The sequence below is a fragment of the Marinoscillum sp. MHG1-6 genome (assembly GCF_024714475.1).
Classification (GTDB): Bacteria; Bacteroidota; Bacteroidia; order Cytophagales; family Cyclobacteriaceae; genus JAMZMI01.
This window is the reverse complement of sequence record NZ_JAMZMI010000003.1, coordinates 173,015-634,387: the sequence shown is the minus strand read 5'-3', so window position 1 is coordinate 634,387 and position 461,373 is coordinate 173,015. Positions and strand designations below refer to the sequence as shown.

337 protein-coding genes, 4 tRNA genes, 1 other RNA gene, 1 pseudogene and 2 riboswitches (1 of these 345 running past the window's edge) are annotated in these 461,373 nt (G+C 42.7%); of the genes and pseudogenes, 221 read left to right on the top strand and 122 right to left on the bottom strand.

The genetic code is table 11. From position 1 onward, the window contains the following. On the top strand, positions 1–314 hold the final stretch of the coding sequence (locus NXR94_RS09910) for a CHAT domain-containing tetratricopeptide repeat protein (RefSeq protein WP_258104465.1). It extends 3,919 nt beyond the left edge of the window; only the last 314 of its 4,233 coding nucleotides appear in the window; its start codon lies off the left edge, out of view; the stop codon is at positions 312–314. A 172-nt stretch (positions 315–486) separates the two neighbouring features. Here the strand turns inward: NXR94_RS09910 and NXR94_RS09905 are convergent, their stop codons facing one another. Continuing rightward, on the bottom strand, positions 487–960 hold the full coding sequence (locus NXR94_RS09905) for a hypothetical protein (protein ID WP_258104464.1): 474 nt from the start codon (positions 958–960) through the stop codon (positions 487–489). Positions 961–1,339: 379 nt separating this feature from the next. Here NXR94_RS09905 and NXR94_RS09900 point away from each other — a divergent pair, with 379 nt between their 5' ends. The 17 genes from NXR94_RS09900 (at position 1,340) to NXR94_RS09820 (ending at position 21,529) form a co-directional block, all read left to right on the top strand. Then, positions 1,340–2,398: a complex I subunit 1 family protein gene (locus NXR94_RS09900; protein WP_258104463.1), complete on the top strand. Its 1,059-nt coding sequence runs from the start codon at positions 1,340–1,342 to the stop codon at positions 2,396–2,398. Beyond that, complete coding sequence (locus tag NXR94_RS09895) at positions 2,395–3,459, top strand: 4Fe-4S binding protein (RefSeq protein ID WP_258104462.1); 1,065 nt, start codon at positions 2,395–2,397, stop codon at positions 3,457–3,459. Before NXR94_RS09900 ends, NXR94_RS09895 begins: the two co-directional genes overlap by 4 nt. Beyond that, the gene (locus NXR94_RS09890) at positions 3,449–3,943 is read left to right on the top strand and encodes an NADH-quinone oxidoreductase subunit J (protein ID WP_258104461.1); all 495 of its coding nucleotides are present in this window, start codon (positions 3,449–3,451) and stop codon (positions 3,941–3,943) included. Before NXR94_RS09895 ends, NXR94_RS09890 begins: the two co-directional genes overlap by 11 nt. Continuing rightward, complete coding sequence (gene nuoK, locus NXR94_RS09885; protein ID WP_258104460.1) at positions 3,940–4,248, top strand: NADH-quinone oxidoreductase subunit NuoK; 309 nt, start codon at positions 3,940–3,942, stop codon at positions 4,246–4,248. Before NXR94_RS09890 ends, nuoK begins: the two co-directional genes overlap by 4 nt. Before the next feature lie 40 nt (positions 4,249–4,288). Beyond that, on the top strand, positions 4,289–6,169 hold the full coding sequence (locus NXR94_RS09880; RefSeq protein WP_258104459.1) for an NADH-quinone oxidoreductase subunit L: 1,881 nt from the start codon (positions 4,289–4,291) through the stop codon (positions 6,167–6,169). Between the two features lie 3 nt (positions 6,170–6,172). After that, positions 6,173–7,828 (top strand): NuoM family protein, encoded by a 1,656-nt coding sequence (locus NXR94_RS09875; RefSeq protein WP_258104458.1) that lies wholly within the window; start codon positions 6,173–6,175, stop codon positions 7,826–7,828. Between the two features lie 4 nt (positions 7,829–7,832). Continuing rightward, the gene (locus NXR94_RS09870) at positions 7,833–9,266 is read left to right on the top strand and encodes an NADH-quinone oxidoreductase subunit N (RefSeq protein WP_258104457.1); all 1,434 of its coding nucleotides are present in this window, start codon (positions 7,833–7,835) and stop codon (positions 9,264–9,266) included. A gap of 6 nt (positions 9,267–9,272) precedes the next feature. Further along, a complete protein-coding gene (locus tag NXR94_RS09865; RefSeq protein ID WP_258104456.1) occupies positions 9,273–11,162 on the top strand; it encodes an amidophosphoribosyltransferase in 1,890 nt (629 codons plus the stop codon). A 149-nt stretch (positions 11,163–11,311) separates the two neighbouring features. Next, positions 11,312–13,309, top strand: coding sequence for a hypothetical protein (locus tag NXR94_RS09860; RefSeq protein ID WP_258104455.1), 1,998 nt, complete (start codon positions 11,312–11,314; stop codon positions 13,307–13,309). Then, positions 13,306–13,956 carry a hypothetical protein gene (locus NXR94_RS09855; RefSeq protein ID WP_258104454.1) on the top strand — a complete coding sequence of 217 codons (651 nt, stop codon included), beginning with the start codon at positions 13,306–13,308 and terminating at the stop codon, positions 13,954–13,956. Before NXR94_RS09860 ends, NXR94_RS09855 begins: the two co-directional genes overlap by 4 nt. A gap of 120 nt (positions 13,957–14,076) precedes the next feature. Next, entirely contained in the window at positions 14,077–14,625 is a 549-nt protein-coding gene (locus NXR94_RS09850) for a transposase (RefSeq protein WP_258104453.1), read from the top strand. A 47-nt stretch (positions 14,626–14,672) separates the two neighbouring features. Next, positions 14,673–15,659, top strand: coding sequence for a hypothetical protein (locus tag NXR94_RS09845; protein ID WP_258104452.1), 987 nt, complete (start codon positions 14,673–14,675; stop codon positions 15,657–15,659). A 7-nt stretch (positions 15,660–15,666) separates the two neighbouring features. Continuing rightward, positions 15,667–16,341, top strand: coding sequence for a hypothetical protein (locus NXR94_RS09840; RefSeq protein WP_258104451.1), 675 nt, complete (start codon positions 15,667–15,669; stop codon positions 16,339–16,341). 244 nt (positions 16,342–16,585) lie between these two features. After that, positions 16,586–16,715: riboswitch (SAM riboswitch) on the top strand. A gap of 128 nt (positions 16,716–16,843) precedes the next feature. After that, a complete protein-coding gene (locus NXR94_RS09835) occupies positions 16,844–18,019 on the top strand; it encodes a PLP-dependent aspartate aminotransferase family protein (protein WP_258104450.1) in 1,176 nt (391 codons plus the stop codon). Positions 18,020–18,052: 33 nt separating this feature from the next. Beyond that, complete coding sequence (locus NXR94_RS09830; protein WP_258104449.1) at positions 18,053–20,176, top strand: HEPN domain-containing protein; 2,124 nt, start codon at positions 18,053–18,055, stop codon at positions 20,174–20,176. 5 nt (positions 20,177–20,181) lie between these two features. After that, positions 20,182–20,925: a uroporphyrinogen-III C-methyltransferase gene (cobA, locus tag NXR94_RS09825; protein ID WP_258104448.1), complete on the top strand. Its 744-nt coding sequence runs from the start codon at positions 20,182–20,184 to the stop codon at positions 20,923–20,925. A gap of 4 nt (positions 20,926–20,929) precedes the next feature. Next, on the top strand, positions 20,930–21,529 hold the full coding sequence (locus NXR94_RS09820; RefSeq protein WP_258104447.1) for a bifunctional precorrin-2 dehydrogenase/sirohydrochlorin ferrochelatase: 600 nt from the start codon (positions 20,930–20,932) through the stop codon (positions 21,527–21,529). A gap of 97 nt (positions 21,530–21,626) precedes the next feature. Here NXR94_RS09820 and NXR94_RS09815 read toward each other — a convergent pair whose 3' ends face one another. Together NXR94_RS09815 and NXR94_RS09810 are read right to left on the bottom strand one after the other, a co-directional pair. After that, positions 21,627–22,613, bottom strand: coding sequence for a cytochrome c (locus tag NXR94_RS09815; protein ID WP_258104446.1), 987 nt, complete (start codon positions 22,611–22,613; stop codon positions 21,627–21,629). 60 nt (positions 22,614–22,673) lie between these two features. Beyond that, positions 22,674–23,243, bottom strand: a complete 570-nt coding sequence (locus tag NXR94_RS09810; RefSeq protein WP_258104445.1) for a hypothetical protein — start codon at positions 23,241–23,243, stop codon at positions 22,674–22,676. Between the two features lie 161 nt (positions 23,244–23,404). Between NXR94_RS09810 and NXR94_RS09805 the strand changes: the two genes are divergently transcribed. Beyond that, positions 23,405–23,854 (top strand): YhcH/YjgK/YiaL family protein, encoded by a 450-nt coding sequence (locus tag NXR94_RS09805; protein ID WP_258104444.1) that lies wholly within the window; start codon positions 23,405–23,407, stop codon positions 23,852–23,854. Positions 23,855–24,231: 377 nt separating this feature from the next. On the opposite strand, the gene NXR94_RS09800 is transcribed toward NXR94_RS09805, so the two are convergent. Beyond that, positions 24,232–24,366, bottom strand: a complete 135-nt coding sequence (locus NXR94_RS09800; RefSeq protein WP_258104443.1) for a hypothetical protein — start codon at positions 24,364–24,366, stop codon at positions 24,232–24,234. Positions 24,367–24,669: 303 nt separating this feature from the next. Then, positions 24,670–24,996 (bottom strand): iron-sulfur cluster assembly accessory protein, encoded by a 327-nt coding sequence (locus NXR94_RS09795; RefSeq protein WP_258104442.1) that lies wholly within the window; start codon positions 24,994–24,996, stop codon positions 24,670–24,672. Positions 24,997–25,154: 158 nt separating this feature from the next. Between NXR94_RS09795 and thiL the strand changes: the two genes are divergently transcribed. Then, positions 25,155–26,195, top strand: coding sequence for a thiamine-phosphate kinase (thiL, locus tag NXR94_RS09790; RefSeq protein WP_258104441.1), 1,041 nt, complete (start codon positions 25,155–25,157; stop codon positions 26,193–26,195). A gap of 7 nt (positions 26,196–26,202) precedes the next feature. Here thiL and NXR94_RS09785 read toward each other — a convergent pair whose 3' ends face one another. The 4 genes from NXR94_RS09785 to NXR94_RS09770 form a co-directional block, all read right to left on the bottom strand. Next, complete coding sequence (locus tag NXR94_RS09785; protein ID WP_258104440.1) at positions 26,203–26,610, bottom strand: response regulator; 408 nt, start codon at positions 26,608–26,610, stop codon at positions 26,203–26,205. Next, positions 26,607–28,949: a PAS domain-containing sensor histidine kinase gene (locus tag NXR94_RS09780; RefSeq protein WP_258104439.1), complete on the bottom strand. Its 2,343-nt coding sequence runs from the start codon at positions 28,947–28,949 to the stop codon at positions 26,607–26,609. Before NXR94_RS09780 ends, NXR94_RS09785 begins: the two co-directional genes overlap by 4 nt. A gap of 106 nt (positions 28,950–29,055) precedes the next feature. Further along, positions 29,056–31,644 (bottom strand): ATP-binding protein, encoded by a 2,589-nt coding sequence (locus NXR94_RS09775; protein WP_258104438.1) that lies wholly within the window; start codon positions 31,642–31,644, stop codon positions 29,056–29,058. 186 nt (positions 31,645–31,830) lie between these two features. Continuing rightward, positions 31,831–33,426 (bottom strand): hypothetical protein, encoded by a 1,596-nt coding sequence (locus NXR94_RS09770; RefSeq protein WP_258104437.1) that lies wholly within the window; start codon positions 33,424–33,426, stop codon positions 31,831–31,833. A 207-nt stretch (positions 33,427–33,633) separates the two neighbouring features. Between NXR94_RS09770 and NXR94_RS09765 the strand changes: the two genes are divergently transcribed. From NXR94_RS09765 to NXR94_RS09750, 4 genes are all read left to right on the top strand, one after another. Next, positions 33,634–33,972, top strand: a complete 339-nt coding sequence (locus NXR94_RS09765; protein ID WP_258104436.1) for a hypothetical protein — start codon at positions 33,634–33,636, stop codon at positions 33,970–33,972. 218 nt (positions 33,973–34,190) lie between these two features. Beyond that, positions 34,191–34,736 (top strand): RNA polymerase sigma factor, encoded by a 546-nt coding sequence (locus NXR94_RS09760; protein ID WP_258104435.1) that lies wholly within the window; start codon positions 34,191–34,193, stop codon positions 34,734–34,736. 2 nt (positions 34,737–34,738) lie between these two features. Continuing rightward, a complete protein-coding gene (locus NXR94_RS09755; protein WP_258104434.1) occupies positions 34,739–35,281 on the top strand; it encodes a hypothetical protein in 543 nt (180 codons plus the stop codon). A gap of 11 nt (positions 35,282–35,292) precedes the next feature. Beyond that, positions 35,293–36,384: a hypothetical protein gene (locus tag NXR94_RS09750; protein ID WP_258104433.1), complete on the top strand. Its 1,092-nt coding sequence runs from the start codon at positions 35,293–35,295 to the stop codon at positions 36,382–36,384. A gap of 166 nt (positions 36,385–36,550) precedes the next feature. On the opposite strand, the gene NXR94_RS09745 is transcribed toward NXR94_RS09750, so the two are convergent. Further along, on the bottom strand, positions 36,551–38,215 hold the full coding sequence (locus NXR94_RS09745; protein ID WP_258104432.1) for an Ig-like domain-containing protein: 1,665 nt from the start codon (positions 38,213–38,215) through the stop codon (positions 36,551–36,553). Between the two features lie 474 nt (positions 38,216–38,689). Between NXR94_RS09745 and NXR94_RS09740 the strand changes: the two genes are divergently transcribed. The 5 genes from NXR94_RS09740 to NXR94_RS09720 all read left to right on the top strand — a co-directional run bounded on the left by NXR94_RS09740 (position 38,690) and on the right by NXR94_RS09720 (position 44,735). Further along, positions 38,690–39,073 (top strand): VOC family protein, encoded by a 384-nt coding sequence (locus NXR94_RS09740; protein ID WP_258104431.1) that lies wholly within the window; start codon positions 38,690–38,692, stop codon positions 39,071–39,073. A 464-nt stretch (positions 39,074–39,537) separates the two neighbouring features. Further along, a complete protein-coding gene (glpK, locus tag NXR94_RS09735) occupies positions 39,538–41,019 on the top strand; it encodes a glycerol kinase GlpK (RefSeq protein WP_258104430.1) in 1,482 nt (493 codons plus the stop codon). Position 41,020: 1 nt separating this feature from the next. Next, complete coding sequence (locus NXR94_RS09730; RefSeq protein WP_258104429.1) at positions 41,021–42,673, top strand: glycerol-3-phosphate dehydrogenase/oxidase; 1,653 nt, start codon at positions 41,021–41,023, stop codon at positions 42,671–42,673. 77 nt (positions 42,674–42,750) lie between these two features. After that, positions 42,751–43,893, top strand: coding sequence for a pyridoxal phosphate-dependent aminotransferase (locus tag NXR94_RS09725; RefSeq protein ID WP_258104428.1), 1,143 nt, complete (start codon positions 42,751–42,753; stop codon positions 43,891–43,893). Then, positions 43,890–44,735, top strand: a complete 846-nt coding sequence (locus NXR94_RS09720) for a prephenate dehydrogenase (RefSeq protein ID WP_258104427.1) — start codon at positions 43,890–43,892, stop codon at positions 44,733–44,735. The genes NXR94_RS09725 and NXR94_RS09720 overlap by 4 nt, the downstream gene beginning before the upstream one ends. Here NXR94_RS09720 and NXR94_RS09715 read toward each other — a convergent pair whose 3' ends face one another. Together NXR94_RS09715 and NXR94_RS09710 are read right to left on the bottom strand one after the other, a co-directional pair. Next, on the bottom strand, positions 44,736–45,593 hold the full coding sequence (locus NXR94_RS09715; RefSeq protein WP_258104426.1) for an ABC transporter substrate-binding protein: 858 nt from the start codon (positions 45,591–45,593) through the stop codon (positions 44,736–44,738). A 93-nt stretch (positions 45,594–45,686) separates the two neighbouring features. Then, on the bottom strand, positions 45,687–46,859 hold the full coding sequence (locus tag NXR94_RS09710; protein ID WP_258104425.1) for a DUF1624 domain-containing protein: 1,173 nt from the start codon (positions 46,857–46,859) through the stop codon (positions 45,687–45,689). Between the two features lie 234 nt (positions 46,860–47,093). On the opposite strand from NXR94_RS09710, the gene NXR94_RS09705 reads away from it, so the two are divergent. From NXR94_RS09705 to NXR94_RS09695, 3 genes are all read left to right on the top strand, one after another. Then, positions 47,094–49,271, top strand: coding sequence for a radical SAM protein (locus NXR94_RS09705; RefSeq protein WP_258104424.1), 2,178 nt, complete (start codon positions 47,094–47,096; stop codon positions 49,269–49,271). A 71-nt stretch (positions 49,272–49,342) separates the two neighbouring features. Continuing rightward, positions 49,343–49,720: a hypothetical protein gene (locus tag NXR94_RS09700; protein WP_258104423.1), complete on the top strand. Its 378-nt coding sequence runs from the start codon at positions 49,343–49,345 to the stop codon at positions 49,718–49,720. Between the two features lie 2 nt (positions 49,721–49,722). After that, positions 49,723–50,274 carry a hypothetical protein gene (locus tag NXR94_RS09695; protein WP_258104422.1) on the top strand — a complete coding sequence of 184 codons (552 nt, stop codon included), beginning with the start codon at positions 49,723–49,725 and terminating at the stop codon, positions 50,272–50,274. 42 nt (positions 50,275–50,316) lie between these two features. On the opposite strand, the gene NXR94_RS09690 is transcribed toward NXR94_RS09695, so the two are convergent. From NXR94_RS09690 to NXR94_RS09660, 7 genes are all read right to left on the bottom strand, one after another. Continuing rightward, a complete protein-coding gene (locus NXR94_RS09690; protein ID WP_258104421.1) occupies positions 50,317–50,805 on the bottom strand; it encodes a hypothetical protein in 489 nt (162 codons plus the stop codon). A 111-nt stretch (positions 50,806–50,916) separates the two neighbouring features. Next, positions 50,917–51,255: a hypothetical protein gene (locus NXR94_RS09685; protein ID WP_258104420.1), complete on the bottom strand. Its 339-nt coding sequence runs from the start codon at positions 51,253–51,255 to the stop codon at positions 50,917–50,919. Continuing rightward, complete coding sequence (locus NXR94_RS09680) at positions 51,252–51,806, bottom strand: RNA polymerase sigma factor (protein ID WP_258104419.1); 555 nt, start codon at positions 51,804–51,806, stop codon at positions 51,252–51,254. Before NXR94_RS09680 ends, NXR94_RS09685 begins: the two co-directional genes overlap by 4 nt. Then, positions 51,799–52,185 (bottom strand): DUF6249 domain-containing protein, encoded by a 387-nt coding sequence (locus NXR94_RS09675; protein ID WP_258104418.1) that lies wholly within the window; start codon positions 52,183–52,185, stop codon positions 51,799–51,801. Before NXR94_RS09675 ends, NXR94_RS09680 begins: the two co-directional genes overlap by 8 nt. A gap of 392 nt (positions 52,186–52,577) precedes the next feature. Next, positions 52,578–52,778 carry a hypothetical protein gene (locus tag NXR94_RS09670; RefSeq protein WP_258104417.1) on the bottom strand — a complete coding sequence of 67 codons (201 nt, stop codon included), beginning with the start codon at positions 52,776–52,778 and terminating at the stop codon, positions 52,578–52,580. A 350-nt stretch (positions 52,779–53,128) separates the two neighbouring features. After that, positions 53,129–54,148, bottom strand: a complete 1,020-nt coding sequence (locus tag NXR94_RS09665; RefSeq protein WP_258104416.1) for a zinc-binding dehydrogenase — start codon at positions 54,146–54,148, stop codon at positions 53,129–53,131. A gap of 43 nt (positions 54,149–54,191) precedes the next feature. Beyond that, the gene (locus NXR94_RS09660; RefSeq protein WP_258104415.1) at positions 54,192–55,790 is read right to left on the bottom strand and encodes a mechanosensitive ion channel family protein; all 1,599 of its coding nucleotides are present in this window, start codon (positions 55,788–55,790) and stop codon (positions 54,192–54,194) included. 74 nt (positions 55,791–55,864) lie between these two features. Here NXR94_RS09660 and NXR94_RS09655 point away from each other — a divergent pair, with 74 nt between their 5' ends. Beyond that, positions 55,865–57,910, top strand: coding sequence for a M3 family metallopeptidase (locus NXR94_RS09655; protein WP_258104414.1), 2,046 nt, complete (start codon positions 55,865–55,867; stop codon positions 57,908–57,910). Here NXR94_RS09655 and NXR94_RS09650 read toward each other — a convergent pair. Further along, positions 57,907–58,902 (bottom strand): hypothetical protein, encoded by a 996-nt coding sequence (locus NXR94_RS09650; RefSeq protein WP_258104413.1) that lies wholly within the window; start codon positions 58,900–58,902, stop codon positions 57,907–57,909. The two genes, NXR94_RS09655 and NXR94_RS09650, sit on opposite strands and share 4 nt — an antisense overlap. A 286-nt stretch (positions 58,903–59,188) precedes the next feature. Here NXR94_RS09650 and NXR94_RS09645 point away from each other — a divergent pair, with 286 nt between their 5' ends. Then, entirely contained in the window at positions 59,189–60,583 is a 1,395-nt protein-coding gene (locus tag NXR94_RS09645; RefSeq protein WP_258104412.1) for an MATE family efflux transporter, read from the top strand. Here the strand turns inward: NXR94_RS09645 and NXR94_RS09640 are convergent. The 4 genes from NXR94_RS09640 to NXR94_RS09625 form a co-directional block, all read right to left on the bottom strand. Then, complete coding sequence (locus NXR94_RS09640; RefSeq protein ID WP_258104411.1) at positions 60,580–63,291, bottom strand: hypothetical protein; 2,712 nt, start codon at positions 63,289–63,291, stop codon at positions 60,580–60,582. The genes NXR94_RS09645 and NXR94_RS09640 overlap by 4 nt on opposite strands. A 142-nt stretch (positions 63,292–63,433) precedes the next feature. Then, complete coding sequence (locus NXR94_RS09635; RefSeq protein ID WP_258104410.1) at positions 63,434–64,177, bottom strand: succinate dehydrogenase/fumarate reductase iron-sulfur subunit; 744 nt, start codon at positions 64,175–64,177, stop codon at positions 63,434–63,436. Positions 64,178–64,212: 35 nt separating this feature from the next. After that, positions 64,213–66,222 (bottom strand): fumarate reductase/succinate dehydrogenase flavoprotein subunit, encoded by a 2,010-nt coding sequence (locus NXR94_RS09630; RefSeq protein WP_258104409.1) that lies wholly within the window; start codon positions 66,220–66,222, stop codon positions 64,213–64,215. A gap of 6 nt (positions 66,223–66,228) precedes the next feature. Further along, the gene (locus NXR94_RS09625; protein ID WP_258104408.1) at positions 66,229–66,894 is read right to left on the bottom strand and encodes a succinate dehydrogenase cytochrome b subunit; all 666 of its coding nucleotides are present in this window, start codon (positions 66,892–66,894) and stop codon (positions 66,229–66,231) included. A gap of 269 nt (positions 66,895–67,163) precedes the next feature. Here NXR94_RS09625 and NXR94_RS09620 point away from each other — a divergent pair, with 269 nt between their 5' ends. The 19 genes from NXR94_RS09620 to argH all read left to right on the top strand — a co-directional run bounded on the left by NXR94_RS09620 (position 67,164) and on the right by argH (position 86,371). Continuing rightward, positions 67,164–70,031 (top strand): gliding motility-associated C-terminal domain-containing protein, encoded by a 2,868-nt coding sequence (locus tag NXR94_RS09620; protein WP_258104407.1) that lies wholly within the window; start codon positions 67,164–67,166, stop codon positions 70,029–70,031. Further along, on the top strand, positions 70,010–70,429 hold the full coding sequence (locus tag NXR94_RS09615; protein ID WP_258104406.1) for a thiol-disulfide oxidoreductase DCC family protein: 420 nt from the start codon (positions 70,010–70,012) through the stop codon (positions 70,427–70,429). The genes NXR94_RS09620 and NXR94_RS09615 overlap by 22 nt, the downstream gene beginning before the upstream one ends. Positions 70,430–70,468: 39 nt before the next feature. Continuing rightward, a complete protein-coding gene (gene fabD / locus NXR94_RS09610) occupies positions 70,469–71,341 on the top strand; it encodes an ACP S-malonyltransferase (RefSeq protein WP_258104405.1) in 873 nt (290 codons plus the stop codon). A gap of 157 nt (positions 71,342–71,498) precedes the next feature. Next, positions 71,499–72,164 carry a (d)CMP kinase gene (gene cmk, locus NXR94_RS09605; RefSeq protein WP_258104404.1) on the top strand — a complete coding sequence of 222 codons (666 nt, stop codon included), beginning with the start codon at positions 71,499–71,501 and terminating at the stop codon, positions 72,162–72,164. Beyond that, positions 72,154–73,047 carry a 4-hydroxy-3-methylbut-2-enyl diphosphate reductase gene (locus tag NXR94_RS09600; RefSeq protein WP_258104403.1) on the top strand — a complete coding sequence of 298 codons (894 nt, stop codon included), beginning with the start codon at positions 72,154–72,156 and terminating at the stop codon, positions 73,045–73,047. Before cmk ends, NXR94_RS09600 begins: the two co-directional genes overlap by 11 nt. Before the next feature lie 113 nt (positions 73,048–73,160). Further along, complete coding sequence (locus NXR94_RS09595) at positions 73,161–74,525, top strand: Na(+)-translocating NADH-quinone reductase subunit A (protein ID WP_258104402.1); 1,365 nt, start codon at positions 73,161–73,163, stop codon at positions 74,523–74,525. A gap of 12 nt (positions 74,526–74,537) precedes the next feature. Then, positions 74,538–75,728 carry an NADH:ubiquinone reductase (Na(+)-transporting) subunit B gene (locus NXR94_RS09590; protein WP_258104401.1) on the top strand — a complete coding sequence of 397 codons (1,191 nt, stop codon included), beginning with the start codon at positions 74,538–74,540 and terminating at the stop codon, positions 75,726–75,728. Beyond that, positions 75,715–76,464: an NADH:ubiquinone reductase (Na(+)-transporting) subunit C gene (gene nqrC / locus NXR94_RS09585; RefSeq protein WP_258104400.1), complete on the top strand. Its 750-nt coding sequence runs from the start codon at positions 75,715–75,717 to the stop codon at positions 76,462–76,464. Before NXR94_RS09590 ends, nqrC begins: the two co-directional genes overlap by 14 nt. An 8-nt stretch (positions 76,465–76,472) precedes the next feature. Beyond that, positions 76,473–77,147, top strand: coding sequence for an NADH:ubiquinone reductase (Na(+)-transporting) subunit D (locus NXR94_RS09580; protein ID WP_258104399.1), 675 nt, complete (start codon positions 76,473–76,475; stop codon positions 77,145–77,147). Positions 77,148–77,159: 12 nt separating this feature from the next. Further along, positions 77,160–77,771, top strand: coding sequence for an NADH:ubiquinone reductase (Na(+)-transporting) subunit E (nqrE, locus tag NXR94_RS09575; protein ID WP_258104398.1), 612 nt, complete (start codon positions 77,160–77,162; stop codon positions 77,769–77,771). Positions 77,772–77,853: 82 nt separating this feature from the next. After that, the gene (locus tag NXR94_RS09570; RefSeq protein WP_258104397.1) at positions 77,854–78,414 is read left to right on the top strand and encodes a DUF502 domain-containing protein; all 561 of its coding nucleotides are present in this window, start codon (positions 77,854–77,856) and stop codon (positions 78,412–78,414) included. Positions 78,415–78,652: 238 nt separating this feature from the next. Beyond that, positions 78,653–79,267 carry a GNAT family N-acetyltransferase gene (locus NXR94_RS09565; protein WP_258104396.1) on the top strand — a complete coding sequence of 205 codons (615 nt, stop codon included), beginning with the start codon at positions 78,653–78,655 and terminating at the stop codon, positions 79,265–79,267. Then, a complete protein-coding gene (argG, locus tag NXR94_RS09560; RefSeq protein ID WP_258104395.1) occupies positions 79,264–80,451 on the top strand; it encodes an argininosuccinate synthase in 1,188 nt (395 codons plus the stop codon). The genes NXR94_RS09565 and argG overlap by 4 nt, the downstream gene beginning before the upstream one ends. Before the next feature lie 4 nt (positions 80,452–80,455). Beyond that, positions 80,456–81,421, top strand: coding sequence for an N-acetyl-gamma-glutamyl-phosphate reductase (argC, locus tag NXR94_RS09555; protein ID WP_258104394.1), 966 nt, complete (start codon positions 80,456–80,458; stop codon positions 81,419–81,421). 11 nt (positions 81,422–81,432) lie between these two features. Then, positions 81,433–82,230: a pyrroline-5-carboxylate reductase gene (proC, locus tag NXR94_RS09550; protein WP_258104393.1), complete on the top strand. Its 798-nt coding sequence runs from the start codon at positions 81,433–81,435 to the stop codon at positions 82,228–82,230. A 10-nt stretch (positions 82,231–82,240) separates the two neighbouring features. Then, positions 82,241–83,185, top strand: a complete 945-nt coding sequence (locus tag NXR94_RS09545; protein ID WP_258104392.1) for an N-acetylornithine carbamoyltransferase — start codon at positions 82,241–82,243, stop codon at positions 83,183–83,185. A gap of 2 nt (positions 83,186–83,187) precedes the next feature. Further along, on the top strand, positions 83,188–83,964 hold the full coding sequence (argB, locus tag NXR94_RS09540) for an acetylglutamate kinase (RefSeq protein ID WP_258104391.1): 777 nt from the start codon (positions 83,188–83,190) through the stop codon (positions 83,962–83,964). After that, positions 83,942–85,027, top strand: a complete 1,086-nt coding sequence (locus NXR94_RS09535) for a M20 family metallo-hydrolase (protein ID WP_258104390.1) — start codon at positions 83,942–83,944, stop codon at positions 85,025–85,027. The genes argB and NXR94_RS09535 overlap by 23 nt, the downstream gene beginning before the upstream one ends. 12 nt (positions 85,028–85,039) lie before the next feature. Beyond that, the gene (gene argH / locus NXR94_RS09530; RefSeq protein WP_258104389.1) at positions 85,040–86,371 is read left to right on the top strand and encodes an argininosuccinate lyase; all 1,332 of its coding nucleotides are present in this window, start codon (positions 85,040–85,042) and stop codon (positions 86,369–86,371) included. Here argH and NXR94_RS09525 read toward each other — a convergent pair. The 5 genes from NXR94_RS09525 to NXR94_RS09505 form a co-directional block, all read right to left on the bottom strand. Then, the gene (locus tag NXR94_RS09525) at positions 86,368–86,733 is read right to left on the bottom strand and encodes an energy transducer TonB (RefSeq protein WP_258104388.1); all 366 of its coding nucleotides are present in this window, start codon (positions 86,731–86,733) and stop codon (positions 86,368–86,370) included. The genes argH and NXR94_RS09525 overlap by 4 nt on opposite strands. Positions 86,734–86,956: 223 nt before the next feature. Further along, positions 86,957–87,826 carry a DUF5777 family beta-barrel protein gene (locus NXR94_RS09520; RefSeq protein ID WP_258104387.1) on the bottom strand — a complete coding sequence of 290 codons (870 nt, stop codon included), beginning with the start codon at positions 87,824–87,826 and terminating at the stop codon, positions 86,957–86,959. Between the two features lie 24 nt (positions 87,827–87,850). Next, positions 87,851–88,402, bottom strand: coding sequence for a YceI family protein (locus NXR94_RS09515; protein WP_258104386.1), 552 nt, complete (start codon positions 88,400–88,402; stop codon positions 87,851–87,853). Positions 88,403–88,420: 18 nt separating this feature from the next. Next, positions 88,421–89,257, bottom strand: a complete 837-nt coding sequence (locus tag NXR94_RS09510; protein ID WP_258104385.1) for a hypothetical protein — start codon at positions 89,255–89,257, stop codon at positions 88,421–88,423. Positions 89,258–89,488: 231 nt separating this feature from the next. After that, entirely contained in the window at positions 89,489–90,247 is a 759-nt protein-coding gene (locus NXR94_RS09505; protein ID WP_258104384.1) for a sterol desaturase family protein, read from the bottom strand. A gap of 100 nt (positions 90,248–90,347) precedes the next feature. Here NXR94_RS09505 and NXR94_RS09500 point away from each other — a divergent pair, with 100 nt between their 5' ends. The 7 genes from NXR94_RS09500 to NXR94_RS09470 all read left to right on the top strand — a co-directional run bounded on the left by NXR94_RS09500 (position 90,348) and on the right by NXR94_RS09470 (position 95,473). Further along, positions 90,348–90,953: a TetR/AcrR family transcriptional regulator gene (locus NXR94_RS09500; RefSeq protein ID WP_258104383.1), complete on the top strand. Its 606-nt coding sequence runs from the start codon at positions 90,348–90,350 to the stop codon at positions 90,951–90,953. A 107-nt stretch (positions 90,954–91,060) separates the two neighbouring features. Beyond that, positions 91,061–92,530, top strand: coding sequence for an NAD(P)/FAD-dependent oxidoreductase (locus NXR94_RS09495; RefSeq protein WP_258104382.1), 1,470 nt, complete (start codon positions 91,061–91,063; stop codon positions 92,528–92,530). Beyond that, a complete protein-coding gene (locus tag NXR94_RS09490; RefSeq protein ID WP_258104381.1) occupies positions 92,527–93,372 on the top strand; it encodes a phytoene/squalene synthase family protein in 846 nt (281 codons plus the stop codon). Before NXR94_RS09495 ends, NXR94_RS09490 begins: the two co-directional genes overlap by 4 nt. Further along, a complete protein-coding gene (locus NXR94_RS09485; protein ID WP_258104380.1) occupies positions 93,372–93,836 on the top strand; it encodes a hypothetical protein in 465 nt (154 codons plus the stop codon). The genes NXR94_RS09490 and NXR94_RS09485 overlap by 1 nt, the downstream gene beginning before the upstream one ends. Further along, positions 93,833–94,339, top strand: a complete 507-nt coding sequence (idi, locus tag NXR94_RS09480; RefSeq protein WP_258104379.1) for an isopentenyl-diphosphate Delta-isomerase — start codon at positions 93,833–93,835, stop codon at positions 94,337–94,339. The genes NXR94_RS09485 and idi overlap by 4 nt, the downstream gene beginning before the upstream one ends. Then, a complete protein-coding gene (locus tag NXR94_RS09475; protein ID WP_258104378.1) occupies positions 94,336–94,797 on the top strand; it encodes a sterol desaturase family protein in 462 nt (153 codons plus the stop codon). The genes idi and NXR94_RS09475 overlap by 4 nt, the downstream gene beginning before the upstream one ends. Next, positions 94,790–95,473, top strand: a complete 684-nt coding sequence (locus NXR94_RS09470; protein ID WP_258104377.1) for a lycopene cyclase domain-containing protein — start codon at positions 94,790–94,792, stop codon at positions 95,471–95,473. The genes NXR94_RS09475 and NXR94_RS09470 overlap by 8 nt, the downstream gene beginning before the upstream one ends. Before the next feature lie 253 nt (positions 95,474–95,726). Here NXR94_RS09470 and NXR94_RS09465 read toward each other — a convergent pair whose 3' ends face one another. Continuing rightward, positions 95,727–96,092, bottom strand: a complete 366-nt coding sequence (locus tag NXR94_RS09465; RefSeq protein WP_258104376.1) for a DUF1801 domain-containing protein — start codon at positions 96,090–96,092, stop codon at positions 95,727–95,729. Positions 96,093–96,339: 247 nt separating this feature from the next. Here NXR94_RS09465 and NXR94_RS09460 point away from each other — a divergent pair, with 247 nt between their 5' ends. After that, entirely contained in the window at positions 96,340–96,570 is a 231-nt protein-coding gene (locus tag NXR94_RS09460) for a hypothetical protein (RefSeq protein WP_258104375.1), read from the top strand. Positions 96,571–96,741: 171 nt separating this feature from the next. After that, on the top strand, positions 96,742–98,061 hold the full coding sequence (locus tag NXR94_RS09455) for a hypothetical protein (protein ID WP_258104374.1): 1,320 nt from the start codon (positions 96,742–96,744) through the stop codon (positions 98,059–98,061). 720 nt (positions 98,062–98,781) lie between these two features. Here the strand turns inward: NXR94_RS09455 and NXR94_RS09450 are convergent. Both NXR94_RS09450 and NXR94_RS09445 read right to left on the bottom strand, forming a co-directional pair. Beyond that, positions 98,782–99,210, bottom strand: a complete 429-nt coding sequence (locus NXR94_RS09450; RefSeq protein WP_258104373.1) for a transposase — start codon at positions 99,208–99,210, stop codon at positions 98,782–98,784. 597 nt (positions 99,211–99,807) lie between these two features. Further along, positions 99,808–101,310, bottom strand: a complete 1,503-nt coding sequence (locus NXR94_RS09445; RefSeq protein WP_258104372.1) for an RHS repeat-associated core domain-containing protein — start codon at positions 101,308–101,310, stop codon at positions 99,808–99,810. Positions 101,311–101,676: 366 nt separating this feature from the next. Here NXR94_RS09445 and NXR94_RS09440 point away from each other — a divergent pair, with 366 nt between their 5' ends. From NXR94_RS09440 to NXR94_RS09395, 10 genes are all read left to right on the top strand, one after another. Next, entirely contained in the window at positions 101,677–104,907 is a 3,231-nt protein-coding gene (locus NXR94_RS09440) for an exodeoxyribonuclease V subunit beta (protein WP_258104371.1), read from the top strand. Positions 104,908–105,147: 240 nt separating this feature from the next. Then, positions 105,148–105,510 (top strand): hypothetical protein, encoded by a 363-nt coding sequence (locus NXR94_RS09435; protein ID WP_258104370.1) that lies wholly within the window; start codon positions 105,148–105,150, stop codon positions 105,508–105,510. A gap of 23 nt (positions 105,511–105,533) precedes the next feature. Beyond that, positions 105,534–110,429, top strand: a complete 4,896-nt coding sequence (locus NXR94_RS09430; RefSeq protein WP_258104369.1) for a 2-oxoacid:acceptor oxidoreductase family protein — start codon at positions 105,534–105,536, stop codon at positions 110,427–110,429. Positions 110,430–110,437: 8 nt separating this feature from the next. Next, positions 110,438–111,781, top strand: coding sequence for an electron transport complex subunit RsxC (gene rsxC, locus NXR94_RS09425; RefSeq protein ID WP_258104368.1), 1,344 nt, complete (start codon positions 110,438–110,440; stop codon positions 111,779–111,781). A 2-nt stretch (positions 111,782–111,783) separates the two neighbouring features. After that, positions 111,784–112,800, top strand: a complete 1,017-nt coding sequence (locus NXR94_RS09420; protein ID WP_258104367.1) for an RnfABCDGE type electron transport complex subunit D — start codon at positions 111,784–111,786, stop codon at positions 112,798–112,800. Then, a complete protein-coding gene (locus tag NXR94_RS09415) occupies positions 112,797–113,489 on the top strand; it encodes an RnfABCDGE type electron transport complex subunit G (RefSeq protein WP_258104366.1) in 693 nt (230 codons plus the stop codon). The genes NXR94_RS09420 and NXR94_RS09415 overlap by 4 nt, the downstream gene beginning before the upstream one ends. Next, the gene (gene rsxE / locus NXR94_RS09410; RefSeq protein ID WP_258104365.1) at positions 113,482–114,099 is read left to right on the top strand and encodes an electron transport complex subunit RsxE; all 618 of its coding nucleotides are present in this window, start codon (positions 113,482–113,484) and stop codon (positions 114,097–114,099) included. Before NXR94_RS09415 ends, rsxE begins: the two co-directional genes overlap by 8 nt. Continuing rightward, on the top strand, positions 114,096–114,677 hold the full coding sequence (locus NXR94_RS09405; protein WP_258104364.1) for an electron transport complex protein RnfA: 582 nt from the start codon (positions 114,096–114,098) through the stop codon (positions 114,675–114,677). The genes rsxE and NXR94_RS09405 overlap by 4 nt, the downstream gene beginning before the upstream one ends. A 218-nt stretch (positions 114,678–114,895) precedes the next feature. Next, the gene (locus tag NXR94_RS09400; protein WP_258104363.1) at positions 114,896–115,753 is read left to right on the top strand and encodes a ferredoxin-NADP reductase; all 858 of its coding nucleotides are present in this window, start codon (positions 114,896–114,898) and stop codon (positions 115,751–115,753) included. Positions 115,754–115,766: 13 nt separating this feature from the next. Continuing rightward, positions 115,767–116,633 carry an RnfABCDGE type electron transport complex subunit B gene (locus NXR94_RS09395; protein ID WP_258104362.1) on the top strand — a complete coding sequence of 289 codons (867 nt, stop codon included), beginning with the start codon at positions 115,767–115,769 and terminating at the stop codon, positions 116,631–116,633. 7 nt (positions 116,634–116,640) lie between these two features. On the opposite strand, the gene NXR94_RS09390 is transcribed toward NXR94_RS09395, so the two are convergent. Then, on the bottom strand, positions 116,641–117,363 hold the full coding sequence (locus tag NXR94_RS09390; RefSeq protein ID WP_258104361.1) for a hypothetical protein: 723 nt from the start codon (positions 117,361–117,363) through the stop codon (positions 116,641–116,643). A 121-nt stretch (positions 117,364–117,484) separates the two neighbouring features. On the opposite strand from NXR94_RS09390, the gene NXR94_RS09385 reads away from it, so the two are divergent. The 4 genes from NXR94_RS09385 (at position 117,485) to NXR94_RS09370 (ending at position 127,292) form a co-directional block, all read left to right on the top strand. Next, complete coding sequence (locus tag NXR94_RS09385) at positions 117,485–120,361, top strand: PD-(D/E)XK nuclease family protein (RefSeq protein ID WP_258104360.1); 2,877 nt, start codon at positions 117,485–117,487, stop codon at positions 120,359–120,361. A gap of 120 nt (positions 120,362–120,481) precedes the next feature. Continuing rightward, the gene (locus NXR94_RS09380) at positions 120,482–123,826 is read left to right on the top strand and encodes a DUF2126 domain-containing protein (protein WP_258104359.1); all 3,345 of its coding nucleotides are present in this window, start codon (positions 120,482–120,484) and stop codon (positions 123,824–123,826) included. A 35-nt stretch (positions 123,827–123,861) separates the two neighbouring features. After that, complete coding sequence (locus NXR94_RS09375) at positions 123,862–126,399, top strand: circularly permuted type 2 ATP-grasp protein (protein WP_258104358.1); 2,538 nt, start codon at positions 123,862–123,864, stop codon at positions 126,397–126,399. Next, the gene (locus tag NXR94_RS09370) at positions 126,396–127,292 is read left to right on the top strand and encodes a transglutaminase family protein (protein WP_258104357.1); all 897 of its coding nucleotides are present in this window, start codon (positions 126,396–126,398) and stop codon (positions 127,290–127,292) included. Before NXR94_RS09375 ends, NXR94_RS09370 begins: the two co-directional genes overlap by 4 nt. Positions 127,293–127,297: 5 nt before the next feature. Here the strand turns inward: NXR94_RS09370 and NXR94_RS09365 are convergent, their stop codons facing one another. The 6 genes from NXR94_RS09365 to NXR94_RS09340 form a co-directional block, all read right to left on the bottom strand. After that, a complete protein-coding gene (locus NXR94_RS09365) occupies positions 127,298–128,527 on the bottom strand; it encodes a lipopolysaccharide assembly protein LapB (protein ID WP_258104356.1) in 1,230 nt (409 codons plus the stop codon). Positions 128,528–128,650: 123 nt separating this feature from the next. Continuing rightward, positions 128,651–129,919 carry a tetratricopeptide repeat protein gene (locus NXR94_RS09360; RefSeq protein ID WP_258104355.1) on the bottom strand — a complete coding sequence of 423 codons (1,269 nt, stop codon included), beginning with the start codon at positions 129,917–129,919 and terminating at the stop codon, positions 128,651–128,653. Positions 129,920–129,990: 71 nt separating this feature from the next. Then, on the bottom strand, positions 129,991–130,164 hold the full coding sequence (locus tag NXR94_RS09355) for a hypothetical protein (protein ID WP_258104354.1): 174 nt from the start codon (positions 130,162–130,164) through the stop codon (positions 129,991–129,993). A 382-nt stretch (positions 130,165–130,546) separates the two neighbouring features. Then, positions 130,547–131,515: a bile acid:sodium symporter family protein gene (locus tag NXR94_RS09350; RefSeq protein ID WP_258104353.1), complete on the bottom strand. Its 969-nt coding sequence runs from the start codon at positions 131,513–131,515 to the stop codon at positions 130,547–130,549. Positions 131,516–131,539: 24 nt separating this feature from the next. Then, entirely contained in the window at positions 131,540–132,442 is a 903-nt protein-coding gene (locus NXR94_RS09345) for a DUF6268 family outer membrane beta-barrel protein (protein ID WP_258104352.1), read from the bottom strand. Next, on the bottom strand, positions 132,439–133,818 hold the full coding sequence (locus NXR94_RS09340; RefSeq protein WP_258104351.1) for a lysophospholipid acyltransferase family protein: 1,380 nt from the start codon (positions 133,816–133,818) through the stop codon (positions 132,439–132,441). Before NXR94_RS09340 ends, NXR94_RS09345 begins: the two co-directional genes overlap by 4 nt. Before the next feature lie 118 nt (positions 133,819–133,936). On the opposite strand from NXR94_RS09340, the gene eat reads away from it, so the two are divergent. The 5 genes from eat to NXR94_RS09315 are packed head-to-tail and all read left to right on the top strand — an operon-like array spanning position 133,937 to position 139,906. Continuing rightward, the gene (gene eat / locus NXR94_RS09335) at positions 133,937–135,256 is read left to right on the top strand and encodes an ethanolamine permease (RefSeq protein ID WP_258104350.1); all 1,320 of its coding nucleotides are present in this window, start codon (positions 133,937–133,939) and stop codon (positions 135,254–135,256) included. 9 nt (positions 135,257–135,265) lie between these two features. After that, positions 135,266–136,618, top strand: coding sequence for a glutamine synthetase family protein (locus tag NXR94_RS09330; protein ID WP_258104349.1), 1,353 nt, complete (start codon positions 135,266–135,268; stop codon positions 136,616–136,618). Positions 136,619–136,636: 18 nt separating this feature from the next. Further along, on the top strand, positions 136,637–137,779 hold the full coding sequence (locus NXR94_RS09325; protein ID WP_258104348.1) for an iron-containing alcohol dehydrogenase: 1,143 nt from the start codon (positions 136,637–136,639) through the stop codon (positions 137,777–137,779). A 1-nt stretch (position 137,780) separates the two neighbouring features. Next, positions 137,781–138,545, top strand: coding sequence for a gamma-glutamyl-gamma-aminobutyrate hydrolase family protein (locus NXR94_RS09320; RefSeq protein WP_258104347.1), 765 nt, complete (start codon positions 137,781–137,783; stop codon positions 138,543–138,545). Next, positions 138,542–139,906, top strand: a complete 1,365-nt coding sequence (locus tag NXR94_RS09315) for an aldehyde dehydrogenase family protein (RefSeq protein WP_258104346.1) — start codon at positions 138,542–138,544, stop codon at positions 139,904–139,906. Before NXR94_RS09320 ends, NXR94_RS09315 begins: the two co-directional genes overlap by 4 nt. Positions 139,907–139,951: 45 nt before the next feature. On the opposite strand, the gene NXR94_RS09310 is transcribed toward NXR94_RS09315, so the two are convergent. Together NXR94_RS09310 and NXR94_RS09305 are read right to left on the bottom strand one after the other, a co-directional pair. Next, a complete protein-coding gene (locus NXR94_RS09310) occupies positions 139,952–140,542 on the bottom strand; it encodes a hypothetical protein (protein WP_258104345.1) in 591 nt (196 codons plus the stop codon). A gap of 2 nt (positions 140,543–140,544) precedes the next feature. Beyond that, on the bottom strand, positions 140,545–140,748 hold the full coding sequence (locus NXR94_RS09305; protein ID WP_258104344.1) for a hypothetical protein: 204 nt from the start codon (positions 140,746–140,748) through the stop codon (positions 140,545–140,547). Between the two features lie 146 nt (positions 140,749–140,894). On the opposite strand from NXR94_RS09305, the gene NXR94_RS09300 reads away from it, so the two are divergent. The 4 genes from NXR94_RS09300 (at position 140,895) to NXR94_RS09285 (ending at position 145,915) form a co-directional block, all read left to right on the top strand. Further along, entirely contained in the window at positions 140,895–143,723 is a 2,829-nt protein-coding gene (locus NXR94_RS09300; protein WP_258104343.1) for a response regulator, read from the top strand. Between the two features lie 84 nt (positions 143,724–143,807). Then, positions 143,808–144,368: an RNA polymerase sigma factor gene (locus tag NXR94_RS09295; protein WP_258104342.1), complete on the top strand. Its 561-nt coding sequence runs from the start codon at positions 143,808–143,810 to the stop codon at positions 144,366–144,368. Beyond that, entirely contained in the window at positions 144,361–144,888 is a 528-nt protein-coding gene (locus NXR94_RS09290; protein WP_258104341.1) for a hypothetical protein, read from the top strand. Before NXR94_RS09295 ends, NXR94_RS09290 begins: the two co-directional genes overlap by 8 nt. Continuing rightward, the gene (locus NXR94_RS09285; RefSeq protein ID WP_258104340.1) at positions 144,866–145,915 is read left to right on the top strand and encodes a hypothetical protein; all 1,050 of its coding nucleotides are present in this window, start codon (positions 144,866–144,868) and stop codon (positions 145,913–145,915) included. The genes NXR94_RS09290 and NXR94_RS09285 overlap by 23 nt, the downstream gene beginning before the upstream one ends. Here the strand turns inward: NXR94_RS09285 and NXR94_RS09280 are convergent. From NXR94_RS09280 to NXR94_RS09260, 5 genes are all read right to left on the bottom strand, one after another. Beyond that, positions 145,909–146,619: a cell division ATP-binding protein FtsE gene (locus tag NXR94_RS09280; protein WP_258104339.1), complete on the bottom strand. Its 711-nt coding sequence runs from the start codon at positions 146,617–146,619 to the stop codon at positions 145,909–145,911. The two genes, NXR94_RS09285 and NXR94_RS09280, sit on opposite strands and share 7 nt — an antisense overlap. Beyond that, entirely contained in the window at positions 146,616–146,822 is a 207-nt protein-coding gene (locus NXR94_RS09275) for a fructose-6-phosphate aldolase (protein WP_258104505.1), read from the bottom strand. The genes NXR94_RS09280 and NXR94_RS09275 overlap by 4 nt, the downstream gene beginning before the upstream one ends. Before the next feature lie 41 nt (positions 146,823–146,863). Further along, entirely contained in the window at positions 146,864–147,520 is a 657-nt protein-coding gene (fsa, locus tag NXR94_RS09270) for a fructose-6-phosphate aldolase (RefSeq protein WP_258104338.1), read from the bottom strand. 40 nt (positions 147,521–147,560) lie between these two features. Continuing rightward, positions 147,561–147,656, bottom strand: an RNA gene (ffs, locus tag NXR94_RS09265) — signal recognition particle sRNA small type. A 47-nt stretch (positions 147,657–147,703) separates the two neighbouring features. Beyond that, positions 147,704–147,859, bottom strand: coding sequence for a hypothetical protein (locus NXR94_RS09260; protein WP_258104337.1), 156 nt, complete (start codon positions 147,857–147,859; stop codon positions 147,704–147,706). Positions 147,860–148,037: 178 nt separating this feature from the next. Here NXR94_RS09260 and NXR94_RS09255 point away from each other — a divergent pair, with 178 nt between their 5' ends. Continuing rightward, positions 148,038–148,733: a PorT family protein gene (locus NXR94_RS09255; RefSeq protein ID WP_258104336.1), complete on the top strand. Its 696-nt coding sequence runs from the start codon at positions 148,038–148,040 to the stop codon at positions 148,731–148,733. Positions 148,734–148,872: 139 nt separating this feature from the next. Then, positions 148,873–149,121, top strand: a complete 249-nt coding sequence (locus NXR94_RS09250) for a hypothetical protein (RefSeq protein WP_258104335.1) — start codon at positions 148,873–148,875, stop codon at positions 149,119–149,121. Between the two features lie 24 nt (positions 149,122–149,145). Here the strand turns inward: NXR94_RS09250 and NXR94_RS09245 are convergent, their stop codons facing one another. Then, positions 149,146–149,550: a TerB family tellurite resistance protein gene (locus NXR94_RS09245; protein WP_258104334.1), complete on the bottom strand. Its 405-nt coding sequence runs from the start codon at positions 149,548–149,550 to the stop codon at positions 149,146–149,148. Positions 149,551–149,839: 289 nt separating this feature from the next. Between NXR94_RS09245 and NXR94_RS09240 the strand changes: the two genes are divergently transcribed. From NXR94_RS09240 to aroF, 9 genes and pseudogenes are all read left to right on the top strand, one after another. Continuing rightward, on the top strand, positions 149,840–151,255 hold the full coding sequence (locus tag NXR94_RS09240; protein ID WP_258104333.1) for an anthranilate synthase component I family protein: 1,416 nt from the start codon (positions 149,840–149,842) through the stop codon (positions 151,253–151,255). Beyond that, the gene (locus NXR94_RS09235) at positions 151,255–151,833 is read left to right on the top strand and encodes an aminodeoxychorismate/anthranilate synthase component II (protein WP_258104332.1); all 579 of its coding nucleotides are present in this window, start codon (positions 151,255–151,257) and stop codon (positions 151,831–151,833) included. Before NXR94_RS09240 ends, NXR94_RS09235 begins: the two co-directional genes overlap by 1 nt. A gap of 1 nt (position 151,834) precedes the next feature. Further along, positions 151,835–152,827 (top strand): anthranilate phosphoribosyltransferase, encoded by a 993-nt coding sequence (trpD, locus tag NXR94_RS09230; RefSeq protein WP_258104331.1) that lies wholly within the window; start codon positions 151,835–151,837, stop codon positions 152,825–152,827. Position 152,828: 1 nt separating this feature from the next. Continuing rightward, on the top strand, positions 152,829–153,632 hold the full coding sequence (gene trpC, locus NXR94_RS09225; RefSeq protein WP_258104330.1) for an indole-3-glycerol phosphate synthase TrpC: 804 nt from the start codon (positions 152,829–152,831) through the stop codon (positions 153,630–153,632). Positions 153,633–153,708: 76 nt separating this feature from the next. After that, positions 153,709–154,103: pseudogene (locus NXR94_RS17175) on the top strand (GxxExxY protein). 220 nt (positions 154,104–154,323) lie between these two features. Then, on the top strand, positions 154,324–154,911 hold the full coding sequence (locus tag NXR94_RS09215; RefSeq protein ID WP_258104329.1) for a phosphoribosylanthranilate isomerase: 588 nt from the start codon (positions 154,324–154,326) through the stop codon (positions 154,909–154,911). Next, positions 154,908–156,104 carry a tryptophan synthase subunit beta gene (gene trpB / locus NXR94_RS09210; RefSeq protein WP_258104328.1) on the top strand — a complete coding sequence of 399 codons (1,197 nt, stop codon included), beginning with the start codon at positions 154,908–154,910 and terminating at the stop codon, positions 156,102–156,104. The genes NXR94_RS09215 and trpB overlap by 4 nt, the downstream gene beginning before the upstream one ends. A gap of 72 nt (positions 156,105–156,176) precedes the next feature. Next, positions 156,177–156,956: a tryptophan synthase subunit alpha gene (trpA, locus tag NXR94_RS09205; protein ID WP_258104327.1), complete on the top strand. Its 780-nt coding sequence runs from the start codon at positions 156,177–156,179 to the stop codon at positions 156,954–156,956. Continuing rightward, positions 156,953–157,957 (top strand): 3-deoxy-7-phosphoheptulonate synthase, encoded by a 1,005-nt coding sequence (gene aroF, locus NXR94_RS09200; RefSeq protein ID WP_258104326.1) that lies wholly within the window; start codon positions 156,953–156,955, stop codon positions 157,955–157,957. The genes trpA and aroF overlap by 4 nt, the downstream gene beginning before the upstream one ends. Positions 157,958–158,194: 237 nt before the next feature. Here aroF and NXR94_RS09195 read toward each other — a convergent pair whose 3' ends face one another. Next, positions 158,195–159,100 carry a Ppx/GppA phosphatase family protein gene (locus tag NXR94_RS09195; protein ID WP_258104325.1) on the bottom strand — a complete coding sequence of 302 codons (906 nt, stop codon included), beginning with the start codon at positions 159,098–159,100 and terminating at the stop codon, positions 158,195–158,197. A gap of 94 nt (positions 159,101–159,194) precedes the next feature. Then, a riboswitch (SAM riboswitch) is annotated at positions 159,195–159,306 on the top strand. Positions 159,307–159,356: 50 nt separating this feature from the next. Here NXR94_RS09195 and NXR94_RS09190 point away from each other — a divergent pair. Genes NXR94_RS09190 through metF form a run of 4 tightly spaced genes read left to right on the top strand, consistent with a single transcriptional unit; the run spans position 159,357 to position 164,472 of the window. Beyond that, positions 159,357–160,361, top strand: coding sequence for a homocysteine S-methyltransferase family protein (locus tag NXR94_RS09190; RefSeq protein WP_258104324.1), 1,005 nt, complete (start codon positions 159,357–159,359; stop codon positions 160,359–160,361). Continuing rightward, positions 160,351–160,788, top strand: a complete 438-nt coding sequence (locus NXR94_RS09185; RefSeq protein WP_258104323.1) for a hypothetical protein — start codon at positions 160,351–160,353, stop codon at positions 160,786–160,788. The genes NXR94_RS09190 and NXR94_RS09185 overlap by 11 nt, the downstream gene beginning before the upstream one ends. Positions 160,789–160,833: 45 nt before the next feature. Beyond that, the gene (metH, locus tag NXR94_RS09180; protein WP_374988002.1) at positions 160,834–163,515 is read left to right on the top strand and encodes a methionine synthase; all 2,682 of its coding nucleotides are present in this window, start codon (positions 160,834–160,836) and stop codon (positions 163,513–163,515) included. After that, entirely contained in the window at positions 163,516–164,472 is a 957-nt protein-coding gene (gene metF / locus NXR94_RS09175; protein WP_258104322.1) for a methylenetetrahydrofolate reductase [NAD(P)H], read from the top strand. Between the two features lie 31 nt (positions 164,473–164,503). Here the strand turns inward: metF and NXR94_RS09170 are convergent, their stop codons facing one another. From NXR94_RS09170 to NXR94_RS09140, 7 genes are read right to left on the bottom strand one after another with little or no spacing between them, the layout of a single operon-like run. Next, positions 164,504–165,433 (bottom strand): methylenetetrahydrofolate reductase, encoded by a 930-nt coding sequence (locus NXR94_RS09170; protein WP_258104321.1) that lies wholly within the window; start codon positions 165,431–165,433, stop codon positions 164,504–164,506. 6 nt (positions 165,434–165,439) lie between these two features. After that, positions 165,440–165,703, bottom strand: a complete 264-nt coding sequence (locus tag NXR94_RS09165; protein ID WP_258104320.1) for an MSMEG_0570 family nitrogen starvation response protein — start codon at positions 165,701–165,703, stop codon at positions 165,440–165,442. Positions 165,704–165,719: 16 nt separating this feature from the next. Beyond that, the gene (locus tag NXR94_RS09160; protein WP_258104319.1) at positions 165,720–166,676 is read right to left on the bottom strand and encodes a sll0787 family AIR synthase-like protein; all 957 of its coding nucleotides are present in this window, start codon (positions 166,674–166,676) and stop codon (positions 165,720–165,722) included. A gap of 9 nt (positions 166,677–166,685) precedes the next feature. Next, positions 166,686–167,270, bottom strand: a complete 585-nt coding sequence (locus tag NXR94_RS09155) for an MSMEG_0567/Sll0786 family nitrogen starvation N-acetyltransferase (RefSeq protein WP_258104318.1) — start codon at positions 167,268–167,270, stop codon at positions 166,686–166,688. Then, entirely contained in the window at positions 167,260–168,396 is a 1,137-nt protein-coding gene (locus NXR94_RS09150) for an MSMEG_0568 family radical SAM protein (protein WP_258104317.1), read from the bottom strand. The genes NXR94_RS09155 and NXR94_RS09150 overlap by 11 nt, the downstream gene beginning before the upstream one ends. Further along, complete coding sequence (locus tag NXR94_RS09145) at positions 168,368–169,366, bottom strand: Nit6803 family nitrilase (protein ID WP_258104316.1); 999 nt, start codon at positions 169,364–169,366, stop codon at positions 168,368–168,370. The genes NXR94_RS09150 and NXR94_RS09145 overlap by 29 nt, the downstream gene beginning before the upstream one ends. 14 nt (positions 169,367–169,380) lie before the next feature. Next, positions 169,381–169,863 (bottom strand): MSMEG_0572/Sll0783 family nitrogen starvation response protein, encoded by a 483-nt coding sequence (locus NXR94_RS09140; RefSeq protein WP_258104315.1) that lies wholly within the window; start codon positions 169,861–169,863, stop codon positions 169,381–169,383. A gap of 184 nt (positions 169,864–170,047) precedes the next feature. On the opposite strand from NXR94_RS09140, the gene NXR94_RS09135 reads away from it, so the two are divergent. After that, positions 170,048–170,812 (top strand): response regulator transcription factor, encoded by a 765-nt coding sequence (locus tag NXR94_RS09135; RefSeq protein ID WP_258104314.1) that lies wholly within the window; start codon positions 170,048–170,050, stop codon positions 170,810–170,812. Positions 170,813–170,821: 9 nt separating this feature from the next. Here NXR94_RS09135 and NXR94_RS09130 read toward each other — a convergent pair whose 3' ends face one another. After that, on the bottom strand, positions 170,822–172,078 hold the full coding sequence (locus NXR94_RS09130) for an MSMEG_0569 family flavin-dependent oxidoreductase (protein WP_258104313.1): 1,257 nt from the start codon (positions 172,076–172,078) through the stop codon (positions 170,822–170,824). A 169-nt stretch (positions 172,079–172,247) separates the two neighbouring features. On the opposite strand from NXR94_RS09130, the gene NXR94_RS09125 reads away from it, so the two are divergent. Then, on the top strand, positions 172,248–174,044 hold the full coding sequence (locus NXR94_RS09125; RefSeq protein WP_258104312.1) for an SLC13 family permease: 1,797 nt from the start codon (positions 172,248–172,250) through the stop codon (positions 174,042–174,044). Here the strand turns inward: NXR94_RS09125 and dprA are convergent. The 4 genes from dprA to NXR94_RS09105 all read right to left on the bottom strand — a co-directional run bounded on the left by dprA (position 174,041) and on the right by NXR94_RS09105 (position 177,796). Continuing rightward, positions 174,041–175,141, bottom strand: a complete 1,101-nt coding sequence (gene dprA / locus NXR94_RS09120) for a DNA-processing protein DprA (RefSeq protein ID WP_258104311.1) — start codon at positions 175,139–175,141, stop codon at positions 174,041–174,043. The genes NXR94_RS09125 and dprA overlap by 4 nt on opposite strands. A gap of 8 nt (positions 175,142–175,149) precedes the next feature. Continuing rightward, positions 175,150–175,485, bottom strand: a complete 336-nt coding sequence (locus tag NXR94_RS09115) for a MerR family transcriptional regulator (protein ID WP_258104310.1) — start codon at positions 175,483–175,485, stop codon at positions 175,150–175,152. Positions 175,486–175,496: 11 nt separating this feature from the next. After that, complete coding sequence (locus NXR94_RS09110; protein ID WP_258104309.1) at positions 175,497–176,687, bottom strand: CapA family protein; 1,191 nt, start codon at positions 176,685–176,687, stop codon at positions 175,497–175,499. 119 nt (positions 176,688–176,806) lie between these two features. Beyond that, complete coding sequence (locus tag NXR94_RS09105) at positions 176,807–177,796, bottom strand: M23 family metallopeptidase (protein ID WP_258104308.1); 990 nt, start codon at positions 177,794–177,796, stop codon at positions 176,807–176,809. Positions 177,797–177,923: 127 nt separating this feature from the next. On the opposite strand from NXR94_RS09105, the gene alaS reads away from it, so the two are divergent. The 9 genes from alaS to NXR94_RS09060 all read left to right on the top strand — a co-directional run bounded on the left by alaS (position 177,924) and on the right by NXR94_RS09060 (position 190,600). Beyond that, entirely contained in the window at positions 177,924–180,560 is a 2,637-nt protein-coding gene (gene alaS / locus NXR94_RS09100; RefSeq protein ID WP_258104307.1) for an alanine--tRNA ligase, read from the top strand. Continuing rightward, positions 180,561–182,021, top strand: coding sequence for an Asp-tRNA(Asn)/Glu-tRNA(Gln) amidotransferase subunit GatB (gatB, locus tag NXR94_RS09095; protein WP_258104306.1), 1,461 nt, complete (start codon positions 180,561–180,563; stop codon positions 182,019–182,021). Between the two features lie 10 nt (positions 182,022–182,031). After that, a complete protein-coding gene (locus NXR94_RS09090; RefSeq protein WP_258104305.1) occupies positions 182,032–183,147 on the top strand; it encodes a peroxiredoxin in 1,116 nt (371 codons plus the stop codon). Positions 183,148–183,172: 25 nt separating this feature from the next. Continuing rightward, a complete protein-coding gene (locus tag NXR94_RS09085; RefSeq protein WP_258104304.1) occupies positions 183,173–184,150 on the top strand; it encodes a LacI family DNA-binding transcriptional regulator in 978 nt (325 codons plus the stop codon). 90 nt (positions 184,151–184,240) lie between these two features. Then, positions 184,241–185,260, top strand: a complete 1,020-nt coding sequence (gene galE, locus NXR94_RS09080; protein ID WP_258104303.1) for a UDP-glucose 4-epimerase GalE — start codon at positions 184,241–184,243, stop codon at positions 185,258–185,260. Beyond that, on the top strand, positions 185,261–186,268 hold the full coding sequence (locus NXR94_RS09075) for an aldo/keto reductase (protein ID WP_258104302.1): 1,008 nt from the start codon (positions 185,261–185,263) through the stop codon (positions 186,266–186,268). A gap of 233 nt (positions 186,269–186,501) precedes the next feature. Continuing rightward, positions 186,502–187,092, top strand: a complete 591-nt coding sequence (locus tag NXR94_RS09070; RefSeq protein WP_258104301.1) for a porin family protein — start codon at positions 186,502–186,504, stop codon at positions 187,090–187,092. Positions 187,093–187,264: 172 nt separating this feature from the next. Further along, on the top strand, positions 187,265–189,370 hold the full coding sequence (pta, locus tag NXR94_RS09065) for a phosphate acetyltransferase (protein WP_258104300.1): 2,106 nt from the start codon (positions 187,265–187,267) through the stop codon (positions 189,368–189,370). 3 nt (positions 189,371–189,373) lie between these two features. Then, positions 189,374–190,600: an acetate/propionate family kinase gene (locus tag NXR94_RS09060; protein ID WP_258104299.1), complete on the top strand. Its 1,227-nt coding sequence runs from the start codon at positions 189,374–189,376 to the stop codon at positions 190,598–190,600. On the opposite strand, the gene NXR94_RS09055 is transcribed toward NXR94_RS09060, so the two are convergent. The 4 genes from NXR94_RS09055 to NXR94_RS09040 form a co-directional block, all read right to left on the bottom strand. After that, positions 190,578–190,814, bottom strand: coding sequence for a hypothetical protein (locus tag NXR94_RS09055; RefSeq protein WP_258104298.1), 237 nt, complete (start codon positions 190,812–190,814; stop codon positions 190,578–190,580). The genes NXR94_RS09060 and NXR94_RS09055 overlap by 23 nt on opposite strands. Before the next feature lie 104 nt (positions 190,815–190,918). Continuing rightward, positions 190,919–191,284: a VOC family protein gene (locus NXR94_RS09050; RefSeq protein WP_258104297.1), complete on the bottom strand. Its 366-nt coding sequence runs from the start codon at positions 191,282–191,284 to the stop codon at positions 190,919–190,921. Positions 191,285–191,293: 9 nt separating this feature from the next. Further along, a complete protein-coding gene (locus NXR94_RS09045; protein WP_258104296.1) occupies positions 191,294–192,337 on the bottom strand; it encodes a response regulator in 1,044 nt (347 codons plus the stop codon). After that, positions 192,309–193,886 carry a PAS domain-containing sensor histidine kinase gene (locus NXR94_RS09040; RefSeq protein WP_258104295.1) on the bottom strand — a complete coding sequence of 526 codons (1,578 nt, stop codon included), beginning with the start codon at positions 193,884–193,886 and terminating at the stop codon, positions 192,309–192,311. The genes NXR94_RS09045 and NXR94_RS09040 overlap by 29 nt, the downstream gene beginning before the upstream one ends. A 120-nt stretch (positions 193,887–194,006) precedes the next feature. On the opposite strand from NXR94_RS09040, the gene NXR94_RS09035 reads away from it, so the two are divergent. Then, the gene (locus NXR94_RS09035) at positions 194,007–194,420 is read left to right on the top strand and encodes a universal stress protein (protein WP_258104294.1); all 414 of its coding nucleotides are present in this window, start codon (positions 194,007–194,009) and stop codon (positions 194,418–194,420) included. Between the two features lie 84 nt (positions 194,421–194,504). Here NXR94_RS09035 and NXR94_RS09030 read toward each other — a convergent pair whose 3' ends face one another. Further along, the gene (locus NXR94_RS09030; protein ID WP_308706262.1) at positions 194,505–195,332 is read right to left on the bottom strand and encodes an energy transducer TonB; all 828 of its coding nucleotides are present in this window, start codon (positions 195,330–195,332) and stop codon (positions 194,505–194,507) included. Positions 195,333–195,473: 141 nt separating this feature from the next. Here NXR94_RS09030 and NXR94_RS09025 point away from each other — a divergent pair, with 141 nt between their 5' ends. Continuing rightward, positions 195,474–196,307, top strand: a complete 834-nt coding sequence (locus NXR94_RS09025; RefSeq protein WP_258104293.1) for a universal stress protein — start codon at positions 195,474–195,476, stop codon at positions 196,305–196,307. 16 nt (positions 196,308–196,323) lie between these two features. Here NXR94_RS09025 and NXR94_RS09020 read toward each other — a convergent pair whose 3' ends face one another. The 14 genes from NXR94_RS09020 to NXR94_RS08955 form a co-directional block, all read right to left on the bottom strand. Next, complete coding sequence (locus NXR94_RS09020; protein ID WP_258104292.1) at positions 196,324–201,582, bottom strand: ATP-binding sensor histidine kinase; 5,259 nt, start codon at positions 201,580–201,582, stop codon at positions 196,324–196,326. Between the two features lie 3 nt (positions 201,583–201,585). Continuing rightward, on the bottom strand, positions 201,586–202,254 hold the full coding sequence (locus NXR94_RS09015) for a DUF6989 domain-containing protein (RefSeq protein ID WP_258104291.1): 669 nt from the start codon (positions 202,252–202,254) through the stop codon (positions 201,586–201,588). Beyond that, a complete protein-coding gene (locus tag NXR94_RS09010) occupies positions 202,251–203,486 on the bottom strand; it encodes an oxygenase MpaB family protein (RefSeq protein WP_258104290.1) in 1,236 nt (411 codons plus the stop codon). Before NXR94_RS09010 ends, NXR94_RS09015 begins: the two co-directional genes overlap by 4 nt. A gap of 142 nt (positions 203,487–203,628) precedes the next feature. Beyond that, on the bottom strand, positions 203,629–203,991 hold the full coding sequence (locus NXR94_RS09005) for an iron chaperone (RefSeq protein ID WP_258104289.1): 363 nt from the start codon (positions 203,989–203,991) through the stop codon (positions 203,629–203,631). After that, positions 203,988–204,368 carry a nuclear transport factor 2 family protein gene (locus NXR94_RS09000; protein ID WP_258104288.1) on the bottom strand — a complete coding sequence of 127 codons (381 nt, stop codon included), beginning with the start codon at positions 204,366–204,368 and terminating at the stop codon, positions 203,988–203,990. Before NXR94_RS09000 ends, NXR94_RS09005 begins: the two co-directional genes overlap by 4 nt. A 3-nt stretch (positions 204,369–204,371) precedes the next feature. Beyond that, positions 204,372–204,818 (bottom strand): VOC family protein, encoded by a 447-nt coding sequence (locus tag NXR94_RS08995; protein ID WP_258104287.1) that lies wholly within the window; start codon positions 204,816–204,818, stop codon positions 204,372–204,374. A 58-nt stretch (positions 204,819–204,876) separates the two neighbouring features. Continuing rightward, a complete protein-coding gene (locus NXR94_RS08990) occupies positions 204,877–205,311 on the bottom strand; it encodes a VOC family protein (protein WP_258104286.1) in 435 nt (144 codons plus the stop codon). 28 nt (positions 205,312–205,339) lie between these two features. Continuing rightward, complete coding sequence (locus tag NXR94_RS08985) at positions 205,340–205,717, bottom strand: DoxX family membrane protein (RefSeq protein WP_258104285.1); 378 nt, start codon at positions 205,715–205,717, stop codon at positions 205,340–205,342. 96 nt (positions 205,718–205,813) lie between these two features. Continuing rightward, positions 205,814–206,731: an SRPBCC domain-containing protein gene (locus NXR94_RS08980; protein ID WP_258104284.1), complete on the bottom strand. Its 918-nt coding sequence runs from the start codon at positions 206,729–206,731 to the stop codon at positions 205,814–205,816. Between the two features lies 1 nt (position 206,732). Next, entirely contained in the window at positions 206,733–207,212 is a 480-nt protein-coding gene (locus NXR94_RS08975; protein WP_258104283.1) for an SRPBCC domain-containing protein, read from the bottom strand. Further along, positions 207,209–207,535, bottom strand: a complete 327-nt coding sequence (locus NXR94_RS08970; protein ID WP_258104282.1) for a helix-turn-helix transcriptional regulator — start codon at positions 207,533–207,535, stop codon at positions 207,209–207,211. Before NXR94_RS08970 ends, NXR94_RS08975 begins: the two co-directional genes overlap by 4 nt. Before the next feature lie 353 nt (positions 207,536–207,888). Then, complete coding sequence (locus NXR94_RS08965; protein WP_258104281.1) at positions 207,889–208,500, bottom strand: MCP four helix bundle domain-containing protein; 612 nt, start codon at positions 208,498–208,500, stop codon at positions 207,889–207,891. 187 nt (positions 208,501–208,687) lie between these two features. After that, the gene (locus tag NXR94_RS08960; RefSeq protein ID WP_374988001.1) at positions 208,688–209,410 is read right to left on the bottom strand and encodes a glycosyltransferase family 2 protein; all 723 of its coding nucleotides are present in this window, start codon (positions 209,408–209,410) and stop codon (positions 208,688–208,690) included. Positions 209,411–209,418: 8 nt separating this feature from the next. Further along, positions 209,419–211,263 carry a glycosyltransferase family 39 protein gene (locus NXR94_RS08955; protein WP_258104280.1) on the bottom strand — a complete coding sequence of 615 codons (1,845 nt, stop codon included), beginning with the start codon at positions 211,261–211,263 and terminating at the stop codon, positions 209,419–209,421. Positions 211,264–211,598: 335 nt separating this feature from the next. On the opposite strand from NXR94_RS08955, the gene NXR94_RS08950 reads away from it, so the two are divergent. The 7 genes from NXR94_RS08950 (at position 211,599) to NXR94_RS08920 (ending at position 218,196) form a co-directional block, all read left to right on the top strand. Beyond that, positions 211,599–212,522: an ATP-binding cassette domain-containing protein gene (locus tag NXR94_RS08950; protein WP_258104279.1), complete on the top strand. Its 924-nt coding sequence runs from the start codon at positions 211,599–211,601 to the stop codon at positions 212,520–212,522. Positions 212,523–212,529: 7 nt separating this feature from the next. Next, positions 212,530–213,255 (top strand): ABC transporter permease subunit, encoded by a 726-nt coding sequence (locus tag NXR94_RS08945; RefSeq protein WP_258104278.1) that lies wholly within the window; start codon positions 212,530–212,532, stop codon positions 213,253–213,255. 12 nt (positions 213,256–213,267) lie between these two features. Further along, entirely contained in the window at positions 213,268–214,773 is a 1,506-nt protein-coding gene (locus NXR94_RS08940; RefSeq protein WP_258104277.1) for a Gldg family protein, read from the top strand. A gap of 11 nt (positions 214,774–214,784) precedes the next feature. Then, positions 214,785–215,663: a DUF4340 domain-containing protein gene (locus tag NXR94_RS08935; protein ID WP_258104276.1), complete on the top strand. Its 879-nt coding sequence runs from the start codon at positions 214,785–214,787 to the stop codon at positions 215,661–215,663. Positions 215,664–215,787: 124 nt separating this feature from the next. Further along, on the top strand, positions 215,788–216,324 hold the full coding sequence (locus NXR94_RS08930; protein ID WP_258104275.1) for a DUF255 domain-containing protein: 537 nt from the start codon (positions 215,788–215,790) through the stop codon (positions 216,322–216,324). A gap of 48 nt (positions 216,325–216,372) precedes the next feature. After that, positions 216,373–217,110 (top strand): head GIN domain-containing protein, encoded by a 738-nt coding sequence (locus NXR94_RS08925; protein WP_258104274.1) that lies wholly within the window; start codon positions 216,373–216,375, stop codon positions 217,108–217,110. Between the two features lie 69 nt (positions 217,111–217,179). Next, the gene (locus NXR94_RS08920) at positions 217,180–218,196 is read left to right on the top strand and encodes a lipopolysaccharide assembly protein LapB (RefSeq protein WP_258104273.1); all 1,017 of its coding nucleotides are present in this window, start codon (positions 217,180–217,182) and stop codon (positions 218,194–218,196) included. Between the two features lie 2 nt (positions 218,197–218,198). Here NXR94_RS08920 and NXR94_RS08915 read toward each other — a convergent pair whose 3' ends face one another. Next, positions 218,199–218,903: a hypothetical protein gene (locus NXR94_RS08915; protein WP_258104272.1), complete on the bottom strand. Its 705-nt coding sequence runs from the start codon at positions 218,901–218,903 to the stop codon at positions 218,199–218,201. Positions 218,904–218,976: 73 nt separating this feature from the next. Here NXR94_RS08915 and NXR94_RS08910 point away from each other — a divergent pair, with 73 nt between their 5' ends. Further along, positions 218,977–219,606, top strand: a complete 630-nt coding sequence (locus NXR94_RS08910) for a CoA pyrophosphatase (RefSeq protein ID WP_258104271.1) — start codon at positions 218,977–218,979, stop codon at positions 219,604–219,606. 106 nt (positions 219,607–219,712) lie between these two features. Beyond that, entirely contained in the window at positions 219,713–219,988 is a 276-nt protein-coding gene (locus NXR94_RS08905) for an SdpI family protein (protein ID WP_258104270.1), read from the top strand. Here NXR94_RS08905 and NXR94_RS08900 read toward each other — a convergent pair whose 3' ends face one another. From NXR94_RS08900 to NXR94_RS08865, 8 genes are all read right to left on the bottom strand, one after another. Further along, on the bottom strand, positions 219,989–220,786 hold the full coding sequence (locus tag NXR94_RS08900; RefSeq protein WP_258104269.1) for a queuosine precursor transporter: 798 nt from the start codon (positions 220,784–220,786) through the stop codon (positions 219,989–219,991). It abuts the gene before it with no gap. Between the two features lie 4 nt (positions 220,787–220,790). Beyond that, entirely contained in the window at positions 220,791–221,705 is a 915-nt protein-coding gene (locus tag NXR94_RS08895; protein WP_258104268.1) for a ribonuclease Z, read from the bottom strand. Between the two features lie 3 nt (positions 221,706–221,708). Further along, positions 221,709–222,092, bottom strand: a complete 384-nt coding sequence (locus tag NXR94_RS08890; protein ID WP_258104267.1) for an STAS domain-containing protein — start codon at positions 222,090–222,092, stop codon at positions 221,709–221,711. Between the two features lie 63 nt (positions 222,093–222,155). Next, entirely contained in the window at positions 222,156–223,097 is a 942-nt protein-coding gene (locus NXR94_RS08885; RefSeq protein WP_258104266.1) for a phosphoribosylaminoimidazolesuccinocarboxamide synthase, read from the bottom strand. Between the two features lie 75 nt (positions 223,098–223,172). After that, the gene (locus NXR94_RS08880; protein WP_258104265.1) at positions 223,173–224,477 is read right to left on the bottom strand and encodes a toxin-antitoxin system YwqK family antitoxin; all 1,305 of its coding nucleotides are present in this window, start codon (positions 224,475–224,477) and stop codon (positions 223,173–223,175) included. Positions 224,478–224,530: 53 nt separating this feature from the next. Continuing rightward, positions 224,531–225,709 (bottom strand): acetyl-CoA C-acyltransferase, encoded by a 1,179-nt coding sequence (locus NXR94_RS08875; RefSeq protein ID WP_258104264.1) that lies wholly within the window; start codon positions 225,707–225,709, stop codon positions 224,531–224,533. Between the two features lie 107 nt (positions 225,710–225,816). Then, positions 225,817–226,641 (bottom strand): M48 family metallopeptidase, encoded by an 825-nt coding sequence (locus NXR94_RS08870; RefSeq protein WP_258104263.1) that lies wholly within the window; start codon positions 226,639–226,641, stop codon positions 225,817–225,819. Beyond that, the gene (locus tag NXR94_RS08865) at positions 226,638–227,606 is read right to left on the bottom strand and encodes a VWA domain-containing protein (protein ID WP_258104262.1); all 969 of its coding nucleotides are present in this window, start codon (positions 227,604–227,606) and stop codon (positions 226,638–226,640) included. Before NXR94_RS08865 ends, NXR94_RS08870 begins: the two co-directional genes overlap by 4 nt. 225 nt (positions 227,607–227,831) lie before the next feature. Here NXR94_RS08865 and NXR94_RS08860 point away from each other — a divergent pair. The 14 genes from NXR94_RS08860 to NXR94_RS08795 all read left to right on the top strand — a co-directional run bounded on the left by NXR94_RS08860 (position 227,832) and on the right by NXR94_RS08795 (position 251,577). Further along, positions 227,832–227,918: transfer RNA gene (locus NXR94_RS08860), tRNA-Ser, on the top strand. Between the two features lie 27 nt (positions 227,919–227,945). Next, a tRNA-Arg gene (locus NXR94_RS08855) sits at positions 227,946–228,019 on the top strand. 608 nt (positions 228,020–228,627) lie between these two features. After that, positions 228,628–232,674 carry an FG-GAP-like repeat-containing protein gene (locus tag NXR94_RS08850; RefSeq protein WP_258104261.1) on the top strand — a complete coding sequence of 1,349 codons (4,047 nt, stop codon included), beginning with the start codon at positions 228,628–228,630 and terminating at the stop codon, positions 232,672–232,674. A 309-nt stretch (positions 232,675–232,983) separates the two neighbouring features. Continuing rightward, positions 232,984–233,190 (top strand): hypothetical protein, encoded by a 207-nt coding sequence (locus NXR94_RS08845; RefSeq protein ID WP_258104260.1) that lies wholly within the window; start codon positions 232,984–232,986, stop codon positions 233,188–233,190. A 415-nt stretch (positions 233,191–233,605) separates the two neighbouring features. Then, complete coding sequence (locus NXR94_RS08840; protein WP_258104259.1) at positions 233,606–234,325, top strand: RNA polymerase sigma factor; 720 nt, start codon at positions 233,606–233,608, stop codon at positions 234,323–234,325. A gap of 318 nt (positions 234,326–234,643) precedes the next feature. Next, complete coding sequence (locus tag NXR94_RS08835) at positions 234,644–238,300, top strand: RICIN domain-containing protein (RefSeq protein ID WP_258104258.1); 3,657 nt, start codon at positions 234,644–234,646, stop codon at positions 238,298–238,300. A gap of 500 nt (positions 238,301–238,800) precedes the next feature. Continuing rightward, complete coding sequence (locus NXR94_RS08830; RefSeq protein ID WP_258104257.1) at positions 238,801–239,037, top strand: hypothetical protein; 237 nt, start codon at positions 238,801–238,803, stop codon at positions 239,035–239,037. A 487-nt stretch (positions 239,038–239,524) separates the two neighbouring features. Further along, positions 239,525–240,124, top strand: a complete 600-nt coding sequence (locus NXR94_RS08825) for an RNA polymerase sigma factor (protein ID WP_258104256.1) — start codon at positions 239,525–239,527, stop codon at positions 240,122–240,124. A gap of 299 nt (positions 240,125–240,423) precedes the next feature. Next, on the top strand, positions 240,424–241,503 hold the full coding sequence (locus NXR94_RS08820) for an RICIN domain-containing protein (protein ID WP_258104255.1): 1,080 nt from the start codon (positions 240,424–240,426) through the stop codon (positions 241,501–241,503). 451 nt (positions 241,504–241,954) lie between these two features. Continuing rightward, positions 241,955–243,976: a family 43 glycosylhydrolase gene (locus NXR94_RS08815; RefSeq protein WP_258104254.1), complete on the top strand. Its 2,022-nt coding sequence runs from the start codon at positions 241,955–241,957 to the stop codon at positions 243,974–243,976. 259 nt (positions 243,977–244,235) lie between these two features. Beyond that, positions 244,236–246,743 (top strand): DUF6055 domain-containing protein, encoded by a 2,508-nt coding sequence (locus NXR94_RS08810; RefSeq protein WP_258104253.1) that lies wholly within the window; start codon positions 244,236–244,238, stop codon positions 246,741–246,743. A gap of 196 nt (positions 246,744–246,939) precedes the next feature. Beyond that, positions 246,940–248,787, top strand: coding sequence for an NPCBM/NEW2 domain-containing protein (locus NXR94_RS08805; protein WP_258104252.1), 1,848 nt, complete (start codon positions 246,940–246,942; stop codon positions 248,785–248,787). 145 nt (positions 248,788–248,932) lie between these two features. Beyond that, positions 248,933–249,964, top strand: a complete 1,032-nt coding sequence (locus NXR94_RS08800; protein WP_258104251.1) for a nucleoside hydrolase — start codon at positions 248,933–248,935, stop codon at positions 249,962–249,964. Continuing rightward, positions 249,961–251,577 (top strand): alpha-L-fucosidase, encoded by a 1,617-nt coding sequence (locus tag NXR94_RS08795; protein WP_258104250.1) that lies wholly within the window; start codon positions 249,961–249,963, stop codon positions 251,575–251,577. Before NXR94_RS08800 ends, NXR94_RS08795 begins: the two co-directional genes overlap by 4 nt. Positions 251,578–251,731: 154 nt before the next feature. On the opposite strand, the gene NXR94_RS08790 is transcribed toward NXR94_RS08795, so the two are convergent. Next, the gene (locus NXR94_RS08790; protein ID WP_258104249.1) at positions 251,732–254,047 is read right to left on the bottom strand and encodes a glycoside hydrolase family 30 beta sandwich domain-containing protein; all 2,316 of its coding nucleotides are present in this window, start codon (positions 254,045–254,047) and stop codon (positions 251,732–251,734) included. Positions 254,048–254,290: 243 nt separating this feature from the next. Here NXR94_RS08790 and NXR94_RS08785 point away from each other — a divergent pair, with 243 nt between their 5' ends. The 8 genes from NXR94_RS08785 to NXR94_RS08750 all read left to right on the top strand — a co-directional run bounded on the left by NXR94_RS08785 (position 254,291) and on the right by NXR94_RS08750 (position 270,642). Beyond that, complete coding sequence (locus tag NXR94_RS08785; RefSeq protein WP_258104248.1) at positions 254,291–257,098, top strand: LamG-like jellyroll fold domain-containing protein; 2,808 nt, start codon at positions 254,291–254,293, stop codon at positions 257,096–257,098. Between the two features lie 139 nt (positions 257,099–257,237). Beyond that, the gene (locus NXR94_RS08780) at positions 257,238–258,215 is read left to right on the top strand and encodes a glycoside hydrolase family 43 protein (RefSeq protein ID WP_258104247.1); all 978 of its coding nucleotides are present in this window, start codon (positions 257,238–257,240) and stop codon (positions 258,213–258,215) included. 180 nt (positions 258,216–258,395) lie between these two features. Further along, a complete protein-coding gene (locus NXR94_RS08775) occupies positions 258,396–259,526 on the top strand; it encodes an RICIN domain-containing protein (protein ID WP_258104246.1) in 1,131 nt (376 codons plus the stop codon). Between the two features lie 141 nt (positions 259,527–259,667). Then, on the top strand, positions 259,668–263,333 hold the full coding sequence (locus tag NXR94_RS08770) for a LamG-like jellyroll fold domain-containing protein (protein WP_258104245.1): 3,666 nt from the start codon (positions 259,668–259,670) through the stop codon (positions 263,331–263,333). A gap of 201 nt (positions 263,334–263,534) precedes the next feature. Next, positions 263,535–266,702 carry a TonB-dependent receptor gene (locus NXR94_RS08765; protein ID WP_258104244.1) on the top strand — a complete coding sequence of 1,056 codons (3,168 nt, stop codon included), beginning with the start codon at positions 263,535–263,537 and terminating at the stop codon, positions 266,700–266,702. A 12-nt stretch (positions 266,703–266,714) separates the two neighbouring features. Then, the gene (locus NXR94_RS08760; protein WP_258104243.1) at positions 266,715–268,670 is read left to right on the top strand and encodes a RagB/SusD family nutrient uptake outer membrane protein; all 1,956 of its coding nucleotides are present in this window, start codon (positions 266,715–266,717) and stop codon (positions 268,668–268,670) included. A gap of 20 nt (positions 268,671–268,690) precedes the next feature. Continuing rightward, positions 268,691–269,911 (top strand): DUF5000 domain-containing lipoprotein, encoded by a 1,221-nt coding sequence (locus tag NXR94_RS08755; protein WP_258104242.1) that lies wholly within the window; start codon positions 268,691–268,693, stop codon positions 269,909–269,911. A 20-nt stretch (positions 269,912–269,931) separates the two neighbouring features. Beyond that, the gene (locus tag NXR94_RS08750) at positions 269,932–270,642 is read left to right on the top strand and encodes a DUF4998 domain-containing protein (RefSeq protein ID WP_258104241.1); all 711 of its coding nucleotides are present in this window, start codon (positions 269,932–269,934) and stop codon (positions 270,640–270,642) included. A 420-nt stretch (positions 270,643–271,062) separates the two neighbouring features. Here NXR94_RS08750 and NXR94_RS08745 read toward each other — a convergent pair whose 3' ends face one another. The 3 genes from NXR94_RS08745 to NXR94_RS08735 form a co-directional block, all read right to left on the bottom strand. Then, on the bottom strand, positions 271,063–274,416 hold the full coding sequence (locus NXR94_RS08745) for a glycosyl hydrolase (RefSeq protein WP_258104240.1): 3,354 nt from the start codon (positions 274,414–274,416) through the stop codon (positions 271,063–271,065). A 1,607-nt stretch (positions 274,417–276,023) separates the two neighbouring features. After that, complete coding sequence (locus NXR94_RS08740; RefSeq protein ID WP_258104239.1) at positions 276,024–277,013, bottom strand: glycoside hydrolase family 43 protein; 990 nt, start codon at positions 277,011–277,013, stop codon at positions 276,024–276,026. A 2-nt stretch (positions 277,014–277,015) separates the two neighbouring features. Further along, positions 277,016–278,668: a family 43 glycosylhydrolase gene (locus tag NXR94_RS08735; protein WP_258104238.1), complete on the bottom strand. Its 1,653-nt coding sequence runs from the start codon at positions 278,666–278,668 to the stop codon at positions 277,016–277,018. Between the two features lie 421 nt (positions 278,669–279,089). Here NXR94_RS08735 and NXR94_RS08730 point away from each other — a divergent pair, with 421 nt between their 5' ends. The 16 genes from NXR94_RS08730 (at position 279,090) to NXR94_RS08655 (ending at position 316,316) form a co-directional block, all read left to right on the top strand. After that, entirely contained in the window at positions 279,090–281,546 is a 2,457-nt protein-coding gene (locus NXR94_RS08730; RefSeq protein WP_258104237.1) for a sugar-binding domain-containing protein, read from the top strand. Positions 281,547–281,671: 125 nt separating this feature from the next. Further along, positions 281,672–285,730, top strand: coding sequence for a two-component regulator propeller domain-containing protein (locus tag NXR94_RS08725; protein ID WP_258104236.1), 4,059 nt, complete (start codon positions 281,672–281,674; stop codon positions 285,728–285,730). A gap of 141 nt (positions 285,731–285,871) precedes the next feature. Continuing rightward, positions 285,872–288,982: a glycoside hydrolase family 2 TIM barrel-domain containing protein gene (locus NXR94_RS08720; RefSeq protein WP_258104235.1), complete on the top strand. Its 3,111-nt coding sequence runs from the start codon at positions 285,872–285,874 to the stop codon at positions 288,980–288,982. Between the two features lie 117 nt (positions 288,983–289,099). Further along, positions 289,100–290,800, top strand: a complete 1,701-nt coding sequence (locus NXR94_RS08715; protein ID WP_258104234.1) for a beta-xylosidase — start codon at positions 289,100–289,102, stop codon at positions 290,798–290,800. A gap of 136 nt (positions 290,801–290,936) precedes the next feature. Further along, a complete protein-coding gene (locus NXR94_RS08710) occupies positions 290,937–293,120 on the top strand; it encodes a family 43 glycosylhydrolase (protein ID WP_258104233.1) in 2,184 nt (727 codons plus the stop codon). A 657-nt stretch (positions 293,121–293,777) separates the two neighbouring features. Beyond that, entirely contained in the window at positions 293,778–294,812 is a 1,035-nt protein-coding gene (locus NXR94_RS08705; RefSeq protein WP_258104232.1) for a LacI family DNA-binding transcriptional regulator, read from the top strand. A gap of 56 nt (positions 294,813–294,868) precedes the next feature. Then, positions 294,869–297,049, top strand: a complete 2,181-nt coding sequence (locus NXR94_RS08700; protein WP_258104231.1) for a PKD domain-containing protein — start codon at positions 294,869–294,871, stop codon at positions 297,047–297,049. A 10-nt stretch (positions 297,050–297,059) separates the two neighbouring features. Next, positions 297,060–298,085, top strand: coding sequence for a hypothetical protein (locus tag NXR94_RS08695; RefSeq protein ID WP_258104230.1), 1,026 nt, complete (start codon positions 297,060–297,062; stop codon positions 298,083–298,085). Between the two features lie 255 nt (positions 298,086–298,340). Further along, a complete protein-coding gene (locus tag NXR94_RS08690) occupies positions 298,341–299,498 on the top strand; it encodes a glycoside hydrolase family 88 protein (RefSeq protein ID WP_258104229.1) in 1,158 nt (385 codons plus the stop codon). A 6-nt stretch (positions 299,499–299,504) separates the two neighbouring features. After that, a complete protein-coding gene (locus NXR94_RS08685) occupies positions 299,505–301,988 on the top strand; it encodes a glycoside hydrolase family 2 TIM barrel-domain containing protein (protein WP_258104228.1) in 2,484 nt (827 codons plus the stop codon). Between the two features lie 131 nt (positions 301,989–302,119). Next, a complete protein-coding gene (locus tag NXR94_RS08680) occupies positions 302,120–303,295 on the top strand; it encodes a rhamnogalacturonan acetylesterase (RefSeq protein ID WP_258104227.1) in 1,176 nt (391 codons plus the stop codon). 90 nt (positions 303,296–303,385) lie between these two features. Further along, a complete protein-coding gene (gene rhaM / locus NXR94_RS08675; RefSeq protein WP_258104226.1) occupies positions 303,386–303,700 on the top strand; it encodes an L-rhamnose mutarotase in 315 nt (104 codons plus the stop codon). 41 nt (positions 303,701–303,741) lie between these two features. Further along, positions 303,742–306,480, top strand: a complete 2,739-nt coding sequence (locus NXR94_RS08670; protein WP_258104225.1) for a family 78 glycoside hydrolase catalytic domain — start codon at positions 303,742–303,744, stop codon at positions 306,478–306,480. A 94-nt stretch (positions 306,481–306,574) separates the two neighbouring features. After that, positions 306,575–307,960, top strand: coding sequence for a glycoside hydrolase family 28 protein (locus NXR94_RS08665; protein WP_258104224.1), 1,386 nt, complete (start codon positions 306,575–306,577; stop codon positions 307,958–307,960). 337 nt (positions 307,961–308,297) lie between these two features. After that, positions 308,298–312,362, top strand: a complete 4,065-nt coding sequence (locus NXR94_RS08660) for a two-component regulator propeller domain-containing protein (RefSeq protein ID WP_258104223.1) — start codon at positions 308,298–308,300, stop codon at positions 312,360–312,362. A gap of 390 nt (positions 312,363–312,752) precedes the next feature. Next, positions 312,753–316,316, top strand: a complete 3,564-nt coding sequence (locus tag NXR94_RS08655) for a T9SS type A sorting domain-containing protein (protein ID WP_258104222.1) — start codon at positions 312,753–312,755, stop codon at positions 316,314–316,316. Positions 316,317–316,481: 165 nt separating this feature from the next. Here NXR94_RS08655 and NXR94_RS08650 read toward each other — a convergent pair whose 3' ends face one another. Both NXR94_RS08650 and NXR94_RS08645 read right to left on the bottom strand, forming a co-directional pair. After that, on the bottom strand, positions 316,482–316,982 hold the full coding sequence (locus NXR94_RS08650) for a DUF6702 family protein (protein WP_258104221.1): 501 nt from the start codon (positions 316,980–316,982) through the stop codon (positions 316,482–316,484). Beyond that, positions 316,979–317,563: a HupE/UreJ family protein gene (locus tag NXR94_RS08645; RefSeq protein ID WP_258104220.1), complete on the bottom strand. Its 585-nt coding sequence runs from the start codon at positions 317,561–317,563 to the stop codon at positions 316,979–316,981. The genes NXR94_RS08650 and NXR94_RS08645 overlap by 4 nt, the downstream gene beginning before the upstream one ends. A 426-nt stretch (positions 317,564–317,989) precedes the next feature. Between NXR94_RS08645 and NXR94_RS08640 the strand changes: the two genes are divergently transcribed. From NXR94_RS08640 to NXR94_RS08620, 5 genes are all read left to right on the top strand, one after another. Continuing rightward, a complete protein-coding gene (locus tag NXR94_RS08640) occupies positions 317,990–321,265 on the top strand; it encodes a SusC/RagA family TonB-linked outer membrane protein (RefSeq protein ID WP_258104219.1) in 3,276 nt (1,091 codons plus the stop codon). A gap of 25 nt (positions 321,266–321,290) precedes the next feature. Continuing rightward, positions 321,291–323,648, top strand: a complete 2,358-nt coding sequence (locus NXR94_RS08635) for a RagB/SusD family nutrient uptake outer membrane protein (RefSeq protein WP_258104218.1) — start codon at positions 321,291–321,293, stop codon at positions 323,646–323,648. A gap of 195 nt (positions 323,649–323,843) precedes the next feature. Then, the gene (locus NXR94_RS08630; protein WP_258104217.1) at positions 323,844–325,778 is read left to right on the top strand and encodes a GDSL-type esterase/lipase family protein; all 1,935 of its coding nucleotides are present in this window, start codon (positions 323,844–323,846) and stop codon (positions 325,776–325,778) included. A 53-nt stretch (positions 325,779–325,831) separates the two neighbouring features. After that, positions 325,832–327,028 carry a mannonate dehydratase gene (uxuA, locus tag NXR94_RS08625; RefSeq protein ID WP_258104216.1) on the top strand — a complete coding sequence of 399 codons (1,197 nt, stop codon included), beginning with the start codon at positions 325,832–325,834 and terminating at the stop codon, positions 327,026–327,028. Between the two features lie 5 nt (positions 327,029–327,033). Further along, positions 327,034–329,517 carry a glycosyl hydrolase 115 family protein gene (locus NXR94_RS08620; RefSeq protein WP_258104215.1) on the top strand — a complete coding sequence of 828 codons (2,484 nt, stop codon included), beginning with the start codon at positions 327,034–327,036 and terminating at the stop codon, positions 329,515–329,517. Here NXR94_RS08620 and NXR94_RS08615 read toward each other — a convergent pair. Then, positions 329,514–331,001, bottom strand: a complete 1,488-nt coding sequence (locus NXR94_RS08615; protein ID WP_258104214.1) for a GDSL-type esterase/lipase family protein — start codon at positions 330,999–331,001, stop codon at positions 329,514–329,516. The genes NXR94_RS08620 and NXR94_RS08615 overlap by 4 nt on opposite strands. Before the next feature lie 11 nt (positions 331,002–331,012). Further along, positions 331,013–332,962: a GDSL-type esterase/lipase family protein gene (locus tag NXR94_RS08610; RefSeq protein WP_258104213.1), complete on the bottom strand. Its 1,950-nt coding sequence runs from the start codon at positions 332,960–332,962 to the stop codon at positions 331,013–331,015. 284 nt (positions 332,963–333,246) lie between these two features. Here NXR94_RS08610 and NXR94_RS08605 point away from each other — a divergent pair, with 284 nt between their 5' ends. The 10 genes from NXR94_RS08605 (at position 333,247) to NXR94_RS08555 (ending at position 352,925) form a co-directional block, all read left to right on the top strand. Then, a complete protein-coding gene (locus NXR94_RS08605; protein ID WP_258104212.1) occupies positions 333,247–334,050 on the top strand; it encodes a hypothetical protein in 804 nt (267 codons plus the stop codon). Next, positions 334,043–336,811, top strand: a complete 2,769-nt coding sequence (locus NXR94_RS08600) for a TonB-dependent receptor (protein WP_258104211.1) — start codon at positions 334,043–334,045, stop codon at positions 336,809–336,811. Before NXR94_RS08605 ends, NXR94_RS08600 begins: the two co-directional genes overlap by 8 nt. Then, a complete protein-coding gene (locus NXR94_RS08595; protein WP_258104210.1) occupies positions 336,811–338,046 on the top strand; it encodes a DUF4249 domain-containing protein in 1,236 nt (411 codons plus the stop codon). Before NXR94_RS08600 ends, NXR94_RS08595 begins: the two co-directional genes overlap by 1 nt. A 14-nt stretch (positions 338,047–338,060) precedes the next feature. Beyond that, a complete protein-coding gene (locus NXR94_RS08590; protein ID WP_258104209.1) occupies positions 338,061–340,244 on the top strand; it encodes a hypothetical protein in 2,184 nt (727 codons plus the stop codon). Positions 340,245–340,453: 209 nt separating this feature from the next. Next, on the top strand, positions 340,454–344,164 hold the full coding sequence (locus NXR94_RS08585) for a T9SS type A sorting domain-containing protein (RefSeq protein ID WP_258104208.1): 3,711 nt from the start codon (positions 340,454–340,456) through the stop codon (positions 344,162–344,164). Positions 344,165–344,358: 194 nt separating this feature from the next. Further along, a complete protein-coding gene (locus tag NXR94_RS17135) occupies positions 344,359–347,814 on the top strand; it encodes an RICIN domain-containing protein (RefSeq protein ID WP_308706261.1) in 3,456 nt (1,151 codons plus the stop codon). 13 nt (positions 347,815–347,827) lie between these two features. After that, positions 347,828–349,732: a family 43 glycosylhydrolase gene (locus tag NXR94_RS08570; RefSeq protein WP_258104207.1), complete on the top strand. Its 1,905-nt coding sequence runs from the start codon at positions 347,828–347,830 to the stop codon at positions 349,730–349,732. A 38-nt stretch (positions 349,733–349,770) separates the two neighbouring features. Beyond that, positions 349,771–350,541: a rhamnogalacturonan acetylesterase gene (locus NXR94_RS08565; protein ID WP_258104206.1), complete on the top strand. Its 771-nt coding sequence runs from the start codon at positions 349,771–349,773 to the stop codon at positions 350,539–350,541. A 163-nt stretch (positions 350,542–350,704) separates the two neighbouring features. Beyond that, positions 350,705–351,940 carry an oligogalacturonate lyase family protein gene (locus tag NXR94_RS08560; protein WP_258104205.1) on the top strand — a complete coding sequence of 412 codons (1,236 nt, stop codon included), beginning with the start codon at positions 350,705–350,707 and terminating at the stop codon, positions 351,938–351,940. A 613-nt stretch (positions 351,941–352,553) separates the two neighbouring features. Next, entirely contained in the window at positions 352,554–352,925 is a 372-nt protein-coding gene (locus NXR94_RS08555) for a hypothetical protein (protein WP_258104204.1), read from the top strand. Between the two features lie 245 nt (positions 352,926–353,170). Here NXR94_RS08555 and NXR94_RS08550 read toward each other — a convergent pair whose 3' ends face one another. Both NXR94_RS08550 and NXR94_RS08545 read right to left on the bottom strand, forming a co-directional pair. Further along, positions 353,171–355,762 (bottom strand): alpha-L-arabinofuranosidase C-terminal domain-containing protein, encoded by a 2,592-nt coding sequence (locus tag NXR94_RS08550; RefSeq protein WP_258104203.1) that lies wholly within the window; start codon positions 355,760–355,762, stop codon positions 353,171–353,173. A gap of 145 nt (positions 355,763–355,907) precedes the next feature. Continuing rightward, positions 355,908–358,136 (bottom strand): penicillin-binding protein 1A, encoded by a 2,229-nt coding sequence (locus tag NXR94_RS08545; RefSeq protein ID WP_258104202.1) that lies wholly within the window; start codon positions 358,134–358,136, stop codon positions 355,908–355,910. Positions 358,137–358,518: 382 nt separating this feature from the next. Here NXR94_RS08545 and NXR94_RS08540 point away from each other — a divergent pair, with 382 nt between their 5' ends. The 4 genes from NXR94_RS08540 (at position 358,519) to NXR94_RS08525 (ending at position 367,394) form a co-directional block, all read left to right on the top strand. After that, complete coding sequence (locus tag NXR94_RS08540; RefSeq protein ID WP_258104201.1) at positions 358,519–360,363, top strand: hypothetical protein; 1,845 nt, start codon at positions 358,519–358,521, stop codon at positions 360,361–360,363. A gap of 117 nt (positions 360,364–360,480) precedes the next feature. Then, complete coding sequence (locus tag NXR94_RS08535; protein ID WP_258104200.1) at positions 360,481–363,534, top strand: TonB-dependent receptor; 3,054 nt, start codon at positions 360,481–360,483, stop codon at positions 363,532–363,534. Between the two features lie 10 nt (positions 363,535–363,544). Continuing rightward, positions 363,545–365,149, top strand: coding sequence for a RagB/SusD family nutrient uptake outer membrane protein (locus tag NXR94_RS08530; RefSeq protein WP_258104199.1), 1,605 nt, complete (start codon positions 363,545–363,547; stop codon positions 365,147–365,149). Between the two features lie 28 nt (positions 365,150–365,177). Then, positions 365,178–367,394, top strand: coding sequence for a glycosyl hydrolase (locus tag NXR94_RS08525; RefSeq protein ID WP_258104198.1), 2,217 nt, complete (start codon positions 365,178–365,180; stop codon positions 367,392–367,394). Between the two features lie 202 nt (positions 367,395–367,596). Here NXR94_RS08525 and NXR94_RS08520 read toward each other — a convergent pair whose 3' ends face one another. Continuing rightward, on the bottom strand, positions 367,597–371,697 hold the full coding sequence (locus tag NXR94_RS08520; RefSeq protein ID WP_258104197.1) for a hybrid sensor histidine kinase/response regulator transcription factor: 4,101 nt from the start codon (positions 371,695–371,697) through the stop codon (positions 367,597–367,599). Positions 371,698–371,815: 118 nt separating this feature from the next. Then, on the bottom strand, positions 371,816–373,372 hold the full coding sequence (locus NXR94_RS08515) for an arylsulfatase (RefSeq protein ID WP_258104196.1): 1,557 nt from the start codon (positions 373,370–373,372) through the stop codon (positions 371,816–371,818). A gap of 276 nt (positions 373,373–373,648) precedes the next feature. On the opposite strand from NXR94_RS08515, the gene NXR94_RS08510 reads away from it, so the two are divergent. The 4 genes from NXR94_RS08510 (at position 373,649) to NXR94_RS08495 (ending at position 382,660) form a co-directional block, all read left to right on the top strand. Further along, positions 373,649–375,079, top strand: a complete 1,431-nt coding sequence (locus NXR94_RS08510) for a sulfatase-like hydrolase/transferase (RefSeq protein ID WP_258104195.1) — start codon at positions 373,649–373,651, stop codon at positions 375,077–375,079. Positions 375,080–375,194: 115 nt separating this feature from the next. Beyond that, positions 375,195–375,344 carry a hypothetical protein gene (locus NXR94_RS08505; protein WP_258104193.1) on the top strand — a complete coding sequence of 50 codons (150 nt, stop codon included), beginning with the start codon at positions 375,195–375,197 and terminating at the stop codon, positions 375,342–375,344. 557 nt (positions 375,345–375,901) lie between these two features. Next, positions 375,902–379,906 carry an ATP-binding protein gene (locus NXR94_RS08500; protein ID WP_258104192.1) on the top strand — a complete coding sequence of 1,335 codons (4,005 nt, stop codon included), beginning with the start codon at positions 375,902–375,904 and terminating at the stop codon, positions 379,904–379,906. Between the two features lie 270 nt (positions 379,907–380,176). After that, entirely contained in the window at positions 380,177–382,660 is a 2,484-nt protein-coding gene (locus NXR94_RS08495; protein WP_258104191.1) for a choice-of-anchor tandem repeat GloVer-containing protein, read from the top strand. Between the two features lie 312 nt (positions 382,661–382,972). Here NXR94_RS08495 and NXR94_RS08490 read toward each other — a convergent pair whose 3' ends face one another. From NXR94_RS08490 to NXR94_RS08480, 3 genes are all read right to left on the bottom strand, one after another. Next, on the bottom strand, positions 382,973–383,398 hold the full coding sequence (locus NXR94_RS08490; protein ID WP_258104190.1) for a hypothetical protein: 426 nt from the start codon (positions 383,396–383,398) through the stop codon (positions 382,973–382,975). Positions 383,399–383,715: 317 nt separating this feature from the next. Continuing rightward, positions 383,716–384,897, bottom strand: a complete 1,182-nt coding sequence (locus NXR94_RS08485; RefSeq protein WP_258104189.1) for a DUF1501 domain-containing protein — start codon at positions 384,895–384,897, stop codon at positions 383,716–383,718. Beyond that, entirely contained in the window at positions 384,891–386,243 is a 1,353-nt protein-coding gene (locus NXR94_RS08480) for a DUF1800 family protein (protein WP_258104188.1), read from the bottom strand. Before NXR94_RS08480 ends, NXR94_RS08485 begins: the two co-directional genes overlap by 7 nt. 249 nt (positions 386,244–386,492) lie before the next feature. On the opposite strand from NXR94_RS08480, the gene NXR94_RS08475 reads away from it, so the two are divergent. The 11 genes from NXR94_RS08475 to NXR94_RS08425 all read left to right on the top strand — a co-directional run bounded on the left by NXR94_RS08475 (position 386,493) and on the right by NXR94_RS08425 (position 410,808). Continuing rightward, the gene (locus NXR94_RS08475) at positions 386,493–390,506 is read left to right on the top strand and encodes a hybrid sensor histidine kinase/response regulator transcription factor (protein ID WP_258104187.1); all 4,014 of its coding nucleotides are present in this window, start codon (positions 386,493–386,495) and stop codon (positions 390,504–390,506) included. 203 nt (positions 390,507–390,709) lie between these two features. Further along, the gene (locus tag NXR94_RS08470) at positions 390,710–393,853 is read left to right on the top strand and encodes a TonB-dependent receptor (RefSeq protein ID WP_258104186.1); all 3,144 of its coding nucleotides are present in this window, start codon (positions 390,710–390,712) and stop codon (positions 393,851–393,853) included. Positions 393,854–393,870: 17 nt separating this feature from the next. Beyond that, complete coding sequence (locus NXR94_RS08465; RefSeq protein ID WP_258104185.1) at positions 393,871–395,391, top strand: RagB/SusD family nutrient uptake outer membrane protein; 1,521 nt, start codon at positions 393,871–393,873, stop codon at positions 395,389–395,391. Between the two features lies 1 nt (position 395,392). Then, entirely contained in the window at positions 395,393–397,012 is a 1,620-nt protein-coding gene (locus NXR94_RS08460; protein WP_258104184.1) for a hypothetical protein, read from the top strand. Positions 397,013–397,162: 150 nt separating this feature from the next. Further along, positions 397,163–399,487, top strand: coding sequence for a glycoside hydrolase family 3 N-terminal domain-containing protein (locus tag NXR94_RS08455; RefSeq protein WP_258104183.1), 2,325 nt, complete (start codon positions 397,163–397,165; stop codon positions 399,485–399,487). A 10-nt stretch (positions 399,488–399,497) separates the two neighbouring features. Next, positions 399,498–401,120: a sulfatase gene (locus NXR94_RS08450; RefSeq protein ID WP_258104182.1), complete on the top strand. Its 1,623-nt coding sequence runs from the start codon at positions 399,498–399,500 to the stop codon at positions 401,118–401,120. Positions 401,121–401,131: 11 nt separating this feature from the next. Further along, a complete protein-coding gene (locus NXR94_RS08445; RefSeq protein WP_258104181.1) occupies positions 401,132–404,602 on the top strand; it encodes a sulfatase-like hydrolase/transferase in 3,471 nt (1,156 codons plus the stop codon). Positions 404,603–404,609: 7 nt separating this feature from the next. Then, the gene (locus NXR94_RS08440) at positions 404,610–406,151 is read left to right on the top strand and encodes a sulfatase (RefSeq protein WP_258104180.1); all 1,542 of its coding nucleotides are present in this window, start codon (positions 404,610–404,612) and stop codon (positions 406,149–406,151) included. A gap of 7 nt (positions 406,152–406,158) precedes the next feature. Continuing rightward, entirely contained in the window at positions 406,159–407,034 is an 876-nt protein-coding gene (locus NXR94_RS08435; RefSeq protein ID WP_258104179.1) for an alpha/beta hydrolase, read from the top strand. Next, positions 407,009–408,658, top strand: coding sequence for a sulfatase (locus tag NXR94_RS08430; protein ID WP_258104178.1), 1,650 nt, complete (start codon positions 407,009–407,011; stop codon positions 408,656–408,658). Before NXR94_RS08435 ends, NXR94_RS08430 begins: the two co-directional genes overlap by 26 nt. Continuing rightward, positions 408,655–410,808, top strand: a complete 2,154-nt coding sequence (locus tag NXR94_RS08425) for a sulfatase (RefSeq protein ID WP_258104177.1) — start codon at positions 408,655–408,657, stop codon at positions 410,806–410,808. The genes NXR94_RS08430 and NXR94_RS08425 overlap by 4 nt, the downstream gene beginning before the upstream one ends. Positions 410,809–411,312: 504 nt before the next feature. Here the strand turns inward: NXR94_RS08425 and NXR94_RS08420 are convergent. The 3 genes from NXR94_RS08420 to NXR94_RS08410 form a co-directional block, all read right to left on the bottom strand. Continuing rightward, a complete protein-coding gene (locus tag NXR94_RS08420; protein WP_258104176.1) occupies positions 411,313–411,813 on the bottom strand; it encodes a hypothetical protein in 501 nt (166 codons plus the stop codon). A gap of 111 nt (positions 411,814–411,924) precedes the next feature. Then, on the bottom strand, positions 411,925–412,083 hold the full coding sequence (locus NXR94_RS08415) for a hypothetical protein (protein ID WP_258104175.1): 159 nt from the start codon (positions 412,081–412,083) through the stop codon (positions 411,925–411,927). A gap of 9 nt (positions 412,084–412,092) precedes the next feature. Continuing rightward, positions 412,093–412,437, bottom strand: a complete 345-nt coding sequence (locus tag NXR94_RS08410) for a cupin domain-containing protein (RefSeq protein ID WP_258104174.1) — start codon at positions 412,435–412,437, stop codon at positions 412,093–412,095. A 1,122-nt stretch (positions 412,438–413,559) separates the two neighbouring features. Between NXR94_RS08410 and NXR94_RS08405 the strand changes: the two genes are divergently transcribed. Both NXR94_RS08405 and NXR94_RS08400 read left to right on the top strand, forming a co-directional pair. Next, entirely contained in the window at positions 413,560–416,757 is a 3,198-nt protein-coding gene (locus tag NXR94_RS08405) for a cellulase family glycosylhydrolase (protein WP_258104173.1), read from the top strand. A 77-nt stretch (positions 416,758–416,834) separates the two neighbouring features. Continuing rightward, the gene (locus NXR94_RS08400; RefSeq protein ID WP_258104172.1) at positions 416,835–419,126 is read left to right on the top strand and encodes a sulfatase-like hydrolase/transferase; all 2,292 of its coding nucleotides are present in this window, start codon (positions 416,835–416,837) and stop codon (positions 419,124–419,126) included. A 294-nt stretch (positions 419,127–419,420) separates the two neighbouring features. Here the strand turns inward: NXR94_RS08400 and NXR94_RS08395 are convergent, their stop codons facing one another. Next, positions 419,421–420,917 carry a sulfatase gene (locus NXR94_RS08395; RefSeq protein ID WP_258104171.1) on the bottom strand — a complete coding sequence of 499 codons (1,497 nt, stop codon included), beginning with the start codon at positions 420,915–420,917 and terminating at the stop codon, positions 419,421–419,423. A 7-nt stretch (positions 420,918–420,924) separates the two neighbouring features. After that, positions 420,925–422,508 carry an endo-1,4-beta-xylanase gene (locus NXR94_RS08390; RefSeq protein ID WP_258104170.1) on the bottom strand — a complete coding sequence of 528 codons (1,584 nt, stop codon included), beginning with the start codon at positions 422,506–422,508 and terminating at the stop codon, positions 420,925–420,927. Positions 422,509–423,084: 576 nt separating this feature from the next. Here NXR94_RS08390 and NXR94_RS08385 point away from each other — a divergent pair. Continuing rightward, the gene (locus tag NXR94_RS08385; protein WP_258104169.1) at positions 423,085–424,116 is read left to right on the top strand and encodes a formylglycine-generating enzyme family protein; all 1,032 of its coding nucleotides are present in this window, start codon (positions 423,085–423,087) and stop codon (positions 424,114–424,116) included. A 369-nt stretch (positions 424,117–424,485) separates the two neighbouring features. Beyond that, on the top strand, positions 424,486–425,928 hold the full coding sequence (locus tag NXR94_RS08380) for a tetratricopeptide repeat protein (RefSeq protein ID WP_258104168.1): 1,443 nt from the start codon (positions 424,486–424,488) through the stop codon (positions 425,926–425,928). A 128-nt stretch (positions 425,929–426,056) separates the two neighbouring features. Here NXR94_RS08380 and NXR94_RS08375 read toward each other — a convergent pair whose 3' ends face one another. The 7 genes from NXR94_RS08375 to NXR94_RS08345 all read right to left on the bottom strand — a co-directional run bounded on the left by NXR94_RS08375 (position 426,057) and on the right by NXR94_RS08345 (position 433,615). Further along, the gene (locus tag NXR94_RS08375) at positions 426,057–426,947 is read right to left on the bottom strand and encodes a hypothetical protein (protein ID WP_258104167.1); all 891 of its coding nucleotides are present in this window, start codon (positions 426,945–426,947) and stop codon (positions 426,057–426,059) included. 171 nt (positions 426,948–427,118) lie between these two features. Further along, entirely contained in the window at positions 427,119–427,664 is a 546-nt protein-coding gene (locus NXR94_RS08370; RefSeq protein ID WP_258104166.1) for a hypothetical protein, read from the bottom strand. Between the two features lie 146 nt (positions 427,665–427,810). After that, positions 427,811–429,163 carry a sigma-54 dependent transcriptional regulator gene (locus NXR94_RS08365; RefSeq protein WP_258104165.1) on the bottom strand — a complete coding sequence of 451 codons (1,353 nt, stop codon included), beginning with the start codon at positions 429,161–429,163 and terminating at the stop codon, positions 427,811–427,813. A gap of 21 nt (positions 429,164–429,184) precedes the next feature. Next, the gene (locus NXR94_RS08360; RefSeq protein ID WP_258104164.1) at positions 429,185–431,635 is read right to left on the bottom strand and encodes an ATP-binding protein; all 2,451 of its coding nucleotides are present in this window, start codon (positions 431,633–431,635) and stop codon (positions 429,185–429,187) included. A gap of 33 nt (positions 431,636–431,668) precedes the next feature. Beyond that, on the bottom strand, positions 431,669–432,196 hold the full coding sequence (locus tag NXR94_RS08355) for a hypothetical protein (RefSeq protein ID WP_258104163.1): 528 nt from the start codon (positions 432,194–432,196) through the stop codon (positions 431,669–431,671). A 17-nt stretch (positions 432,197–432,213) separates the two neighbouring features. Next, entirely contained in the window at positions 432,214–432,630 is a 417-nt protein-coding gene (locus NXR94_RS08350) for a hypothetical protein (RefSeq protein ID WP_258104162.1), read from the bottom strand. A 64-nt stretch (positions 432,631–432,694) separates the two neighbouring features. After that, positions 432,695–433,615, bottom strand: coding sequence for a DUF4382 domain-containing protein (locus NXR94_RS08345; RefSeq protein ID WP_258104161.1), 921 nt, complete (start codon positions 433,613–433,615; stop codon positions 432,695–432,697). A 278-nt stretch (positions 433,616–433,893) separates the two neighbouring features. Here NXR94_RS08345 and NXR94_RS08340 point away from each other — a divergent pair, with 278 nt between their 5' ends. The 5 genes from NXR94_RS08340 (at position 433,894) to NXR94_RS08320 (ending at position 440,057) form a co-directional block, all read left to right on the top strand. Further along, entirely contained in the window at positions 433,894–434,844 is a 951-nt protein-coding gene (locus tag NXR94_RS08340; protein WP_258104160.1) for an aldo/keto reductase, read from the top strand. 10 nt (positions 434,845–434,854) lie between these two features. Next, positions 434,855–435,844 carry an ABC transporter ATP-binding protein gene (locus NXR94_RS08335; protein ID WP_258104159.1) on the top strand — a complete coding sequence of 330 codons (990 nt, stop codon included), beginning with the start codon at positions 434,855–434,857 and terminating at the stop codon, positions 435,842–435,844. 77 nt (positions 435,845–435,921) lie between these two features. Beyond that, positions 435,922–436,728, top strand: coding sequence for a hypothetical protein (locus NXR94_RS08330; protein ID WP_258104158.1), 807 nt, complete (start codon positions 435,922–435,924; stop codon positions 436,726–436,728). Positions 436,729–437,814: 1,086 nt separating this feature from the next. Further along, a complete protein-coding gene (locus NXR94_RS08325) occupies positions 437,815–438,162 on the top strand; it encodes a hypothetical protein (RefSeq protein ID WP_258104157.1) in 348 nt (115 codons plus the stop codon). Further along, a complete protein-coding gene (locus tag NXR94_RS08320; RefSeq protein WP_258104156.1) occupies positions 438,162–440,057 on the top strand; it encodes a tetratricopeptide repeat-containing sensor histidine kinase in 1,896 nt (631 codons plus the stop codon). Before NXR94_RS08325 ends, NXR94_RS08320 begins: the two co-directional genes overlap by 1 nt. Before the next feature lie 101 nt (positions 440,058–440,158). On the opposite strand, the gene NXR94_RS08315 is transcribed toward NXR94_RS08320, so the two are convergent. Continuing rightward, complete coding sequence (locus NXR94_RS08315) at positions 440,159–440,515, bottom strand: LytTR family DNA-binding domain-containing protein (protein ID WP_258104155.1); 357 nt, start codon at positions 440,513–440,515, stop codon at positions 440,159–440,161. Between the two features lie 39 nt (positions 440,516–440,554). Then, entirely contained in the window at positions 440,555–441,247 is a 693-nt protein-coding gene (locus tag NXR94_RS08310) for a pseudouridine synthase (RefSeq protein ID WP_258104154.1), read from the bottom strand. Positions 441,248–441,366: 119 nt separating this feature from the next. Here NXR94_RS08310 and NXR94_RS08305 point away from each other — a divergent pair, with 119 nt between their 5' ends. Then, positions 441,367–441,966 (top strand): sigma-70 family RNA polymerase sigma factor, encoded by a 600-nt coding sequence (locus tag NXR94_RS08305; protein WP_308706265.1) that lies wholly within the window; start codon positions 441,367–441,369, stop codon positions 441,964–441,966. Positions 441,967–442,072: 106 nt separating this feature from the next. After that, entirely contained in the window at positions 442,073–442,855 is a 783-nt protein-coding gene (locus NXR94_RS08300; protein ID WP_258104153.1) for an acyl-CoA desaturase, read from the top strand. Positions 442,856–442,910: 55 nt separating this feature from the next. Here NXR94_RS08300 and NXR94_RS08295 read toward each other — a convergent pair whose 3' ends face one another. Both NXR94_RS08295 and NXR94_RS08290 read right to left on the bottom strand, forming a co-directional pair. Next, positions 442,911–443,900, bottom strand: a complete 990-nt coding sequence (locus NXR94_RS08295; RefSeq protein ID WP_258104152.1) for a c-type cytochrome — start codon at positions 443,898–443,900, stop codon at positions 442,911–442,913. Between the two features lie 2 nt (positions 443,901–443,902). Continuing rightward, positions 443,903–444,766, bottom strand: a complete 864-nt coding sequence (locus NXR94_RS08290) for a DUF5777 family beta-barrel protein (protein WP_258104151.1) — start codon at positions 444,764–444,766, stop codon at positions 443,903–443,905. Between the two features lie 201 nt (positions 444,767–444,967). On the opposite strand from NXR94_RS08290, the gene NXR94_RS08285 reads away from it, so the two are divergent. The 5 genes from NXR94_RS08285 (at position 444,968) to NXR94_RS08265 (ending at position 448,245) form a co-directional block, all read left to right on the top strand. Next, positions 444,968–445,153, top strand: coding sequence for a hypothetical protein (locus NXR94_RS08285; RefSeq protein ID WP_258104150.1), 186 nt, complete (start codon positions 444,968–444,970; stop codon positions 445,151–445,153). 14 nt (positions 445,154–445,167) lie between these two features. Beyond that, positions 445,168–446,157 carry a histidine kinase gene (locus NXR94_RS08280; protein WP_258104149.1) on the top strand — a complete coding sequence of 330 codons (990 nt, stop codon included), beginning with the start codon at positions 445,168–445,170 and terminating at the stop codon, positions 446,155–446,157. Between the two features lie 22 nt (positions 446,158–446,179). Further along, on the top strand, positions 446,180–446,947 hold the full coding sequence (locus NXR94_RS08275) for a LytTR family DNA-binding domain-containing protein (RefSeq protein ID WP_258104148.1): 768 nt from the start codon (positions 446,180–446,182) through the stop codon (positions 446,945–446,947). Between the two features lie 89 nt (positions 446,948–447,036). Beyond that, positions 447,037–447,120 (top strand) — tRNA-Leu (locus NXR94_RS08270). A 72-nt stretch (positions 447,121–447,192) separates the two neighbouring features. Beyond that, positions 447,193–448,245 carry a M42 family metallopeptidase gene (locus NXR94_RS08265; RefSeq protein ID WP_258104147.1) on the top strand — a complete coding sequence of 351 codons (1,053 nt, stop codon included), beginning with the start codon at positions 447,193–447,195 and terminating at the stop codon, positions 448,243–448,245. 81 nt (positions 448,246–448,326) lie between these two features. Here NXR94_RS08265 and NXR94_RS08260 read toward each other — a convergent pair whose 3' ends face one another. Both NXR94_RS08260 and NXR94_RS08255 read right to left on the bottom strand, forming a co-directional pair. Then, complete coding sequence (locus NXR94_RS08260) at positions 448,327–448,914, bottom strand: TIGR00645 family protein (RefSeq protein WP_258104146.1); 588 nt, start codon at positions 448,912–448,914, stop codon at positions 448,327–448,329. A gap of 69 nt (positions 448,915–448,983) precedes the next feature. Continuing rightward, the gene (locus NXR94_RS08255; RefSeq protein WP_258104145.1) at positions 448,984–449,367 is read right to left on the bottom strand and encodes an RDD family protein; all 384 of its coding nucleotides are present in this window, start codon (positions 449,365–449,367) and stop codon (positions 448,984–448,986) included. Positions 449,368–449,435: 68 nt separating this feature from the next. Between NXR94_RS08255 and NXR94_RS08250 the strand changes: the two genes are divergently transcribed. From NXR94_RS08250 to NXR94_RS08220, 7 genes are all read left to right on the top strand, one after another. Next, positions 449,436–450,437, top strand: coding sequence for a GyrI-like domain-containing protein (locus NXR94_RS08250; RefSeq protein ID WP_258104144.1), 1,002 nt, complete (start codon positions 449,436–449,438; stop codon positions 450,435–450,437). A 284-nt stretch (positions 450,438–450,721) separates the two neighbouring features. After that, the gene (locus NXR94_RS08245) at positions 450,722–451,318 is read left to right on the top strand and encodes a hypothetical protein (protein WP_258104142.1); all 597 of its coding nucleotides are present in this window, start codon (positions 450,722–450,724) and stop codon (positions 451,316–451,318) included. A 135-nt stretch (positions 451,319–451,453) separates the two neighbouring features. Next, positions 451,454–451,535, top strand: a tRNA-Leu gene (locus tag NXR94_RS08240). Positions 451,536–451,966: 431 nt separating this feature from the next. Further along, on the top strand, positions 451,967–452,413 hold the full coding sequence (locus NXR94_RS08235; protein WP_258104141.1) for a RimK/LysX family protein: 447 nt from the start codon (positions 451,967–451,969) through the stop codon (positions 452,411–452,413). Beyond that, complete coding sequence (gene rimK, locus NXR94_RS08230) at positions 452,410–453,318, top strand: 30S ribosomal protein S6--L-glutamate ligase (RefSeq protein WP_258104140.1); 909 nt, start codon at positions 452,410–452,412, stop codon at positions 453,316–453,318. The genes NXR94_RS08235 and rimK overlap by 4 nt, the downstream gene beginning before the upstream one ends. A 6-nt stretch (positions 453,319–453,324) precedes the next feature. Continuing rightward, positions 453,325–454,257: a succinylglutamate desuccinylase/aspartoacylase family protein gene (locus tag NXR94_RS08225; protein ID WP_258104139.1), complete on the top strand. Its 933-nt coding sequence runs from the start codon at positions 453,325–453,327 to the stop codon at positions 454,255–454,257. A 19-nt stretch (positions 454,258–454,276) separates the two neighbouring features. Then, the gene (locus NXR94_RS08220; protein ID WP_258104138.1) at positions 454,277–454,765 is read left to right on the top strand and encodes a hypothetical protein; all 489 of its coding nucleotides are present in this window, start codon (positions 454,277–454,279) and stop codon (positions 454,763–454,765) included. A gap of 193 nt (positions 454,766–454,958) precedes the next feature. Here NXR94_RS08220 and NXR94_RS08215 read toward each other — a convergent pair whose 3' ends face one another. Further along, a complete protein-coding gene (locus tag NXR94_RS08215) occupies positions 454,959–455,741 on the bottom strand; it encodes an S-adenosyl-l-methionine hydroxide adenosyltransferase family protein (RefSeq protein WP_258104137.1) in 783 nt (260 codons plus the stop codon). Positions 455,742–455,821: 80 nt separating this feature from the next. Between NXR94_RS08215 and NXR94_RS08210 the strand changes: the two genes are divergently transcribed. The 4 genes from NXR94_RS08210 to NXR94_RS08195 are packed head-to-tail and all read left to right on the top strand — an operon-like array spanning position 455,822 to position 461,300. Next, positions 455,822–456,772, top strand: a complete 951-nt coding sequence (locus NXR94_RS08210; RefSeq protein ID WP_258104136.1) for a PhoH family protein — start codon at positions 455,822–455,824, stop codon at positions 456,770–456,772. Continuing rightward, positions 456,756–457,196, top strand: a complete 441-nt coding sequence (locus NXR94_RS08205; protein WP_258104135.1) for a GNAT family N-acetyltransferase — start codon at positions 456,756–456,758, stop codon at positions 457,194–457,196. Before NXR94_RS08210 ends, NXR94_RS08205 begins: the two co-directional genes overlap by 17 nt. Positions 457,197–457,256: 60 nt before the next feature. Beyond that, positions 457,257–459,377: a ComEC/Rec2 family competence protein gene (locus NXR94_RS08200; RefSeq protein WP_258104134.1), complete on the top strand. Its 2,121-nt coding sequence runs from the start codon at positions 457,257–457,259 to the stop codon at positions 459,375–459,377. Between the two features lie 24 nt (positions 459,378–459,401). Then, positions 459,402–461,300 carry an ATP-dependent DNA helicase RecQ gene (locus NXR94_RS08195; RefSeq protein WP_258104133.1) on the top strand — a complete coding sequence of 633 codons (1,899 nt, stop codon included), beginning with the start codon at positions 459,402–459,404 and terminating at the stop codon, positions 461,298–461,300. The last annotated feature ends 73 nt before the right edge of the window (positions 461,301–461,373 follow it).

Genomic DNA, 461,373 nt, shown 5'->3' with positions numbered 1-461,373 from the left:
CGATGAACCTTAATTTTGATAAGACTGAATTGATTGTATTGAGTGCATGTGAAACCGGCCGGGGAGAAATCGAGCAGGGAGAGGGTGTATTTGGGTTGCAGCGTTCCTTTTTGGTAGCCGGAGCAGATGCCATGATCATGAGTTTGTTCAAGGTCTCAGATGAGGTCACACAAAAATTGATGGTGGAGTTTTATAAGAACTGGATCTCTGGTCAAAGTAAAAGAGAAGCATTTAACCTCGCTCAGCAAACAATTAAGAAGGATTATGCCGATCCAATTTATTGGGGAGCTTTCATGATGGTGGCTAAAGAGTAATGTTTTGAAACGAGTCAATACAGAATAATTAAGAAGGGGATGCTTTTAGCATCCCCTTCTTAATTTAATAAGCTTATTGCGCTCACGGCGGAGGAATAAGGTTTGTGGTTCATCCAAACAAAAAAAAGCCATCCTTAGAAATTAAGAATGGCTAAAACTCACAAACTATAAATCAATAATAATTGAGCTGAATATTGTTGGTAAACAATTGAACCATCTCTCGTTCCTCCTTGATTGATTCTAAACGTGATTCTAATTGATCAGTCTTTTGATACCTAACGAATAAGGCGATGTCTATTATCCCTTCAAATTCGTTCGCAGCTTGTTCCTCCGAAATCTCCCCTTTTTTGATTGCCTTTTTATAATACCGTTCAATTTTCTTGATGTTATTGTAGATCATAGGCTTCTCCACTACGGTAAGTGCAGTGGGGCTTGTAGGTGTAGGATCTTCCTGCCAGGTATAAGACAGCTTTAAGAGCTCTAACTTTTTTCCAATGGTTTCTCCCATAAAGTGAGAATAATTGAAGGAGTCATCTAAAATGGATAAATCTAATTTGTCTTCGATGTAATCGAACTCGTATATATCTTGAGCTCTAACCTGGATAGAGAAGGATCCAAGTAGTAGTAGTAGTAAAATCCTCTTCATGTATGTCAAAATTTTATTTTAAAACATAGGTAAATATCTAGTTAATAGGTGGTGTATTTCTATGTTTTATATTCAAAATTAACATTTAACAAAATTTTATACTAAATAAGTGACTGGATTTGTAAAGTGTGGATGCGAATAATTTCATGTTTGTCAATGATTTGGCTGGAAATTTTAAGTATTCGAAAAAAATAACCGACCCGATAATCTGTGGTTGATAATTTTACAACAATAAATCCGGTGAATTGTTAGATTTTTATCTTGATAGCAATATTTTAGAATATTATTCTTTTGAGTCCTTTTTAGTCACTCTTTAGGCTTGGCTATGGTCTTCATACTTTAACTTCGCGATTGCATAAAAGGCGATTCTCAGTTCTGTATGATCACATTTCTGGTATTTCTTCCATTTCTACTAGGGTTCGTGGTAGTCGGCGTCTACGGCGAAAGGAAAATTGCGGGCTTTGTGCAGAACAGATTAGGACCCATGGAGGTAGGACCTAAAGGTATCGTTCAAACGGTTGCCGATCTCCTGAAAATGCTTCAAAAGGAAGATTTGAGGCCAAAGGCTGTTGATCAGCTACTCTTTCTTGCAGCTCCAATCATTGTTTTCGGAGCCATTTTCACTGGCTATGCGGTGCTTCCTCTTACGGAAGGTGTTTCGGGCTCAGTGATTGATGCCGGACTGTTTTTCTTACTATCCGTTGTTTCACTAGACGTGCTAGGTATCCTTTTGGCAGGTTGGGGGTCAAATAACAAATACGCTCTGTTTGGTGCCATGCGATCTGTTGCGCAAATAGTTTCCTACGAAATTCCTTTAGGTCTAAGTGTCCTTTGTGTTGTGATGGTTGCACAAACCCTGGACTTGCAGGAAATGGTGACCCAACAAGGAATATATGCCACAGAAGAAAGTTTTCTTTTTGGAATTAAGGGGTTAAAAATAAATGCGACGGGAGGATTTCTGTCGTGGAACATATTCTCTATGCCGCTATTGATCATAGCTTTCATCATTTTCTTTATTTCCGGATTGGCGGAATCTAACCGTGTTCCTTTTGATTTGCCGGAATCTGAATCTGAGTTGATCGGGGGCTATCATACTGAATATTCAGGATTTCGCTGGGGGTTATTCATGCTCTCTGAGTATGGAATGATGCTGCTGGTGTCGTTTTTGGCGGCCATACTTTTCTTTGGGGGATGGTATTCGCCCTTCCCGAATATAGGCAGCTTTGAGTTGGCAGAAATGACGAATGGACCGGTATGGGGGGTGATTTGGTTGTTTGGGAAAGCCACTTTCTTTATTTTTCTTCAAATTATGGCTCGCTGGACGTATCCGCGATTGAGAGTTGACCAACTAATGAGTCTGAGTTGGAAATATCTCACGCCTGTAGCCATTCTACTCTTGTTCTTAATCGGAATCTGGAAAATTTGGGTGATCTCATGAGCAAGTATTTCCAAAATATCATCGATTCCTTCAAAAGTATTTCGGGGGGCATGAAACTGACCTTCGGATACCTGTTGGATGCGACCAAATCGCGTAAACCAATAGGGATTAAAGAAGAGGATTATTTCGAACTGGATAGGGGAATTGTAACGCTTCAGTATCCAAAAGAATCATTGCCGGTTCCTGATAATGGTCGTTACCGTCTGCATAATGAAATTGACGACTGTATTGTCTGTGATAAATGCGCGAAAGTCTGTCCGGTAGACTGTATCGAAATAGAACCTATCAAGGCCACTGAAACCATCGGTTACACCTCCGACGGCACCGCCAAGCGTATTCATGCTGCGAAGTTTGATATCGACATGGGTAAGTGCTGCTTCTGTGGACTTTGTACGACCGTATGTCCAACGGAGTGTTTGACTATGACGAAGGTTTATGACTTCAGTGAATTTGATGTTCGGGACCATAAATACTCGTTTGCTGAAATGAGCCTGGTGGAAATTGCGCAGAAAAGACAGGAGGCAGAAGAGGCAGATAAGAAAAAAGCGGAGGCAAAAGCAAAACCAGTCGCACCAACAAGTGAATCAGCTTCTTCTTCTACGGAACAGAGTGCCGTAAAACCAAAGCCTGCCTTTCGACCGAAGCCGATGGTTTCAAAACCCAAAACAGAAAGTTCAGAGTCTACGTCAGAAGAAAAGCCAAAACCGAAGTTTCGCCCAAAACCAATGATTAAGAAAAAGGAAGGGGAGGAATCGAAAGAAGCAAAGACTGAATCAACTGAAGAGGCCAAGGCTAAGCCAAGACCGGTTTTCAAACCGAAACCGATGGTTAAAAAGAAATCTGAGGAGTCAGCTGAGACTGAAGAAAAGAAAGAGTCTAAACCAAAGCCGGTTTTCAAGCCACGTCCGGTGGTAAAAAAGAAGGATGAAGGATATAAGGGCGAGGAAGATAAAACTCAATCGGGGGCAGAAGAGAAGAAGGAGCCCTCTGCGGAAAAACCGAAGTTTCGTCCGAGACCAGTGATCAAACGCAAGCCTAAAGACGATGGAGATGACTCTTAACATATTGTTTTTTGCTTTTGCGGCAATGATTGTCGTTCCGCTGATCTATTTGTTGATTACCAAAAACATCATCAGGGCGGCTTTCGCTTTTGCTATCAGTTTACTGGGTATGGCTGCGATCTATGTATTGCTGAATGCCGAGTTTATGGCTGTCGTGCAGATATTGATCTATGCAGGTGGCATTGTGGTGCTACTCATCTTTGGCGTAATGCTGACAAAACGATCCGGTGATGAAGGAGTCTTTACAGCGCATCATCAGGTAATTCCCGGGGTGTTGGTTTCATTAGCATTTTTTGTGCTGCTGACCCAATCGATTTTTGATGTAAATCTGGCCTGGGGAGAAGAAGTGACCTCTACTGATCAGGTGAAGCAGATTGGAGTGTTATATCTCACGGATCATTTGATTGCATTTGAGTTAATTGCATTTTTATTGTTGATGGCTCTGGTTGGAGCGGCATTCCTGGCTAAAAAATCGGATCAATGATGGCAATTCCTTTGATATATTATCTCCTGCTTTCAGCCTTCATTTTTTGCGTAGGGCTGGCCATAATTCTCATTAAGAAGAACGGAGTATTTGTGCTGCTTGGAATAGAATTGATCCTGAATGCAGCCAATCTTAATTTGGTGGCGTTTTCAAAATTTGATCCGACCCTGGACGGGCAGGTTTTTGCCGTTTTTTCAGTGGTGTTGGCTGCCGCGGAGGCGGCGATTGCATTAGCGATCCTATTGAATATCTACAAGCAGTATCGATCAACGAATCTGGACGAGTTAAATCAATTAAAGAACTAATATCCTGAGCGCCTATATCCTTCATATCGCATCTGTTCTGTTGCTTCCGCTAATTGGTGGGGTACTCGGCTATTTTTTTCAGTCGGGTAAAAGCTATCGTCTACCGGCTTTGTTTATTGGTGCAGGTCTGATTCAGGCTTTAAGATTACTGACCATTGATCCGGAAGTGATTCGTTGGTCCTGGGTGCCTGGGATCGAATTGGGTATCTACATTGATCATTTGAGTGCGGTGTTGGTGTCATTGGTGTACTTCATCTCACTACTGGTACATATTTTTTCCATGCATTACATGTGTGGCGACCCGGGTCTAGGCAGGTATTGGTTTAAGCTGGGCTTTTTCACTACCTCCATGCTGGGCCTGTTGATTTCAGATCACCTGTTGTTGTTATTCGTGTTTTGGGAGATGGTAGGGTTTTCTTCTTATCTCCTGATTGGATTTTGGTTTAAAGAGACAGAAAAAGCGACCAGTGCGCGAACGGCCTTCATGGTTAACAGGGTAGCTGATGCCGGGTTGATCATTGGCATCATCGTTTTGATCACCATGTTTGGTCAAGCGTACATTTCAGAGTTAAACCCTATCGAAAATACCGGATGGCTAACCTTTGCAGGTATTGCCCTGGCAATAGGTGCATTCGGTAAATCTGCTCAATTCCCATTTTTTGGATGGTTGAATAAAGCCATGGCGGGTCCAACGCCGGTTTCTGCGCTGATTCATGCTGCAACGATGGTAACAGCCGGCATTTACTTGTTGGTTCGTGTTTATCCGGTACTGACTCCGGTGGCTTTATATCTTGTGGCCATCACAGGAGCACTGACGGCATTTATCGCTGCAGTTGCTGCCTTATTTCAAAATGACATTAAAGCGGTTCTCGCTTACTCAACTATTTCTCAGCTTGGTTATATGATTATGGGCGTGGGAGTCGGGGCATACGAGTCCTCCATTTTTCACCTTTGGACGCATGCCTTTTTTAAAGCCGGATTATTCCTGGCTGCGGGTAACGTCATTCATTTTATGCATAAGGCCAATCATGATGTGGATGGTCAGGATATGAGAAATATGGGAGGCTTGAAGAAGTATCTTCCTTTTACCTTTTTGACTTACCTCATTTGTGGTTCGGCACTGGCAGGATTACCATTGACCTCAGGCTTTCTTTCTAAAGAGGGGATACTTGGGGCAAGTTTGGATGCTCCGGTGCTGATAGTGCCGGCTCTGGCTTTTGTATCGGCATTACTGACGCCTTTCTATATCACTCGACAAATACTGCTGGTTTTTACCGGAGAGGTGAGGAAAGGATTGCATGTTACTAATGAGACCTTTAACGAGCCCTGGAAACCCGTAAAAATGCCATTTGCATTATTGGCCTTAGGCTCAATTTGGATATTTTCTTCATTCAATCCATTCAATGCGCACGGTTGGTATTTAGGCGAATACGTGTTTGGGCCTGAAGAGCCGGTTCAATCTCCTTATGGTATCATTGTCCTGATGTCCTCCATTGTCCTGGTGGCAATGGGAATAGGTTATGCCTACACACAATTCAAGCCTGGAGCCAGGAAGGCATTGGAATATAAAAACTTAGTAGAGGCCACCGGCGCTATTCGCTTTTTTCTGAGCGGATGGGCGATTGATCGGGTTTATGCCTTTTTCAACCAGGGTACGCTGATCGTAAGTAACTTCGCGGCATTGGTGGACCGAAAGGTAGTGGATCGATTGGTTGACGGGGCCGGACTTATGGGAATAATTTTAGGTAAAGGGACCGGGTTATTCGATAGGTATGTAGTGGATGGAATAGTCAATGGCTTGGCAGGGCTTTCCCGAATGGTAGGACGTACGCTGGCTAAGATCCAGGCGCCTGGTATTCAGACACAGCTGGCATTCATGCTTTTTATTATGGTATTAATGATTTACTGGTATTTGTTTTAATAGATGGAAAATCACCTGTTAAGTCTCATCGTTTTCATTCCGTTGCTATTTGCACTGGGTGTTTTCTTCATTCCCAAAACACAACACTTGTTGATAAAAGTGGTGACCCTGGTGGCTACCCTGCTTCAACTGGTGCTTTCGCTTAAGTTATTTTTTGACTACGATGGTAGCTTCAAGCCATCGGAGTGGAGCGAGGCGTTTCTTTTTGTAGAAAAAGCCGATTGGATCCAGTTAAGCCTGGGTAATTACGGGCGTTTTGTGATTGATTATTTCGTGGGTGTCGATGGGATCAGCATGCCGCTGGTAGTTTTGAGTGCTCTGCTGTTGGTGATTGGGGTGATATCTTCCTGGAGACTAACTGAAAAGGTGAAAGGCTATTTCATTCTTTACCTCACCTTAAGCACCAGTATTGTTGGATGTTTTGTGGCGTTGGACCTGTTCCTCTTTTATGTGTTCTTCGAATTCATGCTGTTGCCGATGTTTTTCCTCATCGGGATCTGGGGTGGTCCTAGAAGAGCCTACGCGTCGATTAAGTTTTTCATTTATACCTTATTGGGATCTCTTCTGATCCTGATCGTGATGATCGGCTTGTTCATTTCTATAGAGGATTCTTCCAGAGCATTAAAAATGGCTGATGAAACCGGCAAAATAGAAATTGTCCACTCTTTCAGTCTGGTGAAGATGATGGAAGATAGTTACGGTGCTGAAGCGTTTTTGGCTCCTGATTCAGAAGTAGCATTTGGTGGTATATCACTTCGGTATTGGGCGTTTATTCTACTCATGATCGGTTTCGCGATCAAGTTGCCGGTGGTCCCTGTTCATACCTGGTTGCCGGATGCACACGTGGAAGCACCGACAGCCATTTCGGTTATATTAGCCGGGATTTTGTTGAAAGTAGGGGGGTATGGCTTCTTTAGGATTGCCTATGGGATATTCCCTGACGCGGCCATGGAATATGCCTTTCCTGTAGCATGCTTTGGGGTGCTGTCGATTATCTATGGAGGTTTCGCGGCGTTAGCTCAGAACGATCTGAAGCGAATGATCGCTTATTCTTCAGTCTCTCACATGGGTTTTGTGATGTTAGGACTGGCGACCCTGACCATCGAAGGCATTTCCGGTGCTCTCTTCCAAATGATTTCCCATGGATTGATTTCAGGAGCCCTGTTCCTGGTCGTAGGCGTGGTTTATGATCGAACCCATGATCGGCAAATTCAAAATCTTAGTGGGCTGGCAAGCAAAATGCCGGTTTATACCTTCTTTACGGTCGTGTTCTTCTTTGCTTCTCTGGGGCTGCCAGGCTTTTCAGGTTTCGTTGGAGAATTGTTAACCCTGATTGGAGGAATAGGATCCGAGGGGATCAATGGCCTGGTGCCGAGCTGGCTGGGAATGCTGGCGGTTATTGGGATCATTATCTCCGCCGCATACTATCTGTGGGCGCTGCAACGTATGTTCTTTGGTAAGTTCTGGGCGCGAGAGGAAAGTTGGGAAGACAAACTAAACGATGTGGACAGAAGAGAATGGCTGATGTTGCTTCCTTTGGCGGTATTGGTGTTGTTGTTCGGTATCCTTCCGGGGATCATATTAGATCCTATCGATAATTCAGTTAATTTTTTCGTTGATAACCTGCTTTCAAGGGGGCAGCAATTCCTGATCAAATAATCGGATGATGTTGAAAGAGCAGCTCGGACAGATCATTGAACATTTGACCTATCTGCGATTGGAGGCCGCTCTGATTGTGGGAGCCACGCTATTGTTGGTGGTGGGATTGATCAACAAAAAGAACCTCGTTGCAAGGATCGGTTTTGCGGTGGTAGTAGTGGGTTCGCTATTCTTTGCCGGATTTAATGAAGAAACGCAGTGGCTGTTTACTAAGTCAATAGTAACAGGTCCAATGGAGAGTGTTCTGAAGATGCTTTTCCTTGCTTTTTCAGTCTGGATCGTGTTTTATGCTGAGGCAGAGAAAAGAACTTCAGAGTTTTATTTCCTGATACTCTCCATATTGATCGGGTCCATCTTCATGATGAGCGCCAACCACCTGTTGGTCATTTACATTGCTTTGGAATTGACCTCTTTCACTGGCTATGTCATTACCAATTTCAACTTTCAAAAACGCTCTTTCGAGGCGGGGATAAAATACCTGCTGTTTGGAGGGGTGAGTTCAGCGGTTACCCTCTATGGATTTTCTATTATTTATGGAATGGGGGGCTCATTAACAATTTCAGAATTGTATTTCAATGAGGCAAATCCATTTTTGGCGATAGGCCTTCTGTCGATGTTGGCAGGTATTCTCTTTAAAGTAAGCATTTTCCCTTTCCATATTTGGACCCCTTCCACTTACCAGGAGGCTCCTACCGACGCAGTAGCAGTGTTATCGGTAGTGCCCAAGATTGCCGGGTTTGTGCTTCTGAACAGGGTGATCTCAATCATTGATATGAATGTTTTTGGCTGGGTGCAACCGCTATTGGTTGTGATAGGAGTAGCTACCATTGCTGTCGGAACCCTTGGAGCACTGGGACAAACCAATGTGAAAAGACTTTTTGCTTATGGAGCCATTGCACATTCAGGTCTATTGCTGGCGTGCTTGTTAATTGATGGTAAAATGGGTGCTACCGCATTTTTTTGGTATGCGATGATTTATGCGATCATGAACCTTGTAATGTTTTACCTGGCTTCACTCTATGAATCGCAGGGAGTTACTGATACCACTGGTTTTGCTGGTTTAGTAAAAACACAGCCATGGTGGGGAGCTCTGATCGTAGTGGTCATGATTGCTCAGATTGGCCTTCCTCCAACGGCCGGTTTTACTGCTAAATTTTACCTTTTTTCGGCCCTTTGGGAAGCTTACGTATCATTATCTGATAATTACTTACTAACCTATCTGATAGTAGGGGTGGTAAGTGTGATTTTTTCACTTTTCTATTATCTCAAAATACCCTATTCATTTTTCATACATTCAGCCCAAAAATTACCCCAAATCAAATTCGACGCGTTTTCATTCCTGTTGGCAACTATTTTATCCATGTTGCTGTTATGGTTTTTCTTTAGCCCGGAATTATTGAATAACATTGTGGTAAAATTCTCTAGTATCGATTGGTAACTGTTTATGAGTGATCCTATAAAACACGAATGCGGGGTTGCAATGCTTCGCCTTAGAAAACCCGCCCAGTACTATATCGATAAGTATGGCACGCCAGCTTATGCTGCTCAAAAGATGTATATCCTTATGCAAAAGCAGCACAACAGGGGCCAGGATGGTGTAGGGGTGGCAAATATTAAGCTGGACATGGAGCCGGGTACAAGATACATTAGCCGTTATCGTACGACCAACTCACAACCAATAGAAGAAATCTTCGCCAAGATCCGTAAGAAGTACAACAAGGCACAGAAGGAAGGGAAGAAAAAGTATTTTGATGCGGATTGGCTGAAAAAAAACTATGCATTTACCGGAGAGGTTTGGCTTGGCCACCTTAGGTATGGTACGCATGGTAAGAATACGATTGAGAGCTGTCACCCATTTTTAAGACAAAATAACTGGAGAAGTAGAAACCTGGTAGTTGCCGGGAACTTCAACATGACGAACGTGGGAGAGCTTTTTGATAAGCTGGTTTCACTAGGACAGCATCCAAAAGAAGTAGTGGACACCGTCACGGTAATGGAGAAAATCGGACACTTTTTGGATGAAGAAAACCAAAATGTGTTTAACCGCTATCGAGACAAGGTTGAAGATAACCAGGAGATGTCAGCGATCATTGAGCGAGAGCTTGACCTTAGAAGAGTACTTGAGCGGTCATGCCGTGATTTTGATGGTGGATATACCATGACCGGTATGGTCGGGCATGGAGCTGCTTTCGTAGCGCGTGATCCCAATGGAATTCGCCCGGCCTATTATTATGTTGATGATGAGGTAATCATTGTCGCTTCAGAAAAGCCGGCCATCAAGACAACAACGAACTGCGAGTATAGCGACATCAAGGAAGTTAAGCCGGGTCATGCCTTGATCATAAATGTAGATGGAAGCTATAGTGAAGAGCAGTTTATTCCTCCGGGGATCAAAAAATCTTGTTCTTTTGAAAGGATCTATTTCTCAAGGGGAACAGATCCGGATATCTACAACGAAAGAAGAAAACTGGGTGAACTGTTGATACCACAGGTACTCAGATCGATTAATTCCGATCTGAAAAACACTATTTTCAGCTATATCCCTAATACGGCAGAAACATCGTTTCTTGGATTGCTTAGAGGCGTAGATCAATACCTGGTTAATCAACGTAAGGACATTATTCTGGATGAAAAACCAACGGCCGATTCTTTGGAAGATATTCTGTCTTTTACACCAAGGGTAGAAAAGCTGGTGCTGAAGGATGCTAAGCTGAGGACGTTTATTACCGATGATGCTCAAAGGGATGATTTGGTGGCTCATGTGTACGATACGACCTATGAAGTGGTCAAAAAGGGAAAGGACACCCTTGTGATCATTGACGATTCGATCGTTAGAGGTACGACCCTTGAAAAAAGTATTTTGACGCTACTGGATAAGCTAAATCCGAAAAAAGTGGTGATTGTTTCTTCTGCACCTCAGATCCGATTCCCAGATTGTTATGGAATCGACATGAGTAAAATGAAGGAGTTTGTGGCTTTCAGAGCAGTGCTTGCTTTGCTGGAAGAGAGGGGCATGAGCGGGCTGCTTGACGAGGTTTATGACAAATGCATGGCTTCTGAAAATGATCCGACACCACCAAACTACGTGAAAGATCTCTATGCACCGTTCACTTACGACGAGGTTTCTGAAAAAATCACAGATATCGTGAGACCTTCTCATATGAAAGCAGAGCTCGAGGTGATCTATCAAACCGTGGAGAATCTTCACAAGGCATGCCCTAACCATAGTGGTGACTGGTACTTCACCGGAGATTATCCTACAGCAGGAGGAAACAGGGTGGTAAATAAAGCCTTCGTTAACTTCATGAAAGGGGTAGAGGTCAGAGCCTACTAGTCAGGGGTAATAATCTTGATTTTCTGAGTTAGTCCGTGTGCGGATAGCGCATTGGTGAGATCTTTTTTCTCATTAAAAGCGTTACATGAAAAATATATTATATTAGCCGACGAATTCAAATTTTTGGCAATTTTAATATAACGGTACAATTGATTTGCATATCACCCAGGGAATTTGCTTACCCGGGTCTAAAAATATTTTTATTTATCGCCTTCGGCTATGTTCTTCTAGCTCCATTGAGTGCTCAGGACATGGATTTAAGTGATCCTTCAGAGGAATACGTCATTGCTCAAAGAAGCTTGTTGCAGGTGGGACAACTACTCGCCACCTTAGGTCCATCCGATGAGGAATATGCCTCTTATCACGAGCAGTTTACCAACCTTCAAAGCCAACTAAAGGCTCGGGATTATTCAGAAGAAGGAATTGAGGAGCTCAATGAGGTCCTGCAAAAGCTATCATTTGAGGTTTTGGAACGTTTCTTGTCTAACCTGAAGCTTACGGGAAATGCTAAAACTCCTGAAGAGGCAGAAGATGAAATTAGGAGGTTGTTTTCGCTAGGGAGGTCTGAGCCATTGGTAGATACGCTGATGGTGGACTGGTCCATAGATTCACTCTTTGCAACATTGCCCACTGGCATCCTTGGGAATGGCGCCGCTGGATTAGTTCAGCTAGCCAGTATTCCAACTTCAGGTCAACTCGTCATCATCGATACGGAAAATAAGACATGGGTAGTCGATAGCGAGGGGAATGTGAAGAGAATTGGAGATAATGAAAAGCAGTATGTTATGGATGAGGGGATGATGGTCCCTGGTCTGGACTATGAATATTTTGTGAGCGATGATGATGCATGGAGGCGATTAGCAGAGGCCCCCTATTCGGCCGTTAAACCTACACCTGACTTACCTAAAGTAGAGCAGGGCAAGAGAGTTGCCGTAATAGAAACGGTGAAAGATGGTCGTGGAAAGGAAGTGGCGAAGATAATGGTTCAGGGACAGAGTGATGCGATTTACACAACCTTGAATTATCTTTCAAAAGTGGTGAAACTTTCGAAGGAGCTCAAGTATAAAATGCTGGCAGACTTTGAATCAGTGTCACTACCCTATGGAACGGAAAAGGCCGGAAAGAGCTATGTAAAGGAAACTGAATTTATGGTAGATGCGAGGTGTGGCGATTATGTGCGGGTGAAGGGTGAGGGGGATGATCGGATTGAAGGTCATTGGATGAGTAAGGATGCAGCAGTTGTTGATTGTGGGACAGGGTTCTGTTGCCAGAGATGTGGAGAGGATTTGACTTTAAATATTGCCAAGTTACAAATCATCTATGGGGATAAGATAGCGTCAAGTTATGTAGAACCATTAAATACAGCCTTAAAAAAAGGGGGGTTCAATACTCATGCTAGTCATGCTCATTTTTTTGCTCAATCGAAGAAGGAAGTTGGCATGCATTTTTCATTAGATGAAAAACCGAATTTGCGTCTTCATACAGTTTTAAGAATACATGCGAAAAAGGCTGCCGTAAAACATTTCTTTCAACAAACTTTTTGGAATGATGAGACCTATCTTGATTATTTTCAGTATTATGTTTTTCAAAAAGCTGCAGAAGACTACAAAGGAATTAGATATCAAGGAACTAATGAAAAAAGGTTTACTCATAGCTCAAATAGTTCAATTCAGGTTCCTACGTTCTTTATAGTAAAAAAAGAAGAGAGGTATCAAAAGGTCATCTTTAATGATGAAGAGAAGAATGCTAGAAATAAAAAGCTTTTCAGTTATATCTATGCTGATAAATTTGGAAACGGCGCACCCTCAACTGAAGATGGGTGGAATTTTAGGGGACGCGGTTTGATTCATTTGACATGGCGAGAAAACTACAAGAGGGCTTCCACAGCAAGTGGTGAAAAATTGGAATATTTAGTTGATTGGCAAACTAACTACACAACTTTAAGCACTAATCCAAAAGATGCGGTTTACTCGGCAGTGGCATATTTTTTATTTAAACTTAATGGTGATAAGTTCAAGAAACTACATCAAAGTGATAATGCTCGTGAAATTTCTATTCTAGTAAATGGTGGCTTGGAAGGTTGGCCGGAGAGAGGAGATAATTTTGATGAGTTGATTGGTAGTCTATTTATATGCGAAGAACAGTGAAAGTATTGATTTTATTGATAGGGGTATTTGCAAGTTTTACTTCTTCGGCACAGATTTCTGATGAAACTTGCAATCGTCAAACCAGAGATGGTTTTCAATTTATGGTAAATAGATTACCCGAAAACTTATGTCTACCAAGAGAAATGGTCTTATTTGGCACTCATCCTCTAACTGATATTAATGACGATGGTAGAAATGACATTGTTATTCAGATAATTAAAAGTGGATTTTCAGATGGAGATACACTTTTTACCGTGGTCTACTTTATGAATAGGGATTCTAGTTATTCTATGATAAAACGGCTCAGTAAACTAGATGTATTGTATTATAAATCATATTCAGCAGATTATTTTAAAGATATGCGTGAGGCAACGGGTAATCAATATATATATAATATACTGGCTGGTAAACATGGCAATCCTCCCAATAATGAAACTACTTTTGACGGTGATAAAATTAAAATTTCTATGGAGCCAGCCGTGGGCCTCAAGTATAGATTTGAGTACACCTATGATGTAGAAATTCAGAACTGGAGGCAAACCAAATTTATCATTGTTGATGAAGAGTTGGATCCACAAATCCAATCTATTGAAATCGAAGAACCGGCACCTCTCATAACGGAGTTCGATATTACCGATTATATGTGATTGGAATAATTGCGGTATTTGGCCTTAGATAATTATTTAGAGCTGACCTCACATTCTTAAGCCCCTACCTGGCGCAAGCGTCCGCTTGTGCTTTGGTATCATTACCGGTATCTTACCGTTATGAGTAGAAAGTACCAATTTCGCGATCAGGAAAAATTGTATTTCGTCAGCTTTGCTACTGTCTATTGGATTGACTTGTTTGTCAGGCATGAATATTCGGAAATTTTATTAGATAGTTTGAGATACTGTCAGCAAGAAAAGGGTTTGGAGGTTTATGCCTGGTGCTTCATGTCGAGCCACGTTCATCTGATCATAGGGACAAGCGATAAGCCAATGCAAGATATTTTGAGAGATTTTAAGAGTTTCACATCCAGAAAACTAAAGGAGGAGATTGCTGTTCATCCAACAGAGAGTAGAAGAGAATGGGTTACATGGATGATGCAAAGAGCGGGGCAGAAAAATGGAAATAATACTAACTGGCAACTGTGGCAGCAGCACAATCAACCCATTGAGCTGAGTACAAACGAAATTTTAGATCAGAAACTAGAATATTTGCATATGAATCCAGTTGTTTCAGGCTTTGTGACTGAACCTGAGCACTGGAAATACAGCAGTGCTATAGACTATTGTGGTGGAAGAGGTTTGTTGAATGTGTGTATTATCGAGTGAGACACAAGCGGACGCTTGCGCCAGTTGGGTGTGGAGATTATGTGCGGGTGAAGGGTGAGGGGGATGATCGGATTGAAGGTCATTGGATTTTCAGAAAAGTTGCGGTGCCAGTCGATCCTGAATTTCCGATAACAACTGATCAACTGTCAAAGATATTCCCGAATAACAAGGATACTGCTAGAATTAGGGAAGTTGTTGAAGTATTAAACGAGTTAAGCAATGTTTTTGAATTAACAACTAAAGGGCGCATGGCACACTTTCTAGCCCAAATTGGGGCAGAAACAGGTGGTTTGGCGGATTTAGATGAATCGAGTCATTATAGTCCTCGTCGTATTGTTGAGTTATTTGGTCTTCCTAAGTATGCCGATTTGTTTCAAGGGTATAATTCCGAACCAACGGAGTGTGTAGGTGTTGCTTATGAAAGTGATGGTGGTACTTTAGGAAAAGGACGATCCGGTCCGGTTAGCCCAGTTTTTCTGTACGATAGTAAACTAAAGGTTTTTCAGGCATATGGCCATCCTGCTACAGGTATTACTACTGCAAATCTGAGGAACAAAGTAACAGATAAAAGTTATAACTCTGGAATCCTTAAAGTGAAAGAAAAACATTATGGAAGCGACTCTAAATTATTTGATGTAACGTATGCATGTCGAATGGGGAATGCAGGGCCGAGTTCTGGGCATGGATCTACTTTCAAAGGCAAAGGATTTATTCATTTGACCGGAAGGTGGACATATAAGAAGGTGTCCGAGTTATGGAATGCTGATATATTGAACGAAAACAATAAAAAATACTTTCATAAAAGCAGATCTGAGGGTGGTCATTTAGAAGATTTGATAAATGATGTTGAGGTAGCGCTCAAAGCAAGTCTGTATTATTGGAGATGGAAAAAATATGGAGGAAAAAGTGCCAATGAACTTTCCGATCAAAATGATATTGTCAGTTTAACAAAGCTGGTGAATGGTGGTAAGAATGGCATAGATGATAGAAAGATCTACTACAAAAATGCGTTAAATAATCTTGGAGATAAATAATTTAGAGATGGGATATAGCCCACTATTAACTTTGATATTTTTTCTTTTACAATATCAAGTAGAAGCACAAACATATTCGGTTGATCAAGTTTGTGGAATTTTTAAGAATGAAGAGGATACAACTCTTTTTGAAGTATTCACGAGGAATAATAAACATGTGACTTTTTTAAACTCCAATTACGATAACGATCCTATTGTAGAGATTAACACATTTGGCTTCATCGATGAAGCCAATTTGAACTTGGATCCTCGACTAGATAAGGAAATTTTGAATGAAGGTTCCCCCGATGAACACAGTTTCTATTTTGGAATTGACTATAGGTTTTATTTCGAAGTTGATGAGGCTACGGATAAAGTTTACATTATGGAACTGGAGAATACTAATCTTTTTTATTATACCAGAGTTAGATCTCTCCCTAAAAGTCTTTTGGAATCTTTGATAAGGGTAGGTAAATCTGATAACAGAAATTACATCGAAGAATTTTTGGATATTAGTTTCTGGAAAGTTTCAAAACTAAAATCCACCATATATTCAGAGCCGAACAAGCCAACTAGGATGTATTTGGTAGAGGGTGATAAGGTGGAAGTCTTAAGTGGAGACGAAAGTTGGGTTAAAATCCGTTATTACGGCAAAAAATTAATTGAAGGTTGGTTGAAAAGAGAAGATATTCAGAGTGAATAACATTTTTTGCTGATGGTTTTGTTTCCCCCTCCATCTCCGATGCTACATCCGGGCTTTCTGATCTGTTCTAGTATTGTCTGTCACAGAAGTAACTTCCGCGTCAGTTGGGAGCATAACTCGAACAACTCAATTTTTTAAGCCCCCTTTCCAAACAAAATAAGCCGATAAACCCATTCTCTTACGAGAAAATTTTGATGTTTCGGGCATATCGCTCACCTTTGCACCCTCATTCAAGAAGTTGATTGATTTATAAAGAAGCGCGGAGAGACAGGCTCTGTGAAGCGCTAGCAACCTGTTCCGAAGTCCTATTCGGAATTGCGGTGCTAAATCCTGATCCCGAATCCCGATAGTTATCGGGAGGGAGAATATGAATTAATTATGAAAACAAGGAATCAAATTTCAGGCATAATTGCTTCAGGCAAAGTCACAATTAACACCTCAAAAGGGTGTGAATTAAACCCATTTTGCATTTGTTGAAATTTTTCCACCGGATTGACTCAATATGAATTTTGAAACTAAAGCCATACGAACCCAGGTAGACAATGCCTCTCAGAGAGAGCATTCAGTACCGGTGTACCTTACCAGCAGCTTCACCTTCGAAAACGCTGAAGAGGCCAGGGCGATGTTCAATGATGAGATTCCGGGTAACATCTATTCTCGCTACTCCAATCCTAACACAGATGAATTTATTGCCAAGCTGTGTGAGATGGAGCATACGGAGGATGGAATTTCCGTGGCTACGGGTATGTCTGCAATGTTTACAAGCATCGCGGCACTTTTGAAGTCCGGAGATCATGTGGTGGCTTCAAGAGCTATTTTTGGTTCAACACATCAGCTTTTTACCAAGGTATTCCCTAAGTGGGGGATTACCTGTTCATACTTTGATCTGGATGCTCCCGAGAAATGCGAAGCGCTGATCCAGTCAAACACTAAAATGATTTTCGTGGAGACCCCATCAAATCCGGGGCTGGACTTGGTGGATTTGGAATTCATCGGTAATCTGGCAAAGAAGCATGACCTGATCCTCAATGTGGATAATTGTTTTGCTACGCCATACCTGCAGAACCCCGCTGACTTTGGGGCGCATATTGTTACCCATTCAGCCACTAAATTCATTGATGGTCAGGGTAGGACCCTTGGTGGTGCCATTTTGGGTAAAAAGGAATTGATCGATGAGGTTCGGTTTTTTGCCAGACATACGGGGCCAAGTATGTCTCCGTTCAATGCATGGATCCTGAGCAAAAGCCTGGAAACGCTTGCGGTGAGAATGGATCGTCATTGTGACAATGCCTTGAAAATAGCTCAATATTTAGAGTCACATTCGGAACTAGAGCAGGTGAAATATCCGTTCCTAGAATCACACCCGCAGCATGCAATTGCGAAAAAGCAAATGAAGCTTGGAGGAGGTATTGTTACCTTTGTGGTGAAGGGCGGTTTAAAGCGTGGGGCGGCGTTTCTGGATAACCTTAAGATGTTGAGTCTGACACCAAATCTTGGGGATACCAGAACAACCGCAACACATCCGGCTTCTACTACACACAGTAAGCTGACGGAAGAAGAGCGGTCAATTGTAGGGATCGTTCCGGGACTTGTGCGCATTGCGGTAGGTCTGGAACATGTGGATGATATCATCGCAGATATCGATCAGGCGTTGGAGGCGACAAAAAGTATTAAGTAAGGCTTAGGCCAATGAATAAAAAACACTGAAGAAATGAGTGCATTAGAAGGAATCACAAAAGCAGGACAAGCAGACGTTGAAGAACTGAAAGCCCGCATTGACAAGTTCAAGACGGGACAGGAGGATGAAGATCGCTTTAAAGCGTTTCGTCTGACAAGAGGGGTATACGGCCAGCGTCAGTTTGGTGTGCACATGTATAGATTAAAACTTCCTTACGGTAAGATCACCGCAGACCAGATGCGTGTCGTGGCGGATCTTTCAGTTAATTACGGAAGCAGCAATCTTCATTTGACGACTCGTCAAAACATACAGTTGCACTACGTGAAGTTGGAAGATAGCCCGCTGGTTTATGAGGCGCTGGAGAACTGTGGTTTGACTTCCAGAGAGGCGTGTGGTAACACCGTAAGAAATATTACGGCTTCTCCTTATGCAGGTATCGATCCGCGGGAGCCATTCAACGTAGTTCCTTACGTGGATGCAACCTTCCAGTACTTTCTCAGAAACCCAATCTGTCAGGACATGGGTAGAAAGATCAAGATTGCATTTGCTTCTAATGATGAAGACATTGCATTTACCTATATGCATGACTTTGGATTCACTCCTGTGGTCAAAGATGGTCAGAGAGGTTTCAAAGTACTAGTTGGTGGTGGATTGGGTGCACAGGCATTCATGGCACAACTAGCTTATGATTTCCTTCCGGTAGATCAACTGATTCCTTTTATCGAGGCTTCGCTACGTGTATTTGACCGTTACGGTGAGAGAGAAAGAAGACATAAAGCAAGATTGAAGTTCCTTATCGAGCCTAAAAAAGGTCTCGGACTGGATGGTTTCATGGATCTGGTAGAGGAAGAAAGAAAGTCGCTGCCTTATCATTCATTCCCTATTGAGGCGCCTTCAGAAGAAGAAGTGGTGAATGGTGACGTGAACTTCGAGAAATTGCTCGAGGGTGAAGAAGACCAGGACTTCCTCGTATGGGCTGGAACCAACGTATTTGAGCAAAAGCAAAAAGGGTTATTTGCAGTGAAGGTGAAAATTCCGCTAGGGGACATCAAGCCGGATAAAGCTAACCAATTAGCTGATATTGTGGATAAATATGCTGATGAGGACATTCGTATCACTGTAAATCAGGGATTGTTGTTCAGAAACATCCAGCCGGAAAATGTGAAGAAGGTGTATGAGGAGTTGAAGAAAATCAATTTCTCAGAAGCAGGATTTGATACGTTGGCTGATGTGACTGCATGTCCCGGTACTGATACCTGTAATCTGGGAGTAACGAACAGTACTGCGGTTTCACTTGAGTTGGAGAAAATGATCAAGGCGGAATACCCTCACCTGATCGATGAATCTTTGATCAAAATCAAGATCAGTGGCTGTATGAACTCATGTGGTCAGCATATGGTAGGAAATATTGGTTTCCACGGTAGTAGTATCAAAGTTGGAGAGAAGGTATGTCCTGCACAGCAAGTAGTGCTTGGTGGTGGTGTGGATCCTGATGGTAAGGGTTACATCGCAGAGAAGGTGATCAAACTGCCAACGAAAAGGATTCTTGATTGTGTAAGATGGTTATTGAATGATTTTGAGCAGAACAGTGACGATAATGATTACTTTAATGCTTACGTAAGAAAGCAAGGAAAAATGTATTTCTATGAGTTGTTGAAGCCGTTGGCGGATACAACTACCTTGAAAGATTCTGATTTTCAGGATTGGGGTAAAGAAGCTGATTTCATCCCTGAAATTGGTGTTGGTGAGTGTGCCGGAGTTATGATGGACCTTGTAGGAACCATCCTTGGTGATGCTCAGGACAGATATCAATCTGCACAGGTTGCATTTGAAAATGGTAACTGGGCAAATGCCATCTATTATACCTACAATGCGATGGTTATTGGAGCTAAAGCGACGTTGTTGGGTAGAGATATCCAGTGTAATACCCACATCGGCATCATTGAAGACTTTGAAAAGAAAATTCAGGCTGAAGGATTAATTCAACTGGATGATGCGTTCTCTAACATCGTGCTTCAGATCAATAAAAATGAGCCAACAAAAGAGTTTGCGGAAGCATATCTTAAACAAGCCAAAGCAATTTGTTCGAAAATTGTCGATTTTAGAAATGCAGAATCCGAGGATAAGCTCGTGATCAGCAATTTCTATAAGGCATAATAAAGATGGCAGAAAAGGCTCGGTTGACATTGGTAGGAGCTGGGCCTGGCGACCCGGAATTGATTACACTGAAAGGTGTGAAAGCCCTCAAGGCCGCAGATGTAGTGCTCTATGACGCATTAGTGCATCCTGACATGTTGGAGCATGCACAGGGCGCAGAGTTGATTTTTGTGGGAAAGCGTGCGGGTAAGTATAGCGTCACCCAAAAGGAGATCAATGAGCTGATTGTTGAGCATGCCCTTAAAGGTGACGGGCAACATATTGTCAGGCTTAAAGGAGGCGATCCGTTTGTTTTTGCCAGGGGACTGGAGGAGATCGCTTATGCGGAGCAATACGGTATTACGGGATCAGTGGTGATTGGAATTAGCAGTATCATGCTTCCCGGTTATTACGGTATCCCTCTTACTTCCAGGGGAATCAATCAAAGCTTTACGGCAGTTACGGCTACCACAGCTGAAGGAGGTTTGAGTGAAGAGGTGGTGAATGCTGCCAAAAATTCTCCATCTACGGTATTCTTTATGGGCTCCAGGAAGTTGGACCTCATAGTTGCAGAATATCAAAAGGCCGGGCGTGGTGACCTTCCTGTTGCAGTTATTTCCAATGGATCATTAGAGACCGGAAGCTATTTCAAAGGAACAGTTGATACGATTGTTGGGTTGTTTAATGAAAAGCAGCCCGAGCCGCCGATATTGCTGATTTTCGGGCATGGTGCTGCGCATGCGCATGCGGTTCAGTCTTACAAAGAATAGAAATATGTCAGATCAGGTTTCACAAGGTAATCCTCTATTTCCCATTTTCGTCAAACTGGATCAAATCCAGACCTTGGTCGTGGGAGGAGGGAATGTTGGTCTTGAGAAATTAGAGGCGTTGCTGAAGAATGACCCTAACGTAAAAGTGAAGATTGTTGCTCCTGAAATTCGTTCGGAGATAATAGAGCTCGCAGACAAGCATGCTGGCATACGCCTCAAGGAAAGGAAGTTCAAAAAGAAAGACCTCAAAAGGGTAGATTTAGCCATTTTGGCAACGGACCAACCGGAGCTACACAAGAAAATAAAACAGCTGGCAGAAGAAAGGCATTTACTAGTCAATGTGGCGGACACCCCGGATTTATGCGATTTCTATCTGGGCTCTACTGTTAAAAAAGGAGATCTCAAGATAGGTATCAGTACTAATGGGAAATCGCCGACCTTCGCGAAGCGATTCAGAGAAATCCTTGAAGAAACCTTGCCGGAGGAAACGAATGAACTGCTTGCTAACCTTAAATCAATCAGGGATAAGCTGACCGGTGACTTTAACTCCAAGGTGAAAGAGCTGAACAAGATTACCTCTGTCCTGAAAGATAAAAAAGAATGATTCCATCTATTTTAACTCCTTGAGGGTCTTATAGATAGGTTGATGATTAATGGTGTAAAAAGGCCGCTATTCTCATGTGGAAGCGGCCTTTTACCGTTTATAGGTCTTTTTGAGAAGTGAAGATCCTAACCTTGTTTTCGATCGGTTTCAAAGTTTTTAAATAAGCAAAAATTGCCTTTAGGTCTTCTTCTTCCATGGTCGAATACATCATCCACGGCATTACCGTTTGGAACTGACTTTCAGATACTTCGTGAGGGACATATGAAGAGTCGGCGTATGTCTTAAACCTCAACACGAACATTTCCTCAGACCAGTTGCCAATTCCACTGGTTGGGTGCGGAGTGATATTAGCAGATCTCACTATCCCGAATGGGGGCATCTTAAATTCAAAACCGCCGGCGAACTCGAGCCCGGGAATTGGATTGCCCTTATCCATTGGTGTATGGCAGTCGCCACACGCCGCTGCATTCGTAAGGTAGGCACCGTAAGCTAGTACATCGGATTTATCCGGACGTTCCTGGGGATTTCCCGGAGAGGGTATGGTATTGATGATGATGTTCATAGGGAAATCCGATGAAGATTTCTTAGGATGACTTTCCATGGGTTCAAGTGACCTGATGTAAGCGATGACGGCATAAACATCTTCATCAGCCATTTGGCCATATTTTTTATAGGGCATGACTGGGAAAAGGGGTTTTCCGTCTTTATTTACCCCAGAGGTAATGGCACGATAAATCTCACCATCAGTCCAATTCTGCAGTGCAAATGGTGTGATATTCTTAGAGTGATATTCCCCTGGAAACCCAAAATCCTGGTTGAATACCTCTCCACCCACGCCCAGGGTGCCTTGTTTTAAGGGGCCTGAGAATTTGCCCCAATCTCGTGTGGAATGACAATCCATGCAGACGTTAACGCTGTTCGCCAGGTAGCTGCCCCGCGCAATCAGCTCCTGGGTGACTTCAATCTTATGGTCTGGAGCTTTACCCACATCAGGAAGCATTGTTTTTACATAGAGGATAAGGCCTCCTGCAATTACCAGTATGGTAAGCAGGAGGTAGGCAATGATTTTGAAAAAAGATTTCATGTAATAATTAGGCGTTTTTATTAGAGCGGTAAGGCGAATAGGGGTCTGTGAACTAAAATTTTAAGCACTTATTGGTTTGGCCTTTTTGACCTCCTTTAGCGCTGTTAAAGCTTGTTTTATTTGGTCGACGATTTCTTTGACTTGTTTAGGTTCCTCGTAATCCCCTTTAAACCGGAACCCAATCAATTGTTCATCCCCCATCCGAAAATGGATAGAGATGTCATATTCTTCGGTGGTTTCTTTCATTGCACTTGCATATTCACCGGCAAAGGTGGACTGGGTGACAATTCCTGAAACATTTTCTGTCAGATCAAATATTTCTTTGCTAGAGTACTTGTACATGGCTGTACCCTTGTTGTAATCTAAAACGAAGAAAGGTTTGCGTCGTGCGTAAAGGATGATGGCCGTAGTAATGATCGCAAGCACCACACAGATCGCAATACCAGTTGCAAAGCTTCGGATATTAAGGACGAATCCAACAAGCCCAAGAAACCCCGCCAGCAGAATTAACCAGGTGAAGTCCCGGTTTTTTGTAAAGCTTATGATCTTATCCTTAGCCTTTAAGGAATAGCCATTATCACTAAGGAAATCAGTCGCTTCACGACTTAACTGAAGGGTTTGAGCATTCACTAGCGTTTCGTTTAGTTGTCAAACGTTGTATATAGCTAGCGGTTGGGGACGCTATGGTGAATATAATGAAAAAATTCTCTTAGTAAAAATCATATATAGGCAGCAGAAAATATTTCTAAATGCCCTATTTCAACCTAAATTCGGGAAAAACAAATACCAAAATGATCATTGATAAAATAAGCAACTGTCACTTGTATGATGGATTAGGAGAGCGCTTTGCCAAAGGCTTTGAGTACTTGCGAAATACTGATTTCTCTACTTTAGAGCCTGGCAAGTACGTTCTGGATGGGGACAATCTCAAAGTGGCCATTCAGGAGTACGAAACCAGATCAGAATCTGATTGCAAGGTTGAGGCTCACAAACGCTACGCGGATATACAATATATCTTTTCCGGAGAGGAGAAAATGGGGATTGATGTGCTGGAGAATCAACAATCAATAGCGGGCTATAATGAGGGAAAGGATGTATGGCATTTTGATCACTATGACTATACCATTAGGGTCAAGTCAGGGATGTTCACCATATTTTTTCCTGAAGACATTCACATGCCATGTCTGGAGTCTGATGAAAAGCAGCTCGTAAAGAAGGTGGTAGTTAAGGTGTTGCTATAACTGAAGGATGCGGTCTTTAACCTTAGATATGCAGAGGGGTAGACTCATTTTCAACACCATGTTTTGGGTGATGGAGCATATGCGATGTAATCGTATGCACTGATCTAAATCCAATGGCGAAAATGAAGAATACTGCTGCAAGAGGCGCGAGAAGCGTGATGCCGATGATGTTAATGGTTTTCATGCTTTGAAACTATAAGGTTAACGATTGCTCAAAAATAGTGACCGGATGCCGATAAATTGCTGTATCAACATTTAAAAATGCGTTTATTGAAGAATATTTTAAATCTATTCATCATATAAACGCATTTAATATGAATATTTTAATATTATAGCCTGATCAATCAAATTAGGCGGCTCAATATTGGGACACCCTTTCAGCGAGTTTTCACTTGTTTGATCAGTGATACATTTTGTGAGTGCTTGGCGCCATAAGCCATGACCAGGGTGCCTTTGGTACCGTCGTTCGCTTCAAACATGAAGAGCTCAGAAGAATCAGAAGGGTCTGTCATACCCTCGAACCTGGCCAAACCTGTTACCACAAGATCATCGGGCTGAAAAATTTTATGAGAAATCAGGCCATGAATTCCATCTTCTCTGGCGACAAAGTCCTCTTTGTAGCCAGAAGCTTGAGTGTTTGGATACCTTCGGAAAGTGTTTCAAAATGTAGCGTTTCCATAGTTTATGGGGTTAAGTCGTTATGGCGGTGATGCTACTATACTAACCAAGTAAAGCTGATATATGTTCGTTGCTTTCAGGGAAATGAAAAAGCCACCCGGAGGTGGCTTTTAAAGTTTTATGATTGAAACCAGCTTTTAGATGGAGAAACTCTCTCCACAACCACAGGTTCTTGTCGCGTTCGGATTGATGAATTGAAATCCTTTACCATTGAGGCCGTCTGAAAAGTCCAACGTGGTCCCAACAAGATAGAGCATGCTTTTCTTGTCTACGATCACTTTTACTCCTTTATCTTCAAATATTTGGTCGGAGTCACTGATCTGATCATCGAACAGTAGGTCATACATAAGCCCTGAACATCCACCTCCTTTTACGGCTACCCTCACATTATGCTTAGGCGAATGCCCTTCTTCAACTCTCAGTTCCGCGATTCTCTCTTTTGCCTTGTCAGTTACATTAATCATTATTCTCAGTCTTTAGCGTAAGCGGTGTCACATCAATTGAGCAACTTTTCCTATCCAAGAAAAGTTTCCGCATTTTTGCAAAATTAATACAGAAAAGGAAGACCACGGCACGTATGGTAAAGTGTATGAGTCGATTGGTTAGAAGATAAACCTGCAGCATGAACGAAAGCAACGGAGAAAAAAGAACGGAAATTGGTGAAATAGGTGAATTTGGTTTGATTGATCAATTGGCGTCCCAGGTATCCACCTATCATGATTCTACGATCAAAGGGATAGGGGATGACGCAGCTGCTTATGCTGTAGGAGATGAACTGGTTTTGATCAGCACAGACATGCTGGTAGAAGGGATTCATTTTGACCTCTCCTACGCACCCTTGCAACACCTTGGTTACAAGGCTGTTGCTGTTAATATCTCTGATATTGCGGCAATGAATGGTACACCTAAGCAAATTACGGTGAGTTTAGGGCTAACCAGTCGTTTTTCGGTGGAAGCCGTGGAAGCGCTTTACGAGGGAATTCGTACTGCTTGTGACGCCTACAAGGTTGATCTGGTAGGAGGAGATACAACTTCTTCGAGGTCAGGTCTGATCATTTCCATTACGGCTATAGGTAGTGCCAAAAAAGGAGAAGTTGCCTACAGAGATGGGGCGCAAAATAAAGACATCGTATGTGTAACTGGAGACCTTGGAGGCGCTTATGCAGGACTTCAGGTACTTGCCAGAGAAAAACAAGAATATCTTGCTAATCCTGACATGCAGCCGCAACTGGATAAATACTCCTATGTGGTGGGAAGGCAACTAAGGCCTAAGGCGCGGATGGATATCATTCATGAGTTCAGGGATCTGGGTATTGTGCCTACTTCGATGATCGATATCTCAGATGGTTTGGCTTCTGAATTGTTCCATATATGCAAAAGTTCGGGTCTGGGAGTAGCTATCTATGAGGATAAGTTGCCAATTGACCAGAGCACTTATGAGACTGCTGCGGAGTTTTCCATTGACCCAAATACCTGTGCCATGAATGGCGGTGAGGACTATGAGCTGTTGTTTACCATCCGGCAGGATGACTTTGAAAAAATCAAAAATCATCCTGACATTCATACGATAGGCTATATGCACGAGGCAGATAGAGGTAAGGTGATGGTCACTCGCAACAACAATACGGTAGCTCTACAGGCTCAGGGTTGGAAGCATTTCTAGCCCCATGTTATTGGGAAATATCCTCCATTATCCGATTAAGTTTCTCGTCATTTAGGTATTTGTTGACAAAAGCGGTTACGTATGGGTTACTGTCTGCTCTGTCTTGATCATCAGGGTTGAGCGAGGTTGTGAGCATAACAATTACCATTCTGGCTTTTTGTTCATCACTTAACTTTTCGTATTCCTCCAAAAAGCTCCATCCATCCATGACAGGCATATTAATGTCAAGGAAAATTATATCTGGTGCGGGCTGTTCATCTTTTAAAGCGCTTTTCAAATATTCAATGCCCTCAGCACCATCAAGGGCAATTTGCAACTGTTCGCAACAACCCGATTTTTTGATAATTTTCGAGTGAAAGAAATTAGCGTCTTCATCATCATCGATGAGTAGTATACAGTTTAGTTTTTGGTTCATAAATCTGCTGGGATTGTAAAGTGAAATATTGAGCCTGAGCCTTCTTTTGAGTCTACCCAAATCTTACCGCCATGTAGTTCGACTATTTTTTGACAATGAGCCAATCCTATTCCGGTTCCCGGGTATTTGGTTCTATGGTTCAGACGTTTGAAAATGATAAATATGCTTTCGAAATGCTTTTTGGGTATGCCGATTCCATTATCAGCAACTGAAAACACCCATTTGTTTTGATGATCAAGTTGGCAGGTGATGTTAATTTCCGGTGGAACATCAGGTTTTGCAAACTTGATGGAATTGGTGATCAGGTTTTGAAATAATAAGCTCAGCAGTTGTGGATAGCAATTGATTATTGGCAGGTCTGCGTATTTAATAGTAGCCTTTGATTTATTGATAAGGTCCTCTAAAGAGCCCGTCAGATCATTCAGGGATTCCATAATATTGGTTGAGGTCAATTTCCCCATGCGGTTCAGTCTGGAGTAGTCCAATAGGGCGTTGATCAGGTCCTCCAGCCTGCTGGCTCCTTTTTCAATAGTCTGGAGATACCTTTTTCCTACTTCATCCAATCCACCCAAATACTCCTCAGATAGCAGGGAGATGTAATTTTTCATAGTAAGAAGAGGCTCTTTCAGGTCGTGCGAAGTGATATAAGCAAACTGCTCCATCTCTTTGCTCTTGGCGGTCAAAACAGCCATATGTTTCAGCTTTTCCTCAGTCTCTTTCCGTTCTGTTATATCCGTATTGAGTATTAGCTGTCCCGAGTTGTTTCCAAAAACATCTTTGATTGGGAGTTTGTTTCCAACAAACCAGAGGGGTGAGTGATTGTTGTGTTTATATATTTTGAGTACCGAAGCGTTACTTTGAGCCTGGTTGTTTGTTAATTCTTCAGGGATCACCTCGGACTCGCTAGCACCAACAACACCTGTCTCGTCCGGCTTGTCAAGAAAGTTCAGCAAATTCCGATTGATCAAGGTGATTTTATCCTTAGAGTCCTTGGCGTAAATATGAATGGGGAGATGATCGATAATGGATTGAAGAAAGGCCCTTTCATCTTTCAATTTTAGCTCAGCCGTCTTTCTTAGCGTGATGTCCTGAAATGTGCCATTAATTCGGGAGCATTTCCCTCCTTCAAAGGTGGCAGCGCCGGTAGCTCTTACCCATTTTTCATTTCCTTTTGCAGTAGTGATTTGCAGTTCGAGATCATAGCTCGCCCCAAGGGACAATGCATTGTTGATCGCCTTGGTGATCTTTTCTCTACTTGTATCATCCTTATAAAATTGTATGGCATTCTCTATAGAGGGAGTAAAGTCTAAGGGTACTTCATGAACCTGATAAGTGATGGTGGTCCAGGATAATTTTTTGCTTATCGGGTCAAACTCCCATCCCCCGATCTTCGCAATTCGGTTAGTTTCATTCAAGAGTTCGAGCGCACGTTTAGCGGCCCTGGCTCGATCGTCCACTTTTGTTTCCAGAGTGCGATTGATTTCTTGCAGGGCATGCTCCGCATCTTTTCGTTTTTTATCAATATGGTTGACTCTGAGTGCCAGTGAGGTAATGGTTCCGGTATATAAAGCAAAGGCAAGGAGCCCGAAGAGAGTAATGGCAGACTCAGCGCTGATATCCTGGTGTTCAACAAGTTTGGTGGCAAGGAAGCCGATGATCAGAATGGAGATCGAAATCACCATGAACATTTGTCTGGCTACCATGTTGCCGGGTTGAGGCCCGCCAAGAAGTCCTGTGATGCCTAGTTTGGGGTTTTTAAAAGTGGCTACAACTGATAGCAGCAAGAATAATACTGTCGTCGGTAAGGACATGGTGCCGATAAATCCGATCCTGCTTTCATTGGCGATCCCATAGACATAACCCAGTAGCGACAGGTAAGCAATGAGTGTCACATAATGCAGAATGAACTGGCCAATAATCCTCTTCGTGATAATATTTGAAGAGGATAGGGACATACTTATTGATAGCAATATAAAACTACCTGCCGTCGCTACCGACATGAGGCCTTTTTCACCTACAGATGACAGGTGGTCCTTCATAAAAAGTTCAGCTAATCCAATGGGATAATCGGTCACCTGTTCCAGCAGGGAAAGAACTCCGAGGACAAGAAGGATTATTCCTATGCCATCGCTCTCACGCAGGCGGTTCTGAAAGTTTAAAAGGAACATGATGCCCGTTAGTCCAAAGCCAAGAGCAGTGTTGAATTTCATGGTTGGCAGCCCCGGGATAATTCGGATTAAATATTCATTATTGATGAACCAACCTGTGACGGCCAGCAAACCAATGAAAACTGTGAGATATGATGTGATAAGATAGAGCCTGGCTTTAGAGGCGATCATTTTTTTGAGTTTGCTTGATCAATGAATTCGGTCTAGAGTTTAACAACTAAAATATAGCCATTTGGTTTATTCGTCAGTTACACTGGAAATAACGTTCCAATCAAGGTCAATAGATTTCCTTTTCATTTCTGTTCAGTTTACCGTACTTATCTATCAAGTGATACAAATCTGAAATATTATAGGGTTTTGTCAGGTAGCCATTCATGCCTATAGCTTCTGCTTTTTCCTTAATATTGGAGAAAGCATCTGCCGTTAGTGCAATAATAGGCAGTCGCTGAAAATAGGTATCCGTTTCTTTTCTTATTTCGTAAGTGGCCTCAAAACCGCCCATTATTGGCATTTGTAAGTCCATCAGGATCAAATCAAAATTTTTCGTTTTGGCCTTTTCTACTGCCTCTTTACCGTCTGAGACGATCGTAAATTGAACTCCCGCTTTCTTAAGCAGGGTTTGTATGATCAACTGGTTCGCTTTATTATCCTCGGCCACCAGTATTTTCATGTTTCTGCTGCGTTCTGGCAATACGTTCTCTTCAAGATCAGTAGTAATGTCAATTTTCTCGTTGCTTTTAGTGAGCGTAAGATCAAAAAAGAATTCGGATCCCTGACCTAATTCACTTATCAACTGGATTTCAGAATCCATCATCTGTAACAATCTCCGAGTGATGTATAGTCCTAATCCTGTTCCTCCATATTGCCTCGTCGTACCTGCTTCTGCCTGGGTAAACGACTCAAATATTTTTTCCTGATTCTCTTGTGATATTCCAATGCCATTGTCCTTTATAGAGACTCGCATCGTGCATTGTTTATCATCTTCTGAGAGTTTCGTAACTGAAATGAAAACCTTTCCCTTTCTGGTAAATTTTATAGCATTTCCTGCAAGGTTGTAGATGATTTGCGTAACCCGGGTTGCATCCCCAATAAAGGTCTCCGGGAGCGATTTGTCATATTCCTGAACAACTTCAACAATATTTTCCCTCGCGCGAAAGTCTAAAGATCTTTTGACATTTTGCACCAGGTATTTAAAGTCAAAGGCTCTGACTTCCAACGCCAACTTGCCTGATTCTATCTTGCTTATATCCAGAATATCATTGATCAGATTTAACAGGTTGTCTGCTGAAAACTTGAGCAGATTCAGGTTGTCGATCTGTTCCGGTTTTGGGGTATCAGAAAGTAGAATTTGAGATAGCCCGCTGACTGCATTAAGTGGGGTTCTGATCTCATGGCTCATTGTCGCCAAAAACTCTTCTTTTGTTTTAGATGCTAATTCAGCCTGATCTTTCGCCTTTTTGAGCTCTTCTTCTCGTTCGATCTCTTGTGTAATATCCTCGGTAAACATGATGATGCCACCTATTTCATTATCAGAGATAAACCATGGGCGCACTTCCCACTTGACCCATTGCGTTTCTCCGTTTGCCCTGTCAAATCGATCTACATCCCTTTTTTCCACACTCCCTTTAAGACATCTCTGGTGGATTTCCTTCCATTCATCCGAGATTTCTGGAAATATCTCATAATGACTTTTTCCGATGAGTAGTCTTCCTTCGAGTCTATATGCCGTGATCCATCGGTTACTAATGGCCGTGTACTCCATATTTTTATTGAGCATGGCGATGGCAGCGGGAGCATTTTCAACAAAAACCTTTAATTGATTTTCAAGCATTTTGCGTCCATGAATATCAATTACACCGCCCATGATCAGGGAAGTTCGACCGAGTTCATCTCTTCTGACATTTCCGGTGGCTTCTACCCATTTATATCCATTGTGTTTTGTAAGGACTCTGATCTCTATGGTGGAGGGAATTCCTGTTCTTCTGGAAGCATCTGAGGCGTCGAGCAGCTTTTGCTGGTCATCCGGATGAGTCCGCTCCAAAAACTCAGAAAAGGTCCCTTTGAGCTCATCAGTTTGGTAGCCCAGAATGTTATAAAGCTCATCTGACCACTTCTCGCTGTCGTCTGCTCTGTAATATTCCCAAACCCCTACCTTGATCGCACTGGTAAGGAATTCCAGTTTTTCAATTTTGGTGTTGGTTTCCGAGACAGCAGACTTTAGTTGATCCTGGATGTTCCTGAGCTGATTTGAGTACAATTTGACAGATTTAGCCGTAACTAGAAAGACAATCAGACCTGAAATGAATACCGCGAAGGTGATCAACACGTTGCTCCAAAGAGTATGTTGATTGACATCATCCAGCTTATTTCTGGCCAGCACTTCAAATTCTTTGGTAATGGCATCCATGAGCGGAAGAAACCTGGATTCACTGAAGATCACAGATTCGAAAACTGCGGCCTTCACGCTGTCATTTTGGTTGATGAGATCATCGCTTACCTGTGAAATCAGAGTGAAATGAGGAGTGATAGCGTTAAAGAGGGAATCAAATCGATGTTTTTGGACGGAACTCATATCCAGGGTGTCCTTTCTGTAGGAGAGGTAGTAATGAGATCGGTCCAGAAGCTCTGCGAGCGAATCTAGAGAGGCTGTCGTCTTATTGCCTGAGATGATTAGAGCAGTGTTCTTAGCAATGTTCTGACTTAACATTCTTTGCCTCCCGGCAATATTGATAAGTTCTGCCACATACTTATGCTTTGCAATGTAATGGCTCATTTGAGTGTTAAGTACAGTCACCGTGAATATGACGGCACATACACCCAGAACAAAGAATATCAATAGCTTAAATCTTACCTTCTGATAAGACATAGGTTCTTAATTTAATTACCAAATCGCTGGTTTTGGGTTCAGGTAAGTTAACAACTATTCATGGTAAGATTATGTTTTTTGGAGGTATAACGAAACCCTTTACAATCAGTAAAACCCAAATAATCATGAGATTATTAACAAAATATGCAGTGGTGATCCGTCAAATGGGATTCAACTGCCTGATGGTCAAGGTGTGATCTCAATAAATCCTGAGTAGCGATTGTTCTCATGACCATAAAGCACCATGTTCCCATCCTGACGTTGGTAACTGTCCTTGGCTCTTAGGGTAATGCGATCGCTGGTAGCACTAAAGATTACCTTTTTGTCAAGATTTCCTTGCCCATCAATGGTTGTCAGATAAGCTTTGGTTTTGATCATTTTGCCCATCATAGTAGCATTGGATTTGCCAAGGTTCGTGTAGAAGACGAGGAGCTTTCCTTTTGATTCGGTGCAGTAAAAGGAGGAAAAGAGATACCCCAGGTTCATGGTTTGCTGGCTCTTTTCGATTTTGTGGACTTTAGAGATTTTGCCGGAGGCCGAAACATCTACTACAGCAATGTCGTCCGTATGATTTACAGTAGTGACCGTGACATATCCACCCGAATTTTGAGTTTTGGTTTGAGTAACCGTGCGTTCTGCTGCTAAGGCGAAGCCTCCATTCGATCTATGGATGATGTCCTTGATAACAAATCTGTAACTGTCGTATTCTGCAGTATTAAGTAAACCGTTTTCTTTATCGCTCACATCACTTGGTTGTATAAACAGGTCTCCGAAATGTGATTTGTCTGTTTTAAGAATCTTTCCATTTCCATCCATCTCCATATAAAAGGCGCCTTCTGGAAGAGAAGAGCCAACCGGGGCATAGAAACCGATGAAGGTCAGTTTACTACCCGAGATGACCATGTCTGTGACTGTAATGAATTGGGAAGCTAAGTCAACCGGTAATACTTTCGTACTACCGGAACTATGAGAGAATTTAATGACCTTGATCTCATAGTCCGATTCGTAAACCATCGATCTGGAGGATGAAAGTAGGGCGTCTTTTTTGAGTTTGGTGCTGTTATTAAACTCTTTCTTATTGGAGAAGAAGCGCGTAAGTAGGTAAACCGACCCGGAGTTGGATATTCTGAACTGATCAAATTGGTAGATCCCTTCACTCATGTCCACCAGACCATTCCAATTGGATAGTCTTTTGAGGCTGGAATCCAGCACGTCGTAGCCAAATCGGATGAGCGAACCGTCTTTATCCAATAGATAATAGGTAATCAAAAGTTTAGATCGATCCTGTGAAAACTCATATTCGAAGACAGCATTTTTGAAACGATTTTCACCTGTGAAGTCAACCTGCCCGATTTTTCTAAGGTCATCGTTCAGGGCAAAAGTTTCCTTATTGAAGGTTTGGGCATATAGATAGGTTGTCTTCTCACTGATGTCCTGATAAGAGGAAAAGACATAGATGGAACCATTTGATTCGAGAGCAAATTCGAATTCTCGCTCCTGCTCATCTTTTTGTAATACCAGTAGGCCTGTTTTGGACATTTCAAGACTTTCATCTACCCGTCCGATATAATATTCCTTGGGTCCAACAACCGCACCTGCCATGATGGCGCCGTAAGGGTAGAGCAGGTAGTAGGTTCCATTATCATCGTCAGTAATCGGCTCTATATCGGCCCACGCCATTTTCATGGTGTGTTTGAAGATAGGGCCAGCTTTTTTTTGTTGGGCGAGTGTGGTAGTCACCAGAAGTAATATCAGCAAGGTTGCTGAGATCGCATGTTTCATAGCAGTTGAATATTATCAATTATTACATAGCTCCCAGGAGCTGAGAGTTAGGCGGAGGAAAGCTCAATATTAACAAAACTGAATTTCCTTGTCTAGCCGCAGGTGTAAAAAAAGGCAATAGGTGGAAAAGCAAAAGCCATAGGCTGTGTAATCCTATAGTGAGCAATTCACCGTGCTGAACTATATTTATAGAAAAACAACATTGCCATGCCTAAGATCCGACTAACCTCCGTACAGTGTACCACTCCTGATGAAATCGACAAAGACGAAATGTACCTGAAGATGAATGGTAAGAAAATCTGGCCGGAAGGTGATAGCTTTTATCGCTTAGACACTGGAGATAAGGTCGAGTTGGGATTGGAAATTGAGGTACAGGAAGGGTGGAATGAGATCGAGTTGTGGGACTATGATTATGTAAGCCTGAATGACCTTCTTGGAGTATTCAAGTTTACTGTCGACAGTAACTTAGGTCAATACTCTACCAGCATGGAAATACTGGAAAAAGACAGTACCGCTAGCTACATCCTCTTCTGGGAGATCGTATAATTGGGTTTTATCCTTTGCTTTTTAATGAGGACGGGTTGAATGAATAACAGATTTCAACTTTGTACCAAACAGCATAATGCCGATAGGGTATGCCCAATTAGTTCTTATCAGCCAAAGAGCGGTAGGCAAGCTTCATCGAAGCCATTGTTAAATTTCCTCTACAAAATTTTACCTGCTCGATTTCCAGCGTATTTATATAAAGCAAAAGCAATTACGGATTGGACACTAGTCAGATAGTTTACGATTGTATCAATGGAGATGAACGGGCTTTCAGGCGACTGGTGGACCTGCATGCGGACTTTGCTTATGCCGTCGCCTGTCGCATGGTCAATGATGAGGACGAAGCAAAGGATATCGTTCAGGAAACATTTATTTCGGTGTGGCGAAGCTTAGGAAAATTTGATCCGGCAAGATGTTTCAAAAGCTGGTTGTACAGGATCATTGTTAACAAATGTATGGATGTTCTCAGGAAAAGAAAGAAGACCACTTTTTTACACATCGAAATGAATGACCAACTGGTTGCGGTGTTGGAGAGATCGGGCAATCAGGAAGACCATCTGAATAAAAAGGAATTGGAAAGACTCATTGAGATCGCCACACAAAAGCTTAGCCCCAAACAAAAAGCGGTCTTCGTGCTCAGTGAGTTGGAGGGGCTTTCACACGACGAGATCGTGGAGATCACCAAAATGGGCAAGGATGCGATCAAAAGCAACCTGAATCACGCAAAGAGGAGTATAGGGAGAATGATTGAAAAGTACCTTTAGTTATGGATCAGGAAAGAAAATACCGGAAGTTCATTGAGTTACTAAAAGCGAATCAGCCTGAACTTGATAATAAGGCAGAACTGACCGAGGGGATCATGAAGAAGATTGGTAAAGGTGATAAGCAACCAAGTCTTTTGGAGAGGGTAGATGACGTGCTATTCTTCTGGACAAGAAGCAATCTCTGGAGCGTCGGAATGTCAACAGCGGCTGTGCTGCTAATAGTGTTTTTTATCTCTGAACAAACCATGCTGAATCGACGCATTGAAGATCTCGAAAGCAAAATCCTTATCATTCAACCTGTGGAGGGTGGCGGAAGTCAAACCAATTTTAGCCAACAGATATTAATGAAAATACTCATTAAAAATGCGGAGACCATAGATAGTATAACATTGTATAAATCTGATTTGAACCGGTTGCTGCGGGATCATATGGAGCTTTTGGATCGGTTTGAACAACTGAAGGGTGAAGGCGTAAAGGAGCGACCACAGAAGGAGACGCAAAGGAATGCTGAACGGGGGTCTAAAAATGAACTATTAGAACTATAAAGCTGACGGAAATGAAAAAGGTAATTACACTTGTTGTTTTGCTACTTCTGCTGGCATTTTCCTGTGGACAGGAGACCAGGGTCATCAATGTGGTGCATGAGGATGGCTCCATTACCCGAACCGTGATTATCAAAGCGGATGCTAAGGATTATCTTCAATTTGACCGCATGGCGGTTCCGATAGACAGTACATGGCAGATACGTATGGATACATTGCCAGGGAAGATTAATGGTGAGGGTGATGATGGTGATAGTATTTTGTACCTGGAAGCCACTAAGCATTTTGAAAGTGTGGATGAGATCAATCAGACTTATACTCATGACTCCAGCGCGAATAAACGATTTAGTAGAAAGGCTGCCTTTGCAAAGCGATTTCGGTGGTTCACCACGGTTTACAGGTATTCGGAAACTGTGGGTAGGATATACCAGTTGGAGGTACCTGTAGCTAATTATTTAAGTACCGAGGAACAGGAGTTTTTCAATCTTCCGAATTCGGTTAAGTCTGCTCTATTAACGGGTAAAGACAGCACCCACTATCACGCTCTAAGTGATAGTCTGGAGGATCATTTTGATGTCTATTTTTGGAATACATCAATCAGACAATGGGTAAGTATCTTCTTTGACCATTTCGGTGATGATCCCAACCTGACCATGACAAAGTCGGATATGTTGGCTAAAGAGGAAGAAGTTATGAGTTATTTGATTGAAAACCGGTTTGGGGAAAATGTGGATTCGATTTTTCTGGTGTCTTTTGGCCAACCATTTTACGATGCTTTCAAAACTGAAATAGATAGTACAACGGCATTGTTGGAGGTAGCTTCAGAACCATTCTTTGAAAGCCTGGGCTATGATATGGAGATTAGGATGCCGGGGAAAGTCATTGGGACCAATGGTTACCTCTTGGAAAAAGATACAGTGGATGGAGTAGGACAGGGCTTACTCTGGACAGTGGAGGGTTCCCGTTTTCTTACTGAGGATTATGAAATGTGGGTGGAGTCACGGGTGAATAATTATTCCTTATGGGTGGTGACCGGAATCTTTATTGGTTTTATTTCCATAGGGTTAGTTCGATTGAAACGTAAAAGTTCGGTCGACAGTGATTGACGCGAGGTCGGGAGGGTTATGTTCGGTTAATCTACCTTAACCCCCGACTAGTATGGAAGTTACTTCCGTACTTTTCAGAATTACCTCTACATCCTGCTAGTACCTGGGAAGGGAAAAATAAAAGGCCACCAACAGGCAGCCTTTTTTGCTGGTTGAAAAGATGTGATTATTGCTTGATGATTCTGCTTATTCGCTTATCTCCATTTAGCGTATATTCAATAAAGTAGATTCCTTTATTCAAATGCGCCAGGTCCACAGCTACTTCGTGACTTCCCACACTCAAAACCTGGTGTCGAATGGTGCTCAGTACTTTGCCATCCAGTCCAATTACGTTGCCACTGAAATGACTTTCTTCATCCAGTGTAAGGCTGATGATGAGTGATGTCGTGGCTGGATTCGGATATAGCCCAACGGCAACTTTACCGGCGTCCAAGCTTTCTGAGATGATTGATCCGCTGGATCTGGCTGAGGATCCTGTACAAGTAATGATATTTAAGGTACTGTTGTAGGCCAATGATGAGTGGGTCACATCATCCACACACAGATCCACCATCACGCCGCCCTTGGCGGTAGTAGAGGTTATCAAATCTACGACGCCATTGCCTCCCGTGATACTTGATACCGTTTCATTGAAAGTGCCTGAAAAGGTCCCGGTAACTGAAGCACCAACGACCGGAGCGCCGGCATTATCCAATATGGTGACACTGGCTGTGCCATACTTGTTACCCTGTCCTGCATTTTGAGTACCGGTTGTGATACTTGATACGTACATTTCGCTGATAGTATTGCCGGTAATTGTTACGCTCGAGGAGGTGGTGGTGGCCAGTTCGTTGTCCGTGGCTACTGCCGTAATATCGTACGAACCTACACCGATAGTCCAGTTGATTGAATAGGGGCTTGAGGTGTCGACACCCACACTGTTGCCATCCACAAAAAACTCCACCTGATCCACGAATCCGTCGCTGTCTGTAGCATCTGCGGATATGGTCACATTCTCTCCATCGGCAAAACTTGCGCCATTAACAGGGGCAGTGATGCTCACAGAAGGCGGGATGTTTCCGGAAGGAGTGCCGGTGTAAAGGTCATCGAAATAAGCCGTGGCGTCTCCGTCGGTTTGAAGGTAGACTCCCGCTTTCCAATAGCTCGGCCAGGTCCAGAACGAAACGTCCATATTTACCTTTTCCACACCGTCTACATCTATGATCATATAGCCACCAATTATTTTTACGTCGCAATTAACATAGCCTTCAGGGTTGAGACCCAAATCAATGTGGGTGGTATTAGCTCCGGTTGCATCCGTTTTGACCGCCGCCCATAAGTGGTTGGTAGGAGATTTTACAAGATGTCTGTAAATGCGTAGTAAGGGTTTGTTGGGGCCATTTCCGGCATTGGCATCATCATGGATTTGCATGAGTGTAACCTGGTCGCAGGTCTGTTCCACAACGTTGAATCGTCCGTGTAGAGATCTGTCACCGTCTGAAACCAACCAGTTTCGAAGATCGCGTAGCTCTGTTCTGTTCGCATACCCTGACTGATTAAAGGCGACCTTATCGACATCGGCTACATAAAACCAGCTGGAAGTATAACCGGCAATGAGTTCTGCTGTAGTCGCTGCTGTGGAACTGGTTGGAGCCTGTAGCTTGCACTCACCCATAAAATCCTGAAATCGGGGAATTTCATAAGGATAGCTGTAAGGTTGACTTACTGCCAGCGTCGTTAGCTGGATAAAGAATATCAGGCAAGCCAGTTTTAGAAATGAAAAGGGCCTCTTTTTTTTAAGCCGATTGCCATAAGAATACTGTTGGGGTAAATAGAGTACTGGATTTTTCATGTGATCATATATTTAAGTTAGAATTGATTTTCCTCCTCCCATTTATGGGAATTCAAATCCATGTTTCATAACTCAACTATTGACCCCTTTCAGATATTTCAAAAAGATAGTTGACAGCATAACCGTGTTAAGGAATATGCCAATCGGCATTCCATATATGGAAAACCAAAAACTGGTCGACCAATTTAATTAAAAAAATCAATAATACAAGTAAGATTTATCATTTCGTTAATTATTTCTCATTGTAATGGTGTTATGTTATTAATTTGCTAATCAGGAGGGTGTATTGGAGAGCCACTCATACTGTAACGCAACCTTTATTTATCACTTTTGGAATTAAGGCTTGGATTCCGGTAAGGCGGAATTACCACCAGGGGTTTCCTGTTCAGTTTTTAAGTGCTGGGGTGTTTTATGTGCGCAGGTGTAACATCTGGTTTTTTATATTTGATAGCGTCAACAAACTATTTCTGAGGCATGTCAGCAAGACTATATCGGGTTATTCTGCCGGTCAACGATATTGATCAGGCCGAAAAGTTCTATTCCGAAATCCTGGATCAGGAAGGAATCAGAGTTTCTCCCGGTCGACATTATTTCAACATAGGAGGGACCATACTTGCGTGTTACGACCCTAAATCTGACGGGGATGATGTGGGCGCATGGAAATTTCACGAAAATCAGTACATCTATATTTGCGTATCTGATTTAAAAAGTGTCAGGGATAAAATGAAAACATTGGATTGTCGTTCAATCGGATCGATTGAAGACATGCCCTGGGGAGAAACCCTGTTCTATGCCAGTGATCCTTTTGGAAACCCGATCTGCTTTGTTGATGAGAAGACCATTTTTACAGGGGATTAAAATCTATAGATTGAGATGCTCAAAAAAATGAAGGCTCCCTTGGAGCCCTCTGATTGCGGAAAAACCACAATCTGCCTTAGTATTTTATTAATTAAAAGTAGTCATACCGCGGGAGTCAATAGGGGGTGATTGTGTTCAAACAGGGGGGAGACATGAGTATTTTCATCAAAATCATTCCCTTTAGCATGTGTTTTGAAGCATTATGAGCATACTTGAGCACGAATTTTTCTAGCCCTCTCTTGAATTGAGATGGTGCCAGTATAGGGCAGGATAGTTTCGTCCGAGGGCAGCTTTACTTTTGGGCTTTCTTCATAAACAATCTTTGAAAGCCTGCTGGAAGTTTTCGCTAGCAGGCTTTTTTGTTTTCATCGCCCTTGGAATAGGTTGGTGATCAAGGCATGGATATGCGCCTTTATGTTCTGCTAATTTTCTATCTTTTAGCAAACAAAGCCTACTAGCCATTCATGCCATACCTACTTGCACTTGATCAGGGAACTACCAGCTGTCGGACGATTGTGGTAGATCGCTCTGGCAAGATCGTAGCCTCAGACCAACTAGAATTCACCCAGTATTTCCCTAAAGCCGGATGGGTAGAGCATGATGCAGAAGAAATCTTCGATATCCAGATGAAGACCTTAAAGGGTGCTCTGGATAAAGCAGGGATTACGGCTTCCGATGTGCAGGCTATTGGCATTACTAATCAGCGTGAAACAACCCTAGTTTGGGATAAAGAAACAGGTAAGCCCATTCACCATGCCATTGTATGGCAGGATCGAAGAACTTCAGACTTCTGTGAAGAGTTGAAATCGATTGGTTATGAAGAAACGATCCGAACAAAGACTGGCCTTCCTATTGACGCGTACTTTTCTGCAAGCAAGTTGCATTGGCTCTTGAATTATGTAGAGGGAGCCCACGAAAAAGCCGAAGCAGGAAACCTGCTTTTTGGTACCATGGATACCTGGCTTATCTGGAAAATGACCAGGGGTCAATCTCATGTCACTGATCATACCAACGCCAGTCGCACGATGCTCTTTGACATTGCTGCCAGTGAATGGGATGAAACCCTGTTGTCTCTTTTTGCGGTTCCGCGATCAATGATGCCGGCGGTCAAGTCATCCAGTGAACATTTCGGAATCTTCAAAATGGATGGGGTTGAGATACCCATTTCCGGAGTGGCCGGAGATCAGCAGGCGGCCTTATTTGGTCAGGGTTGTGTTGAAAAGGGAGATGTGAAAAACACTTACGGAACGGGGTGTTTCGTGTTGATGAACCAGGGAAATGAGATGACTTCATCTGATTTTGGTCTGGTTACCACCCGTGCCTGCTCTTTAGATAGCAAGCCTGTTTATGCGTTGGAAGGGAGTGTGTTCATAGGGGGTGCTGCCGTCCAGTGGTTACGTGACGGGATCAATATCATTGATCATGCTGCTGAGACACAAGAAATGGCAGAGCAGGCACAGGGAGAAGATGAGTTGGTGCTGGTTCCGGCTTTTGTTGGGCTTGGCACCCCTTATTGGGATATGTATGCCCGTGGAGCTGTCTTCGGTTTGACGCGGGATACGGGCAGGGAGCATTTTGCGAAAGCAGCCTTACAGGCGATAGCCTTCCAGACCAGGGATGTGCTGGATGCCATGGAAAAGGATAGTGGGCTTAAGGTGGAAACACTAAAAGTTGATGGAGGAGCCACAGCGAATGATTACCTGATGCAGTTTCAGGCAGACTTATTAGATACTCCGATAGCCGTGTCCGAGCATACGGAGACGACCGCTCTTGGAGCGGCTTATCTGGCCGGATTGCAGGTTGGTTTTTGGAACCTTGAGGAGGTGAAAAGGTTTAGTAATAGTGGCAGGCATTTTAGCCCGAAAATGGAAGAATCAAAAAGAGAACGATTATATAGTCAATGGAAGAAGGCGGTAAGCCGTACGTTGGGTTGGTTAAAAGATTAGGATGAATAAACATAGATTTTCAGTATTAGATCGATCGGAAGTCATAGATGAGGTCAGGGAAAAGCAATTTGACCTGATCATTGTAGGTGGAGGGATTACCGGGGCTGGAATCGCCCTGGATGCGGCCTCCAGAGGAATGGAGGTCTTGTTACTGGAAAAAAATGATTTCGCTTCAGGGACTTCGAGCAAGTCGACTAAGTTGATCCATGGAGGATTGAGATACCTCAAGCAGTTTGAGTTTGCACTGGTCAAAGAGACAGGAATGGAGCGTGCAGTGGTGCATAAGCTGGCTCCTCATCTGGCTGTTCCTGAAAAGATGTTGTTGCCCTTCGTGACTGATGGGACTTATGGCAGTTTTAGTACTTCTGTTGGACTGAAAGTTTATGATTTTCTCGCTGATGTGGTGAAAAAGGACCGCAGGAAGATGCTTTCGAGATTTCATACGCTGGCGGCAGAGCCACTTCTGAATAAGACTATCGTAGAAGGTGGGGGAATTTACTCAGAATACAGAACGGACGATGCCCGATTGACCATTGAAGTTCTGAAAACGGCCCATAGGTACGAGGCTACTGTGCTTAATTATGCAGAGGTCACAGCTTTTATAGAAGAAGAAAAGGTAAGCGGGGTGAAATTCAAAGATCACCTGAGCAGCAAAGAATATACAGCAACTGCGCCATGTGTTGTGGCAGCCGTAGGTCCCTGGCTGGATGAACTGTTGCAACGGCAGGATAAGAGCGTGAAGCAAAAGCTCAGACTAACGAAAGGGGTGCATATTGTGGTGCCACATCAGAAATTCCCTCTGAATCAGGCGGTGTACTTCGATACCCCGGACGAGCGCATGGTGTTCGCGATACCAAGGGGAAGGGTTACCTATATTGGCACGACCGATACCGAATATCATGGGGCATTGGATCGGGTGGTGACCACGCAAAAGGATTTGGAATATCTACTGGGAGCACTGGATCGTGTGTTTCCTCATATCAACCTGAAAAAGGAAGATGTTATTTCCAACTGGGCGGGCTTGAGGCCGCTCATCGAGGAGGAGGGCAAAACTCCGTCCGAGTTATCCCGCAAGGAGGAGATCTACGAAATGGAGAACGGACTAATAGCCATCGCAGGAGGAAAACTTACTGGTTACCGACAAATGGCCCGGAAGGTGGTGGACGAAGTTCAGCAACGACTTGATATGCCGCACGATGTACAGTGCAGGACCTCCCTTATCCCATTGACAGAGGCACCTTTTTCAGATTATGGTGTCGTTCAAAAGGCGGTCAGATATTATGAAGACCTGGTAGAGGCCGAGGGGCTGGACAGATACTATGGCTGGCATTTGGTTTCCACTTATGGTAGTAATGCTGCAGTGATATGGAGAAAGTTTATGGATCAGGAGGAGCAAACAGAGGAGCAGTTGGTAAAAAGTGAGCTTTGGTATGCGATTGAATACGAAATGGTCTCTTCTGCCGTCGATTTTTTGGTGAGAAGAACGAGCTGGATGTATTTTGATATTCCACGGGTTCAACAATATGCTGACATGGTCCTTCAGACGCTCACAGAGTGTTACAACTGGAAACCGACCAGGGTCAAAAGTGAAAGGGCATTACTCGATCAGATCGTCAAAGATGCAACCACCTATTATGCTTCTGAAAAGCCATGAGCTCACAGAGCCTGTTTTAACTCATTCCCTTTTTATAGATTTGGGGGAAAATTCACCGGTATAGTCGAACAGCTTCTATGATTATCAAACCAGCGGAAAGGCTTAGCTCACTTCAGGAATACTATTTCTCCAAAAAGCTCAAAGAAGTTGCTGACCTAAAGTCAAAGGGAAAAGACATTATCAATCTTGGTATTGGCAGTCCTGATATGATCCCTGATGCAGAAGTGATCAGTGCGATGATTGAGGGAGCGCTGGAGCCGGCTAATCACGGCTATCAGCCATATCAGGGTATTCCGGATCTAAAGCAAGCGATTGTCAATTTTCATAAGTCACGTTATGATGTTGGTTTAGGGATAAATGAGGTGTTACCATTAATTGGCTCAAAGGAAGGTATCACACATATATCTTTAGCCTACCTCAATTCCGGTGATCAGGTACTTATTCCGTCTTTAGGTTACCCCACCTATACTTCTGTGACGAGGATGGTACAGGCAGAACCGGTGTACTATCCACTTCTAGAGGATAAGGGCTGGGAGCCTGATTGGGAGTTTCTTGAAGGGCTTGACTTCAGCAGGATCAAATTGCTGTGGTTGAATTATCCGCATATGCCTACCGGCACTAAAGGATCCCTGGACTGGTTGAAGAAATTTGTTGATCTGGCCAGAAGAAAGCAGGTGCTCCTGTGTCATGATAACCCTTATAGCTTCATACAAAATGATCATCCATTGAGCATCTTCAACGTGGATGGGGCGAAGGAGGTGGCCGTAGAGCTTAATTCCCTGTCCAAAACCTTTAATATGGCAGGCTGGCGGGTAGGCTGGGTAGCGGGGGATTCAATGATCCTGGAACCCATTCTTCGTGTGAAAAGCAATATGGATTCGGGAATGTTCAAACCCGTGCAGTTGGCTGCGGTTAAGGCGCTGGAGTTAGGGAATGAATGGTTTGAAGGGATTAATAGAGTTTATACCCGAAGAAGAAAGCTGGCAGAGCAGTTTTTGGAAATTGCTGGATGTAAGATCGCTCCGGACCAGGCAGGTATGTTCGTATGGGCGAAGGTAGGAGAAGGCGATGCAGATCCTTTGTGCGATCACTTGCTATATGAAAAGGATGTATTTGTAACACCAGGGCATATTTTTGGTGAGCAGGGGCACCAGTATATTCGTATTTCCCTCTGCATGAAGGAAGAAATTATTGTCAAGGCGATAGAGAGAATTCAATGAAGAAAGTACTGTTGGTAGGGGTTGGGCTGATCGGAGGCTCGTATTCATTGGCGTTAAAACCCAGAAACGAATTTGAATTCGGCGGGTTTAGTCGTAGGAGCACTACCCTTGATATGGCAGAGAAGTTAGGGATCATCCAGCATAAATTCGACGATCTAAATGAAGGCGTTCAATGGGCCGACTGGATCATTTTGTCTATTCCTGTTGATGTCATCCGAAAACTTCTTCCGGGCATTCTGGATATCGTGAAACCCCATCAGCTTGTTGTGGATTTTGGTTCAACTAAAGGAGCAATTTGCGAGGAGGTGAAAAACCATCCCAATCGCGCTAACTTCTTACCGGCGCATCCCATTGCAGGTACAGAATACTCCGGTCCGGAGGCTGCCTTTCCGGGGCTTTTTCAGGATAAGTGCCTCATTGTTTGTGAGGAGGACGAGACTAAAGCTGATCTAAAAGACGAATTTGAAGAAATCGCCAAATCGATTGGTTTTTACATTGTTAAAATGGGTGCTGAAGAGCACGACCGACATCTGGCGTACATCAGTCACCTGAGTCATGTGACTTCCTTTGCTTTGAGCAATACAGTGCTTGCCAAGGAAAAAGATGGAGAGGTAATTCTGGAGTTGGCAGGATCCGGATTTGCCAGTACGGTTCGGTTAGCTAAGAGCTCCCCGGAGATGTGGACGCCCATTTTCTTGGAAAACAAAAAAATGATCCTTGAAGGCATTGATGCTTATCTCAATGAGGTTCAGAAGCTTCGTGATTTTCTTTCCGCCGATCAGGCTGAGAAAGTGCAATCCTTCCTTGAGTCAGGAAGGGAAATACGTCGCATTATTCAATAATCAGGTCAGGGTGTGAATCACCTCATTGAGGGCAGGAGCTAATTGAATCAGCCCCAATGACTTCAGTGTGTTCATCACATTTCTGAGGGCAATTCCATCAACAGAAAGGTCATGCGACCACTTAACCTCCGTGATAATCTGATCTGCATCTTCTTTTTTGAGATCAAATCGGGAAGATATCAGGTTAGCAAGTTCAGGATTCCGTTGAGTTTGCTGGCATTGGTTGCTTATGATTTCACATGCGGTACGTATAGCAGCCTTTTTTGATTCCAATGATTTCAATCCTGCGGCAATAACAAAGCATGGCCAGGGAGTTGCGACGATACCCACACGGGAAAACTCGTGGTTGTCCACATAGGGTTTAGTTGTGTATTTTTCCCATAAGAACACATCACTTTCTCCCTCACGAAAAGACTCAAGTGCTCCCTTCAGGTTATTGACCACTTCGAAATGAAGGTTCTGAAGATTCCAGCCATGATTTTTAGCCATGACGAAAGACATCAGGTGAGATCCCGATCCAAACCGGCTTATAGCGATTCGTCGATCATTGATGTTATCAATTGGTTGAGGATTTTCGCTATGAGGTACATGGATGCCCCATAGGAGTGGAGACTCTACATAGTTTTTGATAATACGACTTGGGTTCCCGTCAATGATGCTTTTGGTGATACCTTCCGTTAAGATGATGGCCATATCCAACTCTCCATCCCATAACATACTTGACATTTTTCCGGTCCCTTCAGGTACGTTGACCCATTCTAATTGTATGCCTGCAGCTTCCAAAGTACCATTTTCAAAGGCCTGATGGATGGGTAAATTGAAGTATTCGGGTACGCCGCCAAGTCTGAGAGTCGTCATATTATCTTAATTTGGACCCAAAGATAATCGGCATAGAAAGACATTCTGATTTTAATTTCCAAACTCAGGTCGGTTCGTTCGAGTGGAGTTTGGCTAAAAATAGCTCAGCCACTTTTTCTCTTTATGACTCATTTTGTACTGGCTAAATTTGTAACAAGGCAAGTACAGGATCATTACTACCGCAATCCATACCAGGTAAGTCCATCCCAGGTTCATCCCGTAACCCACAAGTTCAGGGGATTCGTTCACCCACGTCTTAAGAATCATTGATTCCCATCCAAATCCGGTTGCTTCTGCCAGAGCCATGGCGAAAAGGTGAATGAGATAAAGATGGAGGATGTAGTAGAAAAAGGGTACCCTGCCATATACCTTAATGAATTCCGCCACCTTGCCAGTAACATGTTCCGTATTCGCCAGAAATAGCATGGCTGGCCCTAAAGTCATGAGCAAGTAGGTGAGGGAGGGAGGGTATTTGGCCGGATCGAAAAAGGAAAATAGTGTATCAGAAATCGATTCATAGAATTCCCAGGGGTGGAAGTTGCCATAGCTATTTGCAAGTCGAATGGCAAAGAAGAGGACAACAGCTGACAGTCCAATGATATTGAATTCCTTCTGTCTTTTCTCTGCCGGAACCAACTTATCATAATAGGTGCCCAGATAATAGCCCATTGACATCACACCAATCCAGGGAAGGAGCGGGTAAGCAACAAAGAGTGCCCGACCATTTTCGAATAGGAACAATTCTGCCTGATGGACAATGGACCACAGCAGGTTTTGTTCAATGGAAATGTAATCCAATAGGTTATGACCAAACATGATCAACAAGCTGATGATCAGAATGCCTTTCATAGGAAGGTGAATGACACCGGCAAGAAAGATCATTCCCATTCCCAGTACCCAGATAACAAGTAGACCCAGGGCAATGAATTGAATGTCAAAGTACCAGGAAAAATTGACCACAGTCAGTTCAATGAAGACCAGCCAAATACCACGTGATAACAGAAAGTAAGTGAGCTCCTTCTTACTTTTTCTTCTACCCACGAGGTATGCTGAAATACCTGCCTGCAAAGCGAAAATAGGTGCACAGTAATGTGTGATCCACCTTGTGAAATAAAGTGAGAAATAGGTTTGTTTTGCATCCGTAGGGTCAAATAAGAAGGCCTGATCATGGAAATAGTCCCTGGTATGGTCCAGAGCCATAATCACCATAACCAATCCTTTGAGGATGTCCAGTGATTCAATCCTTTGCGGCTTTAGATCATTCATTTTGCTTGGAACCCCTCAAGGTCAGTGAAGTTGATTCATTAAATTAATGAAACGATTATGAATAAATTCCTGGAAAGTGAGGAATGGGTTTTTGGATCATTGAGTGGTTTATAGATATTAAAATTGAGGTTATTTGAATGACTTCAATAATCTATAATTAATAGAAACTGAGATCTCCTACGCTGGATATCGCCGTAAATCCTGATCTTGCAGATTGAATTAAGATGCTACCATTTGAAAGAAGTCCTGCTCATAACGCCCCCTTTTACACAGCTCAATACACCTTACCCTGCTACAACTTACCTCAAGGGCTTTTTAAATACCCGCGGTATTAGTTCTTATCAGATGGATTTAGGGATAGAGGTAATTCTTGAGCTGTTCTCTGCGAAGGGGTTGGCAGAAATGTTTGCTATGGCAGGAGGTGATGGGAGAAGGTCAGAAAATGCAGCAAGGATATTGGCGCTTAAGGATGACTATATCGCTACCATCGATCAGGTGATGGCCTTTTTGCAGGGGAGGGATCAGACATTGGCTCGTCAGATTTGCACCGAAGAATTTTTGCCGGAGGCCTCACGGTTTGCAGTGCTGGAAGAGCTTGACTGGGCATTCGGAACGATGGGGTTTCAGGATAAGGCAAGACATCTTGCCACGCTATTCCTTGAGGATCTCTCCGACTTTATAGTGGAGTGTATTGATCCCCATTTTGGGTTTAGTCGGTATGCGGAAAGGCTGGGAAGAAGTGCCAATTCGTTTGATGAGCTGCAGGATCATTTGCAAAAGCCCCCGACCTATATTGATGAAATCACATTAAAAATTCTAAAAAGTCAGCTGGAGGAGACAAAACCAAAACTGGTGTGCTTTTCGGTGCCGTTTCCAGGTAACCTTTATAGTGCTTTCCGATGCGCTCAATGGATCAAACAGCATCATCCTGGTATTAAGTTGTCTATGGGCGGAGGCTTTCCCAATACTGAATTACGTGAGGTGAATGACCTTCGGGTCTTTGACTATTTTGACTTTATCTGTCTGGATGATGGTGAGCGGCCCCTTGAGCAGCTCATCCTTGAGTTGAATAGAGGGGAGGAGCCATTAGTGCTTAAACGAACCTTTCATCGTGCGGCAGGGGAGGTAAGTTTCAATAACGAATGTGCTTTACCCGACTATAAACAAAGTGAAGTAGGAACCCCTGACTATAGTGACCTTCCTCTGGATGAATACATTTCTATCATTGAGATAGCCAATCCAATGCATAGTCTCTGGAGTGATGGGAGATGGAATAAACTCACCATGGCTCATGGTTGCTATTGGGGAAAATGTACCTTTTGCGATGTGTCTCTGGACTATATTAAGTTGTATGAACCGATTGCCGCTCGAACCCTGGTAGATCGAATGGAGGAGCTTATCCGACAAACCGGAGAAAGGGGATTTCACTTTGTGGATGAAGCCGCACCTCCGGCACTCATGCGTGAAGTTGCCATAGAAATCCTGCGTCGTACTTTGACTGTGACGTGGTGGACGAATATCCGTTTTGAGAAGAGCTTCACTATGGACCTTTGCCGATTGCTACAGGCTTCCGGTTGTATAGCAGTATCCGGTGGACTGGAAGTGGCTTCTGATCGCTTACTGGCACTTATTGATAAAGGAGTGACAGTGGAACAGGTAGCCAGAGTGACCAGAAACTTTACTGAATCGGGGATTATGGTTCATGCTTATCTGATGTACGGCTACCCGACACAAACGGTTCAGGAAACGATCGATAGCCTGGAGATGGTCAGGCAGATGTTTGAGCAGGGCATATTACAATCAGGTTTTTGGCATCAGTTTGCCCTTACCGCTCATAGCCCGGTGGGACTGGATCCGGTAGGTTATGGTGTCATTCCTGAGTATAAACCCATTTCTTTTGCTAATAATGATATCCAGTTTAAGGACACAACAGGAGTGGATCATGACCGATTCAGCTATGGATTGAAAAAATCTTTATTCAATTATATGCACGGTCTATGTTATGACTGGCCGTTGACCGAATGGTTTGATTTTAAGATCCCGAGAACCACTATTAAGCCCAATTTCATAGCCCAAAGCCTGGATCAGGAGGACTTCACACCTCCTAAGGTCAACTCAAAAATTTTGTGGCTGGGAAGCAGTCCGGATTTAAAAACGTTTAATGGGAGAAAAGGAAAACCCCAGGTAACTGAGCTCAGCTTCCATTCACGAAAGAGCAGTTTTTCGATTCGGGTGGATCAGCAGAATGCGGAATGGCTCGCGGAAGTACTGGGTCAAATGAGTAAGGGAAAACATACGATTTCCTATGGGGAATTAAAAAGGAGTTACGAGAAGGATCAGGAAAATTTCGAGCTGCTCTGGTACTCGAAGCCCATGGATCAGTTGAGGGAGCACGGATTGTTGGTGGTTTGATTGAGGACGGATGTCCCAATCTTTTCTATCTTCACGCCTTAATTTTTAAATAGCAACAACCTCTTTGATGCATGAAGATAGCCCATCTAAAATATTTAGTATTTCTGATTATAACAGCAGGATTAACTTATTTCATACTATCCAAAAATAACGCCTTGAGGAATGCACGCAACCAGATAAACGTCCTGGAACTGGAATTGGATTCACTCAATTCCATCTCTTTGAATTATCAGGCACTCAGGTCAAGTTATGATAGTCTTTATAGAAGTTTGGATAATGCCCGGAATCAAATCGTCCTGCTTCAGGGAGAGGTTGGAACTGATAATCAGATCCATGTTTCAGCCATGCGCGATATTGGTAATGAGCTATCCGAATTATTGCATGATTTCAATCATACCACGGTAGAGTATTCCGGTGACAGTTTGGATGTGGACTCCTTAAAGTTTTAAATATGAGAGGATTATTCATAGTGATATTCAGTTTGATAATTTCCATTTCTTATGCTCAGGAAAGGCATTTTAGGGAATCGGATCAGAAGCTCATGGTACATCATGGAGAGATGGTGAAAATTGATACCGATACTGCCTTTGTAATTAGCAGTTCCCGTGCTCAGTTGCTTAATGAAAAGCTTGATGAGTTGGTGGAGATGCGTTTGACTAACCTAGAACTTCAGGTCATCAATCAGTCTCTTCTGGAAAAAGTAAAGGAGGTGGAGGTGCTGGTATCAAAACTGATTGTCCGTATGGAAGATGATGCAACCCAAACCTCAATAGCATTCGATGATATTGTTGCTCAACTAGATACAAGTTTGGTCACCCTTGGCAATAATAATGAAGAGCTACATCGAAATAACCTGGAGTTAGAGTCTCAAATCCAACAGATGGAACATACTATTAAAAAGCTAAAGAGGAATATCCGTGGTATTTGGTGGAACGGTGTCACGGATAAGCTGGTAGCTGGCGGGATTGGGTTTGGATTGGGTGTTTTGCTAATGGTATTATAACAGGAATGGTCCGGTTAATACTCGAACCATTCCTGTTGATGTTTATGGACACACCGTAGCAGTGAAATTGCCATTGATGTAATTATTCTCATCCATGCGCGCATCGATTTTTCCTACAACTACCGAATCTGCGATGGAGGTTATTTCAATTGCACCTTCAGTAGTGACGTAGTTAATGAAATTGTCCGGATTCAAGAGCGTCACGGTTTGGCTGGTTCCGCCATTGAAGTCCAGAACCAGCTCAACAAGCCCCTCATTCTTTTTCATGGTGAAAAACGCTACGACAAAATCTCCGAAACCAAATTGGTCGCAGGCTGCCGTGGTTTCCTGATCACTGAACAGGTCGAAGGACATCTTTCCTTCAGTTGAAAAATCTACAGTCCCTTCACCATAATTATATGCCTGTCCGTCAATCTTGCCTTGAAGGTTTTGGTCTTTAAATTCATACTTCGGTCCTTTCTCTTCATCTGAGCAAGACAGCAGTACGACAGCAGTGAATAATGTGAAAATCGCGGTTTTGAATTGTTTCATCCTTGTTTGTATTTTAATTTTAATTAACTGTTTGGTAAGATAAAGGGTGATCTAATTAATGCCTAAAGCCGATTGACTTTAATTCACATTGAGCTTCAAATGGATCTAAGATTAATGTTTATGTCGCATGGCTTTGAGCGTGCCATATATGTTATCGAACAGGAGTAATAGAAGTCCCGTACATATCGTCAATATGATCATTGGCAAATGTCTGGCCGTAAGACCCATGATATTGATTTCTGCAGGAATCCAAAATATAGATATAGCAATGCCAATCAATAAACCAAATGCGAAAAAGGCCCAGGACAAATAGAGTAAGTGCCTGTTGGAAGGCCCTGCGTTGGCAATGTTTTCAATTCGATTCATGATTTGCCAATCCAACTCGTGAGAAGGTTCCGGAGTTTCCTTGAGCCCCAGAAGCTCTTTGAAATCATCTTTATCACTTTTCATAATATTTCTCTGACTTCAGATTTTAGCATGCTTTTTAAGTTGTAATAAAATGTCTTGCGACCTCGTTGCAAAAGCATTTTTGTTTTAGACGATGACCAGTCTGTTAAGGCGATAATTTCGGCAACCGACATTTCCTTCAGGTAGAATAATTCAAGCGCCAGGCTTTGCTCGGGAGGTATTTTTTCAAATACCAGGCTGATGTAATACCGCTGTTCATCCTTTTCAAGGTTAGATATTTTGTCAGCCGAGTTACTGGAAAAATCTTCCGGAGGAATCTCTTCGGCATCATAACGCCTTTCCTTTTTAGCTTTTCTAAGCGCCTCATTGATCACAATACGTCCGATCCACGTCCTGAAGCTGGAATTCCCTTTGAAGGATCTCAGGCTTTTGTAGGCTTTAATGAATGCTTCCTGCGTCACATCTTCTGCCAGGTATTTGTCCTTGAGTACAGAAAATGACAACGAGAAAACATAGGATTTATAACTGGTGATGAAATATTGAAAAGAGCGATGATCTCCGTTTAGAACCTTTTCAATATAAAATTCATCCATTTGATTCAGCTTTCGGCTTGTCCAGACGATGAGCCAGGATCATCCCCAATCCACCAGAGGTAAGTATCGAAAATATCATGGTCGGAGCAATGATTTCTTTTCCAAACTTAATCTGATTTACTTCTTGTATGAGGGCAACAGCAAGCATAGAAATACCAGCTCCTAGTCCTATAAAAAAGAAAAGCATCCCAATCTTAAACCAGGGGAATTTGAAGGTAAAGGGCCTTTTTTTGTAAATATCCGATACATCAGCGTCCCGTTCTATCAGTGCCATACGTTCCTTGTTTCGATATTTCAAAAAGAAATATATCGAAAAAAAGAGGCAGGAATAAAAGCATAAATAGACAACAATATCACTTACATAATGTGCAGTACTCATGATCTAAAAGTTAGATAATTAATAATTCATTTACCCTTAGATACAGTGAGGACTTATTTGGTCACATTTTTTAGAGATATTTTAATAAGAGGGGTAGGTAGATTAGAAATGAAAGAAGCACTGAAGTGGACTAAACGAACATTATGATATCTACAAAATCCATAATAAAAAGAATGCTAGGTCAGTCAGGATATGTTGCCGGTGTTTAGCAAAGGAAAATTGTTTACACCAGATGTTAGAGGTAGAAAGAGGTTCTTCTCTTTGGTAGGTTGGAAGGTTGATTAGCGGTAATGGAGTCTTAGCAGGTAGCCAGGGACCTTAGAATTGAGTTTTTTTGGCAGAGGTCACAATCGTTTTATAATGTTCTCGTTTTGGGAAGGGCATCATAATAGCTACTTCTCTGCCGTAGATTTTCTCATTTCCCACAACATAGAAGTGCCCAATGCAACTAAGGTGGCTCCTGTGAATCCGCAAAGTGCAGCCAATTCAAAAGGAACATAAGTATTGCTCAATGAAACAAAAATGGCACATAGTGCTGCTCCCACCAGTATCATGATGGAATCGATAATTAAATAAAATTTGAAAGACTTCATAAAACCCCTTTTTATACTATAAGACTTCTTTGACTGAAATGAGACATCATTTTCTGATATTCTTATCAAATTTATCTCAATATTGTATTTTATTCAATCAATTGACTTATTTATTAAATATTTTTCAATTCATTGACCTGATCCATAAAAAAGTCAATAATCATCCGTTTTTTTCGTGTGAATTTGTCGGATTGATAAATTGATTTTTGCTGTATACACCAAGCTATCAGCAAGTTGTCATCGAATCCACTTAGTTATTCATGGATTAAAGACATTAACCTACCAGATAAGAAACGCCTGCTATTCGCGGATTGTTGCGTTAGAAATGAAAATACCCAAAAATGGGTATATCACCAGTTGATGGCGATTTTACCTATAGACTTACGCGAGGCCAAAAAGTCATGTGCAGCAGCAAGTTCTGAATGTTCAAATTCCTTTCCCACTGTAGGTTGGATGTCACCATTCGCAGCTTTAGCTACAACTTGTTGAAGGCATTGGCTCAACAGTGCGGGTTTGTTGTCGCCGATGTGGAGCATGTTCACCCCGATGATTGATTTCGATTGAGAGACAAACTTTATAGGGCTCCAGAAGCCAAAACCAAATACCAGTTTTAGCATCTTGATGATATTGCCTTTTGCCTCAGTAAGCTTGGAAGCGCCAAAGAGCACTACCCGTCCACCTGAATTAAGAAGTTGGTAATCCCTCTTGACATAGTCTCCCCCAATAGGATTGTAGGTGGCATCAATTTTACCTTTAAACCCAAGTTTTTCAATTTCCAGAGCATAATCATTGTCACGATAATCTATAGGGTAATCGACCCCGAGTGACTTGAGGTATTCGTGCTTACTCGCGGAGGCTGTTCCAAAGATGATACACCCTTTAGCCTTGAGGAACTGGACCAATGCTGTGCCTACACCCCCTGCAGCGGCATGTACCAGCACATGGTCTCCTCTGTGTAGCTTTACAGCCTCTTCAATAGCGAAGTAGGCGGTGATGTACTGTGTGGCCAGGGCCGTAGCAATTCCTACTGACCATTCTTCAGGGATTTTTGCAACTGCCAACACTGGCGTGATCACATGGTCGGCATATCCTCCAAATCTGGTGAAAGCCAATACACGGTCACCTTCTTTTACACTGGTTACTCCTTCTCCAACAGCTACAACATGGCCAACATTTTCATAACCTACCACAGTTGGGAGCGGCGGGCACTCTTTATAGATGCCCAATCGAGCCATGACATCGGCAAAATTGAGCCCGAAACCCTGCGACTTTACCAGCACCTCTCCGGCATTTGGCTTGGGAGTTTCAGTTTCTCTCAGTTCAAAAGCTTGATCTGAAGATCCGTTTTTGATGAGGTAGTATGCTTTCATGGTAAGTTGCTTTTTAACTGTTAACTGTTTACTGTTAAACTGATCACTGCTTACTGTTAAAGTATTCGTCCAGTTTTAATTTCATCTCGTCCTTTCCGACATATGAGGGAGACATAGATGGCTGACCCGGAAAATTTTCCATATGAAGAGTTTGTGTAGGGAAGGCAAAGTTGACGCCCAGCTTTTCTGCCAGCCTAACAATCTCCAGAAGTACCTCATGTCGTGCCTTCAACTCTCCCGGCCAGTCTGGAACCTCGAAAAAGATATAGAACATGATGTTGAGCGAGAAGGAGGCCATATCATTGAAATAAATGTTGTAATAGTCCTTTCGCGTATTGGGATGGGTCTCGACGATCTTTCTCAATCCTTCAACAAAAGTCTCGATAAGCTCCGGCGGTGTATCATATGTTACTGTAATTTGTGTGTAGAACCTTCGATACTGGCGTAAGCCATGGTTGTCAATGACACTATCGGCCATTTTACCATTTGGTACGTACATCAGAGAGTTTCTAAAGGTCCGGATTCTCGAAGAACGAAACCCTACTTCTTCTACTGTGCCGTCAATATCTCCTGAGGTGATCCAATCGCCAATTTGAAATGGCTTGTCAATGAAGATCATCAAAGAGCCAAAGAAGTTTTTTATGGTGTCCTGAGCGGCGAGTGCAAACGCCAAACCCCCGATGGAAAGCCCGGTTAAAAGTGGGATAATATCAATATTCAGATTGCTCAAAACGAAGAGCGTACCGATGATGACAATGAAAGTCTTTAAGGTCTTCCGCATTAGTGGTACCAGCTGATCATCTAGCGTGCTTTTGGTTTTTTGTGCAAGTCTTTCCAGATAAAGAGCCAGCACATCAACCATCCGGTAGAAAACCATCGTACCAAAAAGAGGTATCAGGGCTTTCAGCACGATCATCACATAATGTGATATGTCCGGAGGCAACTGAAGTACCGGAGCAAATATGACCAGCAGTCCAAACACAAGGAACATACTGGCAGGACGCGCTGCTGGTAGCAGGTAACGTCCGGCAAGCCTTTCATATCCAGCCTGATGGATCAGTTGAATGAATATTTTTTCAACAATAAAAGTGAAAACCTTATGGATGACGGTACTCAGAAAAGCCAGGATCAGAATGCCAATGTATTGATACATGTGCAGCCCCAATACTTTTCTGGTTCCCAGTTTTGGGAGCAGTCTTACCAGTCGGTCTGTCCCAAAGCGAAAGACCTTTTTATGAAGAATATCAATGAAAACAATGGATCGCTCAGAATAATACCAGTTCTCACCTTCTTTGACCAGGTAGATTTCAGGGTGCTCACTAGTGAGAACATAACGATTTTTCTTCGAGAGGGAGTCTACATAATCTTCGTCCTTAGGAGTATCATGTACATCAATATAGATGCCTTCACCATCAAGAATTTGCTTGAGCTTAATGGCTGCAGTGATGGCTTCCTTCTCGGTCCTGTTTTTCAGGTTGAAGGGGAGGGCAGCCAAATGTTCATTATAGTTATCCTCCTGCAAATAAAGCAGGTGGGTGATCAGCGCTGATTGCGGAGTAGAGAGATCTACATTCACCGAATCCTGCGCAAAAACACCGAAAGTGATGGAACAAAGTAGAAAAAAAAGCAGTTGTTTTGCCATGTCTATTTTGGGTTACCGGGGGCAAAGGTAAGCCATCTCAAACTTTACTTTTAATCAAATAATAACAGCATAAAATGAGCAATCCACTGCTTCAGACATTCGATACACCATACGAGGTTCCTCCATTTCAAATCATCAAAAATGAGCATTATTTGCCGGCGATTGAGGAAGGCATTCGTCTGGCGAAAGAGGAGATTGATGCTATCGTGGAAAATTCAGACGAGCCGACATTTGAGAATACCATTGAGGCCCTGGAGTCTTCAGGGGAAATACTTGGACGGGCTTCATCGGTGTTGTTTAATCTCAATTCTGCGGAGACCAGTGACGAGCTGCAGGCGGTGGCCAGGGATGCCTCTCCGAAACTATCTGAATTCAATAATGAGGTCAAGCAGAATGAGGCCCTTTGGGATCGCATCAAGGCGGTTTACAACCAAAAGGATGAGCTTGCCCTGGATGGAGAACAACGAATGTTGTTGGATAAGACCTATAAGAGTTTTGTAAGAAGTGGGGCTGATTTGGATGGAGATAAAAAGAAACGTTTCAAGGAGGTTTCCATAGAGCTTTCAAAGCTTTCCTTACAGTTTGGTGAAAATGTGCTGGCAGAGACGAATTCCTACGAACTGGTGATCGACAATGAAGCCGACCTTGAAGGACTTCCTGAGGATGTGATTTCCAGGGCCAAATCGACAGCAGAAAAAAAAGATAAGAAAGGTAAGTGGGTTTTTACCCTTCAGGCGCCTAGTTATGTGCCTTTTATGGAACACGCCATGAATCGCGAACTCAGGGAGAAGCTTTACAAAGCCTACATGAGTAAGGCCCTGAAAGGAGATGAGCGCGATAACCAACAGATCGTAAAACAACTGGTGGCGCTAAGAGCAGAACTTGCACAATTATTAGGGTACAAAACCTATGCTGATTATGTGCTGGAAGAGCGCATGGCTGAGGAGCCCGGAAAGGTACAAAACTTCCTTAGCGACTTGCTTGATAAGGCATTGCCAAAAGCAAAGGAGGAGTTTGAGGAAATCAAGGCTTTCATGAAAGAGCTGGGGGTTGAACACGAACTTCAGCGCTGGGATTGGGCTTTCTATTCTGAAAAGCTTAGAAAGAAAAAATATGACGTTGATGACGAGTTGACTAAACCCTATTTCAAACTGGAAAATGTGATTGAAGGTGTTTTTAAGACGGCAGAAAAGCTGTTTGATATCACTTTTGTGATGCGTGAGGATATCCCGGTTTATCATGAAGAGGTGACTGCCTATGAGGTAAAGGATGCCAAAGGGGAAGTGATCTCACTATTCTTCACAGATTTCTTTCCACGGGATGGAAAGCGTGGTGGTGCATGGATGACCTCCTACCGTGAGCAGAAAAAAGTGGATGGGAAGAAGGTGATCCCTTTGGTGAGTAACGTGTGCAACTTTACGCCATCGTCTCCGGATGTGCCTTCTCTACTTAAGTTCGATGAGGTGCAAACCCTGTTTCATGAATTTGGTCATGCGCTGCATGGAATGTTGGCTGACACAAAGTATGGAAGCCTATCGGGAACCAGTGTCTATTGGGATTTTGTGGAATTACCTTCACAGATCATGGAAAACTGGTGCTATGAGAAGGAATGCCTGGAGCTGTTTGCACATCATTATAAAACCGGCGAGCTGATTCCGTTAGATTATATAGAAAAGCTAAAGGAAAGTGCCATTTATCATGAGGCCTATGCCACGGTGCGTCAAATCAGTTTTGGGATGTTGGACCTTATGTGGCATGATATGCCTATGAATGCGGCTTCTAAAGTTGATAGCGTAGTTGATATCGAGCATGAAGCGTTCAGTAAAACGGACTTATTTCCTTCTGTTGATAACACAAATATGAGTGTGCAATTTGGTCACATATTCGGAGGTGGCTATGCGGCCGGATATTATAGTTACAAATGGGCAGAGGTGCTGGATGCAGATGCCTTTTCTGTTTTTCAGCAGAATGGAGTGTTTGATAAAGTCACGGCCACTTCATTTAAAGACAACATCCTTTCTAAAGGAGGCACCGAACATCCAATGGAACTCTATAAGAAATTTAGGGGGCAGGAGCCAACACCGGAGGCTTTATTGAAAAGGGCGGGATTGCTTAATTAATAAGCAATCTCGCTATAGAGATTTTTGTTTTCTGGCTTGAGCTCTGATTTGATGTCAGCAATGAGATCATCGAGAAGCTTTTTGAGTTTAGCAATATCATCTTTTTTGCCTTTCTTGGTACCAAATACACGCTCTTTTTCGCTCGGGGAGAGCAGGTTTTCTACATATTTTGGGTCATTCACCGCCCTCTTAAGTTGAGCGCTGGCAATTCCCAATAGAGAGAGCGCCTTTTTAGAATCGTGGATCAACTGCTTGTCCGGAATAGGATAGAGCAGGCAACAGAGCTCAAAATTTTGCAGGTTAATCGATGGATTAATGTCTCGTTGTAAAGTGTTTAAAAGCCTAACCAGGTTCTTATAGCCGCCATTCGTTTTTCTGTCCTTGGCATTTATCCGGGCTATATTTTTGAAAGGAAGATGCTTTCGCTGGGTTTTTTCCAGGAAATTATACTCAACTACTCCCCGATCAATCTCCCGTCTGGACTCCACATAATCCTTGTTGTTCAACCAAATTGCTGGAACAATATCGATCTCGCAAGTTGGTTTGGTTGTGGTGATCTTAATATGGTATTTATCGCTGTAGTCAACTTTCTTATAGACCGAATGTTCAGTGAGGGTATGCATGATCTCTTCGGTAAGACTTTTCACCTCTTCCCATGGTTTTCGCGTCATGGCTTCCTGGATCACCATTAATTCGATTCCACCATATAGAAGAATATGGGTTTCGGTCTGAATGGGACCCCGGTATCGAAAGTCTGCCTTTTTTCCACTGTTGGCTAAAGCGACACTAATCTTGTCCTGCACCCTCTTTGCAACGGCAAAGGATTTGTAGGAATAAGATGGATCGATTTCGTGCATGGCCTCCAAACAATATTTGATACTATCGCCATAGTTTGTGTCCTCATATGAATCCGAAAATATGGATTCACGACGGGCCTCATCGAACCTCCTACCGTGCAGATTTTCAAGCAGTAATTGGTAATCTTGTGTCATAATAAGCCAGTGATTACTAGCAAAATAAGTTATTTAGGTGAAAATAGACATTTAATAGCAAAGTTGAGATAAAAGATTCAATTTAGAAATAGCAGTAATCATATCATCTGTCATACCGTTTAAATAAAAATTGAAAGGAAGAAATAATCGGTATAGAAAATCGAACTAGTTTTACAATATTATGATTTTGAGCGCCGATATAGTCACGTTTTTTCCATTCTTCTGCTAATCCTGGCAGTCGACTATATCAACTTTCAACTTCCTTTATTACTTATTGAAATTCGAAATGCGTTCATTTAAAAATATATTAAATCTATTCGTCTCCGCTGTAAAGGGCTCCGAAAAGGAATTTACCTCAGGTAGCATTAATAAGGCCATTTTTCTGTTGTCCGTTCCAATGATTTTTGAGATGTCATTGGAGGCTGTTTTTGCAATTGTAGATACCTATTGGGTTGCCAGGATTGGTGTAAATGCGGTAGCCACTGTTGGTTTTACCGAGTCAATGATGATGGTTATATACTCGGTCGCTATGGGTATGTCCATGGCGGCAACAGCCCTTGTGGCCAGGAGGGTAGGGGAAAAGGATGTCGACAGAGCCTCTAAAGCCGGATTTCAGGCTATTTTTCTGGGATTAGTCGTGAGTGTGGTGATAGGAATAATAGGCTTTTTCTATTCAGAGGAGCTATTGGGATATCTTGGGGCAAGTGATGCTGTGATCAATGAAGGGGTTGGCTTTACTCGAATTATGTTTTTGGGGAATGGTGCCATCCTGCTATTATTTCTCATTAACGCGGTATTCCGAGGGGCCGGCGACGCCTCTATTGCGATGAGGTCCCTCTTTATTTCCAATGGTCTGAACATCATCCTGGATCCTTTGTTAATTTTTGGATTCGGTCCGATCCCCGCTTATGGCATTGAAGGGGCTGCGATTGCTACGACAATTGGAAGGTCAATTGGGGTCTGTTATCAATTGTTCTACCTGTTCAATGGCAGATCGATTATTACATTGGGACTGCGACACATGGTTTTGAGGATCAAGACCCTTTTAGAATTGGTGAATATCTCACTTTCAGGAATCGGACAGTTTCTTATTGAGACAGCAAGCTGGATTTTTCTAATTACCTTGATGTCACGGTTTGGTATGGATGCCGTAGCGGGTTATCAAATAGCATTCAGAGTTATCGTATTTACCATACTTCCATCATGGGGCATGTCCAACGCTGCCGCTACTTTGGTTGGTCAAAATCTTGGTGCCCACCAGCCCGAACGGGCGGAGCAATCTGTATGGAAATCAGCGGTCTATAATATGATATTCCTGGGTATTGTATCCATCATATTTTTCATTGCTGCGGAGCCTATCATAGCTGTTTTCTCAACGGAGCCGAAAGTGTTAGAGGTGGGTGTTTCTGCCTTGAGGATCATCTGCCTGGGCTACGTGTTTTTTGCCTACGGAATGGTTATTAGTCAGGCTTTTAACGGAGCAGGGGATACCAGAACACCCCTTTATATCAATATCGTTGTGTTCTGGTTTATACAAATCCCACTGGCCTACTGGCTTGCGGTGACGCTGAATTGGCAGTCAACGGGTGTATTGATGACGATTGCTATTGCACACTCACTTCAGGCGGTGATCAGCATTTTGCTTTTCCGTAGAGGAAAATGGAAACTGGTAGAAGTTTAGAATGATAGAGAGATGAGTTCCAGGTTATTATCGATCACACGATAGATCTGGTACTCATTATCGTGCTTCATCAACGAAATAGAAGCGGTTGCTGCTAGTGGTCTTCCGGTAACCAGTTTACCCGAAAGGTCATAGATATATAAATAACTTCCTCCGGGATCAACTAAAATGATATAACTGATCCCACCTCCAAGGCGATAATATTGAATGGATAATGGTTCATTGGTGAAGTAATCCTTTTCAAAAAGAGAAACTCCGGATTCATTGAGCATCTCATACTTTCTTTCGGTGTTACGATTGATTACATAGGCCTCACCAGCTACATCTTTTATCAGACTAAACCTGGTTTGTGCGGAGGGTTTATATAATTGCTCTCGGCTCAATAGGCTGCCCTCAAAACTGATCTCAACAGCCTCGCCCCGGCTTGTGACAAGATTGATGCTGGTGCTTTCAAAGTCATTGGTTTCTTTTACGAAGAACTCACTGGTAATGTCGGTATCCAGTTCAATTGGAAATTTAGAATAAGAATCTCCCCGTCGTGTCAGCAGGTTGATACGCCCATTTTGCTGCACGATTGCCATCACATCTTTACGGCCGATGCGATAATGTTTTGGAGCCTGAGCCAAAGGGGAATTGAAGGTTTTTGGTGCCCATCCTTCCAATGCTTTTACATCTTTGTCAGTCAGGTATACATTTCCTTTAGTGTCAGTCAGAGCATATCGGTAATTTCTGGAGTTATCATAATCGATCAATGTAAAAAAGGTCAAATCTCTATTGCCCGGTATGGCTTTAGGAAATCCCGGAAGATAAGTCCCCGTACGGTCTATTGCATGGATTTTACTTTTAGTAGCAAACAAGATCTGAAGCTTTCCATTTTTGTAATAATCGATCTGTTCAATACCAGAGATGATCTTTTCACCTACCTCCACCGAATATACCGGATTGAAATTGTTGGCGAACTGGTGAACTCGGTAGGCGGAGTCCTGTACCACTATGTCATAGGTTTTATCGTTATGATTCGTTACCAGGTAGGGTTTGGAGATAATAGGGTCGGTGAGAGTTACAGAGTTTAGCACATCAATCTTATCCGGTATAGTGCTTGTCGGAACGTGGGGTTGATGTATGGCCAGGTTGGTATAGAATTTTCCATCAACAGCACTGAATTGCACGGCCATAAACTCAAGATTTCGGATGGGAAATTCGTACTCCTTCAAAAATCCAGCCCATTCATCTTTCATGATGGTGCTGGTTTGGGCGAAAGCTCTTGGGGTATTAATGTAAAGACTAAGGTTAGCGGACTGATTCGATTGGTCCAGCAGCTTTTTCATTTTCAATGACTTGTTCCACACATCTTCATTTTGAATTGCCAGCGTAAAATTCTTTAGCTGTAGCAAATTGTTGCTAAAGATGAGATAGTTCCGGTATTGTAAATAATAGGTAGACTCGAAACCGGAGGCAAAATCCCCAAGAAGGGCATAGGGAAAATCGGGGATAGGAAGTTTTCGAATCTCATATTCGCTGAAGGTCTCCACATAGACAGAATCTTCTGTAGCCATCGCATTTCTTTCTCCAATCGAATTGAAGTAATTCAAAGCCTCACCCATGTCCTTCACTTCCATAATGAAGAAACGGTCTTTCTGGCCTGGTCGCAATGGTTCCAGGGAGATCATCCCCATTTCTCCATCAATTAACTGAAATGTATATAGCGGATCAAAATCGTAAGTCTTTTGAAGCTCTCCTCGCTTCTCAATCACCTTTGGCTGATTCTTAGCAAGGAAATTGGTAAGCTTGTTTGCAAAGGTTTCCTGATCGGACAAATTAGTCAGGAGTGCCCAGGAGGTGTTGAGCGGTATTACTTCACTCATATCAAACGATGGGCCGGGCCTTTGACTGAATACACTTAGAAAATCATCCTCACCGTTTGCAAAGGAAAATCCGGAAAGGTTAATGGCTTTATCAGTGACTTTAAGGTCCAAAAATCCCGATCTCGCAAAACTGGTCTCAGGAGCCGAAGTACTGAGTGCGCTGAGTGCAGGTCGAAGGCGTGAGTAATTGATATAGAGATTGCCCATATCCTTTTCGAGCTTGGCTATGTTGTCAAGTTCCTTGTAGGCGATTTTGAAAGATTGCTTTTCGGGATATTCAATAGTTCGTATAGCATCCTCTACCAAAAAGGCGGAGAAGCTTCCAATGAAGTAGTTTTTATGAAAGATGAATGAAAAGCTTTCTGCACCTTCTTTTCTTAATTCAGTGACAGTAAAGTCGAGGTACTGTCTCGTCTTTTTATTGAAGCCAAGTTCCCTGAAATAGGCGAGCGCCTTGCTGGCATAGGTGTGTTTGCTAAGGTTATCGATTTCGGCAATAAAAAGGAAATCAAATTCACTACTCGAAATCGTGTGTAGTGAAATCAGCGTATTCGTATTATTAAAAAGTCCTTTAAAGTTGCCTTCTCCGGCCAGTGTGTCAAGTACATCCAGCTTTTTTGTGAGAGAGCTGAATAATGGAAAGGATGAAATGTTTTTCCATACTCCGGTCTGTTGAATCTCCTCAATGGAAGCAATTGGAGTCCTTGATTCGTAGACTAAAAAAGCATTTTCAGGAACGAATGACCAGGTGGTAAGGTCAGCACTTTGAACCCACTTATTGTAGGTAAAATAGCCGATACCACCAAGAAGAAGGATCGCAATAAGGATAAGTAGCTTCTTCAATCGTCCCTGAGTTTTATGCGCAAGATAACAATCCTTAGATTTTAATTGTCCTTAGCCTGAAAGATGTCCGGCATAATTTCTACCAGGACACGGATTCAATAAATTGGGCAATAAAAAAGCCCCGCAATGCGAGGCTTTCAGTTTAGTTAAACTTTGAGTTGAGGAATTCCCGATTAAGTCGGGCAATATTCGTCAAACTGATTTCTTTAGGACATTCTGCAGAACAAGCTCCGGTGTTGGTACAAGCTCCAAATCCTTCAGCATCCATTTGCGCTACCATTTGCTCAGCTCTTTTCTTACGCTCCACCTGACCTTGAGGGAGTAGGGCATACTGAGAAACCTTAGCAGAAACGAAGAGCATAGCGGAAGCATTTTTACATGCGGCCACACATGCGCCACACCCGATACAAGTTGCTGCATCAAATGCGTGGTCTGCGTTGTCCTTATTTACAGGAATGGCATTCGCATCTTGAGTGTTTCCGGAGGTGTTTACTGAAATATAACCACCTGCATGTTGGATACGATCAAAGGCACTTCTGTCTACAACCAAATCCTTCACAACAGGGAAAGCTCTTGATCTGAAAGGTTCAATGTAAATGGTATCACCATCGTTGAACTTTCTCATGTGAAGCTGACAGGTCGTAATGGCCGCATCAGGTCCGTGAGGCTTTCCGTTGATCTGCAGTGAGCACATACCGCAGATACCTTCTCTACAGTCATGATCAAATGCTACCGGGTCATCACCTTTTTCGATGAGCTCCGTGTTTAGCACATCAAGCATTTCAAGGAATGACATATCAGGAGAAACTCCTTTAATATCGTAGTCTACTATTTGGCCTTGATCGCTTGAGTTTTTTTGACGCCAGATTTTTAATTTAAGATCCATAATTCCGTCTTTTATTTTCAATCAGCACAGGCCGATTATTTATAACTTCTTTCTTTTACTTCGATATTTTCGTAAACGAGGTCCTCTTTGTGAAGGACCGCATCCTTAGGATCCCCTGTAAATTCCCATGCCGCAGCATATTGGAACTTAGGGTCACGCTTGGCTTCACCTTCTTCTGTTTGGTGCTCCTCTCTAAAGTGACCCCCACAAGATTCTTCTCTGTGAAGTGCATCTTTTGCGAATAGTTCTCCAAGCTCCAGGAAGTCGGCTACACGACCGGCCTTTGCCAGTTCTTCATTGAATTCATTCAGACCACCAGGTACACGTACATCTTTCCAGAACTCATCACGGATTTGTCTGATTTCTTCAGCAGCTTCTTTCAGACCCTGTGCGTTTCTGGCCATACCTACTTTGTCCCACATTACCTTACCCAGTTTTTTGTGGAAGTAGTCTACTGATTTAGTTCCTTTATTATTGATGAACTTTTCAAGCTGATCTTTAACCGCCTTTTCAGCTTCATCAAATTCAGGTGAATCTGTAGGGATCTTGCCTGTTCTGATATCTGCAGACAGATAATCTCCTATGGTATATGGAAGCACGAAATATCCGTCTGCCAGTCCCTGCATCAAGGCAGAAGCACCAAGTCTGTTGGCACCATGGTCAGAGAAGTTAGCCTCTCCAATTACGAAACAGCCAGGTATCGTCGACATCAGGTTATAGTCAACCCATGTACCACCCATGGTATAGTGTACCGCAGGGTAGATCATCATCGGCGTCTCGTACGGATTGTCATCAACGATTTTCTCGTACATCTGGAAAAGGTTACCGTATTTGTTTTTGATTACCTCTCTACCCAGGTCTGTTACAATAGTTTTATCGTTTTCGTCTAAACCTTTAAGGTGAGCTTGCTCTTTACCGTATCTTTCGATGGCAGAAGCAAAATCCAGATAGACAGCTTCACCGGTAGCGTTCACACCGAAGCCGGCGTCGCAACGCTCTTTCGCTGCTCGTGATGCTACATCACGAGGGACCAGGTTACCAAAAGCAGGGTATCTTCTTTCCAGATAATAATCTCTATCTTCTTCAGCCAGTTGAGTAGGCTTCAATTTGCCTTCTCTGATGGCTTTCACATCTTCAGGTTTTTTAGGCACCCAGATTCGGCCATCATTTCTCAATGACTCTGACATCAATGTCAATTTTGACTGATGATCCCCTGAAACCGGAATACATGTCGGGTGAATCTGAGTATAGCATGGGTTTGCAAACCATGCTCCCTTTTTATGGATTTTCCAAGTCGCTGATACATTGCTACCCATGGCATTAGTTGAAAGGAAGAATACATTTCCGTATCCACCGGATGCAATAACCACAGCATGAGCAGAATGTCTTTCAATTTCACCAGAGACCAGATCTCTTGCGATAATTCCACGGGCTTTGCCATCGATCATCACTAACTCCAGCATCTCATGTCTGTTGTACATTTTGATCTTGCCACGAGCAATTTGTCTGTTCATGGCTGAGTAAGCACCCAATAGAAGTTGTTGTCCTGTCTGGCCTTTCGCATAGAAAGTTCTGGAAACAAGTACACCACCAAATGAACGGTTATCGAGGAGCCCACCGTAATCACGTGCAAATGGCACACCTTGTGCCACACATTGGTCAATAATATTGGCCGACACTTCAGCAAGACGGTACACGTTAGCTTCGCGAGCTCTGTAGTCACCACCCTTTACTGTATCGTAGAAAAGTCTATAAGTAGAGTCTCCATCTCCCTGGTAATTTTTGGCAGCGTTGATACCTCCCTGAGCTGCAATGGAGTGCGCGCGTCTTGGAGAATCCTGGAAACAAAAAGCTTTTACATTATAACCTAACTCAGCAAGCGTAGCAGCTGCAGAGCCACCGGCTAGTCCGGTACCCACCACGATCACATCAATCAATCGCTTATTAGCTGGGTTTACGAGGTTTATATGGTTTTTATAATTGGTCCACTGGTCTGCTATTGGACCTTCTGGAAGTTTCGCTGGAAAATTAGAACCTATCTTCATGACGAATTAATGATTGATAAAGTGATAAATGGCGATCAGTACAAATCCCAATGGAATTGCGATAGCGTAGATTTCAGTAAATTTCTTGATACCGGGAGTGAACTTGTTGTTGATACCAGAAGACTGAAGTGATGACTGAAAGCCATGTAATAAATGAAGCGAAAGCAGCACAAACGCAATAACATAAGCAACCACTCTCACGGGGTTTTGAAATTTGTGAACTAACTCACCATAGTATCTGTCAGTAACAGCTGGTAGTTGCTCAATGTACTTGTAGTTCATTTCGGGAACCCAAAAATCAATGAAGTGCAAAACCAGGAAAGCCAGGATCACAAGACCACTGTAAATCATGTTCTGAGAAATCCAGGTTGCATTACCTGTATCTTTCTTGGCATACTTAACAGGTCGCGCAGCCTTATTTTTGGCCTCAAGGATAAAACCCATCACGAAGTGAAAAACTACAGCCGCTATAAGTACAGGCTGAAGTAGAAACTGAACCACGGGATTTGTGCCCATAAAGTGTGAAGCTTCATTGAATGCATTCGCACTAAACACAGACAGCATATTGGTGGTTAGGTGCATTAGGAGAAAGAACACCAGAAAAAGCGCCGATAACGCCATGGCAAACTTTCTTCCTATCGAACTAGAAAATGTTGACGAAAACCAACTCATGTTATTATTTGAATTTCAATTTTGTGGGTGCCAAAGGTAGTTCCCAACTCTTAACCGAACAATTGTGTTCATCTTTTTGAATACGTAGATTTACTTATTTTGAAAAGTTCTAAATAAGAAGTTTTTGTGTAATGTAATTGTTTGCACCGTAAATCCGTTTTTTTAAAATAAAGGTTTTGTGAGCAATAGTTTTGGAAGGTGATCTTTCGTAATATCTACTCGCAGGTCTTATAGCAGAATGTATTAACTTCAAGTCTCAATCCAGTAAAATGAGAAATAGATACGTGAGGAGGATTCTAACGGAAATAGGCAAGGTAGCCTTCTTGTTTTTGTTGTTCTTTTCTTTTCGCAGTTTGCAAGCAACCCACATTAGGGCCGGTGAAATCACAGCGGTGCGCATTAATCAGTTTTCACTTACCTACCGTTTTACGATTACAGGATATCGTGATTCAGGATCTTCTATTGAATTCGGAGGAGGTACACTAAAACTTGGAGACGGAACAATAGTAGATGGGCCGTTTGATACTCAAAAGGTTCCCGCCGGGAATGAAATCGAGATGGTTTCTTTCACTTTTGTCCATACCTATGAATCTCCCAATGGGAATGGGTATCTGGTGAGCTACGAAGAGGACTATCGAAATGATGGCATTATCAATATGGATAATTCCGTGGGGACTCCTTTCTATATTGAGAGCTTGATTGTTATTGACCCTTTTTTTGGAATAAATAACACCCCGGTTCTTACGGTTCCCCCAATCGATTATGCAGCTGTTGGAGGGCTTTTTATTCACAATTCAGGGGCGTATGACCCTGATGGGGATAGCTTATCTTATCGTTTTACCACTCCCAAGCAGGCACGAGGCACTACAGTTAACAACTACAGGGAACTGAATGATCCAGAGTTTTACTCTGATTATTCTCAGGGTAGTGAGGCTGGTAATCCACCTACATTATCTCTTAACCCTATTACAGGGGACTTGATTTGGGATTCGCCGGGAGATAAATCTATACCGGTAGGTAACAACCCCGAACAGCGGGAATATAATGTAGCCTTTATTATTGAGGAATGGAGACAAGTGCAGGGGCAATGGTTCAGATTGGGTTATGTGGTTCGGGACATGCAAATTATAGTGCTGGATACGGATAATAATCGCCCGGAAATTACGGCACCGGATGACATCTGTGTAACAGCAGGTGAAACAGTTTCAGCCATAGCCACGGCGATTGATCCTGATGGAGACCCAATAAAGCTGGAAGTCTTTGGAGGCCCGTTCGAGGTGAGCAACACAGCGACCTATGCTCCTGATCCACCCACTTATCAGGAGAACTCTCCGGCTGTTCTTAATTTCAGCTGGGATACTCAATGTTCCAATGTCCGGGAGCGACCTTATGAGGTTCAGATCAAGGCGACGGATCTCCCTGAATTCCGACCCAACCTGGTAGAGTTCGAAACCTTTCTAATCACAGTGGCCGGACCGGCACCAACTGGTTTGCAGGCCAGCGTTACGGGGAGTAGGTCAATTACACTCAACTGGGATGATTATGCATGCAGTGAGGCCGAGTCGATGCAGATATGGCGAAAGACAGGATCCTTTGATGTTACACTCGATGAATGTGAGCTGGGCATGCCTGCTAATACAGGATATGAACTTATAGATAATGTAAGTATCAATGAGACGACCTATCTGGATAATAATGCTGGAAGTGGTTTGTCTGCAGGGGCTAAGTATTGCTACCGACTTGTGGCAGAATTCCCGGCACCGGGAGGTGGGGTGAGTTATGTGTCGGAGGAAATCTGTGATAGCCTAATCATCGATGTACCTGTCATAACCAATGTGGATGTCAGGGAGACTAGCGAAACGGATGGTGAAATAATAATAAAATGGACTCCACCCTATCAAATCAATCCGGTGGATTTTCCACCACCTTATTCATATGACTTATTTAGAAAATCGAATGAGTCAGGAAGCGCTTATACTAAAATTGTTTCTAAAACTGCTGACACATCGTATGTAGATACCGGACTAAATACCCATTCATTTCAATATACTTATTATGTTGGGCTGTATGATGGAAATGATGCCAGCCTGGATTCCTCTTCTACTGCATCCTCAGTTTGGTTGCAACTGACACCTCTGGTTCAGTCGATGGAGCTCAGCTGGTCGGCAGAAGTGCCGTGGTCAATGAAAACGCCAGAGTATCCATACCATTATATATACAGGGACAGGGTGATTGATACCAATCTGGATAGTTTGGTTGTGATCGATTCCGTTGATATCACTTTTGCACCTTTGAAATATGTAGATAATGGAGCGTTCAATGGGGAGACTCTACATGATACGATAGAATATTGTTATTACGTTTCTACTCAAGGGACCTATGAAAATGATCTGTTGCCGGAACCACTGATCAACAGGTCTCAGGTGGCGTGTGGTCAGCCGAATGATACCATTCCCCCATGTACCCCATTATCATTTATGATAGATCCAAGTTTTGAATGTGAGGCGTATTTGGCCGACAAGGGGTGTGACAATGATATTTTTCAAAACCGAATTACCTGGGAGGAAGATGGTGATTTTGATTGTGATGATGATATCGTCTCTTACAACATATATTACTCGGAAACTGGCGATGAAGGTACTTTCGAGTTAAAGTCTACAGAGGTGGGTACTTCTTACACTGACACGGATCTGACTTCCTTCAAGGGATGCTACAAGCTTTCTTCAGTTGACCGTTCTGGCAACGAAAGTGAGCTGACTGAGATGATTTGCAACGATAATTGTCCGTTCATTTTATTTCCGAATGCCTTCACTCCTAATAAGGACGGATTCAATGATGTTTTTACTCCTATATATACGGGTAGAGATATTAACGTAAGTTCCTTTGATTATAATAATTGTCCGCGCTTTGTATTGGATCTGGAATTCAAAGTGTTTGACCGTACAGGAAATGAGGTCTTTCAGTACAGTACCAAGCCAAATGAAAATGATTATTTAATTCGTTGGGACGGAACCAATAAACAGGGACTTGACCTTGCTGTGGGAGTATATTACTATGAAGCTGTGGTCACCTTCGATGTATTGGATCCAAAACAGGCAAAAAAGAGTTTTAAAGGGTGGATTCAACTAATGAGGTAGATGGAAATGTGTTACTATTCGATGGAGTCTGTAACCTCTGTAATGGATTCGTCAATTTCATCATAGATTGGGATAAAGATCAAAAGATCAGGTTTGCTTCACTGCAGTCGGACTATGGGGCCAATCTAATGTCTTCTTACGGGCTTGATACCACCTATTTTGACAGTGTTGTATTTGTAAGAAAAGGCCAGGTTTATACCCGGAGTCGTGGGGCATTAGAGGTGTTGCGATTGTTAGGGTTACCCTGGAGTATTCTTTACGCAGGCATAATTATCCCCGGAGTGGTCAGAGACTGTTTATATAATTATATCGCCAGAAACAGGTATCGCTGGTTTGGGAAAAGAGATACATGCCGGGTCCCCACACCCGAACTTCGCGAAAGATTTCTGGATTCCTGAGATGTTGCCTAGTTTTGCACCCCAATTAAATCAACTTCGATGAACGCATATGTATTTCCCGGTCAGGGAGCTCAGTTTTCAGGTATGGGTAAGGACCTTTACGAAAGCTCTGAAAAAGCAAAAGACCTTTTTGAAAAAGCCAATGAAATTTTGGGTTTCCGTATTTCGGATGTCATGTTTGAAGGTTCCGATGAGGAATTGAAACAAACCAAAGTGACCCAGCCAGCGGTATTTCTTCATAGCGTTATTTCCGCATTGGTTTCTGATAATTTCAAACCTGAAATGGTTGCAGGTCATTCGCTTGGAGAATTTTCAGCGTTGGTGGCCAATGGAGCATTAAGCTTTGAAGATGGATTGAAGTTGGTTTCGAAAAGAGCTCAGGCTATGCAAAAGGCCTGTGAACTACAAGAATCGACTATGGCAGCTGTTTTAGGGCTAGAAGACGCAGTTGTAGAGCAAGTATGCCAGGAGATTGATGATGTGGTAGTGGCGGCAAATTATAACTGTCCGGGACAATTAGTGATTTCTGGCTCCGTTAAAGGAGTGGAACTCGCTTGTGAAAAATTGAAGGAGGCTGGAGCAAAAAGAGCGTTAATACTTCCTGTTGGAGGAGCATTCCATTCTCCAATCATGGAGCCTGCGCGTGAAGAACTTGCGGAGGCTATTCAAAGCACGAATTTCAGCCCTCCGAGCTGTCCGGTATATCAGAACGTGGACGCCCAACCACATTCAGATGTGGAAACTATCAAGGCTAACCTCGTGTCTCAACTGACTGGAGCGGTTAAGTGGACTCAAATTGTTCAGGCGATGATTGCAGATGGAGCAAGTAGCTTTACGGAGTGTGGACCAGGTAATGTACTTCAGGGTTTGATCAAGAAAATTGACAGAGAAGCAAATACTGCTCATATTTAAATTAAATTTGGATTATGGCCTCAATTAAAAGATATACGCTCTTATTCGTTTTCGCCTTTGCCCTGATTTTGTCAGGTTGCAGGAAGGGGCCTACCAGTTCCAAAAGACAGATCAAAAAGGGCAAGCCCATTCCTTGCCCTCTTAAGGATTGTTGATTATGAAGAGAATCAACATTGCCCTTGATGGTTATTCCGGTACAGGGAAGAGTTCAACCGCCAGGGAAGTGGCAAAGGCCTTAAATTATACCTATGTTGATAGCGGCGCCATGTATCGGGCGACCACTCTTTTTTTTATTAGGAATGATATCGATCCCAGGGATCATAGCCAGGTAGTTCAGGCACTCAAAGAGATCCATCTCAACTTTGATGATAATGAAATCAATTTAAATGGAGAGAATGTGGCTTCAGAAATTCGCACCATGAAGGTGAATGAAATGGTTAGTCACATTTCTGCGATCAAAGAGGTCAGGCAGGAGATGGTCAGCCAGCAGCAGGAGATGGGACATTTCAAAGGTCTGGTGATGGATGGTCGGGATATCGGTACAGTGGTGTTTCCTGAAGCGGAATTAAAGGTGTTCATGACAGCCAGTGCGGATGTTCGGGCGCTTAGAAGGCAAAAGGAACTCGCGGAAAAGGGAATTGAAGAGGAACTTTCTGCAATAAAAGCCAATTTGTTAGAAAGAGATCAAATTGATTCGAACAGAAAGGAGTCTCCGTTGGTTAAAGCAGAAGATGCTTTAGAATTGGACACTTCCAAATTGACTTTTGAAACACAAGTGGGTAAAATTGTAGAGTGGGCAAAATCCAGAATCTATGAAAGTTGAAATAGATCAGAACTCAGGTTACTGCTTTGGCGTAGAGTTCGCCATTCAAATGGCGGAGGATGAAATGGCCGACGGCAACCATTTGTATTGTCTTGGGGATATTGTGCATAATGATATGGAGGTAGAACGTCTCTATAATAAAGGACTCAGGACCATCACCCATGAAGATCTGGCCAATATCAAAGATTCAAAAGTATTGATCCGTGCTCACGGGGAGCCCCCGGAAACTTATAAGTTGGCTATTGAGAATAATCTGGAACTTATCGATGCATCTTGTCCTGTCGTACTCAAGCTGCAGAATAGAATCAAACATAGCTACGATAAATCTGAGGAGGTTGAGGGACAAATAGTTATATATGGGAAAGATGGTCATGCTGAAGTAGTCGGACTAACCGGTCAGACCAGAAATACTGCTATCATAGTTACTACTGAAGCCGATTTAGAAAAAATTGACTTTACCCGCCCGGTAACGTTGTATAGCCAAACAACGAAAAGCACCAAAGGATTTTATCATATAAAGCAACTCATTGAGGAACGAATAGCCGAAGCCAAAGGATCTCTCACGGATGAGGACTTTAATGCGAATGATAGTATTTGTCGGCAGGTTTCCAATAGAGAGCCTAAAATGCTGGAATTTTCTTCCAGGCATAATGTGATACTTTTTGTAGCCGGGAAGAAAAGTTCTAATGGGCGTGCCCTCTATGAAGTGTGTCTTCAGAATAACCCACGCAGCTATTATATCCAGAGTGAGAAAGAAATAGACCTTAGTTGGATAAAATCAGATGACAGTATAGGCATCTGCGGAGCAACGTCTACTCCTGGCTGGTTAATGGCTCAGATAAAGGATTTTTTGTTGAGCAAGGAGCCCGTTTTGCAAGGGTGAAAACCCATTTTTTGGGTTGGGAAAATAGTTTCTCAACAAATCCTTCATTCGTTTCATTTGAACATTTTTTTACTATTTTTGCCGTGATTTTAAGTAGACCGATACGTTAAAAAATGTCGAAAACGATTAAGCTAAAGAAAGGTTTTAACTTAAACCTGGCCGGGAAGCCGGAGAAAAAAATCACCGAAATCTCCCAGCCTGAAACCTTCGCAATCAAGCCTACAGACTTTATTGGAGTTGATCGTCCCAAGCTTCTTGTCAAAGAAGGGGACAATGTAAAGGCAGGTTCACCGATTTTCTACGTGAAACCTTTTGAAGATGTCAAATACGTATCTCCGGTGAGTGGGGAGGTCGTGGAGATCAAAAGGGGTGAAAAAAGAAAGGTGCTTGAAATCAAAATTTTAGCGGACAAGACTGTAGAGTATGAATCATTCAAGTCTTACTCCGTATCAGATCTGGCCGGACTGTCAAGAGAGGAGATTGTGAATCATATGTCACAAGGCGGTGTTTGGCCGTCATTGATTCAACGACCTTATGGAGTGATCGCCAGTCCTGAAGATACTCCGAAATCAATTTTCATTTCTGCATTTGATTCCAGTCCATTAGCTGCTGATTATGCCTTCATCCTTCAGGGAAAAGAGCAATACTTTCAGGCAGGATTGGATGTACTTAAAAAATTGACTCCGGGTCTTGTTCATTTGAACATTGATGGTGATGCTGAAGTGGCCGGTGTTTTTTCTCAGGCACAGGGAGTAGAGATCAATAAAATTAGCGGAGCTCATCCGGCAGGTAATGTGGGGGTTCAAATCCATCACCTTGATCCTGTGAACAAGGGCGATATTGTTTGGACGACAACGCCGTATTTCGTTGCTCAAATCGGGCGACTCTTTATCGAAGGAAAATATGACGCGTCTAAGTTAGTAGCCATCGCGGGTAATAGCGTTTCGGCACCGGCTTACGTGAAAACATACATTGGTGCCCAGGCGGGCAAATTAGCCGAAGGCAATGTAGAAAGTGGCAAACTGAGATATATTTCAGGAAATGTGCTTACAGGAGAAGCTGTAGGTAAGGACGGTTATCTAGGGTATTATCACAACCAGATTTCTGTTATTCCTGAGGGAGACTATGAGGAGTTTTTGGGATGGATTTTGCCTTCTTCAACAAAATTGAGTTTCCACAAAGCATTCGGTCTGCTTTCATTCCTTGGCGGAAAGAAAGAGTTCAAGGTAGATACCAACACTCACGGTGAGCAAAGGTCTTTCGTGGTAACGGGTGCTTTTGAAAAGGTACTTCCTATGGACATTCTTCCAACTTATCTATTCAAGGCAGTTCTTGCAAATGATTACGATGGAATGGAAGCATTGGGAATCTTCGAGGTGATTGAAGAGGATGTAGCTCTTTGCGAGTATATAGATCCTTCTAAGAATGACCTTCAGAAAATTTTGAGAAAAGGAATTGATTTAGTTCAACATAGCTAATAGAGAGGTTTAATGAAGTTATTAAAAAACCTATTTGATGGCCTGAAGCCACAATTTGAAAAGGGAGGGAAACTTGAGAAGTTCCATACCCTGTACGAAGGGCATAGAACGATCGTATTTGCTCCGGACATCACTACCGGTAAAAAGGGAACACAGATCAAAGATGCAGTAGACCTTAAAAGGGTGATGTTCACCGTGGTGATCGCCATGATCCCTTGTTTGCTTTTTGGTATTTGGAATGTTGGACACCAGCACTTTATCTCAACAGGCGTTGAAGGATCTCTGGTAGATAAGTTATTGATTGGAGCCTTGGCGGTTATTCCTATTCTTATCGTTTCTTACGCCGTTGGTTTGATCACTGAATTTGTTTTCTGTGTGGTGAGACAACATCCGGTGAGTGAAGGATTCCTGGTAACAGGTATGTTGATTCCATTGGTAATGCCTCCAACCATTCCACTTTGGCAAGTTGCATTAGCGACCATTTTTGCTGTGGTGATCGGTAAAGAAGCATTTGGTGGAACAGGGATGAATATTCTTAACGTGGCATTAACGGCACGGGCATTCTTGTATTTTGCCTATCCATCACAGATTTCCGGAGAGGTATGGACATTCTTTGGTGACGCACAACCAGTAGATGGTTATAGCGGAGCAACCGTATTGGCTTACGGAGCGAGTGCAGCTCAAAATGGCACCGATATGATGGCAGACATGGCAGGTCACTGGTATGCCGGGATGTTTGATTTTTGGAACATGTTTGTTGGAGTGATCCCCGGATCGATTGGAGAAACTTCTACTTTGATGTGCCTGCTAGGTGCATTGATATTAGTAGGAACCGGTGTAGGTAGCTGGAAGATCATCTTTAGTGTTTTCTCAGGAGCTTACCTAATGGGTCTCCTTTTCAATATGATTGGTGGAAATTCATTCCTTGAACTTCCTGCACATTATCACCTGGTGATCGGTGGATTAGCTTTCGGAGCTGTATACATGGCGACAGACCCTGTATCCGCTGCTCAAACAGAAACAGGAAAATGGATTTACGGATTTTTAATCGGTGTGCTAACCGTGTTGATAAGAGTAGTAAACCCTGCTTACCCTGAAGGAATCATGTTGGCGATCCTGTTCATGAACGTGTTCGCTCCATTGATTGATTATTACGTAGTAGATGCTAACAAAAAAAGAAGACTGAAGCGTGCAACGATCTAATACATACATCATCATATTTTCGGCTGTCCTTACCATTATTCTTGGTGGTATGCTTTCTCTTGCATCTGTTGGCCTAAAACCAGCTCAGGACAAGCAAATCGAGCTGGATACCAAGAAAAAGATTCTTGGGGCTGTAATGGATATCTCCAATATCAAGGACCCTAATGAAATTCTGTCCCTTTACGATCAAAAGGTAACTTCCATCGTTGTGGATGCGGAAGGTAACACGGTAGAGGCGGATGCTAAGGGGAATAAAATTGTCGCTGAAAAAGTAAGCGTTCAAAAGAATTACAGACTTGATAAGAGCGAGCGACTGTACCCGGTTTATATGTTTAAAAACGAATCCGGAAAGACAGAAGCTTATGTATTTCCAATGTTCGGAGCTGGTCTTTGGGATTGGATCTCAGGTTACATTGCTTTGGATGGAGACTTGAATACCATTAGAGGTATTGCATTTGACCATAAGCAGGAAACTCCTGGTCTTGGAGCTAGAATTACTTCACAGGAAATTCAGGGAAGATATGTTGGAAAGACCATTTTTGAAGCTGGTGAATTAGTATCAGTGTCAATGGTGAAGGGTGAAGGTAATGCTGGTTTGACGGATCATCAGGTTGATGGAATGTCAGGAGCGACGATGACCGGAAAGGGAGTTAACCGCATGCTTGAAGAATATTTAGGTTGTTACCAACCGTTTTTTGATAAAGTGAAATCAGAAGGTAATCTGGCACTTAACTAAGAAGGACTATGAGTACAGAAACTGTAGAAGTTAAAGAAAAGGTAGAGAAAAAGCCTGCCGAGCCTTTATTCTCGAAGAGAAGAAGAGGTATCGTTAAGGATCCTTTGAGCGACGATAATCCGATTACCATCCAGGTACTTGGTATCTGTTCTGCCCTTGCGATTACCATTAAGATGGAGCCAACGATCGTGATGTCAATAGCGGTAATATTCGTTATCGTATTCTCTAACCTGATCATCTCATTGATGAGAAACCTTATCCCGGGAAGGGTTAGGATCATCGTGCAGCTTGCTGTTATTGCAACATTGGTGACCCTGGTAAGTGAAGTACTTAAGGCATATTACTATGATATGTATAAAGTGCTTGGAGCTTTTGTCGGGCTAATTATCACCAACTGTATTGTGATGGGTAGACTGGAAGCCTTTGCGATGGGTAATAAACCTTATGACTCAATACTAGATGGACTGGGTAGTGGTTTCGGCTATGCCTGGATCATTATGGTGGTTGCCTTCTTCCGTGAGTTGTTCGGATCAGGTTCAATCCTGAACTTTAAAATATTCGAAGCTATTGGTTGGGATACTTTCCCTACGAATGGTTTGATGGTTGATTCCATCGGTGCATTTATGGTGCTTGGTGTCCTTATCTGGGTACAAAGGACTAAAACTGGATACGTAGAACATTAATAGAGATAGAGCATGGATATTTTTAACATTGCATTAAAAGCAACTTTTATCGATAACATGATCTTTGCCTATTTTCTGGGCATGTGTTCATTCCTTGCGGTATCTAAAAAGGTGTCTACAGCCTTCGGTTTGGGAATGGCGGTTGTGTTTGTTTTGACGATCACTACACCCGTTAACTGGTTGCTACAGGAATTTGTCTTAAAAGAAGGAGCGCTTAAATGGATGGGTGCAAGCTTTGAAACAGTCGACCTTACATTCTTGCAGTTTATCATGTTCATTGCTGTAATCGCTTCTATGGTTCAGCTTGTGGAGATGGTAATTGAGAAATTCTCTCCTGCACTATACGGTTCATTGGGAATTTTCTTGCCGCTAATTGCGGTAAACTGCTCAATTCTTGGAGCGTCACTTTTCATGGTACAAAGAGACTATACTATTGCTCAGGCCACCGCTTATGGGTTTGGTTCTGGGTTAGGCTGGTTCCTTGCTATAATCGCTCTGGCAGCCATCAGAGAAAGACTGAAGTATTCTCACGTTCCGGCTGGTCTTAAAGGCTTAGGAATCACCATGTTGATTACCGGATTGATGGGATTGGCATTTAAATCTTTTATCGGCATTGCCCTTTAAGAAGAAAAGAAATTGAAAAATATTCTAAAGGCTTTGCAACTATGCAAAGCCTTTTCTGTTTAATGCCATATATTTTTAGGACATGAATATACATCCTGTAGTTAATTACTTCCTGAAAGGCTTGTTGTTGGTTGTTCCGATTGGGTTGACCATCTACATCATTTCTGCAATGGTTGTTTGGATAGATAACCTCATCCCAATAAAAATTCCCGGTATCGGTATTTTGACGGTGCTACTGGTAACCACCGGGGTTGGGTATATTGCCAATACCATCATCGCCAAGCCTGCGATAGAAACTTTAAATAGTTGGATTAAGCGGATTCCTCTGGCAGGATTCATTTATACTTCCATTAACGACCTGGTGGATGCATTTGTGGGAGATAAAAAACGATTTGATCAGCCGGTATTAGTTCCATTGGACGAGAAGGGGGAGATATTAAAGCCGGGATTCATTACGCAAACTGACCTTGAAGAAATTGGATTGCCAGGTAAGGTGTCCGTTTACATGCCGCACTCCTACAACTTTTCAGGAAACCTCATTATCATCGAAAAGTCGAGAATTATCCTTTTGAAAGGGAAAAATACTGAAATTATGAAATACATCGTTTCGGGAGGAGTTTCAGGTAAAATTGAAATTAAATGAATTATATTCTGTCAAATTTGAATTTTTTAGATTAAAGTTTGTTCCTATAACTTAATAGCTACTTAAATTTGCAATCTTGTTTTTTTAACACAGTGGAGAAAAGAATTGTCATATCATTCCCTTTGAGGAGGCCTAATACGCCGAGGCGCTCTGCCTGATAGATAAACTATGGCTGCTTACGTAGCGTGCCAATCCCTCGATTCTTTCTAATATCTTTACCACTAAAGCAAAAAACACCATGAATAAGTTTGTTGTATCTGTAGCGGATGCATCACATGAATATTTAGCCAACGAAATTTGCGAGCTTATTGCAGAGAGCGCCCGACAAAGAGGTACGGGTATTGCAAAGCGCTCACCAGAGTATGTAGCTGATAAGATCAAGCAAGGAAAGGCTGTAATCGCACTGACCTCCAAAAAGGAATTGGCAGGGTTCTGCTATATAGAAACATGGGGTCACGGCAAATATGTTGCTAATTCGGGTTTGATCGTTCATCCTGACTTCCGTAAGCATGGGCTGGCTCAGGCCATAAAGGAACGTGCTTTTAAACTTTCCAGAAAACTTTATCCAGAAGCCAAATTATTTGGGTTGACGACCAGCCACGCGGTGATGAAGATCAATTCAGATCTGGGCTATCGACCTGTTCCGTTCTCGGAATTGACCGATGACGAAGTGTTTTGGAAGGGATGTAGTAGTTGTGTGAACTATGCAATATTAACTAGTAAGAATCATCAAAACTGTCTATGTACAGGTATGCTTTACGATCCTGAAGAAAAGAAACGTAAATGGGAGAAGAAGCGTAAGGAGGTTGCTCAGAAATTGATGATCTGGAAACAAACAGTAAGAACAAAATGAGTGAGAAAAAGATAGTATTGGCCTTTAGTGGAGGATTAGATACCACGTATTGCGCTATTTATTTATCTAAAAGCTTTGGTGAAGTTCACACGATCACAGTGAATACCGGAGGTTTTGATCAGGAAGAACTTGGCCAGATTGAGGCCAGAGCTAAATCATTGGGAGCTGCCAGTCATGTAACAGTTGATGCCACTCCCGATTTTTATAAGAAATCTATCAAGTACCTAATAGCTGGTAATGTGTTGAAGAACAATACTTATCCGCTCTCGGTAAGTGCAGAACGTGTTTTTCAGGCAACTGAAATTGCTAAGCATGCCATTGAAATTGGAGCAGACGCCATTGCTCATGGGAGTACAGGTGCTGGAAATGATCAGGTGAGATTTGATATGATCTTCAATATCATGTGTCCTGAAAAGGAGATCATCACCCCGATCAGGGATTTGAAATTGTCTCGGGAAGAAGAAATTCAGTTCCTTGTTGATAATGGTATCGAAGGGAATTGGGAAAAGGCATTGTACTCTGTGAATCAGGGGCTTTGGGGAACTTCTGTTGGAGGCAAAGAGACACTTACATCAGATCAATACCTACCTGATACAGCCTTCCCTTCTCAATTGAAAAGGGAGGGATCCGAAGAAATTGAGATTACATTTGAGAATGGCGAACCAGTAGGACTTAATGGTGAGGCTCTTAGCCCGATCGAATGTATTGAGAAAATTGGCGCCATTGCATCTCAGTATGCTATTGGTAGGGATATACATGTTGGAGATACCATCATTGGTATTAAAGGGCGAGTAGGGTTTGAAGCACCTGCTCCATTAGTGGTGATCAAAGCGCATCACGCGCTGGAAAAGCATGTTTTGGGTAAAAACCAATTATTGATCAAAGATCAGTTGGCACTTACTTATGGAAACCTTCTGCATGAAGGTCATTACCTGGATCCGGTGATGAGAGATATTGAAGCGCTTCTCGAGTCCTCTCAGAAATATGTTTCCGGTAAAGTGAAGGTGCATTTCGCACCATACAGATTCTATGTGGTAGGCATTTCGTCTCCTAATGACATGATGCAATCATCTTTTGGTAAGTATGGTGAAATGAACAATGCATGGACCGGAGATGATGTGAAGGGTTTTGCCAAGATCTTCGGTAATCAAAACATGATCTTCCATAAAGTACATAACAGCTAAGACCATGATCAGAGCGGGAATTGTTGGAGCTGCCGGTTATACAGCCGGAGAGTTGTTCCGTATTTTAGTAAATCATCCGAAAGTAGAGATAACTCAAGCACAAAGTGAGAGTCAGGCAGGTAAGCCAGTGACAACCACTCATTCTGATTTGGTGGGAGATACTGATCTTACCTTCGACGGTGGTCTCGATTATGACAAGGTAGATGTAATTTTCCTATGCAAAGGGCATGGTGAGTCCGTTAGATTTTTAGAGGCTAACCCTGCTCCGGCATCGGTTAAAGTGGTGGATTTAAGTCATGATTATCGTTTAAAACGCGATGGCAATGATTTTGTATATGGGTTGCCAGAAATCAACAAGGCATTGATCATGGATGCGCAAAAAGTAGCGAATCCGGGATGTTTTGCTACTTGTATTCAGCTGGGGCTTTTGCCGGCAGCACAGGCGGGCTATATTGAATCTGATGTGCATGTATCGGGAATTACCGGCTCTACAGGTGCTGGTCAATCCTTGAGTTCCACCTCTCATTTTTCCTGGAGAAATAATAATATGAGTGTGTATAAGGCATTCACTCATCAGCATTTGGGAGAAATAGGACAAAGTCTAAATCAGGTTTCCGGAAAGGACTTTGATATCAGCTTTATTCCTTATCGTGGTAATTTCACGAGAGGTATTATTGTGACATCATATTTCGATTCTAAAGTGCCTCTAAAGGAGGCTTTGGAGAAGTATAAGTCTTTTTACCTTGATGAACCTTTTGTTCATTTGGTAGATGAGAACCCGGATATTAAACAAGTGGTCAATAGCAATAAGGCCTTAATATATTTGCAGAAGCATAATGATAAGCTGATGGTTATCAGCTTGATAGATAATTTATTAAAAGGAGCATCAGGCCAGGCGGTTCAAAATATGAACCTTATGTTTGGGCTGGAAGAGGAAGAAGGACTAAAACTAAAATCAGTGGCATTCTAAACCTTTAAGCCATGAGTCAAAAACACATCGCCATTATCGGAGCCGGTAATTTGGGTATCTCTATCGCAGAAGGAATTGTAGATGGAGGTCTGAAAAAGAGCTCAGAGGTCTTCCTTACCAGAAGGCATATTGAAAGTATCTCTTATCTCAAAAACAAGGGATACCAAACAATAACATCCAACCTGGAAGCTGTTAAGCAATCTCGAATTGTGATGTTGTGCGTGCAGCCTAAACAACTGCCTAAGGTACTGGAGGAGATCAATCCGGTGCTGACTGAAGATCATGTTTTAGTATCGGTGATCACCGGTGTGATGCTTGCAGAAATTGAAAAGCAAATTACTGTAAAGGCCACGGTCATCAGGGCTATGCCGAATACCGCCATCGCCATTGGCGAGTCGATGACGTGTATTACTTCAAATGGAAATGAAGCTGAGGTAAAGGAAATACAGGCTTTGTTTGACGCATTAGGCAAAACACTTGTGATTGATGAGAAATTGATGCAGGCGGCGACCGTATTGGGAGCCAGCGGGATAGCTTTTTTCATGCGTTTTTTAAGGGCAGCTACCCAGGGTGGGGTACAGATGGGCTTTCATTCTGAAGAAGCTCAACTGATCGCCGTGCAAACAGCTAAAGGAGCAGCCTCCCTGATACTTGAAAACGGAAATCACCCGGAGGTGGAGATCGATAAAGTAACCACTCCTCAGGGCTGTACGATTGAAGGGTTGAATGAAATGGAACATCAGGGATTGAGCTCAGCGATCATTAAAGGTTTGATGGCTTCCTACGAGCGCATCTCTAATATCAAATAACGACTGACCTATGAATCAATTTTTGTCAGTAGATGACGTAAAAGACCCAATGGCATTGGTCAATGATGCTATTTCATTGAAAAAAGATCCTTTTGCATTTCAATCCCTGGGTAAAAATAAGACGATGGGGATGCTCTTTTTCAATTCTAGTCTAAGGACAAGGATGAGTACCCAAAAGGCAGCCAGAAATCTGGGTATGGATGTCTTGGTTATGAATGTAACGCAGGATTCATGGCAGATCGAAACACAGGAAGGTGCTATCATGAATTCAGATAAGGCAGAGCATATCATGGAGGCGGCTGCGGTGATGGGACAGTATTGTGATATTCTGGGGGTTCGTTCCTTTCCGGGGTTGAAAGACCGTGAGATGGACTATAGCGAACACCTGATTAAATCTTTCGTAAAGTATGCCGGTGTTCCGGTGGTGAGCCTTGAGTCGGCTACATTGCATCCATTGCAATCTTTGGCAGATTTGATCACCATATCAGAACATTGGCCAAAAAGGAAACCTAAAGTGGTTCTGACCTGGGCGCCCCATATTAAGGCTTTGCCACAGGCAGTTTCCAATAGTTTTTCGGAATGGATCCAAAAAATGGATGTTGATTTCACAATTACGCATCCTCAAGGCCTCGAACTCGCGGATAAGTTCACGAAAAATGCTACATTAGAATATGATCAGCTTAAAGCATTCGAGGGGGCTGATTTTATCTACGTAAAAAACTGGTCTTCATATCAAGACTACGGAAAAGTAATAGATCAGCCTGAATGGATTGTTGATAGCGCAAAAATGGCGCTCACTAACGATGCAAAGGTGATGCATTGTCTGCCAGTAAGAAGAAATGTGGTGATAGCGGATGAGGTTATGGATAGTGAGAACGCCCTGATGATCGAGCAGGCGAATAATCGAACTTATTCGGCTCAGGTAGTGCTCAAGGAATTACTACAAAGGCTATAGATATGGAGAAACTTAACGTTATCAAAATTGGAGGGGCCGTCGTCGACGACCCGATCATGTTCGCAGATTTTTTAGCTGAGTTTAAGAAGATCAGTGGATATAAGATATTGGTCCATGGTGGAGGTAGGGTTGCCACGCAGATGGGAGAGAAGTTGGGTGTTTCACCAAAAATCATTGAAGGCAGAAGGATCACTGATGAAGTGACCATCGAAATTGTGACGATGGTATATGCAGGTCTTGTTAACAAGCGGACCGTAGCTCAACTACAATCACAGGGAATGAATGCCTTGGGTCTTTCCGGAGCCGATGGTAATGCCATTCTTGCTAAGAAGAGACCAGTAAAAGCGGGGATCGATTATGGTTTGGTAGGTGACATTCGTGAAGTGAATGTTTCTTTTCTTACGAACCTATTGGATTCGGGCACAGTGCCTGTGATAGCGCCTTTAACGCATGATGGTTATGGTCAGCTGCTTAATACCAATGCAGATACGATTGCTTCAGAGGTGGCTATAGGGTTATCCTCAAAATTTGATGTTGTACTTTCAATGACCTTCGAAATGCCTGGTGTTCTGGAGGATGTCTCGGACCCATCCACATTGATTAAAACATTAAATAAAGAAGAGTACGAAGTGTTGAAGTCGGAGTTTAAGGTTCATGATGGTATGATACCTAAACTTGATAATGCTTTCAATGTGATTGATAATGGTGTTAAATCTGTTCGGATATGTAAATTCGACGAAATAGGAGATCCTGAGAATGGCACTATCCTTCAGGCGTAACATCGAAAATATTCACGCAGAGGCGATCAAAGTCCTGTCATCGCTGATCGAGACACCAAGTTTAAGTAAAGAGGAAGATGAGACGGCAGCGCTCATTGAATCTTACCTTGAATCTAATGGTGTGGAAACCTTTAGAAGTAACAACAACGTATGGGCGAGAAATCTCCATTTTGACCCGGAGAAGCCTACTATTCTACTTAACTCCCATCATGATACGGTCAAGCCTAATCAAGGGTATATTAAAGATCCGTATAAAGCCATTATTCTAGGGGATAAGCTTTATGGTCTGGGGAGTAATGATGCCGGTGGGGCACTGGTTTCTCTGATGTTTGCATTTCTTTATTTGTATGATCAGGAAAACCTTCACTATAACCTGGTTTTTGCGGCTACAGCTGAAGAGGAAATATCCGGAAGACTTGGAGTGGCCAGCATCCTGTCAGAAATTGGAGAAATTGCCTTTGGGATTGTGGGTGAACCAACCGAAATGAACATGGCGATTGCGGAAAAGGGCTTGATGGTCCTGGATTGTTATGCCCCGGGTAAATCTGGGCATGCAGCCCGAGAGGAAGGAGAAAATGCCATTTATAATGCCATCAAGGATATAGAATGGTTTAGGAATTTTAACTTTCCTAAGGAGTCTGAATACCTGGGACCAGTAAAAATGTCTGTGACGATGATCGAAGCGGGATACCAACATAACGTGGTCCCTGATGAATGCCATTTTGTGGTGGATATCCGTGGTACGGATGCTTATTCCAATGATGAAATGCTTGAGATTATCAGGGCAAATGTTTTGTCGGAGGTGAAGGAAAGAAGTACCAGATTGCAACCGTCATTTATTACAAAGGATCATCCACTTATCAAGGCGGCAGAAGCTCTGGATATTGAGTTCTTTGGTTCTCCAACATTATCCGATCAGGCGTTGATGCCATTTCCTACGGTTAAAATTGGTCCGGGACTCTCACAGCGTTCACATACGGCCGATGAGTATATCTTTGTGGACGAAATTCGTGAAGGAGTAACAGGCTATCTTGCGCTCCTGAACAAAATCATCAAATCATAATCACGCATTCAAATGAAGCTTTGGCAAAAATCCATTGATGTCAATCAAAAGATCGAAACGTTTACCGTAGGTGATGACCGCAAGCTAGACCTGCTGTTGGCACCTTTTGATATTCTTGGAAGCCTTGCTCATATCCGTATGCTCAATTCTATTGGGTTATTGGAAAAGGAGGAGTTGGATGCGTTGTCTATGGAACTTAAATCGCTTTATCAGCTCGCTGTTAATGGTGAGTTTGTTATCAAAGATGAGGTAGAGGATGTTCACTCCCAGGTAGAGTTTATCCTTACGGAAAGACTGGGCGAGATGGGTAAAAAGATCCATAGCGGACGGTCACGAAACGACCAGGTTTTGGTGGATTTGAAGATGTATTTTCGATATGAAATTGAGGAAATAGTAAAGCTGGTCGACGGACTTTTCAATACGCTAATTGCACTTAGCGATCAATATAAAAATGTATTGATCCCTGGTTACACGCATATGCAGGTGGCCATGCCGTCATCTTTTGGGTTATGGTTTGGAGCATATGCAGAAAGCCTTTCTGAAGACTTACATGCACTTCAGGCAGCCTATTCGGTGGCAAATAAGAATCCATTGGGATCAGCCGCAGGATATGGATCATCATTTCCTCTTAACCGTGAAATGACGACGGACTTGCTGGGATTTGAGCACCCAAATCATAACGTGGTTTATGCCCAAATGACCCGAGGCAAGAGTGAAAAGTCTTTTGCAAATGCAATTGCAGCAGTGGCCGGGACATTGGGTAAAATGTCGATGGACCTATGCATGTATATGGGGCAAAATTTTGGGTTTCTGACATTCCCGGATGAGCTAACAACCGGTTCGAGCATTATGCCACATAAGAAGAATCCGGATGTGTTTGAGTTGATACGAGGCAGATGCAATCAGTTGCAAGCTCTTCCTACCGAGATTACCTTTTTGCTAACCAATTTGCCTAGTGGATATCATAGAGATCTCCAGGGTCTCAAGGAGCGCCTGTTTCCTGGTATTGAGACCATTAAAGATTGTCTGGAAATCGCTGACTTTGCACTCAATCAAATCATCATAAAAGACGAGATCATTAATGATCCAAAGTATGATTATCTGTTTACCGTGGAGTTGGTCAATGAACTTGTGCTGGAGGGAATGCCATTCCGAGATGCCTATAAGGAAGTTGGGAAAAGAGTAGAGGAGGGAACCTATGAAGCGAACCGTAAGGTCAGTCATACTCACCTCGGTAGTCTTGGTAATCTGGGGAACGAGAAAATTGCCGAGCAACAAAAAAGGGAACTCGGTAAGTTCCCTTTCAAACACGTAGGTGAATGTATAACGCGGTTGACTAGTTAGTCAATCGTCAATTCAAAATCTACCGGAACATGCACTGCTGACGGTACGGCAACACCGTTGGCATTCTTTGCAGGTTCGAATTGTAATTTCTTCATCGCAGTAATTACTGCCTTCGATAATTCTTCGGAAGGCGAGCTAACTACTTTAGTTGTTGCCACTTTTCCTTCTTCGTTGATCTTCACGAGAACAAGTACTCTTCCCTCAATTCCATTAGTCCTTGCAGTCTGAGGATATTCGATCTTATTGATTACTTCTGAGAAATTGGTCGCTTTCGCGGTCCTTGCAACTGCGTCCTCACCAGAGTTAGCAAATGCTGTAGACATACCTATTACCAGCGCGAATAATATACTCAATGTTCTCATGTCCTCTATTGTTAAGTTTTTGATGACCCGAAGTTACGTAAATGTTAAGAAATTAACAATTACGTAACATTAACTTTTTTATTAGGAAACAAAATTTAACATTGGATCGGCCGATCATTCAGCTATTTGATAGGTGAAAACCTGCTCTATTATCTAAATATGAATGTTTTTCGCTCCGAAAGAAGCAAGCGAGTGCGTTGGTAAGGTTAGATCGAAAAGGTTGTTAATGTGTTAACTGAAAGGTCCGGGTAATATTAAACCCAAAATGAATTCCTCCCTTAAAGAAGTTTCCTGCCGTTTCGGTGACGAAGGTTCGCTCCACCATTCCCTGGGAATTGCTGAAAATCAATTGAAAGACGTGTCCTCCTGTTTCAATGTCTATCCCCAGGCCAAAGGAATTATAATAAGGTGAGTCAGCGTGTGGGTCAAATCTTGCATAATATTCAGCATTGAGAGATATGCTACGCGTTAGTTTATATCTTGCTCCAAAGCCCATAGCAAACTGGTCATTATTTAAGATGGTTTGATCAACCCTGTTGGTGTGTACGAAGGTGGGAGCGACCTGCACTGAAAGATCTGAGGATATTTTCCGTGCAATGAGTACCTGATAGGTGTAATTGAGTCGACTACCAAAGGTCAACGTTGAATCAAATTTTGATTGAGGGTAGGTCTGTAGTCCCATGCTTATCAAGGTTGTGGCAGTAACAGGTGAGCCTGAATCACTTTGCCTGATGGCTTTGTATTTAAGATACCCATCATAGATTTTATTGAAAGAGTTCCGTCCAATGCCAACTCCCAATTGGTCAGTAAGTCCGTATTCTAATCCGATTCGGATAAATGCCTGATCTAGCCCGAACAGGTCATATCCTCCAGAATTTATGGTTCCAAACCTATGAGAAATGATAAACTCTAGTTCTCCCTCCCCCTTTGTCTCTATGGAATGTCCATTAACAACTCGGGTTCCTTTGAAGGTGGCAATAGTATAAACAGGTTCTGAGCTATCTAGTTCGTCCAATTCAGAAAGTAGATCCTGACCTGCTAGATTGAGTGAGAGGACGACCAGGGCAGCGAACAGGGTAAAAAATCTTTTCATTCTGGTTAGCTAAGTATTGAATAATTATTTCTTCTTGGATAGGGTAAAATCTACTTTGACTTCTATTTCTTCTGCGATATTCTGAAACACGATTTGCGGAACGGTGATGTCATAATCTACCAGCTTGACCATGAATGTAGAGGTGATCTGAATTTTCCCATTTCCCAACATTTCAATCTTTCCGGGAATTTCTACATTTTGAGTAATCCCATGAATGGTCAATTTTCCTTTTGCCGTAACATTTTGTACCCCTTTTTTTCTGGCATTGAAATCAATCAACACCGCCTGAAAAGTTGACTTGGGGTATTTGTCTGACTCCATGTACTTCTCGTTGAAGTGTTCCTGCATCAGTGATTTTTCAAAGTCAAAACTTCTTATGGGGATGGAAAAGGCTATTTTCTCGGCATCTACATCAATGATACCTACAGCCTTCTTGCTTTTGGCGGTGATATCTTCCAGTGGGGCATAGGAGTAGAAAGTCACATTGCTTTTTTCTGAAACATATTTCTGGGCTTGTAATGATGTTGCGATGCACAGTACAAGAATTACTAGTCCGGTTTTCAAGTATATCTTCATGACGATTTTTTTTAATGATCAATTATTCGGAGCCCCCGCATCCACCCAACAGGCAATCTTTTTGATCTGTTCAGCGGATAGCTTACCTCTTTTCGGCATACTTCCATCTCCTGTTCTTTTCTTGATAGTAGCAGCATTGGCCTTAACCAGGCTGTAGGTGGTAAGGTCTCCACCTGGCTTGGTGTTGCCGGCACCATGGCAGGTGGCTGCCGCACAGTATTGCGTGATAAGTGGAGCAATAAAGGTTTCGTATGAGATGTCCGTAGTGCTTGATTGCAGTACGGTAACACTGATCGGCGCTTCACAGCCGGTTCCATTGGCATCTACTACCATGGCCTCGTATGTTCCCGGAGCGACACCAGTGTATAATGAAACATCCGAAAGGGAAGACCCATTAAAGCTGAATTTATAAGGCATATCACCTCCTGTTGCATTCAGTTGTACTTCCCCATTTGGAGAAAGACAGGAAGTATTGTCTGTAGTCGTAGCAGATACAGAAAGCGTAGATCCGGCATTTTCTACCATGACATCTTTTAGAACATAACTGCACGGCTTGGAATCATACACGGTGACAGTGTAGGTGCCACCTAATAGACTGCCAAAAACATTGGATGATTGACTGGTGCCTCCATTGATGCTATACATATAGGGAGGTACTCCACCCGATCCGGATACGGTTAAGGCTCCGTCAGCCACCCCACATCCGGAGGTGTTCTGAGTTGATTCCAAAATGAGGACCAGATCAGAGTCTATACATAGATTGGGATCCACATCTGCAATGATTGAGCGCGGGACGTCTTCATACAAGCAAGACTGCATGGCTATAGCAGCTATGATAAATATGAATTTTTTCATAAGTGGCATTATTTACTGGTTGGCGGAGAGCAAGTAAATATATTTAATAGAAGTAGCTACATGCAAATGAGATACCAAAAATCCTCTACGACCTCTTTTGTACATGAGTATTGTAACTCCACTGCCTGATGTCTGAACAGAATCCTGAAGCAATAAAAAATCCCGAACCAGATTTTATTAGAATCCGATCCGGGATTAAACATTACGATCTGAATAAAATTACAGAAGTTACTAAGTAGCTGTTTTGTCGATATCCTTAAAGCTGATCATATCCAGGACTTTGGCGGAACCACCATCATAGAATCCGTATTCCCCCTGGTAGTCTTCCGGGTTTTTGAAAGTACCAAAGATCATGTCATAAACGGGGAAGTCGGAGTAATTGTAACCATGAATGCCACGGCCATGATGAATAGCGTGCTGTTCCGGTCGTTGTATCAGGTACCCAAGCCATGTTGGTGTTTTGATATTTGCATGCTGAAAGATGCTTAGGAAATTAAGTGAAAGTATAACCACCGTAGCTGCTGTTGGGCTCACGCCGATGACAAGTGCAAAAACGAGACTGCCCAATAAGGTGAAACCAACCATATCCATAGGGCTAAAATAGAAGGCGCTGGGGATATCCAGTTTTTCGGCACTGTGATGCATCTGATGAAATACCTTCCAAAGCGTGTTGGACTTGTGCATGGACCAGTGCCATAAGTAAAGCGCAAACTGGTAGATAAATAATCCAATAGCGATTTGTGAGCCTAATGAGAAACCACTTAGGTCGAACAGTTGAAAGGACGCCAGATACTCATCTGTAAATAGCGGCAGGTAAGAACTAAGGTAGAAGAATACTCCGAAGGCAATCAAACCTCTGGCGGTAGCATATTTAATGCTCGGTAAATTTTTGTTACGAGGGAAAAATGATTCCCAGGCGAATAGCAGCCCATACATCCCAATTACTGCGAGGGAAATGGGGTCTAACAAAATGTCAATTGGTGAAGGCATGTTACTTAAAGTTAATGTTTTTAAACAAACTAGTTGGTACAAAAATAAGTATGATTTATAATTAAACAAACTAGTTGGTATAAAATACCTATATTTGGGTATGCCCAAAGACGGAAATAAGACAAGAACAAAAATCCTGGACGAAACCACCCAGCTAGTCCTGACTAATGGCTTTGCCGGAACGACTATTGACCATATTCTAGCCAAAACGGAGCTTACCAAGGGTGCCTTTTTTTATCATTTTAAGAGTAAGTCGGAGCTGGCGATGGAGTTGATGCGTCATTTTGCTATGCACGACATGGGTGAACTGAAGGGTGCGCTGGAAGGAACAATAGAATATGAAAATGATCCTGCGAAAAGACTGTCAATGTTTATTCAGTGGTTTATTGATATTTTCGATGGGCTGGATTCACCTTATGCCGGATGCTTGTATGCTTCATATACCTATGAACCCGAACAGTTTGGCCAAGAGGTGATGGACATGGTGGTGGAGGCTGTTTATCTCTGGAGGAAGACATTGGTGGCTTTAATTAATGAGGTGTCCAGGATCAAAAAACCTTCAATTGAAATTGATGTGGATTCACTGGCTGATATGTTTACAGTAATTCTGGAGGGAGCGTTTATTGTGTCCAAAGTACTGAAGGATCCAAAAATCACTGTGAATCAACTAATCCATTATAAAAACTACCTCGAACTCATTTATTAATGAGATTGGGCCCTGCTTACTGAAAAATAAATTTAATTTTTTCTTACCGCTCATAAACAATAGAACCGCCTACGTGTTTAACAGTATCATTAAAATGTTAAACATTATTGAAAGCTGTTGTTATTGGTTCAGGGTTCGCCGGCATGTCATCCGCGGCACTTATTGCTAAAGACGGGCATGAAGTGACCTTACTTGAAAAAAATGCCGAGACTGGCGGGCGTGCGAGGGTACTGAGGGAGCAAGGGTTTTCTTTCGATATGGGGCCTTCCTGGTATTGGATGCCGGATGTCTTCGATCGGTTTTTCAGCTATTTCGGTAAATCTGCTTCAGACTATTATGACCTCGTTCGACTCGAGCCGAACTTCAAGATATTTTTTGAAAATGAGGTCGTAACGATTCCTGATAATCGTGAGGCACTTCATGATCTTTTTGAAAGACTTGAGCCCGGGAGCTCAAAACGATTAGAAGCCTTCATGGAGGACGGGGCTTTTAAATACGAAGTAGGGGTTAATGATATTATCTACCGTCAGCCCAACGGCATATGGCCGTTTATCGATTGGAAAATTATGAAGTCTGCAGCAGGCCTGCACCTCCTTAAGCCCATCAGTAAACACATCAGGCAGTATTTCAAACATCCATACCTTATTCAGTTATTAGAATTTCCTGTGCTTTTTTTAGGGGCTGACCCAAAGCATACACCGGCGCTTTATTCCATGATGGATTATGCGGGGCTTTATCTGGGTACCTGGTATCCGATGGGAGGTTTCGGCAGAATTGCCGATGCATTCAAGCAAGTGGCTGAAGAGCAAGGGGTTCGGTTTATAGCAGGTGAGGAAGTCAAAAACTTTGACATCTCCAATCAGCAAATCACGCAGGCCTCCACCAGTTCAAAGGGATATAAGGCTGATACTTTTGTGATCAGTGGTGATTACCATCATTTTGATACTGAAGTACTTCCAGAAGCCTATCGGCAATATTCATCTACCTATTGGGATAGCAGAGTGATGGCTCCATCGGCTTTCCTCTACTACATTGGTTTTAAGGGTAAGCTTCCGCAACTGGAGCACCATAATATGTTTTTCGATACCGATTTTGGTGATCACAGTAAGGCGATTTACGAGACCGTTTCCTTTCCCGAGCGTCCCCAGTTCTATGTGAGCTGTTCATCTAAAACAGACCCCAGTGTTGCACCGGAAGGACATGAAAATCTGGTGATCCTGATTCCCGTGGCAGCGGGATTGGAAAATACAGAACTAATGAAGGAGCACTACTTCAACCTGGTTTGTGATCGGATGAAAGAGAAGATAGGAGTGGACATCAGGCCAAACGTGGTTTACAGAAAGGATTATGCGGTAGAAGATTTTAAAAAGGACTATCACGCTTTTAGAGGTAATGCCTATGGATTGGCCAATACACTAAAGCAGACAGCTTTCCTCAAACCTAATATGCGTCACAAGAAATTGAAGAATACATTTTTCACCGGACAGCTTTCTGTTCCGGGTCCTGGAGTTCCGCCCTCCATTGTATCAGGAGAATTAGCAGCCAATTATGTTAACGAATATTTGAAATCGCTATGAAAGCACTTTATGATCAGGTTTGTCTCAAATGCAGCCAATTAACCACCCGGAGCTACAGCACTAGTTTTTCCCTTGGTATCAGATTGCTTGATCCGAGTATTCGTTCTGACATTTATGCGATTTATGGCTTGGTGCGCTTTGCCGATGAGATCGTTGATACCTTTCATGATTATAATAAAAAGATATTGTTAGCAAGATTTAAGGCGGACACCTATGAGGCCATTAGTGAAGGGATCAGCCTAAATCCGATCCTTCAAAGTTTCCAGGAGACTATCAATAAATATCAGATAGATCCTGAGCTCATTGAGTCCTTTTTTAATTCTATGGAAATGGATCTGAGCATGGAGACACATGATGAGGATAGCTATGAAGAATACATTGTGGGCTCGGCGGAGGTTGTTGGGTTGATGTGTCTGACAGTATTTGTTAATGGCGACAAGCAGCGATATCAGGAATTGAAATTTGCTGCTGAGCGATTGGGAGCTGCATTTCAGAAAGTCAACTTCCTTCGTGACCTTAAGCATGATACCATGAATCTGAACCGGGCCTATTTTCCGGAAATACAACACGCCGGTTTGACCGAAGAAACTAAAAGGCAAATTGAAGCTGACATCGAAAAGGACTTTGATGATGCCCTGGTAGGAATCAGACAATTGCCGCTATGTTGTCGGTTGGGAGTGTTCCTGGCCTATCGATATTATCGATCGCTGTTTAATAAAATCCGGGCTCTGTCTGCGGAAAGAATTCTTACAGATAGGATCAGGATTAACAACACCCGTAAGCTGAGTATTATGCTCAAGTCCTATTTATTATTCAATTTTGATCGTAAATGGTCTTATTGATGTTAATTACCATGATAGTTCCTCTTCAGGAGGATGCCAATTATCGTCAACTATTTGATGAGGCTTATGCCTCTGAGGATCGGGCGGAAGAGATCTATGAGGCTATGAAGGAGGAAAAGGTTCATACAGCCTTAGCGATGGCCTATTTCGCCACGATTGAAATGATTATGGCTGATAATGCTATCGCGCCGTGGAACAAGCTAAGCTATTTCAACAGAGGATCTGACCGGCTTAATGAGGCAGTGGAGGCCGCTAAGGAAAATGTGGAGATAAGGTATTTGCGGTTTGCCTGTCAAACGAAGGCGCCGGACTTTCTGGGATATGATGACTATATCGAGGAGGACAAGGCCTTTTTAATGCAAGCCTTCAATGAAATGAAAGATGCAGACCTGAAACAGCGGGTTCAAAGAATAATGAAGATATCAAAGCATATCACAGAAGAGGAAAGAAAGCTGTTTTTATGATGGAAGAGCTAGTAACATTGGTTAATGAACAGGATGAGCAGGTGGGAACCATGGAGAAGCTCAGTGCTCATCAGGAAGGGAGTTTGCATCGTGCGCTTTCTGTGGTGGTTTATAACGAAGCAGGAGAGATGCTGATCCAAAAAAGAGCAGGTTCCAAGTACCATTCTCCTTCATTATGGTCCAATGCCTGTTGCAGTCACCCCAGACCAAATGAGCTGACCAGTGAGGCAGTAGCCAGACGCCTTCAGGAAGAAATTGGCCTTACCTGTGAAACGCATTTTTCTCATAAGTTCATTTACAAGGTAGATTTTGAAAACGGGTTGATCGAGCACGAACTGGATCATGTATTTGTTGGGAAGACTGATCAATTGCCAATCTTAAATCCTGAGGAGGCATCAGAATATAGGTTTGTTCCAGTGCCGATACTTAAGAACGAAATGGTGGAAAATCCCGAATCGTTTACCTTTTGGTTTCATTTAATTATGAAAGAACTGCACCCATGATTGAGATCATCCTGAACATATTGATTGTAATAGGTGTGTTTGTCTTCATGGAAGGAGTAGCCTGGTTTACGCACAAATACATCATGCACGGTTTTATGTGGCGTTGGCACCATTCCCACCATGTGCCTCGTAAAGGAAGGTTCGAACGTAATGATCTGTTCGCGGTGGTATTCAGTTTACCTTCTATTGGACTCTTTTATTATTCTACCTATTACACCGATTCCTTTTACCTCACTTCTGTTGCGATTGGCATACTGGCCTATGGACTTTTCTACTTCCTCTTCCATGATGTTTTGGTGCATCAGCGTATCAAATTCAGGATCAGACCTAAGAGTAAATACCTCAAGCGCCTGATCAATGCGCACTACGCACATCACACGAAGCATACCAAAGAGGATTGCGAGAGTTTCGGTTTCCTATTTGCCGATAAGAAATACGAAAAGAAGGAACATGCCTGATCGCTTCGTATACCTGGCGCTGGACCTCCTTGCTATCAGTGTTCCTTTGGCTTTCAGCTTTTACCCCAAAGCACCTTTTGCCAGTACTGTAAAAAGAATCATTCCGGCGATTCTGATCCCGATGGCATTGTTTGTTGTTTGGGATGTGTACTTCACGAGATGGGGACATTGGGGTTTCAATGAACGTTATTTGCTAGGAGTGGATCTACTGGGGCTGCCTCTGGAGGAGTGGCTCTTCTTCATTTGTATTCCTTATGCCTGCCTTTTTACCTACTTTGCATTCAAGCATTTAATGCCTGTAAAAGTCAAGGATTTCCACCTCGTCACTGCTGTACTTGGCCTCATCGTCCTTATAATCACGATCCTGAATTTTGGTCGGGATTATACAGTTGTTACGGGTATTTTGCTTGGGAGCTACCTGATATTCCTGTCATTCACTCGAAAGCATTTTCTTGGTCAGTTCTTTTTGAGTTACCTGGTGATCCTGATTCCGTTTTTTCTGATCAATGGGGTGTTGACCGGTAGCTGGATTGATGGAGAAGTTGTGTGGTACAATGACCTGGAGAACCTTGGAATGCGCTTGGGAACTATACCCGTGGAAGACCCTTTTTATGGCATGTTGCTACTCCTGATGAACGTTCATATCTGGGAGGCTCTGGGGTCGAATAGTGATTAATATTTTGGGCACCCGGGTGGGCTGTCACTGCTCGCTTGCCTCATACTTCGGCAGAGCTCAAACATACCGTTCCATCCCTGGTGCGCAAATTTGTACTACCTCTAAAAATGTGGATTTTTTGTTCGTTATTAACAATAATTGGTTTTGAATTTTTCCTCCTGACAATGATTAGGAAAGGTTTCATGCTCGGAGAGCATCTTCGGCATGTTTAAGCGGAATACTTGAACGAGCTTAATTGGCAGTGCCTTTTTATTTAAGCATTCTGATCCTGAAGTGCAATCCAGCCCTTTACCACTGATTGCAGATCATCCTTCCTGTTTTCGATTTCCTTCATACTGGCAAATTTTGCGGTGCGTCCTTCTTTTCCGTCACCCTGAAGCAATCCGGTACGGTCGTCAATTAAGGCACCCTTATGAAACATTAGGCTAACATGCTTCTTGGCATTCATAAAATAGGAGGCCATGTTGCCCTTATAAATGAAGGTGGGGCTACTCCATTTAATCGTTTCGATGATGTCCGGATGCGTTTCCAGTATGATCTCCCTTACTCTTTGAATCTCGGGAGTCATGGGATGGGCTTTGTTTTTCAGGTAAGTGTCTACCTCGGGGTTTTTATTCATGACGATGAAATGTGTTTTTAATGAAGGTACGTGGCTTTCAGATTTAATGCAAACAATCATATTATGATCTGAATCGCATTGTAATTATCGAATACCTAGAACCTTTCATTTGAGTTTAAGTAGTGTTATGACGTTCATTCAGGTATTTACCGATTCATTCGCAGATTTTACCTGACCGTACATTCAGAATTTGATAATAAAATATATTGATGCAACTTGTTATTACCAACAGCTAAATATCCTTATTATGAAAGCCCCAACCAGTAGACTATTTGCTGAACTCCAGCAAATGACAGATTCGCTAAGTTTTGATGACACACTAATGGCCATAGAATGCGCCGAAAAGATTCGCAATCATCTAATAGCCTCAATTAACAATGGTCATTCTGAGCATCAGCACAATCTGTCAGTTGTGAATGAAATCATCAAAGGGTACAAATTACACCTATTCGATTCCTCACCAATGTTAGTGGCTTAATCAGAAGGTCTTTGCTTTTGACTGGCCTTCCTAAAAGTTACATTTCCATTCATTTGTAATTAATGCGCTAACATGAGATACCTGTGTGTTTTCCTTCTAATGGCTATATTTTTTAATGCCAGAAGTCAAAATCCTACTGCATATGATCAGCAATTGCTGAATTGTTACTCAATGAATAAGGGCGTTGACTCGAGAACGGTTGGAGCAAAAGATAAGCTCCTTGACTACATTATATATTACAACATCAACACTTCATCGTTGGGTAATGATACAACTAAAAGCAAGCGGGAGTACACTTATACGGTATCGGGAAATCAGGAATACTATATTGACTATTTCTGGAATAAGTGCGCTAACAAATGGCAACCAACTGCCAAAAGAGATGAAAAGCTGGATGATAGGGGCAATGTACTGGTGAAAGCTGACTATTCATGGGATGCTCTTGTTGGCGTTTGGAAAGGTAAATTTTATAAAGTTGAATATGTCTATAATGATTCAGGAAAAGTGGAACTCCAGACTTATTATAGGTGGGATTCGAATTACAACGATTGGGTGGGCTCATGGAAAAACGAATTCACTTATGATAGTCTCTTGAACATCACTTCTGATGTGAAGTCAAAATGGGATCGTCATAGCAATTTGTGGCTGCCAGATGAAAAAAAGGAGATTCACTGGATGGATGGACAAAGAGTTGCGGATCGTTCGTTTAGCTGGAACTCTGACCTGGGTGAATGGCAGATTGAGGAGCAAACCAAATTTCAATATCAAGAGGATGGAACCATCTTAAATCATGTGACCGATCAAAGCTCCGTAGCAGGGGAATGGATAGGAGCCTATAAAAGTGAGTTTAGATACGAAAATAATGATCGAAATTTAGAGGTTACTGCTTTTGAAAACCCTTATGTCTACACTGATAAAGTGGTCTGGGATCCGGAAAGGAAATACGAGATAGCATATGATGAAAATGGAAATACGGTGTATAGCCATAGCAGTGTGTGGAACAAAAGCACCAGGTCGTGGGACAGTGGTACCGTTATAGAAAACGCCTATGATTCATTTGGCAGATTGTCTTCCAAATCTCAGAAGTCATACAACATTGGATCCTATCATAATTTCACAGGGTCCAAGACAGATTTTATGTATTCTCGATTGGATGATCAGCTGGATTTGGCGTCTTATGAATGGAATAGAAAAGATAGTGTTTGGATGCCGTCTTTGAAGCATGAGTATACATTTGACAGGGCAGGTTTTGTAACGAAGAAACACCAATTTATCAGGCGAAATGATGAATGGCAGAACAATCAGATCTCCCATTACTTTTATTCTGATGCTGAATTGGCTGATGAGGTTTTCAGCCTGAATAGAGGTTTTGGGGCAGTAAATGTTTTGTCCAATCCAACTAAAAATGTCTATGACAATAAGTATTCAAGCCTCTCTACAGAGGTTGATCGGAAATCATTGAGATCAATCCGGAAGGCAACTTCTGAGTGAGTGATTTTTGAAAACAAGATTGTCAGCTTGTAAAGCTTTGTTTCCGGCTTCTATTACCCTACAACTTTTCGGATTGATCCAATTTAGGTACTGGGCCTGAGCTCTTCCGGGAGGCTCGTTGAGCTATGGTTCTTGGCGCGATTTCCTTTCCATAAAACTTACCACTCTCGCCAATGTTGGCGCACGCGTGACGCGTGTGTCCTACTGGTTATAGAATCATGAAAGAGAATGCTGAATCAGCCCCATCTGGCGCGGAACTTAGTTCCGTGACAGATAAAACCAGGGCATGCAAGAAAGCACGGATATAACATCCGCGCTAGATGGGGAAGTATGAATGAGGAAGAACCGTTACACGCTTTCCTTTTGATTGTGAAAATCCCGAGCAATATGGTAAAATCAATTATTCAAAATGCCCTTAACCTATTGTCCAATTTTTTGCTGCAAATCCAATTCACTATTACTCCTCGCTTTGCTGCGGGGTAACCGTTTCTATCCCTGGTGCGGTCCACGTTTACTACCGTTGTTTTAAGTGTTCCACGAAGTGTGACACTTAAAACTAACAAATGATATCCAGTGTCTCCGACACGGTCTTGTCTAACGGATCAATTCCACTTCCAAAAGCCCTCTATACCCACAATAATCTCTTGCGCTGGAATAACGATAATGCTCCGATTCATCCACCAGACCAGCTAAAACCGGATTTTGATGAATATAATTGATCTATTGATCCATAAACTTATTGGAAAAGAGCAATTCCGAATGACTATCGTGTTTCCAGAATTGATAATTTTTGTTGTTGCTGTTTTTTGCGCCGGCAGACTGGAACAGCCACAGCATCCAGCCTCTCCTGCTTTCAAAACTATTAGACTGAATGCTGGCTAAAATCTGAGATGAGGTAAATTTTTTGAAGTCACGTACGATATCTGAAAAGGAATTATTTACTCCTTCTTTACGGGAAATAACCAGATGCAGATGATTAGACATAATGACCCAGGCGTGTATGATAAGACCCTTTTCTTTTTGACAATGTCTCAAACTTCCCAGAATGATCATCACATAATCTTCTCTCGTGAATACATCTACCCACTCTACTACGGTAAAGGTCACGAAGTATAATCCATCCGGATCATCAAATTTGTATGCTGACATACCGGTAAATATAATACCTCACTTCAAATGCCGTGTCTGGAGACACTTGTATTCATTGGAAGTTTTAAGTGGCGCACGGCTAGTGTAGCTGCGCTAACACTTAAAACAACTGGGGTAAAGTACCAGCTACAAGCTGGCACTAGCCATTACTTTTTATCCATGCTCGGACTAGCGGGGGTAACGGAGGGACACGCGTGCGTCAGCTTAGGCAGATTAATACGTATGTCGATAAAGTGGTAACAACAAGAGCTATAAACATGGTTAAGAGTATTTTCCCAATGCCTATTTTTTTGTTTTTTCTGATTTTTTCTAATTCGTTTTCCGTTCGTTCAGAATCAAAGCAAATTATTGACCCGTAACCACTGGAAACAATAAATGTCCATGCAGTCAGCTTATTCATTTCTGGCTCCAAGCAAGTGTTTGTTGAAATCAGCAAATTGATATAATACAAAAAAAAGACCGTGCAACTAAGAAATATGCTTGAAAAAAACACACTACTTATTACATATCTATCAAGAGTTACCTTTATATGCTTGGAAAGCATGTAAAAAGGCAATAGGAAATGAAAATAGATTGTTTTCATGTCTGCAGTTATCCTTAATTCTTAGGTCCAATACTTAGGTTTTTAGGCATGCAGTTTAGGCATTCTCGCCCACCCATCTTCTTATACAGATCCAAGGCTCTGTTTGCCTTTTTATAGTCCAAGTTTTTGTATTTGAAGTAATCATTTTTGGCCTGTTCCGCTGACTGAGACCTGAACTCATCACCATGAACAGCATAGCTAAGCTCTGAAATGGCTACTGCAGGTCCAATTACAGGATGCATAATCAATGTAGCACTTAGCACAACCGATCCTTGAGTAGCTGATTTATAATCTCCTTGGTATAAGTCGTATGAGATCAAGCCAACATCTAAGATGGTTCCAAAGTGAGATAATTTTTTAGCGGCACTAGCTATTGTTGATGTTTGGGTAAACTTTACATTTCTTACTCCAATACTACTTCCACCACTTCCCTTATTTGGATAAAATGTGAAGGACTCGATTCCTTCATTGATCAATTGTCGATTTGCTTCAAGTCCCCCAGGTAATGTTTTTGGATTATTAAGTATAAATTCCATAGTTTCTTTTCTTTTAACAATATCCTGTGCTAATCGATCTAATCCATAAGAAGCTGATCCAACACCTGCCGCATTAAGAAATTTTAAAGGGATCAGTGTTATTTTTTCACTACTGGTTGAAGCTGGTAGATCAAAATCCTGAGAATCGACTCTTAGCGCATCTAATGGAGGGGAATGGAGGTCTGGTTGATAGCTGCTATTTGAATTTGAGTCGGATTTATTACTATCACCTGAACTTTGATCCTCTTTGAAAATTTTAAGATCAGCACCAATAGGAATTTTGGTATCTTCATACTTGTTCAATTCTCTCAATTGATCCACCGATACCCCGTATTTTTTGGCCAGTTTTGAATAGGTATCTCCTGCTTGGACTGTGTGGGTTTGTCCTCCTTCTCTTACTTCTGAGGTCGTATTTTGCCTTCCATCAATATCTAAATCACCCACTGGGTCATTGTCAGAATAATTATAGCTATTCAACTGTGGATACTTATCCTTCAGCGGATCGACACTGATAAACCTCGCCAGCCAGGCGGCATAATACCTTGCTCCATAGTAGTAAAGGCCTGTTTCCTCGTCTCGTTCCTTTCCTACATATCGGTAGCGTTTGAGGCTGGTCTCTGCCTGGTTGCGTCCTGAGCGGTAAGCTGTGGAGCCAAAAGGATGGTACTCCTCGTAAGAAATAATTGCTGCTGTATCGTCCAGCTCCAGGGAGGCAGAACCGAGGTGATTGGATAGCTGGTAGCGGACATTGGTAGTGGGTGTAGTTACTGTACTGCCACCATCCACTGTCAGGGTGTCTGTCAGTGCTATCCTGCCTGTATCATCAGACAAGTGCAGGGTTTCTCTTTCGGTATCCAGTACGCTACTCACTGTTTTTCTATACACTTCGTAATCACCAAGATAAATACGCTCCTCGGTAATGTTGCCATTTTCTATGACCTTTCTTACCCGGTTGCCACCGGCATCATAGGTGTAGTACACATCACCGCCACCGCCCAGGTCAGCACTTCATGTTTCGTTCAGAGTGACGTTAACCAATAAGATACCTCTCCTTTTCTCGCTGGCAGTATCTCAAACTATCCAACAAAATTTCCGAATACTCCGATCTGACAAATAAGTCGAGCCAATAGACAGTAGCAAAGCTGACGAAATGCAATTTTTCCTGATCGCGAAACTTGTACTTTCTACTCATAAAGGTAGGATACCGGTAATGACACCAAAGCACAAGCGGACGCTTGCGCTGGTTGGGGTTTCGTTCAGAGTGACGTTAACCAATAAGATTCCTCTCCTCGTGAGCTATCGGGATCGGAGTGACATTTCTTTGTAATGGTTGGGTATCTTTAACCCGTGATTTCTGAACCAGATTTTAAGCCTTCCTTTCATATCTATCGCTCGTCCGCAGGGTCGGGTAAGACCTATACCCTCACAAAGGAATACCTCAAGATAGCACTGAGCCGTCCGGGTGCCTTCCGGAATATACTAGGGGTAACTTTTACCAACAAGGCGACCGAGGAAATGAAGTCCCGGATCGTATCGGTACTTCGGGATATAGCGGATGGAAAGAGGCCTTCCGTTCAGGCTGAACTTGAAATTGCGCTTGGCAAAACACCCGACCAACTTCAAAAGACAGCCGAGCAAACACTTACCGATATCCTCCACCAGTACGGCAGGTTTGCGGTTGTTACGATCGACAGCTTTTTTCATCAGGTCATCCGATCCTTTGCCAAGGAAATGGGTTTGCAAGGAAGCTTCTCTATAGATCTTGACCTCGATAAAGTCATGCAGCAGGTAGTGGATGATATGCTACTGCGGGTTGGGGAGGATGATAAAAAATCCTTGAAAAAGTGGCTGACACAATTTGCATCCGAAAGGGTGGAAAATGGTGAATCGTGGGATGTCCGTAAAGAGATCAATAAGCTGTCTGCCCAGGTGCTTAAAGATGATTTTAAACCATACTCTAAAGAGGTACTGAAGCTTGGCGAAAATCCTGCTTTTTTCACTGAGCTGAAGAAGGAGTTGGACAAGATCCGCTATTCTTTTGAAAATACACTCAAAAGTAAAGCATCAGAGGGGTTGAAGATCATGCGAAAGCATGGTGTTGATCCGGGGGATTTTAAAGGAGGTAAGACCCAAAGCCCGGCCAACCTGTTTGTGAAGCTTCAGGATGAGATTGTGGTCACTGATGGTCAGCGCAAGAAAGTAGGCAATCATGAGGATTGGGTCAAAGCCAAAGCCCCGAATGGTCCTGCCCTGGATGCCTGCTTGGCAGAAGGCCTGGCCAACCTGTTTGATGAGATTATTGCCTATCATGATGATCACCTCATGGTCTATGAGTCATCAAAAGAAGCACTTCGCTATATCTATACCTTCGGGATATTAACAGAGATCAACCGACGCATACAGGACTATAGGGATGAAAATGATGTGATGCTGATTGCCGATTTGCCGGACTTTCTGCATCAGATCATCAATGATAACGACACGCCGTACATCTATGAAAAGGTGGGCAGCATGTTTCAGCATTACCTGATCGATGAGTTTCAGGATACTTCATCCTTCCAGTGGGACAACTTCCGTCCGCTCGTGCGCAATGCCTCCGATCAGGGAGAGTTCAGCATGGTCGTTGGTGATGTAAAACAAAGCATTTACCGTTGGAGGGGAGGCGATTGGCAGCTCCTTCAAAATCGTGTGAAATCAGATATGGGGGGGAGTGAGATGGTGCACGAAGACAATCTCGCGATGAACTGGCGCAGCTCCTATGAAGTGGTGCAGTTCAATAATCAGTTTTTCACCGAAAGCCTTAATGTAGCCAATGCCTATTTTCAAAATGCACTGGAAGAGGTGCTGGCCGGTGATCGACGTGAACAGATATCTGGTAGGATAGCTGAAGTGCTGGCAACCTATGCCGACGTGGTTCAGGAAGTACCGGCATTTAAAGAAGCCAATCAAGGGTTGATTCAGGTTGAGTTTCTCAGTGAGTTGGATAGTGAAGAAGATGAAGGCTGGAAGGACCTTTGTGCAAGCAGGACCATCAAGGCAGTGGAGGAGGCCCAGCGAAGCGGTTATCAACTAAGAGATATCGCTATCCTTACCAGAAATAAAAAAGAAGGAAAGCTCATCGCCAATGCCTTTGTGAATTACAGTTCCTCAGAGGAGGCAGACCCGCAATTGAAATATGAAGTGGTCAGCTCAGAGGCGCTATACCTTACCAGTAGTCATCTGGTTCGTTTTGTGATCAGCCTGATCAAGTGGCTCAACGATGAGGACAACACCATCGTACTTGCAGAGTGGCTGTTTGAGTATGAGCGATATATCAAAAATTCCACGAAATCAGAGACGGAAATTTTCTCTGCCAGGAACTTTTGGCATAGGGTGGTGCCACCAGCCTTTGTCAAGGAAAAGGATTACCTCAAAACGCTTCCCCTCTATGAGTTGGTTGAAAGGCTGATAGGAATATTTGAATTGAACCAGCATAAGGTGGAGTTCACTTACTTGCAGGGTTTTCAGGATGCCATACTTGACTACTCCAAAAATGAACGAGGAGATATCTCGAGCTTCCTCACCTGGTGGGAAGAGGTCAAAGACCTGAAGACCATCCAGTTGTCCGATGACAACAATGCGGTCAAAATCCTGACGATCCATAAATCAAAAGGATTAGAATTTCCGGTGGTGATCATCCCATTCCTGAACTGGGACCTGGATCATAGTGCCACGAATGAAAACATCATGTGGTGTCAACCCGGAGCGGAGCCTCCTTATAATCGCCTACCCGTGATACCACTCAGGTATGGAAAGAGTCTGGCCAATACCTATTGGGCCATGGAGTATTATGATGAGAAGCTAAAAGCTTTCCTCGACAACCTGAATTTACTTTATGTGGCGTTTACTCGTCCGGTAGATGCGCTGTTTGCATTTGGTAAATTGCCCAAGCCTCCCAGAGGAAAAGATCAGCCCGATTTGGAGAAGTTGAGTGTGAAATCAATTTCTGATTTCTGTTTGACAGCCCTGAAGGATCAGGATGCCTTTGATGAAAGCATTTATCAATATTCGGTAGGCCAATGGCCTGCTAAAAAGCATGGAAAAGAAGTGTCCTCCGAAGAATTTGCTCTGGGGGAGTACCATTGTCATAGCTGGCGTGAAAAAGTTGGTGTGCAGGTACGGGGGGCGTTAGAACTTGGCCAAACGATATTTAACGAATCTCAGCGTCAGGGTCTCCGGATTCATGACCTGATCAGTCGGGTAAAGTACAAAGATGACCTGGAGCAGGTGCTGGATTCGCCCGAACGCACTTTTGTAACCAAGGTAGTAGAGCATCCCAAACTCGCTGATTGGTTTGATCGAAAATGGCAGGTAGATACCGAGGTGGGTTTTTTACTTCCGGGTGGGGATATGAGACGGGTAGACCGCATGAACCGCTCCAAAGACCAGACGATCGTTATCGACTTCAAAACCGGTATCCCTCGTGAAAAGGATAAAAAGCAGGTTCGCGAATATGTGTCAATCCTCCAAAGCATGGAGTACCCTGATCCCAAAGGGTATCTCGTTTACCTGTCTGACATGGAGGTGGTAGCGGTATGATTTTTATGTGGTTTGCTGTCCTCCTCAGAGTAATACAATAGCTTTCATTATTTGAATCCTTTCGGATAATTCCATATACCTCATTAGGATCGCTTTTTTGGCAAATCTTTTGGCGGTTTGAAATTATAGGCCAGACTTCTAATAATCATGGGTAAAGATCATTTGTTTGCTTGACTATGCTCATAAGGTAGGTTGATATACGTGCTTACATTAATAGCGAATATCAAATTCCAAAGAGCAATGAAACTAGAATTAACCCGCCCCACTTTAGAAAAGGCTGAGATGCATTTCCAGGAAGCCATGAAAGAATTCTCCAGACCGAAAGAAGATGTTGTTCCATTTATGGTATGTGAAAGTGCATACAATGCAGTCCTCAATTATTTCAAGGCATTTATAGAAGATAAAGAAGGCATCGTTGATGACTCCGATTCTCCCGCTGTTTTGTTGGCAGAGTGCCGTTTGTTAGATCCAAGGTTTAATGAGCTGAATGTTGATTTATTTGATCTTAAGGATAAAAATGATGATGTCTTAATGGATATGAAAACCATGCACAGATACATGAGCATTATGAATACTGCCCGAAGCCTTGTGGGTGGTCATTGATTTAGTATAAAACATAATTTGTCATGGATAAGAAGCAATCGTTTAAGTATCCGGGAGTCAGAGTAGCATTGGATGGAAATACGGCCGCGATCATGTGCGAAAGAGAATCTTCCGATGCGGCTGGTGCATACCCAATCACTCCTTCTACTCAGATGGGTGAATATTGGGCAGAAGAGGCTGCGAAGGGCCATCTGAATATTTCCGATAGACCATTAATATTTATAGAACCGGAAGGCGAACATGCCGCTGCTGCCGTGACAGCGGGATTATCTATGACCGGTCAACGAGCGGCTAACTTTTCATCCGGGCAGGGCATAGCTTATATGCACGAGTCGTTATATGCCGCTGTTGGGAAACGCTTAACCTACGTGCTCAATATCGGAGCACGGGCGATGACCAAGTCTACTTTGAATGTGCATGCCGGACATGATGACTACCATGCCATTGACGATACGGGATTTTTCCAACTATTTGCCAAGAACGCACAGCACGTTGCTGACCTCAATATCATTGCTCATAAAATAGCAGAACTGGCGCTTACTCCGGGTGTGGTTGCTCAGGATGGTTTTCTGACAACCCACCTGATTGAGTCTCTCAACTTGCCGGAACGAGAACTGATCAAGGAATACCTTGGGTTGCCTGATGATATCATACCGACCCCTACGCCTGCGCAAAGAATCATCTACGGTGAGACCCGAAGGAGAATTCCGGAATTATGGGATGTGGACAACCCGGTTATGGCTGGAATAGTCCAAAACCAGGATGCGTACATGCAAAGTGTGGCCGCACAACGTCCTTTCTTTTTTGATCACATCCAGCAACTGACTGATTCATCATTTGACGAGTTTGCTGCCCTGACGGGTAGGGCATACAAACGAGTGATGACTTACAAAGCTGAAGATGCCGATTACCTCATCCTGGGGCAGGGAAGCGTTGTGACCAGCGCAGAGGTGGTGGTCGATTATTTAAGATCAACCAGGAAACTTAAAGTTGGAGTGGTCGACCTTGTCATGTTCCGACCATTTCCTGCAGATCTACTGGCCAAGGTGCTTAAAGGTAAAAAGGGAGTAGTCGTTCTTGAGCGTTTGGATCAGCCCCTTGCGGTCGACTTGCCAATCGTTCGGGAGTTGAGAGCAGTTATTTCGAAATGCCTGGAAAATGGTGTCCATAAGAAGGATAAACCATACCCTGACCTGGAGAGTTTTATAGCAGCCGATACACCTGCTATTTACTCCGGGTCTTTTGGTATGGGTAGCCGGGATTTGCAAGCTGAGGGAATCATTGGTGCCGTCGAAAACATGCTTCCTGATGGAAAGCACAAAAAACAATTCTATCTGTCGATTGACTTTATTCGTGACAATCCATTTACGCCTAAGCAAAGACTATATCAGGAGTCGATTACTGCGGCTTACCCGAATGTAAAAGAACTGGCCGTTCATGGATCTGAAAATCCAAACCTGATGCCCAAAGATGCGATCACGGTTCGGTTTCATTCCGTGGGCGGATGGGGAGCTATCACTACAGGTAAGAACCTCGCCATGACCCTATTTGATTTGATGGGTTATGACATCAAGGCCAATCCAAAATATGGCTCAGAAAAGAAAGGTCAGCCAACAACTTATTATCTGGCTGCTGCTCCTGAACCCATCAGGATGAATTGTGAGTTTCATTTTGTTGATGTGGTGCTGTCACCAGACCCAAATGTATTTAAGCATACCAACGCACTCTCCGGGTTGAAAAAAGGAGGAACCTTTATCATACAGAGTGATAAGTCGAAACCACAGGAAGTTTGGGAGGATATTCCAAAGCATTATCAAAAGCTTATAATAGATAATGGAATTCATGTTTTTTATATCGATGGGTTCAAGATTGCGAGGGAGGAGGCTACGGATTCAGAACTTCAGTTGAGAATGCAGGGGATCGCCTTTCAGGGAGCTTTTTTCGCGGCTTCACCCCTAAAAGAAAAAGCAAAACTTACTGATGCTCAACTGCTGAAGGCCATAGAAAGTCAACTGCAACACAAGTTTGGCTCTAAAGGACAGCGAGTGGTCGACGACAATATGCGTGTGGTGAAAAGAGGCTTTGATGAAATACATGAAATCAAAGAAAAGGTATTATCCAAAGGTGAGTCAGTAGAAGTTAAAAGCCCTGAAATCCCTATTCCTAAAATGCTGAAAAACGTACCGGTTAGTGGTTCACGTATCAGTGATATTCACAGGTTTTGGGAACAGACGGGAAACTTCTACCAAAAAGGAAATGGCAATGACAACATCACTGATCCATTTATCGGGATGAGTGTAATGCCAGCTGTTTCATCATTATTCCGAGATATGACGGGAATCAGGTTCGAACATCCAAAGTGGATAGCTAACAACTGTACTGCATGCGGTAACTGTTATACGGTTTGTCCTGATACCGCCATACCCGGATTAGTAAGTGAGGTTTCTGATGTCATAGAAACACTCGTTAAACGGGTGAAAAAGAATCACCCCAAATTGGATCATTTACCAAAAGAGGCACGAAAGCTCGAACCTAAATTAAGAGCCCTTTTCAATGAGAAGGACAGTAAAGCAACTGTCAATAACCTGATGCAAGACGCCATAGACATGGCTATTGCTGAGGGAAGCGACAAGCAGGGACTTGAGCAGGAGTTCGAATGGTTTAGAGAAGAACTCGGCGATTTCGAGTTTGCATTGACACGTCCGTATTTTGATTTACATGAAAAGAAAGAACCGGGCAGCGGTGGATTGTTTAGCATTACTATTAATCCTTCCACTTGTAAGGGATGCATGGAATGTATCCAGGTTTGTGATGATGAGGCCTTAAAACCAATTGTTCAGACCGAAGCAGGAGTCGCGGGACTTAGAAAGAACTGGGATCTGTGGATGGACCTGCCAAGCACTCCTAAAAAATTCAATCGCATCGATGATCTGGAACAAAAGATTGGACCGCTTGAAACGATTCTGTTGAATAAGGAGGCTTACCTGCACTTTGCAAGTGGAGATGGAGCCTGCCTTGGTTGCTCAGAAAAGTCGGTTATCCATTTGTTTGTTGCCACCGTGGAGTCGCTCATGCAGCCTCGTGTAGAAAAACATCTCAATTATTTAGAAGAGTTGATTAATAAGCTTGAGTTACACATCAACTCCAGGCTTTTAAACAACTTAAAAGTGGATGACCCTGCAATGATCAGTAAGATCATCGCTAATGTGGATAAGGCTGATATCAAACTCTCTGATCTGACCTCTGGAATAGAGTCTCAAAAAGAAACTGAGCCTATTGACCGGGATTGGCTAAGGGAAATTACTCAGGTCATTGCCAAACTAAAGCAACTCCAATGGAAATATACGCAGGGTACGACTGGAAATGGCAGGGCTTCTATGGGAATGACCAATGCTACCGGATGCACCTCTGTATGGGGAAGTACCTATCCGTACAATCCTTATCCATTTCCCTGGGCTAACCACCTGTTTCAGGATTCTCCATCGCTGGCCATGGGAATTTTTGAGGGGCACATGTCCAAAATGGCTGATGGTTTTAAAGCCATTCGTAGGGCGGAAATGGAATTGTCCGGAACTTATGTTGAAGCAGAACATAAAGACTTTTTCACCTATTTCAACTGGCATCAATTTACCGACGATGAGTGGAAACTTTGCCCACCTGTGGTGACATTGGGTGGTGATGGTTCTATGTATGATATTGGTTTTCAGAACCTGTCTCGCTTGATGGCTTCCGGTAAGCCCATTAAGGTGATAGTGGTGGATACCCAGGTATACTCCAATACGGGTGGACAAGCCTGTACCTCTGGTTTTATAGGTCAGGTCTCCGATATGGCGCAGTATGGAAAGGTATGGAAAGGAAAACCCGAACCGCGTAAGGAGATTGGGTTGATTGCCATGGCTCATCGCAATACCTATGTGATGCAGGGAACGTTGGCTAATACCAGCCACATGATAGAAGGTTTTATTGAAGGCCTGACTGCCAGAAGACCGGCGTTGTTTAATCTATACACCACTTGCCAGCCGGAACATGGCGTGGCTGATGATTTGGGGACTCATCAGGCAAAACTGGCTGTCGAGTCTCGTGCTTATCCGTTGTTCCGATACAACCCTGATCAGGGAGTGAGAGCATCAGATGCTTTTGATCTCTCCGGAAATCCGGATATCGATCAAATCTGGCCTAAATACAAGTTGAAATACCTGGAAAATGGCCGAGAGAAATTCATGGAACTGGATATGACCTTTGCGGACTTTGCTATCACCGAGGCCCGATTCAGGAAGCATTTCAGAAAAGCTCCGAGGGATACCTGGAATGACAATATGGTGGTGTTATCAGAATTTCTTGAACTGGACGAAGCAGACCGAACCGGTAAGTTTCCTTACATATGGGCAGTGGATAAGCAGCAACACCTGAGTAGGGTGATTGTAGCCAAACCAATTGTAGAATCTTCCGAGGAACGTAAAAACTTCTGGGTCATGCTGAGAGCCATGGCGGGAAGAGAAGAGCAGCCTGTAGTTGAGGAGGACATTGAAGGTAAGATCAGAACCGAGGTGGTAGGCAAGATTGCCAAAGGCCTGATGAAGTTGGCGGGAGGTAATGGACAGGGATTGGTCGATCTGGTAGAAGAGGAAGGGGAAGCGGAGGTAGAAGAGGCTTCACAAGTATTGGATCAATCTTCTTCACCCTGGGTTGAAACGGAAGAATGCACCGCATGTGATGAGTGCTTGAAAATCAACGACAAAATTTTTGCATACAATGATGACAAAAAGATTGTAATCACTAACCCGAAAGGGGGACCATATCAGGATCTGGTAAAGGCGGCTGAGAAGTGTACTGCAGGGGTGATTCATCCGGGACTTCCGCTGGATAAAAATGAAGCGGATTTGGATAAATGGATTGAAAGAGCGAAAAAGTTTAACTAACAGCTAGCGTGGTGTTTGGCCTGAATAAAAATACATTCAAGCATGGGGTACACCCGCCGGAGTATAAGGAAGAGACGAGTGGTCTGGCCATTCGTCAGTTTCCTTTTGCTCCTTTGATTGTTCTACCTCTTGCGCAACACATTGGTGGCCCTTCTGAACCTGTGGTCAGGGAAGGCCAGGAGGTAAGTCGTGGACAATTACTAGCCAAAGCCTCCGGGTACGTGTCAGTTCCTTTACATGCGCCTGTGTCTGGCATCGTTCGGAAGATTGCCATGGTGCCTGCTTTATCCGGCAATATGGTTCCGGGGATATTTCTGGCTACCTCTCCTTCATCCGGACAGGAAGTAATCGAAGGAAAGCCCGTAGGGCTGGATAGTTCAGCTGAAGAAATTATGCAGGCTGTTCAGGCTGCAGGAATTGTAGGCTTAGGAGGTGCAGCTTTCCCCACACATGTAAAAATCAAAGTACCCGATGGCAAAAGCTGTGAGGTATTAATGATAAATGGAATAGAATGTGAGCCTTTTCTCACCACCGATCATCGGGTGATGCTGGAGCAGCCCGATGATATTTTTATGGGGATACGATACCTCTTAAAGGTAACAGGTGCGTCTCGTGCTGTAATAGGAATTGAAGCTAACAAAGCTGATGCGGCATCACTATTGGAGCAGCGCAAGCCAGTGGATTTACCTGTGGAGATTCACATAGTTCCAGTTAAATATCCTCAGGGATCTGAAAAGATGCTCATTACTTCCATTCTCAAAAAGGAGGTGCCATCAGGAGGCTTGCCTATTGATGTTGGAGGGGTGGTGGTTAATGTGGCAACCACGGCAGAAATTGGCCGATTGCTGCCGCTGGGCCGGGGCATTCAGGAGAGGGTGGTTACGATAACCGGGCCCGGGGTAAGGGAAAAGGGCAACTACCTGATCCCGGTAGGTACTCCACTTCGTTTTGTACTAGAGCAGGTGGGGGTTTCTGACAACATTAGTGAAGTCTACATGGGAGGCCCTATGATGGGTATGGCAGTTTCCAATCTGGACATTTCTATTACCAAGGGAACTTCCGGTGTGGTGGTTTTTGATGATGAGCATGTAGTTCGTTCAACAAAGGTGTATCCGTGTATCAAATGCGGTGCCTGTGTTGATGCGTGTCCTTTGTCTCTCAATCCTTCTAAACTGGGTATTTTGGCTAAGTATGAGGCCTATGATTTAATGGCGGATACACATCACCTAATGGATTGTTTTGAGTGTGGGTCCTGTTCATTTGTTTGCCCCTCACACATTCCTCTTGTTCAGTATTTCAGGGTATCGAAATCAATTGTTCGGAAACGACAAAAGTCAAAACAACCCGCTTGATTATGAGCTCGGTAACCTTAAATATTAGCACCTCTCCTCATCTTGTAAAAGGTATTAGTACCGATTATATCATGAAGCAGGTGGTATTAGCACTAATGCCCGCCGTTGGCTTTGCGGTATACAATTTTGGCTTTAATGGCTTGCTGGTCATTGCTACTTCAGTGGTGTCCTGTGTGTTGACCGAGCATGTTCTATGCAGAATTTCCGGAAAGGAGACAACCATTTCGGATTGGTCTGCAATGATAACCGGACTCTTATTAGGCATGACTCTCCCCCCAATCTTCCCTCTATGGATGACCTTTCTTGGGGGTGTGATCAGTATAGCCCTCGGAAAATTTGTATTTGGTGGGTTGGGATACAATGTTTTTAATCCTGCTTTGGTTGGACGAGCGTTTTTGCAGGCGGCCTTTCCTGTGGCAATTACCACCTGGTACCCATCCAAAGCGATGGACAGATTTAGTGCAATTGATGCCTCGGTATTGACGTTTCCATTTGCTGAACCGGTGACCGATGGGGTGTCAGGAGCTACTCCACTATCCGCATTCAAATTCGATCATGTTGTGACCTCAGGATACGAGCTGATGATGGGGTTTACAAGTGGTTCTCTGGGGGAGACCAGTGCAATTTTTATTTTGCTTGGGGGCCTTTACCTGGTTGCAAGAAAAATGATGAACTGGCGCATTCCAATAGCCATTTTGGTTACGGTGTACCTGTTCAGTGGAGTGCTTCATCTTATTGATTCTCAGGTGTACCCCACTCCCCAGTTTATGCTGTTTTCAGGTGGACTGATGCTTGGAGCAGTGTTTATGGCCACAGACATGGTGGCATCCCCGATCACCTCATGGGGAGTGGTCGTTTACGGAGCTTTTATTGGTGTTATGGTTGTCGTGATTCGTATATGGGGTGGACTGCCCGAAGGTGTGATGTATGCCATTTTACTCGCTAATGCAACATCACCACATATAGATAAACTCATCCAGCCCAGGGTTTATGGAACAAAAAAGACAGTCCGGATATGAACGCGCCCCAAACCATATCACAGGAAAATACAGGAAGTATGAAGATGCTTCAGGCAATGGTCGGCATCGGGCTGATTTGCGCACTTTTAATTGTGCTCACCTATGAAGGAACCTTGCCCCGTGTCAGGTATTTAAAAGAGGAAGCACTTCAGAAAGCAATTTTTCAGGTCCTGCCGGGGAGTAATGAGAGCGTGACATTTTTGATAGATGAAGCTGGGGAGATAATTGCACAACCGGGTAAAAACGAGTCAGTTAATAAGGTCTATGCGGGCTATACCGCAGAGGGCAGACTGGTCGGGGTGGCCATTGAGGCGTCAGGAAAAGGCTATGCAGATGTAATCAAAGTTCTTTACGGATATGACCCTGCGGCTGAAAAGGTGATAGGTTTTCACGTGCTCGAAAGTAAGGAAACACCCGGCCTTGGAGATAAGATTGAAAAGGACAAAAGCTTTCAGGAAAACTTTAAAAAAATGGATGTGAAGTTGGGCGCTTCAGGGCTGAGTAAGGAGCATCCAATTATAGCTGTGAAAAGTGGGTTGAAGCAAAACTCATGGGAGGTAGATGGTATAACAGGAGCTACTATATCATCTCGAGCTGTGGCAAGCATTTTAGAGCAGAGTACTTCAGAGTGGCTTCCACTTATTCGTAAAAACATGGATGAATTTAAAATAAAGCAACTCGATGAGTGAAAACGCAGATCGTACCACTATGTCTACCAATGACTTTATAAAAGGTCTTTGGAAGGAGAACCCAGTATTTGTACAGGTACTGGGCATGTGTCCTGTATTGGCCGTGTCTAACACAGCCGAAAACGCATTGGCTATGGGTTTAGCGACGACCTTCGTGCTGCTAATGTCTAATGTATTGGTGTCATCCCTCAGAAGGTTTATTCCCAAGCAAGTAAGAATTGCTACCTATATTTTGATCATCGCCACATTCGTGACCATGGTTGATTACGCCATTCAGGCGATCAGCGTGGAGTTACATAAGAGCCTTGGAGCATTTATCTCCTTGATAGTTGTCAACTGTCTTATTTTAAGCAGGGCTGAGGCATTTGCTTCTAAAAATACCATTTCCAGATCTGCACTCGATGCTTTGGGAATGGGGGTGGGATTTGTCTTTGGTCTGGTGTGCCTCGGGGGAGTCAGAGAAATATTGGGTAATGGTACCATTTTCAATATTTCAATATTTCCCGATTCCTTTCAGGAATGGATTATTATGATTCTGCCGGCTGGTGGTTTTTTTACGCTGGCCATTTGGTTGCTTGTTTTCAAAACTTCTAACCTCCGGAAAGCATGAACGAAGAGTCACTTGGATACATCTTTATTAGCGCCAGCCTCATTAATAATTTTGTTCTGGCGTATTTCCTCGGGATATGTCCTTTTTTGGGGGTTTCCGGAAAGATGGAAACAGCTACCAAAATGGGAGGGGCGGTGACCTTCGTGATGCTCATTAGTTCGCTATGTGCCTATGGTATACATTGGCTTTTGGTCTTACTGGATGCGCCCTATTTACAATTGATTAGCTATATCGTGGTAATTGCCTCTACCGTGCAATTGGTAGAAATGTTCATCAAAAAAATGAGTCCGGCATTGTTTCGGGCACTGGGTATTTTTCTGCCGCTCATTACCACCAACTGTGCAATTTTAGGTTTGGCGCTTTTCCAAACCAATAAGGAATATGATCTGGTTCAAAGCTTTGTGTTTGCACTGGGAGCAGGAACGGGATTCACACTGGCCCTCATGCTGATGGCCGGACTAAGAGAGCAATTAGATTTTTCTGATACACCTAAAGTTGTAAGAGGGACCGTCATTACGCTGTTGATAGCGGGTATTTTGTCATTGACTTTTATGGGGTTTTCAGGACTTGGTAGTTAATATTTAAAAAAATAAAAATGTGGGGATCATTGGCATTGGCACTCGGAATAATTATCGGACTCATGACCACTTGGGTCTCAATTCAATGGCTATGGAAGCGGGTCTTTGCAGAATACATTTCTGATGAGGATGTAATGGCGGATCGCACAACTTGTGGGAATTGTAATTGTACGAAAGCATGTAGAAATAAAGATTTCAAGTTAATAAAATAGGTAAACATGGCACATATAGCGCATTATGATACAGACCTCCGGTACCAGGCAGTTGTCAAGAGTACGGAGCGGGTTACGCCTCCAGGAACCGATGAAATTCGGGAAATAATACTAGAAGTCGCAGATAGTGATTTCAAATGCAAAGTTGATTGGAGTTTCGGCGTTTTTGTGGATATGAAAGGGGACTTTGGTAATGACTACTATCACCGACTTTATAGTGTAGCTGATATCCCGGAGACAAAAGATGGAAAAACGATCATCACAATGCTCGTGAAGCGATGCTCCTATATTGATGATTTTAGTGGGGAAAAATTTTACGGCATAGTTTCCAATTACTTGTGTGACAGGTCTGAGGGTGACATCATTACGCTGACCGGGCCATATGATTTGCCTTTTAAAGTGCCCGAAGATAAGACTGCAAACATGATCTTGATCGGGATGGGAACAGGTATCGCACCTTTTAGAGCCTTTGTGAAACATATATACAAAAATGTAGGAGGGTGGCAAGGTAAGGTTCGCCTTTTCTATGGTGCTCGAAGTGGCTTAGAGCTACTTTATTTAAATGAAAAAAATGGGGATTTGAATCAATATTATGACGAGGATACGTTCAAAGCTTTCCACGCCTTAAGTCCAAGACCCGAGTGGGCTGACCCTATTGCTTTGGATCAGACGCTAGAGGAAAGAGCAGGTGAAATCAGGGAATTGCTGAGCCATGCCAACACCTATGTTTATGTGGCAGGGTATCGTAAAATCCTAAACAAACTGGATAAAGCATTTTCTGTCATTCTTGGCTCGGATGATAAATGGTTGACCCGAAAAGCTGAATTACTTGCCGGAAATAAATGGGCTGAAGTGATCTATTAGAAACTTTATTAAAATGGTTGTATTTCTTGCTTTAGCAATACTTGGAGGTCTCACACTCGTGCTTGCGATTACATTGGTTTTCGCGAATAAGCAATTGTACGTCTATGAAGACCCGAGAATTGATAAAGTAGAAGAGATGCTTCCGCATGCAAATTGCGGAGCATGTGGCTTTCCGGGGTGCAGGCCTTTCGGTGAAGCTTTGGTGGCCGGTAAAGTTTTGCCAGGAAAATGTACGGTAGGAACATCTGAGGCAAGAGAGAAAATAGCGCAATACCTGGACATTTCATTAGGGGAGGAGGAGAAAAGGGTGGCTCGTCTGGCGTGTGCAGGCGGGGCTAATGTTGCCAGAAATAAGGCCAATTATAATGGGCTACCATCATGTCAGGCAGCATCACTGATTTCAGGAGGTGGAAAGGGGTGCTTTTGGGGTTGTATTGGATTCGGAGATTGTGAAGCTGTATGCGAGTTTGATGCTATTCAGATGGATGGGCATGGTTTGCCAGTCGTCAATTCCGACAAGTGTACCGCTTGTGGTGATTGTGTAGAGGTTTGTCCAAAGGGCTTATTTTCTCTTGAGCCAGTGAGTCATAAGCTATGGGTAGCCTGTAAAAACCTTGAGTTTGGAGATAAAGTGTTGGAGGATTGTGAGGTGGGATGTACGGCATGTGGAAAATGTGTTGTGGATGCCGCGCCAAACCTAATCGAAATGATCAATAATTTACCCGTAATTGACTATGGAGCCAATAGACAGGGCAAAGAAGCCATAGATCGATGCGCCACAGGTGCTATTGTATGGCTCGATGAAAGGGAAGGGGCCATTCGAGGTAAAGAAAGTCGAAAAATTATTCGCCAGGAAAATAAGGTTATGGGCCCTTCCTAAAGCAGTTTTAGTGCATAATACCCTGCTTCTTCAGGTACTCGTATTTTTCCCCACAATTCATACCTGTGAGGTTGGAAGAAGATTTGGATTTTCCTCCGTTGCTATTAAGGTAATCAGCTCTGTTTTCTGCGACGAACTTGGTAAAGAAGGCATCAGCCTCATCTCGAAAAACCTTAATAATATGTCCGTCTATTTCCTGGTCGTGGGCAGCGTTATCAGGGTATTTTTCGATCAATGCTTTTAGTTCACTTTCAATCTGGGGGTGGTTTTCAATGTCCAGTTCTCCGTGATTGAACCTGGGAACACCCAAAACAAACTTGATAACGTATTGTGCCGTGTAGATGTCTTCTCCACTGAGGTCATCACCATTATGATCTAACTCATGCAACATAGGCAAGGCGAAAGTCTCCGCTAAAAATGATCTTTCCGTTCCATCCGCAGCCACGGCTCTGTCATAATTTCGTTGAAGTTTTTCAGTGCCTTTTTTAGGATCTTTCCCTTTATGCCTGTTTTGTTTCATTTTATGCTTTAACTCATGCTCGGCTGGTTTAATCAAGTCCGCACTTGAGTTCCACGAATTCAAAAATTCATTTGCACGGTGCTTCAACCGTCCTTTATGAAGGTGGTGCATTTTGTTTACTCTCTCATGTATGCTCTCATCCTCTTGAGCAAATGCCTGAGTAACACATATAATGGCTATTAAACTTATGAAGTAGACCTTTCGAAGCATTTTGAAATTCTTTTTAGAATATGAAGTTAGGTATTTTGCGGAGCAATATAAAATGATTGACACTACTTCTCGTGCTATTTTTTGTGCTTGAACAGATGTTTTAGATTGCCTTTTCATTACAATGCCAAAGTCCACTTTCATACAGGAGCTCGCTGAGCGGGTGCTTAGGGAAAATCAATCCCTGGAGCACATCACCATGATTTTCCCCAACCGGAGAGCGGGTCTGTTTTTCAGAAAAGCCCTGGCGAAGATTATCGATAAGCCCATTTGGATGCCTGAGGTAATTAGTCTGGAGGACTTTGTGCTCCGTCACCAGCCATTGAGAAAGATTGATACCCTTGAGGGGGTGTTTTCACTTTTTGAAGTGTATAAGACTTTTCAGCAACAGGAGGAATCATTTGATCAGTTCTTTTTCTGGGGTGAAATGATCCTTCGTGATTTTAACGAGATAGATCACTATCTGGTTGATCCTAAGAAGTTATTCACTTCCATCAAGACTCAAAAGGAACTGGACGAAGAGTTTTATTTTTTGGATGAGGAGGAAAGAAAAGTTATCCAGTCATTTTGGGCCAGCTTTCTTCCCAAGGCTTCAAAAACACAGGAGGCGTTCCTGGAAACCTGGAAGATATTGCTTCCGATCTATGAGGATTTTACTAAAAAGCTGATTGCGCAAGGAGAAGGCTACATGGGGCTTATTTATCGGGAGTTCTCGGATAAACTGGAGCAATATTTCGGAGATTTTCATCGAAAGATCTACTTCGCCGGCTTTAATGCTCTGACTATGACGGAGGAGAGAATTTTCAAATACTTCGTCAAAGAGAAAAATGCTTCAATTGCCTGGGATTTAGACGCGTACTATTTTGAAAATAAGAAGCAGGAGGCAGGGTATTTCTTTCGTGAGTATGCAAGAGATACTATTTTGTCAAGAACTTTTCCGGAAGAGCAGGAGTCACGTTTTAATCGTAAACAGGTTACTAAAACGGGGGTTTCACTGGAAGTTGGACAAACTAAGGCGCTGGCAGAAAAGCTTGAAGTGCTGGCGCAAGATCCTAACTTCATTCCTGATCGTACTGTTATTGTTCTTCCACAGGAAAATATGCTTTTCCCGGTGCTCCACGCTTTGCCAGAGAGTATTGATAAAGTGAACATTACGATGGGGCTGCCACTCAAGGAGACACCAGTGTTCAGTTTACTGGAAAGCTTGCTGATGCTTCAAAACCCACCTAGAAAAAGTGAGGTAGGTAAGCCGCTTTTTTACTACAAACCGCTTATTGATATTCTGGACCACCCACTACTTCAGGGAGTAGAAGATGAAAAGGTGAGAGAAGTTGTAGGCAATATTCGAAAGCGAAATCAGATCATTATTTATCATGAAGATCTGGAATTTAAGTCGGAGCTCCTGAATTTGATTTTTCGTAAGGCGGACCATCCGCTAAAGTACCTCATGGAGGTGCTACATGGTTTACATGCACATTGGAAGGAGGCGAAACATGATCTGGAACTTGAGTTTATAGTACGGTTCTATGAACATTTGATAAGCCTGAATGAAATGATCGGTGATCGGCAGGACGAACTGAGTTACGACTTTCTTATCAAGCTATTCCGGAAGATCTCAAAGAGTTTGAAAATACCTTTCACCGGAGAGCCTCTTAATGGATTGCAGATCATGGGTATTCTGGAGACCCGAAACCTGGATTTTGATAATGTCTTTGTGCTGAATATGAATGAGGATGCCTGGCCGGCGCCTCCAAAAAGAGGTTCGTTTGTTCCCTACAACATTCGCAAAGCTTTCGAATTACCTATTCAGGATCATCACGATGCGATCTATGCCTATCTTTTTTACAGGTTGCTTCAACGTGCCGACAATATTCATTTTTACTACAACACTGTATCAGAGTTCAATTTGAATGGTGAAATAAGCCGACTGGTTCAGCAACTGGAGATTGAATCCGGTATTCCATTTAAAACAGAGATTCTTGCTAATCCCGTCAAGGTGCCGTCAACCGATGCGATTACCGTGGAAAAGACCGATGAGATCTTTGATAAGATGAGGCGGTATCTGGATGGTGCAGAGGGGAAGAATGCTTCGCGTTTTACCCCATCAGCCTTCAATATTTACCTGGATTGCCGCTTGAAATTTTACTTCAGGTATGTGGAACAGCTGTGGGAGCCCGATGAAATGCAGGAGGAGATGGATGCTCAGGTATTTGGAAATATTCTCCACGATACGATGGAACTGATCTATCGGGATTTCACTAAAAAGGAAAAGAGACAGGAAATTTATCCTCAGGACTTTTTTTGGCTTAAAGCGGGTGTGGAAGGTGCGATGAAGCAAACTTTTATCAAGCACTACGGGATCAAAAACGAGAAAAATTTCAAACCCGAAGGACGCACGCTCATTGCCTGGGATATTCTTAAAAAATTTATCAACCAGATCCTGGCATTGGATGAAACCTATGCTCCTTTTAGAATTGTGGCTTTGGAAGCGGGAACCAGGGATGGGTATGCCGTAGATTACCCTATCGAGGTAAATGGAGAGTCAATAGAAGTTAGACTTAAAGGCATCATTGATCGGCTGGATTATAAGCAGGGGAAGGTTCGGGTGTTGGATTATAAGACAGGAAGAGATAAACGTGAGTTTAATTCTGTTGAATCGCTGACCAATCGGGATGACGCAGGCAGGAATAAGGCCGTTTTTCAGGTATTCTTTTATTCCTACCTGTTTATGAAAAAGTACCAGGAAGAATACGAGATCATAGAGCCGGGAATATTGAATAGCTCCGATCTTTTTAAGAAAGGCTTTGATTCCAGGGTGTATCACAAGGAGCCACGAAAGCCCGGTATTCCCGTTACCGAATTCCGTCAGTACCTGGAGGAATTTGAAGAGAGCTTAGCTGAGCTGGTTACAGAAGTATTTGATAAATCGGTCCCTTTTGATCAGACCGATGACGAGAAAAAATGTAGTTATTGTTCGTTCAAAGAAATTTGTGGGCGGTAGGGTGCATGATTTTAGTGGGCAATTGAAAATATTTTAACTAATCACCTATTTGTTTAGTGATCATATGGGCGTTTCCGCTTTATTTTTGTTAAAATACAAAGGCAACAACGTTGGTAAGCCATGTCCATTAAAGTAGCGCTAAGACATTACACCAAATATTCTTACGATCGTCACATTGAGTTAAGCCCGCAGGTTATTCGTTTGCGGCCTGCTCCACATTCCAGAACTTTCATCAAAGGATATTCCCTTAACATCAAACCGGAAAACCATTTTATCAATTGGCAACAAGATCCTTTTGGTAATTATCTGGCACGAATAGTTTTTCCTGAAAAGGTCGACCATTTTGAGGTAGATGTAGAGGTGATAGCAGACATGGTTGTCATCAACCCGTTTGATTTCTTCATTGAAGAGTACGCAGAAAAGTTTCCATTCAAATATGAAGCAAGTCTAAAACAACAGTTACAGCCGTATCTGGCCAAAACCGAGGAGGATGAGCTGTTGATGGATCTGGTAAAAAAGGCCAAAGCTTCAATTAAGAAAAACACCAATACGGTCGATGCGCTGGTGCAGGTCAATCAGATGGTTAATGGTCTGCTATCTTACAATATTCGAATGGAGCATGGCGTCCAGTCTTGTAAAGAAACATTGACCATCAAATCGGGTTCTTGTCGTGATTTTTCCTGGTTGTTGGTCCAGCTGTTCCGACACCTTGGTTTGGCGGCAAGGTTTACCTCAGGCTACCTTGTTCAGCTAAAATCGGATGAGAAATCACTGGATGGTCCTTCGGGGCCTGAGGAGGATTTCACAGACTTACATGCATGGACAGAGGTGTATATTCCCGGAGCCGGATGGGTAGGGTTGGATGCGACATCGGGGTTATTTGCGGGTGAGGGACATATTCCGTTAGCCTGTACCCCAAGTCCACAAGATGCTGCGCCTATTTCCGGTATGGCAGAACCTACTAAAACAGCGTTTCATTTTGAGAATACGGTAAAGCGCATAGAGGAAACACCTCGTGTGACCATGCCCTATACCGATGACCAGTGGGAACAGATACTGGCGGTAGGAGATCGCGTGGATGCAGAACTTCAGGCCAATGATGTGCGGCTGACCATGGGGGGTGAGCCGACCTTCGTTTCCATTGATAATCAGGATGGCGCTGAGTGGAACACGGCAGCTGATGGAGAGCACAAACGGAGTTTATCTAATACGCTATTCCATAAGCTGAAAGATGAATTTGGGACTGGTGCGCTGATGCAATACGGTCAGGGAAAATGGTATCCCGGTGAGCCATTGCCACGCTGGAAACTTGCTTGCTACTGGAGGAAGGATGGCGTGAAGATGTGGAGCAATGACAAACTCATGGCTGACCTCTCCAAGGATTATGGTTACGGGCAAGTAGAGGCTGAGAAGTTCATGAGTGCGCTGAGTGAAGAACTGAATGTCGACCCGAAGAATGTTCAACCTGCCTATGAGGATCCATTTTACTTCATTTGGGAAGAGAGTAAGGTTCCGACGAATGTCGATCCTCTGAAGCTGGACTTAAAATCTCCTCTCGAAAGGCAAAAGTTGGCTGAACTGTTAAATGAGGGACTTGACAAGCCAGCCGCATACGCAGTTCCTATTCGGTGGGATGATGATGGAAATACCTGGCAGAGCTGTCTGTGGTCCTTTAGAAGAAAGAACATATTCCTGGTGCCGGGAAATTCTCCGGCAGGTTTAAGGTTACCGCTAAAATCGATCCAGTATATCGACCCTGATGACGAAGAGGTGAAGCCGGAGAGAGATAGGTTTGCAGAAACGGACGCTTTGCCGGATTTGGTGGACCTACCTTCTGATGGGGCCTGGAACGAAAAGTTTAACAACTCAAAGGAGATATTCAAGACGTGCTTCGTTGTTGAACCAAGGCAGGGCAAGCTATTCGTTTTCCTACCACCTGTTCAATATTTTGAACATTATCTGGATTTAGTCCATGCCGTTGAATTAGCAGCACAAAAACTTCAGATGCCTGTACTAATAGAAGGATATGACCCCCCTTCGGATAATCGGGTTGAGAAGTTCATGATTACCCCGGATCCCGGAGTAATTGAGGTAAATATTCATCCGGCCAGGAATTGGAAAGAGTTGAAAGCCAATTATGAAGTGCTTTATGAAAAGGCGCGTGAATCTCGATTGGTTGCGGAGAAATTCAACCTGGATGGAAGACATACTGGAACAGGAGGAGGAAATCATATCACGTTGGGTGGAGTAAAACCCGCTGATAGTCCATTACTGAGACGACCGGATCTTCTAAAGAGCTTTATTACTTACTGGCAGCATCATCCATCGTTGTCCTATCTCTTTTCTACCCAGTTTATTGGGCCTACAAGTCAGGCACCGAGGGTGGATGAGGGCCGAGATGATATGCTTTATGAATTGGAACTAGCCTTTCAACAGGTTCCGGATCATATGGAAGATGAGGTGCCTTACTGGTTGGTGGATAGGATATTCAGAAACTTGCTGGTAGATATAACCGGAAATACCCATCGGGCGGAATTTTGCATTGATAAGCTTTATTCTCCGGATTCTTCCAGCGGCAGGTTGGGAATACTTGAGTTCAGGGGCTTTGACATGCCACCGCATTACCGCATGAGCATGGTACAGTTTCTTTTGATAAGAAGTCTGTTGAGCTGGTTTTGGAAAGAGCCATATAATCATAAGCTGGTACGTTGGGGAACCTCACTTCATGATAAGTTTTTATTGCCTCATTATTGTTATAAGGATCTGACTGAGGTGGTAAATGATTTGAGAAATGCGGGTTATGCTTTTGATATTGCCTGGTTTGATCCATTCTTTAGTTTTAGGTTTCCATTCCTGGGTGAGTTGCAGGTGGATGATATTCATGTGGAGATGAAAATGGCCATAGAGCCATGGCATGTTCTCGGTGAGGAGATGTCCAGTTCGGGAACTGCACGCTTTGTGGATTCCTCTTTAGAGCGTCTTCAGGTAAAGATTTCAGGATTGACAGATTCAAGGTATCAACTATTGTGTAACGGCTTTCGCATCCCACTCAAAAACACAGGGATTCATGGCGAATATGTAACAGGCATTCGATATCGTGCATGGCAACCACCATCGGCGCTGCATCCAACCCTGGGTGTGGATACACCGTTGGTAATTGATTTATATGATACCTGGACCAAAAAATCCGTAGCAGCCTGCCAGTATCATGTGGCACACCCGGGAGGTAGGAATTATGAGACCTTTCCAGTCAATAGTTATGAAGCGGAGTCCAGGCGAATCTCAAGGTTTTTTGATTTCGGTCATTCTATTAACCTCGTTGAGCCGACGGTGCAAAATCAAACAGGCGCAGGCAGGTTCATTACGAAATTGAATATTATGCCGAATTACGAGGCTACAGGTGAAATAGTGAACCCTGATTTTCCACATACCATGGATTTGCGCAGATATAAACGTGCTAAATAGTTTTCTGAATTCGGGAAAAAGTAGAATTTTAGTGCATGATTGAGTCTTATTTGGTCGATAGAATGTTCAATAACACTCCCTTTGTGGATGAAATGGCTACGACTGATGGTCAGATTTCGCCCAATTGGGATAAGATGGCCAGGTATTATGAAAGACTGGGGGCTGAAAGGATGGCCCAGTACCAGCAGGAAGTGGCGAGGCAGCTTCGGGAAAATGGGGTGACCTACAATGTCTACGGAGACCCGGAGGGGATGAACCGCCCATGGATGCTCGATCCAATACCCATGATCTTTGGAAGTGAGGACTGGGCTAATATCGAACGTGGACTCATCCAAAGAGCTGAGTTGCTCAATATTGTTATCAAGGACTTATATGGATCCCGACAGCTAATTCGTGATGGATTTATACCCTTTGAACTGGTCTACAATCACAAAGGATTTCTACGGCAGGTAGACAAATTGAAGTTTGAGGGTGAACAGCAGCTGATCCAGTATTCTGCGGATCTGGCTCGTGGCCCTGACGGTAAGATGTGGGTGCTTCATGACCGAACCGATGCTCCGTCCGGGGCGGGATATACCTTCGAAAATCGCTCTGCCATGACCCGGGTTTTCCCGGATATGATCAGGGATAACCAGGTCAGGAAGATATCCTCCTATTATCAGACGCTAAAAAACACACTGGTTAACCTTTCGGTGAGGAATAAGGAGAATCCAAGGGTAGTGCTCTTATCTCCCGGACCTACGAATGAGACTTTCTTCGAACATGCTTATTTATCCTCATTTATGGGATTTACACTGGCCTTTGGCGAGGACCTGACGGTGAGTGACGGATATGTATGGCTAAAGACCATAAAGGGCCTTGAGCGTGTAGATGTGATCATAAGAAGGGTAGATGATGTTTTTTGTGATCCATTGGAATTTCGAGGAGACTCTCATCTTGGGGTAGTGGGGCTGATGGAGGCCATCCGTCAAAAAAAGGTCATTGTCATCAACCCTCTTGGAAACAGAATTCTGGAAAATCCGGGTTTGATGGCCTTCCTTCCCAGGCTTTGCCGGGAGATTATGAGGGAAGAATTGCTGCTTCCTTCTGTTGCTACCTGGTGGTGTGGACAGGAAAGCGAATTAAAGTACGTCCTGGAAAATATTCAGAATCTCATTATCAGGTCCATTTACCGAGACGGTGTAAATAAGTCTGTCTTTGGAGGTGAACTTTCCAGTGAGGAGTTATATCAGCTAAAGGAGCAAATAAAGAAATATCCCTACCTGTACGTAGGACAGGAAATGGTCAATTTTTCAACAACTCCCTCCTGGGTGAATGGTAAGCTTGAGGCTCGTAATGCTGTTTTTAGGAGCTATATAGTTGCTGATAGCCAAAACAACAGTTATAAGGTCATGCCGGGAGGATTGTCACGAACGTCACCTACAAAAGGCGTGTTTATTGTATCTAACCAATCGGGCGGCATTAGCAAGGATACGTGGGTGCTTGGACGGTCTTCCGATACCACCCCTACCAAAACCAAAGTTGAAAAGGCTGCTCCGGTAGTTAGAAATATACTTCCAAGTAGGACAGGGGAACATCTTTTCTGGTTAGGGCGATACCTCGAAAGGTCTGCTTATACAGTTCGCTTGATGAGGATGGTGTTAAGAACCTACAACGAGGTGGAAGATGATATTCATATAAGGGAGGATGAGGAGCTGTCTACACTCATGAGGAGCCTCACTGAGCTTACTGGTACGCATCCCGGTTTTACCAAAAAAAAGGTACTAAGAAATCCGGAAGAAGAACTTGTCTCCGTGGCATCAGATGTTAATAGAATTGGGTCGCTGGCGCAATGTTTATCCAGTTTCCTAAGAAATGCGCACTCGGTTAGAGACCGTTTGAGTTTAGATACGTGGAGGATACTTGATAGTATTTCCGAGGAGTTTTCTGCACTGCGTGGTGCTCATGGTAATTTGGCCAGGGTCTATCAAAGCCTTGATAACCTGGTAATTAAGCTGATGGGATTTTATGGGCTGAACATTGACAATATGACCAGAGAAGCTACCTGGCATCTGCTCAATATTGGTCGATTCGTGGAATCAGCAATCAATAACTGCGTTGTACTAAGATCCATGTTGACAGGACATTTGGATGTGGAGGCAAGTAAACGACTAATGGAAGATACCCTGCGATGTAATGAAAGTCTGGTGACTTACAGGTATCGATTCAGATCAAACCTTGAATTATCGGGTGTGCTGGATTTGTTGATAGTGAGTGAAGACAACCCGAGATCTGTTATTTATCAGGTATTGAAAATAGATGAGCATCTCAGTAGTATGCCGGCTTCGGAGAATGAGACACTTTCTCCGGCACGGAAAAAATTGCTTGAAGCAATAACCAAGATAAGGCTATGCGATCTCCAAAAGCTTTCTACCCTGGTAGAAAATAAGGATTCTTATGCTCACCTGAGCTTATTCATGGATGATATTATTGGTTTGTTGAAAGAGACCTCCAACCTCGTCTATGAAAAGTATTTCAATCATGTATCCAGCAGGTACAGTATGATCCAAACTTCAATTATGCCGGAAATATGAACTATCACGTCAATCATATAACCGATTATATCTATCAGAGTCCGGCAAGTCTTTGTCACAATGTGATGTTTCAGGTACCGACTGATTTGCCATTTCAGCGGGTCAGGGAGTTTAGTTACAGCATATTTCCTGATCCCAGTTTTGAGGTGGTTAGAAGCGATTTTTTTGAGAATAAGTACATCTATTTTTCAATTGAAAGGACGCACAAAAAGCTTACCGTCATTGCGGAAAGTACTCTCGAACTACTTCGGCCAAACTGGATGGATGTGGATCCTGTAAGTACCAGTCCCTGGGAGGAGGTGGTTGAATGGCTGAAGAGTACGGATGCAATGAATGACATTCGTCAGTTTTATCTGGAATCAGACCATGTGAAGTTTGTGGAAGGAATTAGAGAATATGCCTTACAGTCGTTCACGCCCGGTCGCCCAATAATGGAGGCCATGCTCAACCTGAATAACCGCATTTTCAATGATTTTAAGTTCACCCCGGGGTTTACGGATATCAGTACTCCAATAGAAGAAGTCTTTGAACATAAAAAAGGAGTTTGCCAGGATTTTGCTCACTTTTCCCTGGCCTGTGTGCGATCAATAGGTCTTGCGGCCAGATACATGAGTGGCTATATTGAGACGCTTCCCCCTCCGGGAAAGCCTAAATTGATCGGTGCGGATGCTTCTCACGCCTGGACAGCAATCTATATCCCGGGTTTAGAGTGGGTAGAATTTGATGCTACCAATAATTTACTTGTAAGCGATAAGCACCTTCGTGTTGCAGTAGGGCGGGATTTTGCGGATGTTACCCCTTTGAAAGGAATTGTTTATAGTTCCGGTGAGCAAAAAATGAAAGTAAGTGTGGATGTTCGAAACCTGGATAATCCACCAATCGAGGCAATCTGATGTGATCAGAAAATGCTGTGCCTAATCAGGCGGTTTCTCACCTTTCCAAAGAATAATGTCATAGTGACGAGACCAGCAAGGATCGAGAGGATAAAACCGTAGTTATTTGATTGCGATTCCTCAAGATCGGTGAGAAAACCGGCTGCCAACTTTACCATAGAATAAGAGTTCTTAATATCAATAAGCTCTTTTTGAGTTTTTAGAAATTGCTTCCCTTCAGCGATATGTCGTTTGCTGTATGAATATGATTTTTTATGGTCTCCTTTTTTGAAATACAAAGAGGCCATATGAGCAAATAACTTATAATTAAGCGGTAGCGCACTTACCTGCGGGTATAATTCCTGTGCTAATAATCCATAAGACTCAGCTTTTTGCAAATCACCTAATTCGAGATAGACTTCACAGAGATCCATTAGGGTAAGGTATTCAAGACGTGGAATGGTGCTGAATTTAGAGGCCTTTACAAGGTAAGTTTCAGCATCTACAAAATTTTCCGACTGGATATAGGTATCTGCAATATTGTGTAACGCTAATCTGTAGTAGAAATTGAAGGAGGGGTGGTCCGTATTTTCATAATTGAGATTGCACAAAAAGATGGATCTTGCTTTTTCAAATTTCTGAAGGTCTGTTAATACGAGTCCTTGTTCATTTTGAGCATTAAGGTACATTTCAGTATTATCGATCAATTTGGCAGCACTCATAGCCGAATCCAGATAGCGGATCGCATCCTCATAATTTCGTCCTTCTGCGGCGATGTGTTTGGCCATGTTGTAGTACACAGTCCAGCGTAGCATCTGTAAATCATGCTCTTCGGTGTATTCCAGTGCTTCTTTGATGTATTGAATGGCAAGCCCATATTCCTGATGCTCACGCAAAATAATACTGATGTTAACAAGAAGATTTACATACAGTTTTTGATCCTCTATATCCGTTTTCGAGTAATCAGACATCTTTTCTAACGTGGATAAATACATTAGAAAAGCTTCGCCCATTTTTTTCGAGCGATGGAGCAATACTCCCTGGAGGTATTCCGATTTGAATTCATAATGTTTATCGCCTGATTTTTTGGCCAAAAGTTCCAGGTCTTTTGCCATTGATATGGAGCTATCGGGGCTTTCTTTAAAAGCCTCATAGATAGCTACTGTACTAATTTCCAGGTTATTTTCATCCAATTTCTCACTTAGCGCAATATGAAATATTGACAAACAAAGGAGGGGGAGAAATAAAATTCTCATGATCGCGGGTATTGAGATAGACTAAATTTAGTCAATTTTTACCTAACTGAGGGGGCTTTTAGGTGGATAGGTTTGCGATGCGACAAAGGTTGCAATCGCTTATTTTCATGGTTTATAATGGTTTTATAGATATAATTTGAGAATCTCATTTTTAATTGATTGTTTACGATAATGCTGTCTGATCATGCCTAAAATGAGGGCACAAGTCAAGAGGACTCCAAGGATGGTAAGTATTAAAGAGTAATAATGTGTATTGCCCCGTTGCTCTTGTGATGACAGGAATCCGGCTGCCAAAGTCTCCATGGCGTAGATATTTCGAATCCTGATCAGTTCTTCTTGTGTGAATAAAAACTCTTTGTTTTCAGTAGCGTGTTTTTGGCTGTAATGATATGATTTTTCAAACTCTCCTATTTCAAAATAAATGGATGCCATAAGCTCGAAGAGTTTGTAATTATCAGGGATTGCCATAATATCAGGATACATTTCTTCCGCTCTCAATGCATGGGCTACTGCCAAATTGGGTTTCCCCAAATGATGATAAATTTCTGCTAAGTCTAATTGGGTAAGAAAGGCTAGCCTGGGCACAGTTGGAATTTCCATGGCCTTCACAAGATAACCTTCGGCTTCAATGAAATCTTCTTCAATAAGGTAGGTATTACCAATATTGTGATGAGCAAGGCGATAATAAAATTTGTATGATTGGTGATCTGTGTATTCTGAGTTAATGATATCGTTAAAAATGGCTCTGGCATCATCGAACCTGGTAAGTTCGGTGAGGACAAGTCCTTTTTCATTCAACGTGTTCCAGATTCTTTCCTGGTTTTCTTGTTCATAGGCTACGGCTAATGCTTTGTCGAGATATTCTAAGCTGGCATGATAATCTTTTAAGTTCAGAGAAAAATAGTTAGCCATTCCGTAGTAAGCATTCCAAAGGCGAGAAGGTAAATTATTCTCTTCTGAAAATTCGATTGCTTCCAGAAGGTATTGTTGAGAAAGAGAAAACTCATTATGCTCTCTCAGGACCAGACTTACTTCAATAAGTAATCTCGCCTTTAAATCCTTGGATTGATCTTCGAGGGGATATGAATCCTCAATCAGTTCCAATCCACGAATAAAAGACTGAAAAGCGGAGCCTATTTGATTTGTCTGTTTTTGCAGCCAGCCCATAATGTATAGGCTATTTGCTTCATGAAATTCCGCATCATTTTTTTTGGCTGCTACCCGCAGTTGTTCAGTTAAAATAATTGCACTGTCGGGATTGGAATGCAGTAGAGAGTAGATGACCTGTGTATCAGCCTCCAGGTTTTCGTTAATACTAACGGCGTGAACTCTCGATAAAGTTATCGAGGCTAAAATGATGGTTAGGTATATTTTAACTGATAAGTAATTCACGTTAACCGTAAATATAAAAAAAGGCGATCAATCTATGATCGCCCGTTCAGTTGTTTTTTACATAAATTCGATCAACCGCCTCCTCCAGGCTCAGTGCCACCCCCACCGGATCCTCCACTATCAGGAGCTGTCTGATCAATTTGTATGTTAGAAGAAATATCTTCGAAATTTTCATCTGAAGAGCATGACGGAGCGATTACTGCTATAGCAAAAGCGATCGCAAAAATGGAAAGTACTTTTTTCATAATACTGGATGTTTAATTGGTTGTTATCTCTATCTAAAGTTTATGAAAAAAATTAAAAAACACAACTTAAACTACTGAAAATCAATTAGTTAAGATTATAACTAATTGAGGTAGAAGCAAATAAAATAGTAGTCTTAAAGTGTCTATTTATATAACTGATTGAGGTCTCCATGAACTTTTTAATTGCTTCGGCATCTTCCTAATGATTTAGGATAAAGGAGCAATTACCTGAAAGGAGTTTTTCTTTGGAAGAATTAGAAAGGCGGACACTTGGGGAGGTAATGCAGCTTTTTCAGAATCGAGTGAGTCTCCTGAATTTTTCGACGAATGAATTGCTGTTAATAGTAGTCTCAGGTGAATCTTGTAGCGCAACCAGATGCTTTTATTCCTCATTTGAGATGTTTCGCAGTGAAAAGCCACTCCATATGCTAGCTATTGTTAGGCCACTTACAATGTGCCACAGCCCCCACCATCCTGCTATGTAAGCCATGCCACCAACAGGGATGTTCTCAGGAAAAATGGCCGGGTCGAAAAGCAATGCCAGCGCTAGCGCCGAGTTTTGGATACCGGTTTCGATGGAGATTGTCTTGCAATCCTTTTTGCTCAGAGAAGCAATGCTACCTAGTGTATAACCTCCGGATAAGGCCGCGGCATTGTGGAATAATACAATGAAAAAGATATACCGGATGTAACCTAAAAAGAGGTCGTAGTTTTTGATGAACAAAATGATAACGATCGAAAAAAAGGCTAGAATTGAAAAGGCCTTAATGTATTTGACAATTTTCAGTGTTATGTCTGGGAAACGATGTTGGAAGAGAAGCCCTAGAATAATTGGGATTCCAAGTAGAATAATAAGGGTTTGTAGAACCATCCAGGTATCAATCTGCAAATTCCTGACCAGTCCATCAGCACCTGGGTTTTCATAGAAATGCATGTATAAACCTCCCCAAAAAGTAAAATTGAATGGGGTGAGTAATAGTCCTCCTATCGATGAAAATGCTGTAAGACTAACTGATAAAGCGATATTTCCCCTCGCTAGCGTACTCATGAAATTGGAAATGTTTCCTCCCGGACAGGAGGCCACTAGTATCATCCCTAAACCAATCGTAACAGGAATGTGTGCTCCGATTATTATTACAATCAGAAATGTGATCAATGGCATCAATATGAATTGGGAAATGATGCCGATGAATACAGGTTTTGGGGTATAAAAAAGTCGTTTGAAGTCTTCTATCTTCAGTTCCAATGCCACTCCAAACATGATAAAAGCGATGGTCATCTGTAAAATCACCTTACCCTCAGTGCCAAAATTCAGCTTTACATTGTCGATTTGAGATAGGACTTCAAACATGAGTGAGTTAGGTTATCGGTTGGGTCATAACTGGAAACGATAAAAAAGGGAGGTTTTCACAAATAACCCGTTTTTGAAGTTGGGATTCATTTGAATACGATCATCACCAAATTTGATGATGGAAATAGCATACTTTACTTTATCATTTTCTTCATACACTCTGAAGCTTCGAAATATGGAGGTTCCAAAATGTACTTGCAGATAGAATGGACCATGTGACCATTGACCATATGGTCCAAATTCATTGTTGAGCTTAACTAAATATTGACTGTTTTCTGCCTGATAGTAACTTTGGTTAGACCCTTGAAATTTCACCCCCATTTTAAACCTTTCTGAAAATAAAACGCCAAAATCGGCGATAAGCGGTAAGAAGATGTTTGTTTCAAATCGATCCTTCAGGATATATGCACCCATTAACGGAACGAACAGTGGACCGATCAGATCTGTGTTATAAAAGACCCCAAATTTATAATTGAAGTTTTGGTTTTTCGCATACTTGAATAAAGCCGCTCCACCCATTTGAAAATCCTTTGATTTGCCATGGCTGATGTCTGAAAGAATGTTGTCCCTGGTATCAGAAGAAATCTTCGGCATTAATAAATAGTTAGCGGACCATTTGTCTGAGTGATTGATATTGGCTCCGATCTTTAACGTGACGCTATAGAAATCTCGATTGGTCTTAAAAGTACTGAGGTCGACGTTGAAAGTTTCAATCGTCAGTCCACTCAAAAAAGCTACATTATCATTGATTTTAATTGGGATATTCAGATCCAGACTTAATTCACGGTAATTACCCGTTTTGTCGCTTGAAGAGTCGAACGGCTGTGGCGTGGTATGATCAAAATTTAATCGAGCCAGGTCTATGTAGTTTTGAGCCTTTATCTCCGGAATAATCAAAAGAATTAAGAATATACCCAGGAGTCTCATTGCTGTGCTACATTTTGTTCGTAGGATATTCTGAATGCATCCAATTGATTGAGAATATTTTCTCTTTTCTTCGCTAATGCTGCAATCTGATCAGGGTATTTTTTTATTATTCCTTTATGTCTCCAGCGGTAGTAGATCCTGTAAAAGCTGGTGGTATATAAAAGGCTAATTTGGCCTAGCGCATAGAACCAAAAGAATCCGATAACCCCGATCCAGAAATTGATTTTTATGACAAGAAATAAAGAGAGGATCAGAAACCAGAGCAAAAAGATAGAAGCCCCAATCGAAAAGGAGAGCGTTCCTGCAAAACCGGGGTCAATGGACTCGTTGGTTTCTTCCTTGCTTAATCTTGGTAGAATCTGTGTTCTAAAAACTAATCGAGCAACCACATAAGGCACTCCTGTAATAACTATTCCAACAAGGAAAAATGGAAATAGAAGGAACACGGTAAGAAGGTCTGACGACCTTAACTTAAAGATGTGTTCTTCCAGGTAATGCTCACGGATATCTGAATGTTTTATTTCTTCAATATATTCCTTGATGAGAGACGCGATGTTTTGCACTTTCTTAGTTTCTCTGGTAAAGAAATACTCAGTTGCATGCACAATTTGCTGTTCTAACTGAAACCTTTGTTCGGTATCCTCTTTAGACAGGTTTAATGATCGTTCAAGGCTATGCCTATAGATTCGGGTGACATTTTTTACCAGATCATCCAGCTCTGGATTCTCAATATGTATGATCTGATCTTTTAGAAATTGTTCTATTTGATCGGTTAAGTCTGCTACTGCATCTTCGGAATTCGGATCTACTGAAAAGTCAGATAATTTTTTGGGTTGGCCTACTTTGACCGTTACGGCACTTTGAAAATGGTGGGCGCTTTGATAATTCAGGCCTATCGGGCATATGGTCACCGGTCTTATCGGATTCGTGTCCTGAAACCCAAGTAGAATTCTTGCAACCCCCGTTTTGAGCGGCTTTAGTCTATTTTCGGTAATACTTATTCCTTCGGGGAAAATAAGAAAGGATTTGCCCTGACTGAGGCAATCATAGCAAGCGGAGAACATTTCATCATTACTTATATGCTTGTACTCAGGGATGTGTCTTCGGTAGACAGGAATCAGGTTGAACTGGCTTTTGAGTAGCCATTCTCTGAAGCCTTTTCCCATAAACTCCGCGGCGGTAAGAAAATGTAATTTGGGCTTGACCAGGATGGAAATAACCAAAGGGTCCATCAACATACTGGGATGGTTTCCAATATAGATCGTCGGCCCTGATTCAGGAAGATTCTCGCGTCCAATTACCTCAATATGCCTGAAGAACCCATTTAAAGCCAGGCGCATCAGAGAACGTGCGGGATAGTAGAGTACGGAAGCCATATAGGTTGTTGTGACCCTACTAAAGATACAGATTTTGAAACTTTTATTTAGAATAACGCATGTTTACTGCATAACCTGAAAATGATGAGTAGATTGGGATGAAAAATTCAGTGCTGTTATGCTTGAAAATGGAAATTCATCCGAGTTAAAAAAGACGTTGAGCCCACTTATGCTTTGGGGGCTGGGCGTGGGTTATGTGATATCAGGGATGTATTTCGGATGGAACCTTGGATTAGCTGAGGGAGGAACCCTTGGATTGGCAACAGCCACCTTCTTTATCATTATCATGTACCTAACATTTACCTTCAGCTATACAGAGTTAGCTTGTGCGATTCCTAAGGCTGGAGGGGCATTTGATTATGCTGACAGGGCTTTGGGGAAAAAGCTGGGATTCCTGGCGGGGATGGCTCAAAATGTCGAATTCATTTTTGCTCCCCCTGCTATTGCAGCAGCCATTGGGGCCTATTTCAATATATTCTTTCCTGCCTTTGATACGATTTATATAGCCGTTTTCGCTTATCTGATTTTTACCGGGTTAAATATTGTCGGGGTAAAAGCAGCCGCTGCTTTCGAACTGGTGATCACCATATTGGCGGTCGGTGAGCTCCTGATTTTTGCAGGTGTTTGTGTACCCAGCCTGGAACTATCTAATCTGAAAACCAATGCTCTTCCTAATGGATTTCAAGGGGCATTTGCTGCTATCCCCTTTGCTATTTGGTTTTTTCTGGCGATTGAAGGAGTGGCTAATGTTGCCGAAGAGGCTAAAAACCCTCAACGAAGTGTTTTGTTGGGGTTTGGGTCTGCGATATTAACATTAGTGGTACTTTGTCTGATCACCTTTGTCTCGGCAGTGGGAGTAGGGGGATGGGAAGCTGTAGTATACCCGGAGGGGAGCACTGAACCTTCAGATTCTCCGCTTCCCATGGCCCTGGCTCAAATTGTAGGGGAAAGCCACTTCCTGTATCATTTGCTTATCACCGTAGGGTTGTTTGGCTTAATAGCCTCTTTTCATGGGATCATACTGGCGGCAGGGCGTTCGACTTTTGAATTTGGCAGGGTAGGTTACATTCCTAAAATCTTCGGAAAGGTTAACCCTAAAACCGGCACTCCCGCCTATGCGCTGGTAGCGAATATGCTGATTGGTATACTGGCCCTGCTCACGGGGCGAACGGGTGAAATCATTACCATTGCATGCTTTGGAGCCTTGAGCCTTTATATCATCTCTATGGTTGCGTTTTTTGCATTGAGGAAGAACGAACCTGATCTCAAGCGACCTTTCAAGGTGCCATTATACCCACTATTTCCGGCAACAGCATTGATCATCGCAATAATTGCATTGATTGCGATGACCGTATACAATATTAAGCTCGCATTAATTTATTTGATGATTATGTTGGGCGCATATATGTGGTTTCTGTTTACAGGAAAAAAACACTAATTTGACGGTATGGCCATTGAGCATATTATTCAGAAGTTAAAAGAGAGCGATCACAACAAGGTCAGAGTAGCGATCACGGATATTGATGGGGTTATGCGCGGAAAGCTTATGCTAAAGGAAAAGTTTCTTTCAGCGCTCGAGTCGGGGTTTGGTTTCTGTGATGTTGTATTTGGCTGGGATATGGCTGACGAGTCCTATGATAACGTGGAGACTACAGGGTGGCATACCGGATATCCGGATGCGGAGGCCCGAATTGATTTAAAGACATGTAGAGAGCTGCCGTGGGATGATCATTTACCATTTTTGATTGGTGATTTTAGCAGGGAGTCAGATGACGACCTTCCGGTTTGCCCCAGGAGTGTATTGAAGCAGGTGGCAGCGAAGTCAGCTGAATTAGGATATCATCCGGTTTTCTCACAGGAATTTGAGTGGTTCAACTTTCAGGAGACACCGAAATCATTGGAGGAGAAATCATACATAAATCCTGAGCCCCTTACGCCGGGCATGTTTGGCTATTCAATCCTTCGTAGTTCTCAGAATTCAGGTTATTTCAATGACCTTTTTGATCTCATGGAGCAATTTGATGTTCCACTTGAGGGCTTACATACCGAAACGGGACCGGGTGTATACGAAGCAGCAATTCAATACAGCGAAGTGATAGAAGCGGCTGATCGGGCTACCTTGTTCAAAACCGGGGTTAAAGAGATTGCCTATAAATATGGAGTGATGGCAAGTTTTATGGCTAAATGGTCCAGGGATCTGCCGGGTTGTAGCGGTCATGTTCATCAGAGTCTTTGGAAAAATGGTAAAAATGTCTTTTTTAACGAAAAAGACCCGGGTAATCTCAGTCAGACCATGAGGAGTTATATGGCCGGTCAGTTGACTTGCCTTCCCGAATTGCTTCCGATGATAGCTCCTACTATCAATAGCTATAAGAGGCTTGTTGAAGGTGCCTGGGCTCCAACTACCCTAACCTGGGGAGTGGATAACCGTACCACGGCTTTAAGAGCTTTACCGGGATCGGAAAAGTCCTGCAGACTGGAAACAAGAATTGTGGGGTCAGATGTGAATCCCTATCTGGCGATGGCTGCTTGTCTTGCATCCGGATTATACGGGATTGAGCAGGAGCTCAATTTGGAGGTCGAAGAAACCATTGGAAATGGGTATTTAGATAAGAAGAATGGAATTCTGCCGGTAACACTGGCAGAAGCAACTGCGAAAATGAAGAAATCTAAAATCGCCAGAGAATTGTTTGGGGATTCCTTTGTTAACCATTTTACGGCGAGTCGCGAATGGGAATGTCGACAATTCAATAAGGCAGTGACGAATTGGGAATTGAAAAGGTATTTTGAAATCATATAATCATTTGTTCTTGTTTGAATGAATAATCGCTTGACGTTCAACTTTCCTACTCCAATAAGATTTGGACTGGGGGTGATTGATGAATTGCCGGGGCATATCATCTCAAAAGGATTACGACATCCTCTGATAGTTACCGATTCGGTGGTTCAAACCCTGGATTTTTTTAAGGAGATTGTTGATGCTCTGAAAGAGGCAGGTCTGGCAGTAGATATTTACTCTGATATGCACAAAAATCCGGTGGCCTCTGATGTGCTTCGTGGTGGTGAGGTTTACCAGGAAGGCGATTGTGATTGTATTGTTGGTATTGGTGGTGGGGTAGCTCTGGATGTTTCGAGAGCTATTGCTCTCAGGGTGAATCACCATAGGGACCTTTTTGATTACGATGACCTGATCGGTGGGGATGCTTACATTACCGAGGAGATCCCATATTTTATTACCGTACCGACCACCGCGGGTACTGGGAGCGAGGTGGGTAGGAGCGCGATTATCGCGGAGGATGCAACTAAAAAGAAGCGAATACTTTTTTCCCCAACGCTGATGGCGAAACGGGTTTTTGCCGATCCGAATCTAACCATGGAGTTGCCGCCATTTATCACGGCTGCTACAGGAATGGACGCACTCACCCACAATATGGAGGCCTATTTAGCCAAAAATTATAATCCAATGTGTGACGGGGTGGCCCTGGAAGGAATGGCGTTAATTGCGCACTCTATTGAAAAAGCGACCCATCACCCGGATGAACAATCAAGGGCTAATATGATGTTGGGATCTATTATGGGAGGAATAGCCTTCCAGAAAGGTTTGGGCGTGGTTCATAGTCTTGCGCACCCTATGTCAAGTCTTTTGGACACTCATCATGGTCTCGCCAACGCGGTGAACCTGCCTTATGGTATGGAATTTAACTATGATGGATTTGAGGCCCGCTTTGATAAGATGGCAGAATTTCTGGGTGTGATTGATTCCAATGGCGAACATCTTGTGGACTTTCTTTTCGAGCTGAATGAACGCCTCAATATTCCAACTAAATTATCTGAAGTAGGGGTAGAGGACAGGCACCTTGATCCGTTATCGGTGCTGGCCTATGAAGATTTTTGTCACCCTGCCAATCCAAAACCCGTTACAGAATCAGATTTTAAAGCATTGTACAGAAAGGCATTTTGATATGTTGAAGATTGGGGTTTCGGCTTGCTTTATGTATCCGGATAACAGAAGACCGGTGTTTGCGCCAAAAACGTTGAGTTATTTAGAAAATGACATGGCCGTTTACCTTTCGAGAGAGGGAGTCCTTCCCTTTTTGATCCCGGATGTCGAGGATATGTTACTCGAAAAATTCATGGCCGAAATGGATGGATTTGTGTTCCAGGGTGGTACTGATGTTGCACCTGAATCTTTTGGCGAACAACCCATTGAAAATGGTCGGTGGAAAGGTGATCCCGTGAGGGATAAATATGAGTTGAAGGTGATGGATCTGGCAGTTAAAAGTGGCAAGCCCATTTTCGCCATTTGTAGGGGGATGCAATTAATGAATGTTTACTTCGGAGGTACACTCTATCAGGATACAACGACTCAGCAACCTGGTGTCCTTGAACATCGAAATGCTGAAAAATATGATCATGTTTCGCACGCCATTGAATTCACCAAAGAAAAAATACTGCAAAAAATCTATCATAATAATACTGCTGGCAGGGTGAATAGTGTCCATCATCAATCCATTAAGGAATTGGGTAAACATCTTGAGGTACTCGCACATTGCCCGGAAGATAATGTGATTGAAGCTATTGGGTACACCAAGGCACCAGAAGGGTGGGTGATGGGAGTACAATGGCATCCGGAGTTCTCTCATACGCTGGGTGAAAAAGTGATTGATCCGGATATTTTATATGATTGTTTCCTTGGACAGGTCAGGTTGTTAAAGTCAGAAGCATGAACATCATCAATCCATCAAACGGACGAATTATTGAGAATTTAAAAGAGGATGACCTTAACTCCGTTCATAAGAAATTAGTTCACCTGAGGGCTACTCAGAAAGTATGGAGTACAAGAACGGTAAAGGAAAGACTAGCCGTTATTGAAAAATTTGGTGAGTTGGTCAAGCAAAATCGGGAAGAACTGGCTCAGATTCTCACTTCAGAAACTGGTAAACCCATTAGGCAGGCAAGAGGAGAAGTTATGGGCTCTCTTAATCGGATTACTCACCTGAAGTCCATTGCCGAGAAATGGCTTTCCGAGGAACAAATTGTAAAAGAAGGAGGTACGCTGGAGTCTATTCGATATGAACCCCTTGGCGTCATTGCGAATATCTCAGCCTGGAATTTCCCATATAATGTTGGTTATAATGTGTTTCTATATGCACTGGTTGCTGGAAACGGGGTATTCTACAAACCTTCCGAGTATGCTACTATGACTGGGCTGAAATTCAAAACTTTGCTGGAAGAAGCAGGTCTGCCCGAGGGGTTGTTTGAGGTGGTCATTGGGAAGGGAGATGTTGGTCAGCTTTTATTGGAGGAGGACATTGATGGGTATTTTTTTACAGGCTCCTACAAAACGGGAGTCCATATCGCCAAAGAGGTTGCTTCAAAATTGGTTCCGGTTCAGTTGGAGTTGGGTGGTAAAGATCCACTTTATGTTATGGATGATGTGCCTGATATTAAAGTGGCTGCTGCCAATGCCGCGGAGGGAGCTTTCTACAATAATGGCCAAAGTTGCTGCGCAGTGGAGAGATTATATGTTCACGAAAAGATCTACGATGAGTTTGTCAGCTATTTTGTGGATGAGGTGAAGGGATATATGGTGGGTGACCCATTACAGGAAAATACATTCATTGGTCCGCTTACCCGAGAGCCGCAGATCCAGGTAATTATTGATCAGGTCAAAGATGCAGTTGATAAAGGTGCTCAATTAGTCTTGGGTGGTGATCGTGTGGAAGGATCAGGTTATTACATGGCGCCAACCATTTTGACCAACGTAAATCATGACATGGATGTGATGAGGGACGAGTCATTTGGTCCGATCATCGGTATTCAAAAAGTTGCTTCTGATGAAGAGGCGCTGGAACTTATGAATGATACAGAATATGGTCTTACAGCAGCAGCTTTTTCAGTAAATGAAGCCCGAGCTAATAATCTCCTGGAGAAGGTAAACGTGGGTACGGTGTATTGGAATTGCTGCGATCGTGTGAGTCCTTTTGTGCCCTGGTCCGGCCGGAAAAATTCAGGCTTAGGAGCCACTTTGTCTTATATGGGGATAAGAGCTTTCACTCAGCCAAAGGCATATCATATAAGAAAATAAAAAGGGGCCGAAAAGGCCCCTTTCATTAAGTTCATTGATCCGCAATTACGGTTCCATATCCGTATCTACGGGGGTCCTTCTGGTTTTTCTCTCTTCAATTTCTTTCTTGAGATCTTCCAGTTTTCTCTCCGCTCTGGTTATGACTTCTTCTTTTACAGTAGCCTCTTCCTCTGTTATTTCACCAGCGTCTTTCTGTTGAGATACTCTTTCACGAGCAACGCGGATTTTTTCCTCTCTGTCGGCCACAGCCGTTTCGCTGCTTTCGATTTCCTCGTCAAGCTCTGCTTCTTTGGCTTTCACTTTGGACTTTGATTCCTCTGACCTCAACTGTCCAAACTCCTTGCCGCTCATGTCTCCTTTGTTCTTACCATAAGCATTGCCCTTATTCTCTTTGTCTTCTTTATCCTTCTTCTCTTTCTTTTCTGCTACATCATCATCGTCGTCGTCATCATCATCGTCATCCTTCTCCATTCTGGCATCTTCGGATTGATCATCTCCTTTTTCTTTGCCAGCTTCCATCTTTTCTTTTCCTTTTTCTTTAGCTTCCTTGGCCTTGTCTTTTCCAGGTTGAGCCATTGATGGGATGCTCATCACCATGAAGAGCATAATCCCGAGTATAAATAATAGTTTTTTCATGATTATAGGTTTTCAAGTAATGAGTCCACTTCGTTAATTGCTTCTTCTGTTGAAGTTGCTAATTCAGCCTTTTCTTCTTCGATGCTTTCGATGATTTCTGTTGCGATTTCCTCATCTGATTCTGTAGATTCAGCTTGACTGGAAGAGCCTCCGCCGCAGGAGCAGAAGAAAATACCAATGGTTAAGATTAAGATGTTTCTTTTCATAGTCTTGAAGGTTTTATGTTTACAATAAAGCTACTGATTACTGGCTAATGCCCAAAGAATAGAGAAAGTATTCTCAACATGATTTTCCACCTGATATTGAATTTAGGTAACTTAACCTTCTCAATCATAGCTTATCAAGATTGCATATGTCAAAAGTAAGTCTGGTCCTTGCCGCATGTCTTCTGGGCTTCTCATTGTTTGCTTCTGACGGTGATTCAGAAATGAAGGCTGAAATGGACAGCTTGAGGAAAGTGATCGATACACTTTCTGAAGAAAATTATGAACTCCATATAGCACTGAATATGGAATTGGCCTGGACGATTCGAGACGTCAGGCCCGACTCAGCCCTCTACTATGCAAATAGTGCTTTAAAACTTGCGAATGAGCACGGGTTGATCCATCAAAAAATTCAGGCCACAAATTATATCGGGGTTGCTTATCGGAATTTGAGTAACTATTCCAAAGCCTTTGAAAAATACCTTGAGGCGCTTAACCTGGCCGAAGACAATGGGGACAGGGAACAAATGGGTTATTCCCTGATTAATTTAGGAAACCTTTACCTGTTCCAAACCAATTTTCAGGGAGCGATTCGTTATTTCATTCAGGCACTTGACCAAGCCCAACTACTGGCCAACCGCCGGATGGTGGCCTATTGCTATCTTAATTTGGGAAGGTCTTATATGGGTATTGAGGAGTTTGGGCAGGCTGAGCTGTATTTTCAGCAAGCCATCGATATCCGAAAAGAACAGGGAGACGTTTATGGACAAATTGCTGCTGAAATTGATCTTGCCAATGTTTACCTTAAAAAGGGCGACTTGGTTCAGTCGCGGAATTATCATGAAGAGCTATTGCAGCGAATTGATGCCGAGGACAACCCTAGAGCCCTTTGTCAGGTCTATGCTAACCTCGCCAGGATCTATCTTAATCTAAACAACACGAAAAAAGCGGAACAAAGTGCTTTAAAGGCTCTTGAGATAGCCAGAAAGGTTTCTTCCCGGTTCGACGAGAAGAATGTGTTGGAAAGTTTGGCTGAAATCTATGCAGGCGAGGCAAACTATGAAGATGCTTACTTGTATCACACACGGTTTAGCGAGTTGAATCAACAGTTGTTTAGTGAAGAAAATATCAGGAAAATAGAACAGCTCAAGAACCAGTATACAATTGAGAAACAGGAGGCAGAAAATCAATTTTTGAGGCAGCAAGCCGAGTTGAACGTATTGATGATCAGTCGTCAGCGGGTAATTATCGTCTTAACTATTTTGGGCCTTCTTCTTTTATTACTTGTAATATTCATTTCCTACCGGGCACTTCAGATCCGGACCAAACTGAATAAGGAGATCAGTAAGCAGCGTGATCAGATTCTTTCCGATAAGGAAACGATTGAAACTCAGGCCGCCAAATTGGAAGAGCTTAACGAGGCTAAGTCCAGGTTCTTCGCGAATGTATCTCACGATCTTAGAACACCGCTTAGTTTGATTTATGGTAATATAGAGATGCTTTCAGAGGATGAGGAGACCATATTATCTCAGGCTTCCAAGCGGAACCTTGATATTGGTTTGAAAAACTGTAAGCGACTTCTCTATCTGACGGATGAGATTAATGACCTCACTAAATTGGAAGAGGGCAAAATTGTTCTTAAAAAAGAGGTAGTGAAGATTGGTTCATACTTGCGAATGCTGAGTGAAATGTTCTCAGGAACAGCTGAGTACAAAGGTGTGAAGCTGGAATTTGAAAATAATCTTTCAGGGCAGGATTGTATTAGTCTGGACCCCCGGCAGTTTGAAAAAATCTTCTATAACCTCGTTAGTAATGCTATAAGACATACCGATAAAGGCGGAAAGATCTCTATTGTCCTGCGAAAGCACGTTTCGAAAGCGATTATTGAGGTTCGTGACTCCGGTGAAGGTATTTCACCTGAGAGCCTTCCATTTATTTTTGATCGTTTTTATCAGGCCAAAAATAGTCCGCACCGTTCGCGTGAAGGACTGGGAATAGGGCTCGCGCTAGTCAAAGAACTGGTTGATCTCCATGAGGGTGAAATAGAAGTAGAGAGTGTTGTGGGCGAAGGCACCAATTTCATCATGTCCTTTTATCTCACAGAGAAGTATGCGGCAATGGTGGAGGAGGAAAAGCTCTTTCAGCAAACCAAAGACCGTAGGCATTTGTATTCGGAATTGGATGGAGAAATTGATGCTGGTGTGAGTTTGCCAAAAACAGAAACTGAGAAGCAAACTATATTAATCGTTGACGATCATCCGGAGATTAGATACCATATTCGACAGATTTTAGAAGATGATTATCACATAGTGGAAGCTGCTCATGGGTTGGAGGCCCTGGAGATCATCAAAATCAACGAAGTGAATCTGATAGTATCCGATCTCATGATGCCATGGATGGACGGCTTCGAGTTTCTGGAAGCATTAAATGCTAACGAAGACTACAAAAAGATCCCTGTTTTAGTGGTCTCTGCGCGAATTTCCGAGGAGGATCAGGAGAAGGTGCTGGACAAAGGAGTCAATGATTATATCAAAAAGCCATTTAATAAGCGAGAGCTTATCCTGAGAATTAATAATCTACTCCAAAGTAAGGAGAACTGGGAGGGTTCAAAGGATTCGTTTGCCCAGCTGTTTGACAAAAATGGTCATGAATCGCTCGAAAAAGAGATTCTTGGTAAGCTGGAGTCACTGGTTATGGATCGAATTGATGATGTAAGCCTGTCAGTTTATGACCTTGCTGATGCAATGGCCGCAAGTGAACGTCAGGTTTATCGACTGGTTAAAAAAATGACCGGAATGACGCCTTACGAATACATCACAGAAATACGGATGAAGTATGCTGATTACCTGATCAGAAAAAATAAAGTAAAGAATGCAACTGAAGCAGCAAAGAGTATCGGTTTAAAAAATGTTACTACTTTCAATAAGCAGTACGAGAAGAAGTTTGGTAAAAAACCAGCCGAGGTGCTAAATGGCTAGCATTTAATAAATTCATCTAGAAATATCTTACCCAGATGCAACCCTGCTCGCTTCATCAAGTCTTTAGATTGAACTACTTGATACTTGGAGCGACCGTCACTAAATATTCACACTGACCTGATTTTAGGGTGCCGAAGGCAGGATGCAAAGGCCCAATATGAAATTTACAGGTTGTATTCAAAGGCAATGCTAAACACAGCCTTTAGGATAGTGGGTACACGTGCGGATGCCGAGGATGTGTTGCAGGAATCATTTGTAAGTGCGTTTAAAAATATTGATTCATATCGCGAGGAAGCTGCTTTTGGAGCATGGCTGAAAAGGGTCGTGGTTAATCGGGCTCTTACTCATCTAAGAAATATGCAACGACAACTGTTCTTTTCAGAGGTGGAAGAAGAACCAATGATTGTGGACGATGATCCTTTGGATGAAGTGAGTATGGAACTGGAGGTTGCGAATGTGAAGGAGGCTGTACTGAATTTGCCTGATGGCTTCCGAAGTGTATTGACGCTTTACTTGTTCGAAGGATATGATCACAAGGAGATAAGTGAAATCCTGAATATCAGTGAGTCCACATCTAAAACACAATACAAACGAGCAAAAGACAAATTAAAGGAATTACTAAAGTCAAAAATGAGCTATGGGTGATTTACTGGAAAAATATGTAATTGATCACAGACAAGAGTTTGATGATCTCGATCCTTCCGAAAACCTTTGGGGTTCCATTAAAAAGAATCTTAATCCTGTAGAACGGACAGGTACAGATAGAAGCTGGATTTGGAAGGTGGCTGCAGTCGTATTCTTAGCCTCAACAATTGCTTTGGTAATTGAAAGGCAGATGGATATGGGGACTTCAGAGGAAACAATTGCAAAGCAAGAGTTTTATGAAGCAGAGAGCTACTATTTTCATCAAATCAATCAAAAGAAAAAGGAATTAAGTGACCTGGGGATAAAGGATAAGAATTATGACTTGCTGGTGGAAGAGCAATATCTGGATGGTTATTATCAGGAGTTGAAGAAAGACTATTTTGGAAAAATGAATAATGATCAGGTGAAGGATGCGATGATTCAAAACCTGAGAATGCGCATCCGGATACTAAATGATCAAATCAAGATATTAAGTGAAAGCAAAAGACATTCGATCGATGAAAACAATATTGAAATGTAGTGTGTTGATGGTAGCTCTCTTGGTCCTTTGGCCAGCTACGGCGTCCATTAATTTCACGGAGAAAAAGAAGGAAATACATAAACAGTACTCCATTAACACTAATGTGCTGGTAGGTGTCAGTAATCAGTTTGGTAAAGTTCATATCGAAAGTTGGGACAAAAAGGAATTGGATGTCAAGATTGAAATCATCGCCCGGGGAAGGAATGATGAACAGGCACAAAAGTTATTGAATAAGATCAATGTAGCTATTGATGAGTCAAGTGGAGAGATTGAATTTGAAACTGACATTGATGGTTCTACCCATGACAATGAAAGTTTTGAGATCAACTATACCATTTATATGAACCCAAAGAACCCATTGGAGGTCGAAAATGAATTTGGAAATATTTTCCTGCCGAAGCGGATTGGACCTTCAGAGATTGAACTCTCATACGGCAGTCTGAAATCTCTAGGGGCGGAGGGACCATTTGAGTTGGACCTGTCTTTCGGAGATGCGGAAATTGGAGCACTCGTTGAAGCGGAAATGGAGGTGAGCTATTCGGATTTGTTTCTTACCTCTGCCAAAAACCTCTCATTAGAACAAAAATTTTCTAAATCTGAAATGGAAGTTTTGGGTCAATTGGATTTGGAAATGAAATACGGTGAAATACAGATCGGAAGATTAGATAAGGGTGTATTTGAAGGGCATTTTTCGGAGATATCTATCCAGGAGCTTGATGGCGCGCTTGAATTGGAAGGCAATTACCTGTCAAAGTTCTCTATCAAGAAGCTCAAAAAAACCTTTACTGAGCTTGAAGTTTCCGGGCAGTTTAGCCGTTATGAAATCGCCCTCGAACAAGGCCTTTCGGCTAATATTTATGCGGAATTTAGCTATGCTGATATGGATTATGGTGATGTGGACATAGACTTCTACTACCGTGGTGTTGAAGATACTGCCAAAGAGTATAAAGGATATATCAACGGGGGGGATTCAAATAAGAATATTAGGGTGACTTCCAGTTATGGCAACCTGAAGCTCAGTCAATAAATTTCTGTCAGCTCGAATTTATCCTTCTCTGAATCCAGTATTTTATCTCCTTCGCATTTAAGGACTCTTGCAGGGAATTTGGAAATAAACTGGTGGTTATGTGTGGCCATAAGAATTGCTGTACCACTTTTATTGATTTCGAGGAAGAGTTTCATAATACCTTCAGCTACTTCCGGATCCAGATTACCTGTTGGCTCATCCGCGAATAATATCTGAGGTTCATTGATCATGGCTCGGGCAATAACAACACGCTGTTGTTCACCTCCTGAAAGCTGGTGAGGCATCTTACTTGAGACGGCACCGAGGCCTACTCGCATTAGTACCTCTGCCAGTCGGCTTTTCATTTTCGCATTATCTTTCCAGCCAGTTGCCTTCATAACGAAGTAAAGGTTTTCGGCAACACTTCGATCATAAAACAGCTCGAAGGCCTGAAAGATAATACCTACTTTTCTGCGGAGATACGGAACCTCATTGGATTTGATCCCGAGCAGGTCATATCCACCTACGTTAATGTTTCCGAGTCTTAGTGGAAGATCCCCGTAAAATGTTTTTAAGAGGGAGGACTTACCGCTTCCGGTACGTCCGACAAGATATACGAATTCTCCTTTTTCTATCTCAAAGCTGACATCACTGAGTACCGTGGTATTTTCTTGGAAAATACTGGCATTTTCAACCTTGACAATAGAATCGGAAGAGAAGCTCATATCAAATCAAGTTTTTGGAGTTTACCAAAAGGCAAGTTGCGGATTATTTCAGTAAGTTCCGCTTCCTTGCCTTCCAGTCCATACTTTTCCAACTTTTGCAATGGCCTATCTGCTCTGAAATAGGCAATTAGCACAAAGTTTTCGTCCCTAAGTTGAATATAATCCGGAATTTTAGCCTTGCCCTTTACCTTGATAATGTACATGGTGTCAAACCCTTCTGAAATCATTCAACCGGGGATTGATATTATTTGTTTCCTTTAGCGTAATCAGCCAGGAATTGAGCCAACCCACTATCAGTCAATGGGTGCTTCAATAGACCAGTGATAACTTTAAGTGGACAAGTAACTACATCCGCGCCAGCTTCAGCACATTGGATTAGGTGAGTAGTGTGTCTCACAGAAGCAGCAAGGATTTCAGTCTCAAACTCGTAGTTGTCATAGATCTGAACGATTTGCTCAATAAGATCAAGTCCATTAGCTCCTATATCGTCCAATCTTCCAAGGAAAGGAGAGATGAAGCTAGCACCAGCTTTGGCAGCAAGGATTGCCTGACCAGCATTGAAGATCAATGTACAGTTGGTTCTGATACCCTCATCAGAAAAAGTTTTAATAGCTTTTACCCCATCTTTGATCATAGGGATTTTAACCACGATTTTATCATCGATTTTAGCCAGCTCACGGCCTTCTTTAACCATGGCCTCATATTCTGTAGATATCACTTCGGCACTTACATTGTCATCCACGATGTCACAAATTGCTTTGTAATGTGCTTTAATGTTAGCTTCTCCAGTGATTCCTTCCTTGGCCATAAGCGAAGGATTTGTAGTCACACCATCTAGTACACCTAGATCATATGCTTCTTTGATATCATCCAGATTGGCAGTGTCGATAAAAAATTTCATGCTGTATTAGTTGTTTTATAAATGAATGCTATGAACGTAAAAAAGGCAAACATGGTATCGCACCGCTACAACCGCCTACCCTTGCTACCTTCCGGTCCTGGGGGATTCAGCAGGAGCTGGTCGTACCAGTTTGCCGAGGTGCAAAGTTAATAAAGAAAAGTACTACGAAGTAAAATTTTGAAATTATAAGTCAGTAATTCTACGGAAATAGTCCTCAGCGTATTTGGGCTCATCCTCCGTTTCATCTATGATGTCTTCTAGGGAGGTTTGATTAAAGAATGAATGATCCAGTACATCATCTAATTCCTGATCGTCATTTTCCAGCTCTTCGTGATCCATTGTGTCTTTTTTTCAAATAAACGATTAGTTCAAGAGTTAGTACGGGTGTATTACTTCATCTTTTGATTATGGAATCGTTATGTTTTCCGAAACATTGTAAAAAATGCTATGGTAGTATGAGCCAGACTTATTGGTGTGCTGATATAGATTCGTTTAATATTGCACTTCTTTAGAAGGTATGAAAAAGGTTTTAGTAGTTGCGATGCTGTTTGGTGGATTGCTTGCAAAAGCACAAACCAAGGTTTATCTGGGCGCCAGAGTAGGCGGGCAGCTGTCCTCTGCCTATATTGAACATACGATTCTTACGACTTTCATTACGCCTGATTTTATTACAGGATATCATGGCGGGCTCTTCGCGAAAATTTTCACCAAAAAGAGGGACGCGGCAGTTAATCCTGGATTTCAAACGGGTTTTTTTCTTGATCGAAAGGGATGGGGGCAGATCTTCCCGGAAACAGAGGAGCCAAAATACAAAGTGCATCTAACCTATTTGCAATTGCCAATGGAGGCGGCTATAAATTTTGGTAGAGGAAAGACCAAGACGTTTTTCACCATTGGATGGTATCTTGATTATTTGGTAGATGTCAATAAATCAGCAGATCCGGATCCGGTAGTTCTGGAGGATAACAGGATTGACTTCTATACTTATCAGTCAGACAGGGATAGGAAGCTTGGGTATGGCGTGAGGTTTTCAGTGGGAGGTCAAAGGGATTTTTCCTTCGGCGCAATCCACATTGACGCATTTGCGACCTACAATGTGAGCAGTGTGTTAGATCATAAGAGCTTTAAAACCGGTATTCCCGACTTGACCAACTTGTATACCGTAGGTTTTTCCTTGGCTTATTTAGTTCCTTTTGGTAAATTAGATTACTAGCAACAGTATTGGGTTATTCCAATATGAAATTTTCATTAATAATGAAATCATGTTGTTATTTGTTTAATAATTACGTGTTTTTTTTGTTAAACGCATAATTATTAAGCTAATTTTGCTGAAGTTCACTATTTGCTTAATTATGTCAGAAGAAAAAATCAAAGTCGCGCTTGAAGCCGCAAAAGACAAACTCGATCAACTAGGTATTGAAGAGAAGCTGGTCTCTGAAATTGAATGGTGCCTTGGGAGTTACTCTCATGATGGAAATCCTGAAGGATTGTATGAAAAAGGGGAGGAAGCAGTAAAAGCACTCACCAAGTACAAAGCCAAGAATGATCGGAAGGTTTCAAAGAAACTGATCACTGATCTTGAGAAGTATTTAAAAGCCTAAAAAAAAGCCCGCAATTGTGGGCTTTTATTTTCTTAAAAGGTGAGAATCCGCGATGGTTCTCAAATAATCTCTGTTCGTAGTAATTGTGGGATCAGAATATATATATGCAGAAAGTTCTGCAACTACCCCGGGTCTGTAGCCTAGAGCCATTGCCAATCTCTCACAAAACTGGATTTCTTTTTGGTGAACTTTCCGATCGATTTTCATTAGTTGGATAACCGTGTAGAGGTAATTGAACTTTTCATCGGGCGGTAAATTCTTGAGATTTGGGACGGGTTTGGGGTTATCTATGATCATCTCAATTTGATCTGTGGATAGCCCACTTTTCTTTCCAATATCATGGATGAGGTCACTTTCTTCATGAGCTAAGAAGTCATCAGCCATGGAAAGATGAACCAAAATACTTAATTGTTCTTCTATCGGTAACATAGGTACAATTTAACAGAAAAATTTATTTCTGTGCGAGATACATAATAACTAAACTTTGGGTTGAGGTATCAAACTCAATTAACAACGAAAATATGAGTTGTTTATATTTTTTTGTGTGTTTTCTTGGATTTATTTTCAACTTCAAACTAGCTTAGCAGCATGATTAGAAAAAACACATACTGGTGGTGGTTTGCAGCGCAATGAAACTGTGAATAGCACTTGTATGTCAAAAATATAAGCTTTAGGCCTGCTGTTCACAGCAGGCCTTTTTTTTGAATAATTTTTTCGCATGAGCAACTTCAAATTACAAATCAGACAAAAAAATATCCTCGCGGATACGGTCACACCGGTAGGCTTGTACCTTAAGCTAAGGGATCGATATGCTAATTCATTTTTGTTGGAAAGTTCCGATTATCATGGTGCGGAAAACAGCTTTTCCTATATCTGTTGTGACCCTATCTCAACATTCAATCTAACTGATGGATTGGTGTCCGTGGAATATCCTGATGGCACAACTACCTCATCCAAGGTGGCGCCGGGAGAACCATTGATACCGGAGTTGAGGGCGTTTGTGGATAGATTCGAAATGCCGGAATTTGGAGAAAAGTATATTAAGACCGGATTGTTTGGTTACATGGCTTATGATACGGTACAACATTTTGAGGATATCAAGTTTGAAAATAATAAAACCGCATCGTCCGAGATTCCTCAGGTTCAGTACCAGCTTTTTAGGTTTATCATAGCGCTGGATCACTTTAGGAATGAATGTTACATCATTGAAACATTTCTGGACGAACCGAAGGATGATCAATTCAATGAGTTGCTCAATATTATCGCTCAACAAAACATTCCAGCCTTTTCATTTACAAAATCGGGTGATACGAAGTCAAACCTTACCGATGATCAGTTTCTTGAGATCGTTAAATCGGGAATTAACCACTGTGACATTGGAGATGTATTTCAAGTTGTATTTTCGCGCCAGTTTAATACACATTTTAAAGGGGATGAATTTCAGGTGTACAGGGCACTGAGGTCCATTAATCCATCACCTTATTTATTCTATTTTGATTACGGCGGGTATAAAATATTTGGTTCTTCACCTGAAGCACAAATTGTTGTGCAGGATCGAGAGGCAATCATTTACCCAATCGCCGGGACATTTAGAAGAACAGGTGATGATGCGGCAGACGCAGAGTTGGCGAAGAAGCTACTGGAAGATCCTAAGGAGAACTCGGAACACATTATGTTGGTTGATTTAGCCAGGAATGATCTGAGTAAAAGCTCGGATAATGTAAAAGTGGAAACTTATAAAGAGGTTCAATACTATTCTCATGTTATTCACCTGGTGTCAAAGGTTACCGGTCAACTGACCAGTGAGGCAGATCCGTTGGAGATTGTGGCGAGCACTTTTCCGGCCGGGACACTTTCCGGAGCACCTAAGTATAAAGCCATGGAACTGATCAACGAGCATGAAAATATCCATAGAGGGTTCTATGGTGGAGCTATTGGATTTATGGACTTTAAGGGGAATTTCAATCATGCCATTATGATTCGTACATTCCTGAGTCGTGACAATCAACTTTTCTTCCAGGCTGGAGCAGGGATTGTTTCCAAGTCGGATCCAAAAAGTGAAGTGCAGGAGGTATATAATAAGTTGGCAGCATTGGAGTCTGCTATGGAGCAAGCGGAAAAATTGAATAATTAATGAAAAAGGTACTGGTAATAGATAACTACGATTCGTTCACCTATAACCTGGTGCATATACTAAGGGAACTAGGCATGACGGATAGCATGGAGGTGCATCGTAATGACAAGATCAGTGTGGACTATGCTGGTGGATTTGAAAATATCTTACTATCACCCGGCCCTGGATTGCCAAAGGATGCCGGGATCATGCCGGAAGTGATTAAGCAGTATGCTTCTTCAAAGAACATCCTAGGGGTATGCCTTGGGCATCAGGGCATATCCGAAAACTTTGGTGGGAAACTTTTTAATCTCACGCAGGTTTTTCATGGAGTTGCAACTAAGGCCATTTTGACGGAGAACCGTGATCAACTTTTTGCAGGTATTCCCGATGAGTTTATGGTTTGCCGTTATCATTCTTGGGCCGTTGAGCCAGAAGGTATTCCATCAGAATTAGCAGTTACTGCATTAGATGAGGAAGGAAACGTCATGGCCGTCAAGCACAAGGATTATAATGTGCGTGGGGTGCAATTTCACCCGGAGTCAATTATGACCGAGCATGGTATTCAAATGATCAAAAACTGGTTATCCATTAATTAAAATGAAGGACGTACTTAATAAGTTATTTAAATACGAATCATTGTCAAAGCAGGAGGCTTTTGAGATCCTGTCAAATTTGGCAACAGGACAATATAACCAGAGCCAAATGGCGGCCTTCCTTACCGTTTACCTAATGCGAAGCATCACGGTGGAGGAATTGGAAGGGTTCAGAGAAGCGATGTTGGAGCTTTGTGTTAAAGTGCCTGTCGAAGATTATAATGCGATCGACCTGTGCGGAACAGGTGGCGATGGAAAAAATACTTTTAATATCTCTACCATTTCCTCTTTTGTGGTGGCCGGCGCTGGTCAGATGGTTGTGAAACACGGGAATTACGGTGTGTCTTCAATTAGTGGATCTTCGAATGTGCTTGAAAGTATGGGGGCGAAGTTTACGAATGATATTGATACCATCAAGAAGAGTTTGGATGACTCAGGAATTTGCTTCCTGCATGCTCCTTTGTTTCACCCTGCTATGAAAAATGTTGGTCCGGTTCGGAGAGAACTGGGCGTCAAGACATTCTTTAATATGCTTGGTCCGATGGTAAATCCGGCATTTCCAAAGAGTCAGTTGGTTGGTGTATTTAGTCTTGAGTTGGCAAGGTTGTACGGGTATCTCTATCAAAATACAGATAAGCATTTTGCCATACTTCATTCACTGGATGGGTACGATGAAGTCTCTTTGACCGGATCGTTCAAGATGATCTCTAATAACAAGGAAGAGGTACTGAGACCTTCGGATATTGGCTTAAAAACATTGAAGGAAGAAGAACTTGCTGGGGGCGAAACAGTGGAAGCTTCAGCCAAAATTTTCCAGAACATTCTGGAAAATAGGGGAACTGAAGCGCAGGTTCAGGCTATCCTGGCAAACTCCGGCTTAGCGATTGCAACTGGAAAGCAAATTAGTATTCAAGATGGTATCAGCCAGGCTAGGGAGTCATTGGAGTCTGGAAAAGCACTGGAGTCGTTCAAAAAATTCATAGCGATTAATTCATAAGATGAGCAATATACTTGATCAGATTGTAGCCGATAAAAGGGTAGAGGTAGAGCAGAACAAGAGCCTTTACCCGGTGAAATTGCTCGAGCAGAGCGTATATTTTGATGGAAAACCCGTGTCGTTGACGCATTACATTCGCAGAGAAGACAAAGTGGGGATACTTGCCGAGTTCAAGAGACAGTCACCTTCAAAAGGAGTGATCAACGGTAATGCAGCCGTTGAAAAAACTACGATTGGTTACATGCAGGCCGGTGCGTCAGGGTTATCGGTACTGACTGATACGAAATATTTTGGAGGTAAAAATGAGGACCTGACCACTGCCAGAAATTTCAACTTTTGTCCAATCCTAAGAAAAGACTTTATCGTTGATGAATATCAAATCATTGAAGCCAAATCTATAGGAGCCGATGTAATCCTTTTGATTGCTGCAGTATTGACACCTGAGGAGATCAAGCGTTTAGGTGCGTTTGCCAAATCTTTTGGAATGGAAATTATTCTGGAAGTGCATGATGAGGATGAGTTGAACCGCTCAATCAATGAACACGTGGACATCCTGGGGGTTAATAATAGAAATTTGAAGACATTCGTGACGGACATCGCTCTTTCAAAAGAGCTGTCGGAGAAAATACCTTCGGACTTTTTGAAGATGTCTGAAAGCGGTATCAGCAATCCTGAAACAGTCGTCGATTTGATGAACTATGGCTATGAAGGTTTTCTGATTGGGGAAAATTTCATGAAGACCACCAGTCCGGAATTGGCTGCAAAGGAATTTATCAAGGATATAAAAGGGTTGATGAAAAACTAGTTATTCACCGCTCAGAGAGCAGAGTGCACAGAGAGATTAAAGCTCAAGAGCTCAGTGTTCTCTGTGGTAGATAAATATGGAAGACATAAGTCAAATTACTAATAGAATAATCGGTGCGGCTATCAAAGTGCATACAGAATTGGGACCAGGTCTTTTGGAGTCTGTTTATCAGGAATGTTTGTTCTATGAGTTGAAAGAGGAGGCCATTTTGTTGAAAAGGAAAAAAGTATGCCGGTGATTTATGATAATGTGAAGCTGGACTGTGGTTATCGAGTTGATTTGATGGTTAAAAATAAAGTTATTGTTGAGTTAAAGGCAATAAAAGCCGTTGAAGACATTCATATCGCTCAACTACTGACTTATCTGAAATTAGCGAATTGCAAGATTGGGTTGCTAATTAACTTTAATGTTTTTAGAGTAAAGGAAGGGCTTACACGGCTGATTAATAAATATTATGTCCCGAATAAATAACCGCAAAGAGCACAGGGTTCACAGAGCTGTAAAAGCTCAAGAGCACAGAGTTCTCTGAGTTTCTCTGTGGTCAAAAAATATGAAGGACATATTAATAATATTATGTACCGAATAAATAACCACGGATGGCATAGAGTTAACAGAGAAATTGAAATTCAATAACTCGTCATTCTTTGAGTATCTCAGTGGTTTTAATATTATGAAACTGAAAGTGTGTGGTATGAAAGAACCGGAGAATATCCGGGGATTGGTGACTCAGCAACCTGACTTTATTGGGTTCATCTTTTATCCGAAGTCACCGCGATATGTCGGGGATGAGCTTGATACGTCTGGGGTTCCGGCGGATGTCAAAAAAGTGGGTGTCTTTGTAAACGAGCCGATTGAATCGATGCTTGAAAAAGTTAGCAGATATAAACTGGATTTCGTGCAATTGCATGGTGGAGAATCCGTGGAAGTAGTTAGGGCATTGAAGTCCAAAAATGTTGGAGTAATTAAGGTGCTTAGCGTGCAGGATGCGATGCCTATAGATGATATTAAGGAATTTGAACCGTATGTCGACTTTTTTCTTTTTGATACGAAGACTCCAGATTTCGGAGGAAGCGGTGAAAAATTTGACTGGACGATATTGAAACAATACGAATCTAATGTTCCTTTCTTTTTAAGTGGAGGCGTGGATTTGGAAGATATTAAAACGATTGAAAGTCTCGGTATAGAAAAGCTTTTCGCCATTGATGTGAATAGCAGATTCGAAGTGTCGCCGGGCCTTAAGGATATTGAAAGAATTAAAGCTTTAAAAGAAGTATTATGACGGATACATCATCCAAATATTTGGTAGACGAGAGAGGCTATTTTGGGAAGTTTGGTGGGGCCTACATTCCCGAGATGCTATACCCGAATGTGGAGGAACTGAGAGAAAATTATCTCAAGATCATCAATGAACATGGCTTTAAAGAGCGATTTGATCAGCTGTTGAAGGATTATGTGGGTCGGCCAACTCCATTATACCACGCGGCTCGACTTTCCGAGAAATATGGAGCGAAAATCTATCTTAAGCGTGAGGATCTCTGCCATACAGGCGCACACAAAGTCAATAATACGATCGGACAGATTCTGGTAGCCGAGGCACTTGGTAAGAAGAAGATCATAGCGGAGACGGGAGCGGGTCAACATGGTGTGGCAACGGCCACGGTTTGTGCGTTAATGGGACTTGAGTGTATAGTTTACATGGGCGAAGTAGACATGGCCAGACAAAAGCCTAATGTTGAACGGATGAAAATCCTTGGGGCAGAAGTACGTCCTGCAACATCTGGTAGTAAAACCTTAAAGGATGCCACCAATGAGGCCATGAGGCACTGGATCAATAACCCGGCGGATACCCATTATATTATTGGTTCTGTGGTAGGACCTCATCCTTACCCGGACATGGTTGCAAGATTTCAATCTGTGATCAGTGAAGAGATTAAGCATCAGTTGCTGGAGAAAGAAGGTAAATCGGATCCGGATTATGTGTTTGCCTGCGTAGGTGGTGGTAGTAATGCAGCCGGGGCTTATTATCATTTTCTGGGTCATGAAAATGTGAAGTTGATCGCAACTGAAGCGGCTGGACTTGGAAATCATTCAGGTAAATCTGCAGCGACAACTGCTCTTGGTAGAGAGGGGGTTTTGCATGGTAGCAGAACGATTTTGATGCAAACTGATGATGGCCAGGTGGTGGAGCCATATTCGATTTCAGCCGGATTGGATTATCCTGGGATCGGGCCTTTTCATGCCCACCTTTTCGATAGCGGAAGGGCTCTGTTTGAAAGTATTACTGATGAGCAGGCTATGACCGCAGGCGTGTTGTTGAGCAAGCTGGAAGGAATTATTCCGGCCGTTGAATCATCTCACGCCCTGGCTGCGCTTGAAAATTTCCAATTCAAATCAGATGATATAGTAGTAGTCAATCTCTCAGGTAGAGGGGACAAAGATTTAGAGACTTACATCAAGTGGGGTAAATACTGAAAAGGGATAGGTTGTCAAGGTTGAAGTGCTTCTGAATTATAGGCACCTCAGCAAATTCAAAAAGTTCAAATAATGAAAAACAGAATAGATCAGGCATTTCAAGATAAGAAGAGGGACCTTCTCAATGTATACTTTACTGCAGGTTACCCTGCATTGGAAGATACGATGAGGGTTGCTGTTGCTCTGGAGGAAGGTGGTGCAGATGTTTTGGAAATAGGGCTCCCATTTTCCGATCCTGTGGCTGACGGACCAACCATTCAGGCAAGCTCAACTCAGGCGCTTGAAAATGGAATGACCCTGGTAAAACTCTTCGATCAGCTCAAAGATTTGAGAAGTAGAGTATCCATTCCGGTACTTATGATGGGGTATATCAATCCGGTTCTGCAATATGGGATCGAAAGATTTTGTGCTAAATGTGAGGAGGTAGGTGTTGATGGTTTGATCCTTCCTGATCTCCCGATGTATGAGTATGAGGAATTGTATCAGCCGCTTTTTGAGAAGCATGGACTGTACAATGTCTTTTTGGTAACCCCTCAGACTTCGGATAATCGAATTAAGAAAATCGACGAGTTGTCAAATGGGTTTATTTACATGGTGGCTGCATCCAGCATTACCGGTGCAAAAAGTGATATATCAGCAACACAAGTAGAATATTTTAATCGGGTAAATGCCATGGGTCTCAAGAATCCAAGGATGATTGGTTTCGGGATATCGAACTATGCTACCTTTAGTAAGGCTTGTGAATACGCAGATGGAGCAATTGTCGGAAGTGCTTTTATCAAGCAGCTCTCTCAAGATGCTTCTGATCAAGCGATTAAGTTATTTGTGAAATCAATCAAGAATCCATCATGATCATTCAGTTGAGTCCGGATATTACGTCAGATCAGAAAAGGCAACTTTTCGATCAGGTTACCTCTCTCAAGTACAAGACCAATGAGGTAGTGACCCAATTTGGGACTTATCTCGTGGGAATAGGGAAGAAGAAGTTTGATGTGCGTTCCATCGGGCATTTGCCCGGTATTCTGGATATCCATATAGTCTCTGATGACTTTAAGTTAGTTTCCAGTAAATGGAAAACGGAGCAGACGGTCATTGATCTGGGCGATGGTGTGAAGATTGGTGGGGGACATTTTGCGATGATGGCCGGGCCTTGTAGTATAGAAGGTGAAGAAAACATCTACAAGACCATTGAGCATCTAAAGGCCAATGGATTGCAAATTATGCGCGGCGGCGTTTTCAAACCGAGAAGCTCCCCGTACTCATTTAGAGGGATGGGGATTGATGGTCTGAAGATGTGGTATAAGGCGGCTAAAGAACACGGGATTAAGATTGTGACGGAAGTAATGCAGGTTTCTCAAATAGAAGAGATGCATGACTATGTTGATGTTTTTCAGGTAGGGGCGAGAAATACTCAGAACTTCAATTTACTTGACGAGTTGGGAAGAATTGACAAGGCAGTTATGATCAAAAGAGGGATTTCGGGGACCATTGACGAACTGATGTACAGCGCTGAATATGTTTTCTCTGGTGGAAATGAAAGAATATTGCTCTGTGAGCGAGGTATCAGGACTTACGAGCGTGCCTCAAGGAATACATTTGATATCAACGCTATTCCAATATTAAAAGAGAAGACTCATTTACCTGTAATTGCAGATCCATCTCATGGGATTGGTCTGAGAGATCATGTTAGTGCCGTGGCATTAGCCTCTGCAGTTGCCGGAGCCGATGGGATCATATTCGAGATCCATGAGAAACCTGATCAGGCATTGTCTGATGGCCAGCAAACATTGGATTTTGCTCAGTCTTCTAGACTAATCCATAAGGTTAATAAGCTCAAGGAAGTACTGGGGTGACGGCACTCAAAATGAATGAGCTGTTTATACCGCCAAAAAGGCTAGTAAAAAACAACAGATAGCAATCAATTTTATAATTATAGCAGTCATGGTGAATAGTCGGTTTGGACTATAGAAACATGAACTCAAGGGATGGTTGGAACCAGTTGAAAAAAAAGTGAATTATTTTTCTTTAGCTGGTTGAATTAGAGGGTTAACTCTATAATTATTCTTCCTTTACTACTGATAATCAGTTTATTAGGAGTTTTTAACCCAAACCCTACCTTTTGTTGGGAAGTATTTATTGTATAGGTAATAATTTATACCATCCTTCAACCCAATATCCGGAACAATAACAGATTTGGCATGTGCGGCTTGCATCACTCCAATGTAAATATCAGAAGCAGGGATAATAACATCCGCACGGTCAGGGTTCAGTTGCAGACGAACCATTCTGTCTTCGAGCGTCATGTTTTTAAGATAATCCTGAACCTTCATCAAGGTATTCAAAGACATCTTTCTTTTGCTTTTCACCTGGGACAGTTCGTATAGCTTGTTGATGTTTCCACCTGTACCGATCGCAGTGATTTTACCCTTGTAATCCTTTATTTGATCAGCGACCCATTTATTCATGGCCTTCCAGACTGCTGGGGAGTCGTGATGTTCCAACCGTCTTACCGATCCTAGTTTAAAGGACTTTGAAAGGATTTTCTGCTGGTTTTGATAAAAGTTCAGCTCTGTACTACCACCACCTACATCAATGTGGATATAGGTTTGCTCGTCAAGATTGAGGCTGATAACATCGTTGATCATCTCAGCCTCCTTCTGTCCAGAAATAATATGAAGTTTTAGTCCTATCTCGTCTTGTACACGCTGAACAATGCTTTTGCCATTTTTGGATTCGCGCATGGCCGAGGTGGCACATCCATAATAATGCTTGATCTCGTACAGATCTATCATGTTTTTGTAGGCCTGCATCAGCTTCATGAAAGCTTCCTCTTTTTCAGGGCTGATCTTTCCGATAGTGAAAACATCGTGGCCTAAACGCATTGGAAAGCGAATGTACTCTAATTTTTTGAAGGTAATCTGGTGCTCGAATTCTAATACTTTGGTGATCTGTAACCTGATGGCATTCGAGCCAATGTCTATTGCTGCAAATTTCACGAGCGTAAATCTATCATTTTATGGAAACTTCCCTAATGATTTATTGTTCCTGATAAGTGAATAACTAAAATAGTAATAGGTATATTTGCCGCCACATTTATCGAGAAAGACCGAGGGATTGGGCCCTATGACGTCTTGGCAACCTGTCCTCAGATGGATTTCGGTGCTAACTCCCACTCAAACCAGGGTTTGAGAAGAGATAAGTGATTCCCTTCAAAGGTGACTTTCTCCATAACTGTGCTAAATAACTAGAAGAATGAGCAAGCTGAAAGAAATTGCTAAGCAGAGAATTCTTGTACTTGATGGAGCCATGGGAACTATGATTCAGCGGTACAAACTGGAGGAGGAAGATTTCAGAAATGAAGCGCTGAAGGATCACCCAAAGCCACTGAAGGGAAATAATGACCTTTTGGCTCTGACGAGACCTGACGTCCTTTCGGAAATCCATGCCGCCTACTTTGAGGCGGGAGCGGATATTGCAGAAACGAATACTTTCAGCAGTACTACCATTGCCCAGGCAGATTATGGCCTTGAATCTTATGTTTATCAGCTCAATTATGAGTCAGCACGAATTGCTCGAGAGGTAGCTGATAAGTTTACAGCTGATAATCCTGATAAGCCAAGGTTTGTGGCAGGCTCTATCGGTCCTACCAACCGAACTGCTTCGATCTCACCGGATGTTAACGACCCGGGATATAGGGCGGTGACATTTGAAGATTTGAAGACGGCATATTATGAACAAGCAAAAGCGCTATTAGATGGCGGGGTTGATGCTTTTCTAGTGGAGACAGTTTTTGATACACTCAATGCCAAAGCAGCTTTGGTTGCTATTGATGACCTTAACACCGAAAGAAATGTAAATGTCCCGGTTATGGTTTCCGGAACCATCACCGATGCATCCGGAAGAACACTTTCGGGACAAACTACAGAGGCCTTTTTGATTTCTATTTCGCATATGGATCTTCTTAGCGTTGGTTTAAACTGCGCATTGGGAGCCAGCGAACTAAGGCCTTATTTGCAGGTATTAAGTGAAAGATGTGATTTTATGGTCAGCGCACACCCAAATGCCGGTTTGCCAAATGAGTTTGGGGAATACGATCAATCTCCGGAAGAAATGGGAGAGCAGATCAAGGAATTTATGGAACAGGGATGGCTGAACATTGTGGGTGGCTGTTGTGGAACGACTCCAGATCATATCCATGAAATAGCCAGGTTAGCCAATCAGTTTCAACCCAGAATCAAAGAAGCTTATGTTGATTAAGAAATACGATACAATAGATAGCTCTATTCTAAAGGCCTTACCTAATCCTACCAGTGAGGCTTATGAGATTAAAATTAAGATTCCGGAATTCACTTTCCTTGGTGTAAAAGAGCAGCCTGATTTCGCGAACGTTTATCTGACGTTTTATCCTCAGGATAAGATTATTGAATTGAAGTCGCTTAAACAGTATGTTTTCCAATTGAGGGATATCGTTGTTTCATATGAAAGATTGATCAATATCTTTTATGATCATATGATGAAAGTTTATGAACCTGATAGGTTGAGAATGGTCATGAACTGTAATCCACGGGGTGGAATTAGTTCTAAGCTCACCATTGACTCTGATTGGTCTGCTCGCGGTGGACAGGAGAAATACAGAGATTGGGTAAATGGAGGTGCTGATGACAATTGGCAGGTATTGATGTAAATAGGTTGCCATTAAACCCTTTTATTAAGAGAACTTAACCAAAGTATGAATATACCTCCTTTAAAGCTTTCGGGACTCGAACCGCTGGTAGTTACAGCCGAAACAAACTTCATCAACATTGGTGAGCGAACCAATGTGACGGGGTCTGCCCGTTTTGCAAGGCTCATCCGTGAAGAAAAATATGAGGAGGCCCTGGAAGTAGCATTGGACCAGGTGCGCGGGGGTGCACAGATCCTGGATGTGAATATGGATGAGGGGATGCTTGACGGTAAGGCTGCAATGGTCAAATTCCTTAATTTGATAGCTTCAGAGCCTGAGATAGCCAGGATTCCCGTGATGATCGACTCATCAAAATGGGAAATCATAGAAGCCGGACTTCAATGTGTGCAGGGTAAGGGTGTGGTTAACTCCATTTCTCTTAAAGAAGGAGAGGAAAAATTCCTCGAACAAGCCAGAAAGCTGAAACAATATGGTGCCGCAACTGTCGTAATGGCTTTTGATGAGAAAGGTCAGGCAGATACTTACCAGCGTAGAATTGATATCTGTAAGCGGAGCTATGATCTGTTGGTCGATGTGGTGAAATTTCCTCGTCAGGATATCATTTTTGACCCGAATATTTTCCCGGTGGCTACCGGTATTGATGAGCATAACAACTATGCCGTTGATTTCTTTAATGCTACCAAATGGATTAAAGAAAACCTACCTGGTGCGAAGGTTAGTGGGGGAGTGAGTAATGTCTCTTTCTCATTTAGAGGTAATAATGTAGTACGGGAGGCGATGCATTCAGCTTTCTTATATCACGGTATCAAACATGGTATGGATATGGGGATTGTGAATGCCGGGATGATCGAGGTATACGATGAAATACCGAAAGATCTTCTTGAGCATGTAGAGGATGTACTTCTTAACCGTCGAGATGATGCCACAGAGCGTATGCTGGCTTTTGCTGAAAAAGTTAAGGGAGACGGTAAGGTCAAAGTAGTCGATAATAGCTGGAGAGAGGCTTCAGTGGAAGAGCGATTAAAGCATGCCCTTGTGAAGGGCGTTGTGGATTTCATTGAAGAAGATACCGAGGAGGCACGCCAGCAATATGATAAGCCACTTCATGTAATTGAAGGTCCACTGATGGATGGTATGAATGTGGTGGGTGACCTTTTTGGAGCCGGCAAAATGTTCTTGCCCCAGGTGGTGAAGAGTGCACGGGTAATGAAAAAATCCGTGGCTTACCTGATTCCATATTTGGAAGAAGAAAAGAAACGATCAGGGGATACCAAGCAGAGCAAGGGTAAAATCCTTATGGCCACTGTGAAGGGAGATGTGCATGACATTGGGAAGAATATAGTAGGTGTCGTACTCGGCTGCAATAATTATGACATTGTAGACATGGGCGTAATGGTGCCCGCCGAGAAAATATTGGATGAGGCAGTTAAGGAGGACGTAGACATCATTGGGTTGAGTGGGCTGATTACCCCTTCCCTGGATGAAATGGTTCATGTGGCAGAAGAAATGGAGCGTCGGAAAATGGACCTGCCTCTTTTGATTGGTGGTGCTACAACTTCACGGATTCATACAGCAGTAAAAATTGCGCCAAAATATAGTGGTTCGGTAATCCATGTGTTGGATGCCTCCAAGAGTGTAGGTGTGGCTACTAAATTGATGAGTGAATCAAAGCACGAACTTATTGAGCAGGTAAAACAGGAATACGCTGAGTTAAAGGTGGGGCATGAAAATCGACAGGATGAAAAAGCACATGTAACCTTTGCTCAGGCAAAAGCTAATAGAACCAAAATAACGTGGGAAGGTTACCAACCTCCAAAACCAAATTTCCTAGGCGTAAAGACTTTTGATTCAATTCCATTGGCTGATATTCGACCATATATAGACTGGACGCCATTTTTTAGTACCTGGATGCTAAAGGGTAAATATCCTGCCATTTTCGAAAACCCTACAGTGGGTAAAGAGGCGAAGAAGCTTTATGATGAGGCTAACGAGATGTTGGATGATGTGATCGCTAAATCTTCACTTACGGCAAAAGCGGTGGTAGGTATTTTTCCTGCTATCGCCGATGGAGAAGATGTGAAGATTTTCAGAGATGATTCCAGAGGGGAACTACTAGATACGCTTCATTTTTTGCGTCAACAGGGTAAAAAGGGAAAGGATATACCCAATATTTCACTTGCTGATTTCATTGCACCAGAGGCGTCAGGTTTGAAGGATTACATAGGAGGATTTGCTGTTTCAGCGGGGTTTGGGACCAAGGAACTTGCGGATAAGTTTGAGACAGACCACGATGACTATAATTCAATTATGATCAAAGCCGTGGCCGATCGTCTGGCAGAAGCCCTTGCCGAAATGATGCATGAGAAAGTGAGAAGGGAACTGTGGGGTTATGCATCGGGAGAGGCGCTTGAGAATGAAGAGTTGATAAAGGAAAGGTATCAGGGAATCCGACCGGCACCGGGATATCCGGCCTGTCCGGATCATACTGAAAAGGAGATTCTTTTCAGGATGCTTGATGCTCAAAATAATACAGGAATTGAGTTGACAGAGAGTTATGCAATGTTCCCTGCGGCTTCAGTCAGTGGTTTTTATTTTTCTCACCCTGAGTCAAAATACTTTGGGCTGGGAAAAGTTTATGAGGATCAAATTGATGACTATACCCAAAGAAAGGGTATGGATAAAAATGTAGTAGAACAGTGGTTAGCACCTAATTTAGGTTATAAATAAATGAAAGTAGTAGAGCATATTGAGGCGGCAAAAGGAAATACCCTTTTTTCGCTTGAGATCATCCCACCAAAGAAAGGGGATAGTATTGATGGCCTTTTTGCACACATAGATCCTTTAATGGAGTTTAAGCCTCCATTTATCGATGTTACTTATCATCGAGAAGAGTTTGTCTATAAGGATAGAGGCAATGGACTACTAGAAAAGAAAACCATTCGCAAGCGACCCGGAACTGTTGGGATATGTGCTGCAATCAAAAACCGGTATGATGTAGATCCGGTACCTCATATTATCTGCGGTGGTTTTTCAAAAGAAGAAACAGAGAACGCACTCATAGACCTCCATTTTTTGGGGATAGATAATGTGCTAGCGTTACGCGGAGATGCAATTAGTACTGAGAAATCATTTAAACCGGAACCTGAAGGCAACGCTTTTGCTATCGAATTAGTTAATCAGGTTTCTGAAATGAATCAGGGACATTACCTGGATGATGAACTGCAAAATGCAGTACCTACTAATTTCTGTATTGGTGTTGCTGGTTATCCCGAGAAACATTTTGAAGCGCCCAATCTTAAATCGGATCTTAATTTCCTAAAGCAAAAGGTGGAGAATGGCGCCGAATATATTGTAACACAGCTTTTCTTCGATAATCAGAAATACTTTGAGTTTGTAGATAAATGTCGTGCGGCTGGAATTACTGTGCCAATTATTCCGGGCTTAAAGCCAATTACGGTTAAGAATCACATGAATATTATTCCTAGTATTTTTCACATCGATATCCCGGATGAGCTTCATGACGCAGTTGAAAATTGTAAGGACAATTCGCAGGTTAAGGAAGTGGGTGTTGAGTGGGGTATCAAGCAAGCAAAAGAGCTAATGGATGCTGGTGTGCCTGTGCTTCATTTTTATAGCATGGGAAAGTCGGATTCTGTCTATAGAATTGCTAAGGAGCTGTTTTAGAAGTTCAATCGAATTGAGGTTTAATCTTTCCTCAGTATAAGTGAACACCGCCTAGTCCACTGGCCTCGATAATGCGGGGCACCCAGGCTTCTGCGCCTATGGACCGGATGTGTAGGCCAGAAATGCCTTCAATTCTAGAGATCTCGCGGATGAGTTCAAGCGTGATTTGAAGGCTTTCGCTTTCTGTATCGTTCATTTGAAGTCTACGCCGAACCACATGAGGGATTTCTAACCCAGGGATTTCTGTGAGTGCATTAAGCCTTTCAAGTCCGTTAAAGGGGAATACGGCACCCAGAAAGCGGGCTTTGTGGTGCAATCCCCTCTCTCTTACTTTGCTCATCCATGAGTGTAAGGGTTCAACTTCAAAAACAGCCTGTACCTGAACATAGCTAGCTCCAGCATCAATTTTTTCCTCTAACCGGTCAAGGTTTTGTTCCATGTGAGAGGCTGAACATGGGAATTCGACCACACCGATGTTGAAACGAGGAGGTGGAGAAATGACTTCTCCGTTAAACAGTTCACCTGATTTGGTTAGTCTGGAGATTTTACGGACCGCTTCTAGACTATCCAGGTCATGTACATCCACCGCCTCGGCATCTGAGCCAATACTACAAGGGTAGCCCCCAAGGATGATAAGGTTTTCCATTCCCATAGCAGCAAGACCCAGCAAATCTCCCTGAATGGCAATTCTGTTTTTATGCCTTAAAGCAAACTGAAGAACAGGCTCCATTCCAGCGAGCTTGCACTGCTGACCCGCAATGAGGTTGGTGAGTCTGGCCTTGGATAAGAGATGGTCGTTGATTTGGACAATATCCACATACTCGTTGACGATCTCTGCTTTGTTCATGAAATCAGTAAGATCATAATGCCTGGGAGGGGTTAACTCAGCCGAAAGGATAAATCGGTTATCTTCCAATAACTGTCCAAAAGGTAGTTTTCCCGTATGTGTGTTTTGTCTCATTTTCGATTAACTAAAACCAATGATTTCCACCGTGTCATCTGGACGGTAGGCTTTAAGTAGATTTTTTACTGATAATAGTTCTGCTTCTGCAGAACTACATGCATATCCGTAAACTTCGGTAACTCGCGAACTGGCAGCTTCTAACGCTTTTGAGATTTTGTTATCAAACTCTTTTACAGGCATCTTTTCGCTACTTCTAAAAAATTCCCTGATAATGGAAGAAGGAGAGTAGATGTCGTTCCTTCGGCCATCTGGCCACTGTATTTGCATGTATACAACAGGCATTTTATGCGTAGGTTTTCAGTTTTGACTGATCAATCGACTCTGTTGTAATTCCAGAAGAGTCAGTGATTTTCCCGATGGTCTTGCAGGTGATTTTGTGCCTGGAAAAAATGCTACTGATCGCACTTGAATTCTCGGGTGAACAGGTAAAGATATATCCGTAACTGGGGAAGCTTAATAACCATTTTTTTAAATCGGAATTTTCAGGTTTAGGTACGGATTGAATATCTATAGTCGCTCCTACTTTGGATGTTCGGCATAACATGTCGAGTGTTCCAATGACTCCCCCCATGCTGATGTCCTTGGCACATTTTGAGAGCCCCTCATTGGCGATCAGCCGGGGCAGTTGTATGATCTCCTGTAGTTTTTCCGGGCTGCTTGTGGTGGATGCATTCCAAAATGGGTAATCTTCAAAATAATCACCATCCAAATCCACGGCCATCATAATATTTTCGCCTCCCTGTGCCCCAAAACTTGTGAGGAGGTTCTTTGCTTGTCCGATAATAGAAACGGCGAGTTGGGTGTTTTCCGAGCGATAGCAGGTATGCCCTCCTACGATGGGTACTCCATAGGCCTCAGAGGCACATACCATACCTTCCCATAAATCTTTAGCAGATTCTCTGCTTTGGGTCCATAATACATCTGTCACAGCTATTGGAAGACCGCCCATGGAGCATATATCGCTGATATTCACCATGATAGCAGAATAGCCGGCAAACCATGGATGCGAACGGGTGAACTGGTGGATAATTCCTTCTGAGGCGAATAGCAAATAACCACCTTGGCCGTCTTTAATAGCGGCACAATCATCACCCAACTGAATTTGTTCTGAAGATCCAGTAAGAAAATTAAAATGAGAGACCTCGTCACCAAGAGAGGCATAGGTTTGGCCTATGTCCACCTTGTCATGGACATTGCTGTTTGCGTACAATTCACGTAAAAGGGTTTCTTCACTTGTCATTTTTTCGCTTTAAGCCGATTTTAAATCTCTTGGTGTAGAATGTACTTCCTGAAAATAATTCAAGGATGCCTCCATCACGGCATGTTGAATGCCATTTTTATTGATAGTACCAATGGTTTTCCAATGCATTCTTTCAAAAAACCGGACATTTTGTGGTTGTACATGAGCTAGAAATTGGCGACAGCCCAATGCTGTGGCGGTACTTACTGCCTTGTAAATCAAAGCACCTCCCACGGCAAGCGTGAAAGGATGAATGGTTTTATTGTCTGGGAAAAGGTTCAATGTTTGAAACCGGCTTAAGGACCTGAACTCTTTGTCCACCGCCAGTCGACCTCCAAACCAAATCCCGGGCTCTCGTTGGTAGATCCGAACTGCACCAACCACCCGGTCTTCCATTCCCATACAATAGCAAGAGGCTATGATGGGTATGGCAGTTGTATCAAAAAGATCTTTATCGGTACCTACAAAAAGTCTTTGTTCTTCACAAAATACATTTTTTCTCAACTCCCAATAGGACCTTCTTTGCCATAGTTGTTCCGCAAAATCAAATTTTAAATAGCGGCTTGGGTGTTTTTTATATGGCTCAAGCAGCATAGGCCTTATCAGTTTTTTTAAACTTTTGTTCCACGGCCTTCAAGGTAGAGCATGCGCCACATTTGGCACAACCTGCCTTCAGGGTGTCGGAGGTCATTTCGGCCTCTACCAGCATTCGCCCTACTGGAGTCAACAAACTTTCCATAAATGATTGATCGGGAGGTGAAGCATTGGCTAAAGGAGTTCCTCCGATCGGTACAAAGGGAACAACGAAAGGATATACACCCATATTGATCAGTTTTCGACTCATTTCTAGAATAGCCTCCCGGCTATCTCCAAGCCCAGCCAAAATGTAGGTGCTTACATTGCCTTTACCAAACACCTTTACTGCCGCTTTGAAAGCCTCCAGATAATAGGCGACATTGACCTCCGCCTTGCCAGGCATGATCATTTGCCTGACATGTTCTTCCACTGCTTCCAGATGCATACCTATGGCATCAGCACCTGCATCTTTTAATTTTTGGAACCATGCAAAATCATTAGGAGGCTCGCATTGAACCTGTATATTAATGTTGGCTACCTCTTTAATTGCCATGACACTTTCAAATAATATTTTGGCTCCCCGGTCAGGGGTGGATGGGGTGCCGGTAGTGATGATCATCTGATCGATTTTGTCTTTTTCTATCGCTATGCGTGCTACCTCAGCTAAATGATGCGGCTTCTTATAGGCTATGGTCCTGTCAGCCTTCAATGATTCACCAATGGCACAGAATTGACAGGAAGTGGCTTTGTCATAGTAGCGTACACAGTTTTGTAAGACCGTGGTGGCAAGTACGTTATGACTATGGAGTTGAGCGATTTTCCACATAGGAATCCCGTCTGAAGTAATGTGTTTGTAAAAATTGGGCTGTTTGGGAAAACTGATCGTAGTGATTTTTTCGTCTCCTTTATAAAGGTTGGCCACCCCTAGTTCATTTGGACTGTCAACCCAATAAGGCGAAGCCGAGGAAACGGAGTTGTGTACAGGTACCATAATCGTGTTTCCATCGATAAACACAGCTTTGTGGTCAGTAGGACCGGCTCCACCTTTGCGACTGGCAGAACCGTAAATATCCTGCATGCGCATGCCATAGGTTTGTAGTTCGACCTGAACACGTTCAGAGGAGAGAGTTTTCGATTGGATCATGTTTCAATTCTTCTTTTTTGGAAACCTCAGTTTCCGGTGAAATAATCTGTACAGGCCTATGAGCGGCAGTATTGAGTTGAACCGAAAGTAGCTCCGGTCTGGCATAATGACCCACCGAATCCATCATACGTTTTCTTTTTTCAATGAGCTGCATATCCAGGTCTGCGTAAAGGATGCCTTCCCCTTCAGTTATTGGTTCAGCCAGATGCTTGCCCTCAGGCGAAATGATGGCGGTCATGCAACCTGATGTCAATGCTTTTTGCATTTTAGGGTCGTCGGTAATGCTTTTGATTTGATCGTCATAAAGCCATCCGGTGGAGTTAATTACAAAACATCCTGACTCCAGCGCATGATGACGAATAGTTACCTCTATTTGATCAGCGAAAATGGGCCCTACCATGGAGCCCGGAAACTGGGCACAGTGGATTTCTTCATGATCAGCCATTAATGCGTAGCGTGCCAGGGGGTTGTAATGTTCCCAACATGCCAATGCTCCGATACGGCCTATTTCAGTATCAACAGCTTTAAGACCACTGCCGTCTCCCATGCCCCAAATCATGCGCTCATGAAAAGTAGGTGTAATCTTTCTTCTTTTGAGAACCAGCTCCCCGGTCGTATCAAAAATCAGTTGTCCATTGTAAATAGATCCATGATCTCTTTCATTCACTCCTATTACCACCACGGTGTTATATTCTGCCGCATATTGCCCGATTTTTTCGGTAACGGGTCCAGGTACCGTTACAGCCTGATCATACAATTTGAGGTGATCTTTTCCCGAAGCTACCGGAGCCTTCACAAAGGAGAAGTACGGGTAGTTGGGGATAATTGTCTCTGGGAAAACGATGATTTGAGCGCCATTGGCCCCTGCTTCGGCTATCGCATCACACACCTTTTGGGTGGTGGCTTCACGGTCGTCCAAAACAGGAGCTATCTGTACGGCAGCTGCTTTAATGATTCTTTTTGATGACATCCTAAAAGATCACTTTACAATGTCCAGGTATCAAGAATAAAGGCATTTTCCTTTCTGTGTATGAGCACAATATCCAAAACATCCAATGGATTGATAGGTGTAATACCGGGAAGTAGGGAGGCTTCTCCATGTCCATATAGAGCTTGTAAAGCAAAACGACATGCGTACACTTTTCCTCCTTCATCCATGAATTTTGTTAAACGCGCAGCGAAATTCTGATGACCTGGAAAAGCTTCATCTCCCAGGGTTGGGAAACCGCGCTGAAGACCAAGCGTAACTCCTGGTCCGTACAATAGGATGGAAGTTTCAAAACCTTTTCTTTGAAGACGTGTAGCGGACAATATGTTCACTAAACCTATAGAGCCTTCAAATGCAACAGTATGAAAGGTAACGAGGGCTTTTTCACCGGGCTCAGCTTTTACATCCTCAAAAACCTTCTCTTCGTAATCCACAAAAAAATCCCCGTCCTTGTGCATTGGGTACGTAACTTTTGGCATACTTCTTTAATGTTTTAGTAATGAATTTTTTTATAAAAATAGAAGTATGCTTGCTGCGGTTCAATCACCTTTTCAGGTGATTTTGTTGTGATAGAATTAATAAATTGGTTTTTTGGTTTAATTATTTGTACTTAATTTATTCTTTTATTGATAATTTCATCAATAAAGCTCTTATCTGATTAAGATGGCGAAAGAAAGAGATCAGGCGGTGTATCAATTTCGGGATTTTCTGAAAAGCCTGCGTGATCAGTATGTAGATTATCAAACAATCTACGAGAAGCAAATCACGGATCATCTCAACAATTCAAAGCTTTGGAGAAACCAGTTTCTTTATATTCACCATATAAAGACCGGACGGTTTTACCATAAGGGTTTTGATCATGCGCTTGGCTATGACATGTCAGGTCTTACCGCAGATTTTCTTGTTCGGATCATTCATCCATCCGACCTAAGCATGTATTTTAAGATATCAAAAGCTCTATTATCATTTGTCATGGGAAATACGAAGGATTTGGTGCCGTTTGATTCATCTTTTAACATTAACTATCGGGTGCGGAAATCTGATGGTGATTACATTTCTATCCTGAGGCAAAGCACTCCGTTTATTAAGAACCATCGCAATGAAGTCGAGGCATATATTTCCTTATGTACTGACATTAGTGATTTGGTTGATCACCATAGTGTGAAGTGGCATATCTATGGCCCCAAGAACGAAACTTTTGATTATTACTTAAGGCAACAATCCTCAGAGGATGAGGAATTATTTAGTGAAAGGGAACTGGATGTGTTGAAGCTACTGGCGGCCAGTCTTTCAAGTGTGGAAATCGCAGATAAGCTTTTTATCAGCATTAATACGGTAAACACTCATCGAAAGAATCTAATGAAAAAGGCCAATGTTAATAAAACCATTGACCTTATTCTGTTTGCGAGAGATAAAGGTTATCTCTAAGACTAATTATCAACCAAGAATTTTTTCTTTTATTTTACTTCTGATCATCTGGGATAGATACTCGGCGTCTTTTGCTATACCAGAAAACCGCCCTGAACCCCAGGTGTACATCCAAGCCAGCCCAAGAAAATAGAGGCCTTCTTCACTGGTAATTCCTCGGTCATAAATGGGGTAACCGGACTTGTCAAAGACGGGAAGTTTTACCCAGCTATAATCAAAGCCATATCCAATACTCCAGATGACTGTCTTTATATCGGTTTTTGATAGATCGAGAGATGTTATCTCCTCAGAGGGCTCCCATACTTTTGCATAAGGAAGTTCAACGGGCGCTTCAATTTCGTTTATCTCAATATACTGATCTATTCTTTGTTTGATACGTTCTGCAGATTCGTCGGCACGATCGAGGTTTTCTTTCAGATTCGGTGCAAATACCAACGATTCTTCCTGGACGTCTTCCAGTTTGCCATAAAGCACCATGCCTTCCAGAGCGAATTCTCTCAAGTCTATTTCTTTCCCCCCGTCTCTTCCAGTTACATAGTGATTTGTTTTTTTTCTTACCGCAAGCCCTTCCGGGTGTTTCGTAATAGGAATATCGTAATGCTTCATCATGTCAAGCCATTCTACCACATCCTTGCCTCGGTAATTCCTGGCGGTTCTAGGAGCGTTTCCCACACATAGGTGTACTTTTTTACCTGCTAAGTGCAAATCCTCTGCAATTTGAGCTCCTGATTGTCCGGTACCGACGACCATAACATCACCTTTAGGGAGAGCTTCAGGGTTTTTATAATCGGAGGAATGAATTTGTAGGATGTCGTGAGGAAATTTCCGTGAAATTCCCGGTAGGCTTGCAAATTGAAAATTGCCAGCTGCAATTACAATCTGATCACATGTGAATGTGCCCTCTGATGTACTTACTTGATAGCATGACTCCTCATTTTTTATTACTTCGGTAACAGTGACACCTTCATGGATTGGCGGGTTGAAATGCGCTGCATAGGCTTCTATGAAGCGCACAATTTCATCTTTTGTCATAAACCCTTTTGGATCCTTTCCATGGTATTCCCGCTCATACGAAAAGCCGGGAAGGTTGCATTGCCAGTTTGGTGTGACTAAACAAAAAGCGTCCCATCTTTTTTCTCTCCAGGCATAACCAATTCGATTTTTTTCAAATATGATATGATCGATTCCTTCTTGTTTGAGGCAATAACTAATAGATAGACCTGCTTGACCTCCACCGACTATGATAACACTGTAATGTTCTTTCATGTTGTAAAATTCTCCTTTAGGCCTTAGCCAATCAATCACCCGAAAAGGTGATTTTGGAATCGAACAGGTTTTGCTCTTTCTTAGATAAGGTTTTTTGGAATCAATAAATTTTAAGGTACCTCAATCATCTTAATAAATTATCCGCATTTTTGCTCACCTAAGAATTAGCATGGGAATAGAAGCGATCATCGTACTTGGAATAATTGTCGTAGCTGTGGTGTTATTTGCCACGGAGTGGATGTCCATTGATCTGGTTTCCATGTTGATGATGCTTTCTTTAGTGGTCACGGGTATCATTTCTCCTGAAGAAGGTCTTGATGGTTTTAGTAACTCAGCCACTATCACAGTGGCGTTCATGTTTGTGTTGAGTTATGCTTTGCTTAAAACTGGTGCGTTACAGCGCATTGGTCCTGTACTTAGCAATGTTTTCAAAAGAAACTTCAATTTGGGATTGTTGTTAATGATCCTTTGCATCGGATTATCATCAGCATTTATTAATAATACTCCTATCGTGGCCATGTTCATCCCTGTAATGGTCAGCGTAGGGAATATGTCTGGAATCAGTCCGTCCAGGCTTCTTATTCCGCTTTCTTATGCTTCCATATTTGGAGGAACGTGCACACTCATTGGCACATCGACTAACGTACTGGTAAGCGGTATTGCGGAGAGTAATGGGCTTCATGAGTTCTCCATGTTTTACTCGGCTCCTATTGGCTTAGTTTTTCTGGTAGTAGGAGCTATTTACATCTTTTTAGTAGGTAAAAGGCTGTTGCCTGATAGGGCTAAGTCAGCCAGACTTACTGATCAATTCGAGATCAGGAACTACATCACAGAGATTGAAATTTTGGAGGGTTCGGAGTTTATCGGTCAAAGGATAATGGACTCTTTAATAGCCAAAGAAATGGAGCTTGACGTGATTGATGTCAGGAGAGGTAAGTCATCCTTCGCCTTACCTACAGGGGATTTTGAGCTTGAGGAAGGGGACGTGATGAAGGTTCGCTGCAACGTTGAGAAGATCAAGGAGCTCAAGGATCGCCTTAAGGTAGGGGTAAACGGGTCTTCAGTAAAAATTGGTGAGAGCGAACTGCAAGAGGGAAATACAACCATTCTGGAACTAGTGGTTACGACTCATTCTGAATTTGTAGGAAAGAGCCTGCGAGAGATGGATTTTAGGAGGAGGTTTAGAGCCGTTCCGTTGGCAATTCTACACCGTGAAGAAGTATTGCATAACAACCTTCATGAGGTTGAGTTAAAGGCTGGGGATGTCGTTTTGATTGAGATTAAGACCCATCGTGTAGATAGCCTTAAGAAAATGGAAATGAGCCAGAGCAGCCCATTCATAATTTTGTCTGAGCAAGGTATCATCGATTTTGACAGAACGCGTTTCGGAATTGTGATATCCATTGTGGCAGCAGTAGTTGGTTTGGCTGCATTCAAGGTGCTTCCAATTGCCATTTCAGCAGCACTTGGAGCGTTTACGCTAGTGATTTCAGGTACCCTCAGCATGAGAGAACTTTACCGTTCTATTGAGTGGAGAATTATTTTCTTGCTGGCTGGAGCACTCAGTTTGGGAGTGGCCATGAACAACAGTGGATTAGCTGCTATATTATCGGATACCTTGATTGGAAGTTTGGGTGTTTGGGGCCCGGTGGCAGTACTGTCGGGTTTATATATACTAACCTCATTGTTAACAGAAATAATGTCTAACAATGCCACCGCAGCTTTGATCGCCCCGATAGCCATTGCCACGGCAGACAAGATGGATGTCGAACCCTATCCATTTTTGATAGCGGTGATGTTGGCTGCCTCCGCTTCGTTCATGACCCCGATTGGCTATCAAACAAATACGATGGTTTATACAGCTGGTCAATATCGCTTTGGGGATTTCTTTAAAGTAGGTGTCTGGCTGAACCTGATTTTCTGGGCGATTGCTACTTTCCTGATCCCATTGATATACCCGTTTTAGCAGAGTTCGTATTTCTTTCCCGGACGGCTTTTGATAATTCCCTGAAACTCCAGGGAGAGAAGTAAGGAGGCTAACTCGTTAATGGTGATCTGTGTTTTCCATGCCAACTCATCTATAGGTAGGCTTTGACTTTCCTGCAGTAGCTCACAAATTTTTCTTTCGCTGTCAGGAAGCGAATCGTAGTTTGGTGCTTTAGGTTGAGTTCCGCCTAACTCCGCATCCCAGTTGAGGTAATAGACCAGATCTTCCGGTCCCGTATAGATACAAGCCTTTTGATTTCTGATGAGGTAATTACATCCTGCTGAGTATTTGTTGTTCAGGTCCCCGGGGACTGCAAAAACAGGTTTGTTGTAGGAATCCGCAATGTTGGCAGTAATTAATGCACCCCCTTTTGCGGCGGCTTCTACTACGATTACCGCATCACTAAGTCCCGCAATGATCCGGTTTCTTGCGGGGAAATAATGAGCCTCGGCTTTGGTGCCCGGAGGGTTTTCAGAGATGAGGAGGCCGTTCTCCATGATTTCATTGGCTACGGATTGATGAACCGTAGGATAGATCTTATCCAAACCACCAGCCAATACTGCGATATTTGAAACACCATGAGCTAATCCGGTCCGGTGGGCGTGGATGTCAATGCCATAAGCCAGGCCACTGATGATAGTCGCTTTAAGTTCAGAACAGCTTTGGGTAATGGATTCTGTAACCTCCTTGCCATAATGAGTGGCGTTTCTTGTACCCACAATGGCCAGGTATCTTTTATCATAATTACCAAGAACAGCATTGCCTTTCAGATATAGGATCGAAGGTGCATCTGCGATAGATTTTAGTCGTTCAGGATAAGCACTTTGCGTATAATGAAGTATTTGGATATCCTTCTCTTTACATTGCTCTAGGATAGCTTCTGCGTCTTTAAGTGGGTCAGCGAGCTGAATGGAAATGGCGGTTTTTTCACCTATCCCTGGTATTTTAAGTAGCAACGATTTTTTGGATTTGAATACTTCATGCGCAGAACCGCTATAACTGATTAAGTTTTTGATAGTAACGTCCCCAATCCCCGGTACCCTGGTTAAGGCTACCTGATACAGCTTTTCTTCCATTTACAGTGCTAGAGTTGTTTTTTGAGTTGTTCCAAAAACGTTCTGACCTTATATAGAGATTGGATCATCTCAAGCTTGTCAGTAGCATCATTGCTGCCCTTTCCAACAAAGTCACGAGCTCCTTGCAGGGTATAGCCCTTTTCTTTTACCAGGTGGTAAATGAGCTTAACGTTTTTGATGTCTTCTTTGGTGAACTGGCGGTTTCCCTTGCGATTTTTTTTTGGTCGGATGATGTCGAACTCCCCCTCCCAAAAGCGAATCAATGAAGTAGCAACACCCAAGTCCTCAGCGACTTCGCCGATGGTGTAGTACTTTTTCTCTATTTCTTTTTCCTTGTAGGGCACTTCCGCAGATTTCAGTTTTGAATATATATAATTCTTCCCGCATCATCAATGATAATTTCGTTTTCGGGAAAATCTTCTTCGGATAACCTTTTAATGGTTTGAACGACTTTAAATGAGTGATCGTACATGGGCCCATCTGAATATGACTGCCTAAATGGGACGATATTTCCGTTCAGAAAATCCCCATCGGAGTTTACTTTGCAAACAAGTAGAGGGGCTTCAGCATTGGATCCTCGAAGATTGAATCTACCATAGGTACAAAAGTTGCCTAAAGAATAAGCAATGAGTTTTTTGTTGTATACCTCAATGGCTCTGGGAACATGAGGTCCATGCCCTAAGATCAGATCCGCACCATGTTCGATAAGTTTATGGCTGAATTCATAAATATTACCGCGATCCTCTCCATAGTAAAACTCCCGCTCACGCGTAACATGCATATTTTTTGCTCCTTCTGCACCCCCATGTATGGAAACGACAATAAAATCCACTAGTGAATCTAGCTTTTTGATAATTGAAACTGCTCTTGCGGTATCATAAAATGTGAGTGTTCCGGTATTGGGAGCAAAGGCTACAAATCCAACTTTAACACCATTGTGTTTACTCAATGTATAGGGCTGCTCTACAGACCCCGCCGCCACAATTCCAATGGAATCAAGAATCTTTTGGGTGCTTCTTCTTCCGGTGCGTCCAAAATCGTTTGCGTGGTTGTTGGCTGTACTCATCAAATCAAAGCCACATTCAGTTAGGTTAGCACTCAATCGGGAAGGCATTCGAAAGAGGTAGCAGACATCAGGGTTTTTACATTCCTTAGGTTCCCCCTCTCCATCAAGCATGGTTCCCTCAAGGTTTCCAAACGCTATGTCAGCATTTTTCAAGACATCCCGGCAGCTATTCCATAGGTGTTGTCCGTTGTTAGGAGGGAGGTAGGATGAATTGGGAAAATCCGTTCCAATCATAATATCTCCAACAGCGGCAATATTGATGGTATCTGGAAGTACCCGATAGAGAGGGAGGTCCACTTCTTCGTCTAAAGATTGAAGTGTATCACCTTTCAAAGTGATCAGGTAATGTATGATGGTAGTATCAGGTATTGAAATGTCTGTGACAGAATCCTCTGGAAGAGCCTGAATAGTGGTGGTTGGTGTTTGTGTCACCTTACACCCAAAAGTGAGAATTACTAATAATGAAAGAAAATGCCTCATGCCGCTGGATTAAGGGAGCAAAAGTAGTTGGATTGTTTTGTCTTGAAGTGTCTCGGTCCAAAAAATTGGACATAAAAAAAGCGGAGTAAACTCCGCTTGATAATGTTTTTGGCTAAGGCTTATTCGTAGGATCCGAATGCCTGATTTTCGATCGACGCTAGCTTCAACACCTCTTCATATTCTTCCGGATCAATATCCATGTAGAAATAGTGCACAGGATTGTTTGGTCTTTTACTCACATGTACCTCGTAATGCAGGTGTGGCGCTGTAGATTTACCCGTATTTCCACTAAAGGCAATGAGCTCACCCCGTTTGATTTTTTGACCTCTTTTCACTTTAAATTCGCTCAGGTGGGCATATTTGGTTTTATATCCAAAACCATGATCAATTTCAATATGCTTACCATAGCCGGAGATCCCGGAGTCTTTGATTAGTGATACGGTTCCATCTCCTGTGGCATAAACGGGAGATCCTTTTGGAAGTGAGAAATCTACTCCCTGATGTAGTCTTCTTGTTTTAAGAATGGGGTCCAATCTCCAGCCGAAACCACTTGACAGCCTCCTAAGATCAGATTTGGATACCGGAGGAATCGCGGGTAGTGAGGCTAATAATTGTTCTTTATCCTTAGCCAAATCCATCACTTCGTCATAGGATTTCGTCTGGATATACATTTTCTTTTTAAGCTGGTCCAACTTCTGGAAGTTGTCAATGATCAGTTCTTCTTTTTCCAGCCCTTTATCAAGAATTTCTTTGTATCTGTTTGATCCTCCAATACCTGCGGTTCTCATTTCTTCAGGAACCGGATCCACACCAAGTATTAGTCGGTAAATGTTATCGTCTCTTTCTTGCAAAGAAGCCAGCATTTCATTCGTGTGAGCCAGTTCCTTATCCAAGGCATCATAATAGATTTTAAGCTCCTGATTTTCCTTTCTGAGAAGGGCTTCTTCAGGTGATTCAAAATACTTAATATAAATAAGCGTGATGATTCCGCCCAAGAGCAATGCGAGGGTAAAAAAACCAAGGCTATTAAAGATAACATCCCAGGTAGAAACGCGAATTCTTTCGTAGCGGCAAGACTCAGTGTCGTAGTAATACTTAATTCTGGCCATAAGGCGATATTAATGTAATTTCAAGTAATTTTGCCTGCTGATTGAAGTCAATCAAACATCAAAGTACGCTTTTTATTGAAACAATTACAAATTTTGTAATCCAACAGGCTAGCAATTAGAATTTTACATGGAGGCAAAAGTAGTCAGACAGAAATTTTTAGAATTTTTCGAATCCAAGAACCACAAAATAGTACCATCAGCACCCATCGTTGTACAGAATGATCCAACTCTGATGTTTACCAATGCTGGTATGAATCAGTTTAAGGACTATTTTTTGGGTAATAAAAAAGCTGAGTTTACAAGGATTGCGGATACTCAGAAATGTCTTAGGGTTTCAGGAAAACATAATGACCTGGAAGAGGTAGGCTTGGATACCTATCACCATACCATGTTTGAGATGTTGGGTAACTGGTCTTTTGGTGATTATTTCAAAAAAGAAGCGATCTCATGGGCATGGGAACTTTTGACAGATGTTTACGGGCTTCCAAAGGAGCGAATGTATGCTACCATTTTTGAAGGAGATGCCTCAGAGGAGTTGGAAAGAGACCAGGAAGCATTTGACTTATGGAAACAATTCCTTCCGGAGGAGCGCATTTTGAATGGGAATAAGAAGGACAACTTCTGGGAAATGGGAGATACGGGGCCATGTGGTCCTTGTTCAGAGATCCATATTGACCTTAGACCTCAATCAGATGTTGATAAAGTTTCTGGTGCTGAACTAGTGAATCAGGATCACCCGTTGGTGATAGAAATATGGAACCTTGTTTTTATTCAGTTTAACAGACTGGCAGATGGATCTCTTAAAAACCTTCCTCAGAAGCATGTAGATACCGGGATGGGTTTTGAGAGGTTGGCCATGGCCATTCAAGGGAAGCAGTCGAACTACGATTCGGATGTATTCACCCCAATGATTGATCTGATTGCGTCTAAAGCAAACCTGAAATATGGTACCGATCATAAAACGGACGTTGCCATGCGTGTGATTGCGGATCACATCAGAGCGATCTCCTTTACCATAGCAGATGGTCAGCTGCCTAGCAATGCCAAGGCAGGATATGTGATCAGACGAATTCTGAGAAGAGCCGTTCGTTATGGATACACTTTCATGGGATTCCAGGAGCCTACATTACATTCACTGGTTGATTTATTGGCTGATCAGTTTAAGGATGTCTTTCCGGAGCTTTATGCTCAAAAGGATTTCGTGGCCAAAGTGATCAAAGAAGAAGAGACTTCATTTCTGAGGACTTTAGAAAAGGGATTAAAAAGATTTGAAAGCATAAAGACAGACGCTAAGGATGGCGTGGTAAAGGGAGAGGTCGCTTTCGAACTTTATGATACTTATGGCTTTCCTCTTGATTTGACCTCCTTGATAGCCAAGGAAAATCAATTGGAGGTCGATGAGAAAGGCTTCACCGCTGAAATGACCAAGCAAAAGGAGAGGTCGAAAAGTGCGGCACAGCAGTCAGCGGGTGATTGGATTGAGCTCGATGCCGAAGCTGAGGGCGTTTTTGTTGGATACGATGAAAGTGAAACGGTATCACATATTACCAAGTATCGTGAGGTTAATCAGAAGGGAAAGACCATCTATCAGCTCGTTTTGGATAAAACACCATTTTATGCAGAAAGTGGAGGTCAGGTAGGAGATACAGGATATTTTGATTTTGGTGCCGAAAAGGTTTCAGTTTTTGATACTAAGAAGGAGAACGATTTAATTATCCATTATACCAAGGAGCTACCATCAGATTTGAACGCTGAGTTCAAAGCTGTGGTTAATCTTAAGAAGAGGAAACTCACAGAGAATAATCACAGTGCAACCCATTTGTTACATGCCGCCCTTAGACAAGTGCTTGGAGATCATGTACAGCAAAAGGGATCACTGGTAAATGATCAGGTGCTTCGTTTTGACTTTTCACATTTCTCAAAAGTAACCGAGGAAGAGATCAGGGAAATTGAGCGAATTGTCAATCATAAAATTCGTGAGAACATTTCATTGGATGAAAAACGTAATGTTCCAATTGATCAGGCAAAAGAAATGGGTGCGACCGCTCTGTTTGGTGAAAAGTATGGAGATTTTGTTCGGGTGATTACGTTTGATCGTGACTACTCGGTGGAGCTTTGTGGAGGAACCCATGTCGGAGCAACCGGATCTATAGGGTTGTTCAAAATTGTTAGCGAAAGTTCTGTTGCTGCTGGTGTTAGAAGAATAGAGGCAGTTACTGCAGACAGGGCTGAAGAGTACTTCAATGGTGAAATGGATTTGCTATCGCAGATTAAAGACTTATTGAAAAACCCGAAAGACCCTGTCAAAATCATCCAATCATTAATGGATGAAAAGCAGCAGTTGCAAAAGCAAATCGAAGACATCAACATTGAGAAAGCTAAAGGAGTAAAATCAGAGCTTATCAAATCGGCAGTTAAGGAGGGTGATGCTAATGTCATCATGGCTCAGGTTTCTTTGCCTAATGCTGAAGTATTGAAGCAAATCTCGTTTGAACTAAAAAATGAGGTTGAGGGACTTATACTTATACTTGCGGCAGATCTGTCCGGCAAACCGATGCTGAGTGTGATGTTGGACGATAATATTGTAAAAGATAAGGACATCAATGCTTCTCAACTGGTAAGGGAAATGGCCAGAGAAATCAAAGGTGGTGGAGGTGGCCAACCTTTCTATGCGACTGCCGGAGGTAAGGATTTGTCAGGTTTGTCTGCAGCACTGGATATTGCAAAAGTTGAAATAGAGGCGAAATTGAATAGTAAAGTTTAAATGATCACCAAAGAAGAGAGAGCCAAGTACGACGTGGTTGTCGGGTTGGAAGTTCATGCCCAACTCATGACCGAATCGAAGATATTTTCAGGAGATGGTAATGCCTTTGGCAGTCAGCCTAACACCAATATTAGCACCATCTCTCTGGGCCATCCTGGAGTGATGCCTAAGCTCAATAAGAAGGCAGTGGAGTTAGCCATTCGAATGGGGTTGGCCTGCAATTGCAAGATTACAAGGTTTGGCTATTTCGATAGAAAAAATTATTTCTACCCGGATCTTCCAAAAGGGTATCAAATGACCCAGGATAAGACCCCGATTTGCGTGGGAGGGTATGTTCCTATTCAGGGCGTAAAATCTCAGGATAAAGTGACGCTCAACAGGATCCATTTGGAAGAAGATGCCGGTAAGTCTATTCACGTTGATGGACAGCCGGATTCTTTGATCGACCTTAACAGAGCAGGGGTGCCTTTGATCGAAATTGTGACAGAACCTGAGATTTTTTCTAGTGAAGCTGCAGGTGCTTTTTTGACAGAGGTAAGAAGATTGGTTCGATACCTGAATGTTTGTGATGGTAACATGGAAGAAGGGTCTCTTCGGTGCGATGCCAATGTTTCTGTCAAGCTAAAGGGAGAAACAAAACTGGGAAAGAAGGTAGAGGTTAAGAATATGAACTCAATCAAGAATGTCATGAAGGCAATTGATCATGAGGTTCAGCGTCAGATTCATTTGCTGGAAAAAGGAGAGTCTATCGTTTCTGAAACCAGAACATTCAATCCGGATACTGGTAGAACATCGGGAATGCGGACCAAGGAAGAATTGAATGATTACAGATATTTCCCGGAGCCGGATTTGAGTCCACTTCAGGTAAGTGATGAATGGCTGGAAGATATCAGGTCCAATATGCCTGAGCTTCCTTCAGAGATGAAAGAGCGCTTCAAAGAGCAATATGGACTCAACGAGTACGATGCGTCTTCCATGACGGATCAGAGAGATCTGGCTTATTTCTTTGATGCTATCTGCGGAATTACCGGCAATTATAAAAAGGCAGCAAACTGGTTGATGGGGCCTATTAAGTCATACATCAATGAGCATGATATGACCTTTTCCAATTTTCCTATCCAACCTGCGGCTCTAGCAAGTATTATTGCATTGATTGATGAGGGAAAGATCAGCTATACAGCTGCATCACAACAGCTTTTACCCTACTTGTTTGAAAACCCTCTGGAAGACGCGGCTGATGCAGCTCACAAACTGAATATTTGGCAAGAGTCTGATTCAGGAAGCATTCAATCAATAGTTGATGAAATCCTGGCAAGTAATGAAGATAAAGTAAAGCAGTACCGCAACGGAAAAAAAGGACTCATCGGGATGTTTATGGGTGAGTTAATGAAAAAATCAAAAGGGAAAGTAGACCCACAAATGGCAAACAAACTGCTTAGAGAATCGTTGGATGCTCAATAAATCTATAAAAATGAATAGACTAGTTAAAAATACCATATATCTAATCGCATCACTTTTTGTGCTTGCTTCATGTCAGGCAAAAAATGAGGGAATCTCTGTCTCGGGAATGATAACTAATCCGATCAACGAGGGGGCAGTTGTCGTAAGTGAATTCCAATCGAAGGGACTGGTTGCTATAGATACCTTTGAGGTCAAGGACGATGGAAGCTTCATCGGATACCTGAAAGTGACTCAGCCCGGATTTTATAAGTTGGATATGCAAGGGAGAAGAATCGTAAACCTCATATTGAACGGTAGCGAAGAGGACGTAAATATTGAGTTGGATCTGGAGGACGAGGAGAGTCCGGTAATTGAAGGAGCACCTGAATCAGAGCACGTTTTGGTTTTTGATCAGATGATCAAAAATATGAAGGACGATCAACAGATGCTGAATCAGCAGGCCATGCAAGCCAAAATGAATGAAAACCAGGCTGAATTTGAGTCAATCACCGACGAATACATGACGCTTTTGGATGATTTCAATGATAAGGTGAAGAAATATGCCAGACAAGCGGCTCCATCGGTAGCGGTTTTCTATGGCATTTCAGTACTCAAGCCAGAAGATCACATGTCTTTCTTTAAGGAAATGAGGGACATTTATGTCACAGAGCTTCCTGACCATTTTTTTACTGAAGATTTAAAAACCCGGGTGGACTACATGTCCAAATTGGCCATTGGAGAAGACGCACCCGAAATTTCCTTGCCGAGTCCGGATGGAGAAATCATTACTCTTAGTTCTTTGAAAGGCAATTATGTCTTGATTGACTTTTGGGCCGGATGGTGTCGACCATGTCGTATGGAAAACCCAAATGTAGTTAGGCTGTATAAGATGTATCAGGATAAGAACTTCGAAATCCTGGGAGTTTCACTTGATCGTACCAGAGATCAGTGGGTTAAAGCCATCGAACAAGATGGATTGATTTGGAAACATGTATCTGATCTGTCCTATTTTAATTCTGAGGCTGCTCAGGCTTATCAGATTAATTCTATTCCTGCTACTTACTTAATTGATCCTGACGGTAAAATTATTGCTAAAGGGTTAAGAGGACCAAGTTTGGAAGCCAAGCTTAAAGAAATATTTGGCTAAAATTTCTTTAAATTAAGCCATATCCATGCCTGTCACTATAAAAGATATCGCTCGTGAATTGGGTATCTCTGCGTCTACGGTCTCCAGAGTGCTGAATGGGATTAGTACCCAGAACAAGGAGCTTATTAGGAAAGTAAAGGAAAAGGCAGTGGAGATGAACTATCAGGTCAATACCGCTGCCGTAGGACTAAGGACCAATAAGACCAAGCTGATAGGCATTGTTATCCCCGAAATCAATGATGATTTTTTCTCTGAGATTTTGTCCGGTGTGGAGGAAACTACGGAGGAGCAGGGCTATAATCTTCTCATATGCCAAAGCCATGAGTCTCTGGAAAAGGAAATCAAGCTAATCAAGTCGCTGACTGCCTGCAACGTGGAAGGAATGCTTATTTCTGCTTCTATCGAAGGGAGCAAGAAACAGGAACTGGATGAGGCGATCAATATGTCTGGGAAGAAGGTGGTGTTTTTTGACAGGGTTCCAAAGGGCACTGATAAGTTGTCGGTAACCATTGAGGATGAGCAAGGGACTTATCTGGTGACCAGGCACATTATTGATCAGGGAAGTAAGAAGCCTCTTTATATTGGCTTATCAAAAAAGCTTGCCAATGACAAGGCCAGGTTGTCAGGATCGAAAAGAGCTGCACAGGAAAATGGACTTGTATTGAATGAATTTTACGAAGGCAACTTTGATCTTTTGCCTCAACTGATAAGGTCACAGGGCTATGATGCGCTTATTTGCTATAATGATCACCTTGCCAGCATGGTGATGAACGTGCTAAAGAAGAATGATATTCATATACCGGAAGATGTGGTCATTTCAGGATTTGATAATCGTCCGATATGTGAAATCATCTCCCCAACGCTGACTAGTGTTACGCATTCCACCAAAGATTTAGGTGTGGCGGCTTCTTCGCTGCTGTTTAGTTTGTTGAAGGAAGAGGAAGAGGCTCAAAGCGTGGTTCTTCCTGTTCAACTGGTAGTCCGACAATCAACCGCACAATAAAAACGTTAATTTTACGGTTATTTACCCCGCGCGGTCCTCAAAAGAGAAGAGGTCTTTTTATATTTGGTTACCCAAAAAGCAAAATCATAAATGAAGACAGTTTTAGTGACAGGTGGCGTTGGATACATTGGTTCCCACACCTCAGTAGCCCTAATAGAGTCAGGTTACGATATTGTAATTGTTGATGACCTCTCAAACACACGTTTGGATTTGTTGGAAGGCATCAAAAAGATCACCGGAAAGGATCCAAAGTTTTATGAGGGGGATTTGAAGGATGAGAAGTTAGTCGCTAAAATTTTCAATGAAAATCAAATTGATGCGATCATCCACTTCGCAGCGAGCAAAGCTGTAGGGGAGTCAGTCACCGAACCTCTTAAGTACTATAAGAATAACTTTTTGTCTCTTGTCAATCTTCTTGAGCAGGCGGTTTCAGCAAGTATTCCATTGGTTTTTTCTTCGTCATGTACGGTCTATGGTACGCCGGACCTTTTGCCTGTTACTGAGCAAACTCCTGTAAAGCCGGCTCAATCACCTTACGGAAATACCAAGCAGGTTGGTGAGGAAATCATAGTAGATACCATTGCTGCCAACCCGAATTTCAAGGCGATTTCTTTGAGGTATTTTAATCCAATTGGTGCTCATGAGTCTTCTCATATTGGAGAGTTGCCGTTGGGTGTTCCTAACAACCTGGTGCCATACTTGTTGCAGGTTGCGGCAGGTGAAAGAGAATGCTTGTCTGTGTTTGGTGATGATTATAATACTCCTGATGGTACTTGCATAAGGGATTATATCCATGTGGTAGATCTGGCCGAGGCGCATGTAGTTGCGGTAAAACGTATGTTGGATGGGCTTTCTAAAGAACCATACGAAGTATTCAATTTGGGAACCGGACAAGGAAATAGTGTACTTGAGTTAATTAAGGTGTTTGAAGAAGTTAACGGTCTTAAACTCAATTATAAGATTGTAGATCGTCGTGCAGGGGATGTGGAGCAGATTTATGCTGATACTACCTTTGCGAATGAAGAGCTGGGATGGAAGTCCAGGTTTGAACTTCCTGATATGCTACGCTCCGCCTGGAACTGGCAAAAGAATCTTTCCAAACTCGGATAAATGAAAATTAACGACAAGGCCATTACTGCCGAACAGCAAAAGCATGCTGAGAGGTATGATAAAATGAGCTATAGTCGATGTGGAAAAAGTGGAGTTTTACTTCCGCAGATTTCACTTGGATTATGGCATAACTTCGGGGGCAATGATGACCTCAAGAAGTCCGAGGATATTCTTAAAACGGCCTTTGATAATGGGATAGTCCATTTTGATTTGGCTAACAATTACGGTCCTCCCTATGGATCAGCAGAGAGAAATTTTGGAGAGATTTTCAAAAAGCAATTTGTCAAACATCGTGACGAATTGTTTATAGCCTCTAAGGCGGGCTATGATATGTGGCCCGGTCCCTATGGGAACTGGGGTTCCAGAAAATACCTGATTTCAAGTCTTGATCAGAGCCTGGAAAGGATGGGATTGGACTATGTTGACTTATTTTACCATCACAGGCCAGATCCAAATACTCCTCTCGAAGAGACGATGATGGCTTTGTCACACATTGTTAATCAGGGAAAGGCACTTTACGTGGGGATTTCAAATTATGACGCTGAAACTACAGCTCAGGCTTCTCAAATACTTCGTGAACTTAAAGTGCCATTCATTATTCATCAGGCCAGGTACTCTATTTTTGATCGATGGGTTGAAAATGGGTTGACCGATGTATTGACAAAAGAAAATAAAGGTTTGATTGCATTCTCTCCACTTGCTCAGGGAATGCTTACCGATAAATACCTTAAGGGGATACCTACCGATTCACGAGCAGCGAGAGACCTTACCTATCTGCAAAAGGAGACCGTTCTGAAGGCCCAGCAAAGAATAGTCAGGCTCGCCGATTTGTCGAAAGCAAGAGGCCAGTCATTGGCTCAAATGGCTATCTCTTGGTTGCTTGCGAAAGAAGTGGTCACCTCGGTGCTCGTAGGTGCGAGCTCGTCGGAACAATTGCTTGATAGTGTGCAGGCTATTCACAATTGTGACTTTACCGCAGAGGAGCTGGATATTATCAAAAATATTTGATTATTCTCGACGTCACCATTGTTTGGCATGGTGATTGTTTAAGGTTCTGTGTTTCATAAATAGGTTTTGGTCAATAACTCTCATATCGTTTTAGTTAGGTTGGTTAGGTTTTGAGAGTTTGCACCCCGGCTCTCTGTCGGGGTGCTTTTTTATATTGCAACCTATTGATACCTTAGGTGGTCTATGTACCTGAGTCGTCAATTTTTAATATTCACATTAATCTAAAATAGCACATGAAAAAGTTTTTGATTCTTATCTCATTATTGTCGATTACCCTTGTTTCATACAGTCAGGCGAAAGTGGAACTTGGACTTAAAGGAGGGTTAAATATGGCGAAAATATCTTCAGACGAAAGCGCAGTGGATTTAAGTAATAAGACCGGATATCATTTTGGTGTCTATGGTCTGATCAAGGTAGCTAGTATCGGTATTCAGCCTGAAATCCTTTACTCAACCAAGGGAACAGAGGTTTCGGTAGCTTCTTTGAGTCAGGACTTTTCACAGGAATACTCCTATTTGGATATTCCGGTTATGCTGAAGTTATATACCATAGCAGGATTGAACGTTCAGGCCGGCCCCCAATTTGGTATGCTGCTTTCTACCAGTGGTAAAAATCCTGACGGTACCAGTATCTCAAAATCAGATTTCAAAGATTCTGATGTAAGCGCTGCATTTGGACTTGGATGGGACGCCCCTTTCGGTCTCAATGTGACGGCCAGATATATACTAGGATTATCTGATATTTCCAGTGATGGTACTACTGAAAATAAGAACAGAATGTTCCAGCTTTCACTTGGTTACAAACTATTTGGACTAGGTAAATAAGGTTTACTTTTTAAGTATAAGCATACTAGAAGCCGGCATGAGTCCGGCTTTTTTTGTTAGGCTTGGATATGATTTTTAATGTATGAACATATGATTAAGGTTAGCTATCGGCTTACGTTCTGAGGGCTAACTTTACGCTTGATTAAAAAGGGATCAAATTCTCCAATTTCAAATGACAAAGTCAATTTATCTCAACCCGACTGAAGCGTATTGTGGAAAGTCACTTGTAACATTAGGACTGATAGAGCATCTCCTTAGAAACACTCAAAAGGTGGGGATTTTCCGTCCGATCATCAAAAAAAGGCGAAAAGATGAGAGAGATAAGGACATTGATTTAGTTCTTACTCACTTCAAGCTGAACCTTGATTACGAGGAAACTTATGGTTTTACCGAAGATCGTGTGCATGATCTGGAAGCGCGAGGTAAGCATGATGATATCGTGGACCACATTATTAGGAAATACAAAGCATTGGAAGAACGCCTTGATTTCATAGTGATAGAGGGTTCTGACTACGAGAGCAAAAACTCCGTTCAGGAATTCAACCTGAACCTGGAAATCGCAAAGAACCTGGGCAGTCCGGTCATTGTGATCGGAAGAGCGGATGAGGAAAATCCAATTGAGGAGCTTGTTTACCCTATCACCCAGACGGTTGAAACTTTTGGACAAAAGGGATGTCAGGTGGTAAAGGTGATTGTCAATAGGGTTCCTAATGCCATTCACGATGATCTGGAACAGGTATTAGTTTCCAGGTTGCCCAAGCATTTGAAGGATTTTGATTTGATCCCTCAGGATGAAGTTTTAAATAGTCCGACAGTTGGAGAAATAGCTGAGGCATTGGGGGCCAAGGTACTATATGGTGAGAATCAGCTCAATCGATTGGCCTATTATAATACCATTGCAGCGATGCAGCCACATCATTATTTGGGCAGGGTAAAAGAAAATTGCTTGGTGATAACTCCGGGTGATAGGGGAGATATCGTGATGACCACCCTGCAAGCACACCAGTCAGTTAATTATCCTTCTTTCGCGGGCATTTTACTCACAACAGGTTTTCACCTGGAGGAGGCCTATCAAAAGCTTCTTGAGGGTCTTCCTGATATGATTCCTATCATGAGTGTTGAAACGAATACTTATGATACGGCAAGGTTGGTGTCAAATGTTCATTCCTACATAAAACCCATCAATCATAAGAAGATCGCATTGGCCTTGCAGCTGTTTGATAAGAATGTGAAGGCCAGGGAACTCTTTGAAAACATGAGCGTGATGGCACCAAGTAATGTGCTTACGCCTAAGATGTTTGAGTATAACCTGTTTAAAAAGGCTAAATCAAACAAGAAGCGAATTGTGTTGCCTGAAGGTGAAGATGAGCGTATTCTACGCGCCGCAGAAGTGCTGGTTTCCAAGGATTTGGTTGAGGTTATTATTTTGGGTGACGAGGATCAAATTATTCAGCATAGCAACCGCCTGGGAATTACCTTCGATCCTAAGAAGGTCAAAATTATTAATCCGGTTACCTACACGAAGCTTTCAGATTATGTTGTAAATCTTTACGAGCTCAGAAAACATAAAGGAGTGAACTTAGATATGGCGAAGGACCTACTTAGTGATGCCACTTATTTTGGTACGATGATGGTGCTAATGGGAGATGCTGATGGAATGGTTTCAGGTGCCGTGAATACGACACAACATACGATTCGTCCTGCATTGCAATTGATAAAGACCAAACCGGGTTTTTCAGTTGTTTCCTCAGTATTCTTTATGTGTCTGGAGGAGAAGGTGCTTGTTTACGGTGACTGTGCAGTAAATCCGAATCCGTCTGCTGAGCAGCTGGCGGAAATAGCACTTTCGTCTTCAGAAACAACCAAAGCCTTTGGTTTGGACCCTAAAGTGGCCATGCTTTCTTACTCCTCTGGTAGTTCCGGAAAAGGTGAGGAGGTAGAGAAGGTACGAAAGGCTACTGATCTTGCTAAAATGGGTGATCCGAAGCTTAAAATTGAAGGACCTATTCAGTATGATGCAGCCGTAGATATAGGAGTGGGACAAAAAAAGATGCCGGGTTCTGAGGTGGCAGGCAAAGCAAGTGTGCTCATATTCCCTGATTTAAATACAGGAAATAACACTTATAAAGCGGTTCAGCGAGAAACCGGAGCGATTGCTATTGGCCCGGTGTTACAGGGTCTCAATAAGCCGGTAAATGACCTGAGTCGAGGCTGTACTGTTCCGGATATTGTAAATACAGTGGTAATTACGGCCATACAGGCTCAAAATGAGGATTAAGACATGAAAGTATTAGTGATCAATTCAGGTAGCTCATCAATTAAGTATGTGTTATTTGAAATGCAGGACTCTAAAGTGCTCACCAAAGGGATTGTTGAGAGGATAGGAGAAGCAAGTGCAGAAGTGACTCATTCGGTTTTTCTCAAAGGTGAAGAGGTGAAAGAAAAATATGAACGAGAGGTAGCTAACCATGTGGAAGGGTTGGAATTTGTGGTGCACCTTCTTACCGATTCTAAAAAGGGTATTATTCATGATAAGGGTGAGATTGTGGCAGTAGGACATCGGGTTGTGCATGGAGGCGAGCACTACAACCATGCGGTGGTAGTAAATGACGAAGTAAAGGCACGTATTGAAGAATTGATACCGCTGGCACCTCTTCATAATCCGGCCAATCTACAGGGTATCGAAGTGGCTGAAAAAATCTTTCCTGAAGCCATTCAGGTGGCGGTTTTTGATACGGCCTTTCACCAGACCATGCCGGCAGCATCTTATCGCTATCCATTGCCCAATGAACTTTATGAAAAGGAAAAAATCAGGGCATACGGTATGCATGGAACTTCGCATGAATATGTGAGTAAGCAAGCGTTGCACTTGATAGATAAGCCAGTTGATGACTCAGCGATCATAACCATTCATCTTGGGAATGGTTGTAGCATGGCAGCGATCAAAGGAGGCAAATGTGTAGACACTTCTATGGGATTGAGTCCTCTTGCCGGACTAATGATGGGAACGCGTACTGGGGATATAGATCCATCTATACCATTTTATCTGGGTTCCAAGCTTAATATGAGCTTTGCTGAAATCGATCAAATGCTAAATAAAGAAAGCGGTTTGAAAGGTATTGCGGGTTCCAATGACATGCGCGATGTTCTGGATAAAAGAAGTGCTGGGGATAAAGAGGCCATGCTTGCCATAGATATGTATGTTCAACGGATTAAGAAGTACATAGGTGCCTATATAGCTGAAATGGGGGGTCTGGATGCTATTGTATTCACTGCCGGTATAGGAGAGAATAGTGATGAGGTCAGAAGGCTTGTGTGCGAGGATATGGCCTTTTTAGGGATTGACCTGGATGAGAAGAAAAACAGGGAACGAAAAGCTGTTAACAGATCCATTCATGCGGTAAATAGCAAAGTCCAGGTTTGGGTGGTGCCTACAAATGAAGAGTTGGAAATTGCCTCGCAGTCCAGGGCTTTACTTGGTCAGGTTACTCAAAAATCAGTTCATTGATTCTGACATGACAATGTGTTGTTATCCTGTTAGAAAGTAATTTATCAGCCTCGATCATCTCATCATCCGGAAGTTCATAGATACTTTGATGATTAAGATGGATGAAATCCATGAGATATTCATAGGTTCTTTGGTCAATGAGATATTCTTCATTTCGGTATCTGTTTCTGACCAGCAGATGGTTTTGGAGGAGAGTTTTGGAGATTGCTTTCATAACAAGAATATTCGAGGAGGATAATGTTATGAAGTTAGTCCTCAAAAATCATAAATCAAATGACTTAAGTCAGATACTTAAATATTGTTTGTGTAAAACGGTGTCTATTGGAGTTTAAATTCTGGATTGAAGATGATCCCAATCGCATTTCCCCATGGATCCTTTACTGCGGCCACTACGATTTCTCCACCGACATTCGTTGGTGATTCTAATTCTGAGGCACCGATAGATAACAGAAATTGATACGTTTCATTGATGTCCTCTACTCCCCAGTAGCTTAATATATTGTGACTTTTGGATGCAGTAGCGGTGTCATCAGGCAAAAGTCCGAGCTCATAACCTCCTATATTGAAACCAACATAAAATGGCTCTACGAAATAGGGGCTGGTGTTAAAGGCCTTCTCGTACCATTCCGTAGCCTTTTGCAGGTCATCGACTTTGTAAATGGTAGTTCTAAGTCCTAGCATCATTTGAGGATTTTAAAAGCGAATTCTACGGATTTCATCTGGCTGTTCAATGCTGATGCCGGTATTATCAATCTTGATCAGGCCGTCTTTTTTGAATTCAGACAATACCCTAATGACTGATTCGGTAGCAGTTCCGACCATGCTCGCAAGGTCATTTCTACTGATATTGATCGTCGCGCTACCATTATTGGCGTCCAAAAGTTTGATCAGGTTATCAGCCGTACGTTTACGCAGTGTATCGTATGCCAGGCCGATGAGCTCATGTTCTTTGTCTACGATGTCTTTTGAAAGCATCTTGATGAACTGCGAGGATACTTCCCTGTTCTGAAAGATTAAGTTTTGAAAATCTAATCTTGGGATCAGAATGACCTCCGTTGGTTCAAGTGCTTCCGCAAATTCAGTGTGGTTGACATCCTGGATTAAGGCGTGCTGTCCCATGAATTCTTCTGGTCCCAGGATCTGATGGATAAATTGCTTGCCATCGGTGTTAATTTTGAAGATCTTGACCTTTCCGCTTTTGATGGCATAGAGGTAGTGCGGAAAATCTCCCTGTTTGAAAATCGATTCCTTTTTATCAAAATGGCGCGTTTTTCTATCCCTCTTCAGGTTTTCTAAGCTACCAAATTTGGCGGCTTCTTCAAGAAAGCCTTCTACTCCTGATTTACGTTCGGTTTGCAGTTGATCGTATTTCTTTAGTCGACGCTCTACTGCCTCCAATAAATCCATTTCCTCAAAGGGCTTCGTCAGATAGTCATCTGCTCCCATGCTCATGCCCTTTCGGAAATCTGACTTTTCACTTTTTGCAGTCAAAAAGATAAATGGGATGGCCGAAGTGCTCGGGTTTTGTGATAGAAGATAAAGGACTTCATACCCATCCATTCCGGGCATCATGATATCGCAAATAATCAGATCGGGCGTTTCCTTAATGGCTTGTTTCACTCCGTCTTTTCCGTTACCGGCATCAAAAACTTTGTAGTTGCTCAATTCCAGGAGCTCTACGATGTTATCACGCATTTCCTCATTGTCCTCAATGACGAGTAGTTTCCTTTGTTCCATTTGGAAGTAAAATTTTAATAGTTGTACCCTTTCCTTCTTCGCTTTCCAACTTAATCTCACCAGAAAGCAAACTAATATATTTATCTACAATATGCAGCCCTAAACCTGTTCCCTGAATGTTGAAAGCATTTTTTGCTCTAAAGAATCTTTGAAAAAGGTCTTTTTGTTCTTCAAGAGGGATACCCATTCCTCGATCCTTAATTTCTATATTCAGCGTATCCTCTGAAATCTCCTGGATAATATCGACGGCCGAGTTTTCCGGAGAGTATTTAATGGCGTTGGAAATCAGGTTGATAAGAACATTTTTGAGCAGCCTGGGGTCAGTTGTGAAAATAACCGCTCCCTTGTGATCAAATTTGAATTTCTGACCCGTTTTTTTAATTCCTGAAAGGTCATCGATCACCTCCTGGGTGAAAGCCTGCATGTCCACCTCTTCCATCAGGCACTCAATCGCCCCGGCTTCCAATTTTTCCAGAGATAAGAAATCATTAAGTATTTCTGTGAGGTTCTTTACAGATGCCCTAATGCGATTAAGATGTTTGTCTCTTTTTTCCTGTTGATCGGATTCTGTGTATTTGGCAATAAGGTTCACAGAAGAAAGGACAGTACTTAAAGGAGTTCTGAATTCATGTGAGGCCATGGACACGAATCGGGACTTCATTTCATTGAGTTCACGCTCTCGTGAAAGAAGTTTTCGGGTTTCCTGTTCGGCCTTCTTTATTTCGGTTATGTTTTCCTCTACGATGAGGATTTGTTCTGATATATTCTGATCAAACGAAATAGGGACCGCATGCACCATAAAGGTTTCTCCATCGAGATGGTGTTCCCAGGTGCTTTGATCTCCTTTCTGACACTCGGCAAGACAATTTTTGATATAATCCTGATCTTCAGGAGGAATTAATTCAATATAGTTTCCTTGCTCGTCAGTATCGAACTTTAGTCCCTTTCCTTCACGGAATAGAATATTGAATTCCTTATCTACAACATTCACAGCCCCATTAGGAAAATTTCGGGCAATCAATTCATAAAGTTTCTGACTCTTTCTTAGCGCCAATTCTGCGGCTCTGCGGTCCATGACCTCTTTGCGAAGTCCCAGGTTCAGGTGTTCCAATTCCTGGGTTCGTTCTTTCACTTTTTCTTCCAGCTGGTTGGCGTATTGTTTGAGCTGCTCCTGCTGTTTTTTTCTTTCCGTAATGTCGTTGATGAATGAAGCAACAAAGGGTTGATTATCCTGTATAAAATGGCTTAAGCTAATTTCTATTGGGAATACATTGCCATCTCGTTTTTGCCCAAAAAGGTCCATCCCGATACCCATTGGACGTGGTTTTGGCTGATGAAAGTATTGGGACCTGTGGGCATGATGATGATCCCTGATGCTCTGGGGTACCAGGTCTTCAATAAGCATGTTTTCCAGCTCTCCAGTGTTATAACCAAACATCCTCTCCGCGGTGGGGTTAGCTGAGATGATACGGCCTTTTTTATCCGAAATGATAATTCCTTCAGAGGCGGCTAGAAAGACTTCATTAATTAGGTTTATTCCCGAGTCCATAGAACAAAGATATCTCCTGGCGTCATTTGACTATCTCGAAGTTAATCATTTCATCGGGTGACAAATGTCATGTGGCAAAAAACGAAACCCCGACATCTTTGGAACATCAAGTTTGTGAAGATGGAAAATATAAAGGGAGTTTTAGTACCAACAGATTTTTCACCCACAGCCTGGAAGGCAGTGATGACAGGTATTAGATTGGCCAAAGGCAGCAATTCTCCATTGACCCTAATGCACATCACGCCATATACCAGTGATTCTCAGTATGTAGAAGAGATTGATACCAAGCTGAGGAATATAAGTGAAAACCTTTCAGGTCTGTACAGTTTGAATGTGAAGAGTGTCATTGGTTATGGGGACAGGTTGGAGGCGATTACAAACTTTATCAGAGAGGCTGGGGCGGAAATTATTGTGATGGGATTGAATGGGACAGGCAGCAATGAAATTGGTAGTATGACAGGGGAAATGCTAAGGCATTTGGAATGCCCTGTGGTGGTGGTCCCTGCGATGGAAAATAGCTCCATACCTGCATAGCTTTCTTAATCTTTAGTGTTTTTCATAAAAAAAGAGGCACCTCATTGAGGTGCCCCTTTTTGTTTGCGCTCGATCTTATCTCATTTATAGCTCTTGAAGCTTAAATACAATCGGGAGCCTTTGATAAACTCTAACGGGCCTGCCACGTTGTGCCCCCGGTTTCCATTTAGGAGCTCCCTGAATAACCCTGACGGCTTCCTGGTCACAAGCATCATAAAACCCTTTGATGACCTTTACATCTGTGATTGAACCATCCTTTTCTACAACAAATTGAACGTAGACTCTGCCGCTTAGTCCAAGTCTTCGGGCTGTGGCAGGGTACTTTAGATTGTTTTGAACATATTCATAAAAGGCTTTCATGCCACCTACGGGTTCAGGACGTGACTCAACAATGTCAAAGATTTCTTCAGCTTCCTCTGCAGGCGGATCGGCCTGTAGGTCGAGGTTGTATTTAACATCCCGAATGATTTCATCCTGTGTGACCTCTACATCAAGTTCAATTTCCACTTCTTCTATAATTACCTCATCCGGGACTTCCTGAATAACCGGAGCAATAAGCTTTTTGGAGGGAGGAGGGGGTGGTGGCTGTTCTGTTGGTGGAATTTCAACTATTTCATCAAAATCTGCCTCTATATCACCCAGATCAACTAAATCACCGCTGTCATAGGTTTTCCATTCAAAAAGCAAGATGAGAGATAACAGGCTTATGATTAGTCCAATCACGAAAAAGAGTCTACGCAACTGTTCTTGTTGCTCAGACCGTTCGTACTTCAATGAAATGAGCTCTCCTATTACTTGTGCCTGCTCCTTATCAGCATAAGAATTTCCATGGAGCTGCTTATGCGCCTTGTCATCAAGAGGCTCACAGGTCAACGGAACCTTGGATTTAGTCGTTTGATCGATTGCAAACATGGCTATTTGACGTTTCTATCTATTATTTATAACGTAAAACAGCTATTCAGGAAACTGACCAAGGTCATTGAGAAAGGTGATTCTAAAGAGTGTTTTTTTCATTTAAATTGTTAAGATTCATATCCTATAAACCTGAATGTTATGAAAACGCTAATTGTACCCTATGACTTTTCTACCGAGGCAGAATTTGCCCTGAATACTGCTATACAGCTGGCAAAGATTCAGGAAGCAACTATCAAATTGATTCATGTAGTGGAGGTTCCTTCCGGATACCTGAGCCTTTACCCGGAATATGGAGGTTTTCAGATGGAGAATCTCTACAATGATCAGATCATCAAAGTCCTCGAAGATAAATTGAACCATGTTGTTGAGAAGCACTTATCAGGTGACCTGATGATTTCAGGTGATTTGCTTTATGGTAAGCCCTTTGATAGCATTCAAAAGACCATTGTTAGCGAGCAGGCAGATTTGATTGTTATGGGCTCCAAGGGTGCATCTGGCTTAAAAGAAATATTTGTTGGGTCAAATACGGAGCGCGTAATACGCTATTCGGAAGTGCCTGTGCTAACTGTGAAGCATGAGGTTGATTTCTCTCAAATGTCAGAAATGGTTTTTGCGACTGATTTTTCTGATAACAAATCCATAAAACTGGCCAAGGACCTCCAAAAAATGCTTGGATTAAAGATGAAGTTGCTGAAAGTCTATAACTCATCAGATTGGGCCTATACAGAAGATACTGCCATCGAGCGAATTCAGGAGTTTGCGAAATACCATCATTTTAAAGATTACACATATCATGTTTATGATTCCCCTTTTGTAACGGATGGCATATTGCATTTTTCCGAAAAGGAAAAAGCTGATCTGATTGTCATGGGAACGCACGGCTACACTGGGATCGGTCACCTAATCGCCGGATCCAATGCGGAAAGTGTAGCGAACCACACAAAGATTCCCATTTTTACGGTAAGAGTCTAAAGGTGAGGTAAGGCAATCAGTTCTGGGGTGCCAAAGGCAGCTCAACATAAAACTTTGAGCCATTATGAGGTTCACTTTCTACCCGGATATGACCTTTGAGTGACTCGACATAGCGTTTCACTATGGATAACCCTATTCCGGTTGACTTTTCACCAGCCGTAGGAATAGAACTCAATGTTTGAAATTTGCTAAACAGGAGTTTTTGATCTTTCCGGCTCATGCCTTGCCCATTGTCCTCCACAGACAGGATGACCCATCCTTCACTATTTCCATGTCCAATGGATACAGCCACTTCTCCATTTTTCTGGGTGTACTTTATGCCATTTGAAATCAGGTTGTCTAAGATCTGACGAATATGGCTGGCATCAGATGTTATGCTGACCTCATCTATATCCGAATTGAATGTCAGGCTGATTTTCTTCGCTCGGGCCTTTTCCTGATGGTTGTGAATTTCATTTTGAATTTCTGCGATCAATTCAAACGTTGAGTACTCTACATTGACTTCTCCGGAGTTAATGGCATTAGTATCCAGTATCCTGGTGATAAGGCCCTCCATGCGGTTACTTGATTCAAGAACATGTTTGAGATACTCTTTGGCTTCATCAGATTGAGGGTCAGCCATGACCATGTCTACGTATCCCTTGATAAGATAGAGTGGGTTTCGTAAGTCATGGGAAACGACACTGATAAGGTAATCCTTATCGTTGTTAAGTTCTGTGAGCTGTACATTTTGCCGATCCAGAATGTTTTTCTGCTGTTCGATTTCCCTGGTGCGCTCTTTCACCTTTTGCTCCAACGTGTCGTAAAGCAGGGCGTTATTGAGCGTAATGGCTATTTGTCCTGAGAGCATAGATAGGAGGTCGGTGCGCTCAGCCGTAAATACACCTTTATTCAGCCTGTTTTCAAGGTAGATAATTCCAAGTAGGTTTCCCGAGTGGATTACCGGTAAACAGAGTGCACTTTGCACTTTTTCTTTTCTAATGTAAGGATCATTTCCAAAGCGATCGTCCGCAGGGCCATTGTCCAGTATAATCCTTTCACGGGTACGATGGACATAGCGTATGATTGATTCCGGTATATTGTCAGCTTCTTCTACCAAAACGGGGTCAACCATACTGGCTTCCTCGCCTACATGACAAGTGGCATAGATCGATAACCTCTCCTTCCCTCCATTTTCTACGAGTATAAATGCCCCGGTCTGTGCGCCTGCATTTTCAATGAGTATGTTCAGTAGGGACGGAATGGCTTTGGTCAGCTGAATTTCGCTGGAAATGGTGCTGGCAGCTTTCAGAACAGAACTTAAATCAAGGGCCACCGATCCGCTCATGGTACCCAAAGAACCAGACGTAAAGGTGGAGGTCAGGTCAATGTTTCGTTTCTCTTTGAGGTACGAAAACTCTTTTTTGAGCTGTGCTACCTTTGATTTTGCGCCCCATTTCTGGTAAGTCTTAAGAGCTGCTTTCAGTTGCTTTGATTCTGCTTCGTGATCCCCCTTTCGAGCGAAAAATCGTCCGTAAAGTTCCTGGGAGAGGGCTAATTCATTTTGGTATTCGCTTTTCTCCGCATTGGTAATGGCCTTTTGATAATGTGTTATTGCTGAATCAGGATTGTTGCTTATGGCAGCCAATTCCGCCTGAATAAGATCATACTTATGTTGAAAATTCGAAGGGGAATGGTGAGCCCATTTCACCAATTTCTTGACATTGCCCCGGATTATTTTCATCCATTTCTTTTGTGTTGACTTCTCAGAATATTTGAATTGTCGGAGCCGGACCAGGGTATCATAGAAATAGACAATAGGGAAGTAGACTGTGCTTAAAGCAATTTCCATATACCGTTTTACCTCATCTATATGATGCAAAGCCTCTTTATAATTTCCAAATAGGAAGTGAATAAGGGTCAGCGAAAGGTTAATGTGAAATAATGCCGTTTGATCTTTTTGGAATTCCTTTTTGAATTGATCGCTATAGAAATGGCTCAGACTAAACTCAGTTCCTTCCAGCTCCCACGGCTGATCCAAATCAGAGTGAATATTCAAAATGCTTTGGAAAACGATTTTGGTGTAAAGTTGATAGCTTTCCTGATTGAGAGAATTCATTTTCTCCAGATACGGGATGGCCTCATTCACTATTTGATTCAGGCTTACACCACAATTGTATTCAGCACAAATTTTCAGGAATACTGCGGAAGCAGCATATTGATTATCTCCGATCTCCAGAGATTTGATATAAGCCTCCTGAAGGGGTGCGATGGCATCTCTTACGGGATTTTTCCAATGGTTGATGAAGGCATACTGGATCACCAGGGTCTTTGGAAGAACCGTTTGAAATTTGTCTGATTGGCGTAGAAGTCGCAAGGATAGTTGCCCGAAGTCATACCCTTCATCATATTGTCCTAATACCCCACAAAGGATAGTGCCATATCCTCCATAAAATGAGATTGACTCTACATGATTACCATGTTTTAAGGAAAGTTGTACTGCCTTGAAGATGCCCAGTGGGAAAAGTTTGGGGAAGTTATGATAGGAGGCGGTACTGATACTTGAGATCATTTTGATAGCCAGAGATAGTGTTTCGTCCGTCATCTCCGGCAAGTTCTCAAGCTCCTCTGCTTTTCGTGACCGGAGAACCCACTTGGTTTTCCCCAGCGCTGTTAGTATATGTAGGTCGTTTGGTTTTTTAGGAAGTTTTATGCCTACTTCACTCAACACGTCCAAGCCGTAATTGATCACCTCATGATGTTTACTCTGAGCGATGTAGGACTGTACAAAGATGTTCTGGGCTTTCAGGGTATCCAGTTGGGTTTGAGATTTGGATAGTAAAATATTTCCCAATCCCTCCATTTTGGTATAATGCCCCAAAATGAGATGACACTCCATCTCAGATAAGAACAACTCAAAAGAGAGCTCGTAATCAGTGACCCAGTCTGAATCTGAGTGAAGTTTGCGTGCTGATTCGAAGTGATCAATAGCCAGGTCGTAAGCCGAGGAAGCCATGGCCTTTTTTCCAGCCTTTACATTGAGGTCAATTAATTGAAGCTGATAAGCCTTGTCTTTGCTCTTGGGGATACCTTTATTGAGCTGATCGAGGATCTCAAATAACTTTTCTGGCTTTTTCTCAAGATTAATATTACTCAGTAGTAGCTCCCCAATTTTCTGATGAACAGCGCCTTTTTCATTTTCAGGGATTAATTCAATTGCAGCTTGTCTGATTCGGTCATGTGCAAACCGGAATTCAAGCCCCAGATAATCATCATAGGCTGACACGGAAACGGCTTTCATCAGCTCGCCTGAAGTCTCTTCCACAAGGAGTAGTTGCTCAATGACAGCCTGCCATAGGTACTCGACGATATTATCACTATGTTCATTAATATACCGGAGAGTTTTTAGGTCAAATCTGTCACCGATACAGGCACCAAGTGTTAACAGTTGTTGAGTGTCCGGATGAATCTTTTTCAGTTTTTCGATCATGAACTCCACCACATTATCTGTGAAATTGGTGGCTTTCAGTTCTTCAATGTTCCATGTCCACTCTCCTCGCTTGTTAGAAGTGTTCGATTCAAATCGTACTAACTCGTTTTCATAGATGGACTTTAAAAACTCGTTGACGAAAAATGGGTTTCCGGCGGTCTTTGAATGGACGATGGTATTGAGTTCTCGTCCTTTTTGCTCAGAACATGAGAAAGTATCCTGGATGAGAGAAAGGGTATCATCAAAACTCAAATCATCCAGTTTTATTTCAACAATATCTATACCCAGACCCGGAAGGTCGTTGAAGATAATATTGAGTGGATGGCTATCATCTACTTCGTTATCCCGGTAGGCCCCAATAAAGTAGAGATGTTTCATCTCAGGATCGCATACCAGGGTTTTTAAAAGTTTGAGTGATGCACTGTCTGCCCATTGAAGATCATCAATGAACATCACCAAAGGGTGCTGCTCCGATGCTAATGCTTTTATGAACCTCATAAAAACATAAGTGAACCGATTTTGCGCCTCATTGAGCCCAAGAATCGGGAGCTCCTTTTGCTTGCCTATGATTAGTTCCAGGTTAGGAACCAGGTCAGTAATCAATTTTCCTTGCTCACCAAGAGCATTTACTATTTGCTCTTTCCAAACATTGAGTCGCTTGTCACTCTCAGAAAGCAGTAAACTAACTAACCCATTGATGGCCTGACTAATGGCCTGATAGGGACGATCTTTTTGGAATTGTTGGTGCTTTCCCTTGATGAAGTTACCTCGCTTCTCCGTGATAGGTTTATGAATTTCATAGATCAGAGATGTCTTACCCGATCCTGATTTGCCTGAGACCAGTGTGATTTCTTTATGCTCCTGCCCAAGGTTTTCAATAGAATTGATCAGGCATTCCTTTTGTCTTTCCCTACCATAAAGCTTTGATGGGATCAAAAACTTACCGGACTGATCATTTTGACCGAGATCGAAAGCCTTTATTTCTACCTTGAGAGCTACCTGATCATGACATTTTTTTAAGTCTTCCAGTAGGCCTCCCGCGGACTGGTATCGGTTTTCGACATCCTTCGCGATTAATCGCATAATGATGTCGGAGAAGATTTCCGGAATTGACGGGTCAATAGCGCTGGGAGTGGTAGGCCTTAAAGCCAAATGCGCATGAATGATCTCTAAGGGGTCTGTCTGTTGAAACGGCAGTTGACCCGTAAATAGCTCGTATAAAACAACTCCAAGGGAATAAAGGTCTGAGCGATTGTCTACTACCTGGTTGACTCTTCCGGTCTGTTCTGGTGAAATATAGGGGAGCGTCCCTTCTAGTTGGTCACTAACGCCTTTTACGGTTTGTTTTATGTCAACATTACTTGCCAATCCAAAATCAATGATCCTGGTTTCCAACTGGTCATTAACCAATATATTGTAAGCACTTATGTCTCTATGAATGACATGATAAACGCCATGGATTTCAGAGAGGGTTTCAGTGACCTTGATGGCAATTCTGAGTGCATCAATAAAGGATGGTCGACGGTTTCGAATGATGTCCTTTAGGGTCTTTCCGTCGAAATACTCCAGAACGAGTATTGGCGTCTGATGATCCTTGATAAGGTCCAGGGACTTTCTTATGCCTTTTGATTTGATCTTCTGAACGTGCCGGTGTTCGTTAATGAGCTGAGTCGAATGGGGGAAGTAATTGAAGTCCTCCTGGATTACTTTAAGAATAACATCGCCATTGTAGCTACTATCCTTCAAATGATAAATTGAAGAATTGAAGCCTTCTGCTATTTTCGATGCGTTCTTAAGTAATTCCATATATTATCCCCCAATCATATATGACAGCACGGCACTTAGATAGATCCAAATACCACATATTACAGCCATAATGGATGTAAATCCGTAGCCTTTTTGTTCTGATTTCAATAATAGAAAGGGCAGAGAAAGGGAAATGAGACCTTCGCAAATAATGACGTACACTGGTGCATTAAAAACCATTGGGACGTTTTGGTAATACCACCACCATCCGGCTCCTTTGGCCAGGTGTTCATAAAGAGGTATGTAAAATGCACCCGCAAGTCCCATGATGATGGCAGAAAGTCCCCAGCCTCTCAATCGGTTCAATAACAACCCGTAGTAGCCCAGTTGGATGATCACATTGGCCCATGCCAATGGCATATAGGCAGGTGAGCTCCAGATCATAGCCTCTTTACCGGGATAGACCAGACTATTAATGCCATCCACCAGGTAATGATCCGTAAAAAGCTCCAAAAATCCGGCTATTGTAGCGAATAACACCAGATGGATTAAGACCTTGTCCTTGCTTATTATGCAGTAGAGAACGTAAATTGCATATAGCGTATAAGTAACAATGGCAGCTGATGCAGGGCCTGCGGCTATTATTGAACTGACAGCTGACCAGATCACCAAAATTGATTGAGTTATCAGTATAAGCAATGTTAGCTTTTTGCTGGTAAAATCCTGGGTCATGCTGAAAATGTATTTTTAGTGTCAGTCTCACTTACAAGTCCCCAACTTCCATGAAGAGACGGGGGGATAAAAAAGCGTACATTTTTTCCTTCATTATGGTGTTTGATATATCCCTGTAGCAATAGTTTGTTGATTTTTGAAGCCAGGCTGCTGATGATTTTGGAATGTTGCATGATAGAGAACCCCTCACCAAGAATCTTGGAAAATGTCAAAGCAAATTCATCCTGGAGCGTTTTATGTTCTTTAAGTCCAATCATCGAAGCCAAAGGCTTCGCACACCCTTTTTCCACATCCTGAAATAAATACCACATTAAATATTCCGGAACCTCTTGAAAAAGATGTCCGGGAATCATGTATTGGATAAAAGCAATGCACGAATCAGTCAAGGCTTTGCCTTCCTCTGAGGCTGCTGACTGGTGCTCAAGAATTTTGCAGCCCAGAACCCAGTTGTCTTCATAATTGTCTGATAGCAGGTCATCGCTAATGCCCATCTGGTAACCAATGACTTTCCAGCAATGGCTATAGCCATCAATTTGCTCCTGTGAAAGTTTGATTCCCAGTTGTTTTAAACCGCTAAGGATGATAGGCGAAAAGGACATAAGTGTACCTGCCAGATCTTCCTGATTGATGGGTTCGCCGAATTCCGACACATCCCAGCCTTTAGGGTTAAATCGCTCGTTCTTGATGAAGTACCTAATTGAAGCGTGGATCAATCGCACCTTTTGCATGGTCACGATGCCTTTTCCTTTAGGTTTTAGTCCATCCGGCTGCAATACGTCGACGACCATCTGGGCTGTTTCCATCAGTCGACGCACCAAAGGATCGATTTTCCCTCCGTGTTCCATGAGCCTTCCAGTATCATAAAGCACTTTGGCACCTTTTGCACAGGTATAGCACATGGGTAGTGACTTAAGATTTAGTAGCATAAAGACTTCAGGACCGTAAAGACTAAATACCTCTTGACCAACTGCTATTTTGCTTTGATCAGCCCATTCCGGTAAACGGGCGGTGGCCTCAAAATATTGATCAACTATTTCCTGAACTTCCTTCGGAAGATCGCTGAAAAGGGCAGGATCGTAATCCTGATTTCTTGTAAGTTTCAGAAAAACATCATTGATATGCCTTTCGAATCCGCCTTCAATAATGGCGGAGACGGCCTGATCTGCCAATGGGTCTGTTTCTTTACGCTTCTGATCCAGCAGATCAGCGTTTAGGTGGTCAATAGCTAGCATGGGATTAACGGTAATCTAACAAACCTGTAAAATAATTTCAATTAATCACATATTATGAATTAGGGAGGTTAATTTGAATTGAAACTTATACTTTTCAGGGCACGAAAGACATTACTTGACCTATATCAAGTTGAATCAGGATTTATCCATTACGTCTTTTCTGATTTTCTGTAACCCGAAACTGTGTGATCTTTTTAATCAGATCAAATGGGATTGGTTTATTTAGCGGGAATTGCACGGATCCTCTGGCCCATTTGTATTGGGAAATGTCTTTTTTGAATGCTGTGATTCCTGAAGGCGCAGGGTAGAAGCCAATGTGATTTTTGTATCCTGCAAAATGTACCAGGTTGCCATAAAGTTTGAAAGTGGGTATGCCATAGCTGATACATTCAATTGCTTCAGGAGCAGCTGAAGCAATGACTTCCCTAATCCGTTGTAATGAACCCTGCACCTCTTCTGGGAAAGTGTCTATGTAGTCGTCAATAGTTTTTACTGCATCTTTCATGATATTTGGATGACGAAAGATTGGATCGATTTAATAAGTTTCCCTTTAGTACTTTGAAATTCATAGACATCACAGAATTTATACCTGTTATCATCCATTCCAACGATTATACCGGAGGAGGCAGCAGATCTTCCGTGAGATAGTATCTTTTCGATATGCAATTCCTTTAGCCTGTAATCGGCAATTGTATCAATTTCATTATCAAATTGAGATTTGCCATGAATGATCTTATCCCCAACCATTTCCCAATAAATGTCGTCGGTGACAACTGACTTGATCCAGCCTGAATCATTTTCCGCAAAAGCAATATTGAAGTCCTTGATAAATTGCATTTTTGGTGAGTTGCCGCAATCTGTGGCACATGTAAGCTTGGTCATGATTTACGAATTGAAGGCTTTTTCGATTTCGTCGATGTTGATTTTACTCATTTGCAACATGGCCTGAGTTGCTTTACCCGCTTTCCCCTGATCACGGTTTGCGATAAAATGGGGAAGACTTTCTGGAATGACTTGCCACGAGAGCCCAAATTTATCTTTAAGCCATCCACATTTTGATGGAGTGCCGCCGTCCCGAATAAAACGATCCCAGTAATAATCAACTTCTTTTTGGTCCTTACAGTTAATCAGGAATGAGACGGCTTCCGTGAAATGAAACTGGGGACCGCCATTGATCGTCGCAAATTGCTGTCCCATCAATTCGAACTGTACAACAAAGGGGTTTTCACTAATCAATTTGGATTCTGGAAAGACGTCGCAATAGTATGTTGCTGCATCCTTTGCGTTCCCGTCAAACCAGAGGAAAGGAGTGATTTTCTGTAGTGTACTCATGTCAGGAAGGTTCAGGTGAGAAGTATAGCCACTCGTGGTGAATGGTTTAGTATAGGTTCTATTTAGCCGGACAGTTGAACATCCAGTGAACACCGAATTTATCTGTACAGCTACCAAAATAGTCGCCCCAAAACTGGTCTTCTAAAGGCATAGTGACCATGCCTCCTGCTGACAGCGCTGCAAAAAGCTTGTCCGTTTCTTCTTTGGAGTCAGGAGAGAGATTGATGTGAATATTGTTACCCATATTCAATTTGAATCCCATGGACTCTGCTGCGTCCGTTCCCATCAGTTGATGTCCTCCGATGGTGGGCAGTGCAACATGCATAACCAGATTTTTATCTTCTTCTGAGAGTGGGGGTGCTCCCTCCGGGGCAGGTGCTTCTCCCATTCTCATAATAGGTCCGACGAACTCTGTTCCAAATACCGATTTGTAAAAATTAAAAGCGGTCTCGGTGTTACGATTGAAGTTGAGGTAGGTGCTTACTGATGCCATAATGTTGTTTGTTTTTGAGTAGAATAATTTACTTAATTACCAGCATAGATTTATAATAATCCTTGTTAGCCAGAGCCAAAAAGACCGTGCTTAGAATTACAAAAACGGCTATTGGTATTCCTTCGGGAGCAATGGCCAAATGAATACAAATAATATTCACCGCTACAGGGAAGAATATGACCACTGCTAGCGGTAAGAAATAACCGGTCAGCATGGCCAGTCCGCATAAAAGCTCAACACCTTTGATCAGTGGTAACAGATAGCCAGTAGCCTCCACTCCTTCATTGAATTCTTTGAGAGGACCTGAGAGTTCGGGTACCGGAATCAGATTGAAAAAGTAGGAGACCGATGAAAAGATGAGTAATGCTCCGAGCAAAAGGCGGATGATTGTTACAGCTATTTTCATGATTTCTAGTTTTTAGTAGATCAAAGTTAGGATGGTCAAATGCCAATTTTGTTGTGTAAAAGCGACAGCCTATGGGTGTGATTGCGTCACAATAGCTTATTGGGCAAGTTTGCTTAGCACTGCTTCGAGTCGATCAAAATTTTCGTCGTTTTTTCCCTCCGTGTATTTGAATATTTTATCTCGAAGTTCCTTGTTCTCAAAAACCTGTCGGAAAATGATATGGGTGCGTTCTCCGGCTATGCCATCAAAGGTGGCAATCACTCGGAAATAGGGCTGTGACTGACGGTTCCAGTGGATCAAATAAGGGGGTTGGATATTCAAAAAGGTACATTCATTTTCATAATTTCCATTATCAGGACCATGCATGGTGAACTTCCATTGACCACCTTCTTTGAAGTTATACTCGTGAAAGGTATTTGTGAATCCTTTAGGACCCCACCATTGCTTTAAGCTACTAGGATTGGTCCATGCTTCATAAACAAGCTTTCTGGGATAGTTAAGCAACCTGGTAGTGCGTATTTCCAGCTCAGGTGACTCATTTTTGAAAAGCGATTCGTTGAGAATCTCTTCCAATCTATCAAGGTGTTGGATGCCTCCCTCGATTGCACCGAATTCCCTTGCAACACGTTGAAGTAATTCTGCTGTGGGGAAGGTGCTCTTCATGGAGAGTAATGTCTGGTTTTCTCCAATTTCCGAAAGATACAATTTTACCTCAAAGGAGATATCTTCGGTATCCCCGCCCCCCATCTGCTGGTAGTGAAGAAACCCCGGCTTAGCTATTTGAACAAAGCGTATCCTGTTCTCAAAATCGCGTCCGTCAGGTCCATGCATGATGAAATCCCAGATTCCACCCGGTTTTAAGTCGAATGAACTTGTAGTAAGGGAAAAGCCTGTAGGGCCCCACCATCTAGCTAAATGCTCCGGTCTGGTCCAGGCCTCAAATACCAGTTCAATGGGCGCATTCAGAACACGCTGAAAATGTATGCTTTTATCGGATTCTTGAATAGGTATCATCTCAGTTTCGAAGTTGAATAAAGTAATCGTCGAGTTTTTTAAAGCTTGAGTTCCAGCCGGAAGCACCTCCCATTTTTTCATGTTTCTCCTTGTCTTCTTCGGTTGGGTGAGTGAAAATGATCGTTACTTCTGTTCGTTCACCTAAATCAGAAAAAAGGGTAGTTACCAGCAATATGTTAGGCAGGTCCATGCCGTGCGCATGTTCTTTGTACTCATCGGCGAAATCATCCGTAGAAGTGTATCTTTCGATAGGATTAACTTCCTGAAAAATTCCCGTAACCGGATATTCCGTGCCATCAGGACCGGTCATCACATATTTCCACTTACCGCCAGGTTTAAAATCCATAAACTCCACTCGTGTGGTTATGCCCTCGGGACCCCACCACTTGATGATATGTTCAGGTTGTGTCCACACATCCCAAACGAGTTGTCGGGGAGCGTTGAAGGTTCTTTTGATGATAATAGGGTGATCAGTATTCATGAGTTCTTCTTTTTTGATTGCAATTCATTTAGGTAGTTTTCAAGGGAGTCAAGTCGGGACTCCCACATTTTCCTAAAAGGTTCGATCCAATGCGCCACTTCACTTAATGGTTCTAATTGGGGTACACAGTATCGTTCCCTTCCTTGCTGATTGATGAGTACCAGTCCACATTCTTCGAGAATCTTCACATGCTTGGATACCGCGGGTCGGCTCATCTCAAACTTCTCAGAAAGCATGTTCAGGTTCAAGGGGCGATCTATCAGCAGAGACATGATCTCCCTGCGGGTAGGGTCAGCTATGGCTTGAAATACATCTCTTCTCATTGTGTTGCTTGCTTACATGTAACCATTTGGTTACTAATATATAAAATAAAACCGAATGGTTACATTTTTGATTAAATTTTTTTGAAACTGTGAAAAGTGACGAGGTAGGCTCTCGTTCAATTTTATTAAGGTAAGAGTATCATTTCGAAGATTGAGAGATTTTCCTCATTAGTAGTCAGTACAAAATTTTAAGGAAGATTTCGGCAAAGGAGAAATCACCGTTTTTATAGTTTAAACTAACGATATAGGCATTTCGCTAATCCATTGCCACATCCTTAGTCAGAGCCTGCACCGTTATATTTCTGGTGCTTTTTAAGGTTTCGATCGCAATGCAATAGATAAAGTTGGAGCCATTAAGATTTTGAACTGCTCCTGTAAAAGATAATCACCTGGATAAGCAATCCGATCACAATCAAAATTCCTATCTCAATTTTTGACATGAAGTTGCTTTTTTCGATCGCTTTATTGGATTGATCTATTTGCCGTTTGCCCTCTTTTAGTTGAATTTCAAAGAGCTGGTCTAGATGATCCGTAATGTCTTCATATTTTGAGAGTAGCTCATTTTTAGAAGACTCTTCCGTCCACCTTCCTGTTTGCTGTAGAGTTGTTTCCAGCTTGAATACATGGTTTATTTCTTCCCGCAAGGAATTGAAAAGCAAAGCCTCCTTTTCAGTCAATCTCGTCTGTGAATATTTCTGCATCAGCTCCTCAATCGCTATTTGATTGGATTCTTGAGGTTTATATGGGTTTTGAGCGTCTGCCTTTAGTAATGCCTCTTGTTTGTGGTGAAAGTTGCTAGCTATTTTGTAGATGTAATCCTTTACAACCAACCGATCTTCATATACCGTTTTGAGGGCATTTTCGACCACCTCAAAATGCTTTTTATCCATCATATTGGTTGCCAATACGAGCAAAAACACAACTAACAATGCGAAAAACCATTTTATTCTTTGAAGTACTCCCATTTCCTGTCAATTATTGATCTGATAATTTACCCTTTTAGTAAAGGTAGTTTCTGCCTACTGGATTTTAGTCAGTAAAAAGACGGAAACCTTCATGCCTGTACTTTGACCGTTGGTCTTTATTTCAAATGAAGATAGCACAGTTTGGATCGCAATGCAATCGGGATTGAACTTGAGGTTGATCTCCAAGTTACTGTTTGAACATCCCGTATTTTAGAATGCAGTAAATCGCCCTAAAGCCATCTTTCCAATTGATTTTTTTCCCTTCGGCATAGGTACGTCCATAATAGCTGATGCCCACTTCATAAATTCGGATATCTGGTACCCTTGAAATTTTAGCCGTGACTTCCGGCTCGAATCCAAAGCGGTTTTCTTTTAATTGGAGAGACTGAATGAGGTCAGTTTTAAAAAGCTTGTAACAAGTTTCCATGTCAGTCAGGTTGAGGTTGGTACTCATGTTTGACAATGTTGTCAAAAACTTGTTTCCTATAGTATGCCAGAAAAAAAGTATTCTATGTGGTTTGCTTCCCGCAAACCTTGATCCGTAAACCACATCCGCAAACCCATCAATTACCGGCTTCAGTAAATCGTTGTATTCTGCCGGATCGTATTCCAAATCCGCATCCTGGATGATAAGGTATTCCCCTGTGGCTTTTGAAATTCCGGTACGAAGCGCCTTACCTTTCCCTGCATTTTTTTCGTGCTCGTAATAGCTTATGGTCATATCGGGATTTTCGTCGATATATTTCTTTAGGGCATCTCGACTATTATCGGTTGAGCTATCATTGATGAGTATTATTTCTTTTTCGATGCCACCGATGAGGTCGGTTTTTTTGATTTTGTTCAGTATGAGGTGAATGGTTTTTTCCTCATTATATACCGGTATTACAATAGATAGTTTATTTATTTCCACTAGTCCGCTTAATCTAATTTTTGATTGTCCAGGTAATTTTCCGTACGAATGATGTCGCCGTTTGGACCTTTTACAATGACCTCACCATTGAGCTTGTCATCCGTCCATCTTCCTTCCATAGTCGTACCGTCCGGCAAATAAAGGGTACCCTTTCCATTTCGCAGACCGTTTTCCCATTGTCCAACATATTTTTGATTACTTTTCCAGGTATAAGAGCCCATGCCATTGCGCTTGTTGTCCTTCCATTCACCCCAATAACCAAGCTGTGGTTCAAACTTGAGTAGGTAGGTATCTGGATTTTTGAGCTGTGCCACATTTTGAAACTTTTCCGGATACTTTTTGATCGCCGGTAATAAGTATCTCCCGGTTGAGGAGTAGCCAAGCTGATCAAGGATCACATAATCTACACTAGAAGCCTTCAAAGCCTCTATTAGATCCTCTGCATCTAGTGTGTATTTATACCCTGCGACATATCGGTTGGAGTACACATAGAACAGTTGCTGTTTTCTGCAACTAATGACCGAGGTGTCTGGGAGATTTTGTCCTGCCCATTTGGCAAGGTCAAAGTAGTTTTGATATCGCGGGATCCATTTTCCTTTGGCCTGTCTAGATAAGGTGTCAATGGAAGGTCCTGCGTAAGATTTCATGCCGACTATCATCAGGATGATTAGAAACACCGAAACAGTGGCTTCAGAAAATGATTTCTGCGATGCCGTCTCTGCCAATTTCTTTATTAGATGGACGGTCCCGTAAATGAATAGAAAGGCCAGAATGGGAATGAGTGGAAGCAGAAATCTCTGACCCGTCCAGACTGGGGGCCATAAAAGCAGGATGCCAAAAGAAGCGCCCAGGTAAAGAAAGATCAGCAGACCGTATTTCTTAATTCTGGTAAGCCCAAATAGCATGATCGCAAAGATGATCAAGCCAATAACCCATTCTTTGCTGGTAATGGGGTCGTTGTAGTTGGTGACTTTCAGGAAATTGAAAACACCAGAAGGAATTTCCCTGGTCAGGTATCGTTCTAAGTTTTCCCAAAACCTGCTGAACCAATCTGCCAGTTCCATACCACCGAGCTCCGGTCTGTATGGGTTGATCATAACGATTTGTTTCATATATGAACTGCCGCCAAGACTGCTGGTTCTCATCATCCACGGTATCATCAGTGCGGCCACGCCGACAACAAAGGATGCCAGGTAGAGCCAATTTCTAGTTATGAGTAAATAAACCATCATCGCTGCGATAAGTGCCAAAGCAGTCGATCTGATATGATAGGTAAAGACCAAAACAAGGATGAAAACCAGAAACTTCCAGTTTTTCCAAAACGGACCTGAAAAGTCCAGATCAATAAATAGCCACAAGCATAGGAGAGAGAAAAAGAGAAACGGAATCTCACTCATCATGATGGTCGCATAGGTGAGCATATGCACATTTACAATGCACAAAGCCGATACCAAAAATGCTACATGATAGTTGTCGGTAATTCGGGCAATGATAATAAAGATCATTCCTATGGATAACAGGAAAAAGAAGCCACTTACTCTTTTGATGGTGACAATGTCATTTGAAAAAAGCTTGATCGTTGTGGCGATAATAACCGGATACCCCGGAGGAAAGTGGTTATGAGGGGTTTTGTTTAGCGTGTGAATATTGGTGTAACCATCACCATTAGCCAGTGCATTTCCAAGGATATAATACCCTGCATTATCTCCTCCCAGGTTGATCTTCTCATCAAAGACTTCACTATATACCTTGAACCAGGCAATGATCAATATTGCCAGGTAGATGAAAGTCATCTTCTTACTACTGAGGAAACCCATGATCCCCGAATTGGAGGTGTTGCTATTTTGGTTCATAAATTAGTCGGCTGTTTATTCTGGTCAGGACTAAAATTAAAGCGACCAAGATAATAAATATCACAGGAAGAGTGCCTTAATGGATTTCCGTCATAGATTATTTTGTTGTATCATATTGCTGGTAACGATAGATGGTGTAAACTGAGTATCAAACAGTTCTCAAGTTTTCGATCGCAATGCAATTGCGATCGAGCTCAATTATAAACTGTTCGCTGCTGACTGTTCGCTGATCCCGATCTTAACTTTTTTTAACACGGTAGCGAATCGGTCTTATTGACAATCAATCTCCTGGATTTTATTATTGCGGCCTTAGACAACGTAATAACCAGATTATCATGTCAATAATTGTAGAAAACCTCACCAAGAAGTACGGTGAGCAGAAAGCTGTTAATGACATATCATTTGAGATCAAAACAGGTGAGGTCGTTGGTTTTCTTGGGCCAAATGGTGCGGGGAAAAGTACAACGATGAAGATCATCACCTGTTTTATGGCTCCGAGCTCAGGTGATGTGAAGCTGGATGGACATTCGATCCATACCGACCAGGAATTAATTAAGAAAAAAATAGGCTACCTGCCTGAAAACAATCCGCTTTATCAGGATATGCCCATTGTGGACTACCTGAGATTCTCGGCTGAAGTGCAGGGCGTGGAGAAAAATCTCATTCCAGGCCGAATAGGAGAGATGATAGAGAAATGTGGTCTCGATCAGGAGAAGCACAAAAACATCAACGAACTCTCCAAAGGGTACCGACAGAGAGTCGGGCTTGCACAAGCTATGATCCATGATCCTGAAGTGCTCATCCTCGATGAACCCACCACCGGACTCGATCCAAACCAGATTGTGGAGATCAGAAAGCTGATTAAGGAACTTGGTAAGGAGAAAACGGTTATTCTGAGTTCACACATTCTTTCCGAGGTGGAAGCTACTTGTGATCGAATACTGATCATCAACCGCGGACGCATTGTCGCGGATGGCACTTCCGATACGTTGAGATCTCAGGCGCAGGGGCAGGAACTCCTTAAGATAAATATTGAAGCTGAGGCAGCGAAAGTGGAGAAAGCGATCCTGGAACTCAGTTCGGTTGAGAAAGTCACTAGCTTGAATGGGAAGGAAGGTTGGTTCAATGTACAGAGCAAGCCGGACATGTCGAGCCGCAAGGAAATTTTTGATCTCTGTGTGAAAAATAAATGGTATTTAATGGAAATGTCCGGTTTGGAAACCAGGCTAGAGGACGTGTTCCAGAAACTAACAAAATAATAAGGTCATGAGTAAAATTTGGATAATCACGAGAAGAGAGCTGGCCTCATTCTTTGATTCGCTTATTGCCTATGTGATGATCATTTTGTTCCTGGGCTTGAGTGGACTCTTTACCTGGCTAGTCGGAAGCAATATGTTTTTTATCAATCAGGCGAGTTTGCAGGTGTTTTTCAGTATTGCGTATTGGTCGCTGTTTTTCTTTATTCCTGCCATCACTATGCGCATGATCGCAGAGGAAAATCGCGCTGGCACCATCGAATTATTGATAACTAAGGCCGTATCTGATAGTCAGATTGTATGGGGAAAATTTCTGGCTTGTCTACTGCTGGTAGCCATCGCGTTGGTTTGTACCCTGCCGTACTATATCACGGTGAGCAATTTGGGTAATATTGATGATGGTGCGGTCATTGGCGGATACATGGGATTACTTTTCCTTTCGGCGAGCTATATCAGTATTGGTTTGTTTGCCAGTAGCGTGACCCAAAATCAGATCGTCGCGTTTCTATTGGCCCTTTTCATTGGGATCTTCTTTCAGATGGTATTTGATGCAGTGGGTGGTTCCATTCGAGGTACCAGTGGAGAGATACTGAATTACCTAAGCATGAGCTCACATTATGAGTCCATTAGCAGGGGGGTAGTGGATAGCAGAGACCTGGTGTACTTTGCTTCTATCATAGGACTGGGGGCCTTGTTGTCACAGATCATGCTTTCGAAAAGAAACTGGCAATCATAAAATATTGGAACGATGAAGAAAAAGAATATCATAATACAGCTGATAATCGTTTTGGCCATCATTCTGGTTGCCAATTTGATTTCAAACGGCCTTTATTTCAGGCTGGATTTTACAGAAGACGATCGCTATACCTTTAGTGATGCGACGCAGGACGTGTTGGATGATCTGGGTGGAGTGATTACGATCAAAGCATATTTCTCCGAAGATCTCCCAGCGCAATTGCTGAAAAGCAAGCAGGATTTTAAAGATCAATTGACGGAATACGAAAACCGATCAGGGGGAAACATAGTCTACGAGTTCATTAATCCTAATGAAAGTGAAGAAACAGAGCGTGAAGCACAGGAACAGGGGATTAGTCCCGTGATGATCAATGTTCAGGAACGCGATCAGGTTCAGCAGTTGAGAGCTTACATGGGAGCTGTTTTGAAAATGGATGATCGTACCGAGGTCATTCCTATGGTGCAACCCGGAGCTGGTCTCGAGTACTCGCTGACAACAGCAATTAAGAAAATAGCTATTACCGACAAGCCGAAAGTTGGATATATCCAGGGTTTTGGTGAACCATCCATTTATGCTTTACCGCAGTTGATGCGACAACTTTCTGTATTGTATGACGTGGAGCCATTTCAAATAAAGGATACGGCATCCATACCTTCTTATTATCGCGCCTTGATTTGGGTGAACCCAAAGGATTCTGTTGGTAGTAATCAGTTCGCCAAACTGGATAGTTACCTTCAGAAGGGTGGAGGAATGTTTGTGGCCTATTCGAATGTGGAAGGGGACTTACAACAGGGTTTATTATCGAAATCCACAGATGTGGGTGTTAAAGGTTGGTTAGCTGGCAAGGGTTTGAGCATAGGAGATAATTTTGTGATCGACGCACAGTGTGCGACCGTCAGTGTGCAGCAAAATCTGGGGTTTGCTGTCATGAATACGCAAAAGCAGTTCCCGTATTTCCCAATGGTCAACAACTTTGAAGATCATTCGATCACCGGAGGGTTAGAGAGTGTCATGCTGCCATTTGTGAGCAATATCAGCTTTAACAAAGCAGATACCAGCATTTCAACCATTCCATTGGTTTACACTTCAGAACAGTCCGGTTTGGTGACTCCACCGACATACATTGATATTCAGAAAAAATGGACTGAAAATGATTTTAGAGCCGGGGCACAGCTGGTAGCAGCCGGCGTGGAGAATGCCAACTCCAAGATTATTCTCGTAACGAATGGAAGCTTCATTGTAAATGGGGAAGGACAAAGACCTCAGCAGCAGAGTGAAGATAATATCAATTTAGCAGCCAATGCAGTGGATTGGCTGGCGGATGATACTGGGTTGATTGATCTCAGAACCAAAGGGATCACTTCCCGACCTTTGGATCAGGTGGAGGAGGCCACAAAAACGATCTTGAAATATGCTAACGTAGTAGCGCCGATCTTCCTGATCCTTCTTTATGCTTTTATCAGAAGACAAATGAACAACCGCAAGCGTCAGAGGTGGATGCAGGGTAATTACAACTAAAAAGAACAACTATGCTAAAAGGAAATAAAACGGTCATTTTATTGGGTGTTTTGATATTACTGGTTGCCATTTATGGTGTTGTGAAGCTGACATCTGATGGAGGCAGGAGCAAGTCCTACAAAGAGCAACTTGTTGATTTGGATACCGCTGCAGTGACTAGGGTGGAAATAGTCGGAGGCCAGGAAAAATTAATTCTGGAGAAGAAGGATGCCATCTGGTGGGTGAAGGACAATAAAAAGGCTCAAAGCACAACAGTACGGAGCATGTTAATGTCCCTGAATGGCATCAAACCTTCAAGAATTGCGGCAAGATCAAAAGAAAAGTGGTCTGATTTTCAGGTTGATTCCGCAGGCACCAGGGTAAAAGTGTATGAAGGGGGTGATGAAGTATTAGACCTGATTATCGGGAGATTTGGTGTAGAAGGGCAACGCAACTATTTCACCTATGTTCGGTTGGCCGACGACGAGGATACCTATGTGGCCAACGATTTTATGGGAATGAGCATTGGTAAAACGGATGCAGACTATAGAAATAATAGGATTCTTAAGATCACGGCTGATTCCGTACAGTCGGTGGATTTTGTATCAGGAGGGCAAACTTATTCACTCATTAAAACCGAGGAAGAATGGGGCATAGGAGGCGTCAGTGTGGAGGAAAAGCAGGTAAAGGATTTTTTAGGTGCCCTGAGTTATGTGACCTCCAAAAAGTTTGAAGACGGCGAGGTTACTGCGGATGGCAATGAGGTGATCTTTCATCTGACAACAGGAGATATCTCGGTAAAATCTTTCGGAGAATCTTCCTTTTCATCCTCTTCAAACGACGAGATTTTCACGGACCCCACGGTTTATGAGAAGATATTTAAGCAACCAGATTTTTTTCTGAATCAGTAAGAGGCCATTAGTACTGAGTCGAGCCCTGTCAGTAAATGAATATTTCTGGCAGGGCTTTTGTGTTTTATGTCGCGAACTAAATCCCGGAAGTGGTCGTTCAACCTTTAATAACTATTTTAGTGAGATGATTAGAGCAAGTATAATAGCATCAGTTTTCATGGCGATCATGACTGTTATTACCTCTTTCGAGACATTGGCACAAGCGGAAGTAGAATGGATCAGTTTTGAGGAGGCCGTAGCAAGGTCCAAGAAGGAGCCTAAAAAATTGCTTATTGATATTTATACTGACTGGTGTGGCTGGTGTAAGAAAATGGATCGTGATGCTTATGCCAATGAGAAGCTTGCAGCCTACATCAATGAAAACTACTATGCTGTAAAGTTTAATGCAGAGCAGCGTGAAGATGTAGAGTTTGATGGACATACCTTCAAATTTGTAGCTAATGGTAATCGAGGAGTTCACCAACTTGCCGCGGCACTCACTAACAACAAACTGAGCTACCCTACAACAGTGTTCATGACTGAGGAACTTGAGATCATTCAACCGGTGGCCGGATACTTGGATGCCAAATCTATTGAGCCTATCCTTGTTTATTTCGCAGAAGATAAGTTCAAGGAAGTCGAATGGCCGAAATACCAAAAAGGTTATCAATCTTTCCTTTGATGCAACCCTTTCACTTTCTGTGAGTCTTTGAAATAAAAACTCGTAGAAATGAATAAGCTAACCATAATTACGCTGGCCCTGATCCTGTCATTTCAGGGGCTGGCCCAGGAAACTGAAACCAGAAATCTTTCATCATTTGATGGGGTGGCGGTATCCACGGCTATTGAAGCGACACTTACCAAAGGATCTTCAGAAGAAATTAAAATTGTATCCGAGGGGGTAGCGCTCAATGACATTATCACAGAAGTGGATGGTGGCAGGTTGAAGGTTTACATTGACAAATCGAACAACCGAAGATCTGATGTCAAGGTCTATATTGTCTATAAGAATTTATCTTCATTAAAGGCGTCTTCTGCAGGGAGCATCCAAGTCACTGATAAGATCATAATCAGTGGAGATTTTGAAATTGATGTCAGCAGTGCTGGAGATATCAAAGCATCCATCAAAGCAGATGAAATTGACATTGATGCCTCCAGCGCAGGAGATATAAAACTGACGGTAGAGGCCCGATCATTGGAAGCCGATTTGTCAAGTGCGGCAGACGTGGAAATTTCGGGGATTGTTGAAGAATTGAATGTTGAGGCCAGTAGTTCCGGTGAGTTTTCTGGTGATGATCTCACTTGTAACAGTGCAGAATTAAGAGCTAGCAGTGGGGGATCCATTGCTGTGGGGGTAAAAGAAAAGCTTAAGGCGAGAGCTAGCAGTGGGGGCTCAATCATATATGCAGGCACTCCAAAGTACCTCGACAAAGAAACAAGTAGTGGTGGAAGTGTTAGAAAGGATTAATTAAGGTAGTAGAATCCAATTGAATAGAGCTGTCCCAATTATTTGGGGCAGCTTCGTTTTATTTGCGGTATGAAGATTTTGAAGTATTTCATTCCGCTCCTTATTATAGCATGTGCTCCAGGTAAAGAAACCAAAAGGGATCGTTTTTTTATGCAGGGAAATGACGCGCTATCCCGACAGGATTTTGATAAGGCGGTAGCGTTTTATACCCTTTCACTGGAAAATGATCCTGACTACGCCCGGGCCTACAACAATCGCGGAGTAGCCCGCATAGAAGATGGCCACCCTTATGAGGCTATCCAGGATTATAACCAGGCCATACTTATTAATCCGGAATATCATGATGCCCTTTTCAATCGAGCCTATGCCTATGAAGAAGTAGGTAAATATGATCAGGCACTTGAGGACATTAATTATTTGAAAAACACTTTTCCGGACTCAGCATTCGTGCATTTCTATAAGGGATTGATCTTGACCAAACTCAGAGATTACCCATCAGGAATTGCGAGTTTCAAAACTTCCTTGCTACTTGATTCGATGAACATGGAGGCTCGGGTAAATCTGGCTACTCTTTATTTCTTCACAGACAGGTTGGATTCTGCCCGGCAATGGTTGCGGAGCACTTTAGCTCTTAATCCTAATGACGCCAATGCATACAATACGCTTAGCCAGATATATCTTTCTGAGGAGGATTATCAGAATGCTTTGATCACGATCAACCGGGCGCTGGATATAGTCCCACAGGAGCCCTATTTTCTCAATAATCGAGGGCAGGTGTACTTAAAAATGAAAGATTATGAGGGTGCATTAAAGGATATTAATAAGAGTATTTTACTTGATCCATCCAATGCCTGGGCTTACCGAAATAAGGGGCTTTATCATCTTGCACAAGGAGAGTTTGAAGAAGCAGTAAGGTTGTTGAAAGAGGCTGAAAAACGAAATCAGTTTATTGATGATCTTTATTCCTATCTGGGTGAGGCTTACCTGGGTGCTAATCAAAAAGACCTTGCTTGTGAGTCATGGAAAAAAGGTGTGGAGTTAAATGAAGAAAGGTCCGGGAAAATGATCATTAAAAATTGTCAATAAGACTAATTCCATCGGTCACTGTTCAGGCTCAGTTGATAAAGGGAGGTTAAATGAGCAAATAAAACGGCCGGCACCACAAAAAGCGGTAAGTACACAAATGGGAAATAGAACACCGCAAGATTTGGAAGTTCGGCTGTTGGGCTGATAAAATAGGGGGTATTCATAATTGCCCGGCTGACGATATTAATTAGAAGGCCCAGCGCTGCCACATTCCATAGGACTGCCCATAGTCGGTTCTGCCTCTTTTTTCCAACTAAGAAAATGGCTGCAAAAGGAGCAGTAATACCTGAAATAATATCGAAGTTGGCACCTTCATAAGTCAGCTCCTGAGGTACCAAATGTTCCAAAAACAACCACCACAACACGATTTCTACCGGAACCCTAATGATATGAATATGCGTAAGAGTAGTGATTGGAATCTGGCTGATAAAGTTTCTGGAACGTGGAAGACTAAACAGGAGGATGATAATAAGTAGGTTAATAGCCGCAAAAACCATCAATCTGGGTGGTATACTATCAAAGTTGAGGAAGTAGCCATTGACAGTGACAACACCAATAATAAGAAGCCAAAAAGAGATTAGTGTTAGTACAAGAGTGGGGAGATAGCTTTTTTTAGTGCTGAATCGCACACCGAAATAGATAAATCCAAAAGTTGCAATGACACAGGCGATGAAGATCAGGCCTATGTGATTGGGAATGTCATTCATGGGTTGATAATGCGGGTGTTGGGGTCAAGTTATCAAATTTTACTGTGAAATTTTATGAATAGATTTGATTTACATGGAGCATGAGTTGATCGAAAAACTAGCGCAAAGACTAAAACAACCTCTACCGGGTAGTTCTTCGCATCAAAAGATGAAACCGGTCATTCCCTCAGGGTTTAGGTTTAGAACTCCTCCTGAAGAGAACGCACGAAAGGGAGCGGTACTCATCATGTTATATAAAAAGAATGGCCAATGGTTTTTTCCGCTGATTCAGCGTCCACTTTATGAGGGGATTCACAGTGGTCAGGTGGCATTGCCGGGAGGAAGAAAGGAGGAGCAGGATGTCGATATCATAGCGACGGCCTTAAGGGAAAGCCAGGAAGAGATCGGTTTAGGACAAAATGGCGTGACTGTGCTGGGTTGTCTGAGTGACTTTTTTGTGGCGGTAAGTAATTACATGGTTACGCCGGTGATAGGGTACTACCAGAAAAATCCGGTGTTCGAGCCGGATGATCGAGAAGTAGCCGAAGTAATAGAAGCACCATTGAATCAACTTTTAGATATCGGACTATTGAAGGAGAAGGAGATCACCGCCTCCAGTGGCTATAAGCTGCATTCACCCTATTTTGAAATTGAGAACAAAGTGGTTTGGGGTGCTACGGCCATGATGTTGAGTGAACTGGTTGATGTCATAAGAGAGTTATAAAAGAGCATTGTTACTTTGTTGAATTACCTATATTTTTAGGACAGAAATGAATTTTTGAATGCCGTTTCCTTATAAACTCGCTATTGTCTTTATTTTCCTGGGTTTAATGACCCGCTTCTTGTCCGGGAACCGCAACTGGCTATTCGGATATCGCTCAACGATGTCTATGAAGTCCCATAAGCATTTTGATTACGCCAATCGTATAATGGGTACTGCCACAGCTGTTTTTGGACTACTGTATCTGGGCCTATTGATATTATCAGAAAAGTATACATATATCCACCTAAGCAATTGGATTAACGGAGTAATCGTTTTTGGTTTTTTCGCAATCCTGATTCTTGTTGTAGAGTTATTGCTCAGACAGAAATTTGGAGATAAATGACTAGAAGAATCCTTCTGAGGTTTCTGTAGCCTCCTGAGTCATTTGCTCGGACAATTCAGATCCTAAATAGTTGTCGATCAGGTAATGCCCCAGATAAATTAATGGAGTAAGGACAATGGCTACGGTAAACTTGTAGATGTAATTGATAATTCCTACTGAAATAACCTGAACAATACTCCATCGGCTACCTTCAGGAGCCAAAATGTAGAAAGCAATGGCCAGAACTACAAAGCTGTCGATGAGTTGGGAGATGAGGGTAGATCCTGTTGCTCTCAGCCAAATCATTTTATGTCCCGTGATTTTTTTGAGTTTCTGAAAGACGAAGACATCCATGAACTGTCCAATAAGAAACGCCACCAGCGAGCCTACAATGATCCCTAATCCCTGAGAAAAGATCTTATTAAAGGCAAAGTTGATATTAAAGAAGTTTCCTTGCGAATCGGTGCTGTTTACATCCAACCAAAAATCAGCAGGGGGCAATTTGGTAATGATGAAAATAACAATGAAGGCATAAGCAATACATGCCGCGGCTATGTAGCTCAATCTTCTGACGCCCTTTTTGCCGAAGTATTCATTGATGATATCAGTGGTGAGGAATACGACCGGCCAGATGATCACTCCGGCGGTAAGGTTAAAATCCAGTACCAGATCACCCAACAACGGGATGTTTGCAGGTGGTAGGCTGAGGGTGGATTCTCCACTAAAGATCTTGACCCCAATTAATTCGGCAAGTAGCGCATTCGATAAGAAGATGGCTGCAAGAATGATGAATAGGTTCTGTCTCTTGTCTGTTTTCACAAGCTTAAGATACCAGAAATTTCTCACCTTCTACTGCCAGGGCAGTATTCTCAAAGACTTCCTGCGCTTCCTGCAGAACAGGAGTAAGATCTCTATATCGGGTAGAGAAATGGCCCAATAGAAGTTGACCGAAATTAGCTACCTTAGCAAGCTCAGCAGCTTGTCTGGCCGTTGTATGATAGGTGTTCGCTGCACGCTCTTTCATGTCATCCATGAAAGTGGCTTCATGATAAACAAGGTCTACGTTTCTTAATTTGTCCGCCAGCTCAGGAATGTATTTTGTATCTGAGCAGTAGGCATAGCTGAAAGGCTTCTTTGCAGGGAAAGTAGCCTCAATGTAGCTCACCAACACATTTCCATCTTCGTCAAGGACATCCTTTCCATCCCGAAGGGTGTTTTGCTGTATGGGAGTAAGCGGACGGTCGATCATTTTGCGATTCAATCCACGTTTTTTATTCTTTTCCCTAAACAAATAACCGGAACAAGGTACCCGATGATCTAACGGGATGGTCTCAATGGAAAGTTTATCACTTTCAAAAACAATTTTCTCATCACCCTGGGCCCATTCTATGAATCGAACATCATAGCTCAGCCTGGTTTCTGAATGTCTTAGCTGTAGAGATATAATGTCCGAAAGTCCGGGAGGTCCGACAATCAATAATTCAGACTTTCGACCGTAGAGGTGCAGGGTTGAAAGCAAGCCTATCAATCCATAATAGTGATCTCCATGAAGATGAGATATCAGAATATGGTTGATCTTCGAAAGCTTGATCTTATATTTTTTGAGCAATAGTTGAGTGCCCTCCCCACAATCGATAAGGAAGTATTTATCCTGAACTCGCAAAAGTTGGGAAGTTTGGTGCCGGTTGTGGGCGAAGGCTGCTGAATTAGAGCCTAGAATATGTAATTCCAGGGCCAACGCTTACTCTTCCAGTCCTCCTTCTTCTTCTAAACCTCTTTTCAATGCATTCATGAAAACAGTGTCAACCGACTCTTCGACGGTTGGAAGAATATCTAATACTTTATCTAACTGGCTGATTTTTATCAGTTTCATCACATGTTCGCTTACTCCGCAGAGAACGAATGATCCTGTCTCTGTGAAAATCCTATTACCAACCAGTAGTGCACTCAGTCCGGAAGAATCAATGTATTTAACCTTTTCGAGGTTGAGAATCACGTTGGCTACACCTTCGTTTTGTAGGGTGACAAGTTCTGATTTTACTTGAGGACTTAGCGTCGAGTCAAGCTTTTCTTCATCAACGGCGAGTATGGTGTACTGATCTTCTCTTTCTATTGAAAACTTCATGTCTATTCAATTTAATTTTTGTTATCCTATGTTCAGGTTTTAAATGATTTCGAAAATCATCCGTTAAGCCTGAACCGTTTCTTCAATGTTTTTCTTTATTCGATCCAAGATATCAGGGCTTTGATCCTTAACAAAACTTTGTCCCGTGATCTTTTCGAATAATTCAATGTATCTGTCGGTGACTGACGCAACGAACTCGTCTGTCATTTCCGGTATAGTTTGTCCCTCTTTCCCCTGAAATCCATTGCTAATCAGCCATTGTCTGACGAACTCTTTGGATAGCTGTTTTTGAGGCTCGCCCTTGGCTTGTCTTTCTTCATAGCCTTCGGCGTAGAAATACCTGGATGAATCAGGGGTATGCACCTCATCTATCAGGGTGATCTCTCCATTAAAATTCCCAAACTCATATTTGGTGTCTACAAGTATCAGGCCTTGTTCCCTGGCTAGTTCGGTACCTCTTTCGAAGAGCTTGTGGGTATACTCCTCCAGTTTATCATATTCATCCCTGCTCACCAGACCTTGAGCCAGTATTTCTTCTTTGGAAATATCCTCATCGTGTCCTTCATCTGCCTTGGTGGTAGGGGTAATGATCGGCGAAGGTAACTTGTCATTTTCCTTCAAACCTTCTGGTAGCGGGCAGCCACAAAGTGTTCTTTTACCATCGCGATATTCTCTCCAGGCATGTCCTGCCAAATATCCCCGAATAACCATTTCAACCTTATAAGGCTCACATTTTTTTCCCACTGTGACGTTTGGGTCCGGAACGGCGATTACCCAGTTGGGAACAATGTCACTGGTCTTTTCCAGAAAGATCGCAGCAATCTGATTAAGCACCTGTCCTTTGTAAGGAATGGGGCGGGGAAGTACCACATCAAATGCTGAGATACGATCCGATGCGACCATAACAAGCTGTTCGCCAAACGAGTAAACATCTCTTACTTTTCCCGTGTATTTTTCCGTTTGATTCGGAAAACTAAAGTTCGTGTATTTGATCCCTTGTGACATAGTGCGCAAAGATAGTGATAGAGAATTTTAAGCTACTCAGATTTATTCATTTAGGTCATTAAAAGACCAGGATGCTTAAGGCTGTATAACTTGGCCTGCTTCGTATTTCAGCACTTCGGTAATATTTCCTCTTTTATCATAAAAGGTCCAGTTGCCTGATCTTTTGTTTCGGACATAGTCACCTTCGTATTCAATCTGCCCATTTTTATAATACTTGGTAAATGGACCCTCCAGTCTTCCGATTTTCCATTGACTGGATATTTTCAGGTCTCCATTGGAGTAGAACTCTTCAGTGAGCCCCTGCTGGTTGCCATAGGCATAGGCCTCTTTTTTGATAAGATCACCATTTTCATAAAACTCCGACGCTCCATGCAATTTGCCTTTCTCATAGCGCTCAATTCTCTCAGGTCGTCCCTTTTCGTCATAGAATGTCCATGTACCATGCGGCAGTTCATTTTCGATAGTCTTCTCTAATACGAGTTTTGATCGATCCGTATATTCTTTGATTTTGGCATTAAGGCCATGGTTGCTGTAGTTGGACTCTCTTTTAATGTTACCATTGGCATGATATTCTACATTGCGTCCATTCATCTTTCCATTTAGATACTTGAACACAGCTTTAACACTCCCATCATCATAGTAGCTGTTGAAAGGGCCCTGAAGCGCCCCTTTTTCATAATTTCCATGGGCCCGAAGCTGCCCGTTTTCATAGTAGTGTTTAACATATCCGGACCGCTGACCTCTTAAGTTGAGCACTTCCATTTCGATGTTTCCGGAAGGAAAGAAAGTCTTGTAATTCCCGTCCAGCAGGCCGTTTTTATACTCGGCTTGAAGTTTCAGGTTCCCATTTTCATAATATTGACGTGTTTGTCCGTTCGGTTTTCCGTCCTTATAGTGGGTTTCCTCAGCTTTGCTGCCATTTGCAAAATAGGAGATGACCCATCCTTCCGGCTTGCCATGAGCAAATGAGGTAGCACCGAGAAGCTGACCACTTTCATCATAGCGCTTTACTTGTCCGGTAAGGGTATCGTCCTTAAATAGCGCCTCCTGAACCAATGTGCCTGTTGGAGCATACACTTTGGTTAACCCTTGTTTCAAACCATCACTGTAATAGGTTTCTCTCTGTAGACTTCCGTCCTCATAGTAATTCTGAAAAAGCCCTTCGCGTCTACCATGTTTGTAAGATCCGGTGACCAAAATGTTTCCTGTGGTGCTATACATTTTGTAGTCCCCATGAACCAGAGCGGTATCCACCCAGATGACCGTATACTTTTCTTTGATGTGAGACGTGTTGTCATAATAAGTGACAACAGGTTGCAGTTCCTGGGCAAAGAGAAAGAGGGGAGCGATCAGGTAAAAAACGAAATAACAGACTTTCATATACGCGGCAAAAATCTTTGATGTGTAAACGAAAATCAAGCTTTGAAATTATTTTAGATTAATTCAATGACAATAGCCGAGGCGCCTCCACCTCCGTTGCAAATTCCTGCCACACCAATTTTGCCATTATTTTGATTTAGCACAGATGACAAAGTGGTGATGATTCTGGCACCTGAAGCACCCAGTGGATGTCCCAGCGCCACGGCTCCGCCGTTGACATTTACCTTATCAGGGTCCAGGTTTAATTCTTTGATGTTGACCAGGGCCACCACAGAAAAAGCCTCGTTTATTTCATAGTAGTCAACCTCCGAAGCGCTTATGCCGGCATTCATTATTGCTTTCGGTATGGCTTGCGCGGGGGCTGTGGTGAACCAAAGTGGATCTTGCGCCGCATCTGCAAATCCTTTGATTTTGGCTATTGGGGCAACTCCAAGTTCCTCGACTTTCTTTTTACTGGCCAGGATAATTGCCGAAGCTCCATCATTGATAGTAGAAGCATTTGCAGCCGTGACACTGCCATCTTTATTAAATACAGGGCGTAGGGAAGGAATCTTATCGAAATTCACATTTTTAAACTCCTCATCTTCCTCCATAAGTATAGGTTCACCTTTTCTCTGGGGTATTTCGATGGAGGTGATCTCATTTTTAAATAAGCCCTTTTCAGTGGCAGAAGCGGCTCTTTTATAGGATTCTATTGCGTAGGCATCCTGTTCTTCACGTGAGATGTTTCTTTCTTTTGCTGTGTTGTCAGCACAACATCCCATCGGGAATTCATTATAGACTTCCCATAATCCATCTTTCTGAAGACCATCGATCAATTCGCCATTTCCATATTTATATCCAAATCGCGCTTTTGGGATATAGTAGGGGATGTTGCTCATGCTTTCCATTCCACCAGTCATTACAAGGTCATTCATTCCCAACATAATGGATTGTGCTCCTAACATAACTGCTTTCATGCCGGAAGCACATACCTTATTAACGGTTGTACACGGTACTTCATGCCCGATGCCTGCACCAATAGCGGCCTGCCGAGACGGGGCCTGTCCAAGGTTTGCTGAGACTACGTTGCCCATGAATACTTCATTAATGTGGTTTGGGGCCAGCTTTATTTGATCCATGGCTCCTTTGATGGCCAGGCTACCAAGTTGCGTGGCGCTAAAAGAAGACAAGGCACCACCGAAGCTTCCAATGGGTGTTCTGGTGGCTGAAAGTATATATACCTCTTCCATTGTTGGGGTGTATTAAAGTTGCATTAGCAATTGGCGATGGCCTTTCGCTTGGTACTTTTTTATTTCTCCTTAGATTTCGAACTTTCGCATTGTATTTTCGTCTAGCCTTACCAGTCAGGCTTGTCCGAGTCAGGTTGCTGAGATGACTGGCGCTTGCGTTGCTGAATATACTGAATTTCATTGTTCTTCAGTGCTTCCAAAATCATTTTGGCTTTTTCTTCACTGATGTTCATTTCTTCCAGTTTCTGGCGCGTGGCCTCATCCATTTCTTGTTGTTGTTGCTCCTCACTTTTCTCGCCCTCCTGCTGTTGCTCTTCAGATTTCTCTCCTTCTTTCTTTTCAGAATCTTTTTGTTGCTCCTGATTTTGTTGGTCTTTTTGATCACCTTCCTTTTGTTGGTCCTGCTTTTGCTGATCCTGATTCTGTTGCTGGTCCTGGTTTTGCTCTTGATCTTTCTGATCTTGTTGATCCTCGTTCTGCTGGTCTTGGTTTTGTTGGTTTTGCTGTTGCTGATTGAGGAGCTTTTTCACTACTTCATAGTCATACTTAGCATCCCTGTTCTTAGGATTGGCCTTGATGGCATTTTTCAGGTAAGAAAGTGCCTCTTCCAGCTTTTGTTCATTTTTAGCCAACACACCAAGCTGCTGAGAGGCGATAGATTGCAGTTCTTTGTTTTCAGATGAAATTACATTTTGGTAGTTGATTTTTGCATTTGCAGTATCTCCGAGATTGAAATAACTGTGTGCCAGATTTAGCGAAATCTCATCTTCATCCACCCCAAGGCTATCCCTGAGCATACTGTACTTATTGGCAGCGACCTTAAAGTTGCCATCCTGATAGGCTTGATTTGCTTCCTTTTTCAAGCCATTAATCTTCGCCAGTTGGACTGGGTCAGTAAAAAGCACGAGTATGATCAGGATGAGATGCTTCATATTTTTATGATTCGAACTCCAAATAGTAAATCGATCATCATCAGAAAAAGTGCCGCTGCAAGGAAATAAAAGTATTTGTTTGACTTCACATCTACCTTTTTCGCGTCTCGCAATTGACCTTCGATATTGTTTATCGCATTAATGAGCCTTTCAACGTCATTTTTGCGGTCGTTGATCTCAAAGTATTTTCCACCTGTATCGGAAGCCAGTTTCTTGAGTTCATCTGTATTGATTTTACTCACGACATCCTTGCCCTGATGATCTCTTTTGTAGCCCCGGTTGGTCATGATCTTAGATCCTTTGTCTGTTCCAACGCCCAGGGTGAAAAGTTTGATGCCCGTGGCTTCAATTTCTTCAGATATCTGTTCGGTTTCCTCACCAAAGTCTTCACCATCGCTAATGAGAATGATGATTTTGGATTTATTGCTTTGAGGTCCATCTTCCTCATTTTGAAGTTTATTAAGGGCCATTTTCAGTGGGGGCCCGAAGTCTGTTCCGGTATTTGGAACTAGTGTCGTGTTCAAAGCCTGGATGAAAATGTTCAATGCATTATTGTCATAGGTTAACGGACATTGCATAAACGCTTCATTTGAAAACATGATTAGGCCGATACGATCTGAATTAAAAGCCTCAACGATCTTTTTCAGTTCAAATTTCACCTTTTCCAGTCGGGTAGGTTGAATGTCAAATGCATTCATAGACTGTGAAAGGTCCACGCAAATGAACATGTCTTTCCCCACGGATTTGATTTCCCTACTGGCCTGCCCGAACGACGGACCCAATAATGCGATGACTAATAAAGCGAAGTATGAGGTGCGAAGGATGAGCTTCAGTATGATTCTATGTACCGGAAGCCCGGTTTTATTTGAAATACGGACCATTCGGATCACATATAGCAGATAAAACAGGATAAATAACCCGGTTATGATGAGTTCGAAAGTACCTATGTCGTATGACCAGTTCATAAAGGATGGCTAAAATATAAAAGTCGGGAGTCCTACCCAATAACGACCTTGGGCATTTAACGTTTTTTAAAATGAGAATGGATGAAAGAGGGGGGAGGAGTGCAGTTTTAGTGCTGATTCGAGGCCCCATGAAAATACTTTAAAATTGTAAAAATGCTGTTTGCTAAATAGGAGTTTTTCTCTAAGTTTGCAGTCCTTTTCAGGGCGAGCTCCAGAAAACCTTTAGGAGAGGTGGGTGAGTGGCTGAAACCAGCAGTTTGCTAAACTGCCGTACCCGTAAGGGTACCGGGGGTTCGAATCCCCCTCTCTCCGCACTACATCTGTTAAGAGTAGTATGTTGGTTCCATAGCTCAACTGGATAGAGCAACTGCCTTCTAAGCAGTAGGTTCCAGGTTCGAGTCCTGGTGGAATCACCTGAAAACAAAGCACTTACAAGAGATTGTGAGTGCTTTTTTGTTTTGTATCTATTAAATCGGATCAATTCGAAAACCTGTGGGGTGTCTTGAAAAAATACAATAAGCCCTTTTTACCACCGAGAACACAAATTACACAGAGGAACTAATGTTATTATAAATATCTAATTCTCCTTTATTTGGACAAAATGGCATTTTTTATTCAAATAATGAAGGCTTTAAATCACCAAAAGACTTTTGACAACTCTGTCTCTGCTTTCTCAGTGATCTCCGGGGTGAGAGAAATGGAGGAAATTCTCACCTCACAATGTGGCTATATGAAAAGAACAATCGACCCACAGAAATATTGCTTGATCCATTAAATCCCCTAATGTGTTATTAGAAATTTCTGAATAGATCCCTTATCTTATTGCATACAACTAAATGTATTAAATAACAAATATATCTCTTTATTATAAAGAGAGTTTGGGTTAAACACCAAATTGATTGGTAATTAAACGTGGAGGATAATCTTTAATTTCCTGTAAGAAACGGGGCTTCGGTTAAAAGTGATATTTAATTAATGGTATAGATAAGGTATCTGATTTTTATTTTGTATTGGGATCGTAATGAAACAAGTTTTTGCTGCGACGAGATCTTCCAGGAAGAGTAATGGTCGAAAGATTAATTTATGTATTTGTTTAGTATTGTTTGTGCCATGGATTGCTGGCACAAAAGTATTAGCTCAGGGATTTAGAGAAATACATACACAAAGCGGCTTATCGGGTTCTTTTAATAATAATGGTGTCTCTGTAGCGGACTATGACAGAGATGGAGATTTGGATCTGTTTGTAGTTTCGCGATGGAAATCAGGTAATGGAGCAGCAACCAGTCAGCTATATCAAAATAACAATGATGGAACTTTTACCAATGTAACAGTTGAGTCTGGGATCAACAGTACCCATGACTATACTGGTGAGTATATTATTGGGTTTTCTGGTTTTGGAGAAAGAATGGGGGCCTCTTGGGGTGATTATGATAATGATGGCTTTCCTGATCTGTTTCTTTCGAATGTCTATTATTTTGAACTCTACCATAACAATGGGAATGGAACATTTACTGATGTTACCGCAGAAGCCAATCTACCGTTAACTAATAGTTGTTATATAACAGGTGCGACATGGTTTGATTTTAATAATGACTCTTATTTAGATCTTTATGTAACCAAACTGTATAGCTGTTCAGAGAAATTTTTTTATAAAAATAATGGTGATGGCTCATTTTCGGAGTATTCTGAGAATGTTGGTTTAACTGGGTCAGGATCGGCTTCCTGGATGGCAGTGCCCTGGGATATCAATAAGGACGGGTTTCAGGATTTATATATTGTTACCGATTTTGATCTTCCAAATCAGCTTTACATTAATGACTCAGGAACTTTTTTTATAGATAGTGCTGAGTTTTATGGCTTGAAAGATATCAACAAAGAGGGGATGGGCTTTACTCTTGGGGATTACAACAATGATGAGCTTCTGGATTTCTACATTACTACCATAGACGAGAATTCTTTGTTTAAAAATTTAGGAAATAACGTGTATGCTGATGTTGCGGTGGGTTTGGGGGTCGATACTACCAAATGGAGCTGGGGAACTCAATTCTTTGATTATGATAATGACCTTGATTTAGACCTCGTTGTTGTGAATGGCTATAATATCAAGTATCGGAATGCCTTCTTTGAAAACACATTAGAATCAGGGATTGAGGGTTTTTTTAACAGGGCTACAGAGTTTGGAATGGATGAATTATCATCATCAAATGGGGTGGTGACCTTTGATTATGACAATGACGGAGACCTGGATTTTCTTATTGGTCGTACAGGAGATCACCTTGAACTTTTTGAAAATCAACTTGACCTTGATCCATCTGGTAGTAAGAATTGGGTTCAATTGAGTTTGGAAGGAACTACTTCTAATCGTGACGCTATCGGGACATTAATAAAAGTTCGTGTCGGCGACACTGTATTGACCCGTTATTACAATGGGTTGGCTCTCATGGCACAAAATCTACAACCTGTACATTTTGGTTTGGCAGATGTTGAAAATATTGATCAATTGACTATCAAATGGCCATCGGGCATAAAGGAAGAATACACAAACCTTCCAGTCAATTCATTCTTAAAATTTACGGAGGGATCCAGTTACGATACTTTGGATCTTACCAGTAATAAAATCTCAGGTTGTATGGATCCAAATTCATGCAATTACAATCCTGCTGCTACCCAGGATGATGGAGGTTGTGGTTATTTAAAGAGCAAATCCATTACTGGAGGAATAAATGTGGAAGTTTTAAATGAAGCTGACTATTCCTACCCCGAGACATCCGGTCATACTTACGACTGGTCAGTGACTAATGGAGTTATTCTTGAGGGGCAGGGAACTGCATCGATAAAGGTTGAATGGGATATTGCGGATAAGGGCACTGTTACGGTCACCGAGATGGGTAATTGCAGTAGCTTGCCGGTAACACTTGAAGTTAATTTGAGTGGTCAGTTAGCTCTTGAGAGTAAATCGATAGCCAGACTCTGGAATGAGGCATTATTGGCAGCCATACGTAAGGATTACGCACGTCCTACCGTTCACGCAAGAAACCTTTTTCATGCAAGCGTGGCCATGTACGATGCCTGGGCTCTGTTCAATGAGAGTGCCACACCTTATTTAATTGGAAAGCAGTTATACAACTATAATAATCAGTTCAACGGGTTTGAATCGGAAGTTGATGATTCAACAGCCATGTCAACAGCCATCAGTTTTGCTGCTTATCGATTGCTAACTCACCGTTTTAAAAATTCGCCTAATCAAGCGGTTACACAACAGAGGTTTGATGATCTGATGACATTGCTTGGTCTTGACAAGAGTTTCAAGAGTACGAATTATTCTAGTGGAGATCCGGCTGCGCTTGGAAATTTTATTGGACAATCGTTGATCGAGTATGGGTTCATCGACAGGGCGAATGAAACTTCCGGTTATGCGAACCAATATTATCAACCTAGAAACGAGCCCCTGGTGCCGGTCCTACCCGGTAATCCAAATATTATTGATCCGAATCACTGGCAGCCGTTGACGCTTGATGTCTTTATTGATCAGGCAGGCAATGTTGTTGAGGGAAAGACGCCTTCTTTCTTAAGTCCGGAGTGGGGGGTAGTTTATCCCTTCTCTCTCTCAAAGGCCGATGCCAGTACATTTTCGAGGGACGGAGGTGAGTATGTCGTGTATCATGATCCGGGCCCTCCTCCGAGTCATCGCCAGCAAAAGATAGCTGCGGGTGAAATGGATTTATACAAATGGAATTTTCTTTTGGTATCCATGTGGAGTTCACATTTAGATCCTTATGATGGTGTTATGTGGGAAGTGTCCCCAATAGGAATTGGAAATATTGATTTTGATCAATTGCCAACCTCTATAGTCAATCATTCAGAGTTTTATGATTTAGAACGGGGTGGTGATATAGGAAAAGGGAGGTCTGTCAATCCGATTACTAGCCAACCCTATATTTCTCAAATGGTGCCTCGTGGAGATTATACTCGGGTTCTAGCTGAATTTTGGGCGGATGGTCCGGACTCAGAAACACCTCCCGGACACTGGTTTGTTATTTTAAATTATGTTACTGACCATCCTCAGTTTATACGAAAATTTAAAGGAGAAGGAGAAATTGTTGATTTATTGGAGTGGGATGTCAAGGCCTACTTTACACTAGGAGGGACCATGCACGATGCTGCCATTGTCGCATGGGGTGTCAAAGGATGGTACGATTTTATAAGACCAATATCAGCAATACGCTATATGGCTGAATATGGGCAGTCAACTGATATTACACTCAGCAACTATCACCAGAATGGTATACCTCTCGTGCCTGGTTTTGTAGAAGTGGTCAAGTCGGGAGATTCTCTTGCGGGTGTGGGAAATGAAAATTTGGGTAAGATTAAATTGTATGCATGGAGGGGACATGAATATGTTCAGGATCCTAATGTAGATGAGGCGGGAGTAGGCTGGATACTGGCAGAGAATTGGTGGCCCTATCAGCGCCCTTCTTTTGTTACACCGCCTTTTGCAGGATATGTTTCTGGTCATTCCACCTATTCGAGAGCTGCGGCAGAAGTGATGACCTTATTAACAGGGAGCGAATACTTTCCCGGTGGTATGGGTGAATTTGTGGCTAAAAAGAATGAGTTTCTTGTTTTTGAGGAAGGACCTAGTCAGGATGTTCACCTACAGTGGGCGACCTATAGAGATGCTTCTGATCAATGCAGCTTATCGCGTATTTGGGGAGGGATTCATCCTCCGGCAGATGATATACCGGGCCGTATTTTGGGACATGAAATTGGTATTGAAGCATTTGTTATGGCAGAATCCTATTTTAATAACTATACATTGAGCAATGAGTTAATGGAGGATGTTGTGGTTTATCCGGTTCCTACTCGTGATTCCCGAATTTACATACGGAATGTGAGCGAGGATCAGTCCTTTAAGGTTTTTGATGTGCAAGGACATGAGATGTCTGTGATTGAGAAAGGATATGACACATTTTCGCGAACTATGACACTCCGTCTGGATGAGGAAATGCCAAATGGTTTGTATATCCTTCAATCAGGTTCAGAAAGATGGAAAATATTAATAAGATAAGAGAGTAAATTAGAGATTGGTTGCGGGTGCCAGAGAAGCAGGTGTAGTTGGCAGTTAATGACGCATCAATTTATGGTAGTGATACCAATTTCGAAATATCTGAGATTTGGATTTTTATTGAAAGTGATCAGTAATTTTAATTTTTTGTATCATTTTCTAAAATTGGCTCTTTATTATTCAAAGAATGATGTTTAGGTCTATCATTCAATTTTGGTTAAAAGGACTAATTTGTGTTGTTTTTATAGGGTCTAATTTAGAACAGGCAGGGAATTTATTTCGATTGCATGATTCTCGGTAATCTCATAAAGAATGTCCAGGAAAAGAAAGAATTTTAAGAAGTCGGATGAGGATCATATAGAACCGAAGTTGGATGAAATAAAAGATGATATCGTGGAATTACCTGAGGAAATAAAGTATATAGATAGCGTACTTACAAATAGTAGCCTCAAAGAAGATTTTCTAAATCAAGAGGAAAAAGACGAGATGCGAAAGGCTATTTTTTCTAAAAAAGACTAAGCCTGATTCGGATAGGTCCAATATCATTAAATCACCCGCTTTCGACCGTCCTGCCCTCCCCTTCAATAGTACCTAATATTGTCTTGGTCAGGTGTGCTTCATCGCTAAAGGCCCTCACTGTTATTAAATATTTGCAGGTGGTTTTCTGCTCTAATCACATTTTTTTCAAAATCCCAAGCGGTAAAACTTCAAATTGAGCTTTTGATTAAGCGACTTCCCTTTTTGTAATCTCCAATTTTTTATCGTTAGTGGATCGTTAATAAAACTAAGTTATTTTATCAAAAACATGAAAATAGGCCGAATTATGCACTTTTTTTTATCACAATCACAAATATAGATACTAATAATTCCCCCTTGATTGAACGATGGTGACCTGATAGGTATGCTGGTTGAATGGTAAAATTGCAGTAGTCAAATGAAAACTAAACCGAATCAAATCCGATTGACGAACCAATTAAATAAAGGAACAACACGGTTACCGATTATGATTGCTCAAGCCCAAAATTATTATCAAATATCAGGTAGTACAGAGACCTTGAAAAAAGTAAGCGATTCCAAAGAAGCTAAAGTTGTAGAAATGTCATACGATTCCCAGCAGTGGGATGATTTTAGAGAGGGGGATGAATTGGTTTTCGGTCGTATCTATGAGGAATACGTGGATGTGCTTTTTAACTATGGTAAAAGGTTTAGCTCTGACAGGGAGTTGGTAAAGGATTGTGTTCAGGATTTCTTCTTGTATCTAAGAGAGAAAAGGGAAGGAATTGGCGCTACCACCTCAATCAAATTTTACCTTCTAAGATCTTTCCGGAGGAGGTTGCTTAAGTATATCACCAAAAAGGAAAAGACGCAACAAGAAACAACTTCAGAGTTGGAGTTTCAGATCGAAGTTCAGGATTGTAGTGTTCAGAGCTTTATTGAGAATGAGGCGAATAATTTCATGGTAAAAAAACTCAATAAGTCTTTGGAGCAGTTGACGGCTAAGGAGCGTGAAGCCGTTTTCTTCTACTACTATGAAGGAATTGGATATAAGGAGATTGCTGACATCATGGAATTTTCTCATGTGTCTTCAGCCAGAAGATTGATATACACCGCACTTAATAATTTAAAGGATATTCTTCACGAACCTGTGCACTGACACATTTGTGATATATAGCCTCAAATTGGAACTGTCGTTATTAACCAGCTTACGCAAGATCCAATTTGAGATTTCCTCTGACCGGATGACTGGCAAGCGTCAGCATTACCTGGAAAGGAACGCTTAAAATTCACCTGCTACGGAATTGATACTCTTGATTGTTAATCTAATTATTGGATAACGTAACATTAGATAAAACGCAAAAACTCAAACTAATAGATAGTCGAAGGTAGGCTTTTCGCCTAGCGCACACCTTTCGGCACCATCAATCTTTTTAACCGTATCATGTGTGCAGGTACGCAATTAACGAAAAATGAAATGTTAAGAAAGTTTACTTTTTTCTTGTTGATGCTGTGTTTAGGGATGACCAACCTGCTCAAAGCGCAAACAGCAAGTACAAGCGACAACCTGGTAGCCCAACCAGCTGCAGACAGGACTGTTCCGTTCGACATTACGGATCCAGGAATTTCGAAAACAGTAGAATTTGGTGCCGATCTTGCATGGGCTAATGAACAAGCTTTTCGCAGAAACATTCTGTTCATGGGCTTGGACCAAATTGATATTGTTCGTGCTTCTTTCCAACCTACGTACCCATTAGTAAATGGTACGGACCTTACGCAAGAGCAAATCAATGATCTGAACTACCGATTATATCTAATCGATACCTACGTTGGACCAAACACTGATTTAGCATTGAATTGTGATCACCCTTTTGTTGATGACTGGTATGTTGGCTTCCCGGAGAGATGGGAGCAACTGATTGAGGTATCAGCACGAGCGTTCAATGATGCCGGCCACAATGTGATCACCGTTGGGGCATTCAATGAGCCGGATTACGGATGGGGACAAGGATCTGCGCAAGACATGTATGACATCACAGCATTATTGAATGCTAACCCCTATTTTAACGGAATCAGGCTTAATGGCGGAAACACATTGAATTGTGATGAAGCACAGGGATGGTATGACTTCCTAATTCCGGCAGGGATCACAGAAGGAAATACACACCAGTTGGCTGGTAGCTTTGATGGGTATGCTAGTTTCCTTCAAAATGTAAGAGCAAATGGACATCACGCTTCATTAGATGAGTTACACAACATTGGAGAGGCTCTAGTTGGTTACGAATATGGCATGCAAACCGGTATCTGGTGGGCAGACATTGACTATGCCAGTGGAGAAATGGTGAAAGCTTTTGATGGTCAAAGAATTGGCTATGCCGAGCACAGACCAAACTGGACGTCTGCTGCAGTATACCGAGCTCCTGATGGCAAAATTCAGGCTTTTGGAGGTACTTCTGAAAGACAAGCAGTTACTACTAGCTTTAACTACATTTCGAAAGACCGTCCAGTCTTTTATGATGGCCATGGCCCTACTAGAGAATTTGTACTGGAAATGCCTGGTGGTCTTCCAGGAAGTTATGGAGATGGTCAAACCAATGCGGAGAGAATTATTAACATCACATGGGGTGAAGACATTCAACCAGCGATCACTGATGGACAATATATCATCGTAAATCGTAACAGTGGATTAGTGATGGGTGTTGATGGGCAAGCATCACTAGATGGTGCAAATGTTGCTCAATTGAATTATACTGGTGCAAATAGCCAAAAGTGGAATGTTTACCCTGTTGATTCGAGAGTGGGTGGTGATTTCAGCTATTACAAAATCCAACCTGCTTCAAGTAATCAAAAGTACCTGGATCTATATGGGTACATACTTGATGATGGCGCGAACATCGATCAGTGGTCAGCAAGTGGATATGGTAACCAACAATGGTACTTAGAATATACTGAAGATGGTTGGTTCTATATCAGAAGCAGAGAGAGCTCTAAATGTATCGCTGTGGATGGTGGAAGTGCTGCATCCGGAGCAAACGTCGTACAATGGGAACCAAATGGTTCTTATGACCAACAATGGAGATTACTTCCAGTCGGAGCTCCTATTGAGTTTGTCGCTCCAGCAGCACCAACTAATCTAGTCGCAACTGGTCAATCGGCATCAATCAAATTAAACTGGACAGCAAGTCCAGATAGTGACGTAGCAGGATATACAGTATTGAGAGCTGAATCTGCAGGCGGACCTTACAACACCATAGCTAGAAATGTTGGAGTAACCGCTTTCGTAGACAACACAATAGTTTCAGGCCAAACGTATTATTATGCTGTGAGAGCTGAGGATCAATCTTTGAATAGATCGACTAAGTCTAATCAAGTATCGTCAACTACGACCGGATCAAATACTTTGACTGCTCATTACACTTTTGAAAATTCCACATTAGATGGCTCTGAAAATCTAAATCATGCAGCCACCTATGGTGCTCCAGGATATGTAGCAGGCCAAGAAGGCGAGGCAGTAAGTCTGGATGGAACTGAAGATTTCTTGCAGTTATCAACCGATATAGCAAATCATCAAGAAATAACAGTTGCTGCATGGGTTAATTGGGCAGGTGGTAGTGCCTGGCAAAGAATCTTTGATTTCGGTAACGGTGAGGATGAAAGCATGTATCTGACCACAAATAACTGGTCTGGAAATGTAGAGTTCAATATTTACAACACTGGGGGTGCCAATGTTCTTACAGGTCCTTCAATTGCGTCAAATACCTGGACTCACGTTGCTGTAACACTAGGTGCCTCTGAGACAGTTCTATATGTTAATGGACAACCTGTGGCTCAGTCCGGAGCTGTATCAATTAATCCATTAGATATCAAACCTGTTCTTAACTACATTGGTAGAAGTCAATGGTCTGCAGATGCATTGTTCAATGGAGAATTAGATGATTTTAGAGTCTATAACTATCCACTAACAGCACAAGAAATTGCCGCTTTAGCAGGATCTTCTACTGGTAATACACCTCCTACCGTGTCAATTACCAGCCCTACCGATGGCGCTTCTTTTGACGAGGGCACCAATCTGACAATAACTGCTGATGCTTCAGATGCAGATGGATCTGTTACTCAAGTTGAGTTCTTTGTAGATGGAATGTCTATTGGTGTTGATGCAACAAGTCCTTACAGCGTTAATTGGACGATTGGCACTGGCAATTTTGGAATCTCTGCAGTGGCTACTGACAATGATGCAAATACTACTTCCTCGTCAGGAATAGGTGTTTCTGGCAATTGTGCCGGGTCAACCCTTACACCATACTACCAGATCAACTATGGTGCGTGGGTGATTGGTACAGATATTACCATTAATGAAGGAGATGTAGTTGGTTTTGGCCCTCAACCTCTTACAGGTGGATCCTGGAGCTGGAGCGGTTGCGGTACTTCAGGAACCTCTCGTGAGCAATTTGTAACACTGACCAGTTCTTGTGCAGCCACAGCTACGTATACAAATGATTGTGGTGGAGTGAGCGATGTTACGTACAATGTAACAGTTCTTACTGCAGGTGATCCATACATGGCTGTTCAATCAATCACAACTGGTACAGTAGGTGCTGGAAAGGGAAGTAAATTTGGTTCTGCTTCAGTAGTGGTGGTAGATAACCAAAATAACCCTGTATCTGGTGCAACCGTTTACGGATCATTTAGTGGCACATGGAATGAGGCAGTATCTGGCGTAACAGATGGTAATGGCTCTGTGTATTTCCAAACAAGCTCTTCAGCCAAAGGTGGTGTTACTGTTGATTTCTGTGTTGACAACGTTACTCATGCGAGTTTGCCATATGAAGAAACTCAAAATGCGATCACCTGTACGAATGGTGGAGCGAGAGGTTCATTGGGAGGAGATGAGGAAGTTCTCAATGAAATGAGCCTTTATCCAAACCCAATTACGGATGTTTTGAATATTGACATACCTACAGATAATTTGAATGCAGAGCTGAGCATCATTGACATTTTTGGAAGATCAGTGATGGAAACTCAATTGACGCAATCAACCAATAAACTGGATTTGGGAGCTCTGAAATCAGGTATCTATATGGTACGGGTAAAGCTAGGAGATTCAACCAGGACAATGCGAGTTATTAAGCATTGATCATGTTAAGGGGGGTGCTTTTTAGCACCTCCTTCATGCTGCCAGTAAACTACTAGCTATAGACCATCAACCAGGCTATCATTAATATCGGTTAGAGCAAATCCTGTGAAATTGTTTCACAGGATTTCTTTTTGGTGCGGACTGACATGTTCCTCGGGTTCATTTAGAAAACAGGTAAAGCGAAAGCTAAAGAATGATCTTGTCTTTGTTTCATCTTTTCTAATACTCCAAGTTTCTTACTTAGGTCAACGCTCTATGAGGATGAGATATTAGTGATTGAGCTCGTCGCAACTTTCAATCTGATGATTGATAATGAAGAGTAATTATTTCTTTGAAATATATGTATCATTTTCTAAGGTCGGCTCTTTTTAAGATTAGAGGAAGCACAATTGGGCGTGCTAAAAATCACTGACTTTTAGATAGTTGGATTGATTCATCAAATAAATTGAATTAGAAAAACAAAAATTCCAGTCGGTGGTTCGACATTATCATTAATACTGATGTCCAAAAAAAGAGAAGACAACAATTTCAAGAAATCAAAGGAGATTCGTTTGGAGCCGGACTTCGACGAGACAAAGGATGGCGCCCAGGAAATACCTGAAGAAGTAAAGGAAGTTGATGAGGTACTGACTAATAGTAAATTCAAAGAAGACTTTCTTACTCAGGAAGAGAATGAAGAGGTAGAAAAAGCTGTAACTCCTACTAAGTCTGATAACGGTGCAGACCATAAAAAGTAAATAATTGGTGTCAAGTCTTTCTTTCGATCACCTAAAAGGTATGAAAGGTTAATGCGTTGATTCAAGACAGTCTTTTAGTCGGTAATATGCCCGAACAGATTATTTATATTCATTAATTCTTTCCTGAACCAAAATGGATAAGCACTCCTATAGGGTCATGAGAAACGGCATTTTTCTTCAAAGAAATTGTTATTCGACTGATTATTAATTTGTTAAAAAAAGAGATGTAAATCTGTTAAAGATTGATAATCAATGTGTTTTAGCTGTTTTTTTTACCACAATCATAAATAGGGGTACTGATAATTCCCCCCTAAATGAACGATGGTGACCTGTGGGTATTCTGGTTGACTGGCGAACTTGCAATAGTCAATAACCCCCGGATCAAATCCGATTGACGCTAAACCAGTTCAATACGTTAACAACACGGTCCCCGATTATGATTGTTCAAGCCCAAAATTATTATCACCTACCAAGTAGTACACAGACCTTGAAAAAAGTAAGCGATCCCAAAGAAGCTAAAGTTGTAGAAATATCATACGATTCCCAGCTGTGGAATGAATTTAGAGAGGGGGATGAATTGGCTTTCGGTCGTATCTATGAGGAATATGTGGATGTACTATTTAATTACGGCAAGAAGTTTAGCTCTGACAGGGAGTTGGTAAAGGATTGTGTTCAGGATTTCTTCTTGTATCTAAGAGAGAAAAGGGTAGGGCTTGGCGCTACCACCTCAATCAAATTTTATCTTTTAAGATCTTTCCGAAGAAGGTTGTTTAACTACATCACTAAAACCGGAATGACTCAGCATCAAACGCCTACTGACCTGGAGTTTCAGATCGAAGTTCAGGATTGTAGTGTTCAGAATTTCATTGAGGAAGAGGCCAATGATTTCATGGTGAAAAAGCTCAATAAGTCTTTGGAGCAGTTGACAGCCAAGGAACGTGAAGCCGTTTTCTTCTACTACTATGAAGGTATTGGATATAAGGAGATTGCTGACATCATGGAATTTTCTCATGTGTCTTCAGCCAGAAGATTGATATACACCGCACTTAATAATTTGAAAGGCATTCTTCACGAGCCTGTATACTGAATCACGTTTGTGTAACCTCGCAAATTGAAATTTATCAGTTGATTTGACTTCAAAAGAGATTCCTGCTGGCCAGCTGAATGTCGAGTTATGTTCCTACATAAGTTGGCAACGCCCAAAATTCATTCAGAATGAAAATCATGCTTTTGGTATAGTCTTACAAACCTGACCAACATGAGATAAAAGGCAAAAACTCAAGCTAATAGATAGTCAGGAGTAGGTAACCGCCCTGCGCATACTTCTGATCAGGGTAATTCTATTTAAATGTACCATATGCGCTGGTACCCAACTAATCCAAAAACATGTTAAAACAACAATTGAAAGTGTTTATTATCTTGTTTTCAGTATTGGCAATGTTTAGTTGTCAAGAGGAGAACAATTTACCATCATCTGAAGAGTCCCTGGATTTATCCAGTCCTCCTCCGCCGGGAAAAGGTCCTAAAACTTCAAATCAGCCAATTGCCAATGGGAACTATACCATTGTAAGTAGTCACAGTGGTAAAGTGCTGGATGTGGCGTACTGGTCTTCTGAAGATGGAGGAAACGTATGGCAATGGACCGCTACAAATGGTTCTAATCAAAGTTGGGCATTTACTTACAACAGTGAAGGTTTTTATTCTATCGTTTCTCAACATAGTTCATTGGCATTGGCTGTTGACGGGGCGAGTCTGGATAATGGTGGAAACATAGTTCAGGCAACCATAAGCAACGGATATGAGCAACAATGGGAAATTGTTGATCTTGGGAATGGTAACTATAGAATTGTTAACAGACTCAGCGGTAAAGACCTGGATGTTTGGGGTGTATCACCTTTGGATGGAGCTAACATAGCGCAGTGGGAAGCCACAGGAGGAACCAATCAACAGTGGTATTTTACCTCAGGCGCAGGTGGTTCTGCTAATGGACAGTTAGACTGGACCTGGGTATCCACTGGTGTTCCTATAGATGCCAAGCAAAGAATTGAAGATGCTATGAACGCGGCTGTATCCAGATACAACCTTCATGCACCCTGGTGGTCTCGAACCCTAACTGTCGAGTATAATACAGGGGTGCAGACAGCAGATGCTAATATCAATGGTCATATCCGATTTGGACCTGATCCAAATTTTCAAAATGAGAGATGTGCTTTGCATGAAATTGCTCATACTTATGGAGTGGGTACTTCGTGGAAATGGGATACATTTGTTGGCGAAGGTGGTGTTTTCAATGGAGTGAATACCAATGCACTCATAGAAATCTATGATGGGGTAGATGCCAATATCGGGACCGGAGGCGGACATTTTTGGCCATACGGTTTGAATTACAATAATGAGTTTTCGGAAGTGAATGCAGATAGACATTCTGAAATTGTCTCGGCAATGGTAATGGATGGCATTTATTGAGGTTTATCAATAGTTTCTTCCCGAATATTGAACGTTATACACGAAGATTAATTTTTTAGTAGTCCTGAGACTGCGTTTCTGGGTGTAAAGCGACAGCTTTGGATTGAGTTTTGTCTAAATGAAATGGCAACTTTATGAAACTAAACTGTGAGCATTCAATTGGTTAATAACCAAGTAACGACGATCGACTCTCTTATATAAATATAGGTTGTAACAAATCCTGTGAAATCATTTCGCAGGATTTGTTTTTAGCTCAGAGTTGAACGGATTTGTTTTGCTAGCAGTAAGTTAGCCAACTTTGAAGAGCATATTATTTGCCAAGTCAGGCCATATGAGAACAATTGTTTATGGTTAATTCCCTGTTTTTTTGGATTGCTAGGGAAATTTAATTTTTAAAGTCCCTGTTTCTGGGTTAAATATGATGATAATGATTGGTTTAATCACATCAATAATGCCAGTTCTGAACTGTTCAATCAGAGGTAATTACTTCTTGCTAATTATAGTTTTTTGTTACGCTAAAAGCCTCTATGCTCAGAACTGGCCAGTCGGAATTCACGATCCTTCAAGCATAATTAAATGCAAGGATAAATATTGGATCTTCGGAACTGGAGATGGCATCACATCTAAATATTCCAGTGATTTGGTCACCTGGACTGATGGACCGTCTCCCTTTGCTCCTGGTGAATATCCTGCCTGGATAGATAAGTACACCAATGACGTTGCAGGTCCGGAATCCTTTGCCGGTTTTTTCTGGGCACCTGATATCATATTCATGAATGGGCAGTACTATCTCTACTACTCCGCATCCGTCTGGGCAACTGCATATTCCTGCATTGGTGTGGTGGTAAACAAAACACTGGACCCTGATGACCCTGAATATGGTTGGGTAGATCAGGGGGATATCGGTCTCTACTCTCCAAAATGGGGATGGCAAATCAATGCGATTGATCCGGCAATGATGAGGGGACCTGATAACAAAATATGGATGACTTATGGGTCATTCAATCGTGATGGGATCATGGTAACAGAAATTGACTCAATCACCGGAATTCCGTCAGGGCAAACCATTTCCATTGCCAACTCCTGGACAGGTGGAGATAATTATGCCGAAGGTGAGGGAGGAGCGATGTTTTACCGTGACGGCTATTATTATTTGATATATAATAAAGGTGGTTGTTGTCAGGGGATTGGTAGTTCCTATTATATGGTTATCGGAAGGTCCACCTCTCCACAAGGACCTTTTTATGACAAGAATGGCGCCCTGATGAGGCGTGAAAATGTAGAAAGCGGTGGGACAGTTTTCTTCAAGCATGATGATACTCGTGGCCTCGATGACCGCTTTTATGGCCCAGGTCATTTTGGGTTGTTTAGTGAGAGTGGAAAGGATTATGTGTCCTTTCATTATTATAACCCTAATGGATATTACCCGGATCCGGCACCTAACAATCAGGGAGGTCCCACCTTAGGATTTGGTTTCCTGCAATGGGGAGAGGATGGCTGGCCTTCGATTTCGTTTGACTTTGTAGAGGAAGGTTACTATACACTGGAGAATGTTAATAGTGGGAAATTTTTGGATTTAGAAGGAGTAAGTCTTGAATCAGGAACCTCGATTTATCAGTATTCACAAGACTCAACTAAGGAAACCCAGAAATGGTTGTTTAAAGCATTAGGAACAGGAGAGTATACGATTCAGAATTATGCAGACACTTCAAAGTATCTAGAAGCTGAAGGTCCTGACTATAATGATCGCGTGAGAATTGTTAATGGCTATACCGGAGCGATAAATCAGAAATTTAGGTTGGTAGCGTCTACTGATGGAAAGCTGATCATATATCCTTCTACAATTGATGAAATTTTGGAAATCCCTTCTGCATCAATTGCAGATACCTATGTGCACTTGTGGCCAAATACTAATCATGATTGTCAAAGATGGTACTTTCGCTCGTTTGCGGGGAAAATTGACACACAATTCGATAATCTGGTGCTATCAAATCGTGATACGGTGCTGACGATAAATGTTGAAAGTAATACCCGATGGGTGCCGGAGGTTCAGGAAAGTAGTTGGATAGAAGTCCTGTTTTCTTCTGGTAATGGCAATGGTTATGTTGTGATAAAGGTGAAAGCTAATCTGACATCAGAGATCAGGAACGATCAAATAGCCTTTAAGACTCAGACCGGGAAAATAGTTTATGTTGACATTGAGCAGGGGGGTGTCCCCGAGATACCTCTTACGACCAACCCTGAAGGGAGTAAGACGAATGTATATCCCAATCCTTCAGATGGGCTATTTATGATTGAAACCAATCACAATGGAGAAGTGTATATCTACAATCAGGTGGGCAAACAGGTAGCGGAAATGCGTCTATCTTATTCAAGACAATTAATGGATCTGTCTAGTCTAAGTAAAGGGGTATATATTCTTAAGATTGTGACTTCTGAGGCTACTTCCACCCAAAAGGTTATTATTCGATAGACTCAAAACGGTGCTTGCTTTGATGATCGTAATTGGGTCTTTACTCTCTTCCTGCGATCGGATGAAAGCCTGGATCTTCATATATCTAAATGCTCGTACCAGGATAAATCTGATTTTTTTGGACAATGTTGTTGATAGCTAAAGTGCTGAAGTGTACTTAATTGATTTGAACGATGAATGATCAATAGCACATTTATCAGATATTGATGTATTATTTCTTAGCGAAGTTCCTTTTATCTATAACAAGAGATCGTTGCTTATGAGAAATTATGGTTTTGCCATTATGGCAATACTGCTTTTACAGGTATCTACCCTGATAATGGGAAAAGGCACAGAGTCTTCAAAGCAGATTTATGTTCCTTCTTCATATTCAGGTATTGATCTGAATGACCCTAATAGCCAGTGGTGTTATCAGCGTAGCAGAGAATCTGAAAACTTTATTGTCTTTTGGGAAGCTGGTTATGGAGAAGATCCACTACAACATGCTGATCCACAATACCGGGTGGATGTTGATGCCATATTGGATATCTCGGAACAAAGTTTTAAGGTTTATCGTGATTCATTGGGATTTATTGTTGAAGGTAATTCTAAAACCGACCAGTATAAAATGATCATTCAGCTTTTCTATACCCGTGACTGGATTGCCAGCGGATCAGGGGTAGATGAAGTAATTGGCTTATTAAGCCTGAGCGCCTGGTCGGGGCAGGCCCTCGGAGTTACTGTTGCTCATGAGGTAGGGCATTGTTTTCAATATCAGGTACAATGCGATGGACATTCCGGGGGATGGAGATATGGATTGGGAGAAAATGGTGTTGGAGGCAATGGTTGGTGGGAGCAGTGTGCACAGTGGCAGGCATTTCAAGTATTTCCTGAAAGAAAGTTTATTGAGGGTAACCTCGATCTATATATTCAAAATACACACAAGCACATTCTTCACGAATACCCTCGTTATGCCAATCATTTTATTCAGGATGATTGGGCAGACCTCCATGGAGCTGATTTTATAGGCCGGTTATGGCGAGAATCGCAATTTCCGGAAGATCCGGTGGATGCCTATAAGCGCATTGCAGGGGTTGATCAAAGTACTTTTAATGATCGTATTTATGCCAGTGCATCTAAGCTTGCCACATGGGATATCCCGGCTATAAAAGATCAGGGGCATCCATATTTGAACGCTCATCAATCACCTCCAATGGAAGATACGGGCAACGGGTTCTGGAAGATAGATGCCTCAAAATGTCCGGAAAACTATGGATATAATGTAATACAGTTGAATGTTCCAACTAATGATCCGGTTGTTAGCGTTTTTTTTGCGGGCCAATCGGGTGTAGGGGATTATCGTAAATTGAACATAGAGGAGGCCGGGTGGCGCTTTGGTTTTGTTGCCCTAAGTGAAAGAGGAAGTCGTATTTACAGCGATATGGGAACGGCTAATTATAATAAAGATAAGGGCTCTAACCCGATAGCCTCCCTGAGCTTTGAATGTCCTCCAAATACAGAAAAGCTTTGGCTGATTGTAACCGGAGCACCTCAGACCCATTGGCACCACGAATGGGATGATAATGATTATAACGATGAACAATGGCCTTACCAGGTAAAATTTGAAAACACAAATCGCTATGGGTATTTCGACCTAAATGAAAATGAGCTATCCGAAAATGTCTCCCTGGAAAGGGAGGTGGTTTTGGTAGCGGTGGATGCTCCGGACACCTATCCGAAGACGTCTATTAAGCCGGACTGGGAGAAAGTGTGTAGATCATTTGGTCTTCAGCTAGGTGAAATTCAGGCTGCAATTGGCGACTCTGTGCAGTATGCGGCTAAATTACCAAATGGATCAACTGATTTGAACTCCACAGCCACTGCTCCTGGACACTGGTTTGATGCCGAGGGTAATGTAACCAACTGGGGGAGCAATGCTTACATATTTTCAGAATTTGATGCCAATGCCATGCTTTTCAATATCGGGCAATACCCACAAAGATGTATGGATGGTGATAATTTCATCATCCAGCAGGCATTAATTTATACCCCTAATATAGGCCCTACCAGAACAGCGACGTTCACGTTCAATATCCGCATTGTTTCTTCTAATAACGAGGATGGCGATCTTTATGCCAACGACGTTGACAATTGCCCAGGCATTCCCAATAACGATCAATCCGATATGGATGGGGATGGTATCGGTGATGCTTGCGATGATCTCATTGTAGTGCCACTTTTTCAGGAGGCGCTGGATTTTGGATATGTAAAAACCGGATTTGCTAAAGCACTTGATTTTACGGTTGAGAATGGTGGACTTGATCCATTATTGATTACTAGCTTCGAAACCTCTCCAAACTTTGATATTGAATTTAATCAGTCTCTGGAAATTGCCTCGAAGGGATCAGCAATCCTTACTGCTACCTTTTCAGCTAATGAAGAAGGCAAATTTTTAGATACCTTGGTAATGAATACCAACATTGGAGCCCTTAGGCTATATCTAAGTGGAGTTTCCGTGGATAATCTGTTGCGGATTGATAGCGGAGATCCCGAAGTGATGGTTTTTCCAAATCCGGTGATGGAAACGGTAAAAGTTGACTGGTCTCGGAGTGGCTTGGAAAAGGTCAGTGTTTCCATTGTGGATCAAAGCGGAAAAATCATTGTTTCAAAAATGGCCAATAGAGCCCAATCACTAAGTTTTGAGTTGGGTGGTTTAAGCAAAGGATTATATGTTTTGATGTTGTCCGACGGTAATCAAGAGCTGAGATATAAACTGATTAAAAACTGATCACTTTGGATAACCAAAGCTTGAGAGCCTGAATTGATTTAAAATCAACTTTCATGCTTTAATCCGTATTGTAATGCATCGATAACTGGAGTAGCTAGAAATAGCTGCCACGTTCCGGTATTTTTCTCTAAATCGAGCGCTTTGTAATATTACGTGTTGAGACGAAAAGTTTGTTTTATTGAAGTTTAAAAATTTGATGAAGAAAGCATTAATCCTGATGGTTGTTTTGTTTTTTATTGGTCTAGTGCCAATTGGAATCTACGCTCAAAGTAAACCGGATGTAGATTTTCATGATTGGGCGTTAACGCCACCTATGGGATGGAATAGCTGGGATTGTTTCGGTCCGTCAGTCATGGAGGATGAGGTGAAGGCCAATGCCGATTATATGGCTGAAAATTTAAAGGAATATGGCTGGGAATATGTTGTGGTAGATATCCGTTGGTATATCAACAATCAGTTTACGGGCCATTACAACCCTTATGATAATTCTGATTTCGAGATTGATGCGTTTGGTCGCTATATGCCGTCACCTAATCGGTTCCCCTCAGCGGCAAAAGGGAAAGGTTTTAAGCCTTTGGCAGATTATGTTCACAGGCTTGGACTGAAATTTGGGATTCACATCATGCGAGGGGTTCCCAAGGAGGCTGTTTACAATAAAATGCCAATCAAAGGAACCGAAATAACGGCTGATCAGATTTATTCAACCGCCTGGGAATGTACCTGGCTGAAGGACAACTATACCGTACTTAAAGAAAAGGAAGGGGCTCAGGAGTATTACAATTCGATACTTGATTTATATGCATCCTGGGGAGTTGATTACATTAAGGTAGATGATCTTTCCAGACCCTATCATGCGGATGAAATTGAAATGCTCAGAAATGCAATCGACCAAACGGGGAGACCGATTGTTTTGAGTATGTCACCCGGTGCAACCCCTCTTGATCAGCATGAGCACGCAAAAAATCACGCTAACCTTTGGAGAACAATTGATGATTTCTGGGATAACTGGAGTCAGCTGAATTACTCCTTTGGGAAATGTGCCGAATGGGCACCCTACATTACGCCGGGCTCATGGCCGGATGCTGACATGCTTCCATTAGGGCATTTGTCTATACGAGGAGAGCGTGGAGCAGACCGCTATTCCAATTTTACCAAGGACGAGCAATACACACTGATGACGCTTTGGACGATTTTTAAATCTCCATTGATGTTCGGTGGACATTTACCCGATAATGATGAGTTTACTAATTCCCTTTTGACCAACAAAGAGGTATTGCAAATGCACAGCACTTCGGTGAATAATAAGGAGTGGTTTAATAAAGGTAATATTATCGCCTGGACCGCGGACGATCCTGAATCTGGAGATAAATACCTGGCATTGTTTAACAATGAGGGAGATGGCTTTGTGAATACAAAGAATCTACTGTATAGAAGCGGAACCGTTTCTACACTCACAGATGGCTTTGGTGTGGATATTGATTTAGCAGTTCCGGAAGGGAGTAAGGAGCTTTACCTTATCGTAAATGACAATGGCGATGGTATCAGTTGCGACCATGCGAACTGGATTAATCCGACTATTTATTTAGAAAATGGGGACTCCGTAGGCCTTACGTCAATGGATTGGGAATCTGCCACCATAGGTTGGAATTCTATAAAAGTAGATCAAAGCGTAACCGGAGGTCCACTTAATGTAAAAGGGAAAACCTATGATACGGGTATCGGTACTCACTCCCAGTCCATTATTAAATACATCATACCTGATAACAGCAGGCGCTTCATGGCTTTTGCTGGTCTGGATATCGTAGGGGTTGAAGAGGCATGTGGGTCTACTGTTGAGTTTATGATTGCGAATCAGGATCCGACACCAAACGCAAATAATGTCGAATTCGCTGAAGTCAATATCAAACTGAAGGATTTGGGCTTTAAAAAGGTATGCTGTATCCGTGACCTCTGGCAACAGGAAGACGTGGGTGAGTTCTCCAACCAGTTTAAGGTATCTATCCCGTCACATGGCGCCAGGCTTTATCGAATATCAGCCAAATAGCAAAATGAAATTTGTTAAAGTTTATGGGTCAACCTGCGCTGATTATCCTTGATCAAAATGAGGGAACCTGCTTTTGGACAGATTTTTAGATAGTTTGACAATAAAAACATGACGTAAAATTTATCATCATTTAATAAAACGGTTCGTGAAAAATAAATCAATAACATCTTTTCTGGTTTTGATCTTCCTGATAGGAATGTCTTCACAGGCTCAAACCTACCTTAACAATTTTAGCCATGCGATTAATCCCAGAGCACGCATCATAATGGACAATGATTTTGGAGGTGATCCGGATGGATTGTTTCAAATGGCTCATCATTTGTTATCGCCAACAATTGAGGTTAAAGCTATCATTTGTTCCATCACTTATCCAGATGGTTTTTATGGTTATCCAGGAAATCCCCAATATTCCTCACAGATGGCTTCTGAGTTGTTGAAAGTAATGAATCTCGATCGTGCCTACAATGTGCTTGAAGGAGCTGGCGAAAAACTAAAGGACATCAAAACTCCAATTGAGACCGTAGCGGCGAAAGCAATTATCGAAGAAGCAATGAGAGATGATGAAAAGCCATTGTACATGGTCTGCGGAGCGGGACTGACCAATATTGCAAGTGCCTGGTTAATGGAGCCGAAAATTGCAGATCGGCTGACGCTTATCTGGATTGGGGGGATGGAGTACGAAGGGCTCGCATGGCCTCCACCGGGAGGTTCATATAACTGGGAGTATAATACAGGTATCGATCCCATAGCTGCTCAGGTTATTTTCAATCAATCAGATATTCCCATCTGGCAAGTACCACGCAATGCTTATCGACAAGCGTTGTATTCATACGCCGAACTTACCTATAGAGTGAAAGACAAGGGTGAAACAGGTGCTTACCTGATGGATAGACTGGATGACCTGCTGAAACGCTCGAACAATACATTGGGAGAGGCTTATGTCTTGGGTGACAGCCCGTTAGTGCTTTTGACGGCCTTACAATCCTCCTGGGAGGTTGACCCTTCATCAAGTAAGTATGCAATGAGGACGACTCCACATGTTACAAAAGAAGGAGGGTTTGAAGAAAACCCGGAAGGCAGGAATATTAGAGTTTATGATCAATTAGATGTGAGGTTAATGTTTGAAGATTTTGTATCGAAGTTGGTCTTGTTTAATAATTCAAATAGCTCAAAATGAAGAACCAACATACTTTTAAATCCTTAACCTTGATATACCAATCATTGAATGTGATTACCGGATGGATCATCCTTGTTTTGCTTGTTTTTGGCTGTGCTGAAAGTAAACCGAAATATGATCCTTCCTGGGAGTCTCTGCAACAATATGAGACCCCGAATTGGTTTAATGATGCCAAGTTTGGCATCTGGGGTCATTGGGGGCCACAATGCGAGCCTGGTCAGGGCGACTGGTATGGTAGGTTCATGTATGCTCAGGGACATCCTCAGAATCAATGGCATGTGGAAAATTATGGCCATCCTTCGGAGTTTGGTTTTAAGGATGTAATCAATGAATGGAAAGCTGAAAAGTGGAGCCCGGATTCACTGGTAGCCTATTATAAAAGTGTTGGGGCGAGGTATTTTTTCGCCATGGCTAATCATCATGATAATCTGGACCTTTGGAACAGTAAGTACCAGGAATGGAATTCGGTAAATGTTGGTCCGAAAAAGGATATTTTGACCGGTTGGTCAAATGCGGCAAGAAATAACAATCTGCCTTTTGGTATCAGCATTCATTCGTCTCATGCCTGGACATGGTACGAAACTGCTCAAATGAGCGATTCAGATGGCCCCAAGGCTGGTATCCCTTATGATGGCACATTAACCAAAGAAGAAGGTAAGGGCACATGGTGGGAAGGACTTGATCCCCAAAAGCTATATGTTCAAAATCATGGCCTGAGCGAAGGTGGCGTTTTTGGTATATTCAATGATCAGTGGACCTGGGAAAACGGAGCATCCGTTCCTTCCGAGGAATACATTGAAAACTTTGTTGATCGCACTAAAGATGTCATTGATCAATTCCAACCTGATCTGTTGTATTTTGATGATACGGTTTTGCCTTTTTGGCCGATAAGTAATGTCGGCCTGGACCTGGCGGCACATTATTACAATTCGTATGAGGGTTCGGACAACCCTGTTTTATTTGGTAAAATATTGGATGACCAACAAAAGCAGTGCCTCGTGTGGGATGTAGAGCGTGGAGCAGCTAATGAGATTCAGGAACTACCCTGGCAAACATGTACTTGCATTGGTCATTGGCACTATGACCAGAACTATTATGATAATGATCGCTACAAATCTGCAAAAACCGTATTACAAATGTTGGTGGATATTGTTAGTAAAAATGGCAATCTTTTACTTAACATACCCATAAAGGGAGATGGAACCATTGATGATAAGGAGGTGGCGATTTTGGAGAAGATAAAAAGTTGGCTGCAGGTGAATGGTGATGCGATCTTCGAAACTCGTCCCTGGCATATATATGGCCAAGGACCTAGTGTTGAAAATGAGACTGAATTAAAAGGGGCGGGATTCAATGAAGGTGGCAGTGGGTATACCTCTTCAGACATACGTTTCACTACAAAATCAGATACCTTATTTGCATTTGTAATGGACTGGGGAGCACAAGATAGTATCATACAAATTCAGTCATTACAAAATGAGCATTTTATAGATAAAGAGGTAAAGCTGCTTGGAGGACAAATTGATTCGCTTTGGGTTGATGATACTGGTTTATCTGTGATGCCTCTAGGATCTGATGATTTAATAGCTCCTGTTGTTTTGAAGGTATATTAGCAAAAAGGGCCTTGTGATTTTAGTGAAGTGTTATGAAAGAATTTCTCCTCCTTTGTTCGCTATCCAACAACAAAAAAACCTGTGAAGTAATCTTCACAGGTTTTTTATTTAAAGCCAATTCGCTTCAATTATCACAGGTAATACCAAGATCATTTCATTCTTCTTTCAGTTCTTCTCCGTAATAAATAAGCTGAAAGTCGGTTACGCAGAACCATCCTTTGGTGCCACCTCCTGAAGTAGAGGTGAAGCCCACTCTAAGTTTTCCATCGCTACTTACCAGCACTTTTTCAGTTTTCAGCTTATCCCAGCCTTCAGGAGTATTCCATTTATCGTCAATGCTCAAGGTATCAGAATAAGTAGTTTGAGTAGATGACCTGGCATATAGACGCTGATCATGAAGCGTTCCTTCATTGGTCATGGCCTTACACCTCACTTCATATATTCCGGGAACCAGATTATCAATGTCCTGATAAACATTCATCGAGTCGAAATTGTCGGACCAGTTATTCCAGCAATTTTTTCCACCCAAGTAGTTGAGCCTGAAATCGCCGCTGCGTGCACTATTTTTCACTGTCCACCCAATGGACGTTCCTTTAGAAGGATCGGGTGTGTTGCCGTCACGAAAAGACGGGTTCTGGATAAGAGAAGTCACCTCTAAAGGATTGTTTGCTCCTGCATTTTGTGCCCTTTGGTAGGTATAGATAGCCTGCCTGATTTTAAACAGATTCCTCTCTAAATGTGGAATTTCTACTCTACTTCTTTTGGCTTCTCTTGCTGCTTCTTTGGTGATTTTCGATAACAATTCAGCCTTTTCTCCATTGCCAGCTTTCAGCCTGGTGGCCTTTTCAATCTCAAAAAGCAAAAGGTTTCTTTTTTCCTGGTGCTGCTTGTGTTGCGTGAGGGCAGAAGCAAGCTCAAGTCGCTTTTGTAGTATATCTGATAATGGGCTGTTCTCATCAAGTTGTTCCGCAGCTTTTAAAGTAATCACGATAAACTCAGAAGGTGATCGCATTTCTTTGGCCTCTTTTATTAAAAGTTTCAGGTTTTGGTATGGCTCGGAAATGACCAATGTGTTGAATGAGCCCGCAGGCAAGTCTGCTATAAGATAGGTCTCACCCATTTTTATTTTGAATGTTTTTGGCGTGGACTCATGATTGCTTATCACAATGATGATGTTGTCATCCGGCGTCCGATAGGCTAGTAAAGGATCATCGGATGTTGAAGTCGCGAGTCTTACAGAACCTGATGGGACAAAATGGCTATTATGCTTCACTGCATAATATTCGGGGGTGTATTCATAAGTTAAATCACTGCTATTTACCCGAATGAGTGCGTTTTGTAGCCAACCCCATGCGCTGGCTCCATTATCTTTGAGGATTACATTCCAAAAGGTGTATTCTTCACAGCCATTGCTGATATAGAAGTTGATCAGGTTGTTTGTGTGTACGGCTGCCCCCCAATCAAAAGATCCAACGCCGCATTCACTTTCAGTTTGAACCAGCTTATAACCGGGGTAATCATCTCTAACCATATCTATGGCTTTGGCACCTTCCCACTGAAACCCGACTCCATCTATATATTTAGAAAAATTAGGGTAATTCAATATCTTCCTAAAAGTGCTGTGCTCTCCGGTATTCATAGTGCCTAGAAACAGCTCAACATCTTTATGCTTTTTGGCGAAATAAGGCCCCAGGTATTTCGAGTTAAAGATGGCCGTTCCTTCAGGACTCCATGAGCAGTTGGGGTAAATACTAAACTGATAAGCCTCATTTTGATACATCAGTCTGGAGATATCAATCCCTTCCTTTTCATATGCCTTGATAAACCTGGAAAAATAAAGGGCATACGCTTTGAGGTATTTTTTCTCCATGATAAATTGATCCTGTAGCCTGGGAACCTCATTTTCCGGTGAGAGACCATTGTTACCACCACTTGCATTCGCATAATGCTTATTGACCTTCATCCATTGCGGAGGACTCCATGGAGAAGCCCAAAACTTCAGGTCAGGGTTGTATTCCTGGGCTTCTTTGATGAAGGGAATCAAAGTTTGTAGATCTCTATCGATGTTAAAATGCTTCATTTTAAAGTCGCCATCCACTTCATTGCAGCTGTACCAGTCTCTGGCGTAGTCATTGGCACCAATGGGAATACGCCCGATCTGATAACGTAGGTCACCATCAGGTGAAAAGATATTCGCCAATATTTCCTCTCTTTCATTTGGATTGAGCATATTCAATGCATCCCAACCCAATTCGTTGAAGGAGGTACCCCATCCGTAAAAGGTTTGTTTCGGTTGATTGAGGTAGATTTCAACATCAGGATCAGCATTCCCTTCCCGGGTGATATCCACTGACTGGAGTTGCCATTGTTGTGACTGAGTGGTACTTACACTAAAGGCAGAGGAAGACTGAGACACGACCTGCAACTTAAACAGGAGGAGGCCCAGGCCTACAAAGAGTATTTTTTTCATCTTAATTTAATTTTTATCAGCTGATATGATGTTCTCGAGTATTATTTACAAATGAACTTATAGTCATAAAGACCATTATTATGAAAATGATACCATAAATCTTTTTTTTTTTGCGAAGCGAAATAAAATTGGACAATCACTGTATTGAATTTGGATTAAACCTCTTTCAAAGGTTACTGGTTATTAATACAGATAATTCAGATTAATTAGAACCATACTACTTATTTCCAGCGGAATTAAAACATGAAGAGATCAATTTACTTAATATTATTACTCGCAACATGCGTGTCACGAACATTGTTACAGGCACAGCAGGCTGCAAGTTCCAGTGACTATTTGATAGCCTTACCTGAAGCAGATCGAGAGGTGCCGTATGATGTGACTGACCCAGGGATTTCAAAAACGGTAGCGTTTGGTGCGGATCTGGCCTGGGCTGATGAGCAAAATTTTCGTCGAAATATCTTATTTATGGGGCGTGACCAGGTAGATATGGTGCGTGCATCATTTCAACCAAGTTATCCTTTAGTGAATGATACTGATTTGACAGCAGATCAAATCGCGGATCTGGACTGGCGACTTGAACTGATCAACACCTACATGGGTGCAAATATTGATTTGGCCCTCAATTGCGATCATAAATACATAGAAGCAACTGGAAGATATGTAAATACCTGGTACGTGGGTGTCCCATCCAGGTGGGAACAATTGATTAAAGTGTCTGCTCAAAGGTATCTTGATGCGGGTCACAATATCGTCACGATAGGCGCATTTAATGAGCCAGATTACGGCTGGGATCAGGGATCTTTTGAAGATATGTACAATATTACCTCTCTCCTCAATAACAATGCCTTCTTTGACGGTATACGTTTATCAGGTGGAAACACATTGAATAATGATAATGCACTGAGCTGGTATACAGACCTGATACCTGCAGGGGTGAATGAAGGCAATACCCATCAATTGGCTGGGAGTTTTGATACTTATGCAAATTTTTTCTCAGCCGTAAGGTCAAATGGCCATCATGCGACTGCAGATGAGTTACACAACATTGTAGAAGCCCTGGTTGGTTATGAGTATGGCATGCAAACGGGTATCTGGTGGGCGGATGTAGATTTGGCGGCGGGCGAAATGGTAAAAGCTTTTGATGGTGAGAGGATTGGTTATGCGGAACATCGAGCTAACTGGACGGCTGCAGCAGTTTATAGACATCCCGATGGAAAGGTACAGGCCTTTGGCGGAACCTCTGAACGACAAGCATACACAACAAGTTATCGATTCATTTCTAAAGATCGACCAGTCTATTATGACGGACATGGACCTCAATATGAGTACGTACTAGAAATGCCGGGTGGTATCGAATATGGAAAAGGACAGACCAATGCGGAAAGGGTAATCAATATTACCTGGGGGGACGACATTCAACCAGAGATCAACGGAAAGTATAAGCTGGTGAACCGCAAAAGCGGCTTGGTGCTGGGAGCAACCGGGGCCGATGTGGGTAGCAATATTCAACAGGGAAGCTATACCGGATCGCTTAGTCAGCAATGGGAGGTTTACCCGGTTCATTCACGAATAGGAGGTGATTTTAGTTATTACCGAATTACTTCTCCGGCAGGTGATAGCTTGTCTTTAGACCTTGTTAATTTTTCATTGGACAATGGTGGCAATATACATCAATGGAAGCTTGGCAATGGGGGCAACCAGCAATGGTATCTGGACTACGCAGAAGATGGATGGTTTTATATTAGAAGTAGAGAAAGCTCTCACTGTCTGGATGTGAATGGTGCAAGTACCATGGAAGGAGCGAATGTGATCCAGTGGGAAAAGAATGGGGGTACGAACCAGCAATGGCGCTTCATACCGGTTGATGCAGCTATTGAGTTCAATGCACCCTTTGCAAACCCTGGACTCACAGCTACAGCACAATCATCATCAATCCTGTTAGAATGGCCCTCTACTCCGGGAACTGATATAGCTGGTTACACGATATTAAGATCAGAGACCCAGGGTGGTCAATATAATACCATAGCCAGGAATGTGGTGCCAAGGTCCTTTGTGGATAACAACGTGGTAGCGGGTACGGAATATTTTTATGTGATAAAGACAGTGGATTACTCCCTGAATAGCTCGGGCTATTCCAATGAAGTTTCAGCTACCATAACGGATACGGACGATATGGTCGCGCTTCTTTCTTTTGAAGGAAATACTAGAGATACTACCATTCATTTGCAACATGGAGCAACGGCTGGTGGTGTAAACTATGGATCAGGAATCAAAAGCTCAAAAGCTATTGAATTGGATGGTGTGGATGACTTTATCAAGTTGTCACCCGGGGTGGCGAATCATCAGGAAATCAGTGTGGCCGCCTGGGTTAAATGGAATGGAGGTGCAGATTGGCAGCGAATTTTTGATTTTGGAAATGATGAATCTGAGTATATGATGCTAACGCCAAGTGTAGGTTCGAAGCTTCGCTTTGCGATCAACTATAATGGGGAAGAGAAATTGTTGGAAGCCCCGGCATTGACAGAAGGAGAATGGCATCATGTAGCTATTACAATTAGTGGCTCTAAAGCATTTTTGTATGTCGATGGTGAGCCGAGAGCTTTCTCATTGAGTTTTTATAAAACCCCAATGGATTTTCAACCTGTGTTTAATTATATCGGACGCAGCCAGTTTGCTGATCCTGCATTCAATGGAAGCATTGATGATTTTAAGGTCTACAATTATGCACTTGCTCCGGAGGCAGTAGCTTCTTTGGCAGATACAACCGAAGTCCCGGTGGAGGCTCTAAATACACAAATCAATGCTGGCGGATTATCTCTATGGCCGGTGCCGGCTGATGACGAGCTTAAAGTGAGTTTATCGCCGGAAGTCATAGCAGATGGGGCTGAGCTGTTCATTTATAATCTGAATGGGAAATTGGTAAAACAGCAAGTTATTAATAGTAATAAGGCTGAACTGGATGTTTCCGGCTTACAGAATGGGATCTACCTATTAGAGGTTCACGGTGGTAGAAAGGTGAATTCCCAAAAGGTGCTTATCCGACATTAATAGCTGCTCATTTTAAAAAAAGACTTAAAAACTCTTTTACTCTCAAATGACGAAATCCTTTAAAATTATTAGTGCGTGCTTATTGTTGACTGTGCTTATTATTCAAGGATGCAGGTTATCTAAAACCACTGATGGTGGCATGTCGGCAAAACCAGAAATGGAAGCCTATCTGATGGTCTATTTCAGTGACGATGATCATAGCCTGCATATGGCCATAAGCAAGGATGGATATAGCTTTACGGCACTGAACGATGGCAAGGCCGTGATTATAGGTGATACCATTGCGGAGCAAAGAGGCATTCGGGATCCACATATTTTCAGAGGGTCCAATGGGAGCTTTTATCTCGCCATGACGGACCTACACATATTTGCACAGCGAGAGGGTTTTCGAGATACCGAATGGCAGCGTGATGGTGATTTATTTGGATGGGGAAATAATAGAGGGTTTGTCTTGATGAAGTCTGATGACCTTATCAATTGGTCAGTGGCCAATGTTCGTGTGGATCAGGCTTTTCCAGGGTATGAAGAAATTGGATGTGCCTGGGCACCTGAAACGACCTATGATCCGGAAACGGATCAGTTAATGGTCTATTTCACCATGAGGTTTGGGAATGGATTGAATAAGCTTTATTACAGCTACGTTAACGAAGAATTTAACCAGTTGACCACTGAACCCAAGCTCTTGTTTGAATATCCTAAAGAAGTAAGTTATATCGATGCTGACATTACACAGGTTGGAGACTCCTATCAAATGTTCTATACGCCACATGATGGTGTGCCTGGTATCAAAAAAGCGGTTTCCAATAAGATCAATGAAGGTTATGTTTATGATGATGCCTGGTACGACACGGAACCACGAAACTGCGAGGCGCCCAATTTCTGGAAGAGGATAGGAGAAGAGAAGTGGGTGTTGATGTATGATATATATGGGATCAATCCTCACAATTTTGGTTTCAGGGAGACCTCCGACTTTATCCATTTTGAAGATTTGGGGCATTTTAATGAAGGGGTAATGAAAGCTACGAACTTTACCTCTCCCAAGCATGGGGCGGTCATCCACGTGACCAAACAAGAGGCCACTCGTTTGGCGAATCATTGGGGTTACCAACTGTATTAAGTAAACCCTTATTCCTTTTAGTGTAGTTGTTCATGGTGGACTTAATCTTAGATAAACCTTCAAAACCTTAAGGTCTTCTTTGAGGTTTTTAAAAAATGGAAGAAAACCATGTATCGATATGAAAGGGTAGCTCTTTTAAAAGGTAGGCATGAATAAAAGATTCAACCTTATTAAATGAACATGAATAAACTCGCAACCCAATTTTTCATCCTGATCAATCTGATTTTGTTGGTTATGGCCATCGAAAGCTGTGATGATGAGCGTCCACAGCCTGAAAAAGTCAATGATTTAATCGAGAAGAATGACTCCCTGATAAACCAGGATACCTCAATTGTCGATTTAGATACCACAGTGGTCGAAGAAGATTCGGCACTTCTGGAGGAGACTCCTACTTTTATCTCCGGAACTTTTGCATTGATGAGTAAGAGAAGCGGTAAAGCGTTAGATGTGGCAGATTGGTCGACGGAGTCCGGGGCCAATATTATGCAATGGGTAGCCACTGATGGAGATAATCAGAAATGGGATATATCGAGAGATGCGGGTCATTATAAAATAATTAATAAGCATAGTGGTTTGGCGTTGAGCATTGAAAACTGGAGTGAGGAGGATGGAGGAAATGTAGTTCAGTTTACCTACATACGTAATAGTGCTCAATTATGGGATATTATAGAAGTCGAAAAGGGCTATTACCGGATCATTAACGTAAAAGGTAACAAAGACCTTGAGGTGGATAATGCCTTGCCGCTGGACGGGGCAAACATCCAGCAGTGGGAATATAGTGAAAGCGATCACCAGCAATGGATACTCTCTGATGGTACTCAAGGAACTGCAAATGGACAGTTGTCATGGACGTGGGTATCAGAAGGAGTGCCCGCGGATGCTTACGACAGGATTACCCAGGCGATGGATACGGCTGTAGCCCGATATAATCAGGGTGCTCCCTGGTGGAATAGAACACTGACTGTAGAATATAATGCCGGAGTAGCTACGGCAGATGCAAGCATCAACGGACATATAAGATTCGGACCATCTTCGGATTTTCAAAACGAGCGTACTGCATTACATGAGATCGCACATACCTATGGGGTAGGTACCTCCGGGAAATGGGGTACGTTTCTGGATGGCTCAGCTTTTACAGGGGAAAATACACTTAAGCTGATTAAGCTCTATGATGGGGCGGAAGGTGGTATTTGGAGCGACGGTACTCATTTCTGGCCCTATGGCCTGAATTTCAATAATGAATACACCGAAGAAAATGCACGAAGACATGTGGAGATCGTCTCTGCTATGGTGATAGACGGTATTTTCTAAGTCTTTAGGTGTCATTTCTACTCTTATCAACCTCTCTACGAAAAAAAAGTAAAACTTTTTTGTATCGTTTGCTGTACGGGGCGCTTTGTTTAAATGGACAGGTATTCCATCCAAATGATTTTAAACATTAATTCAAATTGTATGAAACAAATTCAACTTAAATGCTTGAAGTGGCTACAGTATCTTTTGATAGCGGTACCATTTCTTGTTGCGGAGCATGCGTATTCGCAAGCGACAAAAATCCACTCTTACACTTTTGAGGGTACAGGTGGAACTGAATTGCAAGACGGTACCGGGTCAGCGGATCTAACGCTGGAAGCTGGTGCCAGCATATCTGGTGGAGCCTTGGTATTAGGGACTGCTGGTGATTATGCCGCCCTTGATGCTAAAGCCATTGATATTAATCAGTATAGCGCTGTTTCATTTGAGGCACATATTATTGCTGGAAATGGAGTGAATACAAGCGGAAATCACACCTTGTTTTATTTTGGTAACAATGATCCTGCTAATGATTGGAAGGGATATGATCATGTTTATCTTCAGGCAGCAAGGGGAACAGCTGCAAGTTATGCGGCGATATCCACTTCAGGAAATGTTGGTGACCCTTGGAACTATGAAGATGCTGTAACCGGATCTTTTTCAATGGATGATGGTAATGAGCATCATCTTATCGTGATTTTGACAGAGACATCGATTAGTTATTTCGTGGATAGCGTTAATGTTGGAACTAAAGTTTATGAAAAAGGCAGCTCAATAGCGGCCCTTAGCGATAGTCTTGCCTGGATTGGTAAGTCTGGTTATAAAAATGACCCAACTTATCTAGGATCCGTTCTTGAGTTTAATATCTATAATGGATCATTGGACTCAGATGGTGATGGTGTTCTTGACTGGAAAGATAACTGTGTTGATGTAGCTAATAGTGATCAGGCTGATACCGACGGTGATGGCACTGGTGATAAGTGTGATCCGGACTTCGCAGCAGCGAATTTGAGTGATCTAAGCACAGATTTGGGTGAATTAATTCCTGCATTTGATCCTGAAATTTACAATTACACCGTCGGTAATTTACCGCGAGGTACTATGGATGTTACCTTATCCGCGACTGCTGAATTGGGTACCTCTGTGGTAACCTATACTGTTTCAGGAGATGGTGTTGTTGATGTATCTTCAGGGCCGGTTACGGAGGTTATTACGGTAACTGATGATGCTGCTACAGATAAAACTTACACCATTAGTGTTCAGCCGATCGCAAAAATACATGCTTACGATTTTGAAGGAGCTGCAGTCACGGATGCTATCGGATCAGCTGATGGTACTTTGGAAGGATCAGCAACTATCTCTGGTGGATCTTTAGTATTGAGCGGAGAGGGAGATTTTGCTGCACTAGATGCAGATGCAATTGGGATCAATCAATATCATGCGGTTTCAATTGAAGCCCATGTAACTGCTGGTGGTGCCCAGTTAAATGGTAGCAATAAATCCGTATTTTATTTCGGAAACTCAGAAAATGTTGGCTGGGATAAAGGTTTTGATCATTTCTTTTTACAAGCCATTAATGGTGGTACCAATAGCCGTTTTGCGCTTTCTACTGCTAATGACAACGAACCTTGGAATGGCGAAACAGGAATCAACGGAAACGCTCTGGCGGCTAACACAGAGTATCATCTGGTTACTATCTTGACTGCAACAAACATTTCTTACTATGTTGATAGCGTACTTGTAGGAAAGACAGCGATTACTAATGAGAATGCGCTTGCAGATGTAAGTGATAGCTTGGTATGGCTGGGGAACTCTGGCTATGTGGGTGATGGAACCTGGCTGGGTTCAATTCACGAATTCAATATCTACAGCGGTTCGCTGGACAATGATAATGATGGGATATTGGATTTAGTAGATAATTGTCCCGACGTAGCTAACGCAAATCAGGCGGACGTTGACGGTGATGGCATTGGTAATACATGTGATGAGGATTTTAACGCAGCTGTTCTCTCAGATCTATCTGTTGATGCTGGTAAGATAACTCCGGCCTTCGATCCTTTTGCATATGAGTATTCCGTATTCGTTCCTTTTGGAGTAACTGAAGTTTCAATTACTGCAACCCCATCTTCAGGCACTCATTCTGTTGTGGGAGATAGTACCATTGATGTTTCATCAGGTAACGTCACCGTTAGTGTTATTGTGTCAGAAGAAGGTCTTGATACATCAACCTATAATATTCAGTTTACTCCTGTGATATTGAAACACTCTTATACTTTCGAAGAACAACCGGTCGATGGATTTGTTTCTGATCAGGCGGGTGATCTGGATGGAGAAATTCTTGGTGCGACAGAAATCAAAGATGGTGCATTGGTTTCATCTGGAGGTACAGACGGACTTTCATTAGATGGAGTAGCACTTGGATTGAAGAACTATGATGCGATTACAGTTGAAACCTATGTGACAGGTTCAGAAGCTAACACAGGATTTCATATGCTCAACTACTTTGGAGGAGTAAACTCTGATGGAGCATGGTTTGTTCAGCCTGCCAGAGAAAATGATAAGGCAGTTGCTGAGTTTTTGGGTACCTGGATTGAGGCAGATTCTGAGTACGTGGATACTTTATACCATCACTTTGTAAGTACGTTGACCAATGATGAGATGACACTCTACGTTGATGGTTATCTTATAGGCACAGCAGTGCCAAGTGGTACTATTTCACAAATCAAGACAACCTATGCTTTCCTTTGTGAAAGTGGATGGTCTCAGGATAACTCATGGGCAGGACAAGTGCACGAATGGAACATCTATAATGGTGTGATGGATTCTGCAAGTGTAGCAGCAAGGGTTAATAAGTTTGACCCTGATGAAGATGGAATCCTGAATGCATGGGATGATGATGATGACAATGACGGACAGCTGGATAAATATGAGTTAGCTGCTTGTGCAAGTACAGATCCTCTCGATGCGTCAAGCTTCGCAACGGATGATTTCACTAACGGCGTAGCTGGTTCGAATGGTATCCCTGACTGTTTGGAAGTAGATACTGATAGTGATGGTATACAGGATTGGGAAGATAACTGCCCGGAAACGGCAAATGCCGATCAGGCGGATAGCGATGGTGATGGTATAGGTGATGTTTGTGATGACGACAGAGATGGAGACGGAATTGCAAATGATGTAGATCAATGTCCGGATCAGGCTAATGTTGGTGATACGGACAATGATGGTCTTGATGATGCTTGTGATCCACTTATCGCTACAGTTGACCTGAGTGATGAGGAGAATACAGGAACCATTCAATTTGGAGATGTTGCAGTCTCTTCAGACCTGGCCAAACTACTTTATATCAGTAATGGTGGATCAGATGCTATGAGTGTTACCGAAATCACAGCACCTGCTGGATTTACACTAGACAAAACATCAGCGACTGTTTCTGGCCCAGGTCTGGCTATTGTAACGGTGACGTTTGCGCCAACAGAAGAGGTTACTTACAGCGGCTATATCGTTGTGAAAGCAGATGCTGGAACTGATTCAATTGCGGTGAATGGTAAGGGTGTGACAGCGGCTTTGGGATCTGAAGCAGCTAACCTTGGACTGAAAATAGGACCTAACCCAATTCAGGATGAGTTCATGGTGGACTGGAGTCTGTCTGAGTTCAATAATCCTTCAATTCGAGTAATGAATATTGATGGTAAGGTGATTTGGGAACAAACTAGCTTATCAGGTCAGTACGTTAATATTGACTTAAGCGGTACAAGTAGCGGTATGTTCTTCCTTGAAATCAAATCAGAAGAAAATACCCACTTGTTCAAATTGATCAAGGAATAATTTGAAATATTAAAAATTAAAAATCCCCCGGGGTTATAACACCGGGGGATTTTCTAAGTATTTTTCTTGTTAACAGAAAACGTGGACGTAAGAAGCTGTTTAAGAGCAGGGAAAAAGAGGATTTGAAAAATGTTAAATGATCTTATGGGAGTTTATACCAAAATGAAATTATTGATCTTTTGCGCCTTTATAGTAGGGTCAATGATGACTTCAATGGCCCAAGGGCGTGTCCTGAAGGGTGTGATACAAGATGCCTCAAATGGTGAGTTGCTAATTGGAGCGACCATTCAGGAGAAAGGTACCACTAATGGTACAGTAACGGATTACAATGGCTATTACGAAATGGAATTGATCACTGCTAATCCGGTGGTTATCGTGAATTTTGTGGGGTATCAAACCCAGGAATTGACTGTAGATGGCCAATCTGAGCTGAATATTGATCTTGAGGTTGATTTGGAGGGGTTAGAAGAAGTTGTTGTTGTTGGTTTTGGTGAGCAAAAGAAGGCAAGTCTTGTAAGTTCTATTACTTCCGTAAACGTTGAAAACATCAAGCTACCCTCTTCGAACTTTACAAATTCAATTGCAGGTCAGGTATCAGGGATGATTGCCTTTCAACAGAGTGGAGAGCCTGGCCGTGGAAGTGACAATACTTCATTCTTTATTCGTGGACTATCCACCTTCGGGTCGGGTAAACAAAACCCGCTTATTCTAATTGATGGGGTAGAATCTACTACTACAGATATGGCTAGGTTACAGGCTGATGATATATCGGATTTCTCAGTTTTGAAAGATGCCGCGGCCAGCTCAATATATGGTGCGCGTGGTGCAAATGGCGTGGTCTTAATTAACACCAAATTGGGTAAACAGGGTGTTACAAAATACAGTTTTAGAGCGGAAAGTCGTATTTCCAGCAATACAAAGAATTTTCAGTTATCCGACAACATCACTTATATGGAGTTGGAAAACGAGGCATTGACCACAAGGAATCCGGAATTACTGCCTAGGTATTCAACAAATAAAATCACGGCTACTGCAGATGGAAAAGACCCATACCTGTACCCAAATAACGATTGGTTGAAGCAATTAATTAAGCCATATACCTGGAACCAGGGTTATAACATGAATATCAGTGGAGGTACCGAAAAAGGTAGATACTATATTGCCGGTACTTATAACGTGGATAATGGAAATCTGAGAGTAGACCCAATCAATGATTTCAACAATAACATTAAACTTCAGAATTATTCTGTAAGAAGTAACATCGATTTGAATTTAACGCCGACCACGACGTTGATTACAAGGATTTATGGCCAATTCGATGACTATACCGGACCAATCGGGGGGAATATTTTTGACAGAAATCAGAACCGTGTTCGCTATGCAAGTGGTGGAGAATACATTTTTCTTCATTCTGTTTGGACCAACCCTGTGTTGTTCCCGGCGGTTTATCCAAAGGAAAAATTGCCTTATGTGCAGCATCCATTATTTGGAACCTCACTTGTAACCTCAGGAAACTCTTCGACCGCCATGGTCAATCCATATGCCTTGATGGTGAGAGGATATCAAACATATAAAACCTCTAATATGATGCCTCAGATTGAGCTAAGACAAAAGCTTGATTTCGTCACTAAAGGATTGAGCTTTAGAGGAATGAGTTATTTGAGAAGGGTATCTTTCTACCAACAGGATAGATCTTATGATCCATTCTATTACACTGTGGATGAAATTGATACCGATGGAAACTATACCATCAAAGCCATCAATGATGGTAGTGTGGAAGGGGTGATCCTGGAACCAGGTACCGAATACCTGGACTATTCTGAAAGTGGTAAAGATGTAAATAGTCAGTTTTGGCTCCAGACAGCGGTTGATTACAATAGGGTTTTCAATGATGTACACTCTGTTGGGGGAATGCTTCTTTATTATCAATCGCATTATGAAAGCGGTAACCCGGGTAACCTGATCAATTCATTACCAAACCGTAATCAAGGGGTGTCAGGAAGATTTACTTACGGATTTGATAACCGATACATGGTTGAACTTAATTTCGGTTATAATGGTTCAGAACGTTTTGCAAAGTCAAATCGTTGGGGATTTTTCCCGTCAGCCGGATTGGGTTACTTGATCTCTAATGAGAGCTTCTTTGCAGGATTGAAGAACACCGTTTCTAATCTGAAACTAAGAGCAACTTACGGTATTGTGGGTAATGACCAGATTGGAGATGTCAACGAGCGGTTTTTGTACTTGTCAAATGTAAACCTGAATGATTTACGATATAGAGCACAGTTTGGTGAAGGTATAGGTCCATTAAATGCCAGACCGGGAGTATCAATTTCCAGATATGCAAATGATAATATTACATGGGAGGTTTCCAAACAGCTTAATCTTGGAATGGACCTTGGAATGTTTGATAACAAGTTGAACCTGATTGTAGATGTGTTTGAGCAAAAGCGAAGCAAAATTCTTCAACCAGTAAGTAATGTGGATGCTACTTTGGGATTTACGGCAGTTCCGCTTTCAAATTATGGTAAAGCCTCTTCCAGGGGTATTGATTTGTCATTGGATGCAAACAGACGTCTGACGAGAGAATTGATTATGACTGTAAGGGGTACGTTTACGTATGCGACGAGCAAAATAATCAAGACAGATGAGCTTATCTATCCTGAAGAGTTGTCATATCTTTCGAGAAAGGGTTACTCAATCAAGCAGGAATGGGGTTATATCGCGGAGCGTTTGTTCCATGATGATGAAGAAGTGGCCAACTCACCTACACAATTCGAGGCTGTGAATGTGATGGGAGGAGATATCAAATATCGTGATATTAACGGCGATGGAATTATTAACACTGATGATCAGGTGCCTATCGGTTATCCTACTCAACCGGAAATTATTTATGGATTTGGAGGTTCCTTTTTATATAAAGGGTTTGATTTTAACTTTTATTTCCAGGGTGCGGCCAGGTCATCTTTCTTTATTGATCCGATCAATATATCTCCTTTCGTCAGAAGAGGAGGACTTCAAAACCGTGTGTTAGAGCCGATCGCGGAAGATCACTGGTCTGAAGGCAATCCAAATGAATATGCATTTTGGCCAAGATTGAGTACCGAATATATTGGGTCCAATATGGTGAGATCTTCCTGGTGGTTAAGAAACGGTAGTTTCCTTCGACTGAAAAGAGTCGATGTTGGTTACAATTTCGATTATGAGCAAGTGAGTAAAATAGGCCTGAAAGGGGCAAGGCTCTATGTTTCAGGTATTAACCTGTTGATGTTCAGCAAGTTCGATTTATGGGATGTAGAAATGGGTGGAAATGGTCTTGGGTATCCGATCCAATCGACCTATACGCTTGGTATGACTTTAGATTTTTAATTGATTGTGAACATGAGTAATCTAATATATAAGAATTGTAGGAGTAAGGTGGCCATGTTAGCCGTAAAGGCCATGGTGGTACTCACACTATTTACCGGATGTGAAGATTATCTGGACATTGTACCAGACAACGTGGCTACGATTGACAATGCATTTACCTTGCGAAATGAGGCGGAGAAGTACTTGTTTACCTTGTACGCCTATTTACCTGATCATGGAGACGGCTGGTACAATGCAGGGATGATGGCTGGAGATGAAATATGGCTTCCGCTGAGCATAGAAAACCCCTGGCATGCGGCCTTTCGTATTGCACTAGGTCAACAGAACCCGACGTTCCCATTGTATGACGAATGGACCGGTAGGCGAAAAGGAAATGGAGATTGGAGTCATCTGGCCATGTGGGATGGTATTAATAACTGTAATATTTTCATTGACAACATGCTTGACCCTAACAACGTGGGTGACATGGATTCACTGGAAATTGAACAATGGGTAGCGGAAGCTAAGGTGCTGAAATCCTATTTTCATTTTCATCTAATGAGAATGTATGGCCCTATTCCAATTCAGAAGACCACGATACCGATAACCATTACAGAGCCAATCTCGTCAAGACAACCAATAGATTCTGTTGTACATTATATTGGTAAATGGATTGATGAAGCGGTGCCATATTTGCCAAGAGAGATTACTAATCGTACTGATGATCTTGGTAGGTTAAACAAGCCGATCGCATTAGCCATTAAGGCAAAGACTTTGCTTTATGCTGCCAGTCCGCTCTTCAATGGTGATCCGGATTTTGCTGACTTGACAGACAAGGAGGGAAACAATCTATTCCCTACAGCTCCGGATCCTACCAAATGGGAAAAGGCGAGAGATGCCATAAAGGCTGCAATTGATATGGCGCACAGTAGTGACCATTATCTGTATCGATATGAAAATGATACCAGAGATCTTTCTGATGATACCAAAAAGGAACTCAATTTTAGAGGTGCAATAACTACAAGATGGGCTCCTGAACATGTATGGGCATTGTCTAATAGTTATTTCAATAATCAGTTCTTATGCATGCCTCCTACAGAAAGAAGTGAAAATACCAGTAGGTTCAACCTTTGGGGGCAATGGGCTGCGCCATTAAGATTAGCAAAATTATTTTATACTAAAAATGGTGTGCCGATCGAAGAAGATAAGACATTGGATTTTGGTAATCCGCTAGAGGTTAGAAAGGCGACGCTGGTCGATCGTTATAAAATTGAGCCCAATTATGAGACGGCTCGGTTGAACTTTGATAGGGAACCACGATTTTATGGTAGCCTTGGATTTGATGGAGGAGTCTGGTACATGGCGGATGGTAATGATGACGGAGCGGATGAAAATAATTTTTATATAAAATGTAAGAATACACAATTGGCTGGATATGGGTTCTTCCAAAGCTGGAATGAGACAGGTTATTTTATCAAAAAACTGGTTCATTACGAATCTTCAACCAATGGTCAGATTAGTTGGAGAGAATATCCATGGCCGGAAGTCCGTTTGGCAGACCTTTATTTAATGTATGCTGAGGCTTTGAATGAGGTTAGCGGTGGGTCTGCAGAGGCAAGAGCTTACGTGGATTCTGTTCGGATCAGAGCTGGACTTCAAGGGGTGGAAACTTCATGGTTAACCTATTCCAGTAACCCTGCTAAGTACACCTCTCAAAATGGTTTAAGAGAGATTATTCATAGGGAAAGGCTTATTGAGCTGGCCTTTGAAGGACATCGATTTTGGGATCTTAGAAGATGGAAGAAAGCAGCAGATGTTATTAATCAGCCGGTAAAAGGACTAAGAATAACGGAAACGACTACTGCTGAGTACAACGTCGAAAGAGAAGTTTATCAGCAACGTTTTATAGCGCCAAGGGATTACTTCTGGCCAATTCCAATAGATGAATTGCGTAAGAATCCTAATTTGGTTCAAAATAAAGGATGGTAGGACAAAAAAATATGATAGCGATGAAGAGCAATTATTTAATCAAACTTTTGTTGCTGGTGGGGGTTGCGTTCCTTTTCAGTTGCGAAGAAGGGGAGTTTAGAGAGCCACTTGAGAAATCAGATGCGGTACCACAAAATGTGAGTGAAATAACGTTCACAAGCCTTGCTGGGGCGGTTAAGATGTCTTTTACCTTGCCCGATGACCCGAATGTTTCTCACGTAAGTGTAAAATATGAAACCACCTCCGGTATTGAACGTGTATTGACATCCTCCGTTTATTCGAATAGCATTATCCTTGATGGATTTGCTGATCTCGAAGAGCACGAGATTGAAATTTACACGGTTTCCAAAGGCAATGTGAAATCTGAGGTGATCACCAAAAGTGTATCGGCTCTGGAAGCACCTATTTGGAAAGTACAAAGAGAATTGGAGTTTCCGGTTCAGTTTGGAGGGTTCAATATTGAAGGGACGAATGCGGATTCATCTATCGTTTCGGTTCTAATTATGGAAAAAAATGAATTCGATGAGTTCGAAGTAAGTATTACCAAGAGCTTTGCAACGGCTCTAAAGAAGATAGAAAGGAAGATTCGCGGATTGGACACTTCTGTATACGTTTATAAGGTGTTTGTCATGGATAAGTGGAAAAATAGTACGGATACTACCACTATTGAAATAAAACCACTTTTTGAAACGCGGATGCTTAAGGAGAACTATAAGTATTACCCTCTTTCCGGTGATGCGCCTCAGGTATCTAACAATCCGGTAGGGCCGGAAGCGGCATTTGATGGGCGAAATGGTTGGGGCTTTGTAAGCTTTACCACTGATAAGCAACCAGAACTTGGACCTCATATGTTGACCTATGATGTTGGGGAGGAATTTAGGCTAAGTAGATGGTGGTACCAGCCATATCCTGAATTTGGTTGGGATCCTGCTTTAATACAGTATTACTACCTCGCTACGCTGAAAGAGTTTGAAATATATGGCTCCACTGCTCCAAGTGTTTCTGGAGATCTTGATGACAGCTGGACACTGATGGGATCGTTCGTAATAGAAAAACCTTCCGGTGCTGGCTATGGAAAGGATACTCCTGAAGATATTGCCACAGCAGAAGCTGGATTGAGCTTTGAATTTTCTCCTGACCTTCCTAAGGTACGATATATCAGAATTCGTTGTCTGGAAAACTTTGTTGGGGGCCCATACTTTAATATTGGAGAGATGGAGTTCTTTGGTGATCCCAGATAAATAATTTAAAAGTTTTAGAAATGAGATACATAACAAAAGATATTATAAATGCCTTGATAAGATCTTCGGTGTTAGTGCTGATAATTATTTTGATGGGTTCTTGTAATGAACATGAATGGGATGACTTTAGAAAATATTCTGAAGGAGGTGAAATCACCTATCCAGGAAAATTTACCTCCCTGGACATCTTTCCTGGTGAAAATCGACTCAAATTCATGGCGACTTTGAGCCCGGACGCAAGGGTTTCCAAGTTCCGAATATTTTGGAATGACTATGCCGATTCTCTCGAGTATGCGGTGACTAGTGAGATGCGTACAAATGGCTTTGTTGATACCATAGCCATGGAAGAAAGCTTACGTTCTTTCGTGATTCATACCTATGATGACGAGGGCAACATTTCAATACCGGTCACAGAAATTGGGGTTTCTTACGGTGACAAGTATAGAGCTACTATGAAGAAGAAGGAGGTTTCATCAATCACCGCGACAGATTCCAGTACTATTTTATATTGGAAGCCGTTTGATACGTCAACCGGAGCTGAATTAACGCTCCTCGAATATGATTCGAGTGGATTTACCGCCTCTTTTGAGGCTCCTGCAAATGCTGATTCCACTGAGCTAATTGGGTTAACCACCTCAAGTACTGTTAAGTTTTTGACGGAATATCTTCCTAGCGACGACTGTATAGATAAATTCTTTACAGATACCACCAGCTATGAAGTGGTGAGGTAATCTGATAATATCATCATTAAGAGTTTAAAGTCCTGATTTCGATCAGGACTTTTTTGTTTTCTATTCGTACCGAGTCGAAATTATCCTCATTGACAAGTATAGTCCAACAATAAACACGAGGTACTCTGGTCTCAAAAAAGTGATGTGAAATTGTTTTAAAAATCATCGTTATTAGATGTACCATTAGCTATTATCCTGATGAAGGGGCTGACCCGTATTGTTTTACCCAATTTTACAATAAACTTAGAAGTCTTACCGGGAAATGTCGTGATCTTCCCATTGTTGGTTTTATTGACCAACCGGTCAATACTATTTGGAGTGTATAAATGTCACCTGAAATGTTTTAGCAATTATCCTTATCAAGGAGATCGGTAACCCGACTATCCGGGTTAAATGCTAGCCTTAATTGTTTGTTCTTCCCTATTCTACAATAAATTTCGAAGCCTCAGCTCCACCCAAATGCAGAATATAAATCCCTGGCTTCAATTGTGATATAGATATTTGCCCTTCGTAATGTTCTGAAATCACTCTATGTCCGATTAGATCGTATACTTCTATCCTTGTATTTTCAGGAATACCATTGATGTATAATAAATCACGTGCTGGGTTTGGATATACAGTAATGATTGAAGGTTGATGATTATTCAGAGGTAGAGTAGCTGTGAATGACCAGATATCTCCCTTTCCGGTAACTTCCCGCCCATCTGATAAGGTAACCACCTCATCTACTCGCCAGTAATAGGTTTCTCCGGCTGTCAGGGCATCTGGAACAAAGCTCGTGGTTACGTCTGGAAAGGTGGCTTCAAGGAACATATTATTGGGGCTCCTGCTCAGATAGACCTGGTGGGTCTCAGTTCCAAAAGGGTCAGAGGACCACCCCAGATGATTTCCTTGTTTTAAAGTAGACCCATCTGATGGAATGGGGTCACTTGCTTTTGGGAGATTGTAGGTTGTGAATTCCAACTCCTGCCCCGTAATAATGGTGCCATCGCTCTGATATTCATCTATCCGCCAATAATATTTCTGATTGAATTCAAGAGGACCCACGTCTATTTTTCCAATATGTCCTTCCAACTGTGTGAAGTATTCAGGAGGAGACGTCATTCCGAAATAAAGCTGCTGGCCGGTAGAGGCAGGTTTCGGTACCCATGACAGTTTGCTACTAATAACCTCGCTATCATTATTTTCCGGAAAATAGTGATAGTCATGTTGAGCAGAAGAAGTATAAGCGAGACCAGATCGCTTATTGCTGTAATACTCACCTGCAGGCGTCATGACCCATTGGCCCACATCTCCATCCCACATCCAAAATTGTTGATATTGCTCGCATCCAGGCCAAATCGAATACCTTTCTACAAAAGGAGCATCTTCCAGCATATCCACCCAGTCCTTGATTACGGCTTCTTGTTGCTCATAGGTGGTAGGTTTACAGCCGGCATCTGACCAGTTACATCCATTATTAAATTCGGTTATCCATACGGGTAGACCATTAGGGTCATACACTTTGGAAACTTCATGTACACCATTCAGGAAATGATAAAATTGTTGTGTTGATTGGCATCCCAGATAAAAATGGATGGCCACGGCATCAACTCTATAGTTATTCGCCTTACATTGTGTTAGGAAATCCTCGAGCCACCAGACGCCACCATCAGTAGGGGCGGGGCTTACCATTCTCAGACCCGTGGCTAACAATGCGGGATAATTTGAAATGGCGTCTGCGACTGTTGAATAACCGTCATCGACTGAATTATCAGGTTCATTGTAGTAGAGCAGATTGGTGACATTCTTCTTCGTGTAAGGGAGTCCCGGCCAACCGGGATTATGTTTCAATGGAACATACTCTACATTAAGGGAAGACTCTTCACCTGCCTGATCACAGTGACAATAAACCCATTGTGAGCTGGTGTTTTGTCCATCCCAGGCATTACCAACATACCCTTTACGGTTAACCCACCGCCATGGAAATACCCTGATAAAGGATACGGTGTTGACCAGCCCCGTTTCCATGGTATTGATCACAATATCTTCTTCATCGGCGATATAGACCTTACTGGCGCCTGTGCCATCCGTATTCTCTGAAAATGAAGCCATGTACCCTTTTTTGAGCAAAAAGGACTCTATGTTGTTATCAAAGGTGCCGAGAGATTCTCTGGGTGATGCTGTGTACGCATCGGCCTCTTTGTAGTAGGTGTATAGACTTAGTTTTTTAGAGTCTCCTGTCAAACTTGCTCCCGAATAAACAGTCAGTGGTTGATAAGTGCTCGGGTGACCGATAATCACACTTCCCACACCATGTTGAACCAACCTTACATTTTGATCCGGTACCGCGGCCTGTCCATTGATGGTAATATTTGGGAAGTATTTGTCATAGAGTGTTTGTGGTAATACGTTGGGAAAATAGATCCAAATGTTTTCGGAGGTCAGGTTTAGCTTTGAGCCCGGGATAGGATTAGCATCATCCAGAATATACCATTCTATGTTATCCTGTAATTCATATTTACCCAGAGGTAATTGATCAAAAGTCTTTTGGGAATTGCTGACTATGGTGTCTGTCATGGGGACACTTCCCACAAAAAATTGGTAGGTTTTAATATCTCCATTTTCAGCAGTGATTTCAACTTTATCCTTAGTAATCAGAATATGACTCGGTTCAAGTTCTGTTCCTGCCCCGTTAAGCAATCGAATACTAGAAAAGGATGGAATTTTTACGCCTGACAGGAATTGAGAAGCTGTCAGGTCATTATATAAATCATTGATGATGGAAGGGCCATGGAGGATTTCTGCATTGAAGGCCCATTTCACATAATTGTCATCACTGATCGGTCGAACCACGAGTTGATAAAGTTTCACAGCACTTCCGGTGATTCTCAGAGTCATATCACTGTTAACGACCGTTGTAAGATCTGTGATTTTATTTTGATTACTATCCAGAATGTCCGCTTCTGCATTTTTTGAGATCGTTAGTCCGTCAAGGAAGTCCTGAACTGTAATTGGAGAAAGGTTTTTGATTTTGTCATCGTATGAATCCAAATTCCCATAGGTGGTTGCAATTAATTCTGGTGATGAAAAGTATGATAGTGCTTTGTTACTAATAATTGGTGCGGATAATATCCCCTCGTAGATGTTAAATTGATCTATTGACCCCAGCCACGTGGGATCATCAGTATAACCACCCTTGCATAAATAAGCTGAAAGGTTGCTGATGTTTTCGAGCTTATTTTCGGAGCTCAAACTAACGGACCCGGTCTGACTTCCGTCAATGTAAAGGGTAAGGCTTGAATTGTTCAGTGTAAGGACAATATGATGGAGTTCGTTATCCTCCAAAACACTTGCAGTGATGTTAGTTTCTGCGGTCCAGGGAGAGCTGCTGTTAAGACAGCTTATTCCTACCTTGGTTGTTCCTCCATTTTTCGGTGAAAAAAACAAATAGTCAGCGCCATAATTTTCACCTGTAGTTCGCCCAAAGTAGAAGAGCATCGTATTCCAGGCATTTCCTGAAGGAGTTTGTATCATGGCTTCAAAGGAAGCCTGTGTGTATTGATTAATATTAATCTTATCAGCAGGTAATTCTATATAATTACCCTGCAAGGTTGCTGAATAACGACCATTTTCTACGATACCGCCATGAATAATCCCATCAGCGTTACCAATGATGTCCTGAGCATCACCCTCGTCAAAGGTATAAGAATGCTTAAGCGTTTGTGCGTGAATAAGATCCATTGATGTGACTCCTAATACACCAGAGAGAATTATTAGCGTAATGATTCTCATAGAAGAATGGATTATATGGGGTGACTGCTTCATTTGTTGTGTTTGTGTCATAAAAGCTTCCTTATAATTAGAAAGAGTGAAATGGTGGATATGATACGATACTTTGGACGCTTATTTATAGGGGACATCTACAACTCATGAATGCTAATACTTCATGCGTTTCATGAAAAAAATTATTTTTTTCTGTATCATATTAAACAATATGCTCTTTTAATGTATGAAAGAGGTTGATGAGGATGAATATACCTTTCGATACTCCGAAGAGAAGTATTGCATCTAACGAAAAAAACGGGTTTCAACTAGCAAAAAATATTGATGAAATGTGTGCTGCTGTATAGAGTTACACATTTTATAATCAATGAGAGAAATTAATGAGTTGGCGATGCACTATGAATATTCGGGTTCGAAAAACTTTAAGAGACATTAATCTTATTTTTAGGTGTTCTGCTTCCATTGGCAAAACATTATCGGTTTAGTTTATTTAAGGGTTAAATGGAAGATAAAGGTCTGAGTGGGTTCTCAGACCTTTTCTTTTTTTGCTTTATCACAATTGACAATGAATTCGGATCAATCCGAAAACCTGTGGGATATTTAAGAAAATTAATATTCTAAAGAATCAGGGTGAAATGTGCACTGGGGGTCATCCAGTGTCGGTGAGGATATCTTATGAATAGTGGGATATCCCTTTTCCACATCTCCTCCCAAGATTGAATATCCCTTCCATTTGCCATGATGCAAACTGAAGTCAAAAATCAAGGCTGTGAAGTAATTCCGGAAATTCAAATTCAATAGGTAATGAATCCAAAACTCATCCCGACGTTATCGGGACTCAAACAATGGATTCAAAAATAGGTATCCAAATATTTGAATTTCTGATCGGAATTCCTTCAATGCCGAAGACCTCTATGACGGGTAACAAGAAATTGTTTGAAAAATCATGACATGACTAGTGTCACTTTTAAGGGCAATCATATACAATGAAGAGATGTAATCAATTCTACATTTCTGTTAGTGGTTTTCACGGATGAATACAATCTCCCCACAATTTTATTGCTTGATCCCAAGCTTTGGATCAATGCGATAACCTATGGCGTAACCTGAAAAACCATAAGAGGCCTTTTATACCACCTAGAACTCAAAGGACACAGTGGATAATTCTTGTCATTAAATCTGCTATGAGGCTTCAGTCAGGTTTGTATCTGTTTGCTCTGTGTTATCCGTGGTTAGAGAAAAGGAGAAAACGCTCATCTCAGAATGGCTCCATATGGAATGTACAATTTCTCAAGCAATCGCCTGGCTGAGCCGAGACATTCATATGTTGTCGTTTAATCCTTAATTCTAACACAAACGAAATTTAGGGCCATAAATGAATAATAACGGTTACCGGATTGTGCCCTGTCATGGCTACAAGCCATTATAATTCCTTCACTCGGGATACCTGAGCGAGTAATGGTGTTAAGTTAAGCCTATAGAGATTGTCGTTTCATCAAAGGAGAAATCTTCCTTTAATTTTGTACTGTCTATTAATGAGGATGATCTCTCATTCTTCGAGATGACATCTTTAACTTAATGACATTGCCGAATCGAGTGCTTGGGGTAAGGATAGATTACCGAAGTTCCTTCTTGATACGAAGTTCTTTACCCGTGTCAATCAATTCGAAAATTCTGGGTTGAGATTTCTTATTATTAGGGCTGTGTAGTACGGTCATGAGCTTCCCATCGAAAGACTCGAAAAGCATTCCATGACCACCGTCATTTGAGTAAATTGCCTCTTCCTGATGGGTCCATGGGCCGTCAAGTTTACCACTTTCAGAAAAGGAAACCCCCATTTTATAAGTGTCGTTACAAAAGCTGGTCCATATCATCATTAATCGACCGTTCTTTCCAAATCGAAGATAAGGGCCATCGGTAATATAGCTTCCTTCTTTTTCAGTAACACAAACCCACGGTCCATCACTTCCTCTGAGTATAAGTTTTGGTTCCCCAATGACCTCGGAAAGATCATCTTTTAATGGTAAGTATTCAATGGTCCCGTTGGAGATTTGAACCCATTCGTGCGCATAAACAATATAAGGATTTCCGTCTTCTTCCCATAAGGTGGCATCCAGGGTCATCATTTCCGGAGGAAGTGTGGATTCATCACTGAAGGGTTCAAATGGACCTGTAGGAGAATTGCTTACTAAAACTTGAGACCCCCTTTTGACTCTTGGTCGCCAATTATGCCATTGTTCTTCTAATAGATCATTGGTATTGATGGTTAGGAAGAGGTAATACTTGCCCTTGTAGGCATGCAGTTCCGGTGCCCAAATGTTGACAATGTCGGCATCACTCCAAAAGCCATCCGGGATGGTAAAGATTCTGGTAGGGTTTTCCCAGTTGATCAGATCTTTGCTTCTGTAACTAAGCACCGATTTTCCACCCGGCCCTACCATGTAGTAGTAGCCTGAAGTGGTGTCTGGTAGGATGCACACATCCCGCCAGTTCATATCCTTTAACTTAACATTTTGAGGAGGATTTGATCCAAATTGACCATAAGTGAAGAATCCCAGAAAAGTCAGGCAGATAAACGCTGACAGTCGTAAGTTGATAATTATCATAATTAGGGCATTATCTTTTCTACACCTTCGGAGGTCATCTGGATTCTTTTGATTGTGCCATCCGGATTATGATATAAATAGTCAATACACACTGATCGTAAGTAGCTGCCACCAATTCCCCCATTATGGTACACAAAATACCAATCGCCTTTATACTTTACAATGGCCTGATGGTTAGTATTGGAGTTTCCTGCCAGTTCATTTAGTATGCCACCAAACTCCCATGGTCCTTCGATACTTTTGCTTCGTGCGTAGGCTGTTTTTTCCGGCCATTGGTAGGCATATGATAAATAGTACCAGTCACCATTTTTGTGAATCCACGGGGCCTCTGTAAAGTTCGGTAGGTCAACGGCGATGATGTCGCCATCCAACTCAATCATGTTGTCCTTAAGTTTGGCGTAGTAGCACTGGGTGTTTCCCCAAAATAGATAGGCCTGTCCATCATCGTCGATCCATACCGTCGGGTCAATATCATCCCATGAAATGCCAGTCCACCTAGTGGTCATGTCATTGGTAATAATCGCACTGCCACGGGCATCTTCAAATGGTCCGGTTGGTGAATCTGAAACAGCTACCCCAATTGCCTTTCCACTTCCTGAAGCGTGCTCGGCGGAGACGTACCAATAGAATTTTCCATCTCTTTCTATCACCTGCGAAGCCCATGATGAATTGTCTTTTGTCCAATTGAATGTGTTAGCTTTCAATGGTACCGGGTGCTCATACCATGTTTCCATGTCTTCGCTTGAGAAAACGCACCAGTTTGGCATATTATAATAAGATCCGTCTCCAATATCCTGACCGGAGTAAATGTAGAAAACACCATCGTGAACGAGTGCAGCAGGGTCAGCGGTATATTTATGTCTTATGATTGGGTTTCCGGAGCTAACGAATTTCTTAGGCTTTGAAAGGTATTTTTCAACTGTTGCATTCAGGGCCTTCAAATCGTTTGATAGCTTGATCACTTGTTTAGCTGAAAGCGCTTTGGAATAAACCCTGAAATCAGCAATGGAGCCCTTAAGGTAGGCATCTCCATTGTAAGGTGATCTGCCTAAAAAGTTATATTGAGTTTGTCCGAGTTCAGCAGGTGTAATGTTAATGTTGTTAGTGGATTGTACTTTTCCATCCAGGTATATCGTTCCTGTTTTTCCCTTTTGGGTATAAACCACATGTTTCCATTGTTGTTTAGTTAATGGGGAGTCCATTCCAAAAGATACGTCTTCACGGTAATCCGTTTTCGTGATGGAATACTCCTGGTTTTTGGCGGAATAAAAAATACAACCATTTCGATCGCTGGCGATGTCATCGCTGTTCGAAAAAGTCCATATGAAATTCCCATTCGCCTCAAGATTGCTAGACTCATCAACTAATACATACGTGGATACTGAAAAATCTTCCATACTATTGATAAGTTGACCAGCCTTTTCACCCATATCCAGGTATCCATTGCTAAGACCAAGGTTCAATAAAGCGTATTGGCCAATATTGTCTACGTAAGCATTGTTTTTGAGCGTTCCGCTATAGCCGTTGCCCGAAATGTCTGGTATGACGGTTTCATATTTTGCCGTTTTGAAATCATAATGTAGTTCGAGGTTGCCACTTTGCGCAAATGACAAGGAAGCAAAAAAGATCAATGCAACAGGGAATGTGATTTTCATTTTCATTTGAATGTATGGTACTGTGTCTTATTTAAATGATAAGGCAAATATGATACCTCATGCCCGATTTGCCTACATCAGCTGAAAGTCGAATTTTGATGGAGTAATACCAAGAAAACGAGATTTTTTACAGTATTTTTTGAGATGAAGGATAGTTGTAATCTGTTGCTATATTATATGTACAGGTCAACCAGCAATCAAATCTCCTGTCAGTCCTATTCTTGTTTGAAGAAAAATCTTCAAACCCATGTAGCAAAATGGGAATAATGTGCTTTATATACTTGGGAGCGTGAGTATCACTAGCAAAGCATTGCTTACCAGGTGGTGTTAGATTGATCCCTTGTAGAAAATTTTTATCAGCATTATACGAATTATGGCATTATTGACCTTATTTAAATCGTTTTTTACCCAATTCGAAGGATTGAGACGTTTGCATTTTAACAGCGCTATCTATTTAACACCATCAGCAATTACTTTTTCACTGTCAATTATATGGCTGCTGGCTAGTTGCCAGGCGAATGTGATCGCACAAATACCCGAAAGGAAACAGACATTAGACTATGACTGGAAGTTTCGACTCGGAGATGTATCCGAAGCAAAAGATGCAGATTTTGATGATTCAGATTGGCGTGAATTAAATCTTCCTCACGATTGGAGTATTGAAGGTAAAATTGCCGCAGATAACTCTATGGGTAACGATGGAGGGTATTTTCCAGCTGGCATTGGTTGGTATCGAAAAACTTTTGTAGTCCCAAATGAATCGGAAGGCGATCTGATCTCCATTTATTTCGAGGGTGTGTATATGAATTCCGAGGTGTTTATTAATGGTCTATCGCTTGGCATACACCCTTATGGTTATACCTCATTTTCCTATGACCTTACTCCATATATCAACTATGGAGGTGAGAATGTCATCGCAGTAAGAGTGGATAATTCGGAACAAAAAAATAGTAGATGGTATAGTGGGTCCGGTATTTATCGTCACGTTTGGCTTCAGGTAACTGATCCTGTCCATTTAGCGCAATGGGGAGTGACTATTACCACTCCAGAGGTCAGTCCGGATAGGGCGAGTGTTGCTATTAGCTCATTGATTAAGAACGAAACTAAAAAGCAAGGGAAACTTACAGTTGAGACTATACTTTATGGTGACTCAGGAATACAGGTAGGCACAGGCAAATCAACCATTAAAATAGCCGCTAATACTGAAATAGAGGTGGCTCAATCCATTACCATCGAAGATCCAAAGCTGTGGTCACCAGAAGCTCCAAATCTTTATACGGCAAGAGTGCATATTCTTAATAAAAAAGGTGACCTGATTGATGAAAGCATTGAGACTTTTGGAGTAAGGAGTATTAAGATTAGTGCCGAAGAGGGATTTGTACTAAATGGCAAGTCGATCATTCTAAATGGAGGCTGTGTACATCATGATAATGGTTGCCTCGGAGCAGCGGCTTATGACCGAGCTGAAGAACGTAAAGTTGAGCTTTTGAAGGCTGCAGGTTATAACGCGGTGAGGACCGCACATAACCCGCCATCCGAAGCGTTCCTGGATTTTTGTGACCGTCTAGGTCTTTTGGTAGTTGATGAATCATTTGATGGCTGGCGTGAAAGCAAAACGACCCACGATTATTCAAAATATTTTGACGAATGGTGGAAAAAGGATGTTCAGTCAATGGTGCTTCGAGATCGTAATCATCCCTCTATCATTATGTGGAGTGTGGGAAATGAGATTATTGAGCGATTGAAGCCCGAGGCCGTGGAAACGATGACCAAGCTCAAAAAAGCTGTTTACGAATGTGATACTACCAGGGCAGTAACTTCAGCAATGACTTCCTGGAATCAGGGTTGGGATGTGTTTGATCCTTTGATGGATGCTCATGATGTTTGTGGCTATAATTACATGTTGCACGAAGCCGAAAAAGATCATGAACGTGATCCAGATAGAATCATTTTTCAATCTGAAAGTTATCCAAAAGACGCTTTTTGGGTGTGGGACATGTCTCAAAAGCATAAATATGTGATTGGTGATTTTGTTTGGACGGCTATTGATTATTTGGGGGAATCCGGTATTGGTCGTTACCATTATTCGTGGGAGCCTGGCGGGCAGCATTGGGAAAAAGATTTTTACCCTAATCATGGAGCGTATTGTGGAGATATTGATCTGGTTGGTTGGAGAAAACCCATCAGTCATTATCGATCCTTACTGTGGAATGATGAGGAGAAGTTATATATGGCTGTCAAGGAACCAAATCCAAAGGATGGTGAGATTCATGTTACCTGGTGGGGTGTTTGGCCTACATGGGAGAGTTGGACATGGCCAGGGCGTGAAGGAGACACAATGGAAGTAGAAGTGTACTCGAAATATCCTGCCGTAAGGTTGTACCAGGATGGAGCATTAGTGGGAGAGGAGCTCACAGGTAAGGAACAGGAGTTTAAGGCCACTTTTGCTGTCCCTTATTCGGAGGGAATGATTAAAGCTGTAGCTGTAGAAAACGGGGAGGAGCGTGAGACTGTTAAAATGAAAACGGCTGGTAAGGCTACCGGTATTAGTCTTAAGGCTGATCGAAAAGTAATAAAAGCAAATGCTCAGGATCTTGCGTTCGTAACAGTGGAAATTGTGGATCAGGATGGAAATGTTCAACCAAATGCGGAGAACCTGCTTGAGTTTAGTATTAATGGTCCTGGGATAATTGCAGGAGTGGATAATGCCAATTTGAGTGATAGTGATCCTTACGTGGCAAAATCCAGAAAGGCCTGGAAAGGTCGTGCGCTGGTAGTCATAAGGAGTACACGAGAAGAAGGTGATATTGTATTGACGGTTACATCACAAGAGTTACCTGAATCCAGGATCAAGATCAGTTCGGGATTGGTGGAGTAATTTCGGTCTACCGTGTTGAGTGATATGAAAATTAGTTTTACTGCGATTGAAGAGGTGTAGGTAATCAATCTCAAACTCATGGAAGGAGTTATTAGTTAACTTTATACGATGATAGTTATCACATTATGATTGACCCATTTATTAAAATCAGACAAGGAATTACAACCATGTTGATTCTCATTGGTCTGGTGGGATATGCGCAGCAAACCCTGTTTACACAGTACAAATTCAACAGGCTCAATGAAGCGGATGGATTGACAAATAATGTAATTAACGACATCGTTCAGGATACTTTGGGGCAAGTTTGGGTGGCTACCAATGAAGGATTATTTCGTTATGAGGGTTTTGGTTTTCAGGCATTTATAAAAGATAAAAGCAATGCCACTGCATTGCCAAATAATGCTATTACCAAATTACACCTAGATCACCGGAATAATATATGGTTGATGACTGATGATGGGGTTGCAATCTATAGCTACCAGTCAGATATCATTGAGCGCTTTATGCCAGAGGATATACAGGGAAGAATTGGTGCCATGACTATCGATGGGCAGGGGGATTATTATTTTGGGGAATTCGACGGAGGTATTTCAAAAGTTGCGAATGGGGAGTACACGAAGCTGAATCTGTTTCATGAAGAAAGTGGAATCGATTTTGGTCAATATAGCGTCTTTAACCTGGAATGTATTGGAAATTTCCTTTGGGCAACAGTAAGTGATTTGGGCGTTATTTGCTATAATCTTCACACTGGGGAAATAGAACTTTTTAGCTCTTATGAAATTACGGGTTGGGAGAAGGTGAAGTATTTCGACCTCCGTATCGACTCAAAAAATCATGTTTGGGTGGGGACTGAAGCCGGGGTTTTTTCACTTCGGTATCAAAGTAATGGAACAAGGCATGTAGATCGTAGATTAGCTGATATCTTGCCTCAAGATGATTATCTAGCCACCTTTAGGGATAAGGAGGATATACTTTGGATAGGTTCCAGGCACCAGGGGCTATTTAAGGTCCAAATCGAGAATAATGATGGATATCAATTGCTAAATCGCTTCACCTACAGAGATGACGAGAGAGGCGTATCATCAGGAGCCATTAGCTCAATTTTTCAGGAAAGTAGCGGCCTGTTATGGCTGGGTACCCATAATGGAGGTGTTAATATTTTTAATCCCAAAGGAGAGGTGGTAAGAATGGTGAAAAAGGAAGCTTTTACTTCAAGTAGTTCACTGCCACTATCAAATGTTTGGGGTTTATGTGAGTCCAATAATGGTAATATTTGGGTTGGGATGGATGGCGCAGGCCTGAGTTTGTTAAATCCTTTCAACGGTCAACTGAAAAATAATCTAATACCGGAACTGGAATCTGGTGCTGTTCTCGGAGTGCTCGAGGATTCGAAAGAAAGAGTTTGGGTGGGTACCTATGCCAATGGGATCTACTTGTATGAAAGGAGTTTCAGTGTGGAGAAAAGAAAACATTTCACTGTAGATAATTCCAGTTTGATGGTTAATGATATAAGATGTTTTTATGAATCAGTTAAAGGGGATATATACATCGGTACCAATCAGGGAGGTATGTATGTTTATGATGAAAAAAACGAGCGTTTAGAATTCATCGAGTCAACGAATAATCTTGATATTAGATCCATTGCTTCAACTGGGTCAGGCTATTTGTATTTAGGTACCTACGGGCGAGGAATACTTAAATACCATATAGGTAGTCACATCATTGAGTCTACAGTATGGAATGAAAATGAAATTCGCAGCCAGGATGTAGTTTTTGATCTTGAAACAGATGGATCGTATATCTACGCAGCCACCCAACATAGTGGTGTGGTTATTTATGATTCAAAATCCGATGAGTTTGTTCAGCATGAAGCACTGGACGCTTTGTCTGGACGGTCAGTATCTGCAGTAAAAATGGATGGAGATGATAATCTTTGGATTACTACGAATACAGGAGTACTGATGTATAATGAGGAATTGCCTGAGCTGTTTCAATTTGGAATAGAAGATGGGTTTCAATCCGGGCATTTCAATTTTGGCTCCACATTATTCACTACGAATGGGTTTATGGTGATGGGAGGAATTTATGGGATGAATCTGTTTTATCCAAATGAGCTGATCTCTAAAAAATCAACGTCTGAGATTGTTTTGAATCAACTCAAGATATCGGATAAGGTAGTGAATCCTGAAAACTCAGAGGTGTTTCCCAATGGTAAAAGTATCTTTCTGACCGATAAAATAGTACTCCATCATTTGGATAATATTTTCTCCATCCAGTTTTCTTTTCCTGGTTTTACCACTCATAAAAAAAGCGATTTTGTTTACATGCTGGAAGGGTATGAAAGTCAATGGCAATATGGAGCTGAATCGAATCTCGCTACTTATCGAAATGTTCCTCCGGGTCATTACACTTTCTGGGTAAAGAGTGTCAATGGGAACACTCAAAGATCACTTGAAGTGATCATTACCCCACCATATTGGAAAACATGGCAGGCCTATTTCATCTATTCCATTCTGGTTATTCTCATCATCTGGCGACTGAATAAGTTTAACAACAGCAGGATCGTATTGCGTCAGAAGCTGACTTTTGAACAGGAACTCAGGGAAAAGGAGCACAACGTAATGCAGGAGAAATTGAGGTTTTACACCAATTTTTCTCATGAACTCAAAACACCCTTGACCTTAATTCAGGGACCGGTTAATGATCTCTTAAGATCTGCACAGAATAAAAGGGATCAGAGGTACCTCAGTCTAATCAAAAAGAATACCGCGATCATACTGAAGTTCATCAACAGAATGCTTGAATTCCGTAAGATCGAAATGAACAAAACCACCCTCAATGTGGGTAAGCATGATCTTAAGTTTCTAGCTCAGGAAGAAGCAGAAAGTTTTGCCTATTTGGCTAAAGAAAGAGGGGTGAAGTTCGGGTTTTATTGTGAAAATGAACTGGAAGCATGGCTCGATTTGGAAAAAATTCAGATTGTTTTGAACAACCTATTATCGAATGCTTTGAAATTTACTCCGGAAGGAAAGAGTGTTCATTTTGGGGTTCATGAAAATAACGCCGAGATAATCATTGAGGTGAAAGATGAGGGAGTTGGAATTAAGAGTCACGAATTATCTGAAATATTCTCTCCTTTTTATCAGGCAAGCAATTCCTATGGTACGGGAGGCTCAGGAATTGGATTGGCCTTGAGTAAGAGTTTTGTAGAACTTCATATGGGGACTATTGATGTAGAAAGCTCCGAGGGGGATGGTACAAAATTTACGATTCGCATACCTTCAGGAAAAGAGCGGTTTGAAGGCAAAGACTATGTGAGGTTCATTGATGATGTAAAACGACAAACTGATCTCATTGCTTCTGAGGACCATGGACATGAAGAGATAGAGAGTCTACAAGAAAAGGAGAACGAGAAGATGCTTCTCGTTGTAGATGATAACAAGGATATTTTAACCTATGTGGAGTCATTATTTGATCAGGAATTTAAGATCATAAAGGCAGAAAATGGGAAAGAGGCTTTTGAGTTTGCGATCAATAATACCCCCGATATCATCATCTCTGATTTGATGATGCCGGGAATGGATGGCATTGAGTTTTGTAAAAAGATCAAATCGAATATTTCTACGAGTCATGTGCCTCTGATTATGCTTACCGCTAAGGATTCGAAGCAGGATAAGATCAAAGGCTATGATGTAGGTGCCGATGGATATGTAACAAAACCATTCGCTTCCGAAGTTTTAATTGCTCGTGTAAATAGCCTCGTGAAAAATCGTGAAATGCTCGAGCTACGATATGAATCCAATGATCTGATAGATCGTAATGCTTCAGGTAGTTCACGAGAGGTGGAGTTCGTATTGGAGGCAGAGCGAATAACTCTTCAAATGTTAGAGGAGTCAGAGTTTAGCGTTCCGTTGTTGTGTAAAGAGCTGGGAATGAGTCAGAGTGCGTTGTATCGCAAAATCAAATCCCTGACAGGAGTTTCTATTCAGGTTTTTATTCGAAAGATCCGAATAAAGAGAGCGGCACAGCTGTTGCTGTCTGAAGATATGACAGTTTCTGAAATAGCCTTTTCATTGGAGTTTTCTGATTTGAAATATTTTAGGAAATGTTTTAAGGAGCAATTTGGGCTGAGTCCGTCGGAGTATAGAGCCAATAATCTTGCAACTTCTGACAATAATGAATAGTGCCTATGTTTTGAATGATGACAGCCCCATTCCAGGTAAAATTTTCCTGAATATTTGAAGTGACATTTTTTTAAGCTTTTGTCTGACAATGATCAGAGGCATGAAATGAATTATGACAATAAATAATCTTATTAACATCAAATGAATTTGAAATCTTTACTGCTGACTGCAGGCCTAATAGTATCAACCCAGGTATATTCGCAAGGGATAAATGAATGGGAAAATCCACAAGTTTTTGAACGAAATAAAGAGTCCGGTCATGTTGACTTTATTGCCTATGACAATAGTTTGGATGCGAGAAAGGATGAATTTGAAAATTCAGCCTATTTCAAATCTTTAAATGGAACTTGGAAGTTCAACTTTGTTGATAAACCTGCTGACAGGCCTAAAGATTTCTACAAAAAGGATTTTGATGACGCTAAGTGGGCCAATATCACCGTGCCTTCAAACTGGGAACTGGAAGGTTTTGGTATACCTGTATATACCAATATCAAATATATGTTTCCGAAGAACCCACCCTTCGTCGATAATGAAAATAATCCTGTTGGGACCTATCGAAGGAGTTTTCAAATTGGATCTTCCTGGATGGATAGGGCAGTGATTCTGAATCTGTCATCAGTTTCGGGGTATGCTCGCGTTTTTGTGAATGAGAAGGAAGTGGGAATGACGAAAGTGGCAAAATCACCAACAGAGTTTGAGGTGACGGACTACCTGAAACAGGGGGAGAATAATATCGCGATCCAGATATTCAAATATCATGACGGTAGTTACATCGAAGATCAGGATTTCTGGAGATTGAGTGGACTTGAGCAAGATGTGTTTTTATACGCACTGCCAAAATTGTCCATTTGGGATTTTTTCCTGAAGGCAAGTTTGGATGATAGTTATCAAAATGGTGTGTTCAGTGCAGAGGTAGATTTACGTGCCTTTAATGAGAGTGCCGCTAAATCAGGCGCTTTAAAATTGGAATTGATTCCTGTTGGCGGAACTGAGCCTGTTTATTCAAAGGAGCAGTCATTCAATGATATTGCAGGAAGTATCAATTTTAGCGCCACCATTAAAAATGTAGCTCGATGGAGTGCGGAGACTCCAAATTTATATGATTGTGTACTCACGCTCAAAAATGCCCAGGGTGAGGTGACTATGGTTACTTCGGAGCAGGTAGGTTTCCGTACCGTGGAAGTGAAGAATGCGCAGTTGATGGTGAATGGAGTGGATATTTTGGTGAAAGGTGTGAACTTGCATATTCATGATGACGAATTGGGACATGTTCCAACCAAGGAGATGATGTTGAAGGACATTCGTCTGATGAAACAAAACAATATCAATGCAGTGCGAACAAGCCATTACCCTCAAAACCCGATGTGGTATAAGCTGTGTGATAAATATGGTTTGTACCTGGTGGATGAGGCGAATATTGAGACCCATGATATGGGAGCTGAGTGGCAGTCGCCATTCGATAAGAGTGTACACCCGGCGTATTTGGAAGAATGGGCGCCAGCGCATAAGGATAGAATAAGGCGACTGGTCGAAAGGGATAAAAATCACCCATCGGTGATCATATGGTCGCTAGGTAATGAGTGCGGCAATGGGCCGGTCTTCTATGAAGCTTATGACTGGATCAAGGACAAGGACAATACGCGACTAGTGCAATTTGAGCAGGCAGGGGAGAACAGAAACACGGATATTGTATGTCCGATGTACCCATGGTTTGATCACATGCAGCGATATGCGGATGCAACTGATAAAACCAGACCTTTTATTATGTGCGAATATTCTCACGCTATGGGTAATAGCAATGGTAATTTCCAGAAGTACTGGGATATGATCATGGGCAGCAAACACATGCAGGGCGGATTTATTTGGGATTGGGTAGATCAAGGATTGAAAACGCAAGATGATAATGGTACTTATTGGGCTTATGGAGGTGATTTGGGAGGCCTCAATCTGCAGCATGATGAGAACTTCTGTGCTAATGGAGTGGTTTCCGCTGATAGAACTCCCCATCCGGGTCTTACCGAAGTGAAGAAAGTGTATCAGAATATTCTCTTCAGTCTGAAAGACGAATCAGGTGTCTTAGCGATAAGGAATCTGTTCGACTTCACTAACCTGAACAAGTATCAGTTCAAATACGAAGTGCTGAAGAGTGGAAAAGTGATAAAAACCGATGATTTCAATGTAAAAGCTGCACCTCACACTACGGTGAGTAAAAAAATCAAGCTGCCTAAAATATCCAACGGTGCGGAGTATTTACTCAATGTATACGCTTACACGAAATCTGCTACCGAAATGATCCCGGCAAATCATGAGATAGCCAGAGAGCAGTTCAGTCTTACTGATCCTGTATTCAATTCTGTGGCCAGGGGAGAACTGACAGTCAAAGAAGACGGCAATAAGGTGAAATTTAGTTCTGGTGATGTGTCTGCTACTTTCAATAAAGGATGGGGAGGATTTGAAAATTATACTAACGGAGATGTATCGCTCAAGAAAATGCCTGAGCCATATTTCTGGCGTGCGCCAGTTGATAATGACTTCGGAAATGAAATGCCTTCAAGGCTGGGGGCCTGGAAAACTGCTCACAACAACAAAGACCTGAAATCGGTTGAGGTTGGTGAACAAACCGAGGCTGGAGTGTCCATAAAAGTTGTTTATGAATTGACAGACCTCAATGTGCCTTATACCATTAATTATATGGTACAGAACGATGGTTCTATCAAGGTGACCTCTACGATTGATATGGCTGGTGACCGTCGGCCCGATGAAATTCCACGTGTTGGAATGCGTATGACTCTTGATGGAAACTATGATGACCTGACGTATTACGGAAGAGGGCCAGAAGAGAACTATTCTGATAGAAAAACAGCAACCTTCCTGGGTATTTGGAAACATAAGGTCAGCGAGGATAAAATGCCTTATATCCGTCCTCAGGAATACGGATATCACACGGATACCCGATGGATAAAACTTGCTTCAAAAAAAGGCAGTGCAATTATGATTGAAGGTGCACAGCCACTCTCCTTTAGTGCTTTGAATATCAAAACCGAGGATTTAGATCCTGGTTTAACCAAGAAGCAACAGCATCCGACAGATTTGAGGTACTCAAAAGATATCACCTTGCATGTAGATCTTGGTCAGCGAGGAGTTGGTGGAGACAACAGCTGGGGTGCTTATCCTCATGAAGAGTTTTTAATGAAAGATGGCAAGTATACCTATAGCTATGTTATTAAGCTGATTAATGCTTCAAATGAGTAAATTATTGTATGCAGAAGCAGTTTAGTAAACCTACTATTTAACTATTTGGTATAAGCCTCAATGTTTCGTTGAGGCTTTGCTATTTTCAAGGGCGAAAACCCAAAATACCCGGATGTTATGAAGATACTCAAAGTTTTATACGTTCTAATAATAATGGTTGGATTGAGCTCAATGATCCATGCTCAAGAGTCTCAAAAGACAGTTGCGATAAATATTGACCTCAATTCAGAAGTAGGTCCTATGAAACCCATTTGGGCATGGTGGGGATATGATGAGCCGAACTACACCTATATGAAGGATGGTAAAAAGCTGCTTTCCGAAATATCATCGCTCAGTCCGGTGCCCGTTTATGTCAGGGCACACAGCCTGTTGGTGACAGGAGAAGGAACACACGGATTAAAATGGGGTTCCACAAATGCCTATACTGAAGATAAAAAGGGGAGGCCGGTTTATGATTGGACTATTGTAGATCGGATTTTTGATACCTATGTCGAGCGAGGGATGAAGCCCTTTGCCCAGATCGGCTTTATGCCACAGGCGCTTTCTTCAAAGCCGGAACCGTATCGTCATTACTGGTATCCCGGGGCACCTTATGAGGAAATTTATACCGGATGGGCCTACCCTCCGTCAGATTATAAGAAATGGGCTGAGTTGATCTATCAATGGGTTCTTCACTGTGTTAAAAGATACGGTAAGCAGGAGGTGGAAAGTTGGTATTGGGAGGTTTGGAATGAACCAAATATCGGCTATTGGCAGGGGACAATGGAGGAATATTTCATGCTTTATGACTACTCCGTGGATGCTGTGAGAAGGGCACTGCCAACCGCCAAGGTGGGGGGACCGGAAACTACGGGTCCGGGATGGGACAAGGCCGCTGATTGGTTGACTTCATTTCTGGAGCATATCAGAGATGACAAGAGTTATGCGACGGGAAAAAGAGGAATCCCTTTAGATTTCATAACTTTTCATGCAAAGGGGAGTCCAAAGTTGGTGGATAATAGGGTTCAAATGAACCTGGGTACTCAGCTAAGAGACATCAGTAAAGGCTTTGAAATTGTCTCTTCCTTTCCCGAGTTCAAAGACCTTCCAATCATCATAGGAGAATCTGATCCGGAGGGATGTGCTGCCTGTTCCGTAGCCGATTATCCTCAAAATGACTATAGAAACGGAACGATGTATGCCAGCTATACCTCGGCCGCCTTCGCTCGAAAATATCAGCTGGCTGATCACTATGGGGTGAACCTACTTGGTGCAGTAACATGGGGGTTTGAATTTGAAGACCAACCTTGGTTTGCAGGATTTCGCGATATGGCTACCAATGGGGTTGATAAACCAGTATTGAACGTCTTCAGGATGTTTGGAATGATGGAAGGACAAAGAGTAGAAGTAGTTCAGGATAATCTGGCTTACGACTTTCTTGAGGTGAGGGACCAAAGTGTCAGAGGAGAGCAAGATGTCAATGCCATCGCTGCAAGGTCAGAAAGGGGAGCGACGGTGATGATCTGGAATTATCACGATCATGATAATTTAATGATGCCGGCATCATCCGTTGAGGTTTTGCTTTCCGGTGTACCCAAAGGCCGGCTGCTCATTCATCATTATCGTGTTGATCAGGAAAATAGTAATTCCTACACCCTTTGGAAGGAAATGGGTGAGCCCCAAAATCCATCGGAGTCCCAGATTGCTGCGCTGGAAAAAGCCGGTCAGCTAGAGTTGTTAGAGGTACCCAAATGGAGGTTAGTTGAAGATAATCAACTGAGATTATCGTTCAAACTGCCTGTTCAGGGTATTTCTTTATTGAGATTGGAATGGGAATAGTAGGGGTCATTTGGCTTATCGAATAATTTTTTAAGCTTTTATTCTGTATCAAATAACACGTTTTCTTCTTTGTAATATGGAGGGAGTTTCTGACTTGATGTTTCCTGCTATTTGACAATAGAATAAGACAATAATTATGATAAGAAGAGTCGTGATAAGCCAGTTGATGATTATGGTAGTTCTTACATCACTCCTATTAAGTGGATGTGCAAGTACTTCAAGTAAGAATGAATATGTAGGCTATCTTTTTGCCTATTTTACTGGAAATGGACCTGGGGAGGAACAGGTAAGATACGCCTTGAGTACAGATGGTTTTAATTATTTCGCTTTAAATAGCAACGATCCGGTAATAGATTCACGAATCATAAGTGCCAGGGGAGGTGTGCGAGATCCTCATATATTGAGAGGGGAAGATGGCATGTTTTACATGGTGCTAACAGATTTGTATGTGCCTGAAATGGGATGGGAAAATACAGCTATGATTATGCTCAAATCAAAGGATTTGATTAATTGGACACATTCAATAATAGATATTCCAAAGACCTATTCAGAGAATTTTGGTGACGTACGAAGAGTATGGGCACCACAGACCAACTACGATACCTCAACGGGAAAATATATGCTGTACTGGTCGATGCTACAGCCAGGAACCCCGGATATCATCTATTATGCTTATGCCAATTCAGACTTCACAGGTCTGGAAGGGGAGCCAAAGCAACTATTGTATAAAGATGGAGCCTGTATTGATGGTGATATTGTTTTAAAGGATGGGAAATACCACCTCTTTTTCAAGAATGAAGACGAAGGAGCTAAAGGAATCATGCTGGCAACATCTGATAAAATCAATGAAGGTTACGAAGTACAGGAAGGCTATGTTGATCAGACAGATGACGCCGTAGAAGGATCAGGAACGTTCAAGTTGATTAATTCAGATAAGTACATCCTGATGTATGACGTGTATACATCAGGAAAATATCAATTCTGCGAGACAGATGATCTCAAAAACTTTAAGGTCATCGATGAAAATATTTCTATGAACTTTCACCCGAGGCATGGTTCTATCATTCCAATCACTCAGGAAGAAATGAACCGATTATTAAGCAAGTGGGGGAAAGTTATAGGCCTGGTTGAGGGTACTTCAAATGATCAGGTCAAAAGTCAAAATATAGAGATAAGAGAGTCGTTAATTACTTTACCTGTCATGCCGGGAACTGATGTTTCCAGCTTTGATCCTCAGCTAAATCTATTTTCTGAAGTTAAGGTGAGTCCAATAGGTCCTCAGGATTTTAGCAAGGGAGCGGTGAAGTATTCATTTCAATTTGGTGAGCAGACAAGGACAGTGGATGTCGTTGTTCGGGAACAGGCTAATCCGGTTTTGAATGGATACTATGCAGATCCGGAAATTATTTACTCTGAGAGGGAGCAGAAATATTACCTCTATCCGACAAGCGACGGCTTCAACTGGTGGTCTGGAAAGCATTTTGAGGTGTTCGAATCTGCTGATATGGTCAAGTGGACGAATAAGGGTAAAATTCTGGACCTGACTACGGATGTAGAATGGGCTGATCGAAATGCATGGGCTCCATGTGCCATTGAGAAGAAAGTGGGTGATAGTTACAAATACTACTATTATTTCTCTGCCGCTCAGAAGATTGGTGTGGCTGTAGCTGATAACCCATGGGGTCCATTTGTAGATACAGGCAAGCCATTGATCGACTTCAGACCTGAGGGAGTTAAAGGAGGACAAGAGATTGATCCGGATGTGTTTTATGATAAGCAAACCGGAAAATATTACCTTTATTGGGGTAATGGTTACATGGCCGGAGTAGAGCTTAATGATGATATGGTTTCAATCAACAAGAGCACGCTTAAAGTCATGACCCCAGATCAAACATTTAGAGAAGGTACAGAGGTCTTTTTCCGTAATGGAAAGTATTATTTCTTGTGGTCAGAGGATGATACCAGAAGTCCAAATTATAAGGTACGATATGCCACCGCTGATTCCCCGCTAGGGACTTTAAATATTCCTCAATGGAATGTGGTCATTGAGAAGGACCCATTAAAAGCCATCTATGGGACAGGCCATAATTCAGTTGTTTATTCTAAGGCAAAGGATCAGTGGTATATTGTATATCATAGATTCAACAGGCCAAAGGGAATCAAAATGGGGGATGCAGCCGGATACAATCGTGAAGTGTGTATCGATGAGCTGAATTTTGATGACAATGGATACATCAAGCGCACACAACCAACTGTTAAGGGCACCATTAATTCTTTGCCAGCAATTTCTAAAGCGGAAGAAGTAGCTTCCGTGAATTGACTTGATCTTTTTAATAACCTGGTTTGATACAGAAGAGCTTTATTTGATGGCAGAGGCCATTCGACGATAATGTTTGTTTTATTTGGGAAATGTGTAAGCACTTACGGAATGTCGTAAGTGCTTTTTTTGTTTTTACGAATTGAATTTCAGCCTTTGCTGGTATTTAGTTTTAGTAAAGGTCTCATTAGGTGTTTCAACACTGCTGAGGGATGTATTTGGACCATGGTTGAATCGAACCCCAAACTAGCGAAAGCGTCCGTTTGTACGATATCATATTGAATGATTGTTCATCGCGTTTCACCTATACAGAGCGGTCATGAACTATAGCCGTATGGAGGTGAATGATTGCCGGGTGGTCAGGAGTCTTTGCCTATGGGCCGGGAATGCTTGTCGGATGGTAGGGAATGATCGCGGATTCAACCCCTGGGACGAATTCAACTAACCTTTCATACGAATTTGTACAATCTATCAGGACTGATAAATCCATATCCTTGTGTAACGTGTATTCTTCATTTAATGAGCAACATGATTCTCTAACCTAACACTTGCCCTCTCATGATTACAGCATCTTATATTCAAACGTTTGCTCAAATCCCATTCCGAAATGAAATTACAGGACTTCCTAATAGCTGATTTCAATTCATTAACCCCAGAGAAATGAGCAACAAACAGGAAAGAGTCGAGCGACAAGCCACCATCATCGACATCGCTAACAAATTAAAAAAGGATCCATCTACGGTATCTCGCGCTCTGAGCGGAAGTCCACGGATCAGTGACCGAACCAAGGAAGAAGTGGCCAGGGTGGCTGCAGAGCTCAATTACATACCCAACAGGGCGGCTGCAAGGCTTCGATCCGGCAGAAGTAAGGTAGTGGGCGTCATCGTGCCCCGTTTGAATCATCATTTTTTTTCTGAGGCCATCTATGGGATGGAAGCCAAACTCAAAAGAGAAGGATACAACCTCATCATCTGTCAGAGTAACGAAAATTATGTGGAGGAATGCGACGCAGTTCGATCCCTGCTCAGTAGTCAGGTGGATGGGATAATTATATCCCTCAGTTCACAAACAAAGAATTTCGAACACCTCCAGTACGTATTGGATTCAGGTGTGCCCTTGGTACAGTTTGATCGTGTTACGGATGAGTTGAACACCCCAAGAATCGTCAATGATAATTTCGAAGGGGGGTATAAAGCCGTCAATCATTTGCTTAGTGGTGGTTACCGTAAAATTGGGGTGCTTCATGGAGGTATGGTGACCAATGTCTATCGTGAGCGATTGGAAGGAGTCCACCAGGCATTAGAGGATGCCGGAATCAAGTCGAATAAGGCCCTGGAACTGGAAGCCTTCACGGAGAAAGATGGATATAATGCTGCCAAAAAGTTATTAGCAAATGGTAATGGACCTGATGCCATTTTCTGCTGTTCTGATCACACGGCATTAGGGGTACTGGAATATGCGAAGGAGGCGAACATCAGCGTGCCTTCTGAACTTGGGGTTCTTGGCTATGCCAATGAATTATTTACAAGGGTGACCAATCCAAGCTTATCAACCGTGGACCAGCAATGTGATAAACTGGGAAGACAAGCAGCTTCTGTTCTTCTTAAGCGATTGACATTTAAGTCCATGCTTAATGTAGAGGAACCCATCAAATCGAGCCTCATAATCAGGGATTCAAGTGTTAGAGCTATTTGAGAGCAAAGTATTGAAATAGAATGACCCATCAAAAATTGTTAATAAACGCCTACGACGTGAAAGATCATAGGTCTCGAAGCCATAATCTTCTTGGCAGGTATGTGCTTTTATTCATGATACTTTTTTCTTGTCTGCTGGGGAGGTCTCAAACAGGTCCGATAGAAGAGGAGGTTCAGTTTTCAGGATTAGTCATTGATCTCATTACTTATGCGATCATGCCGGTAGGGGGACCGGGTCCGGAGCACACTATTCACCCGGACAATCGTGCCCGAATCAATATGATGAGGGAAGTACCCGGTTCTGATAAAATAGCGGTTATTGACCTCAATGGATACCTCTACCTAATGGATAGCCAGGGAGACCTGTCTCTATACCTCAATTTCTGGGACCATTTTGACGACTTTAAAGATGCTTCAGGAAAGGGGACAGGTTCGGGAGCGATCGCCTTTCATCCGGAGTATGCCACTAATGGCCTTTTCTATACAGCGCATGCCGAAGTGCAGGATGCTCAGGTAGCTGATTATTCCCCGATAGAGGGCTATTCATCGCTTCAATGGGTGCTGACCAGGTGGGTGGCGACAGATCCCTTAGCCGGGGTGTTTTCCGGAACGAAAAACGAGTTGGTTCGCCTGGATTTTACTACGACCATCCATGGGATGCAGGATATCACCTTTAACCCTTTTGCTCAACCGGAAGATGAAGACTACGGCTTACTCTACGTGTGCAATGGCGAGGGTGGCGGTTCGGAACGCGGGTTTCATAACAATATCGGAAAAGTCGAGAGTTACATGGGGACGATTTGGAGGATAGACCCGGAGGGCAACAATAGCCCCAATGGGAACTACGGAATCCCGGAGACTAATCCGTACTACAATACCAATGGGGCGATAAAAGAAATTTGGGCCTATGGCTTTAGAAATCCCCACAGGTTGTCGTTTGAACAACGGGAAGGAGAAGTGATCCTTTTTGTTGGGGACATCGGTCAGCACAATATTGAAGAGATCAACCTGGTGGAAAAGGGTGGAAACTATGGATGGGATCACCGAGAAGGCACCTTTCGGTATAATTGGAGCACCAGAAATGTGGAGCCACTACCGGAAATTGATGAAGGCGGCTATCTCTATCCAGTGGCTCAATATGATCATTCCGAAGGGGCGGCCATAGCCCTGGGTTATACCTGGACGGATGCCTCCTACTCGAATCTGAATGGGCAGCTTTTGTTTAGTGATATACTTTATGGCGATTTGTTTCATGTCCCAATGGATTCTCTGGTGCAGGGCAGACAGTTTGAAATAAGAGAAGCAAAGATCAGGATCGATGGGAGTGAAGAAGGAATTTTCAAAACCCTCGCTCCTTCGAGTAGAATTGACCTTCGTTTTTTCAGGGATTCTAATGGTAGGGTTTGGTTATTTACTAAATCCAATGGGAATATTTACCAGGTTTACATTCCTGATATTGAGCAAAATGTAAAGCCTATAGCCGCTTTTACAGTGAATAACTCATCTGGGAATGCTCCCCATGAGATAAGTCTGGACGGTGCAGAATCTTATGATTTTAACGGGGATGACCTGACGTACAGCTGGGACTTTGGAGACGGCACCATAAAGGAGGGAATTTCAGTTATTCACACTTATGACAAGGGAGGTGAATTTACGGTTAAGCTTACGGTAAGTGATGGTACAGAATCTGATGTGGCCACTCAGGTCATTGCTGTCAACTCGGTCCCGTTTGCAGCCTTTGAGATCAGTGGCGACTCCACTAAAGTTCCGGCTGCCATGACCTTTGATGGGGGTGCTTCTATGGACGCAGATGGTGATCTTCTGAATTATGCCTGGGATTACGGGGATGGCTCTCAAAGCTTTGGTAAGGTCACGACTCACACCTATCAGCAGGAAGGTACTTATGATGTGCGGCTGATTGTCTATGATAGAAGGGGCGGCGATGACCGAGTAGTTAAGCAACTAACGATCGGTAATGTGCTCAGTGCCTCATTCTTCGGAGATCCCTCTCACCAGATTATTGTCTATCCTAATCCGGCACAGGACATCCTCTTTATCGATACCGATCGAAAGCTAAGTTTTGAAATATTCAATTTGAATGGAGTGAGGCTGCTCAATGGGCAGGTTTCTGGAAGTGAGTACAGGGTAGATCTGGGTGCCTTGGGGCCCGGTGAGTATATCTTAAAGTTAATATCCCCGCAAGGTGAATTTGAAGGTCAATTATTTATCAAAAACTAACCATCAACGGATGTTGAAAAACCTATATAAGGCGGGCGTTTCCATTTGTTTCATTCTTTTGTCGGTAGGCTGTAAAGATGATATAGAGGACAAATCAATACCTTATATACAGGTAATATCTCCTGCAGAGGGGTCAATAATGGATGCATCTGAAGTAGATGTGGTGATTGAACTTGAGGATATTGATTTGGGAGGAGGCACTTACAGCCTTGAATACATGATAAACAACAATTCCCGGATGACGGTTAGATCCACTGCTTTCACCATAGCGGATTTATTAGATGATGACTATCAGTTGGTCGTTTCGCTACTCAGGGATGGGCTTTGGCTGAATGCTGATACGGTCAACTTCGGTATCATGGGACAGGGGCCATTTTCAGTACTGATCGAAGGAGGAACCGGATCAGGTTCTTATCTGCCCGGCGACCTGGTACCAATCAAAAGCTATTCGAGCAGTTATCCCTACCTTTTTAGTCATTGGTCAGGTGACACTCATTTGCTGGTAGATTCTACAAAGCAAAATACAAGTTTTACCATGAGCGAATCGGATGTTTACCTAAAGGCAAATGATAAGGTTGATCCGGGTTTTACGGTTACAGTCACTGTCACGAATGGGGAAGGTTCAGGGACCTATCATCCCGGTGATACAGTGTATATCAATTCGACCCTTTCCGACCCGGTGACTTTTTCACATTGGACTGGGGACAATGAGGTACTCACTGATTCCACCCTTGCCAATACACAATTTGTAGTCGACATAAATAACCTGAAATTAAGTGCTCAGGGTTCTGTCAGTGATGTAAGTTTCAGTCAACACCTGTTTCCAGTTATTCAGGCGTCCTGTAATGCCGTAGGTTGCCATGACGCTTCTTCGGATCCTGCTTTTACCACCTACGAGTCTATTGCGATGTCTGGTGAAAGCATAGTGATCAAAACTCAAAACAGAAATATGCCACCTCCACTTTTTGGCTCGCTAACTGATGAGCAGATTGAAATTATTCGGGTTTGGGTGGAGGAAGGAAGGCTTAACAATTAGATGCCTTATAAGGCAGTATTGGTTTTTGAATAAACAATAGGTAATGGAATAAGAAAAAAGGATAAAAGTGATCATTTAAAAGCAAACGGCTCAAATTGAGACCATAAATTCTCTTTGAATATGTGCGATGACAGACGAATACGAGAATACCACCCTTTTCTTACGAATTCCTTAAATGCACTCACAGATGAAAGTTTTTATGATTGCATTGGGGAGTTTGTCCCAATGAGATTTGAACTAAATATTGATCCGAAAATGATTCAAGGGTTGTGCCTTAACTGCGTCTCCTCAAGAGGAGTGTTTTTTATATTAATAATTGTCCTTGTTGCTGGATGCACGGATGTTCCTGTGGAGTTACCTTCTAATCAGGAAACATTGGCAGCCATGCGTCAGACCAACCGGTACTTTATGGACAAATGGCCTGATACCGGTGCTCCCATAGAGGGGAGGAAGACCTGGCCAAGTCACATCTGGACACGTGGGGTATACTATGAAGGCTTAATGGCATTAAATGCGGTGGATCCCCAGGATCATTATCTCGAATATGGTGCCTCATGGGGTGAAGCTCACGACTGGAGCTTCCGTGATGGGATTACGACCAGAAATGCGGATAACCAATGTGCCGGACAAACTTATATTGATCTCTACGAGCTGGGTCATCCCAAAGCCATAATTGATAGTGTAAAGGCGTCCATCGACAGTATGATGGTGACTGACAAAATCGATGACTGGGATTGGATTGATGCTATTCAGATGGCGATGCCGGTGTTCTCCAAGCTTGGTCGTATTTATGAAGATAGCTCCTATTTCGAGCGTATGTATGACATGTATGCCTTCTCCAAGTATGAAGAAGGAGGAGGGTTGTACAATAAGGAAGATGGACTTTGGTGGCGAGATAAAGATTATGTGCCTCCTTATACCGAACCGAATGGAGAAGATTGCTATTGGTCTCGTGGGAATGGATGGGTAGTAGCAGCTCTGGTAAAGGTGCTTGAAGATATACCTGAGGATGAACCTCACAGAGACGAATACCTCGCGGATTTGAAAGCGATGCTAGCAGCTCTGATCAAAGTGCAGCGTGAAGATGGGTTTTGGAATGCCAGTTTACACGATCCAAGGAACTATGGTGGCCCGGAAGCAACGGGTACATCACTATTTGTCTACGGCATGGCGTGGGGGATCAATAATGGAGTAGTTGATTCGGCCACTTATTATCAGCCTATGGCCAGGGCCTGGGATGCATTACTTACCGAATCAGTTCACGCCAACGGCTTTCTGGGATATGTTCAAAGTACGGGTAAAGAGCCATCTACCGGTCAGCCGGTGACTTACGATAAAGTTCCTGATTTTGAAGACTACGGACTGGGATGTTTCCTTTTGGCAGGAAGTGAAGTATTAAAATTAAACCGATAGAGAAGAGTGATATTTACAAGAGCCATAGGAGTTTTTGGAGTTACGTTGCTGTTGGGATGGACACTCAGCGCTCAACCTCGTATCGATTCATTATTGAATTTTGATTGGAAATTTATCCAACAGGAGCAAGCTAATGCCCACTTGCGGTCCTATGATGATCAGAAATGGGAAACCGTCCAGTTACCTCATGATGCTTCGATTTATGGAGCCTTTCTTCAGGATGGTTATAATAGTGATAGGAAAAATGGATTTCGCCCGCGACTAAAGGGATGGTATCGCAAAAAATTGGCGATATCTAATCTATCATCAGATAGCAGATACTTTCTGGATTTTGAAGGTATTTATCGTGATGCCAGGGTTTTCTTCAATGAGAAGGAAGTAGCGCATCAGCTAAATGGCTATGAGGGATTTGAAGTTGAAATCACGGATTTGATCCAGCAGGGGGATAACCTCATAGCGGTTTCTTATGACAATACGGATATGGAGAGTTCTCGCTGGTATAATGGTGAGGGTATCTATAGAGATGTGTGGCTCAAGGAACGTAGCTCAACCTATTTTGTGAAGGATGGACTGTATATCACTACTCCGAAAGTTGATAATAGTAAGACAGAGGTAGCGATTCAGATCGAGGTTCTCAATGATTTGGATGATACTCGGGAGCTGACCCTACTGTCTGAGGTATATGATGAAGATGGAATTCAGGTCGGTGAGACTGTGAGCAAGGTTCCTGTGAGTAGTGGAGAGTTATACGTCTTCAATCAATCCATTGGGATTGAAAACCCAAGGCTATGGAATGTGGGTAATGCCTATCTCTATACTGTCAAAAATAAGCTTAGCTGGGAAGATCAGCTTCTTGATGAATTGGAGACCCCATTTGGGATCAGAACAATTCAGTTTGACCCGAATAGAGGGTTGTTGGTTAATGGAGAAAAGGTATTTGTGAAAGGAGTGAATATTCACCATGATTTGGGGCCTCTTGGGGCAGCTGCTTTCGAAAGAGGATATGAAAGGAGACTGGAGGGACTGGAAAAGCTCGGGTGCAATGCCATAAGACTTTCTCACAACCCCCATGACACTTATATCCTTGACTGGTGTGACCGCAATGGAATGTTGGTATTTGATGAGGCCTTTGATAAATGGGAAGACCAGTTTTTTGGGGAAGGAAATGCCTTTGAGGATCATTGGAGAAAAAGCTTAGAAGCGTTTATTCGAAGGGATAGAAATCATCCTTGTGTCTTTATCTGGAGTGTCGGAAATGAGACCCACCAACAGCGTGACCCAAAAGCTAATTTCGGCATTGACCAGATGAAGGTGATGGCTGATTTTGTTCATCAGCTGGAGCCAGGCAGGAAGGTTACTTGCGGGTTGCATCCGTCCAGAAAAAGTGGAGCCTACAGGACTGAGAACTATTACAGAGAAGGTCCTCCCGAGATGGAGTTTTACATGGACGTTGTCAGCACTAACTACAGGGAGGAGTTTTGGCCAATGGATCATGAAAATTATCCTCAGTTAACCTTTATACTGAGTGAGGCACAGGTAGGTAACCTGGGCAACGAGTGGTTCAATTTCAATCACGATTATGGTGTGGGGATGTTCTACTGGGGAGGTACAGACTACATCGGAGAATCTTTTGGATGGCCAGCTAAAGGCTGGCCCAATGGGGTGATTGACTGGAACGATCACTGGAAGCCTTTTACCTATTATATCCAAAGCTTATATAGTGAAGAACCGATGGTCCGTATTGCAGCATATGACCCTAGCGAGGAAACCGCTCAATATTGGAATGAAGTTAATCTTCGCTTTCAACCGATGTTCTCGCATTGGAACTGGAAGGGTAAGGATTCTGTCAGGGTAATGACGTTCTCCAATACTCAGGAAGTCGAGCTTTTGATTAACGGGAAATCCATGGGACTTATGGAGGTCCCGGAAGCGTATTATACCAAAGATATTAAAGCCTATACCGCTGAAGAATACGACCCTGAAAATCCAATCAATACCGGACCTGAGATGCACACAAAGTTGGAATGGGTGGTGCCTTACAGCGAAGGAGAAATTGTAGCTATCGCCAGAAATAATGGCGTAGAGGTGGCTCGTCATAAATTGCAAACAGCAGGGGAGCCGGAAAGGGTTATTCTTAAAGCAGATCGGGAAAGGATTCAGTCTGATGGGCTGGATTTATCCTACATAGATGTTGAGGTGGTGGATAAAAATGGGGTGATTGTCCCTAGTGCAGATCATGAGATTACGTTCAAAGTTACCGGTGCAGGTATTAATGCAGGGGTGAGTAATGCAGATGTAATTAGCGATGAGCCATTTCAGGCAGACAATAGGAAAGTTTTTCAGGGTAGGGCATTATTGGTGGTACGGTCAACAAAGGATGACGGAAAAATCAAGATTAGGGCTGAAACCAATGGATTGAAAGGTGATACCATCAAAATCATCACTTTCAGGGAGAAATCAAATGAACTGGTAAGCAAACGGGATAGATGATAGATGCATTTTCAAATAGATCCCTGATAATATCATCAACCATTTTATGGAGCGTTTTTTCGTGTGGCCAGGTTCAAAATAACTCTTTGGTATTCAACCTGAGCGGGCATGATGATATTAGAGGATTGTCCGTGAATAATCAGACTCGATGGCCCAATAGTCAGGATGATTTGGTTTATGGAATAACCGGTGATTTTAAAGCCGTTTCAGGATGTCAGACTGAAGGGTCTTATGCCTTTTGGGTAAAGCTGGAAGAAGGCAACTACCGAATTAAATTTTTACTGGGTGACTCTGAATCAGCTTCATCGACCACGATAAAAGCTGAATCCCGTCGATTGATGGTATTGGATCATGTAACAAAGCCGGGTCAAATGGATACGGTTGAAGTCGTAGTGAATGTAAGAACCCCCAATATTGATTCTTCAAATGCTATTCGTCTAAAGGCGCGGGAATTAGATTATTTGAATTGGGATTCTAACCTCACTATCGAAGTTGGGGGAGAATGTCCATCGGTTAAGGCCATTGAAATTGAGAAATGTCCGGACGTTCCGACAATCTTTTTAGCAGGAAATTCAACAGTGGTGGATCAGGAAAAGGACCCCTGGGCCTCATGGGGTCAGATGTTGCCATTATTTCTTAAGCCTGAAATAGCAGTGGCCAATTTTGCGGAGTCCGGGGAAACCTTAAGGTCGTTTATTGCGGCTGGCAGACTGAAAAAGATCGAATCATTGATGAAACCGGGAGATTACCTTTTTGTTGAGTTTGCACATAATGATCAGAAGCCCGGATGGACCCATGTAGATCCATATACAACCTATGATGAAGAGCTCATGAAATTTGTTGGGTTGTCCCGTGACAAGGGTGTAACACCTGTCCTTGTAACTTCTACCAACAGAAGAAGATTTGATAACGAGGGAAAGATCTTGAACACCCTGGAAGAGTACCCAGAATCTATGAGAAAACTTGCCAGCAAGGAGGGTTTAATGCTTATTGATTTAAATGCTATGAGTAAAACTTTTTATGAAACCTTAGGTATTGAGGGGTCGAAAAAGGCCTTTGTTCACTATGAGGCAGACACCTTTCCATGGCAGGAAGAGGCACTCGCAGACAATACTCACTTTAGTACCTACGGTGCATGGCAACTTGCCAAGTGTGTGGTGAAAGGGATCAATGAATCTGGTTCAGATTTGGCTCGGTTCGTTAAGTCGGATTTTGGAGCATTTGATCCATCGGAGCCAGATGATTTTGATAGCTGGACCTGGCCTATGACTACCGATGGATCAGTGACTAAGCCTGATGGCAGTTGAAAAAACTAAGCTTTGGGTTACTCAAGTAGAGAGCAAATTGAAGGCCGAAGAAGCAATGGTGTATTTGAGCCATACAAAACAAAATGAAACATGATGCGATTAGCATTTAAGATGAAACTGAAACCGGGAATGGTTCAGGAATATGAAAAGCGTCATAATGAGATTTGGCCGGAACTGAAGGGTCTACTGAAGGAAAACCGAGTATCTGAATATTCCATTTTTCATGATCCCGAAACTGAATTTCTTTTTGGCTTTCAGAAGGTATCTGGAGAGGGCGGAAGTCAGGATTTGGGTGGTGAGGAAATCGTTCAACGCTGGTGGGCTTTTATGTCAGACATTATGGAAGTGAACCCGGATAATTCGCCTGTTACGAAGTCACTAAATGAGGTTTTTTATATGAAGTAGCCTGCGGTATATATCGCAGCTAATAAGCAAGTGAAGTGAATATGAATCTACGCCCCTATATAGCATCTGTTGTCATTTCTGTGATTATCACGATGATTCCCGCTGTCTCCATTGCCCAGAAGTATTGTGGAGCGCTGAGGTGCTTTGATCAGACCAATCCTTCAGGGGTAACAGGTAATCCCTATTTTGGATGGAATTTCAATACCCCGGATGACAAAGAGTGGCAAACAGCTTATCGCATATTGGTGGCCTCGAGCCCGGACATACTCACCAGGGATAAAGCAGATATGTGGAACAGCGGGAAGGTGGTCTCCGATCAGCAGAACTATGTGTATTATAATGGAAGTGAACTAAGTTCCGGGACCCGCTACTATTGGAAGGTACAATCCTGGGACAAAGATGATAATGAGGGAGTGTATAGCGATATAGCTCATTTTGATGTGGGCTTACTTAAAAACGAAGATTGGGGAGGAGCGAAATGGATTAAAAGAGAGGGCAACGCAAATGAAGATTATACCTATTTCCGTAAGGGTTTTCAGGTTGAAGGGAAAACCATTGACCGGGCAATGGTCTATGTGTCAGCCGTTCATGATTTCGAATTATACCTTGATGGAGAACTGCTAGGAAAAGGACCGGGGTATCACTATCCACAATATCAATATTATAAAACGTTTGATATCACCGAAAATGTAAGGCAAGGGAAGGAGCATTTATTCGCGTGCCTGACACATTGGTATCAGGGAGGACAAGGTCGACCGGAAAGTAGTAAAGGGTTTATTTTAAAATCAATCGTTGAATATACTGATGGCACAACGACTGTCATTGTAACTAATAAAGACTGGAAGCAAGCCAAAGTAGTATCTTTCTTAGTGGGACAGAAACATAGAAATGAGGGAGAGGGAGTCGGCTTCATTGATAAAATTGATTCGAGACTGATTGCACATGACTGGAATCAAAGGGAGTTTAATGATTCGGATTGGAAAAGTTCCAGAGAGATTGGCGAACATCCGGTGGAACCATGGACAGGCATTATGAGGCCAAATATGGCCAGACCGATTGAAAGAAAAATTATACCAAAATCAGTTAAGGCGATTTCAGGCAACAGGTATGTGATTGATCTGGGAAAAGTGTACGCTGGGGTTCCAAAGATTGAATTTTCAGGTGGAAAAAGTGGTAACGAAGTAAAGATTATGGGAGGTTATACACTGAATGAAGATGGGAGTGTATGTGTCACAACTAATCAAATGACAGATCTTTCTTACGCTTTCATTTTAAATGGTGCCAAAGCTGTTTTCAAGCCTATGCTTTATATGGGAATGAGGTATCTGGAGGTATCGGGTTCCCCAAATAAGCTAACAAAAGATAATGTTTGCTTCATGTCTCGTCATTTTGAATTGGATGAAAACAGATCGGAATTTGAGTCTTCCAATGAAATGTTGAATCAGGTTTGGAGTTTGATGAAACACTCTTTGATTGTTGGTGCTCAGGAAAGTTTTGTTGATACACCTACACGCGAGAAGGGCGGCTTTCTGGGTGACTCATGGTCCGTTGGCATCGCTTCCATGCTCAATATGGGTGAACGCACTATGAATCTCAGAATTTTGCAGGAATTTCTCAATTCTCAGGATCAGTTTTGGAACGATGGCCGGATCAATGCGGTCTATCCCAATGGAGATGGGGCGAGAGACATACCCGATTATACACAGATGCTCCCCATTTGGGTCTGGGACTATTATATGATCACCGGCAACAAGCAGTTTCTGATTGATCATTTTGAGCGAATCAATAAGGTGGTACGTTATGTAACTGACCATATTGATCCGACCACCGGGCTTGTAAAAGAACTTAGCGGTGGCAATGGTGCATATTTACACGGAATTGTAGATTGGCCCGCCACTATGCGCTATGGGTATGACATGTCCACCTCCATTCGAACCGTGATCAATGCTTATGCTTATTCTGATTTCATGATAATGTCAAAAATCGCAGAGGAAATAGACAGTTTTGAGGTATGCGAAACCTATCGATCCAAAGCCAGAGATATTAGATTGGCGATGAATAATTATTTGGTCAGTGAAGATGGCCTTTACCTGGATGGGTTGACAGATAAAATGGAGAAAAGTTGTCATAGCTCGCAGCATGCCAATGCAATGCCTCTGGCCATGGGAATAGCCTCAGAAAGCAACATAGATATTTTGCTTGATGACATTAAATCTAAGAAAATGAGTATGGGGATGGTGACATTGCGATGGTTGCCTGAAGCTATTGGTGAGGCAGGGGATGGTTCTCATTTGTTGGATCTGTATACAAGAACCGACTGGGATGGTTGGGCCAATATCATATCCCAGGGAGCGACCATGACATGGGAGTCGTGGGATGCGTTGCAGGAGCGTCAAAGCCTTTCTCATCCATGGGGAGCGGTAGGGCTACTCGGAATCCAACAGTATATACTTGGTGTCAAAATTCTCGAACCGCAATACTCCAGAATACAGATCAAACCCCTGGACTTTAAGGATGGACTTAAATACGCCAGAGGGGTACTACCCTCTGATAGGGGTGATATCGAAGTTAACTGGTCACGAACGGAGGATTCATTTAGGATGCTGGTCACGATACCTGATAACGTAGAGGCAGATATTTATCTTCCGGATATAGGACTCAATCAGGATACTCCTTTGGTAAAAATTAATGGAGTTAGTGAAACGGGTGTCTTGAAAGGTGATTTTGTATTTGCCGGAGCGTTTAAATCCGGTAAATATGAATTGGTGATAAAAATATGACCTCTGATGAAGACCTTCTTGAGCCGAAGGGTTTGGAAGAATAAGATTAAGTGGAATAAATAATTTTAGAATAATGTTAACCCGTTTTGCACCCGTGTTCCGAGTTTTAATCATTGCCCTTTGCGTTTCAATGTTGGCTGGTTGCGATGAGCAGATGCCTTTGGTGAAGGTCATCAAAACAACGGTAAATGCGCCATTTGAAATGCCGCCAATAGAATCGCCCAACTTTGAAGAATGTCCCCGATTTTCGATCCTTGAATACGGAGCGGTAGCCGGAGATCAGAAGAAAACTACTCTGGCGATAGCAGCTGCAATATCAGCAGGCAACAAAGCCGGATGTGGAAGGGTCATTATACCTAAAGGTGAGTGGCTTACCGGGAAGATCCATTTTAAGAGCAACATTAATATTCATTTGGAGGAAGGTGCCGTATTGCTGTTTTCGGCCAAACCAGAGGACTATCTTCCGCCGGTAAATACCAGCTGGGAAGGCATGGAATGTTACAATTATTCACCATTGATCTATGCATTTAATTGCCAAAATGTAGCCATTACTGGAAATGGATTGCTAAAGGCGAAGATGGATACATGGGAGGTTTGGTTTGCTCGTCCAAAAGCTCATATGAATAGTTTGAAAAGACTTTATACGTTGGCTTCTGAGAATGTTCCTGTGGAGGACCGGCAGATGGTAAATGACTCTTCTAATCTGCGTCCGCATTTCATCCAGTTCAATAGATGTAGGAATGTATTGCTTCAGGATTTTTCTATTAAGGACAGCCCATTTTGGGTGATCCATCCTTACCTCTCTGAGCATGTAACAATTCGGGGAGTGAAGGTGGAAGCTCATGGCCATAACAACGATGGGGTCGACCCGGAAATGACGCGAAACATGCTGATAGAAGATTGTGTGTTTGATCAGGGTGACGACGCTATTGCTATCAAATCAGGCAGGAATCAGGATGCCTGGAGACTGAATGCCCCTTCGAAAAACATTGTGGTGAGAAATTGCCTGGTGAAAAACGGGCACCAGTTGTTGGCCGTGGGAAGTGAGCTGTCAGGTGGTGTAGAAAATGTGTTTATGGATCATTGCAAGGTTGAAAGTGGTTCGAAGCTTTTCAATTTGGTTTTTATCAAAACAAACGAAAGGCGAGGTGGGTATGTCAAAAACATTCATGTTACGAACATTGAAGCGGGCAATACAAAACATGGGGTGCTGGGTATTGAAACAGATGTTCTCTATCAATGGAGAAACCTGGTTCCCACCTATGAGCGGAGGTTGACCCCGATTTCGGATGTTTATTTGTCCAATATTACCGCCGGAGACGTGGAGTATATATCACGGGTACTGGCACAGGAGGAATTGCCAGTGAAGAAAGTGCAGCTTACCAATATCATAGTGGGAAGTGTGAGAGGTGTCTCTCATATACATGAGAATGTCATTGAATATGATGAGTTTGATGTATCTGAAAATAAAGGCAGTTAACTCTTGACACCCATTTTACTGGATTTTTTCTGTACAGGTGAGTTAATATGCCGGATTTTACCGATTTGATATTCCTGATTTTTATAAAGAAGTAAAAATTAGGATAGCTTAATAACGGCTAGCTAAAGTTGTAATTTCAATAGTAAAACCTTTGGTTTGGTATAAATATGCCAGCAAATGGCTACATAAAAATTTATTCTGTAAGGCTTGACTGCTAATCTGCCCTGTTTGATCAGCTTGAAATTGTTGATATTAGTAGTTGAATTAGTTTGGTCCCGACATAGACTAATGGCTAAACTAGTATCTTGAGCGGTAGGGCTTAATAAAACCAGATAGGATGAGGCAAATAGTATTATTGATTTTTTTTATTGCGTTAATAAGCAATCGATTGTATGGTCAATATGATATTCGAAATATTGGACGTATCAAAGGATTGTACTCCGGAACTGTAACCTGTGTATCACAGGATTTGGATGGCTTTATCTGGATTGCAACGAGCGATGGCCTTCTTAGGTATGACGGATTCGAATTAAAGGAGTACAAAAACAGCAACATACGAGGAAAGGATGTACTCGAAATCCTGATAGATTCTAAAGGCAGAATGTGGGTTGGAACCACAGATGGTGGATTGAGTATTTACAATAAAGAAACTGACTCATTTCGAAATTTCGGCTTTAATGAAAACGGGGAAGGTACCTTGCCTTCCAATGATGTTCGGGGGCTGCATGAGGATTCTGAAGGAAACGTATGGGTGGCCACAAAGCATTCCCTGAACCTATACGTGGAGCGCGAAGATCAATTCAAAGTTTACAATGAACCATTTATCAATACCCTGCTAAAGGATATTATTTCTGATGAAAAGGGGAATATATGGTGTGCAACCATGGATAGGGGATTGTTTAAGTTTATTCCTTCAAACGAATCCTTTGTAAGCTTTCTGAATGAAGAATCTATCGTCCCTCCCAAGGTTCAATGCATAGCCTACGATGGTAAAGATATCCTAATGGGGACCCGGGATCAGGGATTATTGAGTTTTAGTACAGTAACGAAGTCTCTCAGGCCTGTTTTTTCGGAATCGAGCTCAAATTATAGCGCCAATATTTGGGACCTTCTTTTTGATGAAAGTACCGGGCGGCTTTGGTTGGGAATGGATGGTCATGGTCTTGTAACCCTCCAAAAGAACAATGGTAACTGGGAAGAACAATCCCTCTTCCAGAATATGGCTACCTCCAAATTTTTAAGCAATTCTATTTATTCGGTGTTTATAGACCGTGATAAAAATTTGTGGTTGGGATCGGCGTGGCATGGGTTATTTGTGCTCGAACATCTTGATAATCCAATTGAGTTCATTGGTGACGTCGAAGGAGAGAAGTTGGTTTCAGTGTGGTCGTCATATTGTGAAGGCAATAAAATATGGTTGGGAACTGATGGGAATGGTCTTTTTATACATAACCTGGGATCAGGGTTAGAAAATGGTGAGTTAAAAACTCATCAGGTGAAAAACTTTTATAGCGGTTTAAAAATTACCCTAATCAAAAAACGGAAAGATGGCAATTATTGGTTGGGAACTTATTCCAATGGATTGATCCTCTTTAGTAAGGACTTCAGGGAGTTGAAGCGATACAGTTGGAATCCGGAAGACCCAACAAGCATTTCAGCTAATCAGGTCAGGGATATTCTCCCGGACTCGAAGGGTGGCTATTGGGTAGCAACATGGGGAGGTGGGTTAAATTACCTGGATGAAGAAACCGGGAAGTTTACGTCTTATCAATTTGACCCAAATAATGAGATAACAATAAGTAATAATAATGTTATTGATCTTCGTCAGGCACCGGAAGGAAAGATATGGGTGGCAACTTTTGGTGGTGGAGTCAATCTCCTGGATCCTGAAAAAAGAACATTTAAGCGGTATCAATACGATTTTACACGGGATTACGGGGTGGCCTTTTCATCCAAAAACATCACCGCGATACATGATGATAAAAAAGGTCATTTATGGTTGGGTACATGGAATACCGGTCTAAAGAGAATCGATCAGAAGGAAGGAAGGGTGACGGAATTTGATCAATACCCGGCTTTAACTGATCAAACGATTTGTGGAATACTTGAGGACAAGGCAGGAGGAATTTGGATAAATACCGTTGAAACGGTCTTTAAATATGAGGCTGAACTGGATACCATGTTGGAGTATGCGGATCTAAGTGGAGAATATCAATTTGGCTCAGTGAATCAGGATGAACAAGGTAGATTATACCTTGGGGGCCTCAATGGAGTAGTAAGTTTCGACCCACTTCTGATGAAGAACCATGTTCATACAACTGAAGTGGTATTCACTGATTTTAAACTATTTAATAAGCAGGTGGAGTTGGGAGATGACATGCCATTAGATGTACAAATAAATTATGCGAAGGAAGTCAACCTGAACTATGATCAGCGTGTAATAACCTTTGATTTCGCTGCTATGAAGTTTCCGTCTTCCGAGGATTGTAAGTATGCCATTAAGATGAAAAACTTTGATAGGGAATGGAGAGATAATGGTACTAACAGATCAGCTACTTATACCAACTTGTCACCGGGTAGGTATGAGTTTCAGGTGAGATCTTTTAATAGTGACGGATCAATTTCGAGTGAGGTGGCATCCATTCCTGTTTTCATAGCGAAACCCTACTGGGCGACGTGGTGGGCTTATACCATCTATCTATTACTATTTCTTTTGATGTTGTATCTATTTAGGAAGTACAATATTTACTGGGAGAAAATGAAAAGCCAATTGAAGCTAGAACAATTGGAAAGAGAAAAAACAACTGAATTGCATGAAATGAAACTTCGGTTTTTCACGAATATCTCTCATGAAATCAGGACTCCGGTAACCCTTATTCTGGGATCTATTAACAGATTGCTTGCCCTGGGCATCACGGAGAAAATCCAGGTAACAGCTTTGCAGAATATCAAGAAGAATAGCTCGCATCTTCTAAGCCTGGTTTCTGAGTTGCTGGATTTTAGAAAACTGGAATTGGGAGAAGCAAGATTAAAGGTGGCAGAAGGAAACATGGTGAAATTTGTTCAGGAAATATTCCTGTCTTTCAATGAAACCGCTCAAAGGAAAAACATTGATTATCATTTCAATGTGAAGAGGCCGGAAATACAGGCCTGGTATGATCGGGATGAGATGGAGAAAGTGTTATACAATATCATCTCTAATGCGTTTAAGTACACAGATGAAGGAGGAGGAATTGAGGTTGCAGTCGATGCTGACGATCAGCATTTGTACATGAGGGTAGAGGATACTGGCAGGGGTATTCCTTCGGACCAGCTTAAGGAGATATTTAAACGGTTTTATCAGAGCGATAACAACCCTACTTATAAAAACAACAATGGTTATGGGTTGGGTCTGGCCATCACCTATGATATTGTCAAGCTTCACGGAGGAGAGATTCTTGCAGAAAGTCAATTAAATGAAGGTTCAACATTTACCATAAAGCTGCCTTTAGGTAATGACCACATTAAGTCAGAATTTTTAATAGAGGAGTTTAGAGATAGCGAGCAATTGAGCCATTACACGTATGAGGATGATGAAAAAGTGGACAGCAATTTTTTCAACTTCCCAAATCAGGTGGAAATGACCGTACTCGTGGCGGAGGATAACGATGACATCCGTGGATACCTTCATGAGTTGCTTAGCCCACACTTTACGGTGCTGTTGGCAAAGAATGGATTAGAGGCGCTGGAACTAACATTAGAGCACCTACCTGACCTGATCCTGAGTGATGTCATGATGCCGGAAATGGACGGTATCACTTTTAGCAGCAAAGTGAAGCACGACCCAAGAACCAGTCATATTCCTGTGATCATACTTACGGCTCGTACCGCGTTGATCTATAAAAAGGAGGGACTGGATGTTGGAGTAGATGATTATATCACTAAGCCTTTCAGTGAGGTATTGCTTAAAACCAGGATAAGAAATCTGCTTAATAACAGAATGCTCATCCGCGAGAAGTATAAAACGGATTTACTTATTCAGCCTTCGGAACTAGCGATGAGGTCCCCGGATGAGGAATTTCTGAAAAATATTTCAGAGGTGATAGAAGAACACCTTAGTTCTGATGATATGTCCACAGAGTTCCTGTGTAAAGAATTAGGGATGAGCCAGTCCAACGTTTATAAGAAACTGAAGGCATTGACGGGAATGTCAATCATTGAATTTGTCAGAGATTTTAGGTTGAAGCGAGCTGTTCAATTGATTGTTAATCAGAAGCTATCTGTTTCAGAAGCATGTTATAAAGTTGGATTTAGTGATCGCCGCTACTTTAGTCAGGTTTTCAAATCCAAATATGGGATGACGCCCTCTCAATATGCTAAGGCTGAGAACTCTGAGGAATTACAATCGGATGATGCAAAATAAAAAGGTCACAAATCCTGTTTGTGACCCTTTGCCTTAGTTAATGAAGTTCCTCGAACTTCACTTTAACAAATCTATGGTCTCTGGCTGCTTAGATGGGGGAAATATTCGTATTAACCGGCCACCAGATTCGTAAATTCAAGATCAGGTTGAATAAAAAGGATGATAACCCAGACTAATTATCCATTAACTAGTTTCTTTTGGCTGATTGCGCAAAATCTCATCTGATCCTTATTCTACACTATTTATCCCTGCATAATTGAGTGAAACGAGAATGACACACCTTTCTTACGAATATTGTTGATCTGTGTATAGGGTCAATTAAATAGAATTGTTTTCAAAATAATTTCTACCAAATCCAGGCAGCTTAAATCTGCCTGAATGTGAATAATCATGAAGACCCTTTCTAACTATTATTATTCTCTCGTTTTGATCGCTTGTACATTGCTATCAATTTCTCTGTACGCTCAAACAGATGTTGACCATATTAAGCGCATGCCAGTAGCTGTTGAAACCAGCGAAGGTGTATATGTGGGTTGGCCGCTGCTGGGATCGGACCTGGAGAATATCTCATTCAATATTTACAGAATAACTAACGGTGGGAGCGAGGTAAAGCTTAATGACACTCCAATCATGAACAGTACAAACTACTTCGATTCGGCGGCAGATTTGAATGCGAGTAATTCGTATTTTATCCGACCTGTACTGGATAACATAGAACAGGTGGCGACAGATACGGTGGGTGCTTTGGATGATCAATTCATGTCTGTTCCCTTGATGGTTCCTGCTGGTGGTACTACTCCTACAGGGGAATCGTATATTTATACTCCCAATGACGTGAGTGTTTCAGATCTGGATGGTGATGGAGAGTACGAAATTGTGTTGAAATGGGATCCAACCAACGCTCATGATAACTCCCATGCAGGTTATACCGGCAATGTTTATTTGGATGGCTATGAACTCGATGGTACACGTTTGTGGAGAATTGATCTGGGGAAAAATATCAGGGCCGGAGCTCATTATACTCAATACATGGTCTATGATCTGGATGGTGATGGCAAAGCTGAGGTAGCCTGTAAGACTGCAGATGGAACTACCGACAATTCCGGGACAGTGATCGGTGATGGGTCTGCTGATTATCGCAATAGCAGCGGCTATGTGTTAAGTGGACCCGAATATCTCACCGTTTTCAGTGGTGAAACCGGAGACATCCTGCATACGACCAACTATAACCCTGCCAGAGGGAATGTCAATGACTGGGGAGATGGCTATGGCAATCGAGTGGATAGATTTAATGCTGCCATTGGCTATTTCGATGGAGTGAATCCACATTTATTAATGTGCAGGGGTTACTATACAAGAACTGTATTGGTAGCATATCGATTCATAGCCGGTCAATTGGAACAGCAATGGATATTCGATACCAAGGCTAATGGTCTTAGTAGCTATGAAGGGCAAGGGAATCATCAAATCAGCATCGGGGATGTGGATGCCGATGGGAAAGATGAGGTGATCTTTGGGGCAATGTGCGTAGATCATGACGGTACAGGGCTTTGGAATACCGGTTTAGGACATGGTGATGCTTTGCATGTCACTGATATGATTCTGGATAGAGAGGGATTGGAAGTATTCGGCCCTCATGAGGGTACGGGAAACCCTGGTGCGGCGTTGAAGGACGCCAAAACCGGAGAAGTATTATGGCAAACACCAAATCAGGATGTGGGAAGAGCTGTGGCAGGAGATTTGGTTCCGGAATTTCCCGGAGTTGAAGTTTGGGGAGGAACAGATGGCTTGAGAAATGCTATAGATACCCGAGTGGGCAACACTCCAAATTCTCACAATTTTGTTGTCTGGTGGGACGGAGATCTCTCCAGAGAACTATTAGATGGAATCAGTATAAGAAAATACAGTTATGCTGAAAGTCAGGAAAATGTAATATTCACAGCTACAGGTTGCCTTTCTAATAATGGAACAAAGGCTACTCCCAACCTACAGGCGGATATACTGGGAGATTGGCGTGAGGAAGTCATTTTGAGGACTGAAGATAACTCGACCCTTCGTATCTATACGACCGTGATCCCAACAGAATATCGAATTAAAACGTTGATGCACGACCGGCAGTACAGGCTGGCCATTGCATGGCAAAATGTTGGGTATAATCAACCCCCACATCCGGGTATTTATATAGGTAGCGATATGTTTACTGCTACCAATGAGATACCCCCCAATCCACCTACGGGTTTGAGTAACAAGGCATATTCGACATATGTGGATTTAAGCTGGGATCTTACGAATGAGACTGATATCGCGTCTTATTCGATATATAAATCAACCGGAGAGGGCGGTGTCTTTACGCTGCTAACAGATACGGTCACGCAAAATTCATTTAAGGATGAATCAGTCGTTGTGGATATGCTGCATTCATATTATTTGTTGGCAAAGGATATTAATGGTAATCTTTCATCAGCATCAGATACAACCAGTGGTATCCCAACCGACAGACCGGATGTACCGGAAGGGGCTCAGGGCAGAGCCGGTAATAATCAAAACCTGATTTACTGGTATGCTTCTGGTTCGGAAGGAGTTATAGGTTATAATCTGTATGTGAGTGAGACATCGGGGTCTAATTATTCAAAGGTTAATACTGAGTTGATCACCGATACTGCATACATCCATACCGGCTTAATTTCTACCACAACTTATTACTATGTTGTGAAAGCGATGGCTTCCAAGGAGTCTTTTGAGTCTCAGGAAATAGCCGTGATACCTGGTGAGTATTCTACCATTCAAGCCGAAAACGGAGTTAATAATGGTGGATTTGTAGAGAATAACCATGTCGGGTTCAATGGCGATGGATTCGTAAATTTTGATGGGGCATCAACCTTGTCATTTCCGTATGTTTATAACGAAACCGGAGGGTGGTACTTAATGGCAGTGCGTTATGCCAATGGTTCGGGAAATAGAACTGGTACGATCACCATTAATGACTCAACTTTTTCCTATACCATGGCTTTGACCGGGGACTGGACTAATTATGTTCGTGATACGATCATGGTGCGGTTGAATTCCAACTTTAGCAACACCATCACTTTTACCTCTACGGGCGGAGACTTTGGTAACCTGGATGAAATCTCTTTCGGAGGTGAAGAAATTGATATTACCAGATTTGATTGTTTAGGAAAGCTTGATGGGACGGCCTTTTTGGATGATTGTGGCGTTTGCGTGGGAAGTAGCACTGGATATGATGCGTGTTATGCGGGAATTCAGGATGGAGTCTCTTATAAATTGATTTTTGATCACTCTGATCTATGCATGGCAGGGCAAGATGGTGGAGATAAGGTTATGCAGGAAGATTGTTTGTCCGGGGATGTGCAATCCTGGATTTTTGAGAAAGGTGAAGCTGGCTACTTAATAAAGAATGAGGCCAATGGATTATATCTCAATTTGAGAGGAAACACAATTGTGACATTAGCTAGTGGGAGAGAATGGAGACTCGAAACCGTGGAGGAGGGTCTTTACAGGATAGTATGGGCAGATTATATGAATTTGGGCATAGCCATCCCTAACATGCAACTTGATCCTGGCGTTAGTCCAATTATTACCAATAGAACTAACTCGACCTCAGCTAATCTTTTTAGGGTGGTAGAAGCTAGCTTATTCTTAAGTAATGAGCCAGAGCCTAATTCTGCACTACTATACCCCAATCCGTTTAAGGATAACCTTAACGTCAAGTTTAACTACACCGGGAAAGATGTACCTGTGATTAGGATCAGTGATATTTCTGGGCGATTGCTGGTGCAGGGTAAAATGAGAAATGGCTCGGTGGTTTCGCAATATGAGTACTCATGGTTTGATACACCAGAAAAGCGATCAAAGGTTGATTCAGGTATCTATATTATTACTATCACAGCGGGGGGATCTATAGTTACTTCAGAGAAGGTCGTGCTAACGGATTGATTTTCAAAGGTTAGGAATCAATACTTCAATATGGAATCATAAGGATGGTAATGTTCTTATGATTCATTTTAATTGGACTCAGTTCCGGATAGGGTAACCTTGACGCTTGATTGATATGGGTGCATTTGGTTTTGAAAAATCCATCGATTTATGGGGTGGAGCCTATCACTTAAAATCAATACTTTGCATGCTCTCCTGGATAGAAAAATGTAGGATTTTGGTATGCTCGGAACCTTTGAGTTTAATATGAACAATGTTTTCCTGTTCTTGTGGAAACGCATCAAGAAGTAGTGTGTTGGTCAGGTCTATCTTTTCTAATTGTCTGGTTGAAATTATCTGGCCCTTCATATGGACCTGCAGAACGTTTTTTTCAATGAATTTAGCTGAGGATAGATTCAAGTTGATAATCCCATCCGTATTAAATGAGATGATAAAATTGTTTTGGATATAATCCTGAATAACCTCTTTCTCATCCTTTTTCAAAGGGCTAATGTCCGTTTGGTAAAGGTTCATAAGGTGCATTTGAAAATCGTCAAAAAAGAAATTGGTCACTACTTCCACCTCCTTACTGGATTGATCAATGACGATTTTCGAAGTCGTCATTTTTAAAGGATGAATGATGCTCGTGAAGCTCATTAGCGACACAGCGAAGAGTAAGCGAATCATAGCCATATACTATCAATAATCATGGTTAATGCTACACCGCCGCCTGCACCGCTGATGTATAGGTTCCATTCACGATGCGCAACAGTAATGAGCTTTGTTGCGACAAATAATATAAGCATGAAGCATGCAACAATAATGCCTTGTCCAAATTCAACTCCTAAATTGAATGCCAGTAAGGGTTGTATGATCCCACTATCAGATATACCCATCATCATGGCACGTAGGTAGTTAGAAAACCCCAGGCCATGTATTAATCCGAAAGCTAGGGCCAGAACATAATTCCAGGATATCCTGCTCCTAAGAGCTCGCTTTTGATAAACGTTATGGATACTGGTTAGCAGTATTGTAATGGGAATCAAGGTTTCAACCAAATCCTGATTGATACTCACAATGTCAAGAACAGCAAGTGCCAGAGTTAAGGAGTGCCCAATGGTAAAAGCCGTAACCAGAATGAGCGTTTGTTTCCATTCTTTTAACTCGTAGACCGCGCAAAGGGTAATTACGAAAAGCATATGATCAATGCCTGCAGGGTCAGTAATGTGCTGGATTCCCTGGATAATGTAAAAGTTAAACTCATTCATTGGCTATAATCGACTATCTCAAAATTTCCCAAAGCCAGTTCAGCTAGCTACTTTAAAATGCTGACCTGAGCGTTAATATCCAGCAAGCTTTCTAATGATCTATTTCAAGAAAACAGAAGTCCTTGCAGAAACGACTAGTTGATCAGTACATCACAATCTTATGGTGTTTTCGACCCAAATTTTATGAATTATTCGATTTATTCTTCCGTTTAGAAGCCAAATACGAGAATGACACCCTTTTTCAACGAATCTGATGAAATTCCCGCACCTGGGTTTGCTCTATCATTGTATTGTGCAATAATCAAAGATTGAATTTGATTAGATGAAACTAAACAACTGATTAATCTGATGCCATGATTTTGGATTCAAACGATGAAAAGTTTGGGTTCAGGATCCAGATCATTTCTTAACAACTTAACTGATAAAATGAGAGTATTGACAAATCTGAAAACTTGTCTCGCAACATTGTTCATGGTGATGGCAACGATTGCGCTGGGACAACAGTCGACGGTCACAGGGGTCGTGACCGATTCGGAAACCGGGGAGACCTTGCCTGGTGCCACGGTGCTGGAAAAGGGCACGACGAATGGGGTCGTTACTGATTTTGATGGCAATTACCGGCTAACTGTGGGTGAGAATGCTACACTGGAGATTTCATTCGTAGGCTATATGAATAAGCAAGTGGTAGTTGGAGCCAAAACGATATTGGATATTTCGCTTGATAGTGACATCCAGAGCCTTGAGGAGGTCGTTGTTGTAGGTTATGGTGTTCAGAAGAAAAGTGATGTAACGGGAGCACTTTCAAGTGTTTCGTCTGAGGTGATTCAAGAGCGACCTGTACCTAATGCGGTGGAAGCCTTGCAGGGTAAAGCAGCCGGTGTGGATGTGGTTTCGAATCGCAGACCTGGGGAAGTAGCATCAGTACAAATAAGGGGAAATAAATCACTTAATAGATCTCAGCCAGTTCTTTATGTTGTAGATGGAGTGATTCTAATGGGAGACTTAAATGATATCAATCCCCAGGATATTGAGTCTATAGATATTTTGAAAGATGCTTCCGCAACTGCTATTTACGGTGCCCAGGGTTCTAATGGTGTAGTGCTGATTACTACAAAGAAGGGAAAAAATGGAGGTGTCAATGTGAACCTAAACAGCTCATTTAGTTTTGATATTTTGAGTTCGGTAACCGATTGGGCATCTTCCGGGGAATTGCTTGATCGAAACAGGTTGGCCTTCCAAAATCATCCCAGTTCAGCAGTTTATCAATATGACTACCCACACCCGGCTGAAGACATCAGGGTGTTTGGCAAGAATGATTACTACATGATCCAATCGATTAGAGAAGGGTACGAATGGTATGATCCAGGAACTTACACTTCTGTTAAAACGAGGGAAACCACCCAGGCTGAACGTGATAAGGGTTGGCCTGCTTTCGTTCCACTTTATAATTCCAAAAAAGTAGGCGAGTACGATTGGTTTGATCTGCTGACAAGAACAGGGCTAACCCAAAACACCAACATTTCTGTTTCTTCCAGTACTGAGAAGTCGAACGTATATTTCTCTTTGGGCTATTTAGATAACAAAGCACCACAAATCAATCAGGGATATGAAAGATATTCTTTAAGAATTAATGGCGATGTTTCTCCTGCTGATTTCTTGAAATTTGGAGGATCTCTGTCAACCACATACTCTAGCCAGCAGTATGGCTCGGTATACCGGGTTGGAAGTGCTACCGGTGCAAGAGATTTGTTTGGTCTGGCAACCACAATGTATCCGATGGCGCAGCCCTATGATACACTTGGGGAGCTGATAGTTTTTCCGGGTAATAATGAAGGAGCACCCCTTTGGAATCCTTTGATCGACATAGACAATACGGAGGATCAAAGAATTAGAAATTACTTTCAGGGCACCATGTTTGGAGAGGTGCAATTCACTCCATGGCTAAAGTATAGGGCCAACGTCAGTGCCGGAATGAAGAATTTTCGCAGAGGACAATGGCAGGGAAAGGAATCCACAGTTAGAAGGACTGGCGACCCGGCATCCGGTTGGGCTGATTACTACACGAGCACAGGGCATCAATTGCTTTTTGATAATTTGCTTTATGTAGATAAGACATTCGGTATCCATACCATTGGAGCGACCTTCCTACACTCTTATCAGTATAGTCGCTTTGAGTCGATCGGAGCTTCTGCTACAGGGTTGATTAACGATACCCCAAAATGGTATGACCTGGCCTCCAATTTAACAGGATCAACTCCGGCTGGAACTGGTTTCAGTGAGCGTGTTATTCGATCCTACATGGCGAGATTGAATTATTCATTGATGGATAAATACTTACTTACAGCATCCGTGAGGGTAGATGGTGCTTCCGTATTGGCAGATGGAAATAAGGATGCGACATTCCCTTCTTTTGCTTTAGCCTGGAAAATGCATGAAGAAGGATTTCTAAAGACTATTCCGGTAATCAGCCAGATGAAGTTAAGAGCCGGATATGGAATTACGGGGAACCAGGGTTCGTTGGGACCATACGAGTCTACCGGGCCACTTGTAAGATATAGTTATGTGTTTGGAACATCAGTGGCGACAGGTTTCGTTCCGGTGAGCCAGTCAAACCCTTCATTAACATGGGAAAAAGTTGAGCAATTTAACTTTGGTGTGGATTTCGGTGTCCTACAGGATAGAATTACAGGATCTGCGGAGTATTATCGTTCCAGAGTTTATGACTTGTTGATGTCAAGGCCATTACCTCCTGTAGTAGGGTTGACCACTGTAGCAGCCAATGTTGGGGAATTGAAGAATCAGGGTGTGGAAATTACGCTTAATGCTGTCAATATTGATACCAGAAACTTCACATGGAAAACATCTGTGAACTGGGCGACTAACCAGGAGAAGATCTCTAAGCTTCTTAATGGTAAGTTTGATTTACCAGGTAATAACTGGTTCATCGGTAAGCCAGTCTCAGTGTTCCGTACCTATAAGACAGATGGTCTGTGGCAAAATACTCCTGAGGATCTTGCTGAGATTGACAAGTGGAAAGAGGGAAGTGGAATTGTTTTCCGTCCGGGTCAATGGAAGCCGGTCGATGCGATCACCGTGGATACGGATGGCGACAATATCCCGGATGCAGGTGATTATATTCTGGATGATCAGGACCTTTTTATCACGGGCAATCGTGTACCGGATTGGACCGGAGGTATGACTAATACCTTAAGTTATAAAAATTGGACATTGACGGCTTTCATATATGCCCGTATAGGTCAGGATTATCTTGCTTCTCTGGAACCTGGAGGCATTACTTCAAGTGGATACCTTTCTTATGCCAGACATGCAAAACCATCAGAGTTCTGGTCTGAGGATAACCCGGGAGGCAAATTTCCGGAGCCAACTATCCAAACAACCAATCAGGACGTAGCCAGAGGATCCAGAATAAACGACGGTTCTTTTGTGGCAGTAAGAAATATATCTCTGAAATATGATGTTCCGAAAAGTCTGCTGAATAGGATTCATACGAAAAAACTTGAAGTGTACGCTCAGGTCATCAATCCCTTCCTTTTCGGTGGAGATGTGGTGAAGGCAGGTATCAATCCTGATGACCCTAATGGTTGGGCATCTACTAACTCAGTTGGTGATCCTGTTGGCGGTCTCAATAATAACAAGGTGCTTCAACAGAGCTACGTGGTAGGTGTAAGGTTAAGTCTATAGAAGCGAACAACTAAAGGAATTAAAAATGAAAAAGCTATCAATAATAATATTAATCGCGGGTCTATTCCTTGGCTGTAAGGATGATGTACTTAAGGAAACCCCCGTTACAGTCCTGAACAATGATTTCTATACGACCATAGATGGATTAAATGGATTGGTAAATGGTACTTATCAGGTATTCAGATTTAAGCCCGATTATAACCCGGGTAACTTCCTGTTTGGTGCTTCCAATGATGTGGAGGTGTTTTTGAATAATGATAATCAGGGCAGGATTTCAAGTTCACTCTATCAACCTGACTCATGGGGTCCGGCGGCAGAAGGTGCTCAGGTCATAACCGACCAGATCAACTCCTTGCTTGGAACCACATCGGGTGGTGTTTCGGAGGGAATGTACCCAGTCATTACCAGGTGTAATATTTTCCTTGAAAATTATGCGAATGGTAGTGCGGAACTTCAGGATGTAATGGCCGAAGCTAAAGGTGAAATGCTATTCATTCGCGCTTATGCCTACTACCTTTTAACGAATGTTTTGGGAGATGTGCCTTTGATCCTAAATACTCCCAAAGGTTATTCTACGATTTTTTACTTCCCCAAATCTCCTATAGAGGATGTATACAAGGTGATGATTTCGGACCTTCGACAGGCGGTAGATATTCTTCCTGAGGAAGCGGCACAGCTTGGAAGAGTTTCAAAACCTGCCGCTGCTCATTTATTGGCCAAGATATACCTGAATCGTGCTCAGGCAGCTAATTGGGAAGGGGCAGAGACTCACCTTGATATGCTTTATAAAGGGAATGTATCTACTGACCTGGATTCGTCTATTTTCTACTCCACAATGGTTATCGATCAAAAGCAAGGAGAAACTGCTTTCGGTGGATTAGCTCCAAATTTTGGTGACCTATGGCAGGTTGACCCTAATGATCCGTCTAATTTGTTGAAGGATCATACGAGGGATTTGGTTAGTGAAATAATACTATCAACACAATACGAGGGCACCGGTCAGTTTAATGGTCGTTATGGAGGATCTCAGTTGATTCATATGTATGATCAGGACTACACAGTGCTTACTTGTGGTGTTTCTCGGAATGATATGACGTATCCAAGACCTTTCAGGGCTGTAGGTCCTAATGATTGGGCATATGATATGTATACCGACAGAGCCAATGATTCCAGATGGGCCAAGACCTTTATTCATGAGTACGCTGCAAATACGGATATTGGAAACCTGAACTGGACAGACGGAACGGCCTGGTACTATAACAATAACCTCAAAAGCAAGTACCCGGATAGATATGAGGGCAATGATGTTATTGATGGTGCTACCAAAATTGAACTGGAAGAACGTACCCTGGTATTTATAGAAAACTCAAAAGACGAGCCATTAGATTCACTTTGGGTGGCTAGTCAGCCGTACTTACTACTGGCAAGGTGGATTGCCGGCAGTCCTAATGGCGCAGGCTATTTTGATAGAGATGGAGGAGGGAATATTACAGGCCTGAAGGCTGGAATAACCATTGATCCGGACAACCCTGTTGTAACCGATGTAAGTAACAGGGAGGTAAGGTATCGAGTTGTCCCTGCCGGCGGAGGAAACATTAGCAGATATGGTTGTGATGCCGAGCCTTCTTCTTCACTGGCTTACTTGAGCCCTTCTAAATGGTGGGATAAAAACAGAGGTCTGGGTGTGAATGACCGTGGTCCTGGTTCTATTGATATACCATTGATCAGATTGGCAGAGACTTACCTGATAAGGGCAGAAGCCCTGGGTAGAAGAGATGGGCCGACTGCCGCTATTCCGGATTTGAATGTTATACGTAGTCGTGCAGCCTATCACCCAGGTGAAAATCGTTCTGAAATTTTGGCGACAATTGAGCCTGGTGTTTTAACTGGAAGATGGAATATTCCGGCTGGAGAAACTGTAGCTCCTTATGCGGTTGGTGCAGATTCATATACTGAGATTGAGATCACCGGAGAGGAGTGGGGTACCGGAGCTAAGGCTCAACTGGAGAATTATCCTCCAACAGCTACAACAGAAATGGACAGGTTTATTCATTTCATCTACAATGAAAAAGCGCGAGAATTCATTTTCGAGCAGATGATTACCGAGGATCTTCACAACGCGGGTATTTTGTATGATCGTGTGTATTACCGTGATTATTATGGAGCACCAAGCAGCTCCACGGGAACCGTTGATTACCCATTCCCGGTAGATCCTGTGGACCAGGGAGGTATTGTTGGAGCAACAGGTACCGGAAGAGGTTTATTTGACAAGCGTCATACGTTTAAGGCCTGGCCAATTCGCTATCTGAACCTTTTAACTGATGAGATTGGAGCGCCATTGGATGGGAACGCTATTGATGCTTATCAAAATCCAGGGTATTGATGCATCTGCTGGATAGTGAATTGAACTTATTTCATAATTCTATTCAAGGATGTAAATAGAATGACCTGCGGGTAACAAAGCCTTCTTTTGGTGAAGGCTTTGTTGTTTGCCTTAATTTAATAGACAACAATTGATATCATGAACTTACAGGTGTCAGACTTTCAAGCATCTACTTTGCTCAATAAATTATATGATATGAAAAAGTATCTCCTTGTTTTTCACCTCGTGACATTGATCGTTTTTTTTAGCGATGCAGGAGTAGCTTGTTCTTCTGAAAATATTGCGATCGATCAGGAGACCAGCACACTCATAGCCCCGGAGGGGATTTCCTACGAATGGTATTTAAATGGTGTCAGAATTGATGATATCGGTCCGGAATTGGAGATCTGTGAAAGTGGTAATTATGTTGTTAAGACCCTAATGATGGATGGGGAGCAGCGTATTTCAGAAATCACAGTTAATGTGGATGCTGACGGTACGGTTTACAGGATTTGGACCATCGGTGATTCCACCATGCAGACCTACACCGCTGGTTGGTATCCGAGAATGGGATGGGGTCAGGTATTTCAGGCCTTTTTTGATACTACTCATGTTGAAGTGATCAACAAGGGAGCAGGAGGGACCAGCTCAAAGAGCTTTTATGAAATAGCAGAATTATGGCCTGCCATTGTCAGTCAGTTGCAACCCAATGATTTTGTGTTAATACAGTTTGGGATCAATGATCGCTATAAGTCTGATCCAGCAAGATATTCTGACCCTACAGCACCTACTTCTCAGGTGGGTTCTTATAAATATAATCTCAAGAGGTACGTTGATGAATCCATAGCGAAAGGTGCTTATCCTATCCTGGTTTCCACCATCAGAAGGAATGAATGGTCAGGAACCACCAACGTAGACGGATATGGAGCTTATGCTCAGGCAGCAAGGGATTTGGCAAAGGAAATCGATGTGCCGATTTTAGATGTCGACAGCCTGGGCAAAATAGCCATGCACGAGGTGGGACAGGATTACGCTACTCAATTTTGGTACGTCAAAGACGATATTATCCATATTCAGGAGATGGGAGCGATTAAATGTGCCGAATTGGCTATCGAAGGGATGAAGCTTAATAGTGATGATCCAACCATTGCGAACTTGCTTCCACATCTTAGACCTACTTATTCCATCAATGTGACTACCAATTACCCGGAGGATGTATTAGTTACCCAAACTGAGCAAATCCCTTCGGGCCTGACCTTTACGTTAAATGCCTTTTACGATGATCAGGCCCTTGTGTGGGTGGGTTGGCATGATGGTGAGAATAATCGTGTGAGTTATGATCTTCCATATTATTTGAAAGTTGGCGATCAGAATTATTCGTTCGAGGCGAGAATGGATAATGATTTTTCCAAGCTTGATTGTAGCGGTGTTTATGAAGGAGGTGCATTTATTGATGGGTGCGGGGATTGTGCTGCTGGTCAAACTGGTATCAACGCCTGTTCTACTGGATTTGATGAAGCGCTGACTTATCAGTTTAGGCTGGTTCACTCTGATATGTGTATGACCCCGGACAATTATGTAGAACAACACCCTTGCACGGGCTCAAAAAATCAGGTATGGATGTTGGAGGCAGCCAGTGAGGGCCATTATTACATAAAGAATGTGGATTTGGGAACTTACCTCGTGAGCTCAGGGTCGGTTACGGTTATGGGAGCGACAGGAACCGAATGGAGAATTGAGCCTGACGGGGAGTTTTATCGTTTGATTGCCAAAGGAAATCTTAATGCTAATCTCGCGGTATCAGGTAAAAGTACGTTTGAAGGTGTAAGAATATCGACCATCAGTCGTACCTCATCGAGTGCTGCGCATTTGTTTCAAATAGAACCAAAAACGATATTATCAATAGGCAATGAGGGACTTCGGGTTTATCCGAATCCGGTAAATGCTGGTGAGCTTGTTCTGAATATTGACAATCAAATAGGAACGGTCAAAGTTGAATTATTTTCTTTAAACGGGAACAAGCTGATAAGTGAGGTTGTCATGACTGGTGTTGGAGAGCTTTCACTGGAAAAGCTTACCAGCGGTATTTACGTTTTCAAGGTTTACCAGAAAAATGAGGTGTTATTCCAGGAAAAGATAATTGTCCCTTAATCTTATTGACACATGCAAGCCCGTGAATATTAATAGCCATTATTCTTAAATAAATGAGGTTGGAAAAATCATGGAGATGGTTCGGGGAAAAGGACCCTGTTTCGCTCCAAGGGATTAGGCAAATGGGGGTAACGGGCGTGGTGACCTCGTTGTATCATGTGCCGGCTGGTGCCGCCTGGGATGCGAATGAAATCAATGACCTAAAAAATCGAATAGCTTCACATGGCTTAAAATGGAATGTTGTTGAAAGCTTGCCGGTGGAGGAGGGAATCAAAACCCATTCAAAAGAGTATGACCGTTTGATTGAGAATTATATCGGTTCATTAAAGGCGCTTTCGGAAAATGGCATTTATACTATTTGCTATAATTTCATGCCTGTATTGGACTGGGCAAGAACCGATCTTAGTTATCGGCTGCCAAACGGAGGGACCAGTATGAAATTTGATTACGCTGTTTTTGCTGCGTTTGATCTCTTCATACTTCAACGCCCAAATGCGGAAAAGGATTATGATCAGAAAACCCTTTTGTCCGCTGAAGAGGTCATTCAGAAGTTGAGCAAGAAGCAACAAAACGAACTTGCTTTCAATATCATCGTAGCCACGCAAAGTTTTATACATGGTTCAGTCAGTGATCCCAATAATTTCTGCGGACAATTCCTTCAGCTTCTGGAGCGCTATTCCGACATCAATGAAGATCAATTGAGACTTAACCTCAAATGCTTTTTGGATGACATATTACCATATGCGGAGAAGTACGGGGTGAAAATGGCCATCCACCCCGATGATCCACCATTTTCATTGCTGGGGTTGCCCAGGATAGCCAGCACATCGGATGATTTTGAATGGATTTTTGAAGCCAATAAATCGAATTCAAATGGATTGACGCTCTGTTCGGGATCCCTGTCGGTAGGAGACGAGGACGTATGCGAAATAGCGTCCAGATTTTCCGAAAAAATATACTTTGCACATCTTAGAAATAATGAAGTTGCAGGTTATAGAGTTTTCTATGAAAGTGGTCATTTAGAGGGTAGGGTGGATATGATAAAACTGTTGCGCATTTTGCTCGATGAGCAAGCAAGGAGATCGCAGGTAGGAGTTGATTACGCCATCCCTGTCAGACCCGATCATGGTATTGCAATACTTCAAGATGAAATCCTGGGACACAACCCTGGTTATCCACTGTATGGAAGGTTCAGAGGGTTAATGGAACTATCCGGGGCTGAAAGGGCAATATTGGAGTTGAAGGTCTAGTCATTATGCTCAAGAAAAACATTTTTAGAATAATTGGTCTGATCCTGATCAGTGTTTCATGCGCTGATGGGGTTGAGGATTCAAAGTTTGTCATCACTAAGGACTCGAAGGATATCCGCATCTGTGTTGATCAAAATGCAGATGACCTGGTTAAGTGGGCGGCAAAGGAACTTTCCGATGATATGGAGGATATCCTTGGTCGAAAGGTTCCGGTTGTCTTGATAGATGATGTTATTGAAGGGGCCTCTGATATTTACATCGGTACCATTGAGGATAAGTTGGTGCAGGGTTTGTCAAAAAATTATCTTCCTTCACTACAGGGTAAATGGGAGAATTTTGTTGTTGACCTAGATCAGCGTAATCTGGCCATTGTGGGAAGCGATATCAGAGGTACACTGTATGGCGTGTTTGATTTAGCTGAAAAAATGGGCATTTCTCCATCGTCCTGGTGGGCAGATGTAGTTCCAACCCAAAATGATAGCATTGTCATTGATATGCTTACCTATGATAGTCAAAGGGGGCCATCTGTTCAGTTTCGCGGAATTTTCTTAAATGACGAGGATTGGGGGCTTCAGCCCTGGGCAGCGCATACATTTGAGCCGGAAACCGGGGATATAGGGCCCAAAACCTATGAGAAGATATTCCAGCTCCTATTAAGATTGAAAGCTAATACCATTTGGCCAGCCATGCACCCATCCACTCAGGCGTTTTTTAAAGTTTCAGGAAACCGCAAAATGGCCGAGAAATACCATATAGTGGTAGGCACTTCCCATGCCGAACCAATGCTAAGAAATAATGTGGATGAATGGGACCATGAGCGGTATGGAGAATTTAATTATTTCACGAATGAAGATGGGATAAAATCGTACTGGCAGGAGCGGGTTGAACAAACCAAAAATGGTGATTATCTCTATACAGTAGGAATGCGCGGCATTCATGATTCGGGAATGGAAGGAGAGGCGAGTCGGGAGGAGAAAATTCAGATGCTGGAAAAGGTGATTGAAGATCAGCGCACCATGTTGTCAAATACATTGGGGAAGTCAGCTAAGGAGGTGCCTCAAGTCTTTGTTGCTTATAAGGAGGTGTTGGAGTTGTACGACAACGGATTGCTGGTGCCTGAAGATATAACCCTGATGTGGAGCGATGACAACTATGGTTACATAAGGCGGCTAAGTGATCAAGCTGAGCAAAAAAGAGAAGGAGGAAGTGGTGTTTATTATCATTTGAGTTATTGGGGTCGTCCTCATGATTATTTATGGCTCTCTACCACGCAGCCGGGATTGATATGGTATGAAATGACCAGAGCTTTCCAAAATGGGGCAAAGAAGATCTGGATTGCAAATGTTGGTGATATTAAGCCCGCGGAATACAATATGGAGTTTTTCCTTGATCTGGCGTGGGACGTTAATAGTATTAGCGAAGAAACAATTCATGAACACCTGGTTGATTGGGCTAGCCGGGAATTTGGCAATTCGGTAGGAAAGGAGGTGGCAGGTGTAATGGATGAGTATTATCGACTGGCATTTCTGCGAAAGCCCGAATACATGGGGTGGAGTCAAACCGAGCCAACAACTTCAACACGGATGACCGGGTTTACAACGTCCAATAACAACGAGATACAGCGAAGAATTGATGCGTATATGCGACTTGTTCATCGGGTTGAGAGTATCAAATCAAAACTTGTAGAGAATCGGGATGCCTTTTTTCAATTGGTTGAATACCCGGTCAAGTGTGCTGCTTTTATGAACCATAAATTTTTGTATGCCCAACAATCTGCGATTGAGAAGGATGAGCAACAAAAAAGTATGTTGAACCTGAAGGTGCAATTGGCTTTTGATAGCATAGTTACCCTAACTGAAAAATACAATAAGGAGATTTCTGATGGAAAATGGGATCATATGATGAGTATGAAACCCAGAGAGTTGCCTGTGTTTGACTTGCCTGAATATCATCTTGCGGATGAATACCCGGAATCAGCTTCTGATGTGACAAAGAGTGATGAATCTACACCAGTGTTCATTCAGGGGTCTGACTATTCGGAGGCAAGGTCTTTCGATAATTATGTATGGAAGACCATAGCGGGCTTAGGATATAGTATGTCAGGTGTTACTTTATACCCTTTCGAACATAAAGTTTTCAGTCAGGAGTCACCTTATCTGGAATATAATTTTGAAGTTAAAAACCCGGGTAGTTACCTGATCAGGATTCGCTGTCTGCCTACCCATTCCAATGATTTTAATCACAAAATATGGATTGAAACGGATAAGGCTACCTCTGAATCCATATCACTAAATACAAAGGGTAGAAGTACAGACTGGAAGGTTAATGTATTACGCAATTACCAGGAGGCTGCTTTTCCGGTGAATTTTGAACGCTCCGGTGAGCAACGATTAAGGGTATATATCAATCAAACAGGAATCGTAATTGATCAAATTTCAGTGAACCCTATTGGATATCCGGAGTACTATGAAATACCAAATAAGGATTAATCCTTTAGGAATTTAGCCTTGATTGTTTCGCCACCATTTCCGATTGTAAGCAGGTACATTCCACCGGGAAGGTTGGCAATATTAATTGGAATTAAAGATTGATGTTTATCGGACATCAGTTCAGTTGCTCGCACCATTTCTCCCGATAAATTGTAGATTTTAACCTGTAATAATGTTGCTCTGCTATTGGTGATTGCTACATTCAGGACCTTATGTGCGGGGTTGGGGTAAAGCCTGGTATCCTGCAAGTAAATTTCATTACTCAGCATCAGCTCCAAAGAATTGACAATGAAAGCCTTTTTTGTCGTAAAACCATCACAGATGGCTTGAACTTCTGTACGTCCGGTAGCACTTGGGTGAAATTTTATTGAGGTGTCGCTCTGAGCACCAAAAGTACCTTCCCCATCTATCAGAGACCAGCTGACATTCGAGGTGTTTTCGGCCATCGCAATACCCTTCTGATCAGTGAATTCCAGGTTTAGTAAAGTGGCTCCTCCCATTTTATAATCCTCAGTCGCTAATGAGATGGAAATTCCCGTTTTTACCGGCTCGTAAGTATCCAGGTATAAAGAGTAAGACGCAGTATTGTCCTGGCCTATAGCTGTAAGCGTATATACCTTGTTTTCCACGATCACCTCAGCAGTTCCATTTGGGTCAACTGCTTTTCCATTCAATTCAGCGGAAGTAGCGAAAAGGGTTTTCCAGGAGAGTGTGGCATACCCACCCACAGGAGCAGGGGCCAGTTGTTCAAATACGGATACAAAGGCTAGCCCCGCATCTATCTGATGGATCAAATCTGTTGTCATCAATGTGTCGTAAATGATTTGAGCAATAAGTCCTGAGCCCTCCTTATTGGGGTGCAATTTATCAGGAAAAAGGTCTAATCTGTCTTCTAAGAGAGCATGCAGGTCGATTTTAGTGGCACCTGTTTGTTCTGCCACCAGATCAATTAACGGGATAATCTGATCCACAACGATGCTGTCGTTATGGCTATTATCGAAGGTGGTGCCATATGGATGACCCTCCCAAATGGGCGGTGGATAGCACACTATGAATTTTGTATTTGGGTTCCTGAATTGAAAGGTATCAATCATAGCCAGATAGTCACCGAGAAATTCATCTCCCCATGCCTCCCAACGATAAGGTTTACTGTCATTAGTTCCCAAAAGGATCAAACAGATATCAGGCACATATTCCAGGGCGTTTTTGAACTCATCCCGGTTCCAGATAGGAAGTTCTGCACTTCGCATCATGGTATGTGCAGATACTCCATAATTCATGATTTCCACGGTGTCATTGAAACTGGTAGCTAAGAGAGCTCCCAGCTGAGCACCATAGTTTTCAGTTGCGGGGTTATCCAAACCGGCACCATAGGTAATACTATTGCCAATTAAGGCCATTCGGACCTTGTATTGCTGAGCATTTGCACCCCACGATATGAGGGTAAGGATCAGTATGGAAATAGGGGTTTTAAAATGAGCCATATCTATAGATGTCAATTCTTAATAATCAACATCCCTTTTGAATCGTCCTTCGAGTCTATCTGAAGTATGTAGGTCCCTGGCTTTAGGTCTTTACCAATGATGCATTCTGAAAGGCAATCCCCTGTTTCCAGTGTGGTGCCCGATAACGTTAAGATCCGATAGGATTGTGGTGCATTAAGTTTTAAGGTTGCCGAATCTTTAAAAGGATTGGGATAAAACGTTACTCCTTCAAGCTCAGGAGTATTACTCAGTGGGTCAGCTATTTCAATATCACAAATGGTTGCGTACAAGGCGGCATCATAGCTGATGAGAACCAATCCAGTATTGAGATCAGTTTTGAGATCTGGGAAAACGAACTGAACCAGGTGGTTTCCTTTTAACAAACTAAAGTCAAATTTCTGAACGATAGGATTGTCTGAGGCAGCCTTCAGTGAGACTCCACTATAAGCTAGTTTTTTGTCAATGTAAACATCTACCAATTGCCCACTTTGAGCATTGGTATATTTAAAGCCCACAGAAAAGTCAGCATCTTTTCCGGCTCTAAGGGTATATTCAATAGTATCTGTTTGGCCACTCGTGAATTGGTAGTAACTGACAGACTTATCATATTCTGTTTTGGTCACCAATTTTCCGCTGGAGGAACAGGCGTTATTGAGAAGTTTTGTGCATTCGGTTGTATTGTTGATGCCATCAATACAAATGTCACAAGCATCAAAGTAGCCTGAGCCACCTTCCATTCCCATACAATCGATCGTTACTGCTTTGTAGGTTGATGCGCTTGTTGCAGAGGTAAACTCATAAGTGCGATCTGTGGTGAGTGTTTCTCCTGCTCCATTTTCCCATCTTACAAAAGTGCCCCCTTCATTCATGGTGGTTTTTAAAGTGACATGAGCCCCTTCCGGTAGTTTAATGGGCTGCGAAATCATGCCGGCGTTTACATTATCCAGCGAAACGTTGACCTGATAACGATCTTTTGCTGCTCCTTTGAGAAAAGTTATGTCACTGTCCGCTGTTTCAAGGGCTTCCAGACCATCAATGATTAATGTGGCCATACTCAACGCCCCCATTTCCTGAAAGTGAGTCCAGAAATCTGACCATCCATCAGGATAATTTGGATATTCGCCTACTTCAAGTCCCATGAAAAGGTACCATTTCGCATATTCTACACTCACCTTACTCAATAGCTGATAAGAAAGCATATTCAGGTCTATAAAATGAACGTCCAGTTCCGTAGCTACATCAAACATGGCCCCCCGGTAATCATTGGTGCCTTCTGTAAATACGTTTCTGGGGTATGAATTCATCATCATCGGGCTAATCAGAATGGGAATAGCGCCCTTTTCGCGGGTTTCGTTTACATAAAGTCTTAAGTATTGTTTGTATTGGGCAGTATCGGTATAACGTTCGGGTTTACTGTAGTCCCGGTCATTATGACCCCATTGAATAAACACAAAATCACCCGTTACCAGCGCATCTCTGACAGGGGTCCATCGACCTTCCTCATGAAAGCTTCTTGAGCTACGTCCTCCTATTGCATGGTTAGAGACGCTTGCCTGGGCATTGTCAAAGAACAATTGGAGTACCTGACCCCAGCCCATCATTGGGTAACTGGAGCCATTGTAGGTCTGAACCGTGGAGTCTCCGATAACATAGATTGTCCGAATGGCTTCGACACTTACTACTACAGAAATGGTACTTTCCCTGGAGATACCATTTTCGGTAGTGTATTTAACAGAATAGGTGCCTGAGTTATTTGCTTTTATCTTCTGGCCACGCTCCATCACCATCAACTTACCATCCAGGTACCACTCATAGTTTGCTCCATCCGGGGCAACCAATTCCTTGGAGGATTGCTCTACGCGAATATGATTGACAGAAGCATAAAGAGATGTGAGCGACACTAAAAGTAGCAAAAGGATGAAGGACCTTTTTGCATCGAGTGTAGAATAAAAATTCATCATAGTGGGAAAATACGTGAGTATATAATTGAGTTGTTTCAGCCCAAATCATCAATTGATTCATGCTAAATCAAAATTACTAAACCTGTATACTGACGCGGATTTGTATTCGTATTTGAGGTGTGACAAAATCGTAATAAGGTTATTTGAGTGGATTACCATTCGTTGAGTTACAGATTTAATAGTGATTTTAGTAGTGTCGTTAAGGTTTTGGGTAGGTAATCGGTACCATTCTTTCAAAAGTAAAATCCAAAGTATTCAATATGTTTCCAATGTTAACTGTCAGTATGAAAACTACTGTTGGTATTTGTTTGGCCTGGTTACAGGGTTTGGAACATAGGCTTGGATCAATTTCAGTCCGGATTACCCTTATATTGTTGATATTACAAATCACCGGACATAAGGCCTTTACCCAGCTTTCATATAGCCTGGAGGGACTGGAAGTAAGCAGTAATGTCGGATCCTATTATGACAGGCAAATTGGATTAACGAATACACCCATCACTTTAGGGGTCTATTATCAACCTCAGTTCACCAGAGGAGAAGGACATCCCAACTTCATGAACAAGTTTTGGAGTGAGGCATCCATGTCTTATCGAGGTGAAGTGTTTGACTCTCTGAATATTCTTTATGACCTGGTTAATGATAAGGTGGTGGTTCAGCACCCTAATATTAAATATTCTTCTCAGGGCATTATGGTCAATCAGGATCAGATCGATTGGTTTGAGATTGCGGCTTCTCGTTTTGTAAACTTTCATGACCTTGAAAGGCCGGGGATATATCAGGTCATATTCTCCGGGAAAAACTTTGACCTGCTAATCAAGCGGAGAAAGATATCAAGTATTGATAAGGACAATCAGGCTTCCTTCCGGGATGACGATCATTATTACTTCGTGCAAGGTGCTCATCAACAGAAGGTCAAAAGAATTTCGTGGTTCTGGAGAAATGATAAACAGAACCGGCAGACATTAAAATCATATGTTAAAGCACAAAAATTAAATAGCTCCTTAAGGAAATGCTCAATTGATCAGTTACATGCCTTTTCTCTGTATTATGAAGGAATAATTTTAGAAGGAGGTGGCGATGAATAACATTGCTTATGTCCTCATATTGAGTTCCTTATTGTATTCGGGACGATTGTTGGGGCAGGACTATGCTTTGACGATATCTTTTAGTGAAAGCCCATTGTTGGAGGTGTTACAGGAGATTGAGAATCAGGCAGATGTTCACTTTTACTATTTGGAGGAGGATATCGATTCTGTTTTTGTTTCCGCTCAATATCAGGAAGCGAATTTGCCTGAAGTACTAGATGGACTTCTTGAGGGTACGCCTATTTATCATTATCTAAAAGGTGGAGAAGTTTATCTGTCGAAAAATGTAATGGTAATCGATGATCTGGCCATTGCTTCATCAAATCAACGTCAGCGTCAGGGTGTACAGACCGGTATGGTTTTCACCAGAGAATACCTGGATTTGGATGAACAGTTAGATGATCTGGAAAGCAAGGTTTTTGAAATAGGTGTCCGCAAAGATCAAAAGGCAGGGGCCAACTCCACGGTAGCTGGTTACATTCATGAAGCAGGAACCGGGGAGCCAATAGTGGGCGCCATAATATATACTGAGGATTTCAGCGTATCTGCTACCACAGACCCGTCAGGGTTTTATGCAATTTCTTTGGAGTCTGGTGCTCATATGATCTATATCCAGTATAATGGCTTTAAGACTATGCAGCGCAATTTGGTGGTTTACTCCGATGGTCATTTAAATATCGAGATGGATGAGCATGTCATTACACTGGATGAGGTGTTGGTGGAATCAGATCGGGATGAAAATGTGAATAATGCCATCATGGGGGTCAGCAAGATCAATATTGCTGAGACTCGGAATGTACCCGTAGTATTAGGAGAAAGGGATGTATTAAAGCTTGCGACGACGATGGCGGGTGTTCAAACACTGGGAGAAGGATCCTCTGGTTATAATGTTCGTGGAGGAAAATCAGATCAAAACCTGATTATGCTGAATGAGGTTCCGGTCTATAATGCCTCTCATTTTATGGGCTTTTTTACTTCCTTCAATTCAGATGCTTTAGAGGGGCTTGATATCTACAAAAGCAACATCCCGGTGAAGTATGGGGGCAGGCTATCTTCTGTTTTTGACATATCCATAATGAAGGCCAGTCAAACCGAGTTTCATGGGGTTGGAGGGATCTCGCCTGTTACCTCAAGGTTGACCTTAGAGATACCAGTTCTGAAGAACACTTCAGGTTTAATGATTTCCGGTCGGACAACTTATTCCAACTGGATTTTGAAAAATATTAAAAACGCCAATTTTAATCAGAATAGGATTTCCTTTCAGGACATGGTGTTGAGATATGATCATCATATGGGCCCAAAAGATGATCTTGAGATCACGGGTTACCTGAGCACAGACAATTACAGACTTAAGTCCGATTCCCTTTTTTCTTATAGTGACTTTTCGTTCTCTAATTCCAATGGAAGCATCAACTGGACGCACAAGTTTCATGAAGGTCTCATCGGGAGCTTTGGGGTATGGCACTCGGATTATGGGTATGAATTGACATTCAAAGAATCAGCGCCTAATAGCTTTCGCCAGGATTTTGGGATCAGGGAACTTAACCTTACGGCCGGTTTTGATAATTATATGGGAGACCATCATCACCTGTCATTTGGGCTTGGTAACAAGTTTTACACGATCAATCCTGGAACAGTTTCACCTCTTCAGGAAGCATCTACCATCAATAGTACGATAGTGCAGCAGGAAAAAGCTATAGAAGGCAATTTGTATTTTTCTGATTCCTATACTGTCAATAATAAACTGCTTGTTGATTTCGGGCTGAGGTACTCTCTATTTTCTGCCCTGGGACCGAGACTGTCCTACAGCTATGTTGATGGCCTACCATTAAATACAGATAGCAGAACAGATACCTTGGCATTTAGTAATGGCGAATGGGTGAAACTATACCATGGATTAGAACCAAGGCTATCAGCCAGGTACCTGATTACCTCAAAGACCTCTATCAAAGCCAGCTATAATCGAAACCGCCAGTACCTACATACGATGTCTAATTCCGCTTCCTTGTCTCCAACCGACATCTGGAGGGTTTCGAGCGATCATATTCTTCCCCAAATATCAGATCAGGTGTCCCTTGGCTGTTATCAGAATCTATTTGGTGATAAACTCGAGGTGTCCCTGGAAGTCTATCATAAATGGCTGCAAAACCTGATGGACTTTAAGGTGGGTTCAGATTTTCTGCTCAATGAGAATGTAGAAACCGTCGTATTACAGGGGCCTGGGAAGTCATTTGGACTTGAGTTATCGGTCAAAAAGAGTGGTAAGTTGAATGGTTGGGTAAATTATACCTATGCGCGCACCTTTCTAAAACTGGATGGCCGGTTCAGTGAGGAGCGGGTAAATGATGGAAGATCATTCCCTACCAATTATGATAAACCGCATGTCATTAATGCGGTAGTGAATTGGAAAATAACAAAACGATTAAGCGCGTCTTATAACTTTAATTATAGCTCAGGGCGACCGGTGACCTTTCCGGTAGGCTCCTATACTTTCAAGGATGTACAAATGATCAGCTATTCTGACAGAAATGATTACCGCATTCCGGATTATATGCGCATGGATATTGGAATCAACCTGGAAGAAGGACACTCTAAACTGAAAAGAGTACATACGTCGTGGTCATTTTCTATCTATAATGTTTTGGGAAGGGACAATGCCTATTCCATATTCTTTGATGTTGAAGGACAGGAGGTGCGGGGCCATAAACTGGTTGTATTTGGTAGTGCCATACCTACGGTAACTTATAATTTCAAGTTCTAATGAAGCAAGTCAACTATATCATATGGCTTTTGGGTTTGATGCTTCTTGCAGGTTGTGTTGAACCCTACGACCCTGATCGCATTGATTACGAAAAGTTTCTAATAGTAGAAGGAGTACTGACCGATCAGGCCGGGGTTCATGAAGTACGCTTAAGTTATACGATTCCACTGGATACGTCCTATTATCATGCAGTTGAAGATGCGGAGGTTTGGATAGTAGATGGAAATGGGAAAGCTGAATATTATACAGAGAAGGCTCCCGGTAACTATGTTTCATCAACCGGTTTTCAGGGTGAATATAATCAGACCTATCAATTACGCATCATCATGTCTGATGGAACAGAATTCCGTTCTGATCCTCAAACATTGTTTGCGTCTCCGGAGATTACGGATATCTATTCAAAATATTCAGAACAGCCCGAGAAAAATGGTGGAGGAACCGAGAAAGGGCTTCAATTTTTCATTGATACAAAGGGACAGGATCAGGAGGCAACACAGTTTAGGTATGAATGGTCTGATACATACCAGATCATACCAGATTATCCAACAATATATGAAGTAGCTCCCGATTCAAGTTCTGCGGTGGTAAGATCTGAGGATATTTCCACTTGTTACAAAACCAGGTATTCTTCCGGTCTAATTCTGGCAAGTACCTCAAATCCAGAGGTAGGAGTTCTGGAAGCACCCATCAATTTTGTTAATGTGTCTACCAAGATATTGCGCGAAAAGTATTCATTGCTGGTCCGACAATATGCTCTAAGTCCGGAGGCATATAATTACTACCGGAAAATAAAGGAGGTTCAGGAATCAGCAGCTTCACTGTTTGATCAGCAACAGGGACAGATCACGGGTAATGTTTATAATGTGGACAATCCGGGTTATCCGGTGCTCGGCTTCTTTGAGGTATCAGGCGTTGCTGAGAAGCGGGCCTTTTTTAGAAATAATGAGTTGGATGTTCGGGTAAGAAAAACCGGGCCTTTGATGTGTTCCTTAGAGGATTTTATAGATCAGAATTTCGTTTTTGCTGTGGGAACTCCAGGAACAGAAGGCTACAAAGAATTTGACATTTGGGATTTCGCACTAAACCACCCGGATTTGAATCTGGGTGATCCTTATAACATCGTTGAATATGATCCTGAGATTGGGATTATTACAGCGGCACCCTATAGATGCACTGCCTGTGATAAGCAAGCCAGTACTGAGCAACCTGATTTTTGGCCGGAGAATTTTTATTGATTGTGAGGTTTTTTTTGATTCTAGTACTGGTATTACCATCCCTGGTGTTCTCACAGGGTAAAAATGATCAACGGGAGGAGATTTATGTCAATCTGAATTCCACCACGGTGCTTTCGGGTGAAACGTTATTGTTTTCTGTATTCTGTAGGAGTATGGAGACAGGTAAAGCTTCAGTAGCAAGTAAAATTGCTTACGTGGAGCTGGTTGGAGAAGAAGGGGTGGTCTTTCAGAAGAAAATTGCTTTGAAGGAGGGGCGTGGTTATGGGGATTATTTTGTACCCTCTACTTTGAAAACAGGAACCTATCAATTGGTCGCCTATACCCTTTGGATGAGAAATTTTCAAGATTATTTTCAATCTCCTGTAATTGTTGTTAATCCATTTGATCCTTATCAAAATCCGGAATCAGATCAAGGGGTACAAATAAAATTCTATTCTGGTAGTAGCCAGCTGGTTAAACAAGTTGAAAGTAGCATTGGATATCATATTGAGTCGGACGGGACGAAAATTGTCAAAGGAAAGGTGGTTGATGATGAAGGAGAAGTGCTTTCATTTGTGCCGGATGAAAGGGGCTTTGGATGTCTGACTTTTGTTCCAAAAAATAACAGCACTCACAAAGCGATATTGGAAGATGAAACGGGGCAATTCCATTTCTTTGACTTGCCACCAGTTTTGGCTTTGGGAACAGTTTTATCCTTGAAGGAAAGCGCCGAATCCCTCGATGTTGAGGTCCAAACGCGACCTACCAACAATGGTACTTATAATCTGAGAGTACTAAATGAACAGAACTTGCTCAAAAGTGAGAGCCTCAGAGCTAATGATAGAATTCACTTTAGAAAATCGGATTTTCAGGATCGTCTATTGTTTTTCCTTTTGCTTGATGCTTCAGGGGATACGCTAGCTCTTAAAACATATATCAATCATCAGAAAGGCTCAGAAGAGAACGACATAATGAAAGTTTTTGGTGTTGGTGAGCCTGTGAGTATGCACATTGATCTTAAGGAGGGCACCTACAGTGTATCTGTGCGTAAGTATACCTCTGAGTTGTGTTCCTATGCTATCAAAGCTATTGATAATCAGAAGTTTCGTGTTTTGAGAGATAAAGCCGAATTGTTGCATGACGCAGGGTTTATTATTGATAAGCCCTATTTGGCTGACTTGATTAGCCAAAAAGGCATTACCAGAGATCAAACTTCTGTCAGGTATCTTCCAGAATACAGGAGCGAGTTAATCTATGGAAGGGTGACGGATGCTGAAGGAAATGGGGTGAATTCAGAAACAGTGTTTTTGTCTCTTGTAGGCCCCTATGGAGAGATCCAAACATCAATAACAAAATCTGAAGGATACTTTGTAGTTCCTGTCAATAACACAAGCCAGTCCAATCGGGCCTATGTGGGCTTGGTTGATAATACAGCCGATTATTCAGTCCGGATAGAGCATAAATTCCTGAGATCTTACCCCAGATTCAATTATAGAGGTCCTGTATTTGATTCGTTGGCAATTGCGCAGATTGTAGAACGAAGTGTCAATAACCAACTAGAAAACCTCTATTACAGGGCAAAAAAGGATAGTTTGATAGAACATCCTGAAATGGCCGGTCAGTTGACGTATGATAAAATCTATAACCTTGATGACTATACAAGGTTTGAAAACATCGATATCACTTTTACGGAATTGGTTCCCATGGTCAACTACAGAAAGGACAGAACTCCTGTTTTTGGGTTTATGATGACGAAATCCAGTAGTCTCTTAAATCAGGATCCATTGGTTTTGCTGGATGGTTTACCGGTTGACGGGGCTAAATTGATGGATTACGCACTATCCAGGGTGGCAAGAATAGGATTGGTAAATAATCGCCAGTACCTGGGGCCGGCTGTCTTTGATGGAGTGGTTAGCTTAGAAACTTATGATATGAATCTTCCTGATTTCAAACCTGACAGCAGTGTTTGCCTGATAGAGCTTGCGGGAATATCACCTAACAAAGACTACTACCACCCTTCACTTTCCGATTTAACCAGTGAGGAGAACCTACCGGATAACAGGGAGCAGCTTTTGTGGATTCCTATCTACGAACCCGATGGTGACATGGCCATCAACTTTAGAACCTCAAAGATCAAAGGGACCTTTGAATTGACCATCAATGGGTACACGAACAATGGCGAGCCCGTATCCTTAACGGAGAGATTTAAGGTACAATAATTTCTTCTTTTTTGAGCTAGCGACCTTTCCTGTCAGATCTGACTTTTACTCTTCATTTGACTAAAAAAAGCCTTTAAAAAGCCTGTTTTTTAGCGAATTACGAATTTACCACCCCTCAATTACGGTTTTACGAGAATCCTTAAGCAATCGATTTCTCTAATATTGGTTCATAAATTCTTATTGAACCCAAAAATAAATTCCTAACGATTATGAGACAACTCAACTTTATTTTGAAAAGAGGGATCCTGCTCGGGTTAGTCCTGCTGGCGACATTACATATGTCGTTTGCCCAAGGTAGCTACACCTGGACAGGTGCTACTTCCTCTGATTTTGAGGATCCGGCCAACTGGTCGGGTGATGTTCCTACATTCACTGCCAATGATGGTGTATTCAATATTGGCGCTGGCTCAAATCCATGTGTGTGGGGTGCTACCCAAACGGGTGGACAATACTACACTGTGGTAATGCAGGAGGGTGGTGAATTTCATGTGAATGACACCTTGTTTTTAGATTACCTCTCTGCTCCTATGGGCACAAACGCAAACGTTTACATCAATGACGGCGGATTAATTAATAACCGTGCCACTGCTCAGGCCTATATCATGCAGGGTGCGAACATCCACATTGAAGCCGGAGGAAAGATGGAAGCTAAACCATTTTACATATGGGGTAGATGGGGAGACGATGACTGCCAGCTTTATGTGGAAGGGGGTCTCGTTGATATGACAGGTTTTGCTCCATGGAGAAATGGTGTGGCTAGTAATACCGCACGAGTGCATGTAAGTAGCGGTGGTATTGTACAACACTCAACGGGTACTACGTTATCAGGTTGGGGAACAGATGGAGGAATTTTGCCTGCTGATGGCTCTTTGCTTGTTTACGTTACTGATGATGACACCATTTCAGCAGTAGATGTTGCTTTCCCTGAGATTGTTACGCTTACTGAGGGGCAGCCGATTGGCGAGGTTTTCGCAATGGCATCATCTGGTGATGCTACGGCTAATGCAACCATAACTACCGTTCAGGAACCATCAGCTGAGACAGTAGTAGCAGCAGGTCTGGCGAAAGTGAGCGTTACAGCTACTGATTTCTTTGGAAATGTGATTGAAGGAACGGTAAAAGTGAACGTAGTTAACGCGACCGCGAAAGCTGTGGCCTATGTGACAAACGATGCTACATTGGATGAAACTGTAGCTAAGGATCCTGTACTTGCAATGTACCTGGCTGATCCTAACCTTGATGTTACAGTGATCAATCAGGATGCAGATGATACCGGGGGTCCATTAGATATGACAGGTTATGATCTGATTATAGCACAAGAATCTTATGGATCATCTTCTGTTATTTATCAACCAGGACGAACTCTGGGCATTGGAACCTATGCGATTCCAGTTATTTACAATAAAGTATATGCATTGAGAGATGGACGTGGCTTTACCGGAGGTGCTGCAGGTAGCGGTGGAGAAGTAGAGGCTGATTACTGGTTGAAGTCGTTTGATACAGCTCATGAATTATTTAAAGGGATAACTTTTGCTCCTGGTGATTCAGTTCAAATGTTCAAAAGAGGTGCATTTGATGATGGTAACTACATTAGAGAGGCTACCGGTGTGGAATATTTCAAGGCATTTCAATATGGTAACGGCGTAGCTGTTGATGTGACTAGCGGCTCAAACACACTACTAGGAATGCCTAATAAAGCTTCAGCAGTTGGTACCGCCAATATTGGTGTGAATTTATTGACTACCGGGGCCGTTGTTGGTTCGCAGACGCTACAAGCTGACATGATCACCATACCAATGAATATCGGAGGTATGAGTTCAAAAATGGGAGCTAACTTCACCGGAGCAGGTCTAACGCTTTGGAGAAATGCTGCTTATCATTTGACTGGGATTACTGTTCCTGCTGAAGGTGTTCCTAATCCTCCACGCCTTGTGGATGGTGATGTTGTTTTTGTTACGGATGATGAAGCCGACAGTGTTCAAATAGCCTTTTTGGAGTCGGTTGGGATGTCTGTTACTACCTGGTGGCCGGCAAGTGTTGCAAGTGTAACTACCGAGGAAGAAACAGCACTTAACGCGGGAGATTTGATTATTATCGGTAGAAGTGCAGGAAGTTCAGATGTTGCTACTCTTGCAGATCTTTTCCACTATTCTAATGACCCAATATTGAATAACAACTTATGGGGATCAAGGAATAGCAGATTGAAGTGGTTTGATTCCAATTCAATTGCCAATATTCAAGGTGCGGAAGCTCCGGCGACCCAAAAGGTACATGTTAAACTTCCTGGCGATCCTATCTTTAGCGACGCTACATTAGATGGTGATGATTCCCTGGAATTGTATTACACGCCAAATGATATTTTGTCAATGACTGCAGCAGCTTATACATCTTCTAATGCGGAAATCGTAGCCGCAAATGATGACTGGGTAGCTATCGCAAGGTTCAATAGCACAGATGAATACTATACTGGAGCAGGTGTTTATCCGCTTGGATATAGAACATATTTTGGTTTTGGTAATGACAACCTTTACACAACAGATGCAACAGTTGATACGATCAATTATTTCCCAATTACTGAAGGTAGTCAAGAGGTTTACCTTAGAGAGATTGAAAGACTAATTGCTTTAGGAACTACAGATTGGGTAGTTATCGAGGATGATGATGGCGATGGCGTGATCAACGCAGAGGATGTTTGCGAAGGCTTTGATGATAACGTTGATACAGATGGTGATGGTGTTCCTGATGGCTGTGATATCTGTTCTTCAGGAGATGATAATGCAGATGCAGATGGTGATGGTGTTCCTGACGCGTGTGACCTTTGTGCTGCGGGAAGTGATAAAATAGATGTAGACAATGATGGTATTCCTGATGCTTGTGATGATGAGTTGCCTGAGTTGGTTACTATCGCCTTCATTGGAGCTTATGATGAAATGGCATCTTATGACCAGACATTATTCGATAGCTTGTCTCAGTATGTGAAGGTACACTACATCCCGTCTGGAGTATTCAATGAAGCTTCTTACGATTCACTCTATGTTGAATTGGGAATAGAAGGCATCGTAATCAGTGAGTCTATTGGTAGCAGTGCCTTGACTAATTTTGGCCCTGCAAGGGATGCATTCCCTGTTCCGAGCATTAGCTTAGAAGCAGGTACTTATACGAACTCATGGGGTGATGAGGGATTCATGACTGATAACTCTGCCGCGATTTGGGGTTACGGTGGTGCAAACGAAGAAGCTGTAGATCTACAGTGGAAAATTGTGGATCCTCTTCATGAGTCAATCTTCGAACTGGGCTGGCAGCAGGATCAGATCATCACATGGTCTGATGCCACACCAGAGAGAGGTATCCCATATCTACATGGGTTTGCTACTACAGTTAATGTAATTGCAGTCGCAGCAAGAGAGTCAGGAGGAACTGCTGCAGATCCTTCATTCAATGCAGAGTTTGTTCAGGATTTGGCGGTATCAGTGGCTGAGTTCCCGATCCAACGAAGCTACTACATGAACGTGGCCAGAGCCTATCATGATATCAATACTGAAACTGGACTTTCTAAAGCCACTCAGGATTTCTGGGATATTATGAGATGGTCTGTTTACTACATGTTTGATGCTTATCCTCAGACTGGAGATCCTAATGCGTTGGCAGTTGATCCTTTACTTCAAGGTAATGCTTTCCAGGTTTATCCTAACCCGTCAGAGGGTCCTGTTAACATCAGCTTTGTAGCGGAGAAAAATCAACTGATCAATATCAAGATCATTGACGTGACTGGAAGAACGGTATATGAAAATGTGAAGATGGCTGAGACCGGTAGAAACAGAATCAATCTTGATCTTTCTACAGCGCTTAAGACTGGTGCATATTTCGTATCCACGGAAATCGATGGAGAGAAAGCAGTGAAAAGACTAATAATCAAATAGTCAGTTGTTAGACGGTTGAGAAGCTGCCCAATTTGGGCAGCTTTTTTTATGTCCTGGTCAAAATTCCGAAAACACCACCCCTATATTACCAATTGTCAAAACTTTACTTAAGTCATCTGATTTAAACTTGTAATAACCCAGAGTATGTGCTTTATCCTTCATCATTCTGGAATTGAATACTACAAAAAGTAATTATGAGAAAAATATTTGCAGCATTTACCCTAATGATTTTATCCCTTATCCCAGGTTATTCTCAAAGAGTAATGGAAGACCTTGACAGGGCGTTGGTTGTTGTGGATCAGGGTGGATCCGGGGTATACGCTTCCTGGAGAATGCTAGGTACTGACCCTGATGAAGTGACTTTTAACTTATATCGAAATGATGTCCTGGTAAATGGATCCCCGATTACTACAAGTACCAATTATCAATTTGTACCCTCCAGTCCATCTCCTGGTGACCAGTACAAGGTAGTGGCACTGGTCAATGACAGTCCAATAGATACCTCTAAGGTGGTTGAACCGTGGGCTGATTTCTATCAACTTATACCTCTTACGCCTCCTACCGGAGGTACCACCCCTGATGGAGTGAGTTACACTTACGATGCCAATGATGCCAGCGTAGGAGATTTGGACAATGATGGAGATTATGAAATAGTTCTGAAGTGGTATCCAACTAATTCAAAGGACAACTCTCAGAGTGGATATACAGGTAACACTATACTGGAGGCTCTGGAATTTGATGGCACCAGTTTATGGAAAATTGATCTTGGAAAAAATATCAGGTCCGGTGCGCATTACACACAGTTCATGGTTTATGATCTGGATAGTGATGGCTTTGCCGAGATCGCATGTAAAACGGCAGATGGAACAGTAGATGGGAAAGGTAATGTGATTGGAGATGCAGGGGCAGACTACCGTAATACAGCCGGTTATGTTCTGGATGGACCAGAATTTTTAACGGTTTTTAGTGGTCAAACGGGTGAAGAGCTCGTGACTACGGATTATTACCCGGCACGTGGAAATGTATCTGCCTGGGGAGACGGTTATGGAAACAGGGTAGACCGATTTCTTGCGACCATTGCTTATTTGGATGGACAACGCCCTAGTCTCGTGATGTGTAGAGGGTACTATACGCGTACGGTTCTGGCTGCCTATGATTATCGAGGAGGGGAATTAACGACGCGCTGGATATTTGATACAGACATAGCTTATTCAGACTATACCGGACAGGGCGCTCACAGTATCTCGGTGGGTGATGTGGACAATGATGGCAAGGACGAAATTCTGTATGGTGCTGCCGCTATTGATGATGATGGTTCAGGATTGTATAACACTTTGATGGGCCATGGAGATGCAACTCACCTTGCAGATATCGATCCGGATGAAGGTGGCCTGGAATTCTACATGCCACATGAGTCATCACTTGGTACTGAAGCAAGACCGAATATGTCTATTAGAAATGCCGGAACCGGAGAAATGCAATGGGTGCATGCTGGTGGAGGTGGTGATGTGGGCCGTGGGGTAGCGCAGGACCTTGATCCCAATTATCCCGGATATGAAGTTTGGTCCTCAGATGGCTCAGGCGTTTATGACAAAGACGGTAATCTGATCACGACCACATACCCCCAATCAACCTCAGGAGGAAATACCCCAAGCTTCAACTTTGGGATCTGGTGGGATGAGGACCTTCAAAGAGAGGTGTTGGATCGTGGAGTACTCAATGAATGGGTTCCAGGTAGCTTTGCTTCCAATCGTTTGGAGACATTGTATCTTATCGAGGGAGCTTCCACAAACAATGGCACCAAGAACACTCCTACGCTGATGGGTGATTTGATTGGAGACTGGCGAGAAGAAATATTGATGAGGACGCCATCTAGTTCGGCATTGGTATTTTTCGTGAGTACCGATGTGACTAATTACCGAATCAGAACCTTGATGCATGACCCACAATACCGATTGGCAATAGCCTGGCAAAATGTAGGGTATAACCAGCCACCACATCCAAGTTTCTACCTGGGTGAAGGAATGGTTACTCCACCTAAGCCTGATATTCGCAGCGCGGACCCTTGTTTGTCCAGCTTAAAAACTTTGCCTTTTGGTGAGTATACAAGTACTCAACTGGCTGCTGAAGGTGTGAGCCTTGACGATATTACTGGATTAGATCTTCCTGCAGGTTCATCATTGATCCTTTTTGATCAGGACAATTTTGAAGGAAGTTCAAAGTCTGTTAGAGGAGAGGGGAGTTGTGATGTCAGTCAGCCTGCGGGGAGCTATCTATCCGCTATTTTGGTATCACAATTATTTGGATCGGATTTGACTTATTCTATTAAATCCAAGGCAAATGGTCAGCTTCTGACAGTGGAAGGGGCATTGAAGGATAATGGCTCCGCGATTACTTTAGGTACAGATGATGTTAACAATGCAGTGGATGGAACAAATCAGGTTTGGTCATTTGAAAAATATCTTGGAGACTATCTGATAAAAGGATTTCAAAGTCGATCTTATATTGAGGTGACAGCAGGATTGGATGTTGAGCTGGACAACACGCAACCCGGGACGGATGAACAACTCTTTGAAATGGTTCTGGATGCCACGGACCCAGCCTATTTTTCAATTAAAAATAAAGCGAGTGGAAAATGTCTGGCTTTGAATCCGGCTGATGGCTCGTTGATATGCGAAACCTGTGCGGAGGGAGATGATAATCAATTGTTCTATGAGCAGGTAAGATGGGCCGAGCGTGTTTGTCAAACCGTACCAGCCGGAAGTTACAGTCAGTCGGAGCTTACATCTGCGGAGGTAGATCTGGGTGATATCCTTGATTTGGATTTGCCAGTAGGAACTTCATTGATATTATTTACCGAAGATGACTTTCAGGGAACTTCAATTATCATGCGCGGCAAGGGGTGTGGTTACACCAACCAACCCGCCGGTACATACACTTCTGCCATCTTTACGGAGGGTATCCTTGGGGAGAACGTACAATACGCCATTAAATCCAGGTATAACAACAAAAGATTGACCGTGGCAGGCGGATCATTCGAACAGGGATCACTGGTGATCCTGGAATCAGAAGCTAACGGTGATCCCTCTGTTGATGGAAATAACCAGATATGGACCGTAGAACGATCGAGTGGCAACTACCTGGTTAGAGCGTTGCACAGTCGTGCATTGCTGGATTTAGATGTAGAGAAAAATTTAATCCAGGGTACGTCGACAGCTTCAGGGGCTACCAACGAATTCGAGGTGGTCTTGAGTGATAGCGAACCGACATATTTTGCACTAAAAAGTAATTCCAATGGTCAATGTCTGGCGCTGATAGGTGGTGCTGGCGAAATAGGATGTGTGCCATGTAATCTGAATGATAGAAAACAGCTGTTTTATGAAGTAGTTCGATGGTCCTCTTCAGTTCTTGATGCCGAGCAAGTTGATTTACATGGAAAGCTTTACCCCAATCCCACTAAATCGATCATATATTTCGATCTGAATGAGGTGAAAAGAGTTGAGATCTATTCATTAACGGGCCATCAGCTGTTATCCAGGGATATGATGAATCAGCAGCACGTAGATATTTCCGGGTTGGAAAGCGGTGTCTATCTGATCAGAATTACTACCGGTAATGGTATCATGAGTGGTAAAATTGTAAAAGACTGATACAGGATAATTCATGAATCGATTAAGTCTTGTTTTTGCTGTCCTATGGCAGTTGGTATTATTATCCTGTGAAACCAGGCCTCCTCAGCAAGAGGAGGTCTTCCTATTTTCCTATTTCAAAGGTGGAGGGGAAGATGGGCTTCACCTGGCTTATAGTGAAGATGGTCTGACCTGGAAGGCACTGAATGAAGATCAGCCTTATCTGAAACCAGAGCTGAGCGCTGATAGATTGATGCGTGACCCATGCATCATTCAGGGGCCGGATAGCAAGTTTCATATGGTTTGGACGGTGAGTTGGTCGGATGGTGGAATAGGATATGCCTCGTCGGTAGATTTGATCAATTGGTCCCCACAGCAATTTATTCCTGTTATGCAGCATGAGCCCGCAACAAAAAATTGCTGGGCGCCTGAGATTTTCTATGTTGAGAATCGGGATGAATTTATGATTTACTGGTCCAGTACCATTCCCGGGAAATTCGAAGAAACCGCCAATAGTGCTGAGCAGGACTGGAATCATCGCATTTATTACTGTACCACCAGAGATTTCAAAGAATTTAGTGAAACAGAGCTACTGCTGGATCCTGGGTTTAATGTGATCGATGCGACCATCAAGGTTGTTGAAGACCGGTATGTCATGATCGTTAAGGATGAGACCAAATTCCCTGAGGTGCAGAAGAACCTTCATGTGTTGGTAAGTGAGGACCTTTATAGCTGGGATGTCTCCGTTTCGGACGCCATTAGTGATGATTGGGTAGAAGGACCTACTATGACAAAGTTAGATGCCAACTGGGTAGTCTATTTTGATCGATACCGTCAACATGCTATGGGTGCTCTAAGCTCATCTGATCTGGTGAACTGGACGGATATTTCATCTGATATTGATTTTCCGAAGGGTACCCGTCATGGTACTGTTTTTAAAGTTTCGACCACAGTTGTCGAGAACCTCAAGAATCCCGATCCCGCAGACCTCAACAAACTGAAAGCGTTGATCCCGGCACCCAAACCACTTTATCGGGACACAATTCATGATGGCGCGGCTGATCCGGTGATTGTCTGGAATCAGTCCGAGGAGAAATGGTATATGTTCTATACCAACAGGCGGGCTAATGTAGATAGTCTGGATGGAGTGAAATGGGTCCATGGCACACGCATTGGAATTGCGGAATCCGAGGACGGAAAGTTTTGGAAGTACAAAGGGGTCTGTAACATTCAGTATGGGGAGCAGGATTATTCTCATTGGGCACCCGAGGTTATAGCGCGTGAAGGCACCTACCATATGTACCTGACCATTGTCCCGGGTACCTTTTCGAACTGGAAACATCCCCGTCATATCATCCATCTTACAAGTGCTAATTTGATCGACTGGGAATACGAGTCTACGCTGCCTTTAGCCAACGATAAATGTATTGACGCATGTGTTTTCCCAAAACCGGATGGAACCTGGAGAATGTATTATAACAATGAGCGAGATGGTAAATCCATTTACTATGCCGATAGTCCGGATCTTTATACCTGGACCGATAGCGGGAAAAAGGTGGTAAGTGAGCGTGGAGAAGGCCCGAAAGTCTTTCAGTGGAAAGAGAAGTACTGGATGGTAGTCGATAATTGGGAGGGGCTGGGAGTATACTTTTCCAATGACCTTGAAAACTGGCAGAAGCAGGAAAACCGCATCCTTCAGCGGCCCGGAAAATATACTGACGATCGTGTGAAAGGTCAACATCCGGATGTAGTCGTACAAGGAGAGAAAGCATTTATTTACTACTTTACGCATCCCGGTAAAACGCCTGAAAATGCCGGTATTGATAATTATGAAACACGCCGAAGTTCTCTTCAGGTAGCGGAGTTAATATATGACGAAGGTGAGATTAAGACTTTTCGAAATCGACCGGTTTATGTACAGTTAACTCCTTCGAAATAGGCAGGGACTTTGTTGAACTAAGAACAAAAAACAAAATAATGAAAGTACTATCAGTCTTACTAATTGGATTATCAACCCTTTTCTTTTTTCAAACCAAAGAGAAAACAACCATTTTCCTGGTAGGGGATTCTACCGTTCAAAATGGATCTGGAAAAGGAGAGGGCAGACTTTGGGGATGGGGTGCATTCTTTGCTGATCAGCTGGATACAACCCAGGTGGAGGTGGTGAACCGGGCACGTGGAGGTAGAAGCAGTAGGACATTCATTTCCGAGGGATTGTGGGATCAGGTGCATGCTCAGATTGACTCGGGTGATTATGTGATCATTCAATTCGGTCATAATGATGGTGGTGCAATCAACGATGATTTCCGAGCTAGGGGATCCATTAGAGGTAATGGGGATGAAATGGAGGAGATCGATAATATCCTGACCGGCCAAAGAGAGATGGTACGATCCTATGGATGGTACATCCGAAAATACTGTCACGATACTAAGGCAAAAGGAGGGATCCCAATTGTATGCTCATTGGTTGCTCGAAATGTCTGGAAAGATGGAAAGGTGGATCGTGCCACAGAGAGTTACGCGAAGTGGGCGAGAGAGGCAGCTAAGATGGAAGGTGCGTATTTTATTGATTTGAATGATCTGGTGGCTACTAAATATGAATCATTGGGTCAGGATTATGTAACCTCTGGTTTATTTGTTAAGGATCATACCCATACCAATAAAGAGGGGGCAATTATCAATGCTAAACTGGTAGCAGAGGCGATTAAAGAGCTGAAGGACTGTGGGCTGGGTGATTTGGTGAAATAGAAACGGCTAGTTCCCGGTCTTTTCAACCAGATCAGTGTTGGCCGATTTTGGTCGGCCGGAGAACCATGATATTTGAGTCAGAGCCATCGACGGATGGTTTTAGGAGAGCTATTGCCCTTTCAGCTATAGGCGTAAAAAGTTTTTGACCCATAATCCCAAAGTGATGATTCGAAATCTTATTAGGATTTTGCCATACCTGTTGTTGACTTCCCTGTTGCCTGGTTGTGTAAAGTCGAGCAGCCAGGAGAGGGGTGAAGATATTCCAGTACTCAAATCCGGAGGTCAGCCTATGCCGGACGAATGGATTGATGCAGATACCAAACATCGCATTATCAGGTTAACGAAAAGAGAAAAAGGGGGCAGAAGCTTTTATTTTCACAACTATCCCTTTGTAAAAGCCGAGAATGGAGACGATGTCATGGTTTTTTATGGGAACACAGATTCAGGTCGTCAGATCTTTTCGGTCAACTTAAATACGAAAGCGATAGAACAGGTCACCAGTCATCCGTCGCGTTTTGGCGGAGAGATCGTTTCGGGGAGTACCGGGGAAGTATTTTATCAAAGCAGTGACAGCGTTTTTGCCACAAATATCCTGACTAAGGAAAGCAGGTTAGTGTACGTGTTTCCAGATGATTTCAAAGCACGAATATCAACGATCAACGCTGATGGAACTTTGCTGGCCGGAAGTTTCGCGTTGCCGGTGAAGGATTCCATTTATCGGGCCAATCCCGAAAAGAAGGACTATTTCAATCTCATTTATGAGGCGAAGGTTCCGCATACCTTGTTTACGGTGAATACCCAATCGGGTGCATTGAAAAAGCTCTATCAGGAACGTGCCTGGCTTAATCATGTTCAGTTTTCTCCAACTGATCCTGATTTGCTCATGTACTGTCATGAAGGTCCATGGCATTTGGTTGATCGTATATGGACCATCGATGTGCAAACCGGCAAAAACAAGCTGATGCATGAGCGCACGATGCATCGGGAAATTGCAGGACATGAGTTTTTCGGTCCGGATGGAAAAACCATCTGGTACGATCTGCAAAGGCCTCGCGGAGAGACCTTTTTTCTGGCGGGCGTCAATGTAGAGAATGGTGAGAGAACAGTTTATCAAATGGATCGGGATGAGTGGTCGATCCACTTCAACATATCACCGGATCAGCAGTTGTTCGCGGGAGATGGGGGGGATTCGACCCAGGTGGCACTTGCAGAAAATGGCTGTTGGATTTACTTGTTTACACCCTCAGGGGAATCCTTAAAGGCAGAAAAACTGGTCAACATGGAATACCATTCTTATCGCCCTATCGAACCGAATGTTCACTTTTCGCCTGATGGTCAGTGGGTGATTTTCAGATCAGACCTGGATGGAACATTGCATACGTATGCGGTCAAAATTTAATGGGCCAGTTTCAAACGAATTACTATGAAAGTTGTGGAAGTTTTCATTGCAAAACTTACCCTTTTTCGCATTTCTGAACCTGCCGCCAGTTTGCAACTGATGGATACTCCAGATCGGAATTTTTATATCCAGCACATATTTGAGTGAATCGCATCAGCGGTCATTGGTTAATGCGCACTTTTAGTCTCTCGTCAGGTCTTTAGGTCTGATGAATTTAGCTTCTCGCCAGGTCTTGCGACCTGACGACCTACGGATTGAATTTCTGCCTTTGTTGGAGTTTGGTGTTAGTTATAGGTCCCATCCGGTCTTTCGACACTTCTGAGGGATGTATTAAGGCCTGGACATTGATGCCATGACTTCAGGTCATGGCATCAATGGTTGAATCGAGTCATCAATTTCTCAGGCCGATTTTATTTGAAAGTATCGGGTACGATTTCAAGCTCGCAACTGCGAATGGCACACACCTCCTACTTGTCAGGAGTGTAGAGAATTAGCTTTCAAAGTCTCGGAAAAGCAAAACGTTTTTAGGAATAAAAAGTCCTAAACCTCATTGGATAGCTATATATTTAGTGTGCTTTGGGTTTAACAAAGTTTAGATAGCCGCAAATTCAAAATGAAAACTATTTACCTATTTTTCGCAGCTTTACTATTCCTGGGATCCTGTACCTTTCCCAAAAAGGTGTTTGACTCTTCTGATGCTATAGTATTTGATAGCAAGGACCCTATTCCTGCTGAAGCCATGTACATGAAATCAGGCTATACAACGAGGATCGCCATCACAAAAGATTACATCAAGATCGACGAGGTTCAGTACCCGGTTCGTAAGGTTAAGAAGTATGCCTTAGTAGATGATGCATGGATTTTTTACACCAAAGAACATCTGTTCATTTACAAGCAAAGCCTAAAATTGGATCAATGTGATTTGGCTCGGAATGTCCAAATAACCTATCCATTATCCGTCTGGATCAGTGGGTATCATCGCTAACAGTTCCGAGCCCGGACGCAATTGCATTGCGGCCGAAATTGTAAAAGGTATTTGTAATGCCTCAAGCTAAAACTGGTGGCCCCTGATCTTTGAAGTCTTCCAAAGGGTGACTTCAAAGTAATCATGATCAACGAGTGTCTCCGACACGGCTTGTGATCAAGTCTTTCCTTAAATTTTTAGTCAATACAACTCTGCCCTTATTGATGATAGCACCAATAAGGGCAGAGCGCTGTAAATCGGAAGTCTTACTTCGTCTTCACGCGGAACACATTAAAGGAGTATGGTTCCATGGTATACTCCAGATTATCAGAGACATCAATGACTGTTTCTTTAGGTGCTATACCTTCGTCGTCAGGCTTACCGGTAAGGATATAAATCGGTGACTGCTGCGGCTCGACACCGATGGACGATAAATCTACCTTTGCATTAGTAGCTACAGGCAGCAGGTTGACCATTTTCACGATCAGGTCTTCACTGTTTTCATCTTTCACCACCGATATGGCAATCCTCTTTTTCACCTCCTGCGATTGATTGGAGTGGCTTACGGTAGTAGGGACGTAGTAGTTCCCCGAATGCTGGCCAAAGAGCTTTTGCACAAAGTAATCCGTCGTCAGGTTGATCTCGGTATTGTTGAAGTAAATAAGGTCTGGTGTCCAGTTGTGGTGTCCATCTTTCGCTAGTAGAGGCGCAAATGAAGTCATGGTCACCACATCAGCATTTCGTTCAACATTAATGAGGTAAAGTGCTTCAGCCAGTGAAGTTTCGATATTCATGCGGCGGTTAGGGACGTGCGCAGCATACTCTCCAAGGTATACTTTAGGTCCCTTTCGGTCATATTTGTCGTAATAATTTTGATTGTTGATAAACCATCCCGGAGGCTGGTAGTAGTGTTCATCGACCATCTCCACATCAAGTTCCCGAGCAAACTCCCAACCATGCTCATAGTCAGTTCCCCTATAGAAAGGCCCAACCGTTCCAATAACGATGATCTCTGGGTATTTTGCCTTTACAGCTTTATAGATCATTTCAAAACGCTCCTGGAAAAGGTCTGTGATGAGGTCTTCGTTTCCAATGCCAATGTATTTCATATTGAATGGCTTCGGGTGTCCGGCAGCCGCTCGCACCTTACCCCATTTGGTGGACTTGTCGCCATTCGCCCATTCTATCAGGTCCAGAATATCCTGAACATATTCATCCATTTCATTCATTGGGATGCCACCGCACTGACCATGACCCCCAACACCGGAGTTTTGGCAAGGAACGCCAGCCGCCAGTACAGGCACAGGCTCTGCGCCTATGTCTTCACAGAACTGAAAATATTCGTAGTACCCCAATCCAAGGGTTTGATGATATCCCCAGAGGTTTCGCATCGGGGTTCTTGCTTCCAGCGGACCGATGCTGTTTTTCCATCGGTAGATATTGCCAAGGCCATCTCCGTGTGCTACACATCCTCCCGGGAAACGTACAAATTGAGGGTTCAGGTCGGTGATGACTTTAGCCAGATCCTTTCTTAGTCCGTTTTTGCGGCCGTTGAAGGTGTTACGTGGAAACAAGGAGATCATATCTAAGGCAAGCTTACCATTCTGTTGAGGGATGATCTCCAAACGCCCGTCCACCAGATCATCGGTGGCCGTGATTACAGAAGGGTAACTTTTCCATTGAGCACCGATTTTCTTGATGGTGGTTTGACCGTAGTTGCCGGAGCCATCTTTGCCCGTTAGCCTGACAATGATCGATTTCCCCGTCTTATCCAAAGATTTAGCATAAATGGAGAAGTCATATTTCTCTCCCTTGCTGAGCACAATTCCATCCCAGCCCTCGTTCACAAGGCCGGATCCGTTCGGTTTTCCATTAATTACTGCATAGTGGCTGTTATTGGGGTGAATAGGGTTGAGGCTATCAATCTCAAAGCCGTATTTGTCTCCTTCGTAGGACCACGACCAATAGGAGTTCCATTCTTTGTCTCTCCCTCTTTTATCAGAAGGGTGATACTCGAAATCCCGGTTTTGAATCAGTTCTGCATACAAGCCTCCGTCAGCGGCATAATTGATGTCTTCAAAAAAGATACCCATAAGCTCATTGCTAATGGCCTTTTCATTTTCGGGTTGGAGACTTACTTCAATATTGACAGGTTGTAGATCTCCAAAACGGATTGGGTCATCCTTGAGGCGCTCCTGACGTTGGTTTTCATGGAATTGCTCCCATTCTGCTTGTTGGATCAGTTTTTCTACCGTTTCCCAGGATACCTTGTGGATCATCCCACGGTAAACAGTACCATCCACGTTCGCTTCGATCCTTTCTTCTTTCGCAGCTTGCTCAAGTCTTTTTGTTGTACTAAAGGCTTTGAAGTCAGAAGTGGTGGTTTGATAGTAGGACTTGCCTTCTTCTTTGTTACTATACCATGAGATTTGATATTGTCCATCACCCACGGCTTCGATCGCAGGATCATTAATATCGCCACCGGTCATTACATCCGGGTACACTTGTGGGATCCATTTGATGAGATCCGCAGATGATGCATGAGCCAGTTGAGTGATCTCTTTATTGAGTGACCAGACGCAATGCCATGTCCCTTGTTCATCCTGAAAGAGATAGGGGTTGTGCATACGCTTTTGTGAACCCCAGCGTCCAAAGTCGCTGAAAAGAAATCGCTGATGTGGTCCAATTCCATACCAACTCACCTGGTCTCTGCTCCAGGCAAGAAGCAGACCACTTTTTCCCTCATCGCGGGAGTAGGCAAATAAGTAGACAGAATCAGCCGGACCTCTGTATTGGGCCTGGCCATTAAATGAAAACAGTATAAGTAGGGCAAAAACTATTTTGTGTAATTTCTTCATGAATGAATTTGATGATGGATTACTATTGTTTCAAAGCCAATAATATCAATAGTGCTACCTAAGAAGGTGGACAAATTTGTAAAATTGGATCATTATCGATGTTTTAGAGGCTAATCAAAGAATAATAAGAAAGGGAGTTTAGTCCTCAATCCTTCTTTCTCCTGAAAAATGATTTCAGTCCATCGATAATTGATTTTTTCTCGACCGTGTCTTTTTTGCGATCCTTCACTCCAAACAATCGCTCAAACAGGGACATCTCCTCGACATAAAGTGGGCAGTCAATTTTCTCTTGCAGCTCCAAGTTGAGAGAGTCAAATTTGGACTCGTTCCACGAAGAAAACTCAGGTTCTTTTAAGGTCTGCTTCATCCATAGTGCCCAAATCGGGAGGGCCATTCTGGCGCCTTGTCCATATTCTCCGGTTCTGAAGTGAATGCCCGGATAGTCAGCGCCTACCCATACACCAGTGACAATATTCGGTGTAAAACCAATGAACCATCCGTCTGCGTATGATTGGGTGGTTCCGGTTTTACCGGCTACCTCGATATCGATGTTGTATCGTCCACGTAGTGATGCTGCAGTCCCCTGATTTACCACACTTTGCATGAAATTGGTAATCAATTGAGCATTATCCGCTGACATCACTTCTTTATCTTCCTCCTCGCTGTGGTGCTGCCAGATGATCTCATGATTGGCGTTCTCAATTACAAGAACAAAAACCGGTTCTTTTCGAATGCCTTTGTTGGCAATCGTCGCGTAAGCGGATACCATTTCAAGTAGTGAAATGTCCGCAGTCCCCAATGCGAGGGAAGGTACTTCCGGGAGTTCTTGTCTGATGCCCAATTCGTGAGCGAGTTCAATTACCTCATCAATTCCTGTTTCCATTATGATCTGCGTAGAGACCGTGTTGACGGAGTTAGTCAGCGCTCCCTTTAATGAATAATACCCTTCATAGTCGTCGTTGGCATTGCCCGGTGACCAATCCTCATACTCTTCGTAGACCTCCTTTTTGTTTTTGAAAAACTCACATGGATCGACCCCATTTTCCAGGGCGGCAGCATACACGATAGGTTTGAACGTGGACCCGACCTGGCGCTTAGCCATAACATGATCAAATTGAAAGTATTCAAAATCTAATCCTCCAACCCAGACTCTGATTTCTCCGGTAGAGGGCTCCATGGCCAGTACTCCTGTCTGAAGCAGCATCAGGTAGTGTTTGATGGAGTCCAGTGGCGTCATTTCGGTGTCCAGAGGTCCGTTTGGACTATAGATCAGCATGGGTTTGGATTCTTTGAGCCATGAATTCGATGATTGTACTGAAACCGCATGTTTAATGGCGTATTCCAGGATTTCCGGTTTTTCATTCCAAGGTTTGGTCGAGGCCCAGTGTTCGTTAAATAGCTTTTGCAGTTTTGATAAATGGGCAGATACCGCTGAGTCCGCAAAGGACTGTAGTTTGGAGTGAATGGGTAGAGTGATGCGCAGGCCGTCCTGATCCAGGTTGTAGGCAGTGCCGTCAGGTTTCTTCACTGTTAGCAGTATGCTGTCGATCATCGATCGGACCTTTGCCTTGAAGTAGGGAGCGGTGCCACGTTCGTTGGTATGACGGCGATAATTCAGTTCGATAGGTAGTGCCGTAAGCGAATCTAGTTCCACTTTGGTCAGGTGATTTTGTCTGGCCATTTGAGCCAGTACGGTATTGCGACGCTTTAGCGCCTGCTTTGGATTCAACTTCGGGTTGTAAGCGGTGTTGGCTTTTAGGATACCGACCAGCACTGCAGATTCCTGGATGTTGAGTTCAAGCGGCTTCTTGTTAAAATACCGGGAAGCTGCAGTCTCCAGACCATAGACATTTTCTCCGAAAGAAACCGTGTTGAGGTAAAGGGTGAGTAGTTCTTCTTTGGAGTAGAGTGTTTCCAGTCGCATCGCGACGACCATCTCTTTGAACTTGGCTGCTATCAGCCCGATAACTCCTGTTTTTTTTCTTGGATAAAGGTTTTTTGCTAATTGTTGACTCAGCGTTGAGCCACCCCCGGCGCTTTCGTCGCGAAGCACAATGGTCTTAACCAGTACCCGGATGAGGCTTCGATAGTCTATTCCGGTATGTTCAAAAAAGCGTTCATCTTCGGTCGAGATCAATGCATCTAAGAAGTGCTGAGGGATTTCCTTAAAACTGATGTTGGTCCTGTTCTCAACGAAGTACCTACCAAGGAGTACACCATCAACGCTGTAGATTTCTGAAGCTGTATGATGATGGATCTCTCTCAGCTCCCGAATGGAAGGAATGGAGCCCATGCGGATACGAATAAATACCCCTGCGGCTATGCCGAGTGCCAGGGTTAAAAGGAGGAAATGGATCCAGTACTTTTTAATCATACACGAAGTTAACGTCGCAAAGATAGACGTGTAGATACAAACGAAGTATTGTCAGCATTTGTACCCTACAGCATGGCTGTTCCCTCCTTTAAAGTCCGCAAAATTTATCCGGTGCTGCGTACTGCTACTGTTCCGTAGGTTCTGGGATCAACCTGCTGAAAACAAGGAGTTTATGGGGTGTATCGAGGAGTATAAAAACGCCTGATAATCTGAACAAAAGTGAGTAAATTATGTTTTTGATAATATTAAGTGCCTCTATGGATATTGTTTTGAAGTAATTGCAGAAAATAACCGGTTTGTTGCAGAAAGACTCCCCCTTGCTGGTTTGAGTATCCGCCACTTTTGGGATGTAATTCACATTTCAAATAATAAACCAAAAGGTATGAACAACTTGCACAAATTTTATCCAATGTTTCTGGTCGTCCTTGGCGTCTTGCTTATTTGGTTAAGCGGATGTAATAAAGACGAGGGCTCAGATCAATTAGAAAACGAGCTGGCGCTTTCCGGATCGGGAGAGCTTAGTGTTATTGAAAAGGATACAACAATTTCCTTAGTTTATGAATTTATTGTTCCTGCCAGGGAAGCGGGGGAAGCAGTTGTTACTTCAACCGTAGACAATCTGACTTATGGCGTTAATTATACAACAGAACCTGCTGAAGATGGGGGAACAATATCAATCCCTTTTAGCCAGGGAGATGCGTCTATTTCAATCGAGATAACTGTAATAGATGATGATCAAAACCTTCCGGATGGATCTGTGACCTTTGCATTAAGTAATGTGAAGGGAGAGTCCGCAACCATCGGAGCTGCATCATTCAAACTGACTATCCTGGATAATGAGGGAGAGTCCATTGTTGCTGCTTCCAGTGAAGTAACCAAACTCGGAGAAGTGATTCCGGGAACCCAATCGAATGCCAAAGAAGTTTCATTTACATCTATTAACATTTCATCTGCGATCACTGCGGAAGCTTCTGCGGGTTTTGTAGTTTCTGCTACAGCCGAGGGCACATATGCAGCAACAGCATCTCTTGATGCTTCAGCGACTTCTTTCTTTGTGAAGGCCTCACCGGATATCTCGGCTTCTCTGGGAGTTGTTACGGGAACGATAACCCTGAGTGTAGGAGATGCAGAGACTACATTTGATGTAGAAGCTGTGGTTTCCAACTCTGTTGGTGTGCTATTCTGGGCGGATTATTTCGATTATCCGATCAATGAAACCTACCCTACTTATGGTGAAACCGGATTTACCGGTGCGATCGTGCCTGTTTCCGCAAGATACAGACTGGCCGCTGCTTATAATGGTTCTGATGGATCGGTAGATGTAATCACTGGTCTGGAGCGTACAGGAGTATTTGATACCTGGTACATACAGCAAAGAATGGCTGGTATAGCAATGGGTGATAATGCTTTGAGTTTTACAGGGTATCCAGGTTCTGGTACCGGACGTAACCTCAGACTTGGAAAAGATGGTAGCAATCAAAGGCAAAGAAACGATTGTGCAACAGAATCTAAAAACTCCGCAATTGGTAGAAGGTTCGTTGACGATGGTAACGAGATAACTTCAGGTAACGTTTACATGGCAGCCATGATTAAAGTGGTGCAAGTGCATCCTGAAGAGACTCCTGTTCTTAAAAATGCAATCCTGATGCTGACTGGCGATGCTTCATTCGTGGGTATCAATGCAATGAAATTGAATGTTAAAGATGATGGTAGCGGCGGATTCAACTTTGGAGTGTCCAAGTCTGGTGACGACGGTACGGTAGAATACGGTAGCACTTCCTATACATTGGGTACCACTTATGCTGTGGTTATGAAAGTGGAAATCAACGAAGACCTGGAAGGCGATCCGGCAAACGATGCCGTGAGCGTATTTGTTTTCAAAGAAGGAGATGATATTCCTGCAATTGAGAGTGAGTCTCTTGTAGCTGAAGCGGTAGTTGATGCTTCCAATCAGGGAGGAGATGTCCATGACGTAACTACTGGATTGGAGATCGTGTTTATCAGAGAAGTAGCGGATGCCTTTGCTGCAGGTGGCGAGGCTAACATTAATGTTCAGGATGCTGAAATCTCCGGATTAAGAATTGCTACCTCATGGAATGCTTTGTTCAAGGATGCCTCCGAAGCGCTTTATGATAACGTTTCGGCGGATGATTTACAGACCCTGAGATATGGTAATGTAAACTGCTCAGGCTTCCACGGTGGAAACCTTGGAAATACAGACCTGTAATTGAATTGATTTTGTAAAACCGCATCCTTTCAGTGCTAAACTGAAAGGATGCTTTTCTAAACTGAAAGTTTAGGTTTTCAAATAAAACATTCCTTCACTGACTCAAAAAAGTCCATCATGGAAATCTCAAAAATATGCCTATGCAACAGTCTTACTAAATGCTTTGCAGCAGTTATTCTGACCTTCTTTTCTATTGCGATTTATGCACAGGAAATGCCGGTCTCCGGAGTAATCGTAAGTGAACAGGGAGAACTATTACCGGGAGTAACGGTGCTGGTTCGTGGAACAAGTACGGGTACAATTACTGATCTGGATGGTAATTTTCGGTTGAATGCTGATAAAGATGCCATCCTTGAAATCAGCTTTGTTGGTTTCAAAAGTGAAAATATAATTGTCAATGGACAGACCAATATCAACATCACGCTCAAAGAGGATGTACTCCAAATGGAGGAGGTTGTGGTCATCGGTTATGGTTCCGTTGACAAAAAGGATCTAACAGGTTCCGTTTCTGTTCTTGGAGCGGAAGATCTGGCCTTACAGCCGGTAGTGCGCGTTGAAGCCGCGCTTCAATCTAAAATTCCCGGAGTACTGGTCAATCAAAACAGCGGTAACCCAGGCAGTGGTCTTAAAGTGCGGATTCGTGGAGTAAACTCATTTGGAGCCTCAAATGGTCCCTTGTACGTCATCGACGGGTTCATCGGAGCCGACGTGCAGTCCATCAATCCTGCGGATATTCAGACTATTTCCGTTCTTAAAGATGCCTCCGCGGCAGCCCTTTATGGGTCTCGCGGAGCTAATGGTGTGATCATTATCACCACCAAACAGGGTAAAAGCGATGATGCCCAGATCAATGTGAGCTATCAGCGAGGTCTCAGCCAACTGCGCAATAGATGGGATTTGATGGAAGGGTGGCAGTATATGGAAACCATCAATGATAAAATGAGGGCTGGAGGTACGCCGGAAGCGAACTTGCTGTTTACCAGAAAAGATATACTACTTGCCCAAAGTAATGGTACCGGTACCGATTGGCAGGATGTAGTCTTCCAGGATGGAGGTCAGGACCAGGTTCAGATTTCGATGAACAAAGGGGGCTTTTACATGTCAACAGCCGCGCAATGGAATGAAGGTATTGTCACAGGAACCAAGTACAACAGGTATAACCTGCGTTTAAACTATACCGAGGATATATTCGATCCGGTTAAGTTGTTCATTGGTGTTTCCAATGCGCTGGAGCAAAAGGAAAATTCCAATGATCAGGAGCATATCGACATCATTCGTGCCGCGGTGGGATGGCCTACGCATTTATCCGTATTTGATACGCTGTCAGGAGATTATACCCGTAATCAGGCCTATGGTCCATTATCGGTAAACCCGGCTTATTCCATCCATGAGACGCCAAACAAGGTCTACCGCAATGATTTCTTAGCGAATACCTTTCTCGAGTTTCGTTTGATGGAAGGCCTGAAATTCAAGACACAGGGCGCGATAAACTTCAAGGGGATATCGCAAACATCATTTACCAGGGTATCACCTAACCTTGTTGCGAGCAGCCCACTTTCCAGTTCTTACGGTAATACCAACACCATGCAGCTGAACTGGCAGATGACTCAACAGCTGACCTACAAAAAGCAGATCGGTCAAAATGACCTGGATGCAACGGTTGTTTATGAGGCCATATCAAATTTTGAAAGGGATTTTTCAGGCGGTGGGTCTGAACTTACCACTACGGATCTTGGATACTATAGCTCTCGTGTCGCTGACACTCAGACAAACAGTAGTGACAAGTCTAATTTGGAAATTTGGTCTTTGCTAGGAAGGGTAAACTACACTTTTCGAGACAAATACCTGTTTACCTTCAATGCAAGACATGACGAATCTTCGAGACTGGCGGTGGGCTATGAAGGCGCCACATTTTATGGAGGTGCGTTAGCTTACCGAATGAGCGAGGAGCCTTTCCTTCAAAACATTGGCGCTATTGAAGAATTGAAATTGAGGCTGAGTATCGGTCAGTTGGGAAGCCAGGCGGTAGGATTTACAGAGACCGTTGAGTCCGTTTCTTACAATAAAGGCTATTCCTTTGACGGATCACAGTTTGACAGGGGAACAGGGTTACCCGGACCAAAAAACAACAGGTTGAGCTGGGAAACTACCAATCAGGTTGATGGCGGGTTTGATCTTAGTCTTCTGCAAAGCCGGTACAACATCACGTTTGATGTTTTTTACAAACGCACCACTGATCTCATTTTTGACCAACAAGTGCCTGCATATGCCGGGGGAGGTAAGATAGCGGTGAATTCGGGTAAGATGGAAAATAAAGGGCTGGAGTTCATGGTCTCCGGTTATGCCGTGGACAATCGTGATTTTTCAGTGGAATTAAATGCCAACGTTAGTGTAGTTCGAAACAAGCTGTTGGCAATAGCGGGGGCATCTGATTTTATCGCCTCCGGTAAAAACACTCAAAGTGACCCTGATTTACTGGATAATACCCATCGAAACTTTGTTGGCAAGCCACTGGGATTACTTTGGGGACTGGTTTACGACGGGGTTTACGGTACTGATGAGGCGGATATAGCGGCTTTATATAACCGATCACCGGGTGATGCCAAATATGCTGATCTGAATGGCGATACTTTGATTGATAATTCAGACATGGCCATCATTGGTAATCCTTATCCGGACTTTGTATGGGGATTTACTACCAACCTGAAATATAAAAATTTCACTTTGAACCTCGTATGGAATGGGGTGCATGGTGTGGATGTTTTGAACTCGTTGAAGGCTTCGACTTATGGAGGCGCGGGGCAAAGAGACGCTACCAATGCTGATATTGTAAATCGATGGACTCCGGAAAATCAGGGTTCTGATATCCCAGGGTTTACGACCACCAGTGTGCTTTACAGACAATCCAGTCAATGGATAGAGAATGGGAGCTATGTTAAGCTGAGAAATGCAACCCTCAAGTATGATGTTCCTGTCAGGACAATTCCGTGGATCAAAGGGATTAATTCACTGTCCTTATTTATCACCGCCCAAAATGCACTGGTGTTTACAAAATACACTGGATATGACCCTGAGTCATTATCAAATACCGGAGACCGGGCAGGTGGTTTCGATGAAGGGGGATACCCTATTCCGAGAACCTTCCTAACCGGTGTGAATTTCAAATTTTAAGCGAAGAGTCATGAAAAGTTCATTAATAATCATATTAACAGTTTGCGGTTTGATGTTCTCATGTGTGGACCTGGAAGAGGAACCGGTAAATCAATTGAGAACTAACTACTTTCAGGACTTAACCAGTCTGAGAACAGCGATCAATGGAACCTACAGAATGCTGATAAGCGATGTATGGGAGCGTTCCGTGCAGGTTGGAAGTTTTCGGGTGCCGTTAATGGGTGCTGATGATTTTACCACCCTGACCGGATCAAATAAGGAAGAGTGGAGACAGTTTGACCAGTTTTATCAAAGTGCCTCCAATACCCGGCTTCAAAGAGCTACCTGGGCACTACTTTATGATGTGATCAGACAAGCAACCTGGGATATTGAAGGAGCTAAGAGTCTGGAAGGAAGTTTTGATCAGAATGAAATCGATGAAATGGTCGCCGAATCGTATTTTTTGCGAGCCTGGAGTTACTTCTGGTTAGTTAGGGTGTTTGGTGATGTACCATTGATCACAGAAACTACCGTAGACGATGCTGTTTATAACGTGGTCAGAACTGATGATGCCCTGGTTTATGATTTGATCATAGCTGACTTTGAGTTTGCCGAAGAGCATTTGCCTCCGGTTCAGCCGAGTTATGGTTTCATTAACCAGTGGGCGGCCAAGGCATACCTCTCGGAGGTGCACCTTACTATGGCAGGGTGGCCTTTGAATTTGACTGAACACTATGTGCAGGCTCAGGATTATGCTAAAGATGTGATCGACAATGGTCCTTTTTCATTGGTGTCGGATTATGCTTCTATTTTCTCCGTTGCAAATGAGGATAACAGTGAATTGATATGGTCGCTATCACTTTGTCCGATACAGGCATGTGGTTCTGGCTATACCGGATCATGGATGGCTAAAGCTACCAAACCTGCGGAGCTGAGCGGCTGGCAGGACATGTATATTGAGCTGTCCTTCTTTGAAAGATACCCTGATGGAGACAGAAAGGATTTCAACTTTTTGTCCCGCTTGAAAGTGTTGAGTAAGGATACACTGGACCCGTACTACATTGGATCAGATGATAAAAAATATCACTACACCTATAAGGACTACACCAATTTTACAACAGGACATACTTACCTCAAAAAGTACTGGGATGGGTTTTACGATTCTGCATTAGTGGCAGAAGACCCTCAACAACCGGTAGAAGCTCAAAGTGCAATTGATTTGCCGATGATGCGCCTGGCCAAGGTTTATCTGATCTATGCTGAGGCCGAAGCGCAGGTGAGCGGAACACCTTCGGCGGATTCCTACGAGTACCTGAATCAAATCAGAAGGAGAGGGAAGGGATATGATCCTTCAGCCGTGGGATCTGATGCTGATATTACATCAGGCTCACTGTCAAAAGATGACTTTGTTCGAGCGGTAGTGGATGAAAAAGGATGGGAGCTGGTAGGTGAAATGAACCGTTGGTTTGACCTCATCAGGACGGAAAGAGTGGAGGAAGTGAATGCCTTGAGGTCTCCGAGCGAGCCCCTTTCAGTTCCGGATGTGATATCGAAACATTTTTATCTGGCACCTATTCCATCTACGGAGCGGGCCATCAACCCTAATCTGACACAGAACCCCGGATATGGGGAGTAATTAGGTAATGACTTTGACTTTAATTCAAATGAAATTTATAAAATATTCGATTGTTTTTGTTTTCGTTCTGGCCTTTCAGGCTCAGGGTTTCAGCCAGTCCTGGACATGGACGGGAAGTGTAGATAATGATTTTTTCAATGAGTTGAATTGGGTGATCACTGGTAGTGAAGCCTCGCCGGGAGCTGGTTCTATAGACCCTGGTGTAGTCATTACTGAGGATATGGTCATCGGAGATGCAGTCCTGGATATTAGCACGCAGGGCACGTTAACGTTTAGTCCCGAGACGAAAGGGATTGCGTTGTCTAATGCTACTTTCAAATGTGATACCATTACTGCAGGGCTCATTTCTTTATCCAACAATGCTACGCTGGAAGTGATCTCAGCAAATCCTCTGGGAGAGCTGGCAGTACTGGATATTATGGATATGACGAGCTGGGTGAAGTTGCCTTCAGTGGATCCCTATGTGACGGATACGGTATATTTTGATCAATTTGTTTCGGATGGTGTTGCGCAGGTTCTGGATGAGGGCATTCGGATCAATCAATACTATCATCAAGGATCACTGGTAAGACTCCTTGACTCGACTTATGCCCCTCTAACATTATATGACGACAAGGGGTTGGCAGGAGAATCCTTTAGTGTTCCGTATTTTCAAATCTACTCTCGTTCTGAGCTGGGCGACTTCGATAATAAGACGTCCTCTTTTCGGTTAGAACGTGGTTACGAGGTTTGCATGACCATATTTCAAAATGGTACAGGTAAAAGCCAGGTATTTGTAGCCAGTGAGGAGGCCCTGGAGATAGATCTGCCCCAGGCTTTGGATAACAATGTCTCATTTATCAGAGTGATGCCGTGGAACTGGGTCACCAAGAAGGGAGCTTCCAAGTTTCTTTCGGGAGTAGGGGCAACATGGACCTATAACTGGTCCCCAAATGGAGAGTCCCTTCCTGATCAGGAATATGCTCCGATGGCATGGGGCGGAGGTGCAGCTACGCCTGCCGCAGTTCTGGATCATATTGAAAAGGAAAAGGTTACTCATATCATGGGCTTTAATGAATCTGATAATTGCAATGACCAATCCGGTCAGTATGGTAACCTTTGCCAGATAGATGTGGCAGTCCCTACCTTCAAGAATCTGATGGGCACAGGTCTGAGACTTGTGTCTCCGTCACCCCGGGAAAATGGGCCGTTTACCTGGCTGAAGGATTTCAGGGATGCAGCACTTGAAAGTGATGTTCGTTATGATGTCCTTGGGGTGCACTGGTACGATTGGGGTGGTAATCCCGTAAACACACCTTTTGAAGATGCTCAGAAGATTTTTAATCGATTCAAAAACTACCTGAAAAATGTATACGCCGAGCATCAAATGCCTATCTGGATAACGGAGTTTAATGCCAACGCCAATAGAGATAAGTCGGTCCATCTGGCCTTCCTTGAGCTGGCTTTACCTTACCTTGATTCACTGGATTATATTGAAAGGTATGACTATTTCGAGCCTAGTCCCGCGGTAGCCGGTAATAGAGAGGATATTGAGTTCGGCGAATTCTTTGATGTCAATGGAGATATCACGCCTTTGGGAGAGCTATATAGAGATCATGTTTCCTCGCCATCAATACCGGAGGCCACCTGGTCAACTCCGAGCTTTTTAAAGGAGATGGATGTCAGGATTTCCATTCAACTGGATATCCAGGCGGATACCTTGAGTGAAGGTGAGTACGTGGTACTTAGGGCAGAGACTGCCAGAAGTGTGGGGTCTCCGCAGACCTTCTCATTTGTTGTGGAAAATCTCGCATCGGATCAGTATGCTATTCAGAAAGCGGAGTTGACCATTCCGGAAGGTGGAACCTCCGCAGAAACGATTCTTTCTATTGTCAATGATGAGGTGGTGGAGGATACCGCACTTGCGATTGTGAAAATTATTGCAACAACAGATGGAATTGAGTGGATAGGTGCAGGTCATGAAATCGTCATCATCAGTGAGGACGTAGAACCTGAAGTGCCTTTGGATATTCTGCCCACTAAAAGTCTCATTGTGTTACCCAACCCTGTGGAAGATACCTTTCAAATAATGAATCTTCCGGAGGATGCAAGACAATTGGAAATGGTATCTATGGAAGGTAGGGTATATGCGCTTTCAGGAGAGAATGGCTGGTATGACGTGTCGGGTTTCAGTTCCGGACTCTACATGATCCGGTGTTTTTCAAAAAGCGAGGAGATCTATACTCAAAAGATCATTATTCGTTAGGTTTTAGTAGTTTAAGTTGGTGTTAAGGGTGCTGTGGTGGCACCCTTTTTTGTTTTACGAACTCCAACCACAGAAGAGATGCTCAGAGAGCATCTTTGGTTCTCCCAGAAAAATCCTTATTCGTCAGGTCGAAAGACCTGCCGAGACAGGAAAAATTCCGCAATGACGCCCGATGAAAGTGTTTCCTTACTCCCAACTCATCCTACTTATGAAGCTCGCTCTTCAACTCCTCGATTCGGTTTTCACGATAGGTCTTAGGAGAAAGCCCAAACTGCTCGGTGAATGAGCGCTTGAAATATTTATAATCATTGAATCCCACAGAGTAGGCAATGGCACTCAGCTTGGTGTCTTCAGAAATGAGCATTTCGGCCGCCTTTTTGAGTCGGATCGACCGAATAAATCCGGCTATCGACAAACCTGTGATCGATTTGATCTTTCTGTAGAGGGTCGATTGACTCATACATAGATCATCACTCATGGATTCAATCCCAAACTCTGCATTGAGCATGTTTTTCTCAATCATTTCAGATATATCCTGGATGAATTTTTCTTCCTTATCTACTATCGGGTTGGTGGTATTAGGCTCAAACCGGACCTTGTTCAGCAAATGATTTCGGACCTTTTCCCGGTTTTCCAGTAGGGTTGCTACTCTGGATTTGATCACATTCGTATCAAATGGCTTGCGGACGTAATCGTCCGCCCCGAGATCCAGTCCGTCCACTTCATGGACAGTCGATGTTCTAGCTGTAAGCAAAATGATCGGGATATGTGACGTCCTGATGTCATTTTTAAGCAGCTTACAAAGCTCCAGACCATCCATTTCAGGCATCATCACATCACTGATAATCAGGTCCGGTACCTCTTCCAAGGCAATGTCTTTACCCTCCAGTCCATTTTCGGCGACGGTAACATGATAACCCTGTCCTGCAAATAAAGTCTTGAGATAAGTCTGGATATCCTTGTTGTCGTCGATGATCAGCAGGTTGATTTTGGTCTCATCTAATGGAGATTCTTCCCTTTCATTATCTTCGATTTCGGCAGTCGGTTCATATTTGTTGATATCCTCACTGTGAACGAAGTCCTGAAGAATGGTTTCCGGTTCAAAATGTTTAAACCCTTTAGGTATGGTGATCGTAAAGGTTGTGCCTTTTTCCAACTCACTGGAAACAGTGATCTCTCCATGATGAAGCTCAACGATTTTTTGTGAAAGTGAAAGGCCTATTCCTGAACCTACCATTTTCGCAGAGTCGGAGTCACGAATCTGAAAAAACCGGTTGAAGATCTTTTCCTGGTATTCTTTGGAGATGCCTTTCCCGGTATCGGAAATGGTGATGATACAATTATCTGAGTCCTCCTTGAGAGAAACATTGATCTGACCATCTTTCGGGGTAAACTTGAAAGCATTGGATAGCAGGTTACAAATGACCACCTCCATTTTATCCCGGTCATAGGTGAGCTGAAGGTCAGGGGTCTCTGATTGAAAATCGTAATGTACCCCTCTGGTTTCAGCATACCCTTTAAAGGATAAGAAGATCTCCTCAAAGAATGGAGCAAAGTTGCCTGTCGCTACCCGTAGTTTTAATTCATTTTGATCTGCTTTTCGGAAGTCAATGAGCTGGTTGATCAGATCTAGAAGCTTGCTGGCATTCCTTTCGATGTAGGTGAGCTTCTCCCGTAGTTCTGCCGCAAGTTTATGATCCGATAATATTTCACTTACTGGGCTGGTGATGAGCGTGAGCGGAGTACGTAACTCATGAGAGACGTTTGTGAAAAACTGTAGCTTGGCCTCGGTTAATTCATGCTCTTTTTGTTCACTAAGTTTCGCCATGGCGAGTTTAGCTTCGAGCTTGGTTCTGTTGACCAAAAACTGGTTGATCAGGAAGCCCAATACGATAATAATGATTGCGTAAATGGTATATGCCCATGCAGACAGCCAGGGGGGAGGAGAGACCAGTATCTTCATGGAGCTGATGTCACTGAAATGGACGTTGTCCCAGGTACATTTCACTTCAAGGTTAAAATACCCTGCATCCAAACCAATGAAATTAACTTCAGACGAATTGCCATTGTTGATCCAGTTATCCTGTAGTCCAACCAAGCGATAGTAATAGGTGAGGTTCTCCCGGTTCTGGAACTGATCCGGAATAAAGCCAAGGGAGGCCACCGATTCTTTGTAGGAGAGCTCTATTGCGTCTGTATGAGTGATTGCATTTTTAAGGATTACGCGGTCATTGATTTTCTGTCCTACCGCCACTTCTTTATTGTCTATTTTCAGTTGATTGAAAATGAGATTGGGTGGCTCACTGGACAGTTCTACCTGAAGTGGATCAAAGTAAAAGAGGCCTGAAGCGCTACCGAAAAATATGCGAGTGCCATCATTGTAGCATGAGTTGATATTCATGGAGTAAGAATCTGTTTGGTTGCCCAGAAGATTAATGATGTTGTCATTCTCCTTTCGGACGGTTGCAATACCGGCAGCATTACTCAGCCAGATATTTTGTTCAGGATCAATGGTAATTGCAGTGATATAATCGTTTTTAAGCCCCATACTTGAATTAAAAACCTTGACGATTTCGAGATTTTTGCCATTCCATTGTGTTTTCAAAAGTCCGCCCGGCATGCCTAGCCAAATTTCACCCTCGGAGGTTGGTAGGATGGACAGTACAATAACGCTTGGAAGTTGCTGACCTTTTATCGCTTCTACCCGGGTGAAAGTAGTATCTGCTGGATTCAAAAGATACAGACCATTGTAGGTACCTACCCAAATGTTACCCTGATCGTCTTCGATAATTTGACTGATTCGATCACTTTCTAGTGACCCGGATTTCAATGAAAAAGATTCGATCAGATTGGTTTTTAGCTGATCACCATGATCCTCATAGCTCACAAGTAATAGCCCGTTCTGTTGGGTCCCTACCCATAAACGCTTAGCCTGATCCAGGTAAATGGACTTTACTTTATCTCGCTCGTAGATTTTTTTAATCGGGCCTTGCTGGGGTGAATTGATGTCATAGAATTTTAGACCCCAGGCCGTTCCTGCCAGCATTTTATCACCTAATTGCAAAAAGCAGGAGACCTTTCCTTTTTCTACGCCGGGTAATTGTTCGAAAGAACGCAGATTTTTCGAATACCCAATTCCCCCTCCCCAGGTTCCGCACCACAATGCACCCTTACTATCCTTGGCTATGGATTGAATGTTGTTTTCAGGAAGGTTAATGGCATTATCAAACTTATTGATGATATGGGTGATTGATTTTTTTGGACTTAGTTTCACTACACCTCCATAACCCGTAGCAACCCATATTAACCCATCATCATCGATATAGATATCCAGAACCGTTTCATAATTGGTGTTGTTGGGCTGTCCGGGTATCAGATTGAATTTTTTAAAGCTCGTCCGGTCCTGGGAGCTTACGTACATCCCCTGATTCCAGGAGCCTACCCAAATCCGGCCTTTTTTGTCAATATTAACCGTGTTTAAGTCTCTGAGACCCAATCTCGTACTCCCGGCAAACTCGGTGATTTCATTTGTGTTAATGTCATATTCAAAAAGGCCCTTTGAAGATCCAATGAGCAACTTTTCAGAAATGCTGTCATATAAGAGGCTCTGACAGACTCCAACTTTGATCCCTGTATCGATGAACCTTGATTCATCAACGGAATATTTAAATAGCTGATTGCCCGGGGCGACCCATAAGTTGTTGAATGAATCCAATTCCAGGTCATGTATAATGTTGTTATTGAAATAAGTTGCGGTAAGCTGATAATTGTCAGCAGAGAATTTTAATAAGCCAAGTCCCCAGGTTCCAACCCAAATATCCCTGTCACGGTCTTCAATGATTTCTGTGATTCGAATAACATGAGCTCCTTTTTTGGCAATAATTTGCTCATTTAGATTGATGAACTCGTCAGAAGCCTGGTAATACACGGAGATTCCCCCGCTTTTGGTCCCGACCCACAGGTTCTCCCGGCTATCAATAAATAGCGTTTCAATATTTTCATTTAACAGACGCTGATAGCGCTCATCCGGTCTAAGTATTTTGAATGATTTGCCATCATATCTGTTCAGGCCGCCCTCGCAGGCGAACCACATCATCGAATATTGGTCCCTTTCAATTTTTGATACGAAATTGTTTGAGAGCCCTTTCGATATATCGATATATTCAATGTTAAATTCTGAGAGATGTTGTTCAATACTGAGCTTTTCTGACTGGCAAAGACCAGGTGTATACCACCCAACAATAAATGTCAGAATCAAATACCAGGTATTGCCAAACACAATATGGTGATGCTTCTTCTGCACGGTATATAAATATAGCGGGTTAGGAGCTAGAATACATCAAGAGGGCGTTCATAAAACACCACTCATAAAGAAGGGTGAAGGTGAAGTTATTTTCTATCAAAAACGTAGTCGTTTGGTACTACTCATTAACAATGGAACCGTTCGATTGGTTGCTGCCCTGTCTGATGGAAGCAAGCTTTTCTTTCATTTTCTGGACGATTCCGGGGTAGTCGTTGGCTACATTGATCCCTTCTGACTGGTCTTTGTCAAGGTTGAAAAGCTGGGGTATATCGTGAGCACCGAGATCAACATTTTTCTTTAATAACCATGGCTTAAGTTCTACACCATCAGGTAGCGGTTCAATGTATTTCCATGGACCTTTTCTGAGTGCCAATCTATAAGATTCCTCAAGTAGGTATTGACGTCCTTCTGGCGACTGACCCATTAAAGCAGGTAATAGATCTTCGCTATCGGCTGCTTCATTTTCTTCAAGCTTAATACCTAGCAGGCTAGCAATAGAGGCCATGATGTCAACCTGAGAAATGAGGGCTTTCGATACTCCGGCCTGAATATGTCCTTTCCAGTAAGTGATAAAGGGGACTCGCGTGCCCCCTTCAAAGGAGCTGTATTTCCCTCCTCTGTAAGGCCCTCCGGGTTGATGATCTCCCAGCTTTTCTACTGCAAAATCAGCATATCCATCGTCGAGTACCGGGCCATTGTCACTGGTGAAAATGATCAGAGTGTTTTCCTCCAGTCCCAAAGATTTTAGTTGATTGATAATTTGCCCCGTTATCCAGTCCATCTGGACAATAGCATCACCTCTGGGGCCCATTTTGCTCTTCCCGATGAACCGCTCATTGGGCAGACGGGGAACATGTATATCATGAAAGGAAAAGTAGAGAAAGAATGGGTTGTCTTTGTTCGCTTCAATAAAGGAATAAGCCTTTTGGGTAAACACATCCGGGAACTCTTCATCTTTCCACCAGGCCTGTTTTCCGCCAATCATGGCACCAATTCGACCTACACCGTTTATCAGGGTTTCGCTGTGCTGCTTATCAGATACATATCGTGCATTTTCGGGAGTTGCCCTGACTTGCCCAAGGTCCTTGTTATAGGATACCGTGATCGGATCATTTTTATCCAGATTGAGCACTTCATAATTTTCCAGATATACCGTTGGGACCCTGTCTCCTGTTGCAGGCAGGAGGAATGAATAGTCAAACCCGATTTCGAGTGGTCCGGGAGATACTTTTCCGTTCCAGTCGACCTCACCACTACCAAGTCCCAGATGCCATTTCCCTATAACACCATTCGTATAGCCGACCTTTTTAAGCATTTTAGGTAAAGTGAATTTGGACGTATCGATCAGGAGGGGTGCATCTCCGGGTAAAATTTCGGCATTGTTTCGAAAGGCATATTCCCCTGTTAACAAGGAATATCTTGAAGGAGTGCAGGTAGCGGCGGAGCTATGTGCATCTGTAAACCTGATACCATTCAGGGCCAACCGGTCAACATTGGGAGTTTGCACGCCCTTGGCGCCATAGCTACTCAGATCACCAAACCCCAGGTCATCTACATAAAAGACAATGATGTTTGGTCGGGTATACCCTTCAGGAGCGGACTCGCCGCCGGGGCTTCTAAAAAAACAGCTACAGGTGAGGATAGAAAGGATCCAGAGGCTTGACGAAACTCTCATTTTATATCACTTTGGGTTGAAGTACAAAGTGAGGCCATTCCAGTTTCTTTTTTGGCTACTCATCTTTTAAATAGGGGGTTATATTAGTCAAAATTAAGTTTATGTTTCTGATTTACTGGAAATGGGCGATAAATGTTAGCAAATGGGGAACTTCTCATTTAACTAGTAGAACTCTGAGCGATATCACCCTTAACATGACGATTAAGACCCTTTGCCCTGCTTCGCTATCAGCTAGATTTGAAAACCTGAAACAGAGTGTATATAAATGTTAATGAAATGAAAAGGCTTTGGTATCTGATATTTGGATTGGTGGTTGCTTCTTTAGTATTTATAGCCTGTTCGAAAGGCAATACATCAAAATCAAGAGGTGATTCAAGGCCTAATATCATTATTATTTTGGCGGATGATGCAGGCTACGCCGACTTTGGATTTATGGGTAGTAAGGATATTCTCACTCCGAATTTAGATGCACTTGCCAAAGACGGTGTGATTTTCACCGATGCCCATGTCTCCGCGTCTGTCTGCAGCCCAAGCAGAGCAGGTCTGTTGACGGGACGATATCAACAGCGCTTCGGGCATGAGTGTAATCTGGAACCGGGTATTACCAATGCCTTTGATTCCGTTCAGGTGACGGTTGCTGAGTACCTAAAATTACAGGGCTATCAAACTAGTATTTTCGGGAAGTGGCATTTGGGAGAAGCCGCGCATCAGCATCCGCTAAGTAATGGCTTCGACTACTTTTGGGGATTTCTGGCTGGGGGAAGGAGCTACTTTCCGGATGCTAAAGATGACGAACCGGGCAATATCAAGGCCATTCTTGAGAATTATACCCCGGTGAAGTTCGATGACTACCTGACAGACGCGATAGGAAATCAGGCTGCCGGTTATATTGAAGATCAGGCCAGGAATGCTGACCCTTTTTTTATGTACCTGGCCTTTAATGCTCCGCATACACCGATGCACGCCAAGGCTGAAGTGATCCGATCATTTGGGGAAGCGCATGCCAGACCCGTTTATGCAGCTATGCTTTGGTCTATGGATGAGGCCATTGGGAAAGTGATCAATCAAATGAAAAATAGCGGCATTTATGATAACACGCTGATCTTCTTTCTTAGCGATAATGGAGGAGCTCATAATAATAATTCTTCAGTGGCACCTCTAAAAGGGTGGAAGGGAAATCAGTATGAAGGCGGGACCAGAGTGCCCTTTTTGGTGATCTGGAAGGCTGAAGTTGAAGGGGGTAGAAAGTTTGATGGGCTTACATCTTCTTTGGATATCTACGGAACGATTGCCGTTGTTGCCGGGAAGGAACCGACCACGGACAATAAACTTGATGGAGTAAACATATTGCCTTATTTGAATGGTGACAGGGAGGGGAATCCACATGATATATTGTATTGGCGCAAAGACGAGATGTCCACCATTAGAAATCAAAACATGAAATACATCACTTCCGAAGACAGCCTGGAGGTCATGTATGACCTGGATCAAAACCTGGGAGAAACCGATGACTTGAGCAGTATGTATCCGGATATGAAAGACTCTCTCAAAGCCATGTTATCAAAATGGGAATCAGGTCTGCCTCAGCCTTACTGGAAAGAGGCTGAAGACTGGAACGAGGTGACCAGGATCATTTATAGAGACCTGATGTCCAATACCCCACCTACAGTGAAAAATCCCAAGGATTTGGAGGAGCATTTGAATTAGTCTGAAGGGTTGGTTCTTAATTCAACTTATTTTGGACAGGACAGCAGAAACTAGTTTAGCGTATAACTGCTAAGGAATGTTAGTTTGCACCTTACTGATTATTTATCTTAGTTACATGACTTCAATAGTTGTTAATCCTAAAAGCCGGAAAGAATTGCAGTTTCTTTCAGAACTCCTACAAAAACTGGGCGTTGATGTAAAAGTTCTGTCCGATGAAGACTCGGAGGATTTAGGGTTAGCTATGCTAATGAAGGATGTTGATTGATCAGATGTTGCTCCAGAAGATGAGGTTACGACAAAACTGAAAGGTTAAATGCAAGTTGTCTTCTATCGCACTTGTCGGTGTTATAATCAACAATGGGTCGCTACTTCACTTTGGAGAGTACTTATACCATCAAATAAAATAAATTCTAAGCATAGAAGACGGTTCGAGTTATAAACTCGGACCAGCGGGGGGCACCACAACAGAATATAATGCACCCACACATCTTTCAGTGGGTTAGTATTTTATTTATTATCCCTAGAAAAATACAGGTTGATCATTAGATCGCAACCAATACATCCGTTTTAAACAATATATCAGTATACAGGATGGGAGAAAATTCAAGTACCGGTGTACTCAGCGCTACTCACAAAGAAGATGTGGATGCCTGGGGCCTTTTGACAAATATCTGTCAGTAAATGCAAGATTTCTGTCAGTCCACCTCGTCCTTCATCACTAACTTCTCTATACCAATTCTTGTGTAGAATTTCAGTCATTGAAACCTATAACAAGTAATAAGCTATGTACACAAACTAACCCTTAAATGGTTAAATTTATATATGCCCTTCACCGCTCCAATATTGCTACTACTGAAAGAAATTAGAATTGATAAGTACGTCGCCTATTATGTAGTGATTGTTCGACTCCTTACTTGGATTTTTTTATCTCTTGGTTTGAATTGGGGAGGCAACGCTCAATCCAATCAAAACTCCCTTTTTGTTGAGCGCATCCCTGGGTTTCATTCAAGAGTTCATGGGATTGTAAAGGACAAGCAGGGTTTTTTGTGGGTGGCGGATGATGTAGGGATTCATAGATATAATGGAAGGGAATTTGAAAAGGTCAATTACCTTTTTACGAATGAACCAAATGTGGCAGTATGGGGGCTTTATTTAGATTCTCTCAATCGCATTTGGATCAATTCCCGCCAGGGATTCAAAATAATAGATCGGGAGCACTCCAAAGTTATCGATACAGACATCCCGTGGCACAGGTTTCTTCATTTCGCCAGAGATACATTATTGATCATTAGAGATTTTGATTTTCTGGTTTTTAATATGATTGATTCGACAACCAGGCAAATCGATTTAATCGATTTTGTTTCGGAAAGGATCAAGGGGATATGGCAGAATGATGCTGGTGAATGGCTGGTTCAGCACGAAAAGGGAATTATTCATTTGAATAAGAATTTTGAATTCATCAGAAATGAACCGGTCAAAGTGGAAGAACTTTATTGGAAAAAGTATGTTCCCGGGGCACCGGAATACTGGAATTTCAGGATAGGAAGAAACTGGGGGTCCGTTAAGGACAATGATGGGAATATCTGGATGATCCATTCTTACCGTGGGTTGCTGAGGTTTAACCCGGATGGTGAGAAGATAGGGACCTTGTTTCTGGAAACATCAGATGAATTTGGGATCCCGGATAACATTAATAAGTTGCATTACGACTCAGGGGAGGATATCATTTGGCTGGGAACCTTTCACGGTTTGTGCAAGATTGTCAGACACAAACAATTTTTTGAGGTTGAACCATTAGAGGATAAGACTTATCCGGTTTTCATCAATCATCGCGCTATCATGAGAGAATTCAGTCAGGCCATCTACCAGGATTTTAAGGGTGACTTTTGGTTCCGTTCAGAAACCAATCTATTCAAAACCGGTCAAGTTAATCATGAAGCTTATATCAGGACCGCTAAAGACTACAGGTTTTTCATGGATTACCAAGGAAAAAATATGTGCTTTGGTGAATACTCAAGTTCGGGGGAGTTGTGTTTGCTCAAATATTCTATTGAGACAGAGGAATTGAAATTCATCCCTCTTGCATTCAAGCCGAAGGAGCCTAATGATTTACAAAAAAGAAAATTCATTAATGAGACGGAGTTTTTTGGTGCCTGGCAAAATAAGTGGGCCGTCATTATGAGTGTAAAAGATTCTGTACGGATATTAAAGAATCATGAACAATTGTTCCCAGAGAAATATGATGATTTGGAATGCTATTGGTTCAGAAATGATTGTAATGGTACCACTTGGGCTGTAACGAATAAAGGCATTTTTTATCTTGATATCGAGCAATTGGAATTTGTATTGGTGCCGGGGTTTGAGGAGGCACGCAAGGAATGGATGTGGGATTTAGCATCGGATGGGCCGGATGTTACCTGGATGATCACAGATAAGGCCTTTTGGAAGGTGGATATGAAAACCAATGAAAGTCGTAGTTATCCGTATGATCAGACCCATGGCGTCCGCGGAGTATTGGTAGATGATTTAGGTAACCCATGGGGTATATACTACAATGGGATGATGAGGCTCGATGTTGAAACTCTAAAGATCACCTACTTTGAGAATGGTAAGGATTGGAAGTTTACCAGCGCCGGGAACCCTCCATTTTTAAAAGGGAGAGATGGTAAGTTTTACTTTGAGGGGCAGAATTTATTGATTTCAATCGATCCTGCGGATTTTCAATTAATTGATGATCCACTTGATGTTTTTGTAACACAACTTGTCATTGGAAATGATCCTATTGATTCAATGAACAATAAGTATAATGCAGGGCCGGGTTTCAAGAGTCTTGAATTGGAGCATTATCAAAATACGTTGATATTTCAGCTAGGATCAACGAATCATCAGCATTCAGAAGACAATCAATATTATTATAGGTTGTCCGGAGAGGATAATAAATGGAATCATCTGGTGAGCCATAGCAAAGGAATCTACCATAAATTATCTCCAGGAGAATATACCCTTGAGCTGAAAATGGAAAATTCGTTTTATCAGAATGAGGCCTATTCAAAGATTGATTTTGTTATCAAGACGCCGTTTTGGGATACCGGATTGGCCTTATTCTTAAAGGTTCTTTTTATTGGAGTTATCTTATATGTAACGATAGCAGAAATATTTCGTCGAAGGCATCTCCTATTGGATCTCGAGCATAATAAGCGTTCTACAGAGCATTTGAAGGAGGTGAACGCGCTAAAATCAAATTTCTATGCTAATATTTCTCATGAATTTCGTACGCCACTGACCCTAATCAAAGGGCCGATCGATCAACGACTCTCCCGGGCGACTTCAAATGAAGACAGGGAAGAATTTGGATTGATAAAAAGAAGCACTGATCGCTTGCTTAACCTGGTCAATCAATTACTGGATCTATCGAAGGTTGAAGGGAAAATGATGAAACTGAGATGCAGGTTTGGTGATATCAATAGACTACTCATCGTGATAGCCAGTCAATTTTCCTCTGTTGCTTTATCTAAATCAATTTTATTTGAGAAGGAATTGGAGGAGGAAGTGAATATGTTTTATGACGAAGATATGGTTCAAAAAATCATTAGCAACCTGTTGTCCAACGCCTTCAAGTTTACCAGCACAGGAGGACACATAAAACTCAAGTCAAAAAAATCGGGTCCGTCAGAGGAGTTTAAGGAAGGGTGCTTTGAAATTAAAGTTACCGATTCGGGACCGGGCATTGATCCACAAGATCTGGACAAGATCTTCGATCGCTTTTATCAGGCAGATGATTCCGCAGGGCGAAGGCATGAAGGTTCAGGTATTGGCCTTGCGCTTACGAAGGAACTCGTTGAGCTACATCAAGGAAGAATTTCTGTTTCGAGCATATCAGGAGTGGGTACCAGTTTTATGGTGAGGTTGCCATTAGGTTCAGCTCACCTTGAGAGTGATGATGTTGTGACTGCCTATGATAATAATGAGAAGCAACAAGAGATAAAAAGCACTCAATTGGCTTACAATTATGAACCGGTGCAAACGCCTTCAATGGATGGAAATTCTGAAACTAACGCTCCGGTAGTGTTGATCGTAGAAGATAATGCAGATTTGAGGCTTTATATCAGCAAGCAGCTGATGGAGGAATTTGAGGTGCTATTGGCAGAAGATGGTCAGATTGGGTATGATCGGGCAGTTGAAACCGTTCCGGACCTTATTATCACGGATTTAATGATGCCAAACATGGATGGGGTTGAATTGTGTAAGGCATGCAAGCATGATGAACGTACCAGTCATATACCGATTATTATGCTTACCGCTAAAGCTGAACAGGCAGATAGGATAGAGGGATTTGAAGTAGGGGCTGATGCATATATCGAAAAGCCCTTCGATATGAGTGAATTGAAAATCAGGGTTGACAACCTCATTAAAATGCGTAATCTCCTGCATAATAAATATGCAGGGATCAAAATTATTAAGCCATCAGACATTCGAACTGAATCGCAGGATGACAACTTCATTAAGAAGGTAGCTGAAACGATCGAAGGAGGCATGAGTGAATCCTCTTTTAGTGTGGAACAATTAGCCAATCAAATGAATCTTAGCCAGATCCAGCTATACCGAAAGCTCAAAGCCCTGACCAACCACTCGCCAAATGAGCTCATTAGAGAATTTAGACTGGAGCGGGCAGCCTCCTTGCTGAAACAAAATGCAGGAAATGTGTCGGAAATTGCCTTTAGAGTTGGCTTTGAAAACCTCTCCTACTTTTCAAAATGCTTCAGAGATAAATATGAAATGACCCCAAAAAAGTATTTGGAAATCCATCTTACAAAGGCTGATTCATAGATCGACTTGAGGGCTGGGGTTGTTTAACTTAATCTCAAGTCGCTCATGTCATTTTTTCCTCCAATATGTTCATATTGATCACTCCTTATACCTTAAAGGCCCCTTTTTTCAACCCCTTTGAAAGATTATTGATACCTTTTGATGAGATATTGTTAACGATTGCACATTAAAAATTTCTCCGAGGATTATTGTCAGCAATTGAAATATTCCTGCTAACCGTGAACATGGTTTGATACTTAACTTCTACTTCAATCAAACAATTCACGCGCTATGAAAACTTTGTTAAAAATCATTCTTTATATGGTATGCTTAAGTGCTCTTGAGCTACCATTTGTTGCGAACTCTCAAGTGCCTACGGATTTTAATTCAGGGGCTATTGTATATGGCCAATCAACAAAGCTAATTGGTATTGGAACTTTGGGAGGGGGCTCAGTATTTACCATAGATGAGAATCTGTCAAGTGCTGAGAAATTGATGGACTTTGCTTCGGAGCATCGTCCATATTTCACAGGCCTCGTGGAAAGTAACGGTAAAATGTGGGGAATGACCTCTACTGGGGGACGGTCAGGAGCAGGAGTGATTTTTTCTATCAATATAGATGGTACCGGATATGTGAAGGTTCATGAGTTTGACAGAAAAAATGGGGGAACCCCTTATGGAAGTTTGGTGGAAAGCAATGGTAAGCTCTGGGGGATGACTGTCAATGGAGGTACACATGATACCGGGGTAATTTTTTCAATTAAAACAGATGGAACCGGCTACAATAAGGTGTTTGATTTTGACGATTTAAATGGTAGGTATCCATATGGTTCGCTGGTTGAGTGCCATGGCAAATTATGGGGGATGACATCTAGTGGTGGGTTAGGTAGTTCAGGGGTGCTCTTTGCTATCAATACAGATGGCACAGGATATAAAAAGTATTTTGATTTTTACGGTGAAAATGGGAGCCGACCCTATGGAAGTTTGGTCCAAAGTAACAGAGGTCTGTGGGGTATGACCACCAGAGGAGGGGTGAATGGATTAGGAGTAATCTTCTCTCTGGATTTAGAAACACATGCATATACCAAAATGCATGATTTTGATGGTGAAAGTGGGAGTACTCCATATGGTAATTTATTGGAAAGTAATGGAAAGTTGTGGGGCACCGCAACCTCTGGAGGAGGCAATGATAGTGGAGCAATCTTTTCCATTAATGCTGATGGTACAAATTATCAAATGGTTTTCAGTTTTGATGGTTCCAATGGAAGGAAACCGTATGGAACACTTGTAGAATGCCGGGAAAAATTATGGGGAATGGTCAGCTTTGGAGGACGAAAAGGGTTTGGATCAATTTTTTCGCTAAAAAATGATGGCACGGGATTTACTAGTGTTTATGATTTTGATAGTAAGAATGGAAGTCAGCCTTATGGGAGTCTCGTTGATAGGAATGGCGAACTGTGGGGCATGACCTCAGGAGGGGGAGCCAGTGGCTCCGGGCTTATTTTTTCACTTAACACTGAGAACAGGGATTATAATATAGTTCGCGATTTTGAAGGAGGGGATGGTCAATATCCGTATGGTGGTTTGGTCGAAAGTAATGGAATGCTTTGGGGTATTACATCACAGGGGGGTACTGGTGGAGGTGTTATTTTTACTTTAGACAGGGAGGGTACCAGTTATTCCAAGATTTACAATTTTAGTGGCGCTCAAGGTCACCATCCTCATGGGAGGTTGCTCGAACTTGAAAGCAGGTTGTATGGTGTGACTACCAGTGGTGGTAATAATGGGTATGGAGCCATTTTTTATCTTGATAATGATGGCACGAATTACACTAAGATGCATGATTTTGATGGTGTCAACGGAGCACAACCCTGGGGAGGTTTGATTGAAAGTAATGGTAGGTTGTGGGGTATGACTGTTGCCGGTGGTTCGAGTGGATACGGGACAATTTTTAGTATCAATCCCGATGGTACTGAATTCACTAAGGTACATGACTTTAATGGAGTAAATGGCAAATATCCACATGGGTGTTTACTGGAATATCAGGGTAAATTATGGGGAATGGCAGCGCAGGGAGGTTATCGGGACGTTGGTGTGATTTTTACTATTAAGACAGATGGAACCGGCTATGCCAAAGTGCATGATTTTGATATCGCCAATGGTGCGGTCCCGTATGGTAATCTTATTGAAAGCAATGACAGGCTATGGGGTACTACCCTGACCGGAGGAAGAGGAGTCGGGGTTATTTTCACCTTTAAGCATAAGCGCTTTGAATTTAGAAAAGTATATGATTTTGATAAGGTCAATGGTGGGTTTCCAATGGGGAGTTTAGTGGAGTGTAATAAAAAACTATGGGGTACTTGTAATTCAGGTGGCAGTCTTGGAGAAGGGGTTGTGTTTTCAATAAATACCGATGGTACGGAATATAAGCGCGTAGCAAATCTTAACGCCTTGGAATCAGGTGGTAATCCAGTTGGCGTCTTACTTCCTGTGAGGTTTGGTACCCCGTTGAATACCGTTTCTGAGAATGAGTTGAAAGAAGATGTGGTCATCTACCCTAATCCGGTTAAGAATATTTTACATATCTCAAATGGTCAGAATCTTGGAGGGGCGGAGATGCGTGTATTTGACCTTAATGGTCGTAAGGTAAATGTCCAAATAGGAGGTGATCTTGATAGAATGGAAATTGATGTTTCACAGCTCAGTCGAGGTGCGTATATACTGACAATCGGTAATGATAAGTCAAGAAGTAAGAAGTTTATTAAGGTTGATTGATTTGAACATATTTAGGAGTACCCTGGCAGATCATTAAGTCAGGGTACTACTATGAATGATGTAATGGAATTCCTTCAAGCCCTTGAGTCCTTCTTGGTGTTATCACCGACAAGGTTTTTGGATCATATTGATGGGAACATGACGGAACAATATCAAATAAAAAATCTCAAGAATCGTAAAGGTCCTAGTTGCAAAATCGAACCAGCGGGGGTGGCTCAACGTGATAATTAATGAGACCCTGCCGGATCCCGTCGGAGAATGAATGAAGTAGTGCAGTTTATTAAGTTAAAGCGGGAAGGAGGAGAGTCGAAACTAATCCAAAGAAAGGCTTAAGGAATTGTCACAGTCCACCCCCTGGCATAGCACAGAATCACCAATGCTTAGCTGTTCAATCTCTAAAAAGTTCCCACAACATTTGGATTTGCTGTAACTCGCTTCAATTTTGATATCATAGGTTGTGTCTGCAAGGATGACTTTTATAGAATCATTATTATCTGATAAATGAACGAATAATTCACTCACCTGAGAGTCGTATTCATGGATGTAAGCATCGACCATTTCACCATTTTGAAGTACGGCTGCTTCAGCCAATGAAATGGAATCATTCTCCAATTTTAGAAAAATGCCTTCATTAGGGCATTTCACTGAGGAACAAGGCCCCAGCAATTGATCACACGAATAGAGGATTGATACGAGTGAAATGATAATAATGAGGGAACGGTATTGAAATTTGGACATTTATGGATTGAGTTTTCAAAAATAACGGATTTATACTAAGTGATACTTCTTATCTAAGACCAATAGGAAATCATCATTACAAGAGAGGAACGACCGAAGCAATCTTTTTCAATTGTAAGATTACTTCGCTACGCTCGTAATGACGTCCCCGGCGATTAGTTCTCAGTTGTAGTTACCTGACAGAAAGACAATCCTGAAAGGATCTTTGGAGTTGATTAGAGGAGAATAGTATGCATATTGTTACCATCATTCCACGGGGAATTACCGCTGGAAGACTAGACAGGGGTTATACATGAACTCTGCAACTTCTTCTTGAACTAAATGAACTTCAGCCGATCAAATTGACCCTTCACAATACTTTCCGCATCAGCACCCAGCCAGCCGTTTAATAAAGTGCTGTAAACCTGTCGGAAGTCAATCTGATGGTCAAGATCGCCTTCATTGAGGTTGGACAAGTCGGGGAGCTCATTGTAAAATCCTGCAGACTTCAGATTACCTCCCATTATGAAAAGGTTGTTGGCTTTTCCGTGGTCAGTTCCTCCGCTTGCATTTTGCTTCACCCGTCTTCCAAATTCGGAGAAGGTCATTACCAGAGTATCGGTCCACTCACCATTTTGCTTCAAATCTTCTGCAAATACTTTGATGGCATCGCTGTAAATTTTCAACAACCTTCCCTGACGAGCGTGCTGATTGTTATGGGTGTCAAAACCGCCCAGACTAACATAGTATACAGGGGATTCTACCCCGGACATGATCATCTCTGCGACTTGTTTCAGTTGGTTTCCAAATATGTTGTCCGGATAGGTTTTTTTGGTGCTAAAGATCTTGTTCTTTTCATACAAATAACTGGCGCTACTTCTGGTGTCGGCCATGGTTTTGTAAAGGAATTCTGCTGTAGGATTGTTGCCGGAGTAAGATGATGCCTCCGCACTTCTGGCACTCTGGTAGAATTGCTGAATATTGGTGACAGGTAGTCCTTTGTATTTTTCACCCTTCATTGCCAGGCTCAGGATATTGTTGATCTCTACGGCCGTGATTTCCTTATCGGGGCTACATTCACTGTCCAGGTAGCGACCGAGCCACCCGGTACTCAAGTATTCATTGGAACTACTGGCGGTTTGCCAGATATCCATGGATCTGAAGTGGGATCTGTTCGGGTTAGGATATCCAACACTATTCAAAATGCAGATGTCTCCTTCGTCAAACAAGGCTCTGAAACCCGTCATATTTCCATTCAGCCCTGCGTCATCTGTAAGCTTCAGTACCTGATCTGTATCTGGAGCCAGTTGAGGACGCAGACTGTAGAGCAATTCATTTCGATAGGGAATGATCGTATTTAACCCGTCGTTACCACCCGAAAGCTGAATAACTACCAGTCGCTTTCCGTTTGGTTGAAGAATGCGCGAGTTGGCCTGAAGGAAAGCAGGGACGATCAATGTTCCCGCAGTGGTGAGGCCCATTTTCTTGAGAAATTCTCTTCTGTTCGAACGACCTAACATAATTGATATTCCGGTTTAGAGGTGAAGTAAACGATTTGATCCAGGAACTCGGAAGGCACATTGATGCCTTGGGTATGATCCTGTAGAAGAAACTGCTCAAGTGCGGCGGCGGAGTCATTTTCAAAGGAAGACTTCAGTGTGTCCAAATCCAGGCGCGTCTCCAATCGGCTCAGCCTGCCTCTGATTTTAAACTGATCGTTGTCGTCAAAGGAGGCTTCCGGCTGGTTTTGAATCACCGCGGCTTTGAATACCAGTTCCGGCAGGTTGACTCTGAACATCAGGGAGGCACTGTCTACCCAATCTTTGCCATCCGGCCATCCGGCTACATTTGGAGGATCGAAAAGAACCTGTCCCATCATACGTTGCAAAAAGATGAGACTATCCTCATCCTCGATGGATACCTGCAATTGACGCTGCATACTGACAATCAGCTCAATCGGAGATTTTATTCTGGATCCGATGTTTTGATGTTTATAAAATTCATCGGAGAAGAACATGACCTTTAGTCCTGTTTTTATATCATAGTCAGAGTTATACAGTGCATCCGCCACTTTTCTTTCCAACTCAGTATTGCCTTCATGATTGACGAAATAGGCGACCCATTTTTGGCTAATGTATCTGGCTGTTTGCATGTTTTTCAGCAACAAATCCAGGACATCATCTCCTTTGAAATTTCCTATTTTACCCAATATGGATTTTGTTCCCTCGTCGTGCCATTTGGAGCGCTCCATAAAGTTCCCTTCACTGTCAAAACTCCATCCGGTAAAGGCCCTTGCAGCTTCTGAGATATCCTTTTCGTTGTAATTCTGATCTCGCCCCAGAGTGAAGAGCTCCATAACCTCTCTGGCAAAATTTTCGTTGGGTGCCTGCTTCCTGTTTTGCTGGTTATTGAGATATTGGAGCATGGCGGGTGATTTAGATATTGCGCGAAGGAGATCGCCAAAATTTCCGAGAGCTTCCTTCCGTATGGCATCAAGGTAACCTTGCATGAAAATCGGGTTCTGGGATTTGCAGGCAAAGTGATCATGCCAGAAAAAGGCCATTTTTTCGTTCAGGCTGGAGGGGGCGTTGACCATTTCCTTAACCCAAAGGGTGTTGAGCGTCCTGATATCAGCTCTGGCCTGCTTGCGCATCATCTGCTTGTTCTGGTCGGACATTTCCCGCATATTTCCGGGGTTAGGGTAGGAGGTATCAATGGCTACTTTTCCGGGTTTCCTGCCTTTCTTGAATTGATCCTCCAGGATTTCGTCCGGACTTTTGTTGATATAACTTTTGATGACCTCATAGCTGTCACCAAAACCTGCTCTGAGCAGTAAGTGCTGGACTTCCCGTTGATTTAGTTTCATGGGAGTTAGATCATTTTTGGGGTTAAAGGTTTAATGTTCACTGAATCAAAAGGCCGACTATTCTCGGTATTCATAAGGCCCCACTTGGTCAGGCGTTTTGTGCCCGGGAATTAAAAATCATCATTTAATGCAGTAAACTGGTTTGTTTCCTGTTAATAGTGGTTTGCATTCGTCCATTCTTTGCATTCCGGTTTTAAAACAATTTATACTCTTTTTAGCTTAGATTTATATAAGCACAGTACTCCCGATATGATGACCCCAACTCCCATCTGTCATAAGCCGCATGACTTATTGATCCGATATGCCTTTCACAGGAGTGTCCTGCTGATGCTGTTCTTGCTGTCCATTTTATTTTCAGGCATTGCCCAGACGAATCGGTTTCAGACGATTGGCATTGATGATGGCCTGTTGAGCAACAGGGTATTTATGGTCAGGGAAGATCATTTGGGCTTTGTCTGGATCGCCACGGAAGGAGGGGTTAGCCGCTTTGATGGCCACAACCTGAAGCATTATCAACTGGAAAAAATTGAGGAGGTACGAAAGCGCAGTTTTGTTTCAGTTTTCATGGAAATAGACCCTGAGGGTGTGATTTGGGTGGTGTTCAACAATGGGATGCTCTACCGATACGATGAGGCTTTGGACGCCTTTGTTTATCATGTCCAGCTGATGCCGGAAAATCGTTCGAACATCTACATCGAGGACTTCAAAATAGCATCGAAAGATCAGTTTTTAGTGGCTACTTACGATGGGGTCTTTTTCTATAATCCTGCAAATTCTGAGTACACCAGCTTTGGGGTTTCAGTCCGAAATGTCTCCTGCATCTATCCAATTGATGAAGGTGGATATTTCATCGCAGGAAGAAATGGGCTGATTCAAGTAGACGAGCAGTATGTAGAGAAAGAGGATTATGCGAAAAAAGAAGCCGATGGTGCCTGGCTTCCGGAAAATCAGAAAATTGAATCGCTTTTTTACCAGGATTCCGAGGATAAACTATGGATAGGAACGTCTACGGCCGGATTGTATGTTTATGATCTGGCACACTACAGACTGAAGAAGGTAGTGCTTTCGAAGGAAATTCCTGTTGATGTAGCCATCAGGTCCATAGTGGATCTGGGTGGGGGTAAAATGATGATTGGCCTGGATGGAGCGGGGATCTTCATTTACGATTCCTTCGCCTCTGAAGTCACCAAACATTTGTACTACAATGAGGATGAAGAATATTCCCTCAGCTCTAATGCTGTTTATGATATTTTCATCAACCAACAAAGAGTATTGTTTATCTCTACTTATCGGGGCGGACTGAACATTTACAATCCAGCACAGCAACATTTTTACGCCATCAAACATATTAGAGGAGAAGCCAATTCGCTAAAAAATGATGTGGTGCTTTCCATTGTTGAGCCTACCTCCGGCTATATCAGCTTTGGTACTGACAAGGGGCTGAGTATCTGGAATAAGAACAATAATGACTGGCAACATATCAATATCACGGGTAGAAAAAACAACTTATTGAGTGCCGTAGTGCTATCTCAGGCGGTTGATGATCAAGGAGCCATCTGGGCGGCCTCATTCAATCAAACGATCAGTAAGTTTTCCCGGTCAGGCGACAGATTCCAAAAAGTGGAGATAGGCAACGATCTATTTGCCAATGAAGCAAGGGTCAAAAAGATCTTCTATCATCCCCATGGAGAGTTGCTCTGGGGTAATATTAACTCGGCGGTAAAGTCCCTCAATGCAGAAGGTCAGCTCAGAGAGTTTTCGATCCACGAACCGGTGGATATCGAGGCTTACTCAGATACCAAGGTGATCCTGGCCGGTAGGAATGGGATCAATATGATTGACCTGGAGTACAATGAAATCAAGCCCCTTGACAAGGCTTTGGAGGATGCCCTAAAGGGCAAGCTGGTAGCCTCGCTGTTGGTAGACGATCAAAGAAGACTGTGGGTGGGTACGATGGATCACGGGGTTTTCTGTTATGATTTTCAGGATAAAGTTTTACGTCAGTTTAATGTCTCCAACGGACTTCCATCAAACACCATTTATGATTTAATCGCTGATTTGGATGGTCATATATGGGTGGCCACGATAGAAGGGCTTAGCGAAATAGGAGAGGAAAACATCGATAACTATTTTATGTCGGATGGGATACTTTCCACCGATTTTAATAGAAACAGTGCTCTGCGAGATGATGACGGTGTACTCTATTTCGGGACTAATAAAGGGGTGATCATGTTTGATCCCGCTACGATTGAGTCCATTAAAACAGAGAAAAGGATCGTATTTACGGATTTATACCTTAATCATGAGCGTATCACCGCCGGCGAAAATTCTATTTTATCCCAACCGCTGGAATACGTGGATAATCTTAAGCTTGCTCATGATCAGAACTCTTTCTCTATTGGCTTTACGAGTGTAGATTTTATTCATGCTGATCAGGGTCGGTTTTCCTGGACCCTGGAGGGTTTTGATGATTCCTGGCTGGAAGCAGATAATGTGACACGGGCCACTTATACCAACCTTGATCCGGGGGATTATGTGTTCAGGTTAAGGCTTCTGGATGAAATTGGTCAACCCCTGGCGTCGGAATCCTCTATTAGCGTCACCATCATGAAGCCCTTCTGGCGTACGGCCTGGGCCTATATGATCTATTTGTTGGTCATCATCTTGCTGGTAGCGATGTTATTATATCTGAACCGAATGAGGCTGGAATCCAAAAATGCTGAGGAGCGTCTCCATTTCCTTATCGAAATGGCACATGAGATTAAGACTCCTCTCACGTTGATCAGAGCCCCTTTGACTGATTTGTTGGGCAATAAAAAGATTGAAAACCAGGAGCGGGAGAGCCTTGAGGTCGCCTTGAAAAGTGCAGATAAGCTCCATAAGCAGATGATGCAATTTCTTGACTTCAGGCGTGTCAGGGTCAGAAGTAGCAATTTGCAGATCCAGTCTGTGGATTTAATCGGGCTCATCGAATCCAAGGTCTTTGCCTTTAAGGTGCTGGCTGATAAGAAGCACATTACCATTGATTTTAAACACAAGGAAGAATCGTTCATTATCAAAAGTGATGAACAGATCCTCGATAAGATCATCAGTAACCTGCTTTCCAATGCGATTAAATACACGCGAGAAAATGGTGCCGTAGGGCTTTCATTGAGCAGAAGTGAAAAGAAATGGAGTCTGACGATAAAAGACAATGGAATTGGAATTTCGAAAGTCGACCAAAAGAAAATCTTCACCCTCTTTTACCGTACGGAAGATGCCAGAGGGTCCGGGAGCAGTGGGAGCGGCGTTGGTCTGGTATTGGCCAGCGACCTGGCGCATACGCTGGGAGGTGCTGTAAAACTGGTGCAATCCTCATCAAAAGGCTCAGAGTTTGAGATTTCCATGCCGATCGTGGAGACTGTTCCGCAGCAGGATTTTGCCAGGGAAAAGGAAACAGCACTTAATGAATCCAAGCGAATAGAAGAGGAGGTGCTTGGTAATGAAAAGATAAAGATCCTCATGGTAGAGGATGATGAAGACCTGCAACGATATCAAAAGCACAAGTTCGAACAGAAGTTCCAGGTATTGACAGCCAGGGATGGAGAGGAAGCGCTCAAAATGATACAGGACAATCCTCCTGATTTGATCATTAGTGATGTGATGATGCCTAAGATGAACGGGCGCCAGCTTTGCATGAATATCAAATCCAATGTGGAAACCAGTCATATTCCTTTTATTCTACTGACGGGTCTGGAGTCGAAAGAACATATTAAACAGGGATTTGAAAGTGGTGCGGACGATTACATCGTGAAGCCATTTGAGTTTGAAATCCTGGCGAGTAAGATCGACAACCTGCTACAAACCAGGTCGGCATTGCGTGATCGTTTTGTGACTGGGGATGAGGGCGTGCAGTTTCAGGATTTGTCGAACGAGTTGGATCAACAATTCCTGGAGCAAATCACCAATCTCGTGGAAGAAAATATTAGTGACCCGGAACTATCTGTGACCTATTTATGCCAGGCGATGGCAATGAGCCGGACGGCGTTTTATCATAAGTTGAAGTCGCTGGTGGATCTGTCTCCGGCGGAGTTTATAAGAACGATCAGACTAAAGAGAGCACGTAAACTGTTGTTAAATCCTGTGAACAACATTAGTGAGGTGGCCTACAGTACAGGCTTTTCGGATGCCAAATATTTTAGCACCCTGTTTAAAAAATATTACCGTCAAAGCCCATCGGCCTTCGTGGCAGAGAAGAGGGAATCCGGTCAGGTTTATTCCTGATCAGTACAGGTTTGATTATTATCAATTCCATTCTTTTTGGTCTTTGAAATTATGAAAAATCCAATCCTATAGCTGTTAAAAACGGGTTTATTGCGCATTTGATAGTATTTCAACCTCTTATAACAGTTTTCAAACCAGCTTGGGACACGGTTTTATGAACTTCGATCCATGGTTCAATAAGTAAAAACTATTACCCCAGAAGAATGAAGAAGATTTATACAGTATTGATTTTATTATTGACTACCCAGTGGGTCTCAGCTCAGCAGATGTTGCGTGGCACTGTAGTAGACAATGAGGGAGAACCCGTCCCGGGTGCGAGTATCCTGATCAAGGGTACCTCTCAGGGGACGGTCACGGACATGGATGGAGGCTATGCTCTTGAGGTGCCATCGGGTGAAGAGACGCTGGTGGTTTCATTTTTAGGTTTTATTAAAAAGGAAGTATCTGTTCAGGGAAGGACGAAATTGGATGTCACGCTTCAGCCGGATTTTGAGGAACTCGAAGAAGTGGTGGTCGTGGGTTATGGTACCGTGAGAAAGAGTGATTTGACGGGGGCCGTTGCCTCCGTACGGGTTGAAGAAAATGTGGCCCGACAATCTACCACAGTGGATCAGCTACTCCAGGGTAGAGCGGCCGGAGTTCAGGTGACCGGAGGAGGACAGCCCGGCTCGGGCATCAGCGTTAAGATTCGTGGAACGAACAGCCTAAGAGGAAATAATGAGCCACTTTACGTAGTGGATGGTATCATTATTTCATCTGCCGGAGAAGATGCTGCCTCTGCGAGCTCGGATGGAAATGCAAGTCAGTCCAACCAGAATGGTCTGAATGGCATCAACCCACGAGATATTGAAAGTATTGAAGTGCTTAAGGATGCTTCGGCCACAGCGATATATGGATCGAGAGGTGCGAACGGCGTAGTATTAATTACTACCAGAAAAGGGGAGACCGGGAAAGTGAAGATCAATGGATATGTGACCTCCTCCTTGACAAATGTCACCAAGAAGTTGGATGTGCTGAACGGCGTTGAATTTGCCCAGTATCAAAATGAAGCCAATGTACTTGATGGAGAGAACCCCCGATACCATATAGAGGGTAATAATATCTATCCGGTGACCTATGGCACATCCGGGATTTCTATAGGAGATACGGCTCTTCAGCAGATCAACTGGCAGGATGAAATTTTCATGACTGCTAAGGATCTGAATGTTGGCCTTTCAGTAAGTGGAGGATCTAAGAACGGCTCATATTATATCTCCGGTGGCTACAACGACCAAGATGGTGTTTTTGAAAACTCTCGTTTTCAAAGTGCTGACCTTAGGATGAACATGACTCAAAACCTTTCAGATAATCTGAAGGTTGAGTCCAGATTTAATGCTTTTTACGCAGAAGGCAGTTTTGCTCAGGATGGCGATAGAGCCGGAGGTACTAATAGAAGCTTTATCAACAACCTCTTGCTTTTTGACCCTGTTATCCAGGGAGATATACAGGACTATGCAGATGATAATGGACTCTCCAGTCCATATTCCTGGATCAATGATTTTTCTGATATTTCCAATGAAGAGAGATATGTAGGTAAGCTGGCATTGACTTATAAGCTGCCGGTAAAGGGGCTGGCTTATGAAATAAGTGCAGGTGGTAACATTCGAAAAAAGGAAAGAAAAAGATGGTATGGCCTGACCACCTTTCAGGGCGGAACTGCCAATGGTGTGCTTTCCATGTCTGATCTGGAGTCAAAATCTTATCAGATCAACAACCTGTTGAGATACAGTAAGTATGGAAAGATCCACAATGTCAATGCAGTAGTAGGTTGGACAATAGACGGGCGTCATGTGGAGAACAGCATATACGAAGTGCAGGATTTTGCTACCACTTCATTCACAACCGCACAGCCATTTTTTGGTCAGATCACCTCCCAGCCTTTAGAGATTCTTTATCAGGACACCAAGATTTACTCCGCACTGGGTAGGGCGACTTACAATTTCATGGGTCGATATGTAGCAACAGCTACTTTCCGATATGATGGTGTCTCCAAGTTCAAGGGTGGCAATAAGTGGAGTTTGTTTCCTGCTTTTGCTTTGGCCTGGAATGCATCCGATGAGTCCTTTATCAGCTCACTCGGAATTTTTGAAGAGTTAAAAGTAAGAGCCGGATGGGGACAAATTGGTAACCATGGTATTCAGCCTTATCAAACGCTTGCCAACTACAAGGGTGAATTGTATGCGACACCCGGAGATGGTACCAGCGTAGCTTTTATTCCTGTCAACATAGCTAACCCAACGCTGAAATGGGAAGTGACTGAGCAGTGGAATGCAGGGGTTGACTTTGGGATTTGGAATAACCGCATCACTGGTACAGTGGACTATTATCAAAAGTACACCAAGGACCTGCTTCAGCAGCCTCGTCTCCCGGCATCAACAGGGTTTTCCAGCCTCTTCGCCAACCTTGGTGAAATCAGCAACAAGGGAATTGAGTTCATGTTGAATGGAGTAGCGGTTGATAAGAAGGACTTCAGCCTGACTATTGGAGGTAATATCTCTTTCAACCAAACACGTATTGAAAAACTGGGAATACCGAACAGTGGTGTTTACATCGATGGATCGGAACAGCAACGTTCGTTTTACCTGGGAGACAATGTTTCATCAGGTACGTACTTCAAAGCACCGGCCAACATCTTCATGGAAGGTGAAGCCATCGGCTTGTTCTTTGGCTATGAGACAGATGGAATCTACCAATCCGGAGATGAAATACTGGTGGCTGGAGCGCAACCTGGTGATGTGAAAATTATCGATCAGGACGGCGACGGTGAGATCACTACATCTGACAGGACGATCATCGGTGATCCAAACCCTGATTTTGTCTACGGCATTAACCTGGGAGCGACCTACAAGCGATTCAATATCAATGTGTTGATCAATGGGGTTTATGGCAATGATATCGTCAACGGAAACTCCGTAAGACTGGGAACCGCTGAGGGCAATGGCACGAACATCTATCCTGAGGCATATCATGGTGCCTGGAGACCGGAAAGAGAAACGAATTTATATCCAAGGATCGGTTATAAAGGAGAAAATAGTGCTTCAGCGATCACCGACCGAATTGTTGAGGATGGAAGCTTTATGCGTGTAGGAAATGTCACCCTGGGGTATGATATACCTATGGATAATGTAGAGGGGATTGGATCTATCAATCTTTACGTGGCGGGTCGTAACCTACTGACACTAACTGGGTACAAAGGATATGATCCTGAAGTAACCAGCTTCATGTACAATGGTAGCATTATGGGAGTGGATTGGGTATCTGTGCCCAATACGAAGAGTATCACTTTCGGAGCCAACATCACCTTTTAACCCAAAACAGTATTGAAATGAAAAATATTATAACATATATATTGATTGTGGGGGTCTTGTTTACAGGATGTAGCTTGGAAGAAGATCCGCCATTTTTGTCGAACGAGAATGTGTATAGCACAGCTGAAAATGCACGTGCCGCACTGGACGGTGTTTATCTTGGCCTGGCCGGATATGACCTTTACAGTAACGTTTACTATTTCCTAAATGGCCTTTATTCGGGCTACATGGTCTCCAGAAGGGGAGGTAATAGTGTGAATACAGCCTTCAACACCAGCATCGGATCGTTGAATTCCTCAAGTGGAGAACTGAATGCTGAGCGTGTTTGGGCACAGATTTATGTGGCCATAGCAAGAGCTAATGATGTCATTCATTCTGCTACAGCGGATGAAGGGTCAATCGATCCTGACCAGATGGTGATCAATGATGTGATAGGTCAGGCCTACTTTGTCAGAGCCTATTCCTACTTCACCCTGGTGAGCATGTGGGGAGAGGTGCCTATGAGATTGGCACCGGCTACAACGGAAACCATTTCATTGGCCAAGTCATCAGAAGCGGAGGTTTATTCGCAAATCATCAAAGATGCTGAGATGGCGCTTTCATTGATGAATGGTTCGGCGGGCGATCAATACCCACAAAGTTTGGCAGCCAATATGCTGTTGTCGAAAGTGTACATGTCGTTGGCTACTGCTTCAGCCGATATTAAAAGTGATACCGCTGATTACTGGCAGGTAGCTTATGACGAAGCGATAAAGGTTTACGGCCAATATGAACTCGTGGGAGATTATGATGCTCTTTTCCAGGAGGTAACAGGAGATAATAATGTTGAGAGCATTTTTGAGTTGCAATCTAGTGACGGTGCCTCGCACGACTGGGTGAGGGCTTATACTCCTAATAATTACACCTATGCAAACACTTTCGGCTGGTTGCAGGTCAATGCGGACTTTTATGACTTGCATGCCAATACCTATCCCGGGGACCCAAGGTTGACTACGACCTATCTGACCAGCTGGAAACAGCAAAACAATGGTTCAACCACGAATAAGTATCCGGTCAATAGCTCCAGAAGTTCTTTTGCTAATGCTCATCCATTTTTCTTCAAGCTTTCTGAAAAGGACCCCACAAACGAAGACAGGGTAGGCAATCAAAACATTGTGCTTTATCGCTATGCAGATCTGTTGTTGATGTTGGCAGAGATATCTAACGAGCTGCAAAATGGTGAGCAGTTAGGATATGTCTCAGAGGTGCTGGGTCGTGTTGGACTTTCTCCGCAGGCCAAATACTCAGGCACACAGGCTGATTTCAGAGAAGCGATCATGCGGGAATATCAGTTTGAGCTATTGGGTGAAGGTCAGGATATGATGACGGTGAGAAGAAGAGGATATGACTGGTTTAAAGCGAATATCATCGATTTCCATAATAACAATGTGCTCTTTGATCCGAGTGTGGATGTGCAACATGCCGAGGGAGAAGATGTAGTCATGAGGCTGGATATCCCTGACCTTGAAATTAATGCTAACCTCTTAATCCAGGAATAAGATGAAAACTTTGAATATCAATTTTAATATCATATTGGCGCTCCTTGTACTGGTCTTTTTTAGTTGCCAGGAAGAGGAAGATTTTGAAAGGTATGTACCTCAAACGATCTCAGCCGAAGACAGTGTGGTCACTTTTTCCGATGTGGAAACTTATCCATATCTGGATGTGATCAGCGCAGATACACCAACGGTGGAAATTTCAGGAGCTTACAGCTTTGTGCTGGATTCTATTAAGGGGCCTGAAGGAAGTACTTTTCAGCGAAACAAGTTCAGTATTGATAAAGCTTCAGGGGTGATCTCTTACGAAAATGAAGGAGAATTGAGCCCGGGAGAATATACGCTCGGCGTAGGCATAGCTACCGCCTCTGGTCTGTTGGTGATGAAAGAAGCGGTGACATTTACCGTGTTGGAGGTGCCTATTTCTTTGAATATAGATAACGCCAGCGTTGAAGTTGGGTCACTGGATCTGGGAGTACTGGCCACAGTGAGTTATACGGATAACTCGGCAGGTGATGTGACATCGGTGAAGTACTCTCTGATTGAATCTGTACCAGGATTTGAAATCAATGAAAGTACAGGAGAAATTGAAAAAACTGCCGCCAGTGAGCAGATCAGTCCATCCTTTTCTGTTAAAGTGGAGACTAATCTGGGGATAGTGACTTTTATTGAGGTGCTTACCGTAAATGTAGGTCCGGCCCCAACCATAGATTACTTCCAGCAGGATGGAATTACTGCCCTTACAGGAGTGACACTTTCACCATGGACTGCTTATTCTACTTCCAATCCGACACTGGATGGAATGGATGCTGCCGGAGGATATGAGGTGATTTTACCTGCGGAACTGAGTGCTTTCTCAGGATCATTCTCTTCAGATGCCAATGGTAGCGTTTCTATCGCTGCGGATGCTGGACTTCCGCTGGGTGTTCATACCATCGGGGTGATTGCAACCAATGCCAGCGGCGTTTCAAAGGATTTTGAAGGAGTTTTCAATCTGACCGTGGAAACCAGATGGGACACAGAGAACCCTGTCTTTACCGAAAACTTTGATGCGGCCACAAGTACGCCTACGGCACCGGAAGCCTTCAATGCGAACCTGACGGGTTACGCACTAAATGCTTCAGTACAGAACATGAATGTGTTTGAGAATACCTCGAAAGGTGTTAAAACCGTGCGATTAAATCAGCCCGGCGGTGATGTGGATAATCCGATTGATGCGGTTCTTGAACTGAACTTAACCATGCAATCGACCTGGAAAAAGCTGAGGGTCTCATTCAACGACGGTTTTGGTTTTGCCGATAATAGATTAGGCTGGTATCAACGCACTCTTGCGAGTAGTCATAGCAATACTGGATTGGCAACAGGCACCTATGATGCTCACTGGCAGGAGATAATGGCCTTTGATAATGCTGGCTGGAGTGGGTCTTCTATTTGGTCAACTTTGACAAGTGATGCAGATCTTAACCCTGTTCCTTTTCAGGAAGTGGAAGTAACCCCGGGTGAATCTAATATTTACATAGCCTGGAGGGTTGTGAAATCCGGAGCTGCCACTGGTGGTGCGCAATTCCTTATTGATGAGATCAGAGTGGAAGCCTCAGTGCCATTTGCGGCAGAAGAAGAATAACCGAAAAAATTGAGCAAATGAAGACGGTTTTTAGACAGAAGAAGAAGTACACAATCATGCAGTTTTTTGTGGCCTTTTGCCTAGTTGCAGCGCTCGTTCTATTGACCGTCTTCATGCTTGAAAGTTGATAACACCGAATATTGAAATAAGATGAACTCCCGATATATATTAAGTGCATTTTCTGCTCTTTGGTTAATGATTGCCAGTGTTGGTTGTCAGACGAAAATGGCAACTTATGAATACACCGATCCAAATGCCCCGGTGGCAGAGAGAGTTGAGGATTTAATGTCCAAAATGACCCTGGAGGAGAAAATTGGACAGATGTGCCAATACGTGGCACCCTTGCATATTGAAGAATCCAAGAAGCGTATTAGTGGTGATGAGCTGATCCATAACGATCAGTGGGGATTGTACCCCGGTATGAGTACCGACTCATTGAAATCCCTGATTGCCTATGGAGAGATTGGCTCTTTTCTGCATGTGAAGGATGCGAAAGAGGCGAATGAATTACAAAAGCTGGCTCAAGAGTCCCGGTTGAAAATACCATTGCTGATTGGAATCGATGCCATCCACGGTCATGCCATGATTGAGGGCAGCACGGTATTCCCTACACAGTTGGGATTATCTTCTTCGTGGGATAATGACCTGCTTTATCGTGTGGCTAAGGCTACCGCTCAGGAGGTCAGAGCTACCGGAATGCACTGGACTTTTTCTCCCAATGTAGATGTAGCCCGGGATCCCCGATGGGGCCGTGTGGGTGAAACATTCGGAGAAGATCCATACATGGTTTCACAGATGGGTGTGGCTTTTACAGAAGGTTACCAGGGTGATTTTGGCAAGGACAATGTGCTCGCGTGTGCCAAGCATTTCATTGCAGGAAGTGAGCCTTATAACGGAACAAATGCCTCACCCATGGATGCTTCCATGAGACAGTTGAGGGAGATATGGCTGCCTCCATACAAAGCACAGGTAGAAGCAGGAGTGGCGTCCTTCATGGCGGCGCATAATGAGTTAAATGGAGTGCCATGTCATGGCAATAAAATGTTGCTGACCGATATCCTCAGAGGCGAATGGAAATACGATGGATTTGTGGTAAGTGACTGGATGGATATAGAGCGCATCGAAAAGCTGCATCAGGTAGCCGAAAATGGAAAAGAAGCGATCCGGTTATCTGTAGATGCGGGAATGGATATGCATATGCACGGTCCTGATTTCCTGTATCCATTGGCTGAATTGGTACGGGAGGGAAAGATCGCCGAAGAGAAAATTAATGAGTCATGTCGAAGCATCCTGAACCATAAATTTCAATTGGGATTGTTTGAAAATCCATTTGTGGATGAAAAGGTGATAGATCAGACGCTCTACAACGAGGCCAATAAAGCCTTGGCATTGGAGGCGGCAAGAAAGTCCATTGTGTTATTGAAGAATGATGGGTTGTTACCGCTATCTGCTGATAAGAAAAAGATTTTGGTGACAGGTCCAAATGCCAACAACCACCGCGTAATGGGGGACTGGTCGTTGCCACAGCCGGAATCAAATATCATGACGATCTATGAAGGTTTTAAGCAGGTATTTGAGGGAGCAGCGGTCGATTTTGTGAATAGCGGCGAAAGCCTTGTAAATCCTGATCAGGCACTGCTGGACAAAGCAATCAGTCAGGCGAAAGGCTATGATGTGATCGTGGTGGCGGTTGGTTCTAACTCTTTGAGATATGACAAGGACGAAAAGAATTGTGGTGAGAACGTAGGTCGCTCTACGATTAACCTGATGGGCAACCAACTGGAGTTGGTGAAGAAGCTTTATCAGCTCAATAAGAACATCATTGTTGTTATGGTCAATGGAAGACCGCTTTCTGAGCCATGGATCAAAGAGAATATCCCGGCCATCATTGAAGCATGGGAGCCTGGAGCTTTTGGAGGTCAGGCTGTTGCGGAGATTGTGAAGGGTGATCTGAATCCATCAGGAAAGCTGACGTTGACTTTCCCTTATCATGTAGGACAGGTGCCAATGGTGTATAACCACAAGCCATCCGTGTTCTTTCATAAGTATGTTGATGCACCCTCTGAGCCACTTTGGCATTTCGGTTACGGGTTGAGTTATACTAATTATGAATACAGTTCCTTGAAGACGGATAAAACGGATTATCAACCGGATGATGTCATCACGGTGACGGCACAGGTGACCAACAGTGGTAAGGTGGACGGAACAGAAGTGGTGCAGCTATACATCAACGACCAGGTCTCTGAGGTTACTCGTCCGGTTAAGGAATTGAAAGGTTATCAAAGAGTGGCGCTCAAGGCAGGAGAATCAAAGCAAGTTCAGTTTGATCTGAAGGTCAGCGATCTCGCTTATTATGATCTCGACATGAATTATGGAGTCGAAAAAGGAGTCTTCACCCTCATGGTAGGTGGCTCTTCCGGTGATGAAGACCTTCAGCGTGTGGAGGTGAATGTGGTAGAATCAAGTGTATTATAAGGGTTGAGTTATGATGTTAGATAAGTTGAAAATGTTAGTGAGCAATACAGGAAAGGTGATAAACTACTTTATGATATTCATGGTCATTCCCCTGATTTTGAGTTGCCAGAAAAAGCAGCAGGAGGAGGAAGTGAAGCGTCCCAATATCCTGTTTATCATGAGTGACGACCATGCCACGCACGCGATCTCAGCCTATGGTGGTATTTATGACCAGTACCTTCAAACACCCAACATTGATCGGATTGCGAATGAAGGGGTGAAATTCAATAACGTGTTTTGTACCAATGCTATATGTGGTCCCAGCCGAGCAGCGATTTTGACAGGTAAATACAGCCACGTGAATGGATATTACAAAAATGAGTCGGGGGGTAAGTTCAATTCCGATCAATGGACCTTTCCGCAGGCGCTTCATGAAAATGGCTATACCACCTCACTTTTTGGTAAATGGCATTTGGGCACGGAGCCGGTCGGTTTTGATCACTTCAAGTACCATGACAATCCCGGTCAGCAAGGCTTTTACTATGACCCGGTGTACAATGAGAATGGTAAGAAGGTCACAGAAAAAGGATATGCCACTACTTTAACAACAGACTTTGCGCTGGAGTGGCTCTCAGATGCAAAGAATACCGACAAGCCATTTTTGATGATGCTCCAGTACAAGGCGCCCCACCGAAATTGGGATCCGGAGGAGAAATACATGGACCTGTTTGACGGTGTCAAAATGCCTTACCCTGAAACCTTTGATGACGATTATGAAGGAAGAGAAAAGACAGCCGGGGATACGGACATGACGATGGATTTCTTCAATCGCAAGGATATGAAGCTTATGCCGCCTGAAGGCATGGGTAACGGTGAGCTTCAGAAATGGCTTGGATGGGGAAATAAGAGAGGATTTGGTGAAGGATGGTTGCCTAATGATACCATGACGGTAGAGGAGGCGAGGAAGTGGAAATATCAGCGATATATCAAAGATTACCTGGCTTGTGTGAAGTCGGTGGATGATAATATTGGTAGGGTGTTGGATTACCTGGATGAAAATGGTTTGGCTGAAAATACTATAGTAATCTATACATCAGATCAGGGCTTTTATCTGGGTGATCACGGTTGGTTTGACAAGCGATTTATGTACGAGGAGTCTTTAAGAATGCCATTCCTATTGCGCTACCCGGCCATGGTAGAAGAGCCACTGGAAAACAATGACATTATCTCCAACGTGGATTTTGCCCCAACGATTTTGGAGTTCGCCGGAGTTGAGGCTCCTGGCCCCGTTCAGGGCAAGAGCTTTGTGGCGAATGTGAAAGGAGAAACCCCGGAAACCTGGGATCAGTCGATGTATTACCATTACTATGAGTTCCCATTCTGGCATCATGTACAGCCGCATTATGGGATTAGAAATGAGCGTTACAAGCTGATCCACTTCTACTACAACATCGATGTTTGGGAGTTCTATGATTTGGAGAAGGACCCGAATGAATTGAACAATGCGATAGACAATCCTGAATATGCATCGATCATTACCTCAATGAAGGAAGAATTAAAGGAAAAGCAAGCGGAATATGGTGATGATAAGACACTGGAGGAATTCAGGGCGATCACCGAAGCGGATTTTGGAACCTTTTCCGGCAATCACTAAATATTTGGAAGATGAGGATGAGAGGATATTTTTTAGTGTTGATTTTAGCGTTTGCCTTTATAGCGAATGCTCAGCGCAATGTATTATTCATTGCCGTGGATGACCTGAAACCATTGATTGGGTCTTATGGAGATGAGATAGCCATTACCCCTAATATTGATCGATTGGCAAGTATGGGGGTGACCTTCACCAATGCCCACTGCCAGCAGGCCGTTTGTGGTCCATCGAGAGCCAGTTTATTGACAGGTTTGCGTCCGGACCTTACCGAGGTCTGGGACCTGAAAACCATGATTAGAGACAAAAATCCCAATATTTTAACCCTGCCACAGCATTTCAGGCAGCAGGGCTATGAAACGGTGGGGATGGGGAAAATATACGACCCGAGAAGCGTGGATAAGGATTTAGACGAGGCTTCCTGGTCGACCCCATACATCATGCCTCCGGTTAATGACCCGACTTATGGGGAGCCTTACTTTTCGCATTATCAGTCGTCGGAAAATAAGAATCAATTTGATGAATTGAGGACCCGAGGAGAGGCTGGCGGACTTAGCGGAGGCGAGCTCAATAAATTTATGAGAGAGGGCTACAAGCCTTCCGTAGAAATGCTGGACATTGCTGATGAAGGTTATTTTGATGGCATGGTGGCCAAAACTGCGGTGATGCAGTTGCAGAGGCTATCAAAAGTGGATAAGCCTTTCCTGCTGTGTGTAGGATTTAAGAAACCACATCTGCCTTTTGCAGCGCCGAAAAAATACTGGGATCTGTATGACCGGGAAAAGCTTCCTTTGGCGGAGTTTCAGAATCACGCAGCCAACACCATCGAATTGCCTTACCACAACAGTGGGGAGTTGAATTCCTATACGGATATACCGGATGCTTATGGTGCGAATGGACTGGTAAAAGAGTCAAAGCAACGCGAACTGATCCACGGATATTACGCCTGTGTCTCCTATATCGACGCACAAATTGGTAGAGTGCTGGATGCTCTGGAAGCGAATGGGTTGAAGGGAAAAACGTCGATTGTGCTTTGGGGAGATCATGGCTGGCACCTGGGAGACCATAGACTATGGAATAAGCATACCAACTTTGAGCAGGCCACAAGAGTTCCGTTGATCTTTGCAGATCCGAGGTACGAAAAGGGGGTGCAAAACGAATCGCCGGTGGAGTTTGTGGATATTTTCCCAACCTTATGTGAGTTGAGCGGTATCCCGATCCCCGGAAACCTGCAGGGTAAGTCGCTTGCGCCTGTCATTTCCGGACAGGAAAAAGCAGTGAAAGAATTTGCGGTAAGCCAGTATCCCCGGGCGGGACACATGGGCTATGCCTTGCGAAATGATCGCTATCGCTATGTCGCCTGGTATAAGGATGGAGACATTTCAGACGAACAAAATATCCTGTTTAAGGAGCTTTACGATTACAAAAAAGACCCACAGGAAAAGGTCAATGTAGTGGCGCTAAACACTGCGCTTGCAGAGGATCTTCAGGCCCAATTATCTGCGCATCTGCGTTTACAAACACAACAAAAGAAAGCTTTTAAAAAGGCTACACGCCCGGAAAAGAAATCTTCCGCGGCAATTGAAACGGGAGCTAACCTGATCGATAATGGAGGATTCGAAGATGGAGATAAGGGATGGAGAATTTTTGGAAAATGCAAGATTGAAGTAGTAGACGATCAGCCTTATTCGGGAAACAATGCACTAAGGTTTACCGGAAGTAAGGGAGGAGCCCTTCAGCTGGTAAAAGACCTCAGGCCGGAAACGACTTATGAAGTAAGTGTGCTAGCTAAAACGCAAAATAACGAAGCAGTGATACTGAAGGTGGTTGAGTATGGTGGAGAGGATATCAAAATCAAATCGAAAGAGTCGGACTATGTGCAATTGAGCGCGGAGTTCACCACAGGAAAGGGTCAGGTGTCTGCTAAAATCGGCGTTCAGAAATATGGTGAGGGTACAGGCCTTTCATGGTTTGATGACGTGTCCCTCGTTGAAAAGAAATCCGCTGCGGAAATGATCCGGGGGGCATCCCTAAAGAGTATCATTGAAGAGCAATACAACGGAGATTTTTACCTCGGAGCCACGATCAATCATGATCAGTTAGGTACAGAAGCTGAGGCCATTCTGACCAGCCAATTCAACTATACCGTACCGGAGAATTGCGCCAAGCAATCACGGGTTCACCCTGAGCCCGGAGTTTGGGACTGGTTGCAGGTTGACGCGGTTATTGAGATGGCTGAGAAAAACGACCTAACCGTCCGACTGCATGGCCCCATCAGCCCGCAGGCATCAAAATGGGCAAAGGATGATGTGCGCACCCCAAAAGAGTTGGAAAAGGTGATGGAAGAATACATGACCGCTCAATGTAAAAAATTCAATGGCCATCCGAATATCAAATGGATGGATGTGGTGAATGAAACGGTGGAAACTGACGGGACCTGGTTCGGGCCAAAAGAAGATATTGCCGAGTGGGAAAACCCATGGACGATCATCGGAAGTGATAACGACAAAAATCAAACCCCACTGTATATTTCCAGAGCATTTGAGATTGCTAATAAGTTCGCACCGGACATCAGTCAGGTCTACAACCATCATGGCGGCATGGAGCCGGTCATGTGGGAGCGGGTCAAGGAGACCATTTTGTATTTAAGAGCAAAGGGTTTGCGCGTGGATGGCATGGGCTGGCAGGGACATCTCCGCAGTGACCGGCCTCTGGCATTGAGTCCGCAGGAATTGGACTACCTGTCATCATTGATTGATTGGGCACATGCCAATGACCTTGATTTTCACGTGACCGAAATTGATTACAAGATTTGGGACGGCAACAAAACCGAAGAGGCCCTAAGGAAGCAGGCAGATGCCTATGCCAACGTGTTGAAAATTTTGCTAGCTAAAAGAGCAACAGGAGTAGTCACCTTCAATAGCTGGGGCATCGTAGACGGCAGAGGTCGTCATGCAGATAAGTTCCTGTTCATGTTTGATGAGGAGGGTACACCGAAGCCAGCCTACTACGCAGTGAGAGAAGCCCTTTTAAACCCTGAAGCACCACTGGTGTTATCAAGTAAGTTGCCTGTTTTTAGCGATGATTTTGAGAATGGAGATTTTGAGAAAAGCTGGATCCAATTTGGTCAAAACAGACCTGAGTTGGTACAAAAGGAGGCAGCAAATGGCAAGGCCTGCGTGATGATGGCGGCTGACAAAACGGGCATGAAAAAGCAGTTGAATGACCTGAAGCCAAAGACCAAATATGGAGTGGAAGTGTGGATCAAAGCTCCGTCGGGAATGGTCTCCGCGGTGAAAGTGGATGGCTATGGAGGGGAGCAGATCGTGAGCCGCGTCAAGGGAGATGGCGAATACCAGTTGGGAACCCTTGAGTTTGAGACAGGAGCAACCTCCACATCAGCCGAGCTCGTGATCAACAGGTGGAAAACAGAGGGCGGAGGACAGGTCTACATTGACAGCGCCCTGGTTTTTGAAATAACAGAATAGACGGAACATGCGAGCTAGTTATAAAGGCGTAGTAGTATGGCTGGTGATCATACTTCTTGGGTTTCATCTGAAAGCACAGGAGAAAAACGTGTTATTTATCATCGTGGATGATCTGAAGCCGATGATTAATGGTTTTGATCAGGAACAAATGATCACTCCGAACCTGGATGCGCTGATGGCGAAGAGTACCTCGTTTACCAATGCCCATTGCCAGCAGGCGGTATGCGCTCCCTCCAGGGTGAGTTTTCTGACCGGAATGCGACCGGACTACACGAAGGTCTGGGACCTCAAGACCAAAATGAGGGATATGGTGCCCGATATTCTGACCATGCCGGAGTACTTTAAGCAGCAGGGTTATGAAACCGTAGGGATGGGGAAGGTATTGCACGGTGCAGTAAAGAACGACGTCCAATCATGGACCCGGCCTTTCGTGGAGGATTTGGATCTGACCTATGTGGATGGATATGGGATCCCGGCCAATTTCGATTACCAGAGCCCTGAGGCATTAGCGCTCTATAATGAAATTAAGGAAGACTACCCCGGCGATCCTACGAGCGATAAGGTTTGGCGGGCAGTCAATCGCGAATTCAAAAAACGAGGGGTTAGACAGTCAACAGAATGCATTGATGTGCCGGATGATGCCTATGCCGATGGTGCGATTGCTTTGGAAAGTATGCGGCAGATGGAGGAGTTGAGTAAAGGGGATCTGCCCTTTTTTATGGTGGTGGGTTTCCATAAGCCCCATTTGCCTTTCGTGGCACCAAAGAAATATTGGGACCTGTACGATCGTAATGAAATTCAGTTAGCGGAGTTTCAGGAGCATGCCCAGGGTTCTCCCGCCTATGCCTATCATACGTTCGGGGAACTAAAAAACTACTCGGACATAAAAGGCAGTCTCAATGAAAAGGGAGCCGTCATCGAAGCTAAGCAACGTGAGTTGATCCATGGGTATTATGCATGCGTTTCCTATGTCGATGCGCAGATTGGGAAGGTACTTGGCTTTTTGAAAGAATCAGGACTGGAGCGGAACACTACCGTGGTTTTGGTGGGTGATCACGGTTGGCACCTGGGAGATCATGGGCTTTGGAACAAACATTCCAATTTCGAGCAAGCTACGCGGACCCCACTCATGATCTCCGATCCTGATTATGCGAATGCTCAGCGAAATGACAGTCCGGTAGAGTTGATTGATATTTTTCCAACCATTTGTGACCTGACGGGTGTTGAAACTCCGGGCCATCTTCCCGGCACGAGTTTACTTCCTATCGTTTCCGGAAAAACAAAAAAGGTGAAGGAAGCAGCCCTCAGCCAGTACCCTAGAGGGGACAGAATGGGTTATGCGCTGAGAAATGAGCGCTATCGGTATATAGAGTGGCATCAGGGAACGAATGCACAAAATGGCAACTACAAGGAAGAAAACCTCATCGCGACCGAGCTTTATGATTATGAAGAGGATCCCCTCGAAAAGGTCAGTCGGGCCAACGACCCGGAATATGATCAAGTGATGGCGGAGATGAAAAGCTATCTAAAATCTTGTATTGAAAAGTAGTGACCATATGAAAGATTATAAGATTCAAATAGCGTTGACTTCGTTATGCCTTTTCGGCGCATTAATGGTTGTCGCGCAGCAGCGAATAGAAATTGAATCAACCGCCATCCTCTACAAGCAGGTTGATACGACTCAATTGTATTTGCATATGTACCGGCCGCTGGACTTTGATGATCAGAAAACCTACAAGGCCATTATGTTTATCCATGGTGGTGGCTGGAACCAGGGAGATCATAAAGCTTTCAAACGGCAGTGCATGTACTTTGCTTCCAGGGGCATGATCACTTTTAGTATCGATTACCGGGTTAAAGACGTGCATGGCACTACACCTTTTGACGCAACTCAGGATGCGTATCATGCCTACCAATACCTGCTAAAGCATGCCCGGAAATTGAGTATCGATAAGAAAAATATTGTTGTGGGGGGCGGATCAGCCGGTGGGCACCTAGCTACGACCACGGCGTTTTGGGGGAAATCTAAGGAACGTCCCGCGGCATTGTTGCTCTTCAATCCCGTGCTGGATACCGGTCCTGAAGGTTTTGGTTACCAAAGAATGGAAGGAAGACATGAGGAGATCAGCCCAATTGACAATATTGGAGAAAATCAGCCACCTACCATTATCATGGTGGGGACAAATGATAAAGTACTGCCTGTTCCCACGGCCAAACGTTATAAATCTTTGATGGAAGAAGCCGGGCAAGTCTGTCGTCTCGTGCTTTATGAAGGACAGGAGCATGCCTTTTTTGCGCGAAAACCCATTAAATTCTTCATTGATACGACCGATCAATGCGATCAGTTTTTGCAGGAGTTGGGTCTGATTGAAGGGGAATCCACGATAACTGAACAATATGGAGAATATGAGGTTGAGGTGCGTATTCTTTAGTTTTTTGATAGGCATCCTGTCCGTTGAACTTGCTGCACAGCAGCAACCCAATATTCTTTGGCTCACGTGCGAAGACATCAGCCCGACCTTATCCATGTATGGTGATGCCACGGCAAGCACTCCAAACCTTGATCGCCTGGCAGCAGAAAGCCTCATCTTCACGCAGGCATTTGCTACGGTAGGCGTCTGCGGACCATCGCGCTCCTCTATCATAACGGGAATGTACCCCATTTCCATTGGGACCCAACACATGCGGGCGGGCAAGGATATAATGGGCTGGGGAACGCGAGAGTACTCCGGTGAATCGAAAGCTCAGGATATCAATGGACTCCCGGTGCCGCTCTATTCAGCGGTCCTTCCTTCTGCGGTGAAGTGCTTTACAGAGTATTTGCGAAAGCAGGATTATTTCTGTACCAACAACCCCAAGACGGATTACCAGTTTGCAGCACCGCTGACCTCCTGGGATGAGAATGGTAATGATGCCCATTGGAAACACAGAGAGGAAGGGCAGCCCTTCTTTGCAGTCTTCAACTCTAGTACGACGCACGAGTCCAGGATTTGGTACAATGCCAAAAAAAAGCTGACAGTTGATCCGGCTGAAGTTCCGCTACCCGATTACTATCCCGATACAGAAACCGTACGTCGGGATGTTGCCAGAAACTATTCCAATATCGAATTGATGGATGCGGAGATAGGGGAGCGGATCCGAGAACTGGAGGAAGCCGGCTTGCTTGATAATACGATCATTTTCTTTTTCAGCGATCACGGTGGGCCGCTGCCGAGAGGTAAGCGCGAGCATTACGTATCTGGCTTGCGTGTGCCGATGATGGTGCGGCTACCTGACCAGCTACAGCAGGAGTTTAGAGAGGAGATGGTTTCATTTGTCGATCTCGCGCCGACCATCCTTTCCTTAGCGGGAATTGAAATTCCAGATCATCTGCAAGGTCGTGCCTTTTTGGGAGGGCAGAAGACCACGGGAAAACCCTACATTTTTGGGTCGGGAGATCGTTTTGATGAGTTCAGTGATCGCATCAGGAGTGTGATCACAAAGGACTTTGTCTATGTGAGAAACTACCACACCGAATTGCCGGCCTATAAAGACGTAAGCTATCGAAAGAGCATCCCGATGATGAATGAATTACTGGAAATGCGTGCCGCCGGAAAGCTTGATGAAAACCAGGAGTACTGGTTTAGAAATACAAAAACGGCTGAGGAGTTTTATGTCAGAGCTACCGACCCATTTAACTTGAACAATGAGATCCGCAATCCTGCATACGAGGAGGAGATTACCGAACTGAGGAATGTGATGGATGCCTGGCTAGCCGAAGTAGGTGATCGCAGCACGATTCCAGAAACAGAAATGCTCAATGAAATGTGGCCTGATGGCGTTCAGCCTGTTTGTCCTGCACCTAAAGTCGAATGCAAGAAAGGGGTGGTGACTTGCAGTACTCAGCTAGAGGGAGCCTCTTTGGCCTACCACCTGACGAGCGAGTCAGTAACCCCGGGCACGGAGTCCGGCTGGCAACCTTATCACCAACCAATACAGCTGAAGGAAGATCAGCATATGTATGTGGTCAACACAAGGATCGGATACAGGGATAGCGAGATCATAAAAGTGAAATGATGAACACCAAGAGAAAAGTTTGCCTGATGGCATTAATGGCCGTACTATGCTTTCATGCCAGCGCTCAGAAAAATGTACTGATTATTGCTATTGATGATTTGAAGCCATTGTTGTCCGCGTATGGAGATGACCTGGCCGTAACCCCTAACATCGATCGCATTGCTGCCAGAGGGACCACCTTTTTGAATGCCTCTTGCCAGCAGGCTGTTTGCGCACCTTCAAGGGCGAGTCTGCTCACAGGTTTGTATCCGGATGAAACAGCGGTCTATGATTTAAAAACACTGATAAGGGATAAAAACCCCGACGTCATCACTTTACCGCAGCATTTCAAACTCAATGGCTATTACACCCTTGGCGCCGGAAAACTCTTTGATCCTCGTTCTGTCGATGATCAATATGATACTGTGTCCTGGTCCGAAGAGTATCAGCACTCAGTGAGTGAAAGTTATTATGATGCGACCACGGGAAGTGGTTATAAAGGGTATCACAACCCGCAGACTCCATCAGACGATGCGGCATTTGAGCAATACATGATAGATAACCCGGGCGCGAATGAAAGTGAAGGAGTCAAGCTCTTTCCCGATGCCAAGCCCTCAGCAGAAGGTCTGGAGCTTCCGGACAACTCCTATAAAGATGGGGCCACAGCCGAATGGATATTGCAAAAGCTGGATCAGGTGAATGAAGCCTCTAACCCGTTTTTCCTGGTGGCAGGCTTCTCCAAACCTCACCTGCCCTTCAACGCACCTAAAAAGTACTGGGACCTCTACGATATCAATGATATAGCCATCGCGTCATTCCAGGAGCAACCGGCGGACGTGCCGACCATGGTCTGGCGAAACAATGGCGAGATGACCAATAGCTATTCTGATGTTCCCTATTTCCAGGATCGGGACCTGAACGATGAGGAGCAGAAAAAACTGATTCACGGCTATTTTGCTTGTGTTTCCTACATTGATGCGCAGATCGGTAAGATCATTGATAAAATGGATACGACGGGGCTCATGGATAATACGACCATTGTCCTGTGGGGCGACCATGGCTGGCATTTGGGTGATCACAACCTTTGGGGCAAGCACTCCAACCTTGAGCAGGCGGTACGTTCCCCGCTGATCATTGCAGATCCTGGGATGGGGGCTGCGGGCCAAAGCTCCAATTCTCCTGTGGAGTTTGTAGACATCTACCCAACACTCTGTGACCTGACGGGCTTATCAAAGCCTGATGAATTGAGCGGAAAAAGCTTGTTGCCCATACTCGAGGACGCTTCAGCGACTGTCCGATATGCGGCGATGGGACAATTTCCTCGTGGAGCCTATATGGGATATACCTTGCGCAATGAACAGTACCGCTACACGAAGTGGGTGCAGATGGATTATGATGCAGGAGAGCGATATGGAGCGCCCGGAGGTTTCCAGCTTTATGACCTCGACAATGACCCTAATGAAACCACCAATCTGGCAGAGGATGTGGCCTTTCAGGCGGTGATTGATTCATTTGAGTTGGAGTTTACAAGACGCAGTGTGGCGCAGTCGACCCTGTCCGGCTATGTAAACATCAAAACTTGTGAAAGCAGCTACACTGTTGCGGGAGAAACTTATGATGCTCCGGGAGTGTACCAGCAGACTTTGACGGCTGTCTCAGGAGAGGATAGCGTGGTCACGATAGAAATAGAAAGCGTGAATGCCGTAGATATTGACATTATAGTCAGTGGAAATACCCTCTTAAGCACAATGGAGGGCGTGGCTTACGAGTGGATCAATTGCGAAACAAATGAAGCTATAGCCGGTGCCACTGGCAGAAACTTCACTCCCGAAGTGCCCGGAAGCTATGCCGTGAAGTTGTGGCTCGATGACTGCAGCTATCTATCTGACTGCGCAGCGGAAGGAGAAGAGGAGATCCTGGGGATTGATTCTCAGGATAAACTGATCCTTTACCCCATGCCCTTGCGAGAGGGAGTGATGAGTGTACAATTGGATCGGACATATCATCAGGCAGCCATTCAATTGATCAACCTCTCCGGAGAGGTACTCCTAACAAAAGAAAAACAAAATATCAATCAATTCACCTTAAACCTACCCGTAGATAAAGGCCTTTACCTGCTACAGATGGATCTGGATGGCGAGCGGGTCGTAAAAAGAGTGGTCGTGGAGTGAGGGGGTAGCACGTACCAGCCGCTTCTTATGATTGATAGGATTTGTTAGTTGCTTTAAATTGTTGTTAGTCCCTCTGCTCGAGCGCAATTGCATTGCGCTCGAAATATTGTTTGTCCTGTCTAAGCTTCCACATTATAAATGCGGAGCAGCTAAACCAACTATGTAGTGCAGCCTGTCTGCGTGAAGGCGGGCTGGTGGAAAATTGGTGGGCGGATGAGCAATTTAGAGATGAGGAGGAACGACGAAGTAATATTCTCTAATTAATTGATATCAGTCTTCACACAAGGAACCTTATTTGGGCTTTGGACACCCATAGGGTGGAGGGGCAGGTGCGTCTCAAATACAGCTCCGGTGAGAAGACGCGGCCTCACGGCCGTGGAGTGTAGTCACTGGAGTGTAGTGCTGAGGGTGTTCTGTGTTATTTGCTCCAACCCAACATTACCCTCGAAATATTGTTCGTGCTGTCTAAGCTTCCGCATTACAAATGCGGAGCAGCGTAATTAGTTATGAGTCTTTGGATTTATTTTTTGGCTGAAACAAAGCATCAGGCATCAGGGTAGGTTCTTCATTGAGCTCTTGAAAAATTTTAGAAACTTCAGCTTGAAAGGATTTATTGAAGTTTTGATTCTCTCTCTTCCAAAAATCTCGAAGAGCTGGCGTTTGACAGAGGGCTTTCAAGTTTGTTCTAAAGGCACCCCAGTCTTCAGTAGAAACTAATTTATTCCTGTATTGATAATGTATGTTTTCATAACTACGGAAAAAAAAATAACTGTAAGTCGCCAGGTAAAGAATTTGCTCGGTTTTAAGCTCCTCGCCTTTTAGATGTTTATTAAATATTGACCGAAATTCTGAATCGCTGAAGTAAGTAATGGTGTTGGATAACAGTGATTCAGAAATTGCTTGTCTTGCATTAGATGCGGCAATGTTGGTGCTGTCTTTTATTTGTTTCGCCAGGTAAATCAATGTCCATATCACGGCAATAGCACTGACTAATTCTACAATCAACTGAAGCACTTCCAGGTTCATGTCTTTGTTTGGTTATGGCTAAGGTTTGTAAGTTGAGTTTGTGCGGCTATGATTTCATACATAATGTTATATGCCGTTTTGATCAAATTATTAATTTTTACTTTTATCAATACATCTATATCCATACTTTTCACCCAGTTCATTACAAGCTTCTACAGTAAGTGGGATGGACTTGGAAAAATACTTTTCATGAGCTTCTCTAAACCATTGATCAGCCCCTGGCTTATCAAAAAAGAAAAGGAGTTCCATGGGGCCATCTTATGATACCTTCAATTTATGTTCACCACCTGCTGGAACGAAAATTACGTAGCCGGTAGAGATATTTTGTTCTTTACCATCAAATTCTGCAGTTCCATCTCCGTTGATTACATAAAAGAATTCGTCGGCTTCATCGTGTACGTGAAATGTTGTTTCAAAGCCGGGAGGCAATTTATCAATGATCATTACTCCCCCTTGTGTTCCACTCTTTGGACGGCCTTTTATGGTTCGCTTTGAACCTGGTTTTTCACCTTCGTCCGGTTTAAGTACATAACCATGACGTATAGATTGCGCTGTAAGAGTCAATGAAATAAAAAAAAACAAAGACAAAAGAGTTTTTTTCATTTAGATGTTCATTTTTTATGAATCTAATTGTGTCTTATAGCATCCAAATCTTGTGCTCCTATGCATATGCCTGGATTAAAATCCAACAGTGAGCCGATCATAACCGGCTAAGTCGCTCATCTTCAGTATAAAAATACGATTTGCTCGATATTTCGCAAGAAATACATTCGGTTTATTCTATATAAGATAGAACAGTGAGCAGTTATCATTCGTCCGTTTTAATTACCCGCCAGAAAGTCAATCCTGAAAGGATCTTTGGAGTAGTTGTTAGTCCCCCTGCTCGAGCGCAATTGCATTGCGCTCGAAATATTGTTCGTACTGTCTAAGCTTCCGCATTACAAATGCGGAGCAGCTTAAAGGTTGACGAAGCTGTAAGCTGTGGTTTTTACGTTTTGGAGGGCTGACGAAAAAATGGCGGCAGATGAGGGTAGGGGCCTCGCGCGTTTATTTTTTCAGTGTCTTTTGCCTACTTTTTGACAAGAAAAAGTGGGAGCCTCTCCGGCTTGAGGAGGGATAATTGTTTGATGGGATTCCTGCCTTCGAGGCCCGGCCTCCGCGGCCCGGCCTCCGCGGCTCGACCTCCGCAGGAATGACCTACCAATGCTGTTGCCGTCATTGCGAGAGAGGAACGACCGAAGCAATCTTTTTCAATTGTAAGATTACTTCGCTCCGCTCGTAATGACGTCCCCGGCGATTAGTTAACAGTTAGTAAACCACCAGAAAGTCAATCCTGAAAGGATCTTTGGAGTTGGTTGCCAGGAATAATTGGCGATGACGTACTGATGTTGTTTCCGTCAATGTGTGGCGCGAAGCAGTCATGCAATTATTTGATGGGATTCCTGCATTCGCAGGAATGACGATTATAGTTTGGTTCTTTGATGACTTCGCGGCCCGACCTCCGCAGGAATGACGTATCCAGATTATAACCGCTGCTGAAACTACTTCATCCAAACATCCCTCATTTCCTTAATAAAATTCGCCCACAAAAAGGCTTATAACAACACCCCAAAGCCCCTTGTACATTTTCAAACTGTTAAAAACAGCATTCAAACCTTAATGAAAATTGATAAAATGATATTTAAGGCATGATTTACTCCCATATCATTAACAAAACCTATAATTATGATTACAAAGAATTTTACCATTTGGGCGTCGATCGTGATGCTATTTACTACCTGCTTTTCCTTTGCGCAGGTCTCACCCCATGACATGGTGGAGCGCATGGGCCGGGGAATCAATCTAGGAAATGTACTTAGTGCCCCTCAACCAGGAAATTGGTCACCCTACCCTACAGAAGAATATTTTCAGGACCTGCAAGATGCGGGATTTACTACGGTGCGTATTCCAGTTCGCTTTGAAAACAGAACGGGAGAAACGGCTCCCTACACGGTAAGTACGGATTACCTGGACAGCCTGGAGCAGTTGACAGACTGGGCCACTGCAAGAGGCATTGTAGCCATCATTGATGTACATGGCGACCACTGGTTTTGGGAGAGTTATAAAGAGGAGAGTGCCTATTGTCCACTCACCTCAGGGTGTGCACCCTCTCAGGAAGACTACGATCGATTCATGGCAATTTGGGATCAGATTTCGGAACATTTCAAGGACAAGTCTGATGACGTGCTGTTTGAGATCATGAATGAGGCCTATTTCAGTATGAGTGCGGCGGAAGTTGATCAGGTGAATACGGATGTCCTGGCAATTATCAGAAGTAAGGGATCAGTCAATGCCTATAGAAATGTCATTGTCACAGGAGGGGGAGACAACTCTTATAGAGCGCCACAGCAGCTTTATCCCTCATTTATACAGAGCGATGATCATCTGATTGCTACCTTCCACTATTACCTACCCTTTAGTTTTACCAAATCATCCAATCCCGGAGAAAATACCACTCCTGTATATACCTGGGGTGACCCGGATGAGAAAGCCGAGTTGGATGGGCATTTTGACGAAGTGTCCCTTTGGTCCCAGGAGCATAATATACCCGTATTGCTAGGTGAATTTGGTGCGGATAACGAATATGGAATAAACTACCATTTTGACTCGCCTGGCGATCCGCTGGGAGATGGTCCTGAACCAGCCTCAAGAGAAGAGTATCATAGGTATGTGGCTCAGGCTGCTATTAGTAGGGGCTTTGCCTTTACTGCCTGGGATGCAGGACCCAAATCCAATAAGACCATTCACCTACGTACCGATGCTTACGGTTCTAATTATTTCGGAGATCCCAGCATCAAGTGGCTGGATAACATCAAAGACGCATTGTTCGAAAGTGGTGAGTGGAGAAGCGCCATACCAGTGCCCTACGAGCCTCAAAATCAACTGGTTTGTAATGGAGGTTTTGAGAACTCAACGTTCACAGAATGGACTGAAGGAGGATCAATCAGTACGTCTTTAAATCAGGCTGATAAATCAGAAGGAAATCAATCCCTCTCAGTACAGGTCAGTACGATCGAAAGTTGGAAAAACCGGATAGAAAGTTGTGACATGCAGTTGGACGCAGGGCAGCGCTATAAAATGGGTTTTTACGGAAAGTCAGGAAGCGGTAACCCTCAAGACATGAAGGTGATCATGCGTGAGGGCACTTCGGCTGTTCAGACTGAGAGCATGACGGTCAACAGTGGTTGGAGTCTTTATAATTGGGAATATACTCCTGCTGCTCTGCAGACCATTTATTTTCGTGTAAGTTTCCTGGAAGATGCAGATTACCTGGTTGACGGTTTCTATTTGGATGCCTACACACCTAACTTTTTCCCTACCACGGATTTCACCTACACTGCGAACGAACTGGTGGTCGATTTTGATGGTTCGAATGCAAAGGATAGTCTGGGGTCCATAGCCAGCTGGGAATGGGATTTTGGAGACGGGAGCCCAGTTTTTGTTTCAAGCTCCGCTAATGCAAGTCATACCTACGCCACGGGTGGAGACTACACCGTACAACTTAAAGTCATTGATAATTCAGGGGCTGCTGATAGTCTTGAGCAGGTCGTGACCGTTGAGGTTGCGGCCACGCCACCAGTGCCTCCATCCAACCTGGTATTGGATGTGAATGGTTGCTCAGGGATTAATCTTAGCTGGACGGATAATTCGTCAGATGAGCAGTCTTTTAAAATCAAACAAAGTACCGATGGAGGTTTGACCTATGACTACCTCGATGAAGTAGGGGCGAATATTACTTCTTATGCTGTAAGTGAGTTGACCGAGGAGACGACCTATTTCTACAGGGTCTTTTCCTACAATGGTTTGTGGTCGAATGGAGCCGTTTCGGGTTCTGCTACCACCGAGGCCTGTCCTAATGTGTTACCTACAGCAAGTTTTACCTATGTGGCAACTGACCTCTCGGTTGATCTCGATGGATCAGGGTCTACTGATTCTGATGGAAGCATTGCCTCCTGGTCTTGGGATTTTGGCGATACCAATACAGGTGCTGGAGAGACCGCTAATCATACCTATGCAAGTGCAGGTGACTACACGGTGAGCCTTATTGTAACGGACAATGAAGGAGCTACGGATACGGTAGAACAAGTGGTATCAGTATCTGCGCCGGCGCTACCTAACCCACCTGCGGGTAACTTCCTTCTGAACCCTGGCTTTGAGTCGGGAGTGACCACGAACTGGTCTTTGAACACCTGGGGAGGAGCTGACGGTAACGTCAATCCTGAAACTACCAATAGAAACGTTTATGAAGGTAATATATCCAATCAGATGGACGTCACCGTTCCGGTAGATATGGGTAAGGTAAGCGTGCAAAGTGATATCTATGAATATGCTATGGAAGGAATGACCATTGATGTTTCGGCCTGGGTGCTGACACGAAGTAATGGCATGACCTTCAGGCTTCAGGTGATATTTTATGATGCCAATGACAACGCAACCTACAGCGCGGGCCCAACCGAGAGTCTCTCAAAAAACAACTACACTCAGTATACCCATCAGAATGTAGCTGTACCATCAGGTACGCAAAAAGTACAGGTGAGACTTCAGGCAGGAGCAGAAGGTGGTACCTATTACTTTGATCAGGTTAGCGCCATATTAAGTGGTGGTTCAGGCGCCAGGGGAGATGAGTCAGCATCAGCATTAGGATCCGACCCGAATACGTCATTCAAAGTCTACCCAAATCCGGTTGCGGATCTACTTAACGTTACTTCTCCCGGGGAAGTGGAGCAGCTAAGCATGTTTGATCATTCAGGAAGGCTTGTTCTCGTACGCATGAATCCGCTTGGATTGGTGAATGTCTCTGGGCTTCATTCAGGTCTTTACTTTTTACAGATAAGAACGAAGAGCGGGGAAAGCTTTACTCAAAAAGTAATTATCAGACACTAATCAACCAGTTAAGGAATAGAGCGAGGTGATGGCCGGAATGCCATTGCCTTGCTTATTTCATCAAAACAGATAAACGAATGAACAAGAAATTTATATCAGGTTTTCTGATTGGGCTTTGCCTGATCATGCAAGACCTCCATTCTCAACAGCGAAACGTACTTTTCATAGCCGTCGATGATCTTAAGCCCATGATTGGCGCATATGGAGATCAGGTGATACAAACTCCCAATATGGATAGACTGGCAGCGATGGGTACTGTCTTTACCAATGCCTCATGCCAGCAGTCCGTGTGCGGTCCGTCCAGAACAAGTATTCTGACGGGTTGGTATCCCGATCAAACAGAGGTGTATAACCTGAGTACACAAATGCGGGACAAAAATCCTGATGTGATCACTTTGCCTCAGCATTTTATCGCGAACGGATACTTCTCGACAGGAGGAGGGAAAATGTACGATCCGCGAAACGTGGATAATTCATTTGATGCATCATCCTGGTCCGAATCTTACAAGCATACCATACCGCTCGCTTATCATGATGCGGTGTTGGGGCGTGGCTTTCAAGGCTACCACAACCCTGCCGTAGAACCGGCTTATCAGGATTATGAACAATACCTGGTGGACAATAACATTACCAGCAATCAGGAGAAGAATGAAGCGCTCAAGCTGTTTCCGGACGCGAAACCAAGTGTTGAAAATATGGATGTACCTGATGATGCTTACAAAGATGGTGCGGCAGCGAGTTTTCTGATCAAAAAACTGGATGGGCTTACGGGTAGCTCTCAACCGTTTTTTCTATCTGCAGGCTTCTCCAAGCCCCATTTACCTTTTGCGGCTCCAAAAGCTTACTGGGATTTATATGATAGAAATTCGATTGCTGTTCATCCCGAACAGGGCCAGTCAGCCACCATTCCGGCTTTTGCATACGACATAGATGGTGAATTGCTTTCCAGCTATTCTGACACCCCGCTTTCAGGAACGATCAATGAGGCAAAGCAGAAGGAGCTCATCCATGGCTACATGGCCTGCGTTTCTTATGTGGATGCGCAAATTGGGAAGGTGTTGGACAAGCTAGATGAGCTGAACCTCACTGACAATACCGTCATCGTACTGTGGGGGGACCATGGGTTTCATCTTGGCGACCACAGTCAATGGGCAAAGAAGACCAACTTCGAGCAAGCTGTACGATCTCCGTTGATGATCTATTCCCCGGATACCGGTTTGACTAATAACGTGACCGATGCGCCGGTTGAGTTAGTAGATGTTTATCCTACCGTATGCGCATTGGCAGGAGTTACGCCACCTGCAGGTCTGGCCGGAACATCACTGGTTCCACTTCTTAATGATCCAACCGCGTCAGTTCGGTTTGCGGCTATGAGTCAGTACCATCGCGATGGAGATAAAATGGGCTATACTTTGCGAAATGAACGTTATCGCTATACCAAATGGATTCATATGGACTATGATAATGGAGAACGAATAGGGCCCGTAGTTGGACATGAGTTCTATGACTATCAGGTAGACGAATATGAGACGGTCAACCTATACGGGGATAGCAAGTACGATGTAGTGATCGCTGCTATGGAGGCTGAGTTCGCTTCGCGAGGAGTTGCCCAAAGCGCTGTACCTCCCGGACAGGATAATTTCCTTCTGAACCCGGGGTTTGAGGAGGGCATCTTAAATAACTGGTCACTCAATACCTGGGGTGGAGTGGTTGCTGAGAATGGCTATGCCTCGCAGGCCAATACCTATGAAGGGGATAAAGCCTACAAGCTGGACGTTACCACTGCAGTCAATAAGGGCAAGGCGTCAGTCGAAAGTGACATTTACGAGCTGGCAATGGAGGGAAAGACCTTAAATGTTTCGGTGCGAGTCAAAACCAAAGACGCAGGTATGAATTTTCGTATTCAGGCGAAATTTTATGACGTGAATGACAACACCTCTTATCGTGCTTCCGATGTATTTGCCCTTCCGGAGGATACCTATGATGAGTACACCTACAGCGTCGACGTTCCCACAGGAAGTACAAAAGTAGCCATCCGCTTTCAGGCAGGCGGTGAAGTGGGTAAGTACTTCCTCGATGCGGCCTATGCTGCGATCGTGGACAATGCCTCAGTCCGATCGTCTTCTGAGCTGATGCAATCGACCAGTGAAACTTTGAGCGTCTATCCTAATCCTGCTAACGGGTTTGTATCTGTTAAAGGAGTAGATATTCAGTCCATCAAAATGTACGATCTTTCGGGAAGCAGAGTTAATCCAACTTTCGTCAATAATCAGCAACTGGATGTCAGCCACTTGAAGGATGGGATTTACCTCTTACTCTATCAGGATGGGGAGCAAAGACGTTCTACAAAATTGAAGGTAGAGCACTAGGTTTAGTTTGGTTAAATAAATGTCCGCCACTTTTGTGATGGACATTTTTTTGACCTTTCTCGTCTGGCCTTTCGACCCGATGGATCCACGAACAGTTTTCAGTATCAATTACCCGCCAGCAAGTCAGTCCTGAAAGCATCTTTGGAGGTGAATGCGGGGAACGGTTAGAAATCCCATCAGGTCTTGCGAACTGATGAATTTTCATACCCTTCATTGTGTAAGTAGCAATAATCACAGAAAAACCGTCACCTAATCAGGCGACGGTTTTGGTTAAAAAATACTGATTGAAAAGACCTATTGGATATCCTTCTTTTTCTTACCCTTCTTCTTTTTATCCACTTTATTAGGCTTTCCCATATAAGCAACTACTTCCGTTCTCCAATTGTTTATTATTGTGATTAACTCATCCCGTTTTTCAGGCATGGAATCCGATAGGTTATTTTGTTCTTCCGGATCATCGGCCAGGTTATATAGCTCTACCTTGTTGAATTCATAGAAGTCCAGCAGCTTGAAGTCACCCAGTCGGACGGAGGTATTGGATTGGTCTCCTGTGCTCGTTGGACGAGGTACAGGTGAATGCCAAAAGACAGGCCTGTCGGTATTTTGAGTTTTTCCTTTAAGCAGCGAGGGAGCGAAACTTACCCCATCAAGGTGCGCAGATTCTTCTGGTGGTAATCCACACAGATCCAAAAGTGTAGGGAAGTAGTCCGTTCCGGTCACAAGGGTGTTAGAGTTTCCGGGCTTAATACCGTTCGCCCAGGTGACAAACATAGGAACCTTGATGCCTCCTTCGTAATTATGCCCTTTCCCTGCTCGTAGCGGTAGGTTTGAAGTCGCCAGTCTTCGGCCATTGCCCCTGTTGGAAAGCCCTCCATGATCTGAGGTGAACACAATGATCGTGTTGTCCGCGATTCCCTGCGCCTCTAATTCGGCCATCACCCTGCCGAAGCTTTCATCGATGCTCTCGATCATGCCTGCATAAACAGGGTTGTCTTGTCGAAGCTTGGTGTCTCCTGTCCAGTTTTCGTGCGACACTTCGGGTACTTCCTCATCCCCATACAGGTCTTTAACCTTTTTTTGGTAGGCCTTTACCTTTTCCTCCTTCGCTTCAAAAGGAGTGTGTACGCCGTAATGGGCCAGATAGATGAAGAATGGTGTGTCCTTATGATTTTGGATGAATGATACCGTTTTGTCCGTAAGGTGGTCGCTCAGATACTTGCCTGCTTCTACATCATCCAGGTTCAGGATGTCTTTTTCATGGCCGTTACCTTTTCCTGATGTTTGAGTGTTGTAAGGATAAAAATAGGATTTTGGAGCTCCGGCATGTCCACCGCCATAGTTGTAGTCAAATCCCTGCGTGTCAGGATAGGATTCCGCTGAGGATAAATGCCATTTGCCGGCGAAGAAGGTGGTATATCCCGCTTCTTTAAATGGTTCGGCCATCGTCCTCTCTTCATCCTTCAATGCGCCCTCACCCGGACCCGGACATTGTATTCTTGCCGGGTATTTGCCCGTGATCATCGCGTATCGCGAGGGGACACATCGGGGATGTGCTGCGTATGCCTGGGTGAAGATCACTCCTCTTTTTGCCGCCGCGTCAATGTTGGGAGTTTCATAGAGTGGTGAGCCGGCATAGCTCACATCTTTCCATCCAAGATCGTCTACCAGGAAGAAGACCACATTCGGTTGTTTCTTTTTCTTGATTGGATTAGAACCATTCCCGAAAAGGGTTGTGGGTAAAATGATGCCCAGAATTAACAGGGCTATAAATATTGTTCTGTATGTTTTCATTGGGGTACTAATTAAGAACCAATTTTTTCTGTATTACTTGATCGTCTACTATTATGTGAAGGATATAAATGCCCGAATTCCAGTCTGCATCCCTTTCAATTTCGATCATTTTGGTTTGATCATATTGATTTTGCGAGATCACCTTGCCAGCTGCATCGTAAAGTTGATACTGTACTTGCTGAGGTTTGGTGCCGGGTAAGGAAATATTGATTTTTCGATGATTGACAGGGTTGGGATAAATCATAATATCTAAATCTGAATTGGCTGATCCAAGAACGAGTCTCGGATCGTCCTCTTGAAGAAAATAGGCTGCTACATATTTATCAGCGTCCATTACCAGCGTTTTCAGGCTATCTGAACCCGACAGATCACCATCCCATTTCCAAAATGCGTATCCTTTGGCCGGAATGGCGGCAAGGTTCAGCGAGGAATTCAGAAGATAATGTCCCGGAGCTAGCGTAATTTCTCCTTGTCCAAAGACCCGCGAAGTAAGCTCCGCAGAATGTACAACGTTTTCCAGCACTTCCTGAATGGCATAATAACCTGGCTTGGGTGATCCGTCCTGACGAAAGAAATTCGGTTTGGATGCTGCCTTTTGACCGTCGGAGTCTCGAATGTTCCATGCATTCCAACCAACCACTCCGTTGAGCCCCTGTTCAACCACTGTTTTAACGATAGCAGCGAAGACATCCGCCTGAGCCTGTTCATCACCCAGCTCATCAACATCATTTTCGGTGACATGAAACTCCAGATCGTTATTATGCGCCCATTCGATAATTCCTTTCAGCTTAATGATATTCGTTTCGTCGTCCAGAAAATCGGAAGCTATGTGAGCCTGCCAGCCCAGCGCATCTACTCTCAGGCCCAGTGATTTTAAATAGAGGATCGTTTTTTTCACTTTTTCCCACATCACTACCTCCATACCTCCATGTTGGTTGTAAACCAGTTTAATGTCTGGTGCATATTGATTGGCGATTTCAAAGGCCATTCTGATATAGGAGGGGGGATTCAAACCATCTTCAGTGATGTCATACCCAATGAGTGGCCAGGGGTTTTCCCATTTATCTGTTCCGTCTTTTGGGCCAAACCAGCTGCCGTCTCTTTCTACGGTTTCGTTAACCACGTCCATCCATTTAATTTGTTCAACTCCATTGTACCGCTTACAGAGTTCGGTCATGTACTCGGTCATATTGGTTTCCAGTTCGCCAGCTGTTCGGGTGTCAGTTTTGGCCCAGGTCGATGCCTGTGGGCTTATGGGAGAGTGCATCCTCATAGTGTGTCCGTTGAGTGCAGCAGTATCTACCCATTGATCACAGCGTTCCCATCTCCAGGTACCGGGATCGGGGTGTATATAAGTCTGTTTGAATTCGTTAGTTGGGGTTACGAAATTGAACTCCCTTTTCAGGATGGCAAAAGAAGTATCACCCCAGGCCTTGTAGCCTACGGATGCCCCTATGAATACCCTGTCGAAAATGAATTTTTCCTCTGCAATTTTCTTGAGTCGTCTACCTGTCGGCACTTCAATGTCAATGCTCTGAGCAGTCAGAAGATTGAAACTGGTCTCAAGAAAGAGAACCGTGATAAGGGTCAATTTAATCGTTGTTTTTAGCATAAGTTGTTGCGTGCTTCAATATCTAATTTGATATCAAAGGTATTTGGTCAGATAGCCTCAATGGTTGACTTACTATCAATTGAGGTTTGATTTTCGTTAGCCCCTTTTTCTTCAAAGTGTCCATAAGATTTCATCTTTTATCGCGAGAAACATTTTGATTATTTAAACACTCCTGTCAGGTGTCTTGTTCGTGGGTCTTTTTTAGTCGAAACAGATTTAAAACCTCATAAAACAGGATTTAAACCTTAAACCGAGGAGGTCATTGAATATTTGTTAGAACCACAAAACCCCTGCAGGCGGGTATATCACCTGTCGGAATAAGGTATCGGGAGTGACTTAGCCTGACAACTACTCGTTTGCGGGGTGTTTTGTTCAGATGGGTCAGATTGAAATTATTGGGAATCAATTTTGGTTTAGTTGTTACAGGGATGGGAGCCACTCGTATGAGTGGCTTTTATTTGGTTTGTAATTTACTGACCTTAGCCACTCCGAAAATTCGAGAGGATAAACAAATAGAAAGAAATGTTTAGGAAGTTTAAAAATGCCGGTTGGTTGATGATGTTATTAATGACAATAGCCTGTTCATCTAACGAGGGGAATACATCAGGGGAGAAAGAGGCAGATGGGAAGTCTGAGGCGGTAGAAAATGTTCCGGAAGGCATGGTGCTGATACCAACTGGAAATTTTCAGATGGGAGGGAAATCTGATCAGGCCTACAAAGATGAATTTCCAAGACATGGTGTCACTGTATCTTCCTTTTACATGGATCAGACAGAGGTTACCAATGCTCAGTTTCAAAAGTTCGTTGAGGAGACGGGATATAAGACTGTAGCCGAGAAAGATATCGACTGGGAGGAGATGAAAAAGCAGCTTCCGGAAGGTACTCCAAAACCGGCAGATTCTGTGCTTGCAGCAGGATCGTTGGTGTTCGCTCAGACGAATGAGCCGGTAGATCTTAATGATTATTCGCAGTGGTGGAAATGGACAACTGGGGCTGATTGGCAGCACCCTGAAGGTCCGGGTAGTTCTATTGAAGACAGAATGAATCATCCGGTAGTGCACATTGCATGGGAGGATGCAAAATCCTATGCAAAATGGGCTGGAAAAAGGCTGCCAACAGAAGCAGAATGGGAGTGGGCTTCTATGGGAGGAATGGATGATGTGAAGTACCCGTGGGGTAACGAACCGGTAGAACAGGCATATGAAAAAGCTAATTTCTGGCAGGGCAAATTCCCGTATCAGAATTATGCTTTAGATGGATTTGAGCGCAGCTCACCAGTGAAATCATTTCCTGCCAATGGATATGGACTTTATGATATGGCTGGTAATGTGTGGGAATGGTGTGAAGATAAGTATGATGTCAATTTGTATCAGCAATATGCGGACAAAGGAGCAGTCGAGGATCCTTCAGGGTCAGCCTCTTATTATGACCCAAGAGAACCATATTCTCCGAAACACGTGATTCGAGGAGGTTCATTTTTATGTAACGATAGTTATTGCAGTGGGTATCGTGTTGCCAGAAGGATGAGTTCGAGCAAGGACTCCGGTTTTAATCATACCGGGTTTCGATGTGTAAAAGACCTCTAGCTTACAAAATGAAGTTAAAACAGTATAGTAGAAAGGCTTGAATAGAACATTCGGGCCTTTTTTTATGTGATTTGAATCTTTCCTTCAATGACTCCGTTGGTTATTGAATTATTCAAACAAGTAATTGACCATAAAAGCTATGTTTCGGCCGTTCTTGGAACGATTAATTTCTTAACGTCTAATTAATCATAATCATAATAAGAAACCGTTCAAACTTTAGGATTTTTGCAAAACCGTTTGTCGCCTACACGATTGAATATTAAAAAATTGTTAACGAAACGTGTTATGTGTAGTATGAAACGTAAAAAAATAGTAATTTTATTAAATAAAGTCGTCTAATAATCCAGTTTAATTTAAATTATTAAGGTTATGATTACATCTGTAGCGACTGAACTGAATAAAAAAGAGGAGGGTATGAACCAACATGCTTCTGTCGCCATCTTGCCTTTGGTCAACATGAGTGCTGGCCTTGAGCAGGAATATTTTAGCGATGGAATTTCAGAAGATATAATTGATGCACTTACAGGCATCGAGGGAATAAAATTAATTTCAAGAGGTTCTAGTTTTGGTTTGAAAGACCAAAAAATGAGTATTCCGGAGGTGGGTACTTACTTCAATGTTGAATTTGTGGTCTCCGGTACTTTGAGACGTATAGGTAGCAAAGTAAGGATGCGTATATATCTCCATAATGCAGAAACGGAGGAGGAAATCTGGTCACAAAGTTACGACCAGAAGATCGCGGACATTTTTGATATAGAAGAAGATATCGTTGACAGTCTTTGTAAGAATTTGCTTGACGAGAAGGGATACGGTAAGCTCAAAAAGCCGGTTTTCGTTCCTGCCACAAGAAACTTCAAAGCTTTCGATCATTATTTGCAAGGCTTGTTTTTTCATAACAAATGGTCACTTCAGGATTTGTCCAAGGCTGTGACTTGTTATGAGCGGGCCATCAAAAAGGAACCTGATTATGCTTTGGCTTATTCAATGATGTCAAATGCGTATACCAGGCTATCATTTGCCGGCGGGTATACCCGACCAGTGAAATCCTATGAGGAGGCCAAGGTGGCAGCTAATAAGTCGATTGAAATTGATCCGGATTACTATCGTTCTTATATCGCATTGTCTTACGTGTACTTATATCAAAAGTACGATTGGGAGCAGGCGTTGATGATGGTAAATAAGGCACTCAAACTTCATGAGATGAGTACCAAAGCGATGGTAGCCAAATCTTTGTATTACACCATCAAAGGGAATTTTGTAGAGTCCAGAAAGTTGCTGAAAAGTGCGCTCGAAAGGGATCCTTTATCCTTTATGGCTAAAAGAGCACAGGCGGATAACTATTTCCTTGAAGGAAAATATGATACAGCGATCAAATTGTATGATGAGCTGATCGAACTAGATCCCTATCATGAAAAGGTTCTGGAATACAAAGGATGGGCCGTTGTTATGCAGGGTAAACTGGATGAGGCCATTGAGATGTTCAAGAGCATTGATATGCAAACAGCGCTGGCACTGAAGTCGTTTAGTCAGTTAGGTTATGCCTATGCGATAAAGGGTGACCGTGTGAATGCGGAGAAATACCTTACCGAAATTGAACGAAGCTCAGTGATCAATAAAGGTCTGACCTATGCTTTGGACTTTGCCGTAATCTTCACTGGACTGGGTATGTTTGATCGTGCAATGGATCATCTGGAAGAAGCAGTGGATAATAAGCGTAGCGCTATTATCTTCTTGAAGGTGAACCCGATCTGGGACCCTATGCGTGGGCATCCAAGGTTCAAAGAGCTTCTAAAAAGATTAAGATTGAACTAATTAAGTCAATAATCATAAAGAAAAGGGATCTACGGCAATGGCTGCAGATCCCTTTTTTTATCTTTTTGTCAGTGGCACAAAAAAAGCCCTGACATCTCTGCCAGGGCCAACATTAAACTGGATCTTGACTAACTTTTTGTACTGATCACCAGAAATTTAGAAATGCCCCAGAACTTCTCTGGGTTTATGATGCTAAGGTATTGCACCTTATCACCTTCAGATATAAGCTCGTATGAGTCCGTTGGATGTTCTGTGATCAACTCTGCTTTTTTAGAGTCAATGACCAACTTGTCAGTATCACGAATATCGATTTGAACGAATTTCTCTTTAGTTGAATTGGCTTCCAGTTCAGTGGTTTTTCCTAGCCATAGGAAACCTCCCTCTTTAGTGACAATGCCCTGATCCATCAAACTCTTTTCAGGTCCAACAACGAAATATGCAGTATTTAAACGCTCTTCCTGATTGTTGATGGTTTCAATTTGCATGTCTATGGTTTCTTCTTGTATCTCCATTGATGTTTCAAGTGTGCTTACCTGGGTAACCAAATTGGCGATCTCCACATCTTTTGCAATCAGAACCTCTTTTAATTCATCGATGGCCGTCTTTCTGTTTTCCAAGGACGCGGTCAGGTCTTTGACCTTTTTCTTAAATGATTTGGAAGATACATCGGCCCTTTCAAGCTTATTTGACAATTCTCTGATCGTTTCGGAGCTATGAGCGATCAACTGATCGATGGCCTCCATATCAGTAATGATTTGATCTTTTTCTGTATCCGTAAAGTCTCCTTCACTTTTTAAAGAAACAATGTTTTCCTTTTCCTTAATGCTGGCTATCTGACCCTCTACTGTGGACATGATATCTATAAGTTCATTATATGCCGAGTCGCGCTCCATCAATTTTGCTTCCAACATGGCAGCTTTCTTTTTGAGCTCTTCTCTTTCCTTTTGGTCAGTACATGAAAACAATAAGGTTGATCCCGCTAGTACGGTGATTATTATGGTTTTGAAATGGTTTTTCATGACAATATCTATTTTAATTCTTATTGAATGTGCTACGTGATTTTTTGTGATTCTTTTGGAACAAGGCAGTTTAAGACTCGCTGCTCATAGTAATCAATACCGCCTGGTAAATGATCAAAACGATTCCTGCCAAAATGTATGTTCCTGCGAGTAAGTCCATGATCTAATTGATTAAAAGGTTACTTTAATTCCCAACCCTGGATCGAGTGCAACGAAGGCAGCGCCGGTTGAGGTTACTTCTAAAAATGGTTTTAAATCCATGCATAAAGCAATAGGCACTTCTCGTATTTTATACTCAATACCAAAAATACCGTCAACTCCAAGCCCAACGTCACCGCTGGCTCGGCGATACCCGGGTCCATCATACCTGACCCGGTTTGATTTGGCAGCCAAATGACCACCAATGCCATAATACCATCTAAGTCCTGGCTCGTTAAAGGCCAGGGTATGTTTCTCCATTAAGAGTGTTGCAGAAAAAGCATCTGGCCAAAAACCAAGAATGCCTTCTAAGGCAATGGTGCTTCTGGTGAAGTGCTTAACGGTAATCCCACTTGTTCCGATAGCCCTAACCCCGATGGCGGTACTATAATTGAAAGTATTTATTGCGGGCGGGTTGATACCCGTAGAACTATCATCACCAGTATTCAATGCATTGGCAGCAACCAATGTTGGTATAAGTACCAACAAAGCAAGTAATGACATTAATCGTCCCATCATGTATAGAATCTAATTTGATTCAACATGAAGATTCAAATCTCATACCATCACTTATTTAGATATTAAGTATCTGAAAATCAAATGATTATATATTTGTAATGAACTAGTATTTTCTCATTTTGAGAAAATGGAGTCAAAATTGAAACTTATTTGACTTCCTTAAGCATGCGATAGATGGTAGATTGTCCTATATCCAGTTTCTTTGCCACTGCCTTGATATCATTATCAAACTTTTTGAGATATACCTGAACGATCTTGAGTTCATAGTCCCTCATAGTCATGTTTTCAGAATAAATATCCGTGACCGTGTCAGTTTGCGCAAAGGTGATATCATCCGGACCAATTGAGTCGTTGTCGGACATTACTACGGCCAGTTCCATAATGGATTTAAGTTCTCGAATGTTACCAGGGAAAGAGTAGGCCATCAACTTTTGAAGCGCTGCGTTATCCAGGGTCTTCACAGTCATTCCGTTGTCTTCGCAGAAGGATTTGACAAAGTTCTTAGCCAGCAGAATCACGTCTTTATCCCTGTCTCGAAGAGCAGGTAGGTTGATAGGAAGTCCAAAGAGTCGATAGTAAAGGTCTTCCCTGAAGTTGCCTTTTTTCATTTCATCCAGCAGGTTCCTGTGTGTTGCTGCAATGATCCTGCAGTCTGTTTTGATGGTTTCTGAACCACCTACACGTGTGATCTCCCTTTCCTGAAGTGCCCGAAGGAGCTTAGCCTGCAGATTGATATCCATTTCACCGATTTCATCCAGAAACAGGGTGCCCCCTTTGGCTTGTTCAAACTTTCCTTTATGTCTTTGACCTGCACCCGTAAAGGATCCTTTTTCGTGTCCAAATAATTCACTTTCTGCCAGTTCTTTAGGAATGGCACTCATATTTACCGCCACGAATGGCCCTTCTTTGACGATGCTATTATAATGAATACTCTTGGCAACGACTTCCTTACCGGTTCCGGTTTCTCCATTGACCATGACCGTAATATTCGTGGAGGTGGCCTTTTGCATCAACTTAAAAACCTCCTTAATTCGGTTACTCTGCCCGATCATGGAATTTTGGAAGTCATATTTCTGTTCGACTTCCTTTTGCAGGTTGCTAATCGTAGAACGCAGATCAGCGTTCTTCGAGAAATTGGCAATCAGGTGAAGCAACCTGTCCCTTATATCCTTGGTTTTGGTCAGGTAGTCGTAGGCTCCTTTCTTAAGCATTGAAACCGCCGTGTCAACATTTTCTTGCTCCGATACGGCAATAACTGCCGTTTCCGGACTTACTCTTAAGATGCTTTCCAGAAGTTCCTCTCCATTCATATCTGGTAACCGGTAGTCGATGGTAACCAGGTCCGGCTTTTGGTGTAATTTATCAAGGCAATCCTTCGCATTATCGAAGGCGATAACTTCATGATCAGGATTGAGTGATAGGGTATGTACCAACAGCTTCTGATACCACTCGTCATCTTCCACCACAAAAATTTTCAAATTACTTGATCCTGATTCCATAAAATGTCTAATGTTAAAAAATTATCCTTGCAGATATTGTGAGATGTTTTTTGATAGATCTGTATACATCTTGACGGTATCCCGTACCAAATCTTTAGGAGGTTTTTCACCCTGATCAGCGAGTTTTTCAATTTGCTTAAGGGCCTTAACCAGATGTTGATGGTCCAGCAAACGAATTGGAGCTACGGTCTTATGCGCCAGCTCACTCACCATCATTAAGTTTTCTTTTTCGAGGTGATGTTGTATCTCCTCAATATTTTTTGAGCTACTCTCCAGGAATGATTCCAGCATTTCTTTTACAAACTGTTGATCACCAAGACGCTCAAGGGTCTCAGTATTGATTTCCTCCTGATAATAGTTAGACTCGTTATTAGGTGTGTTATTGATTGAGTCAGCTTCAATATTTAACTCATTGGCCATCGAATTCAACAACTCGCTTTCAGAGAATGGTTTTCTCATCAATTTGTTAAAACCCACTTTTAATCCTTTGTATTGTGCTTCCTCAGCAATAGTAGCTGTAAGGGCGATTAAAGGAGTGGTACGGTTCGGACCCTCGCCGTTTCTAGTTTCATGAGCAATCTGCCACCCCGAATAATGCGGCATTTTTATATCCAGTAAAGCGATATCGAACTTTTCGCTGTTCAATAAATCTAATGCAGTTTGACCGTCAGTAGCCTGTATGATCTGAGAGGAGTAGGGCTGAAGTATGGCCTCCAGCAGTTTAAGGTTGAACGGTTCATCATCTGCAATAAGCACCTTTAAGTCTTTGAGTCTTGGGTTTTCAACCAGTTTAGCATCCGTTTCAGTTAAGATTTCCTCTTTAGGGATGATGTCATAAGGCAGCATGATGGTAATTTCCGTGCCTACGTTTTCCTCACTTTTTAGACTGATCTGACCATGATGTAGCTCCACGATCTTCTTCACGATTGATAGCCCAAGTCCTGTTCCGGTAGTGGTAGCTGATTTGTGTGCCTGTTCAAATTCATCAAAGACCTTAGCCTGACTTTCCTTTGCAATACCGATCCCGGTATCACTGATTTTCATTTCCATCAGCAGCCTTTTTGGGCCCAGAATAGACGTGTCAACAGAGATTCGAATCTCCCCGTGAGTGGTGAACTTGATACTATTACCGACTATATTGATAATAACCTGTTTTAGTCGGTAAGGATCCCCATTCACAGCTATATCGTTTTCCGATAATTCAGTGATTATCTCGTTTCCATTTTCCTCGGCTTTGGCTTGAAGTATCTGTACAGTTGATTTTACAACCTGATTAATGTAGAACTGCTCTTTGTCCAGCTTGAGTTTTTCATTCTGAAGTTTAGTGAAGTCGAGTATGTCGTTAAGGATGGAAAGCAAATGAGTTGAGGCCTTCTGAATTATTTCCACCTGCTCTTTTTGAGGAGCTTCCAGGTCCGCTTTTCCTAACTGGTTGGTGAATCCTATGATTGCATTAATTGGAGTTCGTATCTCATGGGACATGTTTGCCAGGAAATACTCCTTGGATTTTGCCAGACTTTCTGCGTTTTGCTTCGCCCTTTGCAGTACCGCATTGTACTGTTTGTTGCGAGTGGTAAACACAAAAAGGATGATCAGCGTAATGATCAATAATATGGTTGCCAGTCCTGAAAATATACTGATTTGATTATTCGTGTTTGATATGAGTTCCTGGGCATTCAGAGTATTGGTTCTGGATCTCATGATCTCAATACTTTCAAGTTGCTCTACCAGTTCCAGCATATTCACCTGAATGATGTTGAGCTGCGAGGTATAGTTGAGCTCCAGACGCTTCTTTTGTTTTACTTCCTGGAGGGTGTTGTCCTTAACCGATTTTAATAGCGCCTCCATGTTTTGCTCCAGAGAATCGAGCTTAACCTGACTATCAACGATAGCCTCTTCCGGTATTTCGGTGACTTCCTTTTTCCTTTTAAAAAGGTCCAGCAATCTTTTAGGTTCCTCTTCTTTTATCTCTGGTTCGGGCTCTTGTTGCACGCTGGTGTCCGTTGCCTGCTCTTTCACCGCTAGTTGGTGCAAACCTGTTTGGATGTTACTTAAAGTTTCTTCTACTTCTTCACGCTCGATCTGACTGAGTTTACCAAGGATCAAATAATACTTATCAAAGAGCTCGGTGAATGAGTTCATGATTTCCCGATGATCGAGATCGTTCGGATAAAGGCTGCTGGCCGAATCAATAATGTTCTTGGTTTCCCGATGGAGTGAATAAAAATCCTTTAGCGTTAAAGGGTCTTCATTGATTCGATAGGTGTTGACCTTGTCTTCCATTTGGGAGACATTCATGAGAATATCCTTGTAGAGTAGGAAATTGGTGTTCGGCCTGGTTTCTACCCTTAACTTTTCAGTGATTTCATTCAAGTGCTTATATGTGAGAAACCCCAGGATTGATATTCCCAGGGTAAGCACGATGAGTGTTATATTCAGTATAAAACCAAGACGATTTCTTAGTGGTGTCAAAACAATGGCGGTTTGTTTCAAAGTATGTAAAGATTATGAATACTGTTCGGAAACAGCCTCCATTCGGTCTCTAACTTCCAAAGAAAACTTTTGAACCTGCAGATTGTTACCCTCATTTGCATAGGAATCTGCCTTTCTTCTTATTTCCTCTACCTTTCTTGAAACGGTCGCTGAAAATATTTCGTCGCGCTCATTTCGATCCATTTTATAAAAACGCTGATAAGCAGCATCATTTTCTTTACTCAATACGGAGCAAAGAGTGATTCTGTTTAGCGTGGCAATCAGCTTCAGTTCATTGCCAATTGAGGTTAGCTCTTTATCGAGGGCTGTTGCGTCCTGATATATTTCAGTCAATTTTGTCTCTCGCTTAGTAAGATCTACAATGGATTTTAGTAAAAGTACATCATCGTTTAGTTCCAACATATATTTTGCGGTGTTCTCCTCAACTTCTGTATGAAAACGCTGGATGTTCTTATTACTTGCTGAGTAGTAGTCTTTTTGACTGCATGAGAAAATTAGTGATAATAAAAACGGTAAAGTGCTTATTAATGTAACTTTCATAGTTCTGATATTAATCTTTATGATGCCTTGGCTGGGTTGATAAGGTAGGATAGGTTGTGATAAGCTTGATTCAGGTCATGTTCATTGGCTATGTTCATTTTTAAGTATTGAAATAATTCTCTTAAACGATCTATTCGGATGCTAAAGTATGAGAACAAACGACTCATGAGATTAATTTCTTTTTCAGATAGCCCTCCATTTTCCATAAGGCTTTCCTCTAGTAAATAGATCATCTGAAATCTAATGAATGGATCTTGAGGGATTGCTTTTTTTCCTTTAATCGCCCGGAAATGGTTATAGTCTAAAAAGTCCAGATGACTTTGCAGAATTTCTATATCCCTTGCGGTCAGGTTTTTCTCGGCGAATGCCAAAGACACCAGGTAGTTTAACGCCTGCTTCTCCTCTGCCATAAAAAGTCTTTGTATTGCATTCATGACTTTTTCGTTACATCTAAATTTCATTAAACAAGAGGCGCTGAGCACCCCTTGTATATCATAGTTACAGGTTCAAATTAACCAGCAACATAGTTGTCGAATTGGCTTCAACTGTCACCAGGTCATTCAGTAAAATGCCATTGATTGATAAATTCGCAGCTATCATAGCTTCATAGTCATATGAGTTTTCTACTTCATTCATGGTGTAGTTTGAAAAGATAAGTTCGTAGTCACCTTCTTCCATGAAAGCCAGGGTAAAAGACCCATCTTTTGCAACAATTGCACTATTAATAGAGTTGTCGAACCTTGCTTCCCCTTCAGCAGGGGCATCAGCTTCAGAACTATCGAAAGTTCCTTCAGCATATGCGTAAACAACCAATCTGTCATTGCTCGCTGTATCAACTTCTACCGAACCGGTAATCGTCCCAGTATTCGGACCGATAATCAGCCTTGCGGTAGGACGAAGTAAATACTCATTCTCATTGATTCCACTGGTAACCAGGGTTTTCCTCAGGTCAATGTCAATGACCAAATCTGTTTCATTGTTTGCGGAAATTTGAAAATCACCCTTGATCTTATAACCTGTCGTTGTCCCGCTTGGTACTTCCATATTTACTGATGATCCATCTTCATAGGTAACATAGGAACCTCCCTCGCTAAGAATCAATCTCAATTCACTGTAAATTCCGGCTGCAAGCTCTCCATCACCTAAGTCAAACACTTCTCCATTTTGATAGGCCATGACATTAAATTCTTTAGGCTCATCAAATCTTGCTACAGTAGATATTCCGGACTCAGATTTTGCCTGAACCTCGGTCACTGACAGATAAACGCCACTAATGTTTTCAGCATCAACGGCTGCATCTGTTACGCTTACACTTACTTGTCCTTTTGATTCAACATCGTCATTACATGCTGCCAGCAATAAAGATCCTGCTAAGGCCGCAATAATCCAGATACTAGTACTAACTTTTGAGTAATGCATGTCTTTAATATTTAGTCCGCCTATTTAGATTCAATAGCCATGCCACGGGAGGGTATTTGATGTAAATCGCTTATTTTCAGTATTGAGTGGGTTGTTTGGCGGTTTTTACCTTTTGAGAATTTTCTCATTTTGAGAAATGAGGTTTCAATGTGAAACGTACAACAGGTTTTTCTATACACCTGTATTTCCTGTCTGATGAAAGATTTTTATCTTCCGTTTTTGAAACAAAACCAGTTTAATGGGTATAGATATGTTTCAGGCTGAATTCCGCTATAGATATGAAGACACTCAAATTCGCTAATAAAGATGAAATGCCTATTCTAGGTCTGGGTACGTTTAAATCTGAACCAGGACTGGTAAAAAATATTGTTAGAATGGCAATTGAAGTGGGTTACAGGCATTTTGACTGTGCCGCCTTTTACAAAAATGAAAAGGAAGTTGGTGAAGCGATCAGGGACGCTATGAAGGCGGGTGACGTTCAGCGGGAGGACCTTTGGATCACCTCCAAACTTTGGAATGATTGCCATTTGCCCCAGCATGTGAGGTCATCAGTTAAGCAGTCACTCCGTGATCTAAAGGTTGACTACCTTGATCTTTATCTTATTCATTGGCCGGTGGCACATAAGCATGGCGTTCAAACACCAGGAGGAGCAGAAGATTTGTTAAGCCTTGAAGAGGCTCCGCTTGAGGAGACCTGGGAAGCCATGGAGGATTGTGTCGATGACGAATTGATCCGGCACATTGGATTGAGTAACTCTAATATTTCCGTGTTGCAATCCATTATTGATGCTGCATGGATACCACCTGAAATGAATCAGGTGGAAATGCACCCATACTTACCTCAGGGTACCTTGTACGATTATTGCAGAGAAAATGATATCCTAATGACGGCTTACGGTCCATTAGGTGCCCCATATCGTCAGGTTGATAATCATGGAAAACCCTTTCCCATACTGTTACAGGAACCTGCTGTGACAGCCATCTCAGAAAAACATGGCTGTACACCGGCCCAGGTGCTCATTGCCTGGTCGATATCACGTGGAGTGGCAGTCATTCCCAAAACCGTCAATGAAGATCGTTTGGTGGAAAATTTTAAGGCATCAGAAATTAAGCTGGACAGGGAGGACTTAAGATCATTGGGTATCATGCCTAAGCATCGATATGTAATGGGCGAGTTGTTTACCGTGGAAGGTTCTCCTTACGGTTTAAAAGATCTGTTCGAATATTAATCCAGTTCGTTTGGCAATATTACAAACTAAATCCGTTTCATTCAGCTATAACCAGGAGGAGCGGGCAGTATTGAAGAATATTTCCCTGAGCATCGACTCTGGTGATTTTATATCCATTGTTGGGCCGAGTGGATCAGGTAAATCCACACTTTTGAGGATGCTCGCTGGTCATTTGGATCCGGATGAAGGTGAAGTTTACTTTCAGGGGGAGATAATGGAAGGTCCGGAGATTCGATTGGTGCCAGGCTATGAGGAGATCAAATTAGTACATCAACAGTATGATCTTGGGCCTAACCTAACCCTTCGAGGGAATCTCAACGCCGCTTTGACTGGCTATACCTCTGAATACCGGTCTGAGCGAGTGGATTACTTAATCGATTTTTTTAGACTGCGTGAGTTTGAAGGTCATTATCCGAGGGGTCTTTCCGGTGGACAGCAACAACGGTTGGCGATCGCCATGGCCATGTCCACGGAGCCTGAGGTCCTCCTAATGGATGAGCCATTTAGTGCACTCGATCCCATGAATGCAGCGCTGTGTCTGGCAGAGGTCAGAAGGCTGGCCCGGGAGACCAATACTGCCGTTTTGTTGGTAACTCATGATGTAAGAGATGCGATGATTGCGGACAAAATGATTGTTCTGATTGATGGCGAGATGAAGCAGGAGGGAACTCCAAAGTCTATCTATGATAATCCATTGAATTTTGATATTGCATCATTACTCGGCCCAATCAACAAGTTAAGCCCGGCGATGGCTAAAAAGCTAGGACTGGAGAATGAAGGACAAGCCATTCGCATTGAGAATATTAGGGCTAAACAAAGGGATTCCCGGGGATTTGAAATTAAGGAGCTGATGTACAGAGGTGCCCACCAGGTTTTGATGGTAGAAATTTCTCCCAAAAAGCTACTCTACGTATTGGATGGCCAAAAACAGTTTCAAGTTGGGGACAGAATATCCCTGGATATTGATAAGGAGAGTGTATTAAGAATGTCTGAATCGTGACGCTGAAAACTTCTTAGATGGCCTGAAGTTTGTGTTCACCCTTCCTTTACTTATTTTTAGGAATTCAACCAATAGCGATGAAAACCATCAAACCTATTCTTGTCTCGATCATCATTCTGATGATCCAATTATCTATTGCCTCCGCCCAAAGCACCAAGCAGTATGTCGAGGTCGGGGAAACCATGAAGGAATACATCAAGGAAAACCATATTGATCAGATTGAGGATATGGTTCATCAGTTTGCCAGTTCCAGGGCATTTCTGGAGTTCTTATTAGAACAGGGGCATCATATTGACATGGATAAGTTGAACATTAAGAAAAAGGATATTGGAGTCGGGGAGGATCTCGATGTGTTCGTGAAGCATTTTTCCGAGCATCAAAATTTCACCATGATTCTCGTGCCTGTCAATTTCTATTCACTTCTCATTTATGATACCCTTCTCTTTTCAATTGTCGAGGTTAGCGATCAGTGGATGTATGATAAATACCGTTATCATGATTTGTCTGATAATTCCGTAAAGGAAAGACTACTATCAATTGAGAATCATGATCGGGTTGCTCGGCATATGTATGACCAGGGACAGAAGGCGAGGGAAATTGGACTGAGTGAAGTGAAAGTTGAACTGCGTGAGGGGTACATTAGCTCAAATACCATTCATATGCATGTATCAGAGTTGTCTAAAAATGAGCGTAAGGAATTTCGTCGTTCCTGGGACCTGATGAAAAAAGTCTTTTCACATGATATCAATCTGAATATTGAAATGAATGTTTATGTTTTCGGTACCGATGACATGAAACTACACTACTACGAAGATGGTGAAGAGTTGGAGTACAAGATCACACCCGGTAATATCTTCACCAGGCATCATTTTCTTGCGGATTAAATTATTTCTATCATGATGGCCGTTCTCAGGTCTGAAAATTCTGATTCAACGACGATAATTCCTGTTTGGTCGACAATGTTTTTGCAGACTCAATGGAAATAGCACTTTTGTAATATAAAATTATACAAAATTAATCTGCTAGTTGAGACGATTATGAATGTAAATACGAATCTTTTTCAAGAACTGACTAATGATGAGAAGGCGCTATTTCCGCTCTGCGCTACTAATATACTGAGACATCTCGATTTTAATTTAGAGCGGGCTATAGATCATAAATTGACGACACGGTTATTGAGTGTCAGATGGTTTCTCAATAACCATCTTCAAATAATGGACAATTAAGGAGGTCCTTACCAGCAAAGCATAAGAGCACAGATCCAAAAGGATTTGTGCTTTTTTTATGTGCGTGGATTTCATTTTTGGAGCTACCTAGATTGTGTATACAATTTATTTTGTCAGTAGGACACTATCAAATGATAATAGATTGTCTTGCCACTGCAATGTGAATGTCATTCCTTCACGGCATAAGGGAACCAAACTCAGAACGTCACCTCTGCGCAGGCAGAGGTCTCATCAAAATGCATATGTGCTTTTCTGTCCTATGAGATGCCGGCATTCGCGAGCATAATAGAACCAGGCTAATAACGTCATTCCTGACTTGTTCAGGAATCCCATAAAGTTAGGACCAGGTTAATATGAGTAATAAGATGTTTTTATTCACAGACCGGATGAGACCAAAATTAGAACGTCATTCCTGCGTAGGTCGAGCCGCGTAGGTCGGGCCGCGTAGGCCGGGCCGCGTAGGCGGGAACCTTATCAAAAAAGGTTTATGCAAATCCTTCATGATGCGATCCCAGTCTACCAATGCATAAATCCCAAAAAATCAAGATTGATTTTATATGCAAGCGAGTACTAAGCAAGGCGTTCTGTGCCTACAGGCCTTCAACCCCTACAAAATAAAGAGGAGATATCCTCTTTTAACAATCTTTCACGCATAATTCTTTTCATTACATGGAACAAAAGCAATCTTTTGATATATTCATGCCATCAAATGATAATATTTTTACCGCTAAACAAAATTAAATTATGGCGACAAGCATTTACCTGACCTTAGACGGCACCACCTTGAAATGGAGCCCCAACGGCTCAACAAACTGGACCCCTGTGGGGCCAGACAGTCCAAAAACTGGTGTTAATGAAAATGACGAAGTTGATTGGATTGCCGATGATACCATCTCAAAAGTGAAAATTAAGCCTAACAAAAGTGCTATAATAAAACAAGTAAATGGGGATGATACCAAAACACCAAAAGGTGTTACCAATTCATCTATCCCAAACCCTACCACTGAGAAATATACTATCTCCGTGAAGCCAGCAGACCCTGCTGGAGGATATCTTGATTTTGATCCTGAATTAAGGTATCCCCCAGGCTAATGAAGAAAAAGAACAGTTATACATTCAAAAGACTTGCCCTTTCCATAGTGGTGGGTCTTTTTGTGCTTTCAGGAGTCTCAATAGCTCAAATCAACAAGAACCACTCTGACAGTTTAAAATCGCTTTTGGAGAAAAATCAATACGATGACCTCACAAAACTGAAAATCTTGGATGAAATAGCTCGAACTGAGTCTGACCCGGGACAAATCGTCACATATGGGCAAAAGTTACTCAGTCTAGCCCAAGCCTTGGGTGAGGTGAATAGCCAACAAAATGCATATCTATACTTAGGTAATGGTTACAAATATCTTGGCAGCCTAAATGTGGCGCTTGATCATTTTTATAAATGCGCTAATCTAGATGAAATGACTCAAAATAGTCTGATTCTCGGACAAGTGTATGGATCAATTGGTAATTTGCACAGACAAAACGGCAACTATAAGAACGCCATTATATATCACAATTTGAGTCTTGAAATATTTCAAGAACTTGATGACACTACAAATCTTTCCTATGGTTTTTTTAATCTGGGAAATTCATACTATGAAATGGATTTGCTAGACAGTGCCCTTCACTTTTATCAAAAATCTTCAGAATATGCCAATTATTCGAAACAAAGACTTTTAAACGCTTACAGCATTGGAAATCGAGCTTTAATCAAAATTAAACAAGGAGAAACCCTAGGAATTGAGAAAGAGCTTTCCAAGGTTTTTAATATCCTTGATGATCTTGGAGACTCATATGGAAAGTCTGATTATTTATGGCAGCTTTCAGAATTGTATCGGGAACAAGGGAGCATAGAAAAAGCCATTGAAAAATCTCTTGCTAGTGTTGCCTTAGCAAAGCAAATGGGATTAAAGGAACAAATCATGGATGCCAGTTACATGCTTTATGAATTACACAAGGAGAGGGGACATTTTCAGAAGGCACTTAACTTTTACTTAGATTATTCATCGTACAAAGACAGCATCACCAATTTGGAATCTGTGCAGCAGATGGCCAATCTCCGAACAGAATACGAAGTAGGTCAGAAGCAACTAGAAGTCGACGTACTCACCGCAGAAAAGAAAACGCAAAGAATAATCTTGATATCGGTGGCTGTTTTGGCGTTTGTTTTAATTGTATTAGCTATTGTGATTTATCAGTTTTATCAATCCAAGGCCAAAGTCAATCGTCTATTGGAGACTCAAAAACAGGAGCTGGAGTCTCTTAATGCTACTAAAGACAAGTTTTTCTCTATTATCTCTCATGACCTTCGTGGACCAATCAGCTCTTTTTTTGGTATCAGCCGTATGATCAAATTTTTTGTGAAGAGTAAAGACACAGACCAGCTACTTGAAGTGGCAGATAACATTGATCACTCCGTGGAGCGTCTTTCCAGTTTGCTTGATAACCTTCTTTCCTGGGCCATGCAGCAGCAAGGACAAGTTCCGTATAATCCTCAGACACTCAATTTGCAGGAAATTGCCGGAGAGCAGATTGGTACTTTCCTGAATATGGCTTCAGGTAAAAATGTTGCCCTGAAATCAGAAGTGGGAGACGGGCTGCTTTTCAAGGCGGATAAAAATATGACACAAACCATCCTGAGAAACCTTGTGAATAATGCCCTCAAGTTTACCCCGGCAGGAGGCACTGTAACGATCAGCGGAAGGCAGGAGGGTGAAAGAGTATTGATCCAGGTGAGCGATACAGGAGTGGGTATGCCACAGCATAAACTCAATAATCTTTTCAGGCTACAGGACAAAAAATCCACCTACGGCACTGCCGGCGAAAAAGGTTTGGGTTTAGGACTTCAACTCGTGAATGAGTTTATTGAAATTAATGGCGGCAAGATTGAAGTGGATAGTCAGGAGGACAAAGGGACCACCTTCAGTATTTGGCTGCCTGCTAATTAATAAATCCCCTTGACCCTCTTAAAAAGGGGGGATTAATTAGTACTAAATTAAAGCGTAGACAGTAGTAGAGAAAATAAACCCCAATACCCAAAGCCAAATGCTTAATCATTCATCACCGACCAAATGGCATTTTCCAGGATAGCCGGATCTTTTAAGGAGCGTTTGCTGATAAATTTATCTACGTCCAGATCAGGAAGGTTAGGATTATTCAAGTGTCCGGAGATAATAATGATTTTGGGTTTTTTATCGAGTGTTTCCAGCGTTTCAAACCCATCCATGTAAGGCATTTCGATATCTATGAGCAGGATATCGGGTTTTTGCTTGACCACAGCCATCACTCCATCTATCGGATTCTCATAAGAGCCGATCAATTCGATGTTATCAAAATCATTGAAATAGGATTTGAGCAGCTTTAAAAAAAGCGAGTCATCGTCTATGGCCAGGCAGGTGATCATCATAATTTTTTCACAATAATAGGAAGTTGATCGGGTTCAAACTCAATTACCAGGAATATTTAATTTGAGGAAATCGAGTGTTCTTTGAAATTCCGATTGTATCGGAGCCTTCATGGTAATTAACTGATTAGTAGCGGGATGCGGAAATGAGAGTTCAGAAGCATGCAACATCATGGTGTCCATATTCCATTTTTCTTTAAACAACCTGTTTTGTTTGTTGCAACCGTGTGGACGATCGGCAATGATGGGATGAAAGATATGGGCAAAATGCTTTCTCAATTGGTGCATTCGTCCGGTTTCGGGTTGAGCTTCAATCAGTGAATACCTGGAAGTTGGATGTTTTCCGAAAGGAACCGCTAATTCTGTTTGACTGATGGTGTGATAATGGGTGATGGCGTCCTGAAGCTTTCCGTCATCCCGGCGAAGCGCATAGTCGATGGTCCCGGATGGTTTCGTAAATCCTCGAACAATGGCGAGGTATTTCTTGACAACATTTTTGTTTTGAAATAGCTGTTGTAAGGTACTGTTAATCTCAGACGATAATCCAAAGACTAAGACGCCGGATGTTTTGCGATCCAGCCGGTGCGCAGGGTAAACATGTTGTCCTAACTGCTCCCTGAGGCGTTGTACGGCAAATTCTGTTGCATCTTTTGCAATAGGCGAGCGGTGAACCAGAAGCCCGGGAGGTTTGTTGATCGCTACCAGGAATTCATCCCGATATATGATTTCTATCATATAGCCGATTTGGTTTTTAGGAATTGTAAATCTATAAATTTGAGTTTACCTGTAATTGTACTTAACAAGGATAATACGGAATAAATGCAGTACTTTTGCATTTTAAAATTGAATAAGAACTGAACACAGCCATAGCTATAGCGCAGTATCAACCAATGCTTCATTCGATAGCACAACGGATGGTTGGTTGTATGCATGATGCCGAGGATATCGTGCAGGACGCGTTCGAAAAGTATCTTACCATTGACAACAGCAAAGTTGAGAATGCTAAAGCTTATCTCATCAAATCTGTGACCAATGGCTGTCTCAATCACGTCAATTCCCTAAAGGAGAAAAAGAAAGATTACCTCGAATCTGTGCATTTGCCGGATCTTTTTGAGAAAATCGACTTTTCCCACCTGGATATTAAGCATGAGATTTCGTCTGCATTGGAGGTGCTTCACAAGAAGCTCGGGCCGATGGAAAGAGGAGTTTTTCTCTTGCGCGAAGTATTTGATTTTGAATACGACGAACTCCAGGAAATCTTCAATAAAAAGAAAGACCATTGTCGTCAGATGGTTTCACGTGCGAAGGATAAATTATCGAAAGAAGCTGAAAAGTTTAATTTTTCTTTTGATGTGGAAGCCTACTTTGAAGCTATCAATAAAGCCTCTCAGGAGGGAAATTTTGATGAATTAATGGATCGTATTTTCGAAACCGGCCCCGAAGACGAAAAATAATTTCACTTTTTTGTCACAAACGTCACACGCTTTTGTCTTTATAGATACAAAAGGGCTGAACCCTTTTACGAAGAGAATTAAATCAAATAGATAACAAGAGAATTAAATGGAAGTAATAATCCCGTTTTTCATTGCGCAGTGGTATCTGTCTTTATTTTGTCAGACATTTTTCTTGCACAGATATTCAGCGCACAAAGCCTTTACAATGAGTAGAGCAGCAGAGAAATTTTTCTTTGTGTTAACCTGGTTGTTTCAAGGCTCAAACTACCTGAGTGCTTATGGATATGGTGTAATGCACCGTATGCACCACGCGTACGCTGACACGCCTAACGATCCGCACTCACCAAAGTATGATCAGAATCTTTTCAAAATGATGTGGAAAACGAAATTGACGTATTCTACCATCACTAATAAAGAAGTTGAAGTTGATCAGCGTTTCAGTGAAGGTGTTCCTCAGTGGCATGCATTTGACAACTTTGCCAGATCATGGGTATCCAGACTATTCTGGGGCGCATCTTACTTCTGGGTATACTGGACCTTTGCTGATGCATGGTGGTTGTGGTTGTTGTTGCCAGCGCAATGGTTGTTGTCTCCAATCCACGGAGCGATCATTAACTGGTTTGCGCACGTTTACGGCTACACTAACTTCAAAGTAGGTGATACTTCTAAAAACTTCCTTCCATTCGACTTTTTGATGATGGGAGAGAGCTATCACAACAATCACCACAAATATGGTTCAAGAGCGAACTTTGGTGGTGTGAGATGGCATGAGTTTGATCCTACGTACCCAATTATCAAACTATTGGATAAAGTTGGAGTGATCGAGTTGGTAAATAAGAAAGAAGCGAAGCTTAAGCCTGAGGCGAAAGAAAAGAAGGTTGCGGCTTAAGGCACTTCTTAAAATATTATATTGAAGCCCTGATGGTATCATCAGGGCTTTTTTGTTATATCGGGCCTTGTTCAATAAAGGCACGCAGGTCCTCTACCTGCTGATGGGACATTTTTTCAAGCGTGTAATGAGGCATGTACTCCTTGTGACCGTATTCGCTATAGGTGCCTTTTCTAATGATCTCATAAATAGATAGGTCCCCTTTGTCGGTGATATGCCTTTCCAGCCAATTGAGTGTGAGTGCATTATTCTCAAAAACGACTTCACTTTCTCCCATTGGGCGGTGACAATGCTGACAACCCAACTCAAAAATGGCTTCGCCTAACTCCGGACTTCCTGTGTAATCATATCCTTTATCTTTGTCTTCCGGGGGATCTGCAAAAGTGGCGGGTGACTTGAGTAAGTATTTTGATTTGATGAAATTCACCTTTTCATCATCGGGGATGGATTGTAAGTCCTCTATGCTTAAGTCGATATCTGACAAGGTCATTTGAATGGACCAGAGATACGCCAAAATACTCTTCATTTCCCATTCTTCTAACGGTCGCCCCTGGGAGCAGACCTTCGCACATAGTTGAATGCTTTCAGGTAGGCTGTTTTCAGCTTTTCTTACAAGGTCACCGTATTTCAGAACATAATCGTCATTGTACCATGTTTCCCGGTTTACGATACCCCAGAAGGTGGAGCCCTGTAAATATGGTATATTCTTTTCGATCGCATAATTGAGTCGTGCTTCCTGATCTACCACCGTGAGATCAGGGTCTTCTCTGACCAGGTTGTGACAGCTTGTACAGGTGTAGTATTTGCTGATGTAGGCACTTTTTGACCCATCTTCCAGTACTGTGCGACCATGTTTGATGAGGTCTTCTCCCTGTGCGATCCATTGATCATCGGGCTCGACATAATGGTCCGGATAATTTTCACCAAGCTCATGAAGTAACTTCCATATGGTTTGGGGTTTTGCCGATTTATACTCGGGATTGGTAGTGGCAAGAAAAGCAGCCCCAACGGATATAGCTATGAAAATCCTGTATATCTGTTTCATGGCTATCTGATTTTTCTACCTTTTATTTTAAAGTCTCTGGTGATGTTGAATCCAAAGTGGATATCACCGTCAAGCCAGCTTCCACGCGTTTCCCCAACGAAGAATTTTTCAATCATTCCTCTACTGTTTCCAAAATGAAGCTGGAAAATGTGCCCTTTGGTATCAAACTGGATTCCGATGGCGAGCGACTGATTGTATTCCGGATCATTGGCCCCCAGATCGGATTTCTCAGGTAGATAGGAGGAGGGGGTAGCGTAGTATTCTGCGGAAAGACTAATGTTTTGGGTAACATGGTATTGTGCGGCGAATCCAAGAGAAAGAATGTCGTTTTCCTCAATGGCAGAAACTACATTTCTATGCAAAATGGTAGGCATAATCTGCGCGCTTAGGCGATCAGTCAATTTCCTGGCCATCAATAGTTGAAAGGTGTAGGCAAACCTACTATCATCAAAAAGAGGATCGTCAGGAGGGTTTTGGGTTTTCCATGCGACCGTACCGAGTAGTGTCAATGTAATAGGGGTATTTTTCTCACCGCTGGACTGGCGTAGCAGCTTGTACTTCAAATATGTATCTACAGTCTTTTCAAAGGTACTACGTCCAAGCCCAACTGTAAATCGGTTAGTAATGCCATAGTCCAACCCGATTCTCATGGTCGAAAAGTCTAAGCCCCATGCATCCTGTGCTCCGGAGTTGAGTTTTTCAAACCGGTGTGAGATAATAAACTTGAGCACCCCTTCAGTATTCGTTTCAACCGAATGTCCATTGACTATGCGGGTGTCATCAAAGGTGCCATATGTATAATTGCTCTGTGCATGGCAGAGAAAAGCTATGGCTGCCAGAAGAGATGAGAGTACAGTCTTTTTCATATGTAAGGGCTTGTTGCGTTTAATAAAGCTATTGATTTACGGAACAACTCGAAAATTAGATTAGATTCAACGACAGAATATGTCACTTAAACGAATAATAGTGCCCTCTAACCGAGTTCCAAAAGCAGATGGTTTTATAAACAGTCATCATTTATTATCTTGGACGGATAACAAAACTATTTACCATACCTATACTATTTTATGATGCACGCACTTCAACAAGTTGGATTTATCGGAGGAATAATTACGGCGCTTTTAGGATTAATTTTGATTCTTATTGTCAACGATACAGGACATGTTCCTGAGGTTTTGGTCAATACCATGTTAGGGATCGTTTTTGTTTCTGGTACATCTGTTTTCTTGAGTATCGTTAAAAGAAGTCTATAAACACACTCGGAAAAATGGATGAGTCGGTCAAAATCCTCTATGTCGATGATGAACAAGGGAATCTTGACTACTTCAAATCCGTCTTTCGACGTGAGTATACGATCTACACGGCCCAATCAGGACATGAAGGTTTGAAGGTTCTGGCCGATGAGCCGGATATCTCTATCATTTTTACTGATCAGCGCATGCCTCGAATGACAGGTGTGGAGTTCTTACAGGAGGTAATGAAATTACCTATTGATCCTGTGAAAATTCTGGTGACCGGGTATGCCGATATGGATACGGTAATCACGGCGATCAATGAGGGGCATATCTACCATTACATTTCCAAGCCGTGGACCTATGACGAAATGAGGATTATTATTAGCAGGGCCATTGAAAACCAACGATTGGTTCAGCTGAATAAGGAACTTCTCGTGCGGTCTGAGCGGAAGGAAAAGGAGATGGTGATATCAGAGTTAGAAAGTTTGAGAAACCAGGTAAATCCGCATTTCCTTTTTAATTGCCTCAATACGCTGCATGCCTTGGTCTCTGATAACCAGCAGGCAAGGGAATTCATTCGAGGATTGTCAAATATATATCGTTACCTGTTGGAGCACCACAAGGATAATATTGTCAGGCTTTCAGAAGAGTTAAAGTTTTGTAATAACTACTTTCACTTGCAAAATGTCCGCTTTCAGGGAGCCATTGAATATATCTCAAAGGTGGATCCCGCTTATGCTGATTACGTCATACCCAGTGCTTCACTCCAGTTGCTCATTGAAAATACGGTAAAGCACAATGTGGTCACTGTAGATAGGCCTTTGATGGTACATGTTTATAATGAAGGGGATTGGTTGGTCGTCAAAAATAACTTTCAATTCAAATCCGCTACTGATTCTACCGGTATTGGGCAGGAAAACCTCATTCGAAGGTATTCGTATATCACCGACAAGCAACCACTGTTCTATGAGCAGGACGGATTTTATTACTCTAAAATTCCATTATTAGAAGAAACATTTTAACTTTTAAGGAGAAACGTCTAATATGCTCAACATTGCGATTATTGAAGACGAGCCCCTTGCGGCCGAAGATTTGGCAAAGACACTGAATGAAATTAGTGACGACTCGAAGGTTGTTGTTAAGCTGGATAGTGTGCGTGCCTCTGTGGAATGGCTTAGCCACAATGATGTGGACCTGATCCTTTCTGACATTGAGCTGGGTGACGGGTTGAGTTTCGATATTTTCAGTCAGGTTAAGAAAAATATACCGATTGTTCTCACTACAGCATATGATCAATATGCCATAAGAGCTTTCAAAGAAAACAGTATAGACTATCTACTCAAACCGATTGATCGGGATGAGCTTAAGGCTGCTTTGGATAAGTACAGGTCCTGGGCTACCGATAAGAAAACTTTTGATGTCGATTCGGTACTGAGTGCACTTAAACAACAATCTTCTTCGGCAGCTTATCAGGAACGATTTTTGGTGACCCTGGGCGAACGATTGACCTCCATACCGGAAAACAGGGTTGCATACTTTTTCAGTGAGGATCGGTATACTTTTTTAGTAACCAAAGAGGGTTCACAGCATATCATCAATTACAATCTTGGAGATTTGGAGGATGCGATCAATCCAGCGAAATTTTTCCGGATCAATAGAAAATTCATCATCTCATTTGAGGCTATTAAGAACATGGTGGCCTATTCCAAGAGCAGGGTCAAAATAGACCTGGATCCTTCGGCGCCTAAAGAATTGGATGTGATCGTCAGTGTGGAGCGATCAGGGCCGTTTAAAAAATGGCTGAACCGTTGATTTCCGGAATTTCCTGGCCTGATCATTAGAAATGCATGTCCGAATGTTTGAGAATTAACAAAGATTGTTCAATTTCGAGCCTGCAATTCGCGCACGTGGTGGAATTGGTAGACACGCCATCTTGAGGGGGTGGTGCATTAACTTGTGTGGAAGTTCGAATCTTCTCGTGCGCACAATACTTCTAAAAGTCCGGGCTTCTTCTGGACTTTTTTTATTTTGAATCACATTTCATAAAAAATATACAAATGAGCGTAGACGTAGCACTTCTGAAAAACATATGCGAGGCTCCGGGAGCACCGGGTTTCGAAAAGGAAATTCGTGATCTGGTTGTTAAGGAGATCCAAGGTCATGTAGATGAGTATAGCATAGATAATATGGGTAATGTCATCGCGATTAAAAAAGGGGTAAATAACCCGGAAGGCAAGAGTGTGATGGTTGCGGCTCATATGGATGAGATTGGCTTTTTGGTATCGCATATTGATGATGAAGGATTCATTCGGTTCCAAACGCTAGGTGGATTCGATCCGAAAACCCTTACTGCACAAAGGGTCATCATTCATGGTAAAAAGGATATCATAGGAGTGATGGGGAGCAAGCCGATCCATGTAATGAAAGCTGAGGAGAGGAATAAGCCGGCAAAGATTGAAGACTATTTCATCGACAGCGGGATGAGTAAGGAGGAGCTAGAGGAATGGATTGAGATAGGGAATCCAATCACGCGACAGCGTGAGCTCATCGAAATGGGAGAATGTGTCAATTGTAAATCCATTGACAACAGAGTAGCGGTTTACATCCTTATTGAAGCACTTAAAAATATAAAAGCACCTGCATTTGACTTATATGCTGTCTTTACCGTGCAGGAGGAGGTTGGTATCAGAGGAGCTAATGTAGCGGCCCATACGATCAATCCTGATTTTGGTATCGCACTGGATACCACGATTGCTTATGACCTGCCGGGAGCTCAGGCCCATGAAAAGGTGACGGCGCTAGGCAAGGGGACAGCCATCAAGATTATGGATGCTATGACCATCTGTGACTCGAGAATGGTGAAATACCTAAAAGCAACAGCGGCTAAACACGAGATTCCATGGCAGCCGGAGATTCTTGCAGCGGGTGGCACGGATACCTCAGGAGTTCAGCGGATGGGTAAAAATGGTTCCATTGCAGGAGCTATCTCCATTCCGACCAGACACCTGCATCAGGTGATAGAGATGTCTCATAAAAAGGATATTGATGATTCGGTGAGGTTACTGGTAGCTGCACTCGAAGATATGAATACTGCCAGCTGGGAGTATTGACCAAAAGAAAAAGGCTTTCAAATTTGAAAGCCTTTTTTATTTAATTCATTGAATATCTAATTAATAGGAATAAACCTCATTTCAATCCCCTAATTCCTTAGCTGTTGTTTTGGCATGAGAGCCATGCTTGTAACTATGAGTGATTTTTTCTGTTTGTGACAGAAGTAGGGCTGAAGTAATGAAGACCATGTGTATCACAATTTCAATAATGATACCTTCGACACTCGTCTGTTCTGCTGTGGCCTTATAATTAATGAATGCTTTCAAAAGCTGAACCCCGGAAATTGATGCCAGCGATGTAGAAAGCTTAATTTTCAATTGGCCCGCATCAAGGTCTTCCAGCCATAATGGCTTATCCTCATGATGGTCCACATCAATGCGGCTGGTAAAAATGGAGTACCCACCGATCGTTACCATTACCACGAGGTTCATTACCATGGAAATATCCACCAAACCAAGGATGCGAAGCATCATCTCAGTTTCATGCAGCTCGATAGTCTGATGAAAAGTGTGATATAATTCCTGAAAGAATTTGAAAAGATAAAGGATTGCTCCAAAGGACAAACCGATATACATGGGTGCCTGAACCCATCTACTCCAGAATATAAAACCTTCGAAAAAATTTTCGAACTTCTTTATGCCGGTTTCTTCAGTTTCGTCGTGTTCCATTCGTTAGGTCAGTTTAGCGGAAAGATAAAAAGATTCTTCTAGTTGAAAAGCGTTATAATCATTAAAAAATCAACTCTTAGAGAAGACTACCTGAGTCTTAGCAAGTAAGTCATGCAATGCCCGGTGGTCTTCACGGAAATTAATCAGTGCGAAGCCAATAAATAGAAATATCAGGGAAGGTGCTTTTAGTAGGGATCGTAGTAATGCCTGATGCCATTGTGGTTTATGGTAATTATCAGAGACGATTTTTACTTTCATGTAAATCTTTCCCGGAGTGGCTTGCCACTTGCTTAGGGTAAAAATGGTCTCAAAGCAAAGAAAGAAAACCCAGACCGCCATGCTGGTTTGGAAGATATCAAGCTTTAATAAGCTGAAAAGGAAGGCTACGATCAGGTAGATCAGAAAATCTATGTTATGAGCCATCATTCTTATCCAAAAGCCGGCAGGAGTCATTTTATCCTTTATAATTGAAAATTTTATTGGCTAAATTAAGTCCCACAAACCAATAAAAACCTAAATCTATGAAACTACTCAAAGTAATCGGTATTGCTTTTGTCGCATTGGTATTGCTGGTATTTGTTATGGTGCTCGCGCTGCCGGACGAAACACATATCTCAAGAAGTGTGGTCATCGATGCGACGCCCGGAGAGGTCTACAGGGAACTGGTGACCTTTAAAAACTTTAATGACTGGTCTCCGTGGGCTGCCAGGGACACTGCCACGGTTTATACCTATGAAGGCCCGGAACTCGGAGTAGGTACGAAGATGACCTGGGTCAGTGAAAGTGATGATGTGGGCTCGGGATCAATGGAAATCATTGAAATCAAGCCGGATGCGCTGGTCAAGACCTTGATGAAATTTGAGGGGTTCGATTCGTCGCCGACAGCTTCCTATATTATTGAATCATCTGATGGAGGGACTCAGCTGACCTGGACCTATGATGAACTTGGAGTCTCTGGGATCGGAAAGCTATTTGGTCTGATGATGGACAATTTATTGGGACCGGATTACGAGGCTGGTCTTCAATCTTTCAAGGAAAGACTGGAATCGGCCCCTGAAGCTACCTCCGATATTTCATTGACAAGCGTTGAAGGTTTTGATTATATAGGGATCTCAAGTACAGTGGACCCTGCTTTGATATCATCTGTAATGGCCCAGAGCTATGGGACTTTATTTGGTTATACCAATTTGAATGGAGTAGAAATGGCAGGATATCCTATTGCGGTGTATTCTGATTACTCAGAAAATTCCACCAGCTTTATTTGTGGATTGCCGGTAAGCGACGCTACAGAAGCTTTGCCTGAGACCATTGATAGGTATTCCATGCCTTCAACTACCGCCGTTAAATATCTTTATAAAGGAGATTATTCTGGGTTAGAGTCTGCTTACAAGGAATTAGGAGACTATATAGCCTTTGCAGATTATGAAATTACAGGTGATCCGTGGGAGGAATACCTCACAGATCCGGAGTCTGACCCGGATACTGCTAACTGGGTTACGCATGTATATTTTCCGGTGAAGTGATATAAGAGTACTAATCGAAATTTTGTTTGCCTGATTAATTATTAATCGGGCTTTTTTTTGGAAAAACGTCGAAACCCGAAATAATCATATAGTTGATGAAATAAGTGCAAAAACACTCTTAAAAAATGTGTGGATTTATAGATTTTCTAAAAACAGCAAGATTTTTTGTTTCATTTCAATAAATAAGCCTTTTTTTAAAAAATTACGCATCAATAATGGCTCTTTGTTGAAATTATAATGGTGTTTGATTCACTTTGTATAAGTAATTCATAATTCAAACACTTATGAGAAACACGATTAAAACCCTAGTACTAGCAGCGCTATTAATAGTTTTTAGCGCGGCTAATGTGTCAGCGAGCACGGACTCACTTACTACTGCTACGTTTTGCAGGGTTGTGGCTCAGGAAAAACAGGACTCCTACAAATTGATCTTTAAAGGATCAGAGAAGGGGAACGTCACTATCAAATGGCTTGATAGCGATGGAGATGCTATATATATGGAAAATGTAAAATCAACCGACGCTTTTGTTAAGCAATACGACTTGTCCACCCTTCCTGAAGGCAAGTATCTGATTGCTGTGGAATCGACGTTGGGATATGATTTTTCAGAAGAGATCATCCTTGGAGATGTTTCAGGCTTTGACTTTCAGCTAAGAGATGCTGGATCTAAAAGTGTGTTGCTCTCCGGAACTCATCCGGAAGGAAAGAATGTGTACTTAAGCATTCTGGATGAGGACAGAAACACGATCTACAGCGAGTCTCTTGAAGATACCGAGGAGGTATTGAAGAAATTCGATTTCCATAAAATGTCAACAGAAAAAGTAACTTTTGTTTTGTCTCACAGAGATAAAATTTTCAAGGAAGAATCGATAACATTTTAATCTGCTTTAGTGCATATTGATCCTATTAATGGAGAGGCGAAAGCTTCTCCATTTTTTTTGTTGTTTTAGTAAGTACATTAATATACTTTTGCCATCCGTTTTAGAACGGAGTGTGTGAATAGCACCAAGTGATAAGCCTGAGTGGCGGAACTGGTAGACGCGCACGACTCAAACTCGTGTTCCGCAAGGAGTGCCGGTTCGATTCCGGCCTCAGGTACAGAAACCCCTGTTAATCTTTTGATTTTCAGGGGTTTTGTGTTTTTAGTTCCGCAGGGAGTGCTGGTTCGACCTTACGACGGAGCGACCGGCCTCATGCTGGTTCGAGTTTGCAACTCGGACGTTTATAATGAATTTCATCTTAGTTAATCAGCTATGCAAGCACTAAAAGCAGTCGGAATCGAGTGTCAGCCGGTCGGGAGCAGTCTTGTTAAATATGCCTACAGCAGTTTTGTTACACTCAATAGGCACATGTGGGCACTTGCGTCAGATGGGTAGCCTATCAGGTAGGTTGGACAAGGAAAACCTGTTTCATTGAATTGGAATGAGCTGATGCTTACGCCAGATGCGCACCCATTCAGACTAATTTATCTCCTCTTCTCAATCAAATTTGTATTTGTCTGCGTATTGAAGCTATTTTAAACCCGCAAAATGGAGCAGGACAAAATCTTAATTGGTAGAAAGGATAAAATAGATCTTCCCGACTTCGGTTTGATGAATATCCCGGCGAAAATTGATACCGGTGCCTATGGCTGTGCGCTGCACTGTCATGAGATGGAGGTGATCGAACAGGAGGGGAAAGAAATACTCAGGTTCAAAGTGCTGGACCCCTCATTTGAGCATTACACGGATCAGTTTCAGTATGCTGAAAAATTCTCAATCAAAAAGGTCAAAAGCTCTGTTGGAATTGCGCAAAAGCGGTTCGCAATCAAAACAAAAGTGGTCATTTTTGGTCAAATATATACGGTCACTTTTACGCTGACAGATCGAAAGAAAATGAAATACCCGGTATTGATCGGAAGGAAGTTTCTTTCTAATAAGTTTGTTGTAGATGTTGCGCTCAAGGATCGCTCATACAAACAAAAAAAGGACAAATGAAAATAGCAGTACTCTCACGAAATGAGTCTCTTTACTCCACTTCAAGGCTACTGGAAGCCATAGAGAAGCGTGGGCATGAAGGCATGGTTATCGATCATTTAAAATGTGATATCGTCATGGATGAAGAGGGGCCTTCGCTTTATTATGGGGGAAAAAATCTTAAGCATCTCGATGCGGTCATTCCAAGGATTGGCGCTTCAGTCACTTTTTATGGCGCGGCTGTGGTGAGACAATTTGAGATGATGAATATTTTCAGTGCGGTGGATTCTATGGCCATTACGCGGTCAAGGGATAAACTAAGGAGCCTTCAGATATTGTCGAGAGCAGGAGTGAATATGCCAAAAACAGCCTTTACCAATAACAGCAAAGATGAAAATAAGGTCTTAAAGCACATAGGCCCGGCACCGGTTATTATCAAACTGCTTGAAGGTACTCAGGGGCTGGGGGTCATTCTGGCAGAATCCAATAAGGCAGCTAAATCTGTTATGGAAGCCTTTGAAAGCCTGAAAACAAGAGTGATCATTCAGGAGTTTATCGAGGAGGCCGGCGGTGCTGATATTCGAGCTTTTGTGGTGAATGGAGAAATTGTAGGCGCCATGAAGCGACAGGGGCAAGAGGGAGAGTTTCGCTCCAACCTGCATAGAGGAGGAGAAGCCAAACTCTTGAAGTTGTCAAGGGCGGAGAAGTCGACCGCATTAAATGCGGCTAAGGCCATGGGACTGGCAGTAGCGGGGGTAGATATGCTCCAGAGTAACAAAGGTCCACTGGTGTTGGAGGTGAATTCTTCTCCCGGATTGGAGGGAATTGAAAAGGCTACAGGGATTGATATTGCCGATAAAATCGTCCAATACGTGGAGTCGGGAGCGCAAAAAAACAAGAAACCCAGAAAGAAGATCCATGCCTGAGTTTTTATGAATATCAACGGTCGAGATATACTTCCTGGGCAGGAGAAAAACATAAGGGTAGCGATATCGAAACTGCCCTCACATACGCCAATTGATATATCCATTACCGTTTATAATGCTGAGCAATCCGGTCCGACAGTACTCCTTATGGGAGGGATGCATGGTGATGAGATTAACGGAGTCGAGATAGTCCGGAGAATGATCGAAAATGGTTACCATCGGGTCTCTAAGGGAGCTACCATCTGTATTCCGGTTCTCAACGTTTACGGTTTCATTCACTTTTCCAGAACGGTCCCTGATGGGAAAGATGTGAATCGATCTTTTCCGGGCAATAAAAATGGGTCTTTGGCCGCCAGAATGGCTGATTATCTGATGAAAGACGTGATCCCTCAAATAGATTTGGGGGTGGATTTTCACACCGGCGGGGCTGAGCGAACCAACTATCCTCAAACCAGGTGTGTGATGAAAGATGAACAAAATGTGGAAATGGCGACCGCTTTTCATGCGCCTTTTGCATTGGATTCTCCTTATCGATCGAGTTCGCTGCGATGGGCCGCTGCCAAGCAGGGTAAACGGATATTGGTTTATGAGGGAGGGCAGTCGAGCCGCTTTGACGAGTATGCCATTCAGGAAGGGATCAATGGAACGAGAAGGTTATTAAGACATCTGGGTATGGCCGATGATGCACCTGAGCCACAATATGACAATTTGCGGTTGAAGAGTTCCAGCTGGATCAGGGCGAGAAAGTCAGGCTTATTTCAGCCGCTGGTTCAAAGTGGGGACAAGGTAAATCGAAACCAGGTGGTGGGATACCTGGCAGATCCGTTTGGAGAGTTTAAGAAAAGTGTCAAATCGAAGGTAGGCGGATATGTTATTGGTTTGAACAACAATCCACTCTTGCATGAAGGCGATGCCATTATGCATATAGGGGTAATATAAATATATTTATTCTATGTATATGATGATGAGATACCCGCTTCTGCTGCTAATTGTAATTTCCTTGTTAGGCGGCTGTTCAGAGTCCGAAAATGAACCTCGGCAGAAGACCTACTATCTTTATCAGGCCAATTATAATCCCGTAAATGGGAAAGTCGTCTTTTCAGAGCTTTCTGCCGGAAAACTCCAGGTGGATATTATACTTCAAAACACATCTGAAGGGGTGTTTCATCCGGCCCATCTTCATTTTGGCGATATCACAGAAGTGGGTGAGTTGGCCTATGCCTTGAATCCGGTGGATGGAGCTACAGGTCAAAGCACTACCATCCTCGATCAGGTAGCATTGACCGGAGGAGAGCTATTTACCTATGATTTGCTTACCGAGATGAACGGAAGTGTCAAGGTTCATATGAATAGCAGCTATTTCAGTAAGATGGTGCTTGCTTTCGGTAATATCGGAAAAAATCAGGATGACATTTTTGAGGGAGTAGCAGTGTGTACAGGGCACTAAATAAAAAATCCCGCCTGTAAAGGCGGGATAAAATCTGCTATGAAAATAAATCTCTCTATCTTCTTTTTCAAAGTTGATTCAAATGCCCTAGTTCTCCCAAGATTGTTCGGTGAACACATAAAATTTGTCGTTGAATGAGGCTTAATCGTGTTCCAAATGTTGGATACAGGATTATAATAAAGATGGGGAGCTATTAAACGTGAAAATTGATGGTGATTGGAGTATCCAGTTTTAGCCCCAATAGTTCGGCTGCGTTTCCTTTATTAATGCCGATCTGGAGATGACCCAGAGAATTAAAAAACACAAAGCATTCTCCTGAATCAACATCAGCATAATGCTTATGTATCGTGCCTACGGATTCCCTACCGATAGTAATATCAAAGGCCACATTTCCATTGATCTTTTGGATCGTTTCGTATTCCTTCTTTTCGATGTTGGTGATCAGATTTCCGTAATGATCGACCCGGATCACATTACCGGCAATTTCCCTTTTCGTCACCTTGAGTTTCCTTGCGAATAGTTCATAGACACTATCCACAGGCTTGCCCATTTCATGGATGTTTTTACCACTGGCCAGGTTAGCGGCCACGGGAGCCAGCAGGTCCTTGCTCATAAAGGTCGACATGATCGGGCGAACAATATTGATGTCTACGATAGCCATAGGTCTTTCCTGGCTTATGAGGCTGAAAACACCGGAATCAGGTCCAACAAAAAAATGATCTTCTACTTTCAATGCCAGCTGTCGGCTAGGTTCTTTAGCCATTCGGTCCACGGCACAGAGATGAACGGTTCCTTTTGGAAATTCCCGGAAGACGTTCTTCAGAAGGTAGGCGGCCTGCCCAATATCACCTACCTTTACTTCATGACTGATGTCAACAATATTGATGCTTGGGTTTTGCCTTAGAATGGCTCCTTTTACGGCAGCAATGTAGTGGTCTTCCCTACCGAAATCAGACATAAAAGTGATTACTGCCATACAAGCAAAAGAAATATTATATTAATTTGAGCAAAAGTATATATTACTAAAAGCAAGAAAAATCATAAACCGACATTCATTTGCTAGAAAAAGTCGTAACGCTTGAAAATGTCTCACTTGTTGATTTTCTCGGCGTAGAAAATCAAAATATCAGAGAAATTGCCAGTGCTTTTCCCGAAAGTAAAATTGTGTCCCGAGGGAATGAAATTAGAATTCAGGGATCAGGTCAGCACATCATTAAAATCAATGACATTTTAAATTCTCTTGTAGAGCACTACCATAAATACGGTAAAATAACGCATGAAAATGTGGTGTCCTACATAAACGAAGAGAACTTGCACGCGACTGATGCGGGTGCTGACGATATTTTGGTGTTTGGGACCAGGGGATCCAAAATTGCTCCTAAGACCGTGCACCAAAAGCAGTTGGTCGAAGCAGTCAACAAGAACGACCTGGTTTTTGCGATAGGTCCGGCCGGAACGGGTAAAACCTATATTTCTGTTGCTTTGGCGGTTCGCGCTCTCAAGAATAAGGAAGTCAAGAAGATCATTATCACCCGTCCTGCAGTTGAGGCAGGAGAGAATCTTGGATTTCTACCGGGTGACTTAAAAGAAAAGATAGATCCATATCTAAGGCCTATCTATGATGCCCTCAACGATATGATCCCTTCAGAGAAACTTCGGTTTTACATGGAAAATAGTGTGATCGAGATTGCTCCGTTGGCTTACATGAGAGGTCGAACATTAAATAATGCCTTTATTCTACTGGATGAAGCACAGAATACAACCCCGATGCAGATCAAAATGTTCCTGACGCGTATGGGACCAAATTCCAAGGTGATTATCACCGGTGACAGGTCGCAAATAGATTTGCCTCCAAAACAAAAATCCGGATTGATTGAAGCATTGGGGGTTCTAAAGGATATCAAAGGCATCAGCTTCATTACGCTTGATGAACGAGATGTGGTAAGACACAAACTGGTGAAAGATATCATTAAGGCTTACAATCAAAACAATGAGCATCCTGGTTAAAGTCATTCTGGCTACTACGGGAGAACAAAAGCAATTGGCGTTTGCGGTACGTCAGGAAGTTTTTGTGGTCGAACAGCACGTAAGTCGTGAGGATGAGTTTGATCAGTATGAGGAACAGGCATCACATTTTTTAGCTTATGCCGCAAACGAGCCCATTGGAGCTGCTCGCTGGCGGAAAACGGACAAGGGTATTAAACTTGAACGCTTTGCAGTAAAGAAATCCTTTCGCGGGATGGGAGTGGGTAGCGAAATATTGCAGGCTGTTCTCGATGATATCAAGGCCAGTTCAGAATCCGGACAATACCTGTACCTTCATGCACAGCTACCAGCCATTCCTCTTTACGAAAAGTTCGGATTTGAAAAGACGGGTCCACAATTTGAGGAATGTGATATACTCCATTATAAAATGGAAATGGTGATCTGACTTGCTTTTTCATTGTGCGTTAATGGCAAATTGATAATATTTGGCAATTAACGTTTTTAAATGCATTTCTGGAGCCCATTTCCTTTTGTTCGAATATCCATAGCCCTCATTGTCGGGATCGCCCTTCAATATCAATACCAATGGCATTTGGATGAATGGTGGGGCATTCCGATAGTTTTTCTGATCTCTCTACTACTTTCATTTTGGGCCTCAAATAAGTGGTTAAATTCCGTTCTGGAGGTATTCTATGGGTTGTCTGTGGTGATCGTATTTGTCTACGTGGGCTCATTAGTTACTTTTTTTCATCAGAATACCAATGACGAACACCACTATACCCGATATGATCATGCTGATGCATTTTCGGTTCGATTGATAAGTGATGTATCCGTCCGAACCAACTATCACCGATATGAAGCTGAATTAACTTCAGTTTTGGTCGCAGATACCCTTCATCCGGTTAATGGAAAAATGTTTCTGTATGTCCGAAAGACTGATTCTTTGGAGGTTTTTAATATCGGAGATAGGTTCTACGTGAATGGAAATTACTACCCGGTACAAGCTCCCTCAAATCCTCACACGTTTGACTACAAAGCTTACCTGGAAAAGCTGAATATTTATGCTCATGCTTTTGTCTCCATGTCGGATACCCGTTTCATGGGCAATGAACCTCCCGGTATACTGCTGTCTGTAGCTCATCATATCCGTAATGTTTGTAAGCAGACCATTCAGGAGATCATCCCCGAGGCAAGAGAACAATCCATACTAATGGCACTGTTGGTAGGGGTTAAGGATTACCTTGATGAAGCCACGAAGGATTCGTATGCCCAGGCCGGTGCGATGCATGTGCTGGCCGTTTCCGGACTTCATGTCGGCATCATTTACTATTTACTCACCTTAGTCTTTGGTTTCCTGAAGCGTAACCCGGCGGGTAAGATCACTTTTATTCTTCTCGCCTTGTCCATTATTTGGCTATATGCTGCGGTCACTGGTTTTTCTCCTTCGGTGCTCAGGGCATCAGTTATGTTCAGTGTGATTCTCCTGAGCGAAACTTTGAGCCGCAGGTCCAATATTTATAACTCACTAGGGATTGCAGCCTTGATCTTGTTGCTGTATGATCCGTTCTTGATTTATTCGGTGGGTTTTCAATTATCATTCCTGGCGGTGCTGGGAATCGTATTTTTTCAACCTAAGATTAAGTCTTTATGGAGCCCGGAGAATAAGATACTGCAATATTTTTGGGAGATCAGCTGCGTTTCAATGGCAGCTCAGCTGGTCACCTTCCCGTTGACCGTTTACTATTTTCATCAGTTACCCACCTATTTCTTACTCGCTAATTTGATTGTTATTCCAGCAGCAGGACTGATTTTGACGGGGGGGATTGTGGGCATTTTACTTTATCAATTGGTTCCGGTCTTAGGGGAATTAGCAGGAAGGCTACTCTATTATTTAATGTACGGGATCAATGAAGCCATCGACCTGTTGACACAGCTTCCACTAACGGTGGTAGATTGGCTCTATTTTGATTTCTGGGATACGGCTTTGGTGTATGGGGCGATACTCCTGGTGTGTATGGCATTCGATTATCAATTGAAGAGAAGTTTGTTTGCGGCTATGATTCTTTTTGGAGCCTTTATGGTCAAAGCTGATTTTAATTTATACGATCGCACAACTAACCGGTCTATCATTTTTTATGGGATCAAAAATCATGTAGCGATTGATTTTATTGAAGGTCAAAATGCGATGCTACTTGTGGATAAGGTGGTGTCTTTGGATCACAAGGTCATGGACTATCAGGTTAATCCTAACAGGCTGGCAAGTCGTTTGGAGCCTTTTGATTGTGCGATGAAATCTCTGGATAGTTCGGACGCGGTAATGGCAATGCCTTTTGGTTACTTAATTGAAAAAATGGGGCAGCGCATTATGGTTATCAACTCACAGGAGGAATTTGAGTTGAAGGAGGAACCTGAGGTGGATATACTTTATCTCAATGAAAGGAATACCGGCATATTGACGAAAGTAAAAGCGAAACATTATTTGCTTGGATGGGGAATTGGTTATTATGCGGTTCAAAGGATAAGGGACCAATTCGAAAATGATGAAGTTCATTTTCACAGCCTAAGGCTGGATGGATATTATGAATTGCCTCTTGTATCCAGTGAAAATCAATCAATCAACAACTAAATTTGACTTACACGAATATTCAAAGTGAAGCAACCAGTTGAGGTACTAAAGGAGTATTGGGGATACCCGGCATTCAGGTCTATGCAGGAGGATATTATTTCCGCTGTGTTGGATGGTCAGCATGCGCTTGCCCTTTTACCGACAGGTGGCGGAAAATCGATCTGTTTTCAGGTGCCTGCTTTATGTCTGGACGGAATCTGCATTGTGGTCTCTCCGCTGATTGCCCTTATGAGGGATCAGGTATTTCAATTGAAGAAACGTGGGATCAAGTCTGTGGCAATATTTTCGGGAATGTCTCCACGAGAGATCGATATTGCTTTAGACAACTGTATTTACGGGGATATAAGATTCTTATATGTGTCTCCGGAAAGATTAAAAACGGAGCTGTTTTTGGAGCGTGCCAAACAGATGGATATCTCCTTGCTGGCTATTGACGAGGCACATTGTATTTCTCAGTGGGGATATGACTTTCGTCCGCCGTACCTCGAGATCCAGCACTTTATCGAACAGCTTAGTATTGAGCGGGTCATGGCATTGACAGCCTCTGCTACCAAAGAGGTAAAGGATGACATTATTAGCAAATTGGGCCTTCACGATCCAAAGGTTTTCAAGAAGAGCTTCGCCCGGGAGAATTTGTCTTATTCAGCGTTCAGGATGGAGGACAAAGATGGAAAGATGATGGAAATACTTACCAAGGTGCCGGGTTCATCCGTCGTTTATGTGAGAAATCGAAAAAAGACTCGTGGTATCGCCCATTATCTTAAAGCCAATGGCATATCTGCGGACTACTATCACGCCGGGCTGACAGGAGAAGAAAGATCAACGAAACAGGATCTTTGGATCCGGGGCCGCATCAGGGTGATGGTGGCAACCAATGCATTTGGAATGGGTATCGATAAAGCAGATGTTCGCACGGTTATTCATTATGATTTACCTGACTCGCTTGAGGCTTATTATCAGGAGGCTGGCCGGGCCGGAAGAGATGAGAAGAAAGCTTATGCCGTCGCCTTGTTTCAGGACTCTGATATTGATGAACTACAAAGCAGGGCAGAGCAGATGAGTGTGGGGGTGGAATTCATTAGACGTGTCTACCAGGCTTTGGCCAATCACTACCGATTGGCGGTAGGCAGTAAGCCTATGGCGAGTTTTCCATTTGACTACCTCCAGTTTACTTCCAGCTTTAATCTACCGGCCGTAGAGACTTATTACGCATTGAATAAGCTGCAGGATGAAGGGTTTATCCAGGTTTCTGATGTTTATATGCCCACCAGTCGGGTATTGTTTCTGTTGAGCAAAGAAGAAGTCTATAAATTTCAGGTGGCGAACAGTAATCTTGATCCACTTGTCAAGGCGGTCTTGAGAATGTACGGGGGGGAGGCCTTTACATCGTATGTACCTCTTAAGGAAACTGATCTGGCCAAGCTGACCAATCTTACCGTGAATAAGGTGATTACTCAGTTAGAGTATCTGCACCTGGCTGAGGTGCTTGAATACCAAAGGGCGGCCGACAAACCGCAAATGATCTTTCTTACTCCGAGGGTTGAAGCCAACAACCTTCCATTGGATAAGAAAAGGATCGAATGGCGGAAGGAGGTGACATTAGGTAAGGCTAAGTCGGTAATCGATTATATGACTAATACAGCCATCTGCCGAACACGTTTTATTCAGAATTATTTTGATGAGGACGCAAGAGATGATTGTGGAATTTGTGACGTTTGTCGAAAAAAGGATAGAAATCATGGGGACCTGCCAATGAGTGAGGTGCTTGGACTAATAGAAAAGGAACCGTTAGATATGGATGGTATTGCTGAAAGGCTGAAAGGGCATGACCCTCAGGTGGTTATCGAAGCCATAAGAAAATTAATGGACCGAAAGGATATCCAGGTGTCAGATTCAGGAATGTATTCTCTCAATACCCACTAGTAGGTATTTTTAGTCAGATTCATCGAATTTGACTATGTGAGCCAAACTCCGCTTTTTATATTTAGAAGATTGA

Bases quoted from the DNA above. Each gene is read 5' to 3' on its own strand.
- NXR94_RS09905 (WP_258104464.1), bottom strand. From the start codon at position 960: ATGAAGAGGATTTTACTACTACTACTACTTGGATCCTTCTCTATCCAG.
- NXR94_RS09900 (WP_258104463.1), top strand. From the start codon at position 1,340: ATGATCACATTTCTGGTATTTCTTCCATTTCTACTAGGGTTCGTGGTA.
- NXR94_RS09895 (WP_258104462.1), top strand. From the start codon at position 2,395: ATGAGCAAGTATTTCCAAAATATCATCGATTCCTTCAAAAGTATTTCG.
- NXR94_RS09890 (WP_258104461.1), top strand. From the start codon at position 3,449: ATGACTCTTAACATATTGTTTTTTGCTTTTGCGGCAATGATTGTCGTT.
- nuoK (WP_258104460.1), top strand. From the start codon at position 3,940: ATGATGGCAATTCCTTTGATATATTATCTCCTGCTTTCAGCCTTCATT.
- NXR94_RS09875 (WP_258104458.1), top strand. From the start codon at position 6,173: ATGGAAAATCACCTGTTAAGTCTCATCGTTTTCATTCCGTTGCTATTT.
- NXR94_RS09870 (WP_258104457.1), top strand. From the start codon at position 7,833: ATGATGTTGAAAGAGCAGCTCGGACAGATCATTGAACATTTGACCTAT.
- NXR94_RS09865 (WP_258104456.1), top strand. From the start codon at position 9,273: ATGAGTGATCCTATAAAACACGAATGCGGGGTTGCAATGCTTCGCCTT.
- NXR94_RS09850 (WP_258104453.1), top strand. From the start codon at position 14,077: ATGAGTAGAAAGTACCAATTTCGCGATCAGGAAAAATTGTATTTCGTC.
- NXR94_RS09840 (WP_258104451.1), top strand. From the start codon at position 15,667: ATGGGATATAGCCCACTATTAACTTTGATATTTTTTCTTTTACAATAT.
- NXR94_RS09835 (WP_258104450.1), top strand. From the start codon at position 16,844: ATGAATTTTGAAACTAAAGCCATACGAACCCAGGTAGACAATGCCTCT.
- NXR94_RS09830 (WP_258104449.1), top strand. From the start codon at position 18,053: ATGAGTGCATTAGAAGGAATCACAAAAGCAGGACAAGCAGACGTTGAA.
- cobA (WP_258104448.1), top strand. From the start codon at position 20,182: ATGGCAGAAAAGGCTCGGTTGACATTGGTAGGAGCTGGGCCTGGCGAC.
- NXR94_RS09820 (WP_258104447.1), top strand. From the start codon at position 20,930: ATGTCAGATCAGGTTTCACAAGGTAATCCTCTATTTCCCATTTTCGTC.
- NXR94_RS09815 (WP_258104446.1), bottom strand. From the start codon at position 22,613: ATGAAATCTTTTTTCAAAATCATTGCCTACCTCCTGCTTACCATACTG.
- NXR94_RS09805 (WP_258104444.1), top strand. From the start codon at position 23,405: ATGATCATTGATAAAATAAGCAACTGTCACTTGTATGATGGATTAGGA.
- NXR94_RS09800 (WP_258104443.1), bottom strand. From the start codon at position 24,366: ATGACAGACCCTTCTGATTCTTCTGAGCTCTTCATGTTTGAAGCGAAC.
- NXR94_RS09795 (WP_258104442.1), bottom strand. From the start codon at position 24,996: ATGATTAATGTAACTGACAAGGCAAAAGAGAGAATCGCGGAACTGAGA.
- thiL (WP_258104441.1), top strand. From the start codon at position 25,155: ATGAACGAAAGCAACGGAGAAAAAAGAACGGAAATTGGTGAAATAGGT.
- NXR94_RS09785 (WP_258104440.1), bottom strand. From the start codon at position 26,610: ATGAACCAAAAACTAAACTGTATACTACTCATCGATGATGATGAAGAC.
- NXR94_RS09780 (WP_258104439.1), bottom strand. From the start codon at position 28,949: ATGATCGCCTCTAAAGCCAGGCTCTATCTTATCACATCATATCTCACA.
- NXR94_RS09775 (WP_258104438.1), bottom strand. From the start codon at position 31,644: ATGTCTTATCAGAAGGTAAGATTTAAGCTATTGATATTCTTTGTTCTG.
- NXR94_RS09770 (WP_258104437.1), bottom strand. From the start codon at position 33,426: ATGAAACATGCGATCTCAGCAACCTTGCTGATATTACTTCTGGTGACT.
- NXR94_RS09765 (WP_258104436.1), top strand. From the start codon at position 33,634: ATGCCTAAGATCCGACTAACCTCCGTACAGTGTACCACTCCTGATGAA.
- NXR94_RS09755 (WP_258104434.1), top strand. From the start codon at position 34,739: ATGGATCAGGAAAGAAAATACCGGAAGTTCATTGAGTTACTAAAAGCG.
- NXR94_RS09750 (WP_258104433.1), top strand. From the start codon at position 35,293: ATGAAAAAGGTAATTACACTTGTTGTTTTGCTACTTCTGCTGGCATTT.
- NXR94_RS09745 (WP_258104432.1), bottom strand. From the start codon at position 38,215: ATGAAAAATCCAGTACTCTATTTACCCCAACAGTATTCTTATGGCAAT.
- NXR94_RS09740 (WP_258104431.1), top strand. From the start codon at position 38,690: ATGTCAGCAAGACTATATCGGGTTATTCTGCCGGTCAACGATATTGAT.
- glpK (WP_258104430.1), top strand. From the start codon at position 39,538: ATGCCATACCTACTTGCACTTGATCAGGGAACTACCAGCTGTCGGACG.
- NXR94_RS09730 (WP_258104429.1), top strand. From the start codon at position 41,021: ATGAATAAACATAGATTTTCAGTATTAGATCGATCGGAAGTCATAGAT.
- NXR94_RS09725 (WP_258104428.1), top strand. From the start codon at position 42,751: ATGATTATCAAACCAGCGGAAAGGCTTAGCTCACTTCAGGAATACTAT.
- NXR94_RS09720 (WP_258104427.1), top strand. From the start codon at position 43,890: ATGAAGAAAGTACTGTTGGTAGGGGTTGGGCTGATCGGAGGCTCGTAT.
- NXR94_RS09715 (WP_258104426.1), bottom strand. From the start codon at position 45,593: ATGACGACTCTCAGACTTGGCGGCGTACCCGAATACTTCAATTTACCC.
- NXR94_RS09710 (WP_258104425.1), bottom strand. From the start codon at position 46,859: ATGAATGATCTAAAGCCGCAAAGGATTGAATCACTGGACATCCTCAAA.
- NXR94_RS09700 (WP_258104423.1), top strand. From the start codon at position 49,343: ATGAAGATAGCCCATCTAAAATATTTAGTATTTCTGATTATAACAGCA.
- NXR94_RS09695 (WP_258104422.1), top strand. From the start codon at position 49,723: ATGAGAGGATTATTCATAGTGATATTCAGTTTGATAATTTCCATTTCT.
- NXR94_RS09690 (WP_258104421.1), bottom strand. From the start codon at position 50,805: ATGAAACAATTCAAAACCGCGATTTTCACATTATTCACTGCTGTCGTA.
- NXR94_RS09685 (WP_258104420.1), bottom strand. From the start codon at position 51,255: ATGAAAAGTGATAAAGATGATTTCAAAGAGCTTCTGGGGCTCAAGGAA.
- NXR94_RS09680 (WP_258104419.1), bottom strand. From the start codon at position 51,806: ATGGATGAATTTTATATTGAAAAGGTTCTAAACGGAGATCATCGCTCT.
- NXR94_RS09675 (WP_258104418.1), bottom strand. From the start codon at position 52,185: ATGAGTACTGCACATTATGTAAGTGATATTGTTGTCTATTTATGCTTT.
- NXR94_RS09670 (WP_258104417.1), bottom strand. From the start codon at position 52,778: ATGAAGTCTTTCAAATTTTATTTAATTATCGATTCCATCATGATACTG.
- NXR94_RS09665 (WP_258104416.1), bottom strand. From the start codon at position 54,148: ATGAAAGCATACTACCTCATCAAAAACGGATCTTCAGATCAAGCTTTT.
- NXR94_RS09660 (WP_258104415.1), bottom strand. From the start codon at position 55,790: ATGGCAAAACAACTGCTTTTTTTTCTACTTTGTTCCATCACTTTCGGT.
- NXR94_RS09655 (WP_258104414.1), top strand. From the start codon at position 55,865: ATGAGCAATCCACTGCTTCAGACATTCGATACACCATACGAGGTTCCT.
- NXR94_RS09650 (WP_258104413.1), bottom strand. From the start codon at position 58,902: ATGACACAAGATTACCAATTACTGCTTGAAAATCTGCACGGTAGGAGG.
- NXR94_RS09645 (WP_258104412.1), top strand. From the start codon at position 59,189: ATGCGTTCATTTAAAAATATATTAAATCTATTCGTCTCCGCTGTAAAG.
- NXR94_RS09635 (WP_258104410.1), bottom strand. From the start codon at position 64,177: ATGGATCTTAAATTAAAAATCTGGCGTCAAAAAAACTCAAGCGATCAA.
- NXR94_RS09630 (WP_258104409.1), bottom strand. From the start codon at position 66,222: ATGAAGATAGGTTCTAATTTTCCAGCGAAACTTCCAGAAGGTCCAATA.
- NXR94_RS09625 (WP_258104408.1), bottom strand. From the start codon at position 66,894: ATGAGTTGGTTTTCGTCAACATTTTCTAGTTCGATAGGAAGAAAGTTT.
- NXR94_RS09620 (WP_258104407.1), top strand. From the start codon at position 67,164: ATGAGAAATAGATACGTGAGGAGGATTCTAACGGAAATAGGCAAGGTA.
- fabD (WP_258104405.1), top strand. From the start codon at position 70,469: ATGAACGCATATGTATTTCCCGGTCAGGGAGCTCAGTTTTCAGGTATG.
- cmk (WP_258104404.1), top strand. From the start codon at position 71,499: ATGAAGAGAATCAACATTGCCCTTGATGGTTATTCCGGTACAGGGAAG.
- NXR94_RS09600 (WP_258104403.1), top strand. From the start codon at position 72,154: ATGAAAGTTGAAATAGATCAGAACTCAGGTTACTGCTTTGGCGTAGAG.
- NXR94_RS09595 (WP_258104402.1), top strand. From the start codon at position 73,161: ATGTCGAAAACGATTAAGCTAAAGAAAGGTTTTAACTTAAACCTGGCC.
- NXR94_RS09590 (WP_258104401.1), top strand. From the start codon at position 74,538: ATGAAGTTATTAAAAAACCTATTTGATGGCCTGAAGCCACAATTTGAA.
- NXR94_RS09580 (WP_258104399.1), top strand. From the start codon at position 76,473: ATGAGTACAGAAACTGTAGAAGTTAAAGAAAAGGTAGAGAAAAAGCCT.
- nqrE (WP_258104398.1), top strand. From the start codon at position 77,160: ATGGATATTTTTAACATTGCATTAAAAGCAACTTTTATCGATAACATG.
- NXR94_RS09570 (WP_258104397.1), top strand. From the start codon at position 77,854: ATGAATATACATCCTGTAGTTAATTACTTCCTGAAAGGCTTGTTGTTG.
- NXR94_RS09565 (WP_258104396.1), top strand. From the start codon at position 78,653: ATGAATAAGTTTGTTGTATCTGTAGCGGATGCATCACATGAATATTTA.
- argG (WP_258104395.1), top strand. From the start codon at position 79,264: ATGAGTGAGAAAAAGATAGTATTGGCCTTTAGTGGAGGATTAGATACC.
- argC (WP_258104394.1), top strand. From the start codon at position 80,456: ATGATCAGAGCGGGAATTGTTGGAGCTGCCGGTTATACAGCCGGAGAG.
- proC (WP_258104393.1), top strand. From the start codon at position 81,433: ATGAGTCAAAAACACATCGCCATTATCGGAGCCGGTAATTTGGGTATC.
- NXR94_RS09545 (WP_258104392.1), top strand. From the start codon at position 82,241: ATGAATCAATTTTTGTCAGTAGATGACGTAAAAGACCCAATGGCATTG.
- argB (WP_258104391.1), top strand. From the start codon at position 83,188: ATGGAGAAACTTAACGTTATCAAAATTGGAGGGGCCGTCGTCGACGAC.
- NXR94_RS09535 (WP_258104390.1), top strand. From the start codon at position 83,942: ATGGCACTATCCTTCAGGCGTAACATCGAAAATATTCACGCAGAGGCG.
- argH (WP_258104389.1), top strand. From the start codon at position 85,040: ATGAAGCTTTGGCAAAAATCCATTGATGTCAATCAAAAGATCGAAACG.
- NXR94_RS09525 (WP_258104388.1), bottom strand. From the start codon at position 86,733: ATGAGAACATTGAGTATATTATTCGCGCTGGTAATAGGTATGTCTACA.
- NXR94_RS09520 (WP_258104387.1), bottom strand. From the start codon at position 87,826: ATGAAAAGATTTTTTACCCTGTTCGCTGCCCTGGTCGTCCTCTCACTC.
- NXR94_RS09515 (WP_258104386.1), bottom strand. From the start codon at position 88,402: ATGAAGATATACTTGAAAACCGGACTAGTAATTCTTGTACTGTGCATC.
- NXR94_RS09510 (WP_258104385.1), bottom strand. From the start codon at position 89,257: ATGAAAAAATTCATATTTATCATAGCTGCTATAGCCATGCAGTCTTGC.
- NXR94_RS09505 (WP_258104384.1), bottom strand. From the start codon at position 90,247: ATGCCTTCACCAATTGACATTTTGTTAGACCCCATTTCCCTCGCAGTA.
- NXR94_RS09500 (WP_258104383.1), top strand. From the start codon at position 90,348: ATGCCCAAAGACGGAAATAAGACAAGAACAAAAATCCTGGACGAAACC.
- NXR94_RS09490 (WP_258104381.1), top strand. From the start codon at position 92,527: ATGAAAGCACTTTATGATCAGGTTTGTCTCAAATGCAGCCAATTAACC.
- NXR94_RS09485 (WP_258104380.1), top strand. From the start codon at position 93,372: ATGTTAATTACCATGATAGTTCCTCTTCAGGAGGATGCCAATTATCGT.
- idi (WP_258104379.1), top strand. From the start codon at position 93,833: ATGATGGAAGAGCTAGTAACATTGGTTAATGAACAGGATGAGCAGGTG.
- NXR94_RS09475 (WP_258104378.1), top strand. From the start codon at position 94,336: ATGATTGAGATCATCCTGAACATATTGATTGTAATAGGTGTGTTTGTC.
- NXR94_RS09470 (WP_258104377.1), top strand. From the start codon at position 94,790: ATGCCTGATCGCTTCGTATACCTGGCGCTGGACCTCCTTGCTATCAGT.
- NXR94_RS09465 (WP_258104376.1), bottom strand. From the start codon at position 96,092: ATGAATAAAAACCCCGAGGTAGACACTTACCTGAAAAACAAAGCCCAT.
- NXR94_RS09460 (WP_258104375.1), top strand. From the start codon at position 96,340: ATGAAAGCCCCAACCAGTAGACTATTTGCTGAACTCCAGCAAATGACA.
- NXR94_RS09455 (WP_258104374.1), top strand. From the start codon at position 96,742: ATGAATAAGGGCGTTGACTCGAGAACGGTTGGAGCAAAAGATAAGCTC.
- NXR94_RS09450 (WP_258104373.1), bottom strand. From the start codon at position 99,210: ATGTCAGCATACAAATTTGATGATCCGGATGGATTATACTTCGTGACC.
- NXR94_RS09435 (WP_258104370.1), top strand. From the start codon at position 105,148: ATGAAACTAGAATTAACCCGCCCCACTTTAGAAAAGGCTGAGATGCAT.
- NXR94_RS09430 (WP_258104369.1), top strand. From the start codon at position 105,534: ATGGATAAGAAGCAATCGTTTAAGTATCCGGGAGTCAGAGTAGCATTG.
- NXR94_RS09420 (WP_258104367.1), top strand. From the start codon at position 111,784: ATGAGCTCGGTAACCTTAAATATTAGCACCTCTCCTCATCTTGTAAAA.
- NXR94_RS09415 (WP_258104366.1), top strand. From the start codon at position 112,797: ATGAACGCGCCCCAAACCATATCACAGGAAAATACAGGAAGTATGAAG.
- rsxE (WP_258104365.1), top strand. From the start codon at position 113,482: ATGAGTGAAAACGCAGATCGTACCACTATGTCTACCAATGACTTTATA.
- NXR94_RS09405 (WP_258104364.1), top strand. From the start codon at position 114,096: ATGAACGAAGAGTCACTTGGATACATCTTTATTAGCGCCAGCCTCATT.
- NXR94_RS09400 (WP_258104363.1), top strand. From the start codon at position 114,896: ATGGCACATATAGCGCATTATGATACAGACCTCCGGTACCAGGCAGTT.
- NXR94_RS09395 (WP_258104362.1), top strand. From the start codon at position 115,767: ATGGTTGTATTTCTTGCTTTAGCAATACTTGGAGGTCTCACACTCGTG.
- NXR94_RS09390 (WP_258104361.1), bottom strand. From the start codon at position 117,363: ATGCTTCGAAAGGTCTACTTCATAAGTTTAATAGCCATTATATGTGTT.
- NXR94_RS09385 (WP_258104360.1), top strand. From the start codon at position 117,485: ATGCCAAAGTCCACTTTCATACAGGAGCTCGCTGAGCGGGTGCTTAGG.
- NXR94_RS09380 (WP_258104359.1), top strand. From the start codon at position 120,482: ATGTCCATTAAAGTAGCGCTAAGACATTACACCAAATATTCTTACGAT.
- NXR94_RS09375 (WP_258104358.1), top strand. From the start codon at position 123,862: ATGATTGAGTCTTATTTGGTCGATAGAATGTTCAATAACACTCCCTTT.
- NXR94_RS09370 (WP_258104357.1), top strand. From the start codon at position 126,396: ATGAACTATCACGTCAATCATATAACCGATTATATCTATCAGAGTCCG.
- NXR94_RS09365 (WP_258104356.1), bottom strand. From the start codon at position 128,527: ATGAGAATTTTATTTCTCCCCCTCCTTTGTTTGTCAATATTTCATATT.
- NXR94_RS09355 (WP_258104354.1), bottom strand. From the start codon at position 130,164: ATGAAAAAAGTACTTTCCATTTTTGCGATCGCTTTTGCTATAGCAGTA.
- NXR94_RS09350 (WP_258104353.1), bottom strand. From the start codon at position 131,515: ATGTTTGAAGTCCTATCTCAAATCGACAATGTAAAGCTGAATTTTGGC.
- NXR94_RS09345 (WP_258104352.1), bottom strand. From the start codon at position 132,442: ATGAGACTCCTGGGTATATTCTTAATTCTTTTGATTATTCCGGAGATA.
- NXR94_RS09340 (WP_258104351.1), bottom strand. From the start codon at position 133,818: ATGGCTTCCGTACTCTACTATCCCGCACGTTCTCTGATGCGCCTGGCT.
- eat (WP_258104350.1), top strand. From the start codon at position 133,937: ATGCTTGAAAATGGAAATTCATCCGAGTTAAAAAAGACGTTGAGCCCA.
- NXR94_RS09330 (WP_258104349.1), top strand. From the start codon at position 135,266: ATGGCCATTGAGCATATTATTCAGAAGTTAAAAGAGAGCGATCACAAC.
- NXR94_RS09325 (WP_258104348.1), top strand. From the start codon at position 136,637: ATGAATAATCGCTTGACGTTCAACTTTCCTACTCCAATAAGATTTGGA.
- NXR94_RS09320 (WP_258104347.1), top strand. From the start codon at position 137,781: ATGTTGAAGATTGGGGTTTCGGCTTGCTTTATGTATCCGGATAACAGA.
- NXR94_RS09315 (WP_258104346.1), top strand. From the start codon at position 138,542: ATGAACATCATCAATCCATCAAACGGACGAATTATTGAGAATTTAAAA.
- NXR94_RS09310 (WP_258104345.1), bottom strand. From the start codon at position 140,542: ATGAAAAAACTATTATTTATACTCGGGATTATGCTCTTCATGGTGATG.
- NXR94_RS09305 (WP_258104344.1), bottom strand. From the start codon at position 140,748: ATGAAAAGAAACATCTTAATCTTAACCATTGGTATTTTCTTCTGCTCC.
- NXR94_RS09300 (WP_258104343.1), top strand. From the start codon at position 140,895: ATGTCAAAAGTAAGTCTGGTCCTTGCCGCATGTCTTCTGGGCTTCTCA.
- NXR94_RS09290 (WP_258104341.1), top strand. From the start codon at position 144,361: ATGGGTGATTTACTGGAAAAATATGTAATTGATCACAGACAAGAGTTT.
- NXR94_RS09285 (WP_258104340.1), top strand. From the start codon at position 144,866: ATGAAAACAATATTGAAATGTAGTGTGTTGATGGTAGCTCTCTTGGTC.
- NXR94_RS09280 (WP_258104339.1), bottom strand. From the start codon at position 146,619: ATGAGCTTCTCTTCCGATTCTATTGTCAAGGTTGAAAATGCCAGTATT.
- NXR94_RS09275 (WP_258104505.1), bottom strand. From the start codon at position 146,822: ATGTACATTATCAAGGTAAAGGGCAAGGCTAAAATTCCGGATTATATT.
- fsa (WP_258104338.1), bottom strand. From the start codon at position 147,520: ATGAAATTTTTTATCGACACTGCCAATCTGGATGATATCAAAGAAGCA.
- NXR94_RS09260 (WP_258104337.1), bottom strand. From the start codon at position 147,859: ATGGATCACGAAGAGCTGGAAAATGACGATCAGGAATTAGATGATGTA.
- NXR94_RS09255 (WP_258104336.1), top strand. From the start codon at position 148,038: ATGAAAAAGGTTTTAGTAGTTGCGATGCTGTTTGGTGGATTGCTTGCA.
- NXR94_RS09250 (WP_258104335.1), top strand. From the start codon at position 148,873: ATGTCAGAAGAAAAAATCAAAGTCGCGCTTGAAGCCGCAAAAGACAAA.
- NXR94_RS09245 (WP_258104334.1), bottom strand. From the start codon at position 149,550: ATGTTACCGATAGAAGAACAATTAAGTATTTTGGTTCATCTTTCCATG.
- NXR94_RS09240 (WP_258104333.1), top strand. From the start codon at position 149,840: ATGAGCAACTTCAAATTACAAATCAGACAAAAAAATATCCTCGCGGAT.
- NXR94_RS09235 (WP_258104332.1), top strand. From the start codon at position 151,255: ATGAAAAAGGTACTGGTAATAGATAACTACGATTCGTTCACCTATAAC.
- trpD (WP_258104331.1), top strand. From the start codon at position 151,835: ATGAAGGACGTACTTAATAAGTTATTTAAATACGAATCATTGTCAAAG.
- trpC (WP_258104330.1), top strand. From the start codon at position 152,829: ATGAGCAATATACTTGATCAGATTGTAGCCGATAAAAGGGTAGAGGTA.
- NXR94_RS09215 (WP_258104329.1), top strand. From the start codon at position 154,324: ATGAAAGAACCGGAGAATATCCGGGGATTGGTGACTCAGCAACCTGAC.
- trpB (WP_258104328.1), top strand. From the start codon at position 154,908: ATGACGGATACATCATCCAAATATTTGGTAGACGAGAGAGGCTATTTT.
- trpA (WP_258104327.1), top strand. From the start codon at position 156,177: ATGAAAAACAGAATAGATCAGGCATTTCAAGATAAGAAGAGGGACCTT.
- aroF (WP_258104326.1), top strand. From the start codon at position 156,953: ATGATCATTCAGTTGAGTCCGGATATTACGTCAGATCAGAAAAGGCAA.
- NXR94_RS09190 (WP_258104324.1), top strand. From the start codon at position 159,357: ATGAGCAAGCTGAAAGAAATTGCTAAGCAGAGAATTCTTGTACTTGAT.
- NXR94_RS09185 (WP_258104323.1), top strand. From the start codon at position 160,351: ATGTTGATTAAGAAATACGATACAATAGATAGCTCTATTCTAAAGGCC.
- metH (WP_374988002.1), top strand. From the start codon at position 160,834: ATGAATATACCTCCTTTAAAGCTTTCGGGACTCGAACCGCTGGTAGTT.
- metF (WP_258104322.1), top strand. From the start codon at position 163,516: ATGAAAGTAGTAGAGCATATTGAGGCGGCAAAAGGAAATACCCTTTTT.
- NXR94_RS09170 (WP_258104321.1), bottom strand. From the start codon at position 165,433: ATGAGACAAAACACACATACGGGAAAACTACCTTTTGGACAGTTATTG.
- NXR94_RS09165 (WP_258104320.1), bottom strand. From the start codon at position 165,703: ATGCAAATACAGTGGCCAGATGGCCGAAGGAACGACATCTACTCTCCT.
- NXR94_RS09160 (WP_258104319.1), bottom strand. From the start codon at position 166,676: ATGACAAGTGAAGAAACCCTTTTACGTGAATTGTACGCAAACAGCAAT.
- NXR94_RS09155 (WP_258104318.1), bottom strand. From the start codon at position 167,270: ATGCTGCTTGAGCCATATAAAAAACACCCAAGCCGCTATTTAAAATTT.
- NXR94_RS09150 (WP_258104317.1), bottom strand. From the start codon at position 168,396: ATGATCCAATCGAAAACTCTCTCCTCTGAACGTGTTCAGGTCGAACTA.
- NXR94_RS09145 (WP_258104316.1), bottom strand. From the start codon at position 169,366: ATGTCATCAAAAAGAATCATTAAAGCAGCTGCCGTACAGATAGCTCCT.
- NXR94_RS09140 (WP_258104315.1), bottom strand. From the start codon at position 169,863: ATGCCAAAAGTTACGTACCCAATGCACAAGGACGGGGATTTTTTTGTG.
- NXR94_RS09135 (WP_258104314.1), top strand. From the start codon at position 170,048: ATGGCGAAAGAAAGAGATCAGGCGGTGTATCAATTTCGGGATTTTCTG.
- NXR94_RS09130 (WP_258104313.1), bottom strand. From the start codon at position 172,078: ATGAAAGAACATTACAGTGTTATCATAGTCGGTGGAGGTCAAGCAGGT.
- NXR94_RS09125 (WP_258104312.1), top strand. From the start codon at position 172,248: ATGGGAATAGAAGCGATCATCGTACTTGGAATAATTGTCGTAGCTGTG.
- dprA (WP_258104311.1), bottom strand. From the start codon at position 175,141: ATGGAAGAAAAGCTGTATCAGGTAGCCTTAACCAGGGTACCGGGGATT.
- NXR94_RS09110 (WP_258104309.1), bottom strand. From the start codon at position 176,687: ATGAGGCATTTTCTTTCATTATTAGTAATTCTCACTTTTGGGTGTAAG.
- NXR94_RS09105 (WP_258104308.1), bottom strand. From the start codon at position 177,796: ATGGCCAGAATTAAGTATTACTACGACACTGAGTCTTGCCGCTACGAA.
- alaS (WP_258104307.1), top strand. From the start codon at position 177,924: ATGGAGGCAAAAGTAGTCAGACAGAAATTTTTAGAATTTTTCGAATCC.
- gatB (WP_258104306.1), top strand. From the start codon at position 180,561: ATGATCACCAAAGAAGAGAGAGCCAAGTACGACGTGGTTGTCGGGTTG.
- NXR94_RS09090 (WP_258104305.1), top strand. From the start codon at position 182,032: ATGAATAGACTAGTTAAAAATACCATATATCTAATCGCATCACTTTTT.
- NXR94_RS09085 (WP_258104304.1), top strand. From the start codon at position 183,173: ATGCCTGTCACTATAAAAGATATCGCTCGTGAATTGGGTATCTCTGCG.
- galE (WP_258104303.1), top strand. From the start codon at position 184,241: ATGAAGACAGTTTTAGTGACAGGTGGCGTTGGATACATTGGTTCCCAC.
- NXR94_RS09075 (WP_258104302.1), top strand. From the start codon at position 185,261: ATGAAAATTAACGACAAGGCCATTACTGCCGAACAGCAAAAGCATGCT.
- NXR94_RS09070 (WP_258104301.1), top strand. From the start codon at position 186,502: ATGAAAAAGTTTTTGATTCTTATCTCATTATTGTCGATTACCCTTGTT.
- pta (WP_258104300.1), top strand. From the start codon at position 187,265: ATGACAAAGTCAATTTATCTCAACCCGACTGAAGCGTATTGTGGAAAG.
- NXR94_RS09060 (WP_258104299.1), top strand. From the start codon at position 189,374: ATGAAAGTATTAGTGATCAATTCAGGTAGCTCATCAATTAAGTATGTG.
- NXR94_RS09055 (WP_258104298.1), bottom strand. From the start codon at position 190,814: ATGAAAGCAATCTCCAAAACTCTCCTCCAAAACCATCTGCTGGTCAGA.
- NXR94_RS09050 (WP_258104297.1), bottom strand. From the start codon at position 191,284: ATGATGCTAGGACTTAGAACTACCATTTACAAAGTCGATGACCTGCAA.
- NXR94_RS09045 (WP_258104296.1), bottom strand. From the start codon at position 192,337: ATGGAACAAAGGAAACTACTCGTCATTGAGGACAATGAGGAAATGCGT.
- NXR94_RS09040 (WP_258104295.1), bottom strand. From the start codon at position 193,886: ATGGACTCGGGAATAAACCTAATTAATGAAGTCTTTCTAGCCGCCTCT.
- NXR94_RS09035 (WP_258104294.1), top strand. From the start codon at position 194,007: ATGGAAAATATAAAGGGAGTTTTAGTACCAACAGATTTTTCACCCACA.
- NXR94_RS09030 (WP_308706262.1), bottom strand. From the start codon at position 195,332: ATGTTTGCAATCGATCAAACGACTAAATCCAAGGTTCCGTTGACCTGT.
- NXR94_RS09025 (WP_258104293.1), top strand. From the start codon at position 195,474: ATGAAAACGCTAATTGTACCCTATGACTTTTCTACCGAGGCAGAATTT.
- NXR94_RS09020 (WP_258104292.1), bottom strand. From the start codon at position 201,582: ATGGAATTACTTAAGAACGCATCGAAAATAGCAGAAGGCTTCAATTCT.
- NXR94_RS09015 (WP_258104291.1), bottom strand. From the start codon at position 202,254: ATGACCCAGGATTTTACCAGCAAAAAGCTAACATTGCTTATACTGATA.
- NXR94_RS09010 (WP_258104290.1), bottom strand. From the start codon at position 203,486: ATGCTAGCTATTGACCACCTAAACGCTGATCTGCTGGATCAGAAGCGT.
- NXR94_RS09005 (WP_258104289.1), bottom strand. From the start codon at position 203,991: ATGAAAGATGCAGTAAAAACTATTGACGACTACATAGACACTTTCCCA.
- NXR94_RS09000 (WP_258104288.1), bottom strand. From the start codon at position 204,368: ATGACCAAGCTTACATGTGCCACAGATTGCGGCAACTCACCAAAAATG.
- NXR94_RS08995 (WP_258104287.1), bottom strand. From the start codon at position 204,818: ATGAGTACACTACAGAAAATCACTCCTTTCCTCTGGTTTGACGGGAAC.
- NXR94_RS08990 (WP_258104286.1), bottom strand. From the start codon at position 205,311: ATGGCATCAGTAAGCACCTACCTCAACTTCAATCGTAACACCGAGACC.
- NXR94_RS08985 (WP_258104285.1), bottom strand. From the start codon at position 205,717: ATGAAAATAGCTGTAACAATCATCCGCCTTTTGCTCGGAGCATTACTC.
- NXR94_RS08980 (WP_258104284.1), bottom strand. From the start codon at position 206,731: ATGATACCTATTCAAGAATCCGATAAAAGCATACATTTTCAGCGTGTT.
- NXR94_RS08975 (WP_258104283.1), bottom strand. From the start codon at position 207,212: ATGAATACTGATCACCCTATTATCATCAAAAGAACCTTCAACGCTCCC.
- NXR94_RS08970 (WP_258104282.1), bottom strand. From the start codon at position 207,535: ATGAGAAGAGATGTATTTCAAGCCATAGCTGACCCTACCCGCAGGGAG.
- NXR94_RS08965 (WP_258104281.1), bottom strand. From the start codon at position 208,500: ATGGGAGTACTTCAAAGAATAAAATGGTTTTTCGCATTGTTAGTTGTG.
- NXR94_RS08955 (WP_258104280.1), bottom strand. From the start codon at position 211,263: ATGAACCAAAATAGCAACACCTCCAATTCGGGGATCATGGGTTTCCTC.
- NXR94_RS08950 (WP_258104279.1), top strand. From the start codon at position 211,599: ATGTCAATAATTGTAGAAAACCTCACCAAGAAGTACGGTGAGCAGAAA.
- NXR94_RS08945 (WP_258104278.1), top strand. From the start codon at position 212,530: ATGAGTAAAATTTGGATAATCACGAGAAGAGAGCTGGCCTCATTCTTT.
- NXR94_RS08940 (WP_258104277.1), top strand. From the start codon at position 213,268: ATGAAGAAAAAGAATATCATAATACAGCTGATAATCGTTTTGGCCATC.
- NXR94_RS08935 (WP_258104276.1), top strand. From the start codon at position 214,785: ATGCTAAAAGGAAATAAAACGGTCATTTTATTGGGTGTTTTGATATTA.
- NXR94_RS08930 (WP_258104275.1), top strand. From the start codon at position 215,788: ATGATTAGAGCAAGTATAATAGCATCAGTTTTCATGGCGATCATGACT.
- NXR94_RS08925 (WP_258104274.1), top strand. From the start codon at position 216,373: ATGAATAAGCTAACCATAATTACGCTGGCCCTGATCCTGTCATTTCAG.
- NXR94_RS08920 (WP_258104273.1), top strand. From the start codon at position 217,180: ATGAAGATTTTGAAGTATTTCATTCCGCTCCTTATTATAGCATGTGCT.
- NXR94_RS08915 (WP_258104272.1), bottom strand. From the start codon at position 218,903: ATGAATGACATTCCCAATCACATAGGCCTGATCTTCATCGCCTGTGTC.
- NXR94_RS08910 (WP_258104271.1), top strand. From the start codon at position 218,977: ATGGAGCATGAGTTGATCGAAAAACTAGCGCAAAGACTAAAACAACCT.
- NXR94_RS08905 (WP_258104270.1), top strand. From the start codon at position 219,713: ATGACCCGCTTCTTGTCCGGGAACCGCAACTGGCTATTCGGATATCGC.
- NXR94_RS08890 (WP_258104267.1), bottom strand. From the start codon at position 222,092: ATGAAGTTTTCAATAGAAAGAGAAGATCAGTACACCATACTCGCCGTT.
- NXR94_RS08885 (WP_258104266.1), bottom strand. From the start codon at position 223,097: ATGTCACAAGGGATCAAATACACGAACTTTAGTTTTCCGAATCAAACG.
- NXR94_RS08880 (WP_258104265.1), bottom strand. From the start codon at position 224,477: ATGAAAGTCTGTTATTTCGTTTTTTACCTGATCGCTCCCCTCTTTCTC.
- NXR94_RS08875 (WP_258104264.1), bottom strand. From the start codon at position 225,709: ATGGAAGAGGTATATATACTTTCAGCCACCAGAACACCCATTGGAAGC.
- NXR94_RS08870 (WP_258104263.1), bottom strand. From the start codon at position 226,641: ATGAAGCATCTCATCCTGATCATACTCGTGCTTTTTACTGACCCAGTC.
- NXR94_RS08865 (WP_258104262.1), bottom strand. From the start codon at position 227,606: ATGAACTGGTCATACGACATAGGTACTTTCGAACTCATCATAACCGGG.
- NXR94_RS08850 (WP_258104261.1), top strand. From the start codon at position 228,628: ATGAAACAAGTTTTTGCTGCGACGAGATCTTCCAGGAAGAGTAATGGT.
- NXR94_RS08845 (WP_258104260.1), top strand. From the start codon at position 232,984: ATGTCCAGGAAAAGAAAGAATTTTAAGAAGTCGGATGAGGATCATATA.
- NXR94_RS08840 (WP_258104259.1), top strand. From the start codon at position 233,606: ATGAAAACTAAACCGAATCAAATCCGATTGACGAACCAATTAAATAAA.
- NXR94_RS08835 (WP_258104258.1), top strand. From the start codon at position 234,644: ATGTTAAGAAAGTTTACTTTTTTCTTGTTGATGCTGTGTTTAGGGATG.
- NXR94_RS08830 (WP_258104257.1), top strand. From the start codon at position 238,801: ATGTCCAAAAAAAGAGAAGACAACAATTTCAAGAAATCAAAGGAGATT.
- NXR94_RS08820 (WP_258104255.1), top strand. From the start codon at position 240,424: ATGTTAAAACAACAATTGAAAGTGTTTATTATCTTGTTTTCAGTATTG.
- NXR94_RS08815 (WP_258104254.1), top strand. From the start codon at position 241,955: ATGCCAGTTCTGAACTGTTCAATCAGAGGTAATTACTTCTTGCTAATT.
- NXR94_RS08810 (WP_258104253.1), top strand. From the start codon at position 244,236: ATGAGAAATTATGGTTTTGCCATTATGGCAATACTGCTTTTACAGGTA.
- NXR94_RS08805 (WP_258104252.1), top strand. From the start codon at position 246,940: ATGAAGAAAGCATTAATCCTGATGGTTGTTTTGTTTTTTATTGGTCTA.
- NXR94_RS08795 (WP_258104250.1), top strand. From the start codon at position 249,961: ATGAAGAACCAACATACTTTTAAATCCTTAACCTTGATATACCAATCA.
- NXR94_RS08790 (WP_258104249.1), bottom strand. From the start codon at position 254,047: ATGAAAAAAATACTCTTTGTAGGCCTGGGCCTCCTCCTGTTTAAGTTG.
- NXR94_RS08785 (WP_258104248.1), top strand. From the start codon at position 254,291: ATGAAGAGATCAATTTACTTAATATTATTACTCGCAACATGCGTGTCA.
- NXR94_RS08780 (WP_258104247.1), top strand. From the start codon at position 257,238: ATGTCGGCAAAACCAGAAATGGAAGCCTATCTGATGGTCTATTTCAGT.
- NXR94_RS08775 (WP_258104246.1), top strand. From the start codon at position 258,396: ATGAATAAACTCGCAACCCAATTTTTCATCCTGATCAATCTGATTTTG.
- NXR94_RS08770 (WP_258104245.1), top strand. From the start codon at position 259,668: ATGAAACAAATTCAACTTAAATGCTTGAAGTGGCTACAGTATCTTTTG.
- NXR94_RS08765 (WP_258104244.1), top strand. From the start codon at position 263,535: ATGATGACTTCAATGGCCCAAGGGCGTGTCCTGAAGGGTGTGATACAA.
- NXR94_RS08760 (WP_258104243.1), top strand. From the start codon at position 266,715: ATGAGTAATCTAATATATAAGAATTGTAGGAGTAAGGTGGCCATGTTA.
- NXR94_RS08755 (WP_258104242.1), top strand. From the start codon at position 268,691: ATGAAGAGCAATTATTTAATCAAACTTTTGTTGCTGGTGGGGGTTGCG.
- NXR94_RS08750 (WP_258104241.1), top strand. From the start codon at position 269,932: ATGAGATACATAACAAAAGATATTATAAATGCCTTGATAAGATCTTCG.
- NXR94_RS08745 (WP_258104240.1), bottom strand. From the start codon at position 274,416: ATGAGAATCATTACGCTAATAATTCTCTCTGGTGTATTAGGAGTCACA.
- NXR94_RS08740 (WP_258104239.1), bottom strand. From the start codon at position 277,013: ATGATAATTATCAACTTACGACTGTCAGCGTTTATCTGCCTGACTTTT.
- NXR94_RS08735 (WP_258104238.1), bottom strand. From the start codon at position 278,668: ATGAAAATCACATTCCCTGTTGCATTGATCTTTTTTGCTTCCTTGTCA.
- NXR94_RS08725 (WP_258104236.1), top strand. From the start codon at position 281,672: ATGATTGACCCATTTATTAAAATCAGACAAGGAATTACAACCATGTTG.
- NXR94_RS08720 (WP_258104235.1), top strand. From the start codon at position 285,872: ATGAATTTGAAATCTTTACTGCTGACTGCAGGCCTAATAGTATCAACC.
- NXR94_RS08715 (WP_258104234.1), top strand. From the start codon at position 289,100: ATGAAGATACTCAAAGTTTTATACGTTCTAATAATAATGGTTGGATTG.
- NXR94_RS08710 (WP_258104233.1), top strand. From the start codon at position 290,937: ATGATAAGAAGAGTCGTGATAAGCCAGTTGATGATTATGGTAGTTCTT.
- NXR94_RS08705 (WP_258104232.1), top strand. From the start codon at position 293,778: ATGAGCAACAAACAGGAAAGAGTCGAGCGACAAGCCACCATCATCGAC.
- NXR94_RS08695 (WP_258104230.1), top strand. From the start codon at position 297,060: ATGTTGAAAAACCTATATAAGGCGGGCGTTTCCATTTGTTTCATTCTT.
- NXR94_RS08690 (WP_258104229.1), top strand. From the start codon at position 298,341: ATGATTCAAGGGTTGTGCCTTAACTGCGTCTCCTCAAGAGGAGTGTTT.
- rhaM (WP_258104226.1), top strand. From the start codon at position 303,386: ATGATGCGATTAGCATTTAAGATGAAACTGAAACCGGGAATGGTTCAG.
- NXR94_RS08670 (WP_258104225.1), top strand. From the start codon at position 303,742: ATGAATCTACGCCCCTATATAGCATCTGTTGTCATTTCTGTGATTATC.
- NXR94_RS08660 (WP_258104223.1), top strand. From the start codon at position 308,298: ATGAGGCAAATAGTATTATTGATTTTTTTTATTGCGTTAATAAGCAAT.
- NXR94_RS08655 (WP_258104222.1), top strand. From the start codon at position 312,753: ATGAAGACCCTTTCTAACTATTATTATTCTCTCGTTTTGATCGCTTGT.
- NXR94_RS08650 (WP_258104221.1), bottom strand. From the start codon at position 316,982: ATGATTCGCTTACTCTTCGCTGTGTCGCTAATGAGCTTCACGAGCATC.
- NXR94_RS08645 (WP_258104220.1), bottom strand. From the start codon at position 317,563: ATGAATGAGTTTAACTTTTACATTATCCAGGGAATCCAGCACATTACT.
- NXR94_RS08640 (WP_258104219.1), top strand. From the start codon at position 317,990: ATGAGAGTATTGACAAATCTGAAAACTTGTCTCGCAACATTGTTCATG.
- NXR94_RS08635 (WP_258104218.1), top strand. From the start codon at position 321,291: ATGAAAAAGCTATCAATAATAATATTAATCGCGGGTCTATTCCTTGGC.
- NXR94_RS08630 (WP_258104217.1), top strand. From the start codon at position 323,844: ATGAAAAAGTATCTCCTTGTTTTTCACCTCGTGACATTGATCGTTTTT.
- uxuA (WP_258104216.1), top strand. From the start codon at position 325,832: ATGAGGTTGGAAAAATCATGGAGATGGTTCGGGGAAAAGGACCCTGTT.
- NXR94_RS08620 (WP_258104215.1), top strand. From the start codon at position 327,034: ATGCTCAAGAAAAACATTTTTAGAATAATTGGTCTGATCCTGATCAGT.
- NXR94_RS08615 (WP_258104214.1), bottom strand. From the start codon at position 331,001: ATGGCTCATTTTAAAACCCCTATTTCCATACTGATCCTTACCCTCATA.
- NXR94_RS08610 (WP_258104213.1), bottom strand. From the start codon at position 332,962: ATGATGAATTTTTATTCTACACTCGATGCAAAAAGGTCCTTCATCCTT.
- NXR94_RS08605 (WP_258104212.1), top strand. From the start codon at position 333,247: ATGAAAACTACTGTTGGTATTTGTTTGGCCTGGTTACAGGGTTTGGAA.
- NXR94_RS08600 (WP_258104211.1), top strand. From the start codon at position 334,043: ATGAATAACATTGCTTATGTCCTCATATTGAGTTCCTTATTGTATTCG.
- NXR94_RS08595 (WP_258104210.1), top strand. From the start codon at position 336,811: ATGAAGCAAGTCAACTATATCATATGGCTTTTGGGTTTGATGCTTCTT.
- NXR94_RS08585 (WP_258104208.1), top strand. From the start codon at position 340,454: ATGAGACAACTCAACTTTATTTTGAAAAGAGGGATCCTGCTCGGGTTA.
- NXR94_RS17135 (WP_308706261.1), top strand. From the start codon at position 344,359: ATGAGAAAAATATTTGCAGCATTTACCCTAATGATTTTATCCCTTATC.
- NXR94_RS08570 (WP_258104207.1), top strand. From the start codon at position 347,828: ATGAATCGATTAAGTCTTGTTTTTGCTGTCCTATGGCAGTTGGTATTA.
- NXR94_RS08565 (WP_258104206.1), top strand. From the start codon at position 349,771: ATGAAAGTACTATCAGTCTTACTAATTGGATTATCAACCCTTTTCTTT.
- NXR94_RS08560 (WP_258104205.1), top strand. From the start codon at position 350,705: ATGATTCGAAATCTTATTAGGATTTTGCCATACCTGTTGTTGACTTCC.
- NXR94_RS08555 (WP_258104204.1), top strand. From the start codon at position 352,554: ATGAAAACTATTTACCTATTTTTCGCAGCTTTACTATTCCTGGGATCC.
- NXR94_RS08550 (WP_258104203.1), bottom strand. From the start codon at position 355,762: ATGAAGAAATTACACAAAATAGTTTTTGCCCTACTTATACTGTTTTCA.
- NXR94_RS08545 (WP_258104202.1), bottom strand. From the start codon at position 358,136: ATGATTAAAAAGTACTGGATCCATTTCCTCCTTTTAACCCTGGCACTC.
- NXR94_RS08540 (WP_258104201.1), top strand. From the start codon at position 358,519: ATGAACAACTTGCACAAATTTTATCCAATGTTTCTGGTCGTCCTTGGC.
- NXR94_RS08535 (WP_258104200.1), top strand. From the start codon at position 360,481: ATGGAAATCTCAAAAATATGCCTATGCAACAGTCTTACTAAATGCTTT.
- NXR94_RS08530 (WP_258104199.1), top strand. From the start codon at position 363,545: ATGAAAAGTTCATTAATAATCATATTAACAGTTTGCGGTTTGATGTTC.
- NXR94_RS08525 (WP_258104198.1), top strand. From the start codon at position 365,178: ATGAAATTTATAAAATATTCGATTGTTTTTGTTTTCGTTCTGGCCTTT.
- NXR94_RS08515 (WP_258104196.1), bottom strand. From the start codon at position 373,372: ATGAGAGTTTCGTCAAGCCTCTGGATCCTTTCTATCCTCACCTGTAGC.
- NXR94_RS08510 (WP_258104195.1), top strand. From the start codon at position 373,649: ATGAAAAGGCTTTGGTATCTGATATTTGGATTGGTGGTTGCTTCTTTA.
- NXR94_RS08505 (WP_258104193.1), top strand. From the start codon at position 375,195: ATGACTTCAATAGTTGTTAATCCTAAAAGCCGGAAAGAATTGCAGTTT.
- NXR94_RS08500 (WP_258104192.1), top strand. From the start codon at position 375,902: ATGCCCTTCACCGCTCCAATATTGCTACTACTGAAAGAAATTAGAATT.
- NXR94_RS08495 (WP_258104191.1), top strand. From the start codon at position 380,177: ATGAAAACTTTGTTAAAAATCATTCTTTATATGGTATGCTTAAGTGCT.
- NXR94_RS08490 (WP_258104190.1), bottom strand. From the start codon at position 383,398: ATGTCCAAATTTCAATACCGTTCCCTCATTATTATCATTTCACTCGTA.
- NXR94_RS08485 (WP_258104189.1), bottom strand. From the start codon at position 384,897: ATGTTAGGTCGTTCGAACAGAAGAGAATTTCTCAAGAAAATGGGCCTC.
- NXR94_RS08480 (WP_258104188.1), bottom strand. From the start codon at position 386,243: ATGAAACTAAATCAACGGGAAGTCCAGCACTTACTGCTCAGAGCAGGT.
- NXR94_RS08475 (WP_258104187.1), top strand. From the start codon at position 386,493: ATGATGACCCCAACTCCCATCTGTCATAAGCCGCATGACTTATTGATC.
- NXR94_RS08470 (WP_258104186.1), top strand. From the start codon at position 390,710: ATGAAGAAGATTTATACAGTATTGATTTTATTATTGACTACCCAGTGG.
- NXR94_RS08465 (WP_258104185.1), top strand. From the start codon at position 393,871: ATGAAAAATATTATAACATATATATTGATTGTGGGGGTCTTGTTTACA.
- NXR94_RS08460 (WP_258104184.1), top strand. From the start codon at position 395,393: ATGAAAACTTTGAATATCAATTTTAATATCATATTGGCGCTCCTTGTA.
- NXR94_RS08455 (WP_258104183.1), top strand. From the start codon at position 397,163: ATGAACTCCCGATATATATTAAGTGCATTTTCTGCTCTTTGGTTAATG.
- NXR94_RS08450 (WP_258104182.1), top strand. From the start codon at position 399,498: ATGATGTTAGATAAGTTGAAAATGTTAGTGAGCAATACAGGAAAGGTG.
- NXR94_RS08445 (WP_258104181.1), top strand. From the start codon at position 401,132: ATGAGGATGAGAGGATATTTTTTAGTGTTGATTTTAGCGTTTGCCTTT.
- NXR94_RS08440 (WP_258104180.1), top strand. From the start codon at position 404,610: ATGCGAGCTAGTTATAAAGGCGTAGTAGTATGGCTGGTGATCATACTT.
- NXR94_RS08435 (WP_258104179.1), top strand. From the start codon at position 406,159: ATGAAAGATTATAAGATTCAAATAGCGTTGACTTCGTTATGCCTTTTC.
- NXR94_RS08430 (WP_258104178.1), top strand. From the start codon at position 407,009: ATGAGGTTGAGGTGCGTATTCTTTAGTTTTTTGATAGGCATCCTGTCC.
- NXR94_RS08425 (WP_258104177.1), top strand. From the start codon at position 408,655: ATGATGAACACCAAGAGAAAAGTTTGCCTGATGGCATTAATGGCCGTA.
- NXR94_RS08415 (WP_258104175.1), bottom strand. From the start codon at position 412,083: ATGGAACTCCTTTTCTTTTTTGATAAGCCAGGGGCTGATCAATGGTTT.
- NXR94_RS08410 (WP_258104174.1), bottom strand. From the start codon at position 412,437: ATGAAAAAAACTCTTTTGTCTTTGTTTTTTTTTATTTCATTGACTCTT.
- NXR94_RS08405 (WP_258104173.1), top strand. From the start codon at position 413,560: ATGATTACAAAGAATTTTACCATTTGGGCGTCGATCGTGATGCTATTT.
- NXR94_RS08400 (WP_258104172.1), top strand. From the start codon at position 416,835: ATGAACAAGAAATTTATATCAGGTTTTCTGATTGGGCTTTGCCTGATC.
- NXR94_RS08395 (WP_258104171.1), bottom strand. From the start codon at position 420,917: ATGAAAACATACAGAACAATATTTATAGCCCTGTTAATTCTGGGCATC.
- NXR94_RS08385 (WP_258104169.1), top strand. From the start codon at position 423,085: ATGATGTTATTAATGACAATAGCCTGTTCATCTAACGAGGGGAATACA.
- NXR94_RS08380 (WP_258104168.1), top strand. From the start codon at position 424,486: ATGATTACATCTGTAGCGACTGAACTGAATAAAAAAGAGGAGGGTATG.
- NXR94_RS08375 (WP_258104167.1), bottom strand. From the start codon at position 426,947: ATGAAAAACCATTTCAAAACCATAATAATCACCGTACTAGCGGGATCA.
- NXR94_RS08370 (WP_258104166.1), bottom strand. From the start codon at position 427,664: ATGATGGGACGATTAATGTCATTACTTGCTTTGTTGGTACTTATACCA.
- NXR94_RS08365 (WP_258104165.1), bottom strand. From the start codon at position 429,163: ATGGAATCAGGATCAAGTAATTTGAAAATTTTTGTGGTGGAAGATGAC.
- NXR94_RS08355 (WP_258104163.1), bottom strand. From the start codon at position 432,196: ATGAAAGTTACATTAATAAGCACTTTACCGTTTTTATTATCACTAATT.
- NXR94_RS08350 (WP_258104162.1), bottom strand. From the start codon at position 432,630: ATGAATGCAATACAAAGACTTTTTATGGCAGAGGAGAAGCAGGCGTTA.
- NXR94_RS08345 (WP_258104161.1), bottom strand. From the start codon at position 433,615: ATGCATTACTCAAAAGTTAGTACTAGTATCTGGATTATTGCGGCCTTA.
- NXR94_RS08340 (WP_258104160.1), top strand. From the start codon at position 433,894: ATGAAGACACTCAAATTCGCTAATAAAGATGAAATGCCTATTCTAGGT.
- NXR94_RS08330 (WP_258104158.1), top strand. From the start codon at position 435,922: ATGAAAACCATCAAACCTATTCTTGTCTCGATCATCATTCTGATGATC.
- NXR94_RS08325 (WP_258104157.1), top strand. From the start codon at position 437,815: ATGGCGACAAGCATTTACCTGACCTTAGACGGCACCACCTTGAAATGG.
- NXR94_RS08320 (WP_258104156.1), top strand. From the start codon at position 438,162: ATGAAGAAAAAGAACAGTTATACATTCAAAAGACTTGCCCTTTCCATA.
- NXR94_RS08315 (WP_258104155.1), bottom strand. From the start codon at position 440,515: ATGATGATCACCTGCCTGGCCATAGACGATGACTCGCTTTTTTTAAAG.
- NXR94_RS08310 (WP_258104154.1), bottom strand. From the start codon at position 441,247: ATGATAGAAATCATATATCGGGATGAATTCCTGGTAGCGATCAACAAA.
- NXR94_RS08300 (WP_258104153.1), top strand. From the start codon at position 442,073: ATGGAAGTAATAATCCCGTTTTTCATTGCGCAGTGGTATCTGTCTTTA.
- NXR94_RS08295 (WP_258104152.1), bottom strand. From the start codon at position 443,900: ATGAAACAGATATACAGGATTTTCATAGCTATATCCGTTGGGGCTGCT.
- NXR94_RS08290 (WP_258104151.1), bottom strand. From the start codon at position 444,766: ATGAAAAAGACTGTACTCTCATCTCTTCTGGCAGCCATAGCTTTTCTC.
- NXR94_RS08285 (WP_258104150.1), top strand. From the start codon at position 444,968: ATGATGCACGCACTTCAACAAGTTGGATTTATCGGAGGAATAATTACG.
- NXR94_RS08280 (WP_258104149.1), top strand. From the start codon at position 445,168: ATGGATGAGTCGGTCAAAATCCTCTATGTCGATGATGAACAAGGGAAT.
- NXR94_RS08275 (WP_258104148.1), top strand. From the start codon at position 446,180: ATGCTCAACATTGCGATTATTGAAGACGAGCCCCTTGCGGCCGAAGAT.
- NXR94_RS08265 (WP_258104147.1), top strand. From the start codon at position 447,193: ATGAGCGTAGACGTAGCACTTCTGAAAAACATATGCGAGGCTCCGGGA.
- NXR94_RS08260 (WP_258104146.1), bottom strand. From the start codon at position 448,914: ATGGAACACGACGAAACTGAAGAAACCGGCATAAAGAAGTTCGAAAAT.
- NXR94_RS08255 (WP_258104145.1), bottom strand. From the start codon at position 449,367: ATGACTCCTGCCGGCTTTTGGATAAGAATGATGGCTCATAACATAGAT.
- NXR94_RS08250 (WP_258104144.1), top strand. From the start codon at position 449,436: ATGAAACTACTCAAAGTAATCGGTATTGCTTTTGTCGCATTGGTATTG.
- NXR94_RS08245 (WP_258104142.1), top strand. From the start codon at position 450,722: ATGAGAAACACGATTAAAACCCTAGTACTAGCAGCGCTATTAATAGTT.
- NXR94_RS08235 (WP_258104141.1), top strand. From the start codon at position 451,967: ATGGAGCAGGACAAAATCTTAATTGGTAGAAAGGATAAAATAGATCTT.
- rimK (WP_258104140.1), top strand. From the start codon at position 452,410: ATGAAAATAGCAGTACTCTCACGAAATGAGTCTCTTTACTCCACTTCA.
- NXR94_RS08225 (WP_258104139.1), top strand. From the start codon at position 453,325: ATGAATATCAACGGTCGAGATATACTTCCTGGGCAGGAGAAAAACATA.
- NXR94_RS08220 (WP_258104138.1), top strand. From the start codon at position 454,277: ATGATGATGAGATACCCGCTTCTGCTGCTAATTGTAATTTCCTTGTTA.
- NXR94_RS08215 (WP_258104137.1), bottom strand. From the start codon at position 455,741: ATGGCAGTAATCACTTTTATGTCTGATTTCGGTAGGGAAGACCACTAC.
- NXR94_RS08205 (WP_258104135.1), top strand. From the start codon at position 456,756: ATGAGCATCCTGGTTAAAGTCATTCTGGCTACTACGGGAGAACAAAAG.
- NXR94_RS08200 (WP_258104134.1), top strand. From the start codon at position 457,257: ATGCATTTCTGGAGCCCATTTCCTTTTGTTCGAATATCCATAGCCCTC.